Source organism: Bradyrhizobium sp. ORS 86, from assembly GCF_045571475.1.
Lineage (GTDB): Bacteria > Pseudomonadota > Alphaproteobacteria > Rhizobiales > Xanthobacteraceae > Bradyrhizobium.
In genome coordinates, this window is sequence record NZ_CP120699.1 from 6,316,265 (window position 1) to 6,773,709 (window position 457,445).

Annotated in this window: 416 protein-coding genes, 2 tRNA genes, 1 pseudogene and 1 riboswitch (2 of these 420 running past the window's edge); of the genes and pseudogenes, 208 read left to right on the forward strand and 211 right to left on the reverse strand. The window is 64.6% G+C overall.

The features are described 5' to 3' along the window. The 3 genes from sseA to P6U25_RS29105 all read right to left on the reverse strand — a co-directional run. Window positions 1-238, reverse strand: partial view of a 3-mercaptopyruvate sulfurtransferase gene (gene sseA / locus P6U25_RS29095; protein WP_407148191.1) — the 5' portion only. 620 nt of this gene lie to the left of the window's left edge; the window shows 238 of its 858 coding nt (coding positions 1-238); its start codon is at window positions 236-238; the stop codon falls past the left edge of the window. Between the two features lie 141 nt (window positions 239-379). After that, window positions 380-793, reverse strand: coding sequence for a rhodanese-like domain-containing protein (locus P6U25_RS29100; RefSeq protein WP_407148192.1), 414 nt, complete (start codon window positions 791-793; stop codon window positions 380-382). Window positions 794-906: 113 nt separating this feature from the next. Beyond that, window positions 907-2,082: a vWA domain-containing protein gene (locus tag P6U25_RS29105; protein ID WP_407148193.1), complete on the reverse strand. Its 1,176-nt coding sequence runs from the start codon at window positions 2,080-2,082 to the stop codon at window positions 907-909. Between the two features lie 332 nt (window positions 2,083-2,414). Between P6U25_RS29105 and P6U25_RS29110 the strand changes: the two genes are divergently transcribed. Together P6U25_RS29110 and P6U25_RS29115 are read left to right on the forward strand one after the other, a co-directional pair. After that, the gene (locus P6U25_RS29110; RefSeq protein WP_407148194.1) at window positions 2,415-3,257 is read left to right on the forward strand and encodes an AAA family ATPase; all 843 of its coding nucleotides are present in this window, start codon (window positions 2,415-2,417) and stop codon (window positions 3,255-3,257) included. Between the two features lie 78 nt (window positions 3,258-3,335). Next, window positions 3,336-4,838 (forward strand): flavin-containing monooxygenase, encoded by a 1,503-nt coding sequence (locus P6U25_RS29115; protein WP_407148195.1) that lies wholly within the window; start codon window positions 3,336-3,338, stop codon window positions 4,836-4,838. A gap of 147 nt (window positions 4,839-4,985) precedes the next feature. Here P6U25_RS29115 and P6U25_RS29120 read toward each other — a convergent pair whose 3' ends face one another. From P6U25_RS29120 to P6U25_RS29145, 6 genes are all read right to left on the reverse strand, one after another. After that, a complete protein-coding gene (locus tag P6U25_RS29120) occupies window positions 4,986-6,629 on the reverse strand; it encodes a GMC family oxidoreductase (RefSeq protein WP_407148196.1) in 1,644 nt (547 codons plus the stop codon). A 28-nt stretch (window positions 6,630-6,657) separates the two neighbouring features. Continuing rightward, window positions 6,658-7,251 carry a GNAT family N-acetyltransferase gene (locus P6U25_RS29125; protein ID WP_407148197.1) on the reverse strand — a complete coding sequence of 198 codons (594 nt, stop codon included), beginning with the start codon at window positions 7,249-7,251 and terminating at the stop codon, window positions 6,658-6,660. A gap of 136 nt (window positions 7,252-7,387) precedes the next feature. After that, window positions 7,388-8,314, reverse strand: coding sequence for an SMP-30/gluconolactonase/LRE family protein (locus P6U25_RS29130; RefSeq protein ID WP_407148198.1), 927 nt, complete (start codon window positions 8,312-8,314; stop codon window positions 7,388-7,390). Between the two features lie 849 nt (window positions 8,315-9,163). Further along, window positions 9,164-10,051: a 4-(cytidine 5'-diphospho)-2-C-methyl-D-erythritol kinase gene (locus tag P6U25_RS29135; protein ID WP_407148199.1), complete on the reverse strand. Its 888-nt coding sequence runs from the start codon at window positions 10,049-10,051 to the stop codon at window positions 9,164-9,166. Between the two features lie 229 nt (window positions 10,052-10,280). After that, window positions 10,281-12,071 (reverse strand): tetratricopeptide repeat protein, encoded by a 1,791-nt coding sequence (locus P6U25_RS29140; RefSeq protein WP_407152643.1) that lies wholly within the window; start codon window positions 12,069-12,071, stop codon window positions 10,281-10,283. 358 nt (window positions 12,072-12,429) lie between these two features. Next, a complete protein-coding gene (locus tag P6U25_RS29145; protein WP_407148200.1) occupies window positions 12,430-14,088 on the reverse strand; it encodes an electron transfer flavoprotein-ubiquinone oxidoreductase in 1,659 nt (552 codons plus the stop codon). A gap of 196 nt (window positions 14,089-14,284) precedes the next feature. Here P6U25_RS29145 and P6U25_RS29150 point away from each other — a divergent pair, with 196 nt between their 5' ends. Then, window positions 14,285-15,115: a uracil-DNA glycosylase gene (locus P6U25_RS29150; RefSeq protein WP_407152644.1), complete on the forward strand. Its 831-nt coding sequence runs from the start codon at window positions 14,285-14,287 to the stop codon at window positions 15,113-15,115. Window positions 15,116-15,213: 98 nt separating this feature from the next. Here the strand turns inward: P6U25_RS29150 and P6U25_RS29155 are convergent, their stop codons facing one another. The 4 genes from P6U25_RS29155 to P6U25_RS29170 all read right to left on the reverse strand — a co-directional run bounded on the left by P6U25_RS29155 (window position 15,214) and on the right by P6U25_RS29170 (window position 19,586). Then, on the reverse strand, window positions 15,214-16,722 hold the full coding sequence (locus P6U25_RS29155) for a glycosyltransferase family 39 protein (RefSeq protein ID WP_407148201.1): 1,509 nt from the start codon (window positions 16,720-16,722) through the stop codon (window positions 15,214-15,216). A 247-nt stretch (window positions 16,723-16,969) separates the two neighbouring features. Further along, on the reverse strand, window positions 16,970-17,725 hold the full coding sequence (locus P6U25_RS29160; protein WP_407148202.1) for a ribonuclease HII: 756 nt from the start codon (window positions 17,723-17,725) through the stop codon (window positions 16,970-16,972). A 93-nt stretch (window positions 17,726-17,818) separates the two neighbouring features. Then, window positions 17,819-18,274, reverse strand: a complete 456-nt coding sequence (locus P6U25_RS29165; protein ID WP_407148203.1) for a VOC family protein — start codon at window positions 18,272-18,274, stop codon at window positions 17,819-17,821. Between the two features lie 145 nt (window positions 18,275-18,419). Further along, window positions 18,420-19,586: a PA0069 family radical SAM protein gene (locus P6U25_RS29170; protein WP_407148204.1), complete on the reverse strand. Its 1,167-nt coding sequence runs from the start codon at window positions 19,584-19,586 to the stop codon at window positions 18,420-18,422. Window positions 19,587-19,748: 162 nt separating this feature from the next. Between P6U25_RS29170 and P6U25_RS29175 the strand changes: the two genes are divergently transcribed. From P6U25_RS29175 to P6U25_RS29185, 3 genes are read left to right on the forward strand one after another with little or no spacing between them, the layout of a single operon-like run. Further along, on the forward strand, window positions 19,749-20,318 hold the full coding sequence (locus tag P6U25_RS29175) for a glycosyl transferase (protein ID WP_407148205.1): 570 nt from the start codon (window positions 19,749-19,751) through the stop codon (window positions 20,316-20,318). Between the two features lie 43 nt (window positions 20,319-20,361). Further along, complete coding sequence (locus P6U25_RS29180; RefSeq protein WP_407148206.1) at window positions 20,362-21,303, forward strand: GNAT family N-acetyltransferase; 942 nt, start codon at window positions 20,362-20,364, stop codon at window positions 21,301-21,303. Between the two features lie 29 nt (window positions 21,304-21,332). Continuing rightward, entirely contained in the window at window positions 21,333-21,452 is a 120-nt protein-coding gene (locus P6U25_RS29185; RefSeq protein ID WP_407148207.1) for an RSP_7527 family protein, read from the forward strand. Window positions 21,453-21,625: 173 nt separating this feature from the next. Here the strand turns inward: P6U25_RS29185 and moaB are convergent, their stop codons facing one another. Next, complete coding sequence (gene moaB, locus P6U25_RS29190; RefSeq protein WP_407148208.1) at window positions 21,626-22,189, reverse strand: molybdenum cofactor biosynthesis protein B; 564 nt, start codon at window positions 22,187-22,189, stop codon at window positions 21,626-21,628. A gap of 144 nt (window positions 22,190-22,333) precedes the next feature. After that, a complete protein-coding gene (locus P6U25_RS29195) occupies window positions 22,334-23,269 on the reverse strand; it encodes a neutral zinc metallopeptidase (protein WP_407148209.1) in 936 nt (311 codons plus the stop codon). Between the two features lie 379 nt (window positions 23,270-23,648). On the opposite strand from P6U25_RS29195, the gene P6U25_RS29200 reads away from it, so the two are divergent. Together P6U25_RS29200 and P6U25_RS29205 are read left to right on the forward strand one after the other, a co-directional pair. Continuing rightward, the gene (locus P6U25_RS29200) at window positions 23,649-24,785 is read left to right on the forward strand and encodes a site-specific DNA-methyltransferase (protein WP_407148210.1); all 1,137 of its coding nucleotides are present in this window, start codon (window positions 23,649-23,651) and stop codon (window positions 24,783-24,785) included. A 260-nt stretch (window positions 24,786-25,045) separates the two neighbouring features. Next, window positions 25,046-25,732, forward strand: a complete 687-nt coding sequence (locus P6U25_RS29205) for a glutathione S-transferase family protein (RefSeq protein WP_407148211.1) — start codon at window positions 25,046-25,048, stop codon at window positions 25,730-25,732. Window positions 25,733-25,808: 76 nt separating this feature from the next. Here P6U25_RS29205 and P6U25_RS29210 read toward each other — a convergent pair whose 3' ends face one another. Continuing rightward, window positions 25,809-26,234, reverse strand: coding sequence for a nuclear transport factor 2 family protein (locus P6U25_RS29210; RefSeq protein ID WP_407148212.1), 426 nt, complete (start codon window positions 26,232-26,234; stop codon window positions 25,809-25,811). A 150-nt stretch (window positions 26,235-26,384) separates the two neighbouring features. Between P6U25_RS29210 and P6U25_RS29215 the strand changes: the two genes are divergently transcribed. After that, window positions 26,385-27,302 carry a LysR family transcriptional regulator gene (locus P6U25_RS29215; RefSeq protein WP_407152645.1) on the forward strand — a complete coding sequence of 306 codons (918 nt, stop codon included), beginning with the start codon at window positions 26,385-26,387 and terminating at the stop codon, window positions 27,300-27,302. A 52-nt stretch (window positions 27,303-27,354) separates the two neighbouring features. Here P6U25_RS29215 and P6U25_RS29220 read toward each other — a convergent pair whose 3' ends face one another. Further along, window positions 27,355-27,981, reverse strand: coding sequence for a glutathione S-transferase family protein (locus P6U25_RS29220; protein ID WP_407148213.1), 627 nt, complete (start codon window positions 27,979-27,981; stop codon window positions 27,355-27,357). Between the two features lie 179 nt (window positions 27,982-28,160). Here P6U25_RS29220 and P6U25_RS29225 point away from each other — a divergent pair, with 179 nt between their 5' ends. After that, window positions 28,161-29,432 (forward strand): flavin-dependent oxidoreductase, encoded by a 1,272-nt coding sequence (locus P6U25_RS29225; protein ID WP_407148214.1) that lies wholly within the window; start codon window positions 28,161-28,163, stop codon window positions 29,430-29,432. 137 nt (window positions 29,433-29,569) lie between these two features. On the opposite strand, the gene P6U25_RS29230 is transcribed toward P6U25_RS29225, so the two are convergent. Further along, window positions 29,570-29,989, reverse strand: coding sequence for a PaaI family thioesterase (locus tag P6U25_RS29230; RefSeq protein ID WP_407148215.1), 420 nt, complete (start codon window positions 29,987-29,989; stop codon window positions 29,570-29,572). A gap of 123 nt (window positions 29,990-30,112) precedes the next feature. Beyond that, a complete protein-coding gene (locus P6U25_RS29235) occupies window positions 30,113-31,246 on the reverse strand; it encodes an A/G-specific adenine glycosylase (RefSeq protein WP_407148216.1) in 1,134 nt (377 codons plus the stop codon). Window positions 31,247-31,372: 126 nt separating this feature from the next. Between P6U25_RS29235 and P6U25_RS29240 the strand changes: the two genes are divergently transcribed. The 8 genes from P6U25_RS29240 (at window position 31,373) to P6U25_RS29275 (ending at window position 41,308) form a co-directional block, all read left to right on the forward strand. Further along, window positions 31,373-31,852, forward strand: a complete 480-nt coding sequence (locus P6U25_RS29240; protein ID WP_407148217.1) for a DUF721 domain-containing protein — start codon at window positions 31,373-31,375, stop codon at window positions 31,850-31,852. A 123-nt stretch (window positions 31,853-31,975) separates the two neighbouring features. Then, complete coding sequence (locus P6U25_RS29245) at window positions 31,976-32,632, forward strand: DsbA family protein (protein ID WP_407148218.1); 657 nt, start codon at window positions 31,976-31,978, stop codon at window positions 32,630-32,632. A gap of 355 nt (window positions 32,633-32,987) precedes the next feature. After that, on the forward strand, window positions 32,988-36,452 hold the full coding sequence (smc, locus tag P6U25_RS29250; protein WP_407148219.1) for a chromosome segregation protein SMC: 3,465 nt from the start codon (window positions 32,988-32,990) through the stop codon (window positions 36,450-36,452). 185 nt (window positions 36,453-36,637) lie between these two features. Then, window positions 36,638-37,603 carry a small ribosomal subunit Rsm22 family protein gene (locus tag P6U25_RS29255; protein WP_407148220.1) on the forward strand — a complete coding sequence of 322 codons (966 nt, stop codon included), beginning with the start codon at window positions 36,638-36,640 and terminating at the stop codon, window positions 37,601-37,603. Between the two features lie 160 nt (window positions 37,604-37,763). Beyond that, complete coding sequence (locus tag P6U25_RS29260; protein ID WP_407148221.1) at window positions 37,764-38,324, forward strand: LemA family protein; 561 nt, start codon at window positions 37,764-37,766, stop codon at window positions 38,322-38,324. Between the two features lie 127 nt (window positions 38,325-38,451). Continuing rightward, complete coding sequence (locus P6U25_RS29265) at window positions 38,452-39,666, forward strand: M48 family metallopeptidase (protein WP_407148222.1); 1,215 nt, start codon at window positions 38,452-38,454, stop codon at window positions 39,664-39,666. A 166-nt stretch (window positions 39,667-39,832) separates the two neighbouring features. Continuing rightward, entirely contained in the window at window positions 39,833-40,579 is a 747-nt protein-coding gene (locus tag P6U25_RS29270; RefSeq protein ID WP_407148223.1) for a hypothetical protein, read from the forward strand. A 60-nt stretch (window positions 40,580-40,639) separates the two neighbouring features. Further along, window positions 40,640-41,308, forward strand: coding sequence for a hypothetical protein (locus tag P6U25_RS29275; RefSeq protein ID WP_407148224.1), 669 nt, complete (start codon window positions 40,640-40,642; stop codon window positions 41,306-41,308). Window positions 41,309-41,558: 250 nt separating this feature from the next. On the opposite strand, the gene P6U25_RS29280 is transcribed toward P6U25_RS29275, so the two are convergent. Further along, window positions 41,559-42,098, reverse strand: coding sequence for an adenine phosphoribosyltransferase (locus P6U25_RS29280; RefSeq protein WP_407148225.1), 540 nt, complete (start codon window positions 42,096-42,098; stop codon window positions 41,559-41,561). Window positions 42,099-42,218: 120 nt separating this feature from the next. Continuing rightward, complete coding sequence (locus tag P6U25_RS29285) at window positions 42,219-44,378, reverse strand: anthranilate synthase component I (protein WP_407148226.1); 2,160 nt, start codon at window positions 44,376-44,378, stop codon at window positions 42,219-42,221. A 345-nt stretch (window positions 44,379-44,723) separates the two neighbouring features. Between P6U25_RS29285 and P6U25_RS29290 the strand changes: the two genes are divergently transcribed. Next, window positions 44,724-45,722 carry a VOC family protein gene (locus P6U25_RS29290; protein WP_407148227.1) on the forward strand — a complete coding sequence of 333 codons (999 nt, stop codon included), beginning with the start codon at window positions 44,724-44,726 and terminating at the stop codon, window positions 45,720-45,722. Between the two features lie 149 nt (window positions 45,723-45,871). Here the strand turns inward: P6U25_RS29290 and P6U25_RS29295 are convergent, their stop codons facing one another. The 3 genes from P6U25_RS29295 to petA all read right to left on the reverse strand — a co-directional run bounded on the left by P6U25_RS29295 (window position 45,872) and on the right by petA (window position 49,464). After that, window positions 45,872-46,546 carry a dienelactone hydrolase family protein gene (locus tag P6U25_RS29295; protein ID WP_407148228.1) on the reverse strand — a complete coding sequence of 225 codons (675 nt, stop codon included), beginning with the start codon at window positions 46,544-46,546 and terminating at the stop codon, window positions 45,872-45,874. Window positions 46,547-46,791: 245 nt separating this feature from the next. Then, window positions 46,792-48,861 (reverse strand): cytochrome c1, encoded by a 2,070-nt coding sequence (locus tag P6U25_RS29300; protein ID WP_407148229.1) that lies wholly within the window; start codon window positions 48,859-48,861, stop codon window positions 46,792-46,794. 72 nt (window positions 48,862-48,933) lie between these two features. Further along, window positions 48,934-49,464 (reverse strand): ubiquinol-cytochrome c reductase iron-sulfur subunit, encoded by a 531-nt coding sequence (gene petA / locus P6U25_RS29305; protein ID WP_407148230.1) that lies wholly within the window; start codon window positions 49,462-49,464, stop codon window positions 48,934-48,936. A gap of 275 nt (window positions 49,465-49,739) precedes the next feature. Between petA and P6U25_RS29310 the strand changes: the two genes are divergently transcribed. The 5 genes from P6U25_RS29310 (at window position 49,740) to P6U25_RS29330 (ending at window position 52,963) form a co-directional block, all read left to right on the forward strand. Then, on the forward strand, window positions 49,740-50,195 hold the full coding sequence (locus tag P6U25_RS29310; protein WP_407148231.1) for a tRNA (cytidine(34)-2'-O)-methyltransferase: 456 nt from the start codon (window positions 49,740-49,742) through the stop codon (window positions 50,193-50,195). Window positions 50,196-50,207: 12 nt separating this feature from the next. Then, complete coding sequence (queE, locus tag P6U25_RS29315) at window positions 50,208-50,840, forward strand: 7-carboxy-7-deazaguanine synthase (protein WP_407148232.1); 633 nt, start codon at window positions 50,208-50,210, stop codon at window positions 50,838-50,840. Between the two features lie 127 nt (window positions 50,841-50,967). Continuing rightward, on the forward strand, window positions 50,968-51,333 hold the full coding sequence (locus tag P6U25_RS29320) for a 6-pyruvoyl trahydropterin synthase family protein (RefSeq protein WP_407152646.1): 366 nt from the start codon (window positions 50,968-50,970) through the stop codon (window positions 51,331-51,333). A gap of 2 nt (window positions 51,334-51,335) precedes the next feature. Beyond that, window positions 51,336-52,232: an oxygen-dependent coproporphyrinogen oxidase gene (hemF, locus tag P6U25_RS29325; protein ID WP_407148233.1), complete on the forward strand. Its 897-nt coding sequence runs from the start codon at window positions 51,336-51,338 to the stop codon at window positions 52,230-52,232. After that, entirely contained in the window at window positions 52,223-52,963 is a 741-nt protein-coding gene (locus P6U25_RS29330) for an HAD family hydrolase (RefSeq protein WP_407148234.1), read from the forward strand. Before hemF ends, P6U25_RS29330 begins: the two co-directional genes overlap by 10 nt. A gap of 54 nt (window positions 52,964-53,017) precedes the next feature. Here P6U25_RS29330 and P6U25_RS29335 read toward each other — a convergent pair whose 3' ends face one another. Genes P6U25_RS29335 through P6U25_RS29350 form a run of 4 tightly spaced genes read right to left on the reverse strand, consistent with a single transcriptional unit; the run spans window position 53,018 to window position 55,840 of the window. Beyond that, window positions 53,018-54,274 carry a CCA tRNA nucleotidyltransferase gene (locus P6U25_RS29335; protein ID WP_407148235.1) on the reverse strand — a complete coding sequence of 419 codons (1,257 nt, stop codon included), beginning with the start codon at window positions 54,272-54,274 and terminating at the stop codon, window positions 53,018-53,020. Further along, a complete protein-coding gene (locus P6U25_RS29340; protein ID WP_407148236.1) occupies window positions 54,271-54,534 on the reverse strand; it encodes a DUF6111 family protein in 264 nt (87 codons plus the stop codon). Before P6U25_RS29340 ends, P6U25_RS29335 begins: the two co-directional genes overlap by 4 nt. Further along, window positions 54,531-55,166: a CoA pyrophosphatase gene (locus P6U25_RS29345; RefSeq protein WP_407152647.1), complete on the reverse strand. Its 636-nt coding sequence runs from the start codon at window positions 55,164-55,166 to the stop codon at window positions 54,531-54,533. Before P6U25_RS29345 ends, P6U25_RS29340 begins: the two co-directional genes overlap by 4 nt. Before the next feature lie 32 nt (window positions 55,167-55,198). After that, entirely contained in the window at window positions 55,199-55,840 is a 642-nt protein-coding gene (locus P6U25_RS29350) for a DUF1285 domain-containing protein (RefSeq protein ID WP_407148237.1), read from the reverse strand. Window positions 55,841-56,069: 229 nt separating this feature from the next. Here P6U25_RS29350 and P6U25_RS29355 point away from each other — a divergent pair, with 229 nt between their 5' ends. The 6 genes from P6U25_RS29355 (at window position 56,070) to P6U25_RS29380 (ending at window position 66,100) form a co-directional block, all read left to right on the forward strand. Then, window positions 56,070-57,074 (forward strand): AAA family ATPase, encoded by a 1,005-nt coding sequence (locus tag P6U25_RS29355; RefSeq protein WP_407148238.1) that lies wholly within the window; start codon window positions 56,070-56,072, stop codon window positions 57,072-57,074. Continuing rightward, window positions 57,074-58,015, forward strand: coding sequence for a DUF58 domain-containing protein (locus P6U25_RS29360; RefSeq protein WP_407148239.1), 942 nt, complete (start codon window positions 57,074-57,076; stop codon window positions 58,013-58,015). The genes P6U25_RS29355 and P6U25_RS29360 overlap by 1 nt, the downstream gene beginning before the upstream one ends. Continuing rightward, window positions 58,015-60,819, forward strand: coding sequence for a DUF4159 domain-containing protein (locus P6U25_RS29365; RefSeq protein WP_407152648.1), 2,805 nt, complete (start codon window positions 58,015-58,017; stop codon window positions 60,817-60,819). Before P6U25_RS29360 ends, P6U25_RS29365 begins: the two co-directional genes overlap by 1 nt. Before the next feature lie 145 nt (window positions 60,820-60,964). Continuing rightward, entirely contained in the window at window positions 60,965-63,028 is a 2,064-nt protein-coding gene (locus P6U25_RS29370; protein ID WP_407148240.1) for a hypothetical protein, read from the forward strand. 157 nt (window positions 63,029-63,185) lie between these two features. Next, a complete protein-coding gene (locus P6U25_RS29375) occupies window positions 63,186-63,608 on the forward strand; it encodes a DUF2946 family protein (RefSeq protein ID WP_407148241.1) in 423 nt (140 codons plus the stop codon). Between the two features lie 107 nt (window positions 63,609-63,715). Then, a complete protein-coding gene (locus tag P6U25_RS29380; RefSeq protein WP_407148242.1) occupies window positions 63,716-66,100 on the forward strand; it encodes a TonB-dependent receptor in 2,385 nt (794 codons plus the stop codon). Between the two features lie 184 nt (window positions 66,101-66,284). Here the strand turns inward: P6U25_RS29380 and P6U25_RS29385 are convergent, their stop codons facing one another. The 3 genes from P6U25_RS29385 to P6U25_RS29395 all read right to left on the reverse strand — a co-directional run bounded on the left by P6U25_RS29385 (window position 66,285) and on the right by P6U25_RS29395 (window position 67,829). Continuing rightward, window positions 66,285-66,602, reverse strand: a complete 318-nt coding sequence (locus P6U25_RS29385; protein WP_407148243.1) for an EthD family reductase — start codon at window positions 66,600-66,602, stop codon at window positions 66,285-66,287. 113 nt (window positions 66,603-66,715) lie between these two features. Continuing rightward, a complete protein-coding gene (locus tag P6U25_RS29390; protein ID WP_407152649.1) occupies window positions 66,716-67,228 on the reverse strand; it encodes a GNAT family N-acetyltransferase in 513 nt (170 codons plus the stop codon). A 112-nt stretch (window positions 67,229-67,340) separates the two neighbouring features. After that, window positions 67,341-67,829, reverse strand: a complete 489-nt coding sequence (locus tag P6U25_RS29395) for an NUDIX domain-containing protein (protein WP_407148244.1) — start codon at window positions 67,827-67,829, stop codon at window positions 67,341-67,343. A 135-nt stretch (window positions 67,830-67,964) separates the two neighbouring features. Between P6U25_RS29395 and P6U25_RS29400 the strand changes: the two genes are divergently transcribed. After that, complete coding sequence (locus P6U25_RS29400) at window positions 67,965-68,852, forward strand: metallophosphoesterase family protein (RefSeq protein WP_407148245.1); 888 nt, start codon at window positions 67,965-67,967, stop codon at window positions 68,850-68,852. Here the strand turns inward: P6U25_RS29400 and P6U25_RS29405 are convergent. From P6U25_RS29405 to aceA, 3 genes are all read right to left on the reverse strand, one after another. After that, the gene (locus P6U25_RS29405; RefSeq protein WP_407148246.1) at window positions 68,849-69,427 is read right to left on the reverse strand and encodes a hypothetical protein; all 579 of its coding nucleotides are present in this window, start codon (window positions 69,425-69,427) and stop codon (window positions 68,849-68,851) included. The two genes, P6U25_RS29400 and P6U25_RS29405, sit on opposite strands and share 4 nt — an antisense overlap. A 208-nt stretch (window positions 69,428-69,635) precedes the next feature. After that, window positions 69,636-69,845, reverse strand: coding sequence for a hypothetical protein (locus P6U25_RS29410; RefSeq protein WP_407148247.1), 210 nt, complete (start codon window positions 69,843-69,845; stop codon window positions 69,636-69,638). 31 nt (window positions 69,846-69,876) lie between these two features. Beyond that, window positions 69,877-71,187 (reverse strand): isocitrate lyase, encoded by a 1,311-nt coding sequence (aceA, locus tag P6U25_RS29415; RefSeq protein ID WP_407148248.1) that lies wholly within the window; start codon window positions 71,185-71,187, stop codon window positions 69,877-69,879. Between the two features lie 179 nt (window positions 71,188-71,366). Here aceA and P6U25_RS29420 point away from each other — a divergent pair, with 179 nt between their 5' ends. Further along, window positions 71,367-72,809: a short-chain fatty acyl-CoA regulator family protein gene (locus P6U25_RS29420; RefSeq protein WP_407148249.1), complete on the forward strand. Its 1,443-nt coding sequence runs from the start codon at window positions 71,367-71,369 to the stop codon at window positions 72,807-72,809. A 43-nt stretch (window positions 72,810-72,852) separates the two neighbouring features. Here P6U25_RS29420 and P6U25_RS29425 read toward each other — a convergent pair whose 3' ends face one another. Continuing rightward, window positions 72,853-73,107: an iron oxidase gene (locus P6U25_RS29425; protein ID WP_407148250.1), complete on the reverse strand. Its 255-nt coding sequence runs from the start codon at window positions 73,105-73,107 to the stop codon at window positions 72,853-72,855. 1,125 nt (window positions 73,108-74,232) lie between these two features. Between P6U25_RS29425 and P6U25_RS29430 the strand changes: the two genes are divergently transcribed. Further along, on the forward strand, window positions 74,233-75,261 hold the full coding sequence (locus P6U25_RS29430; protein ID WP_407148251.1) for a MerR family transcriptional regulator: 1,029 nt from the start codon (window positions 74,233-74,235) through the stop codon (window positions 75,259-75,261). Window positions 75,262-75,351: 90 nt separating this feature from the next. Next, the gene (locus P6U25_RS29435; protein WP_407148252.1) at window positions 75,352-76,347 is read left to right on the forward strand and encodes a LysR family transcriptional regulator; all 996 of its coding nucleotides are present in this window, start codon (window positions 75,352-75,354) and stop codon (window positions 76,345-76,347) included. Window positions 76,348-76,373: 26 nt separating this feature from the next. On the opposite strand, the gene P6U25_RS29440 is transcribed toward P6U25_RS29435, so the two are convergent. Then, on the reverse strand, window positions 76,374-76,778 hold the full coding sequence (locus P6U25_RS29440) for an EF-hand domain-containing protein (protein WP_407148253.1): 405 nt from the start codon (window positions 76,776-76,778) through the stop codon (window positions 76,374-76,376). An 80-nt stretch (window positions 76,779-76,858) separates the two neighbouring features. Then, window positions 76,859-77,110: a hypothetical protein gene (locus tag P6U25_RS29445; protein ID WP_407148254.1), complete on the reverse strand. Its 252-nt coding sequence runs from the start codon at window positions 77,108-77,110 to the stop codon at window positions 76,859-76,861. Here P6U25_RS29445 and P6U25_RS29450 point away from each other — a divergent pair. Beyond that, window positions 77,109-77,333 (forward strand): hypothetical protein, encoded by a 225-nt coding sequence (locus P6U25_RS29450; protein ID WP_407148255.1) that lies wholly within the window; start codon window positions 77,109-77,111, stop codon window positions 77,331-77,333. The two genes, P6U25_RS29445 and P6U25_RS29450, sit on opposite strands and share 2 nt — an antisense overlap. A 376-nt stretch (window positions 77,334-77,709) precedes the next feature. On the opposite strand, the gene P6U25_RS29455 is transcribed toward P6U25_RS29450, so the two are convergent. Continuing rightward, window positions 77,710-78,504 (reverse strand): dienelactone hydrolase family protein, encoded by a 795-nt coding sequence (locus tag P6U25_RS29455; RefSeq protein WP_407148256.1) that lies wholly within the window; start codon window positions 78,502-78,504, stop codon window positions 77,710-77,712. A gap of 278 nt (window positions 78,505-78,782) precedes the next feature. On the opposite strand from P6U25_RS29455, the gene P6U25_RS29460 reads away from it, so the two are divergent. After that, entirely contained in the window at window positions 78,783-79,931 is a 1,149-nt protein-coding gene (locus P6U25_RS29460) for an ABC transporter substrate-binding protein (protein ID WP_407148257.1), read from the forward strand. A 207-nt stretch (window positions 79,932-80,138) separates the two neighbouring features. Here P6U25_RS29460 and P6U25_RS29465 read toward each other — a convergent pair whose 3' ends face one another. Then, entirely contained in the window at window positions 80,139-80,384 is a 246-nt protein-coding gene (locus P6U25_RS29465; RefSeq protein ID WP_407148258.1) for a hypothetical protein, read from the reverse strand. 267 nt (window positions 80,385-80,651) lie between these two features. Between P6U25_RS29465 and P6U25_RS29470 the strand changes: the two genes are divergently transcribed. Further along, complete coding sequence (locus tag P6U25_RS29470) at window positions 80,652-81,923, forward strand: cytochrome P450 (RefSeq protein WP_407148259.1); 1,272 nt, start codon at window positions 80,652-80,654, stop codon at window positions 81,921-81,923. Window positions 81,924-82,129: 206 nt separating this feature from the next. Further along, the gene (locus P6U25_RS29475) at window positions 82,130-83,404 is read left to right on the forward strand and encodes a cytochrome P450 (protein ID WP_407148260.1); all 1,275 of its coding nucleotides are present in this window, start codon (window positions 82,130-82,132) and stop codon (window positions 83,402-83,404) included. Between the two features lie 88 nt (window positions 83,405-83,492). Here the strand turns inward: P6U25_RS29475 and P6U25_RS29480 are convergent, their stop codons facing one another. Further along, entirely contained in the window at window positions 83,493-84,518 is a 1,026-nt protein-coding gene (locus P6U25_RS29480; protein WP_407148261.1) for a hypothetical protein, read from the reverse strand. Window positions 84,519-84,842: 324 nt separating this feature from the next. On the opposite strand from P6U25_RS29480, the gene P6U25_RS29485 reads away from it, so the two are divergent. Further along, on the forward strand, window positions 84,843-85,400 hold the full coding sequence (locus P6U25_RS29485; RefSeq protein ID WP_407148262.1) for a thiamine pyrophosphate-binding protein: 558 nt from the start codon (window positions 84,843-84,845) through the stop codon (window positions 85,398-85,400). Next, complete coding sequence (locus P6U25_RS29490; RefSeq protein WP_407148263.1) at window positions 85,400-85,993, forward strand: thiamine pyrophosphate-dependent enzyme; 594 nt, start codon at window positions 85,400-85,402, stop codon at window positions 85,991-85,993. Before P6U25_RS29485 ends, P6U25_RS29490 begins: the two co-directional genes overlap by 1 nt. A gap of 14 nt (window positions 85,994-86,007) precedes the next feature. On the opposite strand, the gene P6U25_RS29495 is transcribed toward P6U25_RS29490, so the two are convergent. Next, a complete protein-coding gene (locus P6U25_RS29495) occupies window positions 86,008-86,931 on the reverse strand; it encodes a LysR substrate-binding domain-containing protein (protein WP_407148264.1) in 924 nt (307 codons plus the stop codon). 224 nt (window positions 86,932-87,155) lie between these two features. Between P6U25_RS29495 and P6U25_RS29500 the strand changes: the two genes are divergently transcribed. The 6 genes from P6U25_RS29500 to mdlC all read left to right on the forward strand — a co-directional run bounded on the left by P6U25_RS29500 (window position 87,156) and on the right by mdlC (window position 94,331). Continuing rightward, entirely contained in the window at window positions 87,156-88,325 is a 1,170-nt protein-coding gene (locus tag P6U25_RS29500; protein ID WP_280976015.1) for an acyl-CoA dehydrogenase family protein, read from the forward strand. A 9-nt stretch (window positions 88,326-88,334) separates the two neighbouring features. Continuing rightward, complete coding sequence (locus P6U25_RS29505) at window positions 88,335-89,432, forward strand: CaiB/BaiF CoA transferase family protein (protein ID WP_407148265.1); 1,098 nt, start codon at window positions 88,335-88,337, stop codon at window positions 89,430-89,432. Window positions 89,433-89,566: 134 nt separating this feature from the next. After that, on the forward strand, window positions 89,567-90,421 hold the full coding sequence (locus P6U25_RS29510; protein ID WP_407148266.1) for a MaoC family dehydratase N-terminal domain-containing protein: 855 nt from the start codon (window positions 89,567-89,569) through the stop codon (window positions 90,419-90,421). Window positions 90,422-90,519: 98 nt separating this feature from the next. Next, window positions 90,520-91,572, forward strand: coding sequence for a histidinol-phosphate transaminase (gene hisC / locus P6U25_RS29515; RefSeq protein WP_407148267.1), 1,053 nt, complete (start codon window positions 90,520-90,522; stop codon window positions 91,570-91,572). 100 nt (window positions 91,573-91,672) lie between these two features. Further along, the gene (blaBJP, locus tag P6U25_RS29520; protein ID WP_407148268.1) at window positions 91,673-92,560 is read left to right on the forward strand and encodes a BJP family subclass B3 metallo-beta-lactamase; all 888 of its coding nucleotides are present in this window, start codon (window positions 91,673-91,675) and stop codon (window positions 92,558-92,560) included. A 142-nt stretch (window positions 92,561-92,702) separates the two neighbouring features. Beyond that, on the forward strand, window positions 92,703-94,331 hold the full coding sequence (gene mdlC, locus P6U25_RS29525; RefSeq protein WP_407148269.1) for a benzoylformate decarboxylase: 1,629 nt from the start codon (window positions 92,703-92,705) through the stop codon (window positions 94,329-94,331). A gap of 449 nt (window positions 94,332-94,780) precedes the next feature. Here mdlC and P6U25_RS29530 read toward each other — a convergent pair whose 3' ends face one another. Then, entirely contained in the window at window positions 94,781-96,328 is a 1,548-nt protein-coding gene (locus P6U25_RS29530) for a 4-hydroxyphenylacetate 3-hydroxylase family protein (protein ID WP_407148270.1), read from the reverse strand. An 85-nt stretch (window positions 96,329-96,413) separates the two neighbouring features. On the opposite strand from P6U25_RS29530, the gene P6U25_RS29535 reads away from it, so the two are divergent. After that, window positions 96,414-97,034, forward strand: coding sequence for a TetR family transcriptional regulator (locus P6U25_RS29535; protein ID WP_407148271.1), 621 nt, complete (start codon window positions 96,414-96,416; stop codon window positions 97,032-97,034). A gap of 4 nt (window positions 97,035-97,038) precedes the next feature. Beyond that, entirely contained in the window at window positions 97,039-97,572 is a 534-nt protein-coding gene (locus tag P6U25_RS29540; RefSeq protein ID WP_407148272.1) for an isochorismatase family protein, read from the forward strand. Between the two features lie 151 nt (window positions 97,573-97,723). Here the strand turns inward: P6U25_RS29540 and P6U25_RS29545 are convergent, their stop codons facing one another. Then, a complete protein-coding gene (locus P6U25_RS29545) occupies window positions 97,724-98,518 on the reverse strand; it encodes an SDR family oxidoreductase (RefSeq protein ID WP_407148273.1) in 795 nt (264 codons plus the stop codon). 178 nt (window positions 98,519-98,696) lie between these two features. Next, window positions 98,697-99,392, reverse strand: coding sequence for a hemolysin III family protein (locus P6U25_RS29550; protein WP_407148274.1), 696 nt, complete (start codon window positions 99,390-99,392; stop codon window positions 98,697-98,699). A 179-nt stretch (window positions 99,393-99,571) separates the two neighbouring features. On the opposite strand from P6U25_RS29550, the gene P6U25_RS29555 reads away from it, so the two are divergent. Both P6U25_RS29555 and P6U25_RS29560 read left to right on the forward strand, forming a co-directional pair. Then, a complete protein-coding gene (locus P6U25_RS29555; RefSeq protein WP_407148275.1) occupies window positions 99,572-101,035 on the forward strand; it encodes a YcjX family protein in 1,464 nt (487 codons plus the stop codon). After that, the gene (locus tag P6U25_RS29560) at window positions 101,032-102,063 is read left to right on the forward strand and encodes a YcjF family protein (protein ID WP_407148276.1); all 1,032 of its coding nucleotides are present in this window, start codon (window positions 101,032-101,034) and stop codon (window positions 102,061-102,063) included. The genes P6U25_RS29555 and P6U25_RS29560 overlap by 4 nt, the downstream gene beginning before the upstream one ends. Window positions 102,064-102,199: 136 nt before the next feature. On the opposite strand, the gene P6U25_RS29565 is transcribed toward P6U25_RS29560, so the two are convergent. After that, window positions 102,200-103,759 carry a glycosyltransferase family 39 protein gene (locus P6U25_RS29565; protein ID WP_407152650.1) on the reverse strand — a complete coding sequence of 520 codons (1,560 nt, stop codon included), beginning with the start codon at window positions 103,757-103,759 and terminating at the stop codon, window positions 102,200-102,202. A gap of 208 nt (window positions 103,760-103,967) precedes the next feature. Here P6U25_RS29565 and P6U25_RS29570 point away from each other — a divergent pair, with 208 nt between their 5' ends. The 4 genes from P6U25_RS29570 to P6U25_RS29585 all read left to right on the forward strand — a co-directional run bounded on the left by P6U25_RS29570 (window position 103,968) and on the right by P6U25_RS29585 (window position 108,019). After that, window positions 103,968-105,704, forward strand: coding sequence for an adenylate/guanylate cyclase domain-containing protein (locus P6U25_RS29570; protein WP_407152651.1), 1,737 nt, complete (start codon window positions 103,968-103,970; stop codon window positions 105,702-105,704). A 309-nt stretch (window positions 105,705-106,013) separates the two neighbouring features. Next, window positions 106,014-107,213, forward strand: a complete 1,200-nt coding sequence (locus P6U25_RS29575; RefSeq protein WP_407148277.1) for a molybdopterin-dependent oxidoreductase — start codon at window positions 106,014-106,016, stop codon at window positions 107,211-107,213. An 11-nt stretch (window positions 107,214-107,224) separates the two neighbouring features. After that, the gene (locus tag P6U25_RS29580; protein ID WP_407148278.1) at window positions 107,225-107,536 is read left to right on the forward strand and encodes a c-type cytochrome; all 312 of its coding nucleotides are present in this window, start codon (window positions 107,225-107,227) and stop codon (window positions 107,534-107,536) included. A 282-nt stretch (window positions 107,537-107,818) separates the two neighbouring features. Further along, window positions 107,819-108,019 carry a cold-shock protein gene (locus P6U25_RS29585; protein ID WP_212499768.1) on the forward strand — a complete coding sequence of 67 codons (201 nt, stop codon included), beginning with the start codon at window positions 107,819-107,821 and terminating at the stop codon, window positions 108,017-108,019. A 141-nt stretch (window positions 108,020-108,160) separates the two neighbouring features. Here the strand turns inward: P6U25_RS29585 and P6U25_RS29590 are convergent, their stop codons facing one another. Together P6U25_RS29590 and P6U25_RS29595 are read right to left on the reverse strand one after the other, a co-directional pair. Further along, the gene (locus tag P6U25_RS29590; RefSeq protein ID WP_407152652.1) at window positions 108,161-108,745 is read right to left on the reverse strand and encodes a hypothetical protein; all 585 of its coding nucleotides are present in this window, start codon (window positions 108,743-108,745) and stop codon (window positions 108,161-108,163) included. 157 nt (window positions 108,746-108,902) lie between these two features. Continuing rightward, the gene (locus P6U25_RS29595; protein WP_407148279.1) at window positions 108,903-109,367 is read right to left on the reverse strand and encodes an Lrp/AsnC ligand binding domain-containing protein; all 465 of its coding nucleotides are present in this window, start codon (window positions 109,365-109,367) and stop codon (window positions 108,903-108,905) included. Between the two features lie 115 nt (window positions 109,368-109,482). Between P6U25_RS29595 and putA the strand changes: the two genes are divergently transcribed. The 3 genes from putA to P6U25_RS29610 all read left to right on the forward strand — a co-directional run bounded on the left by putA (window position 109,483) and on the right by P6U25_RS29610 (window position 114,807). Next, the gene (gene putA / locus P6U25_RS29600) at window positions 109,483-112,491 is read left to right on the forward strand and encodes a bifunctional proline dehydrogenase/L-glutamate gamma-semialdehyde dehydrogenase PutA (RefSeq protein ID WP_407148280.1); all 3,009 of its coding nucleotides are present in this window, start codon (window positions 109,483-109,485) and stop codon (window positions 112,489-112,491) included. 277 nt (window positions 112,492-112,768) lie between these two features. After that, entirely contained in the window at window positions 112,769-113,974 is a 1,206-nt protein-coding gene (locus P6U25_RS29605) for a CaiB/BaiF CoA transferase family protein (protein WP_407148281.1), read from the forward strand. 188 nt (window positions 113,975-114,162) lie between these two features. Beyond that, window positions 114,163-114,807 carry a glutathione S-transferase family protein gene (locus P6U25_RS29610; RefSeq protein WP_407148282.1) on the forward strand — a complete coding sequence of 215 codons (645 nt, stop codon included), beginning with the start codon at window positions 114,163-114,165 and terminating at the stop codon, window positions 114,805-114,807. Here P6U25_RS29610 and P6U25_RS29615 read toward each other — a convergent pair. The 4 genes from P6U25_RS29615 to P6U25_RS29630 all read right to left on the reverse strand — a co-directional run bounded on the left by P6U25_RS29615 (window position 114,798) and on the right by P6U25_RS29630 (window position 120,281). Next, the gene (locus P6U25_RS29615; RefSeq protein WP_407148283.1) at window positions 114,798-116,186 is read right to left on the reverse strand and encodes an MFS transporter; all 1,389 of its coding nucleotides are present in this window, start codon (window positions 116,184-116,186) and stop codon (window positions 114,798-114,800) included. The genes P6U25_RS29610 and P6U25_RS29615 overlap by 10 nt on opposite strands. A gap of 93 nt (window positions 116,187-116,279) precedes the next feature. Continuing rightward, complete coding sequence (locus tag P6U25_RS29620) at window positions 116,280-117,530, reverse strand: flavin-dependent oxidoreductase (RefSeq protein ID WP_407148284.1); 1,251 nt, start codon at window positions 117,528-117,530, stop codon at window positions 116,280-116,282. A gap of 104 nt (window positions 117,531-117,634) precedes the next feature. Then, complete coding sequence (locus P6U25_RS29625; RefSeq protein WP_407148285.1) at window positions 117,635-119,182, reverse strand: hypothetical protein; 1,548 nt, start codon at window positions 119,180-119,182, stop codon at window positions 117,635-117,637. A 91-nt stretch (window positions 119,183-119,273) separates the two neighbouring features. Beyond that, entirely contained in the window at window positions 119,274-120,281 is a 1,008-nt protein-coding gene (locus P6U25_RS29630) for a hypothetical protein (protein ID WP_407148286.1), read from the reverse strand. A 203-nt stretch (window positions 120,282-120,484) separates the two neighbouring features. On the opposite strand from P6U25_RS29630, the gene P6U25_RS29635 reads away from it, so the two are divergent. The 3 genes from P6U25_RS29635 (at window position 120,485) to P6U25_RS29645 (ending at window position 122,361) form a co-directional block, all read left to right on the forward strand. Continuing rightward, window positions 120,485-120,859: a Crp/Fnr family transcriptional regulator gene (locus P6U25_RS29635; protein ID WP_407148287.1), complete on the forward strand. Its 375-nt coding sequence runs from the start codon at window positions 120,485-120,487 to the stop codon at window positions 120,857-120,859. Further along, a complete protein-coding gene (locus P6U25_RS29640) occupies window positions 120,856-121,665 on the forward strand; it encodes an MBL fold metallo-hydrolase (RefSeq protein ID WP_407148288.1) in 810 nt (269 codons plus the stop codon). The genes P6U25_RS29635 and P6U25_RS29640 overlap by 4 nt, the downstream gene beginning before the upstream one ends. Before the next feature lie 81 nt (window positions 121,666-121,746). Continuing rightward, on the forward strand, window positions 121,747-122,361 hold the full coding sequence (locus P6U25_RS29645) for a glutathione S-transferase family protein (RefSeq protein WP_407148289.1): 615 nt from the start codon (window positions 121,747-121,749) through the stop codon (window positions 122,359-122,361). Window positions 122,362-122,508: 147 nt separating this feature from the next. Here P6U25_RS29645 and P6U25_RS29650 read toward each other — a convergent pair whose 3' ends face one another. From P6U25_RS29650 to P6U25_RS29660, 3 genes are read right to left on the reverse strand one after another with little or no spacing between them, the layout of a single operon-like run. Further along, complete coding sequence (locus P6U25_RS29650; protein WP_407148290.1) at window positions 122,509-123,006, reverse strand: TPM domain-containing protein; 498 nt, start codon at window positions 123,004-123,006, stop codon at window positions 122,509-122,511. A gap of 18 nt (window positions 123,007-123,024) precedes the next feature. Next, window positions 123,025-123,918: a TPM domain-containing protein gene (locus tag P6U25_RS29655; protein WP_407148291.1), complete on the reverse strand. Its 894-nt coding sequence runs from the start codon at window positions 123,916-123,918 to the stop codon at window positions 123,025-123,027. Between the two features lie 22 nt (window positions 123,919-123,940). Further along, the gene (locus tag P6U25_RS29660) at window positions 123,941-124,555 is read right to left on the reverse strand and encodes a LemA family protein (protein WP_407148292.1); all 615 of its coding nucleotides are present in this window, start codon (window positions 124,553-124,555) and stop codon (window positions 123,941-123,943) included. 158 nt (window positions 124,556-124,713) lie between these two features. Between P6U25_RS29660 and P6U25_RS29665 the strand changes: the two genes are divergently transcribed. From P6U25_RS29665 to P6U25_RS29675, 3 genes are read left to right on the forward strand one after another with little or no spacing between them, the layout of a single operon-like run. Continuing rightward, a complete protein-coding gene (locus P6U25_RS29665) occupies window positions 124,714-125,574 on the forward strand; it encodes an enoyl-CoA hydratase (RefSeq protein ID WP_407148293.1) in 861 nt (286 codons plus the stop codon). 5 nt (window positions 125,575-125,579) lie between these two features. Continuing rightward, window positions 125,580-126,725: an acyl-CoA dehydrogenase family protein gene (locus P6U25_RS29670; protein ID WP_407148294.1), complete on the forward strand. Its 1,146-nt coding sequence runs from the start codon at window positions 125,580-125,582 to the stop codon at window positions 126,723-126,725. A gap of 11 nt (window positions 126,726-126,736) precedes the next feature. Beyond that, window positions 126,737-127,933 (forward strand): acyl-CoA dehydrogenase family protein, encoded by a 1,197-nt coding sequence (locus P6U25_RS29675; protein ID WP_407148295.1) that lies wholly within the window; start codon window positions 126,737-126,739, stop codon window positions 127,931-127,933. A gap of 73 nt (window positions 127,934-128,006) precedes the next feature. On the opposite strand, the gene P6U25_RS29680 is transcribed toward P6U25_RS29675, so the two are convergent. Both P6U25_RS29680 and P6U25_RS29685 read right to left on the reverse strand, forming a co-directional pair. Next, entirely contained in the window at window positions 128,007-130,334 is a 2,328-nt protein-coding gene (locus P6U25_RS29680; protein ID WP_407148296.1) for a xanthine dehydrogenase family protein molybdopterin-binding subunit, read from the reverse strand. A gap of 138 nt (window positions 130,335-130,472) precedes the next feature. Then, the gene (locus P6U25_RS29685) at window positions 130,473-131,561 is read right to left on the reverse strand and encodes a S1C family serine protease (protein WP_407148297.1); all 1,089 of its coding nucleotides are present in this window, start codon (window positions 131,559-131,561) and stop codon (window positions 130,473-130,475) included. A 243-nt stretch (window positions 131,562-131,804) separates the two neighbouring features. On the opposite strand from P6U25_RS29685, the gene ftsH reads away from it, so the two are divergent. Continuing rightward, on the forward strand, window positions 131,805-133,646 hold the full coding sequence (gene ftsH / locus P6U25_RS29690) for an ATP-dependent zinc metalloprotease FtsH (RefSeq protein ID WP_407148298.1): 1,842 nt from the start codon (window positions 131,805-131,807) through the stop codon (window positions 133,644-133,646). Between the two features lie 38 nt (window positions 133,647-133,684). Here ftsH and P6U25_RS29695 read toward each other — a convergent pair whose 3' ends face one another. From P6U25_RS29695 to P6U25_RS29715, 5 genes are all read right to left on the reverse strand, one after another. Then, window positions 133,685-134,560 carry a dihydrodipicolinate synthase family protein gene (locus P6U25_RS29695; RefSeq protein WP_407148299.1) on the reverse strand — a complete coding sequence of 292 codons (876 nt, stop codon included), beginning with the start codon at window positions 134,558-134,560 and terminating at the stop codon, window positions 133,685-133,687. Beyond that, on the reverse strand, window positions 134,553-135,509 hold the full coding sequence (locus P6U25_RS29700) for an NAD-dependent epimerase/dehydratase family protein (protein ID WP_407148300.1): 957 nt from the start codon (window positions 135,507-135,509) through the stop codon (window positions 134,553-134,555). The genes P6U25_RS29695 and P6U25_RS29700 overlap by 8 nt, the downstream gene beginning before the upstream one ends. Before the next feature lie 21 nt (window positions 135,510-135,530). Beyond that, entirely contained in the window at window positions 135,531-137,171 is a 1,641-nt protein-coding gene (gene pgm, locus P6U25_RS29705; protein ID WP_407148301.1) for a phosphoglucomutase (alpha-D-glucose-1,6-bisphosphate-dependent), read from the reverse strand. Between the two features lie 126 nt (window positions 137,172-137,297). After that, window positions 137,298-138,950, reverse strand: a complete 1,653-nt coding sequence (locus P6U25_RS29710) for an acetolactate synthase large subunit (protein WP_407148302.1) — start codon at window positions 138,948-138,950, stop codon at window positions 137,298-137,300. A 78-nt stretch (window positions 138,951-139,028) separates the two neighbouring features. Next, window positions 139,029-141,689 (reverse strand): M1 family metallopeptidase, encoded by a 2,661-nt coding sequence (locus P6U25_RS29715; protein WP_407148303.1) that lies wholly within the window; start codon window positions 141,687-141,689, stop codon window positions 139,029-139,031. Between the two features lie 307 nt (window positions 141,690-141,996). Here P6U25_RS29715 and P6U25_RS29720 point away from each other — a divergent pair, with 307 nt between their 5' ends. Continuing rightward, window positions 141,997-143,451: a GH1 family beta-glucosidase gene (locus tag P6U25_RS29720; RefSeq protein ID WP_407148304.1), complete on the forward strand. Its 1,455-nt coding sequence runs from the start codon at window positions 141,997-141,999 to the stop codon at window positions 143,449-143,451. Between the two features lie 8 nt (window positions 143,452-143,459). On the opposite strand, the gene P6U25_RS29725 is transcribed toward P6U25_RS29720, so the two are convergent. From P6U25_RS29725 to P6U25_RS29735, 3 genes are all read right to left on the reverse strand, one after another. Continuing rightward, the gene (locus tag P6U25_RS29725; protein WP_407148305.1) at window positions 143,460-144,527 is read right to left on the reverse strand and encodes a maleylacetate reductase; all 1,068 of its coding nucleotides are present in this window, start codon (window positions 144,525-144,527) and stop codon (window positions 143,460-143,462) included. A gap of 88 nt (window positions 144,528-144,615) precedes the next feature. Further along, window positions 144,616-146,109 carry a flavin-containing monooxygenase gene (locus P6U25_RS29730; protein ID WP_407148306.1) on the reverse strand — a complete coding sequence of 498 codons (1,494 nt, stop codon included), beginning with the start codon at window positions 146,107-146,109 and terminating at the stop codon, window positions 144,616-144,618. Between the two features lie 118 nt (window positions 146,110-146,227). Then, on the reverse strand, window positions 146,228-146,677 hold the full coding sequence (locus P6U25_RS29735; protein ID WP_407148307.1) for a cupin domain-containing protein: 450 nt from the start codon (window positions 146,675-146,677) through the stop codon (window positions 146,228-146,230). Between the two features lie 260 nt (window positions 146,678-146,937). Here P6U25_RS29735 and P6U25_RS29740 point away from each other — a divergent pair, with 260 nt between their 5' ends. The 3 genes from P6U25_RS29740 (at window position 146,938) to P6U25_RS29750 (ending at window position 149,299) form a co-directional block, all read left to right on the forward strand. After that, window positions 146,938-147,951 carry an AraC family transcriptional regulator gene (locus tag P6U25_RS29740; RefSeq protein ID WP_407148308.1) on the forward strand — a complete coding sequence of 338 codons (1,014 nt, stop codon included), beginning with the start codon at window positions 146,938-146,940 and terminating at the stop codon, window positions 147,949-147,951. A 107-nt stretch (window positions 147,952-148,058) separates the two neighbouring features. Continuing rightward, entirely contained in the window at window positions 148,059-148,925 is an 867-nt protein-coding gene (locus P6U25_RS29745) for a S1C family serine protease (protein WP_407148309.1), read from the forward strand. Continuing rightward, window positions 148,922-149,299, forward strand: coding sequence for a response regulator transcription factor (locus P6U25_RS29750; protein WP_407148310.1), 378 nt, complete (start codon window positions 148,922-148,924; stop codon window positions 149,297-149,299). Before P6U25_RS29745 ends, P6U25_RS29750 begins: the two co-directional genes overlap by 4 nt. Before the next feature lie 315 nt (window positions 149,300-149,614). On the opposite strand, the gene P6U25_RS29755 is transcribed toward P6U25_RS29750, so the two are convergent. The 15 genes from P6U25_RS29755 to P6U25_RS29825 all read right to left on the reverse strand — a co-directional run bounded on the left by P6U25_RS29755 (window position 149,615) and on the right by P6U25_RS29825 (window position 169,675). After that, complete coding sequence (locus P6U25_RS29755) at window positions 149,615-151,003, reverse strand: sensor histidine kinase (RefSeq protein WP_407148311.1); 1,389 nt, start codon at window positions 151,001-151,003, stop codon at window positions 149,615-149,617. Continuing rightward, window positions 150,990-151,682, reverse strand: a complete 693-nt coding sequence (locus tag P6U25_RS29760) for a winged helix-turn-helix domain-containing protein (protein WP_407148312.1) — start codon at window positions 151,680-151,682, stop codon at window positions 150,990-150,992. Before P6U25_RS29760 ends, P6U25_RS29755 begins: the two co-directional genes overlap by 14 nt. Before the next feature lie 111 nt (window positions 151,683-151,793). Continuing rightward, on the reverse strand, window positions 151,794-152,387 hold the full coding sequence (locus P6U25_RS29765; RefSeq protein WP_407148313.1) for a hypothetical protein: 594 nt from the start codon (window positions 152,385-152,387) through the stop codon (window positions 151,794-151,796). A 373-nt stretch (window positions 152,388-152,760) separates the two neighbouring features. After that, complete coding sequence (locus P6U25_RS29770) at window positions 152,761-155,094, reverse strand: Tex family protein (RefSeq protein WP_407148314.1); 2,334 nt, start codon at window positions 155,092-155,094, stop codon at window positions 152,761-152,763. 120 nt (window positions 155,095-155,214) lie between these two features. Continuing rightward, on the reverse strand, window positions 155,215-156,069 hold the full coding sequence (locus P6U25_RS29775) for an amidohydrolase family protein (RefSeq protein ID WP_407148315.1): 855 nt from the start codon (window positions 156,067-156,069) through the stop codon (window positions 155,215-155,217). Next, window positions 156,066-157,106, reverse strand: a complete 1,041-nt coding sequence (locus P6U25_RS29780) for an aldo/keto reductase (RefSeq protein WP_407148316.1) — start codon at window positions 157,104-157,106, stop codon at window positions 156,066-156,068. Before P6U25_RS29780 ends, P6U25_RS29775 begins: the two co-directional genes overlap by 4 nt. Before the next feature lie 119 nt (window positions 157,107-157,225). After that, the gene (locus P6U25_RS29785; RefSeq protein WP_407148317.1) at window positions 157,226-158,257 is read right to left on the reverse strand and encodes a hypothetical protein; all 1,032 of its coding nucleotides are present in this window, start codon (window positions 158,255-158,257) and stop codon (window positions 157,226-157,228) included. Window positions 158,258-158,305: 48 nt separating this feature from the next. After that, a complete protein-coding gene (locus tag P6U25_RS29790) occupies window positions 158,306-159,316 on the reverse strand; it encodes an OmpA family protein (RefSeq protein WP_407148318.1) in 1,011 nt (336 codons plus the stop codon). Window positions 159,317-159,487: 171 nt separating this feature from the next. After that, window positions 159,488-160,606, reverse strand: coding sequence for a branched-chain amino acid ABC transporter substrate-binding protein (locus P6U25_RS29795; RefSeq protein WP_407148319.1), 1,119 nt, complete (start codon window positions 160,604-160,606; stop codon window positions 159,488-159,490). Between the two features lie 193 nt (window positions 160,607-160,799). Then, window positions 160,800-162,155 carry an acyl-CoA dehydrogenase family protein gene (locus P6U25_RS29800; RefSeq protein WP_407148320.1) on the reverse strand — a complete coding sequence of 452 codons (1,356 nt, stop codon included), beginning with the start codon at window positions 162,153-162,155 and terminating at the stop codon, window positions 160,800-160,802. A gap of 97 nt (window positions 162,156-162,252) precedes the next feature. Further along, window positions 162,253-163,233 carry an AraC family transcriptional regulator gene (locus P6U25_RS29805; RefSeq protein ID WP_407148321.1) on the reverse strand — a complete coding sequence of 327 codons (981 nt, stop codon included), beginning with the start codon at window positions 163,231-163,233 and terminating at the stop codon, window positions 162,253-162,255. A gap of 272 nt (window positions 163,234-163,505) precedes the next feature. Beyond that, window positions 163,506-164,831, reverse strand: coding sequence for an MFS transporter (locus P6U25_RS29810; protein WP_407148322.1), 1,326 nt, complete (start codon window positions 164,829-164,831; stop codon window positions 163,506-163,508). A gap of 375 nt (window positions 164,832-165,206) precedes the next feature. After that, window positions 165,207-167,531, reverse strand: coding sequence for a molybdopterin guanine dinucleotide-containing S/N-oxide reductase (locus P6U25_RS29815; RefSeq protein ID WP_407148323.1), 2,325 nt, complete (start codon window positions 167,529-167,531; stop codon window positions 165,207-165,209). 156 nt (window positions 167,532-167,687) lie between these two features. Beyond that, window positions 167,688-169,016, reverse strand: a complete 1,329-nt coding sequence (locus tag P6U25_RS29820; RefSeq protein WP_407148324.1) for an ATP-binding protein — start codon at window positions 169,014-169,016, stop codon at window positions 167,688-167,690. Continuing rightward, complete coding sequence (locus tag P6U25_RS29825) at window positions 169,013-169,675, reverse strand: response regulator transcription factor (protein ID WP_407148325.1); 663 nt, start codon at window positions 169,673-169,675, stop codon at window positions 169,013-169,015. The genes P6U25_RS29820 and P6U25_RS29825 overlap by 4 nt, the downstream gene beginning before the upstream one ends. Before the next feature lie 354 nt (window positions 169,676-170,029). On the opposite strand from P6U25_RS29825, the gene P6U25_RS29830 reads away from it, so the two are divergent. Then, window positions 170,030-170,833, forward strand: coding sequence for a hypothetical protein (locus P6U25_RS29830; protein ID WP_407148326.1), 804 nt, complete (start codon window positions 170,030-170,032; stop codon window positions 170,831-170,833). A gap of 33 nt (window positions 170,834-170,866) precedes the next feature. Here the strand turns inward: P6U25_RS29830 and P6U25_RS29835 are convergent, their stop codons facing one another. From P6U25_RS29835 to P6U25_RS29850, 4 genes are all read right to left on the reverse strand, one after another. Beyond that, window positions 170,867-171,253: a TadE/TadG family type IV pilus assembly protein gene (locus tag P6U25_RS29835; RefSeq protein WP_407148327.1), complete on the reverse strand. Its 387-nt coding sequence runs from the start codon at window positions 171,251-171,253 to the stop codon at window positions 170,867-170,869. Then, entirely contained in the window at window positions 171,250-171,753 is a 504-nt protein-coding gene (locus tag P6U25_RS29840) for a TadE/TadG family type IV pilus assembly protein (RefSeq protein ID WP_407148328.1), read from the reverse strand. The genes P6U25_RS29835 and P6U25_RS29840 overlap by 4 nt, the downstream gene beginning before the upstream one ends. Window positions 171,754-171,797: 44 nt before the next feature. Beyond that, window positions 171,798-173,099: a pilus assembly protein TadG-related protein gene (locus P6U25_RS29845; protein WP_407148329.1), complete on the reverse strand. Its 1,302-nt coding sequence runs from the start codon at window positions 173,097-173,099 to the stop codon at window positions 171,798-171,800. Window positions 173,100-173,356: 257 nt separating this feature from the next. After that, window positions 173,357-173,626: a hypothetical protein gene (locus P6U25_RS29850; RefSeq protein ID WP_407148330.1), complete on the reverse strand. Its 270-nt coding sequence runs from the start codon at window positions 173,624-173,626 to the stop codon at window positions 173,357-173,359. A gap of 232 nt (window positions 173,627-173,858) precedes the next feature. Between P6U25_RS29850 and P6U25_RS29855 the strand changes: the two genes are divergently transcribed. The 6 genes from P6U25_RS29855 (at window position 173,859) to P6U25_RS29880 (ending at window position 180,331) form a co-directional block, all read left to right on the forward strand. Continuing rightward, window positions 173,859-174,329, forward strand: coding sequence for an aminoacyl-tRNA deacylase (locus P6U25_RS29855; RefSeq protein ID WP_407148331.1), 471 nt, complete (start codon window positions 173,859-173,861; stop codon window positions 174,327-174,329). Window positions 174,330-174,540: 211 nt separating this feature from the next. Further along, window positions 174,541-174,960 carry a CBS domain-containing protein gene (locus P6U25_RS29860; protein ID WP_407148332.1) on the forward strand — a complete coding sequence of 140 codons (420 nt, stop codon included), beginning with the start codon at window positions 174,541-174,543 and terminating at the stop codon, window positions 174,958-174,960. A 697-nt stretch (window positions 174,961-175,657) separates the two neighbouring features. Continuing rightward, window positions 175,658-176,320: a hypothetical protein gene (locus tag P6U25_RS29865; RefSeq protein WP_407148333.1), complete on the forward strand. Its 663-nt coding sequence runs from the start codon at window positions 175,658-175,660 to the stop codon at window positions 176,318-176,320. Continuing rightward, entirely contained in the window at window positions 176,317-176,583 is a 267-nt protein-coding gene (locus P6U25_RS29870; protein WP_407148334.1) for an HGGxSTG domain-containing protein, read from the forward strand. The genes P6U25_RS29865 and P6U25_RS29870 overlap by 4 nt, the downstream gene beginning before the upstream one ends. Window positions 176,584-176,831: 248 nt before the next feature. Further along, entirely contained in the window at window positions 176,832-179,021 is a 2,190-nt protein-coding gene (locus P6U25_RS29875; protein ID WP_407148335.1) for an ATP-binding protein, read from the forward strand. 2 nt (window positions 179,022-179,023) lie between these two features. Beyond that, window positions 179,024-180,331, forward strand: a complete 1,308-nt coding sequence (locus tag P6U25_RS29880) for a hypothetical protein (RefSeq protein WP_407148336.1) — start codon at window positions 179,024-179,026, stop codon at window positions 180,329-180,331. Here the strand turns inward: P6U25_RS29880 and P6U25_RS29885 are convergent. The 3 genes from P6U25_RS29885 to P6U25_RS29895 form a co-directional block, all read right to left on the reverse strand. Beyond that, window positions 180,318-181,268, reverse strand: a complete 951-nt coding sequence (locus P6U25_RS29885; protein ID WP_407148337.1) for a DNA cytosine methyltransferase — start codon at window positions 181,266-181,268, stop codon at window positions 180,318-180,320. The two genes, P6U25_RS29880 and P6U25_RS29885, sit on opposite strands and share 14 nt — an antisense overlap. A gap of 242 nt (window positions 181,269-181,510) precedes the next feature. Next, window positions 181,511-181,942, reverse strand: coding sequence for a very short patch repair endonuclease (locus P6U25_RS29890; protein ID WP_407148338.1), 432 nt, complete (start codon window positions 181,940-181,942; stop codon window positions 181,511-181,513). A 287-nt stretch (window positions 181,943-182,229) separates the two neighbouring features. Further along, window positions 182,230-182,826 (reverse strand): TetR/AcrR family transcriptional regulator, encoded by a 597-nt coding sequence (locus P6U25_RS29895; RefSeq protein WP_407148339.1) that lies wholly within the window; start codon window positions 182,824-182,826, stop codon window positions 182,230-182,232. 89 nt (window positions 182,827-182,915) lie between these two features. Between P6U25_RS29895 and P6U25_RS29900 the strand changes: the two genes are divergently transcribed. After that, window positions 182,916-184,226, forward strand: a complete 1,311-nt coding sequence (locus P6U25_RS29900) for an MFS transporter (protein ID WP_407148340.1) — start codon at window positions 182,916-182,918, stop codon at window positions 184,224-184,226. A gap of 204 nt (window positions 184,227-184,430) precedes the next feature. Beyond that, on the forward strand, window positions 184,431-186,269 hold the full coding sequence (locus tag P6U25_RS29905) for a beta strand repeat-containing protein (protein WP_407148341.1): 1,839 nt from the start codon (window positions 184,431-184,433) through the stop codon (window positions 186,267-186,269). A 77-nt stretch (window positions 186,270-186,346) separates the two neighbouring features. Here P6U25_RS29905 and P6U25_RS29910 read toward each other — a convergent pair whose 3' ends face one another. Together P6U25_RS29910 and P6U25_RS29915 are read right to left on the reverse strand one after the other, a co-directional pair. Beyond that, window positions 186,347-187,054: a L,D-transpeptidase gene (locus tag P6U25_RS29910; RefSeq protein ID WP_407148342.1), complete on the reverse strand. Its 708-nt coding sequence runs from the start codon at window positions 187,052-187,054 to the stop codon at window positions 186,347-186,349. An 86-nt stretch (window positions 187,055-187,140) separates the two neighbouring features. Next, window positions 187,141-187,215 (reverse strand) — tRNA-Glu (locus P6U25_RS29915). 606 nt (window positions 187,216-187,821) lie between these two features. Here P6U25_RS29915 and P6U25_RS29920 point away from each other — a divergent pair. Together P6U25_RS29920 and P6U25_RS29925 are read left to right on the forward strand one after the other, a co-directional pair. Further along, the gene (locus P6U25_RS29920) at window positions 187,822-188,274 is read left to right on the forward strand and encodes a (2Fe-2S)-binding protein (protein ID WP_407148343.1); all 453 of its coding nucleotides are present in this window, start codon (window positions 187,822-187,824) and stop codon (window positions 188,272-188,274) included. 1 nt (window position 188,275) lies between these two features. After that, window positions 188,276-190,591, forward strand: coding sequence for a molybdopterin cofactor-binding domain-containing protein (locus tag P6U25_RS29925; RefSeq protein ID WP_407148344.1), 2,316 nt, complete (start codon window positions 188,276-188,278; stop codon window positions 190,589-190,591). A gap of 385 nt (window positions 190,592-190,976) precedes the next feature. Here the strand turns inward: P6U25_RS29925 and P6U25_RS29930 are convergent, their stop codons facing one another. The 3 genes from P6U25_RS29930 to P6U25_RS29940 form a co-directional block, all read right to left on the reverse strand. Further along, window positions 190,977-192,707 (reverse strand): methanol/ethanol family PQQ-dependent dehydrogenase, encoded by a 1,731-nt coding sequence (locus P6U25_RS29930; RefSeq protein ID WP_407148345.1) that lies wholly within the window; start codon window positions 192,705-192,707, stop codon window positions 190,977-190,979. A 65-nt stretch (window positions 192,708-192,772) separates the two neighbouring features. Next, window positions 192,773-193,420, reverse strand: coding sequence for a ubiquinol-cytochrome c reductase iron-sulfur subunit (locus P6U25_RS29935; RefSeq protein WP_407148346.1), 648 nt, complete (start codon window positions 193,418-193,420; stop codon window positions 192,773-192,775). A gap of 125 nt (window positions 193,421-193,545) precedes the next feature. Beyond that, window positions 193,546-193,881 carry a hypothetical protein gene (locus P6U25_RS29940; RefSeq protein WP_407148347.1) on the reverse strand — a complete coding sequence of 112 codons (336 nt, stop codon included), beginning with the start codon at window positions 193,879-193,881 and terminating at the stop codon, window positions 193,546-193,548. Between the two features lie 47 nt (window positions 193,882-193,928). Here P6U25_RS29940 and P6U25_RS29945 point away from each other — a divergent pair, with 47 nt between their 5' ends. Both P6U25_RS29945 and rpoH read left to right on the forward strand, forming a co-directional pair. Further along, entirely contained in the window at window positions 193,929-194,909 is a 981-nt protein-coding gene (locus P6U25_RS29945) for an RluA family pseudouridine synthase (protein ID WP_407152653.1), read from the forward strand. Window positions 194,910-195,126: 217 nt separating this feature from the next. Then, window positions 195,127-196,023 (forward strand): RNA polymerase sigma factor RpoH, encoded by an 897-nt coding sequence (gene rpoH / locus P6U25_RS29950; protein ID WP_407148348.1) that lies wholly within the window; start codon window positions 195,127-195,129, stop codon window positions 196,021-196,023. A gap of 216 nt (window positions 196,024-196,239) precedes the next feature. Here rpoH and P6U25_RS29955 read toward each other — a convergent pair whose 3' ends face one another. The 5 genes from P6U25_RS29955 to P6U25_RS29975 all read right to left on the reverse strand — a co-directional run bounded on the left by P6U25_RS29955 (window position 196,240) and on the right by P6U25_RS29975 (window position 201,058). After that, window positions 196,240-197,097, reverse strand: a complete 858-nt coding sequence (locus P6U25_RS29955) for a L,D-transpeptidase (protein ID WP_407148349.1) — start codon at window positions 197,095-197,097, stop codon at window positions 196,240-196,242. Window positions 197,098-197,459: 362 nt separating this feature from the next. Beyond that, window positions 197,460-198,080 (reverse strand): N-acetylmuramoyl-L-alanine amidase, encoded by a 621-nt coding sequence (locus P6U25_RS29960; RefSeq protein ID WP_407148350.1) that lies wholly within the window; start codon window positions 198,078-198,080, stop codon window positions 197,460-197,462. Window positions 198,081-198,096: 16 nt separating this feature from the next. Next, entirely contained in the window at window positions 198,097-199,326 is a 1,230-nt protein-coding gene (locus tag P6U25_RS29965; protein ID WP_407148351.1) for a GGDEF domain-containing protein, read from the reverse strand. Between the two features lie 626 nt (window positions 199,327-199,952). Next, on the reverse strand, window positions 199,953-200,564 hold the full coding sequence (locus P6U25_RS29970; RefSeq protein WP_407148352.1) for a LysE family translocator: 612 nt from the start codon (window positions 200,562-200,564) through the stop codon (window positions 199,953-199,955). A 92-nt stretch (window positions 200,565-200,656) separates the two neighbouring features. Continuing rightward, window positions 200,657-201,058, reverse strand: coding sequence for a response regulator (locus P6U25_RS29975; protein ID WP_407148353.1), 402 nt, complete (start codon window positions 201,056-201,058; stop codon window positions 200,657-200,659). Between the two features lie 138 nt (window positions 201,059-201,196). Here P6U25_RS29975 and P6U25_RS29980 point away from each other — a divergent pair, with 138 nt between their 5' ends. Beyond that, window positions 201,197-202,054, forward strand: a complete 858-nt coding sequence (locus tag P6U25_RS29980; protein WP_407148354.1) for an SDR family NAD(P)-dependent oxidoreductase — start codon at window positions 201,197-201,199, stop codon at window positions 202,052-202,054. Between the two features lie 212 nt (window positions 202,055-202,266). Here P6U25_RS29980 and P6U25_RS29985 read toward each other — a convergent pair whose 3' ends face one another. From P6U25_RS29985 to P6U25_RS29995, 3 genes are all read right to left on the reverse strand, one after another. Further along, window positions 202,267-203,115 carry an FRG domain-containing protein gene (locus P6U25_RS29985; RefSeq protein ID WP_407148355.1) on the reverse strand — a complete coding sequence of 283 codons (849 nt, stop codon included), beginning with the start codon at window positions 203,113-203,115 and terminating at the stop codon, window positions 202,267-202,269. Between the two features lie 25 nt (window positions 203,116-203,140). Next, on the reverse strand, window positions 203,141-203,947 hold the full coding sequence (locus tag P6U25_RS29990; RefSeq protein WP_407148356.1) for a lytic murein transglycosylase: 807 nt from the start codon (window positions 203,945-203,947) through the stop codon (window positions 203,141-203,143). Window positions 203,948-204,017: 70 nt separating this feature from the next. After that, complete coding sequence (locus P6U25_RS29995) at window positions 204,018-204,428, reverse strand: ester cyclase (protein ID WP_407148357.1); 411 nt, start codon at window positions 204,426-204,428, stop codon at window positions 204,018-204,020. Window positions 204,429-204,703: 275 nt separating this feature from the next. On the opposite strand from P6U25_RS29995, the gene P6U25_RS30000 reads away from it, so the two are divergent. Continuing rightward, a complete protein-coding gene (locus P6U25_RS30000; protein ID WP_407148358.1) occupies window positions 204,704-204,940 on the forward strand; it encodes a hypothetical protein in 237 nt (78 codons plus the stop codon). 591 nt (window positions 204,941-205,531) lie between these two features. Here the strand turns inward: P6U25_RS30000 and rpoD are convergent. Continuing rightward, window positions 205,532-207,658, reverse strand: coding sequence for an RNA polymerase sigma factor RpoD (gene rpoD, locus P6U25_RS30005; RefSeq protein ID WP_407148359.1), 2,127 nt, complete (start codon window positions 207,656-207,658; stop codon window positions 205,532-205,534). Between the two features lie 358 nt (window positions 207,659-208,016). Next, window positions 208,017-210,008: a DNA primase gene (gene dnaG / locus P6U25_RS30010; protein ID WP_407148360.1), complete on the reverse strand. Its 1,992-nt coding sequence runs from the start codon at window positions 210,006-210,008 to the stop codon at window positions 208,017-208,019. Window positions 210,009-210,212: 204 nt separating this feature from the next. Here dnaG and P6U25_RS30015 point away from each other — a divergent pair, with 204 nt between their 5' ends. Further along, the gene (locus P6U25_RS30015; RefSeq protein ID WP_407148361.1) at window positions 210,213-210,767 is read left to right on the forward strand and encodes a chlorite dismutase family protein; all 555 of its coding nucleotides are present in this window, start codon (window positions 210,213-210,215) and stop codon (window positions 210,765-210,767) included. A 102-nt stretch (window positions 210,768-210,869) separates the two neighbouring features. Here P6U25_RS30015 and P6U25_RS30020 read toward each other — a convergent pair whose 3' ends face one another. Continuing rightward, window positions 210,870-211,268, reverse strand: a complete 399-nt coding sequence (locus tag P6U25_RS30020; protein ID WP_407148362.1) for a gamma-glutamylcyclotransferase — start codon at window positions 211,266-211,268, stop codon at window positions 210,870-210,872. A gap of 253 nt (window positions 211,269-211,521) precedes the next feature. On the opposite strand from P6U25_RS30020, the gene P6U25_RS30025 reads away from it, so the two are divergent. Next, window positions 211,522-212,322: an N-formylglutamate amidohydrolase gene (locus P6U25_RS30025; RefSeq protein ID WP_407148363.1), complete on the forward strand. Its 801-nt coding sequence runs from the start codon at window positions 211,522-211,524 to the stop codon at window positions 212,320-212,322. A 2-nt stretch (window positions 212,323-212,324) separates the two neighbouring features. Here P6U25_RS30025 and P6U25_RS30030 read toward each other — a convergent pair whose 3' ends face one another. Next, on the reverse strand, window positions 212,325-213,302 hold the full coding sequence (locus P6U25_RS30030) for a helix-turn-helix transcriptional regulator (protein ID WP_407148364.1): 978 nt from the start codon (window positions 213,300-213,302) through the stop codon (window positions 212,325-212,327). A gap of 281 nt (window positions 213,303-213,583) precedes the next feature. Here P6U25_RS30030 and P6U25_RS30035 point away from each other — a divergent pair, with 281 nt between their 5' ends. From P6U25_RS30035 to P6U25_RS30045, 3 genes are all read left to right on the forward strand, one after another. Further along, entirely contained in the window at window positions 213,584-213,745 is a 162-nt protein-coding gene (locus tag P6U25_RS30035; protein WP_407148365.1) for a hypothetical protein, read from the forward strand. 142 nt (window positions 213,746-213,887) lie between these two features. Continuing rightward, a complete protein-coding gene (locus P6U25_RS30040; protein ID WP_407148366.1) occupies window positions 213,888-214,085 on the forward strand; it encodes a hypothetical protein in 198 nt (65 codons plus the stop codon). A 138-nt stretch (window positions 214,086-214,223) separates the two neighbouring features. Further along, window positions 214,224-215,432, forward strand: a complete 1,209-nt coding sequence (locus P6U25_RS30045; RefSeq protein WP_407148367.1) for an OpgC domain-containing protein — start codon at window positions 214,224-214,226, stop codon at window positions 215,430-215,432. Window positions 215,433-215,471: 39 nt separating this feature from the next. On the opposite strand, the gene P6U25_RS30050 is transcribed toward P6U25_RS30045, so the two are convergent. Further along, on the reverse strand, window positions 215,472-216,065 hold the full coding sequence (locus tag P6U25_RS30050) for a DUF1349 domain-containing protein (protein WP_407148368.1): 594 nt from the start codon (window positions 216,063-216,065) through the stop codon (window positions 215,472-215,474). 241 nt (window positions 216,066-216,306) lie between these two features. On the opposite strand from P6U25_RS30050, the gene P6U25_RS30055 reads away from it, so the two are divergent. Continuing rightward, window positions 216,307-217,341, forward strand: a complete 1,035-nt coding sequence (locus P6U25_RS30055) for an AI-2E family transporter (RefSeq protein ID WP_407148369.1) — start codon at window positions 216,307-216,309, stop codon at window positions 217,339-217,341. 4 nt (window positions 217,342-217,345) lie between these two features. Here P6U25_RS30055 and P6U25_RS30060 read toward each other — a convergent pair whose 3' ends face one another. The 4 genes from P6U25_RS30060 to P6U25_RS30075 all read right to left on the reverse strand — a co-directional run bounded on the left by P6U25_RS30060 (window position 217,346) and on the right by P6U25_RS30075 (window position 223,228). Then, window positions 217,346-219,067, reverse strand: coding sequence for a metallophosphoesterase family protein (locus tag P6U25_RS30060; protein WP_407148370.1), 1,722 nt, complete (start codon window positions 219,065-219,067; stop codon window positions 217,346-217,348). A 228-nt stretch (window positions 219,068-219,295) separates the two neighbouring features. After that, window positions 219,296-220,270, reverse strand: coding sequence for a substrate-binding domain-containing protein (locus P6U25_RS30065; protein ID WP_407148371.1), 975 nt, complete (start codon window positions 220,268-220,270; stop codon window positions 219,296-219,298). Then, window positions 220,257-221,591: an ABC transporter permease gene (locus P6U25_RS30070; protein ID WP_407148372.1), complete on the reverse strand. Its 1,335-nt coding sequence runs from the start codon at window positions 221,589-221,591 to the stop codon at window positions 220,257-220,259. Before P6U25_RS30070 ends, P6U25_RS30065 begins: the two co-directional genes overlap by 14 nt. Next, window positions 221,588-223,228 carry a sugar ABC transporter ATP-binding protein gene (locus P6U25_RS30075; protein WP_407148373.1) on the reverse strand — a complete coding sequence of 547 codons (1,641 nt, stop codon included), beginning with the start codon at window positions 223,226-223,228 and terminating at the stop codon, window positions 221,588-221,590. The genes P6U25_RS30070 and P6U25_RS30075 overlap by 4 nt, the downstream gene beginning before the upstream one ends. A 139-nt stretch (window positions 223,229-223,367) precedes the next feature. Between P6U25_RS30075 and P6U25_RS30080 the strand changes: the two genes are divergently transcribed. Next, window positions 223,368-224,087 carry a GntR family transcriptional regulator gene (locus P6U25_RS30080; RefSeq protein ID WP_407148374.1) on the forward strand — a complete coding sequence of 240 codons (720 nt, stop codon included), beginning with the start codon at window positions 223,368-223,370 and terminating at the stop codon, window positions 224,085-224,087. Between the two features lie 178 nt (window positions 224,088-224,265). Here P6U25_RS30080 and P6U25_RS30085 read toward each other — a convergent pair whose 3' ends face one another. The 3 genes from P6U25_RS30085 to P6U25_RS30095 form a co-directional block, all read right to left on the reverse strand. Then, a complete protein-coding gene (locus P6U25_RS30085) occupies window positions 224,266-224,883 on the reverse strand; it encodes a LysE family translocator (protein ID WP_407148375.1) in 618 nt (205 codons plus the stop codon). Between the two features lie 204 nt (window positions 224,884-225,087). Further along, window positions 225,088-225,630, reverse strand: coding sequence for a hypothetical protein (locus P6U25_RS30090; RefSeq protein WP_407148376.1), 543 nt, complete (start codon window positions 225,628-225,630; stop codon window positions 225,088-225,090). A gap of 7 nt (window positions 225,631-225,637) precedes the next feature. After that, on the reverse strand, window positions 225,638-227,083 hold the full coding sequence (locus P6U25_RS30095; protein WP_407148377.1) for an LVIVD repeat-containing protein: 1,446 nt from the start codon (window positions 227,081-227,083) through the stop codon (window positions 225,638-225,640). A gap of 119 nt (window positions 227,084-227,202) precedes the next feature. Between P6U25_RS30095 and P6U25_RS30100 the strand changes: the two genes are divergently transcribed. From P6U25_RS30100 to P6U25_RS30115, 4 genes are read left to right on the forward strand one after another with little or no spacing between them, the layout of a single operon-like run. Further along, window positions 227,203-227,517, forward strand: coding sequence for an ArsR/SmtB family transcription factor (locus tag P6U25_RS30100; protein WP_407148378.1), 315 nt, complete (start codon window positions 227,203-227,205; stop codon window positions 227,515-227,517). Continuing rightward, window positions 227,510-227,995 carry an SRPBCC family protein gene (locus P6U25_RS30105; protein ID WP_407148379.1) on the forward strand — a complete coding sequence of 162 codons (486 nt, stop codon included), beginning with the start codon at window positions 227,510-227,512 and terminating at the stop codon, window positions 227,993-227,995. Before P6U25_RS30100 ends, P6U25_RS30105 begins: the two co-directional genes overlap by 8 nt. Continuing rightward, a complete protein-coding gene (locus tag P6U25_RS30110) occupies window positions 227,992-228,459 on the forward strand; it encodes an SRPBCC family protein (protein ID WP_407148380.1) in 468 nt (155 codons plus the stop codon). The genes P6U25_RS30105 and P6U25_RS30110 overlap by 4 nt, the downstream gene beginning before the upstream one ends. Before the next feature lie 32 nt (window positions 228,460-228,491). Further along, window positions 228,492-229,007, forward strand: a complete 516-nt coding sequence (locus P6U25_RS30115) for an SRPBCC family protein (protein ID WP_407152654.1) — start codon at window positions 228,492-228,494, stop codon at window positions 229,005-229,007. A 199-nt stretch (window positions 229,008-229,206) separates the two neighbouring features. On the opposite strand, the gene P6U25_RS30120 is transcribed toward P6U25_RS30115, so the two are convergent. Both P6U25_RS30120 and P6U25_RS30125 read right to left on the reverse strand, forming a co-directional pair. Further along, on the reverse strand, window positions 229,207-229,662 hold the full coding sequence (locus P6U25_RS30120; protein WP_407148381.1) for a GatB/YqeY domain-containing protein: 456 nt from the start codon (window positions 229,660-229,662) through the stop codon (window positions 229,207-229,209). Window positions 229,663-229,720: 58 nt separating this feature from the next. Beyond that, window positions 229,721-230,422 (reverse strand): alpha/beta fold hydrolase, encoded by a 702-nt coding sequence (locus tag P6U25_RS30125; RefSeq protein WP_407148382.1) that lies wholly within the window; start codon window positions 230,420-230,422, stop codon window positions 229,721-229,723. Between the two features lie 159 nt (window positions 230,423-230,581). On the opposite strand from P6U25_RS30125, the gene carA reads away from it, so the two are divergent. The 3 genes from carA (at window position 230,582) to P6U25_RS30140 (ending at window position 233,371) form a co-directional block, all read left to right on the forward strand. Then, window positions 230,582-231,775 (forward strand): glutamine-hydrolyzing carbamoyl-phosphate synthase small subunit, encoded by a 1,194-nt coding sequence (gene carA, locus P6U25_RS30130; RefSeq protein WP_407148383.1) that lies wholly within the window; start codon window positions 230,582-230,584, stop codon window positions 231,773-231,775. Between the two features lie 527 nt (window positions 231,776-232,302). Further along, window positions 232,303-232,761, forward strand: a complete 459-nt coding sequence (locus P6U25_RS30135) for a host attachment protein (protein ID WP_407148384.1) — start codon at window positions 232,303-232,305, stop codon at window positions 232,759-232,761. 88 nt (window positions 232,762-232,849) lie between these two features. Next, on the forward strand, window positions 232,850-233,371 hold the full coding sequence (locus P6U25_RS30140) for a hypothetical protein (protein ID WP_407148385.1): 522 nt from the start codon (window positions 232,850-232,852) through the stop codon (window positions 233,369-233,371). Between the two features lie 27 nt (window positions 233,372-233,398). Here the strand turns inward: P6U25_RS30140 and P6U25_RS30145 are convergent, their stop codons facing one another. Further along, on the reverse strand, window positions 233,399-233,938 hold the full coding sequence (locus P6U25_RS30145; protein WP_407148386.1) for a Dps family protein: 540 nt from the start codon (window positions 233,936-233,938) through the stop codon (window positions 233,399-233,401). A gap of 126 nt (window positions 233,939-234,064) precedes the next feature. Between P6U25_RS30145 and P6U25_RS30150 the strand changes: the two genes are divergently transcribed. The 4 genes from P6U25_RS30150 (at window position 234,065) to P6U25_RS30165 (ending at window position 240,138) form a co-directional block, all read left to right on the forward strand. Further along, window positions 234,065-234,760, forward strand: coding sequence for a class I SAM-dependent methyltransferase (locus P6U25_RS30150; RefSeq protein ID WP_407148387.1), 696 nt, complete (start codon window positions 234,065-234,067; stop codon window positions 234,758-234,760). Between the two features lie 473 nt (window positions 234,761-235,233). Further along, a complete protein-coding gene (carB, locus tag P6U25_RS30155; RefSeq protein WP_407148388.1) occupies window positions 235,234-238,698 on the forward strand; it encodes a carbamoyl-phosphate synthase large subunit in 3,465 nt (1,154 codons plus the stop codon). A 200-nt stretch (window positions 238,699-238,898) separates the two neighbouring features. Further along, the gene (gene greA, locus P6U25_RS30160) at window positions 238,899-239,372 is read left to right on the forward strand and encodes a transcription elongation factor GreA (RefSeq protein WP_407148389.1); all 474 of its coding nucleotides are present in this window, start codon (window positions 238,899-238,901) and stop codon (window positions 239,370-239,372) included. A 361-nt stretch (window positions 239,373-239,733) separates the two neighbouring features. Next, a complete protein-coding gene (locus tag P6U25_RS30165) occupies window positions 239,734-240,138 on the forward strand; it encodes a DoxX family protein (protein WP_407152655.1) in 405 nt (134 codons plus the stop codon). Between the two features lie 246 nt (window positions 240,139-240,384). Here the strand turns inward: P6U25_RS30165 and P6U25_RS30170 are convergent, their stop codons facing one another. Further along, window positions 240,385-240,864 carry an Lrp/AsnC family transcriptional regulator gene (locus tag P6U25_RS30170; RefSeq protein ID WP_407148390.1) on the reverse strand — a complete coding sequence of 160 codons (480 nt, stop codon included), beginning with the start codon at window positions 240,862-240,864 and terminating at the stop codon, window positions 240,385-240,387. 292 nt (window positions 240,865-241,156) lie between these two features. On the opposite strand from P6U25_RS30170, the gene trxB reads away from it, so the two are divergent. From trxB to P6U25_RS30185, 3 genes are all read left to right on the forward strand, one after another. Continuing rightward, a complete protein-coding gene (gene trxB, locus P6U25_RS30175) occupies window positions 241,157-242,122 on the forward strand; it encodes a thioredoxin-disulfide reductase (RefSeq protein ID WP_407148391.1) in 966 nt (321 codons plus the stop codon). Window positions 242,123-242,124: 2 nt separating this feature from the next. Then, on the forward strand, window positions 242,125-243,048 hold the full coding sequence (locus P6U25_RS30180) for a LysR family transcriptional regulator (RefSeq protein WP_280975898.1): 924 nt from the start codon (window positions 242,125-242,127) through the stop codon (window positions 243,046-243,048). Between the two features lie 559 nt (window positions 243,049-243,607). After that, on the forward strand, window positions 243,608-244,525 hold the full coding sequence (locus P6U25_RS30185; protein WP_407148392.1) for a 4-hydroxy-tetrahydrodipicolinate synthase family protein: 918 nt from the start codon (window positions 243,608-243,610) through the stop codon (window positions 244,523-244,525). 152 nt (window positions 244,526-244,677) lie between these two features. Here the strand turns inward: P6U25_RS30185 and P6U25_RS30190 are convergent, their stop codons facing one another. Further along, window positions 244,678-247,074 (reverse strand): heavy metal translocating P-type ATPase, encoded by a 2,397-nt coding sequence (locus tag P6U25_RS30190; RefSeq protein WP_407148393.1) that lies wholly within the window; start codon window positions 247,072-247,074, stop codon window positions 244,678-244,680. Window positions 247,075-247,139: 65 nt separating this feature from the next. Between P6U25_RS30190 and P6U25_RS30195 the strand changes: the two genes are divergently transcribed. Beyond that, window positions 247,140-247,415: a metal-sensitive transcriptional regulator gene (locus P6U25_RS30195; protein WP_407152656.1), complete on the forward strand. Its 276-nt coding sequence runs from the start codon at window positions 247,140-247,142 to the stop codon at window positions 247,413-247,415. Window positions 247,416-247,547: 132 nt separating this feature from the next. On the opposite strand, the gene ychF is transcribed toward P6U25_RS30195, so the two are convergent. From ychF to P6U25_RS30215, 4 genes are all read right to left on the reverse strand, one after another. Then, on the reverse strand, window positions 247,548-248,645 hold the full coding sequence (gene ychF, locus P6U25_RS30200; protein ID WP_407148394.1) for a redox-regulated ATPase YchF: 1,098 nt from the start codon (window positions 248,643-248,645) through the stop codon (window positions 247,548-247,550). Between the two features lie 152 nt (window positions 248,646-248,797). Next, window positions 248,798-249,403 (reverse strand): aminoacyl-tRNA hydrolase, encoded by a 606-nt coding sequence (pth, locus tag P6U25_RS30205; protein ID WP_407148395.1) that lies wholly within the window; start codon window positions 249,401-249,403, stop codon window positions 248,798-248,800. A 55-nt stretch (window positions 249,404-249,458) separates the two neighbouring features. Further along, entirely contained in the window at window positions 249,459-250,175 is a 717-nt protein-coding gene (locus P6U25_RS30210; RefSeq protein WP_407148396.1) for a 50S ribosomal protein L25/general stress protein Ctc, read from the reverse strand. 331 nt (window positions 250,176-250,506) lie between these two features. Continuing rightward, the gene (locus P6U25_RS30215) at window positions 250,507-250,767 is read right to left on the reverse strand and encodes an accessory factor UbiK family protein (RefSeq protein ID WP_407148397.1); all 261 of its coding nucleotides are present in this window, start codon (window positions 250,765-250,767) and stop codon (window positions 250,507-250,509) included. A gap of 180 nt (window positions 250,768-250,947) precedes the next feature. Here P6U25_RS30215 and P6U25_RS30220 point away from each other — a divergent pair, with 180 nt between their 5' ends. The 6 genes from P6U25_RS30220 to P6U25_RS30245 all read left to right on the forward strand — a co-directional run bounded on the left by P6U25_RS30220 (window position 250,948) and on the right by P6U25_RS30245 (window position 256,400). Beyond that, on the forward strand, window positions 250,948-251,682 hold the full coding sequence (locus P6U25_RS30220) for a dienelactone hydrolase family protein (protein WP_407148398.1): 735 nt from the start codon (window positions 250,948-250,950) through the stop codon (window positions 251,680-251,682). Between the two features lie 15 nt (window positions 251,683-251,697). Beyond that, on the forward strand, window positions 251,698-252,540 hold the full coding sequence (lgt, locus tag P6U25_RS30225; protein ID WP_407148399.1) for a prolipoprotein diacylglyceryl transferase: 843 nt from the start codon (window positions 251,698-251,700) through the stop codon (window positions 252,538-252,540). A 69-nt stretch (window positions 252,541-252,609) separates the two neighbouring features. Then, on the forward strand, window positions 252,610-253,671 hold the full coding sequence (locus P6U25_RS30230) for a class I SAM-dependent methyltransferase (protein ID WP_407152657.1): 1,062 nt from the start codon (window positions 252,610-252,612) through the stop codon (window positions 253,669-253,671). Further along, window positions 253,668-254,438 (forward strand): peptidoglycan editing factor PgeF, encoded by a 771-nt coding sequence (gene pgeF, locus P6U25_RS30235; protein ID WP_407148400.1) that lies wholly within the window; start codon window positions 253,668-253,670, stop codon window positions 254,436-254,438. The genes P6U25_RS30230 and pgeF overlap by 4 nt, the downstream gene beginning before the upstream one ends. Before the next feature lie 215 nt (window positions 254,439-254,653). Then, window positions 254,654-255,277, forward strand: coding sequence for a hypothetical protein (locus P6U25_RS30240; RefSeq protein ID WP_407148401.1), 624 nt, complete (start codon window positions 254,654-254,656; stop codon window positions 255,275-255,277). A gap of 169 nt (window positions 255,278-255,446) precedes the next feature. Further along, a complete protein-coding gene (locus P6U25_RS30245) occupies window positions 255,447-256,400 on the forward strand; it encodes a ribose-phosphate pyrophosphokinase (protein WP_407148402.1) in 954 nt (317 codons plus the stop codon). Between the two features lie 159 nt (window positions 256,401-256,559). On the opposite strand, the gene P6U25_RS30250 is transcribed toward P6U25_RS30245, so the two are convergent. Further along, window positions 256,560-257,366, reverse strand: a complete 807-nt coding sequence (locus P6U25_RS30250; RefSeq protein ID WP_407148403.1) for an SDR family NAD(P)-dependent oxidoreductase — start codon at window positions 257,364-257,366, stop codon at window positions 256,560-256,562. A 124-nt stretch (window positions 257,367-257,490) separates the two neighbouring features. Beyond that, a complete protein-coding gene (locus tag P6U25_RS30255; protein WP_407148404.1) occupies window positions 257,491-258,057 on the reverse strand; it encodes a 6,7-dimethyl-8-ribityllumazine synthase in 567 nt (188 codons plus the stop codon). A 78-nt stretch (window positions 258,058-258,135) separates the two neighbouring features. Next, window positions 258,136-258,285, reverse strand: a riboswitch (FMN riboswitch). A gap of 445 nt (window positions 258,286-258,730) precedes the next feature. On the opposite strand from P6U25_RS30255, the gene P6U25_RS30260 reads away from it, so the two are divergent. Next, the gene (locus P6U25_RS30260) at window positions 258,731-259,231 is read left to right on the forward strand and encodes a YbjN domain-containing protein (protein ID WP_407148405.1); all 501 of its coding nucleotides are present in this window, start codon (window positions 258,731-258,733) and stop codon (window positions 259,229-259,231) included. A 257-nt stretch (window positions 259,232-259,488) separates the two neighbouring features. Further along, complete coding sequence (proC, locus tag P6U25_RS30265; protein ID WP_407152658.1) at window positions 259,489-260,253, forward strand: pyrroline-5-carboxylate reductase; 765 nt, start codon at window positions 259,489-259,491, stop codon at window positions 260,251-260,253. A gap of 256 nt (window positions 260,254-260,509) precedes the next feature. Here the strand turns inward: proC and P6U25_RS30270 are convergent, their stop codons facing one another. The 4 genes from P6U25_RS30270 to P6U25_RS30285 form a co-directional block, all read right to left on the reverse strand. After that, entirely contained in the window at window positions 260,510-260,905 is a 396-nt protein-coding gene (locus tag P6U25_RS30270; RefSeq protein WP_407148406.1) for a thioesterase family protein, read from the reverse strand. Window positions 260,906-261,059: 154 nt separating this feature from the next. Continuing rightward, window positions 261,060-261,263, reverse strand: a complete 204-nt coding sequence (locus P6U25_RS30275) for a tautomerase family protein (RefSeq protein ID WP_211987987.1) — start codon at window positions 261,261-261,263, stop codon at window positions 261,060-261,062. 120 nt (window positions 261,264-261,383) lie between these two features. Then, on the reverse strand, window positions 261,384-262,997 hold the full coding sequence (hisS, locus tag P6U25_RS30280; protein ID WP_407148407.1) for a histidine--tRNA ligase: 1,614 nt from the start codon (window positions 262,995-262,997) through the stop codon (window positions 261,384-261,386). A 140-nt stretch (window positions 262,998-263,137) separates the two neighbouring features. Continuing rightward, window positions 263,138-264,217 (reverse strand): branched-chain amino acid aminotransferase, encoded by a 1,080-nt coding sequence (locus P6U25_RS30285; protein WP_407148408.1) that lies wholly within the window; start codon window positions 264,215-264,217, stop codon window positions 263,138-263,140. Between the two features lie 330 nt (window positions 264,218-264,547). Here P6U25_RS30285 and P6U25_RS30290 point away from each other — a divergent pair, with 330 nt between their 5' ends. Genes P6U25_RS30290 through P6U25_RS30300 form a run of 3 tightly spaced genes read left to right on the forward strand, consistent with a single transcriptional unit; the run spans window position 264,548 to window position 267,220 of the window. After that, entirely contained in the window at window positions 264,548-265,099 is a 552-nt protein-coding gene (locus P6U25_RS30290) for a MarR family winged helix-turn-helix transcriptional regulator (RefSeq protein WP_407148409.1), read from the forward strand. Window positions 265,100-265,119: 20 nt separating this feature from the next. Then, window positions 265,120-265,824, forward strand: coding sequence for a response regulator (locus P6U25_RS30295; protein WP_407152659.1), 705 nt, complete (start codon window positions 265,120-265,122; stop codon window positions 265,822-265,824). Between the two features lie 10 nt (window positions 265,825-265,834). After that, window positions 265,835-267,220 (forward strand): ATP-binding protein, encoded by a 1,386-nt coding sequence (locus P6U25_RS30300; RefSeq protein WP_407148410.1) that lies wholly within the window; start codon window positions 265,835-265,837, stop codon window positions 267,218-267,220. 168 nt (window positions 267,221-267,388) lie between these two features. Here P6U25_RS30300 and P6U25_RS30305 read toward each other — a convergent pair whose 3' ends face one another. Both P6U25_RS30305 and P6U25_RS30310 read right to left on the reverse strand, forming a co-directional pair. Continuing rightward, complete coding sequence (locus tag P6U25_RS30305; RefSeq protein ID WP_407148411.1) at window positions 267,389-267,919, reverse strand: DUF3617 domain-containing protein; 531 nt, start codon at window positions 267,917-267,919, stop codon at window positions 267,389-267,391. A gap of 44 nt (window positions 267,920-267,963) precedes the next feature. After that, complete coding sequence (locus tag P6U25_RS30310) at window positions 267,964-268,263, reverse strand: hypothetical protein (protein ID WP_407148412.1); 300 nt, start codon at window positions 268,261-268,263, stop codon at window positions 267,964-267,966. Between the two features lie 165 nt (window positions 268,264-268,428). Between P6U25_RS30310 and P6U25_RS30315 the strand changes: the two genes are divergently transcribed. The 4 genes from P6U25_RS30315 to P6U25_RS30330 all read left to right on the forward strand — a co-directional run bounded on the left by P6U25_RS30315 (window position 268,429) and on the right by P6U25_RS30330 (window position 271,148). Next, the gene (locus tag P6U25_RS30315) at window positions 268,429-268,893 is read left to right on the forward strand and encodes a hypothetical protein (protein WP_407148413.1); all 465 of its coding nucleotides are present in this window, start codon (window positions 268,429-268,431) and stop codon (window positions 268,891-268,893) included. A 122-nt stretch (window positions 268,894-269,015) separates the two neighbouring features. Next, window positions 269,016-269,705: a ribonuclease T2 family protein gene (locus P6U25_RS30320; protein ID WP_407148414.1), complete on the forward strand. Its 690-nt coding sequence runs from the start codon at window positions 269,016-269,018 to the stop codon at window positions 269,703-269,705. 111 nt (window positions 269,706-269,816) lie between these two features. Beyond that, on the forward strand, window positions 269,817-270,677 hold the full coding sequence (locus P6U25_RS30325; RefSeq protein ID WP_407148415.1) for a 23S rRNA (adenine(2030)-N(6))-methyltransferase RlmJ: 861 nt from the start codon (window positions 269,817-269,819) through the stop codon (window positions 270,675-270,677). 255 nt (window positions 270,678-270,932) lie between these two features. Next, on the forward strand, window positions 270,933-271,148 hold the full coding sequence (locus tag P6U25_RS30330) for a cold-shock protein (protein ID WP_066502379.1): 216 nt from the start codon (window positions 270,933-270,935) through the stop codon (window positions 271,146-271,148). A gap of 363 nt (window positions 271,149-271,511) precedes the next feature. On the opposite strand, the gene P6U25_RS30335 is transcribed toward P6U25_RS30330, so the two are convergent. Next, window positions 271,512-272,135 (reverse strand): outer membrane protein, encoded by a 624-nt coding sequence (locus P6U25_RS30335; RefSeq protein ID WP_407148416.1) that lies wholly within the window; start codon window positions 272,133-272,135, stop codon window positions 271,512-271,514. Window positions 272,136-272,392: 257 nt separating this feature from the next. On the opposite strand from P6U25_RS30335, the gene uvrC reads away from it, so the two are divergent. The 7 genes from uvrC (at window position 272,393) to P6U25_RS30370 (ending at window position 279,326) form a co-directional block, all read left to right on the forward strand. After that, the gene (uvrC, locus tag P6U25_RS30340; RefSeq protein WP_407148417.1) at window positions 272,393-274,465 is read left to right on the forward strand and encodes an excinuclease ABC subunit UvrC; all 2,073 of its coding nucleotides are present in this window, start codon (window positions 272,393-272,395) and stop codon (window positions 274,463-274,465) included. 90 nt (window positions 274,466-274,555) lie between these two features. Further along, the gene (pgsA, locus tag P6U25_RS30345; protein ID WP_407148418.1) at window positions 274,556-275,170 is read left to right on the forward strand and encodes a CDP-diacylglycerol--glycerol-3-phosphate 3-phosphatidyltransferase; all 615 of its coding nucleotides are present in this window, start codon (window positions 274,556-274,558) and stop codon (window positions 275,168-275,170) included. Next, entirely contained in the window at window positions 275,167-275,418 is a 252-nt protein-coding gene (moaD, locus tag P6U25_RS30350; RefSeq protein WP_407148419.1) for a molybdopterin converting factor subunit 1, read from the forward strand. The genes pgsA and moaD overlap by 4 nt, the downstream gene beginning before the upstream one ends. Window positions 275,419-275,485: 67 nt before the next feature. Further along, complete coding sequence (locus P6U25_RS30355; protein ID WP_407148420.1) at window positions 275,486-275,953, forward strand: molybdenum cofactor biosynthesis protein MoaE; 468 nt, start codon at window positions 275,486-275,488, stop codon at window positions 275,951-275,953. Continuing rightward, window positions 275,953-276,912 (forward strand): 50S ribosomal protein L3 N(5)-glutamine methyltransferase, encoded by a 960-nt coding sequence (gene prmB / locus P6U25_RS30360; RefSeq protein ID WP_407148421.1) that lies wholly within the window; start codon window positions 275,953-275,955, stop codon window positions 276,910-276,912. Before P6U25_RS30355 ends, prmB begins: the two co-directional genes overlap by 1 nt. A 140-nt stretch (window positions 276,913-277,052) precedes the next feature. Then, window positions 277,053-278,456, forward strand: coding sequence for an EAL domain-containing protein (locus P6U25_RS30365; RefSeq protein ID WP_407148422.1), 1,404 nt, complete (start codon window positions 277,053-277,055; stop codon window positions 278,454-278,456). A gap of 15 nt (window positions 278,457-278,471) precedes the next feature. Beyond that, window positions 278,472-279,326, forward strand: coding sequence for a TIGR01459 family HAD-type hydrolase (locus tag P6U25_RS30370; RefSeq protein ID WP_407148423.1), 855 nt, complete (start codon window positions 278,472-278,474; stop codon window positions 279,324-279,326). Between the two features lie 209 nt (window positions 279,327-279,535). Here P6U25_RS30370 and P6U25_RS30375 read toward each other — a convergent pair whose 3' ends face one another. Beyond that, window positions 279,536-279,931 carry a response regulator gene (locus P6U25_RS30375; RefSeq protein WP_407148424.1) on the reverse strand — a complete coding sequence of 132 codons (396 nt, stop codon included), beginning with the start codon at window positions 279,929-279,931 and terminating at the stop codon, window positions 279,536-279,538. Window positions 279,932-280,140: 209 nt separating this feature from the next. Between P6U25_RS30375 and P6U25_RS30380 the strand changes: the two genes are divergently transcribed. The 8 genes from P6U25_RS30380 (at window position 280,141) to arfB (ending at window position 289,947) form a co-directional block, all read left to right on the forward strand. Continuing rightward, the gene (locus P6U25_RS30380; RefSeq protein ID WP_407148425.1) at window positions 280,141-281,112 is read left to right on the forward strand and encodes a bifunctional riboflavin kinase/FAD synthetase; all 972 of its coding nucleotides are present in this window, start codon (window positions 280,141-280,143) and stop codon (window positions 281,110-281,112) included. After that, entirely contained in the window at window positions 281,109-281,660 is a 552-nt protein-coding gene (locus tag P6U25_RS30385) for a sugar O-acetyltransferase (RefSeq protein ID WP_407148426.1), read from the forward strand. The genes P6U25_RS30380 and P6U25_RS30385 overlap by 4 nt, the downstream gene beginning before the upstream one ends. A gap of 334 nt (window positions 281,661-281,994) precedes the next feature. Next, window positions 281,995-284,994, forward strand: coding sequence for an isoleucine--tRNA ligase (gene ileS / locus P6U25_RS30390; RefSeq protein WP_407148427.1), 3,000 nt, complete (start codon window positions 281,995-281,997; stop codon window positions 284,992-284,994). Window positions 284,995-285,156: 162 nt separating this feature from the next. Next, entirely contained in the window at window positions 285,157-285,654 is a 498-nt protein-coding gene (gene lspA, locus P6U25_RS30395) for a signal peptidase II (RefSeq protein ID WP_407148428.1), read from the forward strand. Between the two features lie 102 nt (window positions 285,655-285,756). Further along, the gene (locus P6U25_RS30400) at window positions 285,757-286,488 is read left to right on the forward strand and encodes a hypothetical protein (RefSeq protein WP_407148429.1); all 732 of its coding nucleotides are present in this window, start codon (window positions 285,757-285,759) and stop codon (window positions 286,486-286,488) included. 151 nt (window positions 286,489-286,639) lie between these two features. After that, on the forward strand, window positions 286,640-288,031 hold the full coding sequence (locus tag P6U25_RS30405) for a M16 family metallopeptidase (protein WP_407148430.1): 1,392 nt from the start codon (window positions 286,640-286,642) through the stop codon (window positions 288,029-288,031). Further along, on the forward strand, window positions 288,028-289,398 hold the full coding sequence (locus P6U25_RS30410) for a M16 family metallopeptidase (protein ID WP_407148431.1): 1,371 nt from the start codon (window positions 288,028-288,030) through the stop codon (window positions 289,396-289,398). The genes P6U25_RS30405 and P6U25_RS30410 overlap by 4 nt, the downstream gene beginning before the upstream one ends. Before the next feature lie 129 nt (window positions 289,399-289,527). Next, entirely contained in the window at window positions 289,528-289,947 is a 420-nt protein-coding gene (gene arfB / locus P6U25_RS30415) for an alternative ribosome rescue aminoacyl-tRNA hydrolase ArfB (protein ID WP_407148432.1), read from the forward strand. Window positions 289,948-290,103: 156 nt separating this feature from the next. Here the strand turns inward: arfB and P6U25_RS30420 are convergent, their stop codons facing one another. After that, window positions 290,104-290,412, reverse strand: coding sequence for a hypothetical protein (locus P6U25_RS30420; RefSeq protein ID WP_407148433.1), 309 nt, complete (start codon window positions 290,410-290,412; stop codon window positions 290,104-290,106). Window positions 290,413-290,809: 397 nt separating this feature from the next. On the opposite strand from P6U25_RS30420, the gene P6U25_RS30425 reads away from it, so the two are divergent. The 4 genes from P6U25_RS30425 to P6U25_RS30440 are packed head-to-tail and all read left to right on the forward strand — an operon-like array spanning window position 290,810 to window position 293,709. Next, window positions 290,810-291,130, forward strand: a complete 321-nt coding sequence (locus tag P6U25_RS30425) for a c-type cytochrome (RefSeq protein WP_407152660.1) — start codon at window positions 290,810-290,812, stop codon at window positions 291,128-291,130. Further along, the gene (locus P6U25_RS30430; RefSeq protein WP_407148434.1) at window positions 291,131-291,526 is read left to right on the forward strand and encodes a VOC family protein; all 396 of its coding nucleotides are present in this window, start codon (window positions 291,131-291,133) and stop codon (window positions 291,524-291,526) included. A 38-nt stretch (window positions 291,527-291,564) separates the two neighbouring features. Further along, window positions 291,565-292,113, forward strand: coding sequence for a gluconate 2-dehydrogenase subunit 3 family protein (locus P6U25_RS30435; RefSeq protein WP_407148435.1), 549 nt, complete (start codon window positions 291,565-291,567; stop codon window positions 292,111-292,113). A 27-nt stretch (window positions 292,114-292,140) separates the two neighbouring features. Continuing rightward, window positions 292,141-293,709 (forward strand): GMC family oxidoreductase, encoded by a 1,569-nt coding sequence (locus tag P6U25_RS30440; RefSeq protein WP_407148436.1) that lies wholly within the window; start codon window positions 292,141-292,143, stop codon window positions 293,707-293,709. A gap of 72 nt (window positions 293,710-293,781) precedes the next feature. Here the strand turns inward: P6U25_RS30440 and P6U25_RS30445 are convergent, their stop codons facing one another. After that, the gene (locus P6U25_RS30445; protein WP_407148437.1) at window positions 293,782-294,093 is read right to left on the reverse strand and encodes a ribbon-helix-helix domain-containing protein; all 312 of its coding nucleotides are present in this window, start codon (window positions 294,091-294,093) and stop codon (window positions 293,782-293,784) included. A 230-nt stretch (window positions 294,094-294,323) separates the two neighbouring features. Here P6U25_RS30445 and mutL point away from each other — a divergent pair, with 230 nt between their 5' ends. Next, entirely contained in the window at window positions 294,324-296,138 is a 1,815-nt protein-coding gene (gene mutL, locus P6U25_RS30450) for a DNA mismatch repair endonuclease MutL (RefSeq protein ID WP_407148438.1), read from the forward strand. Window positions 296,139-296,274: 136 nt separating this feature from the next. Here mutL and rsmD read toward each other — a convergent pair whose 3' ends face one another. Beyond that, window positions 296,275-296,829, reverse strand: a complete 555-nt coding sequence (gene rsmD, locus P6U25_RS30455) for a 16S rRNA (guanine(966)-N(2))-methyltransferase RsmD (RefSeq protein ID WP_407148439.1) — start codon at window positions 296,827-296,829, stop codon at window positions 296,275-296,277. A gap of 195 nt (window positions 296,830-297,024) precedes the next feature. After that, a complete protein-coding gene (locus P6U25_RS30460) occupies window positions 297,025-299,013 on the reverse strand; it encodes a pseudouridine synthase (protein ID WP_407148440.1) in 1,989 nt (662 codons plus the stop codon). 110 nt (window positions 299,014-299,123) lie between these two features. Here P6U25_RS30460 and P6U25_RS30465 point away from each other — a divergent pair, with 110 nt between their 5' ends. Further along, window positions 299,124-299,582: a nucleoside deaminase gene (locus tag P6U25_RS30465; protein WP_407152661.1), complete on the forward strand. Its 459-nt coding sequence runs from the start codon at window positions 299,124-299,126 to the stop codon at window positions 299,580-299,582. 272 nt (window positions 299,583-299,854) lie between these two features. Here P6U25_RS30465 and P6U25_RS30470 read toward each other — a convergent pair whose 3' ends face one another. After that, a complete protein-coding gene (locus P6U25_RS30470; protein WP_407148441.1) occupies window positions 299,855-300,757 on the reverse strand; it encodes an alpha/beta fold hydrolase in 903 nt (300 codons plus the stop codon). Between the two features lie 123 nt (window positions 300,758-300,880). On the opposite strand from P6U25_RS30470, the gene P6U25_RS30475 reads away from it, so the two are divergent. Next, window positions 300,881-302,113, forward strand: coding sequence for an acyl-CoA dehydrogenase family protein (locus P6U25_RS30475; RefSeq protein ID WP_407148442.1), 1,233 nt, complete (start codon window positions 300,881-300,883; stop codon window positions 302,111-302,113). Between the two features lie 134 nt (window positions 302,114-302,247). Here P6U25_RS30475 and purD read toward each other — a convergent pair whose 3' ends face one another. After that, entirely contained in the window at window positions 302,248-303,531 is a 1,284-nt protein-coding gene (gene purD / locus P6U25_RS30480; RefSeq protein WP_407148443.1) for a phosphoribosylamine--glycine ligase, read from the reverse strand. A 164-nt stretch (window positions 303,532-303,695) separates the two neighbouring features. On the opposite strand from purD, the gene xseA reads away from it, so the two are divergent. Further along, window positions 303,696-305,315: an exodeoxyribonuclease VII large subunit gene (gene xseA, locus P6U25_RS30485; protein ID WP_407148444.1), complete on the forward strand. Its 1,620-nt coding sequence runs from the start codon at window positions 303,696-303,698 to the stop codon at window positions 305,313-305,315. Between the two features lie 51 nt (window positions 305,316-305,366). On the opposite strand, the gene P6U25_RS30490 is transcribed toward xseA, so the two are convergent. After that, window positions 305,367-306,200: a dienelactone hydrolase family protein gene (locus P6U25_RS30490; protein ID WP_407148445.1), complete on the reverse strand. Its 834-nt coding sequence runs from the start codon at window positions 306,198-306,200 to the stop codon at window positions 305,367-305,369. Between the two features lie 186 nt (window positions 306,201-306,386). Here P6U25_RS30490 and P6U25_RS30495 point away from each other — a divergent pair, with 186 nt between their 5' ends. Continuing rightward, window positions 306,387-306,614, forward strand: a complete 228-nt coding sequence (locus tag P6U25_RS30495) for a DUF2093 domain-containing protein (RefSeq protein ID WP_407148446.1) — start codon at window positions 306,387-306,389, stop codon at window positions 306,612-306,614. Window positions 306,615-306,616: 2 nt separating this feature from the next. Here P6U25_RS30495 and lpxK read toward each other — a convergent pair whose 3' ends face one another. The 6 genes from lpxK to P6U25_RS30525 form a co-directional block, all read right to left on the reverse strand. Further along, window positions 306,617-307,639, reverse strand: a complete 1,023-nt coding sequence (gene lpxK / locus P6U25_RS30500; RefSeq protein WP_407148447.1) for a tetraacyldisaccharide 4'-kinase — start codon at window positions 307,637-307,639, stop codon at window positions 306,617-306,619. Beyond that, window positions 307,632-308,966 (reverse strand): 3-deoxy-D-manno-octulosonic acid transferase, encoded by a 1,335-nt coding sequence (locus P6U25_RS30505; RefSeq protein ID WP_407148448.1) that lies wholly within the window; start codon window positions 308,964-308,966, stop codon window positions 307,632-307,634. The genes lpxK and P6U25_RS30505 overlap by 8 nt, the downstream gene beginning before the upstream one ends. After that, window positions 308,929-309,642 carry a lysophospholipid acyltransferase family protein gene (locus tag P6U25_RS30510; protein ID WP_407148449.1) on the reverse strand — a complete coding sequence of 238 codons (714 nt, stop codon included), beginning with the start codon at window positions 309,640-309,642 and terminating at the stop codon, window positions 308,929-308,931. The genes P6U25_RS30505 and P6U25_RS30510 overlap by 38 nt, the downstream gene beginning before the upstream one ends. Beyond that, a complete protein-coding gene (locus P6U25_RS30515) occupies window positions 309,639-309,887 on the reverse strand; it encodes a DUF4170 domain-containing protein (RefSeq protein WP_407148450.1) in 249 nt (82 codons plus the stop codon). The genes P6U25_RS30510 and P6U25_RS30515 overlap by 4 nt, the downstream gene beginning before the upstream one ends. 115 nt (window positions 309,888-310,002) lie before the next feature. Next, entirely contained in the window at window positions 310,003-310,812 is an 810-nt protein-coding gene (locus tag P6U25_RS30520) for a 3'(2'),5'-bisphosphate nucleotidase CysQ (RefSeq protein WP_407148451.1), read from the reverse strand. After that, entirely contained in the window at window positions 310,799-312,190 is a 1,392-nt protein-coding gene (locus P6U25_RS30525) for a TldD/PmbA family protein (protein WP_407148452.1), read from the reverse strand. The genes P6U25_RS30520 and P6U25_RS30525 overlap by 14 nt, the downstream gene beginning before the upstream one ends. Window positions 312,191-312,473: 283 nt before the next feature. Between P6U25_RS30525 and P6U25_RS30530 the strand changes: the two genes are divergently transcribed. Further along, window positions 312,474-312,998 (forward strand): DUF6101 family protein, encoded by a 525-nt coding sequence (locus P6U25_RS30530; protein WP_407148453.1) that lies wholly within the window; start codon window positions 312,474-312,476, stop codon window positions 312,996-312,998. A gap of 228 nt (window positions 312,999-313,226) precedes the next feature. Here P6U25_RS30530 and ubiA read toward each other — a convergent pair whose 3' ends face one another. Together ubiA and P6U25_RS30540 are read right to left on the reverse strand one after the other, a co-directional pair. Continuing rightward, complete coding sequence (ubiA, locus tag P6U25_RS30535) at window positions 313,227-314,159, reverse strand: 4-hydroxybenzoate octaprenyltransferase (protein ID WP_407148454.1); 933 nt, start codon at window positions 314,157-314,159, stop codon at window positions 313,227-313,229. 24 nt (window positions 314,160-314,183) lie between these two features. Continuing rightward, window positions 314,184-314,894 (reverse strand): hypothetical protein, encoded by a 711-nt coding sequence (locus tag P6U25_RS30540; protein ID WP_407148455.1) that lies wholly within the window; start codon window positions 314,892-314,894, stop codon window positions 314,184-314,186. A 206-nt stretch (window positions 314,895-315,100) separates the two neighbouring features. Here P6U25_RS30540 and P6U25_RS30545 point away from each other — a divergent pair, with 206 nt between their 5' ends. From P6U25_RS30545 to P6U25_RS30570, 6 genes are all read left to right on the forward strand, one after another. Continuing rightward, window positions 315,101-315,859: a 16S rRNA (uracil(1498)-N(3))-methyltransferase gene (locus P6U25_RS30545; protein WP_407148456.1), complete on the forward strand. Its 759-nt coding sequence runs from the start codon at window positions 315,101-315,103 to the stop codon at window positions 315,857-315,859. 309 nt (window positions 315,860-316,168) lie between these two features. Continuing rightward, window positions 316,169-317,347 (forward strand): ATP phosphoribosyltransferase regulatory subunit, encoded by a 1,179-nt coding sequence (locus tag P6U25_RS30550; protein ID WP_407148457.1) that lies wholly within the window; start codon window positions 316,169-316,171, stop codon window positions 317,345-317,347. Further along, window positions 317,344-318,321, forward strand: a complete 978-nt coding sequence (gene hisG / locus P6U25_RS30555) for an ATP phosphoribosyltransferase (protein ID WP_407148458.1) — start codon at window positions 317,344-317,346, stop codon at window positions 318,319-318,321. The genes P6U25_RS30550 and hisG overlap by 4 nt, the downstream gene beginning before the upstream one ends. 141 nt (window positions 318,322-318,462) lie before the next feature. Beyond that, window positions 318,463-319,509 (forward strand): glycosyltransferase family 2 protein, encoded by a 1,047-nt coding sequence (locus P6U25_RS30560; protein ID WP_407148459.1) that lies wholly within the window; start codon window positions 318,463-318,465, stop codon window positions 319,507-319,509. Beyond that, window positions 319,506-320,345, forward strand: coding sequence for a ChbG/HpnK family deacetylase (locus P6U25_RS30565; protein ID WP_407148460.1), 840 nt, complete (start codon window positions 319,506-319,508; stop codon window positions 320,343-320,345). The genes P6U25_RS30560 and P6U25_RS30565 overlap by 4 nt, the downstream gene beginning before the upstream one ends. Before the next feature lie 119 nt (window positions 320,346-320,464). Then, entirely contained in the window at window positions 320,465-321,319 is an 855-nt protein-coding gene (locus tag P6U25_RS30570; protein ID WP_407148461.1) for a DUF2076 domain-containing protein, read from the forward strand. A 153-nt stretch (window positions 321,320-321,472) separates the two neighbouring features. Here P6U25_RS30570 and P6U25_RS30575 read toward each other — a convergent pair whose 3' ends face one another. Beyond that, window positions 321,473-322,279, reverse strand: a complete 807-nt coding sequence (locus tag P6U25_RS30575) for a L,D-transpeptidase (RefSeq protein ID WP_407148462.1) — start codon at window positions 322,277-322,279, stop codon at window positions 321,473-321,475. A gap of 312 nt (window positions 322,280-322,591) precedes the next feature. Between P6U25_RS30575 and P6U25_RS30580 the strand changes: the two genes are divergently transcribed. Continuing rightward, the gene (locus P6U25_RS30580) at window positions 322,592-323,368 is read left to right on the forward strand and encodes a protein phosphatase CheZ (RefSeq protein WP_407148463.1); all 777 of its coding nucleotides are present in this window, start codon (window positions 322,592-322,594) and stop codon (window positions 323,366-323,368) included. A gap of 251 nt (window positions 323,369-323,619) precedes the next feature. Here P6U25_RS30580 and P6U25_RS30585 read toward each other — a convergent pair whose 3' ends face one another. Beyond that, window positions 323,620-324,135 (reverse strand): hypothetical protein, encoded by a 516-nt coding sequence (locus P6U25_RS30585; RefSeq protein WP_407148464.1) that lies wholly within the window; start codon window positions 324,133-324,135, stop codon window positions 323,620-323,622. Between the two features lie 327 nt (window positions 324,136-324,462). Between P6U25_RS30585 and groES the strand changes: the two genes are divergently transcribed. Both groES and groL read left to right on the forward strand, forming a co-directional pair. Then, the gene (gene groES / locus P6U25_RS30590; protein ID WP_407148465.1) at window positions 324,463-324,759 is read left to right on the forward strand and encodes a co-chaperone GroES; all 297 of its coding nucleotides are present in this window, start codon (window positions 324,463-324,465) and stop codon (window positions 324,757-324,759) included. A gap of 160 nt (window positions 324,760-324,919) precedes the next feature. Further along, window positions 324,920-326,563: a chaperonin GroEL gene (gene groL / locus P6U25_RS30595; RefSeq protein WP_407148466.1), complete on the forward strand. Its 1,644-nt coding sequence runs from the start codon at window positions 324,920-324,922 to the stop codon at window positions 326,561-326,563. Between the two features lie 185 nt (window positions 326,564-326,748). On the opposite strand, the gene P6U25_RS30600 is transcribed toward groL, so the two are convergent. Next, on the reverse strand, window positions 326,749-327,117 hold the full coding sequence (locus P6U25_RS30600; RefSeq protein ID WP_407148467.1) for an antibiotic biosynthesis monooxygenase family protein: 369 nt from the start codon (window positions 327,115-327,117) through the stop codon (window positions 326,749-326,751). 96 nt (window positions 327,118-327,213) lie between these two features. On the opposite strand from P6U25_RS30600, the gene P6U25_RS30605 reads away from it, so the two are divergent. The 3 genes from P6U25_RS30605 (at window position 327,214) to P6U25_RS30615 (ending at window position 329,881) form a co-directional block, all read left to right on the forward strand. Beyond that, window positions 327,214-327,690, forward strand: coding sequence for a MarR family winged helix-turn-helix transcriptional regulator (locus P6U25_RS30605; protein WP_407148468.1), 477 nt, complete (start codon window positions 327,214-327,216; stop codon window positions 327,688-327,690). 131 nt (window positions 327,691-327,821) lie between these two features. Beyond that, window positions 327,822-329,018 (forward strand): hypothetical protein, encoded by a 1,197-nt coding sequence (locus P6U25_RS30610; protein WP_407148469.1) that lies wholly within the window; start codon window positions 327,822-327,824, stop codon window positions 329,016-329,018. Window positions 329,019-329,395: 377 nt separating this feature from the next. Then, window positions 329,396-329,881, forward strand: coding sequence for an ester cyclase (locus tag P6U25_RS30615; protein ID WP_407148470.1), 486 nt, complete (start codon window positions 329,396-329,398; stop codon window positions 329,879-329,881). A gap of 80 nt (window positions 329,882-329,961) precedes the next feature. Here P6U25_RS30615 and P6U25_RS30620 read toward each other — a convergent pair whose 3' ends face one another. From P6U25_RS30620 to P6U25_RS30630, 3 genes are all read right to left on the reverse strand, one after another. After that, entirely contained in the window at window positions 329,962-330,429 is a 468-nt protein-coding gene (locus P6U25_RS30620; protein ID WP_407148471.1) for a PaaI family thioesterase, read from the reverse strand. After that, window positions 330,426-331,028 (reverse strand): bifunctional transcriptional activator/DNA repair enzyme AdaA, encoded by a 603-nt coding sequence (locus P6U25_RS30625; RefSeq protein ID WP_407148472.1) that lies wholly within the window; start codon window positions 331,026-331,028, stop codon window positions 330,426-330,428. Before P6U25_RS30625 ends, P6U25_RS30620 begins: the two co-directional genes overlap by 4 nt. A 98-nt stretch (window positions 331,029-331,126) precedes the next feature. Continuing rightward, window positions 331,127-331,597 carry a GNAT family N-acetyltransferase gene (locus tag P6U25_RS30630; RefSeq protein ID WP_407148473.1) on the reverse strand — a complete coding sequence of 157 codons (471 nt, stop codon included), beginning with the start codon at window positions 331,595-331,597 and terminating at the stop codon, window positions 331,127-331,129. Between the two features lie 262 nt (window positions 331,598-331,859). Between P6U25_RS30630 and P6U25_RS30635 the strand changes: the two genes are divergently transcribed. Further along, the gene (locus tag P6U25_RS30635) at window positions 331,860-332,462 is read left to right on the forward strand and encodes a hypothetical protein (RefSeq protein ID WP_407148474.1); all 603 of its coding nucleotides are present in this window, start codon (window positions 331,860-331,862) and stop codon (window positions 332,460-332,462) included. 18 nt (window positions 332,463-332,480) lie between these two features. Here the strand turns inward: P6U25_RS30635 and P6U25_RS30640 are convergent, their stop codons facing one another. Further along, entirely contained in the window at window positions 332,481-332,894 is a 414-nt protein-coding gene (locus P6U25_RS30640; RefSeq protein ID WP_407148475.1) for an META domain-containing protein, read from the reverse strand. Between the two features lie 205 nt (window positions 332,895-333,099). Then, window positions 333,100-334,773: an L-lactate permease gene (locus tag P6U25_RS30645; RefSeq protein ID WP_407148476.1), complete on the reverse strand. Its 1,674-nt coding sequence runs from the start codon at window positions 334,771-334,773 to the stop codon at window positions 333,100-333,102. A 308-nt stretch (window positions 334,774-335,081) separates the two neighbouring features. Between P6U25_RS30645 and P6U25_RS30650 the strand changes: the two genes are divergently transcribed. After that, on the forward strand, window positions 335,082-336,827 hold the full coding sequence (locus tag P6U25_RS30650) for an ABC transporter ATP-binding protein/permease (protein ID WP_407148477.1): 1,746 nt from the start codon (window positions 335,082-335,084) through the stop codon (window positions 336,825-336,827). Window positions 336,828-336,889: 62 nt separating this feature from the next. Here the strand turns inward: P6U25_RS30650 and P6U25_RS30655 are convergent, their stop codons facing one another. From P6U25_RS30655 to P6U25_RS30680, 6 genes are all read right to left on the reverse strand, one after another. After that, window positions 336,890-337,879, reverse strand: a complete 990-nt coding sequence (locus P6U25_RS30655) for a TorF family putative porin (protein ID WP_407148478.1) — start codon at window positions 337,877-337,879, stop codon at window positions 336,890-336,892. A 372-nt stretch (window positions 337,880-338,251) separates the two neighbouring features. Continuing rightward, window positions 338,252-338,653 (reverse strand): histone, encoded by a 402-nt coding sequence (locus P6U25_RS30660; protein WP_407148479.1) that lies wholly within the window; start codon window positions 338,651-338,653, stop codon window positions 338,252-338,254. A gap of 190 nt (window positions 338,654-338,843) precedes the next feature. Beyond that, window positions 338,844-340,160, reverse strand: coding sequence for a glycolate oxidase subunit GlcF (gene glcF / locus P6U25_RS30665; protein ID WP_407148480.1), 1,317 nt, complete (start codon window positions 340,158-340,160; stop codon window positions 338,844-338,846). Beyond that, the gene (locus P6U25_RS30670; protein WP_407148481.1) at window positions 340,157-341,407 is read right to left on the reverse strand and encodes an FAD-binding protein; all 1,251 of its coding nucleotides are present in this window, start codon (window positions 341,405-341,407) and stop codon (window positions 340,157-340,159) included. Before P6U25_RS30670 ends, glcF begins: the two co-directional genes overlap by 4 nt. A gap of 33 nt (window positions 341,408-341,440) precedes the next feature. After that, on the reverse strand, window positions 341,441-342,130 hold the full coding sequence (locus tag P6U25_RS30675; protein WP_407148482.1) for an ArsR/SmtB family transcription factor: 690 nt from the start codon (window positions 342,128-342,130) through the stop codon (window positions 341,441-341,443). Between the two features lie 78 nt (window positions 342,131-342,208). After that, window positions 342,209-342,397, reverse strand: coding sequence for a hypothetical protein (locus tag P6U25_RS30680; protein WP_407148483.1), 189 nt, complete (start codon window positions 342,395-342,397; stop codon window positions 342,209-342,211). A gap of 58 nt (window positions 342,398-342,455) precedes the next feature. Between P6U25_RS30680 and P6U25_RS30685 the strand changes: the two genes are divergently transcribed. Next, entirely contained in the window at window positions 342,456-342,794 is a 339-nt protein-coding gene (locus P6U25_RS30685; RefSeq protein WP_407148484.1) for a putative quinol monooxygenase, read from the forward strand. 46 nt (window positions 342,795-342,840) lie between these two features. Here the strand turns inward: P6U25_RS30685 and P6U25_RS30690 are convergent, their stop codons facing one another. Together P6U25_RS30690 and P6U25_RS30695 are read right to left on the reverse strand one after the other, a co-directional pair. Continuing rightward, window positions 342,841-343,986 (reverse strand): acyltransferase family protein, encoded by a 1,146-nt coding sequence (locus tag P6U25_RS30690; RefSeq protein ID WP_407148485.1) that lies wholly within the window; start codon window positions 343,984-343,986, stop codon window positions 342,841-342,843. A gap of 178 nt (window positions 343,987-344,164) precedes the next feature. Then, complete coding sequence (locus P6U25_RS30695; protein WP_407148486.1) at window positions 344,165-345,658, reverse strand: FAD-linked oxidase C-terminal domain-containing protein; 1,494 nt, start codon at window positions 345,656-345,658, stop codon at window positions 344,165-344,167. Between the two features lie 232 nt (window positions 345,659-345,890). Here P6U25_RS30695 and cycA point away from each other — a divergent pair, with 232 nt between their 5' ends. Continuing rightward, a complete protein-coding gene (gene cycA, locus P6U25_RS30700) occupies window positions 345,891-346,286 on the forward strand; it encodes a cytochrome c-550 CycA (RefSeq protein ID WP_407148487.1) in 396 nt (131 codons plus the stop codon). 59 nt (window positions 346,287-346,345) lie between these two features. Here cycA and poxB read toward each other — a convergent pair whose 3' ends face one another. Next, window positions 346,346-348,082 (reverse strand): ubiquinone-dependent pyruvate dehydrogenase, encoded by a 1,737-nt coding sequence (gene poxB / locus P6U25_RS30705; protein ID WP_407148488.1) that lies wholly within the window; start codon window positions 348,080-348,082, stop codon window positions 346,346-346,348. Between the two features lie 118 nt (window positions 348,083-348,200). Continuing rightward, the gene (locus tag P6U25_RS30710; protein WP_407148489.1) at window positions 348,201-349,166 is read right to left on the reverse strand and encodes an alpha/beta fold hydrolase; all 966 of its coding nucleotides are present in this window, start codon (window positions 349,164-349,166) and stop codon (window positions 348,201-348,203) included. Between the two features lie 338 nt (window positions 349,167-349,504). On the opposite strand from P6U25_RS30710, the gene P6U25_RS30715 reads away from it, so the two are divergent. Then, window positions 349,505-349,681, forward strand: a complete 177-nt coding sequence (locus P6U25_RS30715; protein WP_172626676.1) for a hypothetical protein — start codon at window positions 349,505-349,507, stop codon at window positions 349,679-349,681. A 75-nt stretch (window positions 349,682-349,756) separates the two neighbouring features. On the opposite strand, the gene P6U25_RS30720 is transcribed toward P6U25_RS30715, so the two are convergent. Then, window positions 349,757-350,413, reverse strand: coding sequence for a tetratricopeptide repeat protein (locus P6U25_RS30720; RefSeq protein WP_407148490.1), 657 nt, complete (start codon window positions 350,411-350,413; stop codon window positions 349,757-349,759). A 104-nt stretch (window positions 350,414-350,517) separates the two neighbouring features. Continuing rightward, on the reverse strand, window positions 350,518-350,643 hold the full coding sequence (ykgO, locus tag P6U25_RS30725) for a type B 50S ribosomal protein L36 (RefSeq protein WP_002718645.1): 126 nt from the start codon (window positions 350,641-350,643) through the stop codon (window positions 350,518-350,520). A gap of 427 nt (window positions 350,644-351,070) precedes the next feature. Here ykgO and P6U25_RS30730 point away from each other — a divergent pair, with 427 nt between their 5' ends. From P6U25_RS30730 to P6U25_RS30745, 4 genes are read left to right on the forward strand one after another with little or no spacing between them, the layout of a single operon-like run. Beyond that, a complete protein-coding gene (locus P6U25_RS30730) occupies window positions 351,071-351,955 on the forward strand; it encodes an amidohydrolase family protein (protein ID WP_407148491.1) in 885 nt (294 codons plus the stop codon). Window positions 351,956-351,991: 36 nt separating this feature from the next. After that, window positions 351,992-352,834 (forward strand): dienelactone hydrolase family protein, encoded by an 843-nt coding sequence (locus P6U25_RS30735; RefSeq protein ID WP_407148492.1) that lies wholly within the window; start codon window positions 351,992-351,994, stop codon window positions 352,832-352,834. Then, a complete protein-coding gene (locus P6U25_RS30740; protein ID WP_407148493.1) occupies window positions 352,831-353,574 on the forward strand; it encodes a haloacid dehalogenase type II in 744 nt (247 codons plus the stop codon). The genes P6U25_RS30735 and P6U25_RS30740 overlap by 4 nt, the downstream gene beginning before the upstream one ends. Before the next feature lie 5 nt (window positions 353,575-353,579). Further along, window positions 353,580-354,047, forward strand: coding sequence for a YbaK/EbsC family protein (locus P6U25_RS30745; RefSeq protein WP_407148494.1), 468 nt, complete (start codon window positions 353,580-353,582; stop codon window positions 354,045-354,047). A 3-nt stretch (window positions 354,048-354,050) separates the two neighbouring features. Here the strand turns inward: P6U25_RS30745 and P6U25_RS30750 are convergent, their stop codons facing one another. Beyond that, window positions 354,051-354,410, reverse strand: a complete 360-nt coding sequence (locus tag P6U25_RS30750) for a hypothetical protein (RefSeq protein ID WP_407148495.1) — start codon at window positions 354,408-354,410, stop codon at window positions 354,051-354,053. A 153-nt stretch (window positions 354,411-354,563) separates the two neighbouring features. Further along, on the reverse strand, window positions 354,564-355,472 hold the full coding sequence (locus P6U25_RS30755; protein ID WP_407148496.1) for a LysR family transcriptional regulator: 909 nt from the start codon (window positions 355,470-355,472) through the stop codon (window positions 354,564-354,566). 116 nt (window positions 355,473-355,588) lie between these two features. On the opposite strand from P6U25_RS30755, the gene P6U25_RS30760 reads away from it, so the two are divergent. The 3 genes from P6U25_RS30760 (at window position 355,589) to wrbA (ending at window position 357,794) form a co-directional block, all read left to right on the forward strand. Beyond that, complete coding sequence (locus P6U25_RS30760) at window positions 355,589-356,341, forward strand: SDR family NAD(P)-dependent oxidoreductase (RefSeq protein ID WP_407148497.1); 753 nt, start codon at window positions 355,589-355,591, stop codon at window positions 356,339-356,341. 69 nt (window positions 356,342-356,410) lie between these two features. Then, window positions 356,411-357,109: a pirin family protein gene (locus P6U25_RS30765; protein WP_407148498.1), complete on the forward strand. Its 699-nt coding sequence runs from the start codon at window positions 356,411-356,413 to the stop codon at window positions 357,107-357,109. Window positions 357,110-357,194: 85 nt separating this feature from the next. After that, window positions 357,195-357,794 (forward strand): NAD(P)H:quinone oxidoreductase, encoded by a 600-nt coding sequence (wrbA, locus tag P6U25_RS30770; RefSeq protein ID WP_407148499.1) that lies wholly within the window; start codon window positions 357,195-357,197, stop codon window positions 357,792-357,794. Between the two features lie 123 nt (window positions 357,795-357,917). Here the strand turns inward: wrbA and P6U25_RS30775 are convergent, their stop codons facing one another. After that, complete coding sequence (locus P6U25_RS30775; protein ID WP_407148500.1) at window positions 357,918-359,099, reverse strand: aromatic amino acid transaminase; 1,182 nt, start codon at window positions 359,097-359,099, stop codon at window positions 357,918-357,920. Window positions 359,100-359,257: 158 nt separating this feature from the next. Between P6U25_RS30775 and P6U25_RS30780 the strand changes: the two genes are divergently transcribed. The 4 genes from P6U25_RS30780 to P6U25_RS30795 all read left to right on the forward strand — a co-directional run bounded on the left by P6U25_RS30780 (window position 359,258) and on the right by P6U25_RS30795 (window position 365,225). Next, window positions 359,258-360,205: a DUF5996 family protein gene (locus P6U25_RS30780; RefSeq protein ID WP_407148501.1), complete on the forward strand. Its 948-nt coding sequence runs from the start codon at window positions 359,258-359,260 to the stop codon at window positions 360,203-360,205. 213 nt (window positions 360,206-360,418) lie between these two features. After that, window positions 360,419-362,524, forward strand: coding sequence for a GumC family protein (locus P6U25_RS30785; protein WP_407148502.1), 2,106 nt, complete (start codon window positions 360,419-360,421; stop codon window positions 362,522-362,524). Between the two features lie 7 nt (window positions 362,525-362,531). Next, the gene (locus tag P6U25_RS30790; RefSeq protein WP_407148503.1) at window positions 362,532-363,638 is read left to right on the forward strand and encodes a glycoside hydrolase family 5 protein; all 1,107 of its coding nucleotides are present in this window, start codon (window positions 362,532-362,534) and stop codon (window positions 363,636-363,638) included. A gap of 93 nt (window positions 363,639-363,731) precedes the next feature. Continuing rightward, complete coding sequence (locus tag P6U25_RS30795; RefSeq protein WP_407148504.1) at window positions 363,732-365,225, forward strand: hypothetical protein; 1,494 nt, start codon at window positions 363,732-363,734, stop codon at window positions 365,223-365,225. A 189-nt stretch (window positions 365,226-365,414) separates the two neighbouring features. On the opposite strand, the gene P6U25_RS30800 is transcribed toward P6U25_RS30795, so the two are convergent. Continuing rightward, entirely contained in the window at window positions 365,415-366,014 is a 600-nt protein-coding gene (locus P6U25_RS30800) for a DUF1080 domain-containing protein (protein ID WP_407148505.1), read from the reverse strand. 139 nt (window positions 366,015-366,153) lie between these two features. After that, the gene (locus P6U25_RS30805; protein WP_407148506.1) at window positions 366,154-370,269 is read right to left on the reverse strand and encodes a GAF domain-containing protein; all 4,116 of its coding nucleotides are present in this window, start codon (window positions 370,267-370,269) and stop codon (window positions 366,154-366,156) included. Window positions 370,270-370,665: 396 nt separating this feature from the next. On the opposite strand from P6U25_RS30805, the gene P6U25_RS30810 reads away from it, so the two are divergent. From P6U25_RS30810 to P6U25_RS30820, 3 genes are read left to right on the forward strand one after another with little or no spacing between them, the layout of a single operon-like run. Next, window positions 370,666-371,718 (forward strand): Ldh family oxidoreductase, encoded by a 1,053-nt coding sequence (locus P6U25_RS30810; RefSeq protein ID WP_407148507.1) that lies wholly within the window; start codon window positions 370,666-370,668, stop codon window positions 371,716-371,718. Window positions 371,719-371,742: 24 nt separating this feature from the next. Next, window positions 371,743-373,110 carry an LLM class flavin-dependent oxidoreductase gene (locus P6U25_RS30815; protein WP_407148508.1) on the forward strand — a complete coding sequence of 456 codons (1,368 nt, stop codon included), beginning with the start codon at window positions 371,743-371,745 and terminating at the stop codon, window positions 373,108-373,110. 12 nt (window positions 373,111-373,122) lie between these two features. Then, window positions 373,123-373,908, forward strand: coding sequence for a fumarylacetoacetate hydrolase family protein (locus P6U25_RS30820; protein WP_407148509.1), 786 nt, complete (start codon window positions 373,123-373,125; stop codon window positions 373,906-373,908). Window positions 373,909-374,159: 251 nt separating this feature from the next. Here the strand turns inward: P6U25_RS30820 and P6U25_RS30825 are convergent, their stop codons facing one another. After that, window positions 374,160-375,080 carry a LysR family transcriptional regulator gene (locus tag P6U25_RS30825; RefSeq protein WP_407148510.1) on the reverse strand — a complete coding sequence of 307 codons (921 nt, stop codon included), beginning with the start codon at window positions 375,078-375,080 and terminating at the stop codon, window positions 374,160-374,162. 125 nt (window positions 375,081-375,205) lie between these two features. Between P6U25_RS30825 and P6U25_RS30830 the strand changes: the two genes are divergently transcribed. Next, window positions 375,206-375,607, forward strand: a complete 402-nt coding sequence (locus tag P6U25_RS30830; protein WP_407148511.1) for a hypothetical protein — start codon at window positions 375,206-375,208, stop codon at window positions 375,605-375,607. 70 nt (window positions 375,608-375,677) lie between these two features. Next, window positions 375,678-376,163: a hypothetical protein gene (locus P6U25_RS30835; RefSeq protein ID WP_407148512.1), complete on the forward strand. Its 486-nt coding sequence runs from the start codon at window positions 375,678-375,680 to the stop codon at window positions 376,161-376,163. A 271-nt stretch (window positions 376,164-376,434) separates the two neighbouring features. Here the strand turns inward: P6U25_RS30835 and P6U25_RS30840 are convergent, their stop codons facing one another. Then, window positions 376,435-376,890 (reverse strand): Lrp/AsnC family transcriptional regulator, encoded by a 456-nt coding sequence (locus P6U25_RS30840; protein ID WP_407148513.1) that lies wholly within the window; start codon window positions 376,888-376,890, stop codon window positions 376,435-376,437. Window positions 376,891-377,046: 156 nt separating this feature from the next. Between P6U25_RS30840 and P6U25_RS30845 the strand changes: the two genes are divergently transcribed. Further along, window positions 377,047-380,736: an indolepyruvate ferredoxin oxidoreductase family protein gene (locus tag P6U25_RS30845; protein ID WP_407148514.1), complete on the forward strand. Its 3,690-nt coding sequence runs from the start codon at window positions 377,047-377,049 to the stop codon at window positions 380,734-380,736. Here the strand turns inward: P6U25_RS30845 and mctP are convergent. The 3 genes from mctP to P6U25_RS30860 all read right to left on the reverse strand — a co-directional run bounded on the left by mctP (window position 380,701) and on the right by P6U25_RS30860 (window position 383,492). Continuing rightward, entirely contained in the window at window positions 380,701-382,197 is a 1,497-nt protein-coding gene (mctP, locus tag P6U25_RS30850; protein ID WP_407148515.1) for a monocarboxylate uptake permease MctP, read from the reverse strand. The two genes, P6U25_RS30845 and mctP, sit on opposite strands and share 36 nt — an antisense overlap. A 10-nt stretch (window positions 382,198-382,207) precedes the next feature. Then, window positions 382,208-382,387 carry a DUF3311 domain-containing protein gene (locus tag P6U25_RS30855; RefSeq protein ID WP_407148516.1) on the reverse strand — a complete coding sequence of 60 codons (180 nt, stop codon included), beginning with the start codon at window positions 382,385-382,387 and terminating at the stop codon, window positions 382,208-382,210. Window positions 382,388-382,580: 193 nt separating this feature from the next. After that, on the reverse strand, window positions 382,581-383,492 hold the full coding sequence (locus P6U25_RS30860; protein ID WP_407148517.1) for a LysR family transcriptional regulator: 912 nt from the start codon (window positions 383,490-383,492) through the stop codon (window positions 382,581-382,583). Between the two features lie 142 nt (window positions 383,493-383,634). Here P6U25_RS30860 and P6U25_RS30865 point away from each other — a divergent pair, with 142 nt between their 5' ends. The 3 genes from P6U25_RS30865 (at window position 383,635) to P6U25_RS30875 (ending at window position 387,127) form a co-directional block, all read left to right on the forward strand. Further along, entirely contained in the window at window positions 383,635-384,795 is a 1,161-nt protein-coding gene (locus P6U25_RS30865) for an HlyD family secretion protein (RefSeq protein ID WP_407148518.1), read from the forward strand. 225 nt (window positions 384,796-385,020) lie between these two features. Then, the gene (locus P6U25_RS30870) at window positions 385,021-386,640 is read left to right on the forward strand and encodes an MDR family MFS transporter (protein WP_407148519.1); all 1,620 of its coding nucleotides are present in this window, start codon (window positions 385,021-385,023) and stop codon (window positions 386,638-386,640) included. Between the two features lie 31 nt (window positions 386,641-386,671). Further along, window positions 386,672-387,127, forward strand: a complete 456-nt coding sequence (locus P6U25_RS30875; protein ID WP_407148520.1) for a carboxymuconolactone decarboxylase family protein — start codon at window positions 386,672-386,674, stop codon at window positions 387,125-387,127. A gap of 153 nt (window positions 387,128-387,280) precedes the next feature. Here the strand turns inward: P6U25_RS30875 and P6U25_RS30880 are convergent, their stop codons facing one another. The 7 genes from P6U25_RS30880 to P6U25_RS30910 all read right to left on the reverse strand — a co-directional run bounded on the left by P6U25_RS30880 (window position 387,281) and on the right by P6U25_RS30910 (window position 393,170). Further along, complete coding sequence (locus P6U25_RS30880; protein ID WP_407148521.1) at window positions 387,281-388,141, reverse strand: D-amino-acid transaminase; 861 nt, start codon at window positions 388,139-388,141, stop codon at window positions 387,281-387,283. Window positions 388,142-388,369: 228 nt separating this feature from the next. Beyond that, the gene (locus tag P6U25_RS30885; RefSeq protein WP_407148522.1) at window positions 388,370-389,101 is read right to left on the reverse strand and encodes an amino acid ABC transporter ATP-binding protein; all 732 of its coding nucleotides are present in this window, start codon (window positions 389,099-389,101) and stop codon (window positions 388,370-388,372) included. Between the two features lie 246 nt (window positions 389,102-389,347). Next, complete coding sequence (locus tag P6U25_RS30890) at window positions 389,348-390,040, reverse strand: amino acid ABC transporter permease (RefSeq protein WP_407148523.1); 693 nt, start codon at window positions 390,038-390,040, stop codon at window positions 389,348-389,350. Window positions 390,041-390,042: 2 nt separating this feature from the next. Then, complete coding sequence (locus P6U25_RS30895; protein WP_407152662.1) at window positions 390,043-390,774, reverse strand: amino acid ABC transporter permease; 732 nt, start codon at window positions 390,772-390,774, stop codon at window positions 390,043-390,045. A gap of 193 nt (window positions 390,775-390,967) precedes the next feature. After that, on the reverse strand, window positions 390,968-391,879 hold the full coding sequence (locus tag P6U25_RS30900) for an amino acid ABC transporter substrate-binding protein (protein WP_407148524.1): 912 nt from the start codon (window positions 391,877-391,879) through the stop codon (window positions 390,968-390,970). Further along, window positions 391,876-392,757: an alpha/beta fold hydrolase gene (locus tag P6U25_RS30905; RefSeq protein ID WP_407148525.1), complete on the reverse strand. Its 882-nt coding sequence runs from the start codon at window positions 392,755-392,757 to the stop codon at window positions 391,876-391,878. The genes P6U25_RS30900 and P6U25_RS30905 overlap by 4 nt, the downstream gene beginning before the upstream one ends. Beyond that, entirely contained in the window at window positions 392,754-393,170 is a 417-nt protein-coding gene (locus P6U25_RS30910) for a hypothetical protein (RefSeq protein WP_407148526.1), read from the reverse strand. Before P6U25_RS30910 ends, P6U25_RS30905 begins: the two co-directional genes overlap by 4 nt. Window positions 393,171-393,541: 371 nt before the next feature. On the opposite strand from P6U25_RS30910, the gene P6U25_RS30915 reads away from it, so the two are divergent. The 3 genes from P6U25_RS30915 (at window position 393,542) to P6U25_RS30925 (ending at window position 396,669) form a co-directional block, all read left to right on the forward strand. After that, window positions 393,542-394,507 (forward strand): Bug family tripartite tricarboxylate transporter substrate binding protein, encoded by a 966-nt coding sequence (locus P6U25_RS30915; protein WP_407148527.1) that lies wholly within the window; start codon window positions 393,542-393,544, stop codon window positions 394,505-394,507. Window positions 394,508-394,665: 158 nt separating this feature from the next. Further along, window positions 394,666-395,151 (forward strand): tripartite tricarboxylate transporter TctB family protein, encoded by a 486-nt coding sequence (locus P6U25_RS30920; protein WP_407148528.1) that lies wholly within the window; start codon window positions 394,666-394,668, stop codon window positions 395,149-395,151. Between the two features lie 9 nt (window positions 395,152-395,160). Further along, window positions 395,161-396,669: a tripartite tricarboxylate transporter permease gene (locus P6U25_RS30925; protein WP_407148529.1), complete on the forward strand. Its 1,509-nt coding sequence runs from the start codon at window positions 395,161-395,163 to the stop codon at window positions 396,667-396,669. Window positions 396,670-396,786: 117 nt separating this feature from the next. On the opposite strand, the gene P6U25_RS30930 is transcribed toward P6U25_RS30925, so the two are convergent. The 3 genes from P6U25_RS30930 to P6U25_RS30940 form a co-directional block, all read right to left on the reverse strand. Further along, complete coding sequence (locus P6U25_RS30930; protein WP_407148530.1) at window positions 396,787-397,632, reverse strand: IclR family transcriptional regulator; 846 nt, start codon at window positions 397,630-397,632, stop codon at window positions 396,787-396,789. A gap of 204 nt (window positions 397,633-397,836) precedes the next feature. Beyond that, window positions 397,837-399,120, reverse strand: coding sequence for an MFS transporter (locus tag P6U25_RS30935; protein ID WP_407148531.1), 1,284 nt, complete (start codon window positions 399,118-399,120; stop codon window positions 397,837-397,839). 167 nt (window positions 399,121-399,287) lie between these two features. Further along, window positions 399,288-400,670, reverse strand: a complete 1,383-nt coding sequence (locus P6U25_RS30940; RefSeq protein WP_407148532.1) for a M20 family metallopeptidase — start codon at window positions 400,668-400,670, stop codon at window positions 399,288-399,290. Window positions 400,671-400,892: 222 nt separating this feature from the next. On the opposite strand from P6U25_RS30940, the gene P6U25_RS30945 reads away from it, so the two are divergent. Then, a complete protein-coding gene (locus P6U25_RS30945) occupies window positions 400,893-402,278 on the forward strand; it encodes an LLM class flavin-dependent oxidoreductase (RefSeq protein ID WP_407148533.1) in 1,386 nt (461 codons plus the stop codon). 114 nt (window positions 402,279-402,392) lie between these two features. Here P6U25_RS30945 and P6U25_RS30950 read toward each other — a convergent pair whose 3' ends face one another. The 3 genes from P6U25_RS30950 to P6U25_RS30960 all read right to left on the reverse strand — a co-directional run bounded on the left by P6U25_RS30950 (window position 402,393) and on the right by P6U25_RS30960 (window position 406,005). Continuing rightward, entirely contained in the window at window positions 402,393-404,057 is a 1,665-nt protein-coding gene (locus P6U25_RS30950) for a thiamine pyrophosphate-binding protein (protein WP_407148534.1), read from the reverse strand. Between the two features lie 152 nt (window positions 404,058-404,209). Next, complete coding sequence (locus P6U25_RS30955) at window positions 404,210-404,728, reverse strand: GFA family protein (RefSeq protein WP_407152663.1); 519 nt, start codon at window positions 404,726-404,728, stop codon at window positions 404,210-404,212. A gap of 152 nt (window positions 404,729-404,880) precedes the next feature. Then, the gene (locus P6U25_RS30960) at window positions 404,881-406,005 is read right to left on the reverse strand and encodes an alkene reductase (RefSeq protein ID WP_407148535.1); all 1,125 of its coding nucleotides are present in this window, start codon (window positions 406,003-406,005) and stop codon (window positions 404,881-404,883) included. 102 nt (window positions 406,006-406,107) lie between these two features. Here P6U25_RS30960 and P6U25_RS30965 point away from each other — a divergent pair, with 102 nt between their 5' ends. After that, complete coding sequence (locus P6U25_RS30965; protein ID WP_407148536.1) at window positions 406,108-406,491, forward strand: winged helix-turn-helix domain-containing protein; 384 nt, start codon at window positions 406,108-406,110, stop codon at window positions 406,489-406,491. Window positions 406,492-406,970: 479 nt separating this feature from the next. Here the strand turns inward: P6U25_RS30965 and P6U25_RS30970 are convergent, their stop codons facing one another. Then, window positions 406,971-408,467 carry an aldehyde dehydrogenase family protein gene (locus P6U25_RS30970; protein ID WP_407148537.1) on the reverse strand — a complete coding sequence of 499 codons (1,497 nt, stop codon included), beginning with the start codon at window positions 408,465-408,467 and terminating at the stop codon, window positions 406,971-406,973. 201 nt (window positions 408,468-408,668) lie between these two features. Between P6U25_RS30970 and P6U25_RS30975 the strand changes: the two genes are divergently transcribed. Next, on the forward strand, window positions 408,669-409,520 hold the full coding sequence (locus P6U25_RS30975) for an SDR family NAD(P)-dependent oxidoreductase (protein ID WP_407148538.1): 852 nt from the start codon (window positions 408,669-408,671) through the stop codon (window positions 409,518-409,520). A gap of 887 nt (window positions 409,521-410,407) precedes the next feature. Here the strand turns inward: P6U25_RS30975 and P6U25_RS30980 are convergent. Both P6U25_RS30980 and P6U25_RS30985 read right to left on the reverse strand, forming a co-directional pair. Beyond that, window positions 410,408-410,614 carry a hypothetical protein gene (locus tag P6U25_RS30980; protein ID WP_280975754.1) on the reverse strand — a complete coding sequence of 69 codons (207 nt, stop codon included), beginning with the start codon at window positions 410,612-410,614 and terminating at the stop codon, window positions 410,408-410,410. A 611-nt stretch (window positions 410,615-411,225) separates the two neighbouring features. After that, a pseudogene (locus tag P6U25_RS30985) lies at window positions 411,226-411,442 on the reverse strand (PspA/IM30 family protein); the annotation flags it as partial. A gap of 110 nt (window positions 411,443-411,552) precedes the next feature. On the opposite strand from P6U25_RS30985, the gene P6U25_RS30990 reads away from it, so the two are divergent. Continuing rightward, window positions 411,553-412,158, forward strand: a complete 606-nt coding sequence (locus P6U25_RS30990; RefSeq protein ID WP_407148539.1) for a TetR/AcrR family transcriptional regulator — start codon at window positions 411,553-411,555, stop codon at window positions 412,156-412,158. A 363-nt stretch (window positions 412,159-412,521) separates the two neighbouring features. Here the strand turns inward: P6U25_RS30990 and P6U25_RS30995 are convergent, their stop codons facing one another. Then, window positions 412,522-412,893, reverse strand: a complete 372-nt coding sequence (locus tag P6U25_RS30995; protein WP_407148540.1) for a cupin domain-containing protein — start codon at window positions 412,891-412,893, stop codon at window positions 412,522-412,524. Between the two features lie 60 nt (window positions 412,894-412,953). Continuing rightward, a complete protein-coding gene (locus P6U25_RS31000) occupies window positions 412,954-413,553 on the reverse strand; it encodes a hypothetical protein (protein ID WP_407148541.1) in 600 nt (199 codons plus the stop codon). A gap of 194 nt (window positions 413,554-413,747) precedes the next feature. Between P6U25_RS31000 and P6U25_RS31005 the strand changes: the two genes are divergently transcribed. After that, on the forward strand, window positions 413,748-414,191 hold the full coding sequence (locus tag P6U25_RS31005) for a hypothetical protein (RefSeq protein WP_407148542.1): 444 nt from the start codon (window positions 413,748-413,750) through the stop codon (window positions 414,189-414,191). Window positions 414,192-414,343: 152 nt separating this feature from the next. On the opposite strand, the gene P6U25_RS31010 is transcribed toward P6U25_RS31005, so the two are convergent. From P6U25_RS31010 to P6U25_RS31020, 3 genes are all read right to left on the reverse strand, one after another. Beyond that, window positions 414,344-414,757 (reverse strand): Rieske (2Fe-2S) protein, encoded by a 414-nt coding sequence (locus P6U25_RS31010; RefSeq protein ID WP_407148543.1) that lies wholly within the window; start codon window positions 414,755-414,757, stop codon window positions 414,344-414,346. 65 nt (window positions 414,758-414,822) lie between these two features. Further along, the gene (locus tag P6U25_RS31015; protein ID WP_407148544.1) at window positions 414,823-415,935 is read right to left on the reverse strand and encodes an amidohydrolase family protein; all 1,113 of its coding nucleotides are present in this window, start codon (window positions 415,933-415,935) and stop codon (window positions 414,823-414,825) included. Window positions 415,936-416,039: 104 nt separating this feature from the next. Further along, window positions 416,040-417,104, reverse strand: a complete 1,065-nt coding sequence (locus tag P6U25_RS31020) for an amidohydrolase family protein (protein WP_407148545.1) — start codon at window positions 417,102-417,104, stop codon at window positions 416,040-416,042. A gap of 247 nt (window positions 417,105-417,351) precedes the next feature. Here P6U25_RS31020 and P6U25_RS31025 point away from each other — a divergent pair, with 247 nt between their 5' ends. Then, window positions 417,352-417,834, forward strand: coding sequence for a hypothetical protein (locus tag P6U25_RS31025; RefSeq protein WP_407148546.1), 483 nt, complete (start codon window positions 417,352-417,354; stop codon window positions 417,832-417,834). Window positions 417,835-417,862: 28 nt separating this feature from the next. Here the strand turns inward: P6U25_RS31025 and P6U25_RS31030 are convergent, their stop codons facing one another. Beyond that, the gene (locus tag P6U25_RS31030) at window positions 417,863-418,570 is read right to left on the reverse strand and encodes a DJ-1/PfpI family protein (protein ID WP_407148547.1); all 708 of its coding nucleotides are present in this window, start codon (window positions 418,568-418,570) and stop codon (window positions 417,863-417,865) included. Window positions 418,571-418,624: 54 nt separating this feature from the next. On the opposite strand from P6U25_RS31030, the gene P6U25_RS31035 reads away from it, so the two are divergent. Next, entirely contained in the window at window positions 418,625-419,620 is a 996-nt protein-coding gene (locus tag P6U25_RS31035) for a GlxA family transcriptional regulator (protein WP_407148548.1), read from the forward strand. 73 nt (window positions 419,621-419,693) lie between these two features. Here the strand turns inward: P6U25_RS31035 and P6U25_RS31040 are convergent, their stop codons facing one another. Together P6U25_RS31040 and P6U25_RS31045 are read right to left on the reverse strand one after the other, a co-directional pair. Then, a complete protein-coding gene (locus P6U25_RS31040; RefSeq protein WP_407148549.1) occupies window positions 419,694-420,242 on the reverse strand; it encodes a carboxymuconolactone decarboxylase family protein in 549 nt (182 codons plus the stop codon). 136 nt (window positions 420,243-420,378) lie between these two features. Further along, complete coding sequence (locus P6U25_RS31045) at window positions 420,379-421,296, reverse strand: LysR family transcriptional regulator (RefSeq protein WP_407148550.1); 918 nt, start codon at window positions 421,294-421,296, stop codon at window positions 420,379-420,381. Window positions 421,297-421,408: 112 nt separating this feature from the next. Between P6U25_RS31045 and P6U25_RS31050 the strand changes: the two genes are divergently transcribed. The 3 genes from P6U25_RS31050 (at window position 421,409) to rnk (ending at window position 423,325) form a co-directional block, all read left to right on the forward strand. Further along, a complete protein-coding gene (locus P6U25_RS31050) occupies window positions 421,409-421,975 on the forward strand; it encodes a chromate transporter (RefSeq protein ID WP_407148551.1) in 567 nt (188 codons plus the stop codon). Continuing rightward, window positions 421,972-422,502, forward strand: coding sequence for a chromate transporter (locus tag P6U25_RS31055; RefSeq protein WP_407148552.1), 531 nt, complete (start codon window positions 421,972-421,974; stop codon window positions 422,500-422,502). Before P6U25_RS31050 ends, P6U25_RS31055 begins: the two co-directional genes overlap by 4 nt. Before the next feature lie 409 nt (window positions 422,503-422,911). Continuing rightward, entirely contained in the window at window positions 422,912-423,325 is a 414-nt protein-coding gene (gene rnk / locus P6U25_RS31060; RefSeq protein WP_407148553.1) for a nucleoside diphosphate kinase regulator, read from the forward strand. A 437-nt stretch (window positions 423,326-423,762) separates the two neighbouring features. Here the strand turns inward: rnk and P6U25_RS31065 are convergent, their stop codons facing one another. The 5 genes from P6U25_RS31065 to P6U25_RS31085 all read right to left on the reverse strand — a co-directional run bounded on the left by P6U25_RS31065 (window position 423,763) and on the right by P6U25_RS31085 (window position 432,912). Further along, window positions 423,763-424,422 (reverse strand): hypothetical protein, encoded by a 660-nt coding sequence (locus tag P6U25_RS31065; RefSeq protein WP_407148554.1) that lies wholly within the window; start codon window positions 424,420-424,422, stop codon window positions 423,763-423,765. Between the two features lie 104 nt (window positions 424,423-424,526). After that, on the reverse strand, window positions 424,527-425,099 hold the full coding sequence (locus P6U25_RS31070; RefSeq protein WP_407148555.1) for an invasion associated locus B family protein: 573 nt from the start codon (window positions 425,097-425,099) through the stop codon (window positions 424,527-424,529). 2 nt (window positions 425,100-425,101) lie between these two features. Next, window positions 425,102-429,199: a beta strand repeat-containing protein gene (locus tag P6U25_RS31075; protein ID WP_407148556.1), complete on the reverse strand. Its 4,098-nt coding sequence runs from the start codon at window positions 429,197-429,199 to the stop codon at window positions 425,102-425,104. 345 nt (window positions 429,200-429,544) lie between these two features. Next, window positions 429,545-430,582, reverse strand: coding sequence for a helix-turn-helix domain-containing protein (locus tag P6U25_RS31080; RefSeq protein WP_407148557.1), 1,038 nt, complete (start codon window positions 430,580-430,582; stop codon window positions 429,545-429,547). A gap of 1,265 nt (window positions 430,583-431,847) precedes the next feature. After that, complete coding sequence (locus P6U25_RS31085) at window positions 431,848-432,912, reverse strand: ketopantoate reductase family protein (RefSeq protein WP_407148558.1); 1,065 nt, start codon at window positions 432,910-432,912, stop codon at window positions 431,848-431,850. Window positions 432,913-433,394: 482 nt separating this feature from the next. Here P6U25_RS31085 and P6U25_RS31090 point away from each other — a divergent pair, with 482 nt between their 5' ends. From P6U25_RS31090 to P6U25_RS31110, 5 genes are all read left to right on the forward strand, one after another. Then, entirely contained in the window at window positions 433,395-434,633 is a 1,239-nt protein-coding gene (locus P6U25_RS31090) for a branched-chain amino acid ABC transporter substrate-binding protein (RefSeq protein ID WP_407148559.1), read from the forward strand. 132 nt (window positions 434,634-434,765) lie between these two features. After that, a complete protein-coding gene (locus tag P6U25_RS31095) occupies window positions 434,766-435,713 on the forward strand; it encodes a branched-chain amino acid ABC transporter permease (protein WP_407148560.1) in 948 nt (315 codons plus the stop codon). Then, complete coding sequence (locus tag P6U25_RS31100; protein WP_407148561.1) at window positions 435,710-437,014, forward strand: branched-chain amino acid ABC transporter permease; 1,305 nt, start codon at window positions 435,710-435,712, stop codon at window positions 437,012-437,014. The genes P6U25_RS31095 and P6U25_RS31100 overlap by 4 nt, the downstream gene beginning before the upstream one ends. Further along, window positions 437,011-437,760 (forward strand): ABC transporter ATP-binding protein, encoded by a 750-nt coding sequence (locus P6U25_RS31105; RefSeq protein WP_407148562.1) that lies wholly within the window; start codon window positions 437,011-437,013, stop codon window positions 437,758-437,760. The genes P6U25_RS31100 and P6U25_RS31105 overlap by 4 nt, the downstream gene beginning before the upstream one ends. Beyond that, window positions 437,760-438,455 carry an ABC transporter ATP-binding protein gene (locus tag P6U25_RS31110; protein WP_407148563.1) on the forward strand — a complete coding sequence of 232 codons (696 nt, stop codon included), beginning with the start codon at window positions 437,760-437,762 and terminating at the stop codon, window positions 438,453-438,455. Before P6U25_RS31105 ends, P6U25_RS31110 begins: the two co-directional genes overlap by 1 nt. Window positions 438,456-438,573: 118 nt before the next feature. On the opposite strand, the gene P6U25_RS31115 is transcribed toward P6U25_RS31110, so the two are convergent. Next, window positions 438,574-440,175 carry a peptidoglycan-binding protein gene (locus tag P6U25_RS31115; RefSeq protein WP_407148564.1) on the reverse strand — a complete coding sequence of 534 codons (1,602 nt, stop codon included), beginning with the start codon at window positions 440,173-440,175 and terminating at the stop codon, window positions 438,574-438,576. A 585-nt stretch (window positions 440,176-440,760) separates the two neighbouring features. On the opposite strand from P6U25_RS31115, the gene P6U25_RS31120 reads away from it, so the two are divergent. Then, the gene (locus P6U25_RS31120) at window positions 440,761-441,231 is read left to right on the forward strand and encodes a hypothetical protein (RefSeq protein ID WP_407148565.1); all 471 of its coding nucleotides are present in this window, start codon (window positions 440,761-440,763) and stop codon (window positions 441,229-441,231) included. Between the two features lie 1,763 nt (window positions 441,232-442,994). Here the strand turns inward: P6U25_RS31120 and P6U25_RS31125 are convergent. Beyond that, window positions 442,995-443,069: transfer RNA gene (locus P6U25_RS31125), tRNA-Val, on the reverse strand. An 88-nt stretch (window positions 443,070-443,157) separates the two neighbouring features. Next, window positions 443,158-443,517, reverse strand: coding sequence for a cell cycle two-component system response regulator CpdR (gene cpdR, locus P6U25_RS31130; RefSeq protein WP_280977984.1), 360 nt, complete (start codon window positions 443,515-443,517; stop codon window positions 443,158-443,160). Between the two features lie 302 nt (window positions 443,518-443,819). Between cpdR and P6U25_RS31135 the strand changes: the two genes are divergently transcribed. Continuing rightward, window positions 443,820-444,707, forward strand: coding sequence for an N-formylglutamate amidohydrolase (locus P6U25_RS31135; RefSeq protein WP_407148566.1), 888 nt, complete (start codon window positions 443,820-443,822; stop codon window positions 444,705-444,707). A 583-nt stretch (window positions 444,708-445,290) separates the two neighbouring features. Continuing rightward, window positions 445,291-446,070, forward strand: a complete 780-nt coding sequence (hisN, locus tag P6U25_RS31140) for a histidinol-phosphatase (protein WP_407148567.1) — start codon at window positions 445,291-445,293, stop codon at window positions 446,068-446,070. 84 nt (window positions 446,071-446,154) lie between these two features. Here hisN and P6U25_RS31145 read toward each other — a convergent pair whose 3' ends face one another. Further along, complete coding sequence (locus tag P6U25_RS31145) at window positions 446,155-447,048, reverse strand: LysR family transcriptional regulator (RefSeq protein ID WP_407148568.1); 894 nt, start codon at window positions 447,046-447,048, stop codon at window positions 446,155-446,157. Between the two features lie 91 nt (window positions 447,049-447,139). Between P6U25_RS31145 and P6U25_RS31150 the strand changes: the two genes are divergently transcribed. Beyond that, on the forward strand, window positions 447,140-447,892 hold the full coding sequence (locus P6U25_RS31150; RefSeq protein ID WP_407148569.1) for a sulfite exporter TauE/SafE family protein: 753 nt from the start codon (window positions 447,140-447,142) through the stop codon (window positions 447,890-447,892). A 34-nt stretch (window positions 447,893-447,926) separates the two neighbouring features. Here the strand turns inward: P6U25_RS31150 and P6U25_RS31155 are convergent, their stop codons facing one another. Beyond that, window positions 447,927-448,562: a LysE family translocator gene (locus tag P6U25_RS31155; RefSeq protein WP_407148570.1), complete on the reverse strand. Its 636-nt coding sequence runs from the start codon at window positions 448,560-448,562 to the stop codon at window positions 447,927-447,929. A 225-nt stretch (window positions 448,563-448,787) separates the two neighbouring features. Here P6U25_RS31155 and P6U25_RS31160 point away from each other — a divergent pair, with 225 nt between their 5' ends. Beyond that, on the forward strand, window positions 448,788-450,587 hold the full coding sequence (locus P6U25_RS31160) for an adenylate/guanylate cyclase domain-containing protein (protein ID WP_407148571.1): 1,800 nt from the start codon (window positions 448,788-448,790) through the stop codon (window positions 450,585-450,587). Between the two features lie 61 nt (window positions 450,588-450,648). Continuing rightward, window positions 450,649-451,308 (forward strand): hypothetical protein, encoded by a 660-nt coding sequence (locus P6U25_RS31165; protein WP_407148572.1) that lies wholly within the window; start codon window positions 450,649-450,651, stop codon window positions 451,306-451,308. 34 nt (window positions 451,309-451,342) lie between these two features. Here P6U25_RS31165 and P6U25_RS31170 read toward each other — a convergent pair whose 3' ends face one another. Continuing rightward, entirely contained in the window at window positions 451,343-452,290 is a 948-nt protein-coding gene (locus tag P6U25_RS31170; RefSeq protein WP_407148573.1) for an alpha/beta hydrolase, read from the reverse strand. 216 nt (window positions 452,291-452,506) lie between these two features. Here P6U25_RS31170 and P6U25_RS31175 point away from each other — a divergent pair, with 216 nt between their 5' ends. Further along, window positions 452,507-452,983, forward strand: coding sequence for an Hsp20 family protein (locus P6U25_RS31175; RefSeq protein WP_407148574.1), 477 nt, complete (start codon window positions 452,507-452,509; stop codon window positions 452,981-452,983). Between the two features lie 315 nt (window positions 452,984-453,298). Here the strand turns inward: P6U25_RS31175 and P6U25_RS31180 are convergent, their stop codons facing one another. Then, a complete protein-coding gene (locus P6U25_RS31180; RefSeq protein ID WP_407148575.1) occupies window positions 453,299-454,075 on the reverse strand; it encodes a hypothetical protein in 777 nt (258 codons plus the stop codon). A 472-nt stretch (window positions 454,076-454,547) separates the two neighbouring features. Here P6U25_RS31180 and gltB point away from each other — a divergent pair, with 472 nt between their 5' ends. Beyond that, window positions 454,548-457,445 carry the 5' portion of a glutamate synthase large subunit gene (gene gltB / locus P6U25_RS31185; protein WP_407148576.1) on the forward strand. The gene runs 1,854 nt beyond the window's last position, so only the first 2,898 of its 4,752 coding nucleotides appear in the window; its start codon is at window positions 454,548-454,550; the stop codon falls past the right edge of the window.

Genomic DNA, 457,445 nt, shown 5'->3' on the forward strand with positions numbered 1-457,445 from the left:
CATCGCGGCCGAACTGCTCGGCGCTTGGAAACATGTGCGGCAGCGGGTTGGAATGATCCGACACTGCATCGACGTCGAAGAACGCAGCGCCCGGCAGATGCGCGGCGAGATAGTCGTCCTTCGGCAGCGGCAGCACACCCGGCAGCTTGAAGGTCGCGTCGAGCACCTTCACCTTGGCGTCGCCGAGATGCGCGGCCAGCCATTCGGTTGAGACAAGCGGATCGTCGGTGGCGGTCATGCCGTTAGCTCCTTCGTCATTCCGGGGCGATGCGCAGCATCGAACTATGATGCGCAATTGCGCATGTAAGAATCTCGCAAGACAACCTCTGGATTCCGGGTTCGCGCTCCGCGCGCCCCGGAATGACGAGGATAGAGTCTCTCACTCCTTCTTCTTCGGCTCCCACGCCTCGATTGGCCCGCCGGCATCGCGCCATGCGGCGAAACCGCCGCCCATATGCGCGACCGGCTTCAGGCCCATGTCCTTTGCGGTCTTGGCGGCGAGCGCCGAGCGCAGGCCGCCGGCGCAGTGGAAGATGAACTTCTTGTCCTCCTGGAAGATCGGCTTGGCGTACGGACTCTTCGGGTCGATCCAGAATTCCAGCATGCCGCGGGTGCAGGAGAAGGCGCCGGGGATCCTGCCGTCGCGCTCGATCTCGCGCGGATCGCGGATGTCGACGATGACGACGTCGTCCTTGCCGATCAGCGTGATCGCATCGGCGGCGCTGATGGTCTCGATCTCGGCATTGGCTTCGTCGATCATCGCCTTGATGCCGCGGTGAATGGTCTGGGGCATGGGGTTTCCCTTACATCTTCTTGATCGCCATTCCGGGTGGTCCGAAGGACCAGACCCGGAATCTCGAGATTCCGGATCAGCCGCCACGCGTCTGTCCGGAATAACAGCAACAACTATCGCACCAGCTCCCTCATCGCATTCTCCAGACCCTCGATCGTGATCGGATACATGCGCTCGGAGAAGATGCGGCGGATGATGGTGGTCGATTCCGAATAGTCCCAGTGCTTCTGCGCCACCGGATTGAGCCACACCGCGTGAGGGTAGGTACGGATGATGCGGTCGAGCCAGACCGAGCCGGCCTCCTCGTTGACATGCTCGACCGAGCCGCCGGGGACCATGATCTCGTAAGGCGACATCGACGCGTCGCCGACGAACACCACCTTGTAGTCGTGCGGATATTTGTGCAGCACGTCCCAGGTCGGCGTGCGGTCGGTGAAGCGCCGCTTATTCTGCTTCCACACGCCTTCATAGAGGCAGTTGTGGAAGTAGAAATACTCCATGTGCTTGAATTCGCTCTTGGCGGCCGAGAACAATTCCTCGACCTGCTCGATATGCGAATCCATCGAGCCGCCGATATCGAAGAACACCAGCACCTTGACCGCGTTGCGCCGCTCAGGGCGCATGTGCACGTCGAGATAGCCGTGGTTGGCGGTCTCCTTGATCGTGGTGTCGAGATCGAGTTCATCAGGTGCGCCAGTCCGCGCGAATTTGCGCAAGCGGCGCAGCGCGACCTTGATGTTGCGGATGCCGAGCTCGACATTGCCGTCGAGATCCTTGAACTCGCGCTTGTCCCACACCTTCACGGCGCGGTTGTTGCGGTTCTTCTCCTGACCGATGCGGACGCCTTCGGGATTGTAGCCATGGGCGCCAAACGGAGACGTGCCGGCGGTGCCGATCCACTTGCTGCCGCCCTGGTGACGGCCCTTCTGCTCCTCGAGCCGCTTTTTCAGCGTCTCCATGAGCTTGTCCCAGCCCATGGCCTCGATCTGTTTCTTCTCTTCCTCGGTGAGATATTTCTCCGCGAGCTTCTTCAGCCACTCCTCGGGGATCTCCGCCTTGTCCATGGCATCGAGCAGGCTCTCCAGCCCCTTGAACACGGAGCCGAACACGCGGTCGAACTTGTCGAGGTTGCGCTCATCCTTCACCAGCGCGGAGCGCGACAAATAGTAGAAGTTCTCGACCGACTGTTCGGCGAGATCGGCGTCGAGCGCTTCCATCAACGTCAGATATTCCCGTAGCGTCACGGGGACCTGGGCGTCGCGCAGCGATGTGAAAAACTGCAGGAACATACTTACCTAGATCGCCCGCGGGGCCGGTGCCGTCAAGGGGCCCCGGCCGTGCTCCCTCCCGAGATCAGCCACGCGTTTCTACCCGGCGACAGCGTGTTGCACAGCGCGCGCAGGCGCTCGATCATTCCGCAGAGCGGAAACATGATGCCTGACATTCCATGCGGATACCGCTTTCGGCACCGCTGCGGTGCGGAATCCGCGCTAGACCGCCCGGCTATTTCAACTACAATTACGCGTGACAGGACATTGAAGAGGACATCCGACCGCTGTGAGAGCGGTCGTTTCGTGTGGGCGCCCGCGCGACCACCGAACGAACCAAGGCAAAGAGATAGATGAAATTCACGGGTACCAAGGACTACGTCGCAACCGATGACCTCAAGGTCGCCGTCAATGCCGCCATCGTGCTCGAGCGCCCGCTCCTGGTGAAGGGCGAGCCCGGCACCGGCAAGACAGTGCTGGCCGAGGAAGTCGCCAAGGCGCTCGACGCGCCGCTGCTCACCTGGCACATCAAATCCACCACCAAGGCGCAGCAGGGCCTCTACGAATACGATGCCGTGTCGCGCCTGCGCGACAGCCAGCTCGGCGACGCGCGCGTGTCCGACATCAAGAACTACATCAAGCGTGGCAAGCTGTGGGAAGCCTTCACCAACCAGAAGCGCCCGGTGCTGCTGATCGACGAGATCGACAAGGCCGACATCGAATTCCCCAACGACCTGCTGCTCGAGCTCGACCGTATGGAGTTCCACGTCTACGAAACCGGCGAGACCATCAAGGCGAAGCTGCGCCCGATCGTGATGATCACATCGAACAACGAGAAGGAGCTGCCGGACGCCTTCCTGCGCCGTTGCTTCTTCCACTACATCAAGTTCCCGGACTCCGAGACGATGGGCAAGATCGTCGACGTGCACTTTCCCAACATCAAGAAGCGGCTGGTGGAAGAGGCGCTGCGCATCTTCTTCGAAGTGCGCGAGGTGCCCGGCCTGAAGAAGAAGCCCTCGACCTCCGAGCTGCTCGACTGGCTCAAGCTGCTCCTGAACGAGGACATCACGCCTGAGATGCTGCGTGAGCGCGATCCGCGCAAGCTGATCCCGCCGCTGCACGGCGCGCTCCTGAAGAACGAGCAGGACGTGCATCTGTTCGAGCGGCTGGCGTTCCTCAGCCGCCGCGAGGTCTAGCTCCGATATCGGCGAGCGCCGGGGCCATGGTCCCGGCGTCTTACTTTCATAACTCAACAAACAAGAAGACCAGGGAACATGAACGTCCAGACCCAAATCCGCGCCGCCGAGCCCGTCACATCTGAGCATTTCGACGTCCTGATCGCGGGCGCCGGCATCTCCGGCGTCGGCGCCGCCTACCACCTCACCACGCAATGCCGTGGCACCAGCTTCTTGGTGCTGGAGACGCAGAAGACGTTCGGCGGCACCTGGTCCACCCATCGCTATCCCGGCATCCGCTCCGACAGCGACCTGCATACCTTCGGCTATCGCTTCAAGCCGTGGACGAGCGCGCCGATCGCGACCGCGGCCGAGATCCTCAAATACATGGGCGAGGTGATCGAGGAGAACCACCTCGCGCCGCACATCCGCTATCGCCACACCATCACCGCGGCGAAGTGGTCGAACGAGACCAATCTCTGGACCATCGATGCGACGCGCATCGACACTGGCGAGAAGCTGCGCTTCACCGCCAATTTCTTCTGGATGTGCCAGGGCTATTACCGGCACGCCGAGGGCTACACGCCCGAATGGACCGACATGGCGAAGTTCAAGGGCCCGATCGTGCATCCGCAGAAGTGGCCCGAGGACCTCGACTACAAGGGCAAGCGCGTGGTCGTGATCGGCTCCGGTGCCACCGCCGCGACGCTGATCCCGGCGATGGCCAAGGACGCCGGCCACGTCACCATGCTGCAACGCTCGCCGACCTATTTCCGCACCGGCCGCAACGCGATCGAGATCGCCGAGGAGCTGCGCAAGCTGCAGGTCGACGAGACCTGGATCCACGAGATCACCCGCCGCAAGATCCTGTTCGACCAGGACGCCTTCACCCGCAAGACCTTCGCCGAGCCCGAGGCCGCCAAGAAGGACTTGCTGTCGGCGGTTGAGGCTTATCTCGGCAAGGACTACGACATCGCCACCCACTTCACACCGCGCTACCGGCCGTGGCGGCAGCGCATCGCCTTCATTCCGGACGGCGACCTGTTCCAGGCGATCAAGGGCGGCAAGGCCTCCGTTGTCACTGACGAGATCGACCGCTTCACCGAGAAAGGCATCCTGCTCAAGTCCGGCAAGGAGTTCGAGGCCGACATCATCATCACCGCGACCGGCTTCCACCTCTCCGCCAACGGCGACATTGACTTCGAGATCGATGGCAAGCCGCTCGATTTCGCCGATACCGTGACCTATCGCGGCATGATGTTCACCGGCGTGCCGAACCTCGTCTGGGTGTTCGGCTATTTCCGCGCAAGCTGGACGCTGCGCGTCGACCTCGTCGCCGACTTCGTCTGCCGCATGCTCAAACACATGAAGGAGACCGGCGCGACCAAGGTGACGCCGGCGCTGCGCCCTGAAGACCACAACATGCCGTTGCTGCCGTGGATCGATCCGGAGAACTTCAACCCCGGCTACATGATGCGCGGCATGCACCTGTTGCCGAAGCGCGGCGACAAGCCGGAGTGGCAGCACAACCAGGACTACTGGGCCGAGAAGGACGAATTCCCGGCGATCGACCTCAAGGACAAGGCGTTCGTCTACGGCTGAGCTCCTCTGCTCGTTCCCCTCATCCTGAGGAGCGCGGAACGCGCGTCTCGAAGGATGAGGCCTCGGCCGGGCCCCATGGTTCGAGACGCCGCTACGCGGCTCCTCACCATGAGGGGATATGCGGCGCTCGATCAGCCCAAACGGCCCTCACGCATATTCCTCGAGCTTCGCCGATGCCTCGGGCGGCTTGCCGCGGATCATGTCGGAGGCCTTGTCGGCGATCATCAGCGTCGAGGCATTGAGATTGGCCGAGATCATCCGCGGCATGATCGAGGCGTCGATCACGCGCAGGCCCTCCATGCCGTGGACACGAAGCTGGTCGTCGACCACGGCCCAGGGCGCATCCGCAGGACCCATCCGGCAAGTGCAGCCGGGATGGAAGGTGGTGGTGCCGCGCTGGGTCGCGGCGGCGAGAAATTCGTCGTCGCTTTGCACCTTGGGACCGGGAAAGTCTTCATAAGCGAAATACGGCTTCAGCGGCTCGGAGGCGAGCAGCCGGCGCGCCAGCTTCATGCCAGCGACGACGACGCGGCGGTCGATCTCCTCGGCGAGATAGTTGGTCTGGATGATCGGCGCCTGGAACGGATCGGCGGAGCGGATCCGGACATAGCCGCGGCTTTCCGGCCGCTGCTGCCAGGACGCCACCGTCATGCCGGGCTCGTCCTCGAGCTGGCCCTGCACGCCTTCCTTGTAGCTCGCCGGCGTGAAGGTGAGCTGCAGGTCGGAGCTTTCGGTGGTCTCGCCGGAATGCCAGAAGCAGTAAACCATGGTCGGCGACAGCGACAGCAGCCCGCGCCGCGTCGTCGCCCATTTCAGCGCCTCGACCCACAGGCTCATGCCGCGGCGAAGCTCGTTGATAGTCCTGATGTTCTTGACCCGCGCCACCGAACGCGGCGCGTAGTGATCCTGCAGTCCCTCGCCGACACCCGGCAGCGCGTGGCGCACCTCGATGCCGTGCGACTTCAACAGGTCGGGCGAGCCGACGCCGGAGAGCTGCAAAAGCTGCGGCGAGTTGTAGGCGCCGCCGGAGAGGATGACCTCCTTGGTGGCGCGGATCTCGAGCGGATCGCCGTATTTGCCGCCCCTGTTGTAGCGCACACCGACGGCCCGCTTGCCCTCGAAGATGATGCCGGTGACATGCGCATGGGTGCGCACATCGACATTCGGCCGCCGGCGCGCCGGATGCAGGAAGGCGGTCGCGGCGCTGACGCGGCGGCCATTCCGGATGGTGCGCTGGCAGTAGGAGACGCCTTCCTGGATCTTGCCGTTATAGTCCGGGTTGCGCGGAATGCCGAGGCTGACGGCGCCGTTCATGAAGGCCTCGCAGAGCGGGTCCTGCCAGTCCATCGTGGTGACGGTGAGGTTGCCGTCGCGGCCGCGATAGGTGTCGTCGCCCTCGCCGATCCGCTTCTCCATGCGCCGGAAATAGGGCAGCACGTCGGGGTAGCCCCAGCCGCGATTGCCGAGCTGCGCCCAGGTGTCGAAATCCTGGCGCTGGCCGCGGTTGTAGATGTGGCCGTTGATCGAGGACGAGCCGCCGAGCGTCTTGCCGCGCGGCGCGTAGATGCTGCGCCCACCGGTGTAGGGACCCACCTCCTGCTGATAGGCCCAATTCACGCTCTTCATGTGGAAGGTCTTGATGAAGCCGGCCGGCAAATGGATGTAAGGGTGCCAGTCGCTCGGCCCCGCCTCGAGCACACAGACTCTGACACCGGGATCTTCACTCAAGCGATTGGTCAGCACGCTCCCGGCGGAGCCTGCGCCGATGATCACATAATCGAACGTTTCCATCGTCTCGTTTCTCGCGCCGACTGCGGTGTCAGCGCGGCTTGTCGTTGAGTTGATAATTGAGGTGCGCCTTCACCGTCGGCCATTCGCTGGCGATGATGCTGTAAACCACCGTATCTCGCAACGTGCCGTTGGGCGAGATCTGATGGCTGCGCAGGATGCCGTCCTGCTTGGCGCCGAGACGTTCGATGCCGCGGCGGCTCTGGTGATTGAAGAAATGCGTGCGGAACTCAACCGCGATGCAGTCGAGCTTCTCGAAGGCATGGGAGAGCAGCAGCAGTTTGCACTGCGTATTGACCGCGCTGCGCTGCACACGCTTGGCGTACCAGGTCGACCCGATCTCGACGCGGCGGTTCGGCGTATCGACGTTCATGTATGTCGTCATGCCGCTGATCTGCCCCGCGGCATCGAACACCGTGAACGGCAGCATGGAGCCGGCGGCCTGCAGGCCGAGCCGGCGATCGATCTCCTTGGTCATGTTCTCCGGCTTCGGAACGGCCGTGTACCAGAGCTTCCAGAGCTCGCCGTCCTTCACCGCCTCGGTCAGGCCGGCAACATGATCATGCGACAGCGGCTCCAGCCGCGCATGGGTGCCGCGAAGGGTAACCGGTTCAAGCCAGGGCATTTTCGATCCTCTCTCCTCATCCTGAGGAGCGCTTCACTTGCAGCGCGTCTCGAAGGATGAGGCCACCGTTCGGGCCGCATGGTTCGAGACGGCGCTTCGCGCCTCCTCACCATGAGGGTCTATCATTTGCCTATCGTCACTTGTTCAAGAAGTTCAGCGGCAAACCCGGCCGCGACCAGTCCATCGCAATCAGCTCGCCCTTGCCCGACAGCGTGATGTAGGCGGTTTTCAGCTCCGGGCCGCCGAAGGCGATGTTGGTCGTGACGCGGTCGCCGGTCGGCACTTGCTCGACGAGCGTGCCGTCGGGCGCGATCACCGAGATGCAGCCCGAGACCAGCGTCGCGACGCAGACATTGCCGCTCGCCTCCACAGCGAGCGAATCGAACATCTGATAACCGCCGAGGCCTGCGATCGGCTTGCCGCGCTCGCCGCGATAGATCACGTCGCGCGGCTTGACGGTGCCGGGCTCGGAGACTTCGTAGGCCCACAGCCGCGCGGTCGGCGTTTCCGCGATGTAGACGGTCTTCTCGTCCGGCGACAGCCCGATGCCGTTGGCCGGCAGGATGCCGTGCACGGCTTCGACGATCTCGGTCATGCCGGGCTTCAGATAATAGAACGCACCGACATCCATGTCGCGGGCGCGGCGCTTGCCGAGGTCGGAGAACCACAGGCCGCCCTGCTTGTCGAACACCAGGTCGTTCGGCCCGCGTAGCTCGTGCTCGCCGCATTTGGTGACGACGGTCTCGACCTTGCCGGACTGCAGATCGACGCGCTGGATCGAGCCACCGAGATAATCCTCCGGCTGCGGTCCCGGCATGATCATGTTGCGGGTCGGAATCCAGGAGAAGCCGCCGTTGTTGCAGACATACATCTTGCCGTCGGGACCGAGCGCGGCGCCGTTCGGGCCGCCCGGGACCTTTGCGACCACTTCCTTGCGCCCGTCGGGATAGACCCGGGTCAGGCGCTGGCCGCGGATTTCGACCAGCACGACCGAGCCATCGGGCATGACGACCGGGCCTTCGGGAAACTCCAGATCGGTGGCGAGAACTCGAATATTGGCCATGGCATCCTCCCGGCTCTTGGGCTGCAGGCGGATTCCCTCGCGGTCCCCCACGCGCACCGTGTTGTTTCGTCCTGTTATGGCAAAGCGGATTTGGCTTGCCAAGCAATCGGGCCGCAACGCTGCCCGGCGTTGATGTTGAGGGCACCGCAATGATGGTATCGTCGGCTAGGGTTGGGCCCGATGTCGCGCCACATACAACGCCGTCGTCCCTGCGAAAGCAGGGACCCATACTCCGCGGCCAGTGTTGTCGGCAGGGCTCGTCGTTCCAGCATCGCGCAGCAATTTACATTCGGGGTTATGGATCCCTGCTTTCGCAGGGACGACAGCGAGTGAGTTGCACACACTGTGAGTTAAACACAGGAGTTCTCGCGACAGGAATTGTCCGAGCTTTGCATCTCGTTTCGCCGCTCTGAAAGCAGAGGGCGCAGGGAAAGCCGGGTGCCGATCGCACCCATGGGCCCCGAGCAAGGGTAGAAAGCTCGGGGGTAGGACCACAGGTGTAACCGGAGCAATCCCGGCTTTCCCTGCGCGATGGGTTACGGCTTATACGTGCTCGCCCCGGCGAGACTGGGCTTGGTTGTCACCGCTGTTGCAAGACGCAATTGCGTCTTGCAACAGGACACCTGCCACTAGGGCGTCAGGCCTGCACGACTTCGCCGTCCGCCTCATGCGCACTCGTCAGTTGCGCAATCGGCGTCCACCGCATCCCAACCCAGCACTCGTGACGATCGCGAAGCGCCCCTCAAGCGGGTGAGACGGGTGCATTAGACTTCTGAGTTGGGTCAAACGCGAAGCGAAATTTTGCCCGTCGGGTTACTATGTCGCACCCTGCTGATCAGGCGCGCTGTATCAGCTCAGCGTGCCCGCATGCACCCACCAGCCGGGGTGCTCAGCGCGCAGTTTCTCGCCGGCAGCCCGGGCGTCGGCGTCGTTACCGAAGATCGCAAAGCACGTCGCGCCGGAGCCGGACATGCGGACGAGGCGAACGTCGCTGGTCTCGCGCAGCGCAGACAGCACGTCGCTGATGACAGGCTCGATCCGCGCCGCCGGCGCTTCGAGATCGTTGCTGCCGAGCGCAAGAGCTTCGATCCAGTCGTCGATCGCACCGCCCGTCTCGGGCCAGGACGGCGCCTGGATCACGACGTCGGTGGCGCCGACCAGAAGCTCCCCGTGGCGCAGGCCAAGCGCATTGAAGACGTCCTTGGTCGCAACCGGAACACGCGGATTGACCATCACGCAAGGCAGCTTCGGCAAATTGAGCGGCAGCAGCGTCTCGCCGACGCCGGTCATGTCGCAGGCGCGCGAGCCGATACAGACAGGCACGTCGGCGCCGGTCTGCAGCGCCACGTCCATGATCCTGGTGTCGTCGAGCGAGAGCTCGTTGAGCCGCGCCAAGAGGCGGAGCGCGGCTGCCGCATCCGCCGAGCCGCCGCCAATACCGGCCGCGACGGGCAAGACCTTCTCCAGCGTGAAATGGCCAACCCTGAGGTCCGCGACACGCTCGCCGAGCAGGCGCGCCGCCTTGAGCACCAAATTGTCCGAGGTATCGCCGCAGGCATAGGCCAGCGGTCCTTCCATCGTCAGCGCAAGCGCGTCACCCGGTTTGAGCGTGAGACGATCGGCGCAATCGGCAAACGCGACGACGCTCTCCAGGTCGTGAAATCCGTCGACGCGCCGCCCGACCACCTTCAGCGTCAGGTTGACCTTGGCACGCCCCTCTTCAACAAGCGCCGGCACGGCGATAAACCCCTAAAAAACAAAGATCGTGTGCGATTAGCGTAAATCGCATCACGATCCTATCCCTTTGTTTGGGCAGAAATTCCGTCACCGCTCGGCATGCCCGGGCTTGAGCCGGGCATGCCCGGCCATGACGATGAGAAAACGTCGATGCCCGGGACATCTTGCGCGAAGATGCGCGTCTGCCCGGGCATCACGGTATTCTCTGGAAATGCAGCACGAGGTCGGCTCAGCCGCCCTTATCGTCGTCCTTCTTCTTGTCGGCGGACGCGGCGGCCGGCGACGGATCGTCGGGCAGACCGTTGTCGATCTTGGCCTGGATCTTCGGCAGCTCTTCCGGCTCGGGCTTGAGGTCGCGCGCATGTGCCCACTGGAACTTGGCTTCCAGCTTGCGGCCGACGCGCCAATAGGCGTCGCCGAGATGGTCGTTGATGGTCGGATCCTCCGGTTTCAGATCGATCGCGCGCTCGAGATTCTTCACCGCCTCGTCGTAATTGCCGATCCGGTAATAGGCCCAGCCCAGCGAGTCGACGATGTAGCCGTCGTCGGGACGCTGATCGACGGCACGCTTGATCATCTTCATGCCTTCGTCGAGGTTGATGCCCTGATCGATCCAGGAATAGCCGAGATAGTTCAGCACGTGAGGCTGCTCGGGCTGCAGCTCGAGCGCTTTGCGCATATCGACCTCGGCCTTGCTCCATTGCTTGGAGCGCTCCTCGCAGATGCCGCGATAGTAGTAGGTAACCCAGGCATTCTTGTCGCCGCCGTCGGCAGTCGGCAGCGCGTCGATCGCCTGCGAATAGGTCCCGACGCAGTCGGCGAACTTCTTGCGGCCGCGCTCGATGTTGCCGAGCGCCATGATGGCCTCGATATCCTGCGGCGATTCAGCCGTGACCCCCTTCAGGATCTTGATCGCCTCGTCGCTGCGGTCGGCGGCGTCGAGGTTGGTCGCGAGCTGGATCTGCGCATTGCGCTTCAGCGGCGACGACGCCGGCATCCGCTCATAGACCTTGATCGCCATCTGCGGCTTCTTCACGGACTCGTAGAGATCGGCGAGCGAGAGCAGCGCCAACGGATGGTTCGGCTGCAGGTACAGCGCAAGTTGCAGATAGACCAGCGCGAGATCCTCGCCGCCGCGCCGCGTCAGCGTCGCGCCGATGCCGTAGAGCGCCTCGGCTGCGCCGGCCTGCGCCGTTTCGACCAGCGGCGGCAGCTTCTTGCCGGCCTTGGTGTCCCTGATGCCTTCCAGCACCAGCGGATGCCGCGGCAGCTTCTTGTCGAAGGCCTCGTAGAGCGCGGTGGCGGCGGCCGCATCCTTGTTGCGCGAGGTCCAGCGCGCATATTCGTCGACCGTGCGCAGCATCGAATCGTCGAGCTTGTAGGCGCGCTCGAAGCGCGCGCCGGCATCCTTCTCCTTGTTGGCGAGCTCGAGGATCATGCCGGCGTGCAAATCCTTGAAGATCGGATACCAATCTGGCCCGGTCAGCTTGTCGATGCTGGCGACTGCGCTCTTCGAGTCGCCGGCGCCATAGGCCGCCCAGGCCGACAGCAGCGTCGCCACCAGATCTGTGATCGGACCGCGCACCGACTGGTTGATGTTGGACTGCGCGGCTCCGTACTTCTTCAGCTTGAGGTCGCGCACGCCGATCACGAGACGCGCAACGCGATTGGCCTTGTCCTGAGTCAGGATCCGCTCGGCGAGCTTGACCGCCTCGTCGATGTCGCCATCGGCAAGCGAGGAGATGAAAGCGCGGTCGAGCAGCTCGGAGTTCTTCGGATCGGTGCGCAGCGCCGAGCGGTAGAACGCCGCGGCGGAGTTCGCATCGCGCTCGACGCTGGCATGGCGGGCCGCCAGATAGCTGCCGGCTGTCGTCAGCGACTTCAGGTCGTTTCTGGTGGGAAACTGCGCCGCGTTGTCGGCGGGATGATCGGGCGTTTGCGCCGAGAGCTGCGCGGGCGCGGCGAGCGCTGCAGCGGCGATGAGGGCAATCGTCAGGCGGTTGAAACGGGTGGACAGCATCACGGTCGCCTTGCTCCAGGGATTTACGGCCACGATCTTGCGTTCAGTCTCTCATGCGAACCCAAGCGGCGGCATCGCGACCGGGGACAATGCCGCTTTTGGCCTTCAACCGCAAGGATGCGCGTGACGAATCGATAGGCAGATTAAGCCTTTAGGCCCGCCGATCCAGCCAGCCACCCGCAAAACGCTTCCAGTGTGGCGGTATCGTGGCCGGTCCGGGCACAATCGCGTTGGGAAACAACAGTCTCGGCAAATGGCCGCCACTGTACCGGTTCCTGCTCTCTCCTTGTGGGAGAGGCGAGCGGAATTCGCCGCAACAGCAGGCCCGCTCACGCAAATGTGGTCTGGCTAGCCTTTATTACATCGCCTCGTAGTTCGGTCCTCCGCCGCCCTCGGGAGGAACCCAGGTGATATTGCCGTTGGGGTCCTTCACGTCGCAGGTTTTGCAGTGGACGCAGTTCTGGGCATTGATCTGGAAGCGCGGACCGGAGGCTTCCTCGACCCATTCATAGACGCCGGCCGGGCAATAACGGTTGGAGGGCCCGGCAAACACGTCGTGCTCCGAGGTCTTCTGCAGGTTCATGTCGGCGACCTTGAGATGGACCGGCTGGTCCTCCTCATGGTTGGTGTTGGACAGGAACACTGACGACAGCTTGTCGAAGGAGATCTTGCCGTCCGGCTTCGGATAGGCAATCGGCTGATGCTGCTTGGCCGGGTCCAGCGTCTTGCGATCGGGCTTGGCGTGCGACTGGGTGCCGAACAGCGAGAAGCCGAGCGTGTTGCACCACATGTCGAAGCCGCCGAGCGCGACGCCGACGATGGTGCCGAACTTCGACCACAGCGGCTTGACGTTGCGGACCTTGTGCAGGTCCTGCCCGACGGCGGACGAGCGCCAAGCGTTTTCGTACTCGACCAGCTCGTCATTGGCGCGCCCGGCACCGAGCGCGGCGGCGACGTGCTCGGCGGCGAGCATGCCTGACCCCATGGCGTTGTGCACGCCCTTGATGCGCGGCACGTTGACGAAGCCCGCGGCGCAACCGACCAGCGCGCCGCCCGGGAAGGTGAGCCGCGGCACCGACTGGTAGCCGCCTTCGGTGATCGCGCGTGCGCCGTAGGCGAGGCGCTTGCCGCCCTCGAACACGCCGCGGATCGCAGGATGGGTCTTGAAGCGCTGGAACTCGTCGAATGGCGACAGATACGGATCGTCGTAATTCAGATGCACGACGAAGCCGACCGCAACGCGGTTGTCGTCGTAATGATAGAGGAACGAGCCGCCGCCGGTGGAATTGTTCAGCGGCCAGCCGAAGGAATGCTGGATCAGGCCCTTCTGGTGCTTGGCCGGATCGATCTGCCAGACTTCCTTCAGACCGATGCCGAATTTCGGCGGCTCGCTCTTGGCGTCGAGCTGGTACTTCGCGATCAACTGCTTGGACAGCGAGCCGCGCGCGCCTTCGGCGAACAGCGTGTACTTGCCGAGCAGTTCCATGCCGCGGGTGTAGGAATCCTTGTGGCTGCCGTCCTTGGCGATGCCCATGTCGCCGGTGGCGATGCCGCGCACCGCACCCTTGTCGTCATAGAGCACTTCGGCCGCAGCGAAACCGGGATAGATCTCGACGCCGAGCGCTTCCGCCTTCGGCGCCAGCCAGCGGCAAACATTGCCGAGCGAGCCGATGTAGCAGTGATGGTTCTTCATCAGCGGCGGCGTCATGAAGTTCGGCAACCGGATCGCGCCGCCCGCGCTCATCCAGTAGAAGCGGTCATCCTTGACCTGCGTCTTCAGCGGACAGTCGGCGTCCTCGCGCCAGTCCGGGATCAGCTTGTCGAGCGACACCGGATCGATCACCGCGCCCGACAGAATGTGCGCGCCGACCTCGGAACCCTTCTCTACCACGACGATCGAGAGCTCGGGATTGAGCTGCTTGAGCCGGATCGCAGCCGACAGGCCCGAAGGGCCGGCGCCGACGATGACGACGTCGAATTCCATGGACTCGCGCGGGGGAAGGTCTTCAGCACTCATGATCTGGTCTCAGCCCGTTGAGAACGCTTCTAAGCTTTTCAGGGGTCGTTGTTTCCGATTTTTGGCGGAAGGACAACCATGGAATTGCACACGGAGGCGTTTCGCGCGGCCCCATGCAGGTTTGAGCGTGATGGTTTACGGAAAAACCAGTCTCCACTTTTCCTCGCCATGCTCTAAATTGCGCGCCATTATGGCCCTGATGCCCGAACCCGCCCCTACACTGCAGCAATTGCTGGCCTTTTACCTCGAGGCCGGGGTCGATTGCGCGCTTCGAGACGAGCCGATCAACCGGCTGGAGGAGCCGGACGCTGTTCCCGCGCCGGCCTCGCCGATGCCGGTCGCCCCGCCCAATCCACTGCGTCCCCTGCCCGCCGCGATGCCGGCCGTTCCGCGCAGCGAAATCACCGTCGCGCCAGACGCCGCGATCGCGTCCGCGCGCGAGGCGGCGCGCACCGCGCCGACGCTCGCTGCCTTGCGCGAGTTGATGGAGACGTTCGACGGTTGCGCGCTGAAGCACACTGCGACCAAGCTCGTGTTCGCCGACGGCAATCCGGAGGCGCGCGTGATGTTCGTCGGCGAGGCGCCGGGCCGGGACGAGGACATCGAGGGCCTGCCCTTCGTCGGCCGCTCTGGCAAGCTGCTCGACCGCATGATCGCCTCGATCGGGCTCGACCGCAGCAAAGCCTATATCGCCAACGTGATCCCATGGCGGCCGCCCGGCAACCGCACGCCGACGCCGCAGGAGACTCAGGTCTGCCTGCCCTTCATCCAGCGCCAGATCGAGCTGGTGAATCCCGACGTGCTGGTGACGCTCGGCAATCCGTCGACACAGGCGCTGCTCGGCACCCGCGAGGGCATCATGCGCACGCGCGGCAAATGGCTCGACTTCGACACCGGCACGCGCACGATCCGCGCCATCGCCACCTTCCACCCGGCGTATCTGCTGCGCTCGCCGTCCTACAAGCGGCTGTCATGGCAGGACCTGCGCGCGGTCGCCAAGGTGCTGCAGGCGACCACGGCTTCGTAGCCCGGATGGAGCGCAGCGCAATCCGGGACTGACCGCGACGTTGGGGAAGCGGCCCCGGATTTCGCTACGCTCCATCCGGGCTACGGCTCCCCATCAATCTACGCCCCCTTCGGCCGCACGATCGCCCAGCCGATCCGCAACACGCCCTGCCGTCCGTTGACCAGCCGGTCGAACGAGCGCGGCACTTCCGGCACCAGGCCGGGAAAGCGCTGCGCGATCTCGGGCGGCGGCGTGCCGCCGGTATCCCGCGCGCGCCACACCACGACCCCGCCGGTCTCGTTGAATTTCGCGATCGACAGCCATGGCGTCCGCTGCGGCGTGGCGTCGAGCAACAGATGCGGGCGGCGCGCATTCATTGCGATCAAGCTGGCGAGTTCCGGATCGCCGGCCACGGCACGCAGGCGCTGGTTGGTGCGGCGCTCATAGCTATCGTCGAAGAAGCGGCCGATCGCAGCCGCTGGCAGCGAGGTCGGCACCTCCCTGGTGCTGGTCCATGGCATGAACAACACCATGGCCAGCGTGGCCAGCGCCGGCGCGGCAATGGCGAGCGCCCAGGCCGTGCGCAACAGCCGCTGGTGCCGGAGGCGGATCAGATCCCCGGCGGCGACCACGACGGCAAGCCCCGACATCAACAGCGCAACGCCCGCGCAGCCGAACACGCGGTTCACATTGAACAGGCCCGAGACAAAGCTGCCCACGATTGCCGGCGCGAAGGCGAAGAAATAGACGAACTGCTGCCCGAGCGGTCCGACCGGCGGACGGTGGATGATCGGCGCATTCTCGCTGTCGCCGGCGAACCAGCGCGAATCGAGGATCACCAGCAGCACGACAGCGCCCATCGCCACGACCAGCCCGCCGAGCACGACGCCCCAGCGCAGCGCGCGGGCCTTGAGATCGGCAATCTCGGGCAAGGGTGGAAAGACGATCGCGTCGGCGCGGATCAGCCAGATCAGATAGGGCAGCGCCAGCACAACGATGACGAGCAGCGCATAGAGCGGATCGACCGACAGCAGCGTACGCCGACCGCGCGCGCTGGTGAGCGCAAAGACGGCGACCAGGAGGATCATGCCGATCGCCGCCGGCGTCGTCAGCAACAACAGGCCGCAATCGATCGACCAGGCGAACCAGGCGCTGCGCCGGTTCTGTCCGATCAACTGCCAGGAATGCAGCAGCAACAGTGCCCAGAGCGGCCGCGCCAGGATCAGCGGACCGAACTCGACGCTCGGCGACGAGAACACCACGACCGTCATGGACAGCAGCACCGCGAGCACCGCATGCGGGCCACCGACGATCGCGCGCGCCAGATGGTAGAAGGCGATGAAGGTCGCGACCTCGCAGGCCTGCGCCAGCAAATAGACGCCGAACACGTGGTTGCCGGCGGCGCGAAAGGCGATGTCGGCGAGCCAGAACGACAGCGGCGGCCCCATGTCGGTGCCGACCTGATATTCGCGACCGAACGCCAGCACGGTCGCGAGATTGCCGGGCGGGCTGCCGTAGAAGATCACCGGCAACAACAGCCAGATCGCCGCCTGCGCCAGCACCACGACCCAGACCACCAGCCGTGGCCGGGCGCGGATCAGTTCGACAACCAGCGAGGTGAACCGCATGAAACGCCTGAATGCCCCAGCCACCGGCGTCGGCGGCTCAATCTCACCCCGTGATAACGGCCGACAGCGGCAGAGGCAATGCTGGTGAACCCACGCGACAAATCCAAATTCCGCCGTCATGGCCTGCGAATGCGGGGGCATCCAGTACGCCGCGCCCTCTCGGGCTAAATACCATGGCCTCTGGGACACTGGATCGCCCGGTCAAGCCGGGCGACGACAATCGAGATTGTGGCTCGAGCTATGTGCGCTACGCGGCCGCCACCGCTGCGGCCTCGCTCTCCGGGTCCACCGTGAACAGGTCGGGCTCCGCCAGTTCGGGGAAATGCTTCGCGCGCGCGGCAACGACCGGGGCGAAGAAGCTGCGGTGATGGACGCTTGGGCCGAGCCGGTCCAGCGCCTCGAGGTGTTCCGGGACGGCATAGCCCTTGTGCTGCTCGAAGCCGTAACCCGGACAATCCAGCGCCAGCGCGCTCATCAGCCGGTCGCGGGTCACCTTGGCGATGATGGACGCCGCCGCGATCGACACCACGAGGCCGTCGCCACCGATCACCGCCTCGCAATCGCAGGCTGTGACGAGCTTGTCGCGTCCGTCGACGAAGACGTGCTTCGGCATTTCCGGCAGCGCGTGGACGGCGCGGGCCAGCGCCCAGAGCGAGGCGCGCAGGATGTTGTCGCGGTCGATGCGCGCAGGCGAGGCCACCGCGACCGAGAAGGCGGCCGTGGCGCAAATCTCCTCGAACAGCTCCTCGCGGCGCTCGGCGGTCAGCCGCTTGGAATCATCGATGCCCTTCGGGATGCGGTTGGGATCGAGCACCACCGCGGCCGCGACCACAGGCCCGGCCAGCGGGCCGCGCCCGGCCTCGTCGCAGCCGGCGATCGGCCAGACGCCGCGCTTGATCAGCGCTCGCTCACGCCGGAAGCTCGGCCGCGCCACCGCGATCACGCGCTTCTCTGGCTTGGCCGGCTCGCCCGGCTTCTTCTTCACTGACTTGTCCCGAATCATGCGCGGATCGTGATCAAGCGCGGCTCGCCGCGCAACCGGGAACCTGCCATCGTCCCCGCTATTCATGATATTATTGATATTATTGGCCGCAGCCTAATCCGGCATCGACACCCGCCGGTCGTCGCCGACCTCGAAACCCGGCGCGCGGACCACTTCCCAGGCGTGGCCATCCGGATCGGCGAAATAGCCGCAATAGCCGCCATAGCTGGTCGGCTGCGCGGGCTTCAGCAGCCTGCCGCCTTTCGAGAGCGCGAAGGCCATGACGGTATCGACTTCCGCATCGTCGTTGCAGTTCCAGGCAATCGTGACACCGCGGAACGCCGCCGGCCGCGGCTGATCGGGAAGTGCAGCGTCCGCGGCCAGCAGATGCCACGGGAACAGTCCCAGCACGCTGCCGCCGGTCTCGAAGAAGGCCACCTCCTCACCGGTCGCGCGGTATTTCCGTGCAAAGCCCAGCGATTCGTAGAACGCGATGCTGGTACGCATGTCGCTGACGCCAAGGGTCAGGACCGTGAAGCGTGGGGTCGGGGCGGTCGCGGTGTTGCTCATGGTTACCTCTCTCCGTCATTGCGAGGAGCTCGCGACAAAATTGCAAAGCAATTTTGCGCTGAAGCGACGAAGCAATCCATCTATCCCGACGTGACATGGATTGCTTCGCTTCGCTCGCAATGACGATCACAACAACCTTTCGAATCTAGAACAAGCTCAACTGCTGCCCGTTGCGCTTCGGCTTGGCGAAGTGGTCGGTGGTCAGCTTGGTGCGCCGCTTGTTGAGCCCAAGCTTTTCGCAGGCGATCTCGAAGCGGCGGCCGATCATCCAGGCCATCGGACCGGTGCCCTTCATCCGCGTGCCCCATTGCGAATCGTAGTCGCGGCCGCCCCGCATGTCGCGGATCAGTGTGAAGACGTGGCGATAGCGGTCGGGATAGTTCGACATCAGCCATTCGCGGAAGAGGTCGCGGACCTCGAGCGGCAGGCGCAGGAGAACGTAGCTCGCCTCTTTCGCGCCGGCATGCGCGGCGGCATCGAGGATGCGTTCGATCTCCGAATCGTTCAGCGCCGGGATCACCGGCGCGACCATCACCGTGGTCGGGATACCGGCCTCAGTGAGCCGCCTGATCGCCTCGAGCCGCTTCGGCGGGGTCGATGCGCGCGGCTCCATGGTACGGGCGAGCTTCGGATCGAGCGTCGTCACCGACAGCGCAACCTTGACCAGATTGCGCTTGGCCATCCGCGCCAGGATGTCAATGTCGCGGGTCACCAGCGCCGACTTGGTCACGATGCCGACCGGATGGCCGGCCCGCTCCAAGACCTCCAGGATGCCGCGCATGATCTTCCGCTCGCGTTCGATCGGCTGATAGGGATCGGTGTTGGTGCCGATCGCGATCATCCGCGCTTCGTAGTCTGGCGCGGCGAGCTCCTTCTCGAGCAGCTCCGGCGCATCGGGCTTGGCGAGCAGCCTCGATTCGAAGTCGAGTCCCGGCGACAGGCCGAGATAGGCGTGGGTCGGCCGCGCGAAGCAATAGACACAGCCATGCTCGCAGCCGCGATAGGGATTGATCGAGCGGTCGAAACCGATGTCGGGGGAATCGTTGCGGGTGATCACCTTGCGCGAGGTGTCGATCGCCACCGAGGTCTTGAACGGCGGCAGGTCGTCAACGCTCTGCCAGCCGTCGTCGAAGGCGACCCGCGCCTCGGCCTCGTAACGGCCGCTGGCGTTGGACTGCGCGCCGCGCCCGCGCCGCCGCTCGCGCTCGATCGCAACCGCAAGCTCGGGAAAAGGGGGAGCCGCACCCGCCGGGTTATCGGAGGGCGCCGTTACCGGCGGGTGCTTGAGGGCATGAGAGGATGCTCGGCTCATGCCGGGAAGTTAACACAGCGCGAGAACAAATCAAGAACAAGCGCCACAAAAATCCACAAGCCGCTGCCGCAAGAATCCGCAGCCGCAAAGGCTGCGCTGCATGTGACAAGGTGATAACAGGGCTCAACTTCTCAACCGTTTGAGCCATCGAAGCCTCAACTCATGCTGAGCGTGATCATTCCGACCGACGGGGTCGAACGCACTGTGGTCGCGACCTTGGCGGCGCTGGTGCCAGGCGCGGCGGCGGGAATCATCCGCGAGGTGCTGCTGGTCGAGCGCACCAACACCGATGTGATGGAGCGCGTCGCTGACGTGGCGGGCTGCCGCTTCCTGCGCTTCGAGGGCACGCGCGCCGCCGCGCTCGCCGCGGGCGCGAAGCAGGCGCGCTCGCCCTGGCTGATGTTCCTGCATCCGGGCGCCGTGCTCGACGCAGGCTGGATCGAGGAGACCACCCAGTTTATCCAGATCGTGGCGGCGAGCGGCAAGGACCGCGCCGGCATCTTCCGCTATGCCCGTTCGCCTTACAGCGATCCCGGCCTGCGTGGCGGGCTCAAATTCGTCGCGCGGATGATGACGGGACCGACAGCCGAACAGGGTCTCCTGATCGCACGTGATCATTACGAGCGGCTCGGCGGCTACCGGCCGGACGCCCGCCGCGCCGAGGCGCGCCTGTTGCGCCGGCTCGGCCGCTCCTCCCGCACCATGCTACGCAGCCGGATCACGGTCGCGTAGAAAGTCCTTGCAGATCGTTTGATTCCGTCAAATAATATATTTGATGAAATCAAATATACCTGACGAGACCCTCGAAGGCCAGGTCGCGGCGGTTCGCGGCTTCAGCCGGTTCTATACCCGCAAGCTCGGCATCATCGAGCCGAAGCTGCTGCACAGCCCGTTCACGCTGCAGGAAGCGCGAATCATCTACGAGCTCGCGCATCACGAGGATTGCACCGCAACCGATCTGGTGCGCGAGCTCGACCTCGATGCCGGCTTCGTCAGCCGCACGCTGGCTGCCTTGCAGCGCCGCCAAATCGTGACGCGCAAGCCGTCGAAGGCCGACAAGCGCGTCAATGAGGTCGCCTTGACCGCGAAAGGCCGCGCCGCGGCCGCCGACCTCGAAAGCCGCTCGCGCGACGAGGTCGCGGCGCTGCTGAAACAGATCGACGGCGACCGGCGGGCGGCGGTGGTGCGCGCCATGGGCACGATCGAGCAATCGCTGGAGCCGCCGGCCGAGAAGCCGGCCGGCTTCCTGCTGCGCAGTCATCGCGTCGGCGACATGGGCTGGGTCATCTCGCGACAGGGACGCGCCTATGCGGAGGAATATGGCTGGGACATCAGTTACGAGGCATTGGTGGCCGAGATCTGCGCGCAATTTTTGAGGTCGTTCGATCCGACCTGCGAGCATTGCTGGATCGCGGAGGTCGACGGCGAGCCGGTCGGCTCGATCTTCCTGGTCAACGGCGGCGACCGGATCGCCAAGCTGCGGCTGTTGCTCGTCGAGAAGAAGGCACGCGGGCTCGGCGTCGGCCGCGCCCTGGTCGAGCAGTGCATCCGCGCCGCGCGCGAGAGGGGCTACAAGAAGATGACGCTCTGGACCCAGAGCATCCTGGTCGCCGCACGCGGTATCTACGTCCGCGCGGGCTTCCAGCGCGTGAAGGAAGAGAAGCACCACAGCTTCGGCGTCGATCTGGTCGGCGAGACCTGGGAATTGGAGTTGTGAAGCCGCAGCGCCGCGGACCTGCCCGGCGCGTGACGGCTGAGCTCATCACATTCTATACGCGCAGGGCCCACGCGCTTCGTGCCGAGGCGTATCGCGACGCCGTGTGGGCGTTGTGGCGTGCCTTGGCCGGATTCGTCAGCCGCGGTTGATAGACCGTCGCTCGCGCAATCTGGGCTGCGTAGCCCGGATGAAGCGCAGCACAATCCGGGAACGGCGCCGCCGCGGGAACGACCGTCCCGGATTTCGCTTCGCTTCATCCGGGCTACGGGAGCTTGGTTCGAGATTCCGGGTTGATCGCTGGCGCGATGCCCCGCAATGGCCGTCAGGCGCTCGCGCCCTTTGCCTTCGCGCGCCGCAGATGCTCGTCCAGCCGCGGCATGATCTCGACGAAATTGCAGGGGCGCGTGCGGTAGTCGAGTTGCGCGGCCAAAATGCCGTCCCAGCCATCACGGCAGGCGCCGGGGGAGCCGGGCAGACAGAAAATGAAGGTCGCGCCCGCGACACCGGCGGTGGCGCGGCTCTGGATCGTCGACGCGCCGATCTTGGCGTGGCTCAGCATGTGAAAGGCGATCGAGAAACCGTCCATCCGCTTCTCGAACAGCGGCTCGATCGCCTCGGGCGTCACGTCGCGGCCGGTGAAGCCGGTGCCACCGGTGGTGATGACAGCATCGACGCCTGGATCCGCAATCCAGCGCCTGACCACCGCACGAATTGCCTCGACATCGTCGGTGACGATCTCCCGCGCCGCCAGCTTGTGGCCGGCTGCCGTAAGGCGGTCGGCCAGCGTAGTGCCCGACTTGTCATCGGCCAGCGTGCGGGTGTCGGAAATCGTCAGCACCGCGATGTTGAGCGGAATGAATGACTTGGATTCGTCGATCGAAGACATCGTGTACCTCACACACTGACGTCATCCTGAGGTGCGCGTGCAGCGCGCCTCCAAGGATGGGCCGCGGGCTCCGCCATCCTTCGAGGCGAGCACCTCGGGATGACGCCACCGGCAAGGAACCACCTTGCCGTCGGCGGTCGCCGGCTAGCCGCTGCCGAACGTGTTGCAGGCCTGCACCGTGCCCTGCTGGTAGCCGGTCATGAACCATTGCTTGCGCTGCGCGGCGGAACCGTGCGTGAACGAGTCGGGCACCACCCTGCCCGTCGCCTGCCGCTGCAGCGTGTCGTCGCCGATCGCGTTCGCGGTAGTGAGCGCGGCATCGATGTCACCGGCCTCGAGGAAGCCCGGCCGCTTCTTCTCCTCGCGGTTGACCCAGACGCCGGAGAGGCAGTCCGCCTGCAATTCGACCCTGACCTGCAGTGCGTTGGCTTCCGCCTTGCTGCCGGCCTGCTGCTGCAATCGCGTCACGCGCGGAATGATGCCGAGCAGATTCTGGATATGATGGCCCGCTTCATGCGCGATGATGTAGGCCGCGGTGAACTTGCAGGCATTGCCGGAGCAGCCGCGGAACCGCGTCTCGACCTCACGGAAGAAGCCCGTGTCGAGGAAGATGGTCTTGTCCGGCGGGCAATAGAACGGTCCCATCGCCGATTGCGCCATGCCGCAGCGGCCGCCGTTGGTGGCATTGCGGAACAGCACGATCTTCGGACCGGTGTAGGTCTGGCCGCTTGCCCGGAAGATCTCGCTCCAGCGGTCATCGATCTCGCCGAGGATGCCGGCAATCATGCTGCCCATCTCGTCGGTCGGCGCGCCGCGCTTGGCTTGTCCTCCCGACGCCTGGCGATCGGTCTGATAGGTCGGCGCCTGGCCGCCGCCGGTGAGGATTTCCGCGCCGCCGATCAGGATGCGCGGGTCGATGCCGAAGGCGTAGCCGAGCAGGCCGAGCACGATGATGGTGCCGATGCCAAGCCCGCCACCGCCGCCCATCGGAATGCCGAAACCGCCGCCGCCTCCGCCCATCCCGCCTTCGTCGCGACGGTCTTCGATGTCGTCGCTGCGACGGAAATCATCATAGCGCATGGCGGCTTTCCTTCATTCCCGTCGGCGACCCGACACGTGGGCATTCCAACGTAAAATTTCCATTCTGTTAATCAATAGCGCGCCCGGCAAAAATTGCCTAGTCCAGACTGGCACCTTGCAGCGGGCGCGGCTTACCGAATGTCGGCCAATCTACCGGTCGAATCGTGCCGGTTTGATGATCTCAAGATTTCTTGCAGAACACACTGACGCTGCAGCACAACGCGAACGACGACGCGTCACGTCGTTCAAAACGTGCTGCAATCTTTTGCGTGAAGATTTCCAATTAAGTCGATTTTTACTTTGGCCGGTCAATGTGTCGCCAGTCGGTTGTTTAGTCCCGCGTCGCCGACAGCGTCGCCTGAGTCAGAGTTCTTGAGTCATGGTTGTGTCGCGTCGCGGGGCGTCTGCAAGGGCGCCCCGCACCAAATTTGAGAGTACTCCATCGAGCCGGATCGTCATTGGCGATTGTGTGGCCGAGATGTCGAAGCTGCCGGCCGGTTCGGTCGACCTGGTCTTCGCGGATCCTCCCTATAATCTACAGCTCAAGGGCGATCTCAAGCGCCCCGACGAATCGCATGTCGATGCCGTCGACGACGAATGGGACAAGTTCTCGTCCTTCGCCGCCTATGACGATTTCACCCGCGCCTGGCTGCTCGCCTGCCGCCGCGTGATGAAACCGTCGGCGACGCTGTGGGTGATCGGCTCCTATCACAACATCTTTCGCGTCGGCGCGATCATGCAGGACCTCGGCTTCTGGCTCCTGAACGACATCGTGTGGCGCAAGTCGAACCCGATGCCGAACTTCCGCGGCCGCCGCTTCACCAACGCGCACGAGACCATGATCTGGGCCGCGCGCGACGAGAAGGCCAAGGGATATACATTCAATTATGAAGCATTGAAGGCGGCCAACGAGGACGTGCAGGCACGTTCCGACTGGCTGATCCCGCTGTGTACCGGCGAAGAGCGCCTCAAGGACAACGACGGCAAGAAGGTGCACCCGACACAGAAGCCCGAGCAGCTTCTGGCCCGCGTGCTGTTGTCGTCGTCCAAGCCCGGCGATCTCGTGATCGATCCGTTCAACGGCACCGGCACCACCGGCGCCGTCGCCAAGCGCCTCGGCCGCAACTATATCGGCTTCGAGCGCGACCGGACCTACGCCGCCGCGGCGGAAGCGCGCATTGCCGCGATCGAGCCGCTGCCGAACGCAACGCTGGCACCGTTCATGACCGCCCGCGACGCACCGCGTGTCGCGTTCTCCGAACTGATCGAGCGCGGCATGATCGTGCCAGGCGCAAAGCTGGTCGACGCCAAGAAGCGTCACGGCGCACTGGTCCGTGCCGATGGCGCCATCATGCTCGGCGACAAGGTCGGCTCGATCCACCGCATCGGTGCGGTCGCGCAGGGCTCCGGCGCCTGCAACGGCTGGACCTTCTGGCACGTCGAAACCAAGAGCGGTTTGCGGCTGATCGACGAGCTGCGCGCCGAGATCCGCTCCGAGATGGCGCAGGCAAGCTGACGGTTTCGAGCATTGCGGGTGGGCAACGGCGCGATGCGCCGCGCCACGATGCCTTTCGTGGTCCGGCATGCGAGCGGCGCGCAGGTTTCGGTCTGCTCAGCCGACAGCTTGCCGAATATCTTCCTCGCGCCAGCACACGCGCCTTTTTCACAAACTCGTCGCTTGCGCATTGCAGTAAAGTTTGCACATGAAGGCCGGCGCGCGGCTTTCCCCCGCTGCGTCCCGATCCCATCGGTCACAACATCAAAGGGAGTCCTTTCATGCTCAAATTCTATTTCAACGGCGCGCCAAACCCGAACAAGGTCGCGCTGTTTCTCGAAGAGTCCGGCCTGCCCTTCGAGGCGATCCCGGTCGACACGCGGAAGGGCGAGCAATTCGCGCCTGACTTTCTGAAGGTCAACCCGAACGGCAAGGTGCCAGCGATCGACGACGACGGCACCTTCGTGTTCGACTCGAACGCTATCCTGCTCTATCTCGCCGAGAAGACCGGCAAGTTCCTGCCAGCCAACACGCAGGCCAATCGCGCCGCGATGCTGTCGTGGCTGATGTTCATCGCGACCGGGCTTGGTCCGTATTCCGGCCAGGCGGTGCACTTCAAGCATTTCGCGCCGAAGGACCTCGACTACGCCAACAACCGCTACCAGTACGAGGCGCATCGCCACTACAAGATCCTCGACGATCACCTCGCCAAGTCGCGCTACATGGTCGGCGACGCCTATTCGATCGTCGACATGGCGTTCTGGGGCTGGGCGCGGATGGCGCCGTTCGTGCTCGGCGAGGAAGGCTATGCGAAATATCCGAACGTCAAGCGGCTGGTCGACGAGATCTCTGCGCGGCCGGCGGCGACGCGGGCGATCGCACTGAAGGACAAGCACACCTTCAAGGCCGAGATGGACGATGCGGCGCGCAACATCATGTTCGGCCACCTCAAGACCAAGGTGGCGTGATCCGATCCACACGACAAGAAAACGGCGCCCCGTACGGGCGCCGTTTTCGCTTCTGCCACTCGCTGGTGGAGCTTGGCTATCTCGCCGGAAACGCACCGAGCACCTTCTCGGTCAGCATCGAATCGCAATATTCCCTGACCTCCTTGATCTTGCCGCCGTCGAACCGCAGCACCAGGCAATAGTCATTGTCGTAACGCTGGCCGGTCTTGGTGAGGTTATTGCCCTTGGCCTCGACCACGACGATATCGCCATCGGCGACGATGCGATGGGCGACGGTGCGGCCGCGCTCGACCAGTTTCGAGCGGACGTGGCCGTGTAGGTCGCTGAGGATCGACTGCTTGCCGATGAAGGTGCGCGACCAAGAATATTGCCCGGTCACGGTCCAACTCGCGTCGTCGGCGAGGCTTGCCACGAACAGGGATTTTTCGCGCACCGCGGGATCGGGATCGCCAGTGACGGCGAACATCTGCTGCACCAGCTTCTTGTTGTCGGCTGCGCTCATGACGGCACTCCTGAGATTGATGGGCCTTTGATGTGTGACGAATTCCTCGCGCGAACCGGTGCCGGTGCGCTCGAAACGCCTTGCCTGCCAATCCTGCGGCGCCAGCGCTCATTCTTCCAATCGATAGCTGGCATGATATATATCCACGGCATGAATTTGAATTCGCTTGACCTCAATCTGCTGGTCGCGCTCGACGCGCTGCTGAGGGAAGCCAATGTGAGCCGCGCCGCGATGCGGCTGCATCTGTCGCAGCCGGCGACCAGCCACGCGCTGCAGCGGCTGCGCGACCTGATCGGCGATCCGCTTCTGGTGCGCAACGGCGCGCGGATGGAATTGACGCCGCGGGCGCTGGCCTTACGCGGACCGCTGGCGCAGGCCCTCGAGCAGGTGCGCGCACTGTTCGTGCCCGATGATTTCGATGCTGCGCGCAGCGAGCGGCATTTCCGGCTGATGATGCCCGACCTAGCAGTCGAGCTGATGATGCCGCGGTTGATGGAAAAGGTGACGCGAGCCGCGCCCAACGTCACAATCGACGTGGTGCCATGGCGGGGACCTGCGATCTTCACGGCCGAATTCGGCCGCACCATCGATCTGGTGATCTCGATCGGCGACGCGTTCAAGGGCTTTCACCGCCAGCGGCTCTATACCGACAGCGATGCGCTGGCGGTGCGGCGCGGCCATCCCGTCGGCGCGAAACTGAACAAGCGCGAGGCGTTCATCGCCGCGCGGCACGTCGCCGTGGTGATCCGCGGCCAGAGCGAGGATCTGATCGACACCTGGCTGCGCGCAAAGGGCATCGAGCGGCGGATCGCGCTGGTGGTGCCGGGCTATATCGAGGCGCTGCACATCACCGCGCGCACCGACCTCGTCGCCTTCGTCCCGCGCCGGCTGATCTCGGCGCTCTCAAAGCAACTGTCACTGATGACCGTGACGCCGCCGCTCGATCCCGGGATCGACGAGCAGCACATGTTCTATCCGACCCGGGCGCAGATGGACCCGGGCTCGATCTGGCTGCGCAAGCTGATGCTGGAAACAGGGCGGGAGATGGAGACGCGGAAGGCGAAGTAGCGCAGCGCTATCCCCACGTCGTCCCGGCCTTCGCCGGGACGACATCGAGTCTTTAGGCCCTCGCCTTCTGCTCGGCCAGCACCTTCTGCACGGCCGGGCGCTGCTCCATCCGCTCCTTGTGCGCCTTCACCTTGGGCAAGGTCGCAACGTCGACGCCATCGCCGTCGAGCCAAAGCGTCAGTGTGTAGAGATAGCAATCGCCGACCGTGTAGCTGTCGCCCATCACCCAAGGGCCCTTCAGCATGTCGCGCTCGATCAGATTGAAGCAGGCGCCCATCGTCTTCGGCACCATCCCCTTCATGTCGGCGAACGAGCTTTCAGCCGTCGCCCAGCGGGCGCCGCGCATCTTATGGGCGTGGTTCACATGCACGGTGGAGCACAGATAGGAATTGAAGGCCTGGAGCTTGGCAAACTCGAAGGCGTCGTCGAGCGGCGCGAGCTTGGCCTGCGGGAAGCTCTGCGCGACATAAGCAAGGATCGCCGGCGTCTCGGTCAGCACGCCGCGATCCGTCACCAGCGTCGGCACGCGGCCCTTTGGATTGAGCTTGAGATAGTCCGGGCTGTTCTGCTGGTTGGCCTTGAAGTCGAGCTTCTCGGTCGTGTAGGGCGCGCCGGCTTCGGCCAGCGCAATATGGGAGGCGAGCGCGCAGGTCCCGGGGGCGAAATAGAGCTTGAGCATGGTGCTGTCCTCTTCGGGCCTTGTCGGTTCGGCAGAACCGGCCCTCGCTTCTTGTTTTGACGCGGCGGACGTTAACGGTACCGCCGTTTGCCGTCCATCCCCACCCAACGCCACAGCGCTTTCGCGGTTGCCCACAATGCCGCCGCCATGCCATGACCGGCGGGATCAAGAGGGCTCTCATGACTGTACTTATCGCAGGCGGTGGAATTGGCGGACTGACGCTGGCGCTCAGCCTGCACCAGATCGGCGTCCCCTGCCGGGTGTTCGAAAGCGTGCCCGAATTGAGGCCGCTTGGTGTCGGCATCAACGTGCTACCGCATGCGGTGCGGGAATTGATCGAGCTCGGCCTGCATGACCGGCTCGACGCTGCGGCGGTGCGGACACGGGAGCTTGCCTATTTCTCCAAGCACGGCAAGCCGATCTGGAGCGAGCCGCGCGGGCTCGAAGCCGGCTACAAGTGGCCGCAATTCTCGATCCACCGCGGCCGGCTGCAGCAGCTCCTGCTCGATGCCGCCACCGAGCGGCTGGGGCCGGCGAACATCCTGACCAGCCATCATCTCACTGGCTGGACCGAGACCGCGGATGGCGTCCGCGCCGAGTTCATCGACCGGGCGACCGGCAGGCCGGCCGGCAGCTATGAGGGCGCGCTGCTGATCGCCGCCGACGGCATCCACTCGGCGGTGCGTGAAAAACTCTGTCCGAACGAGGGAGCGCCGATCTGGAACGGCCGCATCCTGTGGCGTGGCATCACGCGTGCGAAAGCTTTCCTCAGCGGCCGCACCATGATCATGGCCGGCCACGAGATCCTGAAATTCGTCTGCTACCCGATCTCCAAGGAGGTCGGTCCTGACGGCCAATACGACATCAACTGGGTTGCCGAACGGCACATGCCGCCGACCTATCAGTGGCGCCGCGAGGACTATAACCGCGCCGCCAGGCTCGACGAGTTCCTGCCATGGTTCGAGAGCTGGAATTTCGACTGGCTCGACGTGCCGGGCCTGATCCGGAACTGCCCGCACGCCTATGAATATCCGCTGGTCGATCGCGATCCGATCCCGCAATGGACCTTCGGCCGCGTCACGCTGATGGGCGATGCCGCCCATCCGATGTACCCGATCGGCTCGAACGGCGCCTCGCAAGCGATCCTCGACGCGCGGGTGCTGACCCGCGAGATCCTGGCGCACGGCCCGACCCATGAGGCGCTGATCGCCTACGAGGCCGAGCGACGCCCGGCCACCACCGATCTCGTGATGCTAAACCGCCGCAACGGCCCGGAACAGGTGATGCAGCTCGTCGAGGAGCGCGCGCCTGATGGCTTCGGCGTTGTCACCGAGGTGCTGTCGCAGCGGGAGCTCGAAGACATCGCCGCCAACTACAAGCGCGTCGCCGGCTTCCAGGTCGAGGGGCTGAATGCCAAGCCGCCGATCGTGCAGCGGGCGGGCGCAGTCTAGCGAGGCGCAACATCCCCCCGTCATGCTAAGGAGCACGGCGTCTCGAAGCATGAGCGGCCCGGTCGGTGGCCGTCATGCTTCGAGACTCGCTGCGCCAGCACCTCAGCATGACGGATTTAGCTGAAGTGCGGATTCGGCTACCCAAGCGCCCGCGCAGACTCCACCAAGCGAATGCTGCTGGTCGCGGTGGCGAGTAGCGTGCCGTTCTTGGCTGTCAGCCGGCTCTCGACGAAGGCGATGGTCTTGCCGAGCTGGGTCACGGTCGCCTCGCCCGTGATCGGCCCGGGCTTCGCCGGCGCCAAGAAGTTCACGTTCATGGTGATGGTCGTGGTGTAAAGCCTGCCCTCGGTCATCACGAACACCGCCGGCCCCATCGTGTCGTCGAGCATGGCCGAGAGGATGCCGCCCTGAACGAAGCCGGCGGGATTGCAGAAGGACTCCTTGCCGTCGAACAGGATCCTGATCCAGCCGTCCTCCGGACGGGCATCGATCAGGCGCCAGCCGAGCAGCCTGGCGCATGGCGGCGTGGGGATGTGGTCGAGCGCGGTTGCGATCATGGCGGCCTCCGTGTGCCTGATGTCGTAACCGAGTCCTGCTGCCAGCATGGTGTCAGCAGGACGAGCCTCTTATTGGAGCATGATCTCTTCGGAAAACCGCTTCACACTTTTCCGGATCATGCTCTAGAGATCGAGCCCGTGCGCGACGACCTTGCGCATGACGTTCGGAAGCGCCTCGTCGGCAAGCGTCGCGACTGGCACCCAGCGCATGCCCTCAGGCGCGCGTGTCCGCGGCTGAACGCTGGCGGTGTAGACGACCAGCTCCAGCGGGAAATGGGTGAAGACATGGGTGACGACGCCGGCCTTGCGGTGCCAGCGGGTAACGCTCTTGAGTTGGGGCGCTTGCGCCAGCGCCGCCTTGTCCTCCTGGCCGGCAAGCCAGTCCGATCCCGGCACTTCGGTCATGCCTCCGAGCAGGCCCTTTGCCGGGCGCGAGCGCACCAGCAAGTCGTCGCCCCGCGTCACCACGAAGGCCGCGCCGCGGCGCAAGCTGCCATTCTTCTTCGGCGCCTTGCGCGGGAACGTCTCCTGATCGCCCCGCATGCGCGCCGCACAGTCGTTGTTCAATGGGCACAGCGAACAAGCCGGCTTCTTCGGCGTGCAGATCGTGGCGCCCAGGTCCATCAGCGCCTGCGCGCTGTCGCCAGCGCGAGACTTCTCGTCGCCGGCGCGAGATTTCTCATCGCCGGCGCGAGACGGGCTGAGCAATGTCGCGGCCAATTGCTGGATCAGCGGCTTGGCCTGCGGCAGCGGCTCCTCCACCGCGTAGAGCCTGGTCACGACACGCTCGATATTGCCGTCCACCGGCATGGTGCGGCGGTCGAACGCGATCGCGGCGATCGCTGCCGCGGTGTAGGGCCCGATTCCCGGCAGCTTGCGCAGGCCCGCTTCGGTGTCGGGAAATATCCCGCCATGGTCGTTGAGCACTGCGACCGCACAGGCATGCAGATTGCGCGCGCGCGAGTAATAGCCGAGCCCGGCCCACATCCGCAGCACGTCATCGAGCGACGCACGGCCGAGCGCCGTCACATCGGGCCAGCGCGACACAAACTTCTGGAAATAGGGACCGACCGCCTTCACGGTGGTCTGCTGCAGCATGATCTCCGACAGCCACACAAGGTACGGATCCGCCAGCTCCCCCGCCGCCGCGCGCCACGGCAGCCGCCGGCGATGCCGATCGTACCAGGCCAGCAGCCGAGCCGGGCGGTCGGCAGGATCTTCGATCAGGTTCGTTTTTGCAACGACACGAGAGCTCATTGACGTACTGTAAAGCCCGGACGCAGATCTCTCTACGTCATGCCCGGGCCCGTCCCGGGCATCCACGTCTTTCTTTCTCGCCAGACACGATTTCAGTCGCCTTCGCCACGCTGCTATAACTCTCCCATGTCCAAGCCCGTCCCGGTCAGAGCCAAGCCCCTGTCGGTCCTGCTCAGCGACGTCTTCACCGACGCCTATGCCAAGCAGGGCTTTGCCGCGCGAGAATTGGTGACGCGCTGGAGCGAGATCGCCGGCGAGCGCATCGCCGCCTATTGCGAGCCGCTCAAGATGCAATGGCCGCGGCCGGTGGAGGGCCAGCCGCAGGAACCGGCGACGCTGGTGCTGCGGGTCGAGGGGCCGATGGCGCTGGAGATCCAGCACTCCTCGGACGTCATCCTGGAACGGGTGAACCGCTTCTTTGGTTGGCACGCGGTTGGCCGGCTGACTATCCGCCAGGCGCCGCTGTCGCGACGCGATCGCCCGGCACGACCCCGCCCGCCGGATGCGAAGGCGGTCGCCAGGGTGGCGGAAGACCTCGCGGCCGTGGAGGACGAGGACTTGCGCGCGGCGCTGGCGCGGCTGGGCGCCTCAATCAAGCGAAATTGACGCTTTTCCGCCATTCGGCCGATGGAACCCGCCATTGCCACGATAGTCGTTTCAAGCTAGCGAAGGCTTCTTTCCGGGACTCTTCATTCATTCGGCGTGAATGCGCCAATCCAGGAGCAGACCTTGATCATCACACGCCGTGCCTTCACCGCCGCTCTCTCTCTCACCGGGCTCGCCGCCCTCGCCGGTCTCTCGCCGCTGCGCTTGATCACGGGCGCCTTTGCGCAAACCGCAGCCGAAGTTGCCAAGCCGCAGTCGCTGCCCGACATGGCGCTCGGCCCGCAGGACGCCAAGGTCACCATCACCGAATACGCCTCGATGACCTGCCCACACTGCGCCAACTTCAATGAGACCGTGTTCCCGAAGCTGAAGTCGGCCTACATCGACACCGGCAAGGTGCGCTATGTGTTCCGCGAATTCCCACTCGACATCAAGGCCGCCGCCGGCTCGATGCTGGCGCGCTGCGTCGCCAAGGACGACGCGCCGAAATACTTCGCGGTGATCGACCTGCTGTTCCGCCAGCAGAATGACTGGGTGATGAAGAACACCACCGAGACGCTGACGCGGATCGGCAAGCAGGCCGGCCTCAGCCAGCAGCAGGTCGAGGAGTGCCTGAAAGACCAGAAGCTGCTCGACAAGATCGCCGCCGACCAGAAATACGCCAACGACGTGCTGAAGGTGAATTCGACGCCGACCTTCTTCATCAACGGCGAGATGCTGAAGGGCGAGACCTCGTTCGAGGAATTCAGCAAGCACATCGATCCGCTCCTGAAGAGCTGATCAGCTTCGACCGGATCGGCGTTCCAGAGATCGAGGGGTTCCACGCTTTCATCGACGATACGCGTATCGTCGATGAAATCGCGTTCGCGAATTGAGCCAGCGCATCGATTCGCTGTTGAAAACTTGAGCCGCGGAAATTGGGTTGTTGCGGTCCGTCGAAGCCGCAAGACTGCTGTAAAACCCCTGCAAATCCCTTGGGAAAAGCCGGGTCAAGCGGTTGCTCTCCAGCGCGGGCCTCGCCATTGTCCCGCTCCATGAGAGCTGCACGCAGCTATTCACCCCACACACCGACATTGCCTTCTATGGTATTGTCACGGCAGGGAGATTCGCGCCCGGCCAAGCGAGATTTGTGTACATGAAGCTCACGCGCCTCCGCCTCCACGGTTTCAAGTCGTTCGTCGATCCCACCGACTTCATGATCGAGCCGGGCCTGACCGGCGTCGTCGGACCGAACGGCTGCGGCAAATCCAATCTGGTCGAAGCGCTGCGCTGGGCGATGGGCGAAACCTCGCACAAGTCGCTGCGCGCCGCCGACATGGACGCGGTGATCTTCGCCGGTTCCGGCAATCGTCCGGCGCGCAACCACGCCGAAGTGGTGATGACGATCGACAATGCCGATCGCACGGCGCCGGCCGCCGTGAACGACAGCCAGATTCTGGAAATCTCCCGCCGCATCGAGCGCGAAGCCGGCTCCGTCTACCGCATCAACGGTCGCGACGTGCGTGCGCGCGACGTGCAGATTCTGTTCGCCGACGCCGCCACCGGCGCGCGTTCGCCGGCCCTCGTCCACCAGGGCAAGATCGGCGAAATCATCCAGGCCAAGCCCGAGCAGCGCCGCCGTGTGCTGGAAGATGCCGCCGGTGTCGCCGGCCTGCATGCCCGCCGCCATGAAGCGGAACTGCGGCTCAAGGCGGCCGAGACCAACCTGACCCGCGTCGAGGACGTGATCGGCCAGCTCACCGGCCAGATGGACGGTTTGAAGAAGCAGGCCCGCCAGGCGATTCGCTATCGCGAGGTGGCGGCGAAGGTGCGCAAGTCCGAGGCCACGCTCTTCCACCTGCGCTGGATCCAGGCCAATGCCGACGTCAACGACGCCGCGCGCACCCATGATCTCACCGTGCGCGAGATGGCCGAGCGCACCCAGCATCAGGCGGAGGCCGCCCGCATCCAGGCGATCCGCGCCGCTGAGCTGCCGGCGCTGCGCGATGCCGAGGCGCGGGCCGCCGCCGGCTTGCAGCGCCTGACCAATGCGCGCGAGATGCTCGACCGCGAGGAACAGCGCGCCAAGGAGCGCGTCGGCGAGCTCGATCGCCGCTTGACGCAGTTCGCCGCAGACATTGCCCGCGAGCAGCAGCAGACCTCGGACGCCGACATCGCGCTGCAGCGGCTCGACACCGAAGACGCCGAGCTGAAGGAAGAGATCAAGTCGCGCGTCGAGAAGCGCTCCGGTGTCGACGAGCGCGTCGCGGACGCCGAAGCCATTCTGGCCGCGACCGAGCGCCAGTTCACCGAGCTCACCACCCAGCTCGCCGATCTCACTGCCAAGCGCAACCAGCTCGAGGCGGGCGTGCGCACCCATCGCGATCGGCTGGCGCGGCTCGATCAGGAGATCGCCAACGTTCAGGCCGAGGAAGAAAAGCTCGCGCAGGAAACCGGCAATCTCGGCGACATCGATGCGCTCGCAGCCGCCATGGAGATGGCGCAGCAGACGCTCGCCGAATCCGAGGCCGCCGTGCAGGCCAGCGAGGCCCATCACGCCGCGGCGCGGCAGACGCTGGAGTCCTCACGCAACCCGCTTGTCGAGGCCGAGAAGCGCGTGCAGCGGCTCGAGACCGAGGCCCGCACCATCTCGAAGCTGGTCACCAGCGAGACCAAGAACTTGTGGCCGCCGATCATCGACGGCATCACGGTCGCCAAGGGTTATGAGAAGGCAATCGGCGCCGTGCTCGGCGACGACCTTGACGCACCGGTCGATCCGTCGGCGCCGATGCGCTGGACCAACGCCGCCGCGACCGGCGACGATCCGGCTCTGCCCGACGGCGTCGAGCGGCTGGCGGACCATGTGCAGGCCCCGCCGGAGCTGGCGCGGCGTCTGGCGCAGATCGGCGTCATCGCCAAGGAACGTGGTGCTGCGCTGGTGTCGCAGCTCAAGACCGGCCAGCGGCTGGTGTCGCTGGAGGGCGACGTCTGGCGCTGGGACGGCTTTGTCGCTGACGCACACGCGCCGACTGGTGCCGCACGCCGCCTGGCCGAACGCGCCCGTCTCGTCGATATCGAGCAGGAGCTGGAACAGGCCCGCATCGATGCCGCCGCCAAGCGCCAGGCGCTCGAGACGGCCGAAGCCGAACTGCGCTCCGCATCGGCCGCCGAAGCCGCTTCCCGCGAAGCGGTGCGCGCCGCCCGCCGCGAGACCGACGCGGCGCGCGAGCGTCACGCCGCGACCGAACGCGAGATCAACCGCCATGCCGCGCGCAAGTCGGCGCTGACCGAGGCCCATAGCCGCGTCGCCGCCGATCGCGCCGAGGCTGAAGCTGCGCATGAGAGCGCTGTCGCGGCGCTGTCCGAGCTGCCGCCCAGCGTCGAGACTGAAGCTCAGCTCGCCGCGGTGCGCGCCGAGATCGACAACCAGCGCCGTGCCGCCGCCCAGGTCCGCGCCGAGGCGCAGGCACTCGCCCGCGAGGCCGAGCTCGCCGATCGCCGCGTGCAGGCGATCCTCGCCGAGCGCAACGAGTGGCAGAGCCGCAAGACCAGCGCGGCCTCGCAGGTCGAGACCATCGAGGCGCGCATCGCCGAAGTCTCGATCGAGCGCGAGGAACTCGCCAACGCGCCGGAGGTGTTCGCCGAGAAGCGCAGCGCGCTGATCTCGGAGATTGAGCACGCCGAGAGCGATCGTCGCATCGCCGCCGACGCGCTCGCGACCGCCGAAGCCGCGATGGCGGAAACCGACCGGGTCGCCAAGGCCACGCTCGAAGCCCTCTCCTCGTCCCGCGAGGCCACCGCCCGCGCGGAGGAGCGCATGGAAGGCACCCGCCGCCGCCTCGCCGACATCGAGCGCGAGATCCACGACATGCTCGAGGTCGAGCCGAATGCGGTCGCCACCATGGCCGAGATCGAGCCCGGCGCGGAACTGCCGCCGGTTACCCAGGTCGAGGAAGAGCTCGAAAAGCTGCGGCGCGACCGCGAGCGCCTCGGCGCCGTCAACCTGCGCGCCGAGGAGGAGCTCAAGGAGGTCGAAACCCAGCACACCGCGCTGACCACCGAACGCGACGATCTCGTCGAGGCGATCAAGCGGCTGCGCCAGGGTATCCAGAGCCTCAACCGCGAGGCCCGCGAGCGTCTCTTGACCTCGTTCGAGACCGTCAACAATCACTTCAAGCGGCTGTTCGTCGAGTTGTTCGGCGGCGGCGAAGCGGCGCTGCACCTGATCGAGAGCGACGATCCGCTCGAGGCCGGCCTCGAGATCATCGCCAAGCCGCCCGGCAAGAAGCCGCAGACGCTGTCGTTGCTCTCGGGCGGCGAGCAGGCGTTGACGGCGCTGGCGCTGATCTTCGCGGTGTTCCTCACCAACCCGTCGCCGATCTGCGTGCTGGACGAGGTCGACGCGCCGCTTGACGACCACAACGTCGAACGGTTCTGCAACCTGCTGCACGAGATGACCGGCTCGACCGAGACCCGCTTCATCATCATCACGCACAATCCGATCACGATGGCGCGGATGAACCGGCTGTTCGGCGTCACCATGGCCGAGCGCGGCGTGTCTCAGTTGGTCTCGGTCGACCTGCAGGGCGCGGTGGATATCCTCGACCAGAACGTGGCGTAGGGTTAGGGCTGCGCATCGACGTCATTTTCGTGATACCTCAGCACCGTCATTGCGAGGAGCTCGCGACAAAATTGCAAAGCAATTTTGCGCTGAAGCGACGAAGCAATCCATGCCTCGGCAAGTGGCGCCATGGATTGCTTCGCTCGCAATGACGTGTGGATGGCGCGTCAGGACATGACGAAGACATGACCTCACCCGATCTTCCCGCGGAACTGAAGGCCGCCCTCAACGCCAGGCTCGAAGGCCTGTCGCGCAACAATGCGGCGAGCCGGGCAGCGGCGATCTCGCAAACCTATCGCGAAGGCGGTGGCTCCGAGGCGATCAGGACGGAGACCGACGCGCTCGCCTACGCGCTGGCGCGGATGCCGGCGACCTATGCGGCGGTGGTCGCGAGCCTGAACGCGCTCGCCGAGATCAGGCCGGACTTTGCACCAGCAACCCTGCTCGATGTCGGCGCCGGTCCGGGGACGGCGAGCTGGGCCGCGACGGAAGCATTCTCCTCGCTGCAACGCTGCACGCAATTCGATGCCAACGCCGCATTGCGGACGCTGGCGCAGCAGCTCGCTCATGACAGCACGCGCCTGCACGCCGTCACCTATGAGCTCGGCCCGGCTCGGACCCTGCTCGCGCAGGCCGAGCCCGCCGACCTCGTGGTTGCGAGCTACATGATCGGCGAGATCGGACAGGCGGAGCGCGCGGCGCTGGCCGAAGCGCTGTGGTCCAAGACCAACGACACGCTGCTGGTGGTCGAGCCCGGCACGCCCGCAGGCTATGCACGGATCATCTCGCTGCGCGCGCAGTTGATCGCGGCCGGCGCCCGTGTCGCCGCGCCCTGCCCGCATGACCGCGCCTGCCCGCTCATCGCGCCCGACTGGTGCCATTTCTCCCAGCGACTGCAGCGCTCGCGCGCGCACAAGCAGGTGAAGGGCGCCGAGGTGCCGTTCGAGGATGAACGCTTCGCCTACGTCGCGCTGACACGCCTACCGGCGACCTCGCATCCGTCTCGCGTGCTGGCGCAGCCGGACGCCGGCAAGGTCGAGATTGCGGCCAAGCTCTGCACGCCCGACGGCGTCACCGTCACCAGGATTCCCCGTCGCGCCAAGGCCGACTACGCGCGCGCCCGCCGCTGGCGCTGGGGCGACGCAGTTTAGGCAAGTCGGCCTGATGAGGGCCGAGGAACAGTACGACATCGTTGAACCGATCGCAGAGCTGTTCCGACCAAGACAGCGCCCACCTTTTCGCGGCGGGCTGCCGTATGCCCGGATTTGAGCTACGCTGCCGCCGTGTCGTGCCACCAGGAGCTGCCTCGTCATGTCGACCAGTTGGATCGTTATCGGCGTCATCGTCCTTCTCGTGCTGTTTGCATTTGGCGCCTACAACCGCCTCGTCGCGCTCAGCCAGCGGGTCAATCAGGCCTTTGCCGACATCGACGTGCAGCTCAAGCAGCGCCACGACCTGATCCCGAATCTGGTCGAGACCGTGAAAGGCTATGCGGCGCACGAGCGCGGCACGCTGGACGACGTGATCAAGGCACGCAATTCTGCGATGTCGGCGCAGGGGCCGGCTCAGGTCTCGGCCGCCGAGAACCAGCTCTCCGGCGCGCTCGGCCGCCTGATCGCGCTGTCGGAGGCCTATCCCGACCTCAAGGCCAATGCCAACTTCCAGCAACTTGCCGCCGAGCTCTCCGATCTCGAGAACAAGATCGCCGCCAGCCGCCGCTTCTTCAACAATGCTGTCCAGGAGTACAACACCGGCATTCAGCAGATGCCGGCCGCGCTGTTCGCCGGCATGTTCGGCTTCACCCGCAAGGATTTCTTCGACCTCGGTGCCAGCCGCGCCGACGTCGAGACGGCGCCGAGCGTGAAGTTCTGAGCCGCATGACTCAGCGCATGCTCGGTCATTCCGGGGCGTCACAAAGCGACGAACCCGGAATCTCGGCATTCACCTCGAGATTCCGGGTTCGCGTCTATGACGCGCCCCGGAATGACGAGAATTGATCATGGCCGCCTACGGACTCTACACGCATATCGCATCGAACAAGTTTCGTTCGATGCTGTTGCTTGGCGGGCTGTTCCTGCTGATCTACGTGCTGGTCTATGCCGGTGCACTGGTCGGCGAGGTGGTGATCGACAGCGGCCGCTCGGTCGACGACTACCTGAGACAGGCCGCGCACGATCTGGTGTCCGCATTCCCCTGGGCGACGATTGCGGCCGCTGCCTGGATCGTCATCGCCTACTTCTTCCACCAGGACATGATCGATGCCGTCACCGGCGGCGAAAGCGTGACACGGCAGCAGCAGCCGCGCCTCTACAATCTGTTGGAGAACCTCTGCATCTCACGCGGCATCCCGATGCCGAAGTTGAAGGTGATGGACAGCCCGGCGCTGAACGCGTTCGCGACCGGCTTGAACCCGCGGCAATACGCCATCACGGTCACCACCGGCCTGTTGAAGGCGCTCAACGACCAGGAGATCGAGGCCGTGCTCGGCCACGAGCTCACCCACATCAGGAATGGCGACGTGCAATTGATGGTGGTCGCCGTGATCATCGCCGGCGTGGTCGGCTTCTTCGGCGAACTGTTCTTCCGCGTTTTCACAAATCTGTCGTGGAACTCGACCGGCGGCGGCTGGTCGTCGTCCACGTCATCCTCCTCGTCTTCGTCCTCCTCGTCGGACCGCGACAGCAAGGGGTCGGGCGGCGGTGCGATCGTCGTGATCATCATCGCGATCGCGCTGATCCTGCTGGCCTGGCTGCTCTCGCAGGTCGTGAAGCTGGCGCTGTCGCGGTCGCGCGAATTCCTGGCCGATGCCGGCTCCGTCGAGCTGACGAAAAACCCCGATGCGATGATCTCGGCGTTGCGCAGGATCGAAAATCGCGGCGAACTGCCGGGCGCGACGTCGGCGGTGATGGAACTCTGTGTCGACAATCCGCGCGAGGGCTTTGCCGACCTGTTCGCGACCCACCCGTCGATCAAATCCCGGGTCGATGCGCTGGTGAAATATGCAGGCGGCCGCGATCCCGGCCCGCTGGCCCTGCCCCAGGACAACGCTGACGGTGCCGGCACGGCAGCCGTCGAGCCGGACACCACCATCGGTCCGGCGCCGCACCGCGGGCCGTGGGGCGAGGCCACAACGCCTGATGGTGCACCGCCGCCGCTGCCAGCCCCCGGCCCGGCGCAGGATCCGCCTCGGGGACCTTGGGGCCGGCGTGTCTAAAGTTCGGTGCAGTCCTCTCATTCCATTAAGGAAATCCCCACCAAACCAAAGGTGGGCTCGTTGAGGAATTGAATTCTCCCTCGTTTCTGCCATGTTCGCGCCCAAAGCAGGCGTGGGGACTTGCCGATCGCCCTCGCGATCGGGAGCGCGCTTTTAAGGGACTTCCATGGCAAAGCCGGTTGTGATCGTGGTGGGCGCTGACAAGGGCGGGGTCGGCAAGACCACCGTCTCGCGGACGCTCCTGGACTATTTCAGCGCCAACAATGTGCAAACCCGGGCGTTCGACACCGAATCGCCGCGGGGAACACTGAAGCGCTTCCATCCTGACATCACCGAGATCGTCGACATGACGACGACCGCGGACCAGATGAAGATCTTCGATACGCTGAGCTCGGGCCCGTCGGTGACCGTGATCGACGTCCGCGCCGGACTGCTCTCGCCGGCCTTGGCCTCGCTGCGCGACATCGGTTTCCTCGACGCGGCGCGGTCCGGCCAGATCACCTTCGCCGTGTTCCATATCCTCGGCCCCTCGATCGCGTCGCTCGATGAGATCGCCGAGACCGCCAACTTCATGACCGGTGCGAAGTACTTCCTGGTGAAGAACTTCATCAACGACACCCAGTTCTTCCAGTGGGATCAGTCGACCTACAATTCCTACTTCCACCGCATCAAGGATGCGACCGATCTCACGATCCCCAAGCTCAACGAAATGGCCTATGAGCAGGTCGAGGTCTCGTCCGTCCCGTTCCTGAAGTTCGTCGCCAACAAGCTCATGAACGACGACGCCGCGAACTATTCCTTCGTGCTGCGCGGCTATGTCCGGCACTGGCTGGCCAATGTCTGGAGCGAGTATGACCGGATCAAGCTGACCGACCTGGTCGGCGCCAAGTCGGCCACCCGCGGCGAAAAATAGTCACGGCTTCGACTTTGATGGGGCTGGATTAGGCGAAAATTTGGTCTGATATAGCGGGCGATGTCATCCACGCCCGTCTACATCATCTGCTCGCCCCGCCCGCAGGTCGGCAAGACGCTGATCGCACGGCTGCTGAGCGAATTTCTGCTGCTGAAGAACGGCGATGTGATCTCCTTCGACATCAACTTGAAGGAGCCGTCGCTGGTCGACTATCTGCCGCGGATCACGGAAACCGCCGACGTGATCGACACCTACGGCAAGATGCAATTGATGGACCGCGTCATCATCAATGACGGCGTCGCCAAGGTGATCGACCTCGGCTACCACGCCTTCGACGAATTCTTCAAAATGTGCGACGAGATCGGCCTGATGAAGGAGGCGCTGCGCCGCCGCGTCGCGCCGGTGATCCTGTTCGTCGCCGACATCGACCGCGTCTCGGCGCGGGGCTACGACACGCTGTATCGGCTGATCCCGCCGAACGCGCTTGTCGTGGTCGACAACGAATTCGTCGTGCGCGGCGAGTTGCCGCCGGTGATGTCCCGCAGCCGCGTGCTGCGCTGCCGCGCGCTGCCGGTGTTTCTCAAGACCTATATCGACCGGCTGAACTTCTCCTTCACAGGATATCTGCGCCACGAGAAGGATTCATCGACCGAGCTGCATCAATGGATCCGCCGGAACTACACCACGTTCCGCGATCTCGAATTGAGCATGCTGTTGCAACGATCCTAGAGCAATTTCGGTTCTGATTGAATCAGAACCGAAGCTCTAGATTCTTGTTTTGACGCGTTTTCTTCACGCGAACCGGTATCCACTTCGCTCGAAAACGCTCTCGCCGTCGTCCCGGCGAAGGCCGGGACCCATAACCACCGCTTTGCGTTTGGCGGCGGCTGGGGCCACAGCGTCTTTCCACAACTGACATTTGTGGTTATGGGTCCCGGCCTTCGCCGGGACGACGTGTGGAGGGTTGGTCGCTAAACCCTCAATGCCCCTCGAACGCCATCAGCGTGCGCACCGGAACGTCCATCGCCCGCAGCTTCGCGGCGCCGCCGAGATCGGGCAGATCGATGATGAAACAGGCGGCGACCACATCGGCGCCGATCTGGCGCAGCAGCTTCACCGCGCCCTCGGCGGTGCCGCCGGTCGCGATCAGATCGTCGACCAGGATCACGCGCTCACCGGGCTGCACGGCGTCGGCGTGCATCTCCATCTCGTCGAGGCCGTATTCGAGCGAATACGCGATCCGCACCGTGGTGTGCGGCAGCTTGCCCTTCTTGCGGATCGGCACGAAGCCGGCCGAGAGCTGGTGCGCCACCGCGCCGCCGAGAATGAAGCCGCGCGCCTCGATGCCCGCGACCTTGTCGACCTTCGAGCCGGCCCAGGGATGCACCAGTTGGTCGACCGCCCGCCGGAACGCGCGGGCATCTGCGAGCAACGTCGTGATGTCGCGGAACAGGATGCCCTTCTTCGGGTAATCCGGGATGGTGCGAACGGTCGACTTGATGTCCTCGTCAAAGGTCATTGGTGTTTCAACCTCTCCTCTGTCGCCCCGTCATTGCGAGGAGCGAAGCGACGAAGCAATCCACTTTTGTCTCGGTGCGGCGAAATGGATTGCTTCGCTTCGCTCGCAATGACGGTGCCGTCAGTTCGCATCCAGCCGGAATGCATTCTCCACGATGCGCAGCCCAACCTCGCCGCCGAGCGACATCAGCGATTCCGGGTGGAACTGGACGCCGGCGACCGGCAGGGTCTTGTGCTCGATCACCATCGCGACGCCGTCTTCGGTGGTCGCAGTCACCGTCAGCACGTCAGGCACGCTGTCGCGCTCGACGAATAGCGAGTGGTAGCGGCCGATCACGATCTCATTGGGCAGGTTCCGCATCAAGCGCCCGCCGCGCACTTGGACCCGCGAGGGACGGCCATGCGCGGGCTGGCCGAGCTGACCGAGCTGGCCGCCGAAATATTCGCCGATCGCCTGCACGCCGAGGCAGACGCCGAATATCGGCAGGTTCTTCTCCAGCGCGGTGCCGATGGTCTTCGCGATGCCGAAATCCTCCGGCCGCCCAGGTCCGGGTGACAGCACCAGGAGATCCCATCCCGCTCGCTTCAGCATCTCCTGGGCATGCACATGCCTGACCACGGTGACGTTGGCGCCGACCTGGCGGAAGTAATCCGCCAGCATGTGAACGAAGCTGTCGTCGTGATCGATCAGGAGCACGTTCTTGCCCGAGCCGGTAGCGTCGGGTGCGAAGTCCGACAGCGGCTTCGGCGGATCGCCGCGCAGCGCCTGGAACAGCGCCGCCGCCTTGACCTGGCATTCGCGGTCCTCGGCCGCCGGATCGGAATCGAACAGGCAGGTCGCGCCGACACGTACTTCGGCGAGACCGTCCTTCATGCGGATGGTGCGGATGGTGAGGCCGGTGTTGATGCTCCCGTCGAAATTCACGCAGCCGATCGCGCCGGCATACCAGCGCCGCGGCGAGCGCTCATGGTCCTCGACGAATTGCATCGCCCACAATTTCGGCGCGCCGGTCACCGTCACCGCCCAGGCATGAGTCAGGAAAGCATCGAGCGAATCGAAGCCCGGGCGCAGCATGCCCTCGACGTGATCGACGGTGTGGAACAGCTTGGAGTAGGTCTCGATCTGCCGCCGCGCCAGCACCTTGATGGTGCCGGGCACGCAGACGCGCGCCTTGTCGTTGCGATCAACGTCGGTGCACATGTTGAGCTCGAACTCGTCCTTTTCCGAGTTCAAGAGCTTGCGGATCTGCTCGGCATCGCCGATCGAGTCCGAGCCGCGCGCGATGGTGCCCGAGATCGGGCAGGTCTCCACCCGCCGACCGTCGGAGCGCACGAACATCTCCGGCGATGCGGAGACCAGGAATTCGCCGTCACCGAGATTCATCAGCGCGCCATAGGGTGACGGATTGATACGGCAGAGCCGCTGGAACACTTCAGCCGGCGAGCGCTCGCAGGGCTCGGCAAACAGTTGCCCCGGCACCGCCTCGAACAAATCGCCACGCGCGAACGCCGCGCGTGCGACCTCGACGGTTGCCTGGTATTCGCCCGGGGCGTGATCGGCAAAGCCCTGGCGCAGCGTCCGGGCGTAAACGCTTGCCCCTGTCTCATGCGACCGGCCTGCGGTGGATTTGCCCTTCCAGGCGAAGTCGTAGGAGAGCACCACGCCGCGGCCGGTGGCGCGGTCATAGGCGAGCAGACGGTCCGGCACATAGAGCACGATGTCGCGCTGGTCGGCCTCGCGCGGGCGCTTCTGGACGATATCCTCGATCTGGAACACGAGGTCGTAGGCGAAGGCGCCGAACAGGCCGAGCAGCGGATCGGCATTGGAGGCAAACGCCGCCACCATGTCGCGCACCAGCGACATCACGCTGGCGCGGCGGGTGCGCTGATCCTCCTCGACCGGCGCGGCGCCGCGGATGATGTGGCCAGACAGTTTCGTCGCGCTGCGCTCCGAGATCACGACGCAGGGCTCGCGCAGCACGTCGGCGAGGAAGGCGATCAGCACTTCGCCGCGCGGATTGAGCGCAGACAGCGCGAAGTCGGTGCCCGAGGTCTCCAGCACCAGCGGCGGATCGGCAAAGCCGAGGTCGAAGCTTTCGTAGCGGCCCGGCACCGTGGTGCCCGAGGACAGCACCACGCCGCGGCGGCGGTCCAAAAGGGCGATCAGATCATCGAGGCGGCTGGCGCCGCCGGTGAACTGCTCGACCACTCGCGCGACCGCGAGGCCGCCGTTGGTGAGGTACTCGCTCTTGGCCGGCAGGGAGAAGACTGTCCTGTTCATGTGATCCTCTTACGAGACTTGCCGAGAGAGCGCCACACAGGACAAACGAAGGGCAAACAAACGAACCTCGGTCGCACTGCGATGGCGACCTTCGACGTTTCTGAGAAATGAAATCGCACCGGCCACCTATGAGAAGGTGGGCCACCAATGACGGGATGGGCTGGCAACGGTGCTCATGGACCGCTACTCACCATCCGGCGCGAGCCGTGTCAAGGGATGGTCGACGGCCCCTGCCCCGGCCCAGGGATGCCTTTTCGGGGTTTGAAAGGGCGGAAATCCGCGTAGGATTTGCCGAATGGCGGCCGATCGACCGCCCAAAAAACAGACACCGGCGGAGACGCGCAGATGGCGATTTTGGGTCTCGGATATGCCGGCTTCGGCTCCGACGCACTCGACGACTGGCGGCAGTTCGGCACCGGCCTGGTCGGGCTGCAGGCGATCGAGCGCGGCAATTCGCTGCTCGCTTTCCGGATGGACGATCGCAAACAACGCATCGTGATCGACCGCACGCTAGCCGAAGGCACAAGGTTCTTCGGCTGGGAAGTGGCGGATGCCATAGCGCTCGATGCGCTGACGGCCCGGCTGGAGCGGGTGGGCGTTGCGGTGACCGCCGAACCGCAATCGCTGGCCGATGCGCGGCGCGTCCGCGGCCTGATCTCGTTCCGCGACCCCGCGGGCAACCGCCTCGAAGCGTTCCATGGTGCCGAGATCGACGACACGCCGTTCAAGCCCGGACGATCGATCTCCGGCTTCCGCACCGGGCCGCTCGGACTCGGCCACGCCGTGCTCACGGTCGAGCACATTGCGCCCGTCATGGCCTTCTATGTCGACGTGCTTGGCTTCGGCCTCAGCGACTACATCGAGAAGCCGTTCCGCGCCTATTTCTTCCACGTCAATCCGCGCCACCACTCTCTGGCGCTGATCGAGACCGGCACCAACGGCATGCATCATCTGATGATGGAGCTGTTCTCGCTCGACGATGTCGGCCAAGCCTACGACATCGCGTTGAAGGAAGACCGGGTCAACGTCACGCTGGGCCGTCACACCAACGACCTGATGACATCGTTCTACGCCAAGTCGCCGTCATCCTTCATGGTGGAGTGCGGCTGGGGCGGCCGCGAGATCGATCCAGCGAACTGGACGCCGATCGAGATGCTTGATGGCCCGAGCCTGTGGGGCCACGAGCGCGTCTGGCTGTCGCCCGAGGACCGCGCGATCGCGCGCGAGATGCGCATGCGCGCCGCCGCCGAGGGCCGGCGCGCACCCGTGCAGGTGATGGAAGGCAATTTCAAGCTGATGTCGGGAACGTGCCCGTGGTGGGACGGTGTGAAGGCAGGGAGCTGAATCGTCCGTCGTCCCTGCGAAAGCAGGGACCCATACGCCGTGGCCGCCGAAATGGGCAATCTGGCAGCCATCCCGCCAGATCAACTGCATCCGGTGGTTATGGGTCCCCGCTTTTCGCAGGGACGACATCGCATGTGCGGCTTGCCCGCCTACCCCAGATACTTCTTGAAGAAATCCGTGGCGCGGCCCCAGGCGAGTTCGGCGGCGTGGCGATCGTGCACGGATTGGCGCTGCTCGTTGACGAAGGCGTGCTCGGCGTCATAGCGGAACAGCTCGAGCGACTTGCCTGCAGCCTTCATCGCCTTCTCGAAATTGTTGACGGCCTCCGGCGTGCACCAATCGTCCTTATTGGCGAAATGGGCCTGCAGCGGGATCCTAATATCGGCGGGCTTGGCAGCCTGCTCCGGCGGAATGCCGTAGAACACGACGCCCGCGGTCAGTTCCGGCACATGCACCGCGCCGATGATGGTCACCGCGCCGCCGAGGCAGAAGCCGGTCAGCCCGACCTTGGCGCCGTTCTTGGCGAGATACTGCGCGGCGCCGCGCACCGTCTGCGTGGTGGCATCCATGAAGTCGAGTGAATTCATCTCTTTGCCGGCCGCGTCGGTGTCGTGATACGGCACCACCTTGCCCTTGTAGAGATCGGGCGCCAGCGCATCGAAGCCGGCCGCCGCGAAGCGGTCGCACAGGCCCTTGATCTGATCCGACAGGCCCCACCATTCCTGGATCACGACCACGCCCGGCGCGTTGCCGCCCGCGGCGTTGGCGAGATAGCCTGACGCGTCCTTGCCGTCCGGGCGCTTGAAGCTGATGCTGGTACCCATGAGTTCCTCCGCAATGGTTGCCGGCCGATTGGCCGGCATTTTGTCCGCAGTCGGTGGCGGACGCAATCGGGTCATGCCGTCATTCCGGGGCACTCGCTAAAGCGAACTATGGTGCGCAATTGCGCACCTGAGAATCGCGAGATTCCGGATTAGGTGCTCACGCAGCATCCCGGAATGACCACCAAATTCAGCAAATAAAAAAGCCCCCGTAGGGGCTTTTTCAATTTCATGGCGCAGACCTCGCATCAGTGCGCGTTGGCCCAGACCCGCTTCTTGGTGAAGTACATCAGGAAGGCGAAGATGATCAGGAACACGAAGACCTGCATGCCGATCCGCTTGCGCTCCTCCATGTGCGGCTCGGCAGCCCACATCAGGAAGGTCGTGACGTCGTGGGCGTACTGCGCAACGGTCGCCGGCGAGCCATCGTCGAAAGTCACCTGGCCGTCCGAGAGCGGCTTCGGCATCTTGATCGCGTGGCCGGGGAAGTACTTGTTGTAGTACGAGCCCTCCGGGATCGTGACACCCGCCGGCACCTTGTCCTCGAAGCCCTGCAGGATCGCCGAGACATAGTCGGGTCCCTGCTCCTGGTACTGGGTGAAGAAGTCGATCACGAATTGCGGGAAGCCGCGCTCATAGGAGCGTGCCTTCGCAATCAGCGACAGATCCGGGGGAGCCGCGCCGCCATTGGCCGCACGCGCCGCCTGCTCGTTCGGGAACGGCGACGGGAAGTAGTCCGCCGCACGGCCCGGACGCTCGAACATCTCGCCCTGATCGTTCGGACCGTCCTTGATCTTGTACTCGGACGCGAGCGCAGCCACCTGCGCCGTCGAGTAGCCGGGGCCACCGGGATCGGCGAGGTTGCGGAACGCGACATAGGACAGCGCGTGACAGGCCGAGCAAACTTCCTTGTAGACCTTCAGGCCGCGCTGCAGCGAACCGCGGTCATACTTGCCGAAGGGGCCGGAGAACGACCACTTCTGGGCCGGAGGCGCCTCGTTGCCCTCGGCCTTGGCGCTGTGCACGCCGCCGACCAGGAGCCCGCCCGCGACCATGAGTGCGATCGCGGTCGAGACCATCGGCTGAGCCTTGCCCCGGCTCCGCGACAGCACGTCGTCGGCGATCGAGTTCGGCACCGGACGCGGCGTCTCGATCCGCGAGAGCAGCGGCAGCACGATCAGGAAGTAGGCGAAATAGCAGACCGTCAGAATGCGGCCGGCGATCACGTAGATGCCTTCCGGCGGCTGCGAGCCGAGATAGCCGAGCCCGATGCACACCACCACGAAGATCCAGAAGAACTGCTTGGCCAGCGGGCGGTACTTCGACGAGCGGGTCCGCGCGCTGTCGAGCCAGGGCAGGAAGCACAGGATGATGATCGCCGAGAACATCGCCACGACGCCGGCGAGCTTGTTCGGGATCGAGCGCAGGATCGCGTAGAACGGCAGATAATACCATTCAGGCACGATGTGCGCCGGCGTCACGCCCGGATTCGCCGGGATGTAGTTGTCGGCGTCGCCGAGATAGTTCGGCATGTAGAAGATGAACCAGGCGTAGAAGATCAGGAAGCAGGACACGCCGAACAGGTCCTTGATCGTCGCATACGGCGTGAACGGCACGGTGTCCTTCTCGGTCTTCGGCTCGACGCCCGCCGGATTGTTCTGGCCCGCGACATGCAGCGCCCAGACGTGCAGCACGACCACGCCGGCGATCACGAACGGCAACAGGTAATGCAGCGAGAAGAAGCGGTTCAGCGTCGGGTTGCCGACCGAATAGCCGCCCCACAGCAGCGTCACGATGCTCTCGCCGAAATAGGGGATCGCGGAGAACAGGTTGGTGATGACGGTGGCGCCCCAGAAGCTCATCTGGCCCCACGGTAGCACGTAGCCCATGAAGCCGGTCGCCATCATTAAGAGGTAGATGATGACGCCGAGGATCCACAGCACCTCGCGCGGCTCCTTGTACGACCCGTAATAGAGGCCGCGGAACATGTGGACGTAGACTGCAAAGAAGAACATCGACGCGCCGGCAGCGTGCATGTTGCGCAACAGCCAGCCGTAATTGACGTCGCGGACGATCAGCTCAACCGATTTGAAAGCGAGGTCGGCGTTCGGCGCGTAGTGCATTGCCAGGATCACGCCGGTGATGATCTGCACCGCCAGCATCATCGAAAGAATGGCGCCGAAGGTCCACCAATAATTCAGGTTGCGCGGCGTCGGATAGGCCACGAAGGACGAGTGGACCAGGCCCATAATCGGAAGGCGCCGCTCGATCCACTTCAAGGCGGGGTTGGTCGGTTGATAATCGGATGGTCCGCTCATTGATGCGATCCTGAGGAAGAAAAGCGACGCGATGGGTCCAAGTCGAGGCCGAAGTCCGGAGAGGTCCGGGGCTTAGCCAATCTGGATTTTGGTATCGGAAACGAAGGTATAGGGCGGCACTGCCAGGTTGGCGGGCGCGGGCCCCTGCCGGATGCGGCCGGAGGAATCGTACTGCGAGCCGTGGCACGGGCAGAAGAAGCCGTCGTAATTGCCCTCGTGGGCGATCGGGATACAACCGAGATGGGTGCAGATGCCGATCACCACCAACCACTGATCGTGGCCCGCTTTGACACGCGCCGAATCGGCCTGCGGATCCTTCAGGCTCGAGAGCGCCACGTTCTGGGCCTCCTCGATCTGCTTCTTGGTGCGATGGCTGATGTAGATCGGCTTGCCGCGCCAGAAGACTTTGATGTCCTGGCCCTCGGCGATCGGCGTCAGATCGACCTCGATCGGCGCGCCGGCCGCGATCGTGGCGGCATCCGGGTTCATCTGGGCCACCAGCGGCCAGACGGTGGCGACTGCGCCGACCGCGGCGGCAGCTCCGGTTGCAACAAAAAGGAAATCACGGCGTGTCGGATGGTCCGCCGAAGACGCTGTCGTCACGTTTCCAAGCCCTTTCATATCCGCAGCCGGTGGAACCGCCCCGGAGACACAGAACGCGCCCAGGAAAGGCTGCCGGCGCCCGCGGCCCCCGCGGCGGCAGAAAACTGCCCTTCCGCACCCCAAACGGCGGAACAGCAGTCCAGAATCGTTCTATTGGCACCCTTGCCGGACGAGCGCAAGCCCGCTATCGGCTCGCAAGCGTGCAATGCACGAAATCCGCGCCAAGCGATGTTTTATTGAGACAATTTCACCGGACGTCACAGGTCGCCAGCATCATGCAGATCGCGCTGTTCCAGCCCGATATCCCGCAGAATACCGGGACGATTCTGCGCCTCTGCGCCTGCCTGGACGTGGCTGCCCATATCATCGAACCGGCGGGCTTCGACACCTCGGACCGGCATTTCCGCCGGGCGGGCATGGACTATCTCGACCATGTCAGGTTGAAGCGTCACGACTCATGGTCAAAATTCGAGGAATGGCGTACCGAGGCAGGGTGTCGGCTGATCCTGTTCACCACCAAGGCGGCGAAATCCTATCTTGATTTCGAGTATGCCGCTTCCGATGTCCTGCTCTTCGGACGCGAAACGGCAGGGGTCACCGATGCAGTGGTGGCCGCCGCCGATGCGCGGCTGGTGATTCCGATCAAATCGAGTTTGCGCTCGCTCAACGTGGCGGTCACAGCGGCCATGGCGGTCGGAGAAGCGCTGCGCCAGACCGGCGCGGCAACTTAAAGGGTTTGTTTAGTGAGCTACGCGGTCAAGGAGATCTTTCTGACCCTGCAGGGCGAAGGCGCCCATGCGGGGCGGGCCTCCGTGTTCTGCCGCTTCGCCGGCTGCAACCTCTGGAGCGGCCGCGAGCAGGACCGCGCCGCCGCCGTGTGCAAGTTCTGCGACACCGATTTTGTCGGCACCGATGGAACTCTGGGGGGCCGCTATGCGACTGCGCAGGAGCTCGCGGACACCGTTGCTGCGCAATGGACCGGCGGGGACGCCGACCGCTACGTGGTGCTGACCGGCGGGGAGCCGCTGCTGCAGGTCGATACGCCCCTGATCAAGGCGCTGCATGGCCGCGGCTTCGCGATTGCCATCGAGACCAACGGCACCATCGCGCCGCCAGATGGACTCGACTGGATCTGCGTCAGCCCCAAGGCCGGCTCCGAGCTCGTGGTGCGCAAGGGACACGAGCTCAAGCTGGTCTATCCGCAGTCGGAGAACAGGCCGGAGGATTTCGCCGGCCTTTCCTTCGAGCGCTTCTCGCTGCAGCCGATGGACGGACCTGACGTGGTCGAGAACACCGCGCGCGCGATCGAGTATTGCCTGAAGCACCCGCAATGGCGGCTCAGCGTGCAGACGCATAAGACGATCGGCATCAGGTGAACTGGAGCGCTTTCGAGCGAAGTGGATACGGTTCGCGTCAAGATAACGCGACCAGATAAGAATAAGAGCTTGATCCGGTTCAATCGGGTCATGCTCGAACACTGACAGAACTGGATTGTTGAACGAGATGTGGGAATTGACGAAAGCGTTCCGCTTCGAGGCTGCGCATGCGCTGTCCGGAACGACCTTTGGTGCCGCCAGCGAGGAGATTCATGGTCACTCCTTTCGCGCCGAAGTCACCGTGCGTGGCACGCCGGATCCGAAGACCGGGATGGTGGTCGACCTCGGCCTGCTCGAACGCAGCATGGCCGAAGTGCAGAAGACCCTCGACCATAAATTCCTGAACAGGATCGAGGCGATCGGAGTGCCGACGCTGGAGAACCTCTCGCGCTTCATCTGGGAGCGGCTGCAGCATGCGGGAAAGCTGACACGCGTCAGCGTCCACCGCGATAGCTGCGGCGAGAGCTGCACCTATTACGGCCCGCAGGACTAGTCATGCTGCCCACTGACCCCGCCATCATCGAGAGCCGCAAGGCCCGTGCGCGCAACTGGTTCGAGGCGTTGCGCAACGACATCTGCGCGGCCTTCGAGCGGCTCGAAGACGACGCCCCCTCCGCGCTCCATCCTGGCAGCGCGGGCCGCTTCGTGCGCACACCCTGGGACCGCACCGATCACACCGGCAAGCCCGGCGGCGGCGGCGTGATGTCGATCATGAAGGGCCGGCTGTTCGAGAAGGTCGGCGTGCACTGCTCGACGGTGCATGGCGAGTTCGCTCCCGAATTCCGTGCGCAGATTCCCGGCGCCGCGGATGATCCGCGGTTCTGGGCATCGGGCATTTCGCTGATCGCGCACTTGCGCAATCCGAACGTGCCCGCCGCGCACATGAACACCCGCTTCGTCGTCACCACCAAGGCCTGGTTCGGCGGCGGCGCTGACCTGACGCCGGTGCTGAACCGGCGCCGTACCCAGGACGACCCGGACACGGTCGCCTTCCACGCCGCGATGAAGGCGGCCTGCTCCGGTCCGAACGGCGTCGCCGACTACGACAAGTACAAGAAATGGTGCGACGAGTATTTCTATCTGCCGCATCGCAAGGAAGCCCGCGGCATCGGCGGCATCTTCTACGACTGGCACGACAGCGGCGATTGGGAGGCCGATCTGGTCTTCACCCAGGACGTCGGGCGCAGCTTCCTGAAGATCTATCCCGAACTGGTGCGGCGCAATTTCGAGACGGCCTGGACCGCGGAGGATCGCGACGAGCAATTGATCCGCCGCGGACGCTACGTCGAATTCAACCTGCTCTACGACCGCGGCACCATCTTCGGCCTCAAGACCGGCGGCAACGTGGATTCGATCCTGTCGTCGCTGCCGCCGGAGGTGAAATGGCCGTGAAGAGCCTGCCGCGTGCGATGCTGATCGACATGGATGACACCATCCTGTCGGCCTACGGCCGCCCCGAGATCGCCTGGAACAAGATCGCCACCGAATTCGCCGATGAACTGGCTCCCCTGCCCCCGGACCAGGTCGCGACCGCCCTTCTCGCGTCCGCACGGCAATTCTGGTCGAAGGCCGAGCCGATCTGGCGGATCAGGCTCGCCGAAGCGCGCCGGCTGACCGTGAAGGGCGGTTTCGCGGCGCTGGCGGCGGCCGGACACCGCGCGCTGTCGGACGATCTCGCGAACCGCATCGCCGATCGCTTCACCACGCTTCGCGAGGAAGAAATGTTCGTCTTCCCCGGCGCGCACGAAGCGATCGACGCGCTGAAGGCGCTCGGCATCAAGCTCGCGCTGGTCACCAATGGCGCCGCCGACATGCAGCGCGCCAAGGTCGAGCGCTTCGCGCTGGGCCATCGCTTCGACCACATACAGATCGAGGGCGAGCATGGTTTCGGCAAGCCGGAGGAGCGCGCCTATCTGCACGCAATGCAGGCGCTGGGCGTCACCGCACCGGACACCTGGATGATCGGCGACAATTTGGAGTGGGAGGTCGTGGCGCCGCAACGGCTCGGCATCTATGCGATCTGGATGGACGTGCATGGCGACGGCCTGCCGCCGGGATCGACGGTCAAGCCCGACCGCATCATCCGCTCGCTGACCGAACTGGTACCCGCGGCCCACAAATAGCGCCTCGCCGGTTGCTCTGCGCACCCGCTTTGCGTCGGCGAAGCCGGACAAAATTCACAGCCGATGGTCGCGCGTGAAGCGGGATACGGTCTGGTCGGCGATATCAGACAACACTTGCGGATCCAGCGGGAAATCCGCCGCCAGCCAGGCATCCTCGGCCAGGGTCAGGACATGTCCCAATGCCGGTCCCTCGGCAATCCCGCGCGCAATGAAATCCGACGCTCTCAGCGGAAAGTGAGGCGCGCGCCAGCGCTGCGGCAGCGTCGCAAGCGCGCGCCACTGGTCGACATTCCGGCCCGCGCCGGTCCGCGCCCAGGCGAGCAGGAGCCGGTCGCGATAAGGCTGCTCGTCGAGCCGATAGAGCCGGCGCTTTGCATGCGCCTCGTCCATGCCGGGTAACCGCCACCAGCGATGCCCCATCGAGTCGAGCGCCTTGGCTTCGGCATTGGAGAGCCGCAGCCTGCTCGCGATGCGACGCGCGTCCTCGGTCACGGCAACCGTCAGCGCGGCGAGACGGCGCACCGCGCTTGGCGCCAAGCCCATCAGCTTCTCGATCTCGATCATCGCCGCGAACGGCCCGGTATAAGCGACGCCGCCAAACAGCGGCAGCAGCAGGCCGCCGTCCGCCATCGCGACGACCGCGGCGGCGGCACCGTACGCCACCACGAGCTTGAGCATCTCCATGCGGATGCGCTCCGCCGAGAGCCCGCCAAGCCCGCCGCGCCCCCCGATGCAGGCGAGATAGCCGGTGCGATCGACCTCGCCGGCGCCATAGGCGGCGTGGAAGCGGAAGAAGCGCAGGATGCGCAGATAATCCTCCGCGATCCGCTGCGCGGGATCGCCGATGAAGCGCACGCGCCTCGCCTCGATGTCGGCGAGGCCACCGACGTGATCGTGCACGACGCCCTCAGCATCGACCGATAGGCCGTTGATGGTGAAGTCACGTCGCTCGGCATCCCGCACCCAGTCGCGGCCGAACGTCACCTTGGCCTTGCGGCCGTAGGTTTCGGTATCCTCGCGCAGCGTCGTCACCTCGAACGGATGGCCCTCGATCACCAGAGTGACCGTGCCGTGCTCGATGCCGGTCGGCACGCTCTTGATGCCGGCCTGCTTGGCGCGCCGAACCACCTCGTTGGGCAGGGCGGTGGTGGCGATATCGATGTCGCCGAGCGGAATTCCCATCAACGCGTTACGGACGGCGCCGCCGATCACGCGCGCCTCCTCGCCGTCGGCATTGAGCAGGTCGAGCACGCGTGCGGCCGGACCGGAGGCCAGCCATGGCGCGTCGGACAACAGGCGCACCTCGCTCATTTCTCAGCTCCGGGCACCAGCCTGCCGTTCTCGATATGGGCGGGCACGTAGGTCGAGTTCGGCGGCGCGCCGGTGTACTCGGCGAGCAGGACGAAGCTGACGATGACGAGCAGCAGCGCCGCGAGCGTCAGCTTGGCCAGCATGTCGAGCGGCCACGAAGCCGGCAGCGCCACGCCGGCGCGCGTCGCGATCAGGAAGCCGGCATAGACCGCGAACGGGATCAGGAAGATTCCGATCTCGGTCAACACCGTGCGTATCATGACAGGTAAATCCGCTCGTACAGCACGCGTAAGATGCCCGCGGTCGCGCCCCAGATGTAGCGTTCGGCGAACGGCATCGCGTAATAGGAGCGATCCATGCCGCGGAATTCCTTGGTGTGGATCTGATGATTCTCCGGATTCATCAGGAAGGCGAGCGGCACCTCGAAGGCGTCGACGACCTCGGCCTCGTTGATCTCGAGCGCAAACCCCGGCTGCACCTTGGCGACCGTCGGCAGGATGCGGAAGCCGAATGCGGTGCCGTAAAGGTCAAGATAGCCGACCGGATCGATGAAGTCGCGCTTGAGCCCGACCTCCTCGCAGGCCTCGCGCAGCGCCGCATCGAGCGGCGAGGCGTCGGTGGCGTCGATCTTGCCGCCGGGAAACGAAATCTGGCCGGCGTGGCTCGACAGATGGGGCGAGCGCTGTGTCAACAACACGGTCGGTTCGGGACGATCGACCACCGGGATCAGCACGGCAGCCGGCCGCACCGGCTGCTCCTTCGCGACGATCTCGAGCATGCGATCGTTGCCGGAATCTCCGGTGCGCGGAATGATATGCGGATCGACCAGGCCCGGCGGCACATCGAAAGTGAGCCGCGCGCGCGCCCGCGCAAAGAATTCCGTCGAACTGATCGTCGCCGGCCCCGCCTTCAGCAACGGCTCATTCAAAGTGCGTCCCTCACCTGCTTCGCATCCGCCATCGCGAAGAACTCGCCCCCGGACTCGACGCCGAACATTTGGCGACCATCGATCATCCGCTCCTCGCCCATGTCAACAAGATCGTAATAGAGCGCGCGCGTGACCTTGGCCCAGAGATCGGCGCGGACATGCAGATAGGGCGTCAGCCCGCCATCCGCGGCGACCTCGAAGCGCAGGCCATGGCCCTTCTCGCAATCGACCCAATCGTCGACATTGGTACGGAACCTGAGCAGTCGGCCGCGGTTGTCTTGCTGCTTTTGCATTTCGACGGCGAGAAACGGTGCATCATCGACGCGGATGCCGACTTTCTCCACAGGTGTCACGAGAAAGTGCTTGCCGTCCTCGCGTTTCAGGATCGTGGAGAACAGCCGCACCAGCGCCGGACGGCCGATCGGCGTTCCCATGTAGAACCAGGTGCCGTCACTGGCGATCCGCATGTCGAGATCGCCGCAAAATGGAGGATTCCACAGATGCACCGGGGGTAGTCCCTTGCGCCCCGGCGGAGCCGATGTCGTAGCTTGATTGACCGCAGCGGTGAGGCCTTCGAGACCCTTGCTTTCGAGGCCCGTGGCTTCACGATCCCGATCGGTCTGCCCTTGCTTCGCCATTGTTTGCCTTAAAAAATCCTACCTTCAATCTGGCACGATTGGTGCACGTGTCTTGAGATGTGGTCGGGATGCCGTTCTCGCCACATCGTGATGCCGTTCATACCCTGAAATACCGATAAGGTGGGGATAGTTTAATTCAACGAATACATGGCCTTCGTGCAGGTTTAGCATGACGGCCATGACATGACGACGCGGGAATCGCGCGCATCGTCGAGAAGGAGCGGACGAAATGGCTGGTGCAGACAGCGTCGAGAAACTGGAGGACGTGATCGTCCGTTCGGCCGAACAGGTCGCCGGCCAGATCCGCGCCGCCAGGGAAGCGGTTTCCACTGTTATTTTCGGCCAGGATCAGGTGATCGAACACACGCTGGTGACGATTCTGTCCGGCGGCCATGCGTTGCTGATCGGCGTCCCCGGCCTTGCGAAGACTAAGCTGGTCGAGACGCTCGGTGTTACGCTCGGGCTCGACGCCAAGCGCATCCAGTTCACGCCGGACCTGATGCCGTCGGACATTCTCGGTGCCGAAGTGCTGGATGAGAGCTCGACCGGCAAACGCTCGTTCCGCTTCATCTCAGGTCCGGTGTTCGCGCAGCTATTGATGGCCGACGAGATCAACCGCGCTAGTCCGCGCACCCAGTCGGCACTGCTGCAAGCCATGCAGGAGCAGCACATCACGGTTGCCGGCGCGCGGCATGACCTGCCGAAGCCGTTCCATGTGCTGGCAACGCAGAATCCGCTGGAGCAGGAGGGCACCTATCCACTGCCCGAGGCGCAGCTCGATCGTTTCCTGATGGAGATCGATGTCGACTATCCCGATCGCGACGCCGAGCGGCGCATCTTGTTCGAAACCACTGGTGCTGAGGAGACTCTCGCCAAGCCGGCGATGGACGCGGAATCGTTGCTCACCGCGCAGCGGCTGGTGCGCCGCCTGCCGGTCGGCGATTCCGTGGTCGAGGCGATCCTGTCGCTGGTCCGCGCCGCACGTCCCGGCCCCGAAGGCGGCGAAGCCGGCAAGCTGATCGCCTGGGGACCGGGTCCCCGCGCCAGCCAGGCGCTGATGCTGGCGGTGCGCGCCCGCGCGCTGCTCGACGGGCGGCTCGCGCCCTCGATCGACGACGTGCTCGATCTCGCGGAGCCCGTGCTCAAGCACCGCATGGCCTTGACCTTCTCGGCGCGCGCCGAGGGCCGCACCATTCCTGATGTGATCAGGCAGTTGAAGACGCGGATTGCTTGATGGCCGCAGAGAACAAGCACCTGAACGAGGAGAAGCTGGCGGTCCGACGTGCAGATGGCGAAAGCCGAACGCTCGCCGCATCGCTGCCGCGTCTGGTGCTTGAGGCCCGCCGCATCGCCGCCAACGTGATCCACGGCCTGCACGGCCGCCGCCGCGCCGGCGCGGGCGAGAGCTTCTGGCAGTACCGCCGCTTCGTCTCCGGCGAGCCGGCGCAGCGCGTCGATTGGCGACGCTCGGGCCGCGACGACCACCTTTATGTTCGCGAACAGGAATGGGAAGCGGCGCACACCATCTGGATCTGGCCCGATCGCTCGCTCTCGATGGCCTTTGCCTCGCGCGGTGCCCGCGACAGCAAGCTCGAGCGCGGCCTGATCGTCGCCTTCGCGCTGGCAGAGCTCCTGGTCGCCGGCGGCGAACGCGTCGGCGTTCCCGGCCTGATGAGCCCGACCGCGAGCCGCGCCGTGCTCGACAAGATGGCGGAGGCGATGTTGCACGACGACAAGACACGCGCGAGCCTGCCGCCTTCCTTCGTGCCGTCGTCGCTCGCCGAGATCGTGGTGCTGTCGGACTTCTGGTCGCCGCTGCAAGAGATCAAGACGATGCTGGCCGGGCTCGCCTCGTCGGGCGCACATGGCACGCTGATCCAGGTCGTCGATCCCGCGGAGGAGACCTTCCCCTATTCGGGTCGGGTCGAATTCGTCGAGCCCGAGGGCGGCGGTATCATCACCGCGGGCCGCGCCGAAAGCTGGACGACCGACTATGTCACGCGCGTTGCGTTGCATCGCGACCAGATCCGCGCTGAGACCAACAGGCTCGACTGGCTGTTCTCGACCCACACCACCAGTCGCTCCGCGGCCGAGCTGCTGTTGTTCCTGCACGCCGGAATGATGGCGAGCAAGAGCGGCGGGCGCCCGACCGTCAAGGCGGGACGAAGCGCATGATCGCCGGCCTCCCCCTCTCCTTCGTCGAACCGATGCTGCTGCTCGGGCTGGTCAGCCTGCCCGTGCTGTGGTGGCTGCTCCGCGTGATGCCGCCGCGTCCGCGGCGCATCGAATTCCCGCCGACGCGGTTGTTGTTCGACATTACGCCGCGGGAGGAGACACCGGCGCGTACGCCATGGTGGCTGACGCTGCTCAGGCTTGCTGCCGCCGCGCTCGTCATCCTCGCCGCAGCCGGTCCGATCTGGAATCCGCAAACCGGCATCGCCGCGAGCAAGTCACCGCTCGTCATCCTGCTCGACGATGGCTGGAGCGCCGCATCGAGCTGGGATGCCCACATCAAGGCCGCCGACGAGCTGATCGCCAACGCCGAGAGCGACCGCCGCGGCGTCGCGCTGGTGCCGCTGTCGGAGCCTGCCCGCGACATCACGCTGATGCCGGCCGGCACCGCGCGCGTCGCGCTGCGCCAACTCGCGCCGAAGCCATACTCGATCGACCGGGTCGACACCCTTGCGACGCTCGGACGCTTCCTCAAGACGACCGGCGATTGCGATATCGCCTGGCTGTCCGACGGTGTCGATACCGGACGCGGCACCGAGTTCACTGAAGGCCTCGGCAAGGTGATCGAGGGCCGCAGCCTGACGATCTTCGAGGGCGGCACGCCGCCCGCGCAGGCGCTGGTCGCGGCCGAGAATGCTGCTGCCAAGATGACCGTGAGGGTGTTGCGAACCGACGGCGGGATCGCCAGCGGCACCGTACGCGCCCTCGATGCCAAGAGCTCGCCGATCGGCGAAGCCCACTACAGCTTCACCCCGCAGGAACGCGAGACCGAGGCCTCCTTCGATCTTCCGGTGGAGCTACGCAACGACATCGCGCGGCTGGAAATCGCCGGCGAGCGATCGGCCGGCGCGGTTCAGCTTCTCGACAAGCGCTGGCGCCGACGCGCGATCGGCGTGGTCTCCGGATCAAGCATGGATACCTCGCAGCCGCTGCTCGCCTCGACGTTCTATCTGTCGCGTGCGTTGCAGCCATTCGCCGATGTGCGGCTGGGGGATCGTGGCGCGCCGCAGCAGGTGATCGGGCAATTCCTCGATCAGCGGCTACCGATGATCGTGATGGCCGACGTCGGCACGCTGTCCCCAGAGATCCGCGACCGCCTCAACGCCTGGGTCGAGCAAGGCGGCGTGTTGGTCCGCTTCGCAGGTCCCCGCCTCGCACAGGCCGACGACGACCTCGTTCCCGTCAAGCTGCGCCGCGGCGGCCGCACCCTCGGCGGCAGCCTGACCTGGGAGAAGCCGCAGCATATGGCTTCGTTTGCCGCCGATGGCCCATTCGCGGGATTGAGCGTACCGAAGGATGTCACCGTGAGCCGGCAGGTGCTGGCGGAGCCGGACGCCGTGCTGGCGACGAAGAGCTGGGCGTCGCTCGAAGACGGCACGCCGCTCGTCACCGGCGAGCATCGCGGCAAGGGCGTGATCAGCCTGTTCCATGTCGGCGCCGACATGCGCTGGTCGGACTTGCCGATGTCCGGCACCTTCGTCGAGATGCTGCGGCGGCTGGTCGACATGTCCGGCTACACCTCGAAGCCCGGCCCAGGTGTTGCGACCGATCCGAAGGCCGAGACGGTGGCGCCGCTGCGGACGCTCGACGGCTTCGGCGCCTTCGGCCCGCCGCCATCGAGCGCCAAGCCGATTTCGGCGGACTACCACGACCGCGCCACGGCCGATCACCCGCCCGGCCTTTACGGCCCGGCCGACGGCCCGGTCGCCATCAACACGCTCGCATCGTCCGACCGCATCGCGCCGCTCGATACCTCGAGCCTGAGCGCGCGACGCGCGAGCTACACCAACGCCGAGCCCCGCGATCTCCGCGGTATCATGCTGTCGTCGGCGCTCGCACTGTTCCTGATCGACGCGATCGTGGTGGCGATGCTCGGCGCCGGCCTCGCCGCAATACTCCGGCGGCGCGCGGCACCTGTGGTGCTCGCCTTCGCGTTCATGCTCGTAGCCATGGTGCCCTCGGCCACGCACGCCGAAAGCGGCGACGACTTCGCCATCAAGGCGACGTCGCAGACCAGGCTTGCCTATGTCGTGACCGGCAATGCCGACGTCGATTCCATCGTCAAGGCCGGAATGTCCGGGCTGACGCTGTTCCTGGCGCAGCGCACCGCGCTGGAAGCCGGCGATCCCGTGGGCGTCGACCCGGCACACGACGAGCTTGCGTTCTTTCCGCTGATCTACTGGCCGATCGTGCCGGGCGCGCCGAAGCCGCCGCAGGACGCGATCAACAAGATCGACGCCTACATGAAGCAAGGCGGCACCGTCGTGTTCGACACCCGCGACGCCATTGAGGCGTCGCCGAACGACAACGGCTCATCACAGACGCCGGGCATGCAGACGTTGCGCGAGTTGCTGTCCACGCTCGATGTCCCCGAGCTCGAGCCGGTGCCACGCGATCACGTGCTGACCAAGACGTTCTACCTGCTGCGCGATTTCCCCGGCCGCTTCAACTCGGGCCAGACCTGGGTCGAGGCGCTGCCGCGCGAGGATGACGAGGAAGCGGCCGCGCAACGCCCGGCGCGCGGCGGCGACGGCGTCTCGCCGATCATCATCACCTCGAACGATCTGGCCGGCGCCTGGGCGATCCGGACCGACGGACAGCCGATGCTGCCATTGACGCCGGGCGAGCCGCGGCAGCGCGAATTCGCCTTCCGCGCCGGCGTCAACATCGTGATGTACACCCTGACCGGCAACTACAAGGCCGATCAGGTGCACGCGCCTGCCCTCATCGAGCGGCTGGGACAGTAGAGATGCAAGTGACGCGTTCAACCGTCCACACCGTCATATCGGGGCGATGCGAAAGCATCGAACCACAGAGGCGCGCTGCGCATCGGGGAATCTCGAGATTCCGGGTCTGGTCCTTCGGACCATCCCGGAATGACGGAGTAACGCCATGAACTACGGCATCGCGTTCACACCGCTGGTGCCTTCGCTCGTGCTGTGGCTCGCGCTCGGCGCGATCGTCGTGATCGCGGCGCTGCTGCTTTTGTCGCGCGCACGCGGCACCGCGGTGCGCGTCGCCGCCCTGGCGCTGATCCTGCTCGCGCTGGCCAATCCCTCCTTCACCCGCGAAGATCGCGAACCGCTCTCGTCGGTGGCGGTGGTGGTGGTCGACAAGAGCCCGAGCCAGAACTTCGGCACGCGCAATCAGGAGACCGACAAGGCCAGGGAAGCGCTGGTCGACAGCCTGAAGCAGATCAAGGGGCTCGAAGTCCGCGTCGTCGAGGCGGGTCAGGCCGACGGCGAGACCGACGGCACCAAGCTGTTCGGCGCGCTGTCGTCGGCGCTCTCCGACGTGCCGGTCGAGCGCGTCGCCGGCGCGTTCATGATCACCGACGGCCGCGTGCACGACATTCCCAACGATGCTCAAGCGCTTGGTTTCCAGGCCCCGGTGCATGCCCTCATCACCGGCCGCAAGGACGAGCGCGACCGCCGCATCGCGATCACGGCGGCGCCACGTTTCGGCATCGTCGGCCAGAGCCAGACCATCACCTTCCGGCTCGACGACCAGGGCGTCACCGGCGAGCGCGCCAAGGTCACAGTCCGCCGCGACGGCGAGACGATCAGCGAGCGCTCGATGACCAGCGGTCAGACCGCCAGCGTCAACGTCGACATCAAGCACGCCGGTCAAAACATCGTCGAGATCGAGGCTTCGCCGCTCGAGAACGAGCTGACGCCGGTCAACAACCGCGCCGTGGTCTCGATCGACGGTGTACGCGACAAGCTGCGCGTGCTCTTGGTCTCGGGCGAGCCGCATTCCGGCGAACGCACTTGGCGCAACCTCTTGAAATCCGACCCCAGCGTCGATCTCGTGCACTTCACGATTCTGCGCCCGCCGGAGAAGCAGGACGGCACACCAATCAACGAGCTGTCGCTGATCGCGTTTCCGACCCGCGAGCTGTTCCAGCAGAAGATCAACGAATTCCAGCTCATCATCTTCGACCGCTACGCCCGCCAGGGCGTGCTGCCGATCGCCTATTTCGACAACATCGCGCGCTACGTCCGCGCCGGCGGGGCGGTGCTGGTGTCGGCCGGGCCCGACTACGCTTCGACCACCAGCATCTGGCGCACACCGCTCGATTCGGTGCTGCCGGCCGAGCCGGTCGGCGTGACCGAGAAGCCGTTCTACGCGCATCTGAGCGATGCCGGGAAACGTCATCCGGTGACCCGCGGGCTGGACGGCGCGGCCTTCGACCCGCCGCACTGGAGCCGATTCTTCCGCACCGTCGACACCCGCAACGCGGTCAACCCACCGGTGATGACCGGCGCCGACGGCAAGCCGCTGCTGTTGCTGTCGCATTTCGGCGAGGGCCGCGTCGCGCTGCTACTGTCCGACCATATCTGGCTGTGGGCCCGCGGCTACGAGGGCGGCGGCCCGCACCTCGATCTGTTGCGGCGCGTCTCGCACTGGCTGATGAAGCAGCCCGACCTCGACGAAGAGTCGCTGCGCATGCAGGTGCACGGCAAGGATCTCACCGTGGTGCGCCAGACGATGGCCGACAGCGTCTCGCCGGTCACCGTGACGTCGCCGAGCGGCACCACGCACGAACTGAACCTGACCGTCGGCGACCCTGGCGAGTGGCGCGCGACGTTGCCCGCCAACGAGCTCGGCCTGTGGCAGGCGACCGACGGCAAGCTGAAGGCGCTGATCAATGTCGGCCCGACCAACCCGAAGGAGTTTTCGGAAGTCACCTCGACCACGGACACACTGAAGCCGCTGGCGCAGGCGACCGGCGGCGACGCGCGGCGCATCGCCGACGGATCGAGCCTCAACATGCCGCGCGTCGTGCCTATTCACGGCTCGTCGATCTTCCGCGGCGACGGCTGGCTCGGCGTCAAGATGCGTGATGCGAGCGTGGTCAAGGGCGTCGGCGTATTGCCGATGTTCGCCGGCGTGATCGGCCTGTTGCTGCTGCTCGGCGCCTTTGCCGCCACCTGGCTGCGCGAAGGGCGTTGATCAGGATCGACGGAACGTTGCACCAATCCCACAGAGCCAGCCGATCGACCGCTGATCGCGCCAACGACGATTGACATCACGCTAGTCCTCCGATGTTATAATGTAACATTGGACGGCATGGGGTCATGACGCCGTTCCGAGGGTGGGCGTCGGTCGGATGAAGTGGTTCCGGAGACATATCAGAACTGGCTCGCGGCTGGCGCTGTTCGCGCTTGCCGTCCAGTTCGTGCTCTCGTTCGGGCATTTCCATCCCATTGCAGCGGCGCATGCGGGCCCGGCGGCCCAGACCGGTCTGTCGGAGCTCGACTTCGCCTATATCGGCACCTCTGCGACGCCGGACCTCGCGATTCAAGTCGTCCAGAAGCAACCGCCGGGCGATCACCACAGGGATCAGCACCCCGCAGACAATTGCGCGATCTGCGCCGTCATCTCGATGGCCGGCAATCTGCTGGTGGCAAGCCCGCCTGTGCTGCTGTTGCCGGAAGCGGTGGAGTTTCTCCGCCGCACCACCGATGCCGAATTCCTCCACCTCAAATCGGCCCCCGCGGCGTTCCATTCCCGCGCACCTCCGCTCTCCTGATCGATTGACCGCAGCGCCCTTGCCGGTTCGTGCCCTCACTCCGGACGTTCCCAAGGGCAATCGACGTCGATCCGTCGCATCTGTTGACGGGATCAGGATCGGGACCAATGACATTCCAGAGAAGACGAGCAATCACCCTCGGTGGAGCAAGCTGGCTCCTGTTGTGCGCGGCAAATCACGGCGCCATGGCCGACGACCCGGCACCAGCATCATCCTCCACGCAATTGCCTGAAATCACGGTGACGGCGCCGAGCCCGATCCAGCGGCACCGGACCGTGCCATCGCGCACACCGACCCACGTGGTGCGCGCGGCACCCAGCCGCAACCGTGAACACCCAGCCGAGCCGCAACCTGTCCCGGCCGCGCCGGCCCCGCCAGCGCCACAGCAGGGCGTACTGCCGGTCGTCACCAACCAGTTCGCCACCGTCACCGTGGTGCCCAACGAAGAGCTGCGGCGTGAGGGCGGCGCCACGCTTGGCGATCTCTTGTTCTCCAAACCCGGCATCACCGGCTCGAGCTTCGCACCGGGCGCCTCGAGCCGGCCGATCATCCGCGGCCTCGACGTCAACCGCGTCGGCATCGTCGAGAATGGCATCGGCGGAGGCGGCGTCTCCGATCTCGGCGAGGATCACTTCGTGCCGATCGATCCGCTCTCGACCAACCAGATCGAGGTGGTTCGCGGCCCGGCCGCGCTGCGTTACGGCTCGACCTCGATCGGCGGCGTGGTGAGCGCTACCAACAACCGCATCCCCGACACGATCCCGACCTGCGCGGCGGAGCCGTTCCAGACCTACGGGCTGCCCGTGAAGGCACCGCTGGCCAATAACGTCGCCCCGAGTTGCCTCAACGTCGAGACCCGCACGTCCGTGAGTTCGGTCGATCGCGGCGTCGAGGGCGGCATGCTGCTCGATGCCGGCGGTAACAATGTCGCCGTGCATGCCGACGTCTATGGCCGCACCACCAGCGACTACGGCATCCCGAGCTATCCGTATCTGTTCGACCGGACGCGACCGGTGAACGGCCGCCAGCCGAACTCCGCGACGCAATCGGACGGCGCCTCGGTCGGCGCCTCCTATTTCTTCCAGGGTGGCTATGTCGGCGCGTCGATCACCCAGAACGATTCGCTCTACCACATACCCGGCATCGACGGCGCCGATCACCAGACCCGGATCGACGCGCATCAGACCAAGATCGCCGTCAAGGGTGAGTACCGGCCCGACGCCGCGGCAATCGACGCTGTGCGTTTCTGGGTCGGTGCGACCGACTATCGCCACAACGAGCTCGGCCTTGCCGATCCGACCGATCTGTTCAGCGACGGCGTCCGGCAAACCTTCACCAACAAGGAGCAGGAAGCGCGGGTCGAGGTGCAGATGATGCCGTTCAACGCGCGCTTCGCAACCGTAACCACCGCGTTCGGCCTGCAGGCCGGTCATCAGGAGCTGACCGCGCCAAGCCCCGACAATCCCGGCACGCTATTCAACGGCCTCTGGGACCCGAATAACAACAACCGCGTGGCGGGCTACGTGTTCAACGAGTTCAAGTTCACCGACGCGACCAAGGCACAAATCGCCGGCCGCATCGAACACGTCGACCTGCATGGCTCCACGCCGGACTTCCCGGCGGACTATTTGCCGAACGGCGCGACGCAAATCGCCGTCTCGCGCAACCCGTCCTACACGCCGGTCAGCGGCAGCATCGGGCTGATCCAGAACCTCCCGGGAGATCTCGTCGGCAGCATCACGGCTCAGTATATCGAGCGCGCGCCGAAACCGGCGGAGTTATTCTCGCGCGGCGCGCATGACGCGACTGCCACCTTCGACATCGGCGATCCGAACCTGACGATCGAGACGGCGAAATCGGTCGAGGTCGGCCTACGCAAGGCGACCGGGCCGTTCCGGTTCGAGGCCACCGCCTACTACACCTACTTCAACAACTTCATTTTTCGTCGCCTCACCGGCGTGATGTGCGGCGACGATTTCGACTCCTGCGGCAACGGCGATCCCAGCAACGAGGCACGCCAGGCAGTCTATTCGCAGCGCAATGCCATCTTCCGCGGCGCTGAGTTCCAGAGCCAGCTCGACATCGGGCCGCTCAACGGCGGCATCTGGGGCATCGAAAACCAGTTCGACGTGGTACGTGCCACCTTCACCGACGGCACCAACGTGCCGCGCATCCCGCCGGTGCGGGTCGGTGGCGGACTGTACTGGCGCGACAGCAACTGGTTCGCCCACATCAACCTGCTGCACGCCTTCGCGCAGAACGACATCGCGGTGATCGGGGAAACGCCGACCGCGGGCTATAACCTGCTGAACGCCGAGATCACGTACAACACCAAGCTCACATCGTCATGGTTCGGTGCGCGCGAGATGACCGTCGGTCTGGCCGGCAAGAACCTGCTCAACCAGAACATCCGCAACTCGGTCTCCTACACCAAGGACGAAGTGCTGATGCCGGGCATCGGCGTGCGGGCGTTCGCCAATCTGAAGTTCTGAGCCATGCACGTCCCTCTGCCGCACGCGGCAGAGGGATCTAATCTCGCGTAGCCCGGATGGAGCGCAGCGCAATCCGGGAAGTCTACGCTCGCGAAGAGACCGATCCCGGATTTCGCTTTCGCTCCATCCGGGCCACAGGCGTCTCTGAAGCGAGCGGAGCCGCGAAACTCGCCTATCCAGCCGATCAGTGGCCGACGACGACTTCGCTGATCTGAATCACCGGTTGCAGGTCGGTGTAGTTCGGAATGTCGCCCATGATCTCCTTGGCGTGCTTACCCATGCCCGCCTGGAACGCCTCGATTGAGTCGCAGAAGATGTGGCACATCCCGACATAGGTTGCGGGCGCCCCCGGCGCGCCGCCAGCGAGACCTTTGTCGACAGTGTAGTATTTGCAAGCGTCGCCCAGCCGCTCCTTCACCAGGGGCATGTGCTTGTCGCGATAATAGTCGTGATCGAACCGCGCGCCGGGATTGTTTGGATACATCACACTGACCTTGATCATCGCGCGCACTCTCCCTGTTGATATGACACGCGCCGGTCTCGTCCCGGCGCTTCATTCAACTGTGCTTCAGATTGTGGGAGGGCGCAACAGTTCCGGCGCTGCTCGCGCAGATGTCAGATCGCCTTGCTCCAGTCCGGCTGGATCGGCCCGGACACGCCCTCGAAGGCACCATCGACCAGTTCCAGGACCAGCAGACGGCTGTAGTCGACCGGGCCGGGCATGGTCATCACCCCCTTCGGGACCGGCTTGAAGCCGACGCGTGCATAATAGAGCTCGTCCCCGACCAGCACGATGAGCCGATGGCCCTTCGCGCGGGCATCGTTGATCGCACGCTCGAGCAGCGCGCGGCCGACACCGCGGCTGCGGAACGGCGGCTCGACCGTCAGCGGCCCCAGCATCAGCGCAGGCGTATCGCCGATGCAGATCGGAAGCTGGCGCACCGACCCGACCAAGAGCGTGCCGATCCGCGCCGTGAAGGAGACGTCGAGCAGATGGTCGACATGCTCGCGCAGCCGGTAGGCGCTGAGAACGAAGCGGCCGGGGCCGAAGGTGCGCTCGTGCAGGCGCTCGATCGCCTGGGCGTCTTTCGGCGTCTCAGGCAGGATGGTCAGGGACAGCTCGGTCATCGTGGAGCGCGGGATAGCATCTGACACGCGTGCGGTCCATCGCCCAGCCGGTGGTTGCCGCGGCTTTCTGGGCGCGGCAGGGAGCGATATCCTGCTGCCAATCTTCACGCATTCATCGCCATGTGACTGTCGGCGGCCTGCCGTCGAGCACCTCCGCGATCCGCGAGCGCGTGCCGGGCGTGGTGCCGTCCGGCAGCGCGGCCGGATCGAAGAAACCACACGCCACGATCTCGCGATTCGGCTCCGGCAGCCGGTCCTGACGGTAGTCCCTGATAACATAAACCGCGACGTGGTCGCGGCGGGAGACGTGGCTGTTGAAGAAGATGCCGTGCAGCACCGGCTCGCCGGCGAGCTCGATTCGCCCCTCCTCGACCAGCTCGCGCCGCAGCGCCTCCAGAAAGCTCTCGCCGACCTCGACCCCGCCGCCAGGCAGATACCAGCCGTGAACATAGCTGTGCTTGACCAGAAACACCTTGTTGTCGGCATCGAGCACGACGGCGCGCACCCCCAGCGTCATGCCGCGGACCAGCCGCCAGTAGAAGTGAAACACCCGCCTGAGCTGCGGCTCGAAGCGCTTGCGTAAGCCCGGCAAGCCCGTCACTGAACCCTCGACATCATGGTGTTTGATCCTTGCGCGGACGCCGTCCGCTTGCCAATACAGAACAGGATTTTCGGGATAGCACGACATGACCGGTTGCCGGCCACCTTTCACAGGCAATCCGAACGGGACCGAATGATGGCGACGTTCCGGCTCGCGCATCTGTCCGACCCGCATCTGCCGCCGCTGCCGGCCGCGCGGCTGCGCGATCTCGCCGGCAAACGCGCGTTCGGCTATCTTAACTGGACACGCAACCGTCACAAATACCACCGCCGCGAGGTGCTCGACACGCTGGTATCGGACATGCAAGCGCAGCAGCCGGACCACGTTGCGGTCACGGGCGATCTCGTCAACCTGGCGCTGGACGCCGAGTTCAATCCGGCGCGGGAATGGCTCGAGGGCATCGGCGCTCCTGCCGACGTGACTGTGGTCCCCGGCAACCATGACGCCTATGTGCGCGCGACGCGGCACCGCTTCACTCACATCTTCAGCGATTACCTTCGCGGCGATACCGACGGCGCAGCGGTCAGCTTTCCGTTCGTGCGCCGGCGCGGGCCGCTAGCGCTCATCGGCGTCTCCTCGGCGGTGCCGACGCCGCCTCTGATGGCGACGGGCTGGCTCGGCCACCCGCAGCTTGCCGCGCTCGACACGATCCTCACGCAACTCTCGAGGGACGATGCCTTCCGCGTCTTGCTGGTGCATCACCCGCTGCACTCCGACGGACGCGCCAAGCGCTTGACCGACTCGCACCAACTGCTGGCGCTGCTCAAGCGGCACGGCGTCGAGCTGGTCCTGCACGGCCATGACCACATTCATTCGACGATGTGGTTTGACGGGCCCGACTGGAAGATCCCGGCGATCGGCGTGCCCTCGGCATCGGCGCTGGCGCGCAAGCATTATCCGGCCGCGGCCTACAACCTGTTCACGATTGCACGCGACGGCAATGCGTGGCGTTGCGAACAGACCGTGCGCGGCCTCGACGGCGCCCGGCGCATCGCGGAGCTCTCGACCGCGCGGCTGATCTAGAAATCGCGCAGGCTCGAAAACAGCGCGAAGGCGAACAGCGTCAGCGCGCCGATGATGAAGCCGAGCACGAACACGCCGAACCTGCCGCGGCGCTTCGGAGCTGGCGCCGGCAGAGGCGGCGGCTGCGCCGGCGGCTCGGCAACGGGAAGCGGCGTTGCGACCATCGCATGCTCGCGCTCGATCAGCCGCCGCGCCACATAGTCGGTGACGGCATCGACGATCGCGGGCACGTCGTGCGATTCGGCGAGCACGATGCGGCCAAATCGCGTGTCCTGCACGAAGCGATAGATGCGCTTGTCGCGGCCCATCAGGATGTGCGCGACGACATCGATCCACAGCCGCGGCGTCTCGCCCTGGCTGATGCCGCGATCGAACAGGTCGACCTTCTCCGGCACCTGGGCGAACAGCGGATCGAGCGCGTCGTTGAGGATCTCGAGCCGCGCCACCTCGGCGTCGCGCAGCTCGACCACGACGCCGGTGCGATCGGCCGCCTCGATCCGCGCCCGCCGCAGGGCCTCGCGCAGCGTCGGCCGCAGCTCGCGCGCCTCGTTGCCGGTGTTCTGGAGGTCAGACATGCCTCGCGGCCTCATGGTGACGGGTTTTCGGAGCGGTAACCTATCAGCAACCATGACGTCCGCAAAGGCTGTTTGTTCCCAAGGGGTTACGCAGCGACTTATCCCCAGACCAAAGCCTGCGCCGCTGTCCCGAAAGCGGACAACCCCACCCGGTTGAACCGGATGGGGCCGCCGTCCCTGGACGTTTCTTGACTGGATAAGACGGCCGTCAGGCCGAGACGCGCGACGGCTCCTCGACGATCGAGAAGCGCACGCCGGCCTGATGGCGGTGCTCTTCCGAGACCTCGCGCCAGCAGTCCTCTGCTTCCTTGCGGGTCTTGAACGGGCCTTTGACCTGCGCGGAGCCTTCCACCAGCTTGTGGAAGTTCATCGAGCCGAACTCGCCGCCGATCACCCAGAAATTGCTGCCTTTGGTCATTGTCAGTCTCCTCTCGAAAATCCGGCCGTCTTTACTCAGCCGCCTGAACCCTGATGTCCGCACCGCGCGACTTGAACTGCGCGGCCTCGGTCGAATCGTGAAGCGCCGTGGTCGAGGACTGGCCGCCTGAGATGGTGGTCGAGACCAGGTCGAAGTAGCCGGTGCCGACCTCGCGCTGGTGACGCGTCGCCGAGTAACCGTGCTGCTCCGAGGCGAACTCGGCCTGCTGCAGGCGGGAATACGCCGCCATGCCTTCGGTCTTGTAGCCACGCGCCAGCTCGAACATGCCGTGGTTGAGCGAGTGGAAGCCCGCCAGCGTCACGAACTGGAATTTGTAGCCCATCGCGCCGATCTCGCGCTGGAACCGGGCGATCGTATCCTTGTCGATGTTGGCCTCCCAGTTGAACGAGGGCGAGCAGTTGTAGGCCAGCATCTTGTTCGGATACTCCTTGCGCACCGCTTCCGCGAAGCGCTTGGCGTCGGCAAGATTCGGCGTCGAGGTCTCCCACCACAACAGGTCGGCATATTTGGCGAACGACAGCCCACGCTTGATGCAATGATCGACGCCGGTGCCGGGCTTCAGGCGATAGAAGCCTTCCGCGGTCCGCTCGCCGGTGATGAACTCGCGATCGCGCTCGTCGACGTCGGAGGTGATCAGCTTCGCGCTCTCGGCGTCGGTGCGCGCCATCACGAAGGTCGGCGTGCCGCAGACGTCGGCGGCAAGACGCGCCGCGACCAGGTTGCGCTCGTGCGCCGCGGTCGGAATCAGCACCTTGCCGCCCATGTGACCGCACTTCTTCTCGGAGGCGAGCTGGTCCTCGAAGTGAACGCCGGCCGCGCCCGCCTCGATATAGGCCTTCATGATCTCGAACGAGTTCAGCGGACCGCCGAAGCCCGCTTCCGCGTCGGCGACGATCGGCAGGAACCAGTCGATCTTGGCGCCGCCTTCGGCATGCTCGATCTGGTCGGCCCGCTGCAGCGCGCGGTTGATGCGACGGCACAGCTCGGGGCCGGCATTGGCCGGATACAGACTCTGGTCCGGATACATCGCGCCCGCGGTGTTGGCGTCGGCCGCGACCTGCCAGCCCGAAAGATAGATCGCGGGCAGGCCGGCGCGAGCCTGCTGCATCGCCTGATTGCCGGTCACGGCACCGAGCGAGTGCACATAGGGCATCGTGCGAAGTGAATCCCACAGACGATTGGCGGCGCGCTCCGCGAGCGTATAGGCGATCGGGAAGGAGCCACGCAGCTTCTCCACCTCCGCCGGGGTGTAGGGACGCTGGATGCCATCGAAACGGCCCTTCGGCGCATTCGGGACCAGCTCTTCAAAGGTCTTCGCCATCTGTCTTCTCCACTCGACATTCTTGACAGTGCATTGCGAAACGCGTGTCGAGAGGTAAACGCGAAAAGAGGAAGTTCGTACAGACGCCTTGCTTTCGAATGGTGATGTCATGTAACATATAAACCTGTAATAAATGTCGATTTGTAAATTTTGTCGCAATAAAGGTCAGGAACGCTGCCATGCCCGCTGACTCCGGAAAGAAACTGTTCGTCGGCCCCCGCTTCCGGCGGATCCGTCAGCAGCTCGGGCTGTCGCAGACCCAGATCGCCGAGGGGCTCGGCATTTCGCCGTCCTACATCAACCTGATCGAACGCAATCAGCGCCCGGTGACGGCGCAGATCCTGCTGCGGCTGGCCGAGACCTACGATCTCGATTTGCGCGACCTCGCTACCGCCGACGAGGATCGCTTCTTCGCCGAGCTGAACGAGATCTTCTCCGACCCTTTGTTCCGACAGATCGATCTGCCGAAACAGGAGCTGCGCGACCTCGCCGAGCTCTGCCCCGGCGTGACACACGCGCTGCAGCGACTCTACGCCGCCTATACCGAGGCGCGCCGCGGCGAGACGCTGGTGGCCGCGCAAATGGCCGACCGCGAGGGCTCGCAGTTCGAGGCCAATCCGATCGAGCGCATCCGCGACCTGATCGAAGCCAACCGCAATTACTTTCCGGAGCTCGAGACCGCCGCGGAACACTTGCGCGACGAACTCAACGTGCCGGCCGAAGGCCTGTTCGCCGCGCTCACCACACGCTTGCGCGAAAAACATTCGATCGTCACCCGCGTCATGCCGGTCGACGTGATGCGCGAGACGCTGCGCCGCTTCGATCGCCATCGCCGGCAGCTCCTGATCTCCGAGCTCATCGACGGCCCCGGCCGCAGCTTCCAGCTCGCCTTCCAGCTCGGCTTTGCCGAATGCAGCGCGAGCATCGATGCCATCGTCGGCCGCGCCGGCCCGCTCGACGACACCGCGCGCAGGCTCTACCGCATCACGCTCGCCAACTATTTCGCGGCCGCCGCGATGATGCCCTATCAGGCGTTTCATTCCGCGGCCGAAGCGCTGAGCTACGACGTCCATGTGCTTGCGCAACGCTTCAACGCAGGCTTCGAGCAGGTCTGTCACCGCCTCACCACCCTGCAACGGCCGAACGCGCGCGGCGTGCCGTTCTTCATGCTGCGCGTCGACAATGCCGGCAACGTCTCGAAGCGTTTCTCCTCGGGCACCTTCCCGTTCTCGAAATTCGGCGGCACCTGCCCGCTCTGGAACGTGCATTCGACCTTCGACACGCCCGACCGCCTGCTCAGCCAAGTGATCGAATTGCCCGACGGCACACGCTACTTCTCGATCGCGCAGATGGTGCGGCGGCCGGTCGCGCCCCACCCGCAGCCGCAGCCACGCTTTGCGATCGGGCTCGGGTGCGAAATCCGCCACGCCTCGAAGCTCGTCTACGCCGCCGGCATCGATCTCGAGAAGGTCGAGGGCACGCCGATCGGCGTCAACTGCCGGCTCTGCGAGCGCGAGAACTGCAGCCAGCGCGCCGAACCGCCGATCACGCGCAGCCTGATCCTGGACGAGACCACGCGGCGGGTATCGTCGTTCGCATTCTCCAACGCGCGGGAGCTGTGAAGGGAGCGAGGCGTGAGCACGCCGTGCCACCTCAGCGCCGAGATCAATCCACCGCCGCAAAGGCCTTGCACCAGCCGTCCTTGCTGATCTCGCCCTCGACCACCTTGCAGGCATTCGGCGCCACGAACAGCGTGCACAGGCCGCAGGAGTAGATGCCGTTCGGCGTGTCCTGATAAGCGGCCTGCGGCTTGGTCATCTTGTCGGAGGCCGCAGCGGCTCGCCATAACATCGTCGCAGGGATCGCGACGATCGCCGCAGCGATCTCGCGTCGGGAGTGGCGCCCTTGTTGTTCGATCATTGGAATCGCGTCTCCATTTGCTGCCGGTCCCCAAGTGTAGCCGTCATTGCGAGCCAACGGGTCGCGCGAACGCGCACCCGATGACAGGCTCCGCGAAGCAATCCATTTCGCCGCTGTCGCGACAATGGATTGCCGCGGCGCGACGCGCCTCGCAATGACGGGGATAGTTCCGAGCTCACGTCTCAAGCTGCGCGCTGTCATCACCCGCGAAAGTCCGGGATGACCTCGCGACAGTGCCAAGTTCTCCGCTGTCGTCCCTGCGAAAGCAGGGACCCATAACCACAGGATTGCGTTGCTGAAGCGCACTGTGGCTCCAACCTCGCAAGACAATGCGCAGCCGTGGTTATGGGTCCCGGCTCAAGGCCGGGACGACAGCGAGTATGTGGCGCAGCTTGTGAGTCATACATTCGCGTTCTCGCGACATGTTTTGTCCGAGCTTTGCATCTTCGTTTTCGCCCTCATCGGATAGAGGGCGCAGGGAAAGCCGGGTGCCGATCGCACCCATGGGCCCCGAGCAAGGGTAGAAAGCTCGGGGGTAGGACCACAGGTGTAACCGGAGCAAGCCCGGCTTTCCCTGCGCGATGGGTTACGGCTTATACGTGCTCGCCCCGGCGAGACTGGGCTTGGTTGTCACCGCTGTTGCAAGACGCAATTGCGTCTTGCAACAGGACACCTGCCGCTAGGGCGTCAGGCCTGCACGATTTCGCCGTCCGCCTCGCATGTGCTCGTCAGTCACACGCTCGGCGTCCACCGCATCCCGACCCGGCACTCGTGACGATCGCGAAGCGCCCCCTCAGGCGGGTGAGACGGGCCATTCATACACTGAGTTTCACTTCTTGAAAACCGAAATATTTTTTCGTAAGGGGCTTGCGCCGTCGGGCAACTCAGTGATTGACGGTCAGGAAGCCACCGGAGGAAGGGTTCCCTCTCCCCTTGCGGGAGGGGCCGGAGAGGGGTGCCACACGACGTGACCTCTCGTACGCATGACGGCGGCAAGCAACCGAGATTGCTAAGACACCAGCAACCGCCGCCTCATGCCGAATTGCGGACAGCGTCCCTCGCCCCTTGACCTGGCCCCTGCGGCCGCCTCCATAAGGCGGCGGTCAGACAATGCGAGGTGATTCGATGAATGCTGCCGCGAGATTCTTGAGCCCGTCCGAAGCTGCGAGGCAGCTCGGCATATCCGCGAAGGCGCTGCGGCTCTATGAGGAGCGCGGCCTGATCGCGCCTCACCGCACGCCGGCGGGATGGCGCGCCTATGGTCCGGCCGAGATCGCCCGCTGCGCCGAGATCGTCGAGTTACGCGCGCTCGGTCTCAGCATCGGTGAAGTCGCGCGGATCCTGAAAGGCGACGCCGACATCCTCAGCCGCGTGCTGACCGCGCATGAGGCGGCGCTCAAGGAACGTATTCGACAATCCGGCAGCAGCATCACCAGGGTCCGCCGCCTGCGCGCCGAGCTTGGCCGTGGCAGGCTGCCGGCCCTGCACGATGTCATTGGCGTAGTCAGGGCGCGGCCGGCGGTCGGCATTGCATTCGATCTGCCCTGGCCGTGGGGTGGCGAGCGCTTCGAGCTGCGCGAGATCAGGCCGCTGAACTACATCGTCGGGCCGCTCGGCAGCGGCAAGACTCGCTTCGCGCAGCGCCTGGCGGAAGCGCTGCCCGATGCCGCTTTCGTGGGGCTGGACCGCGCGGCAGACGACGGCGCCGCGATTGCCGCGCGCCTCGATGCCGATCCGGGGCTGAAGGCGAAGGTCGACGAGCGCTTAGCCGCGCTCGCGGGTGGCGGCGCCGCGACATCGCCGGCCCTGACCGCCCTGCTCGCCACGCTGCTGGCGGACCGGCCTGCGATCCTCGTCATCGACCTGCTGGAGCAGGGGCTCGATGCAGCCACCCAGGAAGCCCTGATCGCCGATCTGCGCCGCCGCGGGCCACGGGCGCGGCCGCTGTTCTTCCTCACGCGATCCAGCGCAATCCTGGATCTCGATGCAGTCGGCGAGGACGAGGCGATCATCCTCTGCCCCGCCAATCACAGCCTGCCGACCTGCGTCACGCCGGTTGCCGGCGCACCCGGCTACGAGGCGGTCGCGACCTGCCTCGCCTCGCCCGAGGTTCGCGCGCGCACCGAGGGGGTGATCGCGTGGCGGCCGGCCTGACCACTTCAGGTTTCGTTTTCAACAATCTGCGACCTGAACGCCCGGTTCCGGTCGGATCAATCGCCGGAAGTGTGCTATAAAGCGGGCGATATGAGCGAGCTCCCCCGCACCCAGGCCTTGCGCTGCTTCATCACGGTCGCCCGTGAAGGCACCGTGTCGCGCGCGGCGTCGGCGCTGAAGCTGACCCAGCCGGCGGTCAGCCTGCAACTGAAGGCGCTGGAGGAAACCACCGGCCTGCAGCTCTTCAACCGCACGCCGGGCGGCTTCACCCTGACGGAAGCCGGCGTCGCGCTGCTGCCGCTGGCGCACAAGGCTGTGGCGGCGGCGTCCGATTTCAAGGCGACGGCGGACTCGCTGAAGGAGGCCCAGCGCGGAACGCTGCGTGTCGGCACCATTCTCGATGCCGAATTCACCAGGCTCGGACCGTTCGTGCGCACCCTCGCCACGTCACCGCGGCGAACCGAAGTGTTCTTGCGCCACGGTGTGAGCGATGACGTGCTGGCGCAGATCGGCCGCGGCGAGCTCGACGTCGGCTACTATGTCGACGCTACGCCGGCGGACCAGATCGCACGCCATAGCTTCACCGAGCGCACCATCGCAGATGGACGCTACCAGCTCGCGCCGCTGCTTTGCTACGACTACCGCGTCATCGCGCCGCTCGGCTGGAGCGACCGGGTGATGGGCAAGGGCTGGGCGGAGCTCGCCCACCTGCCCTGGCTCGCGACGCCGACGCATTCCGGCCACCGCCGGCTGCTCGACGACATCTTCCGCCCGCTCGGCGCATTGCCGAAACGTGTCGCCTATACCGATCAGGAAGAGGCGATGATCGACTTCGTCGAGTCAGGCATCTGCCTCAGCCTCGCGCGCGACAGCGTACTCGCGCCGCGGCTGTCGCGTCCGCACAATTTCGTGGTTGCCGACAAGGTGAAGCTCACTTGCGACTTGAGCTTCGCCTGCCTCGCCGCACGCCGCCAGGAGCCGGCGATCGCGCACGCCTTCACCGTGGTGCGGGCGCTCTGGAACGTCAAGCCCACGGTCGCGGGTGCAGGCCCGGCACGCTCGCGGAAGGTTGCGAAAAACGTGTAGCGCCTCAGGCTGCTGCGGGAAGCCGATCACTTCGTCCCGTGGATGAACGCTTGCATCTCCTCCAGCGTAAGCTTGCCGTCCTTATTGGTGTCCATTGCCCTGAAGATCCGCTCGTGAGCGGCCTGAAACTCCTGCAGCGAGATGGTCCCGTCGCCGTCGCCGTCCATCAGGGCAAACATCATGCGCATCATGAAGGGCGGCCCCATCATGCCGCGGCTCATCATATGTCCCATCATGGCATCGCCCATCATGCCACCGTGCCCCATCATACCCCCATGGCCCATCATGCCCCCACCGTCCTGACCCATGGCATGCGATTGCGTTTGTTGATGATCCGCTTGGTGCGGCGTCTGATCCTGCGCCGAGACACCGCCAGTGCCATAGGCCAGTATGAGAGCAGATGTCGTCAGCCCCAAGATGTGCCTGTACATGGAAACCTCCTCACAAGCGTCGTCGTCGCCGATCGTTCGCCCCAATGGATAATTTTATCACCCTCCGCCAAGGCGACAGATCACAATGTTTGCAAGAACCGGCCATGGCAGACTGAGCTGAACGACATCCGCGTCGGCGCCGAATTGAGCCAAAGGCCGCGCTTGGCACCGTTGAATTCTGGCTTCCCGCACGCGCGCCTGTCGTCGATCGCGCAATCTTCGCTGTTGCATTTCGTCCAGCATTGAAAATCCCGGGTCAGCGCGCGGTTCCACTTGCCAACAAAAATCGGGCCTCCTAAGTTTTTCAGCACCAGAAGGGAGGTATCGCACATGCACGACATGGCATCTCGACTGGAAAAGCTCCGCAAGGATGCTGCGGAATGTGCACTAACTCGCGACTTGGCGACGGACCCAATAAAGCGTGAATTGTACGCGCGGCTGGCCAAGCAATATGAGGTGCTCGCGGCGACCGTGGAGCGGACGATGAAAGTCTTCGGCGAAAGCAGCGGCACGTTTCTGGGACGCAAGATGCGCGAGCCGGAAGACCAGAAATAGTAAGCAGCCCTACCGTAATTCGCCGGCCGGGTCGTCGGACCAGAGTTAAGATATGTGAGGATGCAATCGGTTGGGCCAAAGGCGGTTCACCACTCCCCGATGGTAGGGCTATTGCATATGTCGCCTTGGGCGGCCGCGCACGAACTCGGCCTCGTGGTTCGAGACGCGCCGCAAGCGGCGCTCCTCACCATGAGGGTCTACTACTGTGCCGCAAAACAAGACCTCATCCTGAGGAGCCCGCCAAAGGCGGGCGTCTCGAAGGATGGGCCTCCGTTACCGCTCCAGTTCAACCTGATCTCATCGCGCTTTTGATGACCGGGTATCGGCCGCAAAGCGCCAGGACGGAAAAGGCCACCGCACCGGTGGCCTTTCCTGTTTATTTCTTGAGGTCAGCGGCAAAGAACTTAGCGGCTTCGGCCTTCGCCTCCTGGTCAACCTTGGCATCGTATCTGAGCGGCAGGTTGAACTTCTTGCCGAGCTCGGTGGCTTCCGGGTTGGTGAAGGCGTGCACGGCGCCGGGATATTCGATGATCCGGTAATCGGCCTTCGCCGCGTCGAAATCCTTCTTGAGCGCGTCGTACTGCTCGCGCTTCACGAAGGGGTCGTCCGCGCCGTTGAGAATGAGGATTTTTGCCTTGACCGTTCCCGGCGCTGGCGCGGGAGTATTGAGACCGAGGGATGCGTGAAAGCCGGCGACGGCGGCGAGATCGGCGCCGGCGCGCGCCATGTTCAGCACCACCGCGCCGCCGAAGCAGTAGCCGACGGCGCCGATCTGCTGCGGATTGACCGAGGCCTGCTTGGCGAGTTGCTCCCGCGCGGCATTGAAGCGCTGCTCCATCACCTTCGGGTTCTTCATCACCGAGCCTGACAGCGCGCCGGCGTCCTTCGGGTTGTCGGCGGTCTTGGCGTCGCCATACATGTCGGCGATGAAGGCCGTGTAGCCCTGCTCCGCGAATTTGCGCGCCTCGTTATGGATATGCTTGGTGATGCCCCACCATTCATGCACCATCACGATGCCGGGCCGCTTGGCCTGGGTCGCGTCATCGTAGACGACGAAGCCCTTCATCGTGGTCTCGCCGTCCGTATAGGTGACCGGCTGTTCCCTCACCGCTGCGTTTGCGCTCGCAACCATTGCGACGGCGCAAAGTGCTCCCAGGATATTCGTTCGCATGCTGACCTCCTGCGGGTTTGGCACATCACCACATTGGCATGCCAGCGGGTCCCGCGCTAGGCTGACCGGTCGATGCGCCGGCCGAATTCTTCTCAACGAGCGGGATCGGCCCAACGTCGATGGAAGGTCGTACGCACGCTCCCTGCTTCGCAGGTGCCCAATGTCCCTAATCAGGGGGACAGACGCATGGTCCGGAATCAATATGATGAGGGGCTGCCGGTGGTCCTGCTATCGTCGGCCGCACATCATAAAAAAGAACCTTCCGGGAGGGATTTGCAATGAAGCTGGCTCTTGCCGCACTTTGGATTGTCGCGGGCGCGGTCCTGATGGCCCCGGATGCCAATGCGGACATCAAGGTCGGGGTCGTGGTGTCCGCGTCCGGACCGGGCTCGGCACTCGGCCAGCCGCAGATGCGGACGATTGCGGCGCTGCCGAAGGAGATCGGCGGCGAGAAGGTCGTCTACATCGCGCTCGACGACGAATCCGACCCCACCAAGGGGACGCAGAACGCCCGGCGCCTCGTCATCCAGGACGGCGTCGACATCCTGATCGGCTCCTCGCTGACGCCGGTGACCATGCCGATGCTCGACGTCGCGCAGGAATCGAAGACGCCGATCATCTCGCTCGCCGCCGCGACCGCGATCGTGCAGCCGATCGACGACCGCCGCAGATGGGCGTTCAAGGTGGTGCCCAACGACGACCTGATGGCGGGTGCGATCCTCAAGCACATCGCGAAATCCGGGATCAAGACGCTCGGCTATATCGGCGTGTCGGATGGCTACGGCGAAGGCTATTACAAGGAGATCAGCCGGCTCGCGCCGACCTTGGGGCTCTCAGTCACGACCCATGAAGTCTATGCGCGCGCCGACACCAGCGCCACCGGCCAGGCGCTGAAGGTGATCGCCACCAACCCGGAGGCGGTGTTCATCGCTTCCGCCGGCACACCCGCCGTGCTGCCGCAGGAGGCGCTCCGCGAGCGCGGCTATGCCGGCAAGATCTTCCAGACCCACGGCGTCGCGTCGGAGGAATTCATCAAGCTCGGCGGCGCCAATGTCGAGGGCGCGGTGTTCACCGGCGAGGCGTTCACCATCGCCGACGATCTGCCGGCGAATGATCCATTCCGGCAGGTGCGCGACGAGTTCGTCTCATCCTACGAGAAGGTGAACGGACAGAAGCCGAATATCTTCGGCGCCCATCTGTGGGACGCCATCGCCTTGTTCAAGCGTGCGGTACCGCACGCGCTGAAGGTCGCCAAGCCGGGCACGCCGGAATTCCGCGCAGCGCTGCGCGACGAGCTGGAGCGCGGCAAGGATGTCTACCTGAACAACGGCCTCTCGACCATGAGCGCGACCGACCACAACGGTTATGACGAGCGGTCGGCATTCCTGATCAAGGTGGAGGGCGGCAAATTCCGGCTGATGAAGTAGGCGTGACGGACCTGAGCCGGTGCCGCAATTGGCACGCGTCCCCGTTCGGTTGCCGGGGCCGCGCCATCATGTACGAGCCGACGTCGCCAGCCCCGCCTAAAGCGCGATGAGATTGAGTTGAATCGACTTCGCCGCGGCTTCGGTTGACCTCTCCCAAGGGGGAGGTGACCTCCGACGCTGTTTCAGCTCAACCTAATCTCATCACGCCTAGTCACCGCCCCATCGCCATCGCGGCGGTTCGCCCTTCCACCAGCACACGCCGACCAGCAGGCCGCTCAACACCAGAACATAGGCAATGAAGCCCAGCGGCGAGTGCCGGGGTAACAGCACGGCGCCGACAGCAATGAGAACGAGAAAGACTGCGAAGATCACCCAGCCTTGCCAGGTGATCGGGAACCCCCAGCCCCAACCGTAGCGCTTGGCGGGAAACCAATATCTGGCATCGCGCGGCATGGGATCCTCCACTCGCTGCGGATCAAGAAAAGCCCGCAGGCAGTAGACAACCCATCCTGCTGAACTTTTCAACAGATCCGCTCCTCGCCCCTCCCCCGACGCAAAAGCCCGGATTCGGCCGCCTTGGCCGGTTGTCCGATGCGGCCAAATGCGCATCGAGGGCACTTGCGCAAACCGCGGAATGAGAATGTAATTCAGTAAAACATCGCTGCGCCGGCCACGCTCCGGCCAAGCGACCATTAACAAGGGAGCAGTGAGGAGCCGCCCATGCACGGGACCATCGATCTCGGCGAAGATGCGAATCTGAATGCCGCGCGCGAGCGCGCGCATGCGCTTTCCCTGTCGGACTACGATCCCGGTGATCCCGAACTGTTCAAGACTGATACCTTCTGGCCGTATTTCGACCGGCTGCGCAAGGAAGACCCGGTGCACTACTGCAAGGAGTCGATGTTCGGGCCGTATTGGTCGATCACCAAGTACAACGACATCATGGACATCGAGACCAACCATTCGGTGTTCTCCTCGGCGGCTTCGCTCGGCGGCATCACCATCCGCGATGTTCCGCCGGACCTGCGGCGCGAGAGTTTCATCGCGATGGACCAGCCGCGCCATTCGGCACAGCGCAAGACCGTGGCGCCGATGTTCACGCCGACGCACCTTGACGAACTCGCCATCAACATCCGCAAGCGCTCGACCGAGTGCCTCGACAATCTCCCGCGCGGCGAGGTGTTCGACTGGGTCGACAAGGTCTCGATCGAATTGACCACGCAGATGCTCGCGGTGCTGTTCGACTTCCCCTGGGAGGAACGCCGCAAGCTGACCCGCTGGTCCGATGTCGCGACCACCCTGCCCGGCGCCGGCGGCCTCGTCGCCACCGAGGACGAGCGGCAGGCCGAATTGACGGAATGCGCGAGCTACTTTGCCAGACTCTGGAAGGAGCGCAGCAGCCAGCCGCCGAAGAGCGACCTGCTCTCGATGATGGCGCATAGCGACGCCACGCGGAACATGGACCCGAAGAATTTCCTCGGCAACCTGATCCTGTTGATCGTCGGCGGCAACGACACCACGCGCAATACGCTGTCCGGCAGCATCTATGCGCTGAACAAGCATCCCGATCAGTATCGTAAGCTAAAGGAGAATCCGGCGCTGATCGACAGCTTTGTCCCAGAGGTGATCCGCTGGCAGACCCCGCTTGCCCATATGCGGAGGACCGCGCTCGCCGATTATGAATTCCGCGGCCGGCAGATCAAGAAGGGCGACAAGGTGGTGATGTGGTACGTCTCGGGCAACCGCGACGAGGAGGCGATCGAGAACCCTTACGAATTCGACATCGAGCGTGCGCGGCCGCGCACCCACATCTCGTTCGGCTTCGGCATCCATCGCTGCGTCGGCCTGCGGCTGGCCGAGCTGCAGCTCAAGATCATCTGGGAGGAGATCCTCAAGCGCTTCGACACGATCGAGGTGGTGGAGGAGCCGCAGCGGGTGTATTCCAGCTTCATCAAGGGCTATGAGACGCTGCCGGTGCGCATCGCCGCGTGACGTGTGAGGAAAAGCAGCGAGTTGAATTTGAACTGCGACCACGACGGAGCTGCCCCCCTCTCCCGCTTGCGGGGGAGGGCTGGGGTGGGGGTGCCACCACAGAGGGACCCTTCGCGTGGAGAAAGCCCCCACCCGCCGCGCTCTTCGAGCGCAGCGACCTCCCCCGCAAGCGGGAGAGGTAAGAGCCGTCCCCGGAGCCAGTTGTGATGAACGTCCAGACCCCCATCCACGCCGACAAGGCCGAGCTGCTGCGGCAGGCGCGCGAGGAAGCCTATGCGACGCCGCTGAAGGATTTCCATCCCGGCGCGCCGCGGCTGTTCCAGAACGACACGCTGTGGCCGTGGTTCGAGCGGCTGCGCAAGGAGGAGCCGGTGCATTACTGCACCAATGCGCCGATCGAGCCCTATTGGTCGGTGGTGAAATACAACGACATCATGCATGTCGACACCAGCCACGGCATCTTCTCCTCGGACTCCACGCTCGGCGGCATCTCGATCCGCGACGTGCCGCCGGGCTACGACTGGCCGAGCTTCATCGCGATGGACCAGCCCAAGCACGCACATCAGCGCAAGACTGTCTCGCCGATGTTCACGCCGACGCATCTGGACGAGCTCGCGAAGCTGATCCGCCAGCGCTCGGCGAGCGTGCTCGACAATCTGCCGCGCAACGAGACCTTCAACTTCGTCGACCGCGTCTCGATCGAATTGACCACGCAGATGCTGGCAACGCTGTTCGACTTTCCATGGGAGGAGCGGCGCAAGCTGACACGCTGGTCCGATGTCTCGACCGCGCTGCCGAAGAGCGGCATCGTGGAATCGCCGGAGCAGCGGCGGCGCGAGATGGACGAATGCTACGCCTATTTCTCCAGGCTGTGGAACGAGCGCGTCAATGCGCCGCCGAAGAACGACCTGCTGTCGATGATGGCGCATAGCGACGCCACACGGCACATGGATCCGGACAATCTGATGGGCAACATCATCCTGCTCATCGTCGGCGGCAACGACACCACCCGCAACACCATGAGCGGCTCGGTGCTGGCGCTGCACGAACATCCCGACCAGTTCCGCAAGCTGAAGGAGAACCCGGCGCTAATCGACACCATGGTGCCGGAGGTGATCCGCTGGCAGACGCCGCTTGCGCACATGCGACGCACCGCGCTTGTCGATACCGAGATCGGCGGCAAGCGGATCAGGAAGGGCGATCGCGTCGTGATGTGGTACGTCTCGGGCAATCGCGATGACGAGGTGATCGACCGGCCAGACGAGTTCATCATCGATCGCGCCCGGCCGCGCACCCACCTGTCGTTCGGCTTCGGCATCCACCGCTGCGTCGGCATGCGGCTTGCCGAGCTGCAGCTCCGGATCGTCTGGGAGGAGATGCTGAAGCGCTTCGACCGCATCGAGGTGGTCGGCGAGCCGAAGCGGGTCTATTCCAGCTTCGTTCGCGGCATTGAGAACCTTCCGGTGCGGATTCCGGGTTGAGGCGCCTGCTCCTACACACCTAATGCTGGCGCAACAGTCTAAACAGACATCTTGGTTCGAGCACCTTCTGTCTTGACCCGACGCAAAACTAGGGCGACCTCAACGGATGAGACGTCTTCCACTCCTCGTACGACATGGAAGACGCGAGCAAACGATCAAAATTGCGCTTTCGTTGCTCGATGATGTCCCGATTGATCGAGAATTCGACGCGATTGAAGTTGCCGGACCTATTCAGAATCAGGAAGCCAGATAGTTGGCCATCAACAATCAGGACGTCTTGCAGATCATCGTCGTTGTTATTGTGCGACTTTAAGTATTGTTCTCGATCTATCAATCGGAGAGAGATACCATTCTGGATATGCTTTTGAATTAGATCATCAAGGACTTTGGCTTGTTCGGGCCCGTCGGTCGGAGCCGTGATAAATACCCTCAATAGGTCAACCTTACGCTCCTTAACCGCCTTCACGTTCTCGGCAAAATATTGATTAGCCCAGTATTGCCCCCAGAACTTCTCCGGAAAAACATACTGAGTGGCATAGTAGGATGTTTTGCAATTTTTGATCATAGGCAACAGATAAGTCGGCAATTCCTCTGCATTGATAGTGTATGTGCCTTGGGCCAATTGATCAAAAGTCGCTCTGAGGTTCTGAATCGTCGAGTCTGCGATCTTGGTCAAAGTTTCATTCTTGAGTTTTTCAATATCTTCGTATCGATCAGAGATAGGTATGAACCGCTTACTCAGCGGGCTCTCAGCAAATTTGATTATCGAGCTTTCGCTGAGAAACGGCTCACGCGAAAGATTGTAGAAGAGGGTAAAGAGGACCAAAAATCCGGCGATCGCTCCTCCAACCTTATAGACTTGGCGGTCAATGGTCGCCGATGAACTTAAGAAATGGAACAGGATGAGCGCGCCGGTCATTGCTAGGTTGAACGGAACTGCAAGCAATTCCCACACGGGGTCGATTTGAAGGTACCTTGCCGCCAAGACCAGAGTGACAGCTCCTCCAAAAAACATGATCGCGAGCGCAAACACGATCCATGAGTTTGACCGTCTTGTTTCAGGATCGGTTGACGTCGTTCGGTGTTCGATTTTCATTCGCGGAATCTGCGCCATGCTCGCCTCAAAAATATTGGTTTCAAAATAGCGCTATTGAAACGCAACCCTTGATCGCACGCAAGTACATAGCCTCATATTGGATGTACTACCATTTGGTCCAAGCTTAGCCTCCAAAGCGGTCACAGCGCTTCCATGCGCCGGAAGAAGCGAAGCCACGAAAAATCCCTGCGCAGGCGCACAACGAATTGCTCCGGTCGCCATCAGGCCCTATAAAATCCCGGCATAGCTGCGCGAGCCAGATGCGAAGGGTATAAAGCATCCGGCTGCCCTAAGCCCCCTCGGTGTGACGACGCGCCACTGCGCGCACCCTTAGCCGAGGCCATGATGGACCAGATTGCCGTTCACCAGGACAACGCAACCGGCCGGAACTGGCCGGTTGCGATCTATCGGACGCTGAAGGATTTTGGCGTCGCGCAGGTGTCCTATGTCCCCGATGCCGGGCATTCCAGGCTGATCAAGCTGTCGCACGCGGATGCCGACATCAAGACCACGGTGCTGACGACCGAGGAGGAAGGCGTGGCGCTGGCCGCCGGCGCCTGGCTCGGCGGCGAGCGCGCCGTGCTCTTGATGCAATCGAGCGGCGTCGGCAACTGCATCAACATGCTGTCGCTGATGGCAAGCTGCCGCTTTCCGTTGCTGACGCTGGTGACGATGCGCGGCGAATGGGCCGAGTTCAATCCCTGGCAGATCCCGATGGGCAAGGCGACGCCGCAGACGCTCGAGGCCATGGGCGCCACCGTGCTGCGGCTGGAAAACCCTGACGACGCCGAGGAGGTGATCTCGGCCGCCGCATCGCTCGCGTTTGACGGCGACCAGCAGGTCGCGGTGCTGATCTCGCAGCGGATGATCGGCCGCAAGAAGTGGAAGGAGACGCACTGATGTCTGCTGCTGTCGGCACAATCGATCGCCGCGCCGCCGTGAAGGCCCTGCTTACCGATCGCGGCGACCTGCTCGTGATCTCCGGGCTCGGCTCCTCGACCTACGACGTGTTCGCTGCCGGCGAGCATCCCGGCAATTTCTATCTCTGGGGCGCGATGGGCGGCGCCGCGATGATCGGCCTCGGCCTCGCTTTGGCGCAACCAAAGCGGCCCGTGCTTGTCGTCACCGGTGACGGCGAACAGCTGATGGGAATCGGCAGCCTGCTGACAATCGCGACCAAGCAACCCGGCAACCTCTCGATCGCCCTGCTCGACAACGGCCAATATGGCGAGACCGGCATGCAGCTCAGCCATTCCGGCCTGGGGGCGAAGCTCGACGTGATCGCGCGCGGCGCGGGGATCGCTGATATCACCGAGATCGCTGATATGGCCGGGATCGAAAGCTTCCGCACGAGCCTGCGCGACCTCAAGGGCGGCCCGCGGCTGGCACGGATCAGGATCGCGACCGGCGAGCTCGAACGCGCGCTGCCGCCGCGCGACGGCAGCTATCTCAAGAACCGTTTCCGCGGCCATCTCGGCTTCGCGGTGCCTTGATGCCAAAGACGCGCTCAGGTGAGCTGGATATCCCAGAGCCCTTCGGCGCGGCATGCGGCGACCTCGTCGCGCAACAGCTTCGCGATCAGCGTGATCGCGTTCGAGCCGGGATGCTCGACCGGCGAGGCCAGCGTCAGCTCGCGCCGCGGCGCGGGCCGTGCGATCGGCGCGGTCTCGAGCCGTCCGTCGGCGACCTCGCCGCGCACCGAGGACGGCGGCAACAGCGTGTATCCGAGCCCCTCCTCGACCAGGCTGGTCAGCACGCGGAACGAATCCGCCTCAAGCCTGACGTCGAGATCGAGCTTCCTCTTCGCCGCCGCATGCTCGATCAGCGCGCGGAGTCCGTGCGAATGACTTGGCAGCACCAAGCGCTGGCGCATCAGCCAGCCGAGCTCGACCTGCTTCTTCTGCTTCAGCCCGCTGCCGGGCGGCCCGACCGCGACGATCGAGTCACGGCCGAGGCTTTGCACCGCCAGATGCAGATCGACCGACGGGCCATAAATCACGGCAAGGTCCATCTCGCCGCGGTGCAGCCACTCGATCAGATGGCCGCTGTAGCTCTCGACGATGCAGAGCGAGATTCCGGGATAGCGTTCCATCGTGCGGCGCGCCAGCCGCGCCGACAGCACGCAGCTCACCGTCGGCACCAATCCAAGAACGACGCGCCCGGACGGCGCGCCGCCGGCGGACTGGATGTCGTCGCGGATCTGGTCGATCTGCCTCACGATACCGCCGGTGCGCGCCAGCAGCAGCCGGCCGGCATCAGTCAGCACCATACCGCGGCCGTTGCGCGTGAACAATTCGGTGCGCAGCTCGTGCTCGAGCAGCTTGATCTGACGGCTCAGCGCAGGCTGCGCGACCCGCAAAGTATCGGATGCTTTGCTCAGGCTCCCGAGTTCCGCTACGCACGCAAAGGTCCTAAGCTGGCGGAAATCCATACTTGCCAATCCTGGAAGGCAGGTTCATACGCTATAACAAAACAGCATAGGGAGTTTACCAGGGCCCCACAACAGCGGGCGCATTGCCCGCGGCTAGAGCCTTTTCCGTTCCGATTGAATCGAAATGGGACTCTAGATTCTAGTTCTGACGCGTTTTCTTCACGCGAACCGGTACCCACTTCGCTCGAAAACGCTCTGGCGCAACCTCTCGGCAAGACAACATCATGACTGCACACGACCCACAACTCGACGACCATTCCGACATCCGCGACGCGGTGGCAAAGCTCTGCGCGCAGTTCCCCGGCGAATACTGGCGCAAGCTCGATCGCCAGATGGCCTATCCGAAGGAGTTCGTCGATGCGCTGACGGAAGCCGGCTACCTCTCCGTGCTGATCCCCGAGGAATACGGCGGCGCCGGCCTGAAACTGTCGGCGGCCGCGGCGATCCTGGAGGAGATCCAGCGCGCCGGCTGCAACGGCGGCGGCTGCCATGCCCAGATGTACACGATGGGCACGGTGCTGCGGCACGGCAACGACGCGCAGAAGGCGAAATACCTGCCGAAGGTCGCGACCGGCGAATTGCGGCTGCAGGCGTTCGGCGTCACCGAGCCGACCAGCGGCACCGATACCTCCTCGCTGAAGACTTTTGCGCGCCGCGAGGGCGACCACTACGTCGTCAACGGCCAGAAGATCTGGACCAGCCGCGCCGAATATTCCGACCTGATGATCCTGCTCGCGCGCACGACGCCGAAGGAGCAGTCCAGAAAGCGCACCGACGGCCTCTCGGTGTTCATCGTCGACATGCGCGAGGTGAAGGGCAAGGGGCTGGAGATCCGCCCCATCAGAACCATGATGAACCACGCCACCACTGAAGTGTTCTTCACCGACATGAAGGTGCCGGCGGAGAACCTGATCGGCGAGGAAGGCAAGGGCTTCCGCTACATCCTGTCAGGCATGAATGCCGAGCGCATCCTGATCGCGGCTGAATGCATCGGCGACGCCAAGTGGTTCATCGCGAAGGCGACCAGCTACGCCAAGGAGCGCAGCGTGTTCGGCCGGCCGATCGGCCAAAATCAAGGCATCCAGTTCCCGATCGCCAAGGCCTATGCCGCGATGCGCGCGGCGGAGCTGATGGTGAAGGAAGCCACCCGCAAATATGAAGCCGGCCTCGACTGCGGCGCGGAGGCCAACATGGCCAAGATGCTGGCGGCGGACGCCTCCTGGGAAGCGGCCAATGCCTGCGTGCAGACCCATGGCGGCTTCGGCTTCGCGGAAGAGTACGACGTCGAGCGCAAGTTCCGCGAGACGCGGCTGTACCAGGTGGCGCCGATCTCGACCAATCTGATCCTGTCCTATGTGGCCGAGCATGTGCTCGGCATGCCCCGCTCCTACTGAGTTCGCATCATGTTGCCGTTGGAAGGATTGACCGTCATCGCCGTCGAACAGGCGGTTGCCGCGCCGTTCTGCTCGTCGCGGCTGGCCGATGCCGGCGCTCATGTCATCAAGGTGGAGCGGCCCGAGGGCGATTTTGCCCGCGGCTACGATGCCGCCGCCAAAGGCCAGAGCAGCTATTTCGTCTGGCTCAACCGCGGCAAGGACTCGGTGGTGATCGATCTCGCCACCAAGGAAGGCCGCGCCGCGCTAGAGGAACTGATATCAGGCGCCGACGTGCTGCTGCAGAACCTCAAGCCGGGCTCGATGGACAAGCTCGGCTTTTCGCGCGAGCGACTGCGCAAGGCCTATCCGAAGCTCATCATGTGCACGATCACCGGCTACGGCGACACCGGGCCGTATGCCGACCGCAAGGCCTATGACTTGCTGATCCAGGCCGAGAGTGGCCTTGCCTCGATCACCGGCGGTCCGGAAGGCGCCTCGCGCGTCGGCATGTCGATCGTCGACGTCGCGACCGGCGCCACGGCGCATGCCTCGATCCTGGAAGCACTGATCGGGCGCGGCCGCACCGGCCAAGGCGCCGACATCCGCATTTCGATGTTCGACGTGATGGCCGACTGGCTTACCGTGCCGCTGCTCAATGCCGAGGACGGCAAGCCGCCGAAGCGCATCGGCCTCGCCCATCCCTCGATCGCGCCCTATGGCGTGTTCCGCTCCAAGGACGGCAAGGAGATCCTGATCTCGATCCAGAGCGAGCGCGAGTGGAAGAAGCTGTGCGCGGAGGTGCTCAGCCAGCCTGGCCTGCCCGACGATCCGCGCTTCGCCAACATGGTCGAGCGCGTGCGCAACCGCGCGCTGACCGACCAGATCGTCGGCGATGCCTTCGGCAGACTGACGCGCGAGGAGCTGCTGGCGAAGCTCGCGGCGGCCGACATCGCCTTTGCCGAGGTCAACAGCATGGCCGACCTCGCCACCCACCCGCATCTCCGCCGCATCGCGGTCGACACGCCGAACGGCCGCGTCAGCTATCCGGCGCCGGCCGCGATCGTCGTCGGCGAGGACAGGCACTACGGCAAGGTGCCTGCGATCGGCGAGCGCACCAAACGTTAGGATGTGATGAGAAGGTCTAATCGCAACCGCGAGCGAGCTGCGCCCCCTCTCCCGCTTGCGGGGGAGGTGCACGGATCCTGCCGTCAGACCGACTCTGTCACGCTAAGATATCTCTCAGCCCGGGCAAGACAATCATGAGCGACAAACTCGACCTCGATCATCTCCGCCAGTGGATCGGCCGCAGCACGGAAGCAACCGATGTCGTCACCGCCCATCTGGTGATGGGCCTGCGCGCGACGCTATTCCAGGAGATCGGCGAGCCGAGGACAGGCGACGCCGCACCGTGGACCACGCATTGGTGCCTGGCGCAGCCGGTGTTTCCGATGTCGCAGTTGAGCCAGGACGGCCACCCGACCCGCGGCGGCTTCCTGCCGCCGGTGCCGCTGCCGCGCCGGATGTGGGCCGGCGGCGAGCTGGAATTCTTCGATAGCTTGCGCGTCGGCGACGAACCGAAGCGGACGTCGCGCATCGCCGACGTCACGGTGAAATCAGGCTCGACCGGCACGCTGTGCTTTGTCTCGGTCAACCACGAGGTGACGACGTCGCGCGGACTGGCGATCCGTGAGCGGCAGGACATCGTCTATCGCGAGATGACGAGTACGCAGTCCTCGGCACCCGCCAAGGCGCCGCCACCTCCCCCGGTCGCGCAGCATCGCGAGAGCCACGTCTCCGATCCGGTGCTGCTGTTCCGCTACTCAGCGCTGACCTTCAACGGCCACCGCATCCACTATGATCGCGACTACGTCACCAAGGTCGAGGGCTATCCCGGCCTGATCTTCCACGGCCCGCTGCAGGCCGCCTTCATCGTCGAGTTCGCCGCCAAGCTGCACGGCGGCAACCCGCCGAGGAAGCTCCTCTATCGCGGCGTGCAGCCGCTGTTCGAAGGCAGCGAGTTCTCGATCAATGCCGGCGAGAAGGACGGCGGCCTGGAGCTGTGGATCGCGAATGCGGAAGGACAGCCGACCATGAAGGGCACGGCGACCTGGTAGGGCCGGACACCCATCAGGACAGCGACGCGTAGAGGCGCCTTTCACAGGCGCCTCGCATCCCCTATTGTGATCGGATTCAGCCCTTGGATCGCGGGATCATGAATCGTTTCTGGAGTTCGGTCGTCCACAATCTGTCGCCATACGTGCCCGGCGAGCAGCCGAAGATCGACGGTCTGATCAAGCTCAACACCAACGAGAACCCCTACCCGCCGTCGCCGCACGCGCTGGCTGCGATCACCGCGACGATGGATCGGCTCCAGCTCTACCCCGACCCAGCAGCGACGGGCTTGCGCGAGACGATCGCGGTCCACTATGGCGTCGCGCGAGAAGAGGTGTTCGTCGGCAACGGCTCGGACGAGGTGCTGGCTCACACCTTCCAGGCGCTGCTGAAGCATGATGCACCGCTGCTATTCCCCGACATCACCTACAGTTTCTATCCGGTCTATTGCCGTCTCTACGGCATCCAATACGAAACGGTGCCGCTCGATGCCGCGATGCGGGTGCAGCTTGCCGACTACCGGCGGCCGTGCAGCGCCATCCTGTTGTGCAACCCGAACGCCCCGACCGGCATCGCGCTGCCGCGCGCTTCAATCGAGGCGCTGGTCACCGAACACCCGGACCGGCTCGTGGTGGTCGACGAGGCCTATGTCGACTTCGGCGCCGAGAGCGCCGTGCCGCTGGTCGCCCGCCACGACAATCTCCTTGTGATCCAGACCCTCTCCAAGTCGCGCGCGCTGGCGGGCTTGCGCGTCGGCTTCGCCGTTGGCCAACGCCCGCTGATCGAGGCGCTGGAGCGGGTGAAGGACAGCTTCAACTCCTATCCGCTGGATTGCCTTGCGCTCGCCGGCGCGGCTGCCGCCATCAGAGACGACGCCTGGTTTCAGGAGACGCGCACGCGTATCATCGCGAGCCGTGAAACGTTGGCTCGCGGCCTCTCCGAGCTGGGCTTCGAGGTGCTGCCATCGCAGGCGAACTTCGTGTTCGCGCGCCATCCCCGCCACCGCGGGGCGGACCTCGCGGCCCGGCTGCGGGAGCGGGCTGTTCTGGTGCGGCATTTCCAGAAGCCGCGGATCGAGGACTTCCTGCGCATCACGATCGGAACTGACGAGCAATGCAGCCGCCTGCTTGCGCTGCTGCGTGATATCGTCTGATTCCGCATTGGCCGTCCGCAACGACGTTGCTTGCGATCGATGGCTACTCCACGCATAGTGTCGCCACCGAATAACAATAAGCACTGACAGGGAGGCTATCATGAGGACGCTCGGGGCCGCGCTGTGCGCGCTGGCGCTGCTCACATCAGGTGCACAGGCTCAAACATTGAAGGACTTCATGGCGACAGTCATGAAGAAGTGGACCGCACCCTTCGAGCCGTACCCACTGATCGGCAACATCTACTATGTCGGCACCGACGGGATCGCGGTCTACATCATCAAGACGTCGCAGGGTCTGATCTTGATGGATACGGCGATGCAACAGTCGACCGGCATGATCAAGGACAACATCACCAAGCTCGGCCTCAAGGTCGGCGACATCAAATACATCCTCAATTCGCACGCCCATCTCGACCACACCGGCGGCTTTGCCGAGATCAAGCAGGAGACCGGCGCGCAACTGATCGCCGGAGAGCGCGACAAGCCCCTGCTCGAGGGCGGCTACTATCCCGGCGACGAGAAAAATGCCGATCTTGCCTTTACGCCGGTGAAGGTCGATCGCGTCGTCAAGGAAGGCGACAAGGTGACGCTCGGCGACACCACGCTGATCGCGCATGCGACGCCCGGCCACTCGCCCGGCTGCACGAGCTGGGAGATGACGGTCAAGGACGGCAACCAGGAGCGCAGCGTGCTGTTCTTCTGCAGCGGAACGGTGGCACTGAACCGGCTGGTCGGCCATCCGACCTATCCCGGCATCGTCGACGACTATCGCTCGACCTTCGCCAGGGTCAAGGCGATGAAGGTCGACGTGCTGCTCGGACCGCATCCCGAGGTCTACGACATGCAGGCCAAGCGCGCACAGATGAAGGACGGTGCGCCGAACCCGTTCGTCAAGCCCGGTGAGAATGTGACCTATGTGACAGGTCTCGAGCAGGATTTCGACAAGCAACTCGCCAAGCAGACGGCCGCGTTGCAGAAGTCCAATTAGCTCGCATTTTCTGGCCGTTGCCTCGGCAACTATGGCTGCGGCGGCTTGACTCCACGACGCAATCCATCGACAGGTGGATTGCCGTTCCGCTTTTGCCGCTCGCATTGACGGAACGTAACGAACTGGAATTGGGAGCCGCCCGATGTCATCCCGCAAGCCCGCCGCCGCGAAAGGCAAGGCCGTCACCGTCAAGGACGCCACCTTTGGTCTCCTGCGCGCATGGGGTATCAAAAAGGTGTTCGGCAATCCCGGCTCGACCGAGCTGCCGTTCCTGAGCGATTGGCCCGACGACATCGACTACGTGCTCGGCCTTCAGGAGGCCTCCGTCGTCGGCATGGCCGACGGCTATGCGCTGGCAACGCGCAATGCCGGCTTCGTCAACTTGCATTCGGCGGCCGGCGTCGGCAACGCGCTCGGCAACATCTATAACGCCTACCGCAACCAGACGCCGCTCGTGATCACGGCGGGACAGCAGGCGCGCTCGATCATGCCGCTGCAGGCCTTCCTCTATGCCGAGCGGGCCAGCGAATTTCCGCGACCTTACGTCAAGTTCGCGGTCGAGCCCGCGCGCGCCGAGGACGTGCCGGCGGCGATCGCGCGCGCCTACTATGTCGCAATGCAGCCGCCCTGCGGGCCGACCTTCGTCTCGGTGCCGATCGATGACTGGAGCCATGCGACGCAGCCGCTCGAGGCGCGCGCCGTCAGCCGCGACATCGGGCCAGATCTCGCGGCGATGCAGGCGCTGGTGGCTGCGCTCAGCGACGCCAAGCGCCCTGCTCTCGTCGTCGGCCCTGCCGTCGACCGCGCCGAGGCCGTCGATCTGATGGTGAAGGTTGCGGAGAAGGCCAAGGCCGCGGTCTGGGTCAGCCCGTTCTCGGCGCGCTGCTCGTTCCCCGAGCATCATCCGCAATTCGCCGGCTTCCTGCATGCCTCACCCGGACAGCTCTCCGATGCGCTGCGCGACTACGATCTCGTGGTCGTGATCGGCGCGCCGGTATTCACCTTCCATGTCGAAGGCCATGCCGCGATCTTCGACGGATCGACCCCGATCTTCCAGATCACCGACGATCCCGACGCCGCCGCGATGACACCTGCGGGTCACAGCATCATCGCCACAATGAAGCCGGCGCTGTCGGTGCTGCTCGACATGCTGCCGGAGACCCGGCGCGCCGCGCCCGCAGGCCGCATTCTGCCACCGGCGCCCGCCGCGAGCGACCCAATCCCCGCCGAATATGCGCTGCATGCGCTCGCGGCCGCGATGGGGCCGCAGGATGCACTGGTCGAGGAGGTGCCGTCGCATCGTCCGGTGATGCAGAAAGTGATGCCGATGCGCGGCCAGGATTCGTTCTACACCATGGCGAGCGGCGGCCTCGGCTACAGCCTGCCCGCCGCGGTCGGCATGGCACTCGGCCGCCGCGAGGGACGCACCGTCTGCCTGATCGGCGACGGCTCGGCGATGTATTCAATCCAGGCGCTGTGGACCGCGGCCCAGCGCAAGCTGCCGCTCACGGTCGTAGTCATGAACAATTCCGGCTACGGCGCGATGCGCTCGTTCAGCCAGGTGATGCAGGTGCGCAACGTGCCCGGCCTGGAATTGCTCGGCATCGATTTCGTCAAGCTCGCCGAAAGCATGGGCTGCGACGCGGTGCGGGTGACGAAATCAGCCGATCTCGCCAGCGCCTCCAAGCGCGCGCTCTCGCATCAAGGCGCGAGCCTGATCGAGGTGATGGTGGATTCCGCCGTGCCGCTGCTCTACGCGCAGAAGAATTGAGTGCAGCGGCGACAGTCCTCATTGGAACATAGCGGAGCCGCGCTTAATCGATCTTGCGGCAGACTGCCCGCACCTCTCCCGCTTGTGGGTAGGGCAAGCGCATTTGGAAAAAAAACGCCCTGTGGCCCATCCTTCGAGACGCCCGCCTTTGGCGGGCTCCTCAGGATGGGTCTTGTTTTGCGGCACAATAGTAGACCCTCATGGTGAGGAGCGCCGCTTGCGGCGCGTCTCGAACCACGAGGCCGGGTACGTGCGCGGCCATCCAAGGCCGCATATGCGATAGCCCTGCGCTTGCGGGGGAGGTCGCATCGCATTGAAAATGCGATGCGGGTGGGGGCTCTCTCCACGATGTGACCCGCGGAGAGAGCCCCCACCCCAACCCTCCCCCGCAAGCGGGAGAGGGAGCAGACCGCCATCGCAGGCGACATGCAACCCAACCTCGTCGCGCTTCAGTGCGTGGACACAGGCTCCCGTTCCAATACCCGCGTAAACGACTCCGGCACCTCGCAGCCGGTGGCGCAGCAACGTCCGGGCTGCTTCGAGAGCCGCTGTCCCTCGTCGACGATGCCGCGGCCGAGCAGGTTCTCGACCAATTCGGCCTTTTCCATAACCGGATAGTTGCGCCAGATCTCCCGCTTCATCGCTTCCGGCGAGCCGCCGCCGTGCAGCGAGATCACCGAGTACCAGCCGGCTTCGTGCGATACGGTGAGGTCCTCGATCAGCCGCGCCACCTCCGCGCGCTGCTCGGCCGGAATATCGGGACGTCCGCCCATGACAGCGGCGAGCGAGGCGCGCGTCTCCGGATTGTGGTCCTCGTCGGGGCCCGGCAGCGCGACGATCAGCCCGCCGGACACGTAATGCGCCACCCGGTGCATGTCGTAGATCTTGGTCGCCAGCAGCAGCTTGCCGATGTTGGAGAACACCGCATCGGGCATCACCGAGCCGGCCGGATCCCTGGTGCAGTAGACCGAAGACGCGACGCCGCAAGCGTAGAAGCTTTCCGTGATGGTGATGAGCTCGACCATGGCTTCGCGGATATGCGCATGCTTCTCGGCGTCGAGCCCATTGGCCTCGATCATCAGTGCGCCGGCGCCGATCAGGAGATCGCCGAACCCGGCCCGCGCGCCGATGCAGGAATGACGATGGTGCGTGGCGTAGGATGTGGTGAGGAAACCGCCCTCCTCGGTTTCGCCGGCGAGGAAGACGCGATCATGCGGCACGAACACGTCGTCGAACACAACGACGCCGACCGACTGGCCATACTTCGCCGAGAATTTTGCGGAAGGCTCGCCGGGGCGGCCCGCCGGGCGCGCGATGATCGTGACGCCGGGCGCATCGATCGGCACGGCACAACACACCGCAAAATCCTTGTCCGCGGGCACGTGCGTCCGGCACGGCATCACCAGGAATTCGTGCATGTACGGCGCGCCGGTCACGATCGCCTTGGTGCCGCGGATCACGATGCCGTCAGGGCGCCGCTCCTTGATGTGCACATAGACGTCCGGGTTGGCCTGCAGGCCGGGGCGCTTCGAGCGGTCGCCCTTCGCATCAGTCATTGCGACGCCAAGTGTCAGGTCGTTATCCTGAACCTCGTGCAGATAGTTGAGGAAGCGCTGGCTGTAGTCGGTGCCGTGGCGATCGTCAGTGAGCCTGGTCGCCTGGTAGAGGCCGTTGAGCGCGTCATGGGTCAGATAGCGCTGCGCGCAGCCCGACGTCCTGCAAACCAGCCGCACCGCCTCGAGCTTGTAGAGCAGGTCCTGCGAACTCTCGTCGATGTGGAGCATGCGGTTGACTGTTTTGCCCGAGGTGCCCTGCCGCGCCGTCATGATCGGCGCGTACTCGGCGCGATGGGCGAAATCGTAGGTCACGCCGATGCCCGCGATGCCGGGCGCCAGCAAAGGCTCGTCCGCAACGCTCGCAACCGCACTGCCGTTGACGAACACGCGCGGCTTGCAGCGGCGCAGGGACTCCCGGTAGTCGGTGCCCGTCATCAGCATGGTGTGTCTCCCTTGCTCATTTATTCTAACAGTGTTAAATTATCTGACGATCCTGAAATCGAGTCAACGATGGAATCGCCTGACCATGCAGATGCGCGAAAGCAGGAAGGAAGCGGTCAGCCGGCACAAGCGGGATCTGATTCTCGACGCGGCGCGCAGCGTGTTTGCGGAAGAGGGACTCGAAGGCGCGAGCCTGCGCGCGATCGCAACCCGCGCCGGCTATACGCCCGCGGCGCTCTACTTCCACTTCGATTCCAAGGAAGCGATCTATGCCGAGGTGCTGCGGCGATCGCTGGCCTCGCTGGGCGAAGCCGTCACCGCCGCCGTCGCGACGACCCGGGGCGCGAAGCAGCGGCTGCAATCCGCAGGCATGGCCTTCTTCCGCTACTATGCCGACAATCCGCGCGACCTCGACCTCGGCTTCTACCTGTTCCGCGGCGGCATGAAACCGGCCGGGCTCGGCCACGATCGCGACCGGGAGTTGAACGCGGCGCTGGAGGCGGCGCTGCATCCGATCGCGGAAGCCGCCGAGGCGCTCGGCGCATCGCGGCAGAAGGCCAACACGGTGATGGTGGACTGCTTCGCCCACGCAACGGGCCTGTTGCTATTGCTGCACACCGGCCGCATCAGGATGTTCGGCACCTCGGCGCCCGACCTGATGGATGCCTACCTCCGCGACAAGATTGCGCAACTCGGCAAGGGGTGACGTAATGCTGACGATCGATCCACGGATATCGCTGCTCCTGATCGTCGATTTTCAGTCCCGCCTGATGCCGGCGATCCATGAGGGCGCCGCGGCTGTCAGGAACGCCAGGCGACTGCTGGACATGGCGGAGCTGACGAACGTTCCGGCGGTCTTCACCGAGCAGAACGCCAAGGGGCTCGGCGCAACCGTCACCGAATTGGCGGTCAGCGGAGCTCGCCTGATCCACAAGATGACGTTCGATGCCGTCCGCGAGCCTGAATTCCTGAAGGCAGTCGCTCCCGACAGGCATGTCGTCGTCGCAGGCTGCGAGGCCCACGTGTGCGTGCAGCAGACTGTGCTCGGTCTTATCGACGCCAGGCGCAAGGTCTACGTGGTGCGGGATGCACTCGGCTCACGCTACCCCGAAGACAAGGAAACCGCGATCCGCCGCATGGAACGGCACGGCGCGGAGATCGTCACCACCGAGATGGTCATGTTCGAATGGCTGGAAACGGCGGAGCATCCGCGGTTTCGCGAGGCGATCGCGTTGATCAAGTGACCACAACACGCGCAAGGAAGAGGAAGGCATCGGCGGAAGGGTTCCCTCCCCCCTTGCGGGGCCGCAAGGCGGGAGGAAGCCTGACTGGGTGCCCACCTTACATGAAGAACTGAGGCGGCAACGCACGTGGCCGCCACCCTCGCGCCTTCGATCACTTCCCGTGCGCCTCCCGCATCTTGGCCTGGATCTTGGCCATGCCGCCGATCCAGCGGTCGTAGTTCTCGGTCTTCTTGCGCATGTAGCCGAGCACCTGCGGGTGCGGCAGGATCAGGAACGTCTCCTGCTCGATGCCCCTCAGCGCATCCTGCGCGACCTGCTCCGGCGTCAGATCGCCGTCGCCGGATTGCGGGCCCTTCGGGATCGAGCGCAGCATGTTGGTGTCAACGCCCTGCGGACAGAGGATCGAGACCTTGATGTTGTCGGCGCGGTGCGAGATCGCGAGGTTTTCGGCAAAGCCGACCGCCGCATGCTTGGTGGTCGAATAGGCCGGGCTGCCGACTTGCGACAAAAGGCCCGCGGCGGAGATCGTGTTGAGGAAATAGCCACCGCCGCGCGCCTTCATGCGCGGCACCAGATGGCGCGCGGCATAGACGTGCGCCATCACATGGATCGCCCAGCTCCGCGACCACGGCTCGTCCGAGGTGCCGCCGGCATTCACCGACAAGGGATCGAAGCCGCCGCCAATGCCGGCATTGGAGCAGAACAGCGCGATCGGGCCGAACATCCGCTCGGTCGCCTCGATCACATGCAGGACGTTCTTCTCCTGCCCGACATCGCATTTGAATGCCGCGCCGCCGACCTCGGCTGCGACCTTCTCGGCAGCCGCATGATCGAGATCGACCACCACGACCTTGGACGCGCCGGCGGCGTGGAACGCCTCGCACAGCGCCTTGCCAATGCCATTGCCACCGCCGGTGACCACCACGATTTTACCAGCCACCTGCATGGCCATCCTCCCGATATCTTGATCCCAGGGCACGTTCCGGAAGTGGAAGCCGGTCCTCCGAAAAGATCGTGCCCAAACCAAAGAGGGGTCATGATAACCCAACTTTCGCCGGTACAGGTTCTTTTCGAAAGAAAGCCGCCGCGATTTTTCGGCGCCGCTTGTGAGGGTCGTTGTCCGCTCAACTCGCCAGCACGACATCGACCACGGCTGTGTAATGGCAGGCCGCACCAAGCAGCACGAAGCAGTGCCAGATTGCGTTCTGGAAGCGCAGCCGCTGCCAAGTGTGGAAGATCACGCCAAGGCTGTACAGGATACCGCCAGCGAGCACGAAGCCAAGCGCCGTGCCCGGCAATGCCTTCACCACGGAGTCACGGAGCATGATGCCGCTCCAGCCCATCGCGAGATAAAGCCCGACCGAGAGCCGATCGAAGCGGCCGGGATAGGCCAGCTTCAGCCAGATGCCGACGATTGCCACGCACCAGACGCCGACGAGCAGCGCGATCGCAAAAGCGCTGTCCTTCAGTTCCACGATGAACGGTGTGTAAGTCGCTGCGATCAACAGATAGATCGCCGAGTGATCGAAGCGCCGCAACACCCATTTCGCGCGCGATACCGGCCAGAGATTATAGGTCGCCGACAGCACCAGCATCGCGAGCAGGCCGGCGACATAGACCGATACCACGGCAAGGTCGAAGCCGCTGGCATAGACCGAGGTCAGCACAATCAGCGCGGTGGCAGCGACCAGCCCGAAGCAGACGCCGACAAGATGCACGACGCCATCGGCGATCAGCTCGGCGCGATCGTAGTTCCACAGCGCGGCGCCGGCCGCGTGGATCGAGGACGATGCGAGTTGCTTCAGGCGGAAGATCGTCATTTGCGGGACACTTTCCTCAGTGCCATTAAACATGGGTGTCGCGGGGACGGCCGCTCGTTCAATCCCCTCGCTTGCAAAGGCGCCGGAAATGTGAAGCTTGATTTTGGCCCGATAATCGCCACCTTGCGGGTGACGACCCGCCTCATTTGGTCACTCCCGCCAGGTTTCTCCAGACCTCCATGGCCCCCAGTTTTTCGGACATCGTCGAGGAAGCGCGTCTCTCGGCGCGGGCGCTGCTCGACTATGGCGAGGGCTTCTTCAATCCGACGGTTCGGCTCGGCGTCACCGGCCTGTCGCGCGCCGGCAAGACGGTATTCATCACCGCGCTGGTGCATGGGCTGACCCGCGGCGGCCGATTTCCGGTGTTCGAAGCCTATGCCTCGGGGCGGATCGCCCGCGCACGCCTCGCGCCGCAGCCTGACGACGCGGTGCCGCGCTTCGCCTATGAGAACCATGTCCGCACCCTGATCGAAGAGCGGCGCTGGCCGAATTCGACCACCGACATCTCCGAGCTGCGCCTTGTGATCGACTATCAGCGGCAAAATGGCGCGGACCGCACGCTGACCCTCGACATCGTCGATTATCCCGGCGAGTGGCTGCTCGACCTGCCGCTCCTCAACAAGAGCTACGAGCAATGGTCGGCGGAGAGCCTGGCGCTGTCGCGCGAGCCTCTGCGCGCCGCCCTCGCGGCGCCGTGGCACGCGCATCTCGCAACGCTGAAGCCCGGGGGTAAGGAGGACGAGCAGGCCGCGCTTGCCGAAGCCAAGCTGTTCACCGACTATCTGCGCGGCTGCCGCGACGAGCGCTTCGCGATGAGCCTGCTGCCGCCCGGTCGCTTCCTGATGCCCGGCAATCTCGCCGACACCCCGGCGCTGACCTTCGCCCCGCTCGACGTGCCCGCCGACGGCAGCGCGCCCGACGGCTCGCTATGGGCGATGATGCGGCGGCGCTTTGAAGCCTACAAGGATGTCGTGGTGCGCCCGTTCTTCCGCGATCATTTCGCGCGGCTGGACCGCCAGATCGTGCTGGCCGACGCGCTCGCGGCATTCAATGCAGGGCCGGAGGCGCTGCACGACCTCGAAGCCGCGCTCGCCGGCATCCTCGACTGCTTCCGGATCGGCCGCAGCACGATCTTGAGCGCGCTGTTCCGGCCGCGCATCGACCGCATCCTGTTCGCGGCGACCAAGGCCGACCATCTGCACCACCAGAGCCACGACCGGCTAGAGGCGGTGCTGCGGCGGATCGTGGCCAAGGCCGCCGAGCGCGCCGAATATGCCGGCGCCGCCATCGACGTGGTGGCGCTCGCCGCCGTGCGCGCCACCCGCGAGGCACAGGTGCAACGCGGCCGCGAGACGCTACCCTCGCTGCTCGGCACACCGGCGCCGGGCGAAGTCGCCAATGGCGAGACGCTCGACGGCGAGACCGAGGTCGCGACCTTTCCGGGCGATTTGCCCGACAATCCCGAGGCCCTGTTCCGGGGCGGATTTCGCGGCCTCTCCAGCGCGGGTGCCGAGGCGGCCGATTACCGCTTCTTGCGCTTCCGGCCGCCGAGGCTGGAACGAAACAGCGACGGCGAGCCCACGCTGCCTCACATCCGCCTTGACCGCGCCCTCCAGTTCCTGATCGGAGACAAACTGCAATGAACGACAAGACGCCTTACCGGCGGCCGGCGACGTTCAAGCTCGACGATCCCGGCGTGGTCGTGATGGATCCGGAGGATGCCGGCCGCTTCGCCCGCGGCACGATCCAGATCGTGCCCGAGGCCGAGGCACCGCAACTGCCTGTTGCGATCGATGCGCCGCTGCTGCCGGTGCGCCGCGGCTTCCGCTGGGGCGCGCTGTTCTGGGGCGCCGTTGCAGGCCTGGTGCTGCTCGGCAGCGGGCTCGGCGTCGTCAACCTGATCGAGGACCTGTTCGCACGCAATCAGGGTCTCGGCGTCCTCGGACTGGCCTTTGCGATCATTGCAGCCGTCGCACTGGTGGTCGTGATCGCGCGCGAAGCGATCGGGCTGGCGCGGCTTGCGACCATCGAGAAACTGCATCTGCGCGCGGCCGAGGTGCTTGCCAGCGACGACCGCGCCGCGAGCCGGACGATCGTCGCCGATCTGCTCAAGCTCGCGCACCAGACCCCGCAGCTCGCGCGCGCCCGCAACACGCTGCGGAGCCACACCGACGACATCATCGACGGCGCCGACATGATCCGCCTCGCTGAGCGGGAATTGATGGCACCGCTCGACGAGGAAGCGCGGCGGCTGGTCTCGGCGGCGGCGCAGCGCGTGTCCGTCGTCACCGCGGTCAGCCCGCGTGCCGCGATCGACGTGCTGTTCGTGTTCGTGTCCGCGTTGCGGATGATCCGGCAACTGGCGCGGCTCTATGGCGGCCGGCCCGGCACGCTCGGCATGATCAGCCTGATGCGGCGCGTGATCGCGCATCTGGCGATCACCGGTGGCATGGCGGCGAGCGACAGCCTGATCCAGCAGATGCTCGGTCATGGCATCGCCGCCAAACTCTCGCAGCGGCTCGGCGAAGGCGTGCTCAACGGCCTGCTGACCGCGCGCCTCGGGCTCGCCGCGATCGATGTCACCCGCCCGCTTCCGTTTAACGCGTTGCCGCGTCCGGCGCTCGCCGACCTCGCGAAGGATCTGCTGCGCAAGCGCGAGGGAGAGGAATGAGCGTCATATCAGCGCGCGCGCTGCCGGTTGCTGCCCCTCTCCCCTTGCGGGAGAGGGGCAACTCACGTGCCCGCCACAGACTCACTTAGGTGAGGGGTAGCTATCCACGCGCATCTCACGCGTGGAGAGAGACCCCTCATCCGGCAGCCTTCGGCTGCCACTTTCTCCCACAAGGGGAGAAGGTGACCTCGCAAGGTTCCATCAGCATCACCAGCACGCGCCAGCGGAAGAAGGTGGTGTCCGGCGGCGGCGACAAATCGGGGGTCCAGCCGCTGATCTTCTCCAGCGAATAGGTATCCATCACCGTGCCGCGCCAGCTCCGCACCACGCGCTCGAGCGGCTGCCGCACGGCTGATGTCTCGTTCCACAGCGGCAGATTGTTCTCGGGCTCGCGTCCGACATAAAGGCCGACATGATCGCGGATCATGTTCATCCCGGGATCGGCAAAGCCCTGGTAGCGGCCCCGCTCGTTGATCTCGACCACCGGCACCCGCCCGCGCAGAAACCAGCGCAGCATCGCATAGGTGCGATAATCCGTGGTCGCGACCCAGGTCGCACCGGTTGCCTGCAATTGCGCCTCGGTGCGCGCGGCGACCACGTCGTAGCCGGCCTCGGTGCCGATCGGATCGGTATGGCCGGTCAGATTCCACGGTACCACCATATAATACAGGAATACGCAGACCACGAAGGCGATGCCTGTCGTGACCGCGGTGCGCGCCCAGAACACGGTCGATTTGACCAAGCGCACCGGCCAGCCCTCGAACGGCATCCGCGTGACGTTGATGGCAACGGCCGCAAAGCCGGCGGGCCACAGGAACATCGGCCAGGTGTCACCGACCCGCAGCGTCAGCGACTTCCAGAAGAAATACGCGAACGGCACCAGCACCGCCGTCGACAGCAGGATCGCGACCGGCTCGCGACCGCGATAACCGCGCCATGCCGTCAACGCCGCGCCGAACAGCGTGACCGGCAACAGTACGAAGCCGACGAGGCCGAACTGCATGCCAATGAATTCACCGACGGTGCGAAGCAGGAAGGAGCCTTCCGTCGTGGCGCGCACCGCCTGGAATCGGAACGAGGCCCAGTCGTGCCCGGCATTCCAGATCAAGACCGGCGAGAACACCGCGATCGCGATCATCGCGGCGAGATAGGGATACGGGCTGCGCAACCAGCGCCACCGCCAGTCCGGCACCAGCGCAAAGGCCAACACCGCCGGCGCCAGCATGACCGCGGTGAATTTCGACAGCAGCGCCAACCCGGCGAACAGCCCGGTGGCGAGCCACCAGCGCCCGTCATTGCTTTGCGCAAGCCGCACCAGCGACCACAGCATCGCCACCGCGAACGGAATCATTGCGGTGTCGGGCGCGACCTTGGCCATCAACAGCCCGTAATAGAGCGCCGCCTCCGGCAGCAGCAGCGCCAGAATGACGGCCCGGATGTTGTTGCCGGTGACGCGGCGGACGATGTCGGCGAGCAAGAGCTGCATCACCAGCATCGCCACGATGCCGCTGAAGCGGACGCCGAGATTGGTGTCGCCGAAGATCGTGGTGCCGAAACGGATGAACCACGCGATCATCGGCGGATGATCGAGGAACGACAGCACGTGCTCCTTCGACCAGGTCCAGTAATAGGCCTCGTCGGTGCGCAGATCGAGCACGGAAGCATAGACCAGCCGCATCGCGGTCATGGCAACCATCACGGCGACGACGCCGCGCCACCGCGGCGCGCGCGAACGGGCCGGCTTAACGCTGATGTTATCGGCAGGGGCTATCGTCACGGCGCGCTTTTTGTTCGACTCTTGCAGGGGTGTCAACGTGTTGCGGCGCTGGATATCACCCCTCGCGCCTGCGCGTAACGGTGTTCATCGCGGGAATTAAACACTAGAGTTGCCAATCATGACTCACATGGCCTCCGCCTCGCGTGAACATTTGCAGGAGATGGTCCGCGGCGTCGGCCTGCGGCAGGTCCGCCTGGTCAGCGGCGCGATCATGTTCGCCTACCTGGTCAGCCATTTCCTCAACCACGCGCTCGGCAATATCTCGATGGAGGCGCTGGCGATCGGCGTCCATTACCACACCGAGTTCTGGCAATTCCTCCCGGTCGCGATCGTGTTCTACGGCGCCTGCCTGGTGCATACCGCGCTCGGCATCTGGGCGCTGTACCAGCGCCGCGAATTCCGCTGGAGGGCGATCGAACCGCTGCAGCTCGTGCTCGGCCTCAGCGTCCCGATGCTGATCATCGTGCACATCGTCGGCGTGCGGCTTGGTCAGACCCTGTTCAGGCAAGAGAAGCTCTATCCGCAGGAACTGTACACCTTCTTCATCGCATCGCCGGGCCGGCTGTGGCTGATGCTGGCAGTCCTGGTGATCGCATGGGTGCATGGCTGCATTGGCCTGTATTTCTGGTTCCGCCTGCGCCCGTTCTTCAAGCGCGCCGCGCCGTTCCTGCTCGCCGCCGCCGTGCTGATCCCGACGCTGGCAATGCTCGGCATCTACCAGGGCGGCCGCGCCACGATCGCCGACGCCAACGATCCGGCCTGGCGGCAACAGGAGCTATCGGTCCGGAATCTCGGTACGGCGGCCGAAAGCGAGATGCTCGATACGATCGCGAACGGCTTGACGACCGGCTATCTCGGCCTGCTCGGCCTCGTCGTCCTCGCACGCGGCGCACGCACCTTGCTGGAACGCCGCGGCGGCATGATCGCGCTGTCCTACGGCAACGGCCGCACCGTCCGGGTGCCGAGGGGCTGGAGCGTGCTGGAGGCGAGCCTGCGCAACAATGTGCCGCATGCCAGCGTTTGCGGCGGCCGCGCCCGCTGCTCGACCTGCCGCATCCGCATCGTCGGCGACCACGCAAACCTCCCGGAGCCCTCGGCGCGCGAGGCCTTCGTGCTGCACCGGGTCGGCAGCGACGATCCGTCGATCCGGCTGGCCTGTCAGTTGCGGCCAACCGCCGACCTGACCTTCTTCCAGCTATTCCTGCCGCATACGATGTCGGCGAATGCGCACGCGACCAATCCGGCGCGGATCGGACAGGAGCGCTATCTCGTCAGCATGTTCGTGGACATGCGCGGCTCGACGCAACTTGCCGAGAAGCGGCTGCCATTCGACACCGTGTTCATTGTCAACCGCTTCCTCGGCGCGGTGTCTCAGGCGGTGCTGGAGGCCGGCGGACGTCCGAACCAGTTCATCGGCGACGGCATGCTGGCGCTGTTCGGGCTCGCCACCGGCCGCCGGGAGGCGTGTCGCCAGGCGCTCCATGCGGCAGCCCTGATCGCAAGTCATGTCGACGACCTAAATCAGTTCCTCAGCCACGATCTGCGCGAGCCGATCCGCTTCGGCATCGGCATCCATGGCGGCGAGGTGATCGTCGGCGACATCGGCTATCGCGACCACATGGTGTTCACGGCGCTCGGCGACGCCGTCAACGTCGCGGCGAGGCTGCAGGACATGACCAAGGTCCTCGCCTGCGAGGCCGTCATCTCGGACGAGGTGCGCGCCACGGCGGGGCTCGCCGAGGATGCCCTGCCCGCACAGGAAGTCGCGATCCGCGGCCGCAACCAGCCGATGGTCGTGCGCACGGTTGAATCGACGAGCACCTTGTCGGCGCTTGTCGCCGATCAGCGTGCGGTTGCAGCTTGAAAGGTTCATTGCCGCCCCACCGAATGTGATCAGCAGCAGCGTCTGGTGCTGATGCCCTACGCTATCGCTACTGCTCCGTGAATATCCGCGGCTGATCGAGCCCTTGGGCCGGATCGAAATACCCCGATCGGCGGCGATCGGGATTTTCGTTGCAACGCAATGCAGATGGACGCTGCGAAAGGATCAATTGACTTGCGGTTCCCCGATGCGACATTTGTCATCTGCGCGCTCTTCGCAAGACGGATGCGCTCAGGCAATTGAGTCTGGTGATGACCGGCTCACGACAGGTGAAGCTTCGGAGGAAGCGGAATGCTCGACCGACGAGACTTGATGAAGCGCGCCGGCATGGCCGCTTTGGTAACGGGGCTGGGGTCACGAGGCGCGCTGGCGCTCGATACCGCAACACTGCCCTTCAACAATGGCGAACGACCGCTGGTGCGCTATCCGCAGAAGCGTCCGATGATCGGCCAGACCAGCCGCCCGCCGCAACTGGAGACGCCGTTTGCGATCTTCAACGACGGACCGATCACGCCGAACAACGCATTCTTCGTCCGCTACCACCTCGCCGGCATCCCCTACAATCTCGATCCCGACACCTTCACGCTCGAGATCAAGGGCAAGGTCGACAAGCCGCTGAAATTGTCGCTGAAGGACATCAGGAAATTGAAGGCGACCGAGATCGTCGCCGTCAACCAGTGCTCCGGCAACAGCCGCGGCTTCTTCAACCCGCGGGTCGCCGGCGGCCAGCTTGGCAACGGCGCGATGGGCTGCGCGCGCTGGCGCGGCGTGCCGCTGAAGACCGTGCTCGACATGGCCGGCGTGCAGGCCGGCGCGAAGCAGGTCACCTTCAATGGGATGGATGCTCCGGTGATGGAGACAACGCCCGACTTCGTGAAGGCGCTCGACATCGAGCACGCGCGCGACGGCGAGGTGATGCTGGCCTACGGCATGAACGGTGAGGACCTGCCGTTCCTCAACGGCTTCCCGCTCCGCCTCGTGGTGCCCGGCTACTACGGCACCTATTGGGTCAAGCACGTCAACGAGATCACCGTTATCGACAGCGTGTTCGACGGCTTCTGGATGAAATCCGCCTACCGGATCCCCGATACGCCGAACAATGCGGTCGAGCCCGGCACCGCGCCGAAGGCCACGATCCCGATCAACCGCTTCACGGTGCGCTCGTTCATCACCAGCGTCGCCGACGGCGCCAAGCTGAAGGCCGGCCGCGCGCTGCTGCGGGGCATCGCCTTCGACGGCGGCAAGGGCATCAAGGACGTCGCCGTGTCGACCGACGGCGGCAAGACCTGGACGCCGGCCAAGCTCGGCAAGGACCTTGGCAAATATGCGTTCCGGGAGTGGAAGATGCCGGTGCGGCTCGCGGCCGGCTCTTATGATCTCAAGGTGCGCGCCACCAACAATGCCGGCGACACCCAGCCGATGGATCCGCTGTGGAATCCGGCCGGCTACCTGCGCAACGTCGTCGAAACCGTGCACGTCACCGCGGCGTGAGGAGAAGCATCATGAAGCGCAAGCTGCTCCCTGCCCTCGCCGCGATCGCGACGCTGTCGGTCGCCGCGGCCACCGCCGCACCTGTTAACTACAAGGTCCCCGAGGAGACCGCCGTCTTCAAGCCGGGCCCCAACCTCGATGTCGTGCAGAACAATTGCAGTGGCTGCCATTCGGCCGACTACGTCAAGACGCAGCCGCCGCAAGGTGAGAAGAAGAAGGACTTCTGGAAGGCCGAGGTCACCAAGATGATCAAGGTCTATGGTGCGCCGATCGACGACGCCGACGTCGGCAAGATCGTCGACTACCTCGCCGCGACCTATTGATATGATCCGCGTTCGCCTTCTGTCGTGCGGGCCAAGTCCGCGCTACAGACGCGCGCCGTGAGGCTCCCATGCCGGAACCGGGTGATTTTGCACTGCATCAATTGAGCATGAAACAGGCAATTCGGCGCCAAAGCTCCCAAAATCGGGTTGTTTCCGGGCAAAAACACACCTTGGTTTGATCTATCCAGCTTTTCGCAAACTGCTATCCTGTATGGCACGGACGAGCCGGTTGTGCGGGGACCGGCGGTTCGTTTTCGATCGATTCCGCGGAGACGACTGGAAATGCCCAAAGGTACAGTGAAGTGGTTCAATCCGACCAAGGGTTATGGATTCATCCAGCCCGCAACGGGCGGCAAGGACATTTTCGTGCATATTTCTGCAGTTCAGAAGGCTGGTCTTCAGACGCTCAATGAAGGTCAGACGGTGGAGTACGAAGAGATCGCAAATCGCGGCAAGACTTCGGCTGAAAACCTGAAGGTCTAGCGCAACAGCGCCAGATGAACGGCGCACTCTCGGACCTCATCCGGGAGTGGGGGCCGACCCAACAAAGCCAGACAACGTGACGTTCGGCGGGGCGGGCGCGATGCCCGCGCGCCATGGCGATCTAGTCGCGCCTCCAGCCGTTCAATCCTCCGTCACCCATTGGCTGACGGTCATGACATCGGGTGGCTGCAGATAGCCGCGCGGCCAGAGATCGACGGCCCATTGCACCTTGGTCGCGCGCTCGACCAGCACGGCTGTGTTGTGCGGCGTCTGCATCAACTGAAACCCGCGATAATGGGGATCACCGACGTCGTGAAACTTGAACAGATTCCACGCCTGTAGCACCAGCATCAGGCTTGTGGTGTTGCGGGTCGTATCCCAGCAATCGTAATTGTGCTTGTCGTCGTTGGCGCGGAAATCGGCTTTGGCCACGCGCTTGTCGGTGCCGAGGATCGGCCCCATGCGGCGGTCGAACCAGATCACCGCCTTCTGCACCGCCGCGCGCTCGGCGGCCGCATTGGCGTGACCGGCAGCCATGATCCTGGTCAGGGCGGCCCGGTCGGCCGCCGTGAAATCGAGCATCTCGCGGCGCCGGCAGACGAAGCCGTAGCAGACCGTCATCGACGACGCCGACGGCGGATAGATCGAGACCGAGGTATAAAGTTGCGCGATGCCCGCGCTGAGCTCGGATGCTCGCGCCGGCGCCGCTGCGAGTAACGACAGCATGATCGCAGTCAGAGCGCAGGCAAACGCGGTGCGCCTCGCTGATATCGGCTGATCGACATACTTCATGATTGCTGCCCCAATTGGCGGCAAGATATCCGCGGGCGGCCCGCGATGCCAATACGCCGGGAGCATGGCTGTGGATCACATCAAGTGGAGATCAGCCGACCGGCAACGGCGCGTCGCGCTTGACTTCTTCCATCACGGCGTAGGTTCGGGTTTCGCGCACGCCCGGCAACGCCAGCAGGCTTTCGCCGAGGAAGCGGCGATAGGCCGACATGTTGGCGACGCGCGCCTTGACCAGGTAGTCGAAGCCACCGGCCACCATATGACACTCCAGCACTTCCGGCGCGGTCTGCACCGCCCTGGCAAACCGCTCGAAGACATCAGGCGTGGTCTTGTCGAGCAGCACCTCGACGAACACCAGCAATCCAAGCCCGAGCCGGTGCGGGTTGAGCCTTGCGCCATAGCCCTCGACGAAACCGTCGCGCTGCAGCCGCTTCAGCCGCTCGCCGACCGAGGTCGGCGACAACCCGATCCGCTCGGCCAGTTCCACATTGGCAATCCGGCCATCCCCTTGCAGGATCGAGAGGATTTTGCGGTCTATTTTGTCTATCTCTGCCATATATCTGGTCAATCTTATATTCGTCCTTATTTTCTAAGGTAAATATGCTAATTTGTCTATCGAACTACGGTTCGCGACCGCGTAGGTGTTCCCGTGAGATCCAAAGGAACCCGCCATGCCCAACTCCGACCCGCTTCCCCCGTTCAGCGCCCCCTTTGCGCCCGACGATGCCGCTCTTGCCGCCGACCTCTTGGCCGACAGCAGGCTTGGCGTAGACCGCGAGGCACGGATCGATCGCACCGCGACCCGCCTGATCGAGGCCATCCGCGCCAACGACGATCCGCTCGGCGGGGTGGAGGACATGCTGCGCGAGTTCGCGCTCTCGACCAAGGAGGGGCTCGCGCTGATGGTGCTGGCGGAGGCGCTGCTGCGCGTACCTGACGCGCGCACCGCCGACCAGTTCATCGAGGACAAGCTCGGCCAGGGCGACTTCATCAACCACGAGACCAAATCCTCGGCGTTCTTGGTCAACGCCTCGGCCTGGGCGCTCGGCATGTCGGCGCGCGTGATCCAGCCCGGCGAGACGCCACAGGGGACGATCGGACGATTGACGAAACGGCTCGGCGCGCCGGCGGTGCGCGCAGCCACGCGGCAAGCGATGCGGCTGATGGGCAGTCATTTCGTGCTCGGTGAGACCATCGAGGCGGCGCTGTCGCGCGCGCAGTCGCATTCGGCGCGCGGCTCGCGCTATTCCTTCGACATGCTCGGCGAGGGCGCGCGCACCGCCGACGACGCGCATCGCTATTTCGAATCTTATGCCCGTGCCATCGAGGCGATCGGCAAGACCGCCGGCGCGCGTCCCCTGCCCGACCGGCCCGGCATCTCGGTCAAGCTCTCCGCGCTGCATCCTCGCTTCGAGGCGGTGAGCCGCGCCCGCGTGATGACCGAATTGGTGCCGCTGCTGGTCGAACTGGCGCGCCGCGCCAAAGCTTTCGATCTGAACTTTACCGTCGATGCAGAGGAGGCCGACCGGCTGGAGTTGTCGCTCGACGTGATCGCCGCCGCCCTTGCGGATGCGTCGCTCGCGGGCTGGAGCGGCTTTGGGCTGGCCATCCAGGCCTATCAGAAGCGCGCCGCCGATGTGATCGACTACGTCGATGGGCTGGCACGCGGGCTCGACCGCAAGATGATGGTGCGGCTGGTCAAGGGCGCCTATTGGGACACCGAAATCAAGCGCGCGCAGGAGCGCGGGCTCGACGGCTATCCGGTCTTCACCCGCAAGGCGATGACCGACCTGAACTACGTCGCCTGCGCGCACAAGCTGCTGGCGTTGCGGCCGCGGCTGTTTCCGCAATTCGCCACCCACAACGCGCTCACCGTCGCGACCATCCTCGAGCTCGCCGACGATCCCAAGAGCTTCGAATTCCAGCGGCTGCACGGCATGGGCGAAGCGCTGTATGCGCAGCTCGGCGAGGACCGGCCGGAGATTGCTCATCGCACCTACGCGCCGGTCGGCAGCCACCGCGACCTGCTCGCCTATCTGGTGCGACGGCTGCTCGAGAACGGCGCCAACTCCTCCTTCGTCGCGCTGGCCGCCGACAATCGCGTGTCCATCGCAGACCTGTTGCGCCGCCCGGCCGAGATCGTCGGAGCCGACCACAAAGCTGCTCATCCGGACATTCCATTGCCGGCCGATCTCTACAGGCCGCAGCGCGAGAATTCGCACGGCATCGAGTTTGGCGAACGGAAGGCGCTTGATGCGCTGACATCGGCGATTGCCGCTGAGCGCAAGGCCTCGCCTGGCACCGTCAAAACATCAACCACCGAACAGGCAACCGCCGCCGTCTCCGCAGCACGCCGCGGCTTCACGGCATGGAACGCTACACCAGCGCAAAGGCGCGCCGAGATCCTGGACAAGGCCGCCAAGCTGTTGGAGCAGCGCCGCGCGCATTTCATCGCGCTGTTACAGAGCGAGGGCGGCAAGACGCTCGACGACGCACTCTCCGAGGTGCGCGAGGCTGCGGATTTCTGTCGCTACTACGCAGCGCTCGGGCGAAAGCTGTTCGGTGACGGCGAGGCGATGCCGGGGCCGACCGGCGAAAGCAACGTGCTGGCCTTGCGCGGCCGCGGCGCCTTTGTCGCGATCTCACCGTGGAATTTTCCGCTGGCGATCTTTCTCGGCCAGGTGATGGCGGCGCTGATGGCGGGCAACGCGGTGATCGCAAAGCCCGCCGAGCAGACGCCGTGGATCGCGGCCGAGGCCGTCCGGCTGCTGCATGAGGCAGGCGTGCCGGCATCCGCTCTTCATCTGGTCCAGGGCGATGGTGCTGTAGGCGCCGCGCTGGTTGCCGATCCGCAGATCGCCGGCGTCGTCTTCACCGGATCGACCGAAGTTGCGCGATCGATCAACCGGACATTGGCAGCCAAGGACGGCCCGATCGTGCCGCTGATCGCGGAAACCGGCGGCATCAATGCGATGATCGTCGACGCCACCGCGCTGCCCGAACAGGTCGCCGATGACGTCGTGACCTCGGCGTTCCGCTCCGCCGGCCAGCGCTGCTCCGCGCTACGGCTGTTGTTCGTGCAGGACGACGTCGCCGACCGCACGATCGAGATGATCGCGGGCGCGGCGCGCGAGTTGAAGATCGGCGACCCGTCCGATCCGTCAACGCATGTCGGGCCGGTGATCGATGCGGAGGCCAAGCAGCGGCTGGATGCGCATATTGCACGCATGAAACAGCAGGCACGCACCCATCTGGCCGGCGAGGCGCCGGCCGGCAACTTCGTCGCGCCGCATATCTTTGAACTGTCCGATGCCGGCGAGCTCACCGAGGAGGTGTTCGGGCCGATCCTGCACGTCGTGCGCTACCGGGCCGAGCGGCTCGGCGCGGTGCTGGCCGCGATCGAGGCGACCGGCTTCGGGTTGACGCTCGGCATCCACTCCCGCATCGAGGATACCGTCGAGCACGTGATCGATCGCCTTCAAGTCGGTAACATCTATGTCAATCGCAACATGATCGGCGCCGTGGTCGGCGTACAGCCATTCGGCGGCAGCGGGCTCTCCGGCACCGGCCCGAAGGCTGGCGGACCACATTACCTCGCGCGCTTCGCCACTGAGCAGACGGTGACCATCAACACCGCCGCCGCGGGCGGCAATGCCGCGCTGATGGCGGGGATGGAGTAACGGCTCCCGTCATTGCGAACCAACGGGTCGCGCGAACGCGCGCCCGATGACAGGCTCCGCGAAGCAATCGCATCTCCGCTCGCGCAAACATGGATTGCTTCGTCGCTTCAGCGCAAAATTGCTCTGCAATTGTCGCGAGCTCCTCGCAATGACGGCCCAACAATCCGTTGCATCAGCCCCCCGACATAGGTCAAATGGCGACCCGATCGGGATCATCGCATTCGATATTCCAGCCACCGGAAAAACATCAACAAAGCGCCACGGGAGCGACGGCACGATGGAAAAAGGCATTTTTGACGGGCTCAAGGTTCTTGATTGCGCGAGCTTCATCGCTGCGCCCGCGGCCGCCACCGTGCTCTCCGACTTCGGCGCCGACGTCATCAAGATCGAGCCGCCCGGTGCCGGCGATCCCTATCGGAACCTACCGAACCTGCCCGGCTATCCCGCGAGCGAGCATAATTTCGCGTGGATGCTGGAGGCCCGCAACAAGAAGAGCCTGGCCCTCGACCTCACCAAGCCCGACGCGCAGCAGGTGCTCTACAAGCTTGTCGCGGAGGCCGACGTCTTCATCACCAACATGCCGCCGCAGGTGCGCCAGAAGCTCGGCATTACCTACGATCATCTCGCCCATCTCAACGACCGGTTGATCTATGCGTCCTTCACCGGCTATGGCGAAAAGGGCGAAGAAGCCAACAAGCCCGGCTTCGACTCCAACGCCTATTGGGCGCGATCCGGCCTGATGGATCTGGTGCGCGCCGACGAGGACACCACCCCGGCCCGCTCGGTCGCCGGCATGGGCGATCACCCTTGCGCGATGGCCTTCTATGGTGCGATCGTGACCGCGCTGTTCAAGCGCGAGAAGACCGGCAAGGGCTCGCACGTCTCGACCAATTTGATGGCCAACGGCGTTTGGGCGAACGGCGTGCTGGCGCAGGCCAAGCTCTCGGGCGCCAAGTTCAAGAAGCGCAAGCCGCGCGAAGAGGCGCTGAACGCCGTCACCAACCACTACAAGTGCAGGGACGGCCGCTGGATCATCCTGTCGCTGCTCAACGAAGATCGGCAATGGCCGACGCTGGCGCGTTGCCTCGGCCGCGAGGATCTCGTCGCGGATCCGCGCTTCGCCACCAAGGCGGACCGCCACGCCCGCTCGGTCGAACTGATCAAGGTCTTCGACGAGGTGTTTGCCACCAAGGACCTCGCCGAATGGCGCAAGATCCTCGACGGCAACGGCCTGGTGTTCGGCGTCGTCGGCATTCTCGACGACATTCCGAACGACAAGCAGATGATCGAGAACGAGGTGCTGGTGCGCTTCGAGAACGACACCATGCTGACCGTCAACAGCCCGATCTTCATCGACGGCTCAAAGAAAGTGCAGCCACGCAAGCCGCCCGAGGTCGGCGAGCATTCCGACGAGATCCTGCGGCAAGCTGGTTACGACGAAGCGACGATCAAAAGGCTGCGCGCCTCTGGCGCGGTGGCGTAGCGGCAGCCGCTGACGCTGCCTCTACTCCCTCGCCCCGCTCTTGCGGGGAGAGGGACGGGGTGAGGGGCTCTCACCGCGTGCGTCGATACTGGTGAGACCTGTTCCCCTTCACCCGGATCGCTGACGCGATCCGACCTCTCCCCGCAAGCGGGGCGAGGTACGCGATCCATCAACAAGAGGCCCCCAACATGCCCCGCTATCGCCTGCACTACTTCCCGGAATCCGGCAACAGCTACAAGCTCGCGCTGATGCTCACGCTGTGCGGGGAGAGCTTCGAGCCGGTGTGGACCGATTTCGGCGGCGGCGTCACGCGCACGGCGGAGTGGCGCGCGACCGTCAACGAGATGGGCGAAATCCCGGTGCTGGAGGTTGACGGCGAACGTCGGACCCAGACCGCGCCGATCCTGCTACAGCTTGCAGATCAGTACGGCAAGTTCGGCGGCGAAACGCCTGCGGAGCGATTCGAGCTGCTGCGCTGGCTGTTCTGGGACAATCAGAAGCTCTCGGGCTACATGGCGACCTACCGCTTCCTGCGCACCTTCACGCCGTCAGCCGATCCGGCGGTACTGAAGCATTTCCGCGCGCGGCTCAACGACTTCCTCGACATTCTCGATCAACATGTCGGACGCAATGCCTTCATGATCGGTGCGCGACCGACGGTGTCGGATTTCTCGATGATGGCCTATTTGCACTATCCGGGCGACGAGACCGGGTACGATTTCGCGACGAGCCATCCGAAGATCAGGGCTTGGCTCGACCGCATCGCAGCGCTGCCCGGCTGGAAGTCCGCCTACGATCTGCTGCCCGGCCAGCGCCTGCAGCACTATGCGTAGGATCCTCGTCTCCGCGTTTCAGCATCAAATGACGACGTCCGGTTCGCACCGGAATCGCCGCCGAGCTGGACGACCCGGCCGAGCAGCAGCGCCGCCAGCGCAGCGCAAAGTGCGGCCGACGCGGCGATCGCAAACAACGCAGCCGTGCTCCACTTCGCGCTCATCAGTGCGCCGCCGATCAGGGGGCCGATGATCGAGCCGACGCGACCGATGCCGAGGGCCCAGCCCACGCCGGTGGCGCGCATGGACGTCGGATAGAAGTTGGCAGCCAGCGCATTGGCGGCGATCTGACCGCCGACGATGCAGAACCCGGCTGCGAAAATCACGATCGCCACCAGCACCGCCGAGTGACCAAGCTGGCCGATCGCGCCGACGGCAAACACGGCGACGAAATACACCAACGCGAGCGCGCGGAACGAGAAGCGGTCGACCACGCTGCCGAGCGCAACCGTGCCGACCACTCCGCCGACCTGCAGCGTCGAGCCGATCAGCACGGCCGACGACACCGATGCACCGAGATCGTTCAGCACCACCGGCAGCCAATTCGCCAGGAAATACAGGTCCAGCAGGCTCATGAAGAACACGACCCACAGCAGCAGCGTGGGCAACGTCCTTCCATCGCGGAAGAGATGCAGAACCGGCAGGCCCTCGAGCGGTGGTTCGTGAACGACGAAGCGGGTGCCTACCGTCACCGCAGCGGCGTTCGGATTGATCCGTCCCAGCAGTTCGGCGACGCGCGCATCGGCTCGACCACTCAACGCGAGGAAGCGCACGGATTCGGGCAGCCGCCATGCGAGGACCGGCGCCAGCAGCAACGGCGCGGCGCCGCCGACGATGAACACCGAACGCCAGCCATACTGCGGAATCAGCGCCGCCGCGAGCAAGCCACCCAGCGCCGCACCGATCGAGAAGCCGCAGAACATGATCATCACCATGGTGGCGCGGCGGCGATGCGGGCTGAATTCGGAGGTCATCGCAACGGCGTTCGGCATCGCCCCGCCGAGCCCAAGACCGGTGAGCAGGCGGATGATTAATAGCGTCGTAACGTCGTTGACGAAGGCAGTTGCGATGGTGCCGACGCCGAACGCCAACATCGACAAAATAATGATCCTCTTGCGGCCGACGCGATCGGCGAGCGGGCCGAACACCAGCGCGCCGATCATCAGGCCGAACAGGCCGGCGCTGAAGACGGGTCCGAGCGCAGCGCGCGACAGGCTCCATTCCCGGGCCAGCGCGGGTGCGACGTAGCCGATCGCCTGGGTGTCGAAGCCGTCCAGGACCAGCACTGCGGCGCAGGCCAACAGCAGCTTGATCTGGAAGCTGCCGACCGGTTGCCGGTCGATATGTTCAGCAACGTCGATTTCCTCAATCTCAGCCATGCCCCGCCTCTTTCCTCGACGACACTCTGCTGACGCCTTTTGCCGGCCGCTTTCCTTGAAACCTGGCGCACAGGAGGCCACGCGGCCTTGCGGCTAACTGCGCAACGCAGCCTTCGAATACCCCGCAATCCGCTTGTAGCCGTCGGACAATTCGACCAGTTCTTCGCGGCTGATGACATCTTCGACGGCGCGGAATGGCTTGTCGTTGGTTCGCAGGAATACCTCGCGCAGGATCGCGTCCGGCGGATTGGTGCGGTTGGTCAGCACGATGCGCGCGGTCGTCTCCAGCCGCTGTTGCTCGTAGGCCGAAAGCGCCGCCACCGGATCGTCATGGGCAAGCAGCGCGGTCGCCAATGCACGTGCATCGAGGATCGCCTGCCCCGCGCCATTCGAGCCACGCGGCACCATCGGATGCGCCGCGTCGCCGAGCAGGGTGACGCGGCCAAAGCTCCAGCGCGGCAGCGGGTCCTGATCGACCATCGGGAATTCAAGCACGCTGTCGGCGGCGCGGAGAAAGGCAGGCACGTCGAGCCAGTCGAAGTGCCAGTCGGCGAACGCCCAAATGAAGTCGTCGAGCGAGCCGGCCCGATTCCAGTCGCGCTTGCGATAGTTCGGGGTCTCGATCTCAGCAACCCAGTTGACGAGCTGCAGTCCACAGGTGTCGGAACGGCGGATCGGATAGATCACGACCTTGCCGTGTGAGAGCCAGCCGGCACGCACCATGCTGGCGCCCGACAATATCGGCTTCCAACGCGTCACGCCCCGCCACATGTTGACGCCGGAGTAGCGGGGCTCGCCCTCGCCGGGGAAGAACTGCTTGCGCACCACCGAATTGATGCCGTCACAGGCGATCGCGACCCGCCCGCGTATGGTGACGCGGTCGGCGCCGGAGGCTCCGGCAAATGTCACCGCCACGCCGCCACCGTCCTGCGCCACGGCAACACAGTGCCGGTCGGTGACGACGCGGTCGGCGCCGGCGCGGGCGCGGAAGGCGTCCAGCAACACCCTCTGCAGGTCGCCGCGATGAATCGAGAATTGCGGATGCTCATAGCCGGCGGCCCGGCCGAGCGGCTCCTGATAGATCAATTGACCGAAGCGGTTGAAGAAGGTCGCATCGGTCGTCGTGATCGCGACGCTCGCAAGCGCCTCCTCGAGTCCGAGGGCCGCGAGTTCCCTGGTCGCATGCGGCAACAGGTTGATGCCGACGCCCACTTGCCTGATCTCTGCGGTGGATTCGAAGATGCGGCACGATATGCCGGCTTGATGCAACGCGAGGCCGAGCGTCAGTCCGCCGATGCCGGCGCCGACGATGATGACCTCGTTCCTGTTTCCATCCCCGGACATTGTTGACGCGATGAAACACGAATGATCAGTCTACTGTCAATCTCGCGTCAATGCTCCCGCGGGTGCGAAGCGCGGAACGAGAGGAAAAGACTGCGACGCAACGGCTACCGCGCCCTCACGAAGCACATCCCCATGCGCGAGGTTTGGCCGGCGGGCTGACAGGCGAGCCCCTCGGCGCAGGTCCAGCCGCGAAAACTGCGGTCAGCCTCGGCGGGCTTCGCCGGCGGCAGGTAGCAATGCGCGCCCCAGCCGTCGCTATATTCAGTGCCGGCGAGCTCGGCCTTGCCGCGCAATTGCGGGCGATTGGCGAAGCCGCGCGAAAAGTCCGGCGCCTTGCCCTCGCGGAAGCTGGCAAGGATATCGCGGCGGCGGACCTGATCGCCGAAGAAATGCGGCGAGGCCGGCACCACGGTGGAATTTGACGGCTTCGCCGCCATCCAGTCGACGCCTGGGAAGTGGAAGCCGCCGATGCCGCGGGTCTGGTGGCAGCCGGCGCAAGTGACGTCGTTGAGGCGCCGCTCGAAGCCGGCGAGCGACTGAATGTTCTGCAACCTGGTTCCGTCAGCCGCGGCCTGCTTCAAGGCGCCGACCACATCGCTATCAGAGAACACCGCCTTGCCGGCCGCGCCCTCGCCCTCCGTCAGGCCGAATTCGGGCTGCAGATCGCTGACATCGAAACCGGCCGGGGTTGGGGCAACGGCGCGCCTTGCGAGAAAGCGTTCGGGGATCACGAGTGTGCCGCGATCAAGCTCGGCGAAATGACCGGAATCGAGCAGCCATGCCTTGAAGTCCCGCCTCAGCGTCTCGTCGGTCAGGATGCGGTCGCGATCGATCTGGTTCTCCAGCGGCGCTTCCACGAAACGCCTTGCCTCCCCGTCATAGTCGAACACCTTCAACAGATAGTCGGTGCGGAAATCCCGCACCGCTGATTTCGGCGCGTGCGCGATTTGCAGGTTGGTCTCGATGCGCTCGATATTCCGGTCCCCGATCACGTCGAGCGGACCGTCCTTGCCGAACAGGCTGTCGAGCGTCGGCGGCGCGCTGGCGGTCGCAAGCCAGCGCCGCGCGATCTCGCGACAGGTGAGCGCCGCATCATTGCCGTCGCCCTTCGCCTTCAGCACCAGGTTCAGCGTCATCGGCAAGCGTTGCGAGACCGCGTTCTCGCCGATCAGCGGCACGTCGGTGCGGGTCAGGCGGTAGATCAACCGGATCTCGCCGCAACTCGCCGGCGCCACATAGGCACGGTCCATGCGGTTGACGATGCCCGACAGCACGAAGCGGACATCAGGGGAGTCAAACAGGTCGCGATCGAACAGTTGGAAGGCGAACCCTTCGCCGACGCCGATGCTCTCGTTCGGCAGGCTCGCTTTGTGGTCCGTCACGTAACGATCGAACTCACGCGCCAGCGCCTCGCGCACCGGCACCATCGCCGGCAGGCTGAACAGCTCACGGTTGGAGAATGGTGCGCCGGCCGAGCGCTCCGGCGACAGCATGCGGCCGAGACCGAAGCGGCCATGATCGAGCTCACGGAGGATGACCGGATCAATGATCGCCAGACCGCGCTCGAGTGGACGATCCTCGCCCGCGCACGCCCTGCCGACGCCGCAGAGCAGAACGGACACGACCAGAAGGCATCGCAGCACGCGGCTCATGTCTCCACTAACACCGCGCGGCGAAGCCTATTCAAGAAAAAAGGCGCTTCACATCGCGGTGAAGCGCCTCGGTTTTGTCGGGTATTCGCGATCAGCGCGCGACGATCAGGCCCCTGCTGGTGACGACCACCCAGCGCCCGTCCTGCCTGCGGATGGCATCGACGCGTCCGAGACCCGGGACGGGATCGCCGGCATAGACCTCATAGATGCCCCCGCGGCCCTCGATCAGTGCGCTGCCATGACCGACGTCGCGCAACGCCCAGCCTTCGACCACCGGTAGGCGGCCGACCTCGACCTTGGGCGCCGCCGCGGCGGTCGCCGGCGGGGTTACCGTGCCCGTGACTTCCCGGGCCGCCGCAGTCGTTGCCGCGGTGGCGGCCGGCGGCGTGGTGCGGAGCTTGTCGACGGTCTCGCTGAGCTTGGCGAGCTTGGCCATCGGCTCGGCCTGCGCCTTCTCGACCTTGTCGAGGCGGTCATTGGTCTTGTTGAGCTGAACCGAACCGTTCCTGGCGGTCTGGTCGATGCTGGACTTCAGGGCGGCGATTTCGCCGTCGATCCGGGCGATCGACGCGTCGAGCGCTTCCTTCGTCGGTGTCTCCTTCGCGGCTGCGGCCTCCTTGCGGGCGAAATGGCTGAGCGCCGTGGTTGCGAAGGCGCCGCCGATAGCGCCTGCCACGGCCGCAAGCGCAATCACCGCGGCCATCGCCGCCACTCGGCGCGTGCCGGCCGGCTTGGTGGACTGCTCCGACGCCGGCTTCGAGGCCGATGCCTGGTGATCCCAGGTCCGGTCTTCCCAGGTGCGGTCCCCCGGCGCCATGATCATCAGCTTGCCCGGGAAATGCGGCTCTTCGCGCCTTCCAACCTCGACCCCAAGCGGGTCGATCTTCGGCGGCTCGATCCGGGCCGGCTCGACCTTCGGGTGTTCGCTCTTGGACACTTCGATCTTGGGAGCGTCGGCCTTCGGCGACGTCTCTTCCTGCTCGGGCGAGAGCCGGACAGCCCCGGCATCGGCCGCGGCCAGCACCGGCTCAGTCTTGGCCGCCATCTCGGCGCCGGCTTCACCGCCGAGCGGCCCGCTCTGCTGCTCACTCACGTTCAAAATCTCCAGGCTAGGTTGACAATTTGGTAACTTTTATTGCTTGCGAAATCGTTACCCGGCTCGCCATTACCTAAATTTTAGGAACTCTTCCGGGCCGGATTTGGGCGACGCTGCCCCGCGGCAATCTGCGTCAGCTCCGTTTGCGGGCGGCGGTTTCCCGATTAACATACCGCCATCTTCCAGCCAGAAGGCAGGGGAGCGCCATGACGATCGAGAAATGCATCAATGAATTTGATGTCGATGACGTCATTTTTGAGGAAGGCTCGACCGGCCGCGAGCTGTTCGTCGTGCTCGACGGCAAGGTCGACATCACCAAGACCAACGGCGGACACAGGACAACCGTCGTCAGCCTCGGCAAGGGTGAGTTCTTCGGCGAAATGGCCGTGATCGACGGCTCGTCCCGCTCGGCGACCGCGATCGCCGCCGCAGCCGGCACACGGGTGATGCGGATCAACCACGCCCGCTTCGTTTATCTCGTCAGCCAGCAGCCAGCGTTTGCGCTGATGGTGATGGACGCGCTCTCGAAGCGGCTGCGCGCCTCCAACGCCGTCACCTACCAAGCGGCAGCAAACCCATGAGCGAGCGTCGGCCGAGCCCGTTCAAGATCTTGTTCGAGGCTGATGTGGCGACGCTGATCCAGGCCGCCGACGACGTCTACCAGATCCGCTTCAAGAACCGTGCGGCGAACGCCTATCTGGTGCGCGGCAGCAAGCGGACCATCCTGATCGACGTCGGGCTGTCGACCAACTACCCGTCCCTCGTCGCCTGCCTCGATCACCTCGGGGTGACGCCCGACATGATCGACATGGTGGTGCTGAGCCACGAGCATCTCGACCACATCGGCGCGGCCTATCATTTCCACGGCCGCGCCTATATCGCCGCGCACCGGCTCGCCGCCAACAAGATCATGCTGCGCGACGACTTCTCGATGCTGCGCAAGATGTTCAACGAACCGAACGTACCGATTGACGTCGACCTCTGGCTCGAGGAAGGCAATCTCATCGACCTCGGCAATTTCCGCCTCAACGTGATGTACACGCCGGGCCATACGTCGGCTTGCATCACCCTGTTCGACCCGGACAAGGGCCTGCTGTTCGCAGCCGACACGCTGATGCCGGGCGGCGTGATGGGCGGCGTGTTCGGCTCCGGCTCGATCGCCGATTACATCCAGTCGCTGGAGCGCCTGAAGGGTCTCAACTCGAGGATCCTGCTATCCGGTCACGGCCGGCTGTCCGACACTCCGCAGGACGACGTGCGGATCGCGCTGCAGCGCTCGCACGGCCTGCTCGAGGACACCGCGCAACTGTTCGACGCCCTCGATGCGCGCGCCAATTTCGAGCCGATCATGCAGTCGGTGCGCGACCTCAACAAGCTCGACGATTGACTGTGCCCTTCTGTATTTGACAAATCCGCGCGCGACCTGTTCAAGGAAAACAACAGCGCTAAGAAACAGGGAGCGAGGACCATGAAGCTTTACGACTCGATCGGACCGAACCCGCGCATTGTGCGCATGTTCATGGCCGAGAAGGGCATCGAGATGCCCAAGCAGACTGTCGACCTGCGCGGCGGCGAGAACCGCGAGGCGGCCCATCTGAAGCGCAATCCGCACGGCCAGATGCCGACGCTGGAGCTCGACGACGGCAGCTATCTGTCCGAGATCACGGCGATCTGCGAATATCTCGAGGAGAAGCACCCTTCGCCGGCGATGATCGGCGCGACGCCCGAAGATCGCGCCGTGTGCCGGATGTGGACGCGCCGACTCGATCTCAACATCGCCGAGCCGCTCGCCAACGGCTACCGCTTCGGCGAGGCATTGAAGTTTTTCGAGAAGCGCATCCCGGTCGCGCCCGAGGCTTCGCCGGGGCTGAAGATGATCGCCGCCAACCGCATCAAATGGCTGAATGACCAGATGGCCGACGGCCGGGAATACATCTGCGGCAAGCGCTTCACGCTCGCCGACATGCTGCTCTACTGCTGGCTCGATTTCGGCAACCAGGTCGGCCAGCCGCTGGACCAGTCGAACACGAACATCATCGCCTGGTTCAACCGCGTCGGCGAACGGCCTTCAGTGAAGGCCTGAGCGCCGACGCCGTCATTGCGAGGAGCGACAGCGACGAAGCAATCCACGCCTCCGCAAGTTGTGGGATGGATTGCTTCGCCGAAGCCTGTCACCGGGCACGCATTCGGGCGCTCCGCTAACTCGCAATGACGGGGAGAGGGCAGCGCTTCAAATCACCACCGGCCTATCCGGCAGCTCGTTGGGACCGCCGGCGACGTGAGGGAAGTGTTTTGCGAGCTCCCGCGACACGGCCTCGATCCCCTTGATCACACCTTGCTCGAACCGGCCCGCCCTGAAATCGGCCTCCATCGCGCGACAGATCGCTTCCCAGCCAGCGTGGCCGACCTTTGAATCGATGCCGCGGTCGGCGACGATCTCGACGTCGCGATCGGCGAGCAGCAGATAGATCAGGACGCCGTTGTTGTGATGGGTGTCCCAGATCCGCAGGTGCGAGAACACGTCGAGCGCCCGTTCCCGCGCCGGCTGGTCGCGGAACAGCGGGACGCCGTCGAGCGCACCCTCGACCACAAAACGGATCTGGCCGGAATGCGTGCCTTCGCCGGCCTTGATGGCCCGCTCGATGGCGTCGAGGACGCGCGGCGGAAAGTCACGCCGCACCCGCCAGCGGTGCTCGAGCAGATGCTTGCCGATGCGCTTGATGCCCATGAGCGTAATGCCTCTTGCCTACCAGCTTCCCGACGCCCCACCGCCGCCGAAGCTGCCGCCTCCGCCGCTGAAGCCGCCGCCGTCGCTGGAGCCCGAACCACCGCTCCAGCCGCCGCCGGACCAGCCGCCCGGATAGCCGCCGCTTCTCCGGTACGGCCCCGAACCGACCACCGGACCGCCGAAATTCAATCCGCCGAAGATCAGCGCCGCGACGAAGGTGAACAGCCCGACCCCGATGGCCGTCACGAGCGAGCCGGCCACCATCCAGACAAAGACGCCAACGATGCCGCCCGTCGCGGCCGAGCCGAGCAGGCGCCCCAAGATCCCGCGCAAGATTCCCGCCACGATGATGACGACAAAGATCCCAGCCGGATTGGCCAGATCGACGAAATTCGGCGCTTGCCAATGCTCGGGCTCCGGCTCGGGCAGTTGCTCGCCATTGACGAGGCCGATCATCCTGTCGACGCCGGCCGAGATGCCGCCGGCGAAATCACCAGCCTTGAATTTCGGCGTGATGTCCTCGTCGATGATCCGATGGGTGACGACATCGCTGAGCACGCCCTCGAGGCCGTAACCGACCTCGATGCGCAGATGCCGGTCGTTCTTGGCGACGACGAGCAGCGCGCCATCATCGATCTTCTTGCGCCCGATCTTCCAGGCTTCGGCAACGCGGATCGAGAACTGCTCGATGGTCTCCTCGCCCGTGGTGGGCACGATCAGAACGGCGACCTGGGCGCCCTTGCGCGTCTCCAGGCCTTTCAGTTTGTCGTTGAGCGAAGCAATGTCGCCCGACGACAGCGTTCCGGTCTGGTCGACGACGCGGCCGGTGAGCTGCGGCACCCCGACCTCGGCCCATGCCGGGCAGATGAAGCCCAGCAGGAAGGCAAGCAGGATGACGCGTGCAGCGGTCATCGCGGTCGGATCGCGCTGTCAGCTACTTCGACGGCGCCGGAGCCGGCGATGGGCCGAAATCGACCTTCGGCGCGGTCGAAATCTCCTTCTCGTTGTCGACCGAGAAGTTGGGCTTGTCCTTGTAGCCGAACACCATCGCGGTGAGATTGTTCGGGAAGGTGCGGATGCCGACGTTGTAGTCCTGCACCGACTTGATGTAGCGGTTGCGCGCCACGGTGATGCGGTTCTCAGTGCCTTCGAGCTGCGCCATCAGGTCACGGAACAGCGCGTCCGACTTGAGCTGCGGATAGTTCTCGGTCACGACCAGCAGCCGCGACAGCGCGCTGGTGAGCTCGCCCTGCGCCTGCGTGAACTTCTGGAATGCAGCGGGATCGTTGAGCACTTCAGGCGTCGCCTGGACGCTGCCGACCTTGGCGCGTGCATTGGTGACGCCGAGCAGCACGTCCTTCTCCTGCTGCGCAAAGCCTTTCACCGAGTTGACCAGGTTGGGCACCAGGTCGGCCCGCCGCTGGTACTGATTCACCACCTCCGACCAGGCCGACTTGACCTGTTCATCGTTGGTCTGGATCGCGTTGTAGCCGCAGTTGGTCAGGCTCAACGTCGCCAGCGCTGCCAGCACGGTCCAAAGCTTGCGCATGAAAGTTCTCCCGGTGGAATTCTCGATCACCGTAACAGATCGTTTTCGCCTGGTAATCCCGCGCGACGGCTTTCGCCCGCATTTTTGCGGCTGATGGCCCTTGCCTATTCCTCCCCGCGCCGTTCATCATGCTGAAAAAATCGATCCTGGGAGGATCCATGACAACGTCAGAACAATACGAGACAATTATTGTCGAACGGCCGGAGCCTGCGATCGTGCGGGTGGTGATGAACCGGCCCGAGGCGCGCAACGCCCAGAACCTGCAGATGACCTACGACCTCAACACCGCCTTCGACCGGGCGGTGCAGGACGACGCAGTCAAGGTCATCATCCTCGCCGGCAACGGCCCGCATTTCTCGGCCGGCCACGACCTGCGGCCGACGGGAAAGAACCAGGCCGGCGTGGATTTCCCGCCGGTCGGAAATTGGGGCGGCTTCGCCGAGCCGAACGCCCATGGCCGCTTCGCGCGTGAGCAGGAAATCTACCTGCAGGTCACCCGGCGCTGGCGCAACCTTGCCAAGCCCACCATTGCGGAAGTGCACGGCAAGTGCATCGCCGGCGGGCTGATGCTGGCCTGGGCCTGCGATCTGATCGTCGCGAGCCGCGACGCCGAGTTTTGCGATCCGGTCGTCACGATGGGTGTTTGCGGCGTCGAGTGGTTCGTGCATCCCTGGGAGCTCGGCGCGCGCAAGGCCAAGGAGATGTTGTTCACCGCCGACGTCTGGAGCGCCGACGAGGCGCGTCGCCTCGGCATGGTCAATCACGTGGTGCCGCGCGGCGATCTCTCGTCTTTCACGATGGAGCTGGCGCGCAGGATCGCGGCCAAGCCCGCATTTGCGCTGAAGCTGTCCAAGGAAGCGGTCAACCGCTCCGTCGACATCATGGGACAACCCGCCGCAATCGACCAGGCCTTCGCGCTGCATCAGCTCTGCCACGCGCACAACCTCCAGGAGTTCGGAATGGTGGTGGACCCTGCCGGGCTTCACCCCTCCGTCAGAAAAACCGCCAACGTGAAGTAGATCCGATGGACCTGACCTTGAGCGACGAGCAGCGCCTGCTGCGCGAGAGTGCCGACCGCTTCGTAGCGGAAACCTTCACATCAGAGCTTCGCAAGAAGAGCGCCAACGACCCGCTCGGCTTCTCGCCTGATATCTGGAAGCAGTTCGCCGAGCTCGGCTGGCTCGCGCTGCCGATCAGCGAAGCCGATGGTGGGCTTGGCGGCGGCGCGATCGAGATCGGGATCCTGATGGAAGCGTTCGGGCGCGGACTGGTGTCCGAGCCGTTTCTCTCCACGGTCGTGATCGGTGCCGCGCTGGTCGCCGAGTGCGGCACTGACGCGCAGAAGCAGGCGATCCTGCCTGATGTTGCGGAAGGCGCGCTCACGCTCGCCTTCGCGCATTCGGAGCGCGCGGCGCGGTTCGATCTCGCCCATGTCGAGACGACGGCCGCGAAGACCGCCGACGGATGGCGGTTGAACGGCCGCAAGGTCGCCGTGCTGGATGGTGCCGCCGCCAACCAGATCATCGTTTCCGCCCGCATGGCCAACACGAATGGCGCATCCGGCAAGCTTGGTCTGTTCCTGGTGCGGGCAGGTGCGCCCGGCCTCACCTTGCAGGATTACGCGCGGCTCGGCGGCGGCCGTGGCTGCAGCCTCGAGCTGCAAGACATCGTGCTTCCACTCGACGCTCTGCTCGGCGACGGCCGCGATGCACTGCCTGCGATCGAAGCCGTGATCGACCGCGCGATGGCCGCGCTCGGCGCGGAAGCTGTCGGCATCATGCAGACGCTGCTCGACACCACGCTCGAATACACCAAGATCCGCAAGCAGTTCGGGCGGCCGCTGTCGGCCAACCAGGTGATCCGCCATCGCCTCGCCGACATGGCGATGCAGGTTGACGAGGCCCGCTCGATGGCGCTGCGCGCGGCGCTGATGGCCGATGCCGGGCCCGTCGAACGCAGCCGCGCGGCCTCCGGAGCCAAGGCCAAGATCGGCAAATGCGCCCGCTTCGTCGCCGAGCAATCGGTGCAACTCCACGGCGCCATGGGAGTCACCGAGGAGCTCGACATCGGTTCCTACTTCAAGCGCCTGCTTGCCTTCGACACGCTGTTCGGCGGCAGCGCCCATCATTATCGCCGTCACGCCGCCCTGAGCGGCCGGACGCAGAGCTAACGGGGCGTCAGATGGATCTCACCTTCAACGCCGAGGAACGCGACTTCGAGCAGGAAGTGCGCGACTTCATCGCCGCCAACCTGACGCCGGAGATGAAACGCGCCACTGCGCTGACGCCGTCGGTGTTCTCCGATCCTGACATCGGCATGGCCTGGCAGCGCGCGCTGCACCGCAACGGCTGGGGCGCACCGGGCTGGCCGGTGGAATATGGCGGGCCGGACTGGACGCCGGCGCAGCGCTGGATCTTCGAAGCCGAATGCGCCCGCGCCGGCGTGCCCAATGTCAACGTGATGGGCGTGAAGATGGTCGGCCCTGTCATCATCGGCTTCGGCTCGGCCGAGCAGAAGAATTTCTATCTGCCGCGAATTCTCTCGGGCGAGGACTATTGGTGCCAGGGTTATTCCGAGCCGGGCTCAGGCTCCGATCTGTCGTCGTTGAAGACCCGTGCGGTGCGCGACGGCGACGACTACATCATCAACGGCACCAAGATCTGGACCACGCATGCCCATCACGCCAACCGCATGTTCGCGCTGGTGCGCACCAATGAAAGCGAGCGGCAGCAGGACGGCATCAGTTTCATCCTGATCGACATGAAGACGCCGGGCATCACCACACGCCCGATCCTGACCATCGGCGGCGACCACGAGGTCAATCAGGTGTTCTTCGACGACGTTCGGGTGCCCGTCGCCAATCGCGTCGGTGAGGAAGGCAAGGGCTGGACCTACGGCAAATACCTGCTCGAATTCGAGCGCGGCTCCGGCATCGCGTCGGCGAAGCTGCGCGAGGCGTTGAAGACGATCTCCGATCTCGCATCGTCCGACGTCACCGGCCGCGCCATCGACGACCCCGACATCGCGCTGCGAATGTCGGAGGTCGAGGTCGATATCGATGCGCTTGAGATGACTGAGCTGCGGGTGCTGTCTGCGCTGCAGACCGGGCAGAACCCCGGCGCGGTGTCGTCGCTCATCAAGCTGCGGGTCAGCGAGATCCGCCAGGCGGTGACGCGGCTCGGCGTCGACGTGATCGGCAATGACGGGCTCGCGGTCGAGCCGGCCCGGCCGTTCTATCGGCTGAACCATGAACCGGCGATCCCGGAAGAACTGCTGCCGGTGGTGCCGGAATATCTCAACGGCCGCGCCTACACGATCTTCGGCGGATCGTCGGAGATCCAGCGTGACATCATCGCGAAGATGGTGTTGGGTCTGTAAAGGCTTCAACGGTCATTCCGGGGCGATGCGCAAGCATCGAACCCGGAATAATGACGAGTGGGGAGAGCGCGGCTTATGCCGCGCGCGCCCTAGCGTCGCGGATTGCCTGCCAGATCTTCGCCGGCGTCAGCGGCGTGGTGAGTTGGGTGATGCCAAGCTCGTTCAGCGCATCCATCACGCCGTTGGCGATGCAGGGCGGGCCGCCGATCGCGCCCGACTCGCCGCAGCCCTTCGAGCCCAGGGGATTGGTCTTGCAGGGCGCGGAGTCGTCGAGCGTCACCATGATCGGCGGGATGTCGTCGGCGCGCGGCACGCAATAGTCCTGGTAGCTCGCTGTGAGAAGCTGGCCTTCGTCGCTGTAGGCCACGCCTTCATAGAGCGCCTGGCCGATGCCCTGCGCGACGCCACCATGGATCTGGCCCGCCACCAGCATCGGATTGACGGCGACGCCGACGTCGTCGACCGTGGTGTAGCGGACCACCCGCGTGATGCCGGTCTCGGGATCGATCTCGACCTCGCAGATATGGGTGCCGTTCGGCCAGCTCGGTCCGTCGACCTCGCCTTCACTGTCGACCGAGAGCCTTGCGCCGCTCTCCTTCCTGGCGATCTCGAACAGGCTGATCCGCCGATCGGTGCCGACCACGGTGAGGAAGCCGTCGCGGTACTCGATGTCCTCGACGCCCGCCTCCAGGAGGTTGGCGGCCTTCTCGCGCGCCTTGTTGATCATGTCGTTGGTCGAGACCGCGACCGCGGTGCCGCCGACGAACAGCGAGCGTGAACCAACGCTGCCGAACCCGGTAGCCAGATCAGTATCGCCCTGCACCACGTCGATCTTGTCCAGGGGAATACCGAGCGAGTCGGATACCATCTGGGTGTAGGTGGTCTGCAAGCCCTGCCCCATCGCCATGGTGCCGGAGTGGAGAATGACGCGGCCCTCTGCGGTGGCGTGCAGCGAGACTTTCTCGGTGTGGGCGCGGCCACCGGTCCATTCGATGTAGCTGGTGAGCCCGCGACCATAGAGCAGGCCCTTCTTCTTTGCCGCCTTCTTGCGCGCGGCAAACCCGTTCCAGTCGGCGAGGTCGGAAGCGCGCTCCAGCATGTGCGCAAAGGCACCGGAGTCGTACACCTGGCCGACTGCGTTGGTGTAAGGCAGTTGCGCCGGCTTGATGTAGTTGACCTTGCGGATGGTGCGCGGGTCCATGCCGATCTGGCGCGCGGCAGCGTCGAACAGCCGCTCGACGATGAAGACCGCCTCGGGCCGCCCGGCGCCGCGATAGGCGCCGACCGGAGCGGTGTGGGTCATCACCGACTTCACCTCGAAATGCACCAGCGGCAGATCATAGACGCCCGTCTGCACGAACGGCCCGAGCACCAGCGGGATGATGTTGGCGGTGCCTGACGAGTACGCTCCCGTGCCGCCGATCGAGCGCACCCGATAGGCCAGCACGCGGCCTTTGGCGTCGAGCGCGAACTCGCCGGTCGAGGTGAGATCGCGGCCATGGGTGCCGCCGACGAACTCGTCGGTGCGGTCGCCGCGCCAGCGGATTTTCTTGTTCAGCTTGGTCGCGGCGTAGGCGACGACGCCGTCTTCCGGATAGAGGCTGGTCTTCTGGCCGAAGCCGCCGCCGATGTCGCCGACCAGCACGCGCACGCTGTCCTTCGGCCGCTTCAGGATGGATTCCGCGAGCAGGTCGCGGGTCGAGCCGGGCGTCTGCGACTGCACGTGCAGCAGCAGCCGGCCAGTCTTCTTCTCGATCTCTGCGATGGTCGAGCGCGGCTCCATCGCCGACGGCACCAGGCGCTGGCTAACCAGGTCGAGCGACACCTTGTGCGCGGCGTTGGCAAAGGCCTCCTCGACCTTGGCGGCATCGCCATAGCTCATCGCGGCCACGATGTTGTCGGGCGCCTCCGGCCAGACCACCGGCGCGCCGGGCTTGATCGCCTCGACCGGATCGACCACCGAGGGCAGCACCTCGTAATCGACCTCGATCGCCTCCGCCGCCGTCTGTGCCAGCACGCGCGAGGTCGCGACCACGGCGGCCACGCCCTCGCCGGCATAGCGCACCACCTCGTGGGCCAATAGCCGCCGCGGCGGCACCGTCATCGGCGAGCCGTCCGGCCGCTTGAAGATCGCGAGCGTCGGCAACGTGCCGATATCGTCGCGGACCAGATCGGCGCCGGTATAGACCGCCTCGACGCCGGGCATGTCCAGCGCCGCCTTGGTGTCGATTGACTTGATATTGGCGTGGGCATGCGGTGAACGCAGCACGTGCAGCCAGAGCGCGCCGTCCTCGGGCTTGTCGTCGATGAAATGCCCCTTCCCGGTGAGCAGCCGCTGGTCTTCCAGACGCTTGACGGGCTGTCCTGCACCAAAACGCATATTGCCGGGAAGAATGTTCATCAGCTTATCCTTCGAGCTTCCAAGAATTTGGCGGGGGTTTTAGCGGATTTTGCCGCGCTGACAACTGAGCGCGCATCAAGGCAGATGCCCGTCCCGCGCCGCGCGAGCGGATGGGATTTGGCGCAGTGAGGGAGAATATTATTGCATGCGACCGATATCGATGACGGCGACCTCGACATCGCGCGTTGCCCCATCGCGTTTCACGCTGAGGCGGACGTTCTTTCCGACACCGACCTGCTCGATTGCATCGCTCAGGTCGGACAGCCGGTGAACCGGCTTGCCGTCGATCGCAGTGATCACGTCACCAAGCTCGCCAGTGGAGAGATTGACTCCGCGGAGGCCGGCGCGCTCGGCCGGCGATCCCGGGGTCGTGCGCACGACGATCAGTCCCTCGGCGCCCAAACGCGTCGCCACCGCCTCGTTCGCGGTCACGATGCCGATCCCCGGGGTCGGCACGCGGCCGCTACGGATCAGCTCGGGGACCACGCGGTTCACGATATCGACAGGGATCGCAAAGCCGATGCCGGCGTTCGAGCCCGACGGCGACAGGATCGCGGTTGTCACGCCGATCAGCCGGCCGGCGGAGTCAAGCAATGGTCCGCCCGAATTGCCCGGATTGATCGCAGTATCGGTCTGGATCACGTTGGAGATCTCGCGTCCGCTGGAGGTCGGCAGTCTGCGCTTCAGCGCGCTGATGATGCCGCTGGACATCGATTGGTCGAGCCCGAAGGGGTTGCCGATTGCAAATGCAAACTGCCCGACCTTGAGATCGGCCGAGCTGCCGATTGCGACCGGCGACGGCAGCGTACGAGCGCTTCGGATCCGCAGCACTGCCAGATCGTAGTTCGGCGCCGTGCCGACGATCTCCGCGCGCACCGCTTCGCCGGAGGCAAATCGGATCGCGACCTGACTTGCATTCTGCACCACATGGTTGTTGGTGACGATGTGGCCCTCAGTGTCCCAGACGATGCCGGTGCCGGACGCCTCCCCGCCCTCCTGCTCCTCGCTGAGCGGATTGGGGGTGGACTGCGCCACAACCTGCACGACCGACGGCGAGACTTTCTCGAATATGTCGACATTGGCCTTTTCGGCCTCCGATAGGGCGCCGCGCTCCGTGACTGCGCGTGCGGGAGCGCCGGTCCACGGAGCCTGACGAATGTTGCCGGCTGCGAACACCAGCATAATGGCTGCGACGACAGCAAGAACTACAATGTGGCGTCGATACATGGACCCTGGCTCTCTCGCGTCGATAAACGCGCCGGACGGGCGGAAGTTGCCCGACGCAGTCGGGACAAATGCCGCAGTTTTCCGACCTTCACGCGTCGGTGTGATTTGTCGCCCAAGCCCCCATTGAAACCGGGGCGCCGGTCTTTCGTTGTTCCCTCGGTGCATTGCGGCTCTCTGCGGCCTTTTGCGGATAGCCCCAATCCGACGCCGAAGACGTCCCGCATATTGATCGGAGCTTTTGGCATGAGCGAACGGACGCGGTTCAATATTGGCTATGCCATCGCTGCGGTTATCGCGCTTTTCCTGATTCAGTACATAGTCTCGACCGCGAACAAGATCGCGGTGATTCCCTACAGCCAGTACCAGCAATTGCTCCGCGATGGGAAGGTCGACTCCGTCGGCATTTCCGACCGCACGGTACAGGGCACGCTGAAACAGCCGCTGCCCGGCGGCCAGAAGCAGTTCGTGACCACGCGGGTCGACCAGGACGTGGCCCAGGAGCTCGAGAAATACCATGTGCGCTTCACCGGCCAGATCGAGAGCACCTTCTTGCGCGACCTGCTGTCGTGGGTGATGCCCGTACTGCTGTTCTTCGGCATCTGGTGGTACATCGGCCGTCGCGCTGCCGCTGGCGGAGGCCTGGGCGGCGGGCTGATGGCGATCGGCAAGAGCAAGGCCAAGATCTATGTCGAATCCGACACCGGCGTCACCTTCGGCGACGTCGCCGGCGTCGACGAGGCCAAGGACGAGTTGCGCGAGGTGGTCGATTTCCTGAAGAGTCCGAAGGACTATGGCCGGCTCGGCGGACGCATGCCGAAGGGCGTGCTGCTGGTCGGCCCGCCAGGCACCGGCAAGACCCTGCTCGCGAAGGCCGTTGCCGGCGAAGCCCGCGTGCCGTTCTTCTCGATCTCGGGATCGGAATTCGTCGAGATGTTCGTCGGCGTGGGTGCGGCGCGGGTGCGCGACCTGTTCCAGCAGGCGCACGAGAAGGCGCCGGCGATCATCTTCATCGACGAGCTCGACGCGCTCGGCCGCGCCCGCGGCATCGGCCCGTTTGCCGGAGGTCATGACGAGAAGGAGCAGACGCTGAACCAGCTCCTGGTCGAGCTTGACGGCTTCGATTCGCGCACGGGCCTTGTCATCCTGGCCGCGACCAACCGGCCGGAAATTCTCGACCCTGCGCTGCTGCGCGCCGGCCGTTTCGATCGCCAGGTGCTGGTCGATCGTCCCGACAAGAAGGGACGAATCGCAATTCTCAACGTGCACATGAAGAAGGCAAGGATCGCTCCCGACGTCGATCCCGAGGCGGTGGCGGCGCTGACGCCGGGATTTACCGGCGCCGACCTTGCCAATCTCGTCAACGAGGCGGCGCTGCTGGCGACCCGCCGTGGCGCCGAGGCCGTCGCCATGACCGACTTCAATCACGCCGTCGAGCGCATGGTGGCGGGCCTCGAGAAGCGCAACCGCCTGCTCAATCCCAAGGAACGCGAGATCGTCGCCTATCACGAGATGGGCCATGCGCTGGTCGCGCTGTCGCTGCCTGGCGTCGACCCCGTCCACAAGGTCTCGATCATCCCGCGCGGCGTCGGCGCGCTCGGTTACACCATCCAGCGCCCGATCGAGGACCGTTTTCTGATGACCAAGGAAGAGCTCGAAAACAAGATGGCGGTGCTGCTCGGCGGCCGCGCCGCGGAGTTGGTCGTGTTCGATCATCTCTCCACTGGCGCGGCGGACGACCTGAGCCGTGTGACCGACATCGCCCGCAGCATGGTAACGCGCTACGGCATGTCCGAAAAGCTCGGCGGCGTCGCCTATGACCGCGAGCCCGGCAACCTCTTCGCCGGCGCCGATCGACCGTATCCCGGGCGCGAGCGTGACTATGCGGAGGACACGGCTGCTGCGATCGACGATGAGGTGCGCGCGATCGTTGACCGCGCATTCCAGCGCGCCGAGAGTATCTTGACCGCGCGTCGTCCCATTCTCGACAACGCCGCAAAGAAGCTGCTGGAAAAGGAGACGCTCGAACGGAGCGATCTCGAGAGCTTGATCCGCAACGCGCCGCAGGAAAGTCTGAGAGCGGTATAGAGCAACGCCGGCCTGGCGCTCACGCGCCGTTTCCGCCCTTACCCCAAATCGCGCAGCGCCGCCTCGACCACCTTGCGCTGCTCGGCGGACAGCTCCGCCTGCGGTGGCACGGGGCCGCCGACGTCATAGCCCTGGATCGTGAGCCCGGCCTTGATGCAGGCGGCAAGATTGAAACGGGCAAACGCCTCGTTGATGCGCCACAGCTTTCTCTGCAACGCCATCGCCTCGTCCCAGCGGGTGCGCCGGCAAAGATTGTAGAGTTCGACGCTCTGCCGCGGGATGATGCACGCGGGCCCTGCCATCCAGCCATGGCCGCCGATCAACATCACTGCTGCCGGAATATGGGCGGAGGCCGAGAACACTTTGATGCTGCCGCCACAGCGGTTCATGATCGACAGCAGCCGCCCGGTGTTGGTCGAGGCGTCCTTGATGTAGCCGATGCGCGGATGAGCCGCGAGGCGCGCGATGACGTCGAGCGTGAGGTCGGAGCGCTGGAAATTCGGGTTGGTGTAGATCACCACGGGAATATCGACGGCGTCGGCAATGGCACGGAAATAGGCTTCGACCTGCGCGTCGCTGAGCGGGAAATACGCTTCCAGGATCGCCAGAATGCCGTTGGCGCCGCGCTTCTGATAGGCCTTGGCCTGCGCCACGGCATCCGCCGTCGAGGTCGAGGCGACGCCTGCGACCACGGGCACGCGGCCCTGCGCGGCCTCGATCGTGGTCTGCACCACCTGCATGCGCTGGGCATTGTTGAGATAGGCGAACTCGCCGGTCGAGCCGAGCGGCGTCAGCCCATGCACGCCGGCCTTGATCAGGTCGTCGCACAACCGGCCCAGCACCTCGGTACGGACATGGCCTGCTGGATCGACCGGAGACACCAGATAGGGAAAGACGCCGTGGAAATCAGCCATTTGCGAGCCTCGTTGATGGCGAGACATAGTCGGGATCGTGCGCGAAGGGAAGCGGCGCGCCCTCGCGCAGGGCACCCAGCACGGCCGCAAAGTCGGTGACCGCGCGGAAGCCGAGCAGGCGTTCAGCCTTGCCGGCATCGTAGATCCGGCCGATCGACGTCGGCAGGTGCCAGCCGCGCTTGGCAAACAGCCTCGGCGCATCCGGGAAATGGCGCGCGATCACGCTTGCCGCATCCGACCTCAGCGCCGCGACATCATCGCGCGAAAACGGCGTCGGCGCGCTGATCACAAAGACCTCGAATCCGCTGATCTTGTCCAGCGCCACCACATGGGCGTCCGCGGCATCTTCCACGGTCAGGCGGCGGTACAGCAGCTCGGTCGCCTTCAGGTTCTCGCCATGGATGTCGCGGATCGTGTCGTCCTCTTCGGGGAAGAAGCGGCTGGTGCGCAGCACGGCGCAATTCAGCCCGTGCTCGCGGCTGAACAGCCGGCACAGCCCCTCGGCAGCGAGCTTCGTGATGCCGTAGATATTGCGTGGCTCGAGCGGACCTGCGTTCTCGTCGAGCCATACCGCGGCGGTGCCCTCGCCATCGCGGATCGCCTGAGAGATCATCAGCGATGTCGTGGAGGTGAAGACGAAGCGATCATGGCCTGCGGCGACTGCGGCCTGCAACAGATTGAGCGTGCCGGTCACGTTGACATCCACGAAGGCCTGCGGCAAGAACCGCTCGATGTCCGGCTTGTGCAGGGCGCCGCCATGGATCACCGCCTCGATGCCGTGATCGGCGAACGCCCGGTCGACCACGGATCGCTCGGCAATCGAGCCGACGATATCGGTTGCCTCGCCCGAGACCACGTCAAGTCCGACCACGCTATGGCCGGCCTGCCGGAGCTTCGGCGCGAGAAAGCGCCCGAGCCAGCCGGAAGAGCCCGTCAACAGCACCCGCATGACATCAGCCCCGGCCCGGTCTCAAAACGCCTTGGCGATCGCGGCCTGCGCGTCGCTCTGGATCTGCTTGAGGTGATCGGTCCCCCTGAAGCTTTCGGCATAGATCTTGTAGACATCCTCGGTGCCGGACGGGCGTGCGGCAAACCACCCTGACTCGCTTTCGACCTTGATGCCGCCGAACGGCTGATCGTTGCCGGGGGCCTTGGTCCGGACCGCACGCACGGCATCCCCGGCGAGTTGCGTCATGTTGAGCTGCTCGGGCCCAAGTGCCTTCAGCGCGCTCTTCTGCTTCGGCGTCGCTGCGACATCGATGCGCTCGTAGTAGGGAATGCCGAGCTCGGCGGTGAGCTCGTTGAACAGTTCGCCCGGATCGCGGCCGGTCCTGGCGATGATTTCCGCCGCCAGCAGACCGAGAATGATGCCGTCCTTGTCCGTGGTCCAGACCGAGCCGTCGCGCTTCAGGAACGAGGCGCCGGCACTCTCCTCACCGGCAAAGCCGAACGCGCCGCTGCCGAGCCCTTCGACGAACCATTTGAAGCCGACCGGCGTCTCGACCAGCTTGCGATTCAGCTTCTTGGCGACGCGATCGATGATCGAGCTCGACACGATGGTCTTGCCGATCGCGGCGTCCTTGCTCCACTGCGGCCGGTGCGCGAACAGATAGGCGATCGCGGTGGCCAGGAAATGGTTCGGGTTCATCAGCCCGTTCGAGCGGGTCACGATGCCGTGCCGATCGGCATCGGTGTCGTTGGCAAAGGCGACGTCGAACTTGTCGCGCATCCCGATCAGGCTCGCCATCGCGTAGGGCGACGAGCAGTCCATCCGGATCTTGCCGTCCCAATCCGCGGTCATGAAGCGGAAGGTCGGGTCGACCGCATTGTTGACGACCGTCGCGTTGATCCCGTAACGCGCGATGATCGGCTGCCAGTAATGCACCGCGGCGCCGCCGAGCGGATCGATGCCGATCTTCACGCCGGCCGACTTGATCAGCGCGAGATCGACGGTGTTGCCGAGATCGGCGACGTAAGGCGTAACGTAGTCGTGGAGATGGGTGGTCGCCGCCTTGCGCGCGCGATCATACGGCATCCGCGCGACACCCTTGAGCCCGGCCTCGATGTAGCGGTTGGCGCTCCTCTCGACCACACCGGTGACGTCGGTGTCGGCCGGGCCGCCATGCGGCGGATTATATTTGTAGCCGCCATCCTCCGGCGGGTTGTGCGACGGTGTGATGACGACGCCGTCCGCAAGGGCCGTGCTGCGCCCCTTGTTGTAGCTCAGGATCGCGTGCGAGATCACGGGTGTCGGCGTGTAGCCGCCCTGCGCGTCGATCATGATCTCGACGCCGTTCGCGGCAAACACCTCGACCGCGCTGACCAGCGCCGGCTCGGCGAGCGCGTGGGTGTCGACGCCGATGAACAGCGGTCCGGTCATCCCCTTCTCGCGCCGATAGTCGCAGATCGCCTGCGTGGTGGCGAGAATGTGGTCCTCGTTGAATGAATTCTTCAGCGACGAGCCGCGGTGGCCTGAGGTGCCGAAGGCCACCCGTTGGGTCGGATCATTGGCATCTGGCTTGCCGGCGAAATAGGCCGTGACCAGCCGCGGTACGTTGACGAGCGAGGCAGAATCGACGGGTTTGCCGGCAGCAGGATGTGGTGCAGTCACTTGACCTCTCAGAACAGCTATCGCCAGCCCATCAGCGCAAATGAATGATGCCTCGGGGTGCTATCATGATGGCTTACTCCCAATCAAGCCGCGGGCATTTCGTTCCTCGCGGGCCGCAGCGAGACATTACGACACATCGATCTGCTGCACCTTTTCACGAAGCTCGTCGACCAGCACCCTCTTGTTCTCGGAATAGTCGACGGGAACCACGACGAGGTGCACGCCGCCGCCGGCGAAGGCCCGCTCCAGTGTCGGGATGATCGCCTCGGTGCTCTCGATCCGCGACCCCTTCGCGCCGTAGCTCTCGGCGTATCTGACGAAATCCGGATTGCCGAAGGTAAGGCCGAAATCGGGAAAACGATCGACAGCCTGCTTCCAGCGGATCATGCCGTAGGCGGAATCTTCCAGGATCAGGACCACGAGATTGAGCTTGAGGCGCACGGCGGTCTCGAGCTCCTGTGAGTTCATCATGAAGCCACCATCGCCGCAGACCGCGAGCACCCGGGTCTTCGGATAGAGCATCGCCGCCATCATCGCCGACGGCAGGCCGGCGCCCATGGTGGCGAGCGCATTGTCGAGCAGCAGCGAGTTCGCCAGCAACGTGCGGTAATTGCGCGCGAACCAGATTTTGTACATGCCGTTGTCGAGCGCGACGATGCCGTCCTCCGGGATCACCTGGCGGACGTCATGCACGATACGCTGCGGCGTCGGCGGCCAGCGGCCCTCGGTGGCGCGATCGGTGATCTTCGCCAGAATGCCCGCGCGCAGGCTGTGCAGCGCGCTGGCGTGCGGCAGCCGTCCCTCGACCCGGTCGGCCAGCAGCTCGAGGCTCGGCCCGACATCGCCGATCACTTCACACTGCGGGAAATAGACCTGCTCGACATTCGCCGGCGTATAGCTGACATGGATCACCTGCGGTCCCTTGGGCCCCATGATGAAAGGCGGCTTCTCGATCGTGTCATGCCCGATCGCGATGATGAGATCGGCGCGGTCGATCGCCTCATGCACATAGTCGCGCTCGCTGAGCGCAGCGGTGCCCATGTAAAGATTGGTCCCGCCCGACACCGTGCCCTTGCCCATTTGGGTTGTGAAGAACGGAATCTTGGTGCGGCGGACGAAGTCGCCGATCCCGGCCGTGCTGCGCGGGCGCGAGGCGGCGGCGCCCAGCATGATCAGCGGACGCTGCGCCTTCAGGATCATGTCGGCGGCGCGATCGAGCGCCGCGGCATGGGCGATGGGAATTTCGATCGGATGCGGCGGCACCATGGGCGCCGGCTCCGCTTCCTCGCCCGCGATATCCTCCGGCAGTTCGAGCAGCACCGGGCCCGGCCGCTCCTGCATCGCGATCCGGAAGGCGTCACGGACCAGCGTCGGAATGGTTGCCGTGCTGACGATCTGCAGCGACAGTTTGGTCAGCGGACGAAAGGTGTTGACGATATCGACGATCTGGAACTTGGCCTGGCGGCTGCTCATGATGCCCTTCTGTCCCGTGAGCATCACCATCGGCATCGCGCCGAGCAGCGCATAGGCAGCGCCGGTGGTGAGATTGAGCGCCCCCGGTCCGAGCGTCGTCATGCAAACGCCGGGCTTGCCGGTGAGCCGGCCATAGGTCGCCGCCATGAAGGCCGCGGCCTGCTCGTGGCGCGTGACGATCAGCTTGATCGATGACGTACGCAGGCTCTCGACAACATCGAGATTCTCCTCGCCGGGAACACCGAACACACGTTCCACGCCCTCGTTCTCGAGAGCGGCGACCAGCAAATCGGAGCCTTTGACCATCTTAGCCTCGCGCGTTTGATTGCATGCGGCCGGCTGAGCATAGCGGCATCGCACGGCACCGGGGAGTCCCTCGCGGCCTCACTGCTTGTGCGCCTTGATCCAGGCACCGATCACCGGCAACATCCGCGCCTGCAAATCAGCGGAGATTGCAATCGATTCCAGCGCTCGCGCTACCATGAGCCGGCCACCGCCGGTCGATTGTGACGGTGCGAAGGCGGCGAGCTCGGCGGCGTGGGTTGCGTCGGTAAAGTTGGTCACCAAGTTGGGCACGAACTGGTCGCGGAAATTCGGCCCCTGCCTGGCCAGCAGCGCATCGAAGTTCTTCTTGACGAAATTCCAGGCGAGCTGCGGCCGTTCGCCCGCGGATGCCACCGCGCCGATCACGCCTGGCACGATCGTGTCGGGCAGCTCGCTGGTTAGCGTCAGCGCCAGAGTCGCCTCCGCCAGCTCGGCGTTGCGGGCGCTGGCGGCAGCGAAATAGTAGCGCAACCGCTCGTTGGTGCGGGTGCTCTTGCGCGCCAGGCCGAGCAGCGTGTCGTAAGTCGAGCGTTCCGCCGTGATGCCGACGAGATGACTCACGGGATCGCGCAGCGCATTGGGGAGCGCGTCGGAATCCACCAGGAAGGCCGCGAACCGCCGCTCCGCCTCGGCGAGGATCGCTTTGTCACCGAAATCGCCGAGCGTGCGGATCAGGCTGGCGCGCAACAGCGCGGTGTCGTCATCGGCCGGACCGCCTTCCCATCCGAGCCGGTCGAACACCGGGCGCAGCTTGGCGCGCGCATAGGCCTGGATGACCGGCCGCTCGTCGCGATCGCGTGCCAGGCGATCGAGCATCGCAAACGACGAGATCACCTGGTCCCACACGGCGCGATGATCGCCGATGTCGAGCGCATCGAGCAGCGCGAGATAGGACGACGGATCGGCACGGCCGGCCTGCACCAGCGCCCAGCTATCGGTGACGATGTTGAGCCGGTCCTCGACCGGCATCTGCGCGAACGCATTCAGCAGCGCCGCGCGGTTCTTTGGGCCGTATTCGACCCTGTAATAGCCGATATCGCCGAGATTGACCTTGATCGGATCGCCGCAATGGCCCGCCGGAATATCGGCACGGCCCTGCAGCAGGACGTCCGCAAGAGGCTTGCCGTGCACGGGACCGACGGCGACCGGAATCTGCCACTTGTGCTGCGGCAGGGGCGCCGCGTCGGCCGGCGCAGTCACGAACCGCTCCTGCCGCAGCGTCAGGCGCTGCGACGTGCCATCGCAGGCGGTCTCAGCCACCACCAGCGGCACGCCGTCCTGTTCGGTGAATGACGCCGCCACACCGGCAATCTTTTTGCCGGCGGCGCTCTCCAGCGCCTGCCAGAGGTCGGCGGTCGTGCTGTTGCCATAGGCATGCGCAACCACGTATTCCCGAATGCCATCACGAAAGGCCTGCGCGCCGAGATAGTTCTCCAGCATCCGGATCAACGCCTGGCCCTTGTTATAGGTGATCGCATCGAAAGCCGTCACCGCCTCGCTGTGATCGGCGATCGGCTGCTGAATCGGATGGGAGGTGCGGCGCGCATCGAGCGTCATCGCGAACTGCTTGGCGCCATAACCGTTCAGCCAGTTCTGCCATTGCGGGTAGAAATGCTCTGAGGCCTTGGTCGCCATCCAGCTCGCGAACCCTTCATTGAGCCAGAGATTGTCCCACCAGGCCATGGTGACGAGATCGCCGAACCACATATGCGCCATTTCATGCGCGATAATGGCGAAGATGCCGCGCCGCGCGGATTCCGCATTGGTCGCGGGATCGAACAGCAGTCGGCTTTCGAAGAAGGTGATACCGCCCCAATTCTCCATGGCGCCGCCGAACCCACCTGGCACCGCGATCAAGTCGAGCTTGGGCAGCGGATATTTCACTCCGAAATAGTCATTATAATAGGCGAGCAGCTTGACCGCACTGTCGAGCGCGAACCGTCCCTGCTCGGTCTTGCCTTGTGTCGTCACCACACCGACCGTGACGCCGCCGGCGTCCGCCGTGACGCGCTCCAGATCGCCGACGGTGAGCACAAAGAGATAACTCGACATCCTCGGCGTCGGCGCGAAAGTCACTCGCTTGAGATTGTCCGCGACTTGCGCTTCGCCGGCCACCGGCATGTTGCCGACCGCCAGCAGATTGCGCGGAACCACGACGCTCAGCGCAAAGGTTGCCTTGAACGCCGGCTCGTCCCAGCACGGGAAGATCCGCCGTGCATCCGCCGGTTCGAGCTTGCTCGAGATCAGCCGCTTCATCCCGGTCCGGGTCGGGTAATTGACCGAGAACAGGCCGCTGCCGAACTTGTTGATCTGTGCGGTAAAAGCGATACGCAACGTGTGTCGGCCCGCCGCCAGCGGCTGGGCGAAAGTCAGCGTCGCCGTCTGTGCAGCCGCGTCGGTCGCGACCGCGGCGCGCTGCGTGTCATCATCAGCGGCGACATCGCCGAACGTCGTGCTGATGGTATTCAGCGTTACCTGGGCGGTCGGCTCGCGCACCTCGATATCGATGGTCTCGACGCCAGGCAACGTCAGGGTTTCGAAACTGGGCGTCAGCTCGATCGCATAGTTCACGGGGACGACCGTCTTCGGCAACTTGCCCGGCGTATTGTCGAAAGAAAATGTCTGCTCGGCCTGTGCGCCTGCGGCCGCCGACAGCAGAACAGTCGCCGCAGCGAGGCAACGCAGAGGCGTCCATCGACGATGACATGCAAATCTGTTCATTGCGCGGCTCGACATGACCTCGGGAAGCTGTTCAGGCGTCATTCTCGGAGGGACGTAACGGGGAATTTAGAAGAGAAGATGTCACCACGAAATTGACAACTCCGCGATCTCAGCTTGCAACCGCGCGCATCGTCTGCCGCGCGATTGCAATCGCGCGCGGCCGGCTGCCCGCTTATTGCCCGACAGCAGGATGAGAGGTTAACTTACCCTCGCACGTCCTGCTGCAACCGGCGATGAGATCGAGGCTTTGCCTCGGCATCAGTCCGGCACCACCACCAGACCGACACGAACCCGACGGGAGCCAATGATGTTCGGTAAATTCTCGCGCCGGCAGTTTGCGGGCCTCGCAGGCCTCTCGGCGCTCGGCGTGTCGGCCCCCGTCCAGGCCGCGAAGGCGGCACCGCCGCCGGACGGCGCGAGCTTTCCCGCCGGCTTCGTCTGGGGCACCGCGACGTCGTCCTACCAGGTCGAGGGCGCTGTCAACGAGGACGGCCGTGGCCGCTCGATCTGGGACACCTTCACCCACACGCCGGGCAAGATCGAGGACGGCAGCAACGGCGATCGTGCCAATGATCACTATCACCGCTACAAGGAGGACGTTCGTCTCATCAAGGACCTCGGCGCCAGGGCCTATCGTTTCTCGATCGCCTGGCCGCGGGTGTTTCCGGACGGCACCGGCGCGCCGAACCCGAAGGGCCTCGACTTCTATCACCGCTTGGTCGACGAACTGCTGGCAAACGGCATCGAGCCTTACGCCACGCTCTATCACTGGGACCTGCCGCAGGCTTTGCAGGACCGGGTCGGCGGCTGGCGCTCGCGCGAGACATCGAAGGCGTTCGGCGATTACGCCGGCTATGTCGCAGAGCGGCTGACCGACCGGGTCAAGAACATCTTCACCCTCAACGAGGTCGGGCGCTTCCTGCCCTTCGGCTACGGCCTCGGCATCGATGCGCCCGGCTTGAAGCTGTCGCACGCGGAAGTGAACCAGGCCCGCCACCACGTCGCACTGGCGCATGGGCTTGCGGTGCAAGCGATCCGCGCCAAGGGCCGTGCCGGCACACGGGTCGGCCCGGCCGAGAACATCACCACCTGCGTGCCTGCGATCAACACGCCGGAGAACATCCGCGCCACCGAGATCGCGACGCGTGAACTCAATGCGGGCTTTCTCGGCGTCGTTCTCGAAGGCAAGTACACGGAAGCCTTCCTGCAATGGGCCGGCGCGGACGCGCCGAAATTCAGCGCGGACGAGCTGAAGATCATTGCGCAGCCCAACGATTTCGTCGGTCTGAACATCTACGCCCCACAGGTCTACATCGTCGCCACCGACCGGGCGCCGGGCTGGCGACCGCTGCCGATGCCGGCGTCGTTCCCGCACATGAACTCGGAATGGCTGCGGATCGCGCCCGAGGTGATCTACTGGGCGCCGCGCATTGCGGCCAAGCTCTGGAACATCAAGAGCATCTATATCAGCGAGAACGGAACGTCCGGCGAGGACAAGCTGCATCCGGACGGACAAATCTACGACGTCGATCGCATCATGTTCCTGCGCAACTATCTCGCTCAATTGCAGCGCGCCACCGCCGAAGGCGTCCCGGTCCACGGCTATTTCTTGTGGACCCTGATGGACAATTTCGAATGGATCTTCGGCTACGAGAAACGCTTCGGCCTGTACCGGGTCGATTTCGAGACCCAGGCGCGCGTGCCGAAGCTGAGCGCGGCGTTTTATCGCGACGTGATCGCGCGCAATGCGATCGGGGTGTAACGACCTCCCTAGCCGGCTCGCGGCCTCGCACCGGCCCATGCCCGCCCGAGCAGATCACGAATTCCGCTCTCCTCAATCGGCCGCGGATTCCAATAGGGATTTTTGATCGCGAGCGCGGCGGCTCGCGCGATGCCGTCTTCGGGCATGCCGATCTCTGCGAGCGAGCGCGGCGCGCCAAGCCGCGCCGACAGATCGAACAGGCCAGTGGCCGCGTCAGTCGTACCAAGCGCCTTCGCAACGCGGCCGATCGCCTCCGGTGCGGCCGGCATGTTGTAGGCGATGGTGTGCGGCAGCAGCACCGCGTGGGTCTCGGCGTGCGGCAGGTCGAACAATGCACCGACCGTGTGGCAGAGCTTGTGATGCAACGCCATGCCGACGGTACCGAGGCAGACGGCGCACAGCCAGGCGCCATAGAGCGCATCCGAGCGCGCCTCGAGATCGCGCGGCCGCGCAATCACCTCCGGCAGCGACGCTGCGAGCTTCGCAATCGCCTCCTCCGCCATCAGCGACGTGATTGGATTGCCGTCGCGCGCATACAGCGCCTCGGCGGCGTGCGCGATCGCGTTGAGGCCGGAGATCGCGGAGAATCTTCCCGGCATCGACACGGTCAAATTGACGTCATAGATCACGGCCTCGGGCAGAATCTTCGGCGACGATTGCGTGGTCTTGACGCCGTCGACGGTCTCGCCCACCACCGGCGTCATTTCAGACCCGGCGTAGCTGGTCGGCACGATCAATTGCGGCAGATCGGTGCGCAGCGCGATTGCCTTGCTCAAGCCGGTCGCGGCGCCCGCACCGATCGCAACGACGCCGTCGGGCTTCAGAGCGCGGACGACCTGCATCGCCCGCTCCGTCACCGCGACCGGCGTATGCACAACCGCGCCGTCGAACAGCCCGGCCATGCGATCGCCGGCCAATGCCGCGAGGTCGCCGAGCTCGGACTGCTGCCGCCGGCTCGCCAGCACCAGCGCGCGCTTGATGCCGAGACGCTCGAGTTCGTCCTCAAGACTAGCGATGGTGCCGACCCCGAACACCACCCGCATCGGGCTGACCTGATAGGTGAAGGACTGCGGCATAATGCTTCCCTCGCTGAGGTCAGGCGTGTCATCGCCGGACGGCAACGGGTTTCACCCACATCCCTGATCCAGTCAACCGTGACGTTTCTCACGCCACCGCCCTGTAGTCCGGCGCCGTCGCGAGGAAGCGCGCATAGGCATCCGCATCGGGCGGCGTGAACCTCTCGACGAGCGGATTGCGGCGCCAGGTCTTGGCGCCGATATCCGCCAGCAGCTCGTCGAAATGCTTGAAGTGATAGGGCGCGACGCACAGCCCGCCATAGACGCCCGCCGCCGGCCGCTCGATCCGCCTGAAGTTCAGCATCATCGCGATGTTGTCGTTCATCTCGGCCGCGCTCGGCTGGCGCACCAGTTGGCCGTCGGCGTAACGGACCAGCCAGTTCGCGGCGAGATCGGCACACAACACCGTGCAGAAGCTCGAGTTGAAGCCGACGAAGCCCATGTCCGGCAGATCGGGATTGGCGATCAGACGATACAGCCGGTACTGGCCGTCGGGCTCGACCAGCTTCGCCTGATAGGCCTCCGGCAGAAACGGCACCCCAAGCTTGTAGCCGATTGCGAGCACCGCGACGTCGGCCGCGATGCGTCGGCCGCCGCTGGTCACGACAGTGTTGCCGTCGTAATGATCGAAGGTGCCGCGCACCGCCTTGATGCGGCCGTCGGCGACCATCGGATAGAAGCCGGGAGTTGCGATCGGCACCGAGCAGTTGACGCCATCCTCGATCCGCTCCTTCGGCACCATGTTGCACTGCTTGAGCTTGAGTTGCATCTTCAGCATGCTCTCCAGCCCGCGCCAGTTCGCCCAGACGAACGGCTTTGCGATCGCGTGCTTGAGCCGGCCCATCGGGCCGATGCCCCAGCTCGCGAACATCTGCTCCTGCGCGCGGATGTAGAGGATGCGCTTGAAGTTCACGAGCCCGCCGACGAAATACGGGATCCGCCAGACCGGCTCGCGAAACACGATCGTCACCTCGCTGGCGCCGGAATTGACCGCATTCACCGCGATGTCGGTGGCCGATTTCGAGCCGCCGAGCACGACGACCTTGCGCCCCCTCGCGAGCGCCGGATCGCCATATTGCGACGAGTGCAGGATCTGCCCGCCCTGGGCCTTGAAGCCGTCCTCGCCGGGCAATGGCAGCGTCTGCGGCTCGTTGAACTGTCCGGTGCAGACCGCGACGAAGTCGAAATCCTCATGGCCAGTGGCGCCGTCGGTTGAGCGCAGCGCGAGCGTCCAGCCCGGTCTGCTGTCGGCCCGGCGGTTCATCGCCTCCACCTTGGTGTCGTAGCGAATTGCGCGGTCGATCCCATGGCTGCGAGCATAGTCACGGAGATAGGCATGGACCTGCGGTCCCTTTGGCCATTCCGGATAGGCCTCCGGCATCGCCTTGTCGGTGTAGCGATAGAGCTCCTTCGGGCTCTGGGTTTGGACATCAGGATAGGAACGCGACGGCTCCCAGACCCCGCCGAGATCGCCGCTGCGCTCGATGATGGTCACCTTGTGGCCCCGCGTGGCGAACGCCTTGCCTGCGGCAAGCCCCGACACGCCGGCACCGATGACGCACACATGCTTCTGCTTGATCATGAAACCGCTCCGAGATGAGTGAACAGGTCCATTTCCGTAAGCGCACGCGTTCCCGTCATCGCCGGAGGCTGCTCCGGCGATTGTTGCGTCGCATGCGCTGTCTGCTTTGGCTGCGTGCCTAGTCGTTGGCTTCCGGCGGCAGGAAATCCACCTCGTGCTCGGCGGAGATGCGCACCACTTCGACCGGGTCCTGCAGATTGTGCAGCTTGTCGAACAGCGCCTCGAGCTTCTGCATCGGCGACACCCAGAACAGCGCCCGCGCCGGCTTGTCCGACTTGTTGAAGTAGCCGTGCGGGATGCCGCGCGGCATGCGCACGAGGTCGCCGGCCTTGGCCTGCACCCACGCGCCGTCGAGCTTGAGGTCGAGCACGCCTTCCTGCACCAGGATGAACTCGTCCTGGGTCGGATGGATGTGCACCGGCACGAACTGGCCGGGATCGCTGTTGGTTTCGAACGCGAAGGTCGAGTCGGTGACGGCTTTCGGGTAGTAGACCTGACCCAGGATATTCCAGGTCTTGCCGCCGTAGCCGGTGCCGTTTCGGGTGATGCCTTTTTCGAGCGTGCCCATGTCGTCCTCTCCAGTTGATGCGCATTGCCGGCACGAAGCCTGTCGCCAGCGGGCGAGGCTGTCTAGCCGATAAACGAATCCGCATCCGGCGCAATCATGCTGCAATGCGAGAGCGGCGAGCTGGGCGGCTCGTGCCAATGCCTCCTCATCCGCCTGCCCGCCGATCGGGCGCACTGCGTGACGAAACGGCGTTCCCCTTTACCGCGGGATGCACTAGGCTGCACGATGTTTTAGACCTCAAACAACTTCGGACGGCCGGCGTGACCGCGGCGAGCAACGAGGTTTCGGCAAGGGCGAGGCTCGCGGATTTCGCGCGCGTCGCGACGGTGCGCGTCGACGACGCGGCCGAGGCGATCGGGCGTATCTTCTGTCCGCACGACCTGACGCCGGTCGATCATTCCGAGGGGGATTTCTTCGCATCCCACAATTGCGCGGGCTTTGACGGCTTCTCCGTCAACTATGTAGCCTATGGCGGATCGGTTGTGATCAATCCCGGCTGTCTTGACCGCTTCTTTCTGCTGCAGGTCCCGCTCCATGGTTCGGCCGCGATCCGCACTGCGGCATGCGAGGTGATGACCGGACCAGCCGTCTGCGCGTCGCTGCTGTCGCCGACCATTCCGACCGACATGACGTGGCGCGGCGATTGCGCTCAGCTCATCCTGTTGCTCGATCGCAAGCTGGTGGAGCATCGCGCCGCCGCGCTTGGCGGCGTAGCCGTGCGCGCGGTCGAATTCGACCCGGCGATCGAACTCATCGGATCGCTCGGCCAAGCGATCGCCGCGAGGATCGACCATCTGGTTGCGCTCGCCGAGCGGCTCGGCCCACACAAGGCATTGCCCAGATTGGCCGCGGCCGAGTGGCGCGAGGCGTTGCTCAACGCCCTGCTCACCGACCAGCCGCACAGCCTGCGCTCCGCCATCGCTGTCTTCAACGGACGCGCCGAGACGCAACCGGCCGCGCTGAAACGGGCGCGCGCCTATCTGGAGACACGTGCGACCGAGCCGCTGGATCTTGCCGAGCTTGCCGACATCGCAGGCACCGGCATCCGCGCGCTACAGCTCGGCTTCCGCCGTCATTTCGGCACCACCGTCAGCGAGATGTTGCTCGACATCCGCCTCGCCCAGCTCAACGCGCGCCTGAAGACGGCGCGTCCCGGCGAGCGCATCGTCGATATTGCATTCGAGCTCGGCTTCACCCATCTGAGCCGTATGGCGAGCGCCTATCGCGCCAAGTTCGGCGAGAGCCCGAAGGCCACTTTGCACGGCCTGAGCTGAGCGTCCGCCCGAGCACCCGTGTCGGCGCACGGCTTGGCCCTGCCCATCCGGCCAGTTCCGCTATCAGCCGCAACATCCCAGATTGAGGGAAGCCAACGGAGTTTCCCATGACCGACCCGACCACCCTCTCCTCGCTGTCATCTGCCCTTTCGGAAACCATCGCGCGCACCGCGCCCGCCATCGTCTCCGTGCATTCGCACCGTCTGCGCGCGTCCGGCTTCGTCTGGAAGCCCGGCCTCGTCATCACCGCCGACGAGGCGCTGGCCGATGACGGCGAGATCGAGATCCAGCTTTCCGACGGCAGCCGGCGGTCGGCGACCATCGCCGGACGCGACCACACCACCGACATCGCGCTGCTGCGGTTCGACGCCGACGTCGCACCGCTCAAGCTGTCGGCCACCGTTCCCGTCCTCGGATCGCTCGCGATCGTCGTCGCGGCGGACCGCGGCGCGCCGACCGCGCGGCTCGGCATGGTCTCGCTGTCGGGCCCGGCCTGGCGCAGCCTGCGCGGCGGCGACATCGACGCGCGGATCGAATTGGACATTCGGTTGCGGCACAGCCAGCAGGGCGGGCTGGCGCTGAACGCATCGGGAGAGCCGTTCGGCATGGCCGTGCTGGGCCCTCGCCGCGTGCTGACGATTCCGGCTGCGACCATCGAGCGCGTCGCGCCGCAGCTCGAGAGCTCGGGCCGCATCGCGCGCGGATATCTTGGCCTCGGCCTGCAGCCGGTTCGTGTCGATGACGGCATCGGCGCGATGGTGATGAACGTCGACAAGAACGGCCCCTCGGCGGCCGCCGGCATCCGGCAGGGCGACGTGATCGTCGCGGTCAACGATGAGCGCCTGTCCGGCGTGCGGGCGATGCTGCGAACCTTGGGACCGCAGAGCGTCGGCAGGGTCGTCGACCTCACCGTCCGCCGCGGCGGCGAGCCGCTGCATGTCAGGGTGACGATCGGCGAGAGGCCGGAGACGTGAGCAGTGAGAGTGCACCTGAGATCGTGATCTCGCTCGAGATCGATGATCCCGTCCTTGCAGACCGGCTGGCTACGCTGCTCGGCGGCATCGCCGGCTTGCGGCTCGCAGCGCCCGGCGAACCGGCCGCGGCCGCAATCGTCTCCCGCGACCACGACAGGGCGGCCTCGCCTGGCGCATTCGAGCTGACGCCGCGCGAGCTCGACGTGCTCGCGCTGCTCGCCGAGGGCGCCTCGAACAAGATGATCGCCAAGCGTCTCGGCATCTCCGTCCACACTGCCAAATTTCACGTCGGCTCCCTGCTCGACAAGCTCGACGCCACCGGCCGCACCGATGCCGTCGCGCATGCCGCAAGGCGCGGGGTGATTAATCTGTGAGACTGAAGTCATACGCGGACCCGATGGAGACGGCGGAGACATCGCCATGTGTCGTCCCGGCGAAGGCCGGACCGATACTCTGCCGTCTCCGCTGGAGACCACTCGTTCGTCGTCCTGGCGAAAGCCAGGACCCATGACCACCGCATTTTGATGACGAACGCGATCTTGAACCCAGCGTCGCGCGACAACGAGCATTTGGGGTAATGGATCCTGGCTTTCGCCAGGATGACAGTGAATGTGTGGCGCGATTTGCGTGTCATACACTCGCACTCTCGCGACGCCCCACTAGGGGAGAGCCCGAAGAGAGTGCTCACCTCACGCGTTCGCAGCAACCTGCGGTCCGTTGTGGAAACAGAGCGTGACCAACAGACCCGGAGAATTGTCGCGCAGTTCGATGGTTGCGCCGTGCAGGCTGGCGACGGCCGCGACCAAGCTGAGGCCGAGGCCGTTTCCCGGCGTGTAGCGGCTCTGCTCGAGGCGATAGAAGCGCTTGAAGACGTGGTCGTGCTGGCTGGCGGGAATGCCAGAACCATCGTCGGCGACCGACATCACCGCACCGCCCCCGCCGTTGCGGCAGGTCACGGTGACGCGGCCGCCGGCGCGGCCGTGCTTGATGGCGTTGTCCACGAGGTTGGCAATCGCGTCGAACAACAGGTCGCGATCGCCGGTCAACGGCACCTCGGCGTCGCCGGTCAGTTCGAGGCGGGTCGTGTCCCGCTCGGCGGCGGCATCGTAGAGCTCGACCACCTCGCCTGCGATCTCGGCGAGATTGACGGTCCGAAACGCATCCTTGCGGGCCCGCGTCTCGATCTCGGAAATCCGGGTGATGGATGCGAACATCGCAAGCACCGTATCGAGATCGGCAATGGTATCGCCGATCAGCGCTGCATCGTTCTCGCCGTTGCGCGGACGATGATAGGCCTTCTCGAGCCGTCCGCGCATGCGGGTCAGCGGCGTGCGCAAATCGTGCGCGATGTTGTCGCTGGCCTGCTTCACCTCCCCCATCAGCGTCTCGATGCGGTCGAGCATCTGATTGAGATTCTCGGCGACGCGATCCCATTCGTCGTGACTGCCGCGGAGCGGAATGCGCTGATCAAGACCGGAGAACATGATGGCGCGGCTGGTCGCGTTGATCGACTCGATCCGGCCGACCGTTCGCCGCGTGACCCCGATGCTGGCGGAGGCCGCGAGCACCGCAATCAGCACAACGACCGCGATACCGGCCGCCCGGATTTGCGCCGTAAAGTCGTCAATATCGCCGATGTCGCGACCGACCAGCAGCCGATCGCCGTTCGGCAACGTCCCGGTCATACTCCGCACCAGCGGGCCTACCGAGGCGGGCGGCCGCGCCGGCGCGCGAAACTCGGACCAGCCGCGATCCGCGGCGTTCGCCGGCCAGCCGGAAAGATTTCCGGCGAGCACCGCCGATGCGGGGTCGACGAGAAGGTAGACGTGATCGGCAAAGCTCTTGTCCGCGACACGCTGTCCGATCAATGCGATCATAGCGTCGCGTCCGGATCGCACATAGGCCTCACGGAGGTTTGCCTGCTCGGTCATGATCGCACGATCGGACCGGCTGCGCACATAGGAAATCGTCGACCAGTAAACATAGGCGAAGATGGCCGAGACAATCAGGCCGAAGGTCCCGATCGCGATCAACGCCAGACGGAACGTCGATGACCGGAGGGTCTTACCCAGGAGCACGGAGACAATACCCGATGCCGCGGATCGTATGGATCAGCGGATAGGCTTGCTGGTCGTCGACCTTGCGCCGCACCCGGCCGACATAGACGTCGATGATGTTGGTCGAGGGATCGAAATGCAGATCCCATACATGCTGCAACAACATGGCGCGCGACACCACGCGGCCCTCGTTGCGCACGAGATATTCAAGCAACTGGAACTCCTTCGGCAGCAGCGGAATCCTCCGGTTGCCGCGGCTCGCGGTCCGCGAGATCAGATCGACCGCAAGATCGCCGACCCGCAGGATGGTTTCCTTGGCGACGGTCTCGCTGCGCCGGCCCAACGCCTCAAGCCGCGCCAGTAACTCGACGAAGGAGAACGGCTTGACCAGATAGTCGTCGCCGCCGGCACGCAAGCCCCGGACGCGGTCGTCCACCTCGCCGAGCGCGCTGATGATCAGGAACGGCACCGCGATGCCGTCGTCGCGCATCTGACGCATGACCGCAATGCCGTCGATATCCGGAAGCATGCGATCGATCGTGATCACGGCGTAGTCGCGCGCCGCACCCTGATTGAGCGCATCGCGGCCGTTGGCAGCCAGATCGACATCATAGCCGCTGGTGGTGAGTTGCTCGACGAGCTGACCCGCGGTCTCCGGATCATCCTCGACGACGAGAATACGGCGGTGAGCTCCGGGCATCGTGCCAAACTCTCCGATTGCCCCGCGCGACGGCCGCCACCAGACTATCCCATTCCGGGGCTGGATGGAACGCCTGGCGACGACCGCGCGTCAACCGTGCGGTTCGTGGCGCTAGTACCAATAGTCCCCGCACACGTTGACCCACTGCCATCCGTAAGGCGTCCGTGCCCTGCGCCAGCAGCCATCGTAGTAGTCGGCATACAGGTAAGGCGCGCCGACGCCGAAGAAGGCGAAGTGACGGAAGCGGTGATGGAAGAAGGCGCGATGATGGAAGAAATGCGCGCCGCGGAATCCGGCGCCGGCAAACCGCGGTCCGGGTGCAAATGCCGCGCGTGTCATCGGTGCACCTGCAAAGCGCGGACCGCCAAAGCCCGCGCCGCCGAAACGAGCGCCGCCGAAATGCGGGCCGCCGGCAAAGGCCATTCCACCCCCGCGCATACCGCCGGCGAAACCTCCTCCATGCATTCCGCCCGCGAAACCGCCGCCGTGCATTCCGCCGCCACCGAAGCCACCACCGAAGCCGCCGCCACCATGGCCGCCGCCGAAGCCGCCACCCCCGCCAAAGCCGCCACCGCCGCCATGACCGCCGCCGCCACCACCACCGATGCCACCGCCGCCGCCGCCGCGGGCAAGGACAGGCGGCGCGAGCGCGACCGCCGCGGCGAACGTCGCCGCCACGAGACCAGTAAAGAGCCTGCGCTTCATCGAAAGATCCTCCTTCGTTGAGCTGCGGCGAAAGGCCCTCGCCGCAGAAAGAGGGGGATCAGGAGACGCAAACCGGCGGCCTCGTTCAACTTACAAATGCGCCAGATTCTGACCCCGAAGTTAGTTTGGGCGAGCGGCCAAAGCGGGATGAGTTTACGTTGAATCGACGCGCGATGGCTCCCGTCCACCTCTCCCCGTCGGGGAGAGGTGGATTGCGCCCGGCGGTGCGAAGCATCGTCCGGCGCAATTCGGGTGAGGGCCTTACGCTCTCGATAGACCGTAACCCCTCACCCGATTTGCTGCGCAAATCGACCTCTCCCAAGGGAGAGGTGACCCTGGACGCGGTCTCAGCGTCGACCCAATCCCATCACGCTCAGGTCGGCTTGCCGCGCCCGCTCTTCTCGGCGGCACGGCGCAGAGCGTCGGCGAGCGCGCCGCCGCTGGACTGCTCTTGCGGCCGGCGTGGCGCCGATGACGACATCTTGCCGCGCGAAAAATCGCGCGACGATCCGGCATTATCCTTCTTCGGCCCGATCTCGTCGTCGAGGCGCAGCGTCAGCGCGATGCGCTTGCGCGCGACCTCGACGTCCAGCACCTTCACCTTGACGATATCGCCCGGCTTCACCACCTCGCGCGGGTCCTTGATGAAGGTCCTGGACATCGCCGAGATGTGCACCAGGCCGTCCTGGTGCACGCCGATATCGACGAAGGCGCCGAATGCGGCGACGTTGGTCACCGTGCCCTCGAGGATCATGCCCTTCTTGAGGTCCTTGACCTCCTCGACACCTTCCTTGAACACCGCGGCCTTGAACGCCGGACGCGGATCGCGGCCGGGCTTTTCCAGCTCGCGCAGGATGTCGGTGACGGTCGGCAGACCAAACGTGTCGTCGACGAAAGCCTGCGGCTTGAGCTGGCGCACCACATCGGCATTGCCGATCAGCGCCTTGATGTCGCTTTTGGTTGCTTCCAGGATGCGCCGCACCACCGGATAGGATTCCGGATGCACGCCGGAGGTGTCGAGCGGGTCCTCGCCATTGTTGATGCGCAGGAAACCCGCGCATTGCTCGAACGCCTTCGGCCCGAGCCGCGGCACGTCCTTCAGCGCCTTGCGCGACTTGAACGGGCCGTTGGCATCGCGATGCTGCACGATGCTCTGCGCCAGCCCCTGGCCAATGCCGGACACGCGCGCCAGCAGCGGCACGGAGGCGGTGTTGGCATCGACACCGACCGCGTTCACGCAGTCTTCCACCACGGCATCGAGCGAGCGCGCCAGCTTGGCCTCGCCGAGATCGTGCTGGTACTGGCCGACGCCGATCGCCTTCGGATCGATCTTGACCAGCTCCGCCAGCGGATCCTGCAGGCGGCGCGCGATCGAGACCGCGCCGCGCATGGTGACATCCAGCTCCGGCAGCTCCTGCGAGGCAAAGGCCGAAGCCGAATAGACCGAGGCGCCGGCTTCGGAGACGACAATCTTGGTCATCTTGCGCTCGGGCAGCCGCTTCACCAATTCGGTCGCGAGCTTGTCGGTCTCGCGCGAGGCGGTGCCATTGCCGATCGCAATCAGCTCGACGCCATGCTCGATCGCGAGCTTGCCGAGGATCGCGAGTGCTTCGTCCCAGCGCCGCTGCGGCTCGTGCGGGAAGATCGCCGTCGTCGCCAGCACCTTGCCGGTGGCATCGACCACCGCGACCTTGACGCCGGTGCGATAGCCGGGATCGAGCCCCATGGTGGCACGCGCGCCGGCCGGCGCCGCGAGCAAGAGATCGCGCAGGTTGGAGGCGAACACGCGCACCGCCTCGGTCTCGGCCGCGGTCCACAGCCGCATGCGCAGATCGATGTTGAGATGGATCTGGATCTTGGTGCGCCAGGCCCAGCGCACGGTCTCCGCCAGCCACTTGTCGCCCTTGCGCCCCTGGTTGGAGACGCCGAAGCGATGCATGATCTTCAGCTCATAGGCGCTGGGCACGCCGGCCGCAGGCGGCTGCGCCTCCGGCTTGATCTGGAGGTCGAGGATATCCTCCTTCTCGCCGCGGAACAGCGCCAGGATGCGGTGCGACGGCAGCTTCGGCAGCGGCTCGCTGAAATCGAAATAGTCCTTGAACTTCTCGCCCTCGGTCTTCTTGCCGGTGCGGACGGTCGACGCCATGATGCCGTTCGACCACATCTCCTCGCGGAGCGCGCCGATCAAGTCGGCATCCTCAGCAAAGCGCTCGACGAGGATCGCGCGAGCGCCTTCGAGCGCGGCGGCGACGTCGGCGACCTGCTTCTCGGCATCGACGAAAGGTCCGGCGGCCTCGTTCGGGTCGCTCTCGGGCTGCGCCAGCAGCAGGTCGGCCAGCGGCTCGAGCCCGGCCTCCTTGGCAATCTCGGCCTTGGTGCGGCGCTTCGGCTTGTACGGCAGGTAGATGTCCTCAAGCCGGCCCTTGCTGTCGGCCGCCATGATCTGGGCTTCCAGCGCGGCATCGAGCTTGCCCTGCTCGCGAATCGAATTGAGCACCGCGGTGCGGCGCTCCTCGAGCTCCCGCAAGTAGGTCAAGCGTTCTTCCAGCGTGCGAAGCTGTGCATCGTCGAGCGCGCCGGTGAGCTCCTTGCGGTATCGCGCGATGAACGGCACCGTGGCGCCGCCGTCGAGCAGCGTCACCGCCGCCTCGACCTGCTCGTCGCGAACCCCCAGCTCCTGCGCAATCTGATGATGAATCTTGGCCACGCTCGTCTCTCTGAACCCGTGGCGCCGGCGGACGTCCGACGGCGCGGAGGCCGCTTATGGACCATCCCGGATTGATTCATCAAGGCGCGCTGTGGATCAAATTTGGAGTCCTGCCGCGCGTTATGTCCGGGACGTGTGTCTTCCGCGACTTGACAAATAGATGCGCGCCGCATTGCCGCCGTAGATCGCGGCCTTCTCATCCGCCGACAGATCGGCCAACAGGGACTCGTTGGCCGCGAACCAGCTCGCATAACCGCCGGCCAGATTGACCACCGGCCAGTCGCTGCCCCACAACATCCGCCGCGGCCCGAAGCAGCCAAGGACGTGGTCGACTGCCTCGCGCAGGTCGTCGACTTTCCAGTTCGGCGCCGCCTCCGTGACCAAGCCGGAGAGCTTGCAGACGACGTTGGCGCGCGTGGCGAGCCGCGTGACGTCGTCCTTCCAGGCCGTTATGTCGCCGCCGGCGAGGTTCGGCTTGCCGAAATGGTCGAGCACGAATTGCAGGTCAGGATGGCGATCGACCACCTGCACCAGCCTCGGCAAATGCCGCGGCAGCACCAGCGCGTCGAACACGAGGTCATGGCGCGCCATGGCTTCACACTGCGCGGTCAGGGCCGGCCGCAGCAGCCAGTCGTCGTCGGCGATGTCCTGCACCATCGGGCGCAGGCCGACGAGCAGCTCGCGCGCTGCGATCGCATCGATCCGCGCTACCGCGTCGTCTGCATCGAAGTCGATCCAGCCGACCACGCCGCGCACCAGCTCGCTCCCCTTGGCGATATCCAGCATGAAGGCCGTCTCCGCCTCGGTCGGCGCGGCCTGCACCAGGATGGTGCCCTCGATTCCGGCGGCTGCGAGATGCGGCGCCAGGTCGGCGAGGCCGAAATCGCGATAGATCGGCGCGAGCTTGGGCGTCAGCCAACCGTAATCGGCGCGCGCCAGCGTCCAGACATGGTGATGCGCGTCGATCCGCATCATGCCGGCACCGGCGCGTTGTCGTCGAGCAGACGCTCGGCCTTCAGGTCGCGCCACAGCGCTGATGGTACCGGCGCCGACAGCGCGGCGACGTTGCGTTCGACCTCCTGCGGCGTCTGCGCGCCGAGCACGAGGCTGGCGACGGCGGGATGCCCCAATGCGAAATGCAGCGCGGCGGTCGACAACGCCACGTGATGGGCGCGGCAGACGCGCTCGATCGCGGCGACCTTCTGCATCACGTCCGGCGGCGCGTCTTTGTAATTGTACTTGGCGCCGGCGACCGCGCCGGTGGCGAGAATACCGGAATTGAACACGCCGCCGAGCATCACGCCAATGCCTTGCGTCTGCGCAAGCGGCAGGAATTCGGCGAGCGCCGGCTGCTCCAGGAGCGAGTAGCGGCCGGCGAGCAGCATGGTGTCGAACGTGCCGGCCTTGGCAAAGCGCACGCACATCTCGGCCTCGTTGACGCCGATGCCGATGCCCTTGACGACGCGCTCGGAGCGCAACTTGTCGAGCGCGACATAGGCCCCGTCCATCGCCTCGCGAAAGCGTTGCTCGATTGCGTCCGCGCCATGGGTCCAGACGTCGACATCGTGGATCAGCAGCAAGTCGATCCGGTCGAGGCCGAGCCGCAGCAGCGACTGCTCCACCGAACGCATCGTGCCGTCATAGGAATAGTCCACCACCGCGTGGTGCGGCTGCCCGCCGACGAAATTGGAGCCGCTACCGCGCCCGTGGAAGGGGTCCATCCAGCGCCCGACCTTGGTGCAGACCACGACATCGTCACGCGGCACACGGCGCAGCGCAGTTCCGCTGCGATGCTCGGCGAGGCCATGACCATAAAGCGGCGAGGAATCCAGCAGGTTGACACCAAGCGCGAACGCCCGCTCCGCCGCTGCTATAGCCGTGGCGTCGTCCAACAGCGCAAACAGATCGCCGAGCGGCGCGGTTCCGAAGCCGAGAATCGACACGTCGAGTCCGGTCCGGCCAAGCCTGCGGCGTGGCAATGGCTGGGACGTTCGTTGGGGGGATTGGTTCATTGGCGCGCCTCGCTCGCGATTGTTCTTGCTTGCGCGCAGACTAGCGTCGCGGGCGCGGGTCGCGCAAGCGGGCATGCGCGACAGCGCTGATCGGCCGCCTCACGGCGCCGCCGCAGAACTCAGCGGCCGATCCGCCTGAACTTGTCGGACAGGCCGTCGAGATAGCCGACCCAGGTCGCGTTGATCGCCTGGTCGTGCACCAGCGCGTGGAAGCGGATCATGATGCAGATCAGGAACAGCGGCTGAATGAAGGCGGAACGCAATGTCAGTGCCAGCAGGGCTGCGACCGAAACGGTGACCAGCGCGCCATTATCCCGGATCGCGTCTGGCAACGCCATCGTGGCGAGGCCGGCGGGGATGAGCAATGCCAGGCAAAGCAGGATGCTCAAGCTGCGCTCGACAATGACCATCCAGACCGACGTCGTCAGGATCGGCTTGGCATTCTGGCAATAATAGACCAGCCTATCCTGAACATTGCGCCGCGGATCGTCTCCGCCGCGCGCAAGATCGTAGGACAGCACCACCTTGTCGAGATAGCGCGTGGCCGCCGCCAGAATGGTGTTGATCAGGCCGACGATCGTGCTCACGCCCGGGGTCGGCAGCCATTCGCCGAGCGTATCCAGCGCGTTGTGAAAGGCCCGCAGGACGCCGCGAACCAAGACGCCAAGCCCGAACAGCGCCGCGACCTCGCCGAATCGCGCCGTGACGATCCGCCGGCCATAGGCGAACTGCCCCTCGCGGCCGTCGCCGATGCGGCCTTGCGTGATCAGCTCCGTCAGCACGGCGACATGGCCGCAGGCGATCACATGAAGCACGTATCGCAGCACGGCGCCCCAGACCCATCCGCCGGCGAGGACGAGGCCGAGAAACCAGCAGACGCCGAACACCGTCGCGACATGTGTTGCAAGCCACACCGCGCCGCCGACCGCGATCCCAATCCAGACGAGGCACGCCGCGGCGACAGCCAGCAGGACACCCCATCGCGCAAGCGCGTAAGGCAGGGTTTCGAGCAACAACCGCAGCGCCGTCGCCAGGCCGTGATCACGAACCAGCAACGGATAGTGCGGTGCTTGCTGCGATGGCCCGGTGCGATGCTCCGCCGAGCCATCATCGCCGCGGCCACCTTCATTGGCCAGGCTCATCTGAGACACTTGTTTTCTCTTTCGTGGATTAATCGAGCGCGACGCAAGCGTCCGCCGCTATTGCGGGATCAGCTCGACGCGCCGGTTCTTGGCACGGCCGTCGTCGGTGGCGTTGCTGGCGATCGGCGCGAGCAGGCCGGCGCCATAGCCCTTCAGACGGGCTGGGTTGATCCCGTAGGTCGAGATCAGATCGGCCACCACGGCATCGGCCCGCGCCTGCGAGAGCTGCATGTTGAAATCGAATCCGCCGACATTGTCGGTGTGGCCGACCAGATAGACCTTGCGCACGGGATCCTTCTTCAGGAAGGCTGCGATCTCGTCGAGAGCGGGTCGCGAGTCCGGCTTCAGTTGCGACTTGTTGAAGTCGAACAGGATGCCGGACAGGATCACTTGACCTGAGGTATCCAGCCGCTTGGCGATCTCCGAGGCCGACACCGGGACCATGCCATTCTTCAGCTCGCCGGTCTGAACCGCATCGAGCCGGACCACCACCTGGCCCTTCTCGACCTTGACCTCGGGGTTGTAGCCGTCGTCGTATTCCACGATGTAGAGCGCGATGTAGGTCTTGGCCGCGCCGTCGTCTTTCACCGCGGCGAGATAGCGTGACTGATCGGTGCTGTAGCCGATGATCTGACCGCCCGGCCCCCTGCTCTCAAAGAAGCTGCCCTGCGCGGCACCGAAATCCGGTCCCTTCGCTTCATAGAGCACGCGGTAACCGGCCGACGCGAGATAATCCCGGTAGTTGCGAAACACCTCCGCCGAGGACGCTCCCTTCGGCACCGTATAAAGCAACTGGGTGAGCCGCCCCTCGAGGTCCTGCCTCGCCTCCATCTCGGCCTCGTTGGTGTGGAAGTCGAAGCCGGTAATCCTGCCGGTCGGCAGCGTGTACTCGGCAAAGTTTCTTAAATCGCACAGCGCGATCGAGGAATTCTGAAAGCGCATCATGCCTTCGAAATCGCGGCAGCCAGCCCTGTCTGCGGCAGACGCCTGCTGCACGGCAAAGACCAGCAGGGCCGCGGCGGCAAGGCACGCAGGGATCGCGCCCAGTTTCGGTCGATGGGAGATCATCGGGTGTTCCGGTGGTTGGATGCTATCGTTCAACGAATGTTTCGCGGCAGGCATCACAGCGCCAACGCCCCGGGGCTGGCAGAGGCTTGATGAGTTGGCGCTGTGAGCCGGCGCAGCCAGGCGTGGGCAGCCGCAACGTCGGTCAGGGGAAGCCGACGTGGCGGCGTGCGATCACTGGCCCGGCGGGAGTTCGGCGTAGTTGCCGTCCTTGTCGCGGCGGTACACGACGTAGTCGATCAGGGTGATGTCGCCCTTCGGCGTGTAGCTGATCTTGCCGAGCACGGTGTCCCAGCTTCCACCCTTGATGGCCGCCGCGACCTTCCTGGCATCGGTGGTCCTGGCACGGTCGACAGCCTCGCTCCAGACTTGAAGCGCCGCGTAGCTGTAGAGGGTGTAGCCGTCGGGATCGACGCCCTTGTCCTTGAACTTCTTCATGATCGCGGCGGCCGCCGCCTTCTTCCGCGGATCAGGTGCGAAGGTGAACAGCGAGCCCTCGGCGAGCGGTCCTGCGATCGCCGCGAACTGCTTGTCGACCAGGGCGTCGCCGCCCATCAGCACGGCATTGACGCCCTGGTCGCGCATCTGGCGCAGGATCAGTCCGGCCTCGGCATAGTAGCCCCCGACATAGACCAGATCGATCGCCTCCTTCTTGAAGCGGGACACCAGCGCGGCAAAGTCCTTGTCGCCCTTGTTGTAGGCCTCGTAGAGCTTCTCGTGCACGCCGGCTGCGTTGATCGCGTTCCTGGTCTCGTCGGCGAGGCCTTTGCCGTAGGTCGTCTTGTCGTGGATGATCGCGACGTTCTTACCCTTGTAGTTCTTGATGATGTAGGCGGCGGCGACCATGCCCTGCTGATCGTCCCGGCCGCAAACCCGGAAGGTGTTCCACAATCCGCGTTCGGTGAATTGCGGGTTGGTCGAGCCCGGGGTGATCTCAAGCACGCCGCCGTCGGCATAGGTGTCCGACGCAGGAATCGACGTCGACGAGCAGAAGTGGCCGACGACGAAGGGGATCTTCATGCCGACCATCTTCTGCGCGACCGATACCGCCTGCTTCGGATCGCAGGCGTCGTCGCCGACCTCCAGCTTCAGCTTCTTGCCGAGCAGGCCGCCCGCCGCGTTGATCTCGGCAACGGCCAGTTCAGCGCCGTTCCTGAACTGCTGGCCGAAGCTCGCCTCTGAACCCGTCATCGGCCCGACCACGGCAACACTGATGTCCTGGGCCATAGCGGCGCCGGACAGCGCCAGGCTGGCGCCACACGCGAGAAAATATCGTCGGAGCGAAAACTTCATCACATTCTCCTCGACGGCCTTCGCCGTCTCAATGCATCGCCATCGATGAATCTCCCCAGAGGGGCGATCACCCGGGGGCCGCCTTTTAGGCGTGTTGAGGATATGAGGCTCGGACGGAGGCGACGACGAATTGGACTTATGCGACATCAGCCAACAATTTGAACCGGCGTGACTCCGCGCCCAGGCTCGTCGGCTATTCCATGCTGCGATCATCCGTGAACAGCAGAGGGGTCGCGCGCATGTCCAAACCGAAGAACGCCTGGCCGGCCATCTGGTAATTGGCTGGTGCCAGGGTGATGTGCTGGGTGGCGGCATGGACATCGCGCAGGCAACGTTCGAGCCCGCTGCTCACATAGGGGGATGCCGAGCCGCCCGCACTGAACGCAAGCTCGGTCGCCTCCTTGGCGGTGGTTGCGGCATGCGTCGATGCCAGCCATAGCGTGGCGCGCTGAGCAAGGCTGAGCGTGTTGCCGTTGCTGACGACCCGCCATGCTTCATCGAGCGCGTCGTAGAGGAACGCCCGTCCCGAGCGCAGCAAGGCCTCGGCGCGTCCCAGGCTGGCTTGCGTGGTTGTATCCTCGCGGAGCAATTGTCGCGAGCGGGCCGCGACCTTGCGTTCCACAAGCTCGTAGAGAATGTCGATCGCGTGGCGGGCGATTCCCAACGGCACGGCGGCGAGCAAAGCACCGAAGATTGCGATGGTCGGAAGTGCATAAAGCGGTCCCTGTTCCACCGGAGGGTCGCGAAGCGAAAGCGATCGCGCAGACGGGACGAAAACGTCGGTGACCCCATAGTCATGGCTGCCCGTGCCACGGAGCCCGATGCTGTGCCAGGTATCGAGGATTTCGCACTCCGCGGCAGGAAACAGCAGGATGCGCGTGACGGGCGTGCCGTCAGCTCTCAGCCTGAGCTGATCGCCATCGAAGATCCGGCAGCCGCCCACGATCCAGGCGGAGTGCTGGCAGCCGCTTCCGAGTGGCCATCGGCCCGTGACGCGGTAGCCGCCGTCGACGGCCAAAGCGTTTCCTGACGGTCGCAAGCCCCCGGCAAGTCTCACCAGAGGATCGCTCCCGTAGATCTCGAGCGCAGCTTCCTTCTGAAGATATCCCCCGAATGCGCCGTATCCGCCGCCGATCGCCGTGCACCAACCTGCGGCGCCGTCGGCGCGCGAGACTTCCTCGACGACCCGCGTGAGGGTCATCGGGTCGGCCTCTTCACCGCCCATGCTGCGCGGAATCCAGAGGCGAAACAATCCCGACTGCGCCATCGCCTCGACCAATGGCGCAGGCAGCCGCCGCGACCGCTCGCTCTCGTCCACAGTTGCCTGAACCAGCGGCGCGAGCGCCGCTGCGATCTCGATGAACGATGGTCGCGTGGTGTCAGAATTGGATTCGTCCCACCGCATTCCGAAGACCTCTCCTCGTTGGGCTGAAGCGCCGTGATGGGTGGATCTCCCCCGAATGGGGCGATCACCCGCGGGCAGCCTTTTAGGCGCGTCGAGGACATGAGGCTCGGACGGACGCGACGGGGAATTGGACACGCACGACATCGGGCGACGGCTTGCACCGACATTGCCGCGCTGTCACGGGCCGCGATACCCGCTCCGGCCGTGACGACATGGCATTCCGGAGCGGGAATAAGTTCGGTCAGAGACGTCGCGGTCCGGAGCGGATTTCCGAAGGCGTCGCACCGTAGTGCCGCCGGAACGTGCGGTTGAAATAGGACAAATCGCCGAACCCGGATTCGAATGCGATGGCGCCGATCGTGCTGTCGGTCCAACGCGGATCGGTCAGCAGCCGATGCGCGCGCGCCAGGCGCTGACCGAGCACGAATTCCGAGAACGTCGACCCCGCGCTTTCGAACAGCCGCTGGATATGGCGCGGCGTAAGCTTCAGGCGGGCCGCCACGGCGGACAACGTCAGATCGTAGCCGAGATTCTCGCTGATGTCGGCCTTGACCGCGGCGAGCCGTGCGGCCGCCAGTCCACGTTCCTCGGCGACCACCGTCCCGTCCCGATTGGCGCCGATGATCAGCGCACCAAGGTCGGTCAAATGGTTGACAACTGCGTCAACCAGTTCAGGTGTCGCGAGCTGATAACCATCGTCCAGCTCCCTGACGTAGAACGCGAGCAGCCGCAGCGCTTCCGTATTGGCCGACAGGGCACGCATCGTCATGTCTTGAGGACTGGAGCCGAGCGAGGCGAGCGCTTTGCGAGGCAGCCGGAGGCCGAAGAAGCGGCTTGGCGACGGGCTGCCGGCCATCTCGCCGGCCTCCGCAGCCGACATCAGCACCGCCTGGCCCGGGGCGAGGTCGATCTCGCGACCACGCTGCGAGGCGCGAACCTGGCCGCTCGTGATGATCGTCAGGACAAAGTCGTCCTTGCCGTCGTGCAGCAGTGCACGCGGCCTTGCGATCCGCAAATTGCTGCACGTCCAGGATCCGATGCCGAGCCCAGGCAGCTCGCGTATGTTCGCTTCGGCATGGAACGCACCGTCGGTCAGCGGCTCCGGATCGAGCCCCACCATCATCCGGCCGATCTGCTCCCGGAAGATCGGCAAACGGTCGCGTTCGCTCCAATCCGCGGTCGAGAACCGAAGATCGACGATATCCCGCACTTCCAAAGTCATCAGTTCATCCTTACGGCCGCGGGACACATCGCGCATATGCGGCTGATTTGCGATAGTCCGGCACGGCCGAGCTGGAACGCGGGACACACCATTATGTCGAGCTGCGCGCCGTGTGGTTCATGGCCCGATCGGGCCGCCGGTTTGTGACCTGCTGTGACACAAGTCTCGAGTTCCACGCCGGCGGAGAAACAAGCCAACAGGCGCGCCGCAATTTTCCGTCGCCGAGTCGGTGCAGGACTGCTCGCTTGCCGGGTTCGCTGCGCGATACTCGATCAGGCGTGCTCCTCGGAGATGTCACACTTGGTGTAGTCCGGCAGCATCGCGGTCGCAATGATGCTGACGACGGCGCAGAACAGGATATAGGCCGCGATCGCGTAGCCCGTTCCGTAGGTTGCAAATAGCGCGGTTGCAATCAATGGAGCGGGACCGCCAGAGATCACCGAGGAAAGCTGGTAACCGATCGACGCACCGCTGTAGCGCAACCGCGGCGTGAAGCATTCGGCGATCAGGGCTGCCTGGGGCCCGTACAGGATGTCGTGGGGAACGAACGACAACACGATGGCGATGAACACCAGGATCGGCACTGTCGTGTCCAGCAGCGCGAAGTAGATGAAGCCGTAGATTCCGGTCAGGACCGCGCCGATCAGGTACATGCGCTTGCGTCCGATGACGTCGGAAAAGTGCCCGGCGAGCGGGATCGTCGCCATCGAAACGATGCCGGCTGAGATCAGCGAGGTGAGCAGGAAATCGCGCGGCGTGTGCAACACATTGACCCCGTATGCGAACACGAAGGCGAGGTAGATGTAGGCCGGCGCCTGCTCGGCCATCCGCGCCAGCGCGGTGAGGATGATCGCGCCGGGCTGGCGCTTGATCACTTCGAGCACCGGGACCCGCTCGACGCGATTCTCGGCGACGATGCGGCGGAAGGCCGGGGTCTCGAGAATTCCGAGCCGGATGTAGAGCCCGATCGCCACCATCACGATGCTGAGCAGGAACGGGATACGCCAGCCCCAGACCAGGAACTGATCGCCAGAGATGCGGCTGAACACCAGGACCGCGATGTTCGCGAGCAGCAGGCCGCCCGGACCGCCAAGCTGCGGCCACGAGGTAATGAAGCCGCGATGGTTGTTGGTGCGTGCCCATTCCATCGCCAGCAGCACCGAGCCTCCCCACTCGCCGCCGACGCCGACGCCCTGGATGAAGCGAATGACGGTGAGGATGACGGCGCCCCAGATGCCGACGGTCTCATAGGTCGGGACCAGGCCGACCGCAAAGGTTGCAAGCCCGGTCAGGAGCAGGGTCGCAATCAGCGTTGCCTTGCGGCCGATGCGATCACCGTAATGACCGAAGATCACTGCTCCGATCGGTCGCGCGATGAAGCCGACGGTGTAGATGGCGAACGCCTCCAGCACGCCGACCAGCGGATCGGATTTCGGAAAGAACAGCTTGCCGAAAACAAGGCCGGTAACCGTGCTGTAGAGCAGGAAATCGTACCACTCGATCGTCGTCCCCACCGTGCTCGCAATAACGGCGCGACGCAACTGGGTGCGGTGATCAGTCTCGGACAGGGCATCGGATGTCACGTGGATCGTCGTCATAGGGCTCCTCCTCACACGCCCTTGCCTGACGATTGCTTCACGGATCTTGCGTCGCTATCTCCTGATTCCCGTTTCTCATTACGCGGCGTATGACCACCAATCGCAAGAAAGGGCTCGATCCCTGGACATTTCGCTGATGACGAACGTCTCGGGGAGATTTGACGAAACAAGCTTGGTCCCGCGGACCCACGCGAGCAATGCGCACTTAGTAGCAGGACGGCAGAAGCCGCAGCCTTCCGTCGCTGTCCGAGAGGCGCGCATCATCCGAGGGTGTTGCGATGCAGCGCCCGATCACGGCCGCAGGCATTCCGCCGCCGCATGGCGTACGATCTCGCCTCGCGACAAGAACGCGACAACGAGGCTATTCGTGCTCGGCTACACCGGATCGAACGCGCGGATCGGCGGCAGGTTGCCGGTGAAGCGCTCCACCTCGACCGTGGTGAGCTGGCCGGTGCAGCCCTGCGCGAAGGATGACGTGCCGATGTCGCGCGTCAGCACGTTCGGATTGCCGTGAACGCAGAGCGACGCCTCCTCCTCGGGGTCCATCGGGTCGTACCACGCACCAGTCGGAAGCTGGACGATGCCGGGAGCGATTGCATCAGTGACGTGGACCGCCGCAAGGCATGCGCCGCGCGCGTTGAACAGGCGGATGATGTCGCCGTCACGGATGCCACGAGGATCCGAGTCGCGCGGGTTCATCCGCGCGATCTCGCGGCCGCGATGCTTGGCGCCGGTCGAATGCCCGCCGAAGTCGAGCTGGCTGTGCAGGCGCGTGGACGGCTGGTTGGCGACGAGGAAGAGCGGCGCGCTTTGCCGGGGGACGTCAGTCTTCTCGAGCCAGACCGGATGACCCGGACAATCGGCATCGCCGTGGCCAGCGATCTTCGCCGAGTAGATCTCGATGCGCCCGCTCGGCGTCGGCAGCGGGCGCTCGACCGGATCCTCGCGGAAACGGCGCAGTGAACCGCCGTCGTCCTGATGTTGCGGCACGACAAGGCTGCCGCTTTGCCAGAATTCATCGAAGCTCGGCGCGGCAAGCCCGCGCGCGGCGAGCGAGGCGCGGGTCGGTTCATAGAGATGTTCCAGCCATTGCCGCGACGTGCGCCCCTCGGTGAAGGCGTCGCGGGCGCCGAGGCGCTCGGCGAGATCGGAGAATATCTCGTAGTCATCGCGCGCAAGGCCGTAGGGTTCGGCGATCCGGTGCATCGCGACCATCAGCGGATCGTTGGAGGAATAGCCGATGTCCTCGCGCTCGAGCGTCATGGTGCAGGGCAGGACAATGTCGGCGTGCCGGGCCGTCGCGGTCCAGGCGAGCTCGTGCACCACCAGCGTGTCGAGCCGCGCGAAAGCCTTGCGCAGGCGATTCAGGTCCTGGTGATGGTGAAAGGGATTGCCGCCAGCCCAGTAGACGAGACGGATGTCGGGATAGCTGCGCGTCTCGCCGTTGTAGCGATAGGTCGCGCCGGGATTGAGCAGCATGTCGGCGATGCGAGCCACCGGAATGAAGTCGGCGACGCCGTTGCGACCCTGCCCGAGCGTCGGCCCCGGCACCGCGTTGACGCGACGGCCGTAATAGCCGATCGCCCCCAGCGAATAGGCGTAGCCGCCGCCCGGCAGGCCGATCTGGCCGAGCACAGCCGCCAGCACCATGCCCATCCACACCGGCTGCTCGCCGTGCTCGGCGCGCTGCAAGGAGTGGGACACGGTGATGAGCGCCCGCCGCCCGGCAAGGCGACGCGCCAGCTTTCGGATGATGTCGGCGTCGATGCCGCAGATGGCGGCGGCCCAGGCGGCATCCTTCGGTTTTCCGTCCGCCTCGCCGTTCAGATAGCGCAGGAACACCGGCCAGCCTTCGGTGTAGCGGTCAAGGAAGGCCTGATCGTGCAGACCTTCGCTGACCAGCGTGTGGACAATCCCGATCATCAGCGCGGCATCGGTGCCGGGCGCGGCGGTCATCCACTCCGCGCCAGCCTCGGCGGGCAGATCGTCGCGCAGCGGGCTGACCAGGATGAACTCGCAGCCGCGCCGGCGCGCCGCTTCAATCGCGCCGCGCTCGACGTGCTTGCTGATCGAGCCGCCGGCGACCATCGAATTCTTCAACGCCATGCCGCCGAACGCCAGCACGATCTCGCTCTCGGCGGCGATCTGCTCCCACGTGACGTTGCGTTTGGTGACATCTTCGTAGCCCGACAGGATCTGCGGCAGCAGCACCGAGGAGGCGCCCGAGGAATAAGTGTTCACCGACCGCACATAGCCGCCCATGGCGATGTTGAGGAAACGGTGAACCTGGCTCTGCGCGTGGTGGAAGCGACCCGCGCTAGACCAGCCATAGGAACCGCCGAACACCGCGCCCGGGCCGCGGGTGTCGCGGATGCGCTTGAGCTCGCCACCGAGCAGATCCAGTGCCTTCTCCCAACTGACCGAGACAAACTCGTCGCGGCCACGGCGGTCGTCGGGTCCGGGACCGCGCTCGAGCCAGCCACGGCGGATCGCCGGCTGGGCGATGCGCGCACCGTGCCGCAAGGCCGCGGGGAAATTGTCGATGATGCCGTTCGGATCCGGATCTCCCCCATAAGGCCTGACTTCGAGAAGATTGTTCTCGCGAAGACGCGCCGAGAAGACGCCCCAATGCGACGTATGCGGCTTGAATCCCTCGGAGAGGTCGAGGCCGGGATCGGGGAAGCCAATTGTCTCGTTCATCGCATCGTCCTTCATCGCAGAGCAGGCAGTTTCTGCATGCCACTGTCGGAGCCAAATGGCCAGTTTGCTGATCCTCTTCCTGATATCATCAAGTTCAACTTCGCCGAAAACGCAAGGGAGCGCCGGGTAAATGGTGCGCGCGGCCTGGCAAACCCGTCACTCCGGCCGCTCGGCGGCTGCCTCGGCAACCGGCAGCCGAATCGTGACACGAAGCCCCGAGCGGCCGGCACTTGCGACGTTCTCGAGCGCGATTCCGCCGCCGAGGCTATCGACAATCCGCTTCACGATGGACAGACCGAGACCCGTTCCTTCTCCCTCCGGCGGGGAGCTCCGGAAAAATGGTTCAAAGACTTGATCCATGTCGGCCAATGCAATGCCGGGGCCAGTATCCTCGACCTGCAGGATCGCGGCGTTGTTCTCTCGGCAAATCCCGACATCGATGGTTCCGCCCGGGGGCGTGAAGCGAAGCGCGTTGTCGAGCAGGTTGCGGATGATTGCCGCGAGCATCACCGGCTCGCCGCGCACCGTCACAGGTTCGACCAATGCAAAGCCGAGATCGATGCCATGATCGAGCGACACCGGCAGCAGACCGGCAACGACTTCCCTCGCCACACCGTCCAATGACGCAAGCGGCATGCCGGCAGGGCTGGAAGCGATCCCTTCATGTCGGGCCAACGCAAGCAGTTGCTCCACGAGATGCTTGGTGCGGGTCATGCCCTGCTTGAGCGCGACAACGCGCTCTCGCGCGGTCTCCGGGAGCGCGACAGAATCAAGGTTTTCCGCCTGCAAGCTGAGCGCCGTGATCGGCGTGCGCAGCTCATGCGCGGCATCGGCCACGAATCGCCGCTGCTGATCGATCAAGAGATGCATTCGCGCCAACAATCCGTTGATCGAGACAATGAACGGGTGCATTTCGCTGGGCGTCCCCTCGAGCGGCAGCGGGGTCATGTCATCGGCACGCCTGGCATCGAGATCTCCGGCCAGCCGGACCATCGGCCGCAGCGAGTGCGCTATGACAAGGGCCGTGACCACCATCAGACAGGGAATAAGCACGGCGATCGGAAGTAGCGTACGAAACGCGACGTCACGCGCGGTTTCGTCTCGAACGGCAGTCGGCTGCGCCACGGCGAACCTACTGCCATCGGATCTCGTTCGCAGCAGCACCCGGACTGGTTGACTCTTCCACGTCGCGACCTGGAGGCCATCCCGCAGGGTGAAGAGTTCGCGATCATCCGCCGCGCCTTGCGGCGCCTTTCCCGACTCGATGAGCCAGACTTCGGTGTCTTCCTCGACGCCGTGAAGCGGTTGGCCGCCGCTAAAGCCGTGGCCTTGGGCCAGGCTCGCGAGCTGGATCAGAACCGAATCCTGCATCTCGATGGCCTCGCCGAATGCCCAGTTGTAGGCGAACGTGCCGCCTATTGCGCCGGTCACCAGAATAATCGCCGTCAGCCCGATAAACAGGCGCCCGCGCAGCGATTTGATCATGACGAACGGTCCACCATCCAGCCCATGCCGCGCACGTTGCGGATTGCTGAGGTACCAAGCTTCTTGCGGATAGTGTGGATCAAGAACTCGACGGCATTGCTCTCGACCTCTTCGTTCCAGCCGTAGATTTGCCGTTCGAGCTCGCCGCGCGACAGGACCGTGCCCGGCCGCGCGAGCAGCGCCTGCAGCAGCGCGAACTCTCGCGCGGTGAGAAGTGCGCCTTGCCCCAGAAACGACGCTTCCCGCGTTGCCGGGTCGAGGCTGAGCTTGCCGTTGCTCAGGCGCGGCGGGGAACCGCTGCCTTCGCGGCGGAGCACCGCGCGCATCCGCGCCAGCAGTTCGCGAATCTCGAATGGCTTCACCAGATAATCGTCTGCGCCGAGATCGAGTCCGTCGATCCGGTCATCCACGCCATCCCGCGCGGTGACGATGATCACGGGAAGCCTGCGCCCCAGCGTGCGCAGGCGCCGAAGCACCTCGCGGCCGTCGGCCTTCGGAAGTCCGAGATCGAGCAGGACCAGCTCGTAGGATTCATTCTCTGCCGCGTGGACCGCCGTCTCGCCGTCGTTGACCCAATCGACGGCATAGGCCGCGTCCTTGAGCGCTTGCTGCATGGCCGCGCCGATCATCCTGTCGTCCTCGATCAGCAGAATTCGCATCGTCCCTTCCTTGATTGCGAGGCCAGCGTTTCCGTTATCCAAAGGCTTGTCTCCAAATACTTAGCGCAGACTTAGGGCGGCGCCATCTCGCCATGCCGGGCTTGAGCTTGTGTCGGCCTCTCACCGATCAACCCGGTGTTCCTAAGGGTCAGCTAAGTCGGGGGTGGCATGTGGCGGCAGTTGGCCATGCGGGCAGGCAGCCGGCCAAGAACGGAGTGCTGCGCTTGCCGAACGGCAACGTTGCCATACCGCATAGTCCGCCAGGCGACCTTGCCGTGCTTTTTGCGTTGTGCACGAGGATTTGCCGCATTGGCGGCGGACACTCGAACCACGTGAATGATTGCAGGACCCACAATGGAAAGAGAAGACGAAATCCCGAGCAAAGTGCCCGAGGTGACGCTCGGCTTCTGGCTGATCAAGATCCTTGCCACGACGCTCGGGGAAACCGGCGGCGACGCCGTGACCATGAGCTGGCTGCATGCAGACAAATATCCCGGCAACGGCGGCTATCTGATCGGCACCGGAATATTTCTCGCCGTGTTCGTTGCGGCCGTGATCGCCCAGATCGCGACGAAGCGATTCAGCGCCTGGATCTACTGGCTCGCCATCATAGCCTCCACGACCGTGGGCACAGCGATGGCGGACTTTTTCGATCGTTCATTGGGCATCGGCTATATCGGAGGCTCGTCGATCCTGTTGGCGTGCGTGCTGGGCTCGCTCGCGATCTGGTACCTCACCCTCGGCTCGGTCAATGTTCAGACGGTGGCAACGCCGAAGGTGGAGATCTTCTACTGGATCACGATCACGTTTTCGCAGACGTTGGGGACCGCACTCGGAGATTGGACCGCTGACGACACCGGACTGGGATATGACGGAGGCGCGCTCGTGTTCTGTGCGGGACTCGTCCTGCTGGCAGTTCTGTATTACTGGACGGCAGTCTCGCGCGTCTTTCTGTTCTGGGCGGCTTTCATCTTGACGCGACCACTCGGCGCGACGATCGGAGATTTTCTCGACAAGCCAACGAGCGATGGCGGCCTGGCGCTGAGCCGTTCCTTGGCATCCGCGGTGATCCTCGCCGCAATCGTCGGGCTCATTCTGGTCTTGCCGCAGCGGCCGGGACGACATCCCGGATCCCGCATGGCAACCGAGATGCGGTGACCGCCGGAAGGAGGCGGGTTGTCTGCGCTGCAGTCAGGCGGGAAAGCAGGCCGCCGCCGTCAGCGTCAGCGGGGCCAGATTGAGGACTTGCGGAAACTGGAACTGGTAGCTCGCGCTCACCTGGTTGCCGCAGGCGGGTGCGGCGTAGCTGAACGTTGAAGCCGGCAGGTTGAGGCCGAACGCCTGCTGGCTTGCGTAGGCGGCGATCACGTCCGGCTTGTCTATGGGACAGAGCGTGGCGTTCACGGTCGCGCATCGCGCGGCAATCTCGACCCCGCGCTGCAATCCCGCCTGGGTCCACAGCAATAGACCGATTTCGATGATGCCGAACAGGAAAGCGAAGAACAGCGGTGCGATCAGGCCAAATTCGAGCGCGGAGGCACCGCGATGATCGCGCCAAAACGGGCCGGCACTCGTCATTGCAATCTCGCCATCGCTTGCATGCTGATGGAATAGCTGACGGGAACGACCTGGTAGTTGACGATCGTCCAGTAGGTCGCTTGCGCTGACACGGTGGTATAAGTACCGGCCACTCCGCCTCCCGGGCAGACGCTGCCGCAACTCATGCTGTCGACACCGGACGTGGTCGCGCAGCCGCAGTATTTGGCGGGCGCGGGGTTCGCGGTAATCGCGGTGGAATTGGTCGCGTTGGCGACCGCGGCAGAAATCGCATTCACGTCGAACCCATGGGCAATGGCGTATTCAACGCCGGCCTGCGCGGCATTTTCGACCTGCACCTTGCGATAGACTGCGAGCCCGATGTCGACCACCGAGACCACCATCAGCGTAAGGAGCGGCACCAAAACGCCGAACTCGATCGCGGCAGCGCCGCGCGTGTTCTTGCGGAAAAGCCCGAGCAGGCGACGCGGGCTGCGACGCCGATCGGACCGGCACTCACCATATGCATTGCATGTCTTCATCTCAAAAACTCCGCCTTCAATATCCTTAGTCAATATTCCGGGCTTCACTCGACGAGTTGCGCCGTCGTCGTGCCGATGGTGCTGCCGCCCAAGGCCGCGCAATTGACCTGAAGATTCGAACTGCCGGTAAGTGCAATCGTGTCGGCGATGACCTGCGTGCACGAGGTGGTCGTGCCGTTGCCGCCGCTGAACTGCAGGTTCGCTTTCGGCAGATAGATCGCGCCGCCGAAATTCTGGGAGCCGCCGCCCTGCAGCGAAAAGGTCGCGCCCGTCGTCATGTTGCGGTCGCCATACATCACGATGCCCTTGGTCGGGCCGGAGGCCGGAGCCGTCAAATTGATGATGGCGTTGCTGCCGATGTTGGCGGTGGCCCAGCCGTTGCTGGCCGAGCCGGTGAAGACAAGCGTCACGCCCGAGGTGCCGCTGCAGGAGGAGCACGTGACCGTTGCGTTGCCTTGCACCGACAAGCCGCCGCCGGAGCCGTAAAAGTAGTAGATGCCGGGAGTGAGATCGAGCGTGTATCCGGATTGCACCGATACCAGGCCGCTGTAGCACGTATTCGGAGTGATCGAATTGACCTTGCCGCTGCTGTTGATCTTTTGATTGGCGGGGTTGCACGGGGTCGGCGTCGTGGGCGGAGAAACAGTCGCATAGGGATCGGCGATCGGCCTGATGCCGCTGCGAATGCCGTTCGGGGCTGTGATGTTGCTCGCGCCGGAGATGGAGCCGACCGCTCCGACCAGGTTGGCGGACACTCTCGCCGTGCCACTGACGTTCAGCGAGGGAGACCCGCTGGAGTTGCTGTAAAGATTGCAGTTGATCAGGTTGACATTGTTGCTGCCGCTTGCGCTCACAGCCGAGTTCGCGGTGGGATCGAGCGCAAGCACGCAGCCGATGCCGACATTGCCGAGCGCGACCGCGCGGGCCGTGACGGGCACCGTGCCGGAGCCGAACAACGCCGACAACAGCCGCGGTTGCGGCTGGCTGATGATGACTTCGACCGCCTGGGCGTTCGAGGTGAAGCTTCCGGTGGTCGGCGGCTGGTTCACCGTGACGGTGACGTTGTTGGCCCCGTTGGTGTAGCCGTAGAACGCCGTGACGGCGTCGGCCTCGGTGGCGAGATCGGTGCCGGCGGTGGCTGCGCTGACGGCCGCGGAGTCGGCGGCGCTGAGCATGTTCTTCTGCTTGTAGAACCACCAGGCGACCTCGGTGCCGAGGCCCGCAGTCCCGGCCAGAACGGGGAGCAGCAGGGCGACGAGGACGGCGTAGCTGCCGGACTGGTCGCGCGCAAAGCGATCGAAAAGATGATTGACGCGGGAGCGCCGCATCGCCGGCGCTGGCCTCATTTGCGAGGGTACTTCCGCCTTCCAACGCATGAAGGCCGTCATGCTGTCCTCGGTAGTCAGGTGGCCGATGCAAATCCTATACGGTGCGGCGATTTAACGCGGCCTATCCTTCGTCGCAGAAACTTGGCGCGAGCGCGTAACGCTTCGTTATCCAATCGGATATCTGCGGACAGGATCACCGGAAGGCGACCACGACCGGGGGCAGCGCGGCCCGCCGGGCTGGCGGCGGGCCGCTTCGCTTGAGCCTACCTGTTAGCCTACTTCGACCTTGTCGAGGTGCCCATCCGGGTGCTTGAGCCGGTGGTCTGACCGGGAGCGTAACCGGAGGCACCCGGGCTGCCGCGCTTCGATCCCCTTGCCTGCATCTCGTGGCCCGGAGCATAGCCGGAGGCGCCATGGGTGCCCTTCTTGGAGCCCTTCGCATGCATCTCATGGCCGGGTGTCTTGCTCGACACGCCCTGCGCGAAGGCGACGGGGGCGGACGCAAGAAGGCAAGCTGCGGAAAGTGCGATGATTGCGTGCTTCATTTTTTCCTCCACGAACGAAGCCCCGCCAATAACGGCTCGCCATCCACGCCGTTCCATGAACGGTCGTTCATCGGGGGATGTTGATGCTTCCCGAAGCCCTCACACGATGACGAATTGCAGCTTGCGAATGGAAGACCTATGCTGGTGACCATCAGGCAACCGCCTCGTAGGGCGAGAGTCTGCGGGGAAAGACCTCACGATGGCGGTGCGCATTTGCATCGGAGGTGATGTCATGGCCATTTCTCCCACGCTCCAGAAATACCTGGCTGCCGAAAACATCCAATACGAGGTGATCCCGCACGAACTCAGCATGACGTCCACGCGCACCGCTGAGGCGTGCCATATCTCGGGCGATTGCCTTGCCAAGAGCATCGTGTTGCGGCGCGACGGCCAATACATGCTGGCGATCCTGCCCGCATCGCATCATCTGCGGCTGTCGGACCTGCGGACCAAGCTCGGCGACAGCGTCGACATGGCCGATGAATCCGAGATCAACCGGCTGTTCAGCGACTGCGCACACGGTGCGGTCCCCGCGGTCGGCAAATGCTACGGGCTCGACAGCATCGTCGACGACAGCATCGAGGCGCAGCCGGAGATCTATATGGAAGCCGGCGACCACCAGACGCTGCTCCATATGGGCCACGCGCAGTTTGCGCGCCTGACCGCCGACGCACAGCACGGGCGCTTCAGCAGCCACGACTGAGGCGCTGCGCGCCGCCCGACGCCTTTGCGATCTCGGGCGGAAACCCGGGCCGCGACGTCGCGATTAAATTGTTCGGGGAGAGGCTTGCCGCGGCGACCTCGCACCCGATCGGTTGTACAATCAGCACATGGGGGGCGTTGCTGGGGGGCGTTGCTGCATTGCAATCAATGCACCTGAAACCCAGGACAAAGTCAGGGAACGGAGCCTCGCCATGAAAGTCAAGGATGTGATGCACAAGGGTGTCGACTGGGTCAATCCCAACACCCCCGTCACCGAGCTCGCCAAGCTGATGCGGGCTCGTGACATCGGCTGCATTCCGATCGGCGCCGACGACAAGCTGATCGGGATGGTGACCGACCGCGACATCGTCTGCAAGGGACTCGCGAGCAACGACTTCGATGCCAGCCGCGCCACGGCGCGCGATGTGATGACCGAGGGCATCCATTGCTGCCGCGACGACGACGACCTCGCCAAAGCGATGCATCATATGGAGAAGCTGCAGGTCCGCCGGCTGCCGGTGATCAACAAGAGCAAGCGGATGGTCGGCATCATCAGTCTGGGCGACGTGAGCCGCTCGGCGTCGGCGGATGTGCTGACCGAGACCGTCAGGCACGTGTCGGCGCACCACTGACTTAGGCCCGCGCTCGCCGCCCGAGCGCCGCGTGATCAGGTCTCGTGGCAAGGGCGAGCCAGGCGCTCGCCGCTGAACCATCGCACGGCGCCAAAAGCTGCGGCCGACACGCGCCGCCTTGCGCCGGTGGTTGCGACCGCCCTGGCCGGCATCACCGCGGATGACGTCGGCGAACGCCCCTTCGAAGGGGGCGCCGCCAAAACATCGAAAACAACCCCATGCAAAGGAGCAGGCGGCCGCCGCCACTCGAGCGTGATGAGTTTGGGTTGAACCAACTCACGGCGGCTTCGGTCGACGACTTACGGCGGCTTCTGTTGACCTCTCCCCGTCGGGGAGAGGTCGGATTGCATCGTCAGATGCAATCCGGGTGAGGGCCCTAGCGCTCTCGATAGACCGTACCCCCCTTACCCGATTCGCTGCGCAAATCACCTCTCCCAAGGGAGAGGTGACCTCCGCCGCTGTTTCAGATCAAGCTAATCCCATCATGCTCTCGACAAGGCGACTTGACGCGCCGGGCAACTCAGGGGCATACTTCCAATATTCCGAAATCGTGCAAACGCTCGCGCCCCGCCTCGGCGGGCGCGCCGGCTTGCGATTGCGGCCGAACATCCTCACCCACCATTGAAACAGTGCACCGGCTCCCCGCGGCGAGCGATCGCCGGCGCGTGGCCGGACCGTGCCTGCCAGGGAGATCGACATGACCACCGCTCCGGACCCCGCGATGACGACGGCGATCGCCGCATCCGATCCAACCCAAGCTGCCGCAGCCCCGCGGGTCAAATTCTCCTCGCACGGCTTCTGCATCGACCATCCCGATCCCGAGCTCGGCGAACAGCTCATGGCGAACGCGCTGGGGGCCGTCGACCGCGACGCGATGGAGGGCATCCTGCGGCAACTGGTCAAGGCCAGCGTGAGCGGCGGACGTCCCGACCAGGTCAACCTCTCCTTCATGCTCTCGATGGTGAAGAGCCTTCGCCCGCGGGACTCCGTCGAGGCGATGCTGGTGGCGCAGATGGTGTCGGTGCATGTGATGGCGATGCGCTGCGCCCATCACCTCGCGCACGCGAAAGACCTCGCCCAGCACGACAGCGCCGCGCGCGCTCTCGGCCGGCTCGCCCGCACCTTCCCCGCCCAGATCGAGGCGCTGAACCGCTACCGCAGCCACGGCGAGCCCGCCATCACCGTGCAGAACGTGAAGGTGGAGGACGGCGGCAACGCCATCGTCGGCAACGTCACCCAGCATGCAAGCGTGATCGTATCAGACAAGACCTCGGCATCCGCACCGCGGAAAGCGCCGAAGACCGCGCGCTCCCGGCGACGGCGCGCTTCCGCCGATGCCGCGCGGGACGCGCAGGCATGAGCGATCACATCAGACAGACCGGGGCGATGCTGGCGAGCCCGCGCTGCGGCGCCAAGACCCGCTTTGGCGGCGCGTGCCGCGCGCCGGCGGTCTCAGGCCGAAAGCGCTGCCGCATGCACGGCGGCGCACCGGGCTCCGGCGCGCCAAAGGCCAACCGGAACGCGCGCAAGCACGGCCTGTTCACCAGGGGTGCGATCGCCGAGCGACGGGAGATACGGGCGTTACTGGGGGAGGCGCGGAGGCTGATGGAGGGAATGAAGTGATTAGCTTCCCAAAAGCCGCTTGGCGCTCGCCAGGGAATCCGGCAATCCTACCGCTTAACTGTTGAAATATCTTTAGACTGCGACCACGTTGCCGAACGGTGTCCAGCTACGTCAGTTGTTTCCGCCAGCGCGCAAATCAGTGGGAGACTTTAGTCGCGAGGACATTCCTCAACTTATTGTTGTAGCGTGGACAAATCGTTCCAAGTTCTCCCCTTAACTCCGCATCGAGAGGCGGCTAATTCATAGCCATGCCCACAAGCTCAGAATCTCTGACCTTCCGCCCCCGCGCCCGCTTGCTGCAACTGATGGGGGATCAGCTAATCGGCAGCAGCCGACTGGCAGTATTCGAGCTGGTCAAGAACGCCTATGACGCCGACGCCTCAAACGTCCGCCTCACTTTCCACGACCTGGGAACCGAAGCGGCGCGGATCGTGATTCGTGACAATGGCGAAGGCATGAGCCTTGACGTCATCACAAACGTTTGGCTCGAGCCAGGTGCAGACTACCGCGAACTCCAAAAGCAAAGCAACAAACGAAGCCCGAAGTTTCACCGACTGCCTCTAGGGGAAAAAGGAGTTGGCCGATTTGCAGTCCACAAGCTCGGAACTCGCATCAAGGTAAACACAAAGCAGCGCGGACAACCCGAATACGAGGTCTCAATCGACTGGGAGGAGTACGCTCAACATAAATATATGGACGAAGCGGCGATCCATATCGTGCAAAGCAAAGCACCCCTCTTCAAACACAAAGAGAGTGGAACAGAAATCGAGATATCCGGATTGCGCACCGATTGGAAGCAGGGCGATATTCGTCGCCTTTGGCGCAACGTGAAGTCCATATCTTCTCCAACCAAGGCTCCCGAAAGCTTCAACGTTGAACTCTATGTCCCGCGGCACGAGAGCTGGCTTGATGGGTTGCTCGACACACCAGACTTCCTTGACCGAGCGATGTGGCACTTCACATTCCTCTACGAGAATGGAAAGTTTGAATGGGCGTATAAGTTCACTCCTCTTCCCGGTATCGGAATCAAAGGCCGCACTGAAAACTCGCTTGATAGTCCGCTGAAGCTTGCGCCGCAGGACCAAAAGCTTTTTCCGATTCTGGATGAAGATGGGAAGGAGAAGCGCCGGATAATCGCCGATGAAGAGTTCACCCAAGTCAATGTAAATGGTGAGTCGAAAGAAGCAATCGGACCTATCCTTGGCGAATTTTACGCATTCGACCGCGACCGACCGGTCCTCCAACGCATGACTGAAGCGACTTCGCTAACCGACTTCCTCGACGAAAATGGAGGCGTTCGGGTCTACAGAGATGGTGTTCGCGTCTACAACTATGGTGAACATGCTGCTGGTGATGACTGGCTCGGGCTTGATCAACGGCGGGTCAACATTCCCACGAGACGGTTGAGCAACAATATTCTCATCGGCGCAATTGATCTCTCCCTGGCATCGAGTGGTGACAAGACGCGAGGATTGCTCGAAAAGACCAACCGAGAAGGTTTCGTAGAGAACGAAGCATTTGCGAAATTCAAAGCGATCGTGCTGGGGGCATTGATCGAGTTCGAACATCTTCGGGATGACGACAAGAATCGCATTCGGATCGCACTAAAGACCGTAACGGAGGCCGCGGTTGGCGACATCGAAGACCCTATCAATGCGCTTCGAGCTGAGTTCGATAAACGAAGACTTTCGAGTGACCTTGGTAAGCACTTGAAGGCCATCGAGCAGAAATTCGGTGAAATGAAGGAGGTAATGACCCACGCTGGAATGGCCGGGCTGAATTTGGGCATCCTGTTTCATGAAATCGATCGCGGCGTAAAGGGGCTTACCTCCGATATTCGCAAGAAGGTGCCGCTTCCTCGTCTGCTAGAGAGAGCTGAGCATCTGAGTCAACTGCTTGATGGCTTTTCAACTCTTCTAAGAAAGGACAGGAAGCGTAAGCATCAAGTCAAGGAGCTATTGGAGGAGTGCAAATTCCTCAACGCGAGCCGGTTCGATATTCACAACGTGATCTTCTCTTGCCCGATATTGACGGGCGAACAGGAGAGTTTTCAGGTCAATGCGGCGTTCGGGATGTTCTTGGGGGCGCTATCCAATCTGATCGACAACTCAATCTACTGGCTGCAAGTGAAATGGCCTGAAAGAAAGACCGATCGGAAGAACCGGGCTATCTACATTGGCGCTACTGATTATTTTGACGACGGCCCAGCTCTCGTCATCGCAGACAACGGGCCAGGACTTTCGGCAAATGCTGCAGATTTGGTGCGGCCATTCATGACGACCAAGCCGGACGGCATGGGCCTTGGGCTCTACTACGTCAACCTTGTTTGCGAATTAAACAATGCTCGCTTGGTTGCATCTCCTAACCGACAGGACGTGGGCATTCCTCCTGCATATGATGGCGCGGCTTTTGCTATCGTGTTTAGCAACAAAGGCTAGTTATGTTTCCTGGGGCGAAGATTGTAGTTGTTGATGATGACTCTGTCCATCTCGAAGCAGTCATCAGTGCTTTGAGAAAGCTCGGCTTAGCATGTCTGAGCTACCATTATCCGGATGAGCGACCGGCAGTTGACACATCCTTCGGCGGCATACGCCTCGTAGTAATCGACATCAATCTTGTCGGCGGAACTTCTCCGGGCAACGATCACGCCACGCTTGGCCCTCCCGCGAGCTTAATCGATCGCATTATATCCGCTGAGAATGGGCCGTATGCTCTGGTAACGTGGTCAACGACAGACTTGCATGACGCACTCATTCAACGAATGCGCCATCAGGGCTTTACTGAAAGTAGGATGCCATTCTTCTCAGTCCCTCTTGCAAAGGCGGACTTTCTTGACGATCCGGATGGATTCAAAGATGAGATCAAGTCACTGTTGACGAAGAACCCTCCATTTGGGGCAATCTTGGATTGGGAGCGAAGAGTCTCTAGGGCGGCCGAACGAGTGCTCTTCAACATACACGATATATCAGGCCGCTTCTCAGGTGGCGAAGCTGCCGAAAGAATGGATCGGGCCCTAAGCAGGCTTGCCGTCAACGCGTTTGGGCAGGCCAATGTTGCGGATCATCGGTTCGAAGCTACCAACGAAGCTCTGATGCCGATCCTCACCGATGCAGTGAACAGCGAGCTATTTTCGGCCGAAGACAGGGATATTTGGGAAAAGGCGGTAACAAAGCACGGCGAGAAGTTCACGCTGGATGCTGCCGCCATCTCGAAGCTCAATACCGCCGTGAATCTCGAAGTCTCGTCAGACGTTAAGCCGCACCGGAGGGGAGCCATCTTGGAGGTTCCGGAAGCATGGCTCAATGACGATGAATTTGAAAGACGATTTGGGTCGCAACCGAAGCGGCTGCGGGGCGATCTTCTTAAACTCACAGAGCCCAAAACGCCGCGTTGGGTGCTTGTTCAAGTCCAGGCAGCATGTGATTTCTCACAAGGAAACGTTGGTACGATTCCCTATTTCTTGGCAGCAGTCGTGCCGATGACTCGGGTTCGTATGCAAAAGGATGGCGCGGATCTAAAACTACCTGCGAGTGTATGGCAATCTCCACCGTTTGATAGCGTACTCCCCATCTCTACCGATAGTTTCGCCTTGGAAATTCTGACCGGCGTTGCATATCCAATGACACGTAAGACCATCGAAGAGTCAAAGTTCAAGGTAATCGGACGATTGAAGGATCAGATCGTCTCTTCGATTGCCTATCAAGGCAACACAAATGGCTCTCGGCCCGGATACATTAGCTTTCGGTGAGGGCCGCAACTACCGCTTCCATCACCGGTGGACACACGCCGTTGCCCAGAAGGCGCACCTTGTCGCGCCGAGTCCCGTGCGAGAAAACGAATTTATCATCAAAGCCCATAGCTCTCCTCAACTCTGGGACCTGAAGCATTCTCATTTCATATACTCCGGCCGTCGGCTCAACCAAAGCAAACCTATCTACCGTTGTGATAGTCCTTAGCGGCCTGCTTAAGCGCTGCCAGCCACCACTTCCATCGCTGCCATAGTAAACAACGATGAATGGTTCGTTTTCACCCAACTCATCGATTGCTCTAGAGGCCCTAGCGATGGTGTCTCTTGCTCGACTTTTCTTGAATAGAGGCGACGTCTCCCAGGTACCTTTGGGGTCGAGGATGGACTTTGCAGACAGCTTTCGGCTCTGCACTTGTGGGCGAATAGCCTTCGGCGCCCTTCTTCTGTCTCCTACGAGGAAGAGTCGGCGGCGCGTCTGCGCAACTCCCAGGTCTGATGCGTCAATAATTTGCTCTGCTAACTTGTATCCAAGCGCCGCCAATTCACTCTTAAGCTCATTGTAGCGATTCCAGGGACGCATATGAACTACGTTCTCTAATACAATCCAACGCGGCTTGAACACCTCAGCGTAGGTGACAACGTGCATTGCTGTTGCACGACTGTTTTCATCCCTTGGAGCGGCGCCTTTTGCGCACGTATGATTTGTGCACTCCGGCGAAGACAGAAGCAGGTCGATACTTCCGACTGAGCGACGCAGGCTCGCTAGATTTATTTCTTCGAGGCGCTTGGTATAGACCTTTGCACTGGGGAAATTTTGCTCGAATGTCGCAGTCGCGACAGGACACATATCAATAGCAGCAACAGTTTTTATACCGGCCTGCCTCGCTCCGGCACTGCTTCCGCCGGCCCCGCTGAAGATGTCTAGTGCGCGTATCAATTGATGCCCCAAATCGTGTGATTCGGGCGGCCAGGCTACCAGCCTGGAACCGATACCACCAGGCAGCCATGGCGCCATTTTCTTTAGTGTTGCAAAATTGACTCACCAAATGGATAAATTTGCCCAATCACCTCGTCACAGGAAAGGCGCGTCCGAGAAAATTAAACAGGCTCCGCACCCGATCGTCGTCATTTGCGCAAAGGACATAGCTGAGCTACCTCGCAGCAATGGCTACACGGACGTCATAGGCGTGAATACTTGGCTTTCGCACGAATTCCCGGCTTAGCTTTCACCGCCGTTAATTTCGTGGGTCCGAGAAACCTCTTGAGGTCGGAAGCTAATCGCTTCGGGTCTTTAAGTTCACATTCCCAAATTACTTTGACCCGCCACCCCATGTCGTTGAGCGCCTTTATAACGAAGGCATCGCGCGCGACATTCTTATCGAACTTTGCCTGCCAGAATTCCCGTCGCGATTTCGGCGAGTAAGCCAAACCGCAATCATGACGATGCCAGAAGCAACCGTGCACAAAAATTGCAGATCGCCTGTTCTTGATCACGATATCAGGACGACCGAGCACGTCCTTTGCATGAAGCCGGTAACGATACCCTAAGCCAAATAGAAGTCTACGAACCTGCAATTCGGGACGCGTATTCGTTCCACGAATTTTCGACATATTGGCGCTTCGCCGTACGGGTGTGAGGTTGTCCATACAGAATTGTTATCTTGGGGAGCTAGATATTTGAAGCTCCAACTCCATCTCTCCCTGTCATTCCCGAGTCAGGCGTCTCCGCCGGCATTACCGCAGCGGACGAGTCTTGATGAAATACTCCTCAACGCGCGCAATTTCCCTCTTTGGTCTCAATTGTGCAACAAGTCCGCAGACATCAAAGCGATAGTGCCGACGCTTGCCGCTGCATGTTAGTCAAAGCTACCGCTCGAAAGTTTTGGCGCCGCTCAACCTCACCCCTTCCCCACGCTCGCATCAATCAACAGCTTCGCCACTGCGACCGCCGACTGCGCCGGGCCGTCTTCCGACTGCTGGCCGGTAGTGTAGATGCCTTCGATGAGCAGCAGCAGGGCGTCGCCGAGCACGGCGGGGTGACGCGCGCCCATGGTGCTTGCGAGCTCGCGCAGGCGCTTGCGGAAGACCTTCTTGTGCGCTTCGGCGACCTGCCGCGCGGGATTGTCGCGCGCCGGATATTCGATCGTCGCGTTGCTGAGGCCGCAGCCGCGATAGCCCTTGCGCACGGCGCGCGTGGACAGCACGCGGATATAGGCGAGCACGTGCTCGCGCGCATCGCTGTATGATTTGCCGCCGGGATTCTCGAACTTGTCCCAGAAATCCAGCTCGTAGTCGCGCATATAGGCGGCGGCGAGCTCGTCCTTGGAGGCGAAGCTGCGATAGAGGCTCGGCTTGGTGACGCCGGCCCGCTCGACCACCTCATCGACGCCGACGGCTCGGATGCCCTCGCGATAGAACAATTCGCTCGCCGAGGCGCGGATCCGGTCGGCGGCGCGCACGGGGCGCTGCGCAGTTGGTTCAGCGGTCTTGCTCATGACGGTTCTCCCGGCTCCTCCACGGCACTTGACAATGTTACTGACCGGTACGTATACACGCCGCACCCCAATACGTACCGGTAAGTAACATGACCAGCACCCCCGTTCAACCCGCCTCGCTTCAACCCGCCCCCGTGTCGCGACGGCCGTTCGGCCAGAACTACGCGTTCGTCGTCGTCGCCGTGATCTTCCTTGCGCTGCTCGCCTCTGCCGGCCTGCGCGCGACGCCGGGCGTGCTGATGCTGCCGCTGCAGCAGGCGTTCGGCTGGGATGTCGGCGTGATCTCGTCGTCGGCCGCGATCGGCATCTTCCTCTACGGCCTCGCAGGCCCGTTCGCCGCCGCCGTGATGCAGCGCTTCGGCATCCGCCGCACCGTGCTGGGCGCGCTCACGCTGATGGCGGCATCGACCGGCGCCAGCACTTTCATGACCGCGCCCTGGCAACTCTTCCTGACCTGGGGGCTGCTCTCCGGCATCGGCTCGGGCGCGGTCGCCAACGTGCTCGGCGCCACCATCGTCAATCGCTGGTTCACCACCAATCGGGGCCTCGTGATGGGGCTTTTGACGGCGAGCACCGCGACCGGCACGCTGATCTTCATGCCCGGCCTCGCGGCGCTGGTGGCATGGGGCGGCTGGAAGCCGGTGGTGCTGACGGTGGCGGCGTGCTGCGCGGTGCTGATCCCGCTGGTCTATTTTCTGGTGCCGGAGCGGCCCGCCTCGGTCGGCCTGCGCTCGTTCGGCAGCCAGCATGACGATCATCCCGCGCCGAACGCGCAAGGCAATCCGTTCACCGCCGCGTTCTTGAACCTCGCACGCGCCGCGCAGACGCGGGCGTTCTGGTTCCTGTTCGCCACCTTCTTCATCTGCGGCTTCACCACCAACGGTCTGGTCGGCACCCACCTGATCGCGTTCTGCGGCGATCATGGCATCGTCGAGGTGCAGGCGGCGAGCCTGCTGGCGCTGATGGGGTTCTTCGACCTGTTCGGCACCACCCTGTCCGGGTGGCTCACCGACCGGTTCGATCCGCGCAAGCTGCTGTTCTTCTATTACGGGCTGCGCGGCCTGTCGCTGATCTACCTGCCCTACTCGGATTTCTCGCTGGTCAGCCTGTCGGTGTTCGCGGTGTTCTATGGTCTCGACTGGATCGCGACCGTGCCGCCGACGGTGCGCATCGCCAACGAAGCGTTCGGCGACAAGAACGCGCCGCTGGTGTTCGGCTGGGTGGTCGCCGGCCATCAGCTCGGCGCCGCCTGCGCGGCGTTCTTCGCCGGCTTCATGCGCTCGGCCCAGGGCAACTATCTCGAAGCCTTCATGATCGCGGGGCTGACCGGCATCGTCGCGGCCGTGCTGTCGCTGATGATCACGCGGCGACCTGCGCAAGGCGTGCTCGCCGCGGCGTGAAGACGCGCACGCGGCGGTGCCAGACTACAGCATTGTTCGGGTGAGACGGCGCTCCCCAGAGGAACCGAACCACTTTCAGCGGCGGTTGGCCAGCATTCTCGCTGGTCAACCTGACCGTATTTTATTTTCACTTGACTACCGTGCGGTGAGCAACAACGATATTTAAAATATTATTTAAAATTGAAAATGAGCTAGGAGATTTAAATGTCCAGGTCTCCGTACACGAGCGGCAATCTCGGTGGCACCCAAGTCGGAACGGACGACGCTTATGCCGGACTCGACAACGCCTACAATATCCTGGCGGGCGATGCGGGCGGCAGCATTATCGATCATGCGATCGGTGGAAACGACAGCTTTGTCGGCGGGGCCAACGCGACAAACGTTTTCTATGGCGATGCGGTCAGGGATATCACCGACTATGGCATCGGAGGCGATGATATTTTCGCCGGCACGCAGGGAAGCTCGGTAAACATCTATTACGGCGACGCCGGAGGACAATTGTCCGGCCACGCGATCGGCGGCGATGATTCCTTTACCGCATCCGGAAGCGGGGTTGGATCCAATCTCTTTTATGGAGACGCCGGAGGCGACATGACGGGCTTTTCCGTCGGAGGCGCCGACTCGTTTCTTGGCATGACGCTTTGCCGAAGCGTCTTCGTGGGCGATGCAGGTGGCGATCTGCTCGGACATTCCATCGGGGGCGCCGACAATTTCATCTTGAGGATCGGCCCCGGAAGCAACTACACGGTTTACGGTGATGCGTTTGGTTCGATCTCGGACAACGCCGTCGGCGGCAACGATACGTTCCAATCATCGGGAGGCGATGGTAGCGCAACGGTTTACGGAGACGCGGGCCAGAATCTCACCGGGCACGCGAAAGGCGGCGATGATACGTTCAGCGGGACCGGCGTTTTCTACGGCGACGTAGGCGGAAACATCTCCGATCACGCGACGGGTGGCAACGATACGGCGAACATGCTGGCTGGCCAATTGCTGCCGCGTGACGCCTTTTACGGCGACGCTGGAGGAAGCATCACAGATAGCGGACACGGAGGAAACGATACGCTGACGGCACAGGTTGGCGGCCAGGGGGTGCCGAGCCCATTCTCTTTCACCTTCTATGGCGATGCCGGCGCCGACATATCCCAGAATGCGGCGGGCGGCGACGATACCTTCCACGTTACCGGGACCAGCCTCTCGACCGTCTTCTTTTACGGTGATGCGGCCGGCGGTCTGTCGGGTCATGCGCACGGCGGCAACGACGTTCTGTTCTCTGCCAGCGTCTCGTCCACCTTCATAGGCGATGCGGCAAGCATGTCGGACAGCTCGGTCGGCGGCAACGACAGCTTCTTCTCCACTGGAGCCCAGAACGTTGCCACCAACGTCTTCTTTGGAGATGCATCCGGACAGATGTCGGGTCGCGCAAAGGGAGGTGACGACACTTTCGTCGGCGGCAGCAATACCAACAATACCTTCTACGGCGACGCCGGAGGCGAGATGACCGGAAACTCGCTCGGAGGCAACGACCATTTCACCGGAGGAACAGGCTCGACCAACATCGCTTATGGCGACGCGGCGAAGATGGACGATCATGCGGTCGGCGGAAATGATGTCCTCACCGGCGGCAATGATGCGAGCGGCCTGGCCGCCGGCTCCTATAACGACATCCTGGTCGGCGACGCCCAGCTCATGGCCGGCAACGCCAAGGGAGGAAATGACACCATCATCTCCGGCAGCGGCAACGACGACATGTGGGGCGATGCCCAATCAATGCTCGGCAATGCCCACGGCGGAAATGATGTTTTTATCTTTGCCGCCGGCAACGGCCATGACACCGTCGAGGATTTCGGCCAAAGCACAGGTTCTCAACTCGGCCGGGATTATATCGACGTCAGTGCCTTGGGCGTAACCAACATCAGTCAGCTCACGATCTCGGCGTATGACGCAACCGACCAGGAAAGCACGATCACGTTCAGCGCAGGCAACGACGTGGTCGTCCACAGCGCCCACGCGCTAACGGCGCAGGATTTCATCTTCGTGTAAGAGCGCCTGGCGGCGCTGGTCTGGCTGGCGGCGCCTGGTCGGCTGGCGGCGCCTGGACCGGCGGCCGACGCCGCTGCCTATGCCGGCAGCACGATCACCTTCGTTTTGAGGGGCGTTCGCGAATAGAGGTCCATCATGTCCTGGGTGAGCAGGCCGGTACAGCCGCTCGTAATGCCGTTCCCGATCGTTTCGGGGTCGCTGGTGCTATAGATCGTGTAAAGCGTGTACACCCCGTTTTGATAGAGGTAGAGCACGCGGGCACCGAGTGGATTGTCGAGACCTCCCGGCATGCCGCGAGCATATTTGCCTGCCTCCGGCTGGCGCGCGATCATCTCCTTGGGTGGCGTCCAGGTCGGCCATTCGGCTTTGCGCCCGACATAGGCCTCCCCGCTCCAGCGGAACCCATCGCGGCCGACATTGGCGCCATAGCGGGTCGCGTTTCCCTCGCCCTCGAGGCGGTAAACATAGTATTTGCCGGGATCGATGATGATCGTCCCGGGCGCCTCATTGCTGTCGTAGCGCACCGTCTTGCGGAAATATTTCGGATTGACCTTGCTGACATCGACCGCAGGGATCGGGAATTTCTCGTCGGGCACGGGCCCGTAGACTTTCTCCGCCTCGGCCAGGCTCATGTAGTCGGATGCGCAACCGGCCAGGCTAAGCGCGGCGAGACCGGCAGCGGAGCCGAACAGAAACGCCCGGCGGTTGAGATGCCGCGACCGAAGCCCAGCCGGAGCCCCCTCGCCCATCATGCCGGCGTCGGCAATGCCACGATCCATGATCATGTCGGATTTCCCCTTGTCCCGTTATACGCCCGGAGAACAGTTTGGCATACGGTGGCAGGGAGGAGAATGGCTATTGAAAGGCTTCATGGCGCTCCCTAGGGGAATCGAACCCCTGTTTCAGCCTTGAGAGGGCTGCGTCCTAACCGCTAGACGAAGGGAGCGTTGAGAGGGAAGGCAATAGCCTTGAAATCCGGCCGCCGCAAGATGGCTTGTGCGCTGCGGCGGGATTTTGTCACCCATGCTTACCATGCGGGCAGGGGTTTCGGCGCAAAAGGGGGCCAAACGGCTAGCCGCCGTAACTGTCATTCCGGGGCGCGCCAACGGGTCCGCGCAATGCGCGGCCCGATGACAGGCTCCGCGCGAACCTCAGATGCGCAACTGCGCATCGCGGAATGACAGCGTCAGATATGCCGTCCTGCCCTCGCCTGTCAGCAGCGTCGTGTCCCGGACCGCCGCGCAGTTGCATTGATTGATAGCTGCACGCCGCCGTGCACGGCCCCGCTTTTGACAAACGACGCATGCAAAACACCTGTCTGTGAAGTCACGCGACGCCAACGTCTGATAGCATCGCGGTCTTCACCAGGCTGCGCCGGCAGGCGCTAGATGAGCGAGAGGAGTGCTTGGAACACAGCGCAGACCTTGGCGCACGACAATTTGGCTCACCAACATCTTGGCACAACGAACATCAGCGCGGCCGCGGGCGATGGAAGGCGTTCCGCCCCTCACGCCGCTTCGGTCAATAGCTTAAGCAAGAGCGAGGACAGACCATGATCAAACTAAAAATCAATGGCCAGGAACAGAACTGGGACGGCGACCCCGATCTTTCGCTGCTCTGGTATCTCCGCGACGAGGCCGGCCTGACCGGCACCAAATTCGGCTGCGGCCAGGCGCTGTGCGGCGCCTGCACCGTGATCGTCGACAAGCAGGCGGTGCGCTCCTGCATCACCTCGGTGTCCGACGTCGGCGGCCGCGAGGTCACCACCATCGAGGGCCTGCATCCCACCGGCGATCATCCGGTGCAGAAGGCCTGGCGCCAGGTCAACGTGCCGCAGTGCGGCTATTGCCAGGCCGGCCAGATCATGCAGGCCGCGGCGCTGCTGACTGACAACCCGAAACCCTCGCACGACCAGATCCGCGAAGCCATGGCCGGCAACATCTGCCGCTGCGGCTGCTATCAGCGCATCGAGAATGCCGTGCACCTCGCATCGACGGGGGTGTGACATGAATATCCTCACCAATCCAAGCAAGCTTCGTGGCTTCGAGAAGCACGTCAGGGTCGAGAACGTCTCGCGTCGCAGCATCCTGAAAGGCCTCGGCATCGCCGGCTCTTTCGTGCTCGCCGCACCCGTGATGTCGCGCCAGGCCTTCGCCTATGAGACCGGCGCCGGCAAGATGCCGCATGGCGTCGTGGTCGATCCTCGCGTGTTCGTCGCGATCGCGCCCGACGGCGTCGTCACCATCGTGGCGCACCGCTCCGAGATGGGCACCGGCGTGCGCACCAGCCTGCCCCTGATCGTCGCCGAGGAGATGGAGGCCGACTGGTCGCGCGTCCATGTCCAGCAGGCGCACGGCGACGAGGTCAAGTTCGGCAACCAGGACACCGACGGCTCGCGCAGCACCCGGCACTATCTGATCCCGATGCGCCAGATCGGCGCCTCGGCCCGCGCGATGCTGGAAGCCGCCGCCGCCAAGAAATGGGGCGTGCCGGCGAGCGAGGTGAAGGCGCAGAACCACGAGGTCGTCCACAGTGCGAGCGGGCGCAAGGCCGGCTTCGGCGATCTCGCGGCCGACGCCGCCAAGGAGCCGGTGCCTGCCATCGACAGCCTCAAGCTGAAGGACCCGAAGGACTTCCGCTACCTCGGCAAAGGCGAGGTCTCGATCGTCGACCTTCACGACATCACCACCGGCAAGGCGCATTACGGCGCCGATATCCGCCTGCCCGGGATGAAATACGCCGTGATCGCGCGTCCGCCGGTCACTGGCGGCAAGGTCAAGTCGTTCGACGACAGCGCCGCGACCAAGGTTCCCGGCGTCGAGAAGGTGATGGAGGTCAAGGGCTGGCCGTGGCCGTCCAAGTTCCAGCCGCTCGGCGGCGTCGCCGTGATCGCACGCAACACCGGTGCCGCGATCAAGGGACGCGACGCGCTGAAGGTGGTCTGGGACGACGGCGCCAACGCCACCTACGACTCGGTCGCCTACCGCGCCACGCTCGAGGACGCCGCGCGCAAGCCCGGCCTTGTCGTCCGCAAGGAAGGCGACGTCGATGCGGCGCTGAAGAGCGCCGACAAGGTCATCGTCGGCGAATACTATTTGCCGCATCTCGCCCATGTCAGCATGGAGCCGCCGGTCGCGGTTGCCGACGTCAAGGGCGACAAGGCCGAAATCTGGGCGCCGGTGCAGAGCCCGGGCGGCACCCGCGAGGATGTCGCCAAGTCGCTCGGCATCCCCGAGGACAATGTCACGGTCAACGTTACGCTGCTCGGCGGCGGCTTCGGACGCAAATCGAAATGCGATTTCGCGATCGAGGCGGCGCTGCTCTCGAAGGAGCTCGGCGCGCCAGTCAAGGTGCAATGGACCCGTGAGGACGACGTCCATCACGACTTCCTGCACACCGTCTCGGTCGAGCGCATCGAGGCGGGCCTCGACAAGAACGGCAAGGTGATCGCGTGGCGGCACCGCAGCGTGGCGCCGACCATCGCCTCGACCTTTGCGGCCGGGGCCAATCACGAAGCGCCGTTCGAGCTCGGCATGGGCCTGATCGACAATCCGTTCGAGATCGCCAATTTGCAGTGCGAGAATCCGGAAGCGGCCGCCTACACGCGGATCGGCTGGTTCCGCTCGGTGTCCAACATCCCGCGCGCCTTCGCGGTGCAATCGATGGCCGCGGAGATCGCGCATGCAACGGGCCGCGACCAGAAGGACATGCTGCTGGAGCTGATCGGAAGCCCACGGATCGTCAACCTGTCCTCGGTGAAGGATCCCTGGAACTACGGTGAGCCCTATGACAGCTACCCGATCGACACCGCGCGGCTGCGCAAGGTGGTCGAAGTGGTCGCCGACAAGGGCGAATGGGGGCGCCAAGTGCCGAAGGGCCACGGTCTCGGCATCGCCGTGCACCGCTCTTTCGTCAGCTACATCGCGACCATCGTCGAGGTGGCCGTGGACGACAAGGGCAAGCTCACCGTGCCACGGGTCGATACCGCGATCGATTGCGGCACCTATGTCAATCCGGAGCGGATCCAGTCGCAGATCGAGGGCGCCGCGATCATGGGGCTGAGCCTCGCCAAATATGGCGAGATCAGCTTCAAGGACGGCAAGGTGCAGCAGAACAACTTCGACGACTTCCCGGTGATCCGGATGGACGAGTCGCCTGTGATCACCAACGTGCACATCGTGCCGCCCGCACCGGGCACGCCGCCGAGCGGCGTCGGCGAACCCGGCGTACCGCCGTTCGCACCGGCGCTGATCAACGCGATCTTCGCCGCCACCGGAAAGCGCATCCGCAACTTGCCGATCGGCAAGCAGCTCGAGACGTGAGGGTGGTAGCGCTGATGATGAGATGAGGTCAGTAGCGGCATGGTCGCTGCGTTCCCTCTCCCGCTTGCGGGGGAGGGCTAGGGTGGGGGCTCTCTCCGCGAGTCGCATCGTGGAGAGAACCCCCACCCGGATCGCATCTCGCGATGCGATCCGACCTCCCCCGCAAGCGGGAGAGGTGCAGGGCGTCTGTGGCTATAGCTGGATCGACTGACCGAACATCATCGTGCAAGCAGACGCCCGCGACCGCTTCGTCGCGGGCGTCTTTCTTTGGCACCAGCACACAAGCCAAATCCATCATGCTGTTGCGCACAAGCAGAACGGGAAGCGGCGGTCTCCCCAGCCGCCGCTTCCCGCTCGCATCGCCCCCTATCTGCGACGCGCGCCGTTACTTCTTGTCGAGGGCAAAGACCCAGACAACGCCGCCTTGCGGCACGTTGTTCTCGAAGCCCGCGACCTTGCCGGCCAGCGCATCCTGGATGCGCTGCGCGTCGACGCCCCAACCCGACTGCACCGCGATGTATTGCGTGCCGTCGACTTCATAGGTCATCGGCATCGCCATGATCCCGGAGTTGGTCTTCTGCTCCCACAACAGTTCGCCGGTCTTGGCGTTGAAGATGCGGAAGAAGCGGTCGTTGGTGCCGCCGGCGAGAACGAGGTCGCCTGCGGTCGCGGTCACTGCGCCGAACAGTTGCGAGGTCTTGTAGTCGTGCTGCCAGACCTTCTTGCCGGTGGCCGGGTCCCACGCCTGCAACTCGCCGAAATGATCGGCGTTGGGCGCCGGCGTCAGCCCGATGTCCTCCGGCTTGGTGCCGAGCCAGAGCTGGCCGGGAACCAGAGGCGTCTTCTCGCCGGTGAAGCCGCCGCAGAAATTCTCGTTGGCGGGAACGTAGACGAGCTTGGTGTTCTGGCTGTAGGCCGCCGACGGCCAGTCCTTGCCGCCCCATAGTGACGGACAGAACTCGACCCGCTTGCCGAGCACGGGCTTATGGTCGGGATCGACGATCGGGCGGCCGGTCTCGGCCTCGATCCCCTTCCACACATTGGTCTTCACGAACGGCCAGCCGGCGACGTAATTGATCTTGTCCGGCTTGCGCTCGAGCACCCAGAAGATTGCATCGCGCCCCGGGTGGACCAAGCTCTTGAACGACCGCCCGTCGCGCTGCATGTCAATCAGCATCGGCGCGTCGACCTCGTCCCAATCCCAGGAATCATTCTGGTGATACTGGAAATGGGTCTTGATCTTGCCGTTCTCGGGATCGAGCGCGAGCACCGAGCTGGTGTAGAGATTGTCGCCCGGATGCATGGTGCCCGGCCAGGGCGCTGCGTTGCCGACACCCCAATAGACCGTCTTGGTGTCCTTGTCGTAGGTGCCGGTCATCCAGGCGGAGCCGCCGCCCGACTTCCAGTCATCGCCGCTCCAGGTGTCGTGGCCCGCCTCGCCCTCGCCGGGGATGGTGAAGGTGCGCCAGAGCTCCTTGCCGCTGTTGGCGTCGTAGGCGGCGACATAGCCGCGCACGCCGAACTCGCCGCCGGAGCCGCCGACGATCACCTTGCCGTCGACGATGAGCGGCATCAGGGTCATGTACTGACCCTTCCTGTAGTCCTGCACCTTGGTGTCCCAGACCGCCTTGCCGGTCTTGGCGTCGAGCGCCACGACGTGATCGTCCGTCGTGGCGAGATAGATCTTGTCCTGCCACAGGCCGACGCCGCGGCTGGTCGGATGCAGTTGGAACAGATCCTCGGGAAGCTGGCGCTTGTAGCGCCAATATTCCTCGCCGGTCTTGGCGTTGAGCGCGATCACCTGCCCCATCGGGGTCGCGACGAACATCACGCCGTTGTTGACGATCGGCGGCGCTTCGTGGCCCTCGAGAACGCCGGTGGAGAAGGTCCAGACCGGCTTGAGGCTCTTGACGTTGGATGTGTTGATCTGATCGAGCGGACTGTAACCCTGTCCGTCATAGGTCCGGCGATATAGCATCCAGTTGCCGGGTTCGGGATTTTCGAGACGCGCTGACGTCACCGGACTGTAGTTTTCGATCGGCCCTGCGACGGCGTAGGTCGAGATGAGGCACGTGAACGCGACACAGCCCGACAGTAACCACTGCTTCCTTGTCATGAGATGCTACCTCCCTGCTCTGTTATATTTTTCAGTTTAGGTCGTGCAGAAATCCCGATGCGGCCTCACCCTCCTTGCTGAACACCTACCTTTCCAATGAATGGTGCTGCGACCGTAATGGCGCCATCGGCGACCGTCAGCGGCAAGGCCGCCAGACGCCGCGGCGCAGGGCCGAACACCACCTGCGCATTCTGGCGCGGATCATATTCGGAGTTGTGACAGAGACATTTGAGGACGTCCTTGTCGCCCTGCTCCTGCTTCACCCAGGCGGTGATCGGACATCCGGCATGCGAGCAGATGATCGAGTAGCAGACGATGCCGTCAGGGGCGCGGGCGCGCGTGGTGTCGTCGAGCTCATTCGGGTCGAGCCTGATCAGCACCACCTCGTTCAGCCGCGAGCCGTTGCGGACGACGGAGCTTTTCGGATCCTTCGGCCAGGCGCGGATCGGCGGCCCGCCGAGCTTCAAGTCGTCCGCCTTGATGACTTCACCCGCCTTGTCGCCTTCGGCGCGCACCAGCACATCGGCCTTTTGCGGCCGTTCGCTGGCGCCGGGCTGCTCATCGTCGGCCGCCGCGGGCTCGACCGCGGCAAGACAGGCGCAACTCGCCAGCGCCGTCAGGAGCAGGGAGCGACGCGTGGGGTCCAAGCAACACGCCGTCGGTTCGTAATCACCGATCTGCTCGACGGAAGCGTTGCGATTGGACTCCGGCATGACGCAAGCTGAACGTGCAACTCGGCCGAAAAGATGGCGGCACACGTTCTAGATGCGACAACGCAGATGCAAAAATGCTTTGCAGCGTTTGGTCGGTCGACTTCCGATGCGCGCGAGCGCCTCGCTCAGGGCTCGGTGACGAAGGTCAGCCTGCCGACAGGTTTCAGAGTCTTTGCATCAAATGTGCGGATCTCGGTGGTGCCGCCTATATCAAGCGTCACGACCAACCGTTCGCCGGCGACGCCGGTGGAGACGATGCGGGCGCCCTTCGGCAGCGCAGCGGTGACGTCGGAGACGGAAACGGGGCTTCCCTCGCCGCGATAAAGGCGGTAGCCGATGGCAATCAGCACGACGGCCACGGCCAGTGCCGAGGTCAGGCCCGCGATCAGCATCATCCGCCGCACCCGCGCAATCAGTGCGGCCTGCTCGGGGGTCGGTTCGGTCACGGCGGTGTCGGTCATCACAAGGCTCTTCTTTGCAACAGGTCTCTTCGAATAACGGTCGGAAGCTGGAGGTCATCGTCGCGGGCGACGAAGGCTCGGCGCGGCTCGACCGCGTGCTGGCGCAGCGCACCCCCGAGCTGTCGCGGTCCCGGCTCAAGGCGCTGATCCTCGCCGGTTCCGTGACCGTCAAGGACGCCGTCGTCCGCGACCCCGCTTATCATGTCGCCAAGGGCGATACGATCATAATCGACGTGCCGGAGGCGGTCCCGGCCGAGCCGAAGGCCGAGGACATCGCGCTCGACATCGTGTTCGAGGACGACGACATCATCGTCATCGACAAGCCGAAGGGCCTCGTCGTGCACCCCGCCGCCGGCCACGCCACCGGCACGCTGGTCAACGCGCTGATCGCCCATTGCGGCACCAGCCTGTCCGGCATCGGCGGCGTCAAGCGGCCGGGCATCGTGCACCGTCTCGACAAGGACACGACGGGATTGATGGTCGTCGCCAAGAACGACCAGGCGCATCAGTCGCTGACCGCGCAATTCGCCGACCACGGCCGCACCGGATCGATGCGGCGCGGCTACATGGCGTTCGCCTGGGGCGTGCCGAACCGGCCGCACGGCACCATCGACGCGCCGATCGACCGCCATCCGCACGCCCGCGAGAAAATGGCGGTGCGCCAGGGTGGCCGCGAGGCGATCACTCACTTCGAGGTGCAGCAGAGCTTTGCCGGCCGCGACGGCAAGCCGGTCGCTTCACTCCTGACCTGCCAGCTCGAAACCGGACGCACCCATCAGATCCGGGTGCACCTCGCCCATATCGGGCATCCCCTGCTGGGGGATGCGGTCTACGGCCCTCACTTCAAGACCAAGGCCGGACATCTCGGACCGGAGGCACGGGCGGCGCTGACCGGCCTGCAGCGGCAGGCGCTGCACGCCTATCTACTGGCCCTGGAGCATCCGCGGACCGGGGAACTTTTGCACTGGGAGGCGCCCCTGCCGCAGGACATGCTTCTCCTGCAGCGCGCGCTGGAAGCGGCGGTATGACGCACCCCTTGCCAAAAACGCCAGTTATGACAGCAGGTTATAGCTGGCACACGGGGACGTGACGTCAGCAATCCTTCCCTATCACGGGCAGTTTGGTGTATGTTGCACCTGCGTTGAATATCCAACGCGGAACATCGCAGCATGGCCGGCTTTAACCCAGCGGCCACCTGCCGGGCTCGCCGCTATCGGGGGCCTGAACCACTGGAGGGCGCAAGTAATGGCCCGTACAGCTACGTTGCCGGTTCTCAATGGAGAATCCGGCCTGTCTCGATACCTCGCCGAGATCCGCAAGTTCCCCATGCTGGAACCCCAGCAGGAGTACATGCTCGCCAAGCGTTGGCGCGAGCATGACGATCGCGACGCGGCGCATAAACTCGTCACTAGCCATCTCAGGCTCGTGGCCAAGATCGCCATGGGCTATCGCGGCTACGGACTGCCGATCTCCGAGGTCGTCTCGGAAGGCAATGTCGGCCTGATGCAGGCGGTGAAGCGATTCGAGCCCGAAAAGGGCTTCCGTCTCGCCACATACGCCATGTGGTGGATCAAGGCGTCGATACAAGAGTACATCCTGCGATCGTGGTCGCTCGTGAAGATGGGCACCACCGCGAACCAGAAGAAGCTGTTCTTCAACCTGCGCAAGGCGAAGAGCAAGATCTCCGCTCTGGAAGAGGGTGACCTCCACCCCGACCAGGTGAAGCTGATTGCCAAGCGCCTCGGCGTGACCGATCAGGACGTGATCGAGATGAATCGCCGCCTTGGCGGCGACGCCTCGCTGAACGCCCCGATCCGCGACGATGGCGAAGCCGGCGAATGGCAGGACTGGTTGGTCGATAACTCGCCCAACGCCGAGGCCCTGATGGCCGAGAGCGAAGAGTTCGATCATCGCCGGCAGGCCTTGAACGGTGCGATCGGCGTGCTCAACCCGCGCGAACGCCGCATCTTCGAGGCGCGGCGTCTGGCGGACGAGCCGATGACGCTGGAAGACCTCGCCGCCGAGTTCGGCGTGTCGCGCGAGCGCGTGCGGCAGATCGAGGTCCGCGCCTTTGAAAAGGTCCAGTCGGCCGTCAAGGGCACGATCGCCAAGCAGGAAGCAGCTCTGGAGGCCGCGCACTAAGCGCGCCGAACACAGCCAACAGTTACGAAAGCCGGCGGCAACGCCGGCTTTTTTGTTTTTGGTAGCCTCCTCACCAACCCCACTGTCGTCCTCCGCGAAAGCGGGGACCCAGTACGCCGCGGCGGTCGAGAGAGGCGCGCAACAACTGCTGCCTCTGGAATTGTAAGCCGGCGACTTAGAAGTCTGCTTGTTCTCAGTTGGAACTGAGGAATCGAGCTACTGGGCCTCGGCCATCTTTGGTGCAAATGATGGCATCTGCGCGTTGGCTGCCAAGGGCCGGTTCGACGGCGACCGGAGGGCGGCGTCGGACGGCGCTCCCTCAGACGGCCGATGCGCTGAGGTTGCCGGAAGCACGATCACCTTCGCTCCGACCTTCACCCGCTCGTAGAGGTCCACGACGTCCTCGTTGGTGAGCCGGATACAGCCCGACGAAACCCGCTTGCCGATCGTATCGGGTTTGTTGGTGCCGTGAATTCGATATTCGGTCTCGCCCAGGTACATCGCCCGGGCGCCAAGCGGATTGCCAGGGCCGCCCGCCATGAAGCGCGGCAGATAAGGCTGACGCGAAAGCATCTCTGCGGGCGGACGCCAATCCGGCCATTCTGTTTTGCGAGCCACGGTCTGCTCACCGGACCATGTGAAGCCTTCACGGCCAACGCCGATGCCGTAGCGCATCGCTTGCCGGTCGTTCAGAACGAGATAAAGGAATGTGTTGTCAGTATCGATGACGACGGTGCCCGGCGCCTGGCGGCTGGCGTAGTCCACCACCTGCCGGACGAATTTTCCGGGACCATCCGCGGCTTTGGGTGGCTCGACCAGGGGCGCTGGGGCTGGGGCCGGGACTGGAGCCGGAGCTGGCGCTGCTACACGGACTGGCGTTGATACGTGAGCTGGCGTCGACGGTGCCTGGGCTTGCTGCGTGGGCGGCTTGCGTATCGGTTGAACACTCGCCGGACGCGCCAGCAAACCATATCCCAATGCAGCAGCGGCGGTCACGCCAACTGCAACTCTTCCGGCCATCGGCAGTGCGAGCGTCTCCGTCTTTGTCTTTCCGCGTTTGGCCCGCTGACCCATGTCTTTCCCCGGATTGCTATGCCCGGAGGAGGTACCCGGCAGATTTTAACAAACTTCGAAGCGATTTTGCGCAGGCTGGAAATCGCCAAGCGTCGTTAACGCCATTTTTGGGGTAGCTTTCTCACCAACTCCCCTGTCGTCCTCCGCGAAAGCGGGGGACCCAGTACGCCGCGGCGGTCGAGAGAGGGCGCGTGCAATAACTGCTGCCTCTGGAATGCTGGATCGCCCGGTCCCGGCTACGCCAAGGCTTCGCCGAGGCTTTCGCTCTCGGCGCGCCGTAGCTTTAGCGGAGGCGGCAAGCCGGGCGACGACGGCTGTTGCTGGGCCGAGCGTCCTCGTCCGAGCATGACGGGTGCCCGTCCCTACTCGCCCCACTGCCGGGCCATAGTCGCGAGCGCGCAGCCCTCGCAGTAGCGAGCGTCCTTGAAGTCGATCCAGTTGTGCGCATAGACGTGGTCGAGCGGGATGCCGTAACGCGCGCGCAGCACCTTCACCAGCACCCGCCAGGCCGCGATCTGCGCATCGGTCGGCCCGCGCGTGACGTCGGGGTAATTGCCGGCGAACTCGACACCGATCGACGTGTCCTTGTTCACCTGATGATAGGTCTTGCTGTTGTCGATGTATTTGTTGTCGTTGCGATCGGCGCCGTCGGTGTGGGTCGGAACCAGGTTGTCCGCGACCGCCCAGTAGACCGTGCCGTCGGTTTCCACCCAAACCATCACGCCGCGCCGGGTCGGATTGCTGTGCTGCTCGCGCGCGCCAAGGCGCGCCGAGCCGGCCGGGCCCTCGGTCTGGTGCACGATGATATTGCGCCAGGGATGCGATTTCGCGACGTCGCCCCAAGGCGACAGCCAGACCATCCTGAGACCAGGAATCTCGGGCGTGCCCGCGGATCGCGCGATCATCGCGAGGTCGGGCGGTTCGGCAAGGGCAGCGGAAGGAAGGGCGAGCGCGAGCAATGCGGCAAGCACGCGAAGCGTCATGCGGAGCGGTCCGATGTCACGGCGCGACAGCATGCTCAAGCCGACTGACGGAGTGCTGCCCGACCTGCTCCGATGCGATGGCCGGCTTGGGCTCATAAGTGGCGTAGCCGTTCTTGCCGCCCTTCTTGGCATCGTAGAGCGCATGGTCGGCGGCAGCGATCAGCCGGTCGGAATGCAGGCCGATCTCGCGGGTCCATTGCGCAACCCCGATCGAGACCGCAATCGGGACGTCCTTGCCGGTGCACTGTTCGGCATCGACGCGGCACACCTCGAGCACGCGGCGCGCGATCATTGCGCCTTCGCGTAAGGTCGAAGACGGCAGCACGATGCAGAACTCGTCGCCGCCGGTGCGGGCCAGCATGTCGCCCGGCCGGAGCCGGGTCTGCGCCATCAGGGTGAAGTGCTGCAGGCAGGCGTCGCCGGCCGCGTGGCCGAACGTATCGTTGATCGCCTTGAAGCCGTCCAGGTCGATCACCAATAGCGCGAATGGTTCGCCGCTGCGGTCAGAGCGCGCACACTCCTCCGTCAACCGTTGCACCAGGTGACGGCGATTGCCGACGCCGGTGAGATCGTCGAGCAGCGCCAGATCGGCGACCTCGCTGCGCAAGCGGTCCATCGCCATCAGCAAGAAGCCGAAGTTGAGCGCCATCGACAGAAACACCAGAACGAGGACCAGAAACGACTGAGGCCCATTGAAGCTGACAAAGGCGAATGCGCCGGGCGCCAACAATCCGCCGACGAGGCGCAGCGCATAGATGCCGATGATCACGGCGGCGACGATACCGGCGAGCCGGGCGCCGGGGCTGACGCGCCCGTTCTCAGGCGACAGCAGCAGTCTCAGCGTCAGCGTGAAGGGCACCACCTGCGCGATCGTATAGACGACGATGCGCATCGGCATGCTGTCGTAACCGAAGATGAAGACACTGAGGCCCGCGAAGGCAAGCGAAGTGGTCAACGCCGTGCGGCGCCAGGCCACTGGCTTGCCGTAGAACCGCTCCACGCCCATCGCGGCGAGACATGCGGCGAAGACCATCAGCGTGCCAGCCGCAAGCAGCGGCAGCAGCGACTCGGTCATCACCACGCGAAGCATTGCGCAGCTCGCGCCGACCGCCGCGGCGAACGCGGAAGCGGTCCAGAACCGCGCCGCACCGAATGCCGGATAGCTGTGCGTCACATAGGCCCAGATCAGCCCGAGCGCGAGAAAGTTGATGACGAACACCGTCCAAAGCGTTGGAACGCTCAGCATCGCCTTGTCCGAGACCGCGCAAGGCCCCGCCTCCCCTCTGATCGAACCGCCCGCCCTTAAGGCGCTTCCCCCCGACGACAATCCCCGTTGTCCTAGCGGCAGAATGCGGCAGCACGGCTTAACGGACTCTCACCCGCCAAGCCGCCAATCCATGCTGTGGTTTTGAATTGATGAAGACGCAGGCGGTCGGCGTTTGCGCAATGTTAAGGATGATGCGGACGACAACGGCGTTGTCGGCGTTGCAAACAACCCAGCGAAAAGCTGCCCAAAACGCATAACAACTGTGGATAACGCGATGACAGCGCCGTGACAGCACGCGGCAGTCGCCTGCGAATCTGTTGAGTTTGCTGCTGAGGATGTTGCGAGGTTGGCCCTCCGCCAAGCATGCCTCGGAGTCGCGTTCAATCCATGAAACCCTGAGAGGATACTATGGCTAAGAAAGCGAAGAAGGCGAAGAAGGCGAAAAAGGCCACCAAGAAAAAGGCCAAGGCCAAGAAGTAAACCGTTTCTCGCCCGGGTAGCGGCTCCTGCCCTGCCCGGGCTCCCGAAGCGGTGTAACGATGCAAAAGCAGCGGGCGCAACGCCCGCTTTTTGTTTGATGGAGCCGCGCCCAGATGGGTGCGCGATCAGCGATCCGCAAATGCAAGCTTGGCGCCGAGCAGGGCAAAGCCCGCGGCAAAGCTCCGCCTGAGCCAGGCCATGACCTTCGGACGGGTGACGACGCGATCGCGCACCGAGGCCGCGAACAGCCCATAGAGCGCGAACACTGCAAAGGTCATCGCCATGAACACGCCGGAAAGCTCGACCATCCGCGCCAGCGGATGCGGCTCGTCGACCGCGATGAACTGCGGCAGGAAGGCCAGGAAGAAGATCGACAGCTTCGGATTGAGGATGTTGATCAGAACGGCCGTGACGATCACCCGCCTGCGCGAGCGCGGCTTGATCTCGGTGTCGACGGACAGCGCACCGTGCTCGCGCAGCGCCTGCCAGGCCATGTAGAGCAGGTAGACGACGCCGCACCATTTCAGAGCCGCGAACGCCATCGCGCTGGTGTGCAGGATCGCGGCAAGCCCGAGCATCGCCGCGAGCATCTGCGGCACGATGCCGAGCGTGCAGCCGAACGCGGCGGCGACGCTCGCGCGCGAGCCCCGCGTCAGCGCCACGGCCAGGGTATAGAGCACGCCAGTGCCGGGCGAGGCCACCACGATCAGTGAGGTCAGCAGGAAAGACAGCGTCATTGGGGCGGCCACGGGCTGGACATGCACCCGCAATTAGCATGCCGTCCGCATCGGCGGAAGCGGCGCGCCGTTCGCCCGCGCTGACAACGTCGTTACGAGGATCTGCGTGGCCCGCCCTCGGCGGCGAGTTCTGATGCTTTCATTTCGGCGGCGCGGATCACGTCCAGCGGCGCCCAGGGCTTGCTCCAGAACTTCGCGCCGTCGGGCAGGGATTGCCGCAGCGGCTTGCCCGAGGTCACGATGACGTCGAGATCGGGATTATACTTCTTCGCGGCATAAGCGAGCTCGACTCCCGTCATGTGCCCGGCCAATTCGACATCCGTCATCATCAGCACGACATCGTCGCCGCTTCCTTGCAGCACCAGCTCGGCGGCTTCCGCGCTCTCGCAGGCGATTACATCGAAATCACTTTCTTCCAATAACAAACCAATCATCGCGCGCTGCATCGGATCATCCTCGACCACCAATGCACGATAGGGTTTCAATTGTCCCACGGGTGTGCCTCCCTTCAGCTTGAGTGATCGCCGGGTGAGATCCCACACAGAATAAATCCCTCCCTCCCTTTATGGTTCAGTTCCAATCTGAGAAAAGCGGTGGGAACCCCGCGCGCCCTCAACTGGAGTCGAATCGACATGACTGCGATCCGTGGATCCACCGCCGCCGTGACCGGGGCCGCCAGCGGCATCGGCCGCGCGCTCGCCCATGAGCTCGCACGGCGCGGCTGCGACCTCGCGCTCGCCGACCGCGACGAGGCCGGGCTGCGGGCGGTCTCCGCCGAGATTGCGAAGATAGGCCAGCGCAAGGTCACCGTGCATCGCCTCGACGTCAGCGAACCGAGCGAGATCGCGGCATTCGCGCAAGCCGCCGGCTCGCAGCATCCCGCGCTCAACATCGTCGTCAACAATGCCGGCGTCGCTTTGCTCGGCCAGTTCGGCGAGATCGAGCAGGCGCAGATGGAATGGCTGTTCAACATCAATTTCTGGGGCGTGGTGCACGGAACCCGTGCCTTCCTGCCGCAGCTCGCGCGGCAGCGCGAGGCGCACATCGTCAACATCTCCTCGATCTTCGGCATCGTCGCCCCGCCCGGCCAGAGCGCCTATTGCGCGGCGAAGTTCGCGGTGCGCGGCTTCTCCGAGAGCCTGCGGCACGAGCTTGCGATGGCGAACAGCCCGGTCAGGCTCTCGGTCGTGCATCCTGGCGGCGTCGCCACCAACATCGCGCGCAATTCGCGCACCGGTTCCGGCGTCGCCGACAATGCCCGCCGCGCGCAATCGATCGAGCGCTTCGACGCGCTGGCCAGGACCACGCCGACCGCAGCGGCGCTGCGCATCATCGCCGGCATCGAAAGGAACGAGCCGCGCATCCTGATCGGCAACGACGCCCGCTTCATGGACCTGCTGCAACGCTTCCGCCCCGGCACCTATTGGAAGGTGATGCAGCGGCAGATCGAGAAAGCGACAGCGAAGGTGGCGGCGGTGACAGGGAAGTAGCTCAGTTCGGTGTCGTCCCTGCGAAAGCAGGGACCCATAACCACAGGCTTGTGTTTTGCGAGGGCTGTGGCTCCAGCGTCGTAAAGCAATTTGCATTCGTGGTTATGGGTCCCGGCTCAAGGCCGGGACGACAGCGAGTAGGTGGCGCTGATGGGTAGAGCGTAGCGAAACCCATCCCGCGAACGGCGGCGAGCCGCGGAATAATGTCCGCGTCACCCACCCAATTGCCTCTTCACCCCGAGCGCCAGCCGGTACAGCGGATCGCTCCTCTCAGACGGATAGAGCGCGCTTCTCGCCACTTGCGGAAAATTGTCGCTCCTCCAGAACGCCGCCGGATTGAACGAGAACTTTGCAACCAGCCGGCGGCCGAAATCCATCTCATACGGGAAATAGTTCTCCTTCTGCTCGTATCCCGTCATGTCCGGATATTCGCCGAGCAGGTAGCCTTCCTGGATATGCGGCCGCACCGCCGAGGGCGGGCAGACGCTGGAGAGCCGGACGATCTGGATGCCGGCCTCGGCGCTCGCGGTGATGGCGCCGCTCACATTGGGCACGCCGAGCACATAGAGGAAGGCGGTCTCGGTTCCGGCGAGCGAGGCAAAGGACGCGGCGATGCGGATCGAATGCGTGACATCGAGCAGCGGCGTGGCGCAGACCTCGTAATGCTGCAGGATCGACCAGCGCAGCAGATGATGGCGCTTCAGCCGCTCGAGGCCGAGCAGTTTTGCGTCCGTATAGTCGCCGACCAGAAGCTGTCCGGCGCGCTGCAGCGCCTCGAACCGCGTGACCAGTGTCGCGCGGTCCGGATTGCCGCGGCCGCCGCGAAACAGCGTCGGCTTCAGCGAGCTGTTGCCCTTGACGTTCCTGTGGTCGGTGCCCTGGCCACGAAACATCAGCACGTGATCGCGGTTGAGGAATTGCAGTTCGGCGATCTTGGTCGCGAGCTCCAGATAGGAGCCGACGCGATGCCCGGGCCCCTCCCGGACCGCCGAGTTCTTCGCGATCTGGCAGCCCTTGCGATCGAAGAACGACCAGATTTTTTGGCTGCCGATGGTTTCCATGGGAGGCGTCTCGAACTCGCAGCCGTCACCGCCCCATCAACCGATCCGCAAAATACCCGATCGTCTTGCGATAGATCACCGCCCTGTTCCACTCGCGCATCGCCTCGAAATTGGCGCTGCCCTCCTCATAGGACGCGCCCATCTTGAAGCCGCTGCTGTGCAGGAGGTTGGCGGTCGAGGCCAGCACGTCTGCCGTGGAGTGGCGGAGATCGACCCGGCCATCCCCGTCGAAATCGACGCCATACTTGATGTAGGACGATGGCAGGAACTGGGTCTGGCCGATCTCGCCGGCATAGGCGCCGATCAGATCATTCAGACGAAGGTCACCGCGCTGCACGATCTTGAGCGCCGCCAGCAATTCGCCTTGGAACAGGTCGGAGCGCCGGCAATCATGCGCCAGGGTCGCGAGCGTGCGGATCACCGGCAGCTTGCCCATGTCGCCCTTGCCGAAATCGCTCTCCAGCCCCCAGATCGCGACTAGGATCTGGCGCGGCACGCCATACTGCTGCTCGATCCGGGCCAGCAGCGCCGCGTGACGCTGCAACAGGGCGCGGCCGCCATTGATCCGTCCGGGGCCGACGCGGGTCGCGACATACTGCTCGAACGTCTTGTTGAAGGTGTAACGCTGCCGCCTATCGAAGGCGAGCACGCCGCCATCCTGCTGCACGCCGCCGAGCGCTGAAGAGATCACGTCCTGCGAGATGCCGGCGCCGGCTGCGTCCTGCGAGAACGACTGGATGAACGAGTTGAAATTGCCGCCACAGCGGGCGGCGTAGGAGGGAGCAGCCAATAAGAGCGCGCCAAAGAAAACGACCAAACGAAGTCCGAGCATGTTGATGTCCTGGAAAAGCCCCCTGCCGCGAATGATGCCACGCGTTCGACGTCGCGGTCAAAAGCGAGCCTCAGCCCCTGAGCTGCCGCTCCAGCCCCGCGAAATCGATCTCCGCCCAGCGCTCGGAAATCCTGCCGTCCTGAATCCGCCAGAACGTCATGCCGCGGAATTCGACGTGGTGGCCGGTCGGGGCAATGCCGCGCCAGGGGCCGCGGTGGCGGCCGCGCCAGACGAAGCGGCCGGCGACGAGGTCGCGCTCGGCGACCAGGGATTCGGCGACCGCCGTCAGGTTGGCGAAGGTCTCGTGCATCGCGACCGAGTGCGCGATCACCTCTTCGGCGCTCATCCGCTTGCCCGCCGCATGGTCGAAGAAGTCGGGCGCGATCTGCGCGCGGATCGCGTCGGGATCATGGCCGTTGGTCACGGCATCGTAATGCGCGAGCACGAGCGCCTTGTTGGCGTCGAGGGAGGTGTCGGACATCGGCGGATCGCTTCCGGAAGGGCATGGTTGCAGAGACATTGAAATACGCCTCATACGCGAGTCTGCCGCGATGACGCAAGTGACGAAGGTCAGAAACATCAACCCCTTGCGCTGCGACAAAGTGAGCGCGCGAAATTTTCGCGGGCGGGTTCGTTTGCGGTCCGATGCGAAAGCCGGCTCCGCTCGGAATCTTCGCGGCTCGCGCAGGGCAGCCCAGCGTGAGCCGGGGCGGGATTTGCTTTGACAGCACTGCGGCGATCGAGGACAAGCCGCTCATGCCGAAAAAACCCGGGACCAATCCCAAAGGCGAATTCGCCTTCTTCAACGTCGTCTATGAGGACGGCTCACAGCGCTCCAACCGCCGCGTGCCCTCGGAGCTGCTTGGCGGCCTCGACGGCGACGAGCCGGCCCGCGCGTTCCTCCGCGACCAGGATCGCGAAATCGCCGAAAAGAGCGGCCGCCCGCCACTCGAGATCAAGAGCATCGAGCGGGTCGGGGTGAAGAAGAAGTAGCAGCGGGACAGAGCGTCGACGATCGCGCTCGGCAGCGAGCGCGCTGCTCGCGCCTACGATTGACAGCAGAGCAAGCGGCACCCCTCTCCCCAACCCTCCCCCGCGAGGCAGGGCTATCGCATATGCCGCCTTGGATGGCTGCGCACGTACTCGGCCTCGTGGTTCGAGACGCGCCGCAAGCGGCGCTCCTCACCATGAGGGTCTACTATTGTGCCGCAAAACAAGACTTCATCCTGAGGAGCCCGCCAAAGGCGGGGGTCTCGAGGGATGGCCACAGAGCGTTTCTTTTTCCAAATGCGATTGCCGTCCCCGCAAGGGGGGAGGGAGCCCGAACAGCGTGCTCACATCACGCCGCTTCATCGCCTTTTGCACGCGACGGCCGCGTGCCGCACGCTAGCAAAGTGAGTGAGGCACTGACGGAAGGGCTCCCTCCCCCCTTGCGGGGGAGGGTTGAGGAGAGGGGTGGCCGCGGGCGCTGCTGTGAGTAACTTGGCGCGGCTTAGCAACGAAAACGGCGGGCTTTTGCCCGCCGCTGTTGTTTCGATGGATTGCCTGGTCGAGCCCGGCAATGACAGTCAATACTGACTTACCTTAGTTGTCGAGGAAGCTTCGCAGCTTGCGGCTGCGCGAGGGATGCTTCAGCTTGCGCAGCGCCTTGGCTTCGATCTGGCGGATGCGCTCTCTCGTCACCGAGAACTGCTGGCCGACCTCTTCCAAGGTGTGGTCGGTGTTCATGCCGATGCCGAAGCGCATGCGCAGCACGCGCTCTTCGCGCGGGGTGAGCGAGGCCAAGACGCGCGTGGTGGTCTCGCGCAGGTTGGACTGGATCGCCGCGTCGATCGGCAGGATCGCGTTCTTGTCCTCGATGAAATCGCCGAGATGCGAATCCTCTTCGTCACCGACCGGCGTCTCCAGCGACAGCGGCTCCTTGGCGATCTTGAGGACCTTGCGGACCTTCTCCAGGGGCATGCCGAGCTTCTCGGCGAGCTCTTCCGGAGTCGGCTCGCGGCCGATCTCGTTCAGCATCTGGCGCGAGGTGCGGACGATCTTGTTGATCGTCTCGATCATGTGCACGGGGATGCGGATGGTGCGGGCCTGGTCGGCGATCGAACGGGTGATCGCCTGCCGGATCCACCAGGTGGCGTAGGTCGAGAACTTGTAGCCGCGGCGGTACTCGAACTTATCGACCGCCTTCATCAGGCCGATATTGCCTTCCTGGATCAGGTCGAGGAACTGCAGGCCGCGGTTGGTGTACTTCTTGGCGATCGAGATCACGAGACGGAGGTTAGCTTCCACCATCTCCTTCTTGGCCTGACGGGCCTCGCGCTCGCCCTTCTGCACGCCGTGCACGATCTTGCGGAATTCGCCGATCTCGAGCCCGGTCAGCGCGGCCAGCGACTGGATCTCATGGCGCAGATCCTTGATGCGGTCCTTCTCGTGATGGACGAAGTTCTTCCAGCCCTTGGCCGACAGCTTCGAGACGCGGTTGAGCCAGCGCGGATCGAGCTCGGAGCCCTGGTAGTTGCGCAGGAAGTCGTCACGCGCGACGCCGTGGCTGTCGGCGAGCCGCATCATGCGGCCCTCGAACGAGACCAGCTTCTTGTTGATGTCGTAGAGCTGCTCGACGAGCGAATCGATGCGGGCCTGGTTGAGGCGCAGCGACTTCACCTCGACGATGATCTCGTCCTTCAGCTTCTTGTACTTGCGCTCCTGCGAGGGCGACAGCGACTCGCTCTGCAGTTGGTTGGCGATGTCCTGCTCCTGCAGGCGGCGCAGCTTCTTGTATTCGGACGCGATCTTGTCGAAGGTTTCCACCACCTTCGGCTTCAGCTCGGCCTCGATGGCGGCAAGCGACATCTGGTTCTCGAACTCGTCGTCGTCCATGTCGGCTTCAGCGGCGGCCTCGCCCGGATCCTTCTCCTCACCTTCGCCGTTGCCGGCGGGAGCGGCGCGGAACGGGGTCGGCGACGGCGGCGCAGCCGGCGGCGCGACATGCGCGGGCGCGGCCGCTTCCGCAGCACTGCCATTGCCTTCGGCGGCGCCCTCGGCGCTGTTGTTGGCGATCAGGTTCGGGTTGATGCCGCCCTTGGATTCCGGGCCGGCATAGGTGGCTTCGAGATCGATGATGTCGCGAAGGAAGATCTTTCCCTCGTTCAGCTCGTCGCGCCAGATGATGATGGCCTGGAAGGTCAGCGGGCTTTCGCAGAGCCCCGCGATCATCGCCTCGCGGCCGGCCTCGATGCGCTTGGCGATCGCGATTTCGCCCTCGCGCGACAGCAGCTCGACGGTACCCATCTCGCGCAGATACATGCGCACGGGATCGTCGGTGCGCTCGCCGGGCTCCGACTTCTTGACCTCGGTGACAGCCTTCTGGGTGACCTCGACAAGCTCGTTGTCGGTGTCGTCGTCGCTGTCGTCCTTCTCCTCCTCGCCTTCGCTATCCTCGGCCTCGGTGACGTTGATGCCCATGTCCGACAGCATCGACATGATGTCTTCGATCTGCTCGGGCGAGGTCGTGTCGGAGGGAAGCACTTCATTGAGCTGATCAAAGGTCACGAAGCCGCGCTTCTTGGCCTGCTTGATCATCTTCTTCACCGCGGCGTCCGACAGGTCGAGCAACGGCGACGGCGCGTCGGCGGAATCCTTCTCGGGAGCATCCGCAGCCTTGTCGTCTTTTTCCTTGTCCTTAACCTGCAGCGTCTTTGCCTTGGTGGCCATTCACTAAGCTCCCGAAAACGCGGTCATGCGAAATGGCGCCACGCACGCGCATTCGCACGATATCTAGAACTACTCTCGACGCGCAAAGGGCGGCGCACATGATCGCCACCCCCCGTCTCGACGGTTTCCATCTGCAACAGCCCGGCGCGTCTTCCGTAAAAGTGGATTCCGGTTTTACGATCAGAAGACGCGCCAAACGTTAATCTGGCGCATTTTCTTTGATTGAGAACCGGGCACCACCTCGCCTGAAAATGCTACGGTGCTATTAAGTTTCGCTTAACCCTGTTTTTGCAGCCAAACCATGGATTTGGCGAGTCTTTTTGCGGGTTCGGCCGACGCCGTCCGCATCATTTTGTTATCAAACGTTTCGCTGGAACCGACCCGACAATTCGCCGAACCCCTCGATCAGGGCTTCGGTCCCGTCGGCTTCTGCCATCCGGGCCTGGATATCTCGCAGCCATGCCAGATTGGCTTCGCTGCCGTCCTCAGCCAAAGCCGCCTCAGCATCCTTCTTTTCCCTAAGTAAGGCGTGGGTTTTCTGATGCAAGGCAACAAGTTGGCGCCAGGTCGATAAAACGTCCTCCCGCGCCGCGCCGATCCTGGCGCCCCACACCGCCTGGGTCGTGACCGCCAGATCAACCCTTTGAAGTACCTGCGAAAATCCTCCCATCTCGAGATCAGCCCGCATTTTCTCGGCCTGCTCCTCCTCGTCCGGAGAATGGTGGTGGTCGTTGGCGAAGGCCGCGATGATGGCAGCGCGGAGCTTGTGGGCCTCGGGATGGGCGAGTTCGAGCGCTGCGACCTCCTCCAGATGATCGTGCAGCAGCCAGGGATGGTTGATCAGGCATTGCAGGATCAGGGCCTCGCGCCGCGAGATCGCGCTGCGCTGGCCACGCATGATCGAGCTGTTGGCGAGCTGCGGGCTCGCCGCCTGGTAGGGACCGCGGCCAAGGCCGGGAACCTGGCCCTTGGGAGCGAATCGGCCGCCCGGGGCCGGGCCGCGAGGGACAAACTGGCGGGGTGATTCGCCGCCGCGGCCGCCGCGGAAATGGCCGCGGCCGTAGCCGCCGCGCCCGCCCTCGGGAGCAAAGCTGCGCTGCAGGCGCTCCTGCAGATCCTGCCGATAGTAACGGCGCACCACCTCGTCGCGGATACCATTAGTCAGTTCGCCGATCCGCGCCTCCAGCGCGGCGCGCCGTTCCGGCGTCCCGAAGCTGCCGCCCTCGATCTCGCGCGACCAGATCATGTCGGCGAGCGGGCGTGCGGCGCCGATCACATCCTCGATCGCGCCGCGGCCGCCGGATCGGGCGAGATCGTCGGGGTCCTGACCTTCCGGCAACAGCGCGATGCGCAGGCTCTTGCCGGGCTTCAGATTCGGCAGCGCGATATCCGCGGCGCGATAGGCCGCCTTCTGCCCGGCGCGGTCGCCGTCAAAGCAGAGGATCGGCTCGTCGGCCATCTTCCAGAGCAGCGCGAGCTGATTCTCGGTGAGCGCGGTGCCGAGCGGCGCCACGGCACCGGGAAAGCCCGCCGTCACCATCGCAATGACGTCGACATAGCCTTCGACCACGATCAGCGGGCTGCCGTCATGCGCGGCCTGGCGCGCGGTGAACAGGTTGTAGAGATTGTCGCCCTTGTGAAACAGCGTGGTTTCCGGCGAGTTCAGGTATTTCGCCGGAACGTCCTTCTCCAGCGCGCGGCCGCCGAAGGCGATCACGCGCGCGCGGGCATCTGATATCGGAAACATCACACGGTCGCGGAAGCGATCGAACGGCACCGGCTTGTCCTCGCCGGCCACCAGGAGCCCCGCCTCCACCATGTCCTCGGTGGAGATGCCCTGAGCGCCGAGATGCTCCTTCAGCGCGAAGCGGTCCGGCGGCGCATAGCCCATGCGAAACTGGAGTTGGGTCGCCGGCGAGATGCCGCGATCGGCAAGATAGCCGCGCGCCTTCGCGCCGCTCCGTGAGGCCAGTGTGTCGGCGAAGAACTTGGTGGCGAGTTCCATCACGTCGTGCAACGTGCGGCGGCGCTGCTCGTGGCGCGCCGCATCCGGCGTCGCCGCCGGGATCGCCATGCCCGCCATCGCCGCAAGCCGCTCGACCGCTTCCGGGAAGCTGACGCCCTCGGTCTCCATCACGAAGTCGAAGATGTTGCCGTGCCGCCCCGAGGAGAAGTCGTGGTAAAAGCCCTTCTGGTCGTTGACGGTGAAGGACGGCGTCTTCTCCTGCTGGAAAGGCGACAGCCCCTTCCATTCGCGCCCCGCTTTCTTGAGCTTCACGCGCTTGCCCACGACTTCCGAAACCGGAAGCCGGGCGCGCAGCTCGTCGAGGAATTGGGGTGTAAAGCGCATCGATGAGGTCGGGTTGGCGAGAATCCGTGGATAACCGGTAAGCCATATATGGACGGCCGGGGAATTACTAAGCGCGCGGTGGCTTTTCCGGGCTATTCACAGGCCGCAATCCCGCATTTGGTCCTGCCGGACTACCCCGGAATCTGCGGTGGAGAGCGGTTACGGCCAGCTTGAACCTTGCCCGCTTCCGCGCTTGGATAGGCCATGTTCACGACATTCCGAGGCGGACAGAGCGGTGGCTGGAAGGTGACTTCCATCGCACGGGTGAAGGGCGAAACGCTGCCGAAGGTCGCGGCGCTGTCGGTGATTTCAAGCGAAGCGATCGCGCTGCCGCTGTTGCCGTCATCGACCGCGTGGCGGCTCGCCGGCGTCGTGAGCAACCTGCGCTATACCGAGCGGGAGGAGAAGGACCAGCTCGCCGCCGTCGAGCCCAAGCTCGGCCGGAGCGAGGCGACCCATGCGGCGCTGATCCCGATCAGGAAGACCGCCGCATGGTGGGCGCTGACGCAGGAAGAGCGGCGCAAGATCTTCGAGGACAAGTCGCACCATATCTCCGGCACGCTGAAATACCTGCCCGCGATCGCCCGCCAGCTATTTCATTCGCGCGATCTCGGCGTCCCCTTCGACTTCCTGACCTGGTTCGAATTCGCGCCTGAACACGCGGAGCTGTTCGACGAGCTGCTCGGCACGCTGCGCGCCACTGAAGAGTGGGCCTATGTCGAGCGCGAGGTCGACGTCCGCGTGGTGCGCGAGATCTAGAGTTTGGTGCTGCGCTGGAGCGGCGGCGGTGCTTCACCTCTCCCTTGGGAGAGGTGAACCGAATGCCTGGCTAAAACCGATTCGAACTAAATTCATCGCGCTTTAGTGCCCGAGAAATCGGCCCGACGCGATGCGCGGCAGGTTGGTCACCGGCCAGTTGTAGAGATAGGTCCATGCCTCGCTTGCACTCCCATCGGCATGCGTGACCTTCAGCATCTCGCGGACATATTCGGTCGGCGGCGGAAAGCCGTCCCCGCAGGCTTCATACATGTCGAACTCGCGCAGCATCGCCTCGCGCGCACGCAGGCGGAACAATTCGCCGTGCACGATGTCGGCGGGGTCGTCCGACGCCAGCAACCCCGGATAATGCTTCACGAGATAGAGCCGGCCGCGGCAGTGCGCCTCGCCGAGGAAGTCGGCATTGACCGACAGCAGCTTCGCCATCGGATGGTCGAAGCCGCGCATCAGCGTGCCGTAGACGAAGAGCAGGTCGGAGGTCATGGCCTTCTATGTCATTGCGCGCGAAGCGAAGCAATCCATGCCGCGGCAGGGATGGATTGCTTCCGTCTTCGCCGGACAGGTCATCGCTATCGCTCCCTGGCGCCAGCGCACGTAGTGATCAACGATGTTGTGATGGATAGTCACCAGCGGCGCGTCGACAATCATCGTGATTTCGGGCGGCTTGATCTATAGAGAATACCACTCGCTTCCAGATCGGCTCGTCGCCTGAACAAGCAAAATTGAGGAAAACATCTTGAATCGCGTCGGTGCTCCGTCATTTCTGCTCACAGACACCGATGTTTCGCCAATCCTGGAACGCAACCCGGACAGCCGCTCTCCGTTCCTGTTCACCTGCGATCACTACGGCCGGCTGATCCCCAAGCCGCTCGGCGATCTCGGCCTGCCGGACAGCGAGCTTGTGCGCCACATCGCCTGGGACATCGGCATCGCCGGCGTCGCCGAACAGCTCTCCGACAAGCTCCACGTGCACCTGATCGCGCAACGCTATTCGCGGCTAGTGATCGATTGCAATCGCCCGCCGCGGGTCGCAAGCTCGATCCCGCTGATCAGCGAAGCAACCACCATTCCCGGCAATGAAGGCCTGTCGCCCGACGATGCCGAGATGCGCCGCAAGCAGATCTTCGATCCCTATCACAGACGCATCGACGAGATCATCGACGAACGGACCCGCCGTGGCATGCCGACGGTGCTGGTGTCGCTGCACAGCTTCACGCCGGTCTACGCCGGCATCACGCGCCCCTGGCACATCGGCACGCTGTATCACCGCGACACGGTGCTGCCGCCGCTTCTCCTGAGACATCTGCGCGGCGAAGGCGACCTTGTGGTCGGCGACAACGAACCTTATGCGGTCAGCGACGAGACCGACTACACGATCCCCGTGCACGGCGAGATGCGCGGGCTGATGAATTCCGGCATCGAGATCCGCCAGGACCTGATCGCCGACCAGGCCGGCGAGACGGCGTGGGCCGACCGCCTGGCGCGCATCCTCGGCGAGATCGAGACGACGCTGCGGGCGGAGGCGTTGATCGCGTGAGATCACGCCGCCCGGCTGCCGGCGCTGCGGACGCCGCGCGGTGAATCCCCGAAGCGGGCCCGGAACAGCCGGTTGAAGTGCGAGATGTCCGAAAAGCCGACCTCCAGCGCGATATCGGAAATTCGCTGCGCGCCATCGTGTGGCGCGGTCAACAGCGTGAAGGCCTTTTGCAGCCGCAATTCGTTGACGCGCTCGGTAAAGGATGCTCCCGACGACGCCATCAAGCGTTGCAGGTAGCGCGGAGAAATGCCCTGGCGACGAGCTACGATCTCCAGGCTGAGCTCCGGATCCTGAAAGTGTGCCGCGATGTGGTCGAGGGCAGCGTTGTGGCGCGCCGCGATCACCGCGCTCGCGCTGCTCTCGCCCAACGGGGAGCATTCATCGATGGCCAGCGCCGCGAGGTCGTGGATATGGGTCACGATGGTCTCGCGCAGCTTGGGCGCAGCAAGCACGCCCTGCCGCAATGCCGACTTCAGATAGGTCATGAGAAGCCGGAGTGCCTCGGTTCGGCGGGAAATCCGCCGCATGACGAGGCTGTCGACATCGGTCACGCGCGGCACGAGTGCATCGCGTGGCACCGCCAGACCGACTTGAAGTCCGTCGACATAGCGGAGGGTCGCCGGCTCCGAATGCAGAATCGCGATCGTATCGCCACCGCGGAATTCGATCTCCCGGCCGCGCTGCGATAACTGGCTCGCACTCGAAGAGCTGACGATGATACCGATCGAGTCATCGCCATCGGCGATATTCGCTCGCGAACGCCTGAACCGCATGGGCGCTCCCCTCAATGCGAGCAAGCGCAGCCCCCGAAGCGCCTGCAGCGTTGCTTCCGCGTGGAAGGGAGCATCGGATGCAGCCGCGATATCGGCGTGGACGATGCGCCGTCCGAACTCTTCACGCCACATCGGGATGCGCATCCGCTCCGGGAGGTCACGCGTGGAAAATCGAATCGAATTGAAATCTGCTGCATCAGCGGACATGCGGAATCTCCAAGCCTCACGCAACAACCGGAGCTATTCCGACAATCGATTACGACATCTGCAATTGCTATCCGAAATTTGCTATCTGCAATTTGCGCTTCGCGCACCGGAGCTGCCAATGAGAGGTGCGCGGAAGTCCAAGACACAACGTTGTCTGCTTGCTAGTGTCACTCATCGCAATCGACACTGCAAGTGAGCTGGTTCACGTCGAGGCGAGGAACTCTGGACTAAAGTAATTGCGACAGTCGTGGTGAAAATATCTCTCTAAAGAGGAGAGAACCATGATCAGGCTATTTCAGGTTGCCGCCATCACGTCCGTTTTGGACATCGTCGGAGCAGCGGCCGAAATCATTGCTCGAACTTGCAACATTGCTCGCATTCAATTGCATTCAGTGATCTGGGCTGCGATCCGCTTGCTCGATCCCGGATGTCCGATTCTCTGATGATCGCGTCCTGTCCCGCGCTCGGCGCGGGATGGCAATCTTCGTCAGAGAATGCGCCGGCGCTGTTTATCGTCGGCCCGGCGAAATGACCGAAAATAATTGCATGGGGCGCCAACAGTGCCGATTACGTGAGGAATTGACCATGTCCATACTCGACCTGCTCTATCGGGAATATTGCCGCGCCCGCCTCGCTGAAATGCGCAAGCAACTCCTGGTCACCACCGTCAGCGACAACGGTCTCGACATCAATTGGGATGCCACCAATTCTGCCAAACCCGGACGTCGCGGCGATGACCTGGACGACACCGCGACGAGCGACGCCTCCTCAATCATCCGGTAGCTGGTAACTGCATCGGCTCGGCCGGCTCAGACGTTCCGGAGCATCGCAAGCGACGCGAATTGCAACGTCGTTCGGTTCCTGAGCGTCTGATCGATCCGACCGGCCAAAAATGTGGTGGACGCCGCTCGGGGCAACCAAATGCACAGTCGCATGCACATCTCGAAGCCGTTGGCCGGCGAGCTTGCGCCGGATCTCTCCGGATCCGGCCGCGATCTGCGTATCGATGCCTGCCGCGGCATTGCGCTGTGGTGCATCTTTCTCGATCACGTGCCCAACAACATCGGAAGCTGGCTGACGCTCAAGAACTACGGCTTCAGCGATGCCGCGGAAGTCTTCATGTTCATGTCGGGCGTAACCTGCGCGCTGGCCTACGGCAGGGCGTGCCGCCACGAAGGCTGGAACGGCGTGATCAGCCGCTCGCTGCGGCGCGGATGGGATATCTATGCGGCGTTCCTGCTGCTCACGCTCGCTTACGCCATCATGATCTATCTCGCGGGTGGCGACGACCTTGCTGACGAGAGCAACACGCGCGTTCTGCTGGAAGATCCGGGCGCGACGCTCGCGCATGCGGTGATCCTGCAATACCGCCCCGTCAACGCCGACGTATTGCCGATCTTCGTGCTGCTCCATCTGTTGTTTGCGCCGCTGTTGTGGCTGTTGCTGCGCTGGCCGAACACGACACTGGGCGCCTCCTTCGCACTTTATGTGCTGGTGCAGGTGTTCGGCTGGATGGTGCCGGCATGGCCGAGCAGCCATTGGGCCTTCAATCCGATGGCCTGGCAGCTCCTGGTGGTGCTCGGCGCGTGGTGGATGATCGCGGGCAAGCCTGCCCAATCATGGATCACGTCGCGCACGGTGCTGGTCGTTGCCGTGCTGTATCTGCTGGTCAGCCTCGTCATTGCCTTGAGCTGGCACATCAAGCCGCTGGAAGCCGTGGTCCCGGCGGCGTCGGCGAAGCTGCTTCACTCGGTGGACAAATCGAACCTTGATCCGTTACGGCTGCTGCATTTTCTGGCGATCGCGGTCGTGGCGGTGCGGCTGGTCCCGCCGGATTGGCCGGCGCTGCGGACGCCGGCGCTGCGCAGCATGATCCGCTGTGGCCAGAACTCACTGCCGATCTATTGCCTCGGCGTGCTATTGGCCTGCGGCAGCCACCTGGCGCTGCTCGAGATCTCGGACGGAGTTGCCATGCAGATCGCGCTCAGCGTCGGCGGCATTCTACTGATGATCGCGGCTGCGACGCTGCTGAACTCGATCACGATCAAGCCCACGCGACAGCCGCGCTTTATGCAGCCAGCCGGGCCCGCCACTGCGATCTCGGCCAGCTTGCCGGCTCCGCGGCAGTAAGTCCGGTGCGCCCGCAGCGGGCCTCGGAGACGGCTGCCCTCAACCGAGATCGTGCAGATCCTTGCCAAGCGGCGGGCTCAGGCGAAACGCCGAGAACACGACCTTCAGGCCGGCCCGCTCGGGCGTGCAAGCCATCGGGCCGACAAGGTAGGAGTTCGCTTTTGGGAACGGCGCCAGCCGCATCAGCGGCCAGCGCTTGCCGTCGGCGGACGCCTGCAAGCGCAGGACGCCGTTTTCGACGGTCGCACGCACCCGGAAGTCGCTCGCATCGTGCCCGTAGTGCGCCGTGGCCCAATCCGATCGGCCGTCGGTCAGAACGCTGCCAAGCATGGCGCTGCCGTCCGAGAACTCGATTCCGGCCTTGACCCAATGCTGCGCATCGATCCGCACCATGATGCCGGCCTGATCGTAGAGCGCCTGAAAATCTCCCCGGACACGCAACTCGGCGGTGAAGGCCTCACCGGTTCGGAAACCCAGGAAGTGTCCGCTGTCCCGGTTGAAGCCATAATGCGTCTCGCGCCAGAAATCGGTGGCCTTGTCGGTGACGACCGCGAGGCTGTCACCCTCCGCGGACCATCGTTGCGGCTCGTTCAGCCACACGCCGTCGCTTCTTCGGAAGATCGGACCATTCATTTCAACCTCGGTTGTCGTGTCACGCTGCCACCCAAGCATCCGCTCTCAAAACGGCGATCTCGCGGCCTGCAACGGCGTCTCTTTTTGAATCAATTGCGCTCGTCAAATCGCGGCAACACTCCCGCGTCCTTCGGCGCATCCGACGTCCCGATGGGTTCGCGGCCTTGCCGGCCATTTCTATCTTGTCGCAGCGCTTGGGAGCTGACACTCTCCGTGTGCAGGGATATTGGACAACTCAAAGATGAGCCCGGGACTCAATATCGCGACCGGTATCATCGCGGCGATACTGGTCATCGCCGCGCTGGGCCAGGCGAGAAGCGTATTCGCGCCGCTGGCGGCCGCCCTCTTCATCATGTCGATCGTCTGGCCGATCCAGAAATGGCTGCAATCCTGGTTACCGAGACTCGTCGGGCTCGCGATCACCGTTCTCCTGACGGTTGCGGTCTGCCTCGCCTTTGCCTCACTGGCCGCGTGGGGATTTGGCCGCGTCGGACACTATATGATCGCGGATGCGACGCGATACCAAGCTCTTTACGCTGCCGCCGTGGCATGGCTGGACGATCATGGCGTCTCCGTCGCGGGCCTTTGGGCCGAGCATTTCAACGTTGGCTGGTTCTTTCGTGCCACGCAGTACGTCACGGGTCGTCTCAACACCACGCTGAGTTTCTGGCTGGTCGTGCTCGTCTATGTCGTGCTGGGACTTCTCGAGATCGAAGACATCACAGCTCGAGTCGAACGCTTGAAGAACCGCATCGCCGCGCGCGTGCTGATCGAGGGCAGCAGGGCGACCGCGGCCAAGCTCCGCAGATACCTGCTGGTGCGGACGCAGATGAGCGCCGCCACGGGCCTGCTCGTGGGCAGCTTTGCCGCGGTGACGGGACTGCCGTTCGCATTTGAATGGGGTGTGATCGCTTTCGTGCTCAACTATGTCCCCTTCATCGGCCCGTTTATCGCGACGCTGTTCCCCACCCTGTTGGCGATGACGCAGTTCGAGCACTGGCAAGCCGTGCTCGGCGTCTTCGTCTGTCTCAACATCATCCAATTCGCGATCGGCAGCTATGTCGAGCCACGCGTCGCCGGCTCCATGCTGTCGATCTCGCCATTCCTGGTGCTGTTTGCGATTTTCTTCTGGACATTCCTGTGGGGCCTGTTCGGGACCTTCATCGGCGTGCCGATCACGCTTGCCATGCTCACCTTCTGCGCCCAGCATCCCTCCACCTTCTGGATCTCCGATCTGTTCGGCGGATCGTCAAAGAGTGCGGCGGAAAAGCCGTGAGGCGCTAGCTTCCTGTTATCTCCACCCGCTCGGGCTCGGCCAGACAAAGCCTTCCATCCGGACCTTTCGCCATTTGGTGGATGTAGAAATGCGTCGTGACATCGTCGCCGGCGCCCATCACGGGCGACGGAGCCGAGACGATCCTCAGCGCGCCGCATGCACCGATCCAGTCGACATGGCGGTGACCGTGCATCACGATCGAGCGGTCGGCAAACGCCTGCAATCGACGGACGAACCAGCTACCATTGATCAGTGCCGTTCCGACGCGCTCGGAGAATGCCTTCACCGGCATGGGATACTCGATGAGGTGATGGTGAAGCGCGATGATCCAGCACGCCTGCGGATACTGGCGGATTGCGGTGTCCAGACGCCGCATTTGCGCGTCGGAGACCAGGCCGAGCGCATTGGTGAAGGAGAAGTGGGTTTCGGCGTTGGAGTCGAGGATGGCGATTCCGAGTCCGTCATCGCGATCCGGCGGCAGGATCATCGGGAATTGGTCGTCGAACACCTGCCGGAGCGAGGCCGCACGGAATAATCCGCCTGATTCCGCAACCCCGGTGATCCGCTCACGGTGTGGCGTCAGGGCCTGGAGCAGCGTGGTGGACAGTTTGCCCGAACTCTCGACAATGCGCACGCGGTCGCCTTGTATCGCCGCAATGGCTGAGAGGGTGCGAAGCTGCCGCAGCCGCTTCCCCAGGCTGAACGGCAGGTCGAGACGGGCCGGATTGGCGCGATCGACAATATTCAGGTCATGGTTCCCCGGAAGCATGATCGTCCGTGCGGCAAGTTCGGGATGACGGGACAATGCATCAAGAAGTTCGGCCCATTCGCTGGGGCGTCCGGCATCGGTCATGTCGCCGGTGATCAGCACGTGATCGATCGGATTGCTGGCGTGGATCGCGGCAAGGCGCGCCAGCACATTCGCGAGGCGTTGATTGCCCCGCGGTCCGGCCCGCCCGCTCTCGATCCGAAAGCCGTATCGCTCACCGACCGTGTGGAGATCGGACAGATGGGCAACGCGCCAAACGCTGGCTCGCGGTGGCACGGCGTCGAAAGCGGCGAGATCGACCGGCTGGTCCATGCTCGCATCAGCCATGCTCCAGGCCAGCGAAGCGACCGCAAGATAACAGGACACCAGCACGACCGCGTTGGCGAGCATCGGCACCACCAGATGGTGCAGCAGCGCCAGTTCGTGCAGGTTGGCGGCCCATCGTGACGCGGGCCACACCAGAATGGCGATCAATGCCGCGCCAGCCGACAGCACGACGCCGGCCCCGAGCGAGCAGGCGCGGCGGAGTTGCGCGCGGAAGTCAGGCGTGACCTTGCCGCGCCATGCGCGTTCCACAAGATGGCGCAGAGCCTCGCGCGCGAAGCCATAGCTCGGCTGAACGGCGAGCGCGTTGAGCGACCAGAAGTTCGTCTCGGCGATACGAAGCAGCGGTCGCCAGCCGATCCAACCCAAGCCTGCGATCGCGACCAGCGTCAGGGCAGCACCTAATTCGGTGAGCGCGCGAGCGTGTGCGGAAAGGCTCGCGAACCAGGCCGAGGCGACCAGCGGCGCAAGACCGAGCAAGATGCTCGGCAGCAGGAGCAGGAACGCCCAGGCGACCACCAGCTTCGGAAGGCTGATCTCGACCAGCAGGCTGCCGGCGATCTTGAGCAGCGAGCGCTGTCCGGGACTGGCGGCATCATCCTCGATATCACCGCGGCGCGGATCGAGCAGCACGCTGTCCTCCTCGCTTCCTCGAACGGTGACCTCGCCCCCGTCGCGACCCGAGCGCGCAGCTTGATGCGCTCCTACGCCGTCTGTCAAACGTTCCGGTGAGGACTGGACAATCCTGCCCTCAAGCGCGCCCGTGCCATCGGCTCCAGCGCGCGCATGGCTTCAAAGTCTGGCTCGATCGCCCGAACCAGACTCTGACGCTTCATGATCGCAGCAAGGCGGCCTGCAAGGTCAAAGCAATCCGTTCTTCTTCAGGATGTCGGATGCATTGTCCTTAGTGATCAACATCGTGGGCAAGGTGATGACCGGCTGCAGCTTCTCGCCCTTCAGGAGCTTGACCGCCTGCCGCAGCCCTTCGGCTCCCGGCGTTGCATAGAGGAATGTCGCCGAGAGCTGGCCCTTGCTGACCCAGGTGACGCCTTCGTCCGGCAGGCCGTCAATGCCGATGATGAACTTGATGTCCTTGTCGCGGCCGGCATCCTTGGCGGCGAGATAGGCGCCATAGGCCATCGGATCGTTGTGACCGTAGACCAGATCGATCTTCTCGTGGTTGCGCAGCGCCGTCGTCATGATGTTGTAGGCCTTGTCCTGCTTCCAGTCGCCCGACTGGTTGTTGAGCAGGTTCTTGATCGCGGGCTCCTTGTCGGTGAAGGCGTGGAAGCCATCGTGCCGGTCATGCGCCGGCTGGGTGCCCATGCCGCCCCAGATCTCGACAACATTGCCGGCTGCCTTGCCGGGACCACCGAGCAGCTTCACGGCGTATTCGCCGGCGGCACGGCCGATCGCGACATTGTCGCCGCCGATGAATTGGGTGATCCGCTTGGTATCGACGTTGCGATCCAGCACGATCACGGGGATCTTGGCGTCGATCGCCTTCTCGACCACGCCGGTCAGCCCGGCGGACTCCTTTGGAGAAATCAACAGGACGTTGACCTGCTGCACGATCAGGTTCTCGCAATCGGCGACCTGCTTCTCGGTCTTGTCCTGGCCGTCGGTGATCACGAGGTCGACGTCCGGCTGCTTCTTCGCCTCGGCCTGGATGTCCTTGTTGAATTGGACGCGCCATGGCTCGAGCGTGGTGCATTGGCTGAAGCCGACCTTCCACTTGCCGGCCGCCTTGGCGGGGGTCCAGTTCGCCGGCATGTAGACGGTCATCGCAGCGCCTGCGATCGTGGTTGACAATTTCAAGAATTCACGACGCTTCATCGAGATCCTCCCTTGCAAATTGCGCCTTTGCGGCGCTTGACGGCCGATCGGGCTCGGCTGTTTTCGGCTCGGCCTTTACCTCCGCCGATCGGCTGAATCGCCACCGCGCGAAGAGCTGGCCGAGATTCTGCTCCTGCACCAGGACCGTGCAGACGATGATCAGCCCCTTCATCAGCAACTGGACGTTGGAATCGATGTTCTGGAGCTGCAGGATGTCTGAAAGCAGGCCGAAGATCAGGACGCCGACGAACGTCCCGGCGAGCCCGCCTCGACCGCCCATCAGGCTCGTGCCGCCGATGACGACCGCGGCGATTGCGTCGAGCTCGAGCCCGGTGCCGGCGTCAGGCTTCCCCTGCCGGTACTGAGCGACGAACAGCACCCCGGCGATGCCGGCCAGCAGACCGGAGAGCAGATAAGCGGTAAGCTGGACCTGGGCGACTTTGATGCCCGAAAGCTTGGCAGCCTCGACATTGCCACCGATCGCGTAGGTATAGCGGCCAAAGGTGGTGAACCGCAGGATCGCGCCGAACAGCACGATCGCCGCCAGAAAGAACACGCTCGGCACCGGCAAGACACCCCACAGCATCGAGCGCAGAAGCTCGAATGCCTCGGTCGCGTTGGTGCCGGTATAGACCGGCACCACGGCATTGTCCTGTCCGGCGGTGAGCCGGGCGATACCAAGCGCACTCACCATCATCGCCAGCGTGACGATGAACGGCTGCAGGCGCCCGGAGACGATGAGAAGCCCGTTGATGCCGCCGAGCAACAGCGCAAGGCTCGGCGCGACCAGCAGAACGCCAAGGACGCCGAATTTGGTTGCCACCTGGTTCGCCGTCCACCATGCGACCGCGATCGCGGCGATGAGACCGAGCAGCCCGGGAATGCCCATGCTCCGCCACGGTGACAGCGCGACGTCGCGGCGCCGTCCGGCGCCGACATCGTGGCTGCGCGCAAGGCCGACGAGGATGAAGCGCGCGGCAAGCGCCACGGCCGCACCCCCGACAATCGTCGCAGCCGGCACTCCCAGCGCCGATGCCGCGGTCCAGCCCGGCTTGGTCAACAACATCGCGCAGATGACCGTCGAAAAGCCCATTACCGAGCCGACCGACAAATCGATGCCGCCCAGCAGGATGACCATCGTCATGCCGGTCGCGACCAGCCCCGTGATCGAGACCTGGCGCAGGACGTCGGTGAGATTGGCGTAGGACAGGAAGATGTTGTGGCCCGAGGACGTATGCGGCGAGGTGAGCGCGCCGATCACGCAGATGATCAGCAAGCCCCAATAGAGCTTGGTTCGCGACAAGAGCCGAAGCGCGGTCATGACGGTACTCCCTGGGGCTGCGCAGCCATGCCCGGCGCCGCAAGTCGCATCACGGCTTCTTGCGTCGCATCTTCGCGCCGCAGCACCCCGGTCTGCCGTCCTTCGCACATGACCAGTATCCGATCGGACAGCAGCAGCAGCTCGGGCAACTCCGAGGTCACCACGATGATGCCGAGACCTTGCCTGCCGAGGTCGAAGATCAACTGATAGATCTCCTGCTTGGCGCCGACATCGATGCCGCGGGTCGGCTCGTCGAGCAGCAGGATGCGCGGCTCGGTCGCCAGCCATTTTCCGATCACCACCTTCTGCTGATTGCCGCCGGAGAGCGTGGCGGCGCTCTGGCTGATGCCCGTGCAGCGGATCGAAAGCCGGCGCACCATGTCGGCGGCCAGCGTACGTTCCCCGGCGAATGTGCGCAGGCTGAACCGCGACATGGCGCCGATCGAGGGCAGCGCGATGTTATCGCAGATCGAGGCGGAGAGATGCAGGCCGCGCTCCTTGCGATCCTCGCTGACAAGCGCGAGACCGAGGCGATAGGCGTCTGCCGGCGATCCGATATCGACGGCCCCGCCATCGATCGCGATCTCGCCGCCGCGCCAGCCGCGCGCAACCCCGAAGATCGACTCCAGGATCTCGGTCCGGCCGGAGCCAAGCAGGCCGCCGATACCGAGGATCTCGCCGCGCCTGAGCTCGAAGTTGACGCCGTGCAGCATCCGCCGCCAGCCGCGCGGGCCGAGCGTATCGAGGGTCAAATCCCGCACCGAGAGCACGACCGCGCCGTCCGATGCAGATGCGCCTCGATCGTTTGCGGCGATCTCGCGACCCACCATCGCCGAGATGATCGCGCCATGCGACAACTCGTTGATCTGCGCCGTCACCACCCGCTTTCCGTCCCGCAAGACGGTCACGCGATCGGCGAGACCGAGCACCTCCTCTATCCGGTGCGAGGTGTAGATGATCGCGACGCCCTCGCTCGTGAGCTGGCGCACGATCTTGAATAATGTCTTGCATTCCGACGACGACAGCGCCGATGTCGGCTCGTCCATGATGAGGATGCGGGCGTTCAGCGATAGCGCCTTGGCGATCTCCACCAATTGCTGCTCACCGACACGCAGTCCGGCGACCCGGCTCTCGGGAGCGATCTTGACGTCGAGGCGCCGCAGGATCCGCTCGGCCGCCGCGATTATTCGCCGGCGATCGACGAACATTCCGGCGATGCGCGGCTCGCGACCGAGGAAGATATTGTCGGCCACGCTCAACTCGGAAACGAGATTGAGTTCCTGATGGATAATCGCGACGCCGGCCTCCTCGGCGTCGCGCACGCCGCTGAACGATACCGCGCGCCCCTCGACCTCGATGAGGCCGTCGTCGCTCGCCTGCACCCCGGCGAGAATCTTCATGAACGTGCTCTTGCCGGCACCGTTCTCGCCCATCAATGCATGCACTTCGCCGCGGCGTAGATCAAAGTCGACGTTGTTGAGCGCCCTGACGCCCGCAAAGGACTTCGAGACCCCCTGCGCAGCAAGAATGGTTTGCCCGGCGGACGCGGCAACCCGGCTGCCAGATGCAACCCCGCGAGACGCGCGGCGTGCACTCCACTCGTCGTCCGCTCCGAGGGCGCCGAGGCGTCTTTCCATCAGGCTCTTCCTCCCCGGCGTGCGCGATCTTGGGGATCGCGCCGCAGGTGATCGTTGCTTGTTACTGATATGCTAGTTATATCAGTTGCTGATCGTCAAGTCTGTTGTCCACCGGACATGTGAGAATCAGGACCACGGCATGGATTCCCGTTCAGTCGGCAGGTTCAGCGGAGCAACGTCCGCCGCGCGAGGGCGGCGGGCTGGCGGGTCGAAGGTCGACCAGGCCTATTCGGCGCTCAAGCAGGCCATCGTCTCAGGCGCGCTCGCACCGGACACCCCGATCGACAAGAACGAGTGGTGCGCCACGTTCGATGTGTCCAGGCTCTCGATCACGACTGCGATCAACCGGCTCGCTTTTGAGGGACTTGTGGTGGTCGAGCCGCAGCGCGGCTCTTATGTCGCGAGGATCCATCTCGAGGATGTCCGGCAGTGGATGTTGATGCGCCGTGCCCTGGAGATCGAGGTCGTCGGTGTCTGCGCCGTCAACATGTCGGACCAAGCGATCGCCGCGCTCGGTCAGAATCTCGCCTACCAGGAGGCCGCCATCTCAAGCGGAGACCTTGAAGGGTTTCACGAGCTCGACACCAGGTTTCACCACCAGATGACCGAGAACCTGAATCTTGCGCGCATCGGCGAGGTGCTCGATCCGATCCGCACGCATCTCGAGCGGGTCCGTCGAACGCTGTTGCCGGAGCCGGGACGACCGCAGGGCACCTTTCAGGAGCACGAAGCGATCTTTCGTGCGATCGCCGCGCACAAGGCGGATCAGGCAAAGAGCGAGATGGCGAATCATCTCGACCGCGTCGCGCGTGAGCTGCATTCCTTCGTCGCAAGACATCCCGGCTTCTTTGACGAGTGACGCGGCGTCACGGCGCTCGTCGATTCAGCCGCCCGACCGCGCGCAGCAACAGGGCGAAACCGATGGCTGGGTCTAAAGCACGGTCAGGTTGACCTGCAAACAACGTCGGAGGTCACCTCTCCCTTGGGAGAGGTGGCAGAAGGCGCTGCGTGTCGATTCGACCCAATCACATCGCGCTCTAGCGTGCCCGGGTCAGCGCCAGCCAGATGCCGCCGCCGATCATGAAGCCGCCGGAGATGCGGGACATCAGCCGCGTCCGCTCCTTGGAGAAGAATTTGCGGGCGCGGCCGGCGAGCAACGCGTAAGCGCCGTCGGTCACAACCGCTGTTACCATGAAGGTGACGCCGAGCAAGGCCACCTGCGGGATGTGGGGTTTGCTCATGTCCATGAACTGCGGAATGAAGGCGCCGAAGAACACCAGCACCTTCGGGTTCGACAGCAGCACAAGGAAGCCCTGCAGGAAGAAGCCGCCGCGCGGTGGCGGTGGCGTCTCGTCGGTGCTGATGCCTTCGACCGGCGCGCGGATCAGCTTGATGCCGAGCCAGACCAGATAAGCGGCGCCGGCGAAGCGCACCCAGTCGAACCAGTAGCCCATGGTCGCCATCAGCGAGGTCAGGCCGACCGCGACGGTGCCGATCACGATCGCGAGCCCGACCTGCGCGCCCAGCACGTTGGTGAGCGCAGCACGGGTGCCGTAGCGCAGACCATTGGCGATCACCATCGTGACGATCGGGCCAGGCAACAGCGCCAGCGCAATGCAGGCGGCGACGAAGGCGAGATAGGCTTGCAGGGACATGCTGGGGCTCACTGGAAGTGACACGCAATTTATGCACGTACTCTGAGGAAGAGGAAGCGGTTCCTGCTCATGTCTGTCATACCCCGCGACGGCGAAGGGGTGTCCAGTACGTCGCGGCTTCTCGGTAAGGCATCGATGCGTCTGGAATACTGGGTCACCCGCTTTCGCGGGTGACGACACCATCTTCGCGCGAGGGAGACGGCCTCAGCGGCCTTCCATCGTTGCGGCCATCCAAGTCTTGATCTTTGGCATCGCCAGGAACGCCAGCACCGCGCGCTGCACCTGCGCCGCATCGCCTTCGCCCTGCGCGGCCGCGACCAGCAAATCGCAGCGGTGCGACACGGCGATGCCGATCGCGGCGCGCTCGCCGCCGGGCATATCGATCTCATATGCCCTGATCCGCCCTCGGAGCTCGGCGACGCGGACCTCGTCGCCCGTCTTGAGCGGCGTGAAGCGCGGGCTGATCATGTCGATATCGGCGACGCGGTCGACCTCGTCGTCATCGGCAACGCCGCTGTCACAGTTGCAGAAGCCGAGCTTGGGCCGGACATAGACCTGGATAGCGCCGCCGCAATCGACCGCGTGACAACGGAAGGCGCGGCCGGCGGGCCAGCCGTCGCGCGGGAACGGCCAGGCGATCTCCTGCCACTCGCCCGCTCGCGGCGGCGCCATCTCATAGCCCGTGACGGCCGAGACACCGCCGAGCCCCAGAAACATCGCTGCGATCGCGGGCCACGGACGCGTCACGATGCGCTCATGGCAGTCCGGCGACGGCACGCGCCGGGCCGGTCAGTTCGAGAATGTGCAGACCGGTGTTGGCGCGGTCGACCGCATAGATGTAGCCGCGATCGTCGGTCTCGACATTGTTGGTCTGGATCGCCACCTTGCAGCGCGGCTTGCCGTCGATGGTGACGCAGCGCTTGTCGGTCGCCGGCGTGATCGAGGGAATGAAGTAACCGACCTCCTTCGGATGATAGGGATCGCGGATGTCGAGCGCGCGGACGCCGGCGTTGAAGAAGGCGATGAACGCCATCTTCTTGTAGTAGACCGGCGCCATGCTCTCGTTCGACGAATGCGAGCCGAACCGGCCGCCGCGCTCGCAGAACGATCCGCTTTGCTCCGGCACCGTGTAGCTCGAGATCACCATCGGCCGCGCCTCGGTGGTGACGTCGGCGAACCACACCATCTGCCGCGCCTCGCCGCATTCGTTCTGGATCGCCTCGTCGACGATCATCACGATGTCACGGGTCTGGCCGTCCTTGTCGTGCGCGAATTCCGCGATCGGCATGCCCGGCATCGGGAACGTCGTATGCGCGCCGTTCAGTGCCGACAGCGGCATCCGCGCGATCTCCGGGAATGTCAGATTCTCCGGCGTCGGCGCCTTCGGACCGCTCAACAGCTTGTCGCGATTGACGATCTGCAGGAAGCCACCCTTGTTGGTGCCGTAGCCGAAATAGACCCGGTTGCCCTTTGGACCGGTCGAGATCGGCCCGTGCAGCTCAGTCGGTACCGCGCCGGTCGCTCCGGGCTGCTGCCCGGGCAGGCCGAAATCCCTGATCTTCACAGGATGCGCGGGATCGGAGAGATCGTAGACCTGCGTCATGCGCCGCGTGCGCCAGTCCGGCGCGCCCGAGACCAGGTAAGCGATGCCGGTGTCGCATTCCCACCAGCTCTTGTGCGTGTCCTTCAGCCTTTCGCCGATCCGCGTGATCAAGACGGGATTGGCGGGATCGGCCACGTTCCAGATCTCATGCGCTTCGCTGCCGAAGGTGCGCAGCATGTAAACCGCGTTGCGATCGCCCTTCGGCAGATCCTTGCCGTCGCAGACCCGCACCATCTGCGCGCCGCCGGATTCATATTTGCCTTCCTGCCCTGGAATGTGCCGCAGATATTTCGGGTGCACGGGATCGGTGACGTCGACGATCGAGGTGCCGTTCGGCTCGGCCTTGCCGGTCATCGGATTGACGGGATCGGGGACGTCGTCGGTGCCGCCGTGATGGCCGATATAGGCAATCCAACGCTCACCCTGATGATGGATGGTCGGCTGATAGGCGCTGCGCGCCTGCAGGTCGTTGTATCCGACCAGCTTCATGTTGGAGGCTTCAGGCGGCGCGCCGATCTTCTGTTCCTGGGCCCATGCGTTGCACGCGAGCGAAACCCATAAGACCGTGCAGCAAACCGCAGTAACGCGACCACCCATGCGCACCACCCCTTGTTCAAAACCAATCTGCGTTGGCTGACGCCACGATAACACGCGCGACCAACGGTCCAAACACACGCTCTTGACATGCAACCATTTGGTTGCCTATTATTCGGCCCATGGATGAAGTCTTCAAAGCGCTAGCGGACGCCTCACGGCGAACGCTGCTGGACCGGCTTCATGCCCGAAACGGACAAACCCTCAATGAACTCTGCGACGGCCTCGACATGACGCGTCAGGCCGTGACGAAGCACCTTGTGATTCTGGAAGAGGCCAACCTGGTCAGCACGATCAAGCACGGCCGGGAGAAGCTGCACTACCTCAACCCGGTTCCGATCCATCAGATCGGCGAACGGTGGATCAGCAAATTCGAGCGCGGGAAGCTCACAGCGCTCAGCGAATTAAAACGGCAATTGGAGAAGCGTGATGAGTAAGCCGGAATTTGTCTACACGATCTATATCGCGTCAACCCCGGAGCGGATATTCGAGGCACTGACGGACCCGAACATGTCGGAGCAGTACTGGCACGGCAATTCCGTGCAGTCGGACTGGGAGATCGGCGCGCCCTTCGCGCTGCGGCTCGCGCGTCACGAGAACGACGTCACCGGCGAGGTGCTGGAATATGATCCGCCGCGCCGCCTCGCCTACTCGTTCCGCGCCCATGACGGATCGGACGGCGGACGAGCCTCGCGCGTCACCTTCGACATCGAACGCCAGCGCGACCAGGTGCGCCTCACCATGATCCATGACGGCTTCGAACCCGGCAGCCCGGTGCTTGAGAAGGTCAGCCTCGGCTGGCCGCTGGTGCTGTCCAGCCTGAAGAGCTTCGTCGAATGCGGCAGGGTGCTGTACGCGCCCTGGTATGAGGACACACCCGTGCTGGCCGGGAAGACCGTGGGAGCCACGCGATGAGCCGCCCCAAATTCGTCTACGTCACCTATATCGAGACCACGCCGGAGAAGCTGTGGGACGCGTTGACCAGGAACGAGTTCACACAGCAATACTGGTTCGGCACCGAGCTCAAGTCCGACTGGAAGGTCGGCTCGCCGCTGGCGCTGGTGATGGACGGCAAGACCACCGACACCGGCGAGATTCTGGTGGCCGACCGGCCGCGGCGCCTCGCCTACACGTTCAAGCATGAGCTCGACGAGGAGATGCGTAAGGAGCCGGCGACCAAGGTCGTCTTCACGCTCGAACCGTTCGACAATGTCGTCAAGCTGACCGTGACGCATGAGGGCTTCGGCGCCGGCAGCAAGCTCTTCGACGGCATCTCCAAGGGCTGGCCCGCGATCCTGTCCGGGCTCAAGAGCCTGCTCGAAACCGGCAAGGTGTCGCCAATTCCGCCGCGGGCGCTCGGGATCGAAGGCTTCGCATGACAATGAAGATCTATCGAAGGGTGCGCTCCGACATGAACATCGACAAGTTCAAGCCAGCGATCGTCTATACGATCTACATCGCGTCCACGCCGGAGAAGCTGTGGCAGGCGCTGACCCAGGCCGAGTTCAGCCGGAAATACTTTTCCGGCCATGCGGTCGAAGTCGACCTGAAAGTTGGCGGCGCCTACATCGTCCGCACGCCGGACGGCGCGCTGCACATCTCCGGCGAGGTGGTCGAATGCGATCCGTTGCGGCGGCTGACCGTCACCTTCAACGTCAACTGGCCGCAGTTGATCGAGAAGCTCGGGCCGACGCTCGTCACCTACGAGATCGAGCCCGCCGGCGACGGCGTGAAGCTGACGCTGCTGCAGTCGCACGACCGTCCGATCAGCGACGACATCCTCTCCGGCGGCCGCGCCGGCTGGCCGGCGATCCTCTCCAGCCTGAAGAGCCTGTTGGAGACCGGTCAGGCCATGGTGATCCCGATGCAGCCGCCGCAGCGCATGCTGGCGGCGCTGAAGGAGCTGGGGATCTCGATGCCAACGTGAGGTCTTGCGACGCAGTTGTCCTGTGCTCTGCCGTCGTCGCTGCGAAAGCAGGGACCCATAACCACAGCTTTGCGTGTGGAGTTTCGCTACGGCCCCCAGCGTCGCATTGCAACTGCAGCCTGTAGGTCCCGGGCCACACGGAGCCTGTCATCGGGCGGGCGCGCAGTCGCGCGAGCCGTTGGCTCCTCCGGCTACGGCATCAGGACGCGAGCGCGGCCTTCACGAGTCCGCTGGCCTTGGCGAAATCCATCTGGCCGGCGTATTTCGCCTTCAGGGCGCCAATCACCTTGCCCATGTCTTTGACCCCGGCGGCGCCGGTCTCGGCGATGATGGCTGAGATCGCGGCCTTCACCTCGTCCTCGGACATCTGCTTCGGCAGATAGGCGGAGATCACGGCGATCTCCGCGCGCTCTTGGGCGGCGAGCTCGGCGCGGCCACCCTTGTCATAAAGCTCGACCGATTCCTGGCGCTGCTTGATCATCTTCTGCAGCAGGCTCAGCAGCTCAGTGTCGGAAAGTGGCGGCTTGCCCTGCCCACGCGCGTCGATATCGGCGTTCTTGATGGTCGAATTGACCATGCGCAACGTGGAGAGCTTGCACTCGTCCTTCGCCTTCATCGCCTCCTTGACCGCATTGTTGATGTCGTCACGCAGCATCTTGGTGTCCTTGAAGTGGCAATTCCTTCATGTAGGAAGTTTGCAACGATAGGACAACCTAGTTCCGCAGCCATTCGACCAGCGCGTTCGCGCAAGCCTGCGGCTGCTCGGGCTGCGGCAGGTGTCCGCAATTTTCCAGGATCACGAGCTTCGCGCCGGGAATGCCGGCTGCCATTTCCGACGACAGCGCATTCGGGATGGTGTTGTCCTCGTCACCCGAAAGCACCAGCGTCGGGCACTTGATCCAGGCAAGCGTCGGTCGCGAGTCGGGCCGGCTGATCACCGCCATCTGCTGGCGAAGGAATGCGTCGACGCCGACGTCCTCGCCCATGTCGCGGACGAGCTGGCGCAGGCTTGCATCGTCGCGCCGCGACGGATGGACGAAGCCGGGAAACAGCTCGTCCAGCACCGCTGGATAGTGCCCGCTCCTGGCGCGCTCCATCATGCCGCGACGGCGCGCGCTCGCCTCCGGCGTGTCGGGCCTCGCCTGGGTGTTGATCAGCGCCAGCCTTGCGACACGCTCCGGTGCCTGGCGCATGATCTCGAAGGCGATGTAGCCGCCCATCGAGTGCCCGGCGAGGGCAAAGCGCGGCGGCGCCTCGGCGAGGATCCGGCGGGCGATCGCACCCATATTGTCGTCGCGGATGTGGTTGGCGACCGTGACCGGTCCGAGCCGCCAGAGCGCCGGGATCACCGGCGCGAAGATCCGGGGCGACGAGACGAGCCCGGGGACGAGCAGGATCGGCATCGTATTGTCCATGGGGGCTCCGAACCGGGTTATTTTCGGCAAGCAAACGGCCTGCGGGGGGAACTTTAGATTAAAAGGCCGTTCTGGCCTGTCAATTCGGCCGGCAACGCGGTGTGAATCCGCGCCCTTTCGCTTTGACGGCGCAAGGTGCGGCGTCTATTTAAGGGGCTCATGACAACATCCCAAAACGCTCCCGCCTGGCCGGACCACAAACCGACCGCGCTCCTTGTGCTTGCCGATGGCACCGTGCTGGAAGGCTTTGGCCTCGGCGCGGAAGGCCACGCCGTCGGCGAGGTCTGCTTCAACACGGCGATGACCGGCTATGAGGAGATCCTGACCGATCCGTCCTATGCCGGGCAGATCATCACCTTCACCTTCCCGCATATCGGCAATGTCGGCACCAACGAGGACGACATCGAGACGGTGAACATGGCCGCGACGCCGGGCGCGCGCGGCGTGATCCTGCGCACGGCGATCACCGATCCCTCAAACTACCGCGCCACCCGTCATCTCGACCAATGGTTGAAGGCGCGCGGCATCATCGGCCTGTCCGGCATCGATACCCGCGCACTAACCGCGCTGATCCGCTCCAAGGGGATGCCGAATGCCGTGATCGCGCACTCGAAGACCGGCGCGTTCGACCTGCACGCCCTGAAGGAAGAGGCGCGCGAATGGCCCGGCCTCGAAGGCATGGACCTGGTGCCGATGGTCACCTCCGGCCAGCGTTTCACCTGGGATGAAACGCCCTGGGTGTGGGGCAAGGGATTTGGCCGGCAAACCGCGCCCGAATTCAACGTGGTCGCGATCGACTACGGCATCAAGCGCAACATCCTGCGGTTGCTCGCGGGCGTCGGCTGCAAGGTGACGGTGGTGCCGGCGACGACCCCGGCCGAAGATATCCTGGCGATGCAGCCGGACGGCGTGTTCCTGTCGAACGGCCCCGGCGATCCGGCCGCCACCGGCAAATACGCCGTGCCCGTGATCCGGAAGGTGATCGAGTCGGGCACGCCGACGTTCGGGATCTGCCTCGGCCACCAGATGCTCGGTCTGGCCGTCGGCGCCAAGACCATCAAGATGCACCAGGGCCATCATGGCGCCAACCATCCGGTCAAGGATGAGACCACCGGCAAGGTCGAGATCACCTCGATGAACCATGGCTTTGCGGTGGACCAGGCCACGCTGCCCGCTGGCGCGACGCAAACCCATGTCTCGCTGTTCGACGGCTCCAACTGCGGCATCGCGCTGGAGGGCAAGCCGGTGTTCTCGGTGCAATACCACCCCGAGGCCTCCCCCGGCCCGCGCGACTCGCACTACCTGTTCCTGCGCTTCGCCGACCTGATGCGACAGAACAAGCGCGCCGCCTGAGCACGCCTGGCATCCGCTTCATCGGGATGCCCTGACGATCCATCCAAAAGCGAATCGTGCCCGGACCTTGTCCGGGCGCGACTCTTTTCGCGCGGCTTTCATGCACCGTCGGTGCCGCGCCAGCCAGCGCGTGACCAGGTGACACCAGGTTCTGACATCACATTGCAGGTCGGCGCAAACAAAGTCGATCGTATTTCACAACCTATACGTGTATTGCTGGGCACCGCAAGACGCCAGACCGGAACCCAGTGCGCCACATCGCCGCTCTGTCCTGCTGAGGAACCGGGGCTCCAACAACGAGTTTTTCATTGGTGCATGTGCGGCTCAACCGTCATCAATGGCTGTCAACGACTGACGCAATCATGGCCTCACGGGTTGGGCCAGACGCGGGGATCAGGCAACGCAAACAAGCAAGCATAAAGGAGGTGTTCGGCATGCCAATGTCGGTCGAGCGCGCATCAACCGAAAGCATTGTCCGCGACCGCGCCGATACGGCGTGACGAACAACTCAAGCTCGCGAATGGTTCATGCCCGACAGAAAGCAATACATCAGGTTGCCGCATCGAGCAGTTGTCTTTGTCGGAGACGGCCGCAAGGCACTTTTTCTTCTCAATGAAGGGACCGGCCTGGAGCCTCGCTTGAAAGTCCAGCGCGTTCTTGAAGACGAGAACCCGCCCACCCGTGAGCAAGGCGCGGACAGGCCGGGGCGCGCGCTCTCCCCGGTCGAGCCGAACCGAAGCGCGATGGAGCAGACCGACTGGCACGACATCGAGAAGCGCCGGTTCGCCCGGACGATCGCCGGCGCCCTGGATCGCCTTGTGCAGGAATCGCATGCGGAGCGCGTTGTCATCGTGGCACCGCCGCGGACGCTCGCGGACCTGCGCCGATCATTTTCCCCCGCAGTCGAGAAGCGCATCGTCGCGGAGATCGCAAAGGACCTGACCGGTCTGACCGTCAGCGACATCTCGCAATATCTGACCACCTGATCGTGCCGGCGGCCCGAGGTAAGGGGAACGCAGGCGCTGACAACCGGTTGATCCGCGCGTAGTCTCTTGCGCACGCGCGGGAGGAGCCATGTCCGCAGTCAAAGCCGGGATCGAGCCGCAGGCCATCGTCTTCGAGGATGACGGTCTCGTACCCAACAACCGAATCCCGTTCCTGGTCTACAAGGGCGCGGTCGATCTCGGGAGCGATCCCGAAGGCACGATCGAGCGCCTGTTCGACGAAAATGGCTGGGGCGCGATGTGGCGGAACGGCGTCTACGACTACGTGCATTACCACGCCACCGTGCACGAGGTCCTGGGCGTCGCCCGCGGCAGCGCCCGTGTGCAGTTCGGCGGCGAGCGCGGACATGCGCTGGAGATCGCAGCCGGCGACGTTGCGATCCTGCCCGCCGGCACCGGACATCAGTGCCTGTCGGCCAGCGACGATTTCTGCGTGGTCGGCGCGTACCCGCCGGGGCCGCCGATGCAGATCACAAGGCCGACGCCGGAAAATCACGCGAAGGCGCTGAAGACGATTCCGTTGGTCGCGGTGCCCGCGACCGATCCGGTGCTGGGCAGGGATGGACCGCTGGTGCGGCTGTGGACGCGGTGACCGCTGTCATTGCGAGCGGAGCAACGGCTAGGCCGCGTTGCTGCCTTCCTGACGGCTGGCCTCGAACAGGAACCAGGTGCGGCGCTCGGTCTCGTCGATGAAAGTCTCGAGCAGGCCCGCGGTGCCGGAATCCTCATGGTCGTCGGCGAGCTTGTGCGCCTTGCGCATCGCGGCCGCGATATGCTTGTTGTCTTCCATCAGTTCGCGCAGCATCTCGCGCGGCGGGACATAGGGCTCATCATTGTCCTTGATGGTCTGATGCCTGGCGACATCGCCAATCGACTTCAGCGTCACGCCGCCGAGCTTGCGCACCCGTTCGGCAAGCTGGTCGGTGGTGGCGAAGATCGCGTCCGACTGCTCGTCCAGCAACAGGTGGTAGTCATGGAAGTGCCGGCCGCTGACGTGCCAGTGGAAATTCTTGGTCTTCAGGTAGAGCGCAAAGGCGTCCGCCAGAAGCGTGTTGAGCGAGGCCGAAACCTTGTCTACCGCAGTTTGCGGAAGATCGGTCGGCGTGTCGAGATCGGCAGAGATTCTGTCGGGCTTGTTGTCGTTCCTGGCTTTGCTCACGTTAGACCTTCCTGTTAGGAACCCGTATTTCGGCGCATTGATCATTCGCCGCCGGCCCGCTAACGCATCATCTGCCCCACCCGTTCCTGAACGCCGGGAACCCGTTTCCACCGGATACCAAACGCGATGGATGAATGGATCGATTATTACGATTCAACGCATACGATCTATGCAAGCAGACTGCACCGGGATTTGCATTTTGAGGGCATCGCGCGCGACATCATCGGCTACATCAGTTCGCCAGATGCGGTCGTGCTCGACTATGCCTGCGGCGAAGCGCTATCGGCGGCCAAGGTCGCAGATGCCTGCGCCAGGCTCTATCTGGCCGAGCCCGCCCCTGGCGTCCGCGGCAGGCTGGCGTCGCGCTTCGCGCCCAACGCCAAGATTTCCGTGCGCTCGCTCGATGACCTCCAGCAGATGGACCGGAACTCGCTCGACCTCGTGGTGATGAACTCGGTGGCGCAATACATGACGCCGCAGGAACTGGATTCCGCATTCGCGGTGATCCATCGCTTGCTGAAGCCGTCGGGCCGCTTTGTGCTCGGCGACATTCTGCGGCCCGAGGTCGGCATGATCAGGGACGTGCTGGCGTTGCTGCACTTCGGGGCGACCCACGGCTTCCTGCGCGATGCGCTGATCGGGCTGGTCAGCACCGCCCTCTCCGACTACCGGCAATTGCGCAACAGGGTCGGGCTGCAGCGTTATGGCGAGGCCGAGATGATTGCCAAGCTCGACCAGGCCGGCTTCAGCGCCGCGCGCTCACCGCGCAACATCGGGCACAATCCGTGGCGAATGACGTTCGTGGCGCAACACCGATCATAGGTTGCACCGGACGTTAGGGTTAACCGCAAAAGCTCCTGGCCCGCTCGGAAATATTCAGCAATGGTCCGCTCGGCCCGGTGGCGGAAGCGTCGACGCGGCAGTGGTGCATCACTGTTTATCCTGGTTCAACTCCAGGCCGGGCCTCCAGCCTTCGCTTGCGGCGCAAGCTTCGGCTCGGCAGGCCTTGTTGTAGCGAAGGCCGCCGCGGCGGTAGCCCGCAGGACGAAGCCGGGCCCTGGCAAGCCACCCCGCTCCCCGAGTGCCCCTCACCGGCATCCGCCGAACGTGGAATTTCCCCCAGAATCGCGGTTGATTCGGCGTTTTTGGGGGTTTCGCGGGTGCGGAAACTGGTCTAAAGACCACCCGCGCGCGAGGGTTCGCGCTTCCCGCGCTACAAGCTGTAACGCAGGGCTCGAGGGACGCGCGGAACGCGCGCCCTTTTTTTGTGCCCAAATTCCAGTCCGCGAGACCTGATGCCCAAAAGAACCGACATCTCCACCATCCTGATCATCGGCGCCGGTCCCATCGTGATCGGCCAGGCCTGCGAATTCGACTACTCCGGCACGCAGGCCTGCAAGACGCTGCGGGAAGAGGGCTATCGGATCGTCCTGGTCAATTCCAACCCGGCGACGATCATGACCGACCCGGAGCTGGCGGACGCGACCTATATCGAGCCGATCACCCCCGAAATCGTCGCCAAGATCATCGAAAAGGAGCGCCACGTCGTTCCCGGCGGCTTCGCGCTGCTGCCGACCATGGGCGGCCAGACCGCGCTGAACTGCGCGCTGTCGCTGCGCAAGCAGGGCACGCTGGAGAAGTTCGACGTCGAGATGATCGGCGCTACCGCTGATGCGATCGACAAAGCCGAGGACCGGCAGCTATTTCGCAATGCCATGGAAAAGATCGGGCTGCAGACGCCGAAGTCGCGGCTCGCCAACGCCTCGGCACTCAAGAAATCCGACCGCGACCAATACCTCGCCGACCGCGCCAAACTGTCCGGCGCCGAGCTCGAGGAGTTCGAGCGGCAATGGGATGCCGGCGAGAATGAGCGCCGCAAGCGCTACCAGCAGCAGGCGCTTGCCGAAGCGCTGATGGCGCTGTCCGACATCGGCCTGCCTGCGATCATCCGCCCCTCCTTCACGCTCGGCGGCACCGGCGGCGGCATCGCCTACAACAAGGAAGAGTATCTCGACATCATCGAGCGCGGCCTCGACGCCTCGCCGACCAACGAGGTGCTGATCGAGGAATCCGTTCTCGGCTGGAAAGAGTACGAGATGGAGGTGGTGCGCGACAAGAAGGACAACTGCATCATCATCTGCTCGATCGAGAACGTCGATCCGATGGGCGTGCACACCGGCGACTCCATCACGGTGGCGCCGGCGCTGACGCTCACCGACAAGGAATACCAGATCATGCGCGACGCATCGATCGCGGTGCTGCGCGAGATCGGCGTCGAGACCGGCGGCTCCAACGTGCAGTTCGGCATCAATCCGGACGACGGCCGCATGGTCGTGATCGAGATGAATCCACGCGTCTCGCGCTCCTCGGCGCTGGCCTCCAAGGCCACCGGCTTCCCGATCGCCAAGGTCGCTGCCAAGCTCGCGATCGGCTACACGCTGGACGAGATCGCCAACGACATCACCGGCGGCGCCACGCCCGCCTCGTTCGAGCCGACCATCGACTATGTCGTCACCAAGATTCCGCGCTTCGCGTTCGAGAAATTCCCCGGCGCCTCCTCCACGCTGACGACCTCGATGAAGTCGGTCGGCGAGGTGATGGCGATCGGCCGTACCTTCCAGGAGAGCCTGCAGAAGGCGCTGCGCGGGCTCGAGACCGGGCTGACCGGCCTCGACGAGATCGAGATCGAGGGCCTCGGCCGCAGCGACGACAAGAATGCGATCCGCGCCGCGCTCGGCACGCCGACGCCGAACCGCCTGTTGCAGGTCGCGCAGGCGATGCGGCTCGGCTGGTCCAACGAGGAGATCTTCAATTCCTGCAAGATCGATCCCTGGTTCCTCGCCGAGATGCGCGGCATCGTCGAGATCGAGGACAAGGTCCGCAAGAACGGCCTGCCGCCGAACGGCTACGGCATGCGCATGCTGAAGGCGATGGGCTTTTCGGACGCGCGGCTTGCGGTTCTGACCGAAACCACCGAGGCCGAGGTGACCGCGAGGCGCCATGCACTCGGGATCCGTCCGGTCTACAAGCGGATCGACACCTGCGCCGCCGAGTTCGCCTCGCCCACGGCCTACATGTATTCGACCTATGAAGCGCCATTCGCGGGCGCGGCGGCCGACGAAAGCGCTCCGTCCGACCGGAAGAAGGTGATCATCCTCGGCGGCGGGCCGAACCGCATCGGCCAGGGCATCGAGTTCGACTATTGCTGCTGCCACGCCTGCTTCGCACTCGCCGACGCCGGCTACGAGACCATCATGGTCAACTGCAATCCGGAGACGGTGTCGACGGACTACGACACCGCCGATCGTCTCTATTTCGAACCGCTGACCGCCGAAGACGTGCTGGAGATCATCGCGACCGAGCGCAAGAACGGCACGCTGCACGGCGTGATCGTGCAGTTCGGCGGCCAGACCCCGCTGAAGCTGGCGCGCGCGCTGGAAGCCGCCGAAGTGCCGATCCTCGGCACCTCGCCCGACGCGATCGACCTCGCGGAGGACCGCGACCGCTTCAAGCGCATCCTCGACAAGCTCCGCCTCAAGCAGCCGAAGAACGGCATCGCCTATTCGGTCGAGCAGGCGCGCCTGGTGGCAGCCGATCTCGGCCTGCCGCTGGTGGTGCGTCCGTCCTACGTGCTGGGCGGCCGCGCGATGCAGATCATCCGCGAGGAAAACCAGCTCAACGACTATCTGCTGGGCACGCTGCCCGAGCTCGTGCCGGCCGACGTCAAGGCGCGCTACCCGAACGACAAGACCGGTCAGATCAACACCGTGCTCGGCAAGAACCCCTTGCTGTTCGATCGCTATCTTTCTGACGCGACCGAGGTCGACGTCGATTGCCTCTGCGACGGCAAGGAGGTCTTCATCGTCGGCATCATGGAGCACATCGAGGAAGCCGGCATCCACTCCGGCGACTCCGCCTGCTCGCTGCCGCCGCACTCGCTCGACGCAGCGACGATCGAGGAGCTGGAGCGGCAAACCCGCGAGCTCGCGCTCGGCCTCGACGTGGTCGGCCTGATGAACGTGCAATACGCCATCAAGGACGGCGAGATCTACGTGCTCGAGGTCAACCCGCGCGCATCGCGCACGGTGCCGTTCGTCGCCAAAGTGATCGGCACGCCAGTCGCCAAGATCGCGGCGCGGATCATGGCCGGCGAGAAGCTCGGCGACTTCAAGCTGAAGAAGAAGAAGCTCGACCATGTCGGCGTCAAGGAATCGGTCTTCCCGTTCGCGCGCTTCCCGGGCGTCGACACCGTACTCGGACCGGAGATGCGCTCGACCGGCGAGGTGATGGGCATCGACCGCTCGTTCGAGGTCGCGTTCGCAAAGAGCCAGCTCGGCGGCGGCACGCGCGTGCCGCGACGAGGCACGGTGTTCGTCTCGGTGCGCGGCGACGACAAGATGCGCATCGCGGATGCGGTGCGGCTGTTGCACTCGCTCGGCTTCAAGGTGATGGCGACGTCGGGGACGCAGCGCTATCTCAGCGACAACGGCGTGCCGACGGAAAAGGTGAACAAGGTGCTCGAGGGACGCCCCCATATCGTCGACGCCATCACCAATGGCGACGTCCAGTTGGTCTTCAATACCACCGAAGGTCCGCAAGCGCTGGCCGACAGCCGCTCGCTGCGGCGCGCTGCCCTCTTGCATAAAGTACCGTATTACACCACTCTTTCCGGCGCGGTGGCAGCCGCACGGGGGATCCGGGCCTATCGGGACGGAGACCTTGAGGTCCGCACGCTTCAGAGTTACTTTTTCGAGAGCTGACCCTGCCCGGGCCGAAGGTCCGAAACGGTCAGCAATTAGCCGAATGGCTGGAACTCACCGCGCGATTGAATGTTGTCACGGCCCTTAGCGGGGCCGAAAATCACTGGGCTTCCGGGCACTCCCTACGCCCTGATTCCTGCGTTAGCTGAACTCGATATCTCGAGCGCCTTGGATGCGCGCACGGGAAAAGGACGAAGATGATGGAAAAGGTTCCGATGACAGCGGGTGGATATGCCGCACTGACGGACGAATTGAAGCATCGCCAATCGGTAGATCGTCCGCGCATCATCGAACACATCGCGGAGGCGCGCTCGCACGGCGATCTCTCAGAAAACGCCGAATACCACGCAGCCAAGGAAGAGCAGTCGCACAACGAAGGCCGCATCGCCGAGCTGGAAGACAAGCTCGCGCGCGCCGACGTCATCGACATCTCCAAGCTCTCGGGCGACACCATCAAGTTCGGCGCCACCGTGACGCTGGTCGACGAGGACACCGAGAAGAAAGCGGTGTGGCAGATCGTCGGCGAGGTCGAGGCCGACGCCAAGAAGGGGCGCATCTCCATCACCTCGCCGCTCGCACGCGCGCTGATCGGCAAGAAGAAGGGCGCCACCGTGGAAGTGATGGCGCCCGGCGGCGCCAAGGCGTACGAGATCACCAAAGTCGAATGGCGATAGTTACCTGCAAGTGACTGGTGCAAGGAAGCCGCGTTCACAGCGCGGCTTTTTTCTTGGCCCGTCCCGCGCGCCGGTCTGACGCCCTTGTGAATGGAGGCGCGGCACCATCCATACTACGCAACGGCGCGACATGATTATGCTGTATAATCATATCGGACGATGTGGAATCGGTGCTGGCGATCACATCACGCCACACGCGTGGTGTCGCGGCGGATCGCCGCTGCATGTCATCACGCGGCGCGTCAGTCGGCCACGCCGAGGAATAATTCCAGGCGCAGGGTGTTGACATCGCGCTGTGGTGGCAGACACCGTATTCCGCTTCGTGCAATGTTCCAGTGTATCGAAGAGGGGGTAAGTGACAATGGACCAGATGTTCTCCAAATGGCAGCCGACGGTGCTCAGCCTGTTCCGGTTCATCACGGGACTGCTGCTGTTTCAGTATGGGGTGGCCAAGATCTTCAAGATTCCCGCGCTCGCCTATTTCGCCAATCCGCCGCCGCTGATCATGACGGCCGGCGCGATTGAGTTGATTCTGGGCGGCCTGTTGATGATCGGCCTGTTCTCGCGGATCGCCGCCTTCGTCTTGTCCGGCGAGATGGCGTTCGCCTACTTCCTCGGGCACATGCTCAAGAATCCCGCCGAGCCGGTACTTCATCCGCTGAACAACGGCGGCACCGCGGCCATTCTGTTCTGCTTCGCCTGCCTCTATCTTGCGACCTCGGGCCCGGGCCCGATCAGCATCGACGGTGCGATGGGTCGGAAGTAGGACCCGCTCACCTCTGCTAAAGCATGATCCGGAAAAGTGTGAAGCGGTTTTCCGAAAAGATCATGCTCAAGCAAGGAGCTGAGCGCGATGACGATTCGACCCAATCTCATCGCGCTTTAAGGCGTCGCGACCGAAGGGAGGCAATCCATGTTTCCACGAGCGGAGGCTGGATTGCTTTCGCGTCCGCAGATGCTGCTGCGGACAACTGGGTTGCGTTGCGTCAATGACGATGTTTGATTGCGCGCCTCAGCCAGCCGCCTTGAGATCGAGCGGCACAGCCGCTTCGTATTTTGAACTGTGCAGCACCAGGGACGTCCTGACATTGCGCACGTGCGGCGCGGCTGTCAGATGCGTGACGAAGTCCTGGAATGTCGCCATGTCGGGGGCGACGCATTTGAGGATGAAATCGACCTCGCCCGACAGCATCCAGCATTCGCGGACCAGCGGCTCGGCGCGGACGAAGTCCTCGAAGGCGCGTAAGTCGGCGTCGGCCTGGCTCGACAGATGGACGGATGCGAACACGGTCACATCGAAGCCGAGACGACGAGGATCGAGCAGGCCGCGGTATCCCTGGATGTAACCTTCCTCCTCCAGCGTCCGGACCCTGCGCAGGCAGGGCGGCGGCGAGATGCCGACGCGTTTCGCCAGTTCCACGTTAGTGATTCGGCCATCGGCCTGGATCTCGGCGAGGATTTTAAGGTCGATCTCGTCAAGGTTCTTCGACACGCGACTACAGTTCCCTTGAGTTCCCTTGGGGGCTGGAAAGTTAGGCAAATCTGCCGGCAACTCTCATAGCGCAGGCGGCACGCGATGCGCAATTTTATTGCGCGTGCAGCGCATGATTTCGCGATTTTGATTTCAGTTCCGGGGAAAATTCGCCGCCATGGATTGCAAATCTTGCATAGCTAACCAGATATCCTAGACTTGGATTTGACACTTTTGGTGCCGCCGCGACGTCTTTCCGGGGCGCTTCCCACACAAGTCCTGATCAAAGTCCCCAGAAGAGAGGGATCTGCTAATGCCCGCGCCTGTCCACGCCAAGGTCGTTATCATCGGTTCCGGCCCCGCCGGATATACCGCAGCGATCTACGCAGCACGCGCAATGCTCGAGCCGGTGCTGATCCAGGGCATCCAGCCGGGCGGGCAGCTCACCATTACCACCGACGTGGAGAACTATCCCGGCTTCGCTGACGTCATCCAGGGCCCCTGGCTGATGGAGCAGATGGAGAAGCAGGCGGCCCATGTCGGCACCAAGATCGTCACCGACCTCGTCAACAAGCTGGAACTCGGCCAACGGCCGTTCCGCCTGACCTGCGACTCCGGCGACGTTTATCTTGCCGAGACCGTGGTGCTCGCTACCGGCGCCCAGGCTCGCTGGCTTGGGCTTCCCTCGGAAGAGAAGTTCAAGGGGTTTGGCGTCTCGGCCTGCGCGACCTGCGACGGCTTCTTCTATCGGGGCAAGGAAGTCATCGTGGTCGGCGGCGGCAACACCGCGGTCGAGGAAGCGCTCTTCCTGACCAACCACGCCTCCCGAGTCACGATCGTGCATCGTCGCGATCAGTTCCGCGCCGAGCGTATCCTGCAGGAGCGGCTGTTCAAGCACCCAAAGATCAAGGTGGTGTGGGATTCCGCCATCGACGAGATCTGCGGGTCCGAGAACCCGAGCAAGGTCACCCATGTGCGGCTGAAGAACGTCAAGACCGGCGCGCTGTCGGAGCTTCGCACCGATGGCGTCTTCATCGCGATCGGCCACGCACCGGCGACCGAGCTGGTCAAAGGCCAGATCAAGTTGAAACCGTCGGGCTATGTCGAGGTGGCACCGAACTCGACGGCAACCTCGGTACCCGGCCTGTTCGCCGCGGGCGACGTGGCGGATGAAACCTATCGGCAGGCGGTCACCGCCGCCGGCCTCGGCTGCATGGCGGCACTCGAGGCAGAACGCTTCCTGGCACTTCGCGCGAGCGATCGCGCAGCGGCGGAATAATCATGGCACGATCTCGCGACGGATTTACGGATATGGACTGGGACAAGCTGAAGGTCTTTCATGCTGCGGCGGAAGCGGGCAGCTTCACGCATGCGGGGGAACAGCTTGGGCTTTCGCAATCGGCGGTCTCCCGCCAGGTCAGCGCGCTCGAGCAGGAGCTGGCGGTCTCGCTGTTTCACCGCCACGCCCGCGGCCTGATCCTCACCGAGCAGGGCGACCTGCTCTTCCGCACCGCGCATGACGTCTTCATGCAGTTGCAGGCGGCGCGCGCGAAGCTGACCGATAGCCGCGAGCGGCCGAGCGGCGACCTCAAGATCACGACGCCACAGGGACTCGGCATCAACTGGCTGATCCCGCGGCTCGACGAATTCACCGCGCTCTATCCGGACATCCGGGTCTCGCTGATCGTCACCGACGAGGATCTCGATCTGTCGATGCGCGAAGCCGACGTTGCGATCCGCACCCGCAAGCCGACTCAGCCGGACCTGATCCAGCGCAAGCTGTTCTCGATCGGCTTCCACGCTTATTGCTCGCCGGAATACATCAAGCGCTTCGGCACTCCGCGGACGCTCGATGATCTCGACCAGCACCGCATCATCATGCTCGGCGATGCCCAGGTGCTGCCGCACCTGCAGAACCGCAGTTGGCTGATCGACGCAGGGCGCAACGGCTCCGGGCCGCGCGAGCCCTTCTTCAAGGTCAACAACATCCTGGGGTTGGTGCGTGCGTGCCAACAGGGGCTCGGCATTGCCGCGCTGCCGGACTATCTCGTCGAAGAAGACAGCCGTCTTGTGCAGTTGTTCGGCGAGTCCGACTCGATCGCGCTCGACACCTACTTCGTCTATCCGGAAGAGTTGAAGACGGTGGCGCGAGTGCAGGTGTTCCGTGACTTCGTCGTCAGCAAGGCGCAGCGCTGGCCATCCTGATTAAGCAGGCCTTATATGCTTTGATTATAGGGCTGCGCGCTGTCCTGAGAGGCCCCCCAAGTCTCCGCATGTCTGACATGCGACCTCGACGGTTGCTGCATGGTGCCGATGAGGATCATAGTGTTTGCACGCTGAGCGTTCGCGTCGCGCATATGTCCCCCTCCTCCAGTGGCGCGGAAGTTCAGTAATCCCTCTTGGAAGGTGATTGTGTCGGCCTCACGTGGCCAATACCTCAAGCCGGGCTCTATTGAGCCCGGCTTTTTTTCTTTTCATCGGTGCGTCATGTCGGTGCTGTGCGTCGCGCCCTGTGCACTCTACCTCCGGTAAATGTGCCGTCCGTCACGCTCAACGCGGATTGACAACAATCACGCGGCGCAGCATCATTGCTACATGATCACGACTTCGTGCGCCGTCCTGTCGTCGAAAAAAGCTCCCCTTCCGGGGACACGAGATCGCGCGCGATAAGATCAACTCGCATTTGAACGATCCCGAAACCCCGCCGCCTGGACGGGGTTTTTTTGTTGGTCCCGTCTCTGGCTTCCCCCCAAGGAGATGGACCATGACCGATCTACAACAGCAATTGCAGGGACTCTGGCTGCCTCTGATCACGCCATTTCGCAACGGTGAGCTCGACGTTGTGTCGTTGCGCCGCCTGGTGCGGCACTACGCCACCGGCCCCGTCGACGGCCTGATCCTCGGTGCAACCTCCGGTGAAGGCATGTCGCTCAGCCTGGAGGAGCTCGAAGGGCTGGTCAGCGTGGTGCTCGCCGAGCTCAGTGCCAGCTCCCGCCATTTGCCGGTCTGCCTCGGGCTGTCCGGCGCCAGCACCGCGCGGATGAAGGATGCGCTCGACGACACCGCCGACTGGCCGATCAGCGGCTACCTGATCGCCAGTCCGTACTACACGCGCCCATCGCAACGCGGGCTGTTGCAGCACTTCACCGCGCTCGCCGACCACACGGCGTCGCCGATCGTGCTCTACAACATCCCCTACCGCACGGCGGTGAACCTGACCAACGAGACGCTGCTGACGCTCGCGAAGCATCCCAACATTGTCGGCATGAAGGATTGCTGCGCCGATCGCGCGCAGACGATCGATTTCCTCAACCGCCGCCCGGCGGGCTTCCGCGTGCTGACCGGCGAGGACGCGCAGACATTCGACGCGCTCTCCGATGGCGCCGACGGCGCAATCTTGCTATCGGCGCATCTTCAGACCGCGACCTTCGCCTCGATCCGAACCCTGCTGAAGCAGGGCAACCGCGACGCGGCGCTGGCCGCCTGGCAGAGCGTCGCCGGCCTGACCCGGCTGCTGTTTGCCGAGCCGAGCCCGGCGCCGGCCAAGCACTGGCTGTGGCGGACGGGATTGATCGACAGCCCCGAGGTGCGGTTGCCGATGGTCGAAGTGAGCGCAGACCTCGCGACCTTGCTCGACGCCGAGATCGAACGCCGGGCGACGTCTGTGCTGCAACCGGCATAGCGCTTCTTCTCCCTCTCCCCGCACTTGCGGGGAGAGGGCCGGGGTGAGGGGCTGCTCCCGCCAATACGGTGACAGATTTGCTCGTGGAGAGTCCCCGTCACCCGGCGCTTCGCGCCGACCTCTCCCCGCAAGCGGGGCGAGGTCAGAAACCGCTAGTCCAGCTTCGTCCTCGCCAGCCGCAGGGCGTTGCCGATGACGCTGACCGAGGACAGTGCCATCGCGGCGGCGCCGACCATCGGCGAGAGCAGGATGCCGAACAGCGGGTAGAGCACGCCGGCCGCGATCGGCACGCCCGCGGCGTTGTAGACGAAGGCGAATGTCAGGTTCTGGCGGATGTTGCGCATCGTCGCAACCGACAGCCGCCGCGCGCGAACCAGGCCCATCAGGTCGCCGGTCAACAGCGTGATGCCGGCGCTCTCGATCGCGACATCGGTGCCGCCGCCCATGGCGATGCCGACGTCGGCCGCCGCCAGTGCCGGCGCGTCATTGATGCCGTCGCCCGCCATCGCGACCGTACGGCCCTCGCCGCGCAGTCGCTGCACAACCTCGCTCTTGCGCTCCGGCAGAACTCCGGCCTCGACCTCGTCGATACCGAGCGAGCGCGCCACCGCGCGCGCCGTTGTCTCGTTATCGCCGGTCAGCATCACGATGCGCAGGCCGTCGGCGCGGAGCGCCTGCAGCGCATTCGCCGCCGACGCCTTGACCGGGTCGGCAATCGCGATCACGCCGGCGACGCGGCCATCGACCGCGACATAGATCGCCGTCGCGCCGTCGCGCCGCGCGGTTTCGGCGGCCTGGTCCAGAACTGACGTTGCGACCTTGAGTTCGTTCATCAGCACCGCGTTACCGAGCGCAACCTGCCTGCCACCGACCGTGGCGGTCGCGCCCTTGCCGGAGGGCGAGGCAAAATCGCTGATTGCGACGAGCCCCACGTTGCGCTGCGCCGCCGCGGCGATGATCGCCTGTGCCAGCGGATGCTCGCTGCCCTGTTCGACGCTGGCAGCAAGGCGCAGCAGGCCGCTCTCGTCGAAGCCGTCCGCGGCAATGATCCGCGCGACCTTCGGCTTGCCCTCGGTGAGCGTACCGGTCTTGTCGATGACGAGCGTATCGATCGCCTCCATCCGCTCCAGCGCCTGCGCATCGCGGATCAGGATGCCGGAATGGGCACCGCGGCCGACGCCGACCATGATCGACATCGGGGTTGCGAGCCCAAGCGCACAGGGACAGGCGATGATCAGCACCGTAACGGCGGCGACCAGGGCGAAGGCGAGCCGCGGCTCCGGCCCGAAGCTCATCCAGGCGATGAAGGCGAGCACGGCCGCGGCGATCACCGCCGGGACGAACCAGCCCGCAACGCGGTCCGCGAGCCGCTGGATCGGCGCGCGCGAACGCTGCGCCTTCGCCACCATGTCGACAATGCGCGACAGCATGGTGTCGCGGCCGATCTTCTCGGCGCGCATCACGAGACCGCCGCTCTGGTTGACGGTGCCGCCGATCACCTTGTCGCCCTCGGCCTTCGTGACCGGCATCGACTCGCCGGTGACCATGGACTCATCGATCACCGCCCGTCCCTCGACGACGGCGCCGTCGACCGGAATCTTCTCGCCGGGCCGGACCCGCAGGCGGTCGCCGACCTTGATCGCGTCGATCGCGACGTCCTCATCGCCGTGATCGGCGATGCGCCGCGCGGTCTTCGGCGCAAGGCCAAGCAACGCGCGCAGCGCGCCGGAGGTCCGCGCGCGGGCGCGCAGCTCCAGCACCTGACCGAGCAGCACCAGCACAGTGATGACGGCGGCCGCCTCGAAGTAGACCGCGACCGCGCCATGCATGTCGCGGAAGGCAGGCGGGAACAATTGCGGCGCCAGGGTTGCGACGACGCTGTAGAGATAGGCAACGCCAGTGCCCATCGCGATCAGCGTGAACATGTTGAGATTGCGCGTGACCAGCGACTGCCAGCCGCGCACGAAGAACGGCGCGCCGGCCCACAGCACCACGGGCGTCGCCAGCACGAACGAGATCCAGTTCGACCAGGGCTGCGGCACCAGATGCATCAGCCCAAGATGACTGCCCATCTCGAGCACGAACACCGGGACGGTGAGCGCCAGCCCGATCCAGAACCGCCGGGTCATGTCGATCAATTCCGGATCGGGTCCGTCGTCGAGCGAGACCTGCTCGGGCTCGAGCGCCATGCCGCAGATCGGGCAGCTCCCGGGGCCGACCTGGCGCACCTCCGGATGCATCGGGCAAGTGTAGATCGTGCCCGCGGGCGCCGGCGGCTCAGGCTCGCGCGGCTTCAGGAACTTCTCCGGCTCGGCCTCGAAGCGCTCGCGGCAGCGGCCGCTGCAGAAGAAGTAGTCCTTGCCCCGGTAGCTGAAGCGGTGCTTGGCGGTCGCCGGATCGACCTTCATGCCGCAGACCGGATCGATCGCGAGTGCCGCCTCGTCCGGCTGATCAGTACGCGCGTGCTTGCCGCTGCAGCAGGAGTGTTCGGCCGCACCGTGATTGTGCTGATGATCCGCGTGCGAATGGTCGTGCTCTGCGTGTGCCACGAGACTCTTCCCGGCCGGTATCCCGGTCTCTTGATTTGTATACCCTAGGGGGGTATATGACTCTCATGAGAGAAGAGATCAAGACGTCCTGTTTAAAAAGACTCAAACGGATCGAAGGTCAGATCCGCGGCCTCGCCGGCATGGTCGAGGAAGACCGCTACTGCATTGACGTGGTGACGCAAATCGCAGCCGCGCGCGCAGCGTTGCGCCGCGTCGAGGAGGAGATCCTGCGCGACCATGTCGCCCATTGCGTGGAGCATGCGATCTCGTCCGGCGACAAGGCCGACCAGCGGCGCAAGATCGCCGAGTTGATGGATGTGATCGGCCGCGCGGACCGGTGAGGGTCGCTTTACCTCGTCGAGGGAGTCGAGAGCGGTACCTCACATTCGGTGTCGTCCCTGCGCAAGCAGGGACGACGAGGGAAAGAGCGGTGCTTAATTCGCTGCCGCCTCACGCGCGGCTGAACAGCACGATCAGGTATTGAAGCGGAAGTGCATCACGTCGCCGTCGGCGACGACATAATCCTTGCCTTCGAGCCGCAGCTTGCCGGCGTCGCGCGCGCCGGCTTCGCCGTTGCCCGCGATGTAATCGTCATAGGCAATGGTCTCGGCGCGGATGAAGCCCTTCTCGAAATCGGTATGGATCACGCCGGCCGCCGCCGGGGCCTTGGTGCCGCGGTCGATGGTCCAGGCACGCGCCTCCTTCGGCCCGACGGTGAAATAGGTGATGAGGTCGAGCAGCTTGTAGCCGGCGCGGATCAGGCGATCGAGCCCGGCCTCTTCGAGGCCCAGCGTCTCCAGGAAATCGGCGCGCTCCTCACGCGACAGCGTCGCGATCTCGGATTCGATCTTGGCGGAGATGACGACGGCGACCGCGCCCTCTTCCTTGGCGCGCTCGAACACTGCCTTGGAGAAGTTGTTGCCGTCCTTGGCGGAGCCTTCCTCGACATTGCAGACGTAAAGCACGGGCTTCGAGGTCAGGAGCCCGAGCATGCGGAAGGCACGCTCCTCCTCCGGCTTGCGCTCCAGCGCACGGGCCGGCTTGCCGTCGCGCAGCAGCAGAAGCGCGCGGTTGACCAGCTCGAGCTGCTCCTTGGCCTCCTTGTCGTTGCCCTTGGCCTTCTTCGAGAGATTGTCGACGCGCTTTTCCAGGCTGTCGAGATCGGCGAGCATCAGCTCGGTCTCGATGGTCTCGATGTCGGCGAGCGGCGCGATCTTGCCCTCGACATGGGTGATGTCGGAATCCTCGAAGCAGCGCACCACATGCGCGATCGCATCGACCTCGCGGATGTTGGCGAGGAACTGGTTGCCGAGCCCTTCACCCTTGGAGGCGCCGCGAACAAGCCCGGCGATATCGACGAAGGTCAGCCGGGTCGGGATGATCTGCGCGGACTTGGCAACCGCCGCGAGCTTCTCCAGCCGCGGATCGGGCACCGCCACCTCGCCGACATTCGGCTCGATGGTGCAGAACGGATAGTTCGCCGCCTGCGCCGCCGCCGTCTCGGTCAGCGCATTGAACAGCGTCGACTTGCCGACATTAGGCAGCCCGACGATCCCGCATTTGAATCCCATTATTCGTCCCGATCTCTCGCGCTCGCGCTGCGCGGTTGAATTGAGTGGGGTCGTCATACGCGGGCTTGACCCGCGTATCCATCCCACTTGAAACATGGATCGCCGGATCATCCCCGATCAAATCGGGGAAGGCGCCCGGCGATGACGAGGGTCTACTTTGCACCCTCGTCGTTGGTGTCGAAAAATCCCTTGGCCTGCATCGTCAGGTGCACCTTGTTGGCGAACGACGCATCGTGCCCCGCCGCCAGCAGGCCGGCATTGTCGGCGATCGCCGCGCACAACGCCTCGACCCACGGCCAGTCGCTCTTGGCGAAGTCCGACAGCACGTGGTGGTGCACCAGCTCCTTGACGCCGGGATGACCGATCCCGAGCCGCACGCGGCGATACTCATTGCCGATATGCGCCGAGATCGAACGCAGCCCGTTGTGCCCCGCGATCCCGCCACCGATCTTGACGCGCAGCTTGGCCGGCGGCAGCTCGAGCTCGTCCTGAAACACGGTGATATCGCCGGAGGTAAGCTTGAAGAAGCTCGCCGCCTCCTGCACTGCGCGTCCGGACTCGTTCATGTAGGTGGTCGGCTTTAACAGCACGACCTTCTCACGGTCCAGCACGCCTTCGGAAGCTTCGCCCTGAAAGCGACGGCGCCATGGTGCGAAACCATGACGCCGCGCAATCTCGTCGACCGCCAGAAATCCGATATTGTGCCGGTTGCTGGCGTATTTCGCGCCGGGATTACCGAGACCGACAAAGAGGCGCATGGCGCGGCATCCCGTGCCGGCGCGCCATCAGACGATCGCGCGCCGACCTGATCGATTACTTCTTCTTGTCGCCGCCACCTGCGGCCGGAGCCGCAGCACCCGCAGCCGGAGCCGCAGCGCCCGCGGCCGGAGCCGCCGCAGCACCCGCAGCCGGAGCAGCCGCGCCACTGGCAGCCGCCGCAGCCGCGGCCTTCTGCTCTTCGGCGTAACCGGACGGCGGCACGATGGTGACCAGCGTCGCATCCTCGCGGGCCAGCGACTTCACGCCCGTGGGCAGCTTGATCTCGGAGAGATGCAGTGAGTGGCTGATCTCGAGGCTGCCGACGTCGGCCTCGATGTATTGCGGAATGTTGTCGACCGAGCACTCGAGGTCGAGCGCGTGGGTGACGATGTTGACGGTGCCGCCGCGCTTGATGCCGGGGGCGGTTTCCGCGTTGACGACATGCAGCGGCACGCTGACGCGGATGGTGGCGCCTTCGCCGAGCCGCATGAAGTCGACATGGATCGGGAAGTCCTTCACCGGATCGAGATGGAAGTCGCGCGGAATCACGCGGTGCTTCTTGCCCTCGAGATCGATGTCCAGGATCGTGGTCAGGAACCGGCCCGCGAGAATGCGCTGACGCAGTTCGCGATCCTCGACCGAGATGGTCACGGGGGGCTGGTTGTTGCCGTAGATCACTCCGGGAACTCTCCCGGCGCGACGCTCTGCCCGGGCGGCCCCCTTGCCGCTCTGCGGACGCGCGGTCGCCTTCAATTCCTTGACGGTCGCCATAGCGTTAAGTCCTTGTATTTAAAAAGTTAAAGGCCGCAGCGCGGCCCATGCTCAGGTCCACAGCAAGCCTCCAGGGGTGCGGGGGCCGCGGACGTGGGCGGCTTTTAGCGTCAAAGGGGCGAAATGACAAGGAAATGAAGGGATTTTTCTTGCTCGCTGAGCGCCGCCCCGCGCCCCAGTCCCATCATGCCCCGGCCCGACCCAGGCATCCATCAGAAAGGATCGTAGATCGTAGCCCGGATGGAGCGAAGCGTAATCCGGGGCGACTGCCCTCGCGGGAACGCTCCCGGATTGCGCTTCGCTCCATCCGGGCTACCAGACTCAGGGCTCATCAGCCCGGCGACACCCCGAGCTTGGCCTCCAGTGCGGCAATCCTCGCCTTCAGCGCCTCGTTCTCCTCGCGCGCCAGGCGGGCCATGTCCTTGACCGCGTCGAATTCCTCGCGCCTGACCAGGTCCAGGTCGCGCAGGATGCGTTCGGCCTGGTTACGCATGACGGAATCGACCTCGCGCTTGACGCCCTGGGCCGCACCCGCCGCATCGTTCATCAGACGGCCGATCTCATCGAAAAACCGGTTGGTGGTCTGGGTCATCTCGCAAGCTCTCCGCGTTCAGCCAACATCGCGCGGAAGACAATGGCGTTCCGCGCTGACAGGTTCAAGTCCGGAGCGAATGGCAGGCTCCCTGCGGCTTGCCTTGTCATGCTCCGGTTTCCTTGCAATCGTATTGAACCCACAACAGAAATCGCAAATCACAACGCGGGCAGAAACGCCATGATCGAGCACACGGTCGATATCGAGACCAAGGACGGCAAGACCACGACCTTCATCACCCATCCCGAGCGCAGTGGACCGTTTCCCGTCGTGATCTTCTACATGGATGCGCCGGCGATCCGCGAGGAGCTGCGCGACATGGCGCGCCGACTCGGCACCTCGGGCTACTACGTGATGCTGCCCAACCTCTACTACCGGTCCGGCGTGATGGAGCTCGGCCCGATACCGCCGGACCCCGACGCACCCGAGCGCAAGCGCATGTTCGGATACATGAACTCGATCAACATTCCGCTGGTCATGGAAGACACCAAGGCGCTGCTCGCCTATGCCGAGACGCAAAAAGCCGCGAACACCGGGATCGTCGGCACCGTCGGCTACTGCATGAGCGGCCGCTATGCGGTGAATGCCGCGACGCACTTCCCCGACCGGGTCAAGGCCGCCGCCTCGATCTACGGCACGCATCTGGCGACCGACCAGCCCGACAGCCCGCACCTCGCCGCAGCGAAGACCAAGGCCGAACTCTATTTCGCCTGCGCCGAGACCGACATCTATGCGCCGGCGGAGATCATCGAGCAGGTGAAGGCGGGCATGACGGGATCGAACAACGAGGTCGAGATCTATCCCGGCACGCATCACGGCTTTGCGTTCCCCAAGCGCCCGGTCTATGACCGCGACGCCGCCGAACGCCACTGGGAGCGGCTGCTTGCTCTCTATCGCCGCAACCTCGTGAGCTGAGCCTCAAGACGCACGATGCCGTTCCTGCTGATCGACTTCCCGGTCTTCAATCCCGTCGCAGTCTCGCTCGGGCCTGTCGTGATCCGCTGGTATGCGCTGGCCTACATCGTCGGCATCGTGCTGGGCTGGATCTATGCCCGCTCGCTGATCAAGAAGGAGCGGCTTTGGGGCGGGCCGGCGCCGATCACACTGCCGCAGCTCGACGATTTCATCCTCTGGGTCACCATCGGCATCATCGTCGGCGGCCGCACCGGCTACGTGCTGTTCTACAATCTGCCGTTCTTCCTCGCCCACCCGGCGGAAATCTTCGAACTGTGGAAGGGCGGCATGTCGTTCCACGGCGGCTTCCTTGGCTGCGTTGCAGCGGTGATCCTGTTTGCCCGCAGCAACAACGTCTCGATCCCATCACTTGGCGACATCACGACCGCGGTCGCCCCGATCGGGCTTTTCCTCGGACGGCTCGCCAATTTCATCAACAGTGAATTGTGGGGCCGCCCTGCCGATCCGAGCCTGCCCTGGGCCATGATCTTTCCCAATGGCGGGCCGCTGCCGCGCCATCCGAGCCAGCTCTACGAGGCCGGCCTTGAAGGCATCCTGCTGTTCACCGTGCTCGCCATCATGATCCGGATGGGCGCGCTGAAGCGGCCCGGCCTGATCCTTGGCAGCTTCATCACGCTCTACGGCTTTGCCCGAATCACCGGCGAGTTCTTCAGGGAGCCCGATCCGCAGCTCGGATTCCTGTGGGGTGGGCTGACCATGGGTATGCTGCTATCGGTGCCGATGATTATTGTCGGCGCCATCATCATCGTGGCTTCGGCCCGGCACAGGCCGAAGGCGCCGGCGCCGGATTCGATCTAAAGGACCTCCGTGAGCGACGTTTCCCCGCTGCTGGGCGAAATCAAGAAGCTGATCAAACTGTCCGGGCCGATGCCGGTCTGGCGCTACATGGAATTGTGCCTGATGCATCCGCAGCACGGCTACTACCTGTCGCGCGATCCGCTCGGACGGGAGGGCGATTTCACCACCTCACCGGAAGTCAGCCAGATGTTCGGCGAGCTGCTTGGCCTGTGGAGCGCATCGATCTGGAAGGCGATGGGCTCGCCGCCGTCGCTGCGACTGATTGAGCTTGGCCCCGGCCGCGGCACCATGATGGCGGACGCGTTGCGTGCACTCCGCGTGCTGCCGCCGCTCTACCAGTCGCTGAGCGTCCACCTCGTCGAGGTCAATCCGACGCTGCGCGAACGACAGTACGCGACGCTGTCAGGCGTGCATGACATCACCTGGCACGAGAGCATCGACGAGGTGCCGGAAGGCCCGGCCGTGATCCTCGCCAACGAGTACTTCGACGTGCTGCCGATCCATCAGATGGTCCGGCGCGAGACCGGCTGGCATGAGCGCACGGTCGGAATCGATGCCAATGACCGACTATATTTCGCCGCCGCTGCGGAGCCGACACCGCATTTCGAGGTGCTGCTGCCGCCGCTGGTGCGTGCCGCGCCGCTCGGCGCGGTGTTCGAATGGCGGCCCGACACCGAGATCATGAAGCTCGCAACGCGGGTGCGCGACCAGGACGGCGCTGCGCTGATCATCGACTACGGCCATCTGCGCAGCGACGCCGGAGATACCTTCCAGGCCATTGCGCGTCACAGCTTTGTCGATCCGCTGAAGAACCCGGGAGAGGCCGACGTGACCGCGCATGTCGATTTCCAGGCACTGGCAAGGGCCGCCGAGGATGTCGGGGCGCGCGTGCACGGGCCGGTGACGCAGGGAGATTTCCTTAAACGCCTCGGCGTCGAGGCCCGCGCCGCCGGGCTGATGGCGAAGGCATCGCCGGAGGTCTCGGCCGACATCGCAGGCGCCCTGAGGCGGCTGACCGATTCCGGCCGCGGCGGGATGGGCTCGATGTTCAAGGTCATGGCCGTGTCCGATCCGCGCATCACCTCGATCGCCGGGCTGAGCGATCTGCCTGACGAGGCTGAACAGTCATGACATTGGGATCACCGCTGCTGTCGGCCATTCCGGGCTTGCGTCACGCCTTCTTCTCGCGCGAAGGCGGCGTGTCCGAGGGCATCTATGCCGGCCTCAATGGCGGCCTCGGCTCGCGCGATGACCCCGCGCATGTCGCCGAGAACCGGCGGCGGATGGCTGAGCAACTGGGCGTGCCGCTCACCCATTTCCTCAGCGTGCACCAGACTCACTCGCCCGACGTCGTGATTGCGACCGGTCCGTGGGACGGCGCCGCGCGGCCGAAAGCGGACGCGCTCGTCACGCGGACCGAGGGCCTGGCGATCGGCGTCACGGCGGCCGACTGCGGGCCGATCCTGTTCGTCGATCCCAATGCGCGGGTGATCGGTGCCGCCCATGCCGGCTGGAAGGGCGCGCTGACCGGCATTCTGGAATCCACCATCGAAGCGATGGAGAAGCTTGGCGCCGACCGCGCCGGCATCGTCGCGGCGATCGGTCCGCTGATCCGCCAGGAGTCCTACGAAGTCGGCGGTGAATTCGTCGAACGCTTCATCGAGGCCGACGCCGAGAACGGCATGTTCTTCATTCCGGGCGAACGCGAGGGACATGCGATGTTCGATCTCGCCGGCTTCATCCGCATGCGGCTGGAGAACGCCGGCGTGCTGATGATCGACGATCTCGGCATCGACACCTATTCCGACGAACGCTTTTTTAGCTACCGCCGCTCCGTGCACCGCAAGGAGGCGGACTACGGCCGCCACGTTCACGCCATCGCGCTGACGCGCGAATAGGGAGCGCGCCCCGGCAGCGGGTCGGTGGGTCGGCCGCGACGTCGGTTTGATCGCGGCAGCAAATATGCGCCGCACGATCGCTGCGCGCTCCGCATCCTCTGACTGACCAAGGAATTCGGTCCTGTCCCTCGCAACGCTTCGCCCCGCCGATCGGTTAACCGCTGTGTTCTCCCTGCCCTAGACGTTAAGGCGGTTTAACGATATCGCAGGACGCAATGAGGGAAGCGTCAAACAGCCAGTTTCAAACTGGGACAATCGTGCGCGCGGCGATCGCGGCCACATGGCTTGCGCTCGCCTGCGCGCTCGGCGGCTGCGCCAATGGCGGTGCCGCTGCCGACGCCTATGCCATGGCCAGCACGGGCAGCGGCGCGACCGTCGCGTTCGAATCGATCGACGGCCCGCCACCTCAGGTGTTCGATCGCATGGTGAGCGTGCTCGACAGCGAGTCCAAGCTCCGCAGCCTGTCGATCGTGTCGCGCGAAGGCACTGCCGCCTATCGCGTGCGTAGCTATTTGGCAGCGCAGGTGGTGCGGGGCCGCACCATGATCGCGTGGGTCTGGGACGTCTACGACAGCAACCAGCAACGCACGCTCCGGCTTTCAGGCGAGGAGCCTGCAGGCAAGGCCGGCCGCGATGCCTGGGCGTCAGCCGATGACCTGGTCCTGCGCAAGATCGCCCAGGCCGGCCTGAGCGGCCTCTCCAGCATGATCAGTGGTGGCCCGGCGGACAGCCCGGCGCCCGCACCCGCCCCGGCGCCGGACCTGCATGGGGCCGTGGTCGCCAGCGCTCCGGCGCCGGCCGCATCCGAGACCGTGGCACTCGGATATTCCGCTAACTAAAGCCCGTGTTTTCCCGGAAAACAGCCATTTTTGGTCCGGGAAAATGGCGTGAATGGGTTGCCAGCCAAGGCGCCTGCCTGATATTCCCTCGCGCACCGAAAACCCGCCGGTTCTATAGGGACTTGAGATGCTGAACGTCGTATCCAGCAAGCCGCGGGGGGAAGCATCGATGTCGGCAAAAAACGGATCCATCAAGCTCGTCGCCGGCAACTCCAATCCTGCGCTGGCGCAAGACATCGCCAAGGGACTTGGCATCGAACTGACCAAGGCCGTGGTCCGGCGTTTCGCCGATATGGAGATCTTCGTTGAGATCCAGGAGAACGTCCGCGGCTCGGACATGTTCATCCTGCAATCGACGTCGTTCCCGGCCAACGACAATCTGATGGAGTTGCTGATCATCACCGACGCGCTGCGGCGCTCCTCCGCGCGCCGCATCACGGCAGTAATTCCCTATTTCGGCTATGCCAGACAGGACCGCCGCTCCGGCTCGCGCACGCCGATCTCGGCCAAGCTCGTCGCCAACCTGATCACCCATGCCGGCGTCGATCGCGTCATGACGCTCGACCTGCATGCCGGCCAGATCCAGGGCTTCTTCGATATCCCGACCGACAATCTCTTCGCTGCCCCCCTGATGGTGCGCGACATCCGCGAACAGTTCGACCTCAGCAAGGTGATGGTGGTGTCGCCCGACGTCGGCGGCGTGGCGCGCGCACGCGGGCTCGCCAAGCGCATCAACACCCCGCTCGCGATCGTCGACAAGCGTCGCGAGCGTCCCGGTGAGTCCGAGGTGATGAATGTGATCGGCGACGTCGCCGGCTACAACTGCATCTTGGTCGACGACATCGTGGATTCCGGCGGCACGCTGGTGAACGCGGCCGAGGCGCTGATCGCCCACGGCGCCAAGGAAGTGTCGGCCTACATCACCCACGGCGTGCTGTCCGGCGGCGCCGCCGCGCGCATCGCCTCGTCGCGGCTGAAGCAACTGGTCATCACCGACTCGATCCTGCCGACGGAAGCCGTCAACAAGGCGCCGAACATCCGCACCATCTCGATCGCCGGGCTGATCGCCGAAGCGATCGGCCGCACCGCGGCGGAAGAATCGGTCTCGAGCCTGTTCGATTAATCCAATATTCACCGTCGTCCCTGCGAAAGCAGGGACCCATAACCACAGGACTCCATTGCGGAGCGCGGCTGCGGATCCCAGCCTTCGCGACAACTGACAGTCGTGGTTGTGGGTCCCGGCTCAAGGCCGGGACGACACTGAGTTTGCGGCCCCGCCTCGTCAAAATCCCGGCCGCGGAACGTGGCTCATCAGCGTCCGCACATAGCCGCCGTCGACGATGATCTCCTCGCCGTTCACATAGGACGACCGGTCGCTCGCCAGGAACAGGATCGCGTCCGCCATGTCCTGCGGCGCGCCGACCCGGCGCATCGGCACCGCCGCACTGCGGCGTTCGGTAACCCCTGGCGTATCGTAGAAGGCCTGGCTCATCGGCGTGACCACGAGGCCGGGGCTGACGACGTTGCTGCGGATGCCGTGTGGCCCCCACTCAGTGGCAAGCTGCTGCGACAGCATCACGACTCCGGCCTTGCTGACGCTATAGGCGCCGCTCTGCTGCTGCGCGTTGCTGGCGGCGATCGAAGCAACATGGATGATGCTGCCGTGGCCGGCTTGTCGCATCTGACGGCCGAATGCCTGCGCGCAGAGGAAATAGCCGGTGAGGTTGACCGCAAGCACCGCGTTCCATTCCGCGAGGGCCAGCGTATCGAGCCCGCCCGGGCGCAGTACGGCAGCGGTGTTGACGAGAATGGCGCACGGCCCCAGTACGCGCGCGACCGTCTCGGCGGCCACGCCGACACTCTCCGCGCTGGTGGTGTCGCAGCTTGCGACAAGGTGGCCGTCGCCGAATTCGCGCAGCCTTGCCTTGGTCTCTTCAAGCCCGCGCTCGTCGCGATCGATGGCTGCAACCTTGACGCCCGCACGCGCAAGACTGACCGCCGTGGCGCGGCCGATGCCGCCGCCTCCGCCGGTGACGACGGCAACGCGATCCGACAGGCCGAGCCAGTCGGACGAATGATGTTCGGTCATGGGCGCCTCCCGCGCATTTGATTTATGCCCGCGAGCATAACCGAACGCGCGGCAAACATGCGCGATCCCGGCACGCATGCCGGAATCGCGTTTGTGCCTGATCTGGCGCGGGCGCAGGCTCTAGCTAGCTAGCGATCCCCGCCGCGACCTGGCCGCGTAGCCGCTCCAGGCTGAGCAGCGTCTTGGCGCAGGCCTCCGCGGCCTCCATGCCCTTGATGACGAAGTGCCGCCGGAAGAAATCCTGGTGCACTTCGGTCTCGTGGAATTGCTGCGGCGTCAGGACCGCAGAGAACACCGGCACTTCGGTGCGCAGTTGCACGTCCATCAACGCCTTGATCACGGTATCGGCGACGAATTCATGGCGATAGATGCCGCCGTCGACGACGAGCCCTGCGGCGACGATCGCGGTGTAGCGGCGCGTCTTTGCCAGGATCTGCGCGTGCAGCGGGATCTCGAATGAGCCCGGCACCTCGAACACATCGACATTGGTGATGTGACGCGCCTCGATCTCCTTCAGGAAGGAGATGCGGCATTCATCCACCACCTCGCGATGCCAGCACGCCTGCACGAAGGCGACGCGCTGCGGCTTCGCGAACCGCGGATGGTCCGGCACCGGCGGAGCGGCCGGCGTTTCGGGAGCAATATCTGCTTGGGAGGTCTCGACTTCAGCGTCTTGCAACATCTGATTCATGGCTTTCCTCTTTCAGGACCAGAATCAGGGCACACGGACCACGACAAGAGCCCCACGCGAATCCGCGCGGGCTGCCGCAACCGTTCTCTTTCATCCGGACTGTAACCGTCGGCTTCGGAGTTGCACCGAATCTGCTGACCCTTCCTCGTTCTTGAGGAAGGCGCTCGCGGGCTTGGGCTCATCGCCCTTACCGCCGGTGGGGATTTCCACCCCGCCCTGAGAACATCGGCACGCCCGGGATGGACGCGCCTGGCGACAAATATGACCAATGCGCGACAGCCAGGCAAGATGCTTCGGCATGGGGAATTGGCATGTCCCCATGAGCGCGTTGCGAGTCTTGCGGCGGCGTTTTGAGCTCCGGTGCCCCCGATTCACGGGGGCGAGGAAGCGGAGGCGATTGGTTAACAATCCGTTACCAGCCCGCTCCGATTCCGATTTGTTCTCAAATTAACTCAAGCTGCAGCGATCAGTTGTGGACGAGGCGCGCTTTGGCTGTGGACGGACTCGGCGTGCGGTTGCGCGGATTCCGCAAATCACATCACTTCATCCGCGTCAGGTCCAGGGGCATCCGGAAGCCCGTTTCAGGAGCTGCACTCGGCCACGACGCAGTTTGTCGCGCTTGCCGGCTTCCGTGTGCGTATCAACAGATCATAAGAACAAGGGTCGAGACGGTATGTCCCTCCTCGAAGGCATTATCGAGTCCCGGAGTAATCCGCTTGCGGTGGTCGAAGATATCGCCACCGACAACAACTGGGCGTTCGAGCGTTCCGGCGACGACGAGGTGACGATCGTCTCCAAGGGCGACTGGATCGACTATGAACTCTCCTTCACCTGGATGGGTGAGATCGAGGCGCTGCATCTCGCCTGCGCCTTCGACATGAAGATTCCACCGGCGCGACGCGCCGAAGTGCAGCGGCTGATCGCCGCGATCAACGAGCAACTGTGGGTCGGCCATTTCGATCTGTGGACCCACACCGGCATGATCATGCATCGTCAGGCGCTGGTGCTGCCCGCCGGCCTCACCGCATCCGCGTCGCAATGCGAGAGCATGCTGGTCAACGCGATCCAGGCCTGCGAGCGCTACTACCCCGCGTTCCAGTTCGTGGTCTGGGCCGGCAAGTCGGCGGCGGAGGCAATGTCGGCCGCGATGTTCGATACCGAGGGCGAGGCGTAGGAACCGCTCGGTCTGTCCGCGCGCTCGGTGTCGTCCCTGCAAAAGCAGGGACCCATACTCCGCGGCCCTCGTGGCTGAGCAAACTGCTTGTGGCTCGCTTCTCGCTTCACTAGAACCGCTTGTGGTTATGGGTCCCTGCTCCCGTGCGCAATTGCGCACTAGGCAGGGACGACACAGAGTTTGTGGAGCGACTCGTGAACACAAGCAGCGCATTGAAGAACACCACCGGCACCATCGCCCTTGCCGGCGCCGGCAAGATGGGCGGCGCGATGTTGACCGGCTGGCTCGCACAGGGGCTCGCGCCCGATCGGGTCGTGGTAATCGATCCGCAGCTTTCACCTGAGATTTCCGCGCTTGCCGCGCAGGGCGTCCGCCTCAATCCGAAAGCTCAGGACGTCGGGGCGGTCGATACGCTGGTCGTCGCGGTGAAGCCGCAATCGTTTCGCGAGGCGGGAGCCGCGCTAAAGGCCTTCGTCGCTCCCTCGACATTGGTGGTCTCGATCATGGCCGGCACACCGATCGCGGCGCTGCAAGAGGTCTGCGGCGGCGCGGTGGTGCGCGCGATGCCGAACACGCCGGCGGCGATCGGCCGCGGCATCACGGTCGCCGTGCCGGCGAGCAACGTCACCGCCGCGCAGCGTGCCACGGCGAATGCGCTGTTGCAGGCGACCGGGCTCGTCGAATGGGTTCAGGACGAAAGCCTGATGGATGCGGTGACCGCGGTCTCCGGCTCCGGTCCGGCCTATGTATTCCTGCTCGCCGAAGAGCTCGCGCGCGCCGGCGTCGCGGCCGGTCTGCCGGAGCAACTCGCAACCACGTTGGCGCGGGCGACCGTCGCAGGCTCCGGCGAACTGCTGCATCGATCGGAGCTGCCGTCCGCGACCTTGCGTCAGAACGTCACCTCGCCCGGCGGCACCACGGCCGCGGCCCTCGAGGTGCTGATGGCCAAGGACGGGATGCAGTCGCTGATGACCCGCGCCATCGCCGCGGCGACCAGGCGCTCGAAGGAATTGGCGAAGTAGGCCAGATGGTGGCAGGGCGCAGTCGGTCGCTCTATGTCGCGAGAATGCGGATGCACATTCTCTCGGCCGTCATGGCGCGCCACCGGGTCGCGCGAACGCGCGCCCGATGACAGGCTCCGGCGGGCCATCCACTACGCCGCGGCCTCTCGATTCAACCACCGGCCTCTCTGGAATACTGGATCACCCGCATGCGCGGGTGATGACACCGCGCCGCTTGACACGTGAACTTGGAACTGCCCCTGCCGGAGCGTGAGACCTATGTCGCACCAAGCCTTCGGTTGAAATTCGCGACATTGATCAGGCCGCGCGCGTGACGGCCTTCGCCAAGCTTGCGCGCGCCTTCGAAGGCCTCGACCTCGAAGCGGATCACGCGGCGCTCGACTGCGATCACCCTTGCCGTGGTCCGCACCGTGGCGCCCACGAGAGCCGCGGCGAGATGCCGGATATCGACCTCGGTGCCGACGGTGACCCAACCGGGCTGCAGCGCCTCACGGATGGCATCGCCCGACGCCATCTCCATCTCCAGGATCATCATCGGCGTCGCATAGACCATCGGCATATCAGGCACGAAATGCCCGACCGTGCGGTCCGGCGGCACGACGAGGGTGCGCTCAGCGCCCATGCCGATCTTGATGAAGTCGCGTGCGTCCATAGATGCCTCAAGACCGGTGTCGTCCCGGCCTTGAGCCGGGACCCATAGCCACCAATGCCGGCCGTCACGAAGGCTGGGGCCCCAGCGCACATAACAACCGGCATCAGTGGTTGGGTCCCTGCTTTCGCAGGGACCACGTGTGGAGAGATCGGGGCTATTTCTTCGCGGCCGCCGCGCGCTCGACGAAGGATTTGCCGCCCTTCATCTTGTGATGCAGCGGCGCTTCGTTGATCTGGATCACGACGGCTTCCGCATCGACGCCGAGGTTCTTCACCAGCGCTTGCGTGATGTCGCGCATCATGCCGAGCTTCTGCTCTTCGGTGCGGCCGGCGGCCATGCTGACGGTGATCTCAGGCATCTACTCTCTCCCTTGCGTTGCATGGCGTGGCCGAGACTGTCGCGACCATCCACGTTCTTCATCATCAAACAAGACGCGGGGATCAGGCACAAGGCCGGAGGCGACATCACGAGCGAATAGCTAGCCCCACGTCACGTCATGCCGCGCCAGGACCTCGCGGACCCTGGCGACCAGATCGGCCTCGGCACAGGAGAACTGCGCGGGCCGCGTTTCGCGCCATTCCTGGTTGGAGGCGATGGCGGCGGCGGCCTTGGCGCCCTCGATCAGATCCTTGATCTGCACTTCGCCGCGCGCCTTCTCGTCGGAGCCCTGGATGATCACGCAGGGCGAGTTGCGGCGGTCGGCATATTTGAGTTGGTTGCCCATGTTCTTCGGATTGCCGAGATAGAGCTCGGCGCGGATATTCGCGCTGCGCAGCCGCGCGACCATCTGCTGGTAATCGGCGACGCGGTCGCGGTCGAACACGGTGACGACCACCGGGCCGAATTCGGCCCGCGTATCCAGCTTGCCGAGCATCGTCAGCGCAGCCTGCAGGCGCGACACGCCGATCGAGAAACCGGTCGCGGGCACCGGCTCGCCGCGGAAGCGCGAGACGAGACCGTCGTAGCGGCCGCCACCGCCGACCGAGCCGAACCGCACCGGGCGGCCCTTCTCGTCCTTGGTGTCGAGCAGCAGCTCAACCTCGTAGACCGGGCCTGTGTAGTATTCGAGGCCGCGGACGACCGAGGGATCGATTGAAATTTGAGATTTTGAATAGCTTGAGCTCTGACACAACCGAGCAATGTCTGCGAGCTCGTCAAGACCTGCCAAATACCTTGCATTGTTTGGAAGGGCTCTCCGGAGACGCTCGACCCGCTCCACGTTGTCGTAGTCGCTGCTCAGGTAGCCATCTCCGGGTTCGTCTTCTCGTATGTGGACGGACACTGAGACCATTGGGCGCTCACGAATTCTATCTCTCGAGGCGAAGTTGACTGTGGTGAGATCCCCGCCGTTAACGTACGTTAGAATAATACCAATCTGTTCATCCGACAGATTCGCGCCGGCTGTTATGTCGCCGCTCTCGTCGACACGACCTGGCCCCAGGAGGCGAGCGACTTCGCCCATTCCGAGCCGATCAAGTTTGTCAATCGCCCTGAGTACCGTGAGCTTCTGAGCAGCGGCATCGTCACCGAGTCCGATCGCCTCGAGCACCCCATCAAGCACCTTGCGGTTGTTCACCTTCACGACATACGCGCCACGCGGAATGCCGAGCGCCTCCATTGTGTCGGCCGCCATCATGCAGATTTCGGCATCGGCCGCCGGCGTCGCCGAGCCGACGGTGTCGGCGTCGAATTGCATGAACTGGCGGAAGCGGCCGGGGCCGGGCTTCTCGTTGCGGAACACGTAGCCGAAGCGATAGGAGCGATACGGCTTCGGCAGGTGATCGAAGTTTTCCGCGACATAGCGCGCGAGCGGCGCGGTCAGGTCGTAGCGCAGCGAGATCCACTGCTCGTCATCGTCCTGGAACGAGAACACGCCCTCGTTGGGACGATCCTGGTCGGGCAGGAACTTGCCGAGTGCGTCGGTGTACTCCATCGCCGGCGTTTCCACCGGCTCGAATCCGTAGAGCTCGTAGACGGCGCGGATTTTCTCCACCATCTGCCGCGTGGCGTTGATCGCGGCCGGGCCACGATCCTCCAGCCCGCGCGGCAGGCGCGCCTTTAATTTCTGGGGTTTTTTGGGTTTTTCGGCCATGGCACATGTCGGCTGTAAGTCAGTATTGACTTGGCGCCGGGGTTACCAGCCGAGGCCCCGGGCGGCAAGCCCGGGGACGTTCCCCTGCTCAGGTAGACGACGCGCGCCCCAGACACCGCGGAGCAAGTCCGCCGCCCCGCTCAGCGGACCTCTCTGATCCAGTTATGCGGGTCGTTGGTGCGGCCGTACTGGATGTCGACCAGCTTCTTGCGCAGCCCCATGGCGACCGGGCCTGCCACGCCGCCGCTGATCTGAAAATCGCCGCTCGCGGAGCACACTTTGCCGATCGGCGAGATCACGGCCGCGGTGCCGCAGGCGAAGGCTTCCTTCAGCTTGCCGCTGGCGGCGTCCGCGCGCCACTGCTGGATCGTATAGGGCTCCTCGCGCACGCGCGTGCCGGTGTCCCTGGCGAGCGCGATGATCGAGTCGCGAGTGATGCCGGGCAGGATCGTGCCGAGCGGCGGCGTCGACAGCGAGCCGTCGTCGAACACGAAAAAGATATTCATGCCGCCGAGCTCTTCGATGTAGCGACGCTCGACCGCGTCGAGGAACACGACCTGATCGCAGCCGCGATCGATCGCCTCGGCCTGCGCACGCAGGCTCGCGGCATAATTACCCCCGCATTTGACGGCGCCGGTGCCGCCGATCGCCGCGCGGGTGTAGTTCTCGGACACCCAGATCGACACCGGCGCGGGCCCGCCCTTGAAATAGGAGCCGACCGGAGAGGCGATGACCGAGAAGATGTATTCGGCCGACGGCTTCACCCCGAGGAAGATCTCGCTCGCGATCATGAAGGGCCGCAGGTAGAGGCTGCCCTCGCCGCCCGGAATCCACGCACGGTCGATCCGCACGAGCTGTTCGACCGCTTCGATGAACACCGGCTCCGGCAGCGGCGCCATAGCCATGCGCTCGGCCGAATCGTGGAAGCGCCGCGCATTGGCGTCGGGCCGGAACAGGTTCACGCCGCCATCGTCGCGCTTGTAAGCCTTGAGACCTTCGAAAATTTCCTGTGCGTAGTGCAGCACAGCGCCGGCCGGATCGAGGGGAAAATTCGCGCGCGCCTCGACGCGCGCGCCATGCCAGCCCTTCGCCTGATTGTAGCGGACGATGGCCATGTGATCGGTGAACACCCGGCCGAAGCCCGGATCCACGAGCTTGGCCGCACGATCCTTGTCGGATGTCGGGTTTGCCGCAGGCTGGATTTCGAATTTCAAACTCATCTTGTCGCTTTCCGCTCTCGAAACCGGCGCGATGTCTGGCGCCGGCCTGTTTCCCCCGGGCCTGCTGGCCTGGTTGGTCCGGACCTCACCCATCGCCAGCCCAAGAGCCGGTTTCCGGCGCCAACATGCCGTTTAGACATGCTTTTGCGGAATGCTGAAGTCCAGTATGTTTGCCGAAATGCCGCTCGACAATCGCACGGTAGTCCAATTCGCGGCCCAAACCGCCACCACTGGCTTTTTCAGGCCGCCTCAAACGCTGTCGAGGACAAAACGACCTAATGTTTCGTCCTGATAGGCAGTTTTGTAACATTGAACCCAAGATACGTCAATATGGCTGACATAAATTTCTCCGGCATGGCTGGCCAGCCCGATTCGCAGGGAGGCGACCACGCGCCTTCTGCGGAGGGCGCGCGCGATCTGCGCTGGGACATTATCGAGCTCCTGTTCTTCGCCTATCGCGACTTCGTCGGCGACGCCGATCAGGAGCTGGAGGCGTTCGGCTTCGGTCGCGCTCATCACCGGGTGATCCACTTCGTCACCCGCTACCCCGGACTGAAGGTCGCCGACCTGCTCGATGTGCTGCGCATCACCAAGCAGTCGCTCGGGCGCGTGCTCAAGCAACTGCTCGACGAAGGCTACATCGTGCAGAAGACCGGCAACAACGATCGCCGGCAGCGCCTGCTCTATGCAACGCCCAAGGGCGAGGCGCTGGTCGCCAGGCTCGCGGGGCTGCAGACCGACCGCATCAACCGCGCGGTCGCTGGCATCGATGCCACCGGCATCGAGACCGTTCGTCAGTTCCTGCGCGCGATGATCGACCGCGACGACCCCGACAAGGTGCTCGAAGCGATCTTCGGCGGCGGCAGAAAAACAAGGGAGTGACCGTGGCGCAGACTGCAACCATGGTGCGGCCGCCGGCCGAGCCGGCCGACGATGCACCGCATCTCCTCCTGGTCGACGATGACCGGCGCATTCGCGACCTGCTGTCGCGCTTTCTTTCCGGCGAAGGCTACCGCGTCACAACCGCGCTGAGCGCCAGCGACGCGCGCGCCAAGCTGCTGGGACTGCACTTCGACCTCCTCATCCTCGACGTCATGATGCCCGGCGAGAACGGCTTCGATCTCGCCCGCTTCATCCGCTCCTCCTCGTCGGTGCCGATCATCATGCTGACTGCGCGCCACGAGGCCGAAGCCCGCATCGAGGGCCTGCAGATCGGCGCCGACGACTATGTCGCCAAGCCGTTCGAGCCGCGCGAGCTGGTGCTGCGCATCGGCAATATCCTCAAGCGCACCGCACCGCCGCAGGTCACCGCCGTCGAGCAGATCGCCTTCGGTCCCTACGTCTTCCACATCGAGCGCAGCGAGCTGCGCCAGGGCGAGGAGATCATTCATCTCACCGACCGCGAGCGCGAGATGCTGCGCATCCTGGCCTCCAGCCCGGGCGAAACCGTGCCGCGCGCCGCGCTGACCAGCGGCGGTACCGTCAACGAGCGCGCGGTCGACGTGCAGATCAACCGCCTCCGCCGCAAGATCGAGCACGATCCTGCCAATCCGCTGTTCCTGCAGGCCGTGCGCGGCATCGGCTATCGCCTGGTGGCTGCCCCCTGAAGTCTCGCCCATGAGCACGATCGACTCCGGCCTCACCCTGATCCGCAACGCGTCGCAGCGCGTGTCGAAGGCCAATGGCTGGATGGGCAATGCGTTCAAGAGCTGGATGCCGACCGGCCTCTATGCGCGCGCATTGCTGATCATGATCGTGCCGATGGTGGTGCTACAGACCGTGGTCGCCTTCGTGTTCATGGAGCGACACTGGAACACGGTGACACGGCGCCTGTCGGCCGCGGTGGTATCGGACATCGCCGCGCTGATCGATGTCTACAAGAACTATCCGCAGGACAAGGACCGCACGCAGCTTCGCCACATCGCCCAAAAACTGCAGCTCGTGGTCGATTTCCTCCCCGCGGGCGACATGCCGCCGCCGGGACCGAAGCCGTTCTTCTCGCTGCTCGACCAGACGCTGTCGGTGCAGCTCGGGCGGCAGATCAACCGGCCGTTCTGGATCGACACCGTCGGCAAGTCCAACCTCGTCGAGATCCGGGTGCAGCTCGATGATTCCGTGATGCGGATCTTCGCCCAGCGCAGCGCGGCCTACGCCTCCAACTCGGAGATCTTTATCTTCTGGATGCTCGGCACCTCGACGATCCTCTTGATCGTCGCCGTCCTGTTCCTGCGCAACCAGATCAAGCCGATCCTCAGGCTCGCCGATGCCGCCGAAAGCTTCGGCAAGGGCCGCGAGGCGCCGAATTTCCGGCCGCGCGGCGCGCGCGAGGTGCGGCGCGCGGCGCAGGCCTTCATCGAGATGAAGGCACGCGTCGAGCGTTCGATCGAGCAGCGCACCGCAATGCTGGCCGGCGTCTCGCATGACCTGCGCACCATTCTGACGCGCTTCAAGCTGGAGCTCGCCCTGCTTGGCGAAGGTCCCGAGATCGAGGCGATGCGCAAGGACGTCGACGAGATGTCGATGATGCTGGAGGACTATCTCGCCTTCGCGCGCGGCGATTCCGGCGAGGTGGCGCAGCCGACCGACATGGCGATGGCGCTGGAGGAGCTGCGCAGCGACGCCGAACGCCATGGTCACGTCGCGACGGTGGCATTCCATGGGCTGCCGGTCGTAACGGTGAAGCCGGCCTCGTTCAAGCGCTGCCTCGGCAACCTTGTCTCCAATGCGGCGCGCCATGCCGACACGATCTCGATCACCGGCCATCGCGATCATCGCTATCTCACCGTGACCGTCGACGACGATGGCCCCGGCATTCCGTCGAACATGCGCGAAGAGGTGTTCAAGCCGTTCCTGCGGCTCGACGATGCCCGCAACCAGGACGAAGGCGGCACCGGACTGGGACTTGCGATCGCGCGCGACATCGCCCGCTCGCATGGCGGCGATATCATGCTCGGCGAAAGCCCGATGGGTGGCTTGCGGGCGGCGGTTCGCGTGCCGGTGTAGCGAATATCTGGGCCGATCCGTCATCCTGAGGTGCGAGCGCTTGCGAGCCTCGAAGGATGCACGGCCACCGTCCGGGCCGTCGTGCTTCGAGACGCGCGCCTTGCGCGCTCCTCAGCATGACGGAGAGGAGATATGATCAGGCGCTCTGCAAGAACTGAATGCAGCGCCCTACTTCTGCTTCGGCAGCAGGCCCTTGAGCTTTTCCATGTCTTTGACGTTCATCTTCATGCCGCCGGGCATGACGATGTCACCGGGCTTCTGGTCGCTCTTGCACGCGCCGAGCCATTTCGCCTCGATCGTCGTCACGCTGTCGCGGGCGCCGGACGGGCCGCCCTCCGCGTGCGAGGTGCTCTTGACCGTATAGGCCGAGTTGAAGTCGCCGACGATCTCGGCATGCGAGGTCACGGTCACCCCGGCGACGCCACAGACGCTATCGCTGACATAGCCGGTGGCGGTCTTCTGGATGTCCTGCTTGGAGCAGACCTGCTTGGCCATCGGCGCGGCCGTCGTGCTCATCTCCTTGTCCGTGGACTCGTCGGTGCAGTGCTGCATGGTCATTTCCGGCATCGATGAGCCGGTCTTGACCATCTTCATCTCCCACAAGCCCGCCTTGCGGGTCGGCAGATCGACCGCGCTGGCAGCCCCGGCCGACACCACCAGGCAAACAGCCGAACCAAGCAAAGCAAGACGTCGCGTCATGGCGATTGCCTCCGGACTAACCGATCGCAGGGTTCGCGCGGCGCTCAGTAGCGCGTGTGCAACGGCCGCTCCGAAGAGCCGTAGGGCACCCAGCGGCAGGCAAACGAGATATAGCCACCCGGGTAGGATTGCACGGAGAGGAATTTCACCACCTTGCCGTACGAAGCGCAGTGCTCGACGGCGAGCTGCCGCGCATCGGCCTGCATCGCCAGTGAATAGGCAATGATACCGCCGGTGTCATTGCCCTTGAACGGCGGTACCGGCTGCAACCAATCGGCCCGCGCCGGCGCGACGGCCAGCATCCCGCAGACGGCAACCAGGCACGCGGCCAATTTCGTTCGCATCGCAGACTCCATTTCGCTTGAAGCCAACATAGAGCGCGCCGGCGGTCGTGAAAAGAATGACCGGTTCGCCGAAAGTGGACTTCTCCGCAGGTGTTGCCGCGCTGCACTTGACCTTGCCGGGGCTTCACGGCACCGTCCGCCGCATCGGAATATCGGTGGATTCCCATGCGCGACCTGTTCATGTCAGCCAAGAAGCTCGGCGTTGGTGCCGCGCTCGTGTTCGGCCTGTTGGCTTCCGGGGGGACGGCGCAGGCCGCCAACCCCTTCGAGCTGAATTTCTGGCTGTCAGGGCCGCGCTATGACGGCAACGTTGCACCTTGCGAGAGGGCCCTGCCCGTCATCAGCGAGCAATTCCACGAGAAGGAAGCCACCTTCTGGAATTCACCGCTTGTGATCACCGGTTACGACCGCATCCACGAGACCGCCTTCCGTCCGTGGCAGTCCGACAATATTCCCCGCCGTTATTGCTCCGGAAACGTGATGCTGAACGACGGCAAGATGCGCAAGGTGCACTTTTCGATCATCGAGGATGGCGGCTTCGCCAGCTTCAGCCAGGGCGTCGAATGGTGCGTCACAGGGCTCGACCGCAACTGGGCCTACAACCCCTCCTGCCGCGCCGCGCGGCCCTGATTTTCCCGCCAGATTGACGACAGAGCGTCCGCGCGCCATCCGCTCGCGGGCTGATGAGCGCTTTTGTTCTTGAAATGTTCCAGCCGACTGATAGGTTCCAGCCGTCAGTGAGGGAGCGCTTAATGTATCGGTTGGTCACAATTTCCCGATTTCTGGTTTCACTTGCGGCGCTGGTGCTGTGCACCACGGTCGCTGTGTCAGCTCAGGACCGGCGGCAGAATGCACCGGGCGAGTTCGATTTCTACGTACTGTCGCTGTCATGGTCGCCCTCCTACTGCGAGGCGGCGAGCGAACGCGGCAACAACGGCCGCGGCACGCAAGCTCAATGCGGGGGGCGGCCGTACTCGTTCGTGGTGCACGGCCTCTGGCCGCAATATGAGCGCGGTTTTCCGGAGTACTGCCAGCGGCCCTCGCCGCGGCTCGCCCGGGGCATCATGAGCTCGATGCTCGACCTGATGCCCGCTCCCGGGCTGATCTACAATGAGTGGGACAAGCACGGCACCTGCTCGGGCCTTGGCGAGCGTGCCTATTTCGAGACCGTCCGCAAGGCGCGCGCCGCCGTGAAGATCCCCGAGGAATTTCTGCAATTGTCGGAGCCGAAGACGATCTCGCCCGACGACCTGGAAGCTGCATTCATCAAGGTCAATCCGGGGCTCAGCAGCTCGGCGATCGCGGTCACGTGCGACAGCAGGAGGCTCAGCGAGGTGCGGATCTGCCTCAGCAAGGATCTGCAGTTCCGTTCCTGTGAAGAGATCGATCGCCGCGCCTGCCGCCGCGACCAGGTGCTGATGCCGCCGATGCGCGGCGGCTAGGACTCCCCGTCCAGCTCTGTGGCGAGCCTCAGCGACGTCCACGCCCGCCTGCGCCGACGAGCGAAGACGGACAGGTCGCCGCGCGTGCCATGACGTGGTAACGGCTATCGCATGAACTACCGTCACGCGTTTCATGCCGGCAACTTCGCCGATGTCATCAAGCACATCGTGCTGGTGCGCATGCTCACCTATTTGCAGGAGAAGCAGGCCGCGTTCCGCGTCATCGACACCCATGCCGGCGCCGGGCTGTACGATCTGACGTCGAGTGAGGCGCAACGTGGCGGCGAATGGCTCACCGGCATCGCGCGGCTGATGCAGGCGCGCTTCTCCGATAAGGCGCAGCCGCTGGTCGCGACGTATCTCGACATCGTCAGGGCGTTCAATCCGAAGGCAGAGCTGAAGGCCTATCCCGGCTCGCCCTTGATCGCACGGGCCCTGCTGCGACCACAGGATCGCCTCACCGCTTGCGAGATCGAACCAACCGCGCGCAAGCAACTGATCGACGCGTTGCGGCGCGACACGCAAGCCCGCGTCGTCGATCTCGACGGCTGGACGGCGCTTCCTGCCTTCGTGCCACCGAACGAGCGGCGCGGCCTCGTGGTGATCGATCCGCCATTCGAGGCGAAGGACGAGTTCGAGCGGCTGGCCAAGGGCTTTTCGGACGCGTTCGCAAAGTGGCCGACCGGCGCGTATCTTTTGTGGTACCCCGTAAAATCCCGGAGGGCCACCGACGACCTCGCGCGCAGCGTGGCCGCGGCAGCCGCAACCAGCAAACCGGCCGGCAAGTGCTTGCGTTTGGAATTCAGCGTGGCGCCGCAGGAGACCGGCGGTGGCCTCGTTTCCAGCGGGCTTTTGATGGTGAATCCACCATGGACGCTGGCGAGCGAGCTGAAGATCATCCTGCCCGAACTCGAGAAGCCGCTAGGTCAGGGCGGTGCAGCCCGCTTCAAACTCGAAATGCCTAAACCTTAATGGCCCACCGAAAAGTGTGATTTGAGCGTAGTCAATCTGCGCGGAACCGTATTATGCTCATCCTGTTACGACTGGCTTTACGTTCCGCTTCCGCGAATGGTTGCGGCGGAGTGACAAGGCCGAAATAAAAATCCAGGCAGACCGGCGGCGTGACGCCGGCCTGTTCAGGTGGCCAAGCTTCCGACAAGCGAATGTCGGTCAACCGCTGCACGGCGTGCGCGCAGCGGTGGAGCAATACGGGGGAGGAGTTTCCCGATGGCCATGACTGGGACGGTCAAGTTCTTCAACGGCGAGCGGGGCTACGGCTTCATCAAGCCTGATGATGGCGGTCGCGATGTGTTCGTTCACATCACAGCCGTCGAGCGGGCGGGATTGAAGGACCTGACTGAAGGACAGCGCATTACATTCGAGGTCGAACCGGACAAGAAGGGCAAAGGCCCCAAGGCGGTCAACCTGGTGGTTTCATCGTGAGTGCGGGCGTGATCCGGATATTCGGAAGGCTTGCTTCCGAATTGGGGTCATGCGCGAATAAAAGACCTGAGATCGTGTCGCGATTGTATCCGATCGCATCGTGATCCCGGGCTCACGACGAAAGCGGAATGACGCGTTGCGTGTGAGCTGACTGCCGGGCACACGACCCGTGCTCGCTGCGTGATCACCTGCATGGTGCGGCCGCCTGAGGGCGGACTCCGCAGAGTCGGAAACGTGCGGCCGACCGAAATACCTGGATCCGCCGCGTTGATGCCGCCCTCTTCCGCGACCTTTCGCCAATATAAAAAGAAACCCGGCCGCGCGAGGCGCAGCCGGGAGTTGATGGTCGACGTCTTCTTGTTCTCAGAAGTGATAATTGATGCCGGCGCGGACCAGGCTGAAGCCGTAGCCGTTGGCCGCGCCGCCGGTGAGAGCGAAGTTGCTGGTGGCGAGATCGACAAAGAGATATTCGACCTTGGCGCTCCAGTGCGGAGCAAAGCCCATTTCGACGCCGGCGCCGATGGTCCAGCCTGCATTGGTGTGGGTCTCCGAGAAGCCGAACGTCTCGCCGCGCAGTTCGCCGAAGGCGAGACCGCCGGTTCCGTAGAACATCACGTTGTTGAACGTGTAGCCGACGCGGCCACGCACGGTGCCGAACCAGGGATTGGAGAACTTCCAGGGTGCAAATGTATCGTCAGCGGCCGAGGCCTGGATGTCGCCTTCGATGCCGAACACCCAAGGCGTGCCGTTCTGGAAGTTGTAGCCGGCCTGGACGCCGCCGGCGAAGCCGGAGGGCCGGGTCGGGTTGTTGTCGATCGAGCCCCAGTTGTAGCCGATATTGCCGCCGAGATAGGGGCCGGCCCAGCTATAGGCGTTCAGCGGCTGATAGACCGTGTACGGCGATCCGTAGTTGACGTCGGCCGCTGCCGCCGAAGTCGTCCAGCCTGCGACGATCAGCGCCAGCACGCGCAAAACCAACCGGGTCATCGATACTCTCCACCACGCAACTGCCGCCACCCACCGGCCTTGGGCGGTCGGCATGGTTACGGAATTCCACTTTCTTCTCAAAAGTTTATCGAGAGTTTTAAGTTAAAGGGTTGTTAAGACCGGTTTACCGGGCGCTGATCAGTCTTAACAAGCCGTTGCACGCCCGCCCTCACGGCTGTGCGTGACGGATAACCCTCTGCAATCCGCCCTCTTTTCCGGCGCTGGCGACCGCCCGTTCCAGCGCTTAGTTTACGCCCATGGTTCACGATTCTCCCGAGCGTCCGAGACCGCCCCCCCGGCAGGCGCGGCGCGGTTCAAAATCCGACCTGCCGCAAGACGACCTGACCCTCCGGACGGACGACGTCGACCCCGAAACCTCGGCAACCGACGAGGATGACGAGGCGCGCCTGCCCGACGCGGAAGAACCCGCCGAAGGGGTCGTGGAGGGCACGCTGGCGACCGGACACGCCGCGATCGAGAACGCGGTTCGCCTCGCCCCCACCTCGCCCGGCGTCTACCGCATGCTCAATGCCGTCAATGACGTGCTCTATGTCGGCAAGGCGAAGAACGTCAAAAAGCGGCTGTCGTCCTATGCGCGGGCCAACGCGCCGTTGGCCGCCCGCATCCTGCGCATGATCGCGGCGACCACTCATGTCGAGATCGTCTCGACCACGACCGAGACCGAGGCGCTGCTGCTCGAAGCCAACCTGATCAAGCAGCTTCGTCCGCGCTTCAACGTGCAACTGCGCGACGACAAGTCGTTTCCCTACATCCTGATCACCGGCGACCATTGGGCGCCGCAGATCCTCAAACATCGGGGCGCGCAGACCAGGCCCGGACGCTACTTCGGCCCGTTCGCCTCCGCCGGCGCCGTCAACCGCACCATCACGGCGCTGCAGCGCGCGTTCCTGATCCGCTCCTGTACCGACGGCTTCTTCGAAAGCCGGACGCGGCCGTGCCTGCTCTACCAGATCAAGCGCTGCTCCGGCCCCTGCACGCGCGAGATCGATTTCCCCGGCTACAGCGAGCTGGTGCGCGAGGCGACCGAATTCCTGTCCGGCCGCAGCCACGCCGTGAAGGAATTGCTCGCTGCCGAGATGGAGAAGGCCTCCGGCGAGCTCGAGTTCGAGACCGCGGCACTTTACCGCGACCGCCTCGCCGCCTTGTCGGCGATCCAGTCGCAGCAGGGCATCAACCCACGCACGGTCGAAGAGGCCGACGTGTTCGCGATCCACCAGGAGGGCGGCTATTCCTGCGTCGAGGTGTTCTTCTTCCGCACCGGCCAGAACTGGGGCAACCGCGCCTATTTCCCGAAGGCCGAGAAGACCTTTACGCCGGAAGAGGTGCTGTCCTCGTTCCTCGCGCAATTCTACGACGACAAGCCGCCCCCGAAGCTGATCCTGCTCTCGCACGAGATCGAGGAGACCGCGCTGCTCGCCGACGCGCTCTCGGTCAAGGCCGGGTACAAGGTCGAGGTCTCCGTGCCGAAGCGCGGCGAGAAGAGGGAGCTGGTCGGCCACGCGCTCACCAATGCGCGCGAGGCGCTCGGTCGCAAGCTCGCGGATACCGCAACTCAAGGCCGGCTGCTGGAGGCCATGGTCACCACGCTCGGTCTGCCGCACACGCCGAAGCGGATCGAGGTCTACGACAACAGCCACATCCAGGGCACCAATGCGGTCGGCGCGATGATCGTGGCCGGCCCCGACGGGTTCATGAAGAACCAATACCGCAAGTTCAACATCAAGTCGGAAGGGCTGACACCTGGTGACGACTACGGGATGATGCGCGAGGTGCTGGAGCGGCGCTTCAAACGTCTGCTGAAGCCGCCGGAAGGCGACGCCGCCAAGGTGAAAGCGGACGACGATTCGTTCCCGCAGTGGCCGGACCTCGTGATCATCGACGGTGGCCGCGGCCAGCTCAACGCGGTCAGGGAGATTTTCCAGAACCTCGGGCTAACCCAGGTCTCGCTGATGGCGGTCGCCAAGGGACCGGAACGCGACGCCGGCCGCGAGACGCTGTTCATGCCGGATCGCGAGGCCATCAAGCTGGAGCCGCGGGACCCGGTGCTGTATTTCATCCAGCGGCTGCGCGACGAGGCCCACCGCTTCGTCATCGGCTCGCACCGCAAGCTGCGCAAGAAGGACATCCGCGAGGCCGGCCTGCAGGAGATTCCCGGCATCGGACCGTCGCGCAAACGTGCCTTGCTGCATCATTTCGGAACGCTCAAGGAGATCGAACGGGCCTCGATCGCCGATCTCGGCAAGGTTCCAGGCGTCAGCGCCGAGAGCGCCCGCAAGATTTTCGAGTTTTTCCACGCCCAGCCGGGTTAAAGGAGACCGAGTCATCAGGGCGTCGCCTGCGATCGGCCACCTTGGGGACGCACTGTTGACCTTCTCGCTTGAGCGGTATTGGTAGGACGGATGAACATCGCCACGACCCGGGGACAGCCCAAGACCATGTCCCTCCCGAATATCCTGACCTACGCCCGGATCGCCGCGATCCCGGTGGTGATCGGCTGTGTCTACTGGCAGTCGATCCTGGACGGCCCGTTGTGGCTGCGCTGGGTGGCGCTGGCCGTGTTCATCGCGGCAGGGGTCACCGACTATCTCGACGGCTATTATGCCCGGATATGGGATCAGCAGTCCGCGTTCGGCCGGATGCTCGATCCGATCGCCGACAAGCTTTTGGTCGCTTCCAGCCTGCTGATGCTGGCCGCCGACAACTCGATCCACGGCTGGACGCTGTGGGCCGCGATCGTGATCCTGTGCCGCGAGATCCTGGTCTCGGGCCTGCGCGAATATCTCGCTGGCTTGCGGGTCAGCGTTCCCGTCACCAAGCTTGCGAAATGGAAGACGACGATCCAACTGGTGGCGATCGGGTTCCTGATCGCGGGCGAAGCCGGCGAGCAGATTTTCCCGCCGACCACCCTGATCGGCATCGTGCTGCTGTGGATGTCGGCAATCTTCACGATCTACACCGGCTGGGACTATTTCCGCGCCGGCATCCACCACCTCATCAAGGAGGATGAGGGATGAAGGTGAAGTATTTCGCCTGGGTCCGTGAACGCATCGGCAAGGCGGAGGAGACCATCGAGCCGCCGGCCGACGTGCGCACCGTCGCCGACCTGATCGGCTGGTTGTCGGCGCGCGATGACGCTTACGCCTACGCCTTCGAGAAGCCGAAGGTGATCCGCGCGGCGATCGATCATGCGCATGTCAGACCGGATGCGACAATTTCCGGCGCGCGCGAGATCGCGTTTTTCCCGCCGATGACCGGCGGCTAAGATAGCGTTTTCAAGCGAAATGGGTCCCGGTTCGCGTGAAGAAAACGCGTCAAACAAAAGCAACCCAATGACTGTTTCAGCGACGATTCGCATCCAGGAGGCCGACTTCGACGTTGCGCGGGAGATCGCCAAGCTCAGCGAGGGCCGCAGCGACGTCGGCGCCGTCGTCAGCTTTAGCGGCATCTGCCGTGGCAGCGAGCAGGGTGAACCGATCGCCGCACTCATGCTCGAACACTATCCAGGCATGGCGGAAGCCGAGATCAGCCGCCACGCCGACCAAGCGCTGGCGCGCTGGCCGCTGCAAGGCCTCACCATCATCCACCGCTTCGGGCGCATCGTGCCGGGCGAGAACATCGTGCTGGTGGTGACGGCCTCAGCACACCGGCAGGCCGCGTTCGAGGCAGCCGAGTTCCTGATGGACTATCTCAAGACCAACGCACCGTTCTGGAAGCGCGAGGAAAGCGCGCGCGGCGTGAGCTGGGTCGAGGCGCGCGACCATGACGACGCGGCCGCCGCGCGCTGGACCAAATCCTGATGGCCAAGCGTAGTAAAGTGCCGGCAAAGCGCAGCCCCGCGGCGCCGAAGCCGCCCAGAATCGGCGCGGGCGAGCTTCGGACCCTGTTCGATTTCGTGCGCTACGCGGTCAGCCGCTTCAACGCCGCCAAGCTCGTCTTCGCGCACGGCACCACCGATCCGGTGGCGGAAGCGGCCTTCCTGATCTCGGAGGCGCTGCATCTGCATCCCGACCAGTTCGAGACCTTTGCCGGCGCGCGCGTCACTGCCGCCGAGGCCAAGCAGATCCTCGACCTGATCGAGCGCCGCGTCAGCACGCGCAAGCCCGCCGCCTATCTCGTCAACAAGGTCTATATGCGCGGCCTGCCCTTTTACGTCGACGAGCGCACCATCGTGCCGCGCTCCTTCATCGGCGAATTGCTCGATTCGCATTTCGGCGGCGATGAGGACGGCACCTCGCTGATCGGCGATCCCACCGAGGTCGAAAGCGTGCTCGACCTCTGCACCGGCTCGGGGTGTCTCGCGATCCTCGCCAGCCGGAATTTCCCGAGCGCCCCGGTCGATGCTGTCGACGTTTCAAAGGACGCACTCGCGGTCGCCGCGCGCAATGTCGCCGACCACGGCCTCGAGGACCGGCTGACGCTCTACCGCGGCGACCTGTTCAAGCCTCTCGGCGACAAGCGTTACGACCTCATCATCTCCAACCCGCCCTATGTCGATGCCGAGGGCATGGCGTCGCTGCCGCGCGAATGCCGCGCCGAGCCGAAGCTTGCCTTCGACGGCGGACCTGATGGCCTCGACATCGTCCGTCGCATCCTCGACCAGGCCAAGCAGCACCTGACCCCGCAGGGCGGCCTGCTCTGCGAGATCGGCCGCGGGCGCGACAATCTCGAAGCCGCCTATCCGAACCTGCCGCTGCTCTGGCTCGATACCGAGGAGTCCGAGGGCGAAGTGTTCTGGATCGCCGCCGCGGATCTTTGATCCGACGCGCGGGAGCCTCAGGGCGAGGCGAAAACCGTGTGCAGTTCCAGCCGGTTCCCAACATCGCAGGCCCTCGAATCAACAATGATGCTAAGCTTGTGGCACTGGGAAAGCTCGAACAGAGGGCGCGGGCGCGCGACATGATCCGCATTTCGACGATCTTCATCGCTATCTGCATGGTGCTGGTCGCAGCCTCGCTCGGCTTCGTCCTGTACTCGGTGGCGGGTATCAGCGGGTATGAATCGGCGATCGTGGCGCTCACCGCCCTCACCTTCCTGATCCTCTACAACGCGGTCTCGATGCGGATGACCGACCGCAGCAATGTCGGCACCCAGATCGCCGATCTGTCACGCGGCACCGCCGACCTCGCTCGCCAGGTCGCCGAGTTCGGCCGGCGACTGGCGGCAATCGAAGGCCGCGTCGCGTCGGCCAACTCGACCGGCGCCGACAGGATGCAGGCGATGGCCGGCGAGATCAACGAGCTTGGCGGGCTGGTGAAGCAGCTCGCGGCGTCGCTCGCCCATCATGAGGATTTGTTGGCGGCCGGTCCGGTGACGCAGGCACCGGCCGCGCCGCGGACCGAACCCTCGCCGCCGCAGGCCCCGGCCATCGCCAAGCCGACCCAGCCGCCGGTGGCGGCGACCGCAATCCCACAGCACCAGAACCAGCTTCTTGGCGCGGTGAAGAACGCGATCGAGGAGAACCGCCTCGACGTCTACCTGCAACCGATGGTGACGCTGCCGCAGCGCAAGGTGCGCTATTATGAGGCGGTGATCCGCCTGCGCGACGAGCAGGACCAGATCCTGGCCGCCGACGATTTCATCGGTGTTGCCGAGGCTGCCGGCTTGATCGGCCGCATCGACCACACGGTGATGCTCCGCTGCGTCCAGGTACTGCGCCGCCTGATGGTGCGCAACAAGGATGTCGGCGTGTTCTGCAACGTCTCGTCGGCGACGCTGGCCAATCCGGCCAGTTTCGCCCAGTGCCTCGATTTCCTCGAGACCAACCGCGCGCTGGCGCCCTCGCTGGTGCTCGAATTCAAACAGTCGACATTCCGCAGTCTCGGCCCGAACGAGAGCGAAAACCTCGCGGCGCTGGCGCAACGCGGATACCGTTTCTCGATCGACCATGTCAGCGACCTCCGCATCGAGCCGCGCGAGCTCGCCGATCGCGGCGTCCGCTTCATCAAGGTGCCGGCCGCGCTGCTGCTCGACCCCGGGCAGGCCGCGAGCACCGACATCCATCCATCCGATCTGTGCGACTTGCTCGGCCGCTACGGCATCGACCTGATCGCCGAACGGATCGAGGGTGAGCGTGCCGTGGTCGACCTGCTCGATTACGATGTCCGGTTCGGTCAAGGCTTTTTGTTCGCGCCGCCGCGGCCGTTGCGGCCGGAGGGGGCATCTGCTACCGCCGAGGCACCTCAGACCACACCTCAGGACCTCAATGGCGCCAGCAATTCAGCAACCGTCTCAAGCCCCGCAACGGCGCCGCGCGCGACCGGCAATGCCGCGCTGGCGCGCCGCGCGGTCGGCCCAAACTGACCGGCGATCCGCATCATGACGTCTTTGCGCTTCGTGGAGCGGCTGCGCGACCTCGTCGACGGCGTCGACGTCGTGCTGTCGGACATCTGGGGCGTCGTGCATAACGGGCTCGAATCCTTTCCCGAGGCCTGCGAGGCGTTGCACACGTTCCGGCAGCGCGGCGGCACCGTCATCCTGATCACCAACGCGCCGCGGCCGGCCGATTCCGTGCAGCGGCAACTGCGCAAGCTCGGCGTCGCCGACGAGACCTATGACGCCATCGTCTCCTCAGGCGATCTGACGCGGCATTTCGTGGCCGACCATCCCGGCCAGAAGATCTTCTGGATCGGCCCGGAGCGTGACAGCTCGATCCATCGCGGCCTCGACGCCACTTTGGTGCCACTGGAGCAGGCGGACTACATCATCTGCACCGGCCTGTTCGACGACGAGACCGAATCCGCCGAAGACTACCGCGACACGCTGATGAAGGCGCTCGAGCGCAAGCTGACGCTGGTCTGCGCCAATCCGGATATCGTGGTCGAGCGCGGCGACCGCCTGATCTATTGCGCCGGTGCGATCGCCGAGCTCTATCGCGAGCTCGGCGGCGAGGTGATCTTCTACGGCAAGCCGCACCGGCCGATCTATGAGCGCGCCATGGCGCTGGCCGCCGAGCGCCGCGGCCGGCCGATCGAGCCCGCGCGGGTGCTGGCGATCGGCGATTCCGTGCGCACAGACCTTACCGGCGCGCATGGCTTCGGCATCGACCTGCTGTTCATCACCCGGGGCATCCACTCCGAGGAGTTCGAGGGCATCGAGCAGCTCGATCCTGCCTCGGTGAAGGAGCTGTTCGGCCATCCGCCGCGCGCGCTGATGCGCGAGCTGAAGTGGTAGCGGCCCACTCCGCAGGGGCGCGCTGCCAAAATATCGAAAACAACCCCATGCAAAGTAGCCATGGCGCTCGGTGTTCGACCAGGCGCCTTGACACGTCGGGCAACTCAGGGATATTTTTCTAATATTCCGAAATCGCGCACGCGTAGAGACGTAAATGCCCGGGGAAAGCCGGGCACAACGAAACTTCAGTCGATACGATGAACGGGCGCTTACGCCGTCGCCATGTCCGGGAATACCGCCTCGATCTTGGTCTTCAGCGTGGCGGCGTTGAACGGCTTGACGATGTAATTGTTCACGCCGGCCTTCTTGGCCGCGATCACGTTCTCGGTTTTGGATTCCGCCGTGATCATGATGAAGGGCGTGGTGGCGAGATTGGGATCGGCGCGGACTTCCTTGAGCAGGTCGTAGCCGGTCATCGGCTCCATGTTCCAGTCGGAGATCACGAGTCCGTACTTCTTGGTGCGCATCTTGTTCAGCGCAGCCGAGCCGTCGGAAGCATCGTCAATGTTCTCGAAGCCGAGCTGCTTGAGGAGATTCCGGATGATCCGGATCATGGTGTTGTAGTCATCAACGACCAGAACCGGCATAGACAAATCAACCGCCATCTCTTCCCCCAACGACGCAAATTACGCTTCTGCGCGACCCGCAGCTCTCCGGCAACGACTAACAGCAGGCCTTAAACAGCGCGTTAACCCGCCGGAACCGGATTGTTACGGATTTGATGCAATGTTCGCCCGCTTGACTTCCAAGCCGCGGAGACGTCACGGTCCGGCCCGCAACGACCATGCTTAAGAATGCTTGAAGAATCCCTGAAATGAGCACCGGTTTTACCGTTATCCGCGACAACACCCCTGTGAGCGCAATCCCGAGGGGCGCCGTGGTCGCGATGGGCAATTTCGATGGCGTCCATCTCGGCCATCGCGCCGTGATCGGCGCAGCGCTGGCGATGGGCAAAACCCACGGCAAGCCGGCGCTGGCGGTGACCTTCGAGCCGCATCCACGCAGCTTCTTCAGCCCGAACAGCCCGCAATTCCGTCTCACGGACGAGACCAACAAGCTGCGATTGCTCGCGGGGACCGGGCTCGCCGGTGCCGTGGTCATGACGTTCGACAAGGCGCGTGCAGGCACCTCGGCGCAGGACTTCATTCACCACGACCTGATCGAGCGGCTCGGCATCAGCGGGATCGCGGTCGGCTACGACTTCCATTTCGGCAAAGGCCGGGTCGGCTCGCCGAGCCTGCTCGTCAGCGAGGCGCCGCGGCTCGGCATCGAGGTCGACGTGCAGGCTCACGTCGATATCGAGGAGCGCCCGGTGTCCTCGAGCGCGATCCGCATGGCGCTCGCCGAAGGCCAAATTGCCGACGCCACCACCATGCTGGGCGCACCGTGGTTCGTCACCGGCGAGGTGGTCCACGGCGAGAAGCGCGGCCGCGATCTCGGCTACCCGACCGCCAATATCCGGCTCGACAAGCATTGCGGGCTGAAGCACGGCATCTATGCGGTGCGGGTCGGCCGCGGATCGGAACGGCTTGACGGCGTCGCCAGCTTCGGCCGCCGTCCGACCTTCGACAACGGCGCGCCCCTGCTCGAAGTGTTCCTGTTCGACTTCAAGGGCGATCTCTACGGCAAGGTCCTTGATGTCGCTTTCATCAGTTTCATTCGCGACGAGCTGAAATTCGACACCATCGAGGCGCTGATACGCCAGATGGATGACGACAGCGCCAAGGCGCGCGCGGCATTGGCCGCGGCGCCGGACGCGTTCCCGAAGCTCGGAGTGATTGGTTGAACAAGACAGAAAAACAGAAAATGCTCGCGGGCGAGCTGTATCGCCCGGACGCAGAGCTCGCCGCCGACCACACCGCCGCCGAGCAATGGATAGCGCGCTACAATGCTTCAGGCGCGGCACCGGCTGCCGAACTCCATGCGCTGCTCGCCGAGCGCTTCCGCCGCGTCGGCAAGGATGCCGTGATCCGGCCGCCGTTCTTCTGCGACTATGGAACCAATATCAGCCTCGGCGACGGCGTGTTCCTCAACTTCAATTGCGTGATCCTCGACGTCGTCGAGGTGACAATCGGCGATCGCACCCAGATCGGCCCCGCGGTCCAGATCTACACCGCCGACCATCCGCGCGACGCCGCGACCCGCCGCGCCGGACTGGAGTTCGGCCGTCCGATCCGGATCGGCAGCGACGTCTGGATCGGCGGCGGTGCCATCATCCTGCCCGGGGTGACCATCGGCGACGGCGCCGTGGTCGGCGCCGGCAGCGTGGTGACGCGGGATGTCGCGGACGGAGCCATCGTGGCGGGAAATCCGGCCCGGCCGCGGCCGGGTTAGCACGACAGTTGTCATTCCCCGCGAATGCGGGGAATCCAGTACGCCGAGACCCCTCGGACGGGGCCTTGACGTCTCTGGGATACTGGATCGTCCGCTTTCGCGGACGATGACACCGAGATGAACTGCAGTGCCTTGCTTCGCCCTCAGGATGGCCAAGACCTTTGCGATTTCCGCCTCCGGCTGCTATGGAAACCCCATGTTTTCGCGGCGCATCATACGGATTAGCGGCCCGGCTTCCGCCTGAGCCTGAAGGCTCGGCGCAAGACCGGGACTTCGTCGTTTCACCCGCGATTGATCGCGTATCCGCGCCCGCACCTGCCAAATCAGAGCCTTCATGTCCGATAAGCCGCAAAAGACCGCTACTGCCGACTATTCGAAAACCCTCTATCTGCCGCAGACGGATTTCCCGATGCGCGCCGGCTTGCCGCAGCGCGAGCCGGAAATCCTGAAATACTGGAACGAGATCGGCCTCTACGAAAAGCTGCGCCAGAGCGCCCAGGGCCGCGCCAAATTCGTGCTGCATGACGGCCCGCCCTATGCCAACGGCAACATCCATATCGGGCACGCGCTGAACAAGATCCTCAAGGACGTCGTGACCAAGAGCCAGCAGATGCTCGGCTTCGACTCCAACTACGTCCCGGGCTGGGACTGCCACGGCCTGCCGATCGAATGGAAGATCGAGGAGGAGAACTACCGCTCAAAGGGCAAGCAGAAGCCGGACTTCCGCGATTCCACCGCGATGGTGGCGTTCCGCAAGGAGTGCCGCGCCTATGCAACGCACTGGATCAACGTGCAGCGCGAGGAGTTCAAGCGGCTCGGCATCATCGGCGACTGGGACCACCCTTACGAGACGATGAGTTATCCGGCGGAAGCCCAGATCGCCCGCGAGCTGATGAAGTTCGCCGCCAACGGCACGCTCTATCGCGGCTCCAAGCCGGTGATGTGGAGCGTGGTCGAGAAGACCGCGCTCGCCGAGGCCGAGGTCGAGTACGAGGACCACACCTCGGATACGGTGTGGGTCAAATTCCCGATCACCTCGCCGGCGCATGGCGCGCTCGCCAATGCCTCCGTGGTGATCTGGACCACCACACCGTGGACGCTGCCCGGCAACCGCGCCATCTCCTTTTCGCCCAAGATCGCCTACGGCCTCTACAAGGTGACGGACGCACCGGCGGACAATTGGGCGAAGACCGGCGATCTCCTGATCCTGGCCGACGCGCTCGCCGCGGACGTGTTCAAGCAGGCGCGCGTCACGGCCTATGAGAAGGTGCGCGACATCCCGGGCGACACGCTCGACGCCGTGGAATGCGCGCATCCGCTGCGCGGGTTCAACGGCGGCTACGGATTCACCGTGCCGCTGCTCGCCGGCGAGCACGTCACCGACGACACCGGTACCGGCTTCGTGCACACCGCGCCCAGCCATGGCCGCGAGGACTTCGACGTCTGGACGGCCAACACGCGCGAGCTCGACGCCCGCGGCATCCCGACCGCGATCCCCTACACCGTCGATGAGAATGGCGCGTACACCGCGCAGGCCCCCGGCTTCACCGGAAAGCGCGTGCTCAACGACAAGGGCGAGAAGGGCGACGCCAACGACGCCGTGATCAAGGCACTGATCGAGGCCGGCAGGCTGCTCGCGCGCGGCCGGTTGAAGCACCAGTATCCGCATTCCTGGCGCTCCAAGAAGCCGGTGATCTTCCGCAATACGCCGCAGTGGTTCATCGCGATGGACAAGGACATCGCCACGAACGGTCACGCCCGGAAGGGCGACACCTTGCGCGCCCGCGCCCTGCATGCGATCTCGGTGACCCAATGGGTGCCGCCGGCCGGCGAAAACCGCATCAACGGCATGATCGCCAACCGCCCGGACTGGGTGATCTCGCGCCAGCGCGCCTGGGGCGTGCCGATCGCCGTGTTCGTGCGCGAGAAGGCCGACGGCTCGGCCGAGATCCTGCAGGACGAAGTCGTCAACCAGCGCATCATCGAGGCCTTCATGCAGGAAGGCGCCGATGCCTGGTACATGGAAGGCGCGCGCGAGCGCTTTCTTGGGCCGCGCGCGAGCGAGGACTGGAAGAAGATCGACGACATCCTCGACGTCTGGTTCGATTCCGGCTCGACGCACGCCTTCGTGCTGGAGGACCGCCAGAACTTCCCGACGCTCGGCCACATCGCGCGCAAGGTCGATGGCGGCAACGACACCGTGATGTATCTGGAGGGAAGCGACCAGCATCGCGGCTGGTTCCACTCCTCGCTGCTGGAGAGCGCCGGCACGCGCGGCCGCGCGCCTTACGACATCGTGCTCACCCACGGCTTCACGCTCGACGAGAACGGCCGCAAGATGTCGAAGTCGCTCGGCAACACCGTCGAGCCGCAGAAGGTGATCAAGGATTCCGGCGCCGATATTCTGCGTCTGTGGGTCTGCGCCACCGACTATGCCGACGACCAGCGCATCGGTCCCGAAATCCTGAAGAACACCATCGAGACCTATCGCAAGCTGCGCAACACGATCCGCTGGATGCTCGGCACGCTGCACCACTTCAAGCAAGCCGAGAGGGTCGCCGATGCCGACATGCCCGAGCTCGAGCGGCTGATGCTGCACGAACTGGCCGGCCAGGCCGAGATCGTCCGCCAGGCCTATGCCGAATTCGACTACAAGACCGTGGTCGCAAGCCTCTCCGCCTTCATGAACGCCGAGTTGTCGGCCTTCTACTTCGATATCCGCAAGGATACGCTGTATTGCGATCCGCCATCCTCGGTGGCGCGCAAGGCGGCGCTGACCACGATCGATACGCTGTGCGATGCGATCCTGAAGTGGCTGGCCCCGGTGCTGAGCTTCACGACCGACGAAGCCTGGCGGATGTACCGGCCGAAGGCCGAGCCGTCGGTGCACCTGACCCAGTTCCCGGACGGTCTCGAGCAGTTCCGCGACGACAAGCTCGCCGCGAAGTGGGAGACGATCCGCAACGTGCGCCGCGTCGTCACCGGTGCGCTCGAGCTCGAACGCGCGGCCAAGAAGATCGGCTCGTCGTTGGAAGCGTCGCCGGTCATCTATGTCGCCGACAGGGACATGCTGGCGACGCTGTTCGACGTCGACCTGGCCGAGGTCTGCATCACCTCGAACTATGAGGTACGCGAGGGCGAGGTACCGGCCGGCGCGTTCCGTCTCGATGCCGTCCCCGGCGTCGCCGTGGTGGTCGAGAAGGCGGTCGGCACCAAATGCGCACGCTCGTGGAAGATACTGCCCGACGTCGGCGCCGACCCCGAATATCCCGACGTCTCGCCGCGCGACGCGCAGGCGCTGCGTGAGTGGAAGGCCTTGGGGGTCAGCGTCTGATATCCATCCATCGTCGTCCCTGCGAAAGCAGGGACCCATAACCACCGGCCTTCGACGTGAACCGCTATCAATGACTCCGAGCCCTTCAAACAACATCCGCCGGTGGCTATGGATCCCCGCTTTCGCGGGGACGACAGGGTGTTACGTGGCGGCAGCCTGCCGATGACCCCTGCTGTCCGCGCCGGCGTGCTCGCGGCGATCGCAACCCTGATCGCCGATCAGGCCTCGAAGCTCTGGCTGCTGCACGTGCTCGACATCGCCCATAACGGCGCGGTGTCGGTGACGCCGTTCTTCGACCTGGTCCTCGCCATGAATCCCGGGATCAGCTTCGGCTGGTTCCAGAGCGAGAGCCCCACGGCCCAGATCGTTCTGATGGCGATCAAGGTGGCGGCGGTGATCGCACTGGCGATCTGGATGGCGCGGTCGCGGACCTGGCTTGCCACGGTGGCGCTTGGCCTCATCATCGGCGGCGCCATCGGCAACGGGATCGACCGCCTCGCCTACGGCGCCGTGGTCGATTTTGCCCTGTTTCACGTCCAGATCGGCGCGAAAACCTTCAGTTGGTACGTCTTTAACCTCGCCGATGTAGCCATCGTTGTCGGCGTGGCAGCGCTATTGTATGATTCGCTGCTGGGGGTACCCGCCGCAAAAGCGCCCTGATCCCGGCCGATAGGAGCCGGTCGGCGATAGACCAGCAGCATGCGCGGAACTGTGCCTAAGCCAGTGAACGCTTTGCCGAATTTTTCAGATGGGAAGAGCGCGATGCGCAACATCAGAGCCCGCGATTACCTGACCCAGACGTCCCGGCCGGCGCTGCTGCGCGGCCTGCATCTGGCGCTCGTCGCAGCCGGGATCGGCCTAGTCATGATGACGGGCCCGGTGCGCGCCGGCGATGGTGACGATGACGGCGACGACGGGCTGACCTTCGAGGAGCGGATCATCGACAATTTGATGACCGGTCTGGGCGCCAAGAGTGCTGCCAGCAAGGGCATCGATTATCGCGAACGCTCTCCATTGGTGGTTCCGCCGAACCTTGACCTGCCCCCGCCGGCCTCCGCCGCGCAGGCCAACGCGCCGAACTGGCCGAAGGACCCCGATATCGCCAAGCGCAAGGCCATGATCGAGGCGCGCAAGAAGGAGGTCAAGAAGGAGCCGTGGCAGGAGGCGGTGCCGCTGACCCAGGCCGAGATCGAGGCGGGCCGAAAGCAGCAGACGGCGACCGACAGCAGCAAGGAACCGATCGAGCCCGGCGTGACCAAGAATCCGTCGCTGATGCCGGACCAGCTCGGCTATACCGGCGGCCTGCTCGGCATGTTCAAGGGGAACAGCAGCGAGTCCAAACCGTTCAAGGGTGAGCCGACCCGCGAGTCCTTGACCGAGCCGCCTCCGGGTTACCAGACGCCATCATCGAGCTATGCCTATGGCACAGGGCCGCAGAAACCGATGGCGAAAGAAGGCCAGTACGACGTTATGACCGGAAAGCCGATCCAATAATTACGTGGCCTCGGCCACTGGGCCTCACATGAGCAAAGCTTAATGCGGAGTGACGCTTGTCTCTCCGCTTCGTGACGAACGGCACGGGCAGTCCCGTGTACGATGCCGTGCTTTCGCGCCCCGACCATATGTCCGGGCTGCCATAAGGATCATGATGCCCTCACGTAGATCGATCGCGTTTCTCGCGGCCACGCTTATTTCCACCATCTCGCTGCCGGGCAGCGGCCTCCGCGCCCAGACCACCGTCACCTCGGAGCGTCCCGCCAGCTTCACGCTCGCTAACGGCCTGCAGGTCGTGGTGATCCCTGATCACCGGACGCCCGTGGTCACGCAGATGATCTGGTACAAGGTCGGCTCCGCCGACGAGACGCCGGGCAAATCCGGACTCGCGCATTTTCTCGAGCACCTGATGTTCAAGGGCACCGCCAAGCACCCGGCCGGGGAGTTTTCCCAGACCGTGCTGCGGGTCGGCGGCAACGAGAACGCGTTCACCTCGTTCGACTACACCGGCTACTTCCAGCGCGTGCCGCGCGACCAGCTTCCCACCATGATGGAGTTCGAGGCCGATCGCATGACCGGCCTGATCCTCAAGGACGAGAACGTGCTGCCCGAGCGCGATGTCGTGCTCGAGGAATACAACATGCGCGTTGCCAACAATCCCGACGCGCGGTTGACCGAGCAGATCATGGCCGCGCTCTACCTCAACCATCCCTATGGTCGCCCGGTGATCGGCTGGCACCAGGAGATCGAAAAGCTCGACCGCGAGGATGCGCTTGCCTTCTACAAGCGGTTCTACGCGCCAAACAACGCGATCCTGATCATCGCCGGCGACGTCGACGTCAAGGATGTCCGCCCGCTGGTCGAAAAGAACTTCGGCCCGATCCCGGCCCAGCGCGCCATCGCCGAGAAGCGCGTCCGGCCGCAGGAACCGATACCCGCGGCGCTGCGCACCGTCACGCTGTCCGATCCGCGCGTCGAGCAGCCGAGCCTGCGCCGCTATTATCTCGTGCCATCGGCCACGACGGCGGCGGCCGGCGAAAGCCCCGCGCTCGATGTGCTCGCGCAACTCATGGGCGGCGGCAACAACTCGTATCTCTATCGCTCGCTGGTGATCGACCAGGGACTGGCGATCAGTACGGGGGCGGGCTACCAGGGCACGGCGCTCGACCCGTCCCAGTTCTCGATCTCGGTGACACCGAAGCCGGGCGTCGAATTCGCGCAGATCGAGGAAGCGATCGACAGGGTGATCGCCGACCTCGCGCGGAACACCGCCAAGGCCGAGGACCTCGAACGGGTCAAGACCCAGCTCATCGCGGAAGCGATCTACGCCCAGGACAATCAGGCGACACTGGCGCGCTGGTACGGCGGGGCCCTGACCACGGGGCTGAGCATCGACGACATCAGGACCTGGCCGGACCGCATTCGCGCCGTCACCGCCGAGCAGGTGCGCGCCGCCGCGGCCAAGTGGCTCGACAAGAAGCGGTCGGTCACCGGCTATTTGATCAAGGATACTGCGCCGAAACGCGAGGAGAAGCGCTCGTGACATATTCCATCACCCGACGCGCCGCTCTGATCGGCAGCGCTTGCGCTGCGATGCTGGCGTTGTCGTCCGCGCCCTCGCAGGCTGCGGCCAAGATCCAGCGCGTGGTCTCGCCCGGCGGCATCGAAGCCTGGTTCGTGCAGGACGCCACAGTGCCCCTGGTCGCGATGGAATATGCCTTCAGCGGCGGCGCAAGCCAGGATCCGTCGGCCAAGCCCGGCGTCGCCAACCTGGTCGCGGACCTGCTCGACGAAGGCTCCGGCGATCTCGATTCCAAGACCTATCATGAGCGGCTCGACCGCCGTGCCATCGAGCTCAGCTTCCAGGCGACGCGCGATCACTTCCGCGGCTCGCTCCGCATGCTCAAGGACAACAAGGACGAGGCCTACGACCTGTTGCGGATGGCGCTGACCTCACCGCACTTCGAGCCGTCCGACGTCGAACGCATCCGCGCTCAGGTGATCTCGACGCTGCGCCGTGAATCGACCAATCCGTCCTCGCTGGCCGGCCGCAAGTTCCTCGAAGTCGCGTTCGGCGATCACCCTTATGGCAAGGTCGCCACAGGCACGCTCGAGAGCGTGCCGAAGATCGAGATATCGGACCTGAAGGATTACGCGCGCCGCGTCATCGCTAAGGATACGCTGCACATCGCCGTGGTCGGCGACGTCGATGCCGACACGCTCGGCAAGCTGCTCGACAAGACCTTCGGCGGCCTGCCGGCCAAGGCCGAGCTGACCCCTGTTCGCGATGTCATGGCGACCAAGCCGCCGCAACGCGCCTTCGTCCCGCTCGACGTGCCGCAGACCGTCGTCACCTTCGGCGGGCCCGGCATCAACAGGCACGATCCGGACTTCATGGCGGCCTATGTGGTGAACCACATCCTCGGCGGCGGCGGCCTGTCGTCGCGGCTCTACAAGGAGGTGCGCGAAAAGCGCGGCCTGGCCTATTCGATCTATGAAGCCTTGATCTGGATGGATCACTCGGCGCTGTTCATCGGTAACACCGGCACCCGTGCCGACCGCGCCGGCGAGACCGTCGACGCGCTCGAGGCCGAGGTCCGCCGGATTGCCGAGGATGGCCCGACGCAGCAGGAGCTGGATGAGGCGAAGTCCTATCTGAAGGGCTCACAGATGCTCGCGCTCGACACTTCCTCGAAGCTGGCACAGGCGATGTTGCAGTATCAGCTCGACAAGCTGCCGATCGACTACATCGAGAAGCGCAACGCCATCGTCGACGCAGTGACGCTCGAGGATACCAAGCGGGTCGCGAAGAAGCTCTGGGGCGACGGCCTGCTCACCGTGATCGTCGGCCGCGCCCCACAGGCCGCAGCCCAGCCGGCCGCCGCGACGCCGCCATTGAAAGCGAACTGAGGCATTTCGGGGGACGTCGGCTTTCTCACGCGCACCGACTGCAGCGCTCGGGGCATCAACACCACGCAAGCACGCGCGAGCCAAACCCGCTATCCTGCGCGCGCCGATTCTTCCTCACCGGGTGATGCCATGCTGCGGGTGTCCCGCGACCTCTCGATCGACGAGACCGACATCGAGATTGTCTTTGTCCGCGCCTCCGGTCCGGGCGGACAAAACGTCAACAAGGTTTCGACCGCAGCCCAGCTCCGTTTCGACACGCGCAAGATCGCGCTGCCGCCAGACGCCGCGCAGCGGCTGGCGCGACTCGCCGGCAGCCGCATGACCAAGGACGGCGTGATCGTGATCCAGGCGTATCGCTTCCGAACCCAGGAGCGAAATCGAGCTGATGCGATCGAGCGGCTGGTCGAGATGTTGAAGGAAGCGTTGGTGCGACCGACGCCGCGGCGCCCGACCAAGCCGACGCTCGGCTCCAAGCAGCGTCGGCTCGAAGGCAAGAAGCGGCGCAGCGACATCAAGGCGCGGCGCGGCGTCCGCGGCTTCGACGATTGAACGGCGCGCGACCGGATGCAGCGCACGCGAGGCGCGCTGCATCCAAAGATCATGCGCCAAGACGTGATGAGACTCGAATGAGAGTCGTCATCACGTTTCGGCTTCGTGCTCAGGCAAGATCTTTTTGAAAGACCGCTAAACACCTCGGATCATGCTTTAGTACTTCTTGGTTCCCGGCGCCGTAGCCCCGGAACCTGTCGCCTTGTGTCCAGTGCTGCCGGCACCGACGGTGCCGCGGGTGCCGCTCTTGGCGGTAGCGCCGCCCTTCGCGGTCCCCGCACCCGCCTGCGAGTTGAGTTCTTCGTCCGCAGCACCAGCGCCCGATGGTGCGCCCTGCATCGTGCCGGGGCTGCGCTGCATGCCGGCGCCGGTCTGGCTCTGGGTCGACATACCCTGTGCCAGTGCCGAGCCGGCAAAAAGTGCCGACACAGCAAACGCGACCGCGAATGTCTTCGCTGATTTCATCCATTGCTCCTGGATTTTGCTCGCGCGGAATGGTTCGGCGGGTCTCGGCGCCGTCTGCTGCGCCGCACCTATCCTTGCGCGTATTGACGATATCGCAAACGACGCGTGCGCCATGCAAACTGCGTCGTGTGGAGATCGTGCAGGATTTTCGCGGCCATTTCGCGGAATTGCGCTTCACATATGCGGCGCGATCGGCGCCGTCGCCATCTTCTTGTCGTCTCGCCGACAAGCAGGCCGCGCTTTGTTCGCATGAAACAGCCGGCTACTACCACCGCACATTAGCTGCGCCCTACAGTCTGCGCGAGGTGTGGGAACGACGGCGATGCGGCATTCGGGGCGGACCATCGGACTGGGATTTTGCAGCGCGTTGCTTGCAGTGCAGACCGCGGCTGCGCAAATGCCCCTGCGCGCCGCCAAGCCACCCGATGGATCGACGCTGTTCAAGCAGCAATGCGCAACATGCCACACCACCAACACCACTGATCCCGTCCGGCAAGGGCCGTCGCTCCACAAGGTCATCGGCCGCCACGCCGGCAAGGCTGACGGCTTCAAATATTCCGCGGGCTTCGCGCAGGCCGACTTCGTCTGGGACGACGCAAGGCTCGACGCCTGGCTGACCAATCCGCAAGCCGTGGTCCCCGGCGCCGTGATGGCCTACCGGCAGGCCAAGCCCGAGATCCGCGCCATGATCATCGCCTATCTGAAGGAGCTGAACTGAATGGCGAAACCCGTGCACTCGATGATCCGCGTGTTCGACGAGACGAAATCGCTCGACTTCTACCGGCGCGCCTTCGGTCTCGAGATCGCCGACAATCTGAGGTTTTCCGATTTCGCACTGATCTATCTGCGCCATCCCTCCTCGCCCTTCGAGGTCGAGCTCACGGTGAATTTCGATCGCAAGGAGCCCTACGCGCTCGGCGATGGCTACGGCCATCTCGCCGTCGTCGTCGACGACGTCGATGCCGAGCACGCGCGCTTCGAGACGGAGAAACTGTCGCCCGGGCCGCTGCGCGACTTCAAGCATGACGGCAACACGCTGGCGCGCTTCTTCTTCGTCTCCGATCCTGACGGCTACAAGATCGAGGTGATCCAGCGCGGCGGACGGTTCGGTTAGTGCACGGCAACCACACAATAAAATCCACGGAGGAACGCATGAGAGAAATCGATCGACGCAGCAAGTATGACCGGCGAGTCTTTCTCAAAGGCGCGGCCGCAACCGCACCGGCGGTCGCGATCGCGACCTCTACTGGACTTGGTATCACCGATGCGTGGGCCGACGAGGCATCGACGCTGACGCCGGCGACGATGAAGACGTTGCTCAGGATAGCGCGCGACATCTATCCGCACGACATCCTCGCCGACAGCTACTACATCGCGGCGGTCAAGCCGTGGGATGACAAGGCGGCGAAGGACCCTGCCGTGAAATCGCTGATCAATGACGGCGTCGCCAGGCTCGACCAGGAGGCCAACGAACGTCACAAGATGCCTTATGTGCAGGTCGCCTGGGAGAACGACCGCGTCGCACTGCTGCAGCGCATCGAGCACAGCGACTTCTTCCAGAAGATCCGCGGCGACCTCATCGTCTCGCTCTACAACAACAAGGAGGTTTGGCCGAAATTCGGTTACGAGGGCTCCTCCGCCGAGTATGGCGGCTACATCAAGCGCGGCTTCGCCGACATCGACTGGCTGCCCAAGGCCTAGGCGCCAGCAACGAAGGGGAGGAACATCATGGCAAAATTCGATTTGAACGACAGCGGCGTGGTCGTGATCGTCGGCTCTGGCGCAGGTGGCGGAACGCTCGGCAATGAATTGGCGCAGAAGGGCGTCAAGGTCGTGATCCTCGAGGCCGGCCCGCGCATCGAGAACCAGGACTTCATCAATGACGAATGGGACAGCTTCAGCCAGCTCGCCTGGTCGGACATGCGCACGACGTCCGGAAGCTGGCGCGTCCACAAGGACTTTCCGAACATTCCGGCCTGGATCGTGAAGGCGGTCGGCGGCTCGACCGTCCACTGGGCGGGCGCCTCGCTGCGCTTCGACGAGCACGAGTTCAGGATCAAGTCGGCCTACGGCAACATCCCCGGCGCCAACCTGCTGGATTGGCCGATCACGCTCGCCGAGATGGAGCCGTACTACGCCAAGGCCGAAGACAAGATGGGCGTGACGCGGACCAACGGCATCCCGGGATTGCCCGGCAACAATAATTTCAAGGTGCTGGAGGCCGGCGCGAAGAGGCTCGGCTACCAGGAGGTCCACACCGGACGGATGGCGATCAACAGCCAGCCGCGTGACGGCCGCGGATCCTGCCAGCAGATCGGCTTCTGCTTCCAGGGCTGCAAGTCCGGCGCCAAATGGTCGACGCTCTACACGGAGATTCCGAAGGGCGAGGCGACCGGCAATCTCGAGGTGCGTCCCAGCAGCATGGTGATCAAGATCGAACACGATCAATCCGGCAAGGTGACCGGCGTGGTCTATGCCGATGCCAGCGGCGCGATGCAGCGGCAAAAGGCCCGCGTGGTCGCGGTCGCCGGCAATTCGATCGAGAGCCCGCGGCTGCTGCTCAACAGCGCCTCGAACATGTTCCCGGACGGTCTCGCCAACTCATCCGGCCAGGTCGGCCGCAACTATATGCGGCACATGACCGGAAGCGTGTACGCGACCTTCGAGAAGTCGGTGCACATGTATCGCGGCACCACGATGGCCGGCATCATCCGCGACGAGGCGAAGAACGACCCGAAGCGCGGCTTTGTCGGCGGCTACGAAATGGAGACATTGTCGCTCGGCCTGCCGTTCATGGCGGCGTTCCTCAATCCCGGCGCATGGGGACGTACCTTCACCAGCGCGATGGAAGGCTATCCGCGGATGGCCGGCATGTGGCTGGTCGGCGAGGACATGCCGCAGGAGACCAATCGCGTCACGCTGGATCCCAAGATCAAGGACAAGTTCGGCATGCCGGTTGCGAGCGTGCATTTCGACGATCATCCGAACGACGTCGCGATGCGTGAGCACGCCTACAAGCAGGGTGCCGCCGTCTACGAAGCGGTCGGAGCCACCGTGACCTATCCCACTCCGCCCTATCCCTCGACCCACAACATGGGCACCAACCGGATGAGCGAGAAGCCGCGGGACGGCGTGGTCAACAAGTTCGGCCAGACCCACGACATCAAGAACCTGTTCATCTCTGACGGCAGCCAGTTCACCTCTGGCGCGGCCTGCAATCCGACGCTGACGATCGTATCGCTGGCGATCCGCCAGGCGGACACCATCGCTGGCGCGATGCAGCGCAAAGAGATCTAGTTCCCTCTGAACTCAAGCGGCCTTGTCTTCCCTGGACAGGGCCGTCCTTTTTTGCGGGATGCGTCCGAGAACCTATTCGGCGGCGTCGAGAATAGGCTGCCCCTGAAATTCAGGAACCGTGGTTGCGCCCTGCGAGCGATAGATCAGGCAGCAGCAGCGCAACAGCGAGGCGAAATTATTGACCTCGCCATGGTGGTTGAGGACTTCGTCATAGAGCGTGGTGAGGAATTTCGCGAGGCTCATTCTCTCCTTCGCGGCAATCTCCTCCAGCGTGTCCCAGAACGACATTTCCAGCCGGATCGAGGTGCAATGGCCGCCAATCCGCAGTGACCGGGTCTGCGATTCATAATTGCGTTGCGGCTGGTGCGAGAACAAATGGCACATGGCTATCCTCCCAGTCGGATTATAATTTTTCTAAACGATATACCTGCGCGCCTGCCCCCACAATCGCCACGTATGGCCTAGCCGCTGGGCACGTGAAGGTGAGTGTCTTCAAGGCGATAGGCCGGCTCCATCCCCAGCTAAAGACAGGCATGCGCACCTCACCCCATGCATTTGACGGCGCGTCCCTCTAGAATGCGCCACGGCTCGAATCTTCCCCGAATCCGACATCCATGCCCGTCCGCCAGCTTCCCGAACAGGTCGTCAACCGCATCGCTGCCGGCGAAGTGGTCGAGCGTCCCGCGAGCGTGGTCAAGGAACTGGTGGAGAACGCGATCGACGCCGGCGCCAGCCGGATCGATATCTTCACCGATGGCGGCGGGCGGCGCCGGATCGGCATCACCGACGACGGCAGCGGCATGACGCGCAGCGATCTTGCGCTCGCGGTCGATCGTCATGCGACCTCCAAGCTCGACGACGAGGACCTGCTCCGCATCCGCACGCTCGGATTCCGCGGCGAGGCGCTGCCGTCGATCGGCGCGGTCGCGAAGCTCGGCATCACCACGCGCCATGCCGGCGAGCCGCACGCCTGGTCGCTGTCGGTCGAAGGCGGCGAGAAGTCGGAGATCATGCCGGCGGCGCTCGGCCAGGGCACCCGCGTCGAGGTCAACGATCTCTTCTACGCGACGCCGGCGCGGCTGAAATTCCTCAAGACCGACCGCACCGAGGCGGAAGCGATCCGCGAGGTGGTGCGGCGCCTCGCGATGGCGCGGCCCGACGTCGCCTTTACGCTCGCGGGCGAGGAGCGTGCGCCGGTCACCTGGGCGGCAGCACTTCCCGGCGCCGCGGGCCGGCTGACGCGGCTCGGCGACATCCTCGGCGCCGACTTCCGCGGCTCTGCCATCGAGGTGCGCTCCGAGCGTGAGGGCGTCGTGGTCGAGGGCTTCGCCGCCGCGCCTTCGCTCACCCGCGCCAATGCGCTCGGGCAATACCTGTTCGTCAACGGCCGCCCGGTGCGCGACAAGTTGATCCTCGGCGCGGTGCGCGCGGCCTATTCCGATTATCTCCCGCGCGACCGCCATCCGGTGGTGGCGCTGTTCGTGACCTGCGATCCGCAGGAGGTCGACGCCAATGTGCATCCGGCCAAGACCGAGGTGCGCTTCCGCAACGCTGGCCTGGTCCGCGCGCTGATCGTGCACGCCTTGAAGGATGGTCTCGCCCGCGAGGGCAAGCGCACCGCAGCCAATACCGATGGCGCGGCGCTATCAGCATTTCGTCCCGCATTCACGCCGCCACCCCGCCCCGGCAATTGGGACTGGCGCAGTTCACCGTCATTCCCGGTCAATCCGGTGCGCGCGTTCGATGGCGCGGCGACCGCCTTCGCCGAGCCGGGACAGGCCGCCTTCGACGTCGGCGCACCGACCGCCGATGTGCGCTTCGAGGCAGCGCCCGCGCCTGATCTGCTCGACCGTCCGCTCGGCGCCGCGCGGACGCAAATCCACGAGACCTACATCGTCTCGCAAACCCGCGACGGCCTCATCGTGGTGGACCAGCATGCCGCCCATGAGCGCATCGTCTATGAGAAGCTGAAGGCCTCGCTCGCGAAGAACGGCGTGCAGCGGCAAATTCTCTTGATCCCCGAGATCGTCGAGCTCGACGAGGCGACCGTCGAAAGGCTGCTCGATCGCGCCGAGGAGCTGGCGTCGTTCGGTCTCGCGATCGAGTCGTTCGGCCCTGGCGCGGTCGCGGTGCGCGAAACGCCCTCGCTGCTCGGCAAGGCTAATGCCGCCGGCCTGTTGCGTGATCTCGCCGAGCACATGGCGGAGTGGGACGAGGCGCTGCCGCTGGAGCGACGCCTGATGCATGTCGCCGCTACCATGGCCTGTCACGGCTCGGTCCGCGCCGGCCGGCGGCTCAAACCGGAAGAGATGAACGCGCTGCTCCGCGAGATGGAAGACACGCCGAACTCCGGCCAGTGCAACCATGGCCGCCCGACCTATGTCGAACTGAAGCTGAGCGATATCGAGAAGCTGTTCGGGCGGAGGTAGCTACCCCGTCCCCGACTGTCATCGCCCGGCGTGACCGGGCGATCCAGTACGCCGCGGCGGTTGTGGTCAATCGAGCGGCCTCGGCGTACTGGATCACCCGCATGCGCGGGTGATGACAGCGCTGCAAGCGGCAACATTACGCCTTTCGCAAAAATACGAACTCCGTGTCGTCGTATGCACGCCGCTCGAGCTCCTCAAAACCCTCGGGCGCCGCGAACGCCGCGGCCTTCGCCTCCTCCACCACCAGCAGCGCGCCCGGCGTCAGCCAGCCGCCGTCGCGCAACGAGGCGAGCGCTTTCTCCGCCAGCCCCTTGCCGTAAGGCGGATCAAGGAACACCAGCGAGAACGGCTCGACCGGGTGCGCCGGGCCGAGATCGGTGGCATCGCGGCGATAGACTTTCGTGACACCGCCAAGCCCCAGCGTCTCGACGTTGTTGCGCAACAACGCCCGCGCCTCCGCACCGTTGTCGACGAACAGCGTGAACTTTGCCCCGCGGGAGACCGCCTCGATGCCGAGCGCACCGGTGCCGGCGAACAGGTCGAGCACGCGTGCGTCCAGAATCGGATTGTCGTAGGCGTGGATGAGGATGTTGAACACGGACTCGCGCAACCGGTCCGCAGTCGGCCGGATCTCGCGGCCCGACGGCGCGGCCAGATTGCGGCCCTTCAGTCGTCCCCCAACAACGCGCATCAGACTGCCCCTATGTTCGCCACAGGCGCGGTGCGCTCCCTTCCCCCTTGTGGGGAAGGGTTGGGGAAGGGGGTGCCCCACGGATAGTCTACCCGTGTGGCACCCCCCTCCCTGCCCCTCCCCCACAAGGGGGGAGGGAATAGAGTCTGCATCGGGGTGATTACCGCAAGAAACGCGACAGGCATCGCGAACGCCCTACTCGTCGCGCGGCGTCAGATCACGCTTGCCGTGATAGCCACGCTTCGGCCGACGTGGCGGGCCGTAGCCGTTGGCCTCGTCCTCGTTGCGGGCGCGCGCCTCCTCGCTGCCGGTGCGCTGCACCAGCACGCGGCGGCCCTTGCGGTCGTTGATCACGGCGCGCTTGCTTGCCGGTTTGGACGGCTTCCTGCCGGCCGGCGTGCCGTCGTCTGCGTCGCGTTGCTCCGGCCGCGCGAAATCGGCGCCGGCAAGTTTGGCCACCTTCTCGCCGAGCTGCTCGCGCAGCACCCGCGTCTTGACCTCCTCGACCTGGCCCTCCTCGATCTCGCCAAGCTGGAACGGGCCGTAGGACACCCGGATCAGCCGGTTCACTTCGAGACCGAGATGCGCCATCACGTTGCGCACCTCGCGGTTCTTGCCCTCGCGGATCGCGAACACCACCCAGACATTGGCGCCCTGATCGCGCTCCAGCGTCGCTTCGATCGGCCCGTATTTGACGCCGTCGACCTCGACCCCCTTCTTCAGCTCGTCGAGCTGCGCCTGCGTCACCTCGCCGTGCGCGCGCACGCGATAGCGCCGCAGCCAGCCGGTGTCGGGCAATTCCAGCGTCCGCGCCAGGCCGCCGTCATTGGTGAGCAGCAACAATCCCTCGGTATTGAAGTCGAGCCGGCCGATCGAGATCAGCCGGGGCAGGCCCTCCGGCAGATTGTCGAATACGGTCGGCCGTCCCTCGGGGTCGGCATGCGTCGTCATCAGCCCACGCGGCTTGTGATAGAGGAACAGCCGCGTCCGTTCACGCGGCGGCAACGGCGTTCCATCCACGGCCACGACGTCGTTGGCGGTGACATCGAGCGCCGGCGAATTGATCACGCGCCCGTTCACGGTGACGCGGCCTTGCGTCACCATCTCCTCGGCGTCGCGACGCGAGGCAAGGCCGGCGCGCGCCAGCACCTTGGCGATGCGCTCACCGGATTTCTTCGGCTTCGGCTCGGGACGGCTGCGCCGATCGTCGAAGGAGCGCTCGCGATAGGCGCCGCGCCCGCCGAAGGCCGGGCGCTTCGCGAAGATCTTGCTGTCATCCTCATTGTCGCGGCGCGGACGGTCGGAGAAGCGGCCCTCGCTGCGCGGATGCTCCTGCCAGTCCATGCGGCCTTCGGGCCGTTCGCGACGCCGGGCGTCGCGGCGGTCACCACCTTCATCATCGCGATCCCAGCGCGGCCGGTTGAACTTCGGCCGCTCGCGGAACGGACGGTCACCCTGCTCGCGATCCTCGCGAGACCTTGAAAAACGTGGCCGCTCATCGCCGCCGCGATCGTCGCGCGGCTTGCGGTCGCGCTTCTGCCAGGGCTTTTCGTCGCTGCGGTCGCGGCCCTCGAAGTCGCGGTCGCGCTTGAAACGTGGCCGATCGCCGAAATCACGACGCGGTGCATCGCCATCCTCGCGGCGGCGGAACGGCCGCCCTTCGCCCTTGCCGCCGAATGAGCGCTTGTCGCGATCACCGCGCGAAAACGTCCTGTCATCGAACTTGCGTTCGGCGCGCTCACCACGCGGCGTGTAGGGACGCTTCTCGCGGTCGCGATCGCCATAGGGCCGCTTCTCGCCAAACTTCTTGTCGGCGAAGCGCCCCGCCGGACGCGCAGAGCGTTCGCCGCGCGGGGCCCGGTCGTCGCGATCGAAGTCGCGGCGCTCGCCGCGCGGCTTGAACGCGCGCTTCTCGCCATCGTCGCGCCCACGATCGTCTCGCTTGAAGCGCGGACGGTCACCGTAGTCGCGGCGCGGCGCATCGCCGTCCTCGCGGCGGCGGAACGGGCGGCCTTCGCCCTTGCCGCCGAACGGCCGCTTGTCGCGATCGCCCTTGCCGCCAAAGCTGCGCTTGCCGGACGGCCTGTCCGATCCGCGAGCACCGCCTGAGCGACCCTTTCCGGGAACTCCACGGTCACGCCGGCCGCGCTGGGAATCGTTGTGTTTGTCGCTGTCGCGGGGCATGAAAGTCTCACTTGGGTAAAGATCAAACGGCCACGCGCCCGCTGTCGGCGGCGCACCAAAAGCCGGTATCCACGTTGGCTGAAGGCGAAGCTAGTAGCAGGTTTCTTCCGATGATACGAGGCATGTCGGCCCCTTCTTTCATGGATTTGGCGCTGAAAACGGCCGAAAATGCCGGAAAATCGGGTGAAGTTCCGATCGGATGCGTGATCGTACGCGGTTACGACGTCATCGCCACCGCTAGCAACCGCACGCTGACCGACCGCGACCCGACCGCCCATGCCGAGATTTTGGCGATCCGCCAGGCTGCCGAGGCGATCGGCACCGAGCGGCTGGTCGATTGCGACCTCTACGTCACCCTCGAACCCTGCACCATGTGCGCCGGCGCGATCTCGTTTGCCCGGATCCGCCGGCTGTATTACGGCGCCGCCGACCCCAAGGGCGGCGCGGTCGAATCGGGTGTCCGCTTCTTTGCCCAGCCCACCTGCCACCACGTGCCCGAAATCTATGGTGCGGTGGGAGAGACCGAGGCGGCACGTATGCTGCGGGAGTTCTTCAAGGAGCGGCGGTGACAGCTCGTAGCCCGGATGGAGCGCAGCGCAATCCGGGGCCTTCTCCGCGGAGACCGTCCCAGATTTCGCTCCGCTCCATCCGGGCTACGGTACTGTCATCATCCGCGACCGTCTTCGCCAAGGCTTCGCCGGGGTTAAAGGCTTTGGGCCCGCCGGAGCTTTAGCGAAGGCGGCAAGCGGATGATCCAGTATTCCAGAGACCGTGGTGATCGACCGATAAGCCGCAGCGTACTGGATACCCGCATGCGCGGGTATGACAGGCTGGCTCGTGGCTATGCCAGGAAAAACTCCCGCAGCAGCTTCGCGGTCGCCTGCGGGGCCTCCTCGGTGAGAAAATGCCCGGAGTCCACCGGCGCACCGCTCACATTGGTCGCCCACCTCTTCCAGGTGTCGAGCGGTGTCGTTGCCGCATTGGCGACACCGGCGTCGCCCCACAGCGCCAACATCGGGATCGTGATCTTGTTGCCGGCGTCGACATCGGCCTTGTCGATCTCATAATCGGCATAGGCGCCGGCGCGATAGTCCTCGCACATCGCATGAATGCGCGCGGGATCGCGGAACGGCGCAAGATAATGCTCGAGCGCACGCGGATCGATGGCATCGAGCGTCTTGCTCTTGGTCTGGCTCGCCATCTTCTCCTTGAGGAAGAATTCGCCCTGCCCCGAGATCAGTGTCTCCGGCAACGGATAAGGCTGTGCCAGAAACGCCCAATGGTAGATCTTCAGCGCGGACAGCCGGTTGATGTTCTGCCAGTAATCATAGGTCGGCGCGATATCGAGCACTGCGAGCTTCGACAGCCGGCCGGGATGATCGAGGGCCAGCCGGTATGAGACGCGGCCGCCGCGGTCGTGGCCGGCGAGCGCGAAGTGCACGTGGCCGAGTTGCTCCATCACCTCGACCATGGTCTTCGCCCAGGCCCGCTTGGTGTAGGGCGTATGGTCCTTGTCGCTGTCGGGCATGTCCGACCAGCCGTAACCCGGCAGGTCGGCGATGATCAGCGTGAACTTGTCATCGAGATCAGGCGCGACCTGGTGCCACATCACATGCGTCGAGGAGAAGCCGTGTAGCAGCAACAGCGGCGGGCCCTTGCCGCCGACGCGGGCAAAGATGCGCCCTTGCGAGGTGTTGATCCATTCGGAGGCATAGCCGGGAAAAAGATCAGCGAGATCAGACATCGAAGGCTCCTTCCCTTCGCGGCGCGCGCTGCTTCAAACTTTGTTTGGCGTTGCCGCTGGCTCAGGCGGGGTTTATGCCATCCCGGCGCCCAAGCAACAACAAGACGAAAGCGAGGAAGTGCCATGTCGATCGATTTCGAAATTCCGGCCGAAGCCAAGGCGATCCGCGAGAAGGTGCGCAAATTCGTGCACGATGAATGCATTCCCGCGGAAAAGGAGCTGGATACCAAGCCGCTGGCCGACGTGCTTGCCCCGCTGCGGAAGAAGGCCCGCGCGCAGGGCCTGTGGTGCCCGTTCGTGCCGAAGGAGTATGGCGGCATGGGGCTCGGCCCGCTGGCGAACGCGCTGGTGCAGATGGAGCTCGGCGAAAGCATGCTGGGCGCGCTGGCCTTGAACACGCAGGGCCCCGATGACGCCTCGATGATGACCATCCTCGCGCATGGCACGGAGTATCAGAAGGAGAAGTTCCTCAAGCCGCTGTTGAACGGTGAGAAGCGCATCTGCTTCTCGATGACCGAGAAGGCCGCCGGCGCTGATGCCACCGGCATGCAGACTACCGCCGTGAAGGACGGCAACGAGAACTATATCCTCAACGGCGAGAAATGGTTCTCTTCCTCGGCGAGCGTCGCCGACCTGGCGCTGGTGATGGCGAAGACCGATCCGAACGCGCCGCGCCATAAGCAATATTCGACATTCATCGTCGAGCTGCCGAATCCGGGCTACCGCATCAAGCGCAACGTGCCGAACATGGCAATCGAGGGACCGCATGACGACGTGATCCACGGCGGCCACTCCGAGATCGAGATCAAGGACCTGAAGGTGCCCGCAGACAACCTGCTCGGCGGCGAAGGCAACGGCTTCAACATGGGCCAGCACCGTCTCGCCTACGGCCGGCTGCGCCACGGCATGCACAACGTCGCCAAGGCGCAGCGCGCGCTCGACATGGCGGTCGCCCACGTCACCAAGCGCTCGACCTTCGGCTCGCCCTTGGCCGACCGCCAGGCGGTGCAGTTCATGCTGGCGGACTGCGCGAGCGAGCTCTATATCGGCCGGCTGATGCTGCTGCACATCGCCTACAAGGCCGAGAAGGGCCTCGATATCAGGCAGGAAAACTCGATCGCGAAGATCTTCCATGCCCACATGGTGCACAAGGTGATCGACACCGCGATCCAGCTCCACGGCGCGCTCGGCTACAGCCAGGATACGCCGCTCGCGAGATGGTATACCCAGGTGCGCTCGCAGCGGCTGGTCGACGGTCCCGACGAGGTGCACAAGTGGAAGATCGGCAAGAACGTCATCAAGGCGTTCCGCGAGCACGGCACCACGGCAAGCGCGGCGGGCGGGGATTTGCTGTAGCCCACACCGCGGCGCGATCCCGCACACTCGTCATTGCCGGGCTTGACCCGGCAATCCATCACACAAAAGGATTCTCTCGAAGACGATGGATGCGCGGGTCAAGCCCGCGCATGACACCTTGGGCAAGTGGCGCGCTAACCCTTCGTCTTCTCCGCCTCGACCGCCTGCGAGGCGATGTCGCGCCGGCAGAAGCCGTCGGGCCATTTGATGCGATCGACGGCCTGATAGGCGCGGTCGCGCGCCTCAGTGACGGTCTTGCCCATCGCGCAGACGTTCAGCACGCGGCCGCCATTGGCGAGAACAGCGCCGTCCTTCGCAACCGTGCCGGCGTGGAAGATCTCGACGCCCTCGACCTTGGCGGCGTCATCGAGCCCGTCGATCCGCGTGCCCTTGGTATAGTCGCCAGGATAGCCCTTCGCCGCCATCACCACGGTGAGCGCAGGCTCGGGATACCAGCGCAGATCGAAATTCTTCAGTTGCCCGTCGATTGCGGCGAGCAGCGCCGGCACGATGTCGGACATCATCCGCAGCATCAGCACCTGGCACTCGGGATCGCCGAAGCGGACATTGTATTCGAACAGCTTTGGGCCCTGCGCGGTCAGCATCACGCCGGCATAGAGCACGCCCTTGAACGGCGTGCCGCGGCTCTTCATCCCGGCAATCGTCGGCAGGATGATCCGCGCCATGATCTGGTCGTGGACCTCTGGCGTGACGAACGGCGTCGGCGAATAGGCGCCCATGCCGCCGGTGTTCGGCCCTTCGTCGTGATCGAAGGCCCGCTTGTGGTCCTGCGCGGACGCGAGCGGGATCGCGGTTTCGCCATCGCACAGCGCGAAGAAGCTGATCTCGCGTCCCGACAGGTATTCCTCGATCACGACCTCGGTGCCGGCCGCGCCAAACGCACCCTCGAACATCATGGCGATTGCAGCCTCGGCGTCAGCCAGCGTCTTCGCGACCACGACGCCCTTGCCGGCGGCAAGGCCGTCGGCCTTGACCACGATCGGCGCGCCCTGCGCTCGAACGTAGGCCAGCGCATCGTTCGCATTGTCGAAGCGGCGATAGGCACCGGTCGGAATGTTGAACTCACTGCAGAGATCCTTGGTGAACCCCTTCGAGCCTTCGAGCTGGGCGGCCTGCTTGCGCGGCCCGAAGGCCTTGATCCCCACGGCCGCGAGATCGTCGACGATGCCGGCGGCGAGCGGCGTCTCCGGGCCGACCACGACCAGATCCACCGCATTGCGCTTGCAGAATTCGATCACCGCCGCGTGGTCGGCAACATTGAGCGCGACGCATTCGGCCTCGCGCGCCATTCCGGCATTGCCCGGCGCACACCAGAGTTTCGTCACCAGCGGAGACGCTGCGATCTTCCACGCCAGCGCGTGTTCGCGGCCGCCGGAACCGAGCAGGAGGATGTTCATATCTCTCGCCAATTGAGGGGTTGTAACGCCATTTTGTTCGGTTTAGCACGACCCCGGATCGCAGCAATGCACGGTTCGATCCGATGTGGATATGTGATTCGAAACTCGAAATAGGACGTTCGGACCTTGCGCACGAGGTCGAAAACCCCGATTCTATGCGCTAAATGACCGCTGCTCCGAATCTCCTCAACGCGCCTGAATTCACCGTTTCGGAACTCTCCTCCGCGCTGAAACGGACGGTGGAGGACCGATTCGGCCATGTCCGCGTCCGCGGCGAGATCTCCGGTTTCCGCGGCCCGCATTCCTCCGGCCACTGCTATTTCGCGCTGAAGGACGAGACCGCGAAGATCGAGGCGGTGATCTGGAAGTTCGCCCATGCCCGGATGCGCTTCAAGCCGCAGGAAGGGCTCGAGGTCATCGCGACCGGCAAGCTGACGACCTATCCGAACTCCTCGAAATACCAGATCGTCATCGAATCGCTGGAGCCGGCCGGCGTCGGCGCGCTGATGGCGCTGATGGAGGAACGCAAGAAGAAGCTCGCGGCCGAAGGTCTGTTCGACGAGGCGCGCAAGCAGCTCCTGCCCTGGCTGCCGGAGGTGATCGGCGTCGTCACCTCGCCGACCGGCGCCGTGATCCGCGACATCTTGCACCGGCTGGAGGATCGCTTTCCCCGCAGCGTGCTGGTCTGGCCGGTCAAGGTGCAGGGCGACGGCTCCGCCGAGCAGGTTGCCGCCGCGATCCGCGGCTTCAACGCGCTGCCCGAGGGCGGCCGGGTGCCGCGACCCGACCTGCTGATCGTCGCGCGTGGCGGCGGATCGCTGGAGGACCTCTGGTCGTTCAACGAGGAGATCGTGGTCCGCGCCGCGGCCGAGAGCCATATCCCGCTGATCTCAGCGGTCGGCCACGAGACCGATATCACGCTGATCGACTTCGTCGCCGACAAGCGCGCGCCGACGCCGACGGCGGCCGCCGAGATGGCGGTGCCGGTGCGGAGTGAGCTGTTCGTCGAGGTCACCGCGCTCGCCCGCCGCGTCATGGTGTGCTGGCAGCGCGGCCAGGAGGCCCGCCGCAACGAGCTGCGTGCCGCGGCGCGTGCGCTACCTGCGGCGAGCGAATTGCTCGCGATCCCGAGGCAACGGCTCGATCACCTCGGCGCAGCCTTGCCGCGCGGGCTGAAGGCCAACACCCATGCACATTTCCGCCGCTTCGCCACCAGCAGCGCGCGGTTGACCATCGGCGTGCTGCGCGGCCAGGTCACACACGCACGGCAGCGGCTGACCGTCTGCGGCGAACGCATCGACCTGTCGGCGCGCTCGCTGTTGCGCAGTCGGCGCGAGCGGTTTGGCGGGCTCGAGATCCGGCTGAAGGCCTCGAAGCTCGCCAATGCAAAGGCCCAGCGCAACGCGATCGCGCGTGACCTCGAGCGCACCCACCGCCTCGCCGAGCGCGCCCGGCGTGCGCTGACAACAGCGATGCAGCGGCTCGAGGCGCGGGTTGTCCATAGCGGGCAGTTGCTGTCGGCGCTGTCCTATCGCGGCGTGCTGGCGCGCGGCTTTGCGCTGGTGCGCGACGAACGCGGCCATGCGGTTCACTCAGCCGCCGCCGTGGGCCCAGGCGCCAATCTCTCGATCGAGTTTGCCGACGGCCGCGTCGCCGCCACTGCCGATGCGGATCGGGCTCCGGCGACGGCGGTGCCCGCCAGCGAGCCGAAAGCGCCCCGCGAGACCAAGCCTGCGGCGCCCAAGCGCACCGCAAAGCCGGTCGATCAGGGCAGCCTCTTCTAGACGCGTTTTCTTCACGCGAACCGGTGCCCACCTCGCTGGAAACGCTCACGTCTAGCGCGATAGCCATTCGGCGACGCGCTTTTGCGCGTCCTCGCGCGCACTCGCGTCGGTTCCGACGTGACCATGCTCGATGGTCGCGGCATCGGATGAGACGCCGATCGCGCGCAGCGGCACGTTGGCGCGATCGAAACCGTGATAGGCCTCGGGATAGACCACGATCCTGGCAAGCGCGCTGCGGCCGCGCGCGCCGTCAACCATCTGATGGCAGGCCGACGCCGACGAGACATCGTCGCGCCCGCCGATCAGGACCAGCGTCGGCACCCGTGCGCTCCAGCCGAGGCCGGACGAGGTGCGGCAATCCGGATAAAAGGCGACCGCCGAACGGAAATCCGGATCGACGGTGCGCGACCACATTTGCGGCCGCACCGCCCACAGCAAGGCGCCGGCACCGTTGCCCCAGCCCACCAGGCTGATGCGGTTGCGGGCCACCCATTTCTGCTGCACCAGCCACTGCCGCGCCGCGTTGATGTCGGCGACCCGCTGGCGCCGGATCTGCACCTGATGTTCCTTGACGCGGCACTGCGGGCCGAGCTGGTGCGAGCCGTAGCTGTCGGGCATCAGCACCGCGTGGCCGGTCGTCAGCAGTTGCTCGGCCCAGTCGCGATAGCGCGGCAGCACCGGTTCGGTGCGGCTGGTCAGGCCGGCGCAGCCATGTAGCGCGATCACGGTCGGAAACGGTCCGTCCCCCGCGGGCCGATAGAGCTGCGCGTGCAGCGTGCCGCTGCCTTCGGGGATCTCGACCTGATGAGGGGCTGGGAGTGGCGTGGCGGCCGCGACCGGCGCGGCAATCATCGCCAGGAACATGAAAACCGACTTGAAGTGCATCCGATCCGGCCGGCCCGTTATAGTGCTGAAAACACAGCGAACCATACGCGCAAGGCTACCATGCGCGTCTGCCGCCAAATCATCACAAGTCGGTGGTTTAACGGACGGACACGCCGCCCTATCTATGATAGACGGTTTCATGAACATCCAGTAAGCCTCATGTGAGGCAAGGCGGAGAGCTCAATCGTGCTGAACAAGTTCGGTCCCTCGGGGCACGGCGAAGCGCAGGTGCAATACCTGGACGGCGATTTCCGCGTGATCTCGCCCGGCACCTTCGTGCGCTGCGCGATATCCGATGCGCGAATCCCGCTCGACGAGCTGAAGTACTGGAGCGTTGACTTGCAGGAAGCCTACGCCACTCCGGGCGCCGTGCTGCAGCGGCATTTCCCCGACGCACTGAAACCGCAGGGCTAGGCTCACGAGCTCAATTTCCTCTGCCTCGCCTTGAAAAGCTGATCGGTCACCAAGCGCCGCAGCGCTGACACATCCCCGAACTGCAGGGTCACCGCGAACGGCACGATCGCCTGCGCCCAGGCCGGCATTCCGCCCGCGGTGCGCAAGCGCGCAAGATCCTTTTCCGTCGTCACCAGCATCAGGCCGTCCCGGCGAGCGTCTGCAACAAGCCCGTCGATCTCGCCCTTGGTAAAGGCGTGATGATCCGCGAAGGCGCGGCTCCGCACCACGTCGACACCGCTTGAGCGCAGCGTGTTGAAGAAGCGCGCGGGATCGCCGATGCCGGCAAAGGCGAGCGCGCGTTTGCCGCGCAGCGCTGCGAGCGAGGCTTCATCGGGTTTCAGCTCCGCCCGCAGCACAGGCTTGCCACGCGACGAAATCTCGGCCGCGACCTTTTTCGCAGCACTCCCCTCGCCGACCACGATCAGTGCGTCGGTGCGCGCCAGTTGCGGCGGCAGCGGCGCGCGCAAGGGACCGGCCGGGAACACGCAACCATTGCCGAGCCCGCGATTGCCGTCGATGACGATGAATGAGGCATCCTTGACCACGGATGGATTCTGGAAGCCGTCGTCCATCAGGATCACGGTGGCGTCCTGCGCCCGCGCCAGCGCGAGGCCTTCGGCGCGTTCGCGCGAAACCACGACCGGCAAGGTCGCCGCCATCATCAGCGGCTCGTCGCCGACATCGGCCGCGGTGTGACGGTCGGGATCGACCTTGACCGGACCACGCAGCCTGCCGCCATAGCCGCGGCTGAGCACCACCGGCCGCTCGTCGAGCTCGCGCAGTAACTTCGCGAGCGCGAGCACGGTCGGCGTCTTGCCGGCGCCGCCGACATGATAGTTACCGATACAAAAGACCGGAATGCCGGCATCGACGCCGCCGCGCTGCATGCGCCGGGCGGCCACCGCGCCGTAAAACGCGGCGAGTGGTCTCAACAGATGCGATATCCAAGACGAAGGCCGGTACCAGAAGGCCGGCTCACGCATTGGCGGCTCCCATCTCGAGCCGCAACTGCAGCAGATAGGGCTCCAGCGCCGTCAGCGTGCGTTCCAGCGCGCCGCCAAGCTGCTCGACGACGCGCTCGGACGCCCCGAGCGAAGCGTCGCGCGCCGCGGGGTCGGCCAGGAACTGGCCGAGCTGCTTGACCAGCGCTTCCCGATCATCGGTGCGCCTTGCGCCACCGGACCGATCGAGCGCCTCATAGACGTCGGTGAAGTTGAACACATGTGGACCATGCACGATCACTGCACCGAGCTTGATCGCCTCGATCGGGTTCTGGCCGCCATGGGGGACCAGTGAGCCGCCCATGAACACGATCGGTGCCAGCCGATAGAACAGGCCGAGCTCGCCCATCGTATCAGCGACATAGATGTCTGTGGTCGCGACCGGCAGGTCCTCATGCGAGCGCAGGCCAGGCCGCAGGCCCGCGGCGGTGACGAGCTGCCCGACCGCCTCGCCGCGATGGGCGTGGCGCGGCACGATCACCGTGAGCAACCCGGGGAAGAATCCCGACAGCGCCTTGTGCGCCTCGATCAGGATCTCTTCCTCGCCCGGATGGGTGGAGGCCGCCACCACGATCGGGCGGCCGCGGGTCACCGACATCAGCCGTTCCAGCTTGGCAGGATCGGCCGGCGGCGCCGGAACATCCAGCTTGAGATTGCCTGTCGTGACGACGCGGCGACTGCCGAGCGCGGCGAAGCGTTCCGCATCGGTATCCGACTGGGCGAGGCAGATGTCGAACCGGCCGAGCAAAGCGGAGATGGTGTTGGAGAGCCGGCGCCAGCGCGGGAACGAGCGCTGCGACATCCGCCCGTTGATCAGCACCATCGGCAGCCGCCGGGCGGCGCTCGACAGGATCAGGTTCGGCCACAAGTCCGATTCGATGAACAGCGCCAGCGACGGTCGCCAGTGATCGAGGAAACGCCCGACATAACGCGGCGAATCATACGGCACGTATTGGTGGATCACATCGGGCGGGAAACGTTTTGTCACGATCGCCGCCGACGTCACCGTGCCCGAGGTGAGGAGGATGCGCAGGTTGAAGGCGCGCAGTCGTTCGATCAGCGCCGCCGCCGCCAGCACCTCGCCGACGCTTGCGCCGTGAATCCAGACCAGCGGGCCGTGCGGCCGGACGTCGTCGCTCATGCCGCGCCGCTCGCCGACCCGTGCGGGATCTTCCTTGCCGAGGCTCAGACGTCGTTTGATCAGAGCAGGCGCGAGCGGCACCATCGCAGACGACAGCTTGCGATACACACGCAACGTCATCGGGAGCGAGCTAGCCAAGCGCTGCCTCCGGCCGCCCGACCGCGGCATAGGCGCGTCGGGTCGCTTCGTTCAGAAGAAACTCCACGTGCTGCCGAAGCTTTTCCATGGTCGCGGGATCGGCATCGGGCGGCACGTAGACCGGCTCAATACCTACCACTGCGCCCCGCCCAAATGGCAAATTGATGGTGGTGGAATCCCAGTTTTTCAACCGGATGAAGCGGCTGGTCACCATCGCGAAGGCGAGGATCGGCCGGCCGGTTTCCCGAGCCAGCATGATGGGGCCGAGCCCGGCCACCCGCGCCCGCTTCGGCACATCCGCCGTGGTCGCGACGTTCCAGCCCTCTTCCAGCGCCCGCCCCATCTCCTTGAAGGCACCGACCCCGCCCTTGCGATTGAAGGCACCGGAATGATCGCCGGAACCGCGGATGGTGCCGATCCCGAGCCGCTCGACCGCAAGCGCGTTGAACTCGCCGTCAGGGTGCCGGGAGATCAGCACCTTGGTGCGATAGCTCTCCTTGATCTTGATGAACGGCGTCATCAGGTGCTGGCCGTGCCAGAACACGAAGATGCCCGGCATCATCGGCTCGACCTGCTCATAGACGTCGGGCGGGTCGTAGCTGAAGCGGTTGGTAAGCCAGACCAGCCGCAAATACTCGGCCGCAAGCACACCCAGCGCGCGCTGCACGAAGGCGCTGCGCAGCAAATCGCGAAAAAGGCGTTTCAATGGGAGTGCTTTGCGTCCTGCTCAGGGTCGAGCAACCGGTGGAGGTGAACAACGAAATAGCGCATGTGGGCGTTGTCCACCGTCTGCTGCGCCTTCGCCTTCCAGGCGGCGTAGGCGGTCGCATAGTTCGGGTACACCCCGACGATGTCGACTTCGTCCAGGTTCTTGAAGGTGTTGTGTTCGAGATCGGTCAACTCGCCACCGATGACGAGGTGGAGCAGTTGCGGCTGGGCATTGTCTGACATGATGGCCTTTTCCTAACGGGATGCCCGGCAAGCAAGTTGGATCGTGGTCGTCACGGTTCTGGTCGTCACAGGACTGGTCGTGCTCATCGAATGCGCGGTGCTGACCGATGGGGCTTCAGGGCAATGGACGGTTGCGAAAATGCTCGACAATGCGTGCATGACGATCACGTCCGGCTGCTACCAGCACCCCATGCGATACCTCCGGGCGATTGTACTCAATCGCATCCCCCGAGAGCGCAGTCATCTTACCATCCGCTTCCTGCACGATCAAATTCGCCGCGGCAAGATCCCAGTCGCGGCTTTGCCCACCTGCGAAGGCCGCGTCAAGTCGACCTTGTGCTACACGGCACAGCCTGAGCGCCAGCGAACCGATCCGCGGATACAGCGTGATCTCGTCCGGCGTAGGACTGAGTCGCTGCACCAGAGGCTTCGGCCCCGCCATGCGCCGAAAGTCGAAATCGATGCCGGGGGTGGCGTGCACGGCGCTGTCGTTCAATGTGGCGCCCTGCCCGCGCGCGGCAAAAAAGGATTCATCGGTGGCCGGTGCATAGACCGCAGCGAGCACCGGCGACGCACCTTCAACCAGCGCCACGCTGACGCACCAGTCCTCACGACCGGCGAGATAGGCGCGGGTGCCGTCGATCGGGTCGACGATCCAGGTCAGACGCTTGCCGAGCCTCGTCTTGTCGTCAGCGCTTTCCTCAGACAACCAGCCGTAATCCGGTGTTGCCGCGCGCAGCCGTTCCTCCAGCAGCTCGTTCACCGCAATATCGGCTTCGGAGACCGGCGAGGAGACGCCCTTGATCCAGTTCTTCAGCTCGGTCCGGAACAGCGACAGCGCGAGCCGTCCCGCCTCATGCACCGTCCTGGTCAGCAATGCCGCGTCGCGGGCCTTGGTCCAGTCGTCCGTATCAGCGTCCGCCAAGCGTCAGGCCCTCGATGCGCAGCGTCGGCGAATTGACGCCGTAGCGAAATTCCAGATCGTTGGCCGCAACCAGCGACTTGAACATCGGCAGCAGATGGCCTGCGATGGTCACCTCGCTGACCGGATAGGTGATCTCGCCGTTTTCGATCCAGAAGCCGGACGCGCCGCGGCTGTAGTCGCCCGTCACGCCGTTGACACCGGATCCGATCAGATCCGTCACATAGAAGCCCTGGCGGATATCCGAGATCAGCTCCTTCGGCGTCACCGTGCCGGGCTCGAGATGCAGATTGTACGATCCCGGCGAGGGCGAGGACGACACGCCGCGATGGGCATGGCCGGTCGTGGCGAGGCCGAGTTCGCGCGCGGTCGCGGAGTCCAGGATCCATGTGGTCAATACGCCGTCATCGATCAGCGCCAGCTTCTTCACCTTGACGCCCTCGGCGTCGAAAGTCTGCGAGCGCAGGCCGCGCACCCGCAACGGATCGTCGATGACGCGAATATTTTTCGAGAATAGCTGCTCGCCGAGCCGGTCCTTCAGGAAGCTCGTCTTGCGCGCGATCGAGGCGCCGTTGATGGCGCCGACGAGGTGGCCGATCATCGAGCCCGCAACGCGCGGGTCATAGACCACCGGCACTTTGCAGGTTTCGACCTTGCGCGGATTGGAGCGCGCCACCGCGCGCTCGCCGGCCTTGCGGCCGACCGCAGCGGGCGAATCGAGATCGGATGCATGCAGCGCGCTGGTGAAATCATAGTCGCGCTCCATGCCGGTGCCTTCACCGGAAATCGCCGTCGTCGAGATGCTCTGGCTGGAACGCAAGTAGGAGCCGTGGAAGCCGGTCGAGGTCACCAGCACCATGCCGCCGATTCCGGTCGAGGCCGATGCCCCGCCCGATTTGGTGACGCCCTTGACCGCGAGCGCCGCAGCCTCCGCCTCCATCGCGCGGCGCTCCAGCTCGGCGGTGGAAGGAACCTTGCGGTCGAGCAGATCGAGATCGGGAAAATCATGCGCAAGCAGCGCCGGATCGGCCAGCCCGACATATTTGTCGTCGGGCGCCACGCGTGCCATCGCCACCGCGCGTTCGGCGAGCTTCGCGATGCCGTCGCCGGTGACGTCATTGGTCGACACCACCGCCTGGCGCTGGCCGACGAACACGCGCAATCCGACATCGTCGCCTTCGGAGCGCTCGGTTTCCTCGACCCGGCCGTCGCGCACCTCGACGCCCTGCGAGACGCCGCGCACTGCGACCGCGTCGGCGGCATCGGCGCCGGCACGCCTGGCAGCGTCGACCAGACGCTGCGCGAGCTCGCTCAAGCCCGACTGGTCAAACAGATCGGAGGTATCACCGTGTCGCGACGATGCAGATGGTGAAGGGTTCACGAACAAATTCCTGCGGATTGGACGGGGTCGGAACGAGGTCGACGAACCCACCAGATGTGCCGGATTCACAGGGATTTCAAGCGCTTTACCCCGGCAACGGCAAAGATTCTCAAGATCGCGGCAAGGCTTCGTCAATCATGCGGGCCAACCTCTTGTCAATCATGGTGGGAGAAGCAGCGCTGGTGACATCGGGTTAACCAGGCTTTTTAAGCTGAAACGGAAATCGCTCGGCTAAGGTCTCACGCATCGACCGGGAACATAATCCCGGCGGGGAGATAAAGCCGTGAGGCGTCAAACACCAACAGGCGGAATCAACTCCGCCGGGTCGAGCCGTGCACTGCGGCTCGACCCTCTTTCCCTTCCGCTCAGCTTCCACGCGCACGACGTGCGTGCGGATGGCGGCACGCGGCAGGTCGAGCTTCATCGCGAACACGTCGTGCTGCGCCGTGCCGTCAAAGGCATGCGGATGGCCGTCAACGTTCGCGTCAGTGATTTTCTTGGTGTCGCGGTGCGCGGCATCGACGACGCGCAGATGCTGGTGCTGGTTCATCGCGATCCGTCGCTCGCGATTCCACTCGGCACCAGTTCGGACGCCGACGAGATCGTCTCCGCCTGGCAGATGTGGAGCGAGATCTTCGGTCTTCCGCAACTGACCGAGCAGGCGCCACGCGATCCGGCTCCGCGCCGCCGTCGCCGCAATGCGATCCGCAGCCGCCGGCCGAAATTCCTGGTCCGCCGCCGCGCGGGCTTTCGACTGAACGAAGCCAACGTACATCGCGGCGAGCGCGAGATCATCGCGGGGGATTAGCTTCATCGTTTCATCGCGCCGCGTTCGCTGCATAATCATCTGTCGTCCCTGCGAAAGCAGGGACCCATACGCCGCGGCTTGCGTTGCCGGCGGGACTCGTCGTTCCAGCATCGTGCAACAAACAGCGTTTGTGGTTATGGGTCCCTGCTTTCGCAGGGACGACAGCGAGTGTGTAGCTGCGTGCTCACCTCGTGAGAGAGAACGTTGTTGAGTGTGAAGCCCGAGGCTTCACGCCGCGCGCAGCACTGCGTCGACGACCAGGCCTGCGAACAGCAGCAGCCCGGCGTCGCGGTTGGACTTGAAGATGCGCAGGCAAAGCGCGGGATTGCCGGTGTCGAGCCGGCTGATCTGCCAGGCTAGGTGAAGCGCAAAGGCTGCGAGCCCGGCCCACGCCGGCCAGTGCACGCCGGCGAGCCAGAGCGCGGCGCCGATCAAGATCACGGCAAGGCCGTAAAACAGCACGAGCGCGCGATGGGTGCGCGCGCCGAACAGCCGCGCGGTGGATTTGACGCCGATCAGCGCATCATCCTCGGCATCCTGATGAGCGTAGATGGTGTCGTAGGCGATCACCCAGGCGATCGATCCGGCATAGAGCGCGAGCGCGGGCGGATCGATCCGCGCAAACGTCACCGCGAATCCCATCAGCGCGCCGTAGGAGAAGGCGAGACCCAGCACGACCTGCGGCCACCAGGTGATGCGCTTCATGAACGGATAGATCGCAACGATCACGAGTGAGGCGATACCGGTCAACACCGCGAAGCGGTTGAATTGCAGCAGCACTGCGAGCCCGACCAGCGCCTGCAGGACCATGAAGACCGCGGCCTGCGTCACCGTCACCTGGCCGGCCGGAATCGGCCGCGACCGCGTGCGCTCGACCTTCGCATCGAGATCGCGATCGGTGATGTCGTTCCAGGTGCAGCCGGCACCGCGCATCACAAAGGCACCGATGAAAAACAGGACGACCACGAGCGGCAACGACCTGACGTCGTGCGCGATGCCGGCGGCGAGCGCCGCCGACCACCAGCACGGCATCAACAGCAGCCACGACCCGATCGGCCGGTCGTATCGGGCAAGCCGCAGATACGGCCGCGACCATGCCGGCGCGTGCGTGTCCACCCAGTTGCCTGTGGAGTCGGCAACGCGGGTGGAGATGTCGCTCATGTCAATTCGCCCTTCGGCGATCGGTCATCGGGTGAGAACATTGCCGTTCAGCGTGTCGAAGGTGCTGCCGCCCCGCTTGGTCGGCGTCGCCTCCGGCACCGAGGCCGAGGAGCCCAGCACGTCGCTCAAGGTCGGGCCCGCGGGTCCGCGCGCCTGCGCCTGCTGCGCGGCGTTGCAGACCTTGGTCAGCAGGCCTTCGGTGTTCTTGTGGCCGGACTTGAGCTGATCGGCGATCTGCGGCGGGATTCCGCACTTGGCGGCGTTGGCCTCGACATATTTGATCATCTTGACCTCGGCCTGGCTGTAATTGCGGATCAGCTTGCAGGCCTCGTCGGGCCCGGCGTGCCGGTCGCTCGCCGCCTTGATCATCTTGCCGCGCTTTTCAGCTTCCTCGCGCAGCGGAACGAAATTCTTCATGCAGGCGTCGCTCGGACCGCCCGCGGCGGCGCTCGGCGGAGGCGGCGACGAGAGCCCGCCGCCGGCGATCGGCGCCGCGCCGTTGCTCGGAAATGCCGACGGTGCCGCGCCCACCCTGGCGGCCGGCACGCCGTTGACCGGCGGAAACGCGGGATCGGAAGCAGTGCCGGCACGCCCGCCATTGACCGGCGGAAACGCCGGGTCCGAGGCGGTGCCAGCCTGGTTGGGCAAGGGAGGCGGAAAGGCGCCTTGGGCCACGGCCTGGCCTGCGGACAGGGCGGTCGCGGCAACGGTCAGCACGATCAGGCGGCGGATCATCGAGGGTGTTTCTCCGGCAAGGTCCAGGCAACCCCAGCGCATCAAAATGAAGCAACGAAATTCGGGGGCGTTTTACGATTCCTGAGTTGCCTTAACAACCCGTGGATTTGGGCGACAGCGCGGCGTAGGGCCGCGCCCGCTGCATTAAATTGTTCCCGGATTCTAAGCCTTTAGGCTACAAGCGCAGCCGGAGCGGACCATCAAATATGCCTGAACTCGATTTTCGCAGCCCACGGCTGTTCGTCGACGCGCCATTGCGTGCCGGCCAGACGGTCGAACTGGATCGCAACCAGAGCAACTATCTCGGCAACGTGCTGCGGCTGGCCGCCGGCGACACGGTGCTAGTGTTCAACGGCCGCGATGGCGAATGGCGCGCCGCGATCTCCGGCCGCAAGCGCGCCGATACCTTGACGATCGACACCCAGACCCGCGCGCAGGACCGCCTGCCCGACATCGCCTGCGTATTCGCGCCGCTGAAGCATGCGCGGCTCGACTACATGGTGCAGAAGGCGGTCGAGATGGGCGCCGCGCGGCTGCAACCGGTGCTGACGCGCTTCACCCAGGTCTCGCGGGTCAATGGCGAGCGGATGCGCGCCAACGTGGTCGAGGCCGCCGAGCAATGCGGGATCATCTCGCTCGCCGAGGTGGCCGATCCCGTTGCGCTGGATCGCTTCCTCGCGGGACGCGACCCGGTCCGCCTGCTGGTGTTCTGCGACGAGGCCGCAGAGGTGGCCGATCCCGTGCGGGCGCTGCAGGCGGCCACGGCCGCAAATGCCGGGATCGACGTCCTGATCGGGCCGGAGGGCGGATTTGCCGAGGAGGAGCGTGCCCTGCTGCTGCGCCAGCCCAGCATCCTCCGCCTGGCGCTCGGACCGCGCATCCTGCGTGCGGACACCGCGGCCGTGGCGGCGCTCACGCTGGTGCAGGCAGCGCTGGGGGATTGGCGGTCTTCCCCTTCCCCCTAAAAGGGGGAAGGTCGGGATGGAGGTCGGCCGCAGGCGACGCTGCGTGTGGAGAGACATGATCCCCAACCGCTTTGCCCTGACGGGCAAAGCGACCTTCCCTTTCCAAGGGGAGGTCGAGACCGCCGGGGCATAACCGCCCCTAGCCAAGCTGTCGTAAAATCGTTAACGCACCCAATCATTAAGCCGCTTGATCATTAAGCCACTTGGCCGATCACAGTCGAAACCGTAACTGGGCCATGGTAAGGGCGGCACCAAAGCAACCCGGAACTGCGAGCTGGAACCCAGATTCTGGCCGTTTTGGATATTGAGATGACCGAAGCTGCTGCAACACGATCCGCTTCCGGATCCGCCGCGGAGTCCGCCTCCTGGGCGGATGCGCTGCTGGCCTCGTTTGCGCAAGCCGGCTATCTCAGGGCCGAGCCCGCGATCCTGCAACCTGCCGAGCCGTTCCTCGACCTGTCCGGCGAGGACATCCGCAAGAGCCTTTATCTGACCACTGACGCAACCGGCGAAGAGCTGTGTCTGCGCCCCGACCTCACCATCCCGGTGGCGCGCGACTACCTCGCCTCGCCGCGCGCCGGCCAGCCGGCGGGCTTCAGCTATCTCGGCGCCGTGTTCCGCTATCGCTGGGGCCGGCCCGGCGAGTTCCTGCAGGCCGGCATCGAATCGTTCGGCCGGCAGGACCGCGCCGCGGCCGACGCCGAGATGCTGGCGCTGGCGCTGGAGGCGACCACGGCGTTCGGGCTCACCGATGTCGAAATCCGCACCGGCGACGTCGCGCTGTTCAACGCGCTGCTCGAGGCGCTCGACCTTTACCCGGTGTGGCGGCGGCGGCTGATCAAGGACTTCAACCGCAAGGTCTCGCTGATCGACGACATCGAGCGGCTGACGCTCAAGACCACGCCCGGCCGCAACGAATATGAAGGCGTGCTCGCCGCGCTCGCCGGCTCCGACCGCAAGGCGGCGCTGGCGCTGGTCACCGATCTGATGTCGATCGCCGGCACCACCAATGTCGGCGGCCGCACGGTGGCCGAGATCGCCGACCGCTTCCTCGAGCAGTCGACGCTGAAGGGCGGCGCGCTGCCGCGCGATGCGGTCGATGTCATCAAGCGCTTCCTGTCGATCGCGGGCGATCCCGACGATGCCATCGCGCAGCTCCGCGCGCTGGCCAACGACGCCGGGCTCGATCTCGCCGCGGCAATCGATCAGTTCGAGAGCCGCGTCGGCTTCATGGCCGCGCGCGGCATCGACACCCACAACACGCGGTTCTCGACCTCGTTCGGTCGCGGCCTCGACTATTACACCGGCTTCGAGTTTGAGCTGCATGCCAAGGGCAACGGCGCCGAGCCGCTGATCGCCGGCGGCCGCTATGACGGGCTGATGACGCAGCTCGGCTCGGCCACCCCGATCCCCGCCGTCGGCTTCTCGGTCTGGATCGAGGCGATGACCAAGCACGGCAAGGCCGCCGCCCGTGGAGGCGCCGCATGAGCACGCCCTTTGTCGTCGCCGTCCCCTCCAAGGGACGCTTGCAGGAAAACGCGGAGAACTTCTTCGCGCGCGCCGGGCTGAGCCTGTCGAAACCTGGCGGCGCACGCGATTATCGCGGCACCATTGCCGGCCTCGACAATGTCGAGATCGCCTACCTTTCGGCGAGCGAGATCGCGGCCAATCTGGCGCGCGGCACGGTGCATCTCGGCGTCACCGGCGAGGACCTGGTGCGCGAGAGCATCGCGGATGCCGACCGCCGCGTGCTCCTGATCGACGGCCTCGGCTTCGGCAGCGCCAATGTCGTGGTCGCGGTGCCGCAGGCCTGGATCGACGTCCGCACCATGGCCGACCTCGACGACGTCGCCTCGGGCTTCCGCGAGCAGCACAATCATCGGATGCGCGTGGCGACCAAATACATCAACCTGACGCGCGGCTTCTTCGCCAGGCACGGCGTCGGCGACTACCGCATCGTCGAAAGCGCCGGCGCCACCGAAGGTGCGCCCGTGGCGGGATCCGCCGAACTGATCGTCGACATCACCACGACCGGCGCGACGCTCGCCGCCAACGGGCTGAAGGTGCTCGACGACGGCGTGATCCTGCGCAGCCAGGCCAATCTGGTGGCCTCGAAGGATGCCGACTGGTCGAACGGCGCGCGCGAGACCGCGCGCATCATCCTCGACCACATCGCCGCGCGCACCCGCGCCAACAAGTACCGCGAGGTCCGCACCCGCTTCGCCGGCTGCAACGACGCGCTGCTCTCCGAGGCGCATAACCGCTTCGGCGTGGTCGCCCCGTTCGGCGGGCCGACCTCCTCCGGCATGCTCACGCTGCACTGCCCACCCGGCAAGCTCTACGCGCTCGGCAGCTTCCTGCGCGACCACGGCGCCGACACGGTGTCGGTGGTGTCGCTGGATTATGTGTTCGACCGCGAGAACCCGCTGTTCGCCAAGCTTGAGGCGTTCCTGCGACAATGAACAGGCCAGGCTGTTCATGTTGGCGACAGCCGGGCGCCGGTACCATATTCTGTCAAAGGGAACTCTTGTTTTGACGCGTTTTCTTCACGCGAGCCGGAAGGCCACTTCGCTCGAAAACGCCCTAGTTCTGGAACCTGATCGATGATGCTGGGCTCTGACGTTTCCAGCCTGACCACGACCGCCAAGACCGCCGCAGCGCAGGGATTGTCCATCGTCGTGCCGGCCTACAACGAGGCCGCCGGACTTTCCGCGCTGCATCAGCGGCTGGTCGCGCTCGCCAAGACGTTGCGGGCCCGCTACGGCCTCTCCTGCGAAGTGGTCTATGTCGACGACGGCAGTAAGGACTCGACGCTCGCGGTCGCGCGCGGCCTGCCGGCCGATTCGCTCGACGTGCAGGTGGTGTCGCTGTCGCGCAATTTCGGCAAGGAGGCGGCGCTGATGGCCGGCCTCGATCACGCCCGCCGCGGCGCGGTGCTGTTCATGGACGGCGACGGCCAGCATTCGCCCGATCTGGTGGAGCGACTGGTCGCGCACTGGATCGATGACGGCTACGACGTCGTCTACACCGCGAAGGCCAATCGCGACAATGAATCGGCGGCGCGGCGGTTTGCCGTGCGCGGCTTCTATGCGCTGATCAACTGGGGCGCGCGGCAGAAGATCCCGGAGGATGCCGGCGACTTCCGCCTGCTGTCGCCGCGCGCGGCCGCGGCGCTGCGGCAATTGCCGGAGCGCAACCGCTTCTTCAAGGGGCTGGCGAGCTGGATCGGCTTTCGGCAGATCCGCGTCGATTACGAGCCGGCGCCGCGCGCGCATGGCGTCACCACGTTCAACGCCGGCCGGCTGATCGGCCTCTCGATCGAGGGCCTGACCTCGTTCTCGGTGGCGCCGCTGCGCTTCGCGAGCCTGCTCGGCGCGCTGCTCGCCTTCGGCGCGTTCCTGTTCGGCCTCTCGATCGTGTGGGAAGTGTGGACCACCGGCAAGCAGGTGCCCGGCTATCCCTCGCTCGTGGTCGGCCTGATGACGATCGGCGGCGTGCAGTTGATCATGATCGGCATCGTCGGCGAATATATCGGCAAGATCCTCTCTGAATTGAAGGCGCGGCCGATCTACTTCGTCGCCGAGCACACCGAGAAGCGCGCCGACGGCACGGCGGCCGAAAGCACCACGACGCGGACCGCGGCCGAATGAGCGATGCTCTGCGTCGCATCTGGCTGTGTGCCGACGACTACGGACTGAGCGACGGTGTCAACCGCGCCATCCGCGACCTGATCGAGCGCGGCCGCCTCAACGCAACATCGGTGATGACGGTCACCCCCGCGATCGGCCGCGAAGCGGCGGCCGCACTGCAGGCATCCGTTGCAAAAAGTCCGCGCTGCGCGATCGGCCTGCATGTGACGCTGACCGCGCCGTTCCGGCCGCTGACGCTGCATTTTCGTCCGCTCGACGGCGACATGTTCCTGCCCTTTGCCAAGCTGCTGCGCGGCGGGCTGTTGCGGCGGCTGGACGCCGAGCTGATCCATGCCGAAGTGCTGGCGCAGCTCGATGCCTTCCACGAGCTGTTCGGCCGCGCGCCCGACTTCGTCGACGGCCATCAGCACGCGCAGCTCTTCCCGCAGGTGCGCGACGGATTCCTGAGCGCGGTGAAGGAGCGTGCCCCGGATGCCTGGGTGCGGCAGGGTGGACGCAACGCCCCGCTGGCGCAGCGGCTCGCCGCGCCGAAAGCGCTGGTGCTGGATGCGCTCAGCGCGCAGTTCCGGAAGAAAGCGGCAAAGCTCGGCCTGCGCTTCAACCCGGCCTTCGATGGCGCCTATGATTTCGCGCGCGCCCCCGATTTCGGCACGCTGATGCGCGGCTTTCTCGACGGCCTGCCGGAGGGCAGCCTCGTGATGTGCCATCCCGGCTTCGTCGACGAGACGCTGAAAAGCCTCGATCCGCTGACCACGCAGCGCGAGAAGGAGCATGCCTATCTCGTCGGCGATGATTTCCCCGGCCTGCTCGCCCTGAATAAAGTTACACTGGCCTGACAAGGTTCAGGCCTTTTGTCGCATACGTAAATTTAATTCGGCTCCCTACTCCTTGCGCCACAAAACCCGCCTACATCTCGGGCGCGCTTCGAAGTCTTTCGACGCGATGGAGAACCGCCATGACACCGCAAGAACGCCAACTGATCGACGACCTCTTCGACCGGCTCGCCAAGCTGGAGAACGCCCCGCGCGACAACGAAGCCATGTCCGCGATCATGCAGGGCCTGCGCAGCGCGCCGAACGCGGTCTATGCGCTGGTGCAGACGGCGCTGGTGCAGGACGAGGCGCTCAAGCGCGCCCACGACCGCATCCAGGAACTGGAGGCCGCGGTCGGTCAGCAGCAGGGCGGCCAGCAGCAATCCGGCGGCTTCCTCGATTCGATGCGCGACGCGATCTTCGGCCAGAACCAGCCGCACGGCTCGGTACCGCCGGTGCGCGCGCCCGACATGGGTAGCCCGGATCCGGGCAGCCGCCCGGTCTGGAACTCGGGCCAGGCGATGCGCGAGGCGCAGGCCGGCAGCGGCTATGGCCAGCCTTACGGCCAGGGCCAGCCCTACGGCCAGCCGCAACCCTATGGCGCGCCGCAGCAGCCGCCGTTCGGCGGCGGTGGCGGTTCGTTCCTCGGTACCGCGGCGGCAGCCGCGGCCGGCGTGGTCGGCGGCTCGCTGTTGATGAGCAGCATCCGCGGCTTGATGGGCGGCCACCAGGCCTTTGCCGACGCGGGCGGCCTCGGCAGCGGCGCGCGGCCGTGGGGCGGCGACCAGTCGTCGAGCGATCTCGCGCGCGACGCCGGCATCAACGACATCGGCGCGTCCGGCCGCGACAATGACAATTCGCGCGCCGGCCTGTTCGACCAGGCGTCGAACAACAATAATGACGACGACAACTATGCCGACAACGATCACGATTCCGACGACTACGATGACGACGGCGGATTCGACGATGGCGGTGACAACGGCAGCGACTACGCCTGATCGATTTCCTGAAACGAAAAACGGCCGCTCGCATCGAGCGGCCGTTTTGGTTTGATCGATGGTAGCCCGGATGGAGGCAAGCGCAATCCGGGAAGATCGAGCCGCGAGCGAGACGGCTCCCGGATTTCGCTTCGCTCCATCCGGGCTACTTTCTCACATCACCACGACCTTGGCGCCGACATTGACGCGGCCGTAGAGGTCGATCACGTCCTCGTTGCGCATCCGGATGCAACCAGAGGAGACGTTGGTGCCGATGGTCCAGGGCTCGTTGGAGCCGTGGATGCGGTAGAGCGAGGAGCCGAGATACATCGCGCGCGCGCCGAGCGGATTCTCCGGCCCGCCCTCCATGTGCCGCGGCAGGTCGGGACGGCGCGCCAGCATTTCCGGAGGCGGGGTCCAGTCCGGCCATTCCCGCTTCGCCGAGATCGTCTTGACCCCCGCCCAGGTGAAGCCGGGACGGCCGACGCCGATGCCATAGCGCAGCGCCTTGCCGTCGCCCTGCACCAGATAGAGGAACTTGTTCGGGGTATCGACGACGATGGTGCCGGCGCGCTCGGTGCCGTGATAGTCGACCAGTTGCTTCTCGTATTTCGGATCGAATGGACGGAGCCTTGGATCGCCGGCCGTGTCCTGCTGCTGGTAGATCATCTGCTGCTGCGGATCCATCGGCGGCAGCGGCTCGCGGTTGCCGTAATAGGCCGGCTGCTGCTGATAGACCTGCTCCTGGTAGGACTGCGCCGCCGGTCCGTCGCCGAACAGGAACTCGATGAAGCCCCCGCCCAGGTTGGAGCGCTGCGGCTGCACATAGGCGGTGCGCATCTGCGGCTGCGGCGCTCGCCGATTGGCGTAGATTATCGTAGGCTCGGGAAGCGGCGCGGCATCGATCGCCAGGGCCTGATGCGGAGCTGCAATAAGCGAAGAGGCGCCGGCGAGCAGCGCAAGACTGGTTTTCTTGAACATCGACGTACTCTGTACTGTTTCGTCGTGACGCGTTGCAGACTGGCGCCTGCACACCTGCGCCGCTGCACGTGGTCAATAAGCAATGAAAACCGCATCGGTCTGGTAAACGTCACGGGCGTTTCGATTCACCACGTCGTCACGCGCATCGGGTTTTGTCCGGTAGCGTTTATTTTGCGTGAATGCGCGAGCCGCATGGTTAATCGGCGGTTTGAAACCGCGTCGCGGCACGCTCGGCAAATTGTTCCGGCGTGAACCTCACGTTAAATCGCCGCTGTCTAGAACGGGCGCAGTCATTGGGGCGGGAATGAAATCATGTCGGTGAAGCGTAAGCGTTTTCGTGTCGAGCAGGCCATGATCGGCGATGTGGCAATGCCGGAGCCGGAGGCTGCCGGTGGCGCCGATATCGGTCCGATGCATCGCGAGATCATGGACGAGCTTCGCTCGATCCGCGCACAGATGGCCGCGCCGCGCGCCGCCGGCAACGAGACCGCCGAGGCGATCGTGGCGCGCGAAGTCGCCGAAGCGCATGCGCTGCTCGAGACCTATCGCGCCCAGGTCGAACAGTGCGAGAAGCTCAAGGTCGAGCTCGATCTGATCCACGATGCGATCAGCCGCACCAAGCGCGAGATCGCCGTGCTGCACGGCAAGAGCTTCAACGGCGAGGAAATGGCCAAGGTCAATGGCGAGCTCGGCGCGGTCGTCGGCGGCACCGAGCAGGCCACCCAGCAGATCCTCGAGGCGACCGAAGCGATCGACCAGGCCGCGACCGCGCTGTCGAAGAATATCACGCCGGATCAGCAGAAGCTGCTCAGCGAAGATATCCAGGAGCGCGTGATCGCGATCTTCGAGGCCTGCAACTTCCAGGATCTCACCGGCCAGCGCATCAGCAAGGTGATGCAGACGATGAAGTTCATCGAGCAGCACATCAACGAGATGATGGACATCTGGGGCGGCGTCGATGCCATCAAGGCGCACGTGCCGCCGATCGTCGACACCCGCGAAGGCGATGCCCGCCTGCTCAACGGTCCGAAGCTCGACGGCGATGCCGGTCACGCCTCGCAGGACGACATCGACGCGCTGTTCGATTGAGAAGCGTCAGATCAGAACAAAAACGCCGGCCCAAAGGCCGGCGTTTTTTGTTTCCCCGCCCGTTGACGCCATTGCCTTCTCCCCTTGTGGGAGAAGGTGGCGCGAAGCGCCGGATGAGGGGTTCTGTCAGCGAACGCAGGACGAAAGAGACCCCTCACCCGGATTGCATCTGGCGATGCAATCCGACCTCTCCCACAAGGGGAGAGGTGCACCATCGCTGCGGCACGAGTTAAAGTGAGGATTTTTACCGATCACGCCCTGGGCGCGCAGCGGACATAGACCATGTTGCCGTAGCGCACGGCGGCGTCCTTGTCGACGAAGCGGGTGACCAACACGCGGCCGTCGAAGGAGATAATCTCGCGGTCCTGCTCGCCGGGCGTCGGACCGGGCGGGCCGATATAATTCTTGCCGCTCGGCGACCCCTTCAGCCGCAATTCCTGCGGGGTAGCCTGGTCGGCCAGATGCATGATGACGCCGCCATTCTGACCGGCACCGATCACGTAGGGCTGCTTGCACTGGGCGCGCGCGGCGGCCTCGGTGCGGGCGCGGTCGGCGGGATTCTGGTACGAGGCGAGCCCCCAGCGGCCGACGATCTCGTCGGGCCTGATTGAGGCCGGCATTTCCGGAGCCAGGCCCGGCCCGGGCCCCGGCTCGGGGTTCGACGATAGTGACGGCAAGTTCGTGCTGCTGCATGCCCCCAGGGTTATCGTCAGCGCCGAGACAGCCGCGAACCGTGCGACCAATCGCGCGTTGAGTGACCTGATCATCTGTATCATCCCCCCGACAATGTCCCAGCCGCACCCATCCCGGCAGCCAAGCGTAAAACTTAAGACCGAGCAATGACGTCCGACGAAATTGCGGCATCGCTACGATTTGGTTTCCGTCTCACCATCCTATATTGGCCTCACCAAGGCCTTAACCCCGGTTTGCTTGACAGAAACAGCGCCAGGCCATATTTCCCGGCGCGCAATTAGCACTCTGGCACCACGATTGCTAAATGGTGGCCGGGCGTCCCGCCCGGCGCCGACCCGGACCGGCATCCAACGCCGGGCTCGATGAACCAGACCTGAAACCAGCCTCCAAGAGGGAACGTCATGGCTAAATCCAAATTCCGCCCGCTGCACGACCGCGTCGTGGTCAAGCGTATCGATGCCGAGGAGAAATCCAAGGGCGGCATCATCATTCCGGACACGGCCAAGGAAAAGCCTTCCCAGGGCGAAATCGTCGCCGTCGGCCCGGGTGGCCGCGACGAGGCCGGCAAGCTGATCCCGATCGACCTCAAGACCGGTGACCGCGTGCTGTTCGGCAAGTGGTCGGGCACCGAGGTCAAGATCGACGGCGAGGAGCTCCTGATCATGAAGGAGTCCGACATCATGGGCGTGCTGGTCTGATCGCCACTCAATTGCGCGGCCGCTACACCCATTCGTCGTCATGCCCGGGCTTGCCCCGGGCATCCATCGTTCTTCGAAAGATGGATCGCCGGGTCAAGCCCGGCGATGACAGGTGCGGGAGCAGCAAGCGCATCTTTCAAAGCTGACAGGAGTTCAAGATATGGCTGCCAAGGACGTAAAATTCGCCGGAGACGCCCGCGAGCGCATGCTGCGCGGCGTGGACGTGCTCGCCAATGCGGTGAAGGTGACGCTCGGGCCGAAGGGCCGCAACGTCGTGATCGAGAAGAGCTTCGGCGCCCCGCGCATCACCAAGGACGGCGTCACCGTCGCCAAGGAGATCGAGCTCGAGGACAAGTTCGAGAACATGGGCGCGCAGATGCTGCGCGAGGTCGCATCCAAGACCAACGACACCGCCGGTGACGGCACCACCACCGCGACCGTGCTGGCGCAGGCGATCGTCCGCGAAGGCGGCAAGTCGGTCGCCGCCGGCATGAACCCGATGGACCTCAAGCGCGGCATCGACATCGCGGTCGCAGCCGTGGTCAAGGACCTCGAGAAGCGCGCCAAGCCGGTTGCTGCCTCCTCCGAGGTTGCCCAGGTCGGCACCATCTCGGCCAATGGCGATGCCGCGATCGGCAAGATGATCGCGCAGGCGATGCAGAAGGTCGGCAATGAGGGCGTGATCACGGTCGAGGAGAACAAGTCGCTCGAGACCGAGGTCGACATCGTCGAGGGCATGAAGTTCGACCGCGGCTACCTCAGCCCCTACTTCATCACCAACGCCGAGAAGATGACCGCCGAGCTCGAGGACGCCTACATCCTCCTGCACGAGAAGAAGCTCTCCGGCCTGCAGGCGATGTTGCCGGTGCTGGAAGCCGTGGTGCAGTCCGGCCGTCCACTGCTGATCATCGCCGAGGATGTCGAGGGCGAGGCGCTGGCGACGCTGGTGGTCAACCGCCTGCGCGGCGGACTGAAGGTCGCCGCCGTCAAGGCGCCGGGCTTCGGCGATCGCCGCAAGGCGATGCTGGAGGACATCGCGATCCTGACCGGCGGTCAGTTGATCTCCGATGAGCTCGGCATGAAGCTCGAAAGCGTCACGGTGAACATGCTCGGCCGTGCCGGCAAGGTCGTGATCGACAAGGAGAACACCACGATCGTCAAGGGCGCCGGCAAGAAGAAGGACATCGATTCCCGCGTCACGCAGATCAAGGCGCAGATCGAGGAGACCACTTCCGACTACGACCGCGAGAAGCTGCAGGAGCGTCTGGCCAAGCTCGCCGGCGGCGTCGCCGTCATCAAGGTCGGCGGTGCGACCGAGATCGAGGTCAAGGAGAAGAAGGACCGTGTCGAGGACGCGCTGAACGCGACCCGCGCCGCGGTGCAGGAAGGCATCGTGCCCGGCGGCGGCGTGGCGCTGCTGCGCGCCAAGAAGGCAGTCGGCCGGATCAACAACGACAATGCCGACGTGCAGGCCGGCATCAACATCGTGCTCAAGGCGCTGGAAGCTCCGATCCGCCAGATCTCGGAGAATGCCGGCGTCGAGGGCTCGATCGTTGTGGGCAAGATCCTCGAGAACAAGTCGGAGACCTTCGGCTTCGACGCCCAGACCGAGGACTATGTCGACATGGTCGACAAGGGCATCATCGACCCCGCCAAGGTGGTGCGCACCGCGCTGCAGGACGCCTCCTCCGTGGCCGGCCTGCTGGTGACCACCGAAGCCATGGTCGCCGAGCTGCCCAAGGACGCGGCGCCGGCGATGCCGGGCGGCGGCATGGGTGGAATGGGCGGCATGGGCGGCTTCTAAGCCTCTCGCTCCCATCTGCATCGAGATCGAAGGCCGCCTCCGGGCGGCCTTCTTTTTTGTAGGAGCTGAAGCCTGATGAAGTTCGGTTGAGCTGGCGCGGCAGCGGAAGTTCACCTCTCCCCGTCGTCGGGGAGAGGTAAACCGAATCCGTGGCCGGCCCGGCTTCGATCCATATTCATCGCGCGCTACGCGACGCAGACGCCTGGGACCGCGACCTTCTGGAACAGATGCGGGGACGCCACGGCTGACGAGGGATACGCCGACAGCTTCGCCCTGAACTCGGGATTTGCGAAGGCGGCCCGGAAGGCGGCGGTCGATTCCCAGACCGCGTAATTCAGATAGGCCGGGCTGTCGCCGATCGCGCGGTGAAGCTGGGTCGAGATGAAACCCGGCTGCCGCTTCATGATCGCGGCGTCGTCCTGCCAGGCTTTGAGGAAGCTATCCTCGTCGGCCTTGTCGAGCGTGAAGAGGTTCACGAGCACGACGGACGTGGCATCGAGGGCGAGCTGACGTTCGATCGGGAATGCGGGATCCAAAGGACGCATCTGGGGCATGGCAGGCTCCATCCAATTTGGTGCTATAGTGTCATTCCGGTATGATACGTCAGACCATATTGACATCATAATGTCAATATGAATTTATGGTGACAAATGCCCCAGACCAAGCGAACCCCGGCCGGCGAGGGCCTGACCAATCTCATCCCCGACCTGTTCCGGCTCAACAGCCTGCTGTTCACGGCCGGCGACCGGATGGTGGCGCGGCTTGGACTGACCAGTGCCCGCTGGCAGATTCTCGGCGCGATCATCGCAGCCGAGCGTGCGCAGCCGGTGGCATGGCTGGCTCGCGATCTCGGTGCTGCCCGGCAGAACGTGCAACGGATCGTCAACGACCTGGAACGGGATGGGCTGGTCACCTTCGAGACCAACCCGCATCACCGCCGGGCGCAACTCGTGGTTCCCACCGACAAAGGACGCCAGGCTTTCGACGCGGCCATGCGCTTGCAGCTTCCCTGGGTCAACGGCCTCGCCGACGGACTTTCGGTGAAGGACATCGAGACCACGAGCCGCGTCATGAGCACGTTGCGCGCGAAACTGACGAGCAATAACGACCGTGAAACGAGCGCCTGACGCCACGGAAGCGCTCCACATCATCAGGAATTCGAGCCAGGGCCGCCTCCGGGCGGCCTTCTTTTTTGGCCAATGACACAGAGGTTTGCTAGTTACGGCGGAACCGATTCCGCCCTTCGAGGACTCATCGTATGCGCGCGCTCCCGCTCCTGCTGCTCGGTCTTGTCGCCGCCTCGGCACCCGCCGTTGCCCAGATGAAGCTGCAACCCAGGGCCGGGACCGGTGGGCCTGAGACGCGCTATTTCACCGCGCTTGACGGCCTGATGGAGGGCAATGCCGACGTGATCCTGAAGGAAACCCGTCAAGGCAAGACCGTCACCGCAGCCGTGCTCGACGTCTGCTATCCCGCCCAAAAGGGTTCCGATCGCAAGGACCGCTTCATCGCCAACCTCACCGTCAACGGCCAGACTCTTTCGGGCAGCACGCAGAGCGTCGCCGACAAGCAGCCGGTCGCCGTCAAGCTTACCCGCAAACAGACCGGCGACACGTTCGAGTTCCGCGGCCAGATCACCATCGGCCAAAACGTGACCGAGGTCGCCTCGTCGGACAATTCCGATCTCAGCGAAAGGGAATTCCAGGACAACCAGGCGACCGATGATGCCATCACGGCACAGCCGAAGGATTTCACCGACGTCTCGCCGGAATCGGTCGGCATCCGGGTGAAGCTCGAATCCGCCGCGGATTTCCTCAAGAGCCTGAAGGGTGACGCCGTCGAGGTCAGCACCTCGAGCCTTGCGGTGACCTGCGACGCGATGCGCGCCGGTGAGCAGACCATCAACCTCACCGTCGATCCCGAACACGCTGCCGCGCTGCTCACGAAGGCGAAATCCGCGCCCGGCGTGACCGCAGCAGGCTGGACCAGCGGCGTGATCGAGATGGATCGCACCATTCGCTTCCCCGCCGCCGACTGGCGCGACGGCGACAAGATCAACCGGGACAAGATCGCGACCACAATCTCCAGCGTGCTGGCAAAAACCCTGTCGGCCAAGCCGGCGTCGGCGTCATGGAACGCCAACACCGGCAAGCTCAAGCTGATCCTGAAGCGTCCGAGCCCGATCTACCCGTCGCTCGGCCTCACCGAGAATCTCGAGATCACCGCGCTGGTGTCGCCGGAGAAGCCCGGCAGCTCCGACCGGCTGATCCTGTGGGTCTCGAGCCCCGTGACCACGACCACGGACGACAGCGCCGGCGCGAAGCTGACCCTGACCGAAGACACCGGCAGCGACGAGGAAGGCGGCGAGCCGAAGGACGACAACGGCTCGATTGACGCGCTGATCAAGGAGTTCAAGGGCCAGCGTTGGGACGCCGACAAGTCGCTGTGGCGGTAAAGCCCGCGCGGCCCGGCGGGAAGCCCGCGCCTGATCAGCGACATGACGTTCTCGCGTGCCTGCACGGCAGCGGCATCCGGACCGGACTGAAGCATCCCGTTGCTGCGCAGCGCGGCGACGGCATCGACGTTGCGCATGATCGAGGCACGATCGAGCGGCATCGATCCACGGACCACCCGATTTCAGATCGCGCGACGGTGGTCACCACACTGCGCTAAGCGCAGCAGCGGTCACGCAAAATCTCATCCGCATCTCACATTGCGCCTGGTCCGGAATCGGGTGGAGGGAAGCAGGTCTCCGAATGCCTACTGCGCGCATTGAAGCAACGCCGATCGCGATGCTCGCGACACAGGCACAGCGCGAATGGAGACGATGCGATGTCAGAGAATAACAAGAGCGTAGTGGCCCGATGGTTCAAGGAGTTTTGGGGAAATCCCTGGAATCCGCAAGTCATCGACGAGCTCGCGACCGCCGACATTGTCGTGCACTACCCGATGCATGAACCGAAACGAGGACGCGCGGAGGTCATGAACTTCATGACGGAATTTCGCGAGGCCTTTCCCGATCTCAACTTCTGGGGCGTCGGCGATCTCATCGCGGACGGCGACTATGTTGTCGGCCGCTGGGAAGGCGGCGGCACGCACACGGGTCCGGCATTCAGCGACTTCCGGCTGGGCTCGATCCCCGCGGCCTCGGGACGCAAGATGAGATTCGCCGGCACGACGGTGCTGCGTGTGCAGCAGGGACGGATCGCCGAGGAATTGGGACAGGAGGACGCACTGACCGCGATGCTTCAGCTCGGTCTCATTCGTTTACCTGGTCACGATGCCGCGATGCAGCGGACGGCAGAGAGCGCCCGCTGAAGTCCGTGGAGGGGCGCAGCGCTGCCGCGGAGCTCAGCGGCCAGCGCTGCGCCGCCATGCCGGTATCGCCGGCGCAGCGGTCAGGACTGGAAGATCAGGCAGGTCGTGGTGCCGTGCGCGAGCAAGCGTCCCTTGCCGTCGGTCACCTTGCCTTCGGCGGTGCCGACGCGGCGGCCGCAATTGAGAACCTGCCCTTCCGCCCGGATCGGACCGGTATCCGGCGTGATCGGGCGGACCAGCGAAATCTTGAATTCGAGCGTGGTCTGGCTGATCCCGGCGTCGAGCGTCGACTGCACCGCGAGCCCCATGCAACTGTCAAGCAACGTGGCGGTGAGGCCGCCATGCACCGTCCCCGCCGGATTGAGATGCGCCTCGCTCGGGACCAGCGTGACGACGACGCGGCCCTTCTCGGCTTCCGCAACGTCATAGCCCAGGGTTCGTGCGATCGTGTTGAGCGGCAGTGCGCCGCTGGCGAGCCCCTGCACGAATTCGAGCCCGCTCATCTGCTTCTTTTGTTCTGCGCCGACGGTGCCGTAGGTCTTGGTCATTGATGATCTCTATCGGAGGTTACGGTTGGGTGAGGGTACGGAAAGCGGCTCCGTCGCAGCGCCGACGGAGGCCGGCCGTAGAACCTGGTGAAGGCGGCGTTCATGCGCCGGACGCTGGAAAAGCCCGCGCGCTCGGCGACCACACGGATCGGAATGTCGCCGCCGTCGATCAGGCGCTTGGCGCGCTGCACGCGGAGCGACAGCGCGACTTGCAGCGGCGAGGCATCGAGATGCTCAGCGAACAGGCGCGACAGATGCCGCGCGCCGACGCCGAGCCGACCCGCCAGCGCATCAACGCCGCCGCGGTCGAGTGTCCCCTGCTCGATCAGGGCCAGCGCGCGCTCCACGGTGGTCCTGGTGCCCTTCCAGGCCGGACAAAACGGCGCCGCCTCCGGACGGCACCGCAGGCAGGGCCGGAAGCCGGCCCGCTCAGCCGACGCGGCGCTACGGTAGAACGTCACGTTACGTGCGAGCGGCGTGCGTGCGCGGCAGACGGGGCGGCAGTACACGCCGGTCGTCTTGACCGCGACGAACACGATGCCGTCCCAGGCGGCATCGCGGCGTTGAAAGGCTTCATACTGTGCGGCGAAATCGAGCATGTCACCGCTATAGCGACCGCCCGCCTGAGTGACGACCCGCTTCCCGGAGACGAGGTCCGGAATCGACCACTGCGCGGCAGCCCTCACCGCATCTGCGATCAGGTTCCGAGGCGCTTGGTCATGAACAGGCTGAGCGGATCGGCCGCATAGCCGCCGAACGGCGGGCATTCGCGATAGCCGGACGTGCGATAGAGCCCGATCGCCTCCGGTTGCCGGATTCCCGTCTCCAGGCTGATGCGGTCGATGTGCTGCCGGCGGGCGGCGTCCTCCAGGGCTTCCAGCAGGCGCCGGCCGAGCCCGGCTCCCCTCGCCTCGACCCGCACGAACATCCGCTTCATCTCGGCATGACCGGGGGCGATGATGCGGAAGGCGATCGATCCGAGCACCTCCTTGCCGCCGCGCGCGACCAGGAAGACCGTGTCCGGCGCGGCCAGCGCATCGGCGTCGACGAGATGATTGCTCTCGGCCGGATACAGCGCCTGCATGGTGGCGTCGGACAGGGCGATCAGCCGCTGGACCTCCGGCTGCCTTGGGTCTTCGGCTGCGATCGTAATCTCAGGTGTGCGCATTTCGGCTAGGTCCATACGCCGCGTGATCAGGATCGGCCGCAACGGGACGACATGTCGCAACTGTCGGCTGTCACGATAACCCCGTCAATCCAAGGGAGGCCGTGCATTCGCTCATCGTTTGCCGCAGTTCGGTCACCAAGCATTAAGGCTCGATTCAGTTTCGAGGATCATCATTGCGCAGCCGAACATAGGTCACGCCATGCAAGACCGCGCGCCGAGTCCTCTTGGAAGCATCTGGCCAGCAGATCTGGCTGACGGTCGGTTGCCGGAGCGGTCCGCTGACCTGTGGGACGTCTCCGGCGAGAATCACGATGCCGCCGTGCTGCTGCGCGAGCCCATTCGCGATCGCATCCGCACCTTGACCGCGGCAGCGGTCGCACTGGCGGCGACTTTTGCACTCGGGTGGACTGGCGGCCTGAGCTGGCACCAGCTTGCAGGGACCTCCCACGTCGGCCCGACGGCCCAGCGGGACATTGCCGCGCCGCGTGCCGCCGAACTCAAGCCTCGAAGCGAAGGCCCCCGGCGATCCGCCGTGGCATCCGAGCCGTCGGTCACCGGCAGCATCCCCAAGACCAATGCACGCCTGCCGGCGCTTGCAGCGGCCACCACCCCCGTGAACACGCCGCCGGTGGCGCTGGCGATGAAGCAGCCGCTGGCGCCGGCGCCGGAAACGCGGCCGACCACCATTCCCGGATGGTCAGTGGTCGAGGTCCGTGACGGCACCGCGGTTCTCGAAGGGCCAGAAGGCGTGCGAATGGCCGCGCGCGGCGACATCATTGCCGGACTCGGGCGGGTCGACTCCATCGTGCGCTGGGGCAACCGCTGGATCGTCGCCACCGCAAGCGGATTGATCGCAACGCCGTAACCCGCCGACGTGGCGCCCTCAATTGGTGTTGATCTGGAAGCGCAGCGGCTTGCTGCCGATCAGCGTGACGAAGTCGCCCTGCCGTTGCCACGTCGTCGCTTCCTTGAGCGCTGCGAGCAAATCGCTGTCGGCCTGGGCCCGCTCCGGCGAGCAGGTGCGATTCTCCATCGCGCCGGGAACGAAGATGATGGTGTTGCCGGCGATCGAGAACTGGCCCTTGCCGCCATCGCACCAGAGCTCGAGCGACACTTCGCCGTTGTCGCCGACCTCGATCGAGGGAATTCGCTTCGAGCCCGGCATGCGCGCGGCGTCCAGCGTCATCACGAAGCCGAACGGAAATTCCTCCTGCGCCCTCGCCGGGATCGCGCTCAACACCGTGCTTGCCAGCACAAGCAGCGCAACGCCCCGCAACAATCGTCCGACTGAAATCATGCCATTCCCTGTCATCGTGCACTTATAGTGAGCCTTGTTCCGTCACGCCGGTTCCGACCGCGCCGTTCGGCCGACGTCATGGTCCGATGCGCGCCCTTGTATTGGACGCGCATGGGCTTGGCCAGCTTGCCCGCGATCGAAAATGCCCCGACACGCAAAACCCCGCGGGCCTTTGCCCGCGAGGTTTCGTGGTCAACGATGGCGCTTATTTCAGGACCAGCTCGGTGAAGGGATACACATAGGCCTGCAGGGTCACGAACAGGCCGACCAAGCAGGCCAGCACGATCGAGTGCAGGAAGACGTAGCGCAGGATCGAGCCTTCGTGGCCGTACCAGTTGGTCGCGGTGGAGGCGACCACGATCGATTGCGCGTCGATCATCTTGCCCATCACGCCGCCCGACGAGTTCGCCGCCGCCATCAACACCGGCGACAGGCCGAGTTGCTGGGACGTGATCTTCTGCAGATTGCCGAACAGGATGTTGGACGCGGTGTCCGATCCGGTCAGCGCCACGCCCAACCAGCCGAGCAGCGTGCCGAAGAAGGGATAGAGCACGCCGGTCGCCGCAAAGGCGAGGCCGAGGGTGGCGTCGACGCCGGAGAGCCGGGTCAGCGTGCCGATCGCCAGCATCGCCGAGATCGTGATCAACGAGATCGCGCACAGCCTGATCGTGCGGCCGTATTCCTTGACGAGACCGACCGGCGAGACGCCCATCAGAAGCCCGGAAATGACCCCGGCGATCAGCATGCCCGTGCCGGTGAACGACAGGTAGGTGAACGCGAAGACGGCGCTCTCGGGCGTCGGCTTCGCGGCCACCGGCGGCACCTTGTTGATCATGTTGTGCAGATCGGGAACGGCGTAGTTCCAGGTGAAGATGGAGTTCGCCCAGGTCTTGAACGCGCCGTTGCCCCAGATCAGCATCAGGATGCAGACGATGATCCACGGCAGCAGGGCGCTCCACAGTTCGCCCTGCGTCAGCGGCGTCTTGTCGAGCGGTTTCGTTGCCTTCATCGTCGCGGCCGATTCATCATGGCCGCGCAGCGCCGGCGACAGCCAGAGTTCGCGCGGCTGCCAGACCTTGAGGAACAGGATCAGCGAGCCCATCGAGATCAGCGAGGCGCCGATGTCGACGATCCAGGGATTGATGTAGTTCGAGATCACATATTGCGGGACCGCAAACGACACGCCGGTGACGAGGATGGCCGGCCACACCTGCATCATGCCGCGCCAGCCGGCGAACGCGCACACCACCCAGAACGGCACGATCAGCGAGAACAGCGGCAATTGGCGGCCGACCATCGCGCCGAGGATGTAGGGATCGAGTCCGGTCACCGAGGCGAGGCCCTGGATCGGCGTGCCGAGCGCGCCATAAGCAACCGGCGCGGTGTTGGCGATCAGCGACAGGCCGGAGGCCGCCAGCGGCGAGAAGCCGAGACCGATCAGCACCGCGCCGGTGATCGCGACCGGCGTGCCGAACCCCGAGGCGCCCTCGAAAAAGGCGCCGAAGGAGAACGCGATCAGCAGCAGTTGCAGGCGACGATCCTCGGTGACGCCGCCGATGGCGCGCTTGAGGAGCTCGAACTTCCCGCATCTCACGGTGACCTGATAGAGGAAGATGACGTTGAGCACGATCCAGCCGATCGGGAAGAAGCCCGAGACCACGCCGAGCAGCGAGGCGCGGATCGACATCCCGGCTGGCATCGTGAAGATGAAGATCGCGATCAGGTTGGTCACGATCACGGCGATGATGGCGGCGATGTGCGCCTTCACCCGGCCGCTGGCGATCAGAACCAGCAGCGTGACCACGGGAACAGCGGCCGCGATCGTCGACAGCGCCGCATTCCCCAGCGGATTGTAGATTTGATTCCAGGTGCCGTTCATCTCGGGATCCTCCCACCGTTCTTGTGCGCGCCGGTCTGCTCGAGGCAGGGAGCATTGGGCACAATCGCGGGAGGCCGTCTGAAATGCTCAAGCCCCGGCTCGCGAATGAACGATTGGTAAGGATCGCTCACATCCTCGCGAATAACTGAAGGTCCCCCGCCCCTCGCCGTTGTCAGGCATGCTAGAGTTGACTCCAACACCGGGACAAGCCAACGCTTGCATGCCAGTTCTACGACTTTCGTCTAGAAGCCTGCCGATTGTCCCGATTTTTCAAGCCGTTGCGGCCCATCTCCCGGAGACGATAATCTGTGAACAACATTCGCTCGACGCTCGCGTCCGTGTGGCGCATCGCTGCGCCCTATTTCAGTTCCGAGGACAAATGGGCCGGCCGGGTGCTTCTTGCCGCGGTCATCTCGATTGAGCTGCTGCTCGTCGCCAACGACGTGCTGGTCAACCAGTGGCGCAATCGGTTCTACAACGCGTTGCAGAACAAGGACTGGGACACCTTCAAGCGCGAGATGCTGGTGTTCTGCGCGCTGGCCACCGTCTCGGTGGTTCTCGGGGTCTACCAGCTCTATCTCAACCAGTGGCTCCAGATCCGCTGGCGGAACTGGATGACCGGCAAATATCTCCGCGAGTGGGTGCATGGCGCCAATCACTACCGCATGCAGCTCGCCGGCGATGCGGCCGACAACCCCGACCAGCGCATCACAGACGACGTCAAGCTGTTCGTCGCCCAGACGCTGGCGATCGGCGTCGGACTGCTGAGCTCGATCGTCTCGCTCGCCTCCTTCGTGGTGATCCTGTGGGGCCTGTCGGAAGTGCTGCCGCTGTTGCTGTTCGGCAGCGACGTCTCGTTTCCGGGCTACCTGGTCTGGGGCGCCGTGGTCTATGCCATCTTCGGCACACTGCTGACGCAGTGGATCGGCTCGCCGCTGGTCAATCTCGACTTCCACCAGCAGCGTCTGGAAGCGGATTTCCGCTTCAACCTGGTGCGGGTCCGCGAAAACTCCGAACAGATCGCACTGCTCAAGGGCGAGGGTGCCGAGCGTGAGCGACTGTCGGAACGGTTCGGCCGCGTGGTCTCCAACTGGTACGGCATCATGAGCCGGACCAAGCGGCTCACCGCCTTCACGCAAAGCTATGCACAGGCATCGGTGGTGTTCCCCTTCGCGCTGGCCGGCCCGGCCTATTTCGTCAGCAAGACGGTCCAGCTCGGCGCCTTGATCCAGATCGCCGAAGCTTTCGGCAAGGTGCAGGACGCGCTCTCGTTCTTCGTGTCGGCATATCGCACCATGGCCGAGTGGCGCGCGGTGGTTGCCCGTCTCGACGGCTTCGAGACCTCGATCGCGAGCGCCGAGAAGCTCGCCGCCGACCCCGCCTCGATTCACGCCAGGCCCGCCGCCGGCCGCGAGATCGCGCTACCGCAGCTCCTGGTCAAGCTGCCGAACGGCGCGCCGCTGGTTTCGGTCGATCATGTCAGCTTCCGTCCCGGCGAGCGCACGCTGGTCACCGGTCCGTCCGGCGCCGGCAAGTCGACGCTGTTCCGCGCGGTCGCCGGCATCTGGCCGTTCGGCAATGGCGCGATCGAGATTCCGCCCAATGCGACGCTGATGATGCTGCCGCAGCGCCCGTATCTGCCGATCGGATCGCTGCATGACGCGGTCGTCTATCCGGGCGAAGCTGCGCAGTTCGATGCGGCGCGGGTCCGCGACGTCCTCAGCGCGGTCGGACTGCCGCAGCTCGCCGCGCGCCTCAATGAGGAGGCGCACTGGAACCGGATGCTGTCGCTCGGCGAGCAGCAGCGGCTCGGCATCGCGCGGGCGCTGCTTCACGCACCGCAATTCCTGTTCCTCGACGAGGCGACGGCCTCGCTCGACGAGCCGTCGGAAGCCGCACTCTACAAGCTCATCGGCGAGAAGCTGCCGGCGACCACCGTCGTCTCGATCGGCCACCGCTCGACGCTGGACGCACTTCATCAGCGCAATATCGCGCTGGTGCGCGACGGCGACCGCTTCACGCTGCGCGAGGCCGTCAAGGTCGCGGTGTCATAGGCCGGCCGACGAGAAAGGCGGCGGATTGCTCCGCCGCCTGTTCGTCTCCGCGACGCAGAGATTTACTTCAGATTGGTCGCCGCCGTCAGGTCGACCGAGAGCTTGGCGATGCCCGCCGCGCCGCACCAGTTGGAGCCGACGCCCGACGGGTTGATCGGGGTCACGTTGGTCGTGCCGCCCGCGGTGAAGTCGCTGGTGAAGGCGTTGCAATTACCCTTCGAGAGGTCGGTGTCGGAATAACGCAGGTCGAGCGTGAACACCTTGTAGGTGAAGCCGATGCCGATATTCCAGGTGTTGTAATCGGCATATTTGATGCCGTTCGGAAACGCCGGGACGCCGTAGAAGCTGTCGGAGGTGCCAAGCCACTGCCGGCCGAACTCACCCGACACATACATGCCGACGCCGCTCGAGCCGAAGACGGTGCTGGGCGCGGTGTACTTGCCGATGATCGAGGAGTAGTTGCCCCAGGCGCCGGTGTTGAGGAAGTTCGGCGAGTAGTACTCGTTCAGGGTGAACGCCCAGTTGTCGTTGATGGTGTAGGTCACCTTGCCGTAGACTTCGAAGAAGCTGACGTCCCGCTTCATCACGTTGCCGTTGGCCAGAAAGTTGGTGGCGCACTCGGCGCTGAGCGGATTGCCGGCGAGGTCAACCGGGGCACCGAACTGGCAGGTGCCGCCCGGATACAGGTAACCCCAGACGCCGATGTCAAAGGCGAAAGCGCCGAAGGTCGGACGAATACCGCCGTAGACGTCGACCTCGGCCGCGGCGCGGTTGGCGAAGGAGATGCTCTCGCCGGACACGCCGACATAGAGCTGCAAGTCCTTGGTGACGTTGTAGCGCGGCTCGAAATAGGCAGAGACCGACGGATTGTGGTTGGACTGGGTGACGCCGCGGAAGATGTAGTCGCTCGAGAGCGAGCTGCCGAAGGCGACGTCCCAGGGATCGAACGGGGCCGGCGGCGGTGCCTTGACGGCCTTCACGGCCATATCTGCTGCCATAGCCGAGCTCGAAATCATTGCTAGCGCCGTTGCTAGCAAAGCCAATTTCTTCATGACGATCCCCATAATACTTTCCAAAACAGCCCAGCTCAGATGGCCCCCAGGGCGAGCGATAAGCGACTGCAACCAAATCGCGTGTGTTCAATCTGAAACGCGTGCTCATGCCGGAGAAGCAAAAAAGACATGCATGTGCCGCCTTTTTAGGCGTTCTGGCCACTCCAGCGAATCTTGCTCGACGCGTGTTGCATTTGCACCACAAGCCGAACCGCTCCCGCCTCGGTTGAGCGACCGATGCTGCAACGGGGATTACGGAATCCCAGGCTGGGAAAGCGCCGGATGCATCGGGCGACGGCATCGCGATCGCGGCATGAAAAGAGCCGCAGCGGCAAGACCGCTGCGGCTCTTCAATTCATTCGGCTGCGCGCTCTAGTGGTGCTCGCCTCCATCAGAGGTGCCGGCGACCCAGCCCGGCGCCGGCTCATGGCTCGGCGTGGCCCAGCTCGGGGCCGGCTGCGGTTCGGGTGTGGGGGCCGGCTGTGCAGCGGGCGGAGTCGGCTTCGGTGCGGCGGCTTTCTTCGGCGCGCTCTTCTTGGCGGCTTTCTTTGGCGCGGCCTTCTTGGAGGCGGCCTTCTTGGGCGCTGCCTTCTTGGCAGCGGCTCTCTTGGACGACTTCTTGGCGGCTTTCTTTGCCGACTTCTTCGCAGCCTTCTTGGCGGCCTTCTTCACCGACTTCCTGGCGGACTTCTTCGCAGTTTTCCGCTTCGCCGCTACCGCCTTCTTGGCCTTTTTGGCCTTTTTGCTTTTCTTCGCCTTCTTCGATTTCGCCATCGTGGTCCTCCTGTTGCCGCTGATGAGGAGCCGCCGCGCGCAGTGAAGTGGCCGCTTGCCGGGAACGGGACTGCGGCTGGCAAGAAGCACCAGCCCGTTCGCTTATCGGGCATGGTCCTGTCGGAGCGCCGGTCTTAACGCTGCGCCAACGCAGAGCTCCAGGTCCGGATCATGCTCGAGTGGCAGTCGATCAATTCAATCCTGGCCGGGGACCTCCTGTCGCCCAATCGAGAAGCTCAATCGTGTGCACCACAGGAACTGACGTACCGCCGGCAATCTGAACCATGCAGCCAATATTGCCCGCAGCGATCATGTCCGGTTTGACCATCGCAATATTGGCGACCTTGCGATCGCGCAATCTGCTCGCAATGTCGGGCTGGAGAATGTTGTAGGTCCCCGCCGAACCGCAACACAAATGGCTCTCAGGCACATCTTTCACCACGAATCCATTCTTGGAAAGCAATTCTTTCGGAAGTTGAGTGATTTTCTGTCCATGCTGCAGCGAACAGGCTGAGTGATAGGCGACGGTGACGTCGCCTTTTTGCGTCGAGGGCGTGAGCTCGATGCCGGCAAGATACTCGCTGATATCCTTTGCCAGCGCGGAGATTCGCGCGGCAGGCCCCGCGAACGCGCGATCCTCGCGCAGCAGATAGCCATAGTCCTTGATGACGGTGCCGCAGCCCGAGGTCGTGACCAGGATGGCGTCGAGCCCGCTCTGGTCCGCTTCCCTTTGCCACACCGTGATGTTGGCGCGCGCACGCGCCAGCGCATCCTCGTCCTGCCCCATGTGATGGGTGAGCGCGCCGCAGCATTGCTCGTCCTTGACCAGCACCACCTCGATGCCGTGCCGGGTCAGCACGTTGATCGCGGCCTGGTTGATTCGCGGCGCCAGCACCTGCTGGGCGCAGCCCTGCAACAGCGCCACCCGGCCACGCCGCCGGCCGACCGGCGCGAACACGGTTCCCGCTGATGGTCCCGGCTGCGGCAGGCCGTGCGGCGCCAGCTCCAGCATCGCCTTGATTCGCCGCAGCAGGCCTGGAGACGACGCGCCGACCGCCGGCGTCGGCAACAGGGCGGTCAAGGGCCGGACGAGCCCGGCCAGGATCATGCTGATGCGGAATGCTCCCGGCCGCGGCAGCACGAAGGCCAGCACCGACCGCAACAGCCGCTCGGCGAACGGTCGCCTATAGTCGCGCTCGATCCTGACGCGGGCCTGGTCGACGAGGTGCATGTAGTTCACCCCCGACGGGCAGGTGGTCATGCAGGCCAGACAGGACAGGCAGCGGTCGATATGCTTGACCACATCCGACGTCGGCGGCTTGTCCTTCTCCAGCATCTCCTTGATCAGGTAGATGCGGCCGCGCGGGCTATCGAGCTCATCGCCAAGCAGCACATAGGTCGGGCAGGTCGCGGTGCAGAAGCCGCAATGCACACAGGCACGCAGGATCTTGTCGGCTTCCTTGATGTCGGGGTCGGCGAGTTGCGTCAGCGAGAATTCGGTCTTCATGCGGCGCCACCTCGCCTCATTCGGCCGCGGTTGAGGATGGATTTCGGATCAAAGCTTTTGCGCACCCGTTCACCGAGCGCGGCAAGCCCCACCGCCTGCGGCTGGAAGACATCGATGGTGCGACGCACCTCCTCGGGGGCGCGAATCAAAGTGGCGTGTCCGCCGGCGGCCTCGACCCGGCCGCGCACCAGCGCGGCCTGGGCGTCGGGCTTCGCATCTTCGCTGGGCGGCACCGCGAGCCAGATCAGCCCGCCGCCCCAATCGTAGATCACCTCGCCGCCGCTATCCTGCGCCAGCGCCTGGCCAAGCGCGCCACCCGAGGCGGGCGGGCAAACGATGCGCCAGACCGGCCATGCCCCGCGCGCGCTATTCGCGGCAAACGGGGCCACGTCGCGCAAGCCGGCCCAGATCGCAAGCGAGGCGTCGTCTGCGAGTTGCTCGACCGTTCCGTAGGGAGATAAGGCCTGGCTCAGCGAGGTTGCCCGGTGCGCCGCCGACGCAGCGATACCCTCCAGGCGCACCAGCGTCACCGCCTGCCCGGAGGCGCCGAGCGCTGCGAGCGGCCGCGTTCCGGCCTGGACCACCTGAGACGGCAGGTGCGCCGCGCCCGAAACGTCGAACGGCGACCCCAGCGCCGCCGTCATTGCCTTGTTGGCGGTGACGTCGTCGAGCCCGCGGAGCACCAAAGTGCGCTCGCTTTCCGGCTTCGGCATCACCTTCAGCGTCACCTCGGTCATCACCGCAAGGGTGCCCCAGGACCCGGTGAGCAGCTTGCAGAGATCGTAGCCGGTGACGTTCTTCACCACCCGCCCCCCGGTCTTGAAACTGTCCCCGAACCCGGACACCGCATGCGCGCCGAGCAGATGGTCCCGCGCGCCGCCGGCCTTGATGCGGCGCGGACCCGCCAGCCCGGCGCCGATCATGCCGCCGATGGTGCCGGCCTCGGGCGTTCCGAGCAGCACCGATGGATCCATCGGCTCGAAGGCGAATTGCTGGTTCTTGGCGTCGATCAGCGATTGCACGTCGGCGAGCGGCGCGCCGGCCTGCACCGTGATGATCAGCTCGTTCGGTTCATAGGCGGTGACGGCGTTCAGCGCCGACAGATCGAGCACGGCATTGGTCGCCATCGGATGACCGATGGCGCGCTTCGAGCCATGACCGATGATCTCGAGCGGCTGCTCGCTGGCGACAGCCGCGCGCACCGCGTCTTCGACGTCTTTGGCGTCTCTTACTTTGAGCGTATCCACGGCGTTAGCGGGTAGCCAAATTTGGCTCCGAAATCAAATGCGCGCTCCGAACAGCGTCCTGAACGCCGCAAGCCCGGTGGTGGTAATCTCGACCGACCGGCCCTGCGGCCGACGGCGGATCCAGTCCCGCTGGAACGCCAGCTCGGCGAGCGCGGCCCCTGCCCGTCCGGCGAGATGCGGACGCCGCTCGCTCCAGTCGAGGCAGGGCCGGCACAGCACGCGCCGGCACCTGGGCTGCGACCGAAGCTCAATGCCGAGCCCGCCGAGAAAGGCCGTGCCCGCAGCGGTCAGTTCACCGGCCTCCCGATCCAGCTCGAGATAGCCCCGTTCCAGCATCGCCTCGGTGACGGCGACGCCAAGCTCGCCGGCAAGGTGATCGTAGCAGGTCCGGGCCCGGCGCATCTGTGCGTCGATCCGAGGCTGCGGCCGGGACGGACCGGGATCGATCGCGGCGACCGTCATCATCCCCTCGAGCACCTGCGCGACCAGCGGGGTGGCGAGCCGGTAGAGCCGGCGCGGACCGCGCCGCTCGACCTTGAGCAGCGCGCGCTCGACCAGCCTCGCCAGATGCCAGCTCGCGGTTTGCGGCGTGACGCCGGCGACCCGCGCCAGCTCGCTCGCGGTCTGCGCGCGCCCATCCATCAGCCGGGTCAGGATGCCGGCCCGCCCGCGATCGGCGACCAATGCGGCGAGATCGGCAAGCTCCGGTGCAATGGTCTGCATGGCAGGCTCCTCCGCTTGGCAACCACGATGCTTATCGCACCGCTGCCTACCATAACGTTTCGATTGTGATCGAACTGTTCACGACATCGACAATTCGATCGTTGCCGAACTGAATGCGCGCCCCGGTCGACTATCTCCAGCACTGCGGTTCGGCGCCGCAAGACAGTTGGAGACGATCATGAAGCGTTCGGAAATCGCAACCACCACGGCGAGGTTCTCCCGACGATCCGCCATCGGCGCGTTCGCGGCGACCATGGCGATCGCCAACATCTCGCCCTGGGCCGTTTCGCAAACTCGATCCGAGCAACCCAAAGGAGGAATGCAGATGAAGCACTATGCGATGAGCACCAGAACCATCAGCGATGCCATCAACACCGGCGGCCTGCTGGTCGTGGCGACGTGGGAAGCCAAACCCGGCGAGGCCGACAAGGTCGCCGCGATCCTCGACCAATTCCTGCCGGAGGCGCAGCGCGAGGACGGCGTCAAGCTGTTCCTGATCTCGCGGGCCAAGGACGATCCGGCGCAATTCCTGTTCTACGAATTGTTCCGCGACGAAGCCGCCTTCAAGGCGCACCAGGACAGCGCGCATTTCAAGACCTACATCGCCGGGCAAGCACTGCCGCTGCTCGCCAAGCGCGAGCGGATGCAATACGAGCTGCTGTGACCGGGGCCGCCGCGGGGAGGATGTAAGTCCTTCCCGCGGCTGCGGCTCAGAGTGATGCGCTGCTGTTGCCGAGCCTTGCTTGCAAGCTGGCCCGCTCGGGCGATCGGCCCCAGAAGCCGATGATCGACATCCGCGACAGCACCGCGGCCTCGAGCTGCTCGACCCGGCCTCGCAGCCCGAGCGCATGTTTCTCGACCAGATGCCAGGACGCGACGGCGACGCCGAAGGCAATCGGCAGGCTGATCGAAAGGTTCAGATACCAGTGCTGAACCGGCGCGCCGAACGTGGCGACGCATTGCTGGATGACGAAGCCATAGAGATAAAGCCCGTAGGAGTAATCGCCCGACGACACGATCCAGCTCCGCCGCGGGTTCATCAGGCCGAGATAGCACGCGACATAGGCGGCCGGTACGGGCGCCAGCGCGTCGCCGCGTCCGGTGGCCATGGCAGCGGCACACAGCACCAGCGCCAGGAGGCAGGCGGTCCGATTGAACGGCACCCTGTCGCGCCAGAGATAGAAGCCGACGCCGGCGAGGAAGCAGAACACCAGAAGGTACGGCCGAAGCTGGATCGGCACCTCGTCCCAGCGGTAGATGTCGTAACCGGCCAGGCCGATCTGGGCGATTACCAGGAAGACAAGGTACGCCACCCTGTTGAAGCAGATCGTGGACACCGCAAGCAACGCCAGGATGACGTAGCACCACAGTTCATACGGCACCGTCCAGAGCTGGGCATTCACCAGATCCGGCAGCGGATTGCGCAGGAATACGCCCGGCAGCTCGTAATGGATGTCGCCGACGATATTGAAGAAATAGGCGTGGAATTTCGGATCGGCGACGTATCGCGCCAGCGGCAGCTCGGTGAAGAGCGAACCGATGATGACGGCCGATAGCGTCGTCTCGACCGCGAGCGCCGGGGCGATCCGCAGCACGCGCAGGCCGAGGAAGGAAATCAGGCTCCTGCATCTCAGCAGGCTCGCGGTCACCAGGAAGCCGCTGAGGGCAAAGAACAGCGCCAGGATCATCGCGACGCCGATGCGCACCGTGCTCGAGATTTCCAGCGCCCGGCCAAGCCCAAGCGTCACGTTGAGGCTGTGCAGGCCGATGATCGACGCTGCCAGTGCAATCCGCATGTAGTCGAAACCTGCGGGCCGATTGCGCGAGAGAGCGAGCTGGTCAGCCAGGCTGAGCATGGGGCTGCGTTTCCGGGGACACCTCTGTCGTCCCGAAACTATCGAGCAATCAGCTAAGGTCGTGTAAACGCTGGATGTTGTCGGTCCGACTGCCCTGCGTGATCGACGCGACGCTTTTGCCGGCGCCGGTTAGCGTTAGCGACGGGCTAGCACAATCCATCGATTTGTATCGAACGCGCTAGAACCGCGGAATGTCCGGGAATGCCAGCTTGCCACCATGAACATGGACGCGCCCGAGTTCGGCGCAGCGATGCAAGGTGGGGAAGACCTTGCCGGGATTGAGCAGGCCTTCCGCGTCGAAGGCGCATTTCAGGCGTTGCTGCTGGTTGAGATCGATCTCGGAGAACATCTCGCCCATCAGATCGCGCTTCTCGATGCCGACGCCGTGCTCGCCGGTGAGCACGCCGCCGAGCTCGACGCAACAGCGCAGGATGTCGGCGCCGAACGCTTCCGCGCGCTCGATCTCGCCGGCCTTGTTGGCGTCGTAGAGGATCAGCGGATGCAGATTGCCGTCACCGGCGTGAAACACATTGGCGACGCCGAGCTGATACTTCTCCGAGAGCTCGCGGATCCGCGCCAGCGCCTTCGGCAGCGCGCCGCGCGGGATCGTACCGTCCATGCAGAGATAGTCCGGCGAGATGCGCCCGACCGCGGGGAACGCCGCCTTGCGGCCGGCCCAGAACAGATTGCGTTCGGCCTCGGAGGTCGAGATCTGGCAGGAGGTCGAGCCGCAGCCCTGCGCAATCGCCTCCACGCGCTTGATCAGTTCGTCGACCTCGATCGACGGACCGTCGAGCTCGATGATCAGGAGCGCCTCGACGTCGAGCGGGTAGCCGGCATGGACGAAGGCCTCCGCGGCGTGGATCGCCGGCTTGTCCATCATCTCCATGCCGCCCGGGATGATGCCGGCACCGATGATCCGCGCCACGCATTCGCCGGCCGCCTCGACCTCGGCGAAGCCGACCATCAGCGCACGCGCCGTCTCCGGCTTCTGCAGGATGCGCACCGTGATCTCTGTGATGACGCCGAGCAGCCCTTCCGAGCCTGTGATGATGCCCATCAGGTCGTAGCCGGAATTTTCCGCCGACTTGCCGCCGATGCGCAGGATCTCGCCGTTCATCAGCACGATCTCGCAGCCCAGCACGTTGTTGGTGGTCATGCCGTATTTCAGGCAATGCACGCCGCCGGAATTCTCGGCGACATTGCCGCCGATCGAGCAGGCGATCTGTGACGACGGATCTGGCGCGTAATAGAATCCGGCATGGGCGACTGCCTGGCTGATCGCGAGATTGGTGACGCCGGGCTCGGTGACGACCACGCGGTTGTCGAAATCGATTTCGCGGATGCGCTTGAACTTGCCCAAGCCCAGCAGCACGGCGTCGGCGAGCGGCAGCGCACCGCCGGACAGCGACGTGCCGGAGCCGCGCGGCACCACCTTGATGCCCTGCGCGTGACAATATTTGAGGACGCGCGCGACCTGCTCGGTGGTATCGGGCAACACCACGACCATGGGCGGCTGCCGGTAGGCGGTCAGCCCGTCCGATTCGTAGACCAGCATTTCGGCAGCGTTGTCGATCACGCCCTCGCCCGGGACGATTGCGCGCAGCGCCGCCACGATTTCACCGCGGCGATCGAGGGTGGCCTGGTCGGCGGCCGGCATCATGATGGACATCGAGATTCCTCCGGGCATCGCCCTTTGCCGATTTGTTACGACAAATCAAGCATGTCTGCACCTGTTTCGAAGGCCCGGCCGAAGGTCGGATTGCCTTCCCCCGCAATCGCGAGTTCTCTCTGGGACAAGCGGACGGTCAGGAAACCTGTCAAAGTTTCGTGGCTTGTCCGACATCAGGCGGCCATGCCACAAACGATTCACTAGCCCCCCGGGACGAAACGAAGAGCACCCCATGAAGATACTGACCTTGAGCGCGCTGGCGGTCGTCACATCGCTGGCTTTCGCATCCTCGGCGCTCGCGCAGGATGCCGCTGCTGGCAAGACCTCGTTCAATAAATGCTTGGCCTGCCACGCGATCGGCGAAGGCGCCAAGAACAAGGTCGGCCCCGAGCTCAACGGCCTGGACGGCCGTCATTCCGGCTCCGCGCCGGACTACAACTATTCGGACGCCAACAAGAATTCCGGCATCACCTGGAACAAGGAGCAGTTCCTCGAATACATCAAGGACCCGAAGGGCAAGATCCCCGGCACCAAGATGGCCTTCGCCGGCATCAAGAACGAGACCGAGGCCAACAACCTCTGGGCCTACATTTCGTCGTTCGACAAGGACGGCAAGCAGAAGAAATAATCGCCGCTATCGGTCGTGGTCCGCCCTGAGCAGTGCCAGGGCGGACGTCACCGCATCAATCAGCGCGGCAGCAGATTGGTCTTGGCCAGATCGACCACCTCGTCGCCGCGGCCGCTCATCACAGCGCGCAGCACCCACAGGCTGAAGCCCTTGACCTGCTCCAGCGTGATGGTTGGCGGCATCGACAATTCCTGCGTCGCGGTCACGACATCGAGCACTGCCGGACCATCGTGCGCCAGCATGTCGCGGATCGCCCCTTCGAGCTCGCCGGGATCCTGCACCCTGACACCGTGAATCCCCATGGCGCGGGCCATCGCCGCAAAATCGGGATTCTGCAGATCGACGCCGCTCTCGATGAAGCCGGCGGCCTTCATCTCCAGCGCCACGAAGCCGAGCACGCTGTTGTTGAAGATCACGACCTTCACCGGCAGCTTCATCTGCGTCAGCGTGATGAGGTCGCCCATCAGCATCGCGAAGCCGCCGTCGCCGGACATCGATATCACCTGCCGGCCGGGTTGCGCCGCCTGCGCGCCGATCGCCTGCGCCATCGCATTGGCCATCGAGCCATGCACCCAGGAGCCGATCAGGCGCCGGCGCCCGTTCATCTTGAGGTACCGCGCGGCCCAGATCGTCGGTGTGCCGACATCGGCGGTGAACACCGCGTCCTCGGCGGCCTGCTCGCTGAGCAGGCGCGCGAGATACTGCGGATGGATCGGGCTCGAGCCCGGCTTGCCACGAGCGAGATCGTCGAGCCCGGCGCGCGCGTCCTTGTAGTGCGCGAGGCAGGCGTCGAGATGCTTGCGGTCGGCCTTCACGTTGAGCTTCGGCAACAGCGCGGCGATGGTCTCGCCGACATCACCGACGATGCCGAGATCGAGCTTGCAGCGACGGCCGAGGTTTTCGGGGCGGATATCGACCTGTGCGATGTTGATGCCGGTCGGGAAGAACTGCTTGTAGGGAAAGTCGGTCCCCAGCATCAACAGCACGTCGCAGGCATGCATCGCAGCATAGCCCGAGGAGAAGCCGATGAAGCCGGTCATGCCGACATCATAGGGATTGTCGTATTCGACGTGATCCTTGCCGCCGAGCGCATGGACGATCGGGCTCTTGAGCGTCTCCGCGAGCTTCAGCAGGCCGTCACGCGCGCCGGCGCAGCCGCGTCCGCAGAACAGCGTGACGCGCCGCGCACCGTTGAGCAGATCGGCCAGCGCCTTCAGCTCGGCGTCGGCGGGCCGCACGATCGGCGCCGGCGGCAGCAGCCCGGCATTGGGCGAGACGTCGCGCTTCGGCGCGGAGCGCAACGCAACGTCGCCCGGCAACACCAGCACGGCGACGCCACGCTTGCCGACCGCGGCGCGGATCGCGTTTTCCAGCATGTAGGGAAGTTGGGCGGGATCGGACACCAATTCGCAATAGTGACTGCACTCGCGGAATAGATCCTGCGGATGGGTTTCCTGGAAATAGCCGCCGCCGATCTCGGCGGAGGGAATCTGCGCCGCCAGCGCCAGCACCGGCGTGCGGCTGCGATGCGCGTCGAACAGGCCGTTGATCAGATGCAGATTGCCCGGGCCGCACGATCCGGCGCAGACCGCGAGCGTGCCGGTGATCTGGGCCTCAGCCGCGGCCGCGAAAGCGGCCACTTCCTCATGCCGCACATGCAGCCACTCGACCGAGCCGCGCCGGCGCAGCGCCTCGGTCAGACCATTGAGGCTGTCGCCGACGATGCCGTAAACGCGCTTCACGCCGGCCTGGGCGAGTGTTTCGGCGATGAGGTCGGCAACATTGTCGATCCGCATGAGACGTGTCCTTTGATGAGATCCGAAACCGCGCAAGCAACATGATGTTCGGCGCCATGCGGACGTGCAAGCCTTGCCGGATCACATTCGCGCGGTGCGAAGGCGCGGCCGGCAGCAGCTATTGTGCCGCCACCGCCTGCCGCACCACCCGGCCGGCGATCGCCTCGATCTCGGACGCGACGAGATCGGGCGCAGCATGCTGCACCATGTGACCGATGCCGGGCAGCACGATCAGCCTTGCGTCAACTACCGTCGCGGCGAGCGGGCGCGAGTGGATGTGCGTCCAGACCGTCTTGTCGGCATCGCCGGCGATGATGGTGAGTGGCGCAGTGATCTCCGCGTAGCGCGGCGCTTGCGCGACGACGGCCGCCTTCAGCGTCACGAGGTCCCACGCATTGGCGATGAATTCGCGCGGACGCAGCAACAACGGCGTCGCGCTGTCGCGGATGAAATGATCGGGCATTCTCTGCGGCGCGAACACCCCACGCGCGCTGGCTTCGGTCACCAGCCAACCGAGCGGCATCGTGATCGTATGCGCGAGCAGCGGTCCGATCAGCGGCGTCGAGATCATTTTGTTGTAGCGCCCGACGCCGCCGCGCCAGGGATACGCGACGGGGGCCAGCAGCACGAGACCCGCGATCCGGTCCGGGTCATCCAGCGCGATGCGCAGGCCGAGCGCGCCGGGCCAGGAATGCGCCACGATGATTGCCCGATCGACGCCCAGCTTCGCCAGCGCGTCCACGATCATCCGGCCCTGGATCGCGGGCGTTGAATCCGCGACGCGCTCGCGCGTGCTCCAGCCGTGGCCCGGTCGGTCGATCAGGATCACCCGGCGGGTCCTGGCAAGCCTGTCGCCCAGCGGATGCTGCATCACGCAGAGGTTGGAGCTTGCGCCGTGCAGCATCACGACCGGCGGTCCGGGTGCATCACGCGGACCGAGCTCGACGACATGCAGCGCCGCGCCGGCAACCTCGATGGTGCGGCCCTGCGGGGGAAAGGCGCGCTGGGTCAGCAGCCGACCGGCCTGCGTCGCGAGCGCCAGGCCGAGCCCTGCCACCGCCAGCGCGACGACCGCAGTCAACATTGAGATGATCCGGATGACCCCGCGCAGGGCGGATTTGTGGCGAGGCAGAGACCTCGTGGCGCGCAGCGACGGGTTCTAGTTTGGTCCGCACATGATCTTGTTCGGAAAGCCAATTGTCACTTTCTCACGACCGTGCCGTGCACGGTTTTCCACAACGCGCCCAGCCTGTGGATAGCGGGTTCATACCAGCGTCATTAGCAATTTCATACATTGATGGTGGCAATTTCGCCATCAGACGCGAGGCTTCATCGAAAGCGGATGCTTGCCGGCCTGTCCACGACATTCACAGGAACTGGCGTCCATACAACGAGTTCAACGGGACTAATCGGAGGAGTACCATGATTTCCGACCCTAGCGATGCGGCCATCGATCAGATCGTGGCAAGCTGCAACGGCGACCTGCGCGGTGCCTTGAAGGCGTTACTGCTCGTCAATGAGCACCTGGAAGCTGAGCTGCAGCAATTCTATGCTGCCGCAGCCCAGGACAGCGCGCCCCGCGGCAAGTTCCTGCACTAGCGCCTATGGGCGCGTCACGGTGCTCGCGAACCTGGTCTGGATCAGCGGACGACAAAGGTCGTCAATCGCGCGCCGTCAAATATCGCGGCCTTCGACCTTCTCGGAGAGCTGCTTGACCGCCTCAGGTATCTTCTCGAGATGGGGGTCGACCGCCAGCGCCTTGCGGAAGGCGTCGAGCGCACGCTTGTCGTCGCCGATATCCTGCATGATGGTGCCGAGACCGACCAGCGCACCGAAATGGCGGGGCTCGCGGACCAGCACCTGCTGGAAGTCTTCCAGCGAATGGACGTAGTCGCTCTTCAGGTAATAGAGCGTCGCGCGCCGATTCCAGGCCTCGACGTAATCGGGCCTGATCTTGATGACGGCATCCAGAAGCTTCATCGCAACATCGATGTTCTGGGCATCGATCGCCGCCTTGGCCCGCACCATCAGCAGCGCGGCGGTGTCGCTCGGGGTTTGCAGCCACAGCGCCCAGATCCGCGCCTCGACATGGCGGGCGCTGTCTTCATCGGGCGCGGCCTTCAGTGCGCCGAATAGGAAGTCCAGCCCGCGTGCGCGGTCGGCCGGCACTTTCGGCAGCTTGCTCGGCGCTTCAGGCAGTTTCTTCTGGGCCTTGGGCGGCGGAATGACCCGGGGATCGCCCTGCGCGGACGCAGCGACAGGCACGGCCGTCAGCGCTGCGAGCAGGATCGCCAGCCGACAATGATTGGACCCACGCAGTCTTAATCGCATAGGTCAAATGTAGACGCGCAAAACCGCGCCGCAAAGCAGCGCGGTGTCAAACACCTGTGAAAGACCCTGGTTCCGGATCGGGAACAGCCGGCCGCCGGCTGTGATTACCCCTGGCGCGCCTTGAAGCGACGCTGGACCTTGTTGATCACGTAGACGCGGCCCTTGCGGCGAACCAGGCGGTTGTTGCGGTGACGGCCGCGCAGCGACTTCAGCGAGTTACGGACCTTCATGGGACAATCCTGTTACTTCGAAAGGCCCGTGTTGGAGGCCGTACCTGATCAATGCCATAGAGTGGCAAAATGGGATTTATCCCGCAGAGCGGCCTTGCCGCCCGGGACGAGGCGGTTTCTAAGCCATCGGACCGCCGAATGTCAACCAAGCCGCGCCCCGATTTTCAACCGGTCCATCCGGCCGAGACGGGCTCGTGGCATTGAAATCGCTCATGAAACGGGCCGGCCGCGAGGCCAACTCATTTTGCTTCTCCGCGCCAGAGCTCGCCTTCCAGAGCTGCAACGGACCCGCTGCCACGTCGCGGCGGCGTCCGGGACACCACGAATCGAGCGGACCTCGCCGGACATGGCGGGCCGCTTGCGAAAATTATTATGCCGTATAATCATTTTTTTGAACCCAACAATGAAGGCCGCCGGGGAAAACCAGATGCCCAAGCTCAAACTGCCCGACATCGAGAAGGTCGTCGCAATCGACATCCACACCCATGCCGAGGAGCCGTGCGGCCTGCATGGCGACGACGGTTACGATGATTTCCAGGCGCAGATGGCTGACTATTTCAAGTCACCGCACAAGCATCCGCCGACCGTGCCGGAGACCGCGGCCTATTACCGCGCCAAGAACATTGCTGCTGTGATCTTCCCGGTCGACGCCGAGCGCGAGACCGGCTTTCGCCGCTACAACAATTACGAGATGCTGGAGGTCGCCTCCGATCACCTCGACGTCCTGATCCCGTTCGTCTCGATCGACCCGCACAAGGGCAAGCTCGGCGTGCGCGAGGCGCGGAAACTGATCGAGGACTACGGCGTCCGCGGCTTCAAATTCCATCCGACCATGCAGGGCTTCTATGCCAACGATCGGCTGGCCTATCCGCTCTATGAAGCGATCAACGACGGCGGCGCGATCGCGCTGTTCCACACCGGGCAGACCGGAGTCGGCAGCGGCATGCCCGGCGGCATGGGAATGCGGCTGAAATATTCCAACCCGATGTACATGGACGACGTCGCGGCGGACTTTCCCGATCTCAAGATCATTCTCGCGCACCCCTCCTTCCCCTGGCAGGAAGAGGCGCTGTCGGTCGCGACCCACAAGCCGAACGTCTATATCGACCTCTCCGGCTGGTCGCCGAAGTATTTCCCGCCGATCCTGGTGCGCTACATCAACTCGATCCTGCAGGACAAGATGCTGTTCGGCTCCGACTGGCCGGTGATCACGCCGGACCGCTGGCTCGCCGATTTCGCCAAGCTCGACATCCGCGAGGAGATCCGGCCGAAAGTGTTGAAGGCCAACGCGCGGAAGATTTTGGGCGTCTAAAGGAGTAGTATCGGCGGCAAGCTTCCGAGGTGGTTCATGATGAACTCCGCCGGACCTGCCGCACTCCTCGCCGCGCTCCTGATCGGAAGCGTGGGGCCGGCCCGCGCCGCGGACACTGAGCAGCCGCCCGCCTTCGTCGAATTCGAGAGCCCGCTTGCGAGCGCGCAACCGCTGCAAGGCTACCTGCGATTGCCCGACGGGCCGGGCCCTGCGCCCGCCGTGGTGCTGCTGCACGGCTGCGCCGGCTACTTCAAGCAGCTCGACGAGCGCTGGGGGAAGCGGCTGGCGGCGTGGGGCTATGTCACGCTCACGGTCGACCGGTTCGGACCGCGTGGGATCACCAGCACCTGCGCCAGCGGCGTGCCACCCGCAACCGTCCACGACGCCTATCGCGCATTGCATTTCCTCACTCGGCATCCGGCGGTCGATCCTGCCCGCGTCGCAGTGATGGGTTTCTCGCAAGGCGCCTGGCTCGCGCTGTTTTCCGTCGAGCGCGGCGCGGTCGAGCGCAACGCAAGCGAGAAATTCCGCGCCGCCGTCGCCTTCTATCCGCCCTGCCTGGGCATCCAGGGCAACATGACGGTGCCGACCCTGATCCTGATCGGCGAGCTCGACGACTGGACGCCGGCCAGCGAATGCCGGAATCTCGCCGACGGCCGCGACGATTGGGGGATCTCGCGCGAGAAGGGCAAGGGCGACCGGATCGAATTGATCGTCTATCCCGGCGCCTATCACGGTTTCGACGTGCCGCACTACAGCACGCCGGCGCGGCTGTTCGGTCATCACCTCGAATTCAACGCGGCGGCGCGGGATCAATCCGTCGACGCGCTGAGGAAATTCCTGTATGCGACGATCGGCGGGCAAGAGAGATCACAATGACCATCAAAGCCGTTGTCTTCGACGCCTATGGCACGCTCTACGATGTCCAGTCGGTGGCCGACGTCACCGAGGACGCCTTTCCGGGCTATGGCGACATCATCACCCAGGTCTGGCGCATCAAGCAGCTCGAATACTCCTGGCTGCGCACACTGATGCAGCGCTATCAGGATTTCTCCGTCGCCACGCGTGACTCGCTTGCCTACACGCTGCGCTGCCTCGGCCTGCAACATGACGAGGCGATCTTCGCCCGCATCATCGACAAGTACCGCCACCTCGCGCTCTATCCGGACGCTGTTCCGGCGCTGGAGGCGATGAAAGACAGGAAGCTCGCGATCCTCTCCAACGGCAGCCCCGACATGCTGAACGCGCTGGTGCGCAATTCGGGCCTCGACCGCCTGCTCGATGCGACCATCAGCGTCGATGCCCACAAGGTGTTCAAGCCGGCGCCCGAGGCCTACACGCTGATCGCGGAAGTTTTGAAAGTGCCGCCTGCGGAGGTGCTGTTCATCTCCTCCAATCCATGGGATGCCTGCGGCGCCAAGGCGTTCGGCCTCAATGTCGCATGGATCGAGCGGGTGACGCCCGAAGCCATGGCGCTCGCCTGCGTCGAGAGCGAGACCGTCGCCCCATTGACGATGTTCAAGGCGCTGCGTACCCAGATGGACGAGCTCGGCGTCGTGCCCGATCACCGGATCCACGGTCTGTCCGAACTTCCCGCACTGGTGTCTGCAAGGTCCTGAACATTATGAGTCTCGCCTCCGTCCGCGCCTTCTTCGCCGAGAAAGCGCCCGAAATCTCCGTGATCGAATCCGACGTGAGCTCCGCGACCGTCGTGCTGGCGGCCGAGGCCTATGGCGTCGAACCTGCGCGCATCGCCAAGACGCTGAGCCTACGCGTCGGTGACCGCGTGGTGCTGATCGTCGCCAGCGGCACCTCGCGGATGGACAACAAGAAGGTCAAGGCGGTGTTCGGCGGCAAGCCGAAGATGCTCGGCCTCGACGAGGTCGCCGAGATCACCGGCCACGAGGTCGGCGGCGTGTGCCCGTTCGGCCTGAAGTCGCCGCTGCCGATCTATTGCGATGTCTCGCTGAAGGCGTTCGACGTCGTGGTGCCGGCCGCGGGCTCGACCCACAGCGCGGTGCGCATCACACCCGATCGCATGGCGGAGCTGACATCGGCCGAATGGGTCGACGTCTGCGAGGCTAGAGTCTAGGCGCTAGTCATCGTCGTCGTATGACGACCGCGGCGGCGCGACTGGAGCAGGTTGCGTGGCACGCGGCCGCTGCTGCATCTGCGGCTGTTGCAGCGTGCGCCCCTGCGTCTGCGGCTGTTGCGCCTTTGCATTTGATTCGAACACCGCACGACAACTGCTGGAGAGTTGCGGCGTGTTCTGTCGCAGGCAGGCCACGATGCGCTGGGTGTCAGGTATCTGGTCGCTACACAAACGCCACACATCGGGCGTGCACGCCATCTGCTGTTCCCAGGTTCCCCGATATTCCTGGGCAAACGCGGCAGTGGTGGCGGCAGCTCCCCCGACCGCTATGGCAAGGCTCAGGACGATCCGCGGCGATCGCATGTCCAGCTCCCGTGATCTCGAATAGTGGCGAGCGCGCGCGGTTGTCCGCGGCGATAAGCGTCAGACTGGCCAATGAATGCGGCCAAGGATCGTTCGGGCGGACAACTAAATGTGAAGGCAACCGACGGAAAGTTCCCGCAAACGACATCGCCTCTATTTCCTTTTTCCCTTCGCAAAATGCTTGGCGAGAAAATCCGCGAGCACCTCGACGCGGGCGGGGCGCGGGCCGCCGGGCGGGGTGACGAGATGCACGGCACCCTCGGGCTGCTTCCAGCCCTTGAGGATCACCTCGACCTCGCCGCGCGCAATCGCGTCGCCGACGATGAAGTCGGGGAGATCGGCGATGCCGAGGCCGGCGAGCAGCGCCGGCATCACGGCTTCACCATTGTTGACGCGGAGCTGGCCCGCCGGGCGCACACTCGCCTGCTCCCCTGACGCATTGGTGTAGTGCCAGACGCCCTGCGTCGAGAGGTAGGCGTAGCCGAAGCATTTGTGTTCGGCGAGGTGCATCGGATGCGTCGGCCGGCCGTAGCGCTTGAGATAGGACGGCGCCGCCACCGTGTAGCGCGGCATCGCGCAGAGCCGCCGCGCGATCAGCGAGGAGTCCGGCAGCCGCGCGATGCGCAACCCGGCATCAAACCCCTCGCCGATCAGGTCCACCGTCGCGTCGCTGAGGTGCAGGTCGATCGAGACCTCCGGATAGGCCTCCATGAATTCCGGCAGCAGCGGCGCCACCGTCTTGATGCCGAAACTCATCGGCACAGCGAGCCGCACCAGCCCGCGCGGCGTGGTCGATTGCGCCAACGCCTCGTTCTCGGCGGCCTCGCCGTCGGCGAGCAGCCGCGCCGCGCGCTCCGACAGTTTCTGGCCCGCATCGGTCAACGCCAGCCGGCGCGACGTGCGATTGAACAGACGTGCGCCGAGCCGCTCCTCGAGCCGGCTGACCGCCTTGGACACCGTCGCCTTGGACAGCGAAAGCTCGCTCGCGGCCGCCGCAAACGATCGCAATTCCACGACTTTTGCGAAAATCGCGAGCGCCTCGAAGTCCGGCAGTTTCGACATGGCGAGCGACTCCCAGTAACCTAAATTGGAAACAATGAGTTTCGATAGTTTCTATTTCTATACCACAGCCGACGACATATCCAAGGGCCATCGGAATGCCTCAACGGAGAAATCCAATGACCAAGAAGCTCTCAGGCAAGGTTGCCCTCGTCACCGGCGGTTCGCGCGGCATCGGCGCGGCGAGCGCCCGTGCACTCGCGGAGCAAGGCGCCAACGTCGCGATCAGCTATGTCGCGTCGCCCGACAAGGCGGAAGCCGTGGTCGCCGAGTTGAAGGCCAAGGGTGTGAGTGCCCGCGCCTACAAGGCCGACCAGGCTTCATCCGCCGACGTCGACGAACTCGTGAAGCGCGTCGCCAAGGATTTCGGCCGGCTCGACATCCTCGTCAACAACGCGGGCGTTGCGGCCGGCGGCGCGGTCGACGATCCCAAGACCGATACTGCCACCCTCGCCCGCCAGGAAGCGATCAATATCGATGGGGTGATCACGGCGATCCGTGCCGCATCGAAGTTGATGGGTGAAGGCGGTCGTATCATCACCGTCGGCTCGATGCTTGCCGACCGCGCCTCGTTCCCGGGCCTGGCCGACTACGTTGCCACCAAGGCTGCCGTCGTCGGCTACACCAAGGGTGCGGCGCGCGACCTCGGGCCGCGCGGCATCACCGTCAACGTCGTGCAGCCAGGTTCGATCGACACCGACATGAACCCGAAAGACGGCGGTGCATTTGCAGAAACGCAACGGTTGCAGCACGCGCTGCAGCGTTTCGGCAGGCCGGAGGAGGTCGCGGCGGGCGTCGTCTTCCTGGCGAGCCCCGAAGCCTCGTTTGTGACGGGCACGGTGCTCAGCGTCGATGGCGGGTTCGGCGCCTGATCAAGATTTCGACCGGGGCCGGGTGCGCAACACCCGGCGCCCAACATTCAAATTAAGCGGAGTATTCCCATGATCGAACTGAGACCATTCGCAAAGCTCGGCGGCGCCGACCACGGTTGGCTGAAGGCGAAGCATCATTTCTCCTTCGCGAGCTACTACGATCCCAACAACGTCAGCCACGGCGCGTTGCGGGTGTGGAACGATGACGAGATCGCGCCGAACTCGGGCTTTCCCGCGCATCCCCACGCCAATATGGAGATCATCACCTATGTCCGCGAAGGCGCGATCACGCACCAGGACTCGCTTGGCAACAAGGGACGCACCGAAGCCGGCGATGTGCAGGTGATGAGCGCAGGCAGCGGCATCCGCCACTCCGAGTACAATCTGGAACCGTCGAAGACCAAGATCTTCCAGATCTGGATCGAACCGACGACGACGGGAGGTCACCCCACTTGGGGCTCCAAGCCGTTTCCCAAGGCCAACCGCTCCGGCAAGCTCGTCACCATCGCTTCGGGCATCGAGGGTGACAAGGATGCACTGCCGATCCGCGCCGATGCGCGGGTGCTCGCCACCACGTTGGAGGCCGGCGAGAGCGCCGAGTACGCGGCCGACAGGACTCGTCACCTCTATCTGGTGCCGGCTGCCGGCAGCGTCGAGGTCAACGGTGTGCGCGTCAACGCACGCGACGGCGCCGCGATCCGCGACGAGACCAAGCTGAAGATCACCGCGCTCGAGGATGCCGAGCTCGTGCTCGTCGACGCGGCCTGACACCCATTCCAACACATGCGCGGACGAAGGTCCGCGCATGCTCTCCCCGAAACATCAACCTTCTGCAAACCCAAAGGAGGCCATCATGGCCAAGGTTCTCGTCCTCTATTATTCCGCTTACGGTCACATCGAAGCGATGGCGAATGCGGTCGCGCAAGGCGCGCGCGAGGCCGGCGCCACCGTCGACATCAAGCGCGTTCCCGAATTGGTGCCGGCCGAGGTCGCAAAGGCCTCGCATTACAAGCTCGACCAGGTCGCGCCGATCGCGAAGATCGACGACCTCGCCAACTATGACGCAATCATCGTCGGCACCGGCACCCGCTTCGGCCGGATGTCGTCGCAGATGGCGAACTTCCTCGACCAGGCCGGCGGCCTGTGGGCCAAGGGCGCGCTGCACGGCAAGGTCGGCGGCGCCTTCACCTCGAGCGCGACCCAGCACGGCGGCCAGGAGACCACGCTGTTCTCGATCATCACCAACCTCCTGCATTTCGGCATGACCGTCGTCGGCCTCAACTACGGCTTCGCCGGCCAGATGAAGCTCGACGAGATCACCGGCGGCGCGCCCTACGGCGCGACCACGATCACCGGCGGCGACGGCAGCCGCCAGCCGAGCGAGAACGAGCTCGCCGGCGCGCGCTATCAGGGACGCGTGATCGCTGAAACGGCCAACAAGCTACATGGCTAGACCGTCCACCCGACCGCAAGGCTGATCCTATACGGGGCGCAATTGTCCTCAGCAATTGCCCCGCCATCTCGAGAGCGCGATCAATGATCGCGCTCTCGCATAGCGCAGTTGTCGAGGGTTCGCTCAGAGCACGGATACGATTGCCTTGGCCAGGTCATCCAGCCGATCCTCGGGCAGGCCGGCCACATTGATGCGGCTGTCGCCGACCATGTAGACCGCGTGCTCGCTGCGCAGCCGATCAATCTGCTCCCCGGTCAAGCCGAGACGAGAGAACATGCCGCGATGCTCGGCAATGAAGTCGAAGCGATCGGAGTTGGATTGACGGCGCAGCGCGTCGGCAAAGGCGACGCGCAGCCGAAGCATGCGCTGACGCATCTCTTCGAGCTCGGCCTGCCAGTCGGCACGCAGCTCCGGATCCTCCAGCACAATGCGGACCGCCGCGGCGCCATGATCCGGCGGCATGGAATAAAGGGCGCGGGCGGCGGCGAGCATGTGACTCATGGCGATGTCGGCCTGCGCCGCATTCCGGGCCAGCACCATCGCGGCGCCGACCCGGTCGCGATAGACTGCGAAGTTCTTCGAGCAGCTCGACGCCGCGACCATCTCCGGCACGTTGGCGGCAACGATGCGAAGGCCTTCCGCGTCCGCCTCGAGCCCGTCGCCGAACCCTTGATAGGCGATATCGATGAAAGGCAGCAGGCCTCGTTCGGCCAGGAGCGTGGCAACCCGTTGCCACTGCGCAATCGTCAGGTTCGCGCCGGTCGGGTTATGGCAGCATCCATGCAGCAGAACGATGTCGCCTGCCTTAGCCTTGGCGAGATCGGCGAGCATGCCTTCGAAATTGACCGTTCCGCTTGCCGCATCGAAATACTCATACTCGGCGATTTGCAGTCCGGCGCCGCGCATGGTCGGCACATGGTTGGGCCAGGTCGGACGCGAGACCCAGATGGTGCCGTCCGGCCTGGTCCGGCGAAGCAGCTCGGCGAGCAGCCGCAGGGCGCCAGAGCCACCCGGCGCCTGTGCGACCCGAACCCGCGACGTCTCCACAGCGTTGGCGAACACCAGCCTGGACATCGCGCCGTTGAAAGCCACGTCGCCGGCCAGACCCAGATAAGTCTTGGTGTCCTGCGCGCGCAGCAAGCGCTCTTCCGCCTTCCGCACGGCGCGCATGACCGGCGTCTTGCCATCACGGTCCTTGTAGACGCCGACGCCGAGATCAACTTTGTTGGCGCGCGAGTCGGCCCGGTAGAGGTCGATCAGGGCGAGGATCTTGTCGGGCGGCGCAATGTCGAGCTGTTCGAACATCTCTGCAAATCCAAATATCTGAGATGCGGCAGTCATAGGCAAATGGCGCGGCCAACACCAGCGCTTTCAGTACCCAGCGGAACCACTCCTGCGAGCAGCCGGAAGGATCGATTTCGTGCTAGGCTTGAGCCACTGTCCGGCAGCTTGAGAGATTTGGCATGAACCACGCTCCGAAGTCCCGTTGGCCGGAACTGCCGATAGCGGCATGGCGCGACACCGCCACCACGCTTCAGCTCTGGACCCAGATCGTCGGCAAGATCCGGCTGGTGAAATCACCCTGGCTCAACCATTCCTGGCACGTCACGCTCTATGTCACGCCGCGCGGGCTGACGACCTCGCCGATCCCGGACGGCGACCGGACGTTCGAGATCGACTTCGATTTCATCGATCACGTCCTCCTGATGTCGACCAGCGACGGCCCTGAGCGACAATTCGCACTGGCCGGGCAATCGGTCGCGAGCTTCTACACCACAATCATGGCCAACCTGCAGGACCTCGGCATCGACGTGACCATCGACGAGATGCCGAACGAACTGCCCGACCCTGTCAGGTTCTCGCAAGACACGCAGCATGCGTCCTACGACGCGGACGCCGTGCGCCGCTTTCACCAGATCCTTGTGAACTGCGATCGCGTGTTCAAGCAATTCCGTACTGCGTTTCTCGGCAAGGCAAGCCCGGTGCATTTCTTCTGGGGCAGCTTCGATCTCGCGGTCACGCGCTTCTCCGGCCGGACGGCGCCGCAACATCCCGGCGGTGTGCCGCATTTGCCCGACGCGGTGGCGCACGAGGCCTATTCGCACGAAGTCAGCAGCGCCGGCTTCTGGCCGGGCGGCGGCGCGGTCGACTATCCGGCGTTCTATTCCTACGCCTATCCGGAGCCCGCGGGATATCGCACCACGCAGGTTCGCCCCGACGCCGCGTTCTTCAGCGAGGCGCTCGGCGAGTTCGTCCTGCCCTACGATGCCGTGCGCGCCGCTCCCGACCCTGACAAGGCCTTGCTCGATTTCCTGCAATCGAGCTACGAGGCCGCGGCCGTCAACGCCAACTGGAACCGCGACGCGCTCGAATGCGCGCCGGGCCAGCCGGGAGTGGTCAGAACGATCTAGTGCCGGTGCGGTCCACACCGGATATTTCAACTGCGGTCGTCATTCGATGTCCCGTTCCGGGATGACTGGCGGCACTCAACAAAGGCACTCAATAAAGACCAGAACGGTGCCGCGCCCCAGATCGCATCCTGTCCGCGTAACCACGGGTTAACTACGAACATTTACGTTGGACTGGGCCGACACGTGCTGCTGGCCGGGTCAAGTTCAACGCGTATGACGGATCGTAACCAGGTAACCCGGTCGGCTACCGACCACGTGGGAGACGCAACCTCATGGGAAGCGCCTCGCCATACGCCGTCGTCTCGACATGGCGGCGATCAGACTGAACTTCTCAAGGCCAGACTCACGCTTCCCGGCGTTATCGCATTCTTTCGCAGCAACGGGCTGCGCGTTGCGCTGCTGTCGCTTGCCCTGTTCGCGGCGGGCGTCGGCATTTTGATGATGCTCCCGCTGCACTATGCGGCAACTGCACTCGTTGTCGTCGATCCGCGTGAGCAACGTGTCACCAACGACCAGGACGTCCTGCCGGGCATTGGCCAGGATGCCGCCGCGCTGCAAAGCCTGATCGAGATCGCTAAGTCCGATGGCTTCCTGCGGCCCGTGATCGAGCAGCTCAATATTCGGAACGATCCCGAGATCGCAGGGTCGGAGACCGACCCAGCCCGCATCCTGGATCGGTTTCGCAAGCACCTCGACATCTCGCGCCGTGGCTTGACCTACGTCATCGCCATGACATTCGTTTCCAGCTCGCCGGAGAAGTCCGCGCGCTACGCCAACGCGATTGCCGAGGCTTTCGTCGCCAGTCAGGCCAAGGATCGCACGATCGCGACCGATGATGCCGCCGACTGGCTCGGCGATCGCCTCAAATCGCTGAGCGATCGCCTGCGTGCGTCCGAGGATGCGGTGGCGCAATTCAAGCGCGACCATGTGATCGTCGATGCCGGCAAGGAAGGCACGACCCAGCAGCTCCGGATCGTCGAGCTCAACCAGCAGGTGTCCGCGGCACGACTGAGGACTGAGGAGGCGAAGACCCGCTACGAGCAGACGCAGCGCGATCTGAAGTCCAATGTCGAAGGCCCGGTCAAGCAGGACCTGCTCACCGCGCTCCGCGCCCAGCGCGCTGCGCTCAACGACCAGATCGCACAGAAGCGCGCGGTGCTGGGCGACAGGCATCCCGAGCTCGTCATCGCGCTCGGCCAGCTCGCCGAACTGAACAAGCAGATCGAGATCGAGCGGCAACGCAACATCGCCACCGCGAAATCGGAATATGAGACGCTGCAGGAGCAGCAGAAAACGCTAGAAGGCCAGCTCAAAGCCGCGGAAGCGAAGGCCCTGACGGATGCGCAGTCCCAGGTCAAGCTGCAGGAGCTGCAACGGAGCGCCGACGCCAACAAGAACATCTACGAGCAGTTCCTGGCGCGCTACAAGACGACCAACGAGCAGCGGCTGCTGCAGAGCTCGCAGACCAAGATCGTCTCGGCTGCAAGCCCGCCGACCCGCCCGACCCGCCCGCCGCTCGCCCTCCTGCTCGTTGCAATCGGCGTCGCCTCGACACTGACAGCGACGGCTGCGGTCGCCATGCTGGACGCGCGAAAGACCTTGCCGCTGCAAAGAACACCTGAGCCGCCAGCCGCGGAACCCACAGCAGCGGCACGCGTGGTGCCGCAGAACCTGCCGGTCTGGGCTCGCATTCCAGCCGCCGCGCCGCGGGACCGCCGAATGACGATCTGGCAGACGCCGATTGGTGATCCCTCCGAATCCGATCTCCAGCCCCCTATGCAGCAATTGCTCGAACGGGTGGCTGCGCTGCCCGGGCGGTATGGCAAGATCGTCCTTGTGACCTCGCGCCAAGCGGGCACCGGTGCCGAAGTGATCGCACGCTCACTGAACCTGAATGCCGTCAACAACGGACTGATGAGCGCGCTGATTCAGGTTCAGAGTGATACGGGTCTGACGCGTAGCGCAGACGTGACGGTGCAAAGCACCGCTCCGACCGGCGCACGTGCCGCGCGTGCAGCGCTGCACTCGGTCGGGCTGCTGCTTGGCGCCGGCCGCGACTCGATGCAGGAGGACGAGGATATCCGCACCGAGTTCGCCCTGATCGTGGTCGATGCGCCCTCGCTTGCGGAGCAGCCAGAGGTAGCCTCGCTGGCCGTCCATGCCGACCTGGTCGTGCTGGTCGAGCACGACGACATTAGCGACGGGGCGGCGGTCGATGGCGCCATCGCGTCGCTTTCGAAGCGAACATCGGCCGCGATCGGCATCGTGATCAATCAGGCCGCCGTGGCTCGCGTTCCCGCAGCAGCCATCGCGAGCTGATCGCACGATGGCCCGGCGGTCGATCCTCGCCATCACGGCCGCCGCGGCCATGATCTTGTCCACCGCCGCGCAAGCGTGTCCTACCTTGCTCGAAGGCGTTCCCGCCGATCGGATCAGAGCGCTGTCCCGCGGCGTCAATGCCGACGGCTGGATCGCTGATCCGCGATCGGCGCCGCCCCGCGGCCTGCTGCTCCAATTGCGCAAGGCCGGCATGACCCATATCCGCCTGCCGGTGCCCGCCGACAATGTCATGCCACGGTTTGCCGCGAAGGCGGATCGCGACCAGCGCCTGCGCACGGTCGATGCCGCGCTCAAGACCTTGCTCGCGCTCGGCTATGCCGTATCGGTCGACCTGCATTCCGGCGAGCAATTCAATGCGCTGCATAAAGCCGATCCTTCCGCTGCAATGACCGAGATGAAGGCTGCCTGGTCCGGGCTCGCGCAAGTCATCCAGCGCTATCCGGCCGATCGGGTTTTCGCCGAGTTGCTGAACGAGCCAGAGGTCGACGCCGCGCAGTGGCAGAGCGAAGCCGAAGAGCTGGCCGCGTTCGTCCGGCGACTGCTGCCGCGAACCACGCTGATCACCGGCCCGGTCAACTGGCAGCGCGCGGACGCGTTGCCGGAGTTCAAGCCACTCGACGATCCGAACGTCGTCTATGCCATTCACTTCTATGACCCGATGGTCTTCACCCATCAGGCCCATTGGGATCCTGCCGAGCCGCTTCACGACATCACCGGCCTGCCCTATCCGATGCGCGCCGACGATCCACGGGTTCGACAATTGCGGGAGCAACTCGCCGCCTTGAACCAGCACAAGGCACTTGCGATGCTGGACCGCGCCATCCCCGACCGTGGCATCGACAAATGGCTTGCGCCCGCTGCCGCCTGGCAGCAGCAATACTCGCGTCCGATCATCATCAACGAGTTCGGTGTGCTCAAGGCCGGAGCCCCGCGCGACAGCCGGCTGCGCTGGCTCGCCGGAGTGACGGCCTACGCTCGGCAACACTGCTGGGGCTGGACCTATTGGGAGATGATGCAGGGATTCGGGCTGGCCGATGCCATCTCGGACAAGGCCGATCCGGATGTGCTGAAGGCGCTGTTCGGGCCGCGCTAGGCTGCTTGGTTAACCAAATCTTACACAATGAGCGGATAGATCGACCACGGGGGTGTGGCGCGCCACATCTCCGATCATTTTAGGTCAGAGCTCGTGCGAGCAGACATAGCCCCGCGGCCGCTGATGGCCGGCGACCTCGTTCCAGCGCTCGGCATCGCCGTGGCATCAATCGCATTCGCCCCGATCCTGCAGGCGGCCAACGCCGGGATCGCGATCGTCGTCGAGAGCCTGATCGGCTGCGCGATCGTTCTCGTGGCCCCCGCCTACGCGCCCTCGATCGCCGTCTTCATCATCTTCTTCCAGAACCTCTTCGTCTCGATCCTGTCGTCCTACATGACGACGGAATCGGAGATGGAATTCGTCAAGGGCTACAACTTTCTGGTTTGCGCGGTGATGTGGCTGGTCACGCTGGCGCTGTATGCGCGGCGCGAGCGCAACCGTTCCCCGGACGTCGACCGGATCATGAAATGGGGAATGATTACGCTGGCGACGGTGACCGCCTATTTCCTGCTCGGCGCCGCGCAGGACTCGCGCGCGGCGCTGGTCTATCTGCGCAACATTGCGTTGCCGATATTTCTTTTCCAGCTATCGCTGCTGACCGCCGCCACGTTCGAAATCCGCGTCACGCCCTTCCTGGTGGCGGTTGCTGCGCTGTTGATCGTCTGCGGATATACGGAGCTTCTGTTCCGTGATTTCTGGCTCCACATCACCAACGGCTACACGTTCTGGGGCTTCGACGAGCTCAAGGCCTCCCGCACCGGAGCCTGGGAAGCCGAGATGCGCGCAACTGGCAATGTTCCGGTGGATCTGCTGGACCGATTCCGCTTCAGCTTCTTCAACACCCCGCTGCTGGAGGACCTCGGACTGTCGAAGCTGCTGCGCATCTTCGGACCGAACATGAGCCCGATCAGCTTCGCTTACGGCGTCGGCTTCTCGATCCTGTTCCTGTTCGCGGTCGGATACCGCTGGCTGGCCCTGGCCGCGGTGCCGCTGCTGATCTTCTGCAGCGTGAAGGGCGCGCTGATCCTGGTCGTCTTCGTGGCGCTCGCCTGGACCTCGACCTGGCTGCTCGGTCCCGTCATCACCCTCGCTGGCGCACTGGTTGCGCTGATGCTGTACGCCATCGTGGCCATCCATGTCGGGCTGCAGATCGGCGACTTTCACGTGATCGGCTTCATGGGCGGCTGGAACGGCTTTTTGCAGAACCCGATCGGTCGCGGGCTCGGCGTCGGCGGCAATCTGTCCGAAGGTTACTTCTCGATCGACTGGAGCGCTGCGCAACAGGCCGGCAGTATCGAGGGCGCGGCGGAAAGCGCCGTCGGCGTGTTGCTCTATCAGATGGGCATCGCCTCCCTGGTGCCGCTCGGCTTCTTCATGGCGATGGCGCTCAAGGCCTGGCGCCTCTACGCGTCCTCCGGAATTCTCATTCAGGGGCTCGCCGGCTTCGGCACAATGGTCGTGCTGGCCAACGGCATCTTTCAGGAGGAGGCCCTGTTCGCGCCGCCGGCGCTCGGGCTGTTGCTGTGCCTGACCGGGCTTGTGATCGGCCATCACCTGCGCACACAAGGCGGCGGCCGGAACGCCTAGACCATGGGATTAGCTTGATCTGAAATAGCGGTGGAGGTCACCTCTCCCCGACGGGGAGAGGTGACCGAAGCCGCCGCGAGTGGGTTCAACCCAAACTTATTCCGCTTTAGGATCGATTGTGCCGCAACACGCGGCCGGAGGAGAACGGCCCGGCCGCAATCACGACCGGGCCGATTGCAAGCCGGAGCATCAGAGCGGCTTGATCTGCACCTTGCGGAACTTGACCACGCCCGAGCCGTACTGGAGCGCGACATAGCCGCTCGCATGCTTGGAGTCCTGCGCATCGACCGTCTTCTGGCCGTTGAGCGTCACCACGAAGTGCGGCCCCTGCGCGGTGATCTCATAGACGTTCCATTTGCCGGCGGCCTTCGGCATCGGATCGACCTTGGCGACATCGACGATGGCACCGGTGCCATAGGTCGGATCCGGCCGCTTGTCGAAGATGTTGACCTCGTAGCAACTCTTGCCGTCGACCGCCTTGTTGGTCTGGCAGCGGATGAAGATGCCGCTGTTGGCGTCCTCGTCGACCCAGAACTCCGCCCTGATCTGGAAATCCTTGTAAGGCGTCTTGGTGACGAGATAGGCTAGCTCCTTGCCGTCGAGCTTGTCGGCCACCAGCGCGCCATCCTTCATCGTCCAGTTGGCCTTGCCGACCTCGTCCCAATCGCCCTTCTTGGAGCTGTCGAGCAGCGTGACCCAACCATCGCTCTGGCCCGACGCGGTGGTGGAGAATTGCAGCGCGACGGCGGCGACCAAAAGACCGGTCGCAAGTGCAGGCAAATACTTCATCAGAGACGTCCTCCCGTTTGTTTTGGTTGGCGCGCAACCTAGCATCGCGGCGCGCGGCGTAAATGCTGTATCTCATGCTGCATCTGCGTTGTGCAATGGCTTGTTGTCGCAACCAGAGGTCAGATATGTGCGGCTGCGTTCACTGCCGCTGCACCGCCCGCCCTGGCTCTGCTTCGCCGTCGGTCATGGCCTCGCAGGCCAGCGCAGGTTGCAGCGGCGGCGAGTCCGGTACCGGCGCGGATCCCAACAACTCGGCGAGATCGCGCGGTGGCAGCGGCCTGGAGAACAGGAAGCCCTGCATCTCGTCGCAGGCGTGCGCCCGCAGGAATTCCTGCTGTTCGGCGGTCTCGACCCCTTCGGCGACGATGGTCATGCCGAGCGCCTTGCCCATGCTGATGATGGCCTGCGCGATCGCCACGTCCTCGGAATCATCGGGCAGGTCGCGTACGAAGGAGCGATCGATCTTGATGGTGTCGATCGGGAACTGCTTCATCAGCGACATCGACGAATAGCCGGTGCCGAAATCGTCGATCGCCAAGCGAATGCCGCGGCTCTGGATCGCGTCGAGGACGTGGATCGCCCGCGAGACATTGCGCATCACCATGCTTTCGGTGACCTCGAGCTGCAGCAGCGCCGGCGGCATGCCGCTCGCAGCGAGCGCCTCGTCGATATCGTTGAGCAGATGCGGATCGGTGAACTGCCGCGGCGAGAGGTTGACCGCCATGGTCACCGGCCTGAGACCGTGGCGCTGCCACGCCATATTCTGTGCGCAAGCTTGCTTGAGCACCCAGCGGCCGATCGGCACGATCAGCCCGATCTCCTCGGCGAGCGGAATGAACTGCCCCGGCGCGACTCGGCCGAGTTCGGGATGCGCCCAGCGCAACAGCGCTTCCACGCCACTGATCTGTCCGCTCGCCATGTCGACCTTCGGCTGATAGTCCAGTGAGAACTGATCGCGCTCCAGCGCGCGGCGCAGCGCGCTCTCCATCGTCAGGCGCTCGATCGACTGCGCCTTGATCTCGTTCGAGAAGAAGCGGAAGCCGTTCTTGCCGTCTTCCTTGGCGAGATACATCGCCATATCGGCATTCTTGGTCAGTGTCTGCACATCGTCGCCGTCGGCCGGGTACATCGCGATCCCGATCGAGGCCGTGGTGTGGCACTCATGTCCGCTGAGCTGCACCGGCTGGCTGAGCGCCGCCAGGAGGTCGCCGGCTATGCGCTCCACGTCGTGACGTTCGGCGGCTTCCTCGAGGATGACGACGAATTCGTCGCCGCCGAGCCGCGCCACCACGTCGCTCGCCCGCAGGGATCCGCGCAACCGCTCCGAGATCGCCACCAGCAGCGTATCGCCGGCGTCGTGACCGAGCGAATCATTGATCACCTTGAAGCGGTCGAGGTCGATGAACAGCACCGCGAATTGCCGCTTTTGGCGGTCCGCCGCCAAGATCGCGTGATGCAGCAGCTCGTTGAATGTCTCGCGGTTGGGCAGGTTAGTGAGGCTGTCATGCGAAGCGAGATACTCGATGCGCTCATCGGCCTTGTTCTTCTCGTCGGCGCGGTCAAAGCCTTCGAGCGCAAATGCCAGATTGTCGGCGAGCCGCTGCAACAGTTCGGCGAATTCCGGCGTGAAGGTGTCCTTCTCGCTCGCGACGAAGATCATGACGCCGACCGCTTCGCCGTTGACGATCAGCGGAAACGACGCGCTGGATTTCGTTCCGTCGAGACGGGCTCGCTCATGGAACGCTGCCGTGTCCGTCTCCGCGCAATAGTCGTTGATGATGCTGGGCTTGCGCGACCGGAAGGCCCTGCCGCAGGTGCCGCGCCCTTCCGGATGCGCCTCGTTGGTCGAGAGCGTCACCTGTTGTGCGCCCTCGGCGGCCGGTCCCGCGGTCGCGACAATCTCGAGATAGTCGCTGCCCGGCCGCACCAGCGCGATGGTGGTGGAGGTGAACTTGCCGCCGGTCGCGGCCGCTTCACAGACCAGCCGATACAGCTCGCCGCGGGACTTCGCCCGCATGATCGCCTCGTTGGTCGCGCTCAGTGCCGCGAACATGCGCGACAGCCGCTCCCGCTGCTCATCGGCCCGGGCCTTCTCGTCGGCCCGGTCGAAATTGTCGAGCGCAAACGACACGTTCTCTGCCATTCGCTGCAACAGCGCCATCATCTCGGGGCTGAAGGTGCCGAGCTCGGCGGACAGAAATACCAGCGCGCCGATCGCCTCGCCGCCCTTGAGCAGCGGCAGGGCCGCGCCGGACTTGCTGCCGCTGTCGCGAATGACCTGGTAGAGATGCGACTCGGTTCCGAAGTCGCTGAGATAGTCGTTGCTGATGCACGGCCTGCGGGTGCGGATCGCAACGCCGGTCAGGGTCTGTCCTTCCGGACGCGACGCGTCGGCCGACAACTGAACCTGCCAGGCGCGCACGCGATCGGGCCCCGAGGCCGCGACGCTTTCCAGGAAGGGCGCGCCCGGCCGCACCAGCCTGATCGTGGTCGAGACGAACTGGTCACCGACCGCCGCCGCATCGCAGACCAGCTCGAACAATTCGCTGCGGGATTTCGCCCGCATGATCGCCTCGTTGGTTGCGCTCAGCGTGGCGAACATCCGCGTCAGTCGGGCCTTCTGCTCCTCGGTCCGCGCCTTCTCGTCGGCGCGATCGAAGGTGCCGAGCGCAAAGGAGACATTGTCGGCGAGCCGCTGCAGGAGTTCGGCGAATTCCGGCGAGAAGGTGTTGCGCTTGGCCGAGATGAACAGCATCACGCCGACCGGTTGCTCGTTGACAACAAGCGGAAATGCCGCCCCCGAGCGCGCGTCCTCGCGGTGGATGACCTCGCGGAATGCGCTGTTGGCCAGGTCGCCCAGGAAGTCGTTGTTGATGCAGGCCTGCCGCGTGCGGAACGCGCGGCCGCAGACGCCGCGCCCTTCGGGCAGCGCTTCGTTGCGCGCGACGGTGAGGCGGCGCGCATTCTCGGCCGTAGGTCCTGCGACCGCCACCATCTCCAGGAAATCGTTGCCGGGCTTCGCCATCAGGATGCTGGTCGAATTGAAGCCGCCGCCATGCGCCGCCGCGGCACAGACCAACTCGAACATTTCGAGCCGCGATCTGGCGCGCATGATTGCCTCGTTGGTCGCGCTGAGCGCGGCGAACATCCGGGACAGCCGCTCCCGCTCGGCATCGGCCCTGGCCTTTTCGGTGGCACGGCCAAACGTGTCGAGCGCAACCGACACGTTCTCCGCGATCCCCGCGAGCAGCGCGATGATCTCTTCGTCCGCTGCCCAGGAATTGCCGATGAAGAAGATCAGGATGCCGATGCTCGCACCGAACCGGGTCAACGGCAGCGCGACGCAGGCCATCAGGCCGCTGCCGCGGGTCTGGGCCTCCGACGGGCTTGCCGACTTCGGAATGTCGCGCTCGATGCAGGGCCGCTGGGTGCGGAACGCTTCTCCGCAAACGCCCTTGCCGTAGACATTGTACGGATCGATCGAGAAGCGCGTCTGCGTGATCAGATCGAGCACCTCGCCGGTACCGGCCACGGGCTCGAGCCAATGCGTGTCGGGCTCGGCCAGCAGCACCACCGTAGCGAAGGATTTTCCGCTGAACACCGCGGCGTCGCAGACTCGCTGGTAGAGGTCATGCTCGGTCTTGGCACGGAGGATGGCCTCGTTGGTCGCGCTGATCGCACCGAACATGCGGTTGAGCCGGCGCATTGCGCGCTCGCCGCTCTTGCGCGAGGCCTCATGGTTGAAATTGTCGAGCGCAAAGGACACATTGGCCGCCATGCGCTCCAGCAGCGCAACGACCTCCTCGCCGAGCGAGTGCGGCTCGCGCCGTGTCACCATAAAGACACCGACGCTAGCACCATTGCAGACCAGCGGCATCGCCGCCGCGGCCCCAACGCCGCCTCTAGCCGCGCCGGTGCGCCAGGCCGCCGAACGGGGATCGTTGATGTAGTCGTTGCTGACACAGGCCACCTGGTCGCGGAATGCCCGCCCGGCAACGCCCTCGCCTTCCGGGGTGTTGCTGATGATGGAAATATCGATGCTGCGCAGCCGCGCGACGTCGTCACCGAAGCCCGCCGCGAATTTCAAGCGGCCGGTATCGGGCTCCAGCAGAAACACGGTGACGGCAAGGAAGTCGCCACCGGAAAACGCGGCTTCGCAGACCTTGCTGTACAGCTCCTCCGGCGATTTCGCGTAAAGGATCGCTTCGTTGGTGGCATTCAACGCCGCGAATGTCCGTCCGATGGTCGACTGCACGATCCTTGAGGCCCCCGGGGCCGCCCCCTTCACTTTGGCTGGGGACACTGCACGCCGGACACCTAAGTGATGGTTAGGGCCGCCGACATGTCACAAGTCAGAGTAAACGCCTGACCAACGAGACGAGCCGTGGTCCGGGGAATTACGGGCGCTGCTGTGCCGCGCTGAGGCGGTGACGTCTCCCGTCGCATTTGCCTGGGTTTCGCCGGCGCACCCGCCAAATTCCGCATCGCGACCGCGCCCGTTCCACGCTGTGAAATCGAGGCGCCGAGCACCCAGTTCCCGGTATGGCGGACCGGATTTTCTGCGCTTGCTCGCTCCCCGGCGCTTTGAGACCATGAGGCCAACACCAGAAAGCAAGACCCGCGCAGGGCGGGCCGACCACGAGGAAATCCCATGCCGATCGTCCAGGCCGACCGTCTCACGCGCATCGGCGCGGCGCTTTTGAAAGCTGCCGGCGCATCGGAGGAGGAGGCGAATGCCGTCGCCTCCGGCTGCGTCAACGCCAACCTCGCCGGCCACGATTCCCACGGCGTGATCGCGATCCCGACGTATATCGACCGCATCAAGGCCGGCCATATCGTGCCCGGCGCGAAATGGACCATCGTGCAGGAAAGCCCGACCACCACCGTAATCGACGGCCACTGGGGCTTCGGCTTCCACGTCAATGCCAAGGCGATGGAGATGACCATCAACAAGGCGAAGACCGCCAATGTCGCGGCCTGCACCGTGTTCCGGCAGAGCCATGTCGGGCGGCTCGCGCACTATCCGATGATGGCGATGCGCGAGGGCATGATCGGGATTGCGGCCGCCGATTCCGGCCGGTCGCCGAAGCATGTCGCCCCGTTCGGCGGACGCGAGGCGCGGCTCGGCACCAACCCGATCTCGATCGCGGTGCCCTCCGATCTCGAGGCGCCGTTCTATCTGGACATGGCGACCTCGGCGGTCGCCGCGGGCAAGATCCAGCTCGCGGTGGCGCGCGGCGAGCAGATTCCCAAGGGCTGGATCATCGATTCCGAGGGGCGCGACACCACCGATCCGAAGGACTATCGCAAGGGCGGCGCGCTGCTGCCGCTCGGCGGCACCGAGGGCTACAAGGGATCCGGGCTTGCCGCGATGGTCGAGGTGCTGTGCGGACTGCTGACCGGCCTCGGCTTCGGCGTCGAGCCGACCGGCCGGCACAACGACGGCTGCTTCATGGCGGTGTTCAACGTCGCCGCCTTCCGCCCGCTCAAGGATTTCCAGAAGGAGGTCGGCGACTTCGCCCGCTACCTGAAATCGACGCCGCCCTCGGAAGGGAGCCGCGGCGTGTTCTATCCGGGCGAAGTCGAATATCTGCGCGAAGTCGAGCGACGCAAGAACGGCATCGATATCGAGGATGCGACCTGGGAGAAGCTGAAGGCACTCGCCGCCGACTACAAGCTGGCCCAGGACCTCGAGCTTCGCTGAAATAGCGCGACACAGGAGGACGACATGACACGGCAAATGGCGCTGGTCGGCTTTTTGCAGGCACAGAACTGCACCAATCTGCCAAGCTCCTGGCGCCATCCGGAATCGCGCGACGATTCGATGTCGGCGGATTACTATCAGGAGATCGCGCGCATTCTGGAGCGCGGCAAGTTCCACATGGCGTTCTTCGACGACCGGCTGGCGATGCCCGACCGCTACGGCAACGATCATGCCCACACCGTCGAATACGGCATCCGCTGCGTGAAGATGGACCCTATCGTGGTGCTGACCACGATGGGCATGGTCACCGAGAAGCTCGGCCTCGCCTCGACCTGCTCGACCACCTATTTCGAGCCGTTCGACGTCGCGCGCCGCTTCGCCACGCTCGACCTGATGACCAATGGCCGCGCCGCCTGGAACGTGGTCACCTCGGTCAACGACGGCGAAGCGCTCAACATGGGGAAGGAACATCATCTCGAACACGATCTGCGTTACGACCGCGCCGACGAATTCATGGAGGTGGTGCTCGGCCACTGGGATTCCTGGGAAGACGGCTCGCTGATCATCGACAAGACAAGCGGCCGCTTCGCCGATCCGACCAAGGTGAAGCGGCTCGACCACAAGGGCGCGTTCTTCACCTCACGCGGCCCGTTCACCGTGCCGCGTTCGCCGCAGGGCCATCCGGTCGTGATCCAGGCCGGCGCCTCCGGCCGCGGCCAGCGCTTTGCCGGACGCTGGGGCGAGGTGATCTTCACCGCGGCGCGCAATCTCGCCAATGCCAAGCAGGGCTATGACGCGATCCGGGGCGAAGCCGCCAAGGCCGGCCGCGATCCCGATCAGATGTTCCTCTGCAACCTGATCACGCCGGTCACCGGGGCCACCAAGGCGGAGGCCGAGGACCGGATGGCCGTGATCCAGAAGCTGCCGCTCGAGATCGACGCACTGTCGCTGCTCGCCGAGGGTCTCAACTTCGATTTCGGCGCCAAGCCGATCGACGAGCCGCTGACGACCGAGGAACTGCAGGGCATGCAAGGCATGCTCGGCATCCGCGACGGCGTGCTGCGCACCTCCGGCAAGACCAATCCCTCGACCCGCGACTTCATCACCTTCTCCGGCCGCGGCCAGGTGCAGGACGCGATGGTCGGCGGACCGAAGGAGATCGCCGACCGGCTGGAAGAGATGTTCGTTGGCCGCGGCTGCGACGGCTTCGTCGTCGCGGCAAGCTATGTGCCCGGCTCCTATGCCGACTTCGTCGACCATGTGGTGCCCGAGTTGCAGAAGCGCGGCCTGTTTCACAAGGACTATGCCGGCAAGACGCTGCGCGAGAATCTCGGCCTCAAGCGTCCCGCCGCCGGCGCCTGGAAGACCCGCCCGCAGGTCGCCGCGGAATAGAAGGACACCATCATGCGCTGGCTCAAATTCACCGCCGCAGGCAAGACATCCTGGGGCCTCGTCGAGGACGACAAGGTCGTCACCGTCAACGGCGATCCGCTCGGTGAGTGGACCAGGACCTCGCAAACCCATGCGCTGAAGGACGTGAAGATCGAGCTGCCGCTGATCCCGCGCACCTTCTACTGCGTCGGGCTGAACTATTTGAAGCATCTCAAGGAAGCCGCCGACAAGGCCGGCACCGTGCCCAACATCCCCGACCGTCCCGAGATCGGCTATCGCGCGCAGAACGCGCTGATCGCCCATGACGAGGACGTCGTGATCCCGGCAAGCGCGACCGAGAAGATCCATTACGAGGGCGAACTCGTCGTCGTGATCGGCAAGAAGGCCAAGCATCTCACTGAAGCCAATGCGATGGATTGCGTGTTCGGCTACACCATCGGCAACGACGTCTCCGAGCGCACCTGGCAGAAGGCCGATCGCGGCCTGTGGCGCGCCAAGAACGCCGACACCTTCAAGCCGATGGGCCCGTGGATCGAGACCGATGTCGATCTCGACCGGATGGAGACCGCGATCCGCGTCAACGGCAAGGAGACCGGCCGCTTCCGCACCAACGAGATGATCTTCGGCATCGTGCCGTTTATTGTTGAGCTAACCAAATACTTCACGCTGTGGCCTGGAGACGTGATCTGGATGGGCACCGACGGCGCCTCGCCCGACTTGAAAGATGGCGACGTGGTCGAGATCGACATCACCGGCATCGGCACCCTGCGCAACAGGTTCGTGAAGGAGAAGGTGTGAGGTGAAATATTGGATTCACTGTCAATCAGCCAAGCTCTCGGTGTCATCACCCGCGCATGCGGGTGATCCAGTATTCCAGAGGCCCTCGTTCAATTTGAGAGGCCGCGGCGTACTGGATGCCCGCCTGCGCGGGCATGACGACTGAGGAGATGTGAGTCCGCATTCTCGCGGCGGTTTCGTCCGAGCTCTGCATCTCGTTCCACCCCCTCATTGACCAGAGGGGCGCGCCCCAAGAGGCAACCGCATTCGGACTAGCGCGCCGCCTCCAGGCCGCCCTTCACGTGATCGATGAAGGCACGCAGCTTCGGCATGATCTGCCGGTGGCTGGGATAATAGAGGAAGACGCCCGGCGTCATCGGCGCAAATTGCGCCAGCACCTGGACGAGCTTTCCCGCCTTCACGGCGCCGGCCGCCAGCGGTGCAGGGACTTGCGCAAGGCCGATACCTTCCACCGCCGCGCCGAGCATGGTGGGAAAGTCGTAGGCGATGAAGGGTCCCGATACGGCAATCTCGATCGAACGACCGCCGTCGTTGAGCAGCCATGGCGCAAGCCCGCCGTTCGATCGTCGCAATCTCAAGCAGGCATGCTGGCGCAGATCATCGGGGCATTCGGGCCGGCCGCGGCGGTCGAGATAAGACGGGCTGCCGACGATGGCGAAAGGCAACGGCTTGGTCAGGCGCACCGCGATCATGTCGGGAGCAATGAACTGGCCCATTCTGATGCCGGCGTCGAAACCTTCGGCGGCGATGTCGACCAGCTCCTCGCTTGCGGCAAGTTCGAGCTCAACCTCTGGATACGCCTTGCAGAACGAAGCGATCAGCGGCTCCAGCAGGATCGGCACCACCGAGCGCGGGACGGTGAGACGCAACAGCCCGGCCGGTCGCTGTCCGAGTTCGCGCGCCGCCCCGCTCGCGGCGACCAGCTCCTCGAACGCCGGCCTTGCGCGCGCCAGAAACCGTTCGCCGGCGTCGGTCAGGCCGACGCTGCGGGTGGTGCGGATGAAGAGCACGGCGCCGACCCGCGCCTCGAGCGCGCGCACCGCCTGGCTGATGGCCGATGGCGTGACCCCGAGTTCGGCAGCCGCGCGGCGAAAACTGCGATGCTGGGCGACACTGAGGAATGCCTCCACTCCGTCGAGCGCGCCCTGCCGGACTGTGAAGTTCTGCTTCATGGCCCGTCAACATTATCGCGAATAGTCGCTCGCGCAAAGCTGTCCTACATCCGAGCTGCAGATGGACCGTAGCGCTAGGTGCGCGGCCATTCGCAAACGACGACCGTCGTGAACGGAGGAGACCCATGAAAGCCATCCGTCACACCGTCTTGGCACTCACCCTCACCCTGACAGGCGCCATCTCCATGACCGCTTCATCTCTTGCCCAAACACAAGCCACGTCCCCCACAACCACCGGCGTGATGGTCATCCTGACCGTCAAGGCAGGCGTCACACGCGACCAGGTGATGGCGGTGATGCCGGACGAGATCCGGCAGACCGTGCAGCTCTATCTCAATGGCAAGCTTCGTGAATGGTATTCGCGTTCCGACGGGCGCGGCGCCGTCTTCCTGCTCGATGCCAAGGACGCCGCCGAGGCACACGCGATCATGGAAGGTCTGCCGCTCGCCAAGCAAGACCTGATGGACCACGACTACATCGCGGTCGGTCCGCTGCTGCCGCTCCGCTTGCTCGTCGCCAAACCCTGAACGTCCGCCAAGGTCGAACCCGATCGACGGGTTCGACCTCCCCGACCGACAATCACAAGGACAGCCGACCGTGCCACCGACCTTCAATCTTCCATTCGTCCTCAGCGTCGCCGGCGCCTTCCTGACAAGTGCGGTGGTGGCCACCACCTATGTCTGGCCCGCGATCAGTGCAATGCCGTATTACGAGGCCCTGAGACTTCTTGCCGCTTTCCATGCGTTCAGATTCCTGGGCATGAACTTCATGGTCGCCGGGTTTGTGTCGCCAAAATTGAACTCGGATTTCGCCAGCAAGATCGGATGGGGGGATCTTATCGCGGCTGTGCTCGCGCTGCTTTCGATGGCGGCACTGTCCTGGCGCTGGCCGATCGCCGTTCCGCTGGTCTGGATCTTCAACGTCTGGGGCACGCTGGATCTTCTGAACGCCTACTACATGGGCGTGAAGCTCGGAGATCCCGGGCAGTTCGGCGCCGGCATCTACATTCCTGCACTCTATGTGCCGCTGCTGCTGGTCAGCCACGTCCTTATCTTCATGATCCTGTTGAAGCCCGGGCCATGAGCGTGGGACGGCCTCGAGCGAAGCGAAGCTCACCAATTCATATCCGCGGCACGATGATGGGTGTCGCTTTGCTCCGCCCATCCTACTATCCCTTCGTCGTCCCGGCGAAAGCTGGGACCCATACGCCGCGGTGGATGTCGGCGAAGGGACTCGTCCTCTTGCATCGGGCAACAACTAGCGTTTGTGGTGATGGGCCCCGGCCCCCGTGCGCAATTGCGCACTAGGCCGGCACGAGATCGCGTGTGTCGCGACACTGCGACAGCCAATCTCATCAAAACGGCAGCGCCACGCCGGTCTTGATCTCCTTCAGGATCACGTTGGTGCGGACAGTGCGGATGCCGGGAATGCGGAACATGAATTCGTCGAGGAATTTGTTGTAGGCGTCCATGTCGCGCACGACGACACGGAGGTGATAGTCGGCATCGCCGGTGGTCGCAAAACATTCCAGCACCTCGCGGCGCTTGGTGACGCGGGCGACGAATTCGTCGACGAACTTCACGTCGTGCCGCTCCAGCGAGACGTGCAGGATCGCCGAGGTCGCAAAGCCCGCCTGCTCGCGCTGAATCAGCGCGGCGTAGCCTTCGATGACGCCGGACTCTTCAAGTGCACGGACGCGGCGCCAGCAGGCCGAGGTCGACATGCCGACGATTTCGGCAAGCTGCTGGTTGGTGGCGCGGCCATCCTTTTGCAGCTCGGCGAGGATCTTCTCGTCCTGCTCTTCAACCATGACCAAGCTCCAATCTGGTAAATCTTATCAAAATCTGACGATTATTGCAATCTTATACCGGAATCGACGTCAGATCAGAACAGATAGGTAAGACCTACCAGACCCTCAGGCGTAGCGTCTCCCTGAAATCACATCGCGATTCCCAAGGGGTCAGTCATGGGCCAGATGCCGCAGCTTGACGCCTATCAGCTCTCCGACCGCTACACCCGCCAGCAGGGCCGCGTCTTCCTCACCGGCACGCAGGCGATCGTTCGCATCGCGCTCGACCAGGCACGGCGCGATCGCGACGCCGGCTTGAATACAGCAGGCTTCATTTCCGGCTATCGCGGCTCGCCGCTCGGCGGCATCGATCTCGAGCTCTGGAAGATCACACAGCAGTTGAAGGACAACCGCATCGAATTCCTGCCCGCGGTCAACGAGGATCTCGCCGCGACCGCCGTGCTCGGCTCGCAGCAGGTGGAGACGCAGGCAGACCGCGAGGTCGATGGCGTGTTCGGGCTCTGGTACGGCAAAGGGCCCGGCGTCGATCGTTCAGGAGATGCGCTGAAGCACGGCAATGCCTACGGCTCGTCGCCACATGGCGGCGTGCTCGTCGTCGCCGGCGACGACCATGGCTGCGTGTCGTCGTCGATGCCGCACCAGTCCGACGTCGCCTTCATGAGCTGGTTCATGCCGACACTGCATCCAGCCGATGTCGGCGAGTATCTCGCCTTCGGCGAATACGGCTACGCGCTCAGCCGCTTCTCCGGGATGTGGGTCGGCTTCAAGGCGATCTCTGAGATCGTGGAGTCCGGCGCTTCCGTCGAGCTGCGGCCGCCGCGCGTCTTTACGCCGCCGAAGTTCGTGTCGCCGCCGGGCGGCCTGCACTATCGCTGGCCGGATCTGCCGGGGCCGCAGATCGAGGAGCGACTGGAGGCAAAGAAGCACGCGGTCTATGCCTTCGCCAAGGCCAATCCGATCGACCGCCACATCTACGACATCAAGGGCGCGACCTACGGCATCGTCACCACAGGCAAGGCGCATCTCGACCTGATGGAGGCGCTGCGGCTGGTCGGCCTCGATGAAGCCAGTTGCCGCCGCATCGGCATCGACATCTACAAGGTCGGCATGGTGTGGCCGCTGGCGCTGCACGACGCGATGGAGTTCGTGAAGGGCAAGCGCGAGATCCTCGTGGTCGAGGAGAAGCGCGGCATCATCGAAAGCCAGTTCAAGGAATATTTCTACGATTATCCCGGCGCCAAGCCGGAGCGGATGGTCGGCAAACACGACGAAACCGGGGCCCGACTGATCTCCTGGACCGGCGAATTGTCGCCGCGCATGCTGGCCGGCGTGCTGGCACGGCGGCTCGATCCGAAGTTTCCGGAGTTGCAGCTCGCCCGCCGCCTTGCCGCGCTGACGCCCGAGCAGGATCGCCTCATCACTGTATCAGGCGCGACACGCACGCCGTATTTCTGCTCGGGCTGCCCGCACAACACCTCGACAAAGGTGCCGGAAGGCTCCAAGGCGCTGGCCGGGATCGGCTGCCACTTCATGGCGAGCTGGATGGACCGCGAGACTTCCTCGCTGATTCAGATGGGCGGCGAAGGCGTCAACTGGGCGGCGGCGTCGAAATTCACCGGTAACCGGCATGTTTTCCAGAATCTCGGCGAAGGCACCTACTATCACTCCGGCTCGATGGCGATCCGGCAGGCGATCGCGGCGAAAGCCAACATCACCTACAAGATCCTGTTCAACGATGCGGTGGCGATGACCGGCGGCCAGCCGGTCGACGGCCCGGTCAGCGTGCAGGCCATCGCCCACAGTGTCCGCGCCGAGGGCGTATCGCGGATCGCGCTGGTGTCCGACGAGCCCGCGCATGTCTCACCGGCCGATCTGCCCGCCGGCGTCACCATCCATTCCCGCGATGAGCTGGACGCCGTGCAACGCGAGCTGCGCGCAATTCCCGGCGTCACCGTGCTGATCTACCAGCAGGCCTGCGCCACCGAGAAGCGTCGGCGACGCAAGCGCGGCCAGATCGCCGATCCCCAGCGCTTTGCCTACATCAACGACCTCGTTTGCGAAGGCTGCGGCGACTGCTCGGTGGAATCGAACTGTCTCAGCGTCGAGCCGAAAGAGACGCCGTTCGGCCGCAAGCGCAAGATCAATCTCTCGAGCTGCAACAAGGATTTCTCCTGCCTCAACGGCTTCTGCCCGAGCTTCGTCACCATCGAGGGCGGCAAGCGGCGGACGCGGAGCGCAAGCACGATCGATCCGCTGCCGCGCGCGGCCGCGCTGCCCGCGCCGGAGCTTGTGGCTCTGGAGCGGCCCTACGACCTCCTTGTCACCGGCGTCGGCGGCACCGGCGTCATCACGGTCGGTGCCCTCGTCGCAATAGCCGCGCATCTCGAAGGACGCGGCGTCTCGGTGCTCGACTTCACCGGATTCGCGCAGAAGTTCGGCCCCGTGTTGAGTTATCTCAGGCTCGCGGCGACGCCGGACGCGCTGCATCAGGTCCGCATCGACCAGGGCGCGGCGGATGCGTTGATTGGCTGCGATCTCGTGGTGAGCTCGTCGGCCAAGGCCTCCGGCACCTATCGCAAGGGCATGCGCGCCGCCGTCAACATTGCGGAGATGCCGACCGGCGATGTAGTCCGTTTTCGTGATGCCGACCTCGCCTCGCCGGCGCGGCTGCGCGCCATCGGGCGGGCGATCGGCTCCGGCAATCTCTCCACGCTCGACGCGAATGCGCTGGCCGAGCGGCTGCTCGGGGACAGCGTCTATGCCAACATCATGATGCTGGGCTTTGCCTGGCAGCAGGGGCTGGTGCCGGTGTCGCTGGCGGCGCTGACGCGTGCGATCGAGCTCAACGGCGTCACCGTGGAGCGCAACAAGATGGCGTTGGCCTGGGGCCGCATCGCCTTCGCCGATCCGGAGTTTCTGCCGAAGGCTGAGAACACCACGGGCGACGCGCCCGAGACGCTCGACCAAGTCATCGCACGGCGTGCCGATTTTCTCGTGAGCTATCAGGACGAGGCCTACGCCGCACGCTACCGCGCGACCGTCGACCGCGTCCGCCGCGCCGAGGCGGCGCTGGGCGTCTCACAGAGTTTTGAGGCAATCGCCAACCACGACGGCACTACGCACCTTCTCCCGCTTGCGGGGGAGGGCTGGGGTGGGGGTATCTCCACGAGTCCCGTCGTGGAGAAAGCCCCCACCCGCATCGCATCTCTCGATGCGATGCGACCTCCCCCGCAAGCGGAAGAGGTGCAGCAAGCCCGTGGCGAGGCTGAGTCAATCAAGCAGGACCTCCCTCTCACCGAGGCCGTCGCCCGCGCTCTCTTCAAACTGATGGCCTACAAGGATGAGTATGAGGTGGCGCGGCTGCATATGCAGACGGGCTTCCTCGATGAGATCGGCCGCGAATTCGATGGCGACTTCACGGTGCGATATCATCTCGCGCCGCCCTTGCTGCCGGCGCGGCGCGATGCGCGGGGCCGGCCGCGCAAGCGCGCGTTCGGCCAATGGATCCAGACGCCGCTGCGATTGCTGGCAAAGCTCAAGGGACTGCGCGGCACAGCGTTCGACGTGTTCGGCTACACCGCGGAGCGCCGCGCCGAGCGTGCGCTGATCACCTGGTACGAGACGCTGATCGACACCATGCTCGGCAAGCTCGACGTGATGCACTTGCCCGAACTCGTCGCGCTGGCAAAGGCGCCGCTCGAGATCAGAGGCTATGGCCCGGTGAAGGACGCTGCCATCGCCAGGACCAAGGCGGAGGTCGCGCGGCTGACCGCGCGGCTCGCCTCAGACCGGGCGCATCATGACGGCGGTTCAGGACTCGACCAGCGCGCCGCGGTTGGCGGGTGACAGCCAGCCGATCACGATGGTTGCGAGCACTGCCACGACGACGTTGAGCAGCAACGCGCCGAGGCCGACATAGAAGGAGTAGCTGGCATCCCCGAGCGAGATGCTGGCGAGCGGCTTCAGTCCGTTGTGCCATGCCGTCCACGTGCCCCAGCCGATGCCGACTGCCCAGCCGAGCAGCAGCGCCACGCCGCGGAACCAGGTGGTGAACAGGCCGAACACCAGAGCCGGCAGTGTCTGCACGATCCAGAGGCCGCCGAGCAGTTGCAGGTCGAGCGCGTATTGCGTCGGCAGGAACAGGATGAAGGCGAGCGCGCCGATCTTCACCACCAGCGAGGTGATCTTGGCGACCGCTGCCTCGCCGGCGTCGGAAATGCGCGGATTGATGTAGGACTTCCAGACATTGCGGGTGAACAGGTTGGCGGCGCCGATGCTCATCACCGCCGCCGGCACCAGCGCGCCGATCGCGATCGCGGAGAAGGCGAAGCCGGCGAACCATTCCGGAAACAGCACCTTGAACAACATCGGCACCACGTCGTTCGGCGACGCCACCTTGATGTTGGCGGCGTAGGCCATGTAGCCGAGCAGCGCGATCAGGCCGAGCAGCAGCGTGTAGGCCGGCAGCAGAATCGCGTTCTTGCGGATGGTGTTGGCCGACTTCGAGGCGAACACGCCGGTCAGCGTGTGCGGATACATGAAGGCGGCGAGCGCCGATCCCAGTGCCAGCGTCGCATACGGCAGATACTGCCCCGGCTTCAGCGTCAGCCCGGTGGTGCCGCCCTTCGCCGCGAAGGCGTCGTTGGCGGCCGAGAACACCGCGCCATAGCCGCCGAGCTTCGCCGGCACCACGATCACGGCCGTCAGCACCACGATGTAGATCATGATGTCCTTGACGAAGGCGATCAGCGCGGGCGCGCGCAGGCCAGAGCTATAGGTGTAGAGCGCGAGGATCACGAAAGCGGCAATGATCGGCAGCTCGCCGGAGAGCCCCATCGCCTTGATCACGACCTCCATGCCGATCAGTTGCAGCGCGATATAGGGCATGGTCGCGACCATTCCGGTCAGCGCCACCGCGAGCTCGAGGCCGCGCGAGCCATAGGCGGCATGGACGACATCGGCGGCCGTGACGTGGCCGCCGGCATGCGCCTTCTTCCACAATACCGGCATCACGGCGAAGACGAAGGGATACACGATGATGGTGTAGGGCAGCGCGAAGAAGCCGTAGGCCCCGACCGCGTAGACCAGCGCGGGCACCGCGATGACGGTGTAGGCGGTGTAGAAATCGCCGCCGACCAGGAACCAGGTGATCCAGGTGCCGAACTGGCGGCCGCCAAGCCCCCACTCGTCGAGATGCGCACTGACCGGGCCCGATTTCCAGCGCGCGGCGACAAATCCCATCACGGTGACGAGCACGAAGAAGAAGATGAAGATGGCCAGGGCCACCCACGCGATCTGATCGGTCATCGCGATCCCCTCACCGCGTCTCGTCAGGCGTGCGGCTGCGATAGACCAGCCAGATCAGCAGCGAGGTGATCGGGACCCAGGCGAACTGATACCAATAGAAGAAGGGGAAGCCGAACAGCGACGGTTCGGTGAAATTGTAGAACGGCACCCAAAGCAGGCCCGCGAACGGCAGCAGCAACAAGATCCACATCACTCAACTCTTACAACCAAGGCGCAAGTCACGTTCGACGGTTCCGTCGATATCCTGGAGTCAACGGTTCAGGAATTCGTTTGTTGCCGTCTAGAATCAGCGTTCCAGTGAGGCGATGCAAAAAGATGTGATCGTCATCTCGCGCATGGCAGCTACTCGGCCATGACGCCACGCGCACCATCGTGAATCGGCGTCACGAATATGGATTGATCAGCTTCTGCTGCTCGGTGGCGTGGTGCACGAGGAGATCGATGAAGGTCCGCACCTTCGCCGACAGATGATGGCGATGCGGATAGACCGCGTTCATCGTGAACTCGACCGGCCGGTATTCCGGCAGCAGACGAACGAGCTGTCCCGATTCGAGCTCGTCGCGAACCAGGAAGCCCGCGGCGAGGAAGACCCCGACGCCGGCCAGCGCGGCGAGCTTCAGCGTCTCGCCGCTGTTGGCGACGAGATTGCCGGAGACCCGCACCGATGCCGGCGTGCCCTTGCGGTCGACGAAGTGCCAGTCGTCGCCATAGGGATAATTGGCGTGGCGGATGCAGTTGCGCGCCGCCAGATCAGCGAGTTGCTCGGGCTTGCCGTGCTGCTCGATATAGCCGTGCGAGCAGCACAGCACGTGGCGCCAGGTGGCGATGCTGCGCACGATCAGGCTGGAATCGGGCGGCGGGATCATGCGCACCGCGAGATCGTAGTTCTCGTCGATCAGGTCGACGTTGCGCTCGCCGATCGCGAGGTCGACCTTGACCTCGGGGTAAGTCGCGAGGAATTCGGCGACTGCGGGCGACAGGAACTGCACGATGTGGGTGTTGGTGTAGATGCGCAGCGTGCCGCGCGGCACCGATTGCAGCGCGCCCGCGATGTCGTCGGCCTGCTCGATGTCGGCGAGAATCTGGACACAGCGGTCGTAGTAGGCTTGGCCCACCTCGGTCAGGCTGACCTTGCGCGTGGTGCGGTTGAGCAGCCGCGCGCCGAGCCGGTCCTCCAGCGACTGGATGTGATTGCTCACCATGGTCGTGGACATGTTGAGCTTGCGGCCGGCCGCGGAAAAGCCGCCAGAATCCACGACCCGGACAAAGGCGGTCAGACTGGTCAGGCGGTCCATCTGGCAAGGCCCGGATTGTTCGCGCTGGCTTGATAATGCTTCCAGTTTTATCGGGATTATCACAGCGGGGAGAACATTGCATCTAAGGGCCTGATCCCGGCGCCCTCGGCCTGAGGACGCCGGGATCGATCCGGAGGATGCCATGTCGACCGCGACCTATGTAACTGAAGAAACAACAAAAACCAGCCTCCGCCCATCGCGGCGGGCGATCAAGCGCGCAGCGCTCGCGCTGGCGGCGGCGCTCGGCGTCGCCGTCGCCGTCGATTTTGGCTACGACTACATCACGACCGGCCGCTACCTCGAATCGACCGACGACGCCTATGTGAAAGCGGACTCCACGATCATCGCGCCGAAAGTGTCGGGCTACATCGCGCAGGTGCTGGTCACCGACAACCAGCCGGTGAAGGCCGGGCAGTTGCTGGCCCGGATCGACGACCGCGATTACCGCGCCGCGCTCAACCAGGCCAAGGCCGACGTTGCTGCGGCCGAAGCGTCGGTGCGCAACATCGATGCGCAACTTGCCTTGCAGCAACCGGTGATCGAGCAGGGCAAGGCCGACGTCACCGCCGCCGAAGCCAATCTGAAATTCGCCCAGGAAGAGCGCGCCCGCTACGACGACCTGATGAAGACGGGCTCCGGCACGGTGCAGCGCGCGCAACAGACCGACGCGGCGCTACGCTCCAGCACCGCGCAGTTGCAGGGCGCGAAGTCCGCCCTCGCGGCTGCCGAGCGCAAGGTCGACGTGTTGTCCACGCAGCGCGCCCAGGCCACGGCACAGGTCGACCATGCCCGCGCGGTCGAGCAGCAGGCCGAATTGAACCTGTCATACACTGAGATCACGGCACCGGTCGACGGCACGGTCGGCGCCCGCACGCTGCGCGTCGGTCAGTATGTGCAGGCCGGCACGCAGCTCATGGCGGTGGTGCCGCTCGATGCGGTCTACGTGGTCGCCAATTTCAAGGAGACCCAGCTCACCCATGTGCGCAACGGCCAACCGGTCGAACTCACCATCGACAGCTTCCGCAACACGACGCTGAAGGGCCATGTCGACAGCCTGTCGCCGGCGAGTGGATTGGAATTCGCACTACTGCCGCCCGACAACGCCACCGGCAACTTCACCAAGATCGTGCAGCGTGTGCCGGTCAAGATCGTGCTCGACGACAACAAGCTCGCCGGCCTGCTGCGCCCCGGCATGTCGGCGATCCCGACCGTCGACACCAAGGCGACGGTGCTCGCCGAACGCGAAGCCCGCAAACATCTTGCCGCGGACGCTGCGACGGGCCGTGGCAACGGTGGCGGCTAAGGCCGAAGCTGAGTCACCTTCCCTTCGCGCCACGAACACCGATGGTCGGGCTCTCTTCCCCGTTGCGGGGGAGGGAGTCTGCAAGGTGTGCTCACCTTACGCGAGACGACGAGCGCCTCGACCGTCGAATTATCAATCTCAACCGGACAATGCTTCCAGCATTTCCTCGATTATCGAAACAAGCGGCTTAATGCATGCTTCACCCGCAAGCAAGGGACGACCCCGATGACCGCGCTCCAGCCCACACTCAATGCAGCCAATGCCGCCGATCTCAATGGCCCGCAGGCAGCACCCACGGCTCACGCGGTCCCGGCCAGGACGTGGATCGCGGTGGTCGGCGCCAACCTCGGCGCATTCATGGCGGTGCTCAACATCCAGATCGTCAACGCCTCGCTAGCCGATGTGCAAGGCGCGATCGGCGCCGGCATCGATGACGGCGGCTGGATCTCGACCTCCTATTTGATCGCCGAGATCATCGTGATCCCGCTCAGCGGCTGGCTCGCGCAGGTGTTCTCGGTGCGCAGATATCTGCTCGTCAATGCATTGCTGTTCCTGGTGTTCTCGGCGGCGTGCGCGCTGGCGCAGGATCTGCCGCAGATGATCGCGCTGCGCGCCGTGCAGGGCTTCACCGGCGGCGTGCTGATCCCGATGGCGTTTACGCTGATCATCACGCTGCTGCCGAAGGCGAAGCAGCCGATCGGGCTCGCGCTGTTCGCGCTGTCGGCGACGTTTGCGCCGGCGATCGGCCCGACCATCGGCGGTTACCTGACCGAGAACTGGGGCTGGCAGTACATCTTCTATGTCAACCTGGTGCCGGGCGCGATCATGATCGGCATGCTGTATGTCTCGCTCGACGCGAGCCCGATGAAGCTGTCGCTGCTCCGTCAAGGCGACTGGCCCGGCATCATCACCATGGCGATCGGCCTTGCCGCGTTGCAGACCGTGCTCGAGGAAGGCAACAAGGACGACTGGTTTGGCTCGCCCTTCATCGTCCGCCTGTCGGTGATCGCAGCCATCGCGCTGACCGCCTTCCTGGTGATCGAGCTCACCGTCGAGAAGCCGCTGCTCAATCTGCGCCTGCTCATCCGCCGCAATTTCGGCTTCGGCATGCTCGCGAATTTCCTGCTCGGCATCGCGCTGTACGGCTCGGTCTTCATCCTGCCGCAGTATCTGTCGCGCATCCAGGGCTACAACGCCGAGCAGATCGGCATGGTGCTGGCGTGGACCGGGTTGCCGCAGCTCCTGCTGATCCCGCTGGTGCCGCGGCTGATGCAGCGCTTCGACCCCCGCATCCTGATCACGATCGGCTTCGCGCTGTTCGCGGGCTCCAACTTCATGAACATTTATATGACGAACGACTACGCCACCGACCAGCTATTCTGGCCCAACATCGTTCGCGCGGTCGGCCAGGCGCTGGTGATGGCTCCGTTATCGGCGGTGGCGACCGCAGGGATCGAGCCGGAGAACGCCGGCTCCGCCTCGGGCCTGTTCAACATGATGCGCAATCTCGGCGGCGCCGTCGGCATCGCGGTGTTGCAGACCGTGCTGACCAAGCGCGAACAGTTTCACTCCAACGTGCTGACCGAGTCGGTCTCGCTGTTCGAGCAGGCCACCCGCACGCGGATCGGGCAGCTCACGCAGTACTTCATGAGCCACGGCATCGCCAATCAGGCGGATGCCACCAGCCGCGCGATCGTAGCGATCGGCAAGATCGTGCAGAAGCAGTCCTTCATCCTCGCCTTCAGCGACACCTTCTATCTGCTCGGCGCCGCCCTGATCGTCGCACTGATCGCGGCACTGTTCCTGAAGAAACCCGGACACCTTGCCGGCGGCGGAGCCCACTAGACATCAACCCCAACCGAAATGGAGGACGACCATGAAGCCCCGCATGAACTTCTACCAGGCCGCACCGGAGACCATCAAAGCGCTGGTCGCGGTAGAGAACCAGATCAGTGCAAGCGGTCTCGAGCAATCGCTGATCGAGCTGGTCAAGACCCGCGCGTCCCAGATCAACGGCTGCGCTTACTGCATCAACATGCACACCGAGGACGCGCGCAAGCATGGCGAGACCGAGCAGCGGCTCTATCTGCTCAACGCCTGGCGCGAGTCGCCGCTCTACAGCGAGCGCGAGCGCGCGGCGCTGGCCTGGACCGAAGCACTGACTTTGATCGCGGAAACGCACGCCCCCGACGCCGACTACGAGGCGGTGCGCGCCCAGTTCTCCGACACCGAGCTGGTCAACCTGACCACGCTGATCGGCGCGATCAACGCCTGGAACCGGATCGCGATCGGCTTCCGTGCCGTGCATCCGGTCAAGGCGAAGGCGGCGTGACAGCGATATTGTCCGCCGTATATTCCGCTGTCATGCCCCGCTTCATGCGGGGCATCCAGTACGCCGCGGCCTGTCGATTCAATAACCGGCGTCTCTGGAATACCGGATCGCCCGGTCAAGCCGGGCGATGACATCGCGAGAATGCGAGGCAGATCAAACCGCCGTCGCCTTGGCGAACTCGACGTAAATCTCGCGCAGGCGGTCGGTCATCGGGCCGACCTTGCCGCCGCCGACCTTCTTGCCGTCGATCGCGACCACGCCCTGCACGAACACCGACGCGCTGGTGATGAAGGCCTCCTTGGCGGCAAGTGCCTCCTCAATCGTGAAGGCGCGCTCCTCGATGCGGAGCTGGCGCTCCTCGGCGAGCTTGACCACCGCCTTGCGCGTGCAACCCGGCAGAATCTCGTTGCCGTTCTGCCGCGTCACGATGACGTCGTCCTTGGTGACGATGAAGGCCGACGACGAACCGCCCTCGGTGACCTTGCCGTCCTCGATCATCCAGGCCTCGCCGGCGCCGGCTTCGGCCGCGGCCTGCTTGGCCAGCACCTGCGCCAGCAGCGCCACGCTCTTGATGTCGCGCCGCGTCCAGCGGATGTCGGGCACCGTGATGACGTTGATGCCGGTCTTCGCCGACGGCGCGTTGATGATGTCCTTCTCGGACGTGAACATGATCAGGGTCGGCTTGACGTCCGCCTTCGGGAAGGCGAAGTCGCGGCCCTTGTCGGCGCCGCGGGTGACCTCGAGATAGACCATGCCGTTGACGAGGTCGTTGCGCTTCACCAGTTCCTTCTGGATTTCCTCGATCCGCGCCAGGCTCTCCGGCAGCGCGAGCTTGATCTCGCCGACCGAACGCTCCAGCCGCGCCAGGTGCGAGGCATTGTCGATCAGCTTGCCCTCGAGCACCGCGGCCACTTCGTAGATGCCGTCGGCGAACAGGAATCCGCGGTCGAACACCGAGACCTTGGCCTCGGAATGCGGCACGAACGAGCCGTTGACGTAAGCGATCTTTTCCACGCGAGTTCTCCTGCGGACGAAGGGCGGTTTTCAGGCCTTCGTATACGCAAATTGTTAACGCGGATAAACCCCGTAGCCGATCATTCGTCATTGCGAGGAGCGACAGCGACGAAGCAATCCATCCCTCCACGCCCGTGGACAGATGGATTGCTTCGCGAGCCTGTCATCGGGCGCGCATTCGCGCGACCCGTTGGCTCGCAATGACGACAGGCGGGCCTCGCCTCAACCCTAGTGCGACAAGATCTTCGACAGGAATTTCTGCGCCCGGTCGCTGCGCGGCTTGCCGAAGAAGTCGGTCTTCTTGGCATCTTCCACGATCTCACCGCGGTCCATGAAGATCACGCGGTCGGCCACCTTGTTGGCAAAGCCCATCTCGTGGGTGACCACCATCATGGTCATGCCGTCGCGGGCGAGGTCGACCATCACGTCGAGCACCTCGCTGATCATCTCGGGATCGAGCGCCGAGGTCGGCTCGTCGAACAGCATGGCGATCGGGTCCATCGCGAGCGCGCGGGCGATCGCGACGCGCTGCTGCTGGCCACCTGAAAGCTGAGCCGGATACTTGGCCGCATGCTCCGTCAGCCCGACGCGGTCCAGCAGCTTCTTGCCCTTGACGACCGCGTCGTCATGCTTGCGACCCAACACCTTCTCCTGCGCAAGGCAGAGATTGTCGATGATCCGCAGATGCGGGAACAGCTCGAAATGCTGGAACACCATGCCGACCCGCGAGCGTAATTTGGGCAGATCAGTCTTGGGGTCGTTGACCTTGACGCCGTCGAGGATGATCTCGCCGCCCTGGATCGGCTCAAGCGCGTTGACGCATTTGATCAGGGTCGACTTGCCCGAACCGGACGGGCCGCAGACCACGACCACCTCGCCCTTGGCGACGCTGGTGGTGCAATCCTTCAGCGCCTGGAAGCTCGGCCCGTACCATTTGTTGACGTGCTTGATCTCGATCATGACAGCTCAGCGGTTGCAGCGAATGCGGTGCGGCACCTCTCCCGTAGGGAGAGGCGTAGGCCGCCTTCGGCGGCCGTGGTGTGAAAGGATGCCGAAGCGAAGCTTCGACTTTGGCGCAGCGCCGGGTGAGGGGTAAAGGTCTATCGATGGAGCGAAACCCTTCACCCGGATCGCTGACGCGATCCGACCTCTCCCTGAGGGAGAGGTGAAGAGCACCGCTGTCGGAATATTGGCTGGCATCTTCTACTACCGCACGATAGCGATCCGCGCCTGCAGGCGGCGGACGGCGATGGACGCGACAGAGGAAATGACGAAGTAGACCACCGCCGCAAACAGATACATCTCGACCAGGCGACCGTCGCGCTGCGCGACCTTGCTGGCGGCGCCGAGGAAATCCGTGATCGACAGCACGTAGACCAGCGAGGTGTCCTGGAACAGAACGATCGTCTGTGTCAGCAGCACCGGCAGCATATTGCGGAACGCCTGCGGTAGCACGACGTAGCGCATGGTCTGGCCGTAGGTCAGGCCGAGCGCGCTGGCCGCGGCCGGCTGCCCCTTCGAGATCGACTGGATGCCGGCGCGCATGATCTCGGAGAAATACGCCGCCTCGAACATGACGAAGGTGATCAGCGAAGAGGCGAACGCGCCGACCGAGATCGGCCGCGACGCGCCGGTCAGCCACTGCCCGATATAGGGCACCAGAAAGTAGAACCAGAAGATGACGAGCACCAGCGGCAGCGAGCGCATGAAATCGACATAGATGCCGGCAATGCGCGCGAGCAGCCGGTAGCCGGACAGCCGCATCAGGGCGATCAGCGTGCCGAACACCAGGCCACCGAGGGCGGAGAGCGCGGTGAGCGTCAGCGTGAACCGCATGCCCTCGAAGAACAGATAGGGCAGCGCGCGGCGGATGACATCGAAATCGAAACTGCCGATCATCGTCATTTCCCCGCGATATAGCCAGGGATCGCCACGCGGCGCTCGAGGAAGCGCATCGCGGTCACCACGACGAAATTGAGCAGCAGGTAGAGCACGGTCGCCGCGGTGAACGCCTCGAACACCTGGAAGGAGAACTCCTGCATCGAGCGCGCCTCGCCCGTCAGCTCCAAGAGGCCGATGGTGATAGCCACCGCGCTGTTCTTGATGGTGTTGAGGAATTCGGAGGTCAGCGGCGGCAGCACGATGCGGAACGCCATCGGCAGCAGAACGTAGCGATAGGTCTGCACCGTGGTCAGTCCGAGCGCGGTCGCGGCCTGACTCTGTCCGCGCGGCAACGAGGCGATGCCGGCCTGCAACTGCACGGCGACGCGCGCCGACATGAACAGGCCGACGCCGATCGCGGCGGTCCAGAACGGCGCGTTGGGCAGTTGCTTCAGCCACAGCCCGGCTGACCTCGGCAGCAGCTCCGGCAGCACGAAGAACCACAGGAAGAGCTGCACGAGCAGCGGCATGTTGCGAAAGAATTCGACATAGGCGAAGCCGATCCACGACGCCGTCTTCGACGGCAGCGTACGCATCACGCCGATCACGGAGCCGGTGATCAGCGCGATGATCCAGGCGAGCAGCGACACCTCGACGGTGACCACCAATCCCGCCAGCAACAGGTCGAGATAGGTGCCGGTCCCCATCGGGTTCGGCTCAAGGAAGATATGCCAGTTCCAATTGTAGTTCACGGGTCCCCGCGCAATCGCGCCGATCACGCATTACGTCAACTTCGAGCATGACGTCTATGCAAATGTCCGGCCATTCTCCTCCAAAAATGGCCGGACTTGCGCATCTCTTTCTCGTTGCCTCGCCCCGCTTGCCGGGAGAGGCAACGAAAGCAGATCTTGTGCCCCGAGGCTTACGCGACTCCTCTTCGTCAGCTTACTTGTACGAGGCTGGATCCGGCGAGTCGGACGGCTTGGCGAATTCGTGCGCCAGCTCCGGCCCCATCGGCACGTTGAGGTTCAGGCCCTTCGGCGGAATCTTCTGGGTGAACCACTTATCGTAGATCTTCTTGCCCTCGCCGCTGGTGTAGAGCGCCGCGGTCGCGGCGTCGACGACCTTCTTGAAGGGCACGTCGTCCTTACGCAACATGATGCCGTAGGGCTCCGGCTTCGAGAACGCATCCTTGGAGATGACATAGTCGTCCGGGGACTTCGAGCCGGCGACCAGGCTCGCCAGCAGGATGTCGTCCATCACGAACGCCGACGCGCGGTCGGTCTCCACCATCAGGAACGCTTCGGCGTGGTCCTTGGCCGGGATGATATTGGCACCGAGCTTGCGCTCGACATTGGCTTCGGTGAGCTGCTTGATGTTGGTGGTACCGGCGGTCGAGACCACCGTCTTGCCCTTCAGATCGTCAATCGAATTGATCTTGCTTGCCTTCTTGGTGACGTAGCGGCTCGCGGTCAGGAAGTGGGTGTTGGTGAACCAGACCTGCTTCTGGCGCTCGGCATTGTTGGTGGTCGAGCCGCATTCGAGATCGACGGTGCCGTTGGCCATCAGCGGGATGCGCGTGGCCGAAGTCACCGGGGTGAGCTTGACCTCGAGCTTGTCGAGCTTCAGCTCTTTCTTCACGGCATCGACGATCTTGTAGCAGATGTCCATGGCGTAGCCGATCGGCTTCTGGTTGTCGTCGAGATAGGAGAAGGGAATCGAGGAATCGCGGTAGCCGAGCGTGATAGCGCCGGTCTCCTTGATGTTCTTCAGCGTACCGGTCAGTTCCTCGGCCTGCGCCTGGCCCGCGCAAAGCGCGGCGGCGAGCGCGAAGCCGAACAGATAATTGCGTGTCATACGTTTACTCCTTGCATGGAAACGGTCGATGAATGCGCGAGGATCTCGGCGAGGACGGGTGCGATATAGCGGCGAAACTGGTCGGGATTCTCGCTCATCGGGAAATGACCGAGCTTCTCCATGATCGTGACGTTGGCGCCCCCTATTGCCGCTGCCGTCCGCCTGGTGTCCTCAGGCGTGCAGGAGAAATCATACTCGCCCGTGAGCAGATAGAGCTTGCATACTTTAGTATCGATTGACCCGACCCGGCCCCGCAGGTCGCCGTCCACCCGATAGAAGTACAGGTCGCCCTTGAACACGCCGGGACCGCCCTGCTTGTAGGCCCACAGCGTCTCCATTCGCGCTGCATCAGGACTCTGCGGGGCGATCAGGCCCGACACCAGTGCGGCGCAAACTTCGCCGCCATGGACGTCGGGACGGTTCAGCCAGCTCGTGTCGTACCACGGCGCCTGGAAGTCGGCGGCCTCCAATCCGATCAGCGCCCGGAACTCGGCTGCATGTTCGATCGCAAGGTTGAGCACGATGCGGCCGCCGATCGAGCAGCCCATCACCACCGGCTTTTCCAGCTTGAGCGCGCGGCAGAAGGCGCGGATGGTCTCGGTGTAGCGAGCGGTGGTGAGCTGGTATTCATCGCCGGTCCAGCTTGTCGGCGGATTCGACTTGCCATGCCAGGGCATATCGAAGGCAATGATGCGGAAATTTTCGGCAAACTCGGCGTCAGCAAGCAGATGCCGCCACTGCCGCGCGTCGGAGCCTGCCGTGTGCAGGCAAACGAGCGGAATGCCCGAGCCGTTTTCCTCGAAATAGATGCGGTGCAGCTCGCCGCCGATCTCGACGTGAACGTAGCGGCCGACCATCGGCTCGAGATCGCCGTTCATGATGCGGCCGCCTCGGCCTTGGCCCGCGGTAGCGCGAGCAGGTCCTTGAAATACTGCAGATGCGTCATGAAGGGATGCAGGTCGCCTTCCAGCACCGCCTCGCCGCGCTTGGTCAGCGCCAGCAGGTCGTGCCAGCCGGGCTTCGGCTCGGCCTGCCAATAGGCCATCCAAGCGGGAGCCGTCGCGCGATAGGAGAAGCGCCAGGCGCGCATCAGGACGGGAGCCGGGGTGAGCTCGACGATGCGCCCGCCACGGATCGCAGCGTAGAAAGGATGATCCATCGGGCCAAGGCGGCAGTCGCAATCGAGCAGCCGGCCGCGGGCGATCAGCGCCGGAGCCCGATCGAGCAGCGCTGGCAGGCCGGCAAATGCACGGATCACCGCGTCGTCGGTGGCATCAGGCGATGGCGTCATCTGTCAAGCAGGGTTCCGGCGGCGAGCGGGCGCGCATGATGACCGGAAGGGGCCGACGTCGCAAGCCGCCGAACCCCTTGGGTTCCCATCATTATCCACTTGACCAAACGCGGCGCACGCGCATCGGCGCGGACAAGTCAAGCGTGCGGGGCTGCCGCCAAACGTCGCCGGTCTCGGCAGATCAGCGGTGAGCGAATTCCGCCTCTCGGCAGGTTGCGGCAGACCAATTGTCGCATGCGGGGCATTGGCACTTCCGTTGCGTGCTCCGTTCTGTCCAATGCGGTTTCACGTCCCTGTCATGACGAGGACGATCGAAGTCAACGCTAAGACCCGGCCGCGAAATGCAACGCGGCCGCAAGGGAGAAATCGAGATGTCCCACCGCAATCGCTTGATGGTCCTGCTCGCCGCCGCCGGCATGCTCGTGTCGGCCGCAGTGCACGCCCAGGATTATCCGACCAAGCCGATCACGCTGATCGTGCCATGGCCGGCGGGCGGCTCGACCGACATCTCGATGCGCGCGATCGCCGAGAGCGCCTCGAAGGTGCTGGGCCAGCCGATCGCGGTCGACAACAAGGCGGGCGGCGGCGGCACCGTGGGTCCGGCCACGATGGCCGCGACCGCCAAGCCCGACGGCTACACCATCGCGCAGATCCCGATCACCGTGTTCCGGCTGCCCCTGATGCAGGAAGTGTCCTGGGATCCGGCGAAGGACTTCTCCTACATCATCCATCTCACCGGCTACACCTTCGGCGTCACCACCAATGCGGAGTCGCAGTTCAAGACCTGGCAGGACGTGGTCGATTTCGCCAAGAAAAATCCCGGCAAGGTGACCTATGCGACGCCGGGGACGGGGACGTCGCTGCATGTCGGCATGGAGCAGATCGCGGCCAAGGCCGGCATCAAGCTGACGCAGGTGCCGTTCAAGGGCGGCGCCGAGACCAACGCGGCAGTGCTCGGCCAGCACACCATGCTGCAGGCCGATTCCACCGGCTGGCGGCCGCTGGTCGATGCCGGCAAGCTCAGGCTGTTGATGGTGTGGACCGGCGCGCGCTCGCCGAACTATCCCGCCGTGCCCACGCTGAACGAGCTCGGCTACTCGATGGTCTACGATTCGCCGTTCGGTATCGCCGGACCGAAGGGCATGGATCCCAAGATCGTGGCCAAGCTGCACGACGCCTTCAAGAAGGCGATCGAGGATCCCGCCGTGATCGCAACGCTCGCCAGATACGACATGGTGCCGAACTACAAGAACACCGAGGACTACAAGAAGTTCGTGGTCGAGGTCACCGAGTCCGAGCGCAAGGTGATCGACACGCTCGGGCTGGGGAAGAAGTAGAGAAACGGATTCAAGGCCACCTCGCGCGCTGACGTCATCCTGAGGTGCGAGCCGCACTTGCGGCTCGCCTCGAAGGATAGCTCCGGGCACCGTCGCCCTTCGAGGGCTACGCCGCGCTTCGCCGCCTCAGGGTGACGGTGGTCCAAAGGTGCTTTCAAATGAACGACCAAACCAACGTCAAATTCCGCCTCAACAACTCCGAGCTCTGGGGCGGCCTCATCGGGCTTGCGCTCGGCGGGTTCGTGATCTGGTCGGGGCTGAAGCTGAAGCTCGGCACCATCAACGATCCCGGCTCCGGCTATGTGCTGTTCTACACCGGCATCCTGATGTGCGCGTTCGCGGTCTCGATCATCGTCGCGGCCATCACCGAAGGCGGCGCGACCTTCACCTCGCGCTGGCAGCACGTGCGCTGGGGCAAGCCGGTCGTCGTCATCGTCTGCCTGACCGCGTTCGCCTTCGCGCTGGAGCCGCTCGGCTTCCTGCTCTCCGCGATCCCGCTGATGCTGTTGCTGCTGCGCCTGATCGATCCGGTGCGCTGGTCGCTGGCGATCCCGATTGCGATCCTTGCTCCACTCGGCATGTGGTGGGTGCTGAAGCATCTGCTCGCGATCCAGTTGCCGAGCGGCATGTTCGAGATCGGTTGAGGGCTGCCCATGGATACTCTGCTCAATGTCGCCCACGGCCTCGGCGTCGCGCTGCAGCCGGTCAACCTGATTTACTGCTTCATCGGCGTCTTCATCGGCACGCTGGTCGGCGTGCTGCCTGGCATCGGCCCGATCTCGGCGATGTCGCTGTTGCTGCCGGTCACGCTGTCCGGCACGCCGGAGTCCGGCATCATCATGATGGCCGGCATCTACTACGGCTCGATGTATGGCGGCTCGACCACCTCGATCCTGGTCAACATCCCGGGCGAAGCCGCCTCGGTCGTCACCTGCATTGACGGCCACCAGATGGCCAAGCAGGGCCGCGCCGGCCCGGCGCTCGGCATCTCCGCGTTCGGCTCGTTCATCGCCGGTACCTTCGCGCTGATCGCGTTGATGCTGGTAGCGCCCTCGCTCGCCAGCGTCGCAGTGGCGTTCGGGCCGGCCGAGTATTTCAGCCTGATGGTGCTCGGCCTCGTCGTGCTCACTTTCCTGACCCAGGGCTCTATGGCCAAGGCGCTGCTGATGGCCTGCATCGGCGTGGTGCTCGGCCTGGTCGGGCTCGACGGCATCACGGCGCAGCCGCGGCTGACCTTCGGCCGCCTCGAGCTGATCGACGGCATCGGGCTGGTGCCGGTCGTGATGGGCCTGTTCGGCGTCGCCGAAGTGCTGCTCAACACCGAGCAGGCGATCAAGCGCGACATCATCAAGACCAAGATCAGCCAGTTGCTGCCGAGCAAGGAAGACTGGAAGGCCAGCGCCGGGCCGGTGTCGCGCGGCACCGTGCTCGGCTTCTTCCTGGGCATCCTGCCGGGCGGCGGCGCGGTAGTGGCATCGTTCGCCTCCTATGCGCTTGAGAAGCGGCTGTCGAAGCATCCGGAGCGCTTCGGCCATGGCGCGATCGAGGGCGTCGCGGGACCGGAATCGGCCAACAACTCCGCGGCCGGCGGCGCCTTCATTCCGCTGATGACGCTCGGCATTCCGCCGAACGTGGTGATGGCGCTGCTGCTCGGCGCTTTCGTGATCCACGGCCTGCAGCCGGGACCGCTCCTGATCTCGCAGAACCCCACCCTGTTCTGGGGCATCGTCGCCAGCATGTATATCGGCAATCTGATGCTGCTCGTGCTCAACCTGCCGATGATCGGCATGTGGGTGCAGTTGCTCAGGTTGCCCTACAACGTGCTGTTCCCGCTGATCATCCTGTTCACGATCATCGGCGTCTATTGCTCCAGCAACAACGTGTTCGACGTCTACGTGATGATCGCCTTCGGCGTGATCGGCTATTTCATGCGCAAGCTCGGCTACGAGCCGGCGCCGCTGGTGCTCGCCTTCGTGCTCGGACCGATGCTGGAGAACAACCTGCGCAAGTCGCTGATCCTGTCGCAGGGTGACCTGACGACGTTCGTGGAGCGGCCGATCTCGGCGGTCTGCCTTGCGCTCGCGGTGGTGCTGCTCGTCGGGCCGCTGCTGCCGTCGCTGCGCCGGAAGCGCGAACTGGTGGCGCTGGATGAAGGGGCGTAGAAGCACCCCCGCTGTCACGGCATCGGCTCTCTGCTCCCTCACCCCGCTCTTGCGGGGAGAGGGTTGGGGTGAGCGAGCGAGCTGAAGCGAAGACCGGCGCCCCCACCAATGCTCGCGCTACCCCGTCTTCGCGCTCCGCCCGTTCTTCGGCGCCTGGGCCATCGCGCGCGCCAGCACCTGGGCTTCCTTCTTCAGCATGTCGGCAAGCTCCGCCTCGCGACGGCGAATGCGGTCGGAGGCCGCACCGATCGAGAGCGCGGCCACCACCTCGCCGGCTTCGTCGCGGACGGGAACGCCGACGCCGCCCATGCCGGGAAACGCGGCGTCGATCAGCACCGTGTGACCAACCTTGCGCGCCTGCGCGATGCGCTCGCGCAGGAATTTTGGCGTGATACGCGGCGACTTCGCCAGCCGCGGCACGATCACCTCGATCACGGCCTCGATCTCGGCGTCCGGCAGCCAGACCAGGAGCGCGAGCGCGCCGGCACCGACGCCGAGCGGACGGCGGCTGCCGATCTGCAGGTAGTTCGGTTGCAGCGGATGGCTGCCGACCGAGCGCGCCAGATAAAGCGCCTCGACGCCGGAGCGAACCGACAGCAGCGCCGTGTCGGCGGAGCGCTCGGACAGCCGCAACAGGCTCGGCTGCGCCAGCTCGGCAATGTCGACCGAACGCCGCGCCCCGACCGCCATCACCCGCGCCTCCTGGCCGAGCTCATAGGTCTTGGCGCCGGCGACCCGGCTGACGAAGCCCTCCTCGATCAGCGAGTTGAGGATGCGCAGCGCGGTCGCCTTGTTCAGCGACGTGGTGTCGGCGATGTCGGTCAGCCGCAGCGGCGAGCGCTGCGCCAGCACGCGCAGGATCGCGCAAACCTTCTGAATCGCATTGAACTTGTCGGGCTGCCCCGACTCCGGCCTCGACCTCTTCCGGCCGGCCCGTGCGGTCGCAGTCGTGGAAGCGTTCATGCCCTGCCCTCAATCGCAAACAGTGATCCGGACACGACATCCGTGATGGGACGAGGCCTCCGCGCGGGCCGCATCCTAAATCGGATAACACGCGCGGGACACCGTATACTTTCGTCAGGTGAAACTTTGATTTCGGCAATTTTACGCTGCTGTGCAACAACGTAGGTCCGTTGAATTTCGTGATACGAAATCTGAAGGATGCGGCTAGGCCAGCCGCATCCGGCGGATCGTGACCAGCGCACAAAGGCTGAGGATGCAGACGGCAGTGAGATAATAGCCCGGCGCGAGTTCGCCGATCAGCGCGAAGCCGCCCATCCAGGTCATGATCGCCGGCCCCATGCCGCCGAACACGGTGACGCCGATATTGTAGCTGAGGCCAAGGCCGGTCGCGCGCGTCTGTGGCGGAAACAGCTCCGACATCAGCGCGGCGAGCGGCCCGTAATACAGCGACTTGAGAACACCAAGCCACAGCACGCCGAGCAGGATGATTCCCGGGGTCGGCCTGCCGGTGAGCAGCAGGAAGGCGGGAAAGATCGAGATCAGCAGCAGCAGCGCGAACAGGATCATGTGCGTGGTCCGTCCGATCCTGTCGGAGACCATGCCGGCGATCGGCGCCAACAGCGCGACAGCCGTCTGCGCGGCAAACGAGGCGATGAAGCCGACCGACGGCGCCAGGTTGAGCGTCTTCACCACATAGGTCGGCATGTAGACGATCAGATAGTTCACCGCGGTCGAGACCGCGAGCGCGCCGATGGCGAGGATGGTAGCGAGCTTCTGCCGCGCGAACACTTCCTTGACCGGCGACTTGAGCTGAGCCGCCGGCGGCGGGGTCGCATCGTCGACATGGTTGCGGATGTAGATGCCGACGGGCCCGATCAGGACGCCGAACAGGAACGGCAGCCGCCAGCCCCAGGAGTGCAGGTCCTCCGGGCTCATCAGCGAGGTCAGGAGCGCACCGAAGCCCGCCCCCAACAGGCCGCTGACGCCCTGGCTTGCGAACTGCCAGCTCGCAACGAAGCCGCGCCGCTCCGGCATGTGCTCGACCAGGAAGGCGGTCGAGGAGCCGAACTCGCCGCCGGCGGAAAATCCTTGCACCAGCCGCGCCAGGATCACCGCGACCGGCGCCACGATACCGATCGTCTGGTAAGTCGGCATCAGCGCGAGCGCCAGCGTGCCCAGCGTCATCAGCACGATCGACAGCATCAGCGAGGCCTTGCGGCCGTGACGGTCGGCATAGGCGCCGAGCACGATGCCGCCGATCGGGCGGACCAGGAACGACAGGCCGAAGCTGCCGAAGGTCAGCAGCAGCGAGGTGGTCGGATCATTAGCCGGAAAGAATGCCTTCGACAGGTAAACCGCGAAATAGGCATAGACCGAGATGTCGTACCATTCGAGCGCATTGCCGACCGAGGTCGCGACGATCAGCTTGGTGATGTTCTTTTTCGCCGCAACGTCGATTTGGGTATTGAGGGGCGTTGTTAGGGTCATCTACCTTCCTTGGCCATCTCAGGCTTACAAATCGCTATGCCCAGCCATGTGCCGGCCGCAGCGGAATACTGAATGACGAGTTGCAAGCTCGACGTGTTCTCTTCACCTCTCCCCGCAAGAGCGGGGCGAGGGAGCCATCCAGTCTTTGCTTTGCGCAATGGCGTGCATCACTTCCGCGGCGTCTCGCCGAGATCCCAGAACAGGCCAGCCATGATGGTGAGCGCCTCTTCGGTGACCGGCAGCAGGATGTGCTCGTCGGGGGCGTGCTGCGAGCAGCCCGGATAGGAATGCGGCACCCAAATCGTGGGCAGGCCGAGCCCTTCCGAGAACACGTCGTTCGGCAACGAGCCGCCGAAGTTCGGCAGCACCGCGGGTGGCTTGCCGGTGGTCTTGCGGATCGAATCCGCCGCCCAGTCGATCCATGGGCTGTCCATGTCGGTGCGCGAGGCGGCGAAGCGCTGCGCGCCTGACACCTCCACCATCGGGAAGCCGTTCTTGTGCAGATGGTCCCGGACCGCGTCGATCACCTCGAGATATCGGGTGCCGACGACGAAGCGGAGCTGCAGCACGGCGCTGGCCTTGCCGGGAATCGCATTGGCCGGCTTCTCGATATTGCCCGACGACATCGCCAGCACTTCGAGCGTGTTCCACGCATAGAGCCGCTCCGCCGGCGTCAACCCCTCCTCGCCCCAATCGGGCGACAGCACCGGCTCGTCCGCCGTCGGCTCGATCTTCACGTCGGCGAGCGCGGCGCGGACCCGATCGGAGATCGGCGGAGGCTTCAGGATCTCGAGCTTCATGCGACCCTTGCCGTCGACCAGGCTCGCGATCGCATTCGCCAGGATCGTGGCGGGGTTGGCGAGCACGCCGCCCCAGTTGCCGGAATGATTGCCGCCCTCGCGCAGGTTGACATCGAGATGGATGCGGTTGCCGCCGCGGCAGCCGAGGAAGATGGTCGGCCGGTCCGCCGACAGCCGCGGCCCGTCGGAGGCCACGAACAGGTCAGCCTTCAGCTCCTCGCGATGCGCCTCGCAGACCTCGCGCAGATCGGGCGAGCCGATCTCCTCGCCGGTCTCGATGATGAACTTCGCGTTGAAGCCGAGCTTGCCGCCGCGGACCTGCCGCACGGCACGCAGCGCGGCCATGTTGATCGAATGCTGGCCCTTGTTGTCGGCGGTGCCGCGGCCATAGGCGCGCTCGCCCTTGACCGTGATCTGCCAGGGATTGAGCCCGTCGCACCACTCCCCGACCATGCCGTCGACGACGTCGCCATGGCCGTAGGTCAAGACGGTCGGCCGTGCTGCGTCTTCCTGGTAGTGGGCGATCAGGTATGGACCGCGGCCGGTCGGCGATTCGATCAGCCGGGTCTTGAAACCGAGCTCGGCGAAGGCTGGTTGCAGGTTCTCGACCAGATAGGCGCGAAGGGCATCGGCCTTGTCGGCATTCAGGCTCTCGGTCTGGTAGCCGACCCTGCGGTCCAGTTCCTTCAAAAACTGTCCCGATTGAAAATGCTCTCGCGCGATTGCGATTGCGTCGGCCCGTGTCGCCATGATTATTCCTTCGTCCGCTCAGGTCTCAGCGAGATCGCATCGCAAAATCGCCTCGCAATGCCGGATCATGCTCTGGATGCGGGCAACCTATCGGGATCGGAACGCGGGAGGAAGTGCCGCGATTGCGAATGGGCCTTGCCAAAACATGGGAAGTCGCAACAAGTTCGGACCGAAAACCCGGCCTCCGACCGGGCATGACTCGAAACGACCCAGGTTTCAACGATGACAAAACAAATCCGGCTCAACGCGTTTGCCATGAACTGCGTGGCGCATCAGTCGCCGGGGCTGTGGACCCACCCGCGCGATCGCACCAAGGACTACAACAAGCTGTCCTACTGGATCGATCTGGCGAAGACGCTGGAGCGCGGCCGGTTCGATGGCCTGTTCCTCGCCGACGTGCTCGGCGTCTACGACGTCTATGCCAACGGTCCGGATGCGGCGCTGCGCAACGCGGCGCAGACCCCGGCCAACGAGCCGTTGATGTTGATCCCGGCGATGGCCGCGGTGACCGAGAATCTCGGCTTCGGCGTCACCTCTAACCTCTCCTTCGAGCCGCCCTATCCGTTCGCGCGGCGGATGTCGACGCTCGATCATCTGACCAATGGTCGAGTGGGCTGGAACGTGGTGACTGGCTATCTGGACAGCGCGGCGCGCGGCGCCGGCAAGGATAAGCAGACCGCGCATGACGACCGCTATGAGCTCGCCGACGAATATATGGAGCTGGTCTACAAGCTCTGGGAAGGCAGTTGGGAAGACGATGCCGCGATCCGCGACGTCGCGCGCGGCATCTTCACCGACCCAAACAAGGTGCACCCCGTGCATCACGAGGGCAAGAACTACCGGCTCAACGCGATCCATCTCTCGGAGCCGTCGCCGCAGCGCACGCCGGTGCTGTACCAGGCCGGAACCTCGCCGCGCGGCCGGCAATTCGCGGCCGAGCATGCCGAATGCGTCTTCATGTCGGGCCCGTCATCCAAGGTGATCGGCCCGCGGGTGTCGGCGATCCGCGAGCTTGCCGCCGCGAAAGGCCGCAACCCCGCCGAGATCCTGATGTTCTCGATGATGTGCATCGTGGTCGCTCCTACCGAAGCGGAGGCGAAGGCGAAATATGCCGAGTATCGCAGCCACATCAGCCACGAGGGCGCGCTGGCACTGATGTCAGGCTGGACCGGTGTCGACTTCTCGACCTATGCGCTCGACCAGGAGGTCCGACACGTGCAGAACGACGCCGGCCGCTCCGCGATGGACAATGTCACCCGCGCCGATCCGGATCGAGTCTGGACTGTGCGCGAGGTCGCCGAACATGTCGGCATCGGCGGCGCCGGTCCCGTCGTGGTCGGCTCGCCCGACCAGGTCGCCGACAAGATCGAGCAATGGTTCGAGGAGACCGATGTCGACGGCCTCAACGTCGCGTTCGCGATCTCGCCCGGCGATTTCGAGGATATCGCCGACATGCTGGTGCCGGAACTGACCAAGCGCGGCCGCTACAAGCGCGAATACGCCAAGGGCACGCTGCGGGAGAAGCTGTTCGGCGCGGGCCGCGCGAAGTTGAACAACACGCACCCGGCGAGCCGGTATCGGGTCAAGCCGCGCGCGGCGGCGGAGTGATTGTCGCCGTCATTGCGAGCGAAGCAATCCACAGCTCCGCACATGCGGGAACGATGGATTGCTTCGTCGATTGGCTCCTCGCAATGATGACGCGGGGATTGAGCATGCTGACGCTCAATTCACCGCATTGCTCACCACCACCTCGATCAGCTTCGCACCCGGGCGGCTGAACGCCGACTTCATCGCGCCCTTCAGCTCCTGCGGATCAGTCACCTTGATCGCCTCGAGCCCGAGCGAGCGCGCGACGCCGGTGAAATCGACCGGTGGGTCGATGAAATCCATGCCGACGTAGTGATCGTCGCCGTGGAAGGCGAGCAGGCGCTGCTTGATGATGCGGTAGCCGCCATTGTTGACGATGACGAAGGTCAGCGGCAGCTTGTGGTTGGCCGCGGTCCACAGCGACTGGATCGAATACATCGATGAGCCGTCGCCGGAATAGCAGACCACCGGACGCTCTGGATTGGCGAGGCTGACGCCGACCGCCGCCGGCAGGCCCCAGCCGATGCCGCCCGAGGCGAGCGCGTGATAGCCGTAGCGGTCGCGATGCGGCCTCAGCCCGATGATCTGGCGCGATGAGGTCAGGCCCTCGTCAACCAGGATCGCGTTATCCGGCATCGCTTCGACGACTTGCAGCGCAAGCCAGTCGGGATCGATCGGCGAGGTGTGGCTGGCCTTCGAGATCTGCTCGACCAAGGCCTTGCGCTTTGCCGCCCAGTTCTTGGTCGCAAGCGCCGCGAGCCCCTGCTTGGCGCGCGCTTCCAGCGCGCTGCCGCCGCCCTGCTTCAGGGCCGGCACCAGCGCGCGCAGCGTCTCCCTGACGTCGGCCTTGACCGCGATCTCGGCGCCATAGTTCCTGGCGAGATCGCCGTCGACCAGACCGACCTGCACGATCGATAGCCCATCCGGCAACGGCTCGACTTCGCTGAAGACAGACATCCGCAAGGGATCGCCGCCGAGTGCGATCAGGAGATCGTGGGGCGCCAGCACGTCGCGGGCGACCTTCTGCAGCCGCGCGATCGCGCCCATGAAGCACGGACTTTCCGAGAGGAAATGCGCGCCGTATGGCGTCGAGGATTGCCAGGCCGGGCAACCCAGCGTCTCCGCAAGGTCGGCGGCCTCGCGCAGCGCATCGCTCTTGACGATCTCGTCGCCGACGACGATCACCGGCCGCTCCGCTTTCAGGATGCGCGCGACGAGCGCCCTCAGCGAATCGTCCGACGGTCGCACGCGCATATCGACGCGCGTGGAGCGGCCGAGTTCGATGCCGGCCTCGGAATTGAGGATGTCGCCGGGCAGCGAGATGAACACCGGGCCGGTCGGCGGCGTGGTTGCAATCTTGGCGGCGCGGCGCACGATCCGCGGCAGGTCTTCCAGACGCGTCACCTCGACCGCCCATTTGACCAGCGGCGCCGCCATCTGCACCAGCGGGCCATAAAGCACCGGCTCGGTCAGCCCATGGCCCTGCTCTTGCTGGCCGGCGGTGAGGATCAGCGGTGTGCCGGTGAAGCTCGCATTGTAGAGTGAGCCCATCGCGTTGCCGAGGCCTGGCGCAACATGGACGTTGCAAGCGACGAGCTTGCCCGAGGCGCGGCTGAAGCCGTCGGCCATCGCCACCACCAGGCTCTCCTGCATCGCCATCACATAGGTGAGATCAGGATGGTCCTTCAGCGCGTGCATGATCGGCAGTTCGGTGGTGCCGGGATTGCCGAACAGATGCGTGACGCCCTCGTCCTTCAACAGCGCCAAAAATGCCGAGCGGCCGGTAATGCGATTCTTCATGTTCCCTCCAGGCCTGTCAGCGCGTTGGCCGACGGGATCCAAGGAGATGACCAAACTTGCGCGGCCGGAGCAATCGAGCGGCCGGTCATGGCTGCATTCCACAGGCGCGCGCCTCTTCACGCGAGGCGACGTCGACTTCGCTCGGACGCGCTTCAGAACATCCCTTCCCGCTCGCTACGCTTCTTCTTTTTCGAGCGCTGCCAGACCACGCCGGGATAGCCTTTCAATGGCACCAGCGGCTCGCCAGTGTAAGCCCATTCCTGCAGTTCCTCGATCGCGATGTGATAGAGCGGCTGGCGGCCGGTGCGCCCCGAGAACAGCGCGCGCGGGATGTTGACCATGTGCGGAGCGCGCGCCCGCTCGTAGATAATCGGCGTGCCGCAATTGGCGCAGAAAGAGCGCGCGGTCTTGGTCGCGGGATCCTCATAGTGCGAGAGCTCGCTTGCGCCTTGCGTAATACGGAACCGCTTGCGCCAGCTTCCGACATAGGTCGCGTAGGCCGCACCATGCGCGCGGCGGCTGGCCTGCGTATGGTCATGCCACGCCCAGCGCGCCGGCACATCGATCTCGAAGCGCACCTTGCCGCACAGGCACTGGCCCGCCGCAGGCTTTGCCAGCGCCACCGGCTTCGGTTTCTTCGCTGGCTGGAACTCATCGTCTTCCGGAAACATCGGGTCGCTCCGTTTGCCCATCGTCATTGCGAGGGCTCGCGACAAAGTTGCAAAGCAATTTTGCGCTGAAGCGACGAAGCAATCCATCCCTCCGCACACGGAGATATATGGATTGCTTCGCTTCGCTCGCAATGACTGCAACCAGTGTGGCCCTACGCCCGCGCCATCTCGTCATGAACGGGATAATCCGTGTAGCCCTTCTCCTCACCGCCATAGAACGTGGCGCGGTTGTAGGGCGTCAGCGGATAACCACGCTGCAAGCGGCGCGGCAGGTCCGGATTGGAGATGAAGTAGCGGCCGAACGCGATTGCGTCGGCATGGCCTTCGGCGACCGCGCTCTGCGCGCTCTCGCCGACGAAGTTGCCGGCCGTCATCAGCACACCGCTCCACATCGGGCGATACAGCACCATCGCCGACGGCACGTTCTGCCAGTCGACCTCCGCACGCCCCGTGCCGGAAGCGCGGGGCTCGATGAAATGCAGATAGGCGAGCCCGAGCTTGTCCAGCGCCTTGATCGCGTGGCTGTACAGCGGCATCGGATCGGCCTCGCCGCTGCCGTTGGCGATGCCGTAGGGCGACAGCCGCACGCCGACGCGGTCGGCGCCCCAGACATCGATCGCGGCCTGCGTCACCTCGAGCAGGAAGCGCACGCGGTTCTCGATCGAGCCGCCATATTGATCGGTGCGGAGGTTGCTGCGCGACTGCAGGAACTGCTCGATCAGATAACCGTTGGCGCCGTGGATCTCGACGCCGTCGAAGCCGGCGGCGAGCGCGTTCTTGGCCGCCTGGCGATAGGCCTCGACCATCAACGGGATCTCGCGGGTCTCGAGTGCGCGCGGCGTCTCGTATTCGACCACCTTGCCATCGGCCGTCATCGTCTTGAGCGCGGCGATCGCCACCGCCGACGGCGCAACGGGCAGCGCTCCATCAGGCTGGTATGAGGAGTGCGAGACGCGGCCGACGTGCCAGAGCTGCAGGAAGATGAACCCGCCCTTGGCATGGACGGCGTCCACCACCTTGCGCCAGCCCGCGATCTGCGCCTCGGTGTAGATGCCGGGGACACCGGGATTGCCGAAGCCGGTCGCGGCCACGGGCGAGGCCTCGGCGATGATCAAGCCGCCGGGCGTGGCGCGCTGCGCGTAATATTCTGCATTGAGCGGCCGCGGCGCGAGGCTCGGCTTTGCCGCCCGCATCCGCGTCAGCGGCGCCATCACGACGCGGTGCTTGAGCTGATAGGGACCGATCTTGAGCGGAGAGAACAGCGACGGAGGATTCATGCCTGCCCCGAATGTGTGGTTTTCCGTTATGTAACGGGTTCATCTTGTTCGCAAATGCCACTAGTGGCAATCTGATTGCCAAGGCGAGAAAGCAGACACTCCATGCCGAAATCGAGCGCCACATCGCTGCCCTCCCTCAGCCTTCGCATCGACCTCGATGCCGAGGACCGCATCGGGCCGGGCAAGATTCAGCTCTTGGAAAACATCCGGGAGTGCGGCTCGATCTCCGCCGCCGGCCGCGCCATGGAGATGAGCTACAAGCGTGCCTGGGATCTCGTCGACGAGATCAACCGCATCTGCCGGCAAGCCGCGGTGGAACGGCAGACCGGCGGCAAGAATGGCGGCGGCGCGATGCTCACCCCATTCGGCCTCTCGCTGGTGGCACGCTACCGGAAGATCGAACGCGATGCGGCGCTCGCCGTGCGCAAGGACCTCGAGGCGCTGCGCAGCGACATCGGCAAGCCGAAGAAGGCTGCGGGGCGATAGACGCAAGAACGGCGGCCGTCGCAGGGGCGCGTTGTGAAAATATCGAAAACAACCCCATACAAAGGAGCCGGCGGCGGCTTCGACAATGCAACTTGACGCGTCGGGCAAATCCGGGATATGCTTCTAATATTCCGAAATCATCCAGTCATTGGCGTGGCGGGCTTCCCTCCGCGAGCGCCCCGATCGTTGAGACCAGAGCCCCTCACCCGGATTGCATCTGTCGATGTAATCCGACCTCTCGCCGCAAGCGGTAGGGCAATCGCATTTGGGAAAAGAGCGCCTGCGGCCATCCTTCGAGACGCCCGCCTTTGGCGGGCTCCTCAGGATGAGGACTTGTTTTGGGGCACAATAGTAGACCCTCATGGTGAGGAGCGCCGCTTGCGGCGCGTCTCGAACCACGAGGCCGAGGACGTGCGCAGCCGCCCAACGCGGCATATGCGATGGCCCTGCCGCAAGCGGGGAGAGGTAAGAAGCACCGCCTAACCCGTCTTGATCCAGACTGCCTTGACGTTGAGATACTCCTCGACGTGCTGCTTGCCGGACTCGCGGCCATAACCGCTCATCTTGTAGCCGCCGAACGGCACCGCGGGGTCCATCGCCTGGTAGCAATTGACCCAGACCGAGCCGGCGCGCAGCGCTTTCGCGACCTGGTGCGCCTTGCTGACATTGGTGGTCCACACGCCCGAGCCGAGCCCGAAGGTCGTGGCATTGGCGCGCTTGATCAGCTCCTCCGGATCCTTGAACGAGATCGCCGAGATGACCGGTCCGAAGATCTCCTCCTGCGCGATGCGCATGTTGTCCTGCACATTGGCGAACACGGTCGGCTGCACGAAATAGCCCTTCGACAGGGCGCCCTCGGTGAGACGCCCGCCACCGGCGACAGCCCTGGCGCCCTCCTTCTGGCCAATCTCGAGATAGCCGGACACGCGCTCCATCTGCTGCTGAGACACCAGCGGACCGATCTGAGTGTTGGGATCGAGGCCATTGCCGACCTGAAGCTTCTTGCCGAACTCGGCGACGCGGCCGACGAATTCGTCATAGACCTTCTGCTCGACGAACAGCCGCGTGCCGGCGCTGCAGATCTGCCCCGAATTGGCAAACACCGCCATCGCCGCGCCCGGCACCGCCGCATCGAGATCGGCATCCGCGAACACGATGTCCGGCGACTTGCCGCCGAGCTCGAGCGAGACGCGCTTGAGGTTGCCGGCCGAGGCGCGGATGATCGACTGGCCCGTGAGGTGCGAGCCGGTGAACGCAACCTTGTCGACATCGAGGTGCGATGCGAGCGCCGCGCCCGCGGTCTCGCCATAGCCCGGCACGACGTTGACGACGCCGGGCGGAATTCCGGCTTCCATGCAAAGCTCGGCGATGCGCAGCGAAGTCAGCGGGGATTCCTCGGCCGGCTTTAGCACCACGGTGCAGCCGGTTGCGATCGCAGGACCGATCTTCCAGATCGTCGCGGTCAACGGCCCGTTCCACGGGATGATGGCGCCGACCACGCCGATCGGCTCCTTCAGCGTGTAGGAGAAGATCTCGCCGGGCAGCGAGTTCTCGATCGTCTCGCCATGGATCGCGGTGGCCTGGCCCGCGTAATAGCGCAGCATGCCAAGCGCGCGCAGCTTGTTGCCGCGGGTACGGCTGATCGGCGCGCCCATGTCGAGCGTATCGAGCTGGGACAATTCCTCGAAATTCGCCTCCACGAGATCGGCGAGCTTGAGCAGCAGATTCTGCCGCTCATACGGCTTGACCTTGCTCCAGGGGCCTTCGAAAGCGCGGCGCGCGGCGGCCACCGCACGGTTGATGTCTTCCGCATCGCCCTCAGCGACGGTCGCGAGCAATTCGCCGGTGGCCGGATTGTGCGTCTCGAATTTCTTGCCAGAGGCGGCATCGACCCATTTGCCGTCGATCAGCATCTTCTTGTAGGAGCCATCGGCATATGGATGGCGCGTGATCGGAACAGCCTGCGAAACAGCCATGTTTGCACTCCCTGTCAATGTCGGCTGAGGTCGTTTGGAAGCGTTATATCCCGCACTCTACAGCGCAGGCGGGAAACCGTAAAGCCGAGCCGGCGTTGAAGAGCGCGGAGCGAATGAAAACCTCCCATGCGCCCGCGCATATCGTGCGCGCGTTATGCTAGCGTTGCGAATGTCAGCCACATATGTGTCCGGAGACCGCCGATGCCCCATCCCGTGATATCGTCCAATCATGTTGCCGTGATCACCGGCGGCGCCTCCGGCATCGGGCTGGCGGCCGCGCTGCGCTTCGCGAAGGCCGGAGTGAAGGTGTGCATCGCCGATCTCGGCGACGACCGGCTGGCAGACGCTGCGGCAAAACTGTCATCTGCGGCGCCGGGCGGCACATCGAGCATCATGACGGCGGCAGTCGACGTCAGCCGCGCCGAGGAGGTCGCGAACCTCGAGGCGGCCGTGGCAAAGCGGTTCGGCGGCACCGACATTCTGATGAACAATGCCGGCATCCAGCCCGGCAGCGCGATGTTCGGACCATCAGACCAATGGCAGCGCGTCCTCGCCGTCAATCTGTGGGGCGTGATCAACGGTACGCAGGCGTTTGCGCCCAACATGATCAAACGCGGCAAGCCGGGGCTGATCATCAACACCGGCTCCAAGCAAGGCATCACCACGCCGCCCGGCGATCCCGCCTACAACGTCTCCAAGGCAGGGGTGAAGGCGTTCACCGAGGCGCTGCAGCATGAGCTGCGCAACACCGATGGCTGCAAGATATCGGCGCATCTGCTGATTCCGGGTTTCGTGTTCACCGGATTGACGGCGCGCGGCCGCGCCGAGAAGCCGGCCGGCGCCTGGACCGCCGAGCAGACCGTCGACTTCATGATCAAACGGCTCGAGGCCGGCGATTTCTACATCCTGTGCCCCGACAACGACGTGCCGCGCGCGCTCGACGAACGCCGCATCCTGTGGGCGGCCGGAGATATCGTTGAGAACCGTCCGGCGCTGTCGCGCTGGCATCCGGATTATGCGGATGCATTCGCGGCGTTCGTGAAGGGGAAGTAGGCAGTTTCGTAGATCCTCGCGTGGGGTGGCCAAAGCACAACGTGCCCACCTTCACGAGTACGCCGGCAATGGTGGGCACGCTTCGCTTTGCCGATCGTACGCTCCTACGCTCCTGCAATGACAGCGGCAGTTCCAAGTTCACGTTTGCGCGGTGTCATCACCCGCGCATGCGGGTGATCCAGTATTCCAGAGAGGCCGGTGCTTGAACCGAGAGGCCGCGGCGTACTGGATGGCCCGCCTGCGCGGGCCATGACAACTGAGAGAGAATGTGCATCCGCATTCACGAAGTACGCCGGCAATGGTGGGCACGCTTCGCTTTGCCGATCGTACGCTCCCGCAATGAAAGGGGCAGTTCCAAGTTCACGTTTGCGCGGTGTCATCACCCGCGCATGCGGGTGATCCAGTATCCCAGAGACGCCGGTGCTTGAACCGAGAGGCCGCCGCGTACTGGATGGCCCGCCGGAGCCTGTCATCGGGCGCGCGTTCGCGCGACCCGGTGGCGGGCCATGACGACTGAGAGAGAATGTGCATCCGCATTCACGAAGTACGCCGGCAAAGGTGGGCACGCTTCGCTTTGCCCACCCTACGCTCCTGCAATGACAGGGGCAGGTCACGTTTGCGCGGTGTCATCACCCGCGCATGCGGGTGATCCAGTATTCCAGAGAGGCCGATAGTTGAACCGAGAGGCCGCGGCGTACTGGATGGCCCGCCGGAGCCTGTCATCGGGCGCGCGTTCGCGCGACCCGGTGGCGGGCCATGACGACTGAGAGAGAATGTGCATCCGCATTCTCGCAACATGATTTGTCCGAGCCCTGCATCTCGTCCGCCCTCTAGGAAGAAAGTGGGTCGGCGACTTCACGCCGGTCCGAACTCGCAATGACGGCAACCTACAATGTTTCCTGCTTGTGGCCGCACTGCTTGCAGGCGAATTTGACGCGGGATTGGCCCTTCTCCGCCTGCACGCGGTTCGGCGCGCCGCATTTGCCACAGACGGCTTCGATCCGGGTCATGCCCTGCTTGACGACGAGGTTCCGCTTTTCCATGGTTTCGCGGATCAGGCGTTCGGCCTCCTCACGCATCGACTGCTTCGACATCAATCTACACCGGTCGTTGGTTCGCGGGCCGCGTCATAGCACGATCGCATGAAGCTTTGACAGCGGAGATGTCGCGCAACTGGCGCAAGGCAGCTCAGATCATCAGTCGATCGATCGGCACCCGAAGATGCCGGGTTTTAGCCATTGCGCAGAGCGGTCCGGCGATCCCATCACGGATCTCGCGCGTGACTTGGCCTCGGGCGTCAGCACGAACAGCCGCCGCACCAGCGCCAGCGCGGTCTCGGTGGCGGGATCGGCCGCCGCACCAGCACCGCCAGCACGATCAGGTCGGGCGGATATGGGAGAGCACGATCACATCGGTGGCGCTGGTGCAATTTTGCACTGAAGCGACAGAGCAATCGATCTTGTCGCAAGCTTGGTGACAATGGATTGCTTCGCGGAGCCTGTCATTGGGCACGCGCCGCGCGACCCGTTGGCTTGCAATGATGATCGACGTTGGCGTCGTGGCTAATCCGGGGTCGTGAAAGCACGAATGACGATCGCCCGCCGCTTGCTGCCCAGGCCGCCTTGGAGACTTCCATCAACAGGCGCTCGGCCTTGGCGCCTTCGATGCGGTTCACGAGCCTGCCGCACACTCGAGGGCCGCGGTCGCGCGCCTCGAGATCGGTGATGCGGGCGCAGGTGGTGTCGAGCCGCCGTCTCCTCTTGTTGGCCGCCGGCATTCGCAAGCGCCAGGGTTCGCTTCGAACGCTCCACGGCCCGCCGCAGCGTCGCGCATCTGCTGGTCGAGGATGACGAGAGCGGTCCCGTCCTCAAGTTTTTCTTCCGCTCGGCGACTGTGCCGCGGAGCGTAGAAGCCGTTTTGAAATTTGGTCATTCCCTGTTATGAGCATTGCTCATGACGGACTTGCATCATCCTTTGAACATTGCTCAAGATATGTTTGAGCAATGCTCATATCGGTAATTAACGGTGGATCATGTCCAAGGCCATGGAAAGACGCGCCAAATTGCGCGAGGCCCTGATCGAGGCGGCGGAACGCGCGATCGCGGCGAAGGGTCTCGGCGGCCTGAAGACACGCGAGCTGGCGCAGGAGATCGGCGTCGCCAACGGCGGCGTCTACAATCTGGTCGAGGACGTCGACGAGCTGATCCTGCGGGTCGGCTCGCGCACCCTGGCGCGGCTCGATGCCTCGCTGTCACTCGCCGAGATCGGCGGCGGAGCGGCGCCGCGCGAGATGCTGGTGCGGATCGCGGTCGCCTATTGCGATTTCGCCGCCGACAATCTCGAGCAGTGGCGTGCACTGTTCGAGCATCGCATGCAGCCCGGCAAGCCGGTGCCGGAATGGGCTGTGACCGAGCAGATGGATTTGTTCCGGCACATCTACAAGCCGCTCGCCGCGCTCTTGCCGCACCGCTCGCCCGCGCAGCTCGGCGTCACCGCGCGCAGCCTGTTCTCCGCTGTGCACGGCATGGTCGCGCTCGGACTGGAGCAGAAGCTGGTCGCGCTGCCGACCGACGCGCTGCGCAGCGAGATCGCGACGTTGACGCGCGCGATGATCGACGGCCTGATGACGAAGAAGTAATCGCGGTGGAGTTCGGCTTCTAAAGCGGGATGAGTTTGGGTTGAGCCTACTCGCAGCGGCTTCGGTCGACCTCTCCCTGTCGAGGACAGGGCTATCGCATATGCCGCCTTGGGCGGCTGCGCACGTCCTCGGCCTCGTGGTTCGAGACGCGCCGCAAGCGGCGCTCCTCACCATGAGGGTCTACTAGTGTGCCGCAAAACGGAACGTCATCCTGGGGAGCCCGCCAAAGGCGGGCATCTCGAAGGATGGCCACAGGGCGTTTTTCTGTCAAATGCAATTGCCCTACTGTCGGGGAGAGGTGGCGTCCGCCGCGATTTCAGATCAAGCTAATCCCATCATGCATTGGGGCGCCTGGCCCTGCCCTCATGGCTCCATGGTGTAGGAGCGCCCCGGCTCGAGCGCGTAGATGGTCAGAAAGCGCAGCGGGCGCTCCGGATCACAATTGCGAAAATGCGTGTGTGGAAGATCGGCACGATCCTGCAAGGTCTCGCCGGCGCGATACTGTCGCGGAGCATCGCTGCCATAGGCGGACTCGGCGACACCTTCGACGATGAAGACCACGCCTCCGACGGGATGCCGGTGAAGCGGAGCGACGCCGCCGGGCGGATAGGTCACCTCGGCCACGACAAGCTCGCGATCGTCGCCAGGCAATGCAAGGCGCTCGAGAATCTTGCGTGTGACACCCGCAAACCCGGATTGTTGGCCGCTTGCCTGACCGTTGCTGTTCTCACCCATTGCCCATTCCTCTCGTCTCCATGGCCCCGCCAGACCTCGATCAGATCGCGGTGCTGCTGACTATGGGGGCGCCCCGTCAGGGCAACAAGGTGCCACCTCGACCAACGCGCATGAATGTGAAATGTCTGCGATGGCGTTACGGTTGACGGCCGACGCGGCGTCCGGGGCTCTTGCCTCCCGTGCATCCGCGTTGCAAGATTTCGCGCGGCGTGCCCGCCGATGACCCAGCTCCAATTGCCGCCGCACAATGTTCAGCGAGTTCTGCATGAGAATGAGGATGTCGACGACACGATTGCCGAAGCTTGCCGCGGTCGCACTCGTCATCGAAGCCGCAAGCGTCATGCCGGTGTCTTCGGCACCGGCCCCTTCCGAATGTTCGATGTCGGTCACGCTGGCAAATTGGGGCGAAAATTCGAGCGGTGACATTGATGTGACATCGGGAGAAAGTTGCCTGTTTCCCATCGGGATTCGCGGCACGATCACGGCCTCGGCCATTTCGCAAAAGCCGGCACACGGCAAGCTGAAGAAGGTCAACGCATCGACGTTCGAATACAAGCCGAAGGCCAAGTACAGGGGAAGCGACACGTTTGCCATCAAGGCAACGGGCCAGGGGCCGACGGCTTCAGGCACATCAATCATCACCGTGCGCGCGACGATCAAATAGCAGTCGCGATGCGCTCCGCGCGTCCTGCAGCTTCGTCAGTTCAGCGACATTTGTTTCGTGTAGCAATCGCGCTTGCTTGCCGTGATGCAGCAGGGGCCAGATTCGAAATGGCTGAACAGCGTCACAGACTTGTCCGTTGGTCGGCGCAATCTCGTCAAACACCGTCGGGGGCCTCTCGCGAACGTGATGATTGGCCGACATCATGGAATTGAAACCTCGGCGCTTCGCCACCGTTTCCGATGGTGACGGAGAGCGCGTCCGGGATGGAGACGAGGTGAGAGGTTATTGGCGTGCGACATTGGCTGGGTTCACCGCAGTCATTGCGGTGCCGATGTGCGCGATCCATCCGGCGCACGCCCATGATCATCGGCACCCCGAATTGAATGGCTGGTACGAAAGCCTGCACAGCGGCAAAGGGCCGTGCTGCGATGGCAGCGATGCGAAGCGCCTCGACGATGTCGATTGGGACGTCAAGGACGGGCACTACCGCGTGCGCATTGACGGCGAATGGGTGGACGTTCCCGATGAGGCCGTCGTAGACGGACCAAACCGCGCCGGTCATACCATCGTCTGGCCCTATTACCTGAATGGTCATCCGAAGGCACGCTGCTTCATGCCGGGAAGCATGGGCTGATCGCGCATGGCGATCGGCAAGATCCAGACCTTCAAGATCCAAAGCGTGATGAGATTAGGTTGAGCTGGAGCGGCGGCGGTGGTTCAGCTCTCCCTTGGGAGAGGTGAACCGAACGCGTGGCCAAAACCGATTCAATCTACATTCATCGCGCTTTAGACTTCGACGATGACGTAGTTGTCTTCGATGTGCACCGGAAACGTTTCGGCGACGTACGGCCCCTTCTGTAATTCCTCTCCGCTCTCGACCGCCACCGGATAGGAGCGGATTCTGAAGCGGGACGGATCGAACCAGGACTGGCCGTTGCGCATGTCGAATTCCCAGCCATGCCACGGGCAGCGCAACATCTCGCCGATGCGGTCGCGCTGGTAGATACCCGGTTCAGGCGAGGTCAGGCGCGCGACGCAGGCCGCTTTCTGGAGCGGCGCGCCCTCATGCGGGCAGCGATTGAGCAGCGCGAAGAATTCGCCATTGACGTGGAACACGACGATGTCGCGGCCTTCGAGACCGAAGACCTTGTTGCCGCCTGCGGGGATATCGCTGGTGCGCGCGACGATGTGACGGGCCATCTCGATCCTCAAAGCGTTTTCAAGCGAAGTGGATTCCGGTTCGCGTAAAGAAAACGCGTCAAAAACTAGAACTTGTAAACGGCGCGGGCGTTGCTGTTGAAGATCTTGCGCCGCTCGGCTTCCGTCAGCGGCGTCTTGAAGGCGTAGCGCGCGTCGTCGTAGTCCCAATGCGGATAGTCCGACGAGAACAACAGGCGATCGATCCCGACCCATTCGATCAACTGACGCAGGTGTTTTGCCTCATCGGGCTCGTCGATCGGCTGCGTCGTGAACCAGAAATGCTGCTTCACGTATTCGCTCGGCCGGCGCTTGAGATGCGGCACTTCGCTGCGGAAGCGCTCGAAATGCTGATCCATCCGCCACATCGCCGATGGGATCCAGCCGAAGCCGCCCTCGATGAACACGATCTTTAGCTTGGGGAAGCGCTCGGGGATGCCCTCGAGCACGAGGCTCGTGAGCTGCGAGGCCACGGTGTGCGCGTTCGATTGATGCTCCTCGCAGTAGTAGGACGGCCAGCCGCCGCCGGTCGGCGCGTGCCCGCCATAGCCGCCGACATGGATGCCGAGCGGCAGGTCGAGCTCCTGCGCGCGGGCGTAGATCGGCCAGTAGCGGCGGCGGCCGAGCGGCTCGTTGGCGCGCGGCGAGACGTTGATCTGGATGTATTCGCCTGATTTGGCGCAGCGATCGATCTCGGCAATGCCGAGATCGTCGCCGTCCTGCCCGACCAGGATCGAGGCCTTCAGCCGCGGATCGCGGTGCGACCAGAAGGCAAGCTGCCAGTCGTTGATGGCGCGCTGGATCGCGGCGCCGAACTCCAGGTTCTGCTGCGAGAAGATGAAGAGATCGAGCACCTGCAAAATGCCGAACTCGACGTCGAACGGATCGAGATGCTGCTTGCGCATGAAATCGAGATCGGAGCCCGGCACGCCACCGGTCGGCGGCCACGCATCGCGGCGCGCGATCAGCGGCGAGGAGCGCGGATAGGGCGTGGTGCCGATATAGGGCGTCCGCAGATGACTGCCGTACTCCTTCAGATGCTGCTGCCAGCGCTTCGGCAGGAATTCGTTGAGGTCGCTGTGCGCGTGAATGCTCGGATGGATGTCGCAATCGATGATCTTCAGCCGTGTTGCGGCGGTCTTCTCTTCCTCGAGCATCGGGCGGTCGATGACGTCACTCATGCGATCCTCCTTTGTCTTGAATCGGTGTGGCCGTCACCTCTCCCCGGGCAGGGAGAGGTGGGCAGCGCCGATAGGTCGCGAGTTTGCTCAAACATCGGAATGCCTCACGCATTCAGTTTCAGCCGCGGAAAGGTTTCCAGCGGATTGTCTTCGCACATACGCGCAACGATGCTGGCGGGCAGATGCGGCGGGATCGGGTCGTCGCCGTCAAACTGCCAGTGCGGATAATCGGACGCGAACAGGAACATCTTGTCGGAGCCGATCTGGTCGATGACGTCGGCCACACCGGTCGCATCGGGCGGGCCATCGAACGGCTGCATGGTGACGCGGAAATGGTCGCGGATGATCGAGGCCGGCTCGCGCTCGACCCAGGGCACCTCGACCCGCACGCCGCGCCAGGTCTTGTTGGCGCGCCACATGAATGCCGGCAGCCAGCTCACGCCCGACTCCATCAGCACGACCTTCAGGCCCGGAAACTTCCCGAACACCCCCTCATAGATCAGGCTCAGCGTCTGCGCCTGGAACGCCTGCGCTTCCGCCAGATAATATTCGTAGCGGTAGGACGGCCAGCCGATCGAGCTCGGCGCGGTGCGGTAGGCGCTGCCGGCGTGGATCGCGATCGGTAGCTGGTATTTCTCAGCGGCCCGATAGATCGGCCAGTAGTGCCGCCGCCCGAGCAGCGTCTCGCCTTGCGACAGCACCAGCACGGACACGAAGCGGTGGTCGCCTGCCCTGCGCTCGATCTCCTCGACCGCGAGATCCGGTGCCTGGATCGGCACCACGATCGAGGCGCGCAGCCGCTTGTCCTTGGTAAGCCACTCGGCCGCGATCCAGTCATTGATCGCCTTGCAGAAGCCGGCCGCCATATAGGGATCGAACACCGCCTGCGCGCCATAGACGACGTTGCAGATCGCGTGGCTGGCCCCAAGCTGGTCGAACGCGCCGCGCTGCACCATGGCGAGGTCGCTGCCGGGCTTGCGGCCATCCGTTGACCGCCAATCGGCGCGGCCGCTCAATGGCATCGACGGCGGATAGGAGTTGAGGTCGAGCCCGTCGATCGCGCGACTGACCACCTGTTCCTTCCAATGATCGTCGAGATAGGGCAGCAGCGTGGTGCGCGTTCCTCCCACCGCGGGATGGATGTCGCAGTCGATGCGCGTGGCCGCCATGGCGCTCCTCGAACCCTGATTTTGTTCTTGTCTTTGATTGTTGGCGGCATCGCTGCCGCAGCTTGCGACTGTGGCCCCAATGGACCGATCCTGCAAGCCGATCGGCGCGGAGCCGGTCTGTGATATCCGCGCAGCCGCCGTCGCACGTGAAGTTTTCGGATCGTGTGAATGGCGTCACCATGTCGGCGCATGAACCATGGTAGCGGGTTCCGCGTCGCGGAAAGTGCACTAGTCACAGGAGACCAGGATGAAGTTTGGAAGACCGACGATCCTCGCATGCGCATTGTCGCTGGCCTCCGTCTCCGCCGCATCGGCGGCAAGCTCGGCCGCCTCGGGCTCGGTGGCGCTGGCGCTCGCCGGCGTGGTTGCGCCCTATTCCCGCTTGCCGGCTGCGGAGAAGAAGGCGGTCGCCGCACTCTTCGACGGCGACAGCAAGGTTGCCCATGCGAAGACAATCACCGTGACCGCGGACAAGATCGTCTGCCGCGCCAGCAATGTCGACATCACCTCGCGCTCCTGCGAGCTGACCTTTGGTCCTCGCACGCGCAGCGTGAAGGGCCGCGCGGCGAACGAGATCTTCGCCACCGAGGCGCTCGCCGGCGTGCCCTCCGACGGCGCGGCCGGTACGATCTACGAGAGCCTGACCAAGCTGTCCTGCACGCTCGATCCAAAGGTGATCAAGCAGAACGGCGGCGGCGGCGCCGACTGCACGTTCCAGCCGGGGAACTAGCCGGTGGTCCGAGGCGCCTGTCGCTCGGCTATCCCTCGACCAGACCCAGCCTGGCAGCGATGCGTCGCGCGGTATCCTCTCGCTGCGCCGTGATGGCCTGCACCGCCTGCCGGGCCTGCTGAAGGATTGCCGGCGGCGCCGTCTCAGGCGTGCCGCTGTCGAAGGGCGGCTCCGGCGCATAGGCCATGTAGAGCTGGATCGCCCGCGCAGCATCCTCGCCGCGCAATTCGGCCGCAAGCCGCAGAGCGCCGTCGATGCCTGCCGTCACTCCGGCGGCGAAGATATGGCTACCATCCACCACTACGCGTTCGTTGACCGGTATCGCACCAAAAAACGGCAACAAATGAAACGATGCCCAATGGGTCGTCGCCCTGCGTCCCCTCAACAAACCGGCGGCTCCGCACAGCAACGCGCCGGTACATACCGAAAAGATGCTGCATGCACCGGCAGCCTGCCGCCGGATCCAGTCGACCACCTCGGCATCCTCCATCAGCGCTTCCTGGCCGAACCCGCCCGGCACATGCAACACATCGAGCGGCGGCGCTTCAGCGAGTGTGGCGTCAGGCGTCAGGCGCAACCCCTTGATATCGCGCACCGGCGCCATGGTCTTCGCGTAGACGCGATAGGTCGAATTCGGGATCCGCGACAGCACCTCGAACGGGCCCGTCAGGTCGATTTGATCGACCGCCTCGAACAGCAGCGAACCGATTTGCAGATGAACGTCATGAGGAATCATCGGGCCTCCCGCTCGGCTATGGACAAAGCGAGCCTATCGCGGCACGCTTCCGTGATGCCGCCAAACTCCCCTCGCTTCTCGCCAAACGGGAGCCGTCTGGTCGAAGTGCTCGCCTATCCGGCAGTGCAGTTGCTCGACGTCACCGGACCGCTGCAGGTGTTCGCGTCCGCCAATGCATTGCTGGCGAAGGCCGGCAACGCCGAGCCTTACACGGTGCGCGTCGTCGCCAAAGATGGTCCCACGATCGAGGCATCGGCCGGCGTCGGTCTTGCCGTGCACTCTCTTCCATCCAGCGATGTTGCCATCGATACGCTGGTCGTTCCCGGTGGCGACGGCGTCGACGCCGCGGCGGCCGATCGCGTCCTGCTTGACTGGATCCGCAAGCGCGCCGGGCAGGCGCGCCGCACCGCGTCGGTCTGCACCGGCGCCTTCCTGCTCGCCGCATCAGGCGTGCTCGATGGACGGCGCGCCGTGACCCATTGGGGATTCTGCGCCGAGCTCGCCCGCCGGTTTCCCGCGGTCCGTGTCGAGCCCGATCCCATCTTCCTGCGCGACGGACCGTTCTGGACCTCGGCCGGCGTCACCTCGGGCATCGACCTCGCGCTGGCGCTGGTCGAGGAGGATCTCGGCCGCGACGCGGCGCTTGCCGTCGCCCGTTATCTGGTGGTCTTTTTCAAGCGCCCGGGCGGCCAGGCGCAGTTCAGCGAAATCCTGTCGCTGCAGGCGACCGGCGACAAGTTCGGCGCATTGCACGACTGGATCAGCAACCATCTGGCCGACGACCTGTCGCTTCCGATGCTTGCGAAACAGGCCGGCATGAGCGAACGCAGCTTCAGCCGGCGCTACGCTGAAACCACCGGGCTGACCCCGGCCCGCGCGATCGAGCGGCTGCGGGTGGAGGGGGCGCGGCATCTGCTCTCGGAAACGCGCCTGCCGATCAAGCGCATCTCGCAGCGCTGCGGCTTCGGCTCCGAGGAAACGATGCGCCGCAGCTTCCTGCGCCTGCTCGCAACCACGCCGCAGGATTACCGGGCCAGATTCGCCGGTTAGTCGGAGCTCCCAATTCAGACATGAAAAAACACGCCGGCCCCGCAGCCGACGCGTTTTCGTCCGTCGTCATGCATCAGCCGTTCCACGCATGCGGCTGCCACGCCGCCTCCAGCGGCGGATTGGTCACGCTGCCCGTGTAGTTGGTGATGGTCGACGCCGCCACGATGGTGATCACTTCGAGCAGCAGCTCCTTGCTGAAGCCGGCCGCGAGGAAACGCTCGATGTCCCCTTCGTTGAGCCGCCCGCGCTTTTCGATCAGCGTCCGCGCCAATGTCGAGAGCGCGCCGAGCCCTTTGTCGGCCGGCGAACGGCCGGCGCGCATCGCCGCGACGTCGGCCGGATCGAGGCCCGCCTGCAGCCCGAGCGCCGAATGCAGCGCGACCGCCCAGGCGCAGCCATTGGTCACGGCGTCGGTGAGCAGCACGGTCTGGATCTGCGGCTCGCTGAAGCTGCCGGCATGAACCTTGTCGAAGATGCCGATGAAGCTTTGAAGCAGCACGGGCGACGTCGCCATGGCGCCGGCGAGATTGGGAATCATCCCGAATCTCGCCTCGACGTCGCGCAGGGACGCCTTGGAGGCTTGAGGGGCGGAGTCGAGCGTGTGCACGGGAAAACGTGTCATCGGAATGGCCTTTCGCTGATGCTGATTGAACCCGAAGCCGCCGGATGCTGGGCCGCACCTGGCTACTGGGTTCGATGGAGGCTATCTAGAGGCGTCGCGGCGCGAGCGTTCGCCAAAGTCCCCACATTCCACGCCATCAAGCGCCGGCGCGATCCTTGACCCGCCGCGCGACGATGCCGAGCAGACGGCCCAGCGTTCCGCTCGGCGGTCCCTTCTTGCGCGCAAGCGCGAGCGGAGCGACGAGGCCGGCGGCGCGGTCGAGACGCAGATAGGCGACACCGGCGGTCTCGAGCCGCGCCATCGATTCAGGGACGATCGAGAGCCCGAGCCCCGCCGCGACGAGGCTCAGCGTCGACACCATCCGCGTCGCCTCCTGCGCCACCTTCGGACTGAACCCGGCGGCACGGCAGGCCGCGATGATGCTGTCATAGAGGCCCGGCCCGGTCGGCCGGCGATACAGGATCAGCGGCTCGTCGGCGAGCGCGGACAGGGCAATCCGGCGCCGCGAACCCTTGCGCGCCCGCGGATGATGATCCGGCAGCGCGACCAGCATCTCTTCATTCAGGAGATGAGTGATGATGAGGCCCTCCCGCCGCTCGATCGGCGAGCGCACGAAGGCGGCGTCGAGGCGATCGGCGTCGACCGCTTCGATCAGCTCGGCGGTGCTGGCCTCTTCAAGCGAGAGCGTGATCGCCGGTGCGCGTTCGCGCATTTCGCGCATCACGCCGGTGACGAAGGGGTTGAAGGCGGCCGAGCTGGTGCAGCCGATGGCGAGCTGGCCTTCCTGGCCCCGGCTGGCGCGGCGCGCGGCCTCGACCGCAAGGTCGACGTCGCGCAGGATCAAGCGCGCCTTGTCCACGAATGCACGGCCGGCGGCGGTCGGTTCAACTCCGCGCGGCTGCCGGCGAAACAACGGCGTCCCGATCGCGGCCTCGAGCGCGCGGATCTGCTGGCTCAACGGCGGCTGCTGGATGCCGAGCCTTGCGGCAGCGCGGGTGATATGGCCCTCCTCGGCCACGGCAACCGCATAGCGAAGATGGCGCAGCTCGATCATCCGGCCTGTCATATCCAAAGCATATGCATTTTGCGCTTTCCATATATTGGAAATTTGGCGTGCCGCAAATTAGGTTCGATTCGAAATCGACCGAACCGGAGCCGATCTACCCATGGATGCCGCCCCCGCTGCCGAGGCGATCAGGCACGACTCGCCGAGTGTCGCCGACCTGTTCACGGGCTTCTTCGTCCTCGGACTGACCGGCTTCGGCGGCGTGCTGCCGCTGGCGCGCCGCATGATGGTCGAGAAGCGCGGATGGCTGACCGGTGCGGAGTTCACCGACCTGCTCGGCCTCTGCCAGTTCCTGCCCGGCGGCAACGTCATCAACATGTCGGTGGCCGTGGGACTGAAGTTCCGCGGCATCCCCGGCGCGTTTGCCGCGATCCTCGGCCTGATCGCCGTGCCGACGGCCGTCGTGATCGCGCTTGGCGTGATCTATGACCGCTTCGAGAACGAGCCGATGGTCCGTCACCTGTTCGGCGGGCTGGCGGCCGCTGCGGCCGGATTGCTGATCTCGATGGCGATCAAGATCGCCTGGCCGCTGCGACGGGACATCGTCGGCTGGCTGATCGGCGCGCTCTGCGTGCTGGCGATGGCGGTGTTCAGATTGCCGCTGCTGCCGACCCTGCTGACGCTGGCGCCGCTCAGCATCCTCCTGAAGTCGAGACAGTCCCGATGAGTGGCACCCTGGTCGCACTGGCGCTGATCTTCGCCGAGCTCTCGCTGCTCGCCTTCGGCGGCGGCAACACCATTCTGCCGGAGATGCAGCGCCAGGTGGTCGATGTCCATCACTGGATGACGGCGACCGAGTTCAGCGCGCTGTTCGCGCTGGCTCAGGCGGCGCCGGGACCGAACATGATGGTCGTGCCGCTGGTCGGCTGGCATGTCGCCGGCTTCGCGGGCGTGGTGGTGACATCGCTTGCGAAGTTCGGGCCGTCGTCGCTGGTGACCGGCATCGCGCTCCAACTCTGGGAGCGCTTCAAGGACCGACCGTGGCGGCGGAAGGTGCAGGCGGGGCTCGTTCCCGTCACCGCCGGCTTGGTGATCGCCAGCGCCATCGTCATCACGCACGCCTCGACCTCGAGCTGGAGCCTCGTGCTGATCGCCGCCGGCGTGGCGATTGCCACCACCGCGACCAAGGTCCATCCGCTGTTCGCGCTTGCCGCAGGTGCGGTGCTCGGCCTCACCGGCATCGGTCAGCCGTGAAGGCGGCATTGGCGCCGACATTCGACGCCACCTCGCGGCGGTAACCAAGGCCTCCGCGCGTGCGCGGTTTCGCCGCAATGGCCACGCGGCCGCCAGGGGCTATGTTGGTATCGCCATGATCTACACGTTGAGCATCGACACACGCATCGCGCGGCTCGTCCTGCGCGCCGGACGTCTGCACGCAGGCACCTAGCCGGGCGGCCATCGCGCGCCGTCCGGAGTCTCAACGTCATCAAAAATCGTTCGGTTTGGAGCTTTTTGCGGCGCGGAGCGTTGATGCTTCGCCCGAGACAGACACGTCGCGGCGATCTTGCCGCGGACAAGCGGCAGTTCCGACAATCTTTGACCACACCAGGTTCCGATAATCAAAGTTCGGAACCTTCAATCGCGTCATTGCAGGTGAACAGACATGAGCCGAAGCTTCAACTTGCCCGCCGCTTCCTTGCCACCCATCACGATCGCGGTGAGCGAAGCGCAGCGTCTCAGCGCGCTGGCCGATTCCAGCATGACGCGGCTCCCGCAGGTGGCGCAGTTCCTCGCGCGCGAGACCGAGCGGGCCAAGGTCGTCGCCGACGACGCCGATTTGCACGACGTGGTGCGCATGGGCTCCCGGGTTCGCTATCGCGACGACGACACCGGCGACGTCAGGGAAGTCGTGCTGGTGTATCCGCACGAAGCCGATATCGCCTTGAAACGCGTCTCGGTCCTGACGCCGGTCGGCGCCGCCTTGATCGGATTGTCGGTCGGACAGGCAATTGCGTTCGAGACGCCAAGCCATCAGACCCGATCAGTGACGATTCTCGGCGTCACGCATCAGGGCTAGCACGACAGTTGTCATTCCCCGCGAATGCGGGGAATCCAGCACGCCGAGGCCCCTCGGACGGAGCCGTGACGTCTCTGGAATACTGGATCGTCCGCTTTCGCGGACGATGACACCGAAATGAAACGCGACTGTAGTGCTAAGGGCGGACAAAATTAGATCGAACCGGAACGGCGTCGGAGGTTCACCTCTCCCCGATAGCAGGGCAATCGCGTTTGGGAGAAAGCGCCCTGTGGCCATCCTTCGAGACGCCCGCCTTCGGCGGGCTCCTCAGGATGAGGTCTTGTGTTGCGGCACACTAGTAGACCCTCATGGTGAGGAGCGCCGCTTGCGGCGCGTCTCGAACCACGAGGCCGGGTTCGTGCGCAGCCGCCCAAGGCGGCATATGCGATCGCCCTAACCCCGATGGGGAGAGGTGAACCAGAGTTGTAGCCGGTCGATCAGCCCGCGACCCGCAAGGCCGTCACCGCGACGCAGGCGTTGCCGAACGGAATCAGCATCACCTGCGCGCCGTTCGGCAGCGCGATGGTGGCGAGATCGCCGAGCGCGCTGTTCTGGCCATTGAGTCTGGCGAGCTCGGCGGCAACGGTCGGGCAGCTCTCCGCGCGCGGCGTCACCCGCACCAGATTGCCTTCGCAGGATGATCCGATGGGCGCCGCGAAGACGATGCCGGCGGCCCGCTGCGGCGCGGTGTTCTGAGGATTATCGTTCGGCGTGAGCGCCACCAGCGACTGCACCGAGTGGGAATTGCCCGCCTTCGGATCCCACTGCGACTGCGCGGTGTAGTTCGAGTTGGTCGCAAGGCCGCGCCCGAGAGTCCCGAACACATTTGCGCAGGTGACGATGTTGCCCTGCCTTGCATGATCGTCGAACACCGTCGGCTGTGGCTGCGCGGCCTGTTGCGGCTGCGCGGCGGCTGCGGGAGCTTGCTGCGCCTGCGATTTCTGGTGTGGCTTTGCGGCCGGCTTCTTGGCCGTCGCCGGCGCGGCTTGCGGCTGCAATGGCACCGGCTGCGTCGCGGTCTGGGCATAGCCGACGACCCCGACGGCGCTGAGCGCGGCCACCGCGACCGCCGCAAATATCAATGTAAGAGTCCGCATCCGTCGCATCGGCCGTTCATCCTGTTCAAGTGGCGGCCTCGTCTCACGGATATCCGTGCGATCGAGCCGGATATCGGAACTCCAGATCCGCATACTGCTCCTCGTTACTTCAGTTTCGACAGCACGCCCGACAGCCCGTCGAGCGGCGCTTCCAGCACGACCGACCCGACCTGCGGGATCTGATAGGACACCCGGCACGGCGTCGCCGCGCGAATGTGCCGCTTGAGCACGTTGCCGATCGCGATCGTGGCGAAGCAGAAGCCGGCATCGCAATGATCGGTCTGCGCGATGATGCGGTCCGGCGTGTTACCCATGGCAAGCTCGATCGGTTGCCCGGTGCCGGCGCTCGAGGGAACGCGCATCACCATCAGCGGCTTGCCGTCGGCGGTAGCGATCAGCGACCAGTTGAAGGCGACCGCGCCCTGGGCGTTGACGATCGACTGCGTGACATTGCAGACGCGGCGCTTCGACTTGAGGCTCTCGTCGCAAATCAATGTCCAGTTCTTGAACGGCTGAATCATCCGCCTGAATTCGCCGAGCGTTTCGCCTTCCGGCACCACCACGTCCGACGGCTTCACGGCGTAGCCGGGTCCCGGCGCGGGCTGTGCGCCCGCGGTCGCTAGTCCGGGCAGCCAGATCGCCAGAGCCAGGCATGCCAGCCGTCTCGTCGATCTCAAGATCAATTGAGCGTCAGGCTCAGGCCGGCGCTGACGCCCCAGTCGCCGCCGGCGGTGGTGGCCGACGCGTTGCTGCGCAGGCGGCCATTCTCGCTGGTGTAGCCGAGGCCGAAGGCGAGCGCGCCCTGGCTGCGCCACACGCCGCCGCCGGCCGATGCACTCAGCTTGCCCGGCCGGTCGTCATAGCGCAGCGATGCCGCGGCCATGCCGATCGCCGCGGCGCGCCAGGCATCCTGCCGCACCTCGCCGATCTGACCGTTGAGCTGCGCGAACGCGCTGTTGAGCTGGTTGACGTTGACCGCGTCGGTGCCGGCGACGCCTGGCGCCACGTTGCTGATGGTCACCGGCGCGCCGTTGCCGCTGTTCAGCGTGAGCTTGTTGGTGGTGCCGCCGGAGCCGTCGCCATCGTAGTGGATCGTGCTCGAGGCAAGCGCCTGGAGCTGACTCACATTGACCGCATCGGTCGGCGCGGCGCCAGCGGCGACATTGGTGATGCGGCGCTCGGCGCCGGATGAGCCGACCGACACTTCGCCGGTCGCCACGCCCGCAACGCTCTTGCCGACGACGGGCGTATAGGCCGCATCGCTCAGATTGGCTGTCGTGGTGGCGTTGGCGCCGAGCGCCAGCGAATTGGCCTGCGTCGCCTTGGCGCCGGCGCCGATCGCGACCGAATTGTCGGCTGATGCGGCCGAGCCGTTGCCCATCGAAATCGCGTTGGCACCGCTCGCGACCGACTGCGGTCCGATCGCGACGCTCTCCGCGCCGGTCGCGATGGAATCCGCCGCGGTCGAATTGGCGTGGAAATATTTCACGCCGCCACCGCCGGTCGAGATATTGTTGACGGTGGTGTAGAGACTGTCGAGCGCCGTGTTGGTGGCCCAGAGCTGGGAGCCATTGATCGCATCGGTCGAGGTCGATGTGATCTGGCCCGCGGCGACGTTGGTGATGGTACGCTCCGCACCGGCGCTGCCGACGCTGACGGTCGAGGTCGGCGCGGTGCCGGCGAAGTCATAGGTGGTGCCGCCGATGGTGGTGCTCTTGGTCGCGACCACCGCCTGCGTGGTCGAGTTGGCGCCGAGCGCAACGTCGCCGGCCTGCGCCGTCGCTTTGGCGTTCGGACCGAGCGCAACGCTGGTCGGGTTCGTCGTCTGGGACCCTGCGCCGATCGACACCGACTGGATGCCGCTGGCCTGCGCATTGGTTCCGAACGCGATCGAATCGGCAAAATTGGAGACCGAATTCTGGCCGATGGCGATGCCGCCGGGCGCCGTCTGCTGCACGGTCGCGCCAAAGCCCATGCCGATGCCGTTGTCGCCGTTGACCACGGTCGCAGGCCCCACCGCGACCGAATTGTTGCCGACCGCCAGCGAGTCCGCCAGCGTCGAATTGGCGTGGAAGTATTTCGTCGTCGTGGTCGCAAACGAGGTCAGCGCGCCTTTCAACTGGCGCAGGGTGACGGCGTCGCTGTCCTGGGTGCCGTCGGCCACATTGATGATCTGCCGATAGCTCGTCGCATTGCCGACCGACACCGCGCCGAGCAGGGCGAGATCGCTGGTGTTGTAGGGGATGATGGTGCCGCCGATCGTGCCGGATGCCTGTGCAAGCGGGCGGTTGGATACCGAGCCGGAGCCGAGCGCGACGCCGTCGGTCACTGTGGCCTGGGTGTTGTAGCCGAGCGCGGTGGCATTCGCAGCCGTCGCCGACGCGGCCACACCGGCTGCCATCGAGTTGGTCCCGGTCGCGCCGTTGTTGGCGTAGTTGGCCCGCTGGGTGCCACCATCATTGACAGCATAGTAATGTGTCAGGCCGTTGCTGACGACGGTGGACAGGCTGTCGATCGCCGAGGTCGCAGCAAAGAGCTGTGAGCCGTTGACCGCGTCGGTCGAACCGTTGGTGATCCGTCCCGCGGCAACGTTAGTGATGGTGCGCTCGTTGCCGACCGAGCCGACGCTGACCGTCGAGAGCGGATTGGTGCCGGCGAAGGTATAGGCGTTGCCGGCAATGGTGATGCCGCCTGTGCCGACCGCCGTCGTGGTCTGGCTGCCCGAGCCGAGCGCGATGTCGTTGGCATTGGCGGCGGTCGCACCGTTGCCGATCGACACCGAGCCGCTGCCGGTCGCGGTCGACACCGGCCCGATCGCGACCGAGTCCGTGCCCACCGCCGAGGAGTCGGCCAGCGTCGAGTTGGCATGGAAATATTTGATGCCGCCGCCCGTGGTGATGTTGTTGACGGTGGTGCCGATGGCATCGACCGCCTGGTTGGTGGCCCAGAGCTGCGAGCCGTTGATCGCGTCGGTGGACGACCCGCTGATCCGCCCCGCGGCGACATTGGTGATCGTGCGCTCGGCGCCGAGCGCGCCGACGCTGACGGTCGAGGTCGGCGTGGTGCCGGCGAACGTATAGGTGTTGCCGTTGATCACCGTGTTGGCGGTCTGGACGGCCGCGGCGGTCACACTGCCGTTGCCGAGCGCGACGGAGCCGGCATTGGTTGCGGTGGCGCCGGCCCCGAGCGCAATCGCGTTCGCGGCAGAGGCGTTGGCCTGGCTGCCCATGGCGATGGCGCTGGCGCCGTTGGCAATGTTGCGGTCGCCGATGCCCACCGCACCCTGGCCGGTGACGGTGTTCTGATAGCCGATGCCAACCGCGCCCTGCGCGGGCGTGCCGGCGACACCGACGGCCTGGCCGCCGCCGCCCACCATGTTGGTGTTGCCCATCGCGACCGTGCCGTCGCCGGTCGCCGTGTTGTTCATGCCGCTTGCGATGGCGCCGTTGCCGGTCGCGGTGCTGGGATCGCCGAGCGCGACCGCGCCATTACCATTGGCGACGTTGCCCGCGCCGATCGCAACCGCCTGACCGCCGGTCGCCGTCGCGTTGGTGCCCATGGCGACGGCATTGGCGGAATTGGCGACGGCGGTGTTGCCGATCGCAATCGCGCTGGCGGCGCTCGCAGCCGACTGGAAGCCGACGGCAAGCGAGTTCGCGCCGCTCGCATTGGCACTCACGCCTGTGGCGACCGAATTGGCACCACCGGAGTTCGCATTGTTGCCGAGCGCGACACCACCGGTCGCCGCGTTGCCAACGATAGCGCCCGATCCGATCGCGACCGAGCCGCCGGTGCTCAGCGCCTGCGCCTGATTGCCCAGGGCTACAGCGAAATCCCCGGATGCGGCCGCGGAGCTGCCTCCGGCAAATGAGTTGATCCCCGACGCGACCGCCTGCTTGCCAAGCGCGGTCGCGCTGTCCGCCGAGGCAACTGACGACCAGCCTCCGGTCCAAGCATAAGGGCCACTGGCCGTCGAGCTGACGCCGACCGCGGTGGAGTTTCCTCCGTTGGCAACGGCAAAGGTACCCAGCGCACTATCGCCGGCCTTGATGGCATTGGCGTCGACGCCGAGCGCGACGGAATTGCTGCCGCTCGAGACCGTGCCGGCGCCCAGCGCCATCGCGCCGCCGGGGCCTGACGCGTTGGCTCTCAACCCGAGAGCCACCGAATACTGCGTCGACGAAACGGACTGACGTCCAACCGCGATGGCGTCCACGTCAGATGCAGTCACATCCGTGCCAATGCCGATGGCGCTCTGCGCAAGCGCACCCGTTCCCGCAACCGTGCGCGAGCCGAGATAGAGAGAGTTCAACCCGGAGGCGATCGTTCCAAAGCCGATCGCGACGGCGTTCTGGGCGCCCGCGTTCGCGCTGCTACCCTGAGCGATGGAATCGCTTCCGGACGCCGTTGCTGCACTTCCAATCGCGATACCGCGCACCCCGCTTGCAGACGAGCTCGTATCGATCGCCACGGAATCGGTGCCGGTCGCACTTCCGCCACCAAGCGCCACGCTCCCGGCGTTTGCGGTCGAGGCGGCGACCACGACGGCGGCGAAGGCGCCAAGCATCGTCACGAGCGCCGACCCGCCAATTCCCAGAGTCCCGAGCCCCAATCTGTCGCGCTTCACGCCGAGCATCCGATGCGCCTCACGCAACATCGCCAGGAGCCGGCGCCGCAGCGAGCGGCTGTCCCCATCACCACACGCGACCCAGCTCAGGACGAAGCCGGCACGGCGTTGTGCCTTCACTGGTGCGATTGAGGTCCGTGCGACGGCCATGGTGCGTCCCCTTTGTGACATCTTGCAAAGACGTCGGGGATGCTGCGCCATGGACCGAACGCGGGCCCGCCGGCCACGCATAGGGAGAGATCAAGACGGCGCGACGCGCGCACGCCTTGCGGTCCTGGCTTGTGATGTGTCGAATTCAGCGAGCGCATCTTGCCACCCAGCGCTCGCCCGACTGCCCCACCAAAGTGCCCCGAGTCGTCATAGCGGACAACGATAGACACAATTTCGCCGCCGTCACTCCGCACGCCGTCCAAATAGATGGCAAATCGTCTCACAACTTGAACGATCCGCACGGCACACGGCAGGGCATGACGCCAGAATACAACTTGCAATTGATCAGCGCCGTGCGCGTTCGCGCGCCTCGCGCGGGCTCATGCCGAACTCGCGGCGGAATGCCCGCGTGAAGTCCGAGGCCAGCTTGAAGCCGTGCCGGTGGGCGATCTCCTGGATCCGCCGCTCGGGATTGCCGACCAGCTCTGCATGCGCGGCGTGCAGCCGCTTGCGCAAAATATAGCCGGCGACGCCGCCGACACTTTCAAATGCCCGGTACAGGTTGGAGCGCGAGATCCGCAATTGCTGCGCGATGCGGTCCGGCGTGAGATCGAAGTCGCCGAGGTGACTCTCTATATATAGACGCGCGCGCTCGAACAGGACCGACTCGACGGAGCCGCGCGCCTCGCCCGGCCGGTCGGCCGCCGGCTGGAGGCACGCAGCGATCATCTCCGCGGTCGCCCGTCCGGCCTGCCGCAGTTCGTCGGGCGACATCTCGACCAGACGCACCACGAGCGTATCGAGATAGTCGGCCAGCAGCTCGATCAGATTGCCGGAGAGAATGCGGTTGCAGGCGCGATCGAATTGCTCGGCGACGCTCGCGAACGCGCTGCGCGGCAGCGTGAGCAGCAGGCCATCATAATCGGTGATGCGGCCGCGAAGATCATTGTTGAGCGGGACCAGAAAGATCGCGCCCGGCTCGGCGTGAATCGTCTGCCCGCCGGTCTCCAGCCAGACCTCGCCGGAGCGCACGCGGAACAGCGCCCAGGCGTCGACCGGAGCACGGCGCGAGGCCGCGCGCGTGCGCGTGAATGTTTGTGCGGCGAAGTGCCCTGATGACAGCACCAGGTTGCCTAGATTGCAGGCAATGTATTCGACCTCGAAGCCTTGCGCGGGGCTGCGGCCTTCCGGCAGTGCGACATCGAGCCACGGAGCCATCCGTGCCTTCCAGACCTCAAACTGCTCCGCCGGCGGATAGGGCCGCGTCGAGACCAGCCGCGGCGGCGCCGGAGTTCGATCGCTGATGTCACGGGGCGCGCGCGGAAGCGGCACCTGTTCCAGGAGCTTCGCCGCGCGTGCGAGTCTATCACCGTCTCGTTGCATGCATTTTCAACCGCCACTGTCGCAAACGACGAACGTCGGCGCAGCGGAAGCGCAGTCCTATAAGTTGGCGTCGCCGGCCCCCGACAGCACGGCGAACGTCAGATCGACGAAAAGAGCAGCTTGTGAGAATGCGGGCCACGCCCTAACTATGCCGGCCGCTCCTGATAGGGCCGACGCAGGTTCCTGCGATAGTCGTGCTCGTGCATGACATTCTTCATTGTTGTGCTCATCGCCGCGCGCGGCTCAGGAGCTCTGTCGCCGAGCCCGCTCGTCTGATGTAGAGAACAATCTGTGCGAGAGCCAGAGGGAGCGATGACACGCGCGCGAAGAAATCCGAAGTGTGTTCCCGGTGCGTCTGATCGAACGATCTGTCACGGAGCTTTCAGAAAATTTTCCGGAAACGCATGCGAGCGATACGCAGGCAGCGACGAGTAAGCACGCTACAGGACATATCGATCATCATCGCGTAGCTGATTCATCGCGCGCGCATGCGCGCCGTCCTCTGCGAGCACACCGCGATCGTTCACGACATGCGTGACGCAAAGTTTTCTCGCGTAAACCATTGTCGTGCAAATCGGTTCTACAGCGATCTGTTCCCCGACCGGAACTCGCGCGGACGGATTGCACGTTGAGGCTGCAGTGGGTGGGAAGGAGAACCGATCGCATAGCGATCGACGCTTGGTCGAACTGGCAACCGCGCGGACGATGAGCAAGCTGCTGGCGGCCAACTGGCCACGCAGGTCTTTCACCAACCGTGTTTCGGATTTGAAGGACGAGACCTTGCACGACGCTGCGCAGGGTGACCGCGTCGCGTGGCCTCTCCGCGTCCACGTGAGGGAGGCACCGACGGACGGGCTCCCTCCCCCTTGCAGCGCGCAAGGGCAGGGCAGCCGACGCGCGCGGCGGGCTCTTTCCACGAGTCGATTCGGGGAGAGAACCCCACCCCGACCCTCCCCCGCAAGCGCAGGGCTATCGCATATGCGGCCTTGGATGGCTGCGCACGTACCTGGCCTCGTGGTTCGAGACGCGCCGCAAGCGGCGCTCCTCACCATGAGGGTCTACTATTGTGCCGCAAAACAAGACTCATCCTGAGGAGCCCGCCAAAGGCGGGCGTCTCGAAGGATGGGCCACAGGGCGTTTTTTTCCAAATGCGATTGCCCTACCCGCAAGCGGGAGAGGGGGCCCGACCGGCGTGGTCACCTCACGTGCCGATGTCACAACGCCGCGAACTCAGTGAGATGACCTGCCCTCTGAACGCGCGGCTCTCAGTCCGCGCCCGATCCGCTCTGGACGACCTTCTCGTTGAGCTTCTGGTCGACGGTGTCGACGGTGCGGTCGATCTCCGTGCTCGGCGTGCCGAGCTGGTGCGAGATCAGCTTCACCAGCAGATCGACGCGCTCGATGAACGGCGCGCCGGCGGCCACCGCACGGGCCGCCGATGACGGCTTGAGCAGGCTTTCCGCCGCCTTGGCGTATTTCGCGAACGGGACCTGATCGGCGGGATCGGCGCCGAGCTGCCGCGCGATGGCGTCGACGTGGTCGTAGATCGATTGCGACAGCTTGAGATCGCCGTGCACGGCGTCGCGGATCGATTGCGGCTCGGTCGGGGTGATGCAGCGATAGTTGCCGGTGAGCAGCATCGACCACTTCGCCAGTGGAACGAACAGCGACGAGAACACCTTCAGCTTCACCGGAACGTCCTGGCCGTCCAGCGTCACCGCGTCGATGTCGGCTTCCAGCTCGCGCAGCACCTTGTTGTGCTTGTCGTCGGCAAAGACCGCGGCCTTGAAGTTGGTCGGCAGGCCGACGTGGAGCACGTTCGCCGCTTCCTCCGGCGGACGGAAGGCCTGCGGATCCGGCGAGCAGAGTGTCACCAGCCCCGGCTCGAAGCGCTCCCACACCTGCGCATTGGTGTAGGCCTCCTCGAGGTCCATGCCGGCGAGCGCGGGAATGCGCTTGAGATAGGGCAACGGCGGCATGTTCATGATCGACAGGCACGGCAGCTTCGCCGCCGCGATCTTGATCATGAGAACACGAACCGTGTGGTTGGTGTATTGCGGCTCCTGCATCGCAAGACCGACCATGTCGTAGCGCGACAGGTCGACGTCGGCGGGCGTCACCGCGTCGAGCTTGCCCGGCAAGTCGCGCGAAAAGATCGACCGGTGGTTCGGCTCGTCGCGCAGCTTGATGCGCACTTCGGTGCCGTCGCGATTGATCAGCTCCGCCGTCTTCTTCCGGCAAACCAGGGTCACGTTGTGCCCCGCCATCAGAAGCTTGGTCCCCAGCAGGGAGCCGTAAGAGGCTCCCAGGATCAGAATGTTGCGCGCCATGCTCTCTCTTTCAAAGCCGATGCCGTGTTGTCTTCAACGCCTGGGCCCGACTGAGCCCGAGCTCTGGTATACCACGAGAGCAACCCCATACCGCAAGGCGCGGTGGTGTCCAGCGCAAAGTGAGGGGCGCGACAATCGCGTCGCCCGAGATGTGCATGACGGTGTGGATCAGCGTTCGATGCGCCGACCGTGATCGAAGACTCCAATCACCCGATTGGCAAACCCTTTCGGAAACAGCGACTTATGCTTGGCGCCGGCCCGCCGTCGCGCGGGGCTTTATCCCGCGTCACGGGATGAAGCGATCCCGTGGCAACACCTACCGAGCGCTCGCTCACTTTTTACGGGACGGTCGGGCGCGAGCCATGCCCGAACCAGACTTGTCAATGACAGGTCCTTCGCAGTATCGACCCCTGATGTTGCGCTGCATGATCGGCGGGACACCTTACAACCAAAGTCAATCTTCAACGAGGAAACGACAAGACATGCGTTATCTTCCCTTCGCCATGGCTGCGGCCGTCCTGATGCTCGGTGGCGCGGCGTCCGCGCAGGAAACCTTGAAGATCGGCTACATCGATCCGCTCTCCGGCGGCGGCGCCAGCGTCGGCGAAGGCGGCCTGAAGACGTTCCAGTACCTCGCCGACGAACTGAACGCGAAGGGCGGCATCCTCGGCCACAAGATCGAAATCGTCCCGCTCGACAACAAGACCAATCCGCAGGAAAGTCTGATCCAGGCGCAGAAGGCGGTCGATGCCGGCATCCATTACATCACCCAGGGCAACGGCTCTTCGGTCGGCGCCGCGCTCGAGGATTTCGTCACCAAGAACAACTCGCGCAACCCCGGCAAGGAAGTGCTCTACTTCAACTATGCCGCGGTCGATCCGAGCATGACCAACGAGAAGTGCAGCTACTGGCATTTCCGCTGGGACGCGAGCTCGGACATCAAGATGGAAGCGCTGACAAACTACATGAAGGATCAGCCGTCCATCAAGAAAGTCTACCTGATCAACCAGGACTATTCGTTCGGCCAGTCGGTGCGCACTGAGGCGCGCAAGATGCTCGCGGCCAAGCGGTCGGACGTGCAGATCGTCGGCGACGAGTTGCATCCGCTGCTCAAGATCACCGACTTCTCGCCCTACATCGCCAAGATCAAGGCCTCGGGCGCCGACAGCGTCGTCACCGGCAACTGGGGTCAGGACATCGCACTGCTGTTGAAGGCCGCGGCCGACGCCGGCCTCAAGGTCAACTGGTACACCTACTACGCCGGCGGCGCCGGCGGGCCGACCGCGATCAAGCAGACCGGCCTCGATCACCAGGTGTTCCAGATCACCGAGGGCTTCGCCAACTCCGGCAACAAGGCGGCGATGGATTTCGAGAAGGATTTCCGCGCCAAGGCCAACATGTCGCTGTGGTATCCGCGCGCCGTCAACGAGATGCGGATGTTCAAGGCGGCGGCCGAGAAGGCCAACTCGATCGATCCGGTGAAGGTCGCCGCCGCTCTCGAGGACATGAAGTTCGAGGTGCTCGACGGCGGCGAAGGCATCATGCGCAAGGACGATCACCAGTTCTTCCAGCCGATCTATATCTCCTCGTTCGGCACGCTGGCCGACAAGGCCAAGGAGCCGTTCGACGAGGAGAGCACCGGCTGGGGCTGGCACCTCGTCTCCAAGATCGACACCGCGCATGCGATGGTCCCGACCACCTGCAAGATGAAGCGGCCCTGATCGACCGTTTGGCTAGCGCCTTCGCGGCTGCACGGCCGCGGAGGCCCGCCTTCGTCCGGTGGTGACGCCGGCGTCCGGTCGGTTCGCAGCTTCCTGTTCACGTCAATCGTTCTTGCCTTCAACGAGTGTGCCTTGGCTGAGTTGATCGTCATTTCAACGCTCAACGGCGTCCTGTTCGGGATGCTGTTGTTCCTGTTGTCCAGCGGGCTCACCGTCATCTTCAGTATGATGGGCGTGCTCAACTTCGCGCATGCCAGCTTCTACATGCTGGGCGCGTTTTTCGGCTATCAGCTCACCCGCTGGATCGGCTTCTGGCCGGCGCTGGTGCTGGCGCCGCTTTTGGTCGGCGCGGTCGGCATGGCGGTCGAGCGCTACGGACTGCGCAACACCCACAAGCACGGCCATGTCGCCGAGTTGCTGCTGACCTTCGGGCTTGCCTTCGCAATCGAGGAAATCGTCTCGATGATCTGGGGCAAGAGCCCGATGGATTACCGGATTCCCACGGCGCTCGACTTTCCCGCCTTCACCGTGTTCTCCACCAATTATCCGGCCTACAAGATCTTCATGCTCGTGGTCTCGGTCGTGATCTTCGTGGCGCTTCTGGTCACGCTGAAGCGGACCCGGGTCGGCCTCATCGTGCAGGCCGCGCTGACGCATCCGAGCATGGTCGGCCATCTCGGCCACAATGTCGGGCGCGTATTCATGCTGGTGTTCGGCGTCGGCAGCGCGCTCGCCGGCCTCGCCGGCGTCATCGCCGGTCCCTCGCTGGTGACGCAGTCCGACATGGCGGCGCTGCTCGGGCCGATCCTGTTCGTCGTCATCGTGTTCGGCGGCCTCGGCTCGCTGCCCGGCGCCTTCATCGCATCGCTTCTGATCGGGCTGATCCAGACCTTCGCGGTCGCGCTCAACGGGTCGCTCGCCAGCGTGTTCGGTCCGCTCGATCCGAGCCTCGGCCCCTCGCCGCTCACCGACATCTGGAACGTCACGATCGCGCAAGTCGCGCCGATCCTGCCCTATGTGCTGCTGGTGCTGGTCCTGATCTTCCGCCCGATGGGCCTGTTGGGAACGCGCGAGTCATGACCAAGGCTGTTCCACCCGTCTCCACCGCGATGAAGCATGAGTCCGGCGGCGCCTTGAGCTTCTACGGCGTCTGGCTGATCGCGGCCGCCGCGCTCATCGTGCTGCCACTGGTCTTCTCCTCCGGCGGCTCGCTGACCTCGTTCAGCCTGATCGGCATCGCGATCATCTTCGCGCTGTCCTACAACATCCTGCTCGGCCAGACCGGCCTGCTATCGTTCGGTCACGCGGTCCAGTACGGGCTCGGCGGCTTCCTTTCGGTCCACGTCATGAATGCGGTAGCCAGCTACGACTGGCCGATCCCGCTGCCCTTCATTCCGCTGATCGGCGGCGTCGGCGGCCTTGCCTTCGCGACGCTGGTCGGCTGGGTGATGACCAAGCGCGCCGGCACCGTGTTCGCGATGATCTCGCTCGGCATCGGCGAGCTCGTCGCCTCGTCGTCGCTGATCCTGCGCAGCGTGTTCGGCGGCGAATCCGGCATCACCACCGACCGCACCGCGCTGCCGCACATGTTCGGCTGGAGCTTCGGACCGCAGCTTCAGGTCTATTACCTGATCGCGTTCTGGGTGATGATCTCGGCGATCGCGATGTACGCGCTGACCCGCACGCCGCTCGGCCGCATCTGCAACGCGGTCCGCGACAATCCGGAGCGCGTCCAGTTCATCGGCTATGATCCGCATGTGGTGCGCTATCTCGCCTACATGTTCGCCGGCTTCTTCGCCGGCATCGCCGGCGGCCTCACCGCAATCAATTTCGAGATCGCCAATTCCGCCTATCTCGGGGCGACGCAATCCGGCATCGTGCTGTTCGCCGCGTTCATCGGCGGCACCGCCTATTTCTTCGGCCCGATCCTCGGCGCCATCCTGGTGACCTATCTGCAACTCGGGCTGACCAACGTCACCACGGTCTGGCAGCTCTATTTCGGCATCATCTTCATCGGCATCGTGATGTTCGCGCCGGGCGGCATCGCCGGCATCCTGATGAAGCACCGTCCGCTGATCCGCGCGCGCACGCTGCGCACCGTGATCCCCTCCTATCTCGTCGCCGCCGTCCCGACCCTCGCATTCGCGCTCGGCATCATCCTCACAATCGAAACCGTCGCGCGCTACACGGCGAGCGAAGGCGAAGGCAACACCATCAATCTCGCCGGCATCCCGTTCGTCGCGACCGCGCCGACCACCTGGGCGGCCGCCGCGGTGCTGCTCGTCGGCGGCTTCCTGGTCGCCCGCATCACCTGGCGGCGCGTGGCGGAAGCCTGGGATCGCGCCGCGACGGTGGCCCGTGATCGGGGGTATCTCGCATGACCGCCGCCATCGAAGTCAAAGCCGTCGAGAAGCGCTTCGGCAATGTGGGCATCATCCGCGATCTCAATCTGAGCGTCGCGCAGGGCGAGCGCCATGCCGTGATTGGGCCAAATGGCGCCGGCAAGTCGACGACGTTCAACCTGATCAGCGGCCACATCAAGCCGACCTCAGGCGAGATCCGCCTCAACGGCGAGGTCATCTCCGGCCTGCGGCCGTTCGAGATCAACCGGCGCGGCCTGTCGCGCTCGTTCCAGGTCACCAACGTGTTCGCCCGCATGACGGTGTGGGAGAACGTCCGCTGCGCGGTGCTGTGGGCGACCGGGCACCGCTATGCGTTCTGGAAGAACGTCGACCATCTGCCCGAGGTGAAGCAGCGCACCGCGCAGATCCTCGACGACATCCATCTCAGTCACCGCCGCGACGTGCCGGCCGGCCTTTTGACCTATGCCGAGCAGCGCGAGCTCGAGATCGGCATCACGATCGCCAGCGGCGCCAGCGTCATCATGCTGGACGAGCCGACCGCGGGCATGAGCCACGCGGAGACCGAGCGCGCGGTCGCGCTGATCCGCCGCCTCACCGAGGGCCGCACGCTCGTGATCGTCGAGCACGACATGAGCGTGGTGTTCGGCCTCGCCGATCGCATCTCGGTGCTGGTGTACGGCAACATCATCGCCTCAGGCACGCCGGACGAGATCCGGGGCAATCCCAAGGTCAAGGAAGCCTATCTCGGCGAGGAGATCGACTGATGCTCGAGGTCAGGAATCTTCATGCCTATTACGGCAAGAGCCACATCCTGCAGGGCGTCGACCTCGACATCGCCGCCGGCGAGGTGGTGAGCCTCTTGGGACGCAACGGCGTCGGCCGCTCCACCACGGTCAAGGCGATCATGGGCGAGGTGCCGCCGCAGGGCACCATCCGCTTCAAGGGCCAGGATATCGCCGGCCTGCCGAGCTACAAGATCGCCCGGCTCGGGCTCGGCTACGTGCCGGAGCACCGCGACATCTTCCCGGGCCTGACGGTTCGCCAGAACCTCATCCTCGGCATCAAGGACCCGCGCCGCCCCGGCAAGTGGCGGCTCGAGGAGATGCTCGACATGTTCCCCAATCTCGCCCGCCGTGCCGACACGCCGGCCGGCGTGCTGTCGGGCGGCGAGAAGCAGATGTTGACCACCTGCCGCACGCTGCTCGGCGACCCCGAACTGATGATGATCGACGAGCCGACCGAAGGGCTGGCGCCACTGATCGTGCAGCAGGTCGGCGACCTCATCGCGCGGATCGCGAAGGCCGGTGTCGCCATTCTCCTCGTCGAGCAGAAGCTGTCGATCGCGATGAAGATCTCGAACCGGGTCTATATCATGGGCCACGGCCGCGTCGTGTTTGAAGGCACGCCCGATGAGCTCAAGTCCAACGCCGCCGTGCGCGAGGAATGGCTGGAAGTGTGAGCCTCACCAATCGGCTGCTCTCGTTCGTGCATTGAGCGAGAGGGCGGCCGCACCGTCTCAAGAACAGAGCCCCAGAAAAAGCGAGCCCCGCTTTGCAGCGGGGCTCTTGTTCAATAGCCTATTTCCGATTGGAGTTATTATGCTCCGGTGTCTGCGCGCCCTGCCCTGAGCCTGACGACGGCGGAGCGCTGTTCTGGCTCGGCTGATTGGACGGCATGTTCTGATTCTGACTTCCGCCCGGCCGGCTGCCGCCCTGACCGACAGTGGACTCGTTCTGCGGAGCGGCTCCCGTCGTATTCTGCTGCGGGGCCTGGGTCCCGGTCTGGCCGGGTGCCGACCGGTTCTGTGGCGAGTTCGCTTGGCCCGTTGTTTGGCCCGGCTCGTTCTGCTGGGTGCCGCTCTGGCCGGTCGTGTTCTGCCTTGCGCCACCCTGGCCGACCGTCGACGCCCCTTGTCCCGCGCCCTGACCGATCCTGTCCGACAGACCCAGCGCGGTGACCGTGCGCGTATCAACGCTGCCGCTCGTCGCGATGCCCTGCCGACGCTGGAACGTGATCAGCGCCTCGCGGGTCCGGGATCCGAGCACGCCATCGGCCTCGCCGACCAGCAGGCCGCGATCGATCAGCACCTGCTGCACCTCGCGGATCTGCTGCGGGCTCAGGTCCATCGCCGCAACGCTGCTCCTGCTGCTGCCGCCACGATGGCTGAACCGCGTCCGCGGTCCGACCGGGACCACGTCGACAACCCTGCGGTCTCGATCGAGGAACACGACTTCATCCTCGACGATGAAGAAGCTGTCATCCCGATAAATCGGGAACGCATCGATCAGCGCCGGGAAGGCCGCAACCGACACGACATTGAACCTCGAAGGCACCACAACGCCGCGATTGACCGAGAAGTTGATCGAGTTGACGTTCACGCGCGGCGCGTTGCGTGCTGACAACACCGAGCGCTGGATCGAGCTTTGCTGTTGCGCCGTCACGGTGCGCCCGGCCTCGGACTGGACCGTTGCGTTCGATTGGGTCTGAGCGGCCGTGCCGGCTTGCCCTGTGGTCTGCCCGGAGTTCATCCGGCCTTGCGTCGTTCCAGGCTGCTGCGTGGCCGCGCCTGTCGTGCTCTGGCCGGCTCTCGTGCTCTGACCGGTCGTAGTCGTGCTCTGGTTTGTCGCCGCGCCCTTGCTCTGGCCCGTCGTGGTGCCCTGAGTTCGGTTCGCGCGGTTCTCCGGCTGCTGCTGGCTTTGCCGGGTTGCGGCACTACCACGCTGGCGGGTTTCGGACTGGCCGGTCTGCTCGCGCTGGTTCCGGCTCTGTCCTATGGTCTGTTGTTGCCGGCCCTGATTGCGCTGGCTCTGCGCTTCGCCTCGACCTCGTTCCTCTGCACCTCGGGCTTGCCCGGTGGTCTGGCCCTGCATGCGTCCGCCGCGCTCGGCTGCACCGCGGCCCATCTGGGTTTGACCTTCTGCTCGTCCCCCTTCTCTCGCGCCCTGTCCGCGGCCTACGGTCATGCCTTCGCTACGCGCCGCGCCCGAAGGACTTCCCTGCATGGCACCACCGGAACGTCCGCCCGAAGGGCTCGCTGATGTTCCGTGCTCGCCGCCGCCAGTTCCAGCGCCGATGCCGCCGCCCCCACCCATACCGCCGCCTTCCCGCATGCCTTGCGCCGATGCGAGACTGACGCCGGCGAGCAGCACAGCCGTCGTCAACAGAAACCTACTTTTCATCTTGCTCTGCATTACCGATCCCTCCTGAAATTGGCGGCTGCTTCGTTTGCGAACGCTGACGCCAGAGACTGGCGCTGCCATCGCCGCAGCCGCGCTCCAACAAGGCCCGACGAGATACGCGGCACAGGCGTGCGCACGGCTCGCCGGTGAACTGCCTCGCTAGAAAACGGCGGCGCTGTCGGCCTCGTTCCAAATCACGGCCTCGGCGCGACATTTGGTGCACCCGGGAACACCCGCAGGATCATCCGAGCGCGGTGTTTGCTCAGTCCCAGGAACCATTTGCTCTTGTTCTGTTTGGGGGGCTTGGTGTCACAAAGATCACGCTCAATGCGGATCCTGCTCAATGCGCTCGCACCGATCATCCGACGCGGTCGACGGAGGTTCGGAACGGTTGCGTTCCGCTGCGCGCCGTTGTGCTCGCCAGCGGGTACATCGTCAGCGGGTAAGTAGGTACGCCGGTGCTCGCCGCGCAAGCGCGGTCTGACGAGTGCGCGTCCTGTCTCCTCTATCGATGCGCTGCGATTCGCAACCAATGCCATGCCGCCTCGTTGACGGGGTTGGGCAACCACGACTCAGGAGAAGCTTATGAAGAAGACAGCCCTTGTCCTTACAACAGTCGGCGGACTCGCCATAAGCACAATGGCAGCTCCGGCGCCCGCCGAAGCACGCGACGGGTGGGGGCCCGCGCTCGCAGGCGGACTGGTCGCCGGCGCGGTCGTCGGAGGGCTCGCCTCATCGGCCTATGGCTGGGGTCCCGGGTACGGCTATTACGGCTATGACGACTACGCGCCCGGATACTACGCACCCGCTTATTACGGCGGCTACGGTTACGGCGACTATGCGTACGACGATGTCGCGCCATATCGTTGGGGCGCAACCACCACGACATACTATTCCGGCGTGAGGCCGGCTTATTACGGCGGCTACGGCTATCGTCGGGCGTATTATGGCTCCGGCTATCGTTCGGCCGATTACGGCTACCGCTATCGTAACACGGTCAGACCGGCCTTCGCCTACTACCGGGGCAGCTACCCGGGCCGGTATCGTCACTGGTAAAATCGAACGAGAAGCCCGCGTGCATACGCGGGCTTCTCGCTTGAGGTTTTGGAATCGCGCTCTTCGCTCGTACGGGACGCTACGCTGGTGCCGCCGCAATGCTGCGTTCGGCGCCGATTGATCTTCGCTTGCCGGCACCCGCCAATCGTCTCCGCGCTCAACCACGCTCACCCCAAATGCGCCAGCGCCGGTCTCGGCGTCTGCTGTGAAGGACAGCCTCGCGCGCGCGGCGCGCTGGCCGCTCAGCAACGTTCCCCGGCGATGACAGTCGACACACTTGGCGAGGCCAGTGTCTGAGGGTGTGTGCCATCCACCACCACCGAGGAACGTTCAGCTTGAGACGAATTGGGTGAGACGGCAACGCGCGTTGCTGTTTTGGTTGTGCATCAATTGTGGTGCAATCGCGACGAAGATCGGCACTTGAAGATCGCGACTTGGGTGTGGGATTGGCACGATCTGCACTTCCATCGCACATGGGTTGTGCTTTGATAGAACGCTACCTCGTCGGATCGGCACGGCCCCACAGCCGCGATCCCGGTCAATCCGACAAGCGGCAAAGGCGGCCCCGGCGCATTTCCCCTTTCCACACGTCGGGGCCGCCACAAGCTTCGGACGGCTCTGAGATTATGAAGGGACCAACAGGCACCGATTGGATCATTGTCGCCGCAAATTGCTGGCTCGCATTGCTGGCGGTCGCAATCTTGCTGGTCGCATTACATCCGGAGGTGTAGGCCTGCCCGTCGACTTTTGGCAGGATTTACACTTGCGCCATTTACCGGCCGTGCTCTCCTGAACCACTACCTATCTGTTCCAACGGACTGATCATGGGTAGCAACTTCGGCCCCGACGACATCCTTTGTCGAACCTCCACGTCGGGGCCGTTTTTGTGACGTCCGCGCGGTGCGCCACGCGCGACGCTGCAAAAGTGTGAAGCGCTTTCCGAAAAGATCAGCTCGATTCTGCCGCTTGGTGCCTGGGCGCCATCGTCGAAAGCCGGATTACTGATTTGCCCGACGAGGCTGGGCAAGCCCTCTCGGTCGTCATGGCCCGCGCCGGCGGGCCATCCAGTACGCCGCGGCCTCGCCCTTCAAGCATCGGCGGCTCTGGAATACTGGATCACCCGCATGCGCGGGTGATGACACCGGAAGGCGTTTGACAGGTTGAACCCAGATCGCCCTCAAGAATCAGGTCACTGATTGGCCCGGTCGGCGCGAGCCCCTCTCAGTCGTCATGCCCGCGCAGGCGGACATCCAGTACGCCGCGGCCTCGCCCTTCAAGCATCGGCGACTCTGGAATACTGGATCACCCGCATGCGCGGGTGATGACACCGGAAGGCGTTTGACAGGTTGAACCCAGATCGCCCTCAAAACCGGATCACTGGTTTGCCCGGTCGGCGCGAGCCCCTCCAGTCGTCATGCCCGCGCAGGCGGGCATCCAGTAAGCCGCGGCCTCTCGGCTCAAGCACCGGTGTCTCTGGAATACTGGATCACCCGCACGCGCGGGTGATGACACCGGCAGGCTGTTTGACAGGTTGAACCCGGATTGCCCTCATCCGGCGTGGCTACGCCACGCGAAGCAACTGGTGGATCGGCAAATTGTGGCTTGCCAAGCCGAAGTTCGCGGCAGCAAGCCCGCCTGCGCCCGTTGGGCTTCGGCGCAACAGTCCGTCTTCGCTTTCACTGCGTTCAAGCTACGTCGGACACGCTTCGCCCTGACGGGCCTCCGGTGCGGCTGCGCCACGCGAAGCCCGTCAGGGCGAAGCGTGGTGGGTGCGACAGGGATCGAACCTGTGACCCCTACCATGTCAAGGTAGTGCTCTCCCGCTGAGCTACGCACCCCAAAGTCGTCTTCGTCGTCTTGGGTCGGGTCCCTATAACGGACCCCGGCGGGGCAGGCAAGGATACAAAATGCGGGATTTTGCTCGAATCAGGCCGCCAGCAACTTATTCACCTCGCTGACCAATTCCCGCAAGTGGACGGGCTTGGCCAGGACCTTGGCGTTTTTCGGCGCTTCCGAATCGGAATTCAGGGCCACCGCGGCAAAGCCGGTGATGAACATGATCTTGATGTCGGGGTCGAGTTCCGAGGCGCGGCGCGCCAGCTCGATGCCGTCCATCTCCGGCATCACGATGTCGGTGAGCAGCATCTCGAACGGCTCCTCGCGCAGCCGCTGATAGGCCGACAAGCCGTTGTCATGTGGCGAGACCTTGAATCCGGCGTTTTCCAGCGCCTTGACCAGGAAGCGGCGCATATCATTGTCGTCTTCGGCGAGAAGGATTTTCGGCATGGCGGGAAACGTCGAATCCGGCTGGAGGTTCAGTTCGAACACTAAGCCCGACAGACGGTAAATTTCGGGTGAAATTTGCGCCTGCCAGTCGGCGGAGACCGCATCCTATTTGTGGACCGATCCACGCATCGAATCAACCTGCTGCGGCATTTTCTGCGCTCAGACCCATTCCAGCACGCGCCACACTCTTTTCACTTGGCAGAATGATCGTGATTACGGACAATATGCGCCCAGAAATCTCCGCTTTTCCGGCAGAATCGATTTGGCTCGGAGAGGCGGACGCAAGGGACGGCGCCAAGGGAATGACCGAGTCTGCCGGCGAGTTGTCGCCCCCATTTGTGATCGTCGAGCCCGACGCTTGGCGTGCGCCGATCATCTTCAATTCCCCGCACTCCGGCTCGGTCTATCCAGCCGCGTTCCTGGAGGCCTCGCGCATCGATCTCGCGTCGCTGCGCCGCTCGGAAGATTCGTTCATGGACGAATTGATCGCGGGCTTGAGTGAACGCGGCTTCCCGACCGTGCGCGTCAATTTCCCGCGCTCGTATGTCGATGTGAACCGTGAACCCTATGAGCTCGACCCGCGCATGTTCACCGGGCGGCTGCCGAGCTTTGCCAATACGCGCTCGATGCGGGTGGCAGGCGGACTTGGCACCATCCCGCGCGTGGTCGGCGACGGCCAGGAGATCTACCGTGAGCGGCTCGACGTCGACGAGGCGCTGACCCGGATCGAGGTGCTCTACAAGCCCTATCACCGCGCGCTGCGCCGGCTGATCAACAAGGCCCATCAGGCGTTCGGCGCGGTGGTCGTGGTCGACTGCCATTCGATGCCGTCGATCGGGGTGTCGCGCGACGAGCCGCGCCGCCCGGACGTCGTGATCGGCGACCGCTACGGCACGAGTTGCGCACCGCTGCTGCCCGATCTCGTCGAGGAGATCATGAGCTCGCTCGGCTACTCGATCGGGCGCAACAAGCCCTATGCCGGCGGCTTCATCACCGAGCACTACGGCAACCCGGCGAGCGGGCTGCACACCGTCCAGATCGAGCTCAACCGCGCCGTCTATATGGATGAGCGACACCGCGAGCGCGGGCCGCGTTTCGCCCGGGTGGCGGCGGACTTCGCGACGCTCGCCGACGTGCTGGCCAATATCCCGTTTAGCGATCTCGGACCATTCCAGGCCGCCGCGGAGTAGGATGGTCTCGTCCTTTCCTCACTCCGGCTCGGCGAAGTCCTGAACCAGGAATCCATCGCCGGCGGCTGCCTCCCGCAAAATGAATCTTCTCCGTGCTGGCGTGGGATCACCGGAATAGGTGCCGGCAAAGAAAAAAGGGCCGCTTGAATGAACAAGCGGCCCAAGTCTAGGGAGGAAACGCCCAAGGAGGGCAGCGATAGCGCGAAGCGCTACCGCACCGCAACAATATGCGGCCGCGCTGCACAAAACGCAAGACTTTTCGAAACATTTCCTGCGCTATCCAGCGGAGGATGGCGAATATGCAACAGCCATCACCGAGAACATTTAGCTATTACAAATCAATAGTTTGCGAAAGATCGATCTTTCTGTTCAGCGTTGTGCGCATAGCTTGTATACCAGAACTCGCAACTTCGTGATCGGCGCCCGGGCCGGAAAGCTTTCGAAAGCGAAGCCGATTCGAAAGTCCGAAACCGCCATCAGGATGGGAATAACGTTCCGTTAATCGTGCGCGCCACGCTGGATTGAGCTAGGCAAGACCATCAGCGATTTCCACCCGCGCCGTGCGCTTTGCCAAGGACCTGCCGTGACGGTCATCGACTTTACAGCCTTCATCGGGCGCCTCGCGACCGCATCCGGCGAAACCATCCTGCCGTTCTTCCGGACGTCGCTCTCGATCGACAACAAGAGCGCCAGCGATTTTGATCCTGTCACCGAAGCCGACCGCGCCGCGGAGGCCGTGATGCGGCGGCTGATCAAGTCCAATTTCCCCCAGCATGGCATTGTCGGCGAGGAATTCGGCAATGAGCGCGAGGACGCCGATTATGTCTGGGTGCTCGACCCGATCGACGGCACCAAATCCTTCATCGCGGGCTTTCCGATCTGGGGCACGCTGATCGCTCTGCTGCACAAAGGTACGCCGGTGTTCGGCATGATGCACCAGCCCTATATCGGCGAGCGCTTCTCTGGCGACAACGGCTCGGCGCACTATTCCGGCCCGTCAGGCGAGCGAAGGCTCTCGGTGCGGCGCTGCGCCTCGCTGAAGGAGGCGACCGCCTACACCACGAGCCCGCTGCTGATGAACGAGGCCGACCGTGCCCGCTTCGGCCGCATCGAAGCGGTGGCGCGGCTGACGCGGTATGGCGGCGACTGCTACTCCTATTGCATGCTCGCTGCCGGCCATCTCGACCTCGTGGTCGAGACCGAGCTGAAGCCCTACGACATCGCCGGACTAATCCCGATCGTCACCGGCGCCGGCGGCATCGTCACCACCTGGGAAGGCAAGCCCGCGCAGGCCGGCGGCCGCATCATCGCCGCCGGCGACCCGCGCGTGCACGAAGCGGCGATGAAGGTGCTCAACGCCTGAGGTCTTCAGTTGCGACGCTGAACACGTCCATCATCTTGAGCTGCGCCGTCCCCACACCTTGAGCATCGCGATCTCCCCGCTCGGTCAACGCTGCACTTCGGCCCGCAGATAGTCCACGAGCTGCTTGGCGGGTCGCGGCAACGCCCTGAAGCTGCGCGCGCAGATCGTCAGCCGGCGGTTGGCCCAGGCGTCGCGAATCCGGATGGTGACGATCGGCATCGCCGCCGCGCAGCGCCGCGCGGCGGTTTCCGGAACCACGGCGACGCCGACGTCGGCGGCCACCATCTGGCAGATGGCGTCGAAATCGCGCAGCCGGGCGCGGAAGCGCAGCCGTGCGCCGAGCTTCGCGGCATGCTTGGACACGTGCAATTGCAGGGCGGTCGTTGCCGTCAGGCCGACGAAGTCGCGATCGACCACCTCGTGGAAATCGATCTGGCGGCGGTTGCCGAGATCGCTGCGCCGCGCGGCCACCAGCATTAGCCGGTCCTCGCTGAACAAAAAGCGCTCGACGCTGTCGGGCAGGGCATGTTCGGCGGCAAAGCCGAGATCGGCGGCGCCGCTCGCGATCGCGGTCGCGATATCGGTGCTCTCGCGCTCCTCGACATCGACATTGATGTCGGGATGTTCGTGCAGGAAGTGGGCCAGCGCCCGCGGCAGATGCTCCGACAGCCCCGAGGTGTTGGCGAGCAGCAGCACGCTGGCACGGATACCGCTGGCATAGGCGGCGAGATCACCCTGCAACGCCTCGACATTGTGAATCACGATGCGGGCATGGTCGAGCAGGCTCTCGCCGGCCGCGGTCAGCTCGACGCCGCGGCGGCCGCGCTTGAGCAGCGCGACACCCAACGCTTGCTCCAGGCCCTTGATCCGTTCGCTGGCCGAGGCCAGCGCAAGGTTGGCCCGCGTCGCGCCCTGCGTGATGCTGCGCGCATCGGCCACGGCGATGAACAATTGCAAGTCGATCAGGTCGAAGCGCATGACGTTTCCCGCCCCGTCCTTCGGGCTATCCGAAGGCTAACTCCGTAACCTCCAGATTGTGCCGATCGGTCCCGTCGGTCAATGTCCCGCCATGCTCGACCATCTCCTGATCTTCATCGCCTTCGCCTTCCTGCTCGCGGGCTTCGTCAAGGGCACGCTCGGCCTCGGCCTGCCGACGGTTGCGATGGGGCTGCTCGCGGTGACGATGCCGCCGGGCCAGGCGATCGCGATCGTGATCGTGCCGGCGATCGTCACCAACATCTGGCAGACCTTTGTCGGTCCCTATCTCCGCGACATCCTCAAGCGGCTGTGGCCGCTGATGGTCGGCACGGTGGTCGGCATCTGGCTCAATGCCGGGCTCCTCACCGGACCTTATGCGGCCTATGGCACGGTCATCCTCGGATTGCTGCTGGTGATCTACGCGATCGTCGGCCTGAGCAAGTTCCGCTTCAAGGTTGCGCGGCGTGACGAGAAATGGATCGGCGGCATTGTCGGCGTCATGACCGGATTGATCTCGGCCGCAACGGGCGTCCAGGTCATTCCCTCGATGCCGTTCATGCAGGCGATCGGGATGGAGAGAGACGAGTTGGTGCAGGCGCTCGGCGTCTTTTTCACCACCGCAACTGTTGCGTTGGCCTTCAACCTCACCGCCGCGGGCCTGTTGACCGCGGCCACTGCACTGCCCGGCGCGGTCGCCATGGCCGCATCCTTTGTCGGGATGTTCATCGGCCAGGCCGTCCGCTCCCGGATGGAGCCGGACGTATTCCGCCGCTGGTTCCTGATCTCGATGATCCTGCTCGGCATCTATCTCGCCGGCAGCGCGCTGCTGAAGCTGCACGGCTAGCCGCGCCTTCTCTTCGGACGAGCCGAACGCCGTGCTAGCGCGCTTCCAGCATGGCGACGCGAAAGCCCAGATAGATGAAGAGGCCGCCGAGCGAACGGTTGATCCAGGCAATGACGCCAGCGGATTGCCGGATACGACCGGCGGCTCGCGATGCAAACGCCGCGACGCCGAGGCACCACAGCGTGCCGTTGACGATGAAGATCAGCCCCAGCACCAGGAAGGCGAGCGGCTTGTGCTGCGAGTCCGCCGCCACGAATTGCGGCAGGAAGGCCAGGAAGAACAGCGCCACCTTGGGGTTGAGAATGTTGGTCAGCGCTCCCTGCCAGAACACCCGGGAGATCGAGGTCTCGCCGCCCGGCGCCGTGATCTCCGCGATCGGCTTCACGCGGGACAGCAGCATTTGCAGGCCGGTCAGCACCAGATAGGCCGCACCGACCAGCTTCACGACCAGGAACGCGGCCGAGGACGCCATCAGCAGCGCCGATAATCCGATCGCCGCGCCCAGCACGTGAACCAGGCAGCCGCAACTAATGCCGATCGCGGCAGCGGCCCCGCCGCGCCATCCGAGCTGGATGCTACGGCCGATAATGTAGGCGGTATCCGGCCCCGGGGTGATGTTGAGCACCAGGCCGGAGAAAATAAACAGCCAGAGTTCGTGAATTCCGAGCATCTCAGCGACACTAACCTATGGCGGTAAGAAAGCGGAAAGGATCGCGCCATCCGAACGACACATGAATCCGGTAGAGAACTGGACCGTCGTGTCCGTTCGGAGCATGCCATTTCTGCTACAATGCATTATAGCTGCCTGTAAACCGAACTTCCGCCAGGCCCGGCATGTCTTGTAAGTATTGGATTCGGTCACGTCGGCTGAGTGGCCATCCAGGGCACAGGAGACATGGAGAGACGGCTCGCTGCCATTCTTTGCGCTGATATCGCCGGTTATTCCCGCATGATGGGTGCCGACGAGGCGGGCACGCACGCCTCGTTCAAGGCCCATCGCAGCGCGATCTATCCCATCATCCTCAACCATGGCGGCCGGATCGTCAAAAATACGGGCGACGGCTTCCTGCTGGAATTTCCGAGCATCATTGGCGCCATCGAGGCCGCGGTCACGATGCAGACCCTGATGGCCGAACGCAACGAGCACCTGCCGGCCGATCGCGCCATGCATTTCCGGATGGGCGTCCATATGGGCGACGTCATGGCCGACGAGGACGAAGTGTTCGGCGACGACGTCAACATCGCTGTCCGCCTCGAGACGGTCGCGGCCCCCGGCGGCATCGCGGTGTCGGAGAAGGCCCGCACCGAGGCGGGGCGGCGGCTTGCCGTCACCCTGATCGACGCCGGCCCGCACCGCTTCAAGAACATCGTCGAGCCGATCAATGTCTGGACCTGGTCGCCGGCCGGATCGGACGTCCAGGAGATGCGCCCGCAGGAGGGACCGCACCTGCCGGGCCAGTACCGGACCGCGATCGTCGGCGTGCTGCCATTCGACAATCTCAGCGGCAGCGCCGACGAATATTTCTCCGACGGCCTGACCGAGGATCTGATCCACGCGCTGTCGCTGCAATCCTTCTATCGCGTGCTGAGCCGGAACTCGACCTTCGCCTACAAGGGCAAGAACGTCAGCACCCGCCTGATCGCGCGCGAGATCGACGCGACCTATCTGATCCAGGGCTCGGTGCGGCGCGCCGGCAACAAGATCCGCGTCACCGCCGAATTGATCGCGCCAGAGAAGGGCGAGCAGCTATGGACCGGGCGCTACGACCGCGACATGGGCGACCTGTTCGCGATGCAGGACGAGATCACGGCCAACCTCTCCGCCGCGGTCGCCCAGGAAATCTATCGCGCCGAAGCCTCCGCGCCGGCACGCTCGCCGAATTCGGAGTTGACGGCGTGGGATCGCTTCCTCAAGGGCCTGTCGCACTACTACCAGCAGACCAAGGATGATTTCGAAACCGCAATCGCCCTGTTCAGGGAAGCGATCGAGCTCGATCCCGGCCTTTCGATCGCGCGCGCCTATCTCGCGCTGATCCAGATCCAGGGCGTCCAGTTCGGCTGGATTCAAAGCACGCGCGAGCTGTGGGCATCATCGGTCAGCCTGGCCGAGAGCAGCGTCCGGCTCGACCCGCGTTCGTCGTTTGCGTTTTCGCTGCTGGCCTATCTGCACGCGATGCAGGGCCATTACGAAGCTGCGATGGACGCGATCAAGCGGGCAATCGAGCTCAATCCCTACGACATGGGCGCGCGCGGCGTGCTCGGGATCTGCCACATGGTGATCGGCGACCATCGCAGGGCGGTCGAGTTGTTTTCGGCGGCGGTCCAGCGCGGCAACAGCGACCCGCGCTATCAATGGGCGGCGCTGAACGCGTTCAGTCATTATCTGCTCGGGCAATATGACGCATCGCTGTCGTGGTCGCGCGAGGCGCTCTATCTCAACCCGAACCACCTGCAGGGGCTCGCGATACGCGCCGCAGCGCTGGCTCAACTCGGACGTTCGAGCGAGGCCAAAGAGGCCGCCCAGGCGTTGCTGGGCAATTATCCGAAGCTGACGGTCGAACGGCACTTGCGCAATTTCCACTGGAAGAACCCGGCGGATATCGCCCATTATCGCGAGGGGCTCTTGAAAGCCGGCGTGCCCTTCGGCAAGCTCGCCTTGGTTGCATCTGCGTCAAAATTCGCCGCAGATTCCTGAGCCAATTCATCGCTTGGCAACTGGTGGTTTTTGGACTGAAGACGTTTCAGGATGTGGTTTCATGCCCGATCTGGCCGCGCGCGAGGCGCCCGCCCCGCAGGTTTCACCCGATAATCCCTGCCCGTTTCTGCGCGCGCTGGTCGCCGGCAACCATGTCGGCGGCCATGTCGTGCCGCTGCCCGAGTTGACCCGGACGATCGATCGCACCACCGGCAAGACCGGCCTGCCGGCGCTGATCGCGGGTGTGCAGATCTTCCTGGTCGCGCAGATCGCAAACGGACTCGGTCCGTTCAGCCAACTGCGCAGCCTGATCAAGGGCGCCATCCTCGACGAGCTGCGCAACGGCCCGCTCGACAAGCACGGCGCCGGCTCGCGCATCCTCGACCAGCATGCCGTGGTGCATGAGGACGAGATCACGCGCCTCGCCACGTTCGGCAAGGACTACAAGAGCCCCGACGGAAGCGTCGAACGCGGGCTGTCGGCGTCCGACATCAAGGCTTTCATGGCCGCCAATTTCCAGCGCGCCAAGGATGAGCATTCCCGGTTCTACGCAATCCGGCGCTGCTATTACCCGCTGCTGATGCTCGGCGAGTGGCCGGTGCTGCTCGACATCATGGGCAAGGGTGAAGGCCGTGATCGCTATCTCAGCGTCGCCGAGGTCAGGACGTTGTTTGTCGAGCGCCGCTTTCCTGACCGGATCGTCGCGCTGCTCAATCGCTGAGCCGTCGACTTCGCAAGATCGATCTTCTGGCCGCTCACTTGAACAGCGGCGTGCCCGGCACGAAGGCGTCGAACGCCGCCCAGAATTGCGCGCGGTAGCGATCCTGCTCCTGCAGGATCTCGTGCTTGCAGCCGGCGATCACGAGATGCGAGCCGGCGCGCAGATGATAGGCGAACTCCTCGATCGCCGGCGTCGACACCACCTCGTCATTGCTCGCCGCGATCATCAGGATCGGCTGGCGGATGTCCGACGGATAGGACAGGCCGCGGAAGGTGCGCATTGCGGTGAATGCGGTGTCGGCCCAGGCGACCGTCGGCGCCGCGATGCCGAGCGTCGCGTCTTCCTCCAGGATCGCTGCGTTGCGGGCGTAGCGCACGGGATCGCTGGTCAGGGGATTGCCGGCGAACTCGGACAGGCCGACGAGCTTGTCGCTGCCGCCCGGAACATAATTGCCGCCCTGCCCGGTCCATCGCATCAGCCGCAACAGCGCGCTCGGGAAGAAGGACACGCGGCGGCCCGGCAGATCGATCATTGGAGCCGAGAGCACCATGCGGTCGAACCAGCGCTTGCCCGCATGCGCGAGCCGCAACATCACCGCTCCGCCCATCGAATGCGCCAGCGCGAAATAGGGCGGCGGACAATCCGGCAACACCACCTGCTGCACGAAAGCCTCGACGTCGATCTCGTAGTCGGCGAAATCGCGCACATAGCCCTTGCGCCGATCGCGCAGCCGCCGCGACGAGTGGCCCTGCCCACGCCAGTCGATCATCGCCACCGCAAAACCGCGGTCGCGCAAGTCGCGCACGGTTTCGAAATACTTTTCGATCATCTCGCCGCGCCCGGTAAACACGCAGACAGTGCCCTTGCGGCCGGGCGGCGGCGCCCAGCGCGCGAAGCGCAACTCCGCTCCGTCCGGGGTCTTGATCATGCCGCTGACGACGTCTTCCGGAACCGGATTGGCGGGAATCGAGACCAGTGTCATGCAGGGAACCGGCAAGGTGGAGAGGCGGGGATCAAACGCGCGGGCGCCAAAAAGCGACGCGCTTTCCGCCTCTTGAATGCGACATAGCCCCTCCCATATCACTCAAGTGCAGGCCGCTACCAGTGTTTCGGAACCGGAACATCAGGCTGCACACATCTAAGCCCGGCCCGATGGCGGGCGGGTAACCGAAGCAGTCGCTCAATGGAGGACTACCCTATGCGTAGCTATGATCTCACCCCGTTCTATCGTTCCACCGTCGGCTTCGACCGCCTCTTCAACCTGCTCGACCAGGTAACCTCGGACGGCAGCCCCGGCTATCCCCCCTACAACATCGAGCGCACCGGCGAGAACGCTTACCGGATCAGCGTTGCGGTCTCCGGCTTCTCGCAGGCCGAGCTTTCGATCGTCGCGAAGGAAAACACGCTGACGATCAAGGGCGAGAAAACCGCCAACGAGAACTCCGGCAACAGCTCGGAAGTGCTCTACCGCGGCATCGCCTCGCGCGCCTTCGAGCGCATCTTCCAGCTTGCCGACTTCGTGCAGGTGAAGAACGCTTCGCTCGAGAACGGCCTGCTCCACGTCGATCTCGTCCGCGAGATCCCCGAGGCCAAGAAGCCCCGCAGCATTCCGATCGGCGGCGGCGAGAAGGCCCCGCAGGTCGTCGACGGCTCGGCTGACAAGGTCGCTGCCTAATCAACCTCCAGCGTCGGCAGATATTGGCCGCACGCGAAAACGCCCCGGGACACCGGGGCGTTTTTTGTTGGCTCCATCCGGAGTACGCACGCTCTCTTCTCCTTCCCCCCGAAAGGGAGAAGGTCGGGATGGGGGTCAGCCGCACGCGACGCTGGTCATGGAGAGAGTTGATCCCCACCCGCTTTGCTCTGGCGAGCAAAGCGACCTCCCCTTTTCAAGGGGAGGTGAGGACGCTGCCGGATTTCGCTTCCACGATCTCGTCAGCCCACAATATAGTTCTTGCCCAGTCTCTCCGCTCCATCCGGGCTTCGCATTCTATTCAAATCCTTGCACCTTCGGCATCTCCTGCGTCGGCAAGATCGCGGGCGCGGCCGCCGCTGCGGGAGGGGCTGACTGGCCGATCGTCGGTGCCGCAGCCTGCGCAGGCGCAGCCTCGGGTGCAGCAGCCCGGGCTTCCGCGGGCTTTGGCGCGGCGGCAACAGCCTGAGGGGCCGGCGCGGGTGCCGCCGCCTGCGGAGGAGCAGATGGCGCAACGGCAGCCTGGGCCGGAGCTGGCGCCGGCGCGGGCTTGGCTGCGAGCGGGCTCCGCTTCGGCACCGCGCGGCGCGCAACATGCGGGATCGGTAGCGGCGGCCGCGGCACCCGGGCCTGGATCGGGCGCAGCATCGGGCCGATCGGCCCGTAGGCCGCGGTCGGCTCGTTGTCGTAATCGTCGTCCACCCGGTCGGCCGGCGTGAAGCTGACGATCCGGCCGTTGCGGGCATCGATCACCAGCCGCCCGTCCGCGCCGTCGCGGTCGATCACCGAGATGGTGTAGACGAAGCCGCGCTGCCGCGGAGCGCCGAGCGGCAGGTACCCGTTCTCGCGCAGCACCGTGTAGACCTCCATCGGCGGGAGCAGGGTCGGAACCCGGCCATAGCGGGGCGGCGGCGGGATGTCCGGCGGCGGCACGGCAGCATAGGGCCCGTCCAGATCGGAGACCCTGACCAGGGACGGACTGCCGAACCGAGCGGGGGTCAGCAACTGCGCCTGCGCCGACGCGGCGCTGAGCGCCAGACCGGCTGCCGCAATCCAACCTGTGTACAACTTCATCGCCGTAGCTCCTGTCTGCCCCCGCCTATGGAGCGTTCGCGCTCTCTTGCCGGTTGCCCTGCCCGAAATTTCATGATGAATTCCGGCGGTCCTTGGTCGGTCCCTGGGCCACATCACGGCGCGTTTGCTTCAAATCAGGGGCGGTTCGCGCCTGCCGAGACGTCCGATTCGAGCATGCGGGCGAGGACTTTCGCGCGCTTGTGTGATAGACAAAAATTTGGCAAGGTCGGAGTTAGGACAGCAAAGCTGTCTCAATTTCGGGGCCATCCCGGCATAGGGATTGCTACGGAACCTCGGTGCCCCGGGCTCCGAGAATGCTGCAGGCAGGGCCGTTCCTCAGGGACGTTGAACGCCCCTCGCCTGAATTAAAGAAATTGCGGCTCGCGGCGGACGAGCGGTGGCCCCGGTGGGTGCCGCAACGCCCAAGGTGCGCCAATGACAGTGAGGCCCCTTTACGAAAGGGAGAGGACACATGAGCGGGTCGGAATTCGAGCGCGAAACCATCGTGGCAGGAACGCTGTCGGCGACCGCGGACTCGAAAGCCGCCGGGCCTGCCCGTGAACTCCACCCGCTTGAGCTCCATACCTGGCGCCCGAAAGCCGAAGGCCTGTTCGACCCGAGCCTGGAAAAGGACTCCTGCGGCGTCGGCTTCATCGCCAACATCAAGGGCCAGAAGTCGCACCAGATCGTCTCCGACGCGCTGAGCATCCTCTGCAATCTCGAGCACCGCGGCGCCGTCGGCGCCGACCCGCGCGCCGGTGATGGCGCCGGCATTCTGGTGCAGATCGCGCACGCTTTCTTCGCACGCAAGGCCGCCGAGCTCGGCTTCAAGCTGCCGAAGCCCGGTGATTACGCCATCGGCGCGCTGTTCATGCCGCGCGATTCGGCGTGGCGCAACGTGATCAAGAGCATCATCGCCGACGAGATCAAGAACGAGGGCTTCAAGCTGCTCGGCTGGCGCGACGTGCCATCAGACAATTCCTCGCTCGGCGTCACCGTGAAGCCGACCGAACCCTACCACATGCAGGTCTTCATCGGCCGCAACGGCGCCGCGAGCAGCGACGACGACTTCGAGCGCCGGCTCTACATCCTGCGCAAGTCGATCTCGCAGGCGATCTACCAGCGCCGCGACCGCGGCATGTCCGGCTACTACGTGTGCTCGATGTCGTGCCGCACCGTGATCTACAAGGGCATGTTCCTCGCCGACCAGCTCGGCAAGTACTATCCCGATCTGCACGAGGCGGACTTCGAGAGCGCGCTCGCGCTGGTGCATCAGCGCTTCTCGACCAACACCTTCCCGACCTGGTCGCTGGCGCATCCCTACCGGATGATCGCCCATAACGGCGAGATCAATACGCTGCGCGGCAACGTCAACTGGATGGCGGCGCGCCAGGCCTCCGTGCATTCGGAGCTCTACGGCAAGGATATCAGCCGTCTGTGGCCGATCTCCTACGAAGGCCAGAGCGACACCGCCTGCTTCGACAACGCGCTCGAATTCCTCGTGCAGGGCGGCTACTCGCTGCCGCACGCGGTGATGATGATGATTCCGGAAGCGTGGGCCGGCAATCCCCTGATGGATGAGCAGCGCCGCGCCTTCTACGAATATCACGCCGCGCTGATGGAGCCGTGGGACGGTCCGGCCGCGATCGCCTTCACCGACGGCCGCAAGATCGGCGCCACGCTCGACCGCAACGGCCTGCGCCCGGCGCGCTATCTCGTGACCAAGGACGACCGCATCGTGATGGCGTCCGAGATGGGCGTGCTGACCATTCCGGAGGAGCAGATCGTCACCAAGTGGCGGCTGCAACCCGGCAAGATGCTGCTTGTCGACCTCGAGCAGGGCCGCCTGATTCCAGACGACGAGATCAAGGCCGACCTCGCCAAGAGCCACCCCTACAGCGACTGGCTGCAGCGCACCCAGATGCAGCTCGAGGAGCTGCCGGATGCGCGGACCAAGGGCGTGCGCTCGAACCTGCCATTGCTCGATCGGCAGCAGGCGTTCGGCTACAGCCAGGAGGACATCACCATCCTGATGACGCCGATGGCGGCCATCGGCGAGGAAGCCGCCGGCTCGATGGGCAACGACACGCCGATCTCGGCGCTGTCTGATCGGCCGAAGCAGCTCTTCACCTATTTCAAGCAGAACTTCGCGCAGGTCACCAACCCGCCGATCGATCCGATCCGCGAGGAGCTGGTGATGAGTCTTGTCTCGATCATCGGGCCGCGGCCGAACCTGTTCGACCTGCAAGGACTGGCCTCGACCAAGCGCCTCGAAGTGCGCCAGCCGATCCTCACCGACGCCGACCTCGAGAAGATCCGTTCGATCTCCGACGTCGCCGAGACCCACTTCAAGTCGCGCACGCTCGACACCACCTTCCACGCCGGCTTCGGCGCGGCGGGCATGGAGCAGGTGCTCGACGAGCTCTGTGCGCGCGCCGAGGGCGCGGTGCGCGAGGGCATCAACATCATCATCCTGTCCGACCGCATGACCGGCACCGACCGGATTCCGATCCCGTCGCTGCTCGCCTGCGCCGCCGTGCATCATCATCTGATCCGCACGGGCTTGCGCACCTCGGTCGGCCTCGTGGTCGAATCCGGCGAGCCGCGTGAGGTGCATCACTTTGCCTGTCTCGCAGGCTACGGCGCCGAGGCGATCAATCCCTATCTCGCGTTCGAAACCATCCTCGCGATGAAGGACAAGCTGCCCGGCGGCCTCGACGACTATGAGATCGTCAAGCGCTACATCAAGTCGATCGGCAAGGGCCTGCTCAAGGTGATGTCCAAGATGGGCATCTCGACCTACCAGTCCTATTGCGGCGCGCAGATCTTCGACGCAGTCGGCCTGAAGGCCGATTTCGTCGCCAAGTACTTTGCCGGCACCCACACCCGTATCGAAGGCGTTGGCCTCGCCGAGATCGCCGAGGAGACGGTGCGGCGTCACACCGACGCGTTCGGTGACGCACAAGTCTACAAGAACGCGCTCGACGTCGGCGGCGAATATGCCTTCCGCACCCGTGGCGAGGACCACGCCTGGACCGCGGAATCGGTCTCGACGCTGCAGCATGCCGTCCGCGGCAACTCGCAGGAGCGCTATCGGGCATTTGCCAAGATCCTCAACGAGCAGTCCGAGCGGCTGTTGACGTTGCGCGGCCTGTTCCGGATCAAGACCGCCGAGGACGACAAGCGCAAGCCGATCAAGCTCGACGAGGTCGAACCGGCCAAGGAGATCGTCAAGCGCTTCTCGACCGGTGCGATGTCGTTCGGCTCGATCTCGCGCGAGGCGCACACCACGCTCGCGATCGCCATGAACCGGATCGGCGGCAAGTCGAACACCGGCGAAGGCGGCGAGGAAGCCGATCGCTTCAAGCCG

Bases quoted from the DNA above. Each gene is read 5' to 3' on its own strand.
- P6U25_RS29100 (WP_407148192.1), bottom strand. From the start codon at position 793: ATGCCCCAGACCATTCACCGCGGCATCAAGGCGATGATCGACGAAGCC.
- P6U25_RS29105 (WP_407148193.1), bottom strand. From the start codon at position 2,082: ATGTTCCTGCAGTTTTTCACATCGCTGCGCGACGCCCAGGTCCCCGTG.
- P6U25_RS29110 (WP_407148194.1), top strand. From the start codon at position 2,415: ATGAAATTCACGGGTACCAAGGACTACGTCGCAACCGATGACCTCAAG.
- P6U25_RS29115 (WP_407148195.1), top strand. From the start codon at position 3,336: ATGAACGTCCAGACCCAAATCCGCGCCGCCGAGCCCGTCACATCTGAG.
- P6U25_RS29120 (WP_407148196.1), bottom strand. From the start codon at position 6,629: ATGGAAACGTTCGATTATGTGATCATCGGCGCAGGCTCCGCCGGGAGC.
- P6U25_RS29125 (WP_407148197.1), bottom strand. From the start codon at position 7,251: ATGCCCTGGCTTGAACCGGTTACCCTTCGCGGCACCCATGCGCGGCTG.
- P6U25_RS29130 (WP_407148198.1), bottom strand. From the start codon at position 8,314: ATGGCCAATATTCGAGTTCTCGCCACCGATCTGGAGTTTCCCGAAGGC.
- P6U25_RS29140 (WP_407152643.1), bottom strand. From the start codon at position 12,071: ATGCTGTCCACCCGTTTCAACCGCCTGACGATTGCCCTCATCGCCGCT.
- P6U25_RS29145 (WP_407148200.1), bottom strand. From the start codon at position 14,088: ATGAGTGCTGAAGACCTTCCCCCGCGCGAGTCCATGGAATTCGACGTC.
- P6U25_RS29155 (WP_407148201.1), bottom strand. From the start codon at position 16,722: ATGCGGTTCACCTCGCTGGTTGTCGAACTGATCCGCGCCCGGCCACGG.
- P6U25_RS29160 (WP_407148202.1), bottom strand. From the start codon at position 17,725: ATGATTCGGGACAAGTCAGTGAAGAAGAAGCCGGGCGAGCCGGCCAAG.
- P6U25_RS29165 (WP_407148203.1), bottom strand. From the start codon at position 18,274: ATGAGCAACACCGCGACCGCCCCGACCCCACGCTTCACGGTCCTGACC.
- P6U25_RS29170 (WP_407148204.1), bottom strand. From the start codon at position 19,586: ATGAGCCGAGCATCCTCTCATGCCCTCAAGCACCCGCCGGTAACGGCG.
- P6U25_RS29175 (WP_407148205.1), top strand. From the start codon at position 19,749: ATGCTGAGCGTGATCATTCCGACCGACGGGGTCGAACGCACTGTGGTC.
- P6U25_RS29180 (WP_407148206.1), top strand. From the start codon at position 20,362: ATGAAATCAAATATACCTGACGAGACCCTCGAAGGCCAGGTCGCGGCG.
- moaB (WP_407148208.1), bottom strand. From the start codon at position 22,189: ATGTCTTCGATCGACGAATCCAAGTCATTCATTCCGCTCAACATCGCG.
- P6U25_RS29195 (WP_407148209.1), bottom strand. From the start codon at position 23,269: ATGCGCTATGATGATTTCCGTCGCAGCGACGACATCGAAGACCGTCGC.
- P6U25_RS29200 (WP_407148210.1), top strand. From the start codon at position 23,649: ATGGTTGTGTCGCGTCGCGGGGCGTCTGCAAGGGCGCCCCGCACCAAA.
- P6U25_RS29205 (WP_407148211.1), top strand. From the start codon at position 25,046: ATGCTCAAATTCTATTTCAACGGCGCGCCAAACCCGAACAAGGTCGCG.
- P6U25_RS29210 (WP_407148212.1), bottom strand. From the start codon at position 26,234: ATGAGCGCAGCCGACAACAAGAAGCTGGTGCAGCAGATGTTCGCCGTC.
- P6U25_RS29215 (WP_407152645.1), top strand. From the start codon at position 26,385: ATGAATTTGAATTCGCTTGACCTCAATCTGCTGGTCGCGCTCGACGCG.
- P6U25_RS29220 (WP_407148213.1), bottom strand. From the start codon at position 27,981: ATGCTCAAGCTCTATTTCGCCCCCGGGACCTGCGCGCTCGCCTCCCAT.
- P6U25_RS29225 (WP_407148214.1), top strand. From the start codon at position 28,161: ATGACTGTACTTATCGCAGGCGGTGGAATTGGCGGACTGACGCTGGCG.
- P6U25_RS29230 (WP_407148215.1), bottom strand. From the start codon at position 29,989: ATGATCGCAACCGCGCTCGACCACATCCCCACGCCGCCATGCGCCAGG.
- P6U25_RS29235 (WP_407148216.1), bottom strand. From the start codon at position 31,246: ATGAGCTCTCGTGTCGTTGCAAAAACGAACCTGATCGAAGATCCTGCC.
- P6U25_RS29240 (WP_407148217.1), top strand. From the start codon at position 31,373: ATGTCCAAGCCCGTCCCGGTCAGAGCCAAGCCCCTGTCGGTCCTGCTC.
- smc (WP_407148219.1), top strand. From the start codon at position 32,988: ATGAAGCTCACGCGCCTCCGCCTCCACGGTTTCAAGTCGTTCGTCGAT.
- P6U25_RS29255 (WP_407148220.1), top strand. From the start codon at position 36,638: ATGACCTCACCCGATCTTCCCGCGGAACTGAAGGCCGCCCTCAACGCC.
- P6U25_RS29260 (WP_407148221.1), top strand. From the start codon at position 37,764: ATGTCGACCAGTTGGATCGTTATCGGCGTCATCGTCCTTCTCGTGCTG.
- P6U25_RS29265 (WP_407148222.1), top strand. From the start codon at position 38,452: ATGGCCGCCTACGGACTCTACACGCATATCGCATCGAACAAGTTTCGT.
- P6U25_RS29270 (WP_407148223.1), top strand. From the start codon at position 39,833: ATGGCAAAGCCGGTTGTGATCGTGGTGGGCGCTGACAAGGGCGGGGTC.
- P6U25_RS29275 (WP_407148224.1), top strand. From the start codon at position 40,640: ATGTCATCCACGCCCGTCTACATCATCTGCTCGCCCCGCCCGCAGGTC.
- P6U25_RS29280 (WP_407148225.1), bottom strand. From the start codon at position 42,098: ATGACCTTTGACGAGGACATCAAGTCGACCGTTCGCACCATCCCGGAT.
- P6U25_RS29285 (WP_407148226.1), bottom strand. From the start codon at position 44,378: ATGAACAGGACAGTCTTCTCCCTGCCGGCCAAGAGCGAGTACCTCACC.
- P6U25_RS29290 (WP_407148227.1), top strand. From the start codon at position 44,724: ATGGCGATTTTGGGTCTCGGATATGCCGGCTTCGGCTCCGACGCACTC.
- P6U25_RS29295 (WP_407148228.1), bottom strand. From the start codon at position 46,546: ATGGGTACCAGCATCAGCTTCAAGCGCCCGGACGGCAAGGACGCGTCA.
- P6U25_RS29300 (WP_407148229.1), bottom strand. From the start codon at position 48,861: ATGAGCGGACCATCCGATTATCAACCGACCAACCCCGCCTTGAAGTGG.
- P6U25_RS29310 (WP_407148231.1), top strand. From the start codon at position 49,740: ATGCAGATCGCGCTGTTCCAGCCCGATATCCCGCAGAATACCGGGACG.
- P6U25_RS29320 (WP_407152646.1), top strand. From the start codon at position 50,968: ATGTGGGAATTGACGAAAGCGTTCCGCTTCGAGGCTGCGCATGCGCTG.
- hemF (WP_407148233.1), top strand. From the start codon at position 51,336: ATGCTGCCCACTGACCCCGCCATCATCGAGAGCCGCAAGGCCCGTGCG.
- P6U25_RS29330 (WP_407148234.1), top strand. From the start codon at position 52,223: ATGGCCGTGAAGAGCCTGCCGCGTGCGATGCTGATCGACATGGATGAC.
- P6U25_RS29335 (WP_407148235.1), bottom strand. From the start codon at position 54,274: ATGAGCGAGGTGCGCCTGTTGTCCGACGCGCCATGGCTGGCCTCCGGT.
- P6U25_RS29340 (WP_407148236.1), bottom strand. From the start codon at position 54,534: ATGATACGCACGGTGTTGACCGAGATCGGAATCTTCCTGATCCCGTTC.
- P6U25_RS29350 (WP_407148237.1), bottom strand. From the start codon at position 55,840: ATGGCGAAGCAAGGGCAGACCGATCGGGATCGTGAAGCCACGGGCCTC.
- P6U25_RS29355 (WP_407148238.1), top strand. From the start codon at position 56,070: ATGGCTGGTGCAGACAGCGTCGAGAAACTGGAGGACGTGATCGTCCGT.
- P6U25_RS29360 (WP_407148239.1), top strand. From the start codon at position 57,074: ATGGCCGCAGAGAACAAGCACCTGAACGAGGAGAAGCTGGCGGTCCGA.
- P6U25_RS29370 (WP_407148240.1), top strand. From the start codon at position 60,965: ATGAACTACGGCATCGCGTTCACACCGCTGGTGCCTTCGCTCGTGCTG.
- P6U25_RS29375 (WP_407148241.1), top strand. From the start codon at position 63,186: ATGAAGTGGTTCCGGAGACATATCAGAACTGGCTCGCGGCTGGCGCTG.
- P6U25_RS29380 (WP_407148242.1), top strand. From the start codon at position 63,716: ATGACATTCCAGAGAAGACGAGCAATCACCCTCGGTGGAGCAAGCTGG.
- P6U25_RS29385 (WP_407148243.1), bottom strand. From the start codon at position 66,602: ATGATCAAGGTCAGTGTGATGTATCCAAACAATCCCGGCGCGCGGTTC.
- P6U25_RS29390 (WP_407152649.1), bottom strand. From the start codon at position 67,228: ATGACCGAGCTGTCCCTGACCATCCTGCCTGAGACGCCGAAAGACGCC.
- P6U25_RS29400 (WP_407148245.1), top strand. From the start codon at position 67,965: ATGGCGACGTTCCGGCTCGCGCATCTGTCCGACCCGCATCTGCCGCCG.
- P6U25_RS29405 (WP_407148246.1), bottom strand. From the start codon at position 69,427: ATGTCTGACCTCCAGAACACCGGCAACGAGGCGCGCGAGCTGCGGCCG.
- P6U25_RS29410 (WP_407148247.1), bottom strand. From the start codon at position 69,845: ATGACCAAAGGCAGCAATTTCTGGGTGATCGGCGGCGAGTTCGGCTCG.
- aceA (WP_407148248.1), bottom strand. From the start codon at position 71,187: ATGGCGAAGACCTTTGAAGAGCTGGTCCCGAATGCGCCGAAGGGCCGT.
- P6U25_RS29420 (WP_407148249.1), top strand. From the start codon at position 71,367: ATGCCCGCTGACTCCGGAAAGAAACTGTTCGTCGGCCCCCGCTTCCGG.
- P6U25_RS29425 (WP_407148250.1), bottom strand. From the start codon at position 73,107: ATGATCGAACAACAAGGGCGCCACTCCCGACGCGAGATCGCTGCGGCG.
- P6U25_RS29430 (WP_407148251.1), top strand. From the start codon at position 74,233: ATGAATGCTGCCGCGAGATTCTTGAGCCCGTCCGAAGCTGCGAGGCAG.
- P6U25_RS29435 (WP_407148252.1), top strand. From the start codon at position 75,352: ATGAGCGAGCTCCCCCGCACCCAGGCCTTGCGCTGCTTCATCACGGTC.
- P6U25_RS29440 (WP_407148253.1), bottom strand. From the start codon at position 76,778: ATGTACAGGCACATCTTGGGGCTGACGACATCTGCTCTCATACTGGCC.
- P6U25_RS29450 (WP_407148255.1), top strand. From the start codon at position 77,109: ATGCACGACATGGCATCTCGACTGGAAAAGCTCCGCAAGGATGCTGCG.
- P6U25_RS29445 (WP_407148254.1), bottom strand. From the start codon at position 77,110: ATGTGCGATACCTCCCTTCTGGTGCTGAAAAACTTAGGAGGCCCGATT.
- P6U25_RS29455 (WP_407148256.1), bottom strand. From the start codon at position 78,504: ATGCGAACGAATATCCTGGGAGCACTTTGCGCCGTCGCAATGGTTGCG.
- P6U25_RS29460 (WP_407148257.1), top strand. From the start codon at position 78,783: ATGAAGCTGGCTCTTGCCGCACTTTGGATTGTCGCGGGCGCGGTCCTG.
- P6U25_RS29465 (WP_407148258.1), bottom strand. From the start codon at position 80,384: ATGCCGCGCGATGCCAGATATTGGTTTCCCGCCAAGCGCTACGGTTGG.
- P6U25_RS29470 (WP_407148259.1), top strand. From the start codon at position 80,652: ATGCACGGGACCATCGATCTCGGCGAAGATGCGAATCTGAATGCCGCG.
- P6U25_RS29475 (WP_407148260.1), top strand. From the start codon at position 82,130: ATGAACGTCCAGACCCCCATCCACGCCGACAAGGCCGAGCTGCTGCGG.
- P6U25_RS29480 (WP_407148261.1), bottom strand. From the start codon at position 84,518: ATGGCGCAGATTCCGCGAATGAAAATCGAACACCGAACGACGTCAACC.
- P6U25_RS29485 (WP_407148262.1), top strand. From the start codon at position 84,843: ATGATGGACCAGATTGCCGTTCACCAGGACAACGCAACCGGCCGGAAC.
- P6U25_RS29490 (WP_407148263.1), top strand. From the start codon at position 85,400: ATGTCTGCTGCTGTCGGCACAATCGATCGCCGCGCCGCCGTGAAGGCC.
- P6U25_RS29495 (WP_407148264.1), bottom strand. From the start codon at position 86,931: ATGGATTTCCGCCAGCTTAGGACCTTTGCGTGCGTAGCGGAACTCGGG.
- P6U25_RS29500 (WP_280976015.1), top strand. From the start codon at position 87,156: ATGACTGCACACGACCCACAACTCGACGACCATTCCGACATCCGCGAC.
- P6U25_RS29505 (WP_407148265.1), top strand. From the start codon at position 88,335: ATGTTGCCGTTGGAAGGATTGACCGTCATCGCCGTCGAACAGGCGGTT.
- P6U25_RS29510 (WP_407148266.1), top strand. From the start codon at position 89,567: ATGAGCGACAAACTCGACCTCGATCATCTCCGCCAGTGGATCGGCCGC.
- hisC (WP_407148267.1), top strand. From the start codon at position 90,520: ATGAATCGTTTCTGGAGTTCGGTCGTCCACAATCTGTCGCCATACGTG.
- blaBJP (WP_407148268.1), top strand. From the start codon at position 91,673: ATGAGGACGCTCGGGGCCGCGCTGTGCGCGCTGGCGCTGCTCACATCA.
- mdlC (WP_407148269.1), top strand. From the start codon at position 92,703: ATGTCATCCCGCAAGCCCGCCGCCGCGAAAGGCAAGGCCGTCACCGTC.
- P6U25_RS29530 (WP_407148270.1), bottom strand. From the start codon at position 96,328: ATGCTGATGACGGGCACCGACTACCGGGAGTCCCTGCGCCGCTGCAAG.
- P6U25_RS29535 (WP_407148271.1), top strand. From the start codon at position 96,414: ATGCAGATGCGCGAAAGCAGGAAGGAAGCGGTCAGCCGGCACAAGCGG.
- P6U25_RS29540 (WP_407148272.1), top strand. From the start codon at position 97,039: ATGCTGACGATCGATCCACGGATATCGCTGCTCCTGATCGTCGATTTT.
- P6U25_RS29545 (WP_407148273.1), bottom strand. From the start codon at position 98,518: ATGCAGGTGGCTGGTAAAATCGTGGTGGTCACCGGCGGTGGCAATGGC.
- P6U25_RS29550 (WP_407148274.1), bottom strand. From the start codon at position 99,392: ATGACGATCTTCCGCCTGAAGCAACTCGCATCGTCCTCGATCCACGCG.
- P6U25_RS29555 (WP_407148275.1), top strand. From the start codon at position 99,572: ATGGCCCCCAGTTTTTCGGACATCGTCGAGGAAGCGCGTCTCTCGGCG.
- P6U25_RS29560 (WP_407148276.1), top strand. From the start codon at position 101,032: ATGAACGACAAGACGCCTTACCGGCGGCCGGCGACGTTCAAGCTCGAC.
- P6U25_RS29565 (WP_407152650.1), bottom strand. From the start codon at position 103,759: ATGGTTGCCATGACCGCGATGCGGCTGGTCTATGCTTCCGTGCTCGAT.
- P6U25_RS29570 (WP_407152651.1), top strand. From the start codon at position 103,968: ATGGCCTCCGCCTCGCGTGAACATTTGCAGGAGATGGTCCGCGGCGTC.
- P6U25_RS29575 (WP_407148277.1), top strand. From the start codon at position 106,014: ATGCTCGACCGACGAGACTTGATGAAGCGCGCCGGCATGGCCGCTTTG.
- P6U25_RS29580 (WP_407148278.1), top strand. From the start codon at position 107,225: ATGAAGCGCAAGCTGCTCCCTGCCCTCGCCGCGATCGCGACGCTGTCG.
- P6U25_RS29585 (WP_212499768.1), top strand. From the start codon at position 107,819: ATGCCCAAAGGTACAGTGAAGTGGTTCAATCCGACCAAGGGTTATGGA.
- P6U25_RS29590 (WP_407152652.1), bottom strand. From the start codon at position 108,745: ATGCTGTCGTTACTCGCAGCGGCGCCGGCGCGAGCATCCGAGCTCAGC.
- P6U25_RS29595 (WP_407148279.1), bottom strand. From the start codon at position 109,367: ATGGCAGAGATAGACAAAATAGACCGCAAAATCCTCTCGATCCTGCAA.
- putA (WP_407148280.1), top strand. From the start codon at position 109,483: ATGCCCAACTCCGACCCGCTTCCCCCGTTCAGCGCCCCCTTTGCGCCC.
- P6U25_RS29605 (WP_407148281.1), top strand. From the start codon at position 112,769: ATGGAAAAAGGCATTTTTGACGGGCTCAAGGTTCTTGATTGCGCGAGC.
- P6U25_RS29610 (WP_407148282.1), top strand. From the start codon at position 114,163: ATGCCCCGCTATCGCCTGCACTACTTCCCGGAATCCGGCAACAGCTAC.
- P6U25_RS29615 (WP_407148283.1), bottom strand. From the start codon at position 116,186: ATGGCTGAGATTGAGGAAATCGACGTTGCTGAACATATCGACCGGCAA.
- P6U25_RS29620 (WP_407148284.1), bottom strand. From the start codon at position 117,530: ATGTCCGGGGATGGAAACAGGAACGAGGTCATCATCGTCGGCGCCGGC.
- P6U25_RS29625 (WP_407148285.1), bottom strand. From the start codon at position 119,182: ATGAGCCGCGTGCTGCGATGCCTTCTGGTCGTGTCCGTTCTGCTCTGC.
- P6U25_RS29635 (WP_407148287.1), top strand. From the start codon at position 120,485: ATGACGATCGAGAAATGCATCAATGAATTTGATGTCGATGACGTCATT.
- P6U25_RS29640 (WP_407148288.1), top strand. From the start codon at position 120,856: ATGAGCGAGCGTCGGCCGAGCCCGTTCAAGATCTTGTTCGAGGCTGAT.
- P6U25_RS29645 (WP_407148289.1), top strand. From the start codon at position 121,747: ATGAAGCTTTACGACTCGATCGGACCGAACCCGCGCATTGTGCGCATG.
- P6U25_RS29650 (WP_407148290.1), bottom strand. From the start codon at position 123,006: ATGGGCATCAAGCGCATCGGCAAGCATCTGCTCGAGCACCGCTGGCGG.
- P6U25_RS29655 (WP_407148291.1), bottom strand. From the start codon at position 123,918: ATGACCGCTGCACGCGTCATCCTGCTTGCCTTCCTGCTGGGCTTCATC.
- P6U25_RS29660 (WP_407148292.1), bottom strand. From the start codon at position 124,555: ATGCGCAAGCTTTGGACCGTGCTGGCAGCGCTGGCGACGTTGAGCCTG.
- P6U25_RS29665 (WP_407148293.1), top strand. From the start codon at position 124,714: ATGACAACGTCAGAACAATACGAGACAATTATTGTCGAACGGCCGGAG.
- P6U25_RS29670 (WP_407148294.1), top strand. From the start codon at position 125,580: ATGGACCTGACCTTGAGCGACGAGCAGCGCCTGCTGCGCGAGAGTGCC.
- P6U25_RS29675 (WP_407148295.1), top strand. From the start codon at position 126,737: ATGGATCTCACCTTCAACGCCGAGGAACGCGACTTCGAGCAGGAAGTG.
- P6U25_RS29680 (WP_407148296.1), bottom strand. From the start codon at position 130,334: ATGAACATTCTTCCCGGCAATATGCGTTTTGGTGCAGGACAGCCCGTC.
- P6U25_RS29685 (WP_407148297.1), bottom strand. From the start codon at position 131,561: ATGTATCGACGCCACATTGTAGTTCTTGCTGTCGTCGCAGCCATTATG.
- ftsH (WP_407148298.1), top strand. From the start codon at position 131,805: ATGAGCGAACGGACGCGGTTCAATATTGGCTATGCCATCGCTGCGGTT.
- P6U25_RS29695 (WP_407148299.1), bottom strand. From the start codon at position 134,560: ATGGCTGATTTCCACGGCGTCTTTCCCTATCTGGTGTCTCCGGTCGAT.
- P6U25_RS29700 (WP_407148300.1), bottom strand. From the start codon at position 135,509: ATGCGGGTGCTGTTGACGGGCTCTTCCGGCTGGCTCGGGCGCTTTCTC.
- P6U25_RS29710 (WP_407148302.1), bottom strand. From the start codon at position 138,950: ATGGTCAAAGGCTCCGATTTGCTGGTCGCCGCTCTCGAGAACGAGGGC.
- P6U25_RS29715 (WP_407148303.1), bottom strand. From the start codon at position 141,689: ATGAACAGATTTGCATGTCATCGTCGATGGACGCCTCTGCGTTGCCTC.
- P6U25_RS29720 (WP_407148304.1), top strand. From the start codon at position 141,997: ATGTTCGGTAAATTCTCGCGCCGGCAGTTTGCGGGCCTCGCAGGCCTC.
- P6U25_RS29725 (WP_407148305.1), bottom strand. From the start codon at position 144,527: ATGCCGCAGTCCTTCACCTATCAGGTCAGCCCGATGCGGGTGGTGTTC.
- P6U25_RS29730 (WP_407148306.1), bottom strand. From the start codon at position 146,109: ATGATCAAGCAGAAGCATGTGTGCGTCATCGGTGCCGGCGTGTCGGGG.
- P6U25_RS29735 (WP_407148307.1), bottom strand. From the start codon at position 146,677: ATGGGCACGCTCGAAAAAGGCATCACCCGAAACGGCACCGGCTACGGC.
- P6U25_RS29745 (WP_407148309.1), top strand. From the start codon at position 148,059: ATGACCGACCCGACCACCCTCTCCTCGCTGTCATCTGCCCTTTCGGAA.
- P6U25_RS29760 (WP_407148312.1), bottom strand. From the start codon at position 151,682: ATGCCCGGAGCTCACCGCCGTATTCTCGTCGTCGAGGATGATCCGGAG.
- P6U25_RS29765 (WP_407148313.1), bottom strand. From the start codon at position 152,387: ATGAAGCGCAGGCTCTTTACTGGTCTCGTGGCGGCGACGTTCGCCGCG.
- P6U25_RS29775 (WP_407148315.1), bottom strand. From the start codon at position 156,069: ATGATGCGGATCGACGCGCATCACCATGTCTGGACGCTGGCGCGCGCC.
- P6U25_RS29780 (WP_407148316.1), bottom strand. From the start codon at position 157,106: ATGAACCAATCCCCCCAACGAACGTCCCAGCCATTGCCACGCCGCAGG.
- P6U25_RS29790 (WP_407148318.1), bottom strand. From the start codon at position 159,316: ATGATCTCCCATCGACCGAAACTGGGCGCGATCCCTGCGTGCCTTGCC.
- P6U25_RS29795 (WP_407148319.1), bottom strand. From the start codon at position 160,606: ATGAAGTTTTCGCTCCGACGATATTTTCTCGCGTGTGGCGCCAGCCTG.
- P6U25_RS29800 (WP_407148320.1), bottom strand. From the start codon at position 162,155: ATGTCGTGCGTGTCCAATTCCCCGTCGCGTCCGTCCGAGCCTCATGTC.
- P6U25_RS29805 (WP_407148321.1), bottom strand. From the start codon at position 163,233: ATGACTTTGGAAGTGCGGGATATCGTCGATCTTCGGTTCTCGACCGCG.
- P6U25_RS29810 (WP_407148322.1), bottom strand. From the start codon at position 164,831: ATGACGACGATCCACGTGACATCCGATGCCCTGTCCGAGACTGATCAC.
- P6U25_RS29815 (WP_407148323.1), bottom strand. From the start codon at position 167,531: ATGAACGAGACAATTGGCTTCCCCGATCCCGGCCTCGACCTCTCCGAG.
- P6U25_RS29820 (WP_407148324.1), bottom strand. From the start codon at position 169,016: ATGATCAAATCGCTGCGCGGGCGCCTGTTTATCGGGCTGACGGCGATT.
- P6U25_RS29825 (WP_407148325.1), bottom strand. From the start codon at position 169,675: ATGCGAATTCTGCTGATCGAGGACGACAGGATGATCGGCGCGGCCATG.
- P6U25_RS29830 (WP_407148326.1), top strand. From the start codon at position 170,030: ATGGAAAGAGAAGACGAAATCCCGAGCAAAGTGCCCGAGGTGACGCTC.
- P6U25_RS29835 (WP_407148327.1), bottom strand. From the start codon at position 171,253: ATGACGAGTGCCGGCCCGTTTTGGCGCGATCATCGCGGTGCCTCCGCG.
- P6U25_RS29840 (WP_407148328.1), bottom strand. From the start codon at position 171,753: ATGAAGACATGCAATGCATATGGTGAGTGCCGGTCCGATCGGCGTCGC.
- P6U25_RS29845 (WP_407148329.1), bottom strand. From the start codon at position 173,099: ATGAGGCCAGCGCCGGCGATGCGGCGCTCCCGCGTCAATCATCTTTTC.
- P6U25_RS29850 (WP_407148330.1), bottom strand. From the start codon at position 173,626: ATGAAGCACGCAATCATCGCACTTTCCGCAGCTTGCCTTCTTGCGTCC.
- P6U25_RS29855 (WP_407148331.1), top strand. From the start codon at position 173,859: ATGGCCATTTCTCCCACGCTCCAGAAATACCTGGCTGCCGAAAACATC.
- P6U25_RS29860 (WP_407148332.1), top strand. From the start codon at position 174,541: ATGAAAGTCAAGGATGTGATGCACAAGGGTGTCGACTGGGTCAATCCC.
- P6U25_RS29865 (WP_407148333.1), top strand. From the start codon at position 175,658: ATGACCACCGCTCCGGACCCCGCGATGACGACGGCGATCGCCGCATCC.
- P6U25_RS29870 (WP_407148334.1), top strand. From the start codon at position 176,317: ATGAGCGATCACATCAGACAGACCGGGGCGATGCTGGCGAGCCCGCGC.
- P6U25_RS29875 (WP_407148335.1), top strand. From the start codon at position 176,832: ATGCCCACAAGCTCAGAATCTCTGACCTTCCGCCCCCGCGCCCGCTTG.
- P6U25_RS29880 (WP_407148336.1), top strand. From the start codon at position 179,024: ATGTTTCCTGGGGCGAAGATTGTAGTTGTTGATGATGACTCTGTCCAT.
- P6U25_RS29890 (WP_407148338.1), bottom strand. From the start codon at position 181,942: ATGTCGAAAATTCGTGGAACGAATACGCGTCCCGAATTGCAGGTTCGT.
- P6U25_RS29895 (WP_407148339.1), bottom strand. From the start codon at position 182,826: ATGAGCAAGACCGCTGAACCAACTGCGCAGCGCCCCGTGCGCGCCGCC.
- P6U25_RS29900 (WP_407148340.1), top strand. From the start codon at position 182,916: ATGACCAGCACCCCCGTTCAACCCGCCTCGCTTCAACCCGCCCCCGTG.
- P6U25_RS29905 (WP_407148341.1), top strand. From the start codon at position 184,431: ATGTCCAGGTCTCCGTACACGAGCGGCAATCTCGGTGGCACCCAAGTC.
- P6U25_RS29910 (WP_407148342.1), bottom strand. From the start codon at position 187,054: ATGATCATGGATCGTGGCATTGCCGACGCCGGCATGATGGGCGAGGGG.
- P6U25_RS29920 (WP_407148343.1), top strand. From the start codon at position 187,822: ATGATCAAACTAAAAATCAATGGCCAGGAACAGAACTGGGACGGCGAC.
- P6U25_RS29925 (WP_407148344.1), top strand. From the start codon at position 188,276: ATGAATATCCTCACCAATCCAAGCAAGCTTCGTGGCTTCGAGAAGCAC.
- P6U25_RS29930 (WP_407148345.1), bottom strand. From the start codon at position 192,707: ATGACAAGGAAGCAGTGGTTACTGTCGGGCTGTGTCGCGTTCACGTGC.
- P6U25_RS29935 (WP_407148346.1), bottom strand. From the start codon at position 193,420: ATGCCGGAGTCCAATCGCAACGCTTCCGTCGAGCAGATCGGTGATTAC.
- P6U25_RS29940 (WP_407148347.1), bottom strand. From the start codon at position 193,881: ATGACCGACACCGCCGTGACCGAACCGACCCCCGAGCAGGCCGCACTG.
- rpoH (WP_407148348.1), top strand. From the start codon at position 195,127: ATGGCCCGTACAGCTACGTTGCCGGTTCTCAATGGAGAATCCGGCCTG.
- P6U25_RS29955 (WP_407148349.1), bottom strand. From the start codon at position 197,097: ATGGGTCAGCGGGCCAAACGCGGAAAGACAAAGACGGAGACGCTCGCA.
- P6U25_RS29960 (WP_407148350.1), bottom strand. From the start codon at position 198,080: ATGACGCTTCGCGTGCTTGCCGCATTGCTCGCGCTCGCCCTTCCTTCC.
- P6U25_RS29965 (WP_407148351.1), bottom strand. From the start codon at position 199,326: ATGCTGAGCGTTCCAACGCTTTGGACGGTGTTCGTCATCAACTTTCTC.
- P6U25_RS29970 (WP_407148352.1), bottom strand. From the start codon at position 200,564: ATGACGCTGTCTTTCCTGCTGACCTCACTGATCGTGGTGGCCTCGCCC.
- P6U25_RS29980 (WP_407148354.1), top strand. From the start codon at position 201,197: ATGACTGCGATCCGTGGATCCACCGCCGCCGTGACCGGGGCCGCCAGC.
- P6U25_RS29985 (WP_407148355.1), bottom strand. From the start codon at position 203,115: ATGGAAACCATCGGCAGCCAAAAAATCTGGTCGTTCTTCGATCGCAAG.
- P6U25_RS29990 (WP_407148356.1), bottom strand. From the start codon at position 203,947: ATGCTCGGACTTCGTTTGGTCGTTTTCTTTGGCGCGCTCTTATTGGCT.
- P6U25_RS29995 (WP_407148357.1), bottom strand. From the start codon at position 204,428: ATGTCCGACACCTCCCTCGACGCCAACAAGGCGCTCGTGCTCGCGCAT.
- P6U25_RS30000 (WP_407148358.1), top strand. From the start codon at position 204,704: ATGCCGAAAAAACCCGGGACCAATCCCAAAGGCGAATTCGCCTTCTTC.
- rpoD (WP_407148359.1), bottom strand. From the start codon at position 207,658: ATGGCCACCAAGGCAAAGACGCTGCAGGTTAAGGACAAGGAAAAAGAC.
- dnaG (WP_407148360.1), bottom strand. From the start codon at position 210,008: ATGCGCTTTACACCCCAATTCCTCGACGAGCTGCGCGCCCGGCTTCCG.
- P6U25_RS30015 (WP_407148361.1), top strand. From the start codon at position 210,213: ATGTTCACGACATTCCGAGGCGGACAGAGCGGTGGCTGGAAGGTGACT.
- P6U25_RS30020 (WP_407148362.1), bottom strand. From the start codon at position 211,268: ATGACCTCCGACCTGCTCTTCGTCTACGGCACGCTGATGCGCGGCTTC.
- P6U25_RS30030 (WP_407148364.1), bottom strand. From the start codon at position 213,302: ATGTCCGCTGATGCAGCAGATTTCAATTCGATTCGATTTTCCACGCGT.
- P6U25_RS30035 (WP_407148365.1), top strand. From the start codon at position 213,584: ATGATCAGGCTATTTCAGGTTGCCGCCATCACGTCCGTTTTGGACATC.
- P6U25_RS30040 (WP_407148366.1), top strand. From the start codon at position 213,888: ATGTCCATACTCGACCTGCTCTATCGGGAATATTGCCGCGCCCGCCTC.
- P6U25_RS30045 (WP_407148367.1), top strand. From the start codon at position 214,224: ATGCACAGTCGCATGCACATCTCGAAGCCGTTGGCCGGCGAGCTTGCG.
- P6U25_RS30050 (WP_407148368.1), bottom strand. From the start codon at position 216,065: ATGAATGGTCCGATCTTCCGAAGAAGCGACGGCGTGTGGCTGAACGAG.
- P6U25_RS30055 (WP_407148369.1), top strand. From the start codon at position 216,307: ATGAGCCCGGGACTCAATATCGCGACCGGTATCATCGCGGCGATACTG.
- P6U25_RS30065 (WP_407148371.1), bottom strand. From the start codon at position 220,270: ATGAAGCGTCGTGAATTCTTGAAATTGTCAACCACGATCGCAGGCGCT.
- P6U25_RS30070 (WP_407148372.1), bottom strand. From the start codon at position 221,591: ATGACCGCGCTTCGGCTCTTGTCGCGAACCAAGCTCTATTGGGGCTTG.
- P6U25_RS30075 (WP_407148373.1), bottom strand. From the start codon at position 223,228: ATGGAAAGACGCCTCGGCGCCCTCGGAGCGGACGACGAGTGGAGTGCA.
- P6U25_RS30080 (WP_407148374.1), top strand. From the start codon at position 223,368: ATGGATTCCCGTTCAGTCGGCAGGTTCAGCGGAGCAACGTCCGCCGCG.
- P6U25_RS30085 (WP_407148375.1), bottom strand. From the start codon at position 224,883: ATGTCCCTGCAAGCCTATCTCGCCTTCGTCGCCGCCTGCATTGCGCTG.
- P6U25_RS30095 (WP_407148377.1), bottom strand. From the start codon at position 227,083: ATGGGTGGTCGCGTTACTGCGGTTTGCTGCACGGTCTTATGGGTTTCG.
- P6U25_RS30100 (WP_407148378.1), top strand. From the start codon at position 227,203: ATGGATGAAGTCTTCAAAGCGCTAGCGGACGCCTCACGGCGAACGCTG.
- P6U25_RS30105 (WP_407148379.1), top strand. From the start codon at position 227,510: ATGAGTAAGCCGGAATTTGTCTACACGATCTATATCGCGTCAACCCCG.
- P6U25_RS30110 (WP_407148380.1), top strand. From the start codon at position 227,992: ATGAGCCGCCCCAAATTCGTCTACGTCACCTATATCGAGACCACGCCG.
- P6U25_RS30115 (WP_407152654.1), top strand. From the start codon at position 228,492: ATGAACATCGACAAGTTCAAGCCAGCGATCGTCTATACGATCTACATC.
- P6U25_RS30120 (WP_407148381.1), bottom strand. From the start codon at position 229,662: ATGCTGCGTGACGACATCAACAATGCGGTCAAGGAGGCGATGAAGGCG.
- P6U25_RS30125 (WP_407148382.1), bottom strand. From the start codon at position 230,422: ATGGACAATACGATGCCGATCCTGCTCGTCCCCGGGCTCGTCTCGTCG.
- carA (WP_407148383.1), top strand. From the start codon at position 230,582: ATGACAACATCCCAAAACGCTCCCGCCTGGCCGGACCACAAACCGACC.
- P6U25_RS30135 (WP_407148384.1), top strand. From the start codon at position 232,303: ATGCCCGACAGAAAGCAATACATCAGGTTGCCGCATCGAGCAGTTGTC.
- P6U25_RS30140 (WP_407148385.1), top strand. From the start codon at position 232,850: ATGTCCGCAGTCAAAGCCGGGATCGAGCCGCAGGCCATCGTCTTCGAG.
- P6U25_RS30150 (WP_407148387.1), top strand. From the start codon at position 234,065: ATGGATGAATGGATCGATTATTACGATTCAACGCATACGATCTATGCA.
- carB (WP_407148388.1), top strand. From the start codon at position 235,234: ATGCCCAAAAGAACCGACATCTCCACCATCCTGATCATCGGCGCCGGT.
- greA (WP_407148389.1), top strand. From the start codon at position 238,899: ATGGAAAAGGTTCCGATGACAGCGGGTGGATATGCCGCACTGACGGAC.
- P6U25_RS30165 (WP_407152655.1), top strand. From the start codon at position 239,734: ATGGACCAGATGTTCTCCAAATGGCAGCCGACGGTGCTCAGCCTGTTC.
- trxB (WP_407148391.1), top strand. From the start codon at position 241,157: ATGCCCGCGCCTGTCCACGCCAAGGTCGTTATCATCGGTTCCGGCCCC.
- P6U25_RS30180 (WP_280975898.1), top strand. From the start codon at position 242,125: ATGGCACGATCTCGCGACGGATTTACGGATATGGACTGGGACAAGCTG.
- P6U25_RS30185 (WP_407148392.1), top strand. From the start codon at position 243,608: ATGACCGATCTACAACAGCAATTGCAGGGACTCTGGCTGCCTCTGATC.
- P6U25_RS30195 (WP_407152656.1), top strand. From the start codon at position 247,140: ATGAGAGAAGAGATCAAGACGTCCTGTTTAAAAAGACTCAAACGGATC.
- ychF (WP_407148394.1), bottom strand. From the start codon at position 248,645: ATGGGATTCAAATGCGGGATCGTCGGGCTGCCTAATGTCGGCAAGTCG.
- pth (WP_407148395.1), bottom strand. From the start codon at position 249,403: ATGCGCCTCTTTGTCGGTCTCGGTAATCCCGGCGCGAAATACGCCAGC.
- P6U25_RS30210 (WP_407148396.1), bottom strand. From the start codon at position 250,175: ATGGCGACCGTCAAGGAATTGAAGGCGACCGCGCGTCCGCAGAGCGGC.
- P6U25_RS30215 (WP_407148397.1), bottom strand. From the start codon at position 250,767: ATGACCCAGACCACCAACCGGTTTTTCGATGAGATCGGCCGTCTGATG.
- P6U25_RS30220 (WP_407148398.1), top strand. From the start codon at position 250,948: ATGATCGAGCACACGGTCGATATCGAGACCAAGGACGGCAAGACCACG.
- lgt (WP_407148399.1), top strand. From the start codon at position 251,698: ATGCCGTTCCTGCTGATCGACTTCCCGGTCTTCAATCCCGTCGCAGTC.
- P6U25_RS30230 (WP_407152657.1), top strand. From the start codon at position 252,610: ATGCCGGTCTGGCGCTACATGGAATTGTGCCTGATGCATCCGCAGCAC.
- pgeF (WP_407148400.1), top strand. From the start codon at position 253,668: ATGACATTGGGATCACCGCTGCTGTCGGCCATTCCGGGCTTGCGTCAC.
- P6U25_RS30240 (WP_407148401.1), top strand. From the start codon at position 254,654: ATGAGGGAAGCGTCAAACAGCCAGTTTCAAACTGGGACAATCGTGCGC.
- P6U25_RS30245 (WP_407148402.1), top strand. From the start codon at position 255,447: ATGTCGGCAAAAAACGGATCCATCAAGCTCGTCGCCGGCAACTCCAAT.
- P6U25_RS30250 (WP_407148403.1), bottom strand. From the start codon at position 257,366: ATGACCGAACATCATTCGTCCGACTGGCTCGGCCTGTCGGATCGCGTT.
- P6U25_RS30255 (WP_407148404.1), bottom strand. From the start codon at position 258,057: ATGAATCAGATGTTGCAAGACGCTGAAGTCGAGACCTCCCAAGCAGAT.
- P6U25_RS30260 (WP_407148405.1), top strand. From the start codon at position 258,731: ATGTCCCTCCTCGAAGGCATTATCGAGTCCCGGAGTAATCCGCTTGCG.
- proC (WP_407152658.1), top strand. From the start codon at position 259,489: ATGGGCGGCGCGATGTTGACCGGCTGGCTCGCACAGGGGCTCGCGCCC.
- P6U25_RS30270 (WP_407148406.1), bottom strand. From the start codon at position 260,905: ATGGACGCACGCGACTTCATCAAGATCGGCATGGGCGCTGAGCGCACC.
- P6U25_RS30275 (WP_211987987.1), bottom strand. From the start codon at position 261,263: ATGCCTGAGATCACCGTCAGCATGGCCGCCGGCCGCACCGAAGAGCAG.
- hisS (WP_407148407.1), bottom strand. From the start codon at position 262,997: ATGGCCGAAAAACCCAAAAAACCCCAGAAATTAAAGGCGCGCCTGCCG.
- P6U25_RS30285 (WP_407148408.1), bottom strand. From the start codon at position 264,217: ATGAGTTTGAAATTCGAAATCCAGCCTGCGGCAAACCCGACATCCGAC.
- P6U25_RS30290 (WP_407148409.1), top strand. From the start codon at position 264,548: ATGGCTGACATAAATTTCTCCGGCATGGCTGGCCAGCCCGATTCGCAG.
- P6U25_RS30295 (WP_407152659.1), top strand. From the start codon at position 265,120: ATGGTGCGGCCGCCGGCCGAGCCGGCCGACGATGCACCGCATCTCCTC.
- P6U25_RS30300 (WP_407148410.1), top strand. From the start codon at position 265,835: ATGAGCACGATCGACTCCGGCCTCACCCTGATCCGCAACGCGTCGCAG.
- P6U25_RS30305 (WP_407148411.1), bottom strand. From the start codon at position 267,919: ATGACGCGACGTCTTGCTTTGCTTGGTTCGGCTGTTTGCCTGGTGGTG.
- P6U25_RS30310 (WP_407148412.1), bottom strand. From the start codon at position 268,263: ATGCGAACGAAATTGGCCGCGTGCCTGGTTGCCGTCTGCGGGATGCTG.
- P6U25_RS30315 (WP_407148413.1), top strand. From the start codon at position 268,429: ATGCGCGACCTGTTCATGTCAGCCAAGAAGCTCGGCGTTGGTGCCGCG.
- P6U25_RS30320 (WP_407148414.1), top strand. From the start codon at position 269,016: ATGTATCGGTTGGTCACAATTTCCCGATTTCTGGTTTCACTTGCGGCG.
- P6U25_RS30325 (WP_407148415.1), top strand. From the start codon at position 269,817: ATGAACTACCGTCACGCGTTTCATGCCGGCAACTTCGCCGATGTCATC.
- P6U25_RS30330 (WP_066502379.1), top strand. From the start codon at position 270,933: ATGGCCATGACTGGGACGGTCAAGTTCTTCAACGGCGAGCGGGGCTAC.
- P6U25_RS30335 (WP_407148416.1), bottom strand. From the start codon at position 272,135: ATGACCCGGTTGGTTTTGCGCGTGCTGGCGCTGATCGTCGCAGGCTGG.
- uvrC (WP_407148417.1), top strand. From the start codon at position 272,393: ATGGTTCACGATTCTCCCGAGCGTCCGAGACCGCCCCCCCGGCAGGCG.
- pgsA (WP_407148418.1), top strand. From the start codon at position 274,556: ATGAACATCGCCACGACCCGGGGACAGCCCAAGACCATGTCCCTCCCG.
- moaD (WP_407148419.1), top strand. From the start codon at position 275,167: ATGAAGGTGAAGTATTTCGCCTGGGTCCGTGAACGCATCGGCAAGGCG.
- P6U25_RS30355 (WP_407148420.1), top strand. From the start codon at position 275,486: ATGACTGTTTCAGCGACGATTCGCATCCAGGAGGCCGACTTCGACGTT.
- prmB (WP_407148421.1), top strand. From the start codon at position 275,953: ATGGCCAAGCGTAGTAAAGTGCCGGCAAAGCGCAGCCCCGCGGCGCCG.
- P6U25_RS30365 (WP_407148422.1), top strand. From the start codon at position 277,053: ATGATCCGCATTTCGACGATCTTCATCGCTATCTGCATGGTGCTGGTC.
- P6U25_RS30370 (WP_407148423.1), top strand. From the start codon at position 278,472: ATGACGTCTTTGCGCTTCGTGGAGCGGCTGCGCGACCTCGTCGACGGC.
- P6U25_RS30375 (WP_407148424.1), bottom strand. From the start codon at position 279,931: ATGGCGGTTGATTTGTCTATGCCGGTTCTGGTCGTTGATGACTACAAC.
- P6U25_RS30380 (WP_407148425.1), top strand. From the start codon at position 280,141: ATGAGCACCGGTTTTACCGTTATCCGCGACAACACCCCTGTGAGCGCA.
- ileS (WP_407148427.1), top strand. From the start codon at position 281,995: ATGTCCGATAAGCCGCAAAAGACCGCTACTGCCGACTATTCGAAAACC.
- lspA (WP_407148428.1), top strand. From the start codon at position 285,157: ATGACCCCTGCTGTCCGCGCCGGCGTGCTCGCGGCGATCGCAACCCTG.
- P6U25_RS30400 (WP_407148429.1), top strand. From the start codon at position 285,757: ATGCGCAACATCAGAGCCCGCGATTACCTGACCCAGACGTCCCGGCCG.
- P6U25_RS30405 (WP_407148430.1), top strand. From the start codon at position 286,640: ATGATGCCCTCACGTAGATCGATCGCGTTTCTCGCGGCCACGCTTATT.
- arfB (WP_407148432.1), top strand. From the start codon at position 289,528: ATGCTGCGGGTGTCCCGCGACCTCTCGATCGACGAGACCGACATCGAG.
- P6U25_RS30420 (WP_407148433.1), bottom strand. From the start codon at position 290,412: ATGAAATCAGCGAAGACATTCGCGGTCGCGTTTGCTGTGTCGGCACTT.
- P6U25_RS30425 (WP_407152660.1), top strand. From the start codon at position 290,810: ATGCCCCTGCGCGCCGCCAAGCCACCCGATGGATCGACGCTGTTCAAG.
- P6U25_RS30430 (WP_407148434.1), top strand. From the start codon at position 291,131: ATGGCGAAACCCGTGCACTCGATGATCCGCGTGTTCGACGAGACGAAA.
- P6U25_RS30435 (WP_407148435.1), top strand. From the start codon at position 291,565: ATGAGAGAAATCGATCGACGCAGCAAGTATGACCGGCGAGTCTTTCTC.
- P6U25_RS30440 (WP_407148436.1), top strand. From the start codon at position 292,141: ATGGCAAAATTCGATTTGAACGACAGCGGCGTGGTCGTGATCGTCGGC.
- P6U25_RS30445 (WP_407148437.1), bottom strand. From the start codon at position 294,093: ATGTGCCATTTGTTCTCGCACCAGCCGCAACGCAATTATGAATCGCAG.
- mutL (WP_407148438.1), top strand. From the start codon at position 294,324: ATGCCCGTCCGCCAGCTTCCCGAACAGGTCGTCAACCGCATCGCTGCC.
- rsmD (WP_407148439.1), bottom strand. From the start codon at position 296,829: ATGCGCGTTGTTGGGGGACGACTGAAGGGCCGCAATCTGGCCGCGCCG.
- P6U25_RS30460 (WP_407148440.1), bottom strand. From the start codon at position 299,013: ATGCCCCGCGACAGCGACAAACACAACGATTCCCAGCGCGGCCGGCGT.
- P6U25_RS30465 (WP_407152661.1), top strand. From the start codon at position 299,124: ATGATACGAGGCATGTCGGCCCCTTCTTTCATGGATTTGGCGCTGAAA.
- P6U25_RS30470 (WP_407148441.1), bottom strand. From the start codon at position 300,757: ATGTCTGATCTCGCTGATCTTTTTCCCGGCTATGCCTCCGAATGGATC.
- P6U25_RS30475 (WP_407148442.1), top strand. From the start codon at position 300,881: ATGTCGATCGATTTCGAAATTCCGGCCGAAGCCAAGGCGATCCGCGAG.
- purD (WP_407148443.1), bottom strand. From the start codon at position 303,531: ATGAACATCCTCCTGCTCGGTTCCGGCGGCCGCGAACACGCGCTGGCG.
- xseA (WP_407148444.1), top strand. From the start codon at position 303,696: ATGACCGCTGCTCCGAATCTCCTCAACGCGCCTGAATTCACCGTTTCG.
- P6U25_RS30490 (WP_407148445.1), bottom strand. From the start codon at position 306,200: ATGCACTTCAAGTCGGTTTTCATGTTCCTGGCGATGATTGCCGCGCCG.
- lpxK (WP_407148447.1), bottom strand. From the start codon at position 307,639: ATGCGTGAGCCGGCCTTCTGGTACCGGCCTTCGTCTTGGATATCGCAT.
- P6U25_RS30505 (WP_407148448.1), bottom strand. From the start codon at position 308,966: ATGCCGCGGTCGGGCGGCCGGAGGCAGCGCTTGGCTAGCTCGCTCCCG.
- P6U25_RS30515 (WP_407148450.1), bottom strand. From the start codon at position 309,887: ATGTCAGACAATGCCCAGCCGCAACTGCTCCACCTCGTCATCGGTGGC.
- ubiA (WP_407148454.1), bottom strand. From the start codon at position 314,159: ATGAGCGACATCTCCACCCGCGTTGCCGACTCCACAGGCAACTGGGTG.
- P6U25_RS30540 (WP_407148455.1), bottom strand. From the start codon at position 314,894: ATGATCCGCCGCCTGATCGTGCTGACCGTTGCCGCGACCGCCCTGTCC.
- P6U25_RS30545 (WP_407148456.1), top strand. From the start codon at position 315,101: ATGCCTGAACTCGATTTTCGCAGCCCACGGCTGTTCGTCGACGCGCCA.
- P6U25_RS30550 (WP_407148457.1), top strand. From the start codon at position 316,169: ATGACCGAAGCTGCTGCAACACGATCCGCTTCCGGATCCGCCGCGGAG.
- hisG (WP_407148458.1), top strand. From the start codon at position 317,344: ATGAGCACGCCCTTTGTCGTCGCCGTCCCCTCCAAGGGACGCTTGCAG.
- P6U25_RS30560 (WP_407148459.1), top strand. From the start codon at position 318,463: ATGATGCTGGGCTCTGACGTTTCCAGCCTGACCACGACCGCCAAGACC.
- P6U25_RS30565 (WP_407148460.1), top strand. From the start codon at position 319,506: ATGAGCGATGCTCTGCGTCGCATCTGGCTGTGTGCCGACGACTACGGA.
- P6U25_RS30570 (WP_407148461.1), top strand. From the start codon at position 320,465: ATGACACCGCAAGAACGCCAACTGATCGACGACCTCTTCGACCGGCTC.
- P6U25_RS30575 (WP_407148462.1), bottom strand. From the start codon at position 322,279: ATGTTCAAGAAAACCAGTCTTGCGCTGCTCGCCGGCGCCTCTTCGCTT.
- P6U25_RS30580 (WP_407148463.1), top strand. From the start codon at position 322,592: ATGTCGGTGAAGCGTAAGCGTTTTCGTGTCGAGCAGGCCATGATCGGC.
- P6U25_RS30585 (WP_407148464.1), bottom strand. From the start codon at position 324,135: ATGATCAGGTCACTCAACGCGCGATTGGTCGCACGGTTCGCGGCTGTC.
- groES (WP_407148465.1), top strand. From the start codon at position 324,463: ATGGCTAAATCCAAATTCCGCCCGCTGCACGACCGCGTCGTGGTCAAG.
- groL (WP_407148466.1), top strand. From the start codon at position 324,920: ATGGCTGCCAAGGACGTAAAATTCGCCGGAGACGCCCGCGAGCGCATG.
- P6U25_RS30600 (WP_407148467.1), bottom strand. From the start codon at position 327,117: ATGCCCCAGATGCGTCCTTTGGATCCCGCATTCCCGATCGAACGTCAG.
- P6U25_RS30605 (WP_407148468.1), top strand. From the start codon at position 327,214: ATGCCCCAGACCAAGCGAACCCCGGCCGGCGAGGGCCTGACCAATCTC.
- P6U25_RS30610 (WP_407148469.1), top strand. From the start codon at position 327,822: ATGCGCGCGCTCCCGCTCCTGCTGCTCGGTCTTGTCGCCGCCTCGGCA.
- P6U25_RS30615 (WP_407148470.1), top strand. From the start codon at position 329,396: ATGTCAGAGAATAACAAGAGCGTAGTGGCCCGATGGTTCAAGGAGTTT.
- P6U25_RS30620 (WP_407148471.1), bottom strand. From the start codon at position 330,429: ATGACCAAGACCTACGGCACCGTCGGCGCAGAACAAAAGAAGCAGATG.
- P6U25_RS30625 (WP_407148472.1), bottom strand. From the start codon at position 331,028: ATGCTCGATTTCGCCGCACAGTATGAAGCCTTTCAACGCCGCGATGCC.
- P6U25_RS30630 (WP_407148473.1), bottom strand. From the start codon at position 331,597: ATGCGCACACCTGAGATTACGATCGCAGCCGAAGACCCAAGGCAGCCG.
- P6U25_RS30640 (WP_407148475.1), bottom strand. From the start codon at position 332,894: ATGATTTCAGTCGGACGATTGTTGCGGGGCGTTGCGCTGCTTGTGCTG.
- P6U25_RS30645 (WP_407148476.1), bottom strand. From the start codon at position 334,773: ATGAACGGCACCTGGAATCAAATCTACAATCCGCTGGGGAATGCGGCG.
- P6U25_RS30655 (WP_407148478.1), bottom strand. From the start codon at position 337,879: ATGAAGAAATTGGCTTTGCTAGCAACGGCGCTAGCAATGATTTCGAGC.
- P6U25_RS30660 (WP_407148479.1), bottom strand. From the start codon at position 338,653: ATGGCGAAATCGAAGAAGGCGAAGAAAAGCAAAAAGGCCAAAAAGGCC.
- glcF (WP_407148480.1), bottom strand. From the start codon at position 340,160: ATGAAGACCGAATTCTCGCTGACGCAACTCGCCGACCCCGACATCAAG.
- P6U25_RS30675 (WP_407148482.1), bottom strand. From the start codon at position 342,130: ATGCAGACCATTGCACCGGAGCTTGCCGATCTCGCCGCATTGGTCGCC.
- P6U25_RS30685 (WP_407148484.1), top strand. From the start codon at position 342,456: ATGAAGCACTATGCGATGAGCACCAGAACCATCAGCGATGCCATCAAC.
- P6U25_RS30690 (WP_407148485.1), bottom strand. From the start codon at position 343,986: ATGCTCAGCCTGGCTGACCAGCTCGCTCTCTCGCGCAATCGGCCCGCA.
- P6U25_RS30695 (WP_407148486.1), bottom strand. From the start codon at position 345,658: ATGTCCATCATGATGCCGGCCGCCGACCAGGCCACCCTCGATCGCCGC.
- cycA (WP_407148487.1), top strand. From the start codon at position 345,891: ATGAAGATACTGACCTTGAGCGCGCTGGCGGTCGTCACATCGCTGGCT.
- poxB (WP_407148488.1), bottom strand. From the start codon at position 348,082: ATGCGGATCGACAATGTTGCCGACCTCATCGCCGAAACACTCGCCCAG.
- P6U25_RS30710 (WP_407148489.1), bottom strand. From the start codon at position 349,166: ATGTTGACTGCGGTCGTCGCGCTGGCGGTGGCAGGGCTCGGCCTGGCG.
- P6U25_RS30715 (WP_172626676.1), top strand. From the start codon at position 349,505: ATGATTTCCGACCCTAGCGATGCGGCCATCGATCAGATCGTGGCAAGC.
- P6U25_RS30720 (WP_407148490.1), bottom strand. From the start codon at position 350,413: ATGCGATTAAGACTGCGTGGGTCCAATCATTGTCGGCTGGCGATCCTG.
- ykgO (WP_002718645.1), bottom strand. From the start codon at position 350,643: ATGAAGGTCCGTAACTCGCTGAAGTCGCTGCGCGGCCGTCACCGCAAC.
- P6U25_RS30730 (WP_407148491.1), top strand. From the start codon at position 351,071: ATGCCCAAGCTCAAACTGCCCGACATCGAGAAGGTCGTCGCAATCGAC.
- P6U25_RS30735 (WP_407148492.1), top strand. From the start codon at position 351,992: ATGATGAACTCCGCCGGACCTGCCGCACTCCTCGCCGCGCTCCTGATC.
- P6U25_RS30740 (WP_407148493.1), top strand. From the start codon at position 352,831: ATGACCATCAAAGCCGTTGTCTTCGACGCCTATGGCACGCTCTACGAT.
- P6U25_RS30745 (WP_407148494.1), top strand. From the start codon at position 353,580: ATGAGTCTCGCCTCCGTCCGCGCCTTCTTCGCCGAGAAAGCGCCCGAA.
- P6U25_RS30750 (WP_407148495.1), bottom strand. From the start codon at position 354,410: ATGCGATCGCCGCGGATCGTCCTGAGCCTTGCCATAGCGGTCGGGGGA.
- P6U25_RS30755 (WP_407148496.1), bottom strand. From the start codon at position 355,472: ATGTCGAAACTGCCGGACTTCGAGGCGCTCGCGATTTTCGCAAAAGTC.
- P6U25_RS30760 (WP_407148497.1), top strand. From the start codon at position 355,589: ATGACCAAGAAGCTCTCAGGCAAGGTTGCCCTCGTCACCGGCGGTTCG.
- P6U25_RS30765 (WP_407148498.1), top strand. From the start codon at position 356,411: ATGATCGAACTGAGACCATTCGCAAAGCTCGGCGGCGCCGACCACGGT.
- wrbA (WP_407148499.1), top strand. From the start codon at position 357,195: ATGGCCAAGGTTCTCGTCCTCTATTATTCCGCTTACGGTCACATCGAA.
- P6U25_RS30775 (WP_407148500.1), bottom strand. From the start codon at position 359,099: ATGTTCGAACAGCTCGACATTGCGCCGCCCGACAAGATCCTCGCCCTG.
- P6U25_RS30780 (WP_407148501.1), top strand. From the start codon at position 359,258: ATGAACCACGCTCCGAAGTCCCGTTGGCCGGAACTGCCGATAGCGGCA.
- P6U25_RS30785 (WP_407148502.1), top strand. From the start codon at position 360,419: ATGACGGATCGTAACCAGGTAACCCGGTCGGCTACCGACCACGTGGGA.
- P6U25_RS30790 (WP_407148503.1), top strand. From the start codon at position 362,532: ATGGCCCGGCGGTCGATCCTCGCCATCACGGCCGCCGCGGCCATGATC.
- P6U25_RS30800 (WP_407148505.1), bottom strand. From the start codon at position 366,014: ATGAAGTATTTGCCTGCACTTGCGACCGGTCTTTTGGTCGCCGCCGTC.
- P6U25_RS30810 (WP_407148507.1), top strand. From the start codon at position 370,666: ATGCCGATCGTCCAGGCCGACCGTCTCACGCGCATCGGCGCGGCGCTT.
- P6U25_RS30815 (WP_407148508.1), top strand. From the start codon at position 371,743: ATGACACGGCAAATGGCGCTGGTCGGCTTTTTGCAGGCACAGAACTGC.
- P6U25_RS30820 (WP_407148509.1), top strand. From the start codon at position 373,123: ATGCGCTGGCTCAAATTCACCGCCGCAGGCAAGACATCCTGGGGCCTC.
- P6U25_RS30825 (WP_407148510.1), bottom strand. From the start codon at position 375,080: ATGAAGCAGAACTTCACAGTCCGGCAGGGCGCGCTCGACGGAGTGGAG.
- P6U25_RS30830 (WP_407148511.1), top strand. From the start codon at position 375,206: ATGAAAGCCATCCGTCACACCGTCTTGGCACTCACCCTCACCCTGACA.
- P6U25_RS30840 (WP_407148513.1), bottom strand. From the start codon at position 376,890: ATGGTTGAAGAGCAGGACGAGAAGATCCTCGCCGAGCTGCAAAAGGAT.
- P6U25_RS30845 (WP_407148514.1), top strand. From the start codon at position 377,047: ATGGGCCAGATGCCGCAGCTTGACGCCTATCAGCTCTCCGACCGCTAC.
- mctP (WP_407148515.1), bottom strand. From the start codon at position 382,197: ATGACCGATCAGATCGCGTGGGTGGCCCTGGCCATCTTCATCTTCTTC.
- P6U25_RS30855 (WP_407148516.1), bottom strand. From the start codon at position 382,387: ATGTGGATCTTGTTGCTGCTGCCGTTCGCGGGCCTGCTTTGGGTGCCG.
- P6U25_RS30860 (WP_407148517.1), bottom strand. From the start codon at position 383,492: ATGGACCGCCTGACCAGTCTGACCGCCTTTGTCCGGGTCGTGGATTCT.
- P6U25_RS30865 (WP_407148518.1), top strand. From the start codon at position 383,635: ATGTCGACCGCGACCTATGTAACTGAAGAAACAACAAAAACCAGCCTC.
- P6U25_RS30870 (WP_407148519.1), top strand. From the start codon at position 385,021: ATGACCGCGCTCCAGCCCACACTCAATGCAGCCAATGCCGCCGATCTC.
- P6U25_RS30875 (WP_407148520.1), top strand. From the start codon at position 386,672: ATGAAGCCCCGCATGAACTTCTACCAGGCCGCACCGGAGACCATCAAA.
- P6U25_RS30885 (WP_407148522.1), bottom strand. From the start codon at position 389,101: ATGATCGAGATCAAGCACGTCAACAAATGGTACGGGCCGAGCTTCCAG.
- P6U25_RS30890 (WP_407148523.1), bottom strand. From the start codon at position 390,040: ATGATCGGCAGTTTCGATTTCGATGTCATCCGCCGCGCGCTGCCCTAT.
- P6U25_RS30900 (WP_407148524.1), bottom strand. From the start codon at position 391,879: ATGACACGCAATTATCTGTTCGGCTTCGCGCTCGCCGCCGCGCTTTGC.
- P6U25_RS30905 (WP_407148525.1), bottom strand. From the start codon at position 392,757: ATGAACGGCGATCTCGAGCCGATGGTCGGCCGCTACGTTCACGTCGAG.
- P6U25_RS30910 (WP_407148526.1), bottom strand. From the start codon at position 393,170: ATGACGCCATCGCCTGATGCCACCGACGACGCGGTGATCCGTGCATTT.
- P6U25_RS30915 (WP_407148527.1), top strand. From the start codon at position 393,542: ATGTCCCACCGCAATCGCTTGATGGTCCTGCTCGCCGCCGCCGGCATG.
- P6U25_RS30920 (WP_407148528.1), top strand. From the start codon at position 394,666: ATGAACGACCAAACCAACGTCAAATTCCGCCTCAACAACTCCGAGCTC.
- P6U25_RS30925 (WP_407148529.1), top strand. From the start codon at position 395,161: ATGGATACTCTGCTCAATGTCGCCCACGGCCTCGGCGTCGCGCTGCAG.
- P6U25_RS30930 (WP_407148530.1), bottom strand. From the start codon at position 397,632: ATGAACGCTTCCACGACTGCGACCGCACGGGCCGGCCGGAAGAGGTCG.
- P6U25_RS30935 (WP_407148531.1), bottom strand. From the start codon at position 399,120: ATGACCCTAACAACGCCCCTCAATACCCAAATCGACGTTGCGGCGAAA.
- P6U25_RS30940 (WP_407148532.1), bottom strand. From the start codon at position 400,670: ATGGCGACACGGGCCGACGCAATCGCAATCGCGCGAGAGCATTTTCAA.
- P6U25_RS30945 (WP_407148533.1), top strand. From the start codon at position 400,893: ATGACAAAACAAATCCGGCTCAACGCGTTTGCCATGAACTGCGTGGCG.
- P6U25_RS30950 (WP_407148534.1), bottom strand. From the start codon at position 404,057: ATGAAGAATCGCATTACCGGCCGCTCGGCATTTTTGGCGCTGTTGAAG.
- P6U25_RS30955 (WP_407152663.1), bottom strand. From the start codon at position 404,728: ATGTTTCCGGAAGACGATGAGTTCCAGCCAGCGAAGAAACCGAAGCCG.
- P6U25_RS30960 (WP_407148535.1), bottom strand. From the start codon at position 406,005: ATGAATCCTCCGTCGCTGTTCTCTCCGCTCAAGATCGGTCCCTATCAG.
- P6U25_RS30965 (WP_407148536.1), top strand. From the start codon at position 406,108: ATGCCGAAATCGAGCGCCACATCGCTGCCCTCCCTCAGCCTTCGCATC.
- P6U25_RS30970 (WP_407148537.1), bottom strand. From the start codon at position 408,467: ATGGCTGTTTCGCAGGCTGTTCCGATCACGCGCCATCCATATGCCGAT.
- P6U25_RS30975 (WP_407148538.1), top strand. From the start codon at position 408,669: ATGCCCCATCCCGTGATATCGTCCAATCATGTTGCCGTGATCACCGGC.
- P6U25_RS30980 (WP_280975754.1), bottom strand. From the start codon at position 410,614: ATGTCGAAGCAGTCGATGCGTGAGGAGGCCGAACGCCTGATCCGCGAA.
- P6U25_RS30990 (WP_407148539.1), top strand. From the start codon at position 411,553: ATGTCCAAGGCCATGGAAAGACGCGCCAAATTGCGCGAGGCCCTGATC.
- P6U25_RS30995 (WP_407148540.1), bottom strand. From the start codon at position 412,893: ATGGGTGAGAACAGCAACGGTCAGGCAAGCGGCCAACAATCCGGGTTT.
- P6U25_RS31010 (WP_407148543.1), bottom strand. From the start codon at position 414,757: ATGGCCCGTCACATCGTCGCGCGCACCAGCGATATCCCCGCAGGCGGC.
- P6U25_RS31015 (WP_407148544.1), bottom strand. From the start codon at position 415,935: ATGAGTGACGTCATCGACCGCCCGATGCTCGAGGAAGAGAAGACCGCC.
- P6U25_RS31020 (WP_407148545.1), bottom strand. From the start codon at position 417,104: ATGGCGGCCACGCGCATCGACTGCGACATCCATCCCGCGGTGGGAGGA.
- P6U25_RS31025 (WP_407148546.1), top strand. From the start codon at position 417,352: ATGAAGTTTGGAAGACCGACGATCCTCGCATGCGCATTGTCGCTGGCC.
- P6U25_RS31030 (WP_407148547.1), bottom strand. From the start codon at position 418,570: ATGATTCCTCATGACGTTCATCTGCAAATCGGTTCGCTGCTGTTCGAG.
- P6U25_RS31035 (WP_407148548.1), top strand. From the start codon at position 418,625: ATGCCGCCAAACTCCCCTCGCTTCTCGCCAAACGGGAGCCGTCTGGTC.
- P6U25_RS31040 (WP_407148549.1), bottom strand. From the start codon at position 420,242: ATGACACGTTTTCCCGTGCACACGCTCGACTCCGCCCCTCAAGCCTCC.
- P6U25_RS31045 (WP_407148550.1), bottom strand. From the start codon at position 421,296: ATGATCGAGCTGCGCCATCTTCGCTATGCGGTTGCCGTGGCCGAGGAG.
- P6U25_RS31050 (WP_407148551.1), top strand. From the start codon at position 421,409: ATGGATGCCGCCCCCGCTGCCGAGGCGATCAGGCACGACTCGCCGAGT.
- P6U25_RS31055 (WP_407148552.1), top strand. From the start codon at position 421,972: ATGAGTGGCACCCTGGTCGCACTGGCGCTGATCTTCGCCGAGCTCTCG.
- rnk (WP_407148553.1), top strand. From the start codon at position 422,912: ATGAGCCGAAGCTTCAACTTGCCCGCCGCTTCCTTGCCACCCATCACG.
- P6U25_RS31065 (WP_407148554.1), bottom strand. From the start codon at position 424,422: ATGCGGACTCTTACATTGATATTTGCGGCGGTCGCGGTGGCCGCGCTC.
- P6U25_RS31075 (WP_407148556.1), bottom strand. From the start codon at position 429,199: ATGGCCGTCGCACGGACCTCAATCGCACCAGTGAAGGCACAACGCCGT.
- P6U25_RS31080 (WP_407148557.1), bottom strand. From the start codon at position 430,582: ATGCAACGAGACGGTGATAGACTCGCACGCGCGGCGAAGCTCCTGGAA.
- P6U25_RS31085 (WP_407148558.1), bottom strand. From the start codon at position 432,912: ATGGCGCGCAACATTCTGATCCTGGGAGCCTCTTACGGCTCCCTGCTG.
- P6U25_RS31090 (WP_407148559.1), top strand. From the start codon at position 433,395: ATGCGTTATCTTCCCTTCGCCATGGCTGCGGCCGTCCTGATGCTCGGT.
- P6U25_RS31100 (WP_407148561.1), top strand. From the start codon at position 435,710: ATGACCAAGGCTGTTCCACCCGTCTCCACCGCGATGAAGCATGAGTCC.
- P6U25_RS31105 (WP_407148562.1), top strand. From the start codon at position 437,011: ATGACCGCCGCCATCGAAGTCAAAGCCGTCGAGAAGCGCTTCGGCAAT.
- P6U25_RS31110 (WP_407148563.1), top strand. From the start codon at position 437,760: ATGCTCGAGGTCAGGAATCTTCATGCCTATTACGGCAAGAGCCACATC.
- P6U25_RS31115 (WP_407148564.1), bottom strand. From the start codon at position 440,175: ATGAAAAGTAGGTTTCTGTTGACGACGGCTGTGCTGCTCGCCGGCGTC.
- P6U25_RS31120 (WP_407148565.1), top strand. From the start codon at position 440,761: ATGAAGAAGACAGCCCTTGTCCTTACAACAGTCGGCGGACTCGCCATA.
- cpdR (WP_280977984.1), bottom strand. From the start codon at position 443,517: ATGCCGAAAATCCTTCTCGCCGAAGACGACAATGATATGCGCCGCTTC.
- P6U25_RS31135 (WP_407148566.1), top strand. From the start codon at position 443,820: ATGACCGAGTCTGCCGGCGAGTTGTCGCCCCCATTTGTGATCGTCGAG.
- P6U25_RS31145 (WP_407148568.1), bottom strand. From the start codon at position 447,048: ATGCGCTTCGACCTGATCGACTTGCAATTGTTCATCGCCGTGGCCGAT.
- P6U25_RS31150 (WP_407148569.1), top strand. From the start codon at position 447,140: ATGCTCGACCATCTCCTGATCTTCATCGCCTTCGCCTTCCTGCTCGCG.
- P6U25_RS31155 (WP_407148570.1), bottom strand. From the start codon at position 448,562: ATGCTCGGAATTCACGAACTCTGGCTGTTTATTTTCTCCGGCCTGGTG.
- P6U25_RS31160 (WP_407148571.1), top strand. From the start codon at position 448,788: ATGGAGAGACGGCTCGCTGCCATTCTTTGCGCTGATATCGCCGGTTAT.
- P6U25_RS31165 (WP_407148572.1), top strand. From the start codon at position 450,649: ATGCCCGATCTGGCCGCGCGCGAGGCGCCCGCCCCGCAGGTTTCACCC.
- P6U25_RS31170 (WP_407148573.1), bottom strand. From the start codon at position 452,290: ATGACACTGGTCTCGATTCCCGCCAATCCGGTTCCGGAAGACGTCGTC.
- P6U25_RS31175 (WP_407148574.1), top strand. From the start codon at position 452,507: ATGCGTAGCTATGATCTCACCCCGTTCTATCGTTCCACCGTCGGCTTC.
- P6U25_RS31180 (WP_407148575.1), bottom strand. From the start codon at position 454,075: ATGAAGTTGTACACAGGTTGGATTGCGGCAGCCGGTCTGGCGCTCAGC.